This window comes from Mucilaginibacter sp. Bleaf8 (genome assembly GCF_018390515.1).
GTDB lineage: Bacteria > Bacteroidota > Bacteroidia > Sphingobacteriales > Sphingobacteriaceae > Mucilaginibacter.
On sequence record NZ_JAHBBK010000001.1, the window covers coordinates 1,268,775 to 1,730,147 of the forward strand.

Below are 461,373 nucleotides of genomic sequence, written 5' to 3' on the forward strand. Positions count from 1 at the left end.
CGGATTTGCAACTGATGGAAGGGCAGCTCAACCATTGGCGACCCGACAGAACGGCAACCTGGGTGGAAGGTGCTGTTGGCCTGGGGCATTTAATGCTCCATAACACACCACAGTCGGTGTCGGAACAGATGCCCTTTCAAGATCCAAACCTTCAACTTACCATTACAGCCGATGTAAGGCTGGACAACCGCAACGAACTGCTTCGAAAGCTGAATATTCAGGAAACGGAAAAGCCGCTGATACCAGACAGTGCATTGATTTTACAGGCTTACCATAAATATGGAAAGCAGTGCATTAAACACCTCATCGGTGATTTTGCTTTTGTTATTTATGACGCTGCCGAACAGCAGCTTTTTTGCGGCCGCGATCATCTTGGCGTAAAGCCATTCTTCTACTACCAATCGGCCGAATATTTTGCCTTTGCATCTGAAAAAAAAGGAATTTTGGCTTTGCCGGATGTAAACCGTACCATCAACAAGCAATATCTATTCAATCACGTTGTATTTCCGGCAGAGCAGGCAGTAGATGATACCATATATCAGCACATAAAAAAATTAAAACCCGCTCACTTTTTAGTCATCAATTTAAAGAACAAGACTTCCCAACTGGAAAGGTACTGGGAGCCTGATGTAGATACGGAGCTAACCTTTGCCAGGAAAGAAGAATATTATGAAGGCTTACGATACCATTTTGAGCAAGCGGTGCAATGCCGCCTGTCATCTGCCTATAAGGTGGGTGTACAGTTAAGCGGTGGTTTGGATTCATCGGCTATAACGGGGGTAGCACAAACCTTTTTGAAGCTACAAAACCAGAGCATTGTGCCTTTTTCAAACACGCTTGGCAATGAGGTAACTGATAGCCGCCAAACACGGCTGGATGAGCGCCGCTACATTGATTCGGTTATTGAACACTGGCGCATTGATAACCCGGTATACATTACGCAACATGTTTTCCCGACCGAGTTGGAAGAACTTATGTTTGCTGATGAAGTGAATGATGGCCCGGAAAGATGGAGCTCCAATTGGCTGCTGTCTTTGTATGCCGCTGCAAAACAGCAAGACGTAAGAACCATACTTTCTGGCTTTCCAGGTGATGAACTGGTTACTTACCGGGGCAAATACTACTTTTTAGATTATTTGGATAAAAAGCAATATCTTAAATATCTATGGGCGGAAAAGAAGTACCCGGGGTTCAGCAAAATTGAACCTTTATTACCAGCCAGTCTGCGGCATTTGGCCAGCAAAATAAAAAACAGGCTTAACATCCAGCCGGCCAAGGTACACCGGGGTTTTAAAACCTACAACTATCCCGAGCATTACAAACAACACTTGCGGGATTGTATCTGGCAGGACCCTTATCATCAGGAGCAGTTCAAAAGCTACCGCCATTTTCAGCGCTACCGCATTTTAAAGCCGCAGGTAATCCATCGCCTTGAGAGCGAGAGCCGTTATGGTATTTATTTCAGAACCGAAACAAGGTTTCCGATGGCGGATATCCGGCTGATACAATACTACCTGTCTATGCCCAATGAGTTGAAATACGAAGGCGAGCAATCCCGTACTGCATTCAAGAAGGCTGTTGCCCCCTACCTGCCTGATATGATTTTGCAACGGGATGATAAGTTTGGATCAGTGATTCCCTTTTTATCAAGCCGCCTGCGATTAACCCGGCAAGAAATCAAATCCCTGATTGAGCAGTTGCCCGATCTTAAGATATTGAAAAAAGAAGCGTACTTTAAAAATATGAATAGTCCTTTCTCACCGGAAAACAATAGGAAGTATCCTATTCCTTATCCAGATGTGATGATTTGGATGATAAAAAATAAAAACTGGCTACAAGATCTTTAATACCTTATCAACAATATAAAAATGAATTTCCGCATCATTGGGTTCGTTACCGGGCTGGCTTATCTGTTACTAATTCCAGCTTTGCTTTGGGGGCAAAGCCTACCTGTTGGTACCCCCATTTTGGAAGATTACTACCGCAGATTACAATTAACCGGCGGTATTGACAGCAACTTATCCTTTAGTATCCGACCAATAAAACCGGTTTCGGGAAATAGTAATATTCACAGTTTTTATAACCCAGTGCAAGCAGGGCGGCTTGATACGACTAACGTACGGATAACTGCAGTGCCGGGTGCTAAAACGAAGAAAATATATTATGAGATTCTACCCGCTTTGTGGCAGCAACAGTACAACAGCCGCTATCCCTATGGTTGGAACGATGGCCCCATGATTCCGGCCGCTGGCTACCAAACGCTTGTTAGTGGTGGGGTTTATTTTCGCTATGGTATACTAAGCGTTCAACTGCGGCCGGAGCTGGTTTTCGCTTCACAAAAAAATTTTACCGGCTTTGCCAGCACACATACCGATCAGGATCTTCAAAATTATTACGGTTATTATAACAACATTGATGCACCCGAAAGATTTGGGACGGGGCATTATACCAAGGCAAACTGGGGACAAAGCAGCATTCGGTTAAACTGGCGGGCTCTGTCATTAGGCCTTTCTACCGAAAACTTATGGTGGGGCCCGGGCGTGAAAAACGCGCTGATCATGACGAACAATGCACCCGGGTTTAAACACCTCAGCTTAAACACAAACCGGCCGATAAAAACAGGGATAGGAACATTTGAGGGGCAGATTATTGCGGGTAAATTAGATGGTACTGAGTTGCCACCACTGCAAACAACAGCCAATGCTGCCGGTGAAACGCTGTACATTCCCAAACGTGATGACTGGCGCTATGTAAGCGGCATAACCTTCAATTACCAACCAAAGTGGTTGCCTGGCTTATTTCTAGGTGTAAACCATGTTATCCAATCATACCATAGCGATATCAATGGCGTTGCCGGGTACCTACCGCTGGTTTCCATTTACCAGAAAACAAATTTTGAGCGCGATCAGATCTTTTCGGTTTTCAGCCGCTGGTTATTTGCTAAAAGCCATGCCGAAGTTTATTTTGAATACGGTTGGAATGATTACACAACAGCGTTCATCACCTCACCCGATCATGCCAGAGCTTACGTGGCCGGTCTTCGAAAATTGTGGCCGCTTGCTGGTAAACCCAACCAAGGCATCCTCGTTAGCACCGAATTTACGCAACTCTCACAATCTACAGACCGGCTGGATAACCCGGCAGGCGGCTGGTACACCCATTATACCATCCACCAGGGTTGGACCAACCGGGGGCAGGTTCTGGGGGCTGGCATAGGTACTGGTGGCAACCTACAATCAATAGATATCAGTTGGGTAATGGGCCTTAAAAAGCTGGGGGTTGTTTTAGAACGCTACGAGCATAATGTGGACTTTGCTTTAACTGCTTTTCCGGCAGTTAATGAACGAAGCCGGAAATGGGTGGACCTGGGCTTTGGCTTGCAGGGCGAATGGGATTTTAAACACTTGCTTTTACAGGGTTTGGTTCAGCCTGTAGTTTCTTATAACTACCAGTGGATAGCCGAAAACTATAATACTACGCCGGCGGCTTCACCAAGTAGTAACGCTTTTAACCTACATGCATCCCTTGGTATTCTGTATCGGTTTTAACGAATTGGATCTTTACTTCCACCCGGTTGCAGGTTCATCATTATAAGGTGCATAGCTGATGTATTGTACATAGCGGGGCAAGTGCGCTGTATTTGGACTACTGCCATGTGGTAATGCGTGATGCCATACTATAAAATCACCAGCTTGTGCAGCCACAGGAAAACTACCCAAGCTGTGTAAATCCTGCTTACGCGGGTCAACACCCGGCGGCAATGAGTGCAGCCAACTTTCCAGGCGCTTGTGAAAACCGGGAACCAGGGTAAACGCACCTTGGTTGGCCGCAGTATCAGCAAGGTACAGGATACCCTGCAAACCAAAAGGTATAGGCAATTGCAGGCTCACATCCCAGTGCAAATCCGGACCGGGAAAAGTCCAGTTGGCCCTTTCCGGCGGGTTAAATCCTACCCGGTCTGTGCTCACCCACAAATCGGTTCGGTTCCAAAGTTGCTCAAATACCATCCGTATTTTGTCAGAAAAACGGTTTTTTCGCAATACCGGATGCTGAAACAACTGAATCATAATGCCCTTCCTGTCTGCATGCGACTGGTACCAGCTATCTGGCTCTTCAAGTGAAATACCCAGAAAATCATTAATAACCTGCACCGCGGCAAGGCAATCTTCTTTTGGAACGGCATTAGGGATAACCATGTAACCATTGGTCTCCCAAAATTCAATTTCCTGTTCGCTTAAAACCGGCACTACGGGCCGCGATATTGCAGATGCGCCAGCTTGCAGGTATTGGTTAAACCGGGAAACATTTTGTGATGATGGTACGCCTGCTACACCCACAATCCACCTTTCGAATGCCTCAAATGTGGAAGCCGTACCAAATAGATAGGACAAAGTTTGCTCCAGCCCTAAGCCAAGTGCCGACAAAAGCATCTTATCCAAAGGCCATTCCGCCTGGAGTTGTTCCTGGCTAATTTGATTGGTTCTGATAAGTTGTTTTTTCTGCCAGAACCTTTTCAAATGCATAATTTGCAAGGTGCCGGTTTCTTCGGAGGAACAAAGCAAAGGTGTGTTCATGATAATAAATTTAAACAATCATTATCGAATTGCAGAAGTTTCTGTATAAAGAAAACCACTGAATTCACAACAACCACATTTCATGAACACACTGCGCCAGTGCAGCCACAGCAAGCGATAGAGCATCCGCACCATCATGAAGTAACATACTGCATCTTTTGGGCAAGCAAAAGCTGCAGGGCAGTTACACATTCATTAACGTCATGAACTTCGGTATTTAAATGCAGGTCGGGCTTTTCAGGCGGTTCATACGGACTGCTAATACCTGTAAAGTTTTTGATCTTACCCTCAATTGCTTTCTGATATAACCCTTTAACATCCCGATGCTGACAAGCAGCCAGGCTGGCTTCCAAATACACCTCCGTATAATGTTCCTCTCCAATGATGGCCCTGGCCAGAGCACGGTCTTTCCGAAATGGAGCAATAAAAGAGGCTATAACAATAATTCCGGCATCATTAAAAAGCTTACAAAGCTCTGCTACTCTTCTGATATTTTCACTCCGGTCCTCAGCAGAAAAGGACAAGTCTTTATTTATGCCAAGCCGGGTGTTGTCTCCGTCCAAAATATATACCCTGCCTTGTTGCTTGTATATAAATTCTTCTATTTCTACCGCCAGTGTGGTTTTGCCGGCGCCGGATAATCCGGTTAGCCAGATGGTAAAGGCCCGGTGATGATTCAATTGCTCCCGCTTTTGTTGGTTCACCCGGCCAATTTGTTTAAAAAGTGTTGGAGCAATCTCCTCTTGAACTTTCTTTACACGTTGCTGCTTGGAAGGTAGCCCCCAGCTTAGCTTCTGCCATAAGCGTTCATGACCATAGTAAAGTACCATCTTAGTCAGCAGCTCGGTTAAACCGATTTTTGCACCGGTAGAAAAATGGCCCGATATCAGCCAGCCCAGTAAAACGGTATCAATCGAACCTACGATTCGCCAGGATATGGTTTTGCCAATATTTCTTTTGATCAACGGATCTTTATCGAAAATTTTGAGCAGTACGTCTGTTACCATAATGGTAAATTACATTAAATGATATTTAAGCGCAAATTTGATGATGCAATATCACAAGATACGGTTGCATCAAATTGTTTAAGGTTAAAAGGTTATTGGAGAACGGAAAACGTGTGTCACCGCTGGATAAACTGAAACTATACATACCTCAACAAATTGCATTGTTATGTTTACCTTGCGGTATGCATGAACTCATTCTGGCTAACTTTGCGATGCATATTACGCTTACCCCTCAAGAACAGGAGCAAGCGCTTGCTTTGCTGGAGCAAGAAATAATTACCAAACGCACTTTTTTGTTGAAACCCGGCGAAATTAGCCGCCGTTTTTACTTTGTAAAAGAAGGTTGTCTCCGTATGTTTTACCTAGATAAACAAGGCCAAGAGCATAACATATGCTTTTATCCGGAAAACTGGTGGGCATGCGACATTGTAAGTTTCTTTAATGAAAAGCCAGCTATAAATGCAATACAAGCGCTGGAAGATAGCAAGGTGTATTACCTCACATTAATGCGGCTGGAAGAGTTGTTTATAAAAATACCGAAGTTTGAACGCTTTTTTCGGATACTTACACAAAATGGTTTTGATATGTACCAGCGGCGTGTTACGTCCAACTTATCCAAAACAGCTGAACAACGTTACCTGCAGTTTCGGAAACACTACCCAAGATTGGAGCAACGCATCGCCCAGAAGCACATAGCCAGCTATCTCGGCATTACTCCCGCATTTCTCAGCATGATGCGTAAAGACAAAAATCTGTAATCTGTATTTCACTTCCTTTGCATTCTCTATTAGACTATGTTTGATAGCTGATGCATTCCTGTTAGAAGCCTCTAAGATGCCGACATATATAGAGATGAACTAACGTTACCTTGCTCTCTGCAGAAGTATCTGTACATAAATGAAACGCTTGAGCCGTTTAACTTTTGTTGGAAGATAATAACAGGAACTACTACATAAACGCTGCTTTCGGTTCCATGCTTAATTGTAAGATACGGAAACAGCAAAAAACTTCTTAACTAAACTCTTTCAAAAGGGTTCAATAATGTGCATAACGACTTATAAGTCTATCTTGCATTCTCACTTATATAAAGCACTATTTATCAAAACATACTTGTAAATAAAAAGGGAGGCATTAGCCTCCCTTTTTATTTAATCTTTCTTTTTTCTTGGGTTAGGTCCCGCTTTTTTCTCCATGTCTTTCACCGTCTTTTCTTTGAATTCATTCAAAGCATCTGCCAGTTTTTGCATCTCCGGATCAAGCCCTGGTGCAAATTCTTCCGGACGTTCGGGTGCAACCGGTATATCATAAGAATTATCCGGCTCTTTCTTGGTGATAAGCTCGGTTCCATCATTAGCCGGAGCACTGCCACTGAAAATCTTTTCCATTTGCGACGAATCCAGGCGGAAGGTATACTGCTCGCGGTGTAGCCCGGCATCCAGTAATTTTTTCACTTCCGGATATTGGGAAGAATCGAATTTTGGAATTGGCAGTGTTTTAGCCCAATCTATACCTAACGTTTCTAACGCTTTGGCAAATGCCATTTGGTGCGCTTCATCCCGAACGATCAGGAAGGCAATGGTTGCCCTAAGTGTCTTGTTAGAAGACATTTGGTATATTCTTGATTTTTGAACCCGTCCTGTTGCTTCCAAAACCAGGTTATCCATCAAATCGAGCACTAAGTTACCGTGGTTATGCACATAAGAACCACTCCAAGGGTTACCTGCAGCATCAACCGGTAAGGCACCTTGCGCACCGATGATAAAGTGGTGCGGGTTTTTAGCCAGCTTGCCTACGTCGAGCGTTTCCTGGCCGCCTTTGCCTGGCGTGTCAAACTTATCTCCGCTATAGCCCGGTGCATCGTCCAGTAACTGGGCAATAGTTTTACTTATCAGTTCTACGTGGCTTATCTCCTCCAGTCCTATTCCCTGGATCAGGTCAAGGTAAGGAATGCCGTCACCGCGAAAGTTAAAGCTTTGGAAAAGGAACTGCATCATAGTACGCATTTCGCCGAACTGTCCGCCTAAGCCTTCTTGTAAAGCATTTGCTGCGGCCGGATCTGGTTCATCACTTACGATCGGATTGATTAACTTTTGGATGTGGTAAAACATAATATATGGGTTAACTGATTAAAGTATTACGATAACACAAGCACTGAAATACTATTTTGTTTTTCCTTACACTTTAAAGACAGCAACGTATTGCTTACCTTTTGTTTCGGATCGCCCTATAACCTACCATCCCCTATACCAATCTTTTAATCTGTAGCTATTGGTTGATATAACTTTTTCCTGCCAATTGAAAGTACCTATTCTCCTGGAAATAAGCCAGCGCTTATCCACAAAGGCATACTCATCCTGGTAAGTCGCACCAATGGTCGTCTTAATCTTTTCGCCATCCGCTGTACCCATCAAGATAACTATGCTATATAAAACTCCGGTTGCAGAATCACCTTGAGAGTTAATACATGCTGCCCGTTGAAATGGTAAATAGTGTCAAAGGCTTTGTTAAAACTGGCAAAGGCCTCTGCCATTGCTTTGCGGCCTTTCAGTTTCAAAATGGTTGCGCCACCGGCAATGGTTTCTGACACCGCATTTTCTGTAAACAGCTTTACTTGCGCACCAAAATTTTTTTGGTCGGCTAAAATCGAAACTTTGTCTACAAGTTCTTTGAGGTTTATCCTATCCTCTATTTCTTTGATATCCATGTTTAGCAGATTGTATGAAAGCTATCTCTAACCAGAGACAGCCTTCTGTTATCATCATTATCAAAAACCGTCAGTTATCTTCAGCTTGTTAAAGCCTAAACATTTAATCAACAGTTAGCACTATTTTACCTTGGATGTGACCTTGGGCAGCCCGTTCGTGCGCTTTGCGGGCGTCAGCAAGCGGATAGGTGCTGTCTATCACAACCCGGATTCTTCCGTCGTTCAATAGGCCCGCCAGTTCTGCAAGCTGCACTCCGCTTGAGCGAACCTGAGCTGATGAAACCGTGATACCTAACTTTTCGGCCTCCTCCGCATCAGAGAAGCCCAGATATACAGGAAACAAAGCTCCGCCCCGCTTAAGTGTACGCAAAAAACGGCCTGTTGCCGGGCCACCAAGCGTGTCCAGAACAACATCGAGATCGTGTACTACCTCTTCTGGAGCTACTTTAGTGTAATCAATAAATTCGTCGACACCAAGATTGCGCAAAAGCGTTTCGTGCTTACCTGAGGCAACGGCAATTACGTGAGCGCCTTTCAGCTTCGCTATCTGCACGGCAAAATGCCCTACTCCGCCTGCAGCACCGTTTATCAGTACTTTCTTGCCAGCGAGTGGTACCGGCTGGTGTTTATTCGCCTGAAAGGGATTAGGCTCATTATGCCCCACCTCAACCAGGTATTGCCAGGCTGTAAGCAGCGACATAGGAGCTGCGGCAGCCTGTATATGATCAATGCTGGCCGGCTTAAGTGCAACCTGCGATGCCGGCACAGTGACGTACTCCGCATAAGCCTTGCTCTCACCTACGCTGAAAAAGCGCACCATCGAGTAGACTTCGTTCCCGACCGAAAAATCTGTAACATCATCAGCAACAGCTTCGATAACTCCCGAAATATCCGTACCTAAAATTAACGGGAAAGACACTTGCGGCTGCCACTCCGGCGGCAACGACCTGTAGCCGTCGCGCAAGTACCAGTCGGGCGGGTTGACACCTACTGCGTGAACGCAAACAAGCACCTCGCCTGCATTCAACTCAGGCATCGGCGCATCTTCGTAGCACAGTACTTCAGGCCCACCAAACTCGTGCAACCTAACGGCCTTCATCATCTGTCTGCTTTCATTTTTGTCTGCTATATTTTTCATTTTTATATCCTTTTTAAAATTTGCGAGGCTATACTCTTTTAATCCCTGATTCAATATTTAATACATTGCAATGGTAGATCAATTACATACTTTTGGCAAGTATGTACTTTTTTGTATCTTACCTACTAAAAGGTATGTATTGCTGATTTTCAGAGGTTTAATAGGAGACACAAAATGAAAAGTGATTTAAAACAGACAGAACCAACTCAACTTTGCGCGGTAGATTACGCGTTTAAGCGAATTGGCGGAAAGTATAAAGCACGGATATTATGGTACCTGAGCATGAAAGGCGTATTGCGTTACGGCGAACTGAGCAGAACGCTGCCTGATATTACCACCAAAATGCTTACGCAAACTTTAAGGGAATTGGAGGAGGACAACCTGATTATCCGCAAAATGTATCACGAAGTACCACCTAAAGTAGAATACTCACTGAGCGAGACCGGACAGGAGCTGATTCCTTTTATAGCACATTTGCACCATTGGGGCAAGAAGCATATTGAAAAGGAAGCATCAACGAGTCAGGCTATTCTTGATGAACGGACCAAGGTTTGCCAAAGCGTTTGCGGTACAGATTAAGGCTATATAACTATATCTACTGCACATTCTTTACTGCGCCGTAAAACTATAAGTAATGGTGGTAGAATACATACCGGCCGGCTTATTAAGCAGCCTTCCTGTGTTTGCTGCCTCGATAATATAGCGCAAAGCAATATCCTTGTTCATTGCCGGCTCTGCCCCCGTAATGATGGCCTGATAGCTGGACGATAAAGTAACTCGGTGAGGGATGCCAGGCAGTGTTCCGCTTTGAGCAAGCGGTTCAATAGCAATAAGGTTGTTTAATGATATCGATCCGCCGGTACCATCTAATGTAGTCCCGGCCGCCTTGGCGTAAATCTCGTAGGGGCTGTTTTTATCAATGTGTAAGTGTGCCAGCATATCTGTATGAATGCCCCGGCGATAATGCTCGGCATTCAAAAATCTAAGATCGACAGGTCCCGTGATACTTAACTGAGCAATAGGCGATACATCAACAAACAGGTCTGTAGTTACTGTTTCTGTAGTTCCGTCGTACTTAATAACAGTGAAATTGAGTGGGGAACGATAGGTACCTGTACGTAGGTAGGCACCGGTATATTGAGCAGGCATGCGATAAACAATACTTTCCGTATTTTGCAAAGCACTAGTTCCGGACAGTAAGGGCTTAGCGGTTGTGGATAACGCCGGAATAGGGCTGGCGTTCCCGCCCATTGCACCGGCCTGCGTTTGTATATGAGAAACCAGCATTACCGGCTGGCTCGCGTTGTCCTGATCCAAAAGATTGGAGTAGGCTGTTTTAAGTTGAATTTGGTAAGGTACTGTACTGGTAATACCAATTAACTGTTGCACGGGATTTGCTTGCGGGCCGTTACTATAATCAGAAGCCTGACTGAATTTTAGTCGCGGCACATTCTGCAAACCAGTGATGAGCGAAAAGGGTGCCACATCAATGGTTAAGGTTACATTGACAGTACCATTAGGCACGCCCAGTGCGCTATAGCCGGTATAAAGTAAATCGAGCGTATAGGTGCCTGCTGCTTTCAAAAATTGTTTTACCCCGGCTTGCGATACCGTGTATTTGAGTGTTACCGGCCTGTCTGACCCGAACAAGTTTAAGGCTACGTTGGCCAGACCGTCAAATAACTGCTTATCTGTAGTACTTAAGGTAACCGGATGGCTGGCCGACAATATACTGCTTAATAAGGATGTAAGCCCATCACTACCGGTCACACCGGTAATTTCCGCTCTCAAAACGTCGGCGGTTACAACATTGGTTGTTTTAACGTTAGCCGCCGGCGTGTAGGTAAAATTTGCAGATTGGGCTTTCAGCATAACCTTAGGTAGTACACCGGTGCCGATTAGGCCCAGCACTCCCCTCGTGAAAGAAAAACTATCGCCCGATGTATTAGCACCGCTTAGACTCGCCGTTTCCCAGTTTGCCTGATTAAAGCTTAAAGCGCTGGTTTGCATATTGGACTTAATAGCCAGGGATAAAACCTGCCCCTCTCCTTTTTCAGAATAAGAGAATAGCCAAACCAAGCACAACAACAAGCCACAAAGCGATTTACCTGGCATATTCAAAAGCTTTTTCCGCCACTTTCAGATCGGCGGCAGCGCCGCTGTCTAACATGGCTACAGCAACCAGTTTGCGGCCGGCCAGCTTTGATGGTACATCTACATAAACTATTTGGCGGGCACCCGGCAGCATAGCAACCGACTTATCTGGAAACTTAAATTCCTCGCCCGAGGCTGCGTCGGTAACTTCCAAATGTATACGGGCATCGGCACTTACTTCGCCGGCATTTTTAACAACCAGAGCCAGGCGCTTAAACTCCCCTTCGGGCGTCTTTACTTTCCCCCGGTCATCAAAGGCTACAAAGCTTAAGTCCTTTTTAGTTAATGCTGGTGGTGTATAGTATACATGAATACCCACCTCGAACCGGATATTGATCAATACCTGCTTTTGCCCTGAAGCAGCAGTTGCCTTTTGCTCGTTTACCTGCGTAAAAAAGAGCATGCTGTTTTTAACGCCGCTAGAACCGGCATCAGCCGGTACATTCATGTTAACGGCCACTTCTTGCTCCTGCCCCGGTGCCAGTTCAATAACCTCAGGACTAACTTTGAGCCATGCAGCATTGGAGCTTTTTAGTTTCCCGGCCGGGTAATATACCTTGGCGCCCAAACTATCGCGTTCCCAATCCTGAAGAGAGGCTTTAACAATGATAGGCGCCGTACCTGAGTTTGACAGCCGCACCGTTTGCATACCGCGCTTACCTGCATCATTATTAAAAAACAGCCGGGCAGGAGATGCTGCCAGGCTGCCTTGCGCAAAAATTTTAAAGTGGCCGGTAAAACACCATACCAAGATCACTAATCCTGCTACCCGGCCCTTTAAACACATCATAACTATGGAGAGAAATTAATTAGCAGTTAGTGTATATGTAATCTGAGTTCTGTAGGTATCAGCAGCTAAACCTACAAAACGCTCGTCTTTAGGTGCAGTAAAGTATTGTACGTTTAATGCAGTTTGGGTTGTTGGCTGACCACTTGAAATGAAACGCCCGTTAGTTTGCGACAGGTTTAAGCCCGTGGTATTACCTACTATGTCACTGTTACTGGTTGGTAATAACTTTACTTTAACAGCATCGGCATCAATGGCGCTGCTGTTTGTTCCGGTCATGCCAGCCAGCTTCGCATCCTGGGTTTTTACATCTACGGTATAGTTACCTGTTGATGTAATGAGCAAATGTCCGTTTTTAGTAGCGCTCACACCAGTTACATAATCTTCTGGCTTAGCAAAAGTCAGGTCAATATCGCCCGAACTTACGTTACCTGCACCATCACCAAAGTTAATTTGCAACTGCTCGGTGATGTGAACGTTCAGATTAGAAGTTGCCGTTGAAGTTTGGGCAGTCTGTGCTTTGGCCACACCAATCAGTGACAACATAGAAACTGTTAAAGAAGCGGTTAATAAAAGTTTTTTCATTTCGTAATGAGTTTAATCGTTTAAATATTAACTCAAAGGTAAATACGATCTCTTCAATTCACATCACTCCCAACCGGAATGAATAAAATGATTTTCGTGAAACGACAATGAATAAAATGTATCATGACCGAGATATCAATAACAGTTAATTTTATTCACCGATTAACTATTGATTAACACAACTCAAATTACCATGAGCTACACGCTATCATTTTGGCTACCTGAAATATCGATAAATACCGTTTGGCCCAATGCCGTACTTGCCAGGTACACGCTCGTTTTTCAGGCTAATTGAATTCAGATTGCCTGGTTTGATATTTACACAATTAGCGTATTTGCTATTCACGTTCAATAAATAAATGCCTGTTACGGTCGGTTTCGGTTCAATAAAAGCCCGCTTATTCTGGTTCATTTGCCTTGTGCTTGTTTTCGATGGTATAGAAAGTAAGGCACAACAGGCATCTGGTATCCGCTGCTTTTTTGAACAGGATACACTTGTTATAAATCATAACGGCACATTCAGCAACAAACTGCATTTAATAAACACTACACCAACTACTGTTTATCTTACCCGCGCACATTCTACTGATGAGGGGATGCTTATTACTCCGCCCGATACCCTAATGTTGCCGCCGAATGCGGAGCGCACCTTCCCGGTAAAGTATCTTTCGTCCAACCGCACTATTCACCACGCCTTGCAGCTTTTCGCCGTTCATTACCGTACTACCACCCAGCCAGCCCAGCAAATTACAGGTAGCTTTTACACCCAACTTGATGAGCCGGGCCAGTTCCTGTTACAGGCCATTGATCCTGTTATTTATGTCGATCAGCAAACGGCCCGGCTGTCGGCCCGCTTTAAGATGCTCAACAAGCGCTATGATGCGGTAAATGTTAACATACGCATCAAGTCATCTTCAGAAGCTTTACAGGTTCCTATTCCTGTACAGCAACTATTAATGGATGCCGGCGCTGAACGGTTAGTAGTTTTTGAAGCCCACCTGGCTGCAAAGAAAATCAATCAGCCCGATATGCAGCTACAGGTGTTCGCAGAAGATGCGACCGGCAAACTGCTGGCAGAGCGGCAAATAAAAGTGGTTGTACTAAGCAGTAACAAAAGCGTTTTACTCACACCATCTCTGATGATGCCTGATAATAGTTTGGAGCTTACGGCTATATCGGGTAATGATAATAATCAATATCTATTGCGTGGCAATGGCAACTTTCGTCTGGAAAAAGACTCGCGATTAAGTTATAACCTGAATGCAAATTATTACAACGCTATAGCAGCCTATGATTTGCGTGATACCTATATAAGCTTTGACAGCAAGCATGCAGGTGTAAAGACCGGTACTATTGGCGAAAATCTGGAGATGCCTTTATACGGCCGTGGCATTAAAGCATACGGTTCTGTTAGTAAAAGTACCGTGAACCTGTATTATGTAAATAATGCTTATCTACTTTACTCCAGCCAGCATGCCACACTGCTTAACCATGCGCCAAATACCTTAGCAGGTAACTATCGTTACCAAAAATCTGAAAACACTTATTGGGAAGCTACTTATATTCATCAGAGTGATGACGTGCAGCAATTGCGTACCAACCTGGCCCATGTGAACAGTCATATGCAGTTATCAAGCAACCAACTGCTGGAAGTTACCGCAGGTTATAGTACAGAAAGCCGCACCACCAATAATACAAACCAGATTGGCTATGCCGGTGGCATTAACTACACGGGCAGCTTTGGTTCATTTGAACTATCATCAGGCAATTTTATGAGCAGCAGCTATTACAGCGGTTTGCGGCGGGGCACCCTGCAGCTCAATGAACAGTTAAGCTACTCGGCCCCAAATGGCTTAAAACTGGTTGCCCGTTTTACCAGGCTCCGCAACAATCCACAGTATCTAACCGACCAAACTTTCCTGGCTTCCTATAATGATATGAGTTCCTATGAAGTAGCGGCATCATTTCAGCCCATAAAACGGCTGTTTGTGAGTTTGCGACCTTACCTTCAGCAACAAAACGTGAGTGCTTTGCAGTTTGCGCCGGCCGAAAGCGGAAAGTTGTCGGCCATTGCGCATCGTATTGCGGCTGATTTCCGGTACTCATTATCTGGTGCACATTCACTTTCATTCAATGCTGATTACGGTATACTGTGCAACCGCGAGCTGACGGATGATCAGGGACAGAAATCTGTTCGGCTTTCTTTGAATTATTACAGCGGCCAGTTTGGCCTGAATGCTTTTGCGCTGATAGGGCCTTATTACTTGCTTGACCAATATTACCTGCTTTATAAGCAATACAACACCAATTATGCATTAGCGCCGTATGTTAATTTTTCCATGTTCAGGCATAAGCTTAACCTGAATTTATCACATAGCTTTAACTACAGTAAATCGTACGTCAGATCATTTAACGCCGGTTTTTCGGGACTGGCTAAGCTGAACCTGCCCGGTAACTGGGCGTTATCAGGACAAGTTTATTATAATCGCTATGCTGGTTACAGCCGCTACCAAACACAACTTGGCGTAATCAAAAACTTTAACGTTGCCGGTTCTGCCGGCAGGCACAAACTAGAGCTATCCTTTTTTGAAGATGCCAACGGTAACGGTGTTCACGATAATCAGGAAAAACTGGTACCGGGCGTACTGGTAAGTATGGATCAAACCATAGCCCGCAGCAATCAGCATGGCGAAGTTACTTATATTGATGTGCCTGCCGGCATGCACCAAATACAAGTGATTGACGCTAAAGGAAGGAGTACGAATACTATCGGGAACATTTTATTAAAGAAAAATACCCGGCAGCTTATTGCCCTTACCCGCAATGCCTCGCTTACCGGCCGCATACAACCTGTAAAACAAAAGTACCAGCAAACGGCCGTGCTACTGGAAGGTATACGCATTACGGCAACTGATGCGCAAAACCGCACATTTTTCACATTAACGGATGAAAATGGAGAGTTTAACTTGTTCTTGCCAGTTAATCAATACACTATAACCACCAGCGCATCCGGCAACGGCTACACTATCCGTAACCCGAGCCAAAGCATACAGGTAGCACAAACCACTTCCGAGCCGGTAATATTTACGCTGATAGATAACAGCCAAAAAGTACAGGTACAGCGTTTTTAAGGAGAGCATTAATTTAAATTTATTACTGCACAAAAAACCCTGCAGCTTAATTGGCTGCAGGGTAACAACTATCACTCTCACTAAGCAGCAGAAGCAAGTGCCTTCTGCCGATACAGGTTTTGGTAACGGCCTGTATACCCGCTTTATCTTTCCCGTTTAGGTAACCATCCAAGCTAAAGTCACTAAACTGATACCTATGTTCACCACCCCAACAATTAACACATCTTCAAATTCGCCATTTATACCTTTGTTAACACCTATTAAGTAAACGCCCAAAATTCTGAAAGCGCCATAAAGACCGGTACCGATGGCCAGTAACAGGAAACACAGTTTAATAATTTCACCCGATAAAACACCGTTAGCTACGCTATTCATTTTATTTACTGTTTAATTCCGTTTAACACCACAACGTCTGTTTTTAATACTGTAAACTCGGTTCTGCGGTTCAACTGGCGTCCGTCCGCGTTATCCTTACCATCGGGCAAAGAGTTGGGTTCAATAGGCTTGGCCTCGCCATATCCACGGGCAAATATCCGGTCCATCGGAATACCTTTAGAAATAATATAATCAACGCAGGATTGTGCCCGCTTTTGGGAAAGCTGCAGATTGTACTCCTCGCTGCCTACAGAATCCGTATGCGCACCCAGCTCAATTTTAAGCTTTGGGTTATCATTCAAGATGGTTGCAATGCCGTCCAATACAGTTTTTGACTCTTGGCGCAAAGTGGCCATATTATAATCATACAGAATATTTTGAATTACAATAGGCTTACCCACTTCAAACGGTTGCAGACAGGCGTCGGGCTGATATAGGGTGTCAGCCATCATTTTACCGTTGCCGTCTACCGGAACTGATTTGGTAAAATATCCGCTTTTTTCAAATAAGAGTTTATATGGCCGCTTGGTATCAATTCTGAAACTATATGGTGCATCAGAAGCCAGTGTAAGCTGCTTAACGGTTTGTTTGGAAATAGAATCCACCAAACTGACTGTTGCACCGGTTAACACCTTTTGCGTACTGCAATCCATCAAATGGCCGCTAACAAAGTAACGCTTGTCGGTCACCTCAAACAACTCCAGGCAGCAATCCGATTCCCGGTCAGAACTGATAAAGAAACGACCGTCATGACTAACATTGGGACAAAAATATAAGTCATCCTTAGCTGAATTCATGGGATAACCCATGTTGCGGGGTGCAGCCCAGTTGCCCAGGTCACCAAAGCTCTCAAAAAAATCGAATCCACCTAAACCCGTAAACCCTCTGGAGCTGTAAATCAACCGGTGTGTATTTTCCTCGTAATATGGCGCCTGTTCATCCATCGCCGTATTGATTTCAGGCCCGAGATTAAGGGAGTTGGTGGGATTGCCCTGCTCGTCCAGATTACAAATCCACAAATCATTGGCACCCTGCCCGCCGGGTTTATTAGATACAAATAGCATTCGCCTACCATCTGCCGTAATAAACGGCTGTATGGCGCTAAACCCTTCCGGGTTAACATTGGAATTCAGCTTGCGCGGCCGGGACCATGCCTCGCCCTGGCGTTCACTGCAATAAATAGCATGTACAATCTTACTGCCTTCTTTGTACCAGCGGGTAAAATAAAGCCGCTTTCCGGCCGGGTCCATGGATGGTGTTCCGTACTCAATTTCTTTACGGCCTTCCTCATCCTGAAAACGGATAATTTCCGGTTCTGCAGTGTTATTATTAGCCAGATGATAAATCCTGTTCAGGTGGCGTTTATCATTTTTGATTAAGCGGGATGAGGTAAACCAATAGTTTTCGTCCCGTTTAATAGTTGCATAATTAGAGCCGTCTGAATTCCACTTACCCTTGAGCTTCTTCACGTCTATTGATGCCGGGAAGGCATACTGCTCCTTTGCAAACAAACAGTTACGGATTTCTTTTTCGGCCAGCGCCAGGCTTGAGGCATCGCCCTTATACGCATTTTTGAATTGTTCCAGCTGCTTAATTGCCTCATCAAAATGCTGGTTAGCCCGCAGGCATATACCGTACCACAAGCGTGCTAAAGGGTAATTGGTTTGTTGTGCATCATTCAGCACCTGGTAATACCAGGGCTCCGCTTCCAGATAGTTCTCATATAAACGATAGGAATCGGCCAGTTTGTACTTGATATAAAGCTGGTCGCCGGGCTTTTGCCCGTTTTGCGGCTTGCCTGAGCTGCTTTGGTATGGCAAATCAACGGCCTTGGTTATTTTCAAACCATCGGCGGCTTTCAGGTAATAATAAGCAGCTTCATAATAATCTTTGTTAACAAATGCCCTGTCGCCTTCCGCTTTATAATCCTGAACATACTGGGCAAGTGCCGGCCACGAAGCTGCTAAAAAAAGTAAGGTAAAAAATCTCTTCATGTAATTTATAATCTTGGGCAAATAGGTTCAGGCTCCTGAAAGCGTTTACGAAAAACATAACTGATGGAAAGTTCAATCCCCCCCTGCCCGCTGGTGGCCCGGGTAAGTGATGATGTATTAAAGTCGTAACTGGCACCGATAATCAGGCTGTTTACATGGTAACCCACATTGGCAGCGGCGGCATCATTCCAGCGATACAATCCACCCAAAATAAAGCCTTGATCGTAATTCAGCTTAAATTCGGAATAAGCGCCCAGTGCCTTAATTTCTGCTTTTTGCTGCTTGATGTACAAAGCATGGGGTGTAATATCGAAGCTTGGCGAAGCATGGATACGCAGACCGCCATGCACTGCGTAACGCAAAGGAATTCTTGCTTTATCATCTCCTGAAAAGCCATCTTTTGGACGGGATAAATGCCCCACGCTTGCGCCCCCGAAGGCGTTCACTATCTTGTTGGGATCGCCGTTGTAGTAAAATATACCCGCATTGGCATCAAAAACTGTGGTATTGGTATTACTGAAACGCTCATAGCTGGGCAGCGACGGATCAAACCCCGAACCGGGATTATACTGATTTCCGAACTGCAAGCGGCTCATATCAAAACTACGGTTAATTACACCGGCCTGCAGGCCGAAGTGCAACCGGTCATTTCCATCGGTAGAGATAGCTACACCATAACCGAATGAACCATAGGCGCTGAAATAGTTAAAGCTGTTGCCACCGGCTGATTGGTCCAGTATGGTAAGACCTAATCCTACCTTATCGGTAGCCCGGAAATCGCCTGATACGGCAGCCGTTTGGTACGCCTGGTTTACGGAAGCCCACTGGTTTTTATAGTTAGCACTTACCCGGCCATTGCCGTTAATTACCCCGGTAAGGGCTGGGTTTAGCCAAAGCGGATAAGCATAATATTGCGAGAAATGCGGATCCACCTGGGCTTTAAGCTGGGTTACTGCTCCTGTGGTCAGGAGCAGTAATAGTATAGAGATTACTTTCTTCATCGTATCAAATTAATTGTTCCTTTTTTACGGATCACTTGCCCGTTGTTCATTGTAGCTTCCAGTATGTAGACATACACCCCTACCGGCTGCTGTCTGCCTTTGTAGGTACCGTCCCATCCCTGACTTTGGTTCAGGCCACGGAACTGCATTTCGCCCCATTGGTCATAAATCCAAAGCGTCATGTTCTTCACACCCGGGCCGTATACCTGGAAGTAATCGTTATTACCGTCCCCGTTCGGGCTAAAAGCATTCGGGATGTACAGGTCGTTACCCATCGGGTTATCGGCAGTACCGGTTACGGCGTCTGACAATGCATCCAGCAAGCAGGCCGCCTGTCTGGTGGCTTTAACCAGTATAGTCACCTTATCGCCAGGCTGCAGGCCGGTCACGGTATGGGTAAGTCCGGTTGCTCCGGAGCTTGGATTGCTGAATGTTTGTCCGTTGTCCAAACTGATCTGGTAACCTGCCGCTCCGCTTACGCTATTCCAGCGGAAGGTTACACTTGAGGTGGTTACCGCCTCTACAGTCACAACCGGCGCATTCAGCACCGATTCAATCTGTACGGTAACAGGTGTGCGTGTGCTGCTGGTACATCCGCCTGCATTTACAGCGTCGGCATAGTAAGTTGTGGCATTATTAATTACAGGTGTAACAAACTGCGAGCCGGTGAACAATACTGTACCTCCTGTTGCAGATGCATACCATCTGATGGTTAGTCCGGGGCTATTAACCGTTGCTGCCAGCGTAGCTGTGCTGCCTGCACAAACACGGGTTCCCTGTGCGCTGATTTGCGGTGCAACCGGAGCCGGCGCTACTGTTACGCGAACCGGCGTACGGCTGCTCGATGCGCAACCTGAACTATTAACCGCCTCCACATACCAGATTACATCGCTTGTGATTTGAGGCGTGGTAATGGTTGCGCCGGTAAATACCGCAGCCCTGCCCGATGCTGATGTATACCACTGATAGGTTATTCCGGCTTGCGGATTAGCCACGGCAAGTGTAGCCTGACCACCTGCACAAACGGCTACATCATTGCTAACTGCCACAGGTGTTGCCGGGGCCGGTACTACGTTTACCTGCACACTCGCCAACGTACTGCTGCTGCATGAACCGTTTGACGCGCTCACATAGTAGGTTGCATTAGCGTTAATTGGCCCCGTGGTATAAACCGCTCCGGTAAATAACAGATCAGTTTGTGAAGCAGAACTGTACCAGTTATAGGTTACACCTTGTTGTGGCGATGCTATGGTCAGCGTAGCCGGACTACCTGCACAAACATTTACGGTTGTTGCTGCCAGTACCGGGGTAGCTGGCTTAGGTAACACAACCACATTTACCGGTATGCGTGCAGATGGGTTACAGCTTTGTGTGCTAATTGCCTGTAAATAGTAGGCGGTATTTACATTCAACACGCGGGTTGTAAATGCCGTACCCGTATAAACAGGACTGGTTGCGCTTGCTGAAATGTACCAGTTATAGGTAGTAGCAGCATCCGGGTTGGTAATATGCAATATTGCGGCCGATTGCTGGCATACCTGCAGATCATCTGCATTAACGGATGGTGCAGCTGCCTGCATAGTATTTATGCTGATCTGAACCGGTGTACGGATTGCCGATACACAGCCGCCGGTATTGCTCACTGCCTCTGCATAATATGTAGTTGCCGTGGTAAGCGCAGGGGTTACAAAAGTAGCGCCTGTAAATACCGGTGTACCGCCAGTTGCCGAGGTATACCAGTTGAAGGTTACACCAACAGTATTGCTGGTAGCGGTTAAAGTAGCACTGCTACCTACACAAACCGACGGCACAGTAGCGCCCCCTTGTGCTGTTACTACCGGAGATGTTGGTATAGAGCCTACATTAACAGTAACTGCTGTACGTGTTGCTGATGTACAGCTGGTACCATTCACTGCTTCCACATAATAAGTTGTGTTACCAGTAAGCACAGGCGTAGTAAAGCTTGCGCCGGTTGCTATTGGTGAACCACCTGTTGCATTTACATACCAGTTGTAAACAATACCGGTTTGCGGATTAGCCACCGTAACAGCAACTGTACTGCCATTACAAGCCTGCAACACATTACCGTTGGCAATTACCGGTGCTGCAGGCGCTTGCTGCACAATTACCCGGGCTGCAGTCAGGTTAGCGCTTGTGCAGCCGGCTGCATTTATAGCAGCTACATAATAAGTTGTGTTTGTATTAATCGCACCCGTTACAAACGTAGTTCCTTCAAATATGCTGTTTGTGCGGGCCGGTGAATCAAACCATTGGTAGGTTACGCCAGCTTGTGGCGAATTAACCGACAGCGTAGCTGAACTACCAGCGCATACATTCACATCAGTGGCTACCAATACCACATCCTGTGGCAGTTCTGTTACGGTAACCGCAATAGGTGTACGGGTAGCCGAGACGCATCCACCATTATTGCTAACTGCTTCCACGTAATAGGTGGTGTTAGATGTTAAAGACGGTGTAGTAAAGGTTGAACCGGTGAATACAGGAGTTCCGCCACTGGCTTGCGTGTACCAGTTGAAGGTTACACCTGATGTAGTACTGGTAGCTGTTAAGGCGATGCCGTTACCTGTACATACCACAGGACTGGCACTACCGCCCTGTGCGGTTACCACCGGTGCTACCGGCGATGGGTTAACATTAACGGCAACGGCTGATCTTGCGGCTGATATGCAGCCTGCAGCATTCACAGCTTCAACATAATAAGTTGCATTTTCACTTAGCGTGCCTGTTGCAAAGCTGGTACCGGTAAACACCGGCGTACCGCCAGTTGCTGAGGTGTACCAATTATAAGTTAATCCGTTATCAGGGTTAGCAATAGTTAAAGTTACCTGTGTACCTATACATGTTGATACGACACTGCCGTTGGCAATTACCGGAGCTGTAGGAGCTTGCTGAACGGTTACCTGGGCGGTAGCTGCATTTGCACTGGTACAACCTGAAGTATTTACAGCAATTACATAATAAGTAGTATTTGCAGTGATGGCACTGGTTACAAAAGTGGTTCCTTCAAACACCTTATTGCTTCGATCTGCCGAATCAAACCATTGATAAGTTGTACCAGCCTGCGGTGAGCTAACGGTAAAAGTAGCCGTATTGCCTGAACAAACAGCCACACTGTTGGTGGCCAATACCACGTCTTGCGGTATTGCGTTTACGGTGACAGATACTGGCGTACGGGTTGCTGACACGCATCCGCCATTGTTACTTACCGCTTCCACGTAATAAGTGGTATTGGCAGTCAGCACAGGCGTTGTGTACGTTGCGCCGGTAAATACAAATGTACCACCTGTGGCCTGGCTGTACCAGTTATAAGTTACATCGGCAGTGGTGCTGCTGGCCGTAAGTGTAACTTGCCTGTTGGCACAAGTTACCGGGCTGCTGGCTCCGCCCTGTGCAGTAACCACAGGTGCAACAGGCAATGGTGTAACATTTACATTCACTTGCGTACGTGTAGCCGATACGCATCCACCTGCATTTATAGCTTCTGCATAATAGGAGGTGTTGGCGGTAAGGTTGGCCGTGGTAAAGCTGACACCGCTATAAACCGGTGTACCACCATTAGCTGTAGTATACCAGTTGTAGGTATAGCCGGTTGCGGGCGTGCCTATGGTTAAAGTTACGGCACTGCCAGTACAGGTTTGAACAGCCGAACCATTGGCAATTACCGGTGCATTTGGTGCCGCCTGTACAGTTACCCGTGCAATAGCAACGTTTGCGCTAACACAGCCCGATGCATTAACAGCAACTACATAAAATGCGGTATTGCTGGTGATAGGGCCCGTTGTATATGTAGTACCTTCAAACACTTTTGTTGTGCGATCCGGTGAGGTATACCATTGGTAGGTTACACCTTGCTGAGGTGCATTGATGTTAAAGGTTGCGGTGGTACCCAAACAAACTTCGGCATTATCGTTAGCCAGCACCACATCCTGAGGCAGGCCGTTTACAGTTATGCCGATAGCTGCTCTTGTGGCCGAAGCGCAACCTGAGCTATTAGCTACCGCCTCTACATAATAAGTGGTATTGGCTGTTAAAGCTGGCGTAACAAATTGCTGGCCGGTAAACACTGGTGTTCCGCCAGTTGTAGATGTATACCAGTTAAAGGTTACATCCGGCGTAGTGCTGGTTGCGGTTAGGGTAATGCTGCTGCCCGTGCATACAGCCGGATTAGCTACCCCACCCTGCGCTGCAACTACAGGAAGTGCCGGTAAGGCATTCACGGCAACCGCTACACTGGCCCGTGCGGCAGAAGCACAACCTACGGTGTTAACAGCCTCTGCAAAGTACGTTACATTTCCGGTCAGCGCACCGGTGGTGAAGCTGGTTCCGGTGAATACTGGCGTGCCACCGGTTGCTGCGGTATACCAATTGTAAGTGTAGCCGCTTACAGGATTGGCGATATCCAGTGTTACGGCAGAACCGGCACAGGTTTGTGCCGTGCCTCCGTTGGCAATTATAGGTGTGGTTGGTGCAGACTGTACCGTTACCTGTGCGGAAACTGCATTAGTACTGCTGCAGCCTGCCGCATTTACGCCAACTACATAATAGGTCATGTTGGCCGTCATAGGCCCGGTTACAAAGGTTGTACCTTCAAATACCTTGTTGCTGCGATCTGCCGAGTCAAACCACTGGTAAGTTACGCCAGCTTGTGGCGAACTGATTGTTAAAGTAGCAGGAGCACCCGCACAAACTGTTACATTGTTTGCTGCCAGTGCCACATCCTGCGGCAGTTCATTTACCGTAATTTGAACCGGCGTACGAATTGCGGACACGCAACCTGTTGCATTGGCCACTGCCTCTACATAATAAGTGGTAACAGCGGTCAATGCCGGTGTTGTAAATGCTGCACCTGTAAATACCGGCGTACCACCTGTAGCTGCGGTATACCAGTTGAAGGTTACATCAGCAGTGGTACTAGTAGCGGTTAAGGTAGCGCTGCTGCCTGTACAAACCGATGGCGTAGTAGCACCACCTTGTGCTGTTACTGCCGGAGATGCCGGTAAGGCGTTCACGATAATATTTACGGCAGTACGTGATGACGATACGCAACCGTCAGCATTAGAAGCTTCTATATAGTAGATAGTATTTCCGGTTAACGCTGCTGTTGTAAAGCTGGTGCCGGCAAATACCGGTGCACCACCGGTTGCAGCTGTATACCATCGGTAGGTGAAGCCATTTTCGGGATTTGCAATAGTTAAAGTAGCTGCTGCACCCGTACAGGTCTGCACAGTGCTGCCATTGGCTACTAAAGGTGCGCCCGGAGCTTGTTGTACACTTACCTGTGCAGTTGCCAAATTAGCACTGCTGCAGCCGGCTGCACTTATTGCGGCTACATAATAAGTTGTATTGGTGCTAATCGGACCGGTTACAAAGGTGGTTCCTTCAAACACCATATTTGTACGTGCTGGCGAATCAAACCACTGATAAGTTATGCCAGCTTGGGGCGATGCTATGGCAAACGTAGCCGGGCTGCCTGCACAAACCGCAACATTAGCGTTTATCAGTACCGCATCCTGCGGCAATGCATTCACCGTAATGGTTACCGGTGTACGGGTTGATGCATTACAGTTACCAGCTTCGGCTGCTTCTACGTAGTAAGTCGCCGTTGCTGTGAGAACTGGTGTAATAAATTGTGTGCCTGTATACAGCAGCGTGCCGCCTGTAGCGGCGTTAAACCAGCGGTAAACCACATTAGCTTGCGCGTTGGCGATGCTTACCGTAGCGTTGTTACCGGCACATATACTTAAACCACCGGCTGGTGCCTGAACCTGCGGCTGTGCCGGAACCGGCCTTACTATGATGGCCGCAGCGGTACGCGTTGCGCTTATACAATCAGTGCTGCTCATCGCTTCTGCGTAATAAGTAGCATTGGTTGTTAAATTATTAAGCGAAAGGGTTGTGCCGGTAAATACAGGTGTACCACCGGTAGCCTTTGTATACCAATTATATTGCAGGCCAGCTACCGGGTTTACTATACTAACTGATGCGCTACCACCATAACAAACCTCGGTTTGGCTTGCGCTCACTACAGGTGCCGCAACCTGTCCGTTCACCGTTATGTTAGCTGCTACCCGGCCACCGTTATTGGTACAACCTACAGCACTGGTTGCCTGTACATAGTAAGTTGTGTTTTGGGATATAGCCGGCGTTGTAAACGTCGTACCGGTAAATACTGGCGTACCGCCAGACTGGCCTAAAAACCATTGGTAAGTAACCCCATTTTCCGGATTCAGCACTTGTAATACAGCATTGCTGCCTGCACACACTTGCGTGTTGGTTGCCAGTAAACCCGGTGCAGATGGGCGTGGATTTACCGTAACCGTTGTCTGTGTGCGTGCAGGGCTATTGCAGCTTCCATTAACCAGTTCTGCATAATAGCTGGTTGTTGTTATTGGTGATACGCCGAAGGTGGCACCAGTAAACAACAGGTTGCCGCCTGTAGGTGCATCATACCAGTTTACAGTTGCACCCGTTGCGTTGGTTACGGTTAGAGCCACCTGCTCACCAGCACATGCCTGGATGTTATTTTGTGCCAGTACCGGATTAGCAGGCGTTGGCGTTACATTTACGGTTGCAGCAACACGGTTCGGGTTTGGACAGCTATTGGCTGAACGTACACTTTCTACATAATAAGTGGTAGTGGCAGACAATGTTGGCGTGGTAAAAGTTGTGCCCGTAGCAACAGGTGAACCGCCGGTTGGCGTGGTGTACCAGTTATAAGTAACACCATTACGTGCGTTACTCACGCTGAATGTAGCGGTATTGCCCGAGCAGATGTTGGCCGTAGTTGCAGCCAGCACAGGGGCTTCCACCTGTTTACTGCTATAAAACACATCCAGCGTATTGAATAAACCGGCAACCGCGCCGTTGAGTCTGACCTCAACACGGTCAGATGCGGCCTGCGGTGCAAAACGAACCAGCGCGGTTTGTCCGCCTGCCAAAACCTGTACACGCACGGTGTTGGCATTCAGCAGGACGCCGTCATTATTATAGCTATTGCCATTATAAGATGCAATTCTGATTCGATCCAATACGCCTACTGACGCAATATTTACCGGGAAGCGAAGGCGAACGCTTACCGTATCGCCAATGTTACCGCTTTCAGGGAAAATCAATTGTTGTGCAACAAACGAGCCGGCAATACCTGCGGTTATGTTCAGGCGGCTGAAATTAGTTGTATCGCTATCCACCGCATTGTCCGGATTAGCTATCGTACAACCCACACAGGCCAAACCACCGTTTATGTTTATTGACTGCGTATTCGCAAAATCACAATTAGTTGCAAATACCGGGTTAACGGTGATAGTTACAGGTGTACGGCTTGCGCTTATGCAACCGCTTGCCGTAACAAAGCTTTCTACATAGTAAGTAGTGGTATTGGTTAAAGTTGGTGTGGTGAACACCGCGCCGGTATATACAGGTGTACCACCGGTTGGCGTAGTGTACCAGTTAAATGATGTTCCGGCAGTTGTGCTCGAAGCTGTTAAGGTAGCGGTTTGGGCCGAAGTGATCTGACCACCGGCAGGGTTTACCGCTACAACCGGCGCTACAGGGGCTGGGTTAACAACCACATCGGCTCTTGCCCGTTGAGTGCTTACACAATTACCGGCTACTGCTTCAACATAATAAGAAGTATTTGAAGATAAAGCCGGCGTTGTAAACTGTGCGCCGGTAAATACCGGCGTACCACCGGTAGCTGCTGTATACCAGTTAAACGTAACTCCTGCTTGGGTTGATGTAGCAGATAAAACAGCAGATGAACCTGCACAAACCTGTACCGGGCTTTGTGTAATTACCGGCACCGGCACCTCGTTATTTACGTTGGCTGTTACTAATGTGCGTGTAACGCTTGCACATTGCCCGTTAGCGATAGCCTCTGCATAGTAATTAGTAGTGCTGGTAAGCGGACTGGTGGTAAAGGTATTACCCGTAAACACTGGCGTACCGCCTGTCGGTGCAGTATACCAGTTCACCGCTGCCCCGCTTACCGCTTGTGCGGTGAAGGATGCTGGCTGGCCGGAGCAAACGGTTACTGTGGTATTAGCTATTTGAGGAGCAGCAGGTACAGCGGTTACCGTTACGGTTGCCGGTGTGCGTACGCTTTGCACGCAGCCGGTTGCTGTTCTGCTGGCTTCTGCATAATAAGTAGTGGTTGTATTAAGTGCCGGTGTAGTAAAGGTAGTACCGGTAAATACTGGCGTACCACCGGTTGGCGTGGTATACCACCTTACCGTTACGCCATCAGGCACGGATGCAGTTAAAGTAGCTTGAGAGCCTCCGCATGCGGCTACATTAGTGGTAGCTACCACAGGTGCGGCTACAGCCTGTGCAGCGTCATAAATATTTAGCGAAGTTAATGCGCCTGCAGCAGCTGAATTTAAGCGGATCTCAACCCGGTCAAAATCTTGTTGTGCAGCAAAAGCTATCCGGAAACGGCTTTGCCCATTCAGTAAACTTAAACCTAACAGTGATCCATTTACTGCAAAGCGGTCATTATTGTAAGTACTGCCATTATAAGTGGCCAGGCCAATCCGCGAAAGCAGCCCCACATCAGCCAATGATCCAGGTATGCCTAATTCTACAACCACACTATCGCCTGCATGGCCGGTGTTGGCAAAACGCAATGTTTGTTGCGCATAAGCATTCAGCAAGCCAACCGGTACATTCAGTTGAGAGGAAGTATTCCGGTCGTTATCTATCGCTCCAGTAGTATTAGCGATGGAACAACCCAGGCAAACCACACCGTTAACATCGGCGGTCTGATCAATCGCAGCATCGCAGGCAACCGGATTAGGGCCGCTTTGATTTACGGTTACGGTAGCAGTAGCGCGGGTTGCAGATACAGCACCGGTAGCCGGCACTACAGCTTCGGCATAAAAAGTAGTATTGGCAAACTGAGCTGGCGTAACAAAGGTAGCACCGGTATATACAGATGTACCGCCGGTAGCCGTAGTATACCAGTTAAACACTGCCCCTGGTGTGGTTGACGAAGCTGTGAAGGTAGCCGTTTGACCCGGGTTAACGGTTTGAGAAGGCGGGTTCACTGCTATATCAGGAATAACTACTGGGTTAACTGTTATATTAACCGGCGTACGGGTGGTGGATACACAGCTGCCCAATGCCGACCCAGCATAATAGGTAGTATTGGTGGTAAGCGCTGGTGTAGTGAAAGTATTACCCGTAGCCACCGGCGTGCCGCCGGTAGATGTAGTGTACCATTGCACGGTTGCGTTGGTTGGTGGCGTTGCCGTTAAAGTAGCTGCTTGCCCGCTATTAATGGTTACTTGCCCAGCCCCGGCAACCGGCGCAGCCGGCACATCGTTCACTAAAACCTGAAGCGGGTAACGCACCGGGCTAACACAGCCATTGCGTGCATACTCTATATAATAAGAAGTATTGCCATTCAATGCAGGTGTACTAAAGCTGCTGCCGGTAGCAACAGCGGTACCACCAGTTGGCGTGGTATACCAGTTAAAGATACCACCGGCAGGTGCAGTAACATTGAGCTGCGCTGAACTACCCTTACAAATTTCGGGACTTGCCGGATTTACTACAGGCGACATGAACTGCTGTGCAGCATAATAAACTTGCAGCGAGGTAAGCAACCCCGCCAAACCTGAGTTGAGCCTTATACTAAGGCGGTCATAGTTGCCGGTTGCCGGAATATAAACTGCATATTGGTTGCTTCCACCACCTAAGGCTCTTATCTGAATAGTTGAATTATTTAACGCATAACGAGCTACCTGGTTGGTACCATTTAAAACGGCTACCTCAATTTGACTAAGCAAGCTTACATCGGCCAAACCTACCGGCGTTTGCAACACCAGTTTAATAGTATCACCAGCTAACCCGGCTTGCTGGAAACGCAGTTCCTGCTCAGCATAACCGCCGGACAAACCTGCAGTAACGCGGATGGTTGATGCGGTTGCAGTATCTGCATCAACAGCCAGTGCTCTGTTATCAATATCACATGCCACACAAACACCATTAATTGCGCTGGACTGCTGGTTAGCAAAGCTGCACGGTGCATTGGTATTGATATTAACTTGGATGGTTACCGGCGTACGGCTCGCCGATAAACAGCCCGTACTATTTACTACGCCTACATAATAAGTTGTGTTAGCATATAAAGGCGCAGTTTGATAAGTAACTCCTGTAAAAACCGGCGTTGCTGCCGTTTGCGAAGTATACCAGTTGTAAGTGTTACCAGTTTGTGCGTTGCTGACACTGATGGTTGCCGATTGGCCTACACTAACGGCAGTGCTGTTAGCCTGCAATATTGCATCAGCCGGCTTGGGCTGTACGGTAACACTGGCCTGTGCACGCTGTGTACTACTGCATCCCGCGGCATTTACCGCTTCCACATAGTAATCAGCGTTGGCTGTTAAGGCCGGAGTGGTAAACGTGTTGCCAGTATATAAAATAGTGCCGCCTGTTGCCGTGCTGTACCAATTGTATTGCAAACCGGCTTGGGGGTTTGCAACTGATAGCACAGCGGCTTCACCATTACAAACGGTTACGGTAGCCGCAGTTAAACCAGGTTGAGCTGGCGGCGTTGCTACAGTAGCAGTTACCGGCGTACGTACTGCACTTATGCATTGCCCGCCTGCCACTGCCTCGGCATAATAGGTGGTTGTTTGTGTAAGCGAACTGGTAGTAAATGTATTGCCTGTAGCTACAGGTATACCGCCGGTTGGCGTAGTATACCAATTAACAACCACACCGTTAACGGCAGTAGCCGCAAACGTAGCAAATTGACCTGCACATATATTTAAGTCGGCCTGTGCAACAGTTGGCGCTGCCGGTACCGGGCTCACGTTGATAGGAACAGGCGTACGCTCAGACGCATCTGTACAACCAGCTCTAACCGCCTCTACATAATAGGTTGTACTATCGGATAAAGCCGGTGTGGTAAATTGTGCGCCGGTAGATACAGGTGCACCACCGGTTGCTACTGTATACCATTTGAAAGTAGTATTGGGTACAGCATTCACGTCTAAAGTAACGGAACTTCCGGAACAAGCCTGAATGTTTCCGGCAACGGTTCCATTATAGGTAACCACCGGCCGTGTAATCAATCGCTGCCCTTCATAAAAATCAAGCGTTGACAGCACATTGGCTATACCTCCGCCCAGCCGGAGCTGCACACGATCAAAAACCTGGGTAGGTGCATAAGTAATGGTTACCCGGCGCCGGCTTCCGTTTAAATCAAGCAATCTTACATTCAGCAGCGCGGCACTTGTTGATATAGCATCATTATTTGAAGAATCGCCCCTGAAAGTAGAGATAGAGATATTGGATAGCACACCCGCGTCCAACAAATTCTGCGGTATGGATAACGTGAGCCGAATGGAATCTCCGATGGTTGACGGGTTGTTAAAGATAAGTGTTTGCTGTGCATAGGCACCTACCAGGCCTACCCCTGCATTCAATGTAGAGGCTGTTGCAGGGTTGCCGTCAATAGCTTGCTGCGGGTTAACTACCCCGCCCACATTTAACCCAAGGTTCAGCAATCCTGCTGAAATACCGTGCAGCTCATCAAATGCCTGGGTGCAAGCTGCAGCAGCATTGTTAGTATAATAGGCCTCATATAAATCAATACTACCAAGCACCCCGGCCAATCCGCCATTAAGGGTAACCCGTATACGATCGTAATTTCCGCCTGGCGTAAAAGTAGCCAGCACCTGATTACTATTACTTAACAGCGAAACAAGCCTGTTAGCCGCAATAGGATCACCCACCGGTGTACCATTATTGTAAGCCTGTAAAGAGATAGCACCTAATGCCTGCAGGCTTAACAAACTATTGCTACTACCTAATTTAATAGTAGCCGGCGTTCCACCAGGTACTACGGCGCCGGGAAAAATTATTTCCTGCCAGGTTTGCGCCAACAAGCCTACTGCTACATTAATAGTGGAATAGGTTTGCAAATTACCATCTGCTGCGTTCGGGCCGCCAGTAACTATACAGTTTGCACAAAGTAATCCGGAACGGCCGCTTTGCTGGCTCGAACCAAAATTTTGCTGTGCGTATACACCAAATGGCAACAACAGCGTTATACATAGGAACAGCAAACATTTAATAAAACCGGAAGTAGAAATTCTCATAAGCAATCACTTAAATATCAGGGGGCTGGTATAAAACTCCCATAAAATTAAAGCGCGTTTGTAAGAATAGGCCTGAACACTTTGTTCAGTTCCAGAAGCTATAGTTCACTTTGTTCATGCAATGATTTGCCTGAATACTTTGTTCATTATACGGCTCAAAACTGTGCACAATGCCGCTCAGGCACAAAAAAAGCCTGCACAAGGCAGGCTCAAAACACATACATCATCAACTATTTATGATCAGTTAACTGGCAATACTGGTTACTTCTCCTTTATACTCCATTAAAAAACTTTTGAGATTAAATCCACCGGAGCGTACCAACTTCATAAACCGGTGATTGATATTTTTATAGAAGTCTGAAGAGGTATCCATATCAGGCATGGCCAGGTAACCGGCAATGGTATACGCTTCGATATAATGGAACTTCAGCTTTGCAGAAAGCTGCATTACATTTTCAATAACGGCCTCCGCTTCTACTTCTCTGCCTTGCAGGGCCATCACCTTTGCCGATACCAGATCGAGGCAAATTTGCATGTATGGGGTATAAGTGTGCTTGTTCTGCACAAAGTTTTCCATTAACTCATTGTACACAGCGGTTCCGGCCGGCACTTTACCTAAGGTTAACAGCGCATCGGCCTCGCTTACCTGCAAAAAGAACATAAAAGTACTATCTGCTGTATTATTCATTGCCAGGTAACGCTGCTTCAGCACCTTGACAAAACGAAGCAGTTTATGTTTGTTATCACTAACACCCGTTGTGCTTAAAGCCAGTAAATACAAAATATGGTCGGATGAGAAAGTTGCCGAAAACTTTTCCTGCCCGGGCGGATTAAAGCAAAAATGCGTAATCTGCCTTAATGCTTCTCTTCTTACAAAACCGTGTTTAAAGAAAGAATATATGGTTTCAATACAAAATAACGGATTGATAGAGAACTGGTAAAAGGCCTGCTCGGGAAACTGGCGTAGTGCTGCAATGCTTTTTTCTATAGCTGCACCATTTAATTGGACAATACCTAAAATACCCAAACAGGTATGTACCCATATTTTACTGGTATCTTCCAAATCCAAGCTGAGCATTCTCTCCAATATCTCTTCATACTCCGGCGAAAGAAATTCGACACCGAAAAAGTAAAAGAACAGATCCTGATGCCTTTTACAAAAAGTAAATTTAACAGGGTCCGTATTATAGAAAGGGATATACTTATGCTGAATAAGCTGGATTAAAAATTTGAGCAGGTGAATTTTGTCTGCTGCGCGCAGGTTTACCTTGGTAATATGCTTAAATATGCCAAATTGCTGCACTTTAATAGCATTAAAAATACACCACTTCAATACAGGCACGCGGTAAGCAGAATCAACAGTGGCATTCAAACGGTCTATCAAATCACCGTCGTGTTTGCCGTTGTTATAAAAAACCAGTGTTCTGGCCTGTGCATAGGTTAACAACCGCTTATGTGCAAATTCGATATATTTAAAATAACCGCCCTCGATGCTTCTATTCACTTCGCGTAAAAAACCAATACTGATCAGTTCATTATAGGCATCCCAAAGGCCTTTTAACTCTTCGTATACCCGCAATTTATTTACTACGAACTGACCGTCCAGCACGCTGCCACTGTCTAAAAGAATTTTAATAACCAGTACTTTTTCAGTGGCTTGACTGCTATTATAAATCTTATCCAGATAGTAAGATGAAATGACATCATATATACCAAAATAATCAAGCTTATTCAGGCAAAACTTGCCGACGTGTTTCTGGTAATAATATTGCAGAAATAACGGGTAGGAAAAAAAGGAAATAACTTCTGGATTAAGGTTTTTAACCAAATCCTGGGCGGGGTTTATTTTACGGCTTAATGCCTCTAACTCCTCTGCGCTGAAAAGCGGCAGGTTCGTTTCTTCATGCTTATCTTGCATAAAGCCCAAAAACCAGTTGTCCAACTGGTTTTCGATCACCAGGCGATTGCGGACGCTAACCCAGTTGGCCGGCCGCATGCTCAATATTATTTTAAAGTTTGGATGATCAGTATAGGAGGCGATAAGATCCATCAATAGATCAGTCATCAATTCGAATTCGCCCGGTTTAAAACGCTCTTTGTCGAAGCCATCAATAACCAGGTAAAACATCTTGCCGGCATCCTGCTCATCCGGCAACTCCGAAAAATCATTATCCTGAACGCTCATACCCATCATAGCTTTCAGCCAATCGTGCAAGCTGCCCGCATGGGTTTGTGTGGATAATACTTTGCTGCTCAGAAAAAGTACCCTGTCGGTTCCGCCGTTTGTAATGGTGCACAACTGCTCCTGCACCCAATGGCACAGGCTGACCGTTTTACCATAACCCGCCGGTGCTGTGATGACGGTTGCCGTTTGCCCGGAATGTAAAAACAGGTTCAGTTGATCTTGTACAATGGCTCGCTTTACCGTCAGCTTAAATGGTATTACCGAGCGGTTAACCAAAGATTGCAAGGTTCTTTGCGAAACTTTCAGCGTTTGATTCGTAGCAGAACACAACTCTTGCTCAGGCACTGCACCACGATCACTGACTGTTGCAGCCTGCTCATTTTGACAAAACTTCTCCCATCCTTCATAACCACAATACTCCGCCAGAATGTTCAGCGTATACAATGATGGAAGAAACTTACTGAAAGTAAATCCATAAATACGCTTCAATGTTGTATCACTGATCTGCTTGTTCGTTTTGCCGGAAATACGGGCTGATAAAAACCTGCAATCGCCGGGCGAAACTACCTTAATCCCGGCTTCTGTTAATACTTGCTGTTTAAGCTTCTCTAATACAAAAGGTAAAACTATCCTCATACGCAATGGCAAATATGCATACCCAATACTTGCGGTTTATAACCGGCAGTATTGAAAAGTATCTATATCCTATTTTAATGTTTAAAATGCTCTTTCTTTCTCACTTACATCCCCTCCATTCAAGCATTAGTTATAATTGGTTATTGGCAAAACAAGATAGATTAACGATGCAAAAAGCACTTATTCTACTGTCTTGATCCTATTACGAATCTACTTTTAAACAGTTTCGGTCAGAAATCTTCAGAAATAACACTTTTAAGAAAAACCTTTGTTAATCATTAAGAAACAGGGATTTAACACACATTATTCATATTGTTCATTTTGTGCAGTTTGTTCATTGCTGTTTTTTAACCTTTTATGAAATCCAATTCCTGATTTGTTTAGTACATACAGGAATAGCCATAACCTATACCATTACCATTCGTAGCCGATCTATTGAAATATTAGTTCTAACCTTAACTTTTACTTTATCAGCATGCGTATCATATCACAACAAGATCTTGACCTGTTGAAAGATGCCGTTTTAACGGCTGCTAACCTTAAAGCAAACACACCTGCGGTTTTTAAAGAACTCTCGCTGCTGATAGCCGACAAGACTAAAAAGCAGGTAAGCAACTCTACATTAAAGCGAATTTTCGGCTTTGCTGCTTATACCTTTCAACCTTCTCTGTACACTTTAAATGTACTGGCCGAATTTGCAGGGCATGAGAGCTGGACAAGCTTTTTGAATCAGCATAAACAACAGCAGTTGCCTGCTGCGCCAGCAATTCCGCCCAGGGATATGAATACGTTACAACAACGTGCGCTGGAAACATCCAAGCGTACATTGCAAGCACTCAAAAGTAAGTCAGGCATTCAATTTCCGCTTACCATTCCCCGCGACGTATTGCGAGAACACTTGGAAATATTTACACATAGCCCCTGTATAGGAACTGTTTTGGCAGCGCCCGCCGGCTATGGTAAAACCATTGCCCTATGCCACTGGGTAGATGAGCAAATTCAACTTAACCAACAACAAAACAACCCTGATATTATCCTTTTTATAAGCAGCCGGATGCTGAGTGCGGCAAATCAACAAGGTAATTTATATCATTGGCTGCTGTCTTTATCCGGAGCATCAACAGCATCTGAAGTTGAGCACGATGCCATCAAAGCACACCTGGCACGTTACAAGTTTCACCTGGTTATTGATGCACTGGATTTAACATCGCTACCGCCCGACCAGCTTGAAACAGTACAGCATCTTTTATTAGATATTATTGCAGTTTACCAGGAATCTGTCAACTTTAAGATCATTGTTACCATGCGTTCTGCAACCTGGATTAACTTTCGCCGGCAGTTGCAGGCCGAAAATAAGCTGGAACACTGGTATACGGGCTTTATGAGCGAAGAAAATCCAGACCGTAATTTACCGCTTCTTACAGCTTCGGAAATTGTGCAGTTGGGCAATAAGATCAAGCCCGGCCTGAAAATGACCTATGAACTTCACCAGGACATATTTCAGCTATTCAGTTACCCGCCGTTTTTCCAGTATTACTATCAGCAAAACTCAAAAGACTTCGTTTTGGACGAACTAAACGTTTTTGACACTTACGAAGTTATACATAGCTACATTGTTGACAAGATTTATACCGGCCGCTACAGTACAGAAAAGGTTTTATTACTGCAGGTAATTATTGAGCAGGGAAGATTCAGGGATAACAGGTTCTGCACCAATATACTGGCGGTTTATCCGGGAATAAAAGAGCTGAACAACGGCTACCAGGAACTCATCAGCACGGGTATTATACGTGAAATAAACCTGAGCAGCTCAACCGGGTATACAGAATGTATAGAATTTGTACATGAACGCATCCTGACTTATTTTACGGCCACTAAACTGATAGCCGAAAACCGGGACCGCTTCAACGGCGAACTTATTGATAAAATAAGCAATACGTTTAATGACAGGTTGCGGTTGCAGGTACTTAAATGGTGTATATTTATTGCCCTGAAAAATAATGAGCCTATTATTTTCAGTTACTTGCCAAGAATACAGCTTATTGCTTCGGAAAAAGCAACGCTCATTATGTTTTTGGCGAAGCTGGCAGACCAGGGGATACTAAGCGATACCGAAGATGGCGGCGGATTACCCTTTGATATTTCGAACCCGGAACTATTTCAGTACTTTTTCGGAATTGAATTCCTTTCGTCTGATTATGAAATAGCCTTGCAAAGCTTACTGAAACTAAAGCTACAGGATGCCAGTAAAATATGGATCTATACCTGTACAGCAATTATCCATGTAATATCATTGAATGCACCAGGTGTTGAAACCTGCATCAATGAACTAAAAAAGTTCCCGGCCAATGCTTATTTGCATTTCCAAATCAACCCGCTTAACTGCCTTGAGACACTGTATCATTTTTTAAAATTCAAGGTTGTAAAGAAAGAAGCTATTGCTGAAATTACCAGGTTTATATTTCATCCTGTACTGAAACGGCATCAACTGAATAAGCTCAGCTCAAACCACATCTTATATATGCTGGCCTTGGGCACCCTCATGATTTCGGCTAACCCAGCCAAGATGCTCCGCTTCATTTCGGTTTTACACCGCGTTCACCATAACAATCAGCAATTTCTGCCTCAATTCCACCTTGGTTTATTAATCAGTAAAACACACTTTCTGTTAGATTTAGGAAGGCAGCAGGAAGCGCTCAGCATCTTTGAGCTAATTATGCTTGATTACAAAGACGACCGTAATAAATTTACACCTTACATGAAATCGCTTCTGGATTTACTGGCCGCCCGGCTGATACCTTACAGCGCTGATAATAATTACATAGATGCCTCTGTGAAAGCGCTAACGCAGCCAAACACCGATAACACTTATAAATTGCTTCAGGTAAATGCGCTTTCTTATTACCTCACTAACCGGTATAAAGACCGGATGTCTGCCGACTATAAGACGCTGTATTTTAAGTTTATCAAACTTATGCGGTCTTCTGCCTTTAACCCTAAATCGTTTTTAATGAATTATGATCAAATCAAAGAATTGAACATGGACAGTGGCTCGCAAACAGAAACAGCTTCTACTTTCCCCTCTGCTTAATTTAATATGACTTTGCGATATGCATAAAGCAGACAGAATTGACGATGATATGCAACAGGTGTAATCTGACTACCTGAAATACACCTGTTAATTTACTTAAAAGCCTAAATGCCTTATAGGCATTTAGGCTTTTATTAAATTGTTTAGCTTAATAGCTATGCGTTGCAAAATAAGGCCTGTGGCTACTTCACAATTGGTGATTTTCTATATACAGGTTGCTCAACCTGAAAGGATAATCTTTTCCCTTTATTTGTTTTGTCGGTTTTACGCACTTCTTTCAGACTTGAAGGTGCAGAAAAATTATGCTGATATTCACGATACCAAAACAGTGCGATAAATACAAACGACAAGACAATCATAAAGCTCGCAACTTTTACATTACGCATTCTTTTTCTCATATCAACCCCAGCTTCCATAAAATTTTAATAATCTGTAATTTAGGTTTATTGCAGAATTTCCCTGAATTCTACATATCAAATTTCGATATACTTCATATTTTAACCTAATGGCATTTTGTTCATTTTAACTGCAAATGATCATAGTGCATGAATAGAATGAATGGGAAAACGGAATATAGTTTGAAGCACATCCAGCGCCAACGCTTTCTTGATCTGATTATCAGCAACTTGCATTTTTGTAAAGACAATGTCAGGATTCATCAACTTATAAGTAATTAGGCTTTTAACTAAAAGACTAACTATCAACCATAAATCTTTTAAGAACCTGTGCATAGCTTCTCCCGGCCATTTTGAATACCGTACTACTATTTAACTAACTCTTAAACAGGCTAAATATCAGTATTTACGTCAAAAACTACGTAATGCAAATCATCGTAGCTTTGTTCAAATTACACGTTTAAACATATAATGAAAAAGTTATTATTAATCCCCGTTCTTTTATTGATTTCGACATCTCTTTTTGCTCATGACATCCTGAATGCTGTAAAAAACAATGACCTGCCTGCAATTAAGTATTTGCTAAATAAAGGCTATAATATTAATGCTGCGAATAAAAATGGCGAAACGCCTTTGCTGCTGGCAGTGAAACTGCAAAATGAGCGTTTAGCTTATTACCTAATAGAAAAAGACGCCGCAATTAACCAAACAGACAAGCAAGGGTGTACACCGCTAATGCATGCCGTGCGCAACCAGAATAGCAAAATGGTAAAGATGCTGCTACAACATGGCGCTGATAAAGCTCAACAGGATGCATCACACAAAACAGCCTTGCAATATGCCAAACAAGCTAATAATACAGAACTTATTGAGCTGATTGGCGAATAATACAAACCATAACATGTTCATTACAAGAGTAACTTTAAAGGCAAGTCAATTCTTTATTCGACTTGCCTGTTTATTTTAATCTAAAGGTTCTTTAAAATTCCTTACCTAACTTTCTTTTCAGGTTATTGCTTGGCTAATTGAGTACATAGCTTCTTAATTTGGCCTAAGCCTTTCGTCTTTATAAGACGCGAATTTCATTTTTTATAAATAGTGCCCTTTCTGTTTTCTGGCTTAAGAGCTCAGCTATATATTGATTTGAAGTCATGAAACTTTCACACAACTCCGTTACTACACTCCCTCACATCTGGTGCTGCACCTAAAAACCTGTAAATAATTTTTGGCACTTACTATCTTGATATAATCCTAACATTGTGTTAAACCCGAAGTTTTAGGTTTGAGGCGATGTTTCACAGGTTACTTTCGGACGTGGATTTGTTAAGTAGGCTGCAGTCGGATGACCAGCAAGCCCTGCTGCTGCTCATGAAAAAGTACGACCGGCAGCTGTTCAGGCACATCTATCATAAAACCCGGTCGACCGAAAATGCACAGGAGGCCGTGCAAGACATCTTTATATCTTTATGGAATAACCGCTACTCCCTGGTTATTACCGATTCATTGTTACCTTACCTTTTCAAAGCCGCAAAGCATAAGGCACTCGATTTCTACATCAACAACAGCAGGGAAATAATTAGTTACGAAGCCCTATTACCCGAATATGACCACCTGCTGGTAATGCCGCCCGATGAAGCCGTTACCGAAACAGAACTGCAGGTGTGGCTGGCAAACGAAGTAGAAAAGATGCCGGAAAACGTCAAAAAAAGTTTCCAACTAAGCCGGCAGGAGCACTTGCCGGTGCGGGATATCGCTCAAAAGCTCTCCTTATCTGAACAAACAGTCCGGAACAATCTTTCTATCGCCGTTAAACACCTTATGATGCGGTTTAAAAGAATGGAAAGCTCTTTATTCTTAATTGTACTGATTAGGATTTGGCTTTCCGGCCGATAGAAGCACCCTTAACATCATCCTAATAAACTCTTCATGATTATTTAACGGTACAAACAGCCGTAACCGCCGATTATATGTACAGATGAACGCAAAAGAATCGGCACATATTAAGGAACTCCTACAACGCTACCAAACCGGCACAGCTACGCCCGAAGAGCGGGAACGAGTTGAGCGCTGGTACGCACAGATTAATCAAGCCGAGCCACAACTTATACCCTATGCAGATGAGGAACGCCTGATAAAAAACACCAGGCAACAAGTGCTTAAACAAACCAACGTAAAAGTTGCGAGCCTGCATATCATGCGGCATAACTACTTCAAAGTAGCGGCTGTATTATTGCTTATTCCTTTTGCATACGTGCTGTATTCGCAGTTAAAAAAAACCCAAACACCGACCTCACAGCAATTTACTACCGAGCGGGGTGAACGCAAAATCATTACACTGCCTGATAGTACCGAAGTTGTTCTTAATGCATCCTCCTCACTTGTTGTGAACAATGATTTTGGCACGAAGTTACGCCGGGTAAGCCTATCGGGCGAGGGATATTTCAGGGTAAAGCACGATGCCAGCCGGCCATTCATCATCCAAACCGGCAGGTTACAAACCCGCGTTCTGGGTACCGAGTTTGATGTACATGCTTATAAGAATGAATCTAAAATCAAAGTAGCTGTTGTAAATGGCCGGGTAAAAGTGAGCGAAGAAAGGCAGCACAAGCTACAACAGTTAGGAGAAGTACTAACGCATAACCTGCTGCTGGTATACAACACCAAAACCCAGCGTCATGCTATCAGAACCGCCGATGCCGAAAAGCTGAGCGCCTGGCAAAACGGTGAACTTTATTTTGAAGATGCCAGCATTGGCGAAATAACCGCTACGCTATCGCGGCACTACAATACCAGCATTAAACTTAATGGTCAGTCCAAAGCTAACTGCCGCTATACCATTGGCTTTTCGCGTCAATCATTAAACAAAGTACTGGCCGTGTTAAGCCAGCTTACTGGTATGCATTACCAGATACAACCCAATCAAGTAATAATTCAAACAGATCAATGCCATTAGCCATGTAACGCCATAAAACAGAAACAGGCCGGTGCGCTAACACCTGCCTGCTTTAAGGACTGCTGAAGCAGCGGGCCTTGTTATTTCACACGATTCCGAAAATCATATTAACAACAGAGTAAAAATGAGAAATCTTTATCACAAAATCCCGGTCAGAAAAATTTCTGTTTTCCTGGTCATGCTCGTGATGTCAACCATCATCACTACACCTTCTTTTTCTGCCGAAGGGCAGAGCATGAACAGCATGCGCATTAGCCTTGCTGTGAAAAACGAAAGCATTAAAAACGTGCTCCGTATTATTGAACGCAAAACAGCATTCAAAATTGGTTACAACTCCAGCAACTTCAACCCCGATCGTACCGTTAGTTATCAGGCTAACAACGCATTGCTGATCGATGTTTTAAAACATTTGCTTAAAGGATACCAGGGAAGCATAAAACAGGTTGATGAGCAGCATATTTTGTTACAGGTTGAAAAAGAAAAATCGGTAGTAGCCGCACCTGTTAACGCTGCACAAGCTACGGCAGCAAAACCGGTGAGCGGTACCGTGCGCGATGAGCGAGGCGAAACCCTGATTGGCGTAAATGTTACCGTAAAAGGAACATCAACCGGTACCACAACTAACCTGAACGGCCAGTATACCATTAATGCTGACGAGAATGCCATATTGGTTTATACCTACATGGGATTCGACAGCCAGGAAATTGCCGTAAAAGGCCAATCCAATATTGATATAGTGCTAAAAGCCAACAACCAGTCATTAAAAGAAGTGGTGGTTGTAGGTTACGGTACCCAAACACGTGCTACCATAACCGGCGCCATAACCAGTGTAGGTTTGGATAAACTTACATCACGCTCGTTCCGTAACATGCAGGAAGCGTTGCAAGGCAAAGCACCCGGCGTTGTTGTAAATAACAACGGTGGCGATCCGACAGCTACCCCACAAGTAAACATCCGTGGTATAGGTGGTATCAACGGCGAGCAGCCGCTATATGTAGTGGATGGTTCGATATATTCTTCTGGCACCCCAATACTCAATCCTAATGACATTGAGTCGGTTTCAGTGCTAAAAGATGCTTCCGCTTCTATTTACGGTGCGCGTGCATCAGGCGGGGTTATACTGATTACCACCCGCAAGGGTACCAAAGGCAAACTGGCTATTACATTTGACGCCAAATACGGTTTTGAATCGGCATGGCGCACTTTGCAGCCGTTAAACGCAAAGGAATATGCTGATGTATATAACCTGGCTACCGATAATGCAGGTAGAAAAAGAATTCCGGCATTTGATGCTGCTGCTAATCCGGATGGCCAGATAACCCGTACCAACTGGGTGGATGAAATTTTCAGAACGGGCCATACACAGGACTATAATATTGGCTTAAGCAGCGGTAATGAAAATTCCAACTTTTACATGAGCTTCAATTACCGTAAGGGTGAAGGCATTCTGTTAAACACTTTTGCTGAGCGTTATGCGTTCCGTATTAACTCTGATCATAAGGTAAACAAATGGCTTAAGGTAGGCGAAAACCTATCATTCACCAACACCAATGGCAGAGGTACCAATACGTTTAGCGGTTATACAGGCGCCATACAGGCGGCCATTTTTTACCCGCCAAGCATCACGCCACGTACCGAAACGGAGGCCTACTCTGGCCTGCCTATTCAGTTTGCCGCAGGCTATGGTGATGTGGTTAACCCTGTAGCTAATCTGGAACGTATTGATAGCAGCAACCCTATCAATACCATTATTGCCAATCCATATCTGGAGGCTTACATTTTACCGGGTTTAAAATTCCGCTCCAATTACTCAATCACCAAAACGTTTAATTATTTCAAAAAATTCAGCCCCATCGTACCTGAGGTTGGCAAGCCAAACTTAACCAACACCCTCGAAGAATCATCATCAACACAAAACAGTTTCCTGGCAGAGCAGACTTTAAATTACAACAAATTGTTTGGCAAGCATCATATTGATGTACTGGCGGGTTACACCTACCAGAAAGATTCAAACCAGGGATTGTCTGCCACACTTTCGGGCTTTGGTAACGAGAATCCATTATTCCGCTATTTTAGTAACGGCACAGGTACCCTGGTGAGACCATTTGATTACAGATCAAACAGCACAGTGATTTCCTATTTGAGTAGGATAAATTACGATTACGATGGTAAATACCTGTTATCGTTAACTGGCCGCCGTGACGGCACTTCGCTGGTTGCGCCACAAGAACATTTCCAAAACTTCGGTGCCATTTCGGGCGGATGGGTAATCAGCCGCGAGAACTTTATGCAACCCGTTACCTGGTTAAGTAACCTGAAGGTAAGGGCCAGCTACGGGATATTAGGTAATCTCTCTTCAGTAAGTACCAGCGCGGTATTCCCGAACCTGAATCCAGGCATCGCTTATTTAGGGGCCGACCCTACACTGGTTAACGGCTATTACAGTTATGACCGCCCTAACCCGAACCTAACCTGGGCTAACTCTAAGCAAACTGATATCGGTTTGGATTTAGGCATCCTGAATGAACGCGTTACTTTAACAGCCGATTACTTTGTTAAAAATACCGGAAACATGCTAACGAGCATCCCTGCTGGTATGGGTATAGGTTCTATTTGGGTAAATGGAGGCAAGGTGCGCGACAGAGGCATTGAACTGGGCATCAATTACAACAGTGATGTTAAAAAAGATTTTCATTATAGTATTGGTGGTAACCTGAGCACCATTAACAATAAGGTAATCTCTTTACCTAACAACGCCACCAGACTTAACTACATCGGGCCAAGCGTAAGAGGACTTTTATCACCAATCCAGGTAGAAGTTGGACAGCCGCTTTACTCTTACTACTCCATCAAAACCGATGGTCTGTTCCAAAGCCAGGATGAGGTAAATAACCATAAGGCGGCAGATGGCACCTTAATTCAGGCTAATGCCAAGCCAGGCGATATTCGCTTTGTTGATGCTAACGGCAACGGAAAAATAGATGATGGCGACCGTCAGTTTTTGGGCAGTGCTTATCCCAAGTTTTCTTACGGTTTGAGCTTTAATGCCAACTATAAAAACTTTGACCTGAACATATTTGCTCAGGGCGTACAGGGTAACAAGCTATACAACGCTCTACGTTACACCAGTTTAAGCACAGGTGGATTAGGCCAAAACTACAATTTATTGAAAGATGTATTAAATGCCTGGACGCCGCAAAACACAAACACCGACATACCACGCGTTACTGCCAGCGACGATAACGGCAACTATGGTACCAACTCCGATTTTTACATACAGAGTGGTTCATACCTGCGCATCAAAAACGCAACGCTGGGTTATACATTTTCACCCAAACTTTTAACCAAAGCAGGCATAAGCAGTTTGCGTATATACTCAACGGCCAACAACCTGTTCACCTTCACCAAATACAAAGGATTTGACCCGGAAGTTGGCTTTGATAACTACGGTATTGATGTAGGCCGCTACCCGCAATCACGGTCATTCATTTTTGGTATTAACCTCACTTTGTAAACAAGTAACTATCCCGACAAGAGCATGAAAAAGATTATAAACAATGTATTAATTCTATCAGTAAGCTTACTGATGGGCGCTTGTTCCAAAAAGCTGGACATCCTGCCAGAAGGTACGGTATCAGAGAACAATTTCTGGCTAACTCAAGCTGATGCGGAACAGGGCGTAAACGCCATGTACGAACCATTTGACGGTGAAGAGTTTTACGGCCGTGGTTATATGTGGTTCATTAACGCCAGCGATGATATGGTTACCGGCCGTATTAACACTAATGCCGATGCCATTAAGAACTTCAGCAGCACCTATTATTCCAGCAGCTATACGGTTAACCAGTGGGACATGCGTTATTCCGTGATACGACGCGCAAATGACGTAATCAACAAGATTCCGGCCATCAGCATGGACGGTTCATTGAAGAACCGCCTGCTGGGCGAAGCCTATTTTTTGAGCGGCCTGATGTATTTCCAGATGGCTTACAACTATGCGGATGACCGCGCTGGTATGCCTATCATTACCCGCGGAAACAACAATGATCCCAACCCTACCCCGCGGGCGGCTAACATCACCGAAAATTACAATTACATTGAAAGCGAGCTTAAAAAAGCGGCTAACCTGCTGCCGTATCTTGACCAGCTGGGCACAGCCAATTACGGCCGTCCGCATAAAGTAGCGGCCTGGGGGTATCTATCTAAAATGTATTTGTACAAGAAGGATTATGCCAATGCCGAAAAATATGCCGATTCGGTTATGACCTTTGGGAAACGGGCGCTGCTTAATAATTATGCTGACGTATTTAAGGCGGCTAACAATTACAGTTCAGAGTATATTTGGTCGGCGGTAAGCACTACCAAAGGCGCTTCGGGCTGGGGCAGCATATTACCGGGTGTTATGCTCGAAAATAAAGGCTGGGGCAAGTACAATGGCTGGGGCTACTATCAACCTACCAAAGAGTTGTATGATGCGTTTGAAAACGGCGACCAGCGCCGCGAGGCAACCATTCTGAAACCCGGTGATAAGTTCACCTATTTGGGTGTGGAAACCACTTACAGTTCTGTGAATAGCTTATCGGGCTACCAATTCAATAAATACATGGACCCTTTTAAGCCGGCAAATGCTATCGGCAGTACCATAAGTTCAAACGGCGACCATCCGACCACCAACTTAAACGTGCCCTTGCTACGTTATGCAGAGGTGATTTTGATTAAAGCGGAAGCCGAATTAATGCAGGGTAAAAATGCGGATAAGGAAATCAACATGATTCGCCAGCGGGCAGGTTTACAACCGATACAAGGCGCCAACATGGCCGAACTGAAGAGGCAGCGCCGTTGCGAGCTGGCCGGCGAGTGGGCCGACCGTCATCGCGACCTGGTGCGTTGGGGCGATGCGCAGGCTGCTTATGCGCAACCCTTGCATGGCGTAAACGGACAGGTTATTTGGCCGGCGCGCAATTTCAACCCGTCGGTGCACCATGTGTGGGCTGTACCTCAAAAAGAGATTGACAGAAGCAACGGTGTGATTAAACAGAACCAGGGCTGGTAATTTCGTTAAATTTAACAGATCGCGGGTTTATGACCCGCGATCTGTTTTTAATCCTATTTATACTTTGAAAAAGAACCTTTTACTTTCCTTATTGGCGCTTGGCTTAAGCCAGACGGGAGTTTTTGCGCAGTCGCTAAATGCTAACCGTGCGCATAGCCATAACGATTACAAGCAAAACATCCCATTCTTACAAGCTTATTATTCCGGGGCCGGTTCTATTGAGGCCGATGTATTTTTGCTGAATGGTAAGCTTTATGTAGCACATGAGCGTAACGAAATTGCCGAGGGTCGTACGCTTGATGAGCTTTACCTGAAACCACTGGCTGCGTTGTTCCGTAAAAACGGCAACCGCCCGTATGCAGATTCCACCCAAAGCCTGCAGCTGGTGATTGATATTAAGGAGGATCATGCACATGTAATACCGGCTTTAATCAACGAGCTGAAACCTTACCGCGATGTATTTACCAGCACTGCCAACGCACACGGTGTAAAAATTGTACTAAGCGGCGATATGCCGCAGCCTGCACAATACAGCCAGTATCCTGCCTATATTTCTTTTGATGGTCGCCCAAATATCAATTACACGCCTGACCAGCTAAAGCGTATTGCCATGATTAGCGATGAGTTGAGCACTTACACAGTGTGGAATGGAAAAGGTACGCTCACCCCGCCCGATTCTGTAAAAATTACTGCGCTGATTAATGCGGCGCACCAACAGCACAAACCCTTCCGCTTTTGGGCTACGCAGGATAGCCCAAACACCTGGATCCAACTCGAAAAATTAGGTGCAGACTGGATCAATACCGATCACCCGCAGCAGGTACACGACTTTTTCATCAACCGCAATAAGCTGGAATACAACAACCCTACCCCTTACCCAGTTTATCATCCTACCTATAAAACCGATGGCACGGCCAAAAAAGTAAAAAACGTAATTCTTCTTATTGGCGACGGCATGGGGCTGGCGCAGATACAAGCAGGGTTAACCGCCAACCATGGGCAGCTCAATATGCTGCAGTGCCATTACGCCGGCTTTTCGCAAACATGTGCCGCCAATTCCGACAATACCGACTCGGCGGCCGGCGCTACCGCCATGGCCTGCGGACAAAAAACCAACAACCGCTACATTGGCGTCAATACACAAGGTCAACCCCTGGTTAACTTACCCGATACACTGGCACATTACGGCATTAAAAGCGGCATCATCAGCAGCGGCGATATTACTGATGCTACACCGGCAGGTTTTTATGCGCACCAGTCAGAACGTTCATCATCCTTACCCATTGCCGCCGACTTTTTGCAAGGCCATGTGGATGTGCTGATTGGTTCTAACCAGAAAAGCTTCTTTAACAATACAGACAAACAGCTAACAGCAAAGCTGCAAGAGAAAGGCTACCACATCAGCACTTCACTATCTGACTTAGCCACTGCTAAATCTGCTAAACAAGTAGTATTACTACCTGATGCGGAAACCCGGCCGATAAAAGATGGCAGAGGCGATATGCTGGGCCAATCGCTCAAGCAAACGCTGCGCTTATTGGCAGATAACAAAAAAGGGTTCTTTATTATGGCCGAGGGTGCTCAGATAGACTACGGCGGCCATGCTAACAATTTACCATATGTAATTACCGAACTACACGATTTTGATAAAACGGTAGCGGAGGCCTTGAAGTTTGCCGATGCAGACGGCGAAACGTTGGTAGTAATTACTGCCGATCATGAAACCGGTGGCTTAAGCCTATTAGATGCTTCGACAGCTAAAGGCATGGTACTGGGCAACTTTAGCACCAACGACCATACCAGCATCAACGTACCGGTATTTGCTTACGGGCCCGGAGCCAGCGAGTTTATCGGCACTTATCAAAACACCGAAATATTCAATAAAATTCTGAAATTGATGGCCCAAAGCCATAAGTAACATTTGCATCCGCATGGAAAGAAGATCTGCACTTAAAACCTTAGGCGGCCTGGTTGTAGCACCCCAGCTTGCCTTAGCCACATCGCCAACCGAAAAGAAACGGGTGCTTCGGGTTGCACACATTACCGATGTGCATTTAAAGAATGAGTTAGGTGCACCCGAAAAGTTTGTTAAGTGCCTGCACCACCTGCAAAAACAGCAACCCAAGGTTGATATGATTTTGAACGGCGGCGATATTGTTTTTGATATGAACAAGGAAAACCTTAGCACCATCAACAAACAATGGGAGCTTTGGCATGGTATTGTAAAATCAGAGTGTAGTTTGCCCATGCGCTATTGCCTGGGCAATCATGATATCTGGTGGTATGAGAACAACAAAGGGACGGCTGTGTATGGTAAGCAGTATTCGCTCGATCAGCTTAAACTTTCCAAGCCCTACTACAGCTTTACGCAAAACGGCTGGAAGTTTATTGTGCTGGATAGCGTGCACCTGGACATTGACGGCACCTGGTATATCGGCAAGCTTGGCGACGAGCAATTTACCTGGCTACAAAACGAATTACAGCAAACCAATCCACAAATGCCGGTACTGGTATTGTCGCACATCCCCATCCTTACGGCTACGTTAATGGTTGAGGACAATATTGTGAACAAATGGCAAATGCTGGGCGGCGATATGCATACGGATACAGCCAAAATTATTAACCTGTTTTACCAGCACCCCAATGTAAAGCTATGCCTGAGCGGCCACATACACCTGCGCGATAAAGTGGTATACAACAATGTAACCTACATTTGTGATGGTGCCGTAAGCGGCGCCTGGTGGAATGGCAACCGAAGGGAAACCGCACCGGGCTATGGCATTATTGATTTATACAGTGATGGTAGTTTTGAAGAGCAGTATGTTAATTACTTATAAAAGCAAAATAGCAACCACAAGGCACTTGCTGCCGGTGGTTGCCTCGCAAAATTAGTACTTAATCATTATTGAATTTTTATACTAAGGCCTTTAATGGTTTGCCACCCTTCTTTATCGGTAAGGCGTATCAAAAAGTGATAATCGCCGGGATCAATATCAGCTGGTACATTAATTTCGGCATTTACCTGATAAGAGGTTTGGCCGGCAGGGATAGAGAAATCTTTAATCAACAGAAAAGGCTTCACAGGAGTTTTAATGGGATCCATGCCACAATCAGAAACCTCGGTACTGTGCGTATGATGGTCAAAGTTGTGATGGATATCCACGCTTACCGAGCCTAACTGGGCGTTATCTGTCAGGTTAGCTTTGAAGTTGAACTTCTGGCCCCGTTTTACCACGCTGCACTGCTTTGGAAACGCATCTGCCGTGCTGATGTCAATAACCGGGTATTCGGTATCTATTTTCTCGTTACTATCTTTTTTACAAGCGCCTGCACTAACGATAAAAATGAGGCACAAAGCGATCAGCTGTCTTTTCATAATATTGTTTAATTAATAAATAACTTAAGCAGGCCGGAGCAATAAATTGCCCGGCCTCTTGGTCGATAAGTTCTACAGATACTTAGATTTACTTAAAGCACCCGTTACAGATCAGGGTTTATCAAAATGCTCTTCAAATTCGTTTTCTTTACCTGCCTGGTCAACCACTTTCAGGTGCACATGGTAGTGGCCTTTATGGGCAGCGGTAACATCAACATGTTTGTGCAGGTTGTAACTGGTTTGGCCAACCATGGCAGCATCGGTATACACAAATTCCTTTTCAAAGCCATCGCCATGCACTTCAATGGTTATACTGGCAATTTTGTTAGGTGCTTTAATAGCAGCTTCGGCGTGCAGATCGTTGCCGGCTGCATTCAGGCCAACTTCAAAACCGGTAACCGAGGGCAGTGTAGGGTCTGATTCTAATTTCAGTTCTGATTCGGCTTCGGTAACCTTACCATTAGCATCGGTTACTTTGATGTGCACGTGGTAATCGCCCAAAGCAGCATCGGCAGGAACGTCAACATGTTTATGAAATTCAGCATTTTTTAAACCTGCCAGGCCCTCTGTGTAGGTGGTATTTACTTTCCATCCGGTACCACTTTCGGGATGAATGTCTAACACTACACTGGCGATATTTGCCGAAGCCGTAATTTTAGCTTCCAGATGCAGGTCATTACCTGGATGGGCAATTTTATTGTTGCCAATGCCAATCTCCAGCCCTTCAATAGTTGGTGCAGTGGCATCTTCGTTTTTATTGTCATCCTTTTTACATGCCGAAAAGGCTGCGGCGACAAAGAAAAGCACAGCAATGAGTTTGTTGTTTTTCATGATTTTGCTTTTTGTGTTAAATTGATGTTTATTACTTATTTGTTAATTTTTAGATGAAACAAGCTGAAAAGGCACTTTTAGCGACAGTATGATGTTACGACCGGCCTCGGGCAGGTTAATGAGCCGGTAAAAGCTGGTATGATTCAAATAGCGGGTATTGAACAGGTTTTGTGCCTGCAAGCTTACCATCACAGGCTGGTTGTATAACCTGATGCGGGTTCCCGCCTGTACGTTTACAATATTGTATCCTGGTGACACCAATTCGGGCGGTACGATACGGTTTTGTTTAGAGGTTAACCGGTAATCAACCGATAGGTAGGTGTTGTTTAGCCCTCGTATTACCTGCGGCGACCATGTCAGATTGAGCAGCAATGATGCCGGCGGCGAAAAGGGCAAGGTGAATCCCTTTTTATCGCCCGATAGCTGGCGTGCATACACATATTCGCCCAACGCCTCCGCAGTCAGGCTTTTAAGCAGCTGGTATTTAACATCCACTTCGCCGCCATAGCGCGCAACACGGCTTTGTGTATATTGAAATACCTGGTTACCGGCACCGTAGAAGTAATCATGTGCCGAGGTTGGATTCAGGTAGATATAGTTAGAGAAATAGTTGTAAAAAGGGCTTACCTGAACCGACCATCTGTTATGTGCAAAGCCCACGCTCAGATCGGCTTGGTAGGATTGCTCGGGCGACAAATCAGCATTACCTTTTTCATAACTGAAGTAATGATAATTTACGCCATTGGCACCCAACTCCTTGGCAATAGGCATCCTGAAGCTTTTACCTACATTGGCTTTGATGGTAAAGTCTTCCAGATTATAGTTCATACCAACCGACCACACCAGGCTGTTGAAAGTTCTGGTCTTATTATCAGCCCGTACCAGGTACTCGGGCGTTCTGGTATTATCCTCGTCGCGGTATGACGGAAACCAATCCGCATAGCGGAACATGTTTATCCGGCCATAATCATACCGCAATGCGCCATGCAATAGTATACGGTCATTCAACTCAAACTTGTCGTATACAAAAGCGCCAGCCAGCGTTTGGTTAAAGGCCGGTACTAAAAAACTCCAGCCGCTTCTGTCATTGTCTTGATACTCGCCATTGATGCCGGCAGTCACGGTGTGCTTACCAAGCGATATTACATCTCTGAAGTTTAACGAATACACATGTTTATCAAACTCCCGCTCCAGCGTAGATGGGATGCGAACGCGCATGCTATCGGGATAATTGGGCGGCATGTAGCCATGATTTATATAGTTGCTGAACTCTTGCCTGAAATTGCGCTGGTATCCCAGCTCCATTTCCAGCTGATGATTTTCCACATGATAAGTACTGCGGTTGATAACCTTGAAGTGATTTACCTCCTGGCTGGGCAACTGCACATCACGGCTGGAACTATCGTGCAACCGGGTATCAACCTGCCGCGGTTCCAAACCATGTGCATTAGCAAAAAAGCCGCTTTTACTGTAAACGTTACTTACATAAAATACCGAACGAAAACGATCACTAACATATCCGGTACTAAAATGCAGGCCGGTTTCGGTTCCGGCAGTGTTACGCAGGTGATTTTTATATAACGAAACCGGATAGTTGTAAACGGAAACCTTATCAGTTGGTACCCGGTAATCACCATAATTCTGGTAAGTTGCCCTTGCATCAAAAAACCATACCTTACTACGCCCATACAGATTGACCGAGGTGCCGTACAGGTTATTATTCGTTTTACCAATCAGATCAACCGAGCCACCCATGGTATGGGCAGCTGGTATAGGTGCCTGCTTTACATTAATCACACCGCCAATAGCGTCGGACCCATATATAAATGAGGCTGCACCTTTAATAATCTCCACCTCGCCGGCGGCAAACTGGTCTAACTCCAGCCCATGATCGGCACCCCACTGCTGGCCTTCATGCTTCACGCCTTTATCAACCACTACAACACGGTTAAAACCTAAACCGCGTATAAGCGGCTTAGATTGCCCCGAACCAATGCCTATGGTTTTGATACCGGGCAGTCGCGATAGGGTTGCCATCAATGATCCGCCCAGGTTGCGCTGTATAAAGTCGCTGTTTACTACCTCTACGTTTAACGATTCTTCTTTCTTGCGCAGCTGTGCATATTGGTCTGTTATCACCACATCATGCAAATGATGCCGCGATGGGGTTAGTATAAGCACGATGGGTTGTGTAACCGGCAAATAAACCGTAGCTGTAGCCGTATGATAACCATCAGTAGATGCAGAAACATTATAATTACCCCCACTCAGGCCGGTAAACCGGAAATTCCCCGCAGAGTCGGTTAAAAGGGTCCGGGAACCGGGTTGCAGAATTACTTTTACCGCTTGCAAAGGCCGTTGCGCTACGTTGCGAACGTTGCCCGACAGGGTTAACTTTTGAGCCTGAGCACTGCCCAAGCAGAGCAGATACAGGCAAATCATACCAATAAACTTCATTAGCCGCAAAGCTGATGCAAGCCATCACAAGCACAGAACATGCTTAAGCCAAGGCCTACACCGAACAGGTGTTAATTAAAATGAATAAAAATGGAACTATTGCAGCGGTTGGAACCAACGGCTACATCAAAATACAGGAGGTACAGACAGTGTACTCCTTAGCAGGAAATAATAGGAGGACCCTTGTTGGTAAAGCCCTGAAGCGTGAATTTATAAATACCGGCATACACACGATGACCTAAAGTGACTGCTTTAGGCATGGGCACGGTAAGCACCGGCGGATAAGAAACATGCAGCTCGCTACCATGCTTATGCGCATAATAATCACAAAGCTTACATTTATCGGACGCAAAAACATACTCTTCGTCAGTACCATCATCATCCGATTGCTCGGTTTTTACAACCCGTGTATGGCTGTGAAATGCCTGCACTACCGAAATAGACACAAACAGCACCACCATCAGGCATGCTAACGCCCGACTAAAAATGCTGATATGTTTGTTTCTGTGCTCTTTCACAATTGCAACAAAATTGCATCTTTTAATAGTATTTGACAAGTATCTTTCTAAAATTTATTCAATACGCAAGAAGCATTCGTTTTAAAACACTGAAAATCAGAGCTAAATATTGCGCAACATTAGAGTTATCAGCATTGCCTTCACCAAAACAGTTGTAGTATGTTTTTATAAGAAGAGCCCAATGCCATAGCAAGATTGTTGGTTAGATTTAAATACTTAAAGATACCTTTGCAAAAACGTTAATACTGTTGTAATGACCTATAAAGAAAAACTCGAAGCCATTCGCGCGCAAATGAAAGCCCATGGCGTAGATGCTTATATTATTCCGTCAGCCGATCCGCACATCAGCGAGTATGTGCCCGATCATTACAAATGCCTGCATTTTGCTTCCGGCTTTACCGGATCGGCAGGTACACTGGTAATTACGCATGATTTTGCCGGGTTGTGGACCGATGCCAGATATTTTGTACAGGCTGCCGAACAGTTGCAAGACACCGGTTATGAGCTGATGAAATTAAAAGTGCAGCACACGCCCGAATATATTGACTGGCTGCATGAGGTAATGGCCGATAATGCTGTTATTGCTTGTGATGACCGCATGCTTTCTGTAATGTTGGGCGAACTTTTAGAAAAACAACTGGCCGACAAAAACATTCAGCTTAAAAGCTATGATTTTTTAAATGATATATGGGCTAACCGGCCACCATTGCCTGCCGAAAAAGCTTTTTTAATTAATGATAAGTATACAGGCGAAGCTACTACTGCAAAATTGAACCGGTTAAGAGCTGCGCTGAAAAACTACAGGGCAAACTACCATTTGGTGTCATCATTAGATGATATTGCCTGGCTATTTAACATCCGCGGTAAAGATGTAAGCTATAACCCCGTTGTTTTAAGTTTTGCGTTGGTAAGCCAAACAGATGCCACGCTTTTTATCACCCCCGATAAATTATCGGAGCAGGATGAACAACTCTTGCAACAACAAGGCGTTACCCTACTGCCTTATGAGGCTATTGATAAAGCACTGGCCAGCATACCGCAAAACAGCAGCATCTTAATAGACCCTAAACGTAATTGCTTTGGCTTGTATAAACTATTGCCAAAAGGCGTACATATTTTACAGGACATTAATCCATCCACTAACTTCAAAGCAGTTAAAAACCAAATCGAAATTGAAAGCATGCGGGCTACCATGCTGAAAGATGGGGTTGCCATGACCCGCTTTATGAAGTGGATTGAGGACAACATCAGCAAAACACCAATCACCGAACTCTCTGCGGCTGAAGTGCTACAAAATTTCAGAGCCGAACAAGAAGGCTTCTCCGGCATCAGCTTTAATACAATCAGTGCTTATAAAGAACATGGTGCACTGCCACACTATGCCGCTACGCCCGAGAGCAACAGCGAGGTTAAACCTGAAAGTTTATTCCTGGTAGATTCGGGCGGCCAGTACTTTTACGGCACTACCGATATTACTCGTGTTATACCAATGGGTAACGCTACAGCCGAAGAGCGGGCTGATTATAGCTTGGTGTTAAAAGCCATGATTGAAGGATCAATCACCCGTTTCCCGAAAGGCACGCGCGGCTATCAGATTGATGCCATTTGCCGCAAGCCATTATGGGATTATGCTATTAATTATGGCCACGGCACAGGGCATGGTATCGGCTTTTATCTCAATGTGCATGAAGGTCCGCAGGTATTAAACCCTACCAATGCACCGGTTGCGTTGGAACTAGGTATGATTACGTCTATAGAACCTGGTGTATATCGTCCCGGCAAACATGGCATCCGGATAGAGAACCTGGTTTTAACGGTACAAGATCAGGTGAGTGAGTTTGAAGAGTTTTATGCCTTTGAAACGCTTACCCTGGCTTTTATTGACACATCGCTGGTAGAAAAGGATTTGCTGGAACAAAGGCACATCAACTGGCTTAACCAGTACCACCAAACAGTATATGAAAAACTGAGCCCGTACTTAACCGCCGAAGAAAGCGGTTGGCTTAAGGAAAAGACAACAGCTATTTAAAAAGCAAAAAGGGAGCAATTAGCTCCCTTTTTTGTTTAACGCCAAAATCAACAATGTGATCGGTTGTTATACAAGGCTTAAATAATACGTAGAGTTAATGTGTACTAAAATTAAATCTTAGATAAAAAGTTTTATGTGGACATTTTAAACTAATCAGTTGAATGCTTTACCTAAATAAGTTTACAGAAACTTAAATCTGATTATAGCGATAGTTAATTTGCTTTTTTACAAAAAGTAATATTATTTTACCATTGCTTAAGGGGTTAAGCCTCTATAGCCTACCAATTACATCTATGCTTATTGAGACATTTGCTAATGAGAAGGCGTTGTTGCAACAAGTTGCTGCAGGTAATGAGCAGGCTTTTCGCTGCCTGTTTATGCAGTATCACCAGTTGCTGGCAACTCACATATACCGCATTACCGAATCAGCCGAAGTGGCAGAGGAGATCGTACAGGATGTTTTTTTAAAAATATGGCTTAACCGCCATACGCTGCTCACCGTGGCTAATTTTAAAGCGTACTTATTTGTAGCATCCAAAAACCATGCGTTGAATGAGCTACGCAAAATAGTACGTGAGCGCATAAAGCAGAATAGTTATATTACTGAAGCTATCCGGCATAATAACGAATTAACAGAAGTTAACCATACTTATTATGCCTTGCTCGATAAAGCTATTGACCAGTTACCGGCTCAGCAAAAAAAGGTATACCTTTTGAGCAGACATGAACGGCTTAAATATACCGAGATTGGCCAGCGCTTAGGTATTTCAACCGAATCGGTTAAAAAATACCTGCAACTGGCCAAATCGTCCATCAACGGTTTTTTGCTTAAAAACCAAGAGGTTAGTTTATCCTTGTTATTGATCATAAAATTTTTATAATTTTTTCTGAGCAGGCATACCCCCTTTTTAGCACGCGTATGTGTCTTTAAGAATAGAGAGCCCCCCGGCTACTGATTAACCAATTGCCCTAACAGGTTTTATTCTTGCATGAACAATAAAAAATTCAGGTTATTATACCTGTTCGATAAGTATTATAAAAAAACGGCATCATCCGCTGAGATTGGTGAGTTGTTTTATTTATTGAACCTGGACAGGCATGATCGTGAAACAACCTTATTGCTTAAAAAAGCATGGGATGAACTACAGGCCGACACGAAGATCATACCTGCAGAAAAAAGCGAGGCTATACTAAATAACATCTTGCATAAAGCAAATCAACCGTTACTAATCAGTACACCCCAATCCAATCCTAAATCAAACTTGTGGTTAAAGCTCAGCATAGCAGCTTCCGTTTTGCTGGTTGGTGGGTTAACCGTATTCATAAAATTTAAAGCGTCAGATCAAACCCTACCTAAGCATAGGATAGCTAAAGTAGAAACTACCTCACAGCATGAGCGCCACCCCGTTCTGAAACTATCGAACGGAACGATGATTGTTTTGGACGAAGCGCATAAAGGCTTGCTCAGCAAGCAGGGCGGTGTTGAAATAAGCAAGAGTAAGGAAGGCATGCTGGTATTTAACACGATCAGCCATAACACTGCAAAAACAGTTTACAGCACCATAGCCACGCCGGCCGGCATCCAGTATCAGGTTGTATTGCCCGACGGATCAAAGGTGTGGCTTAATGCCGCAAGCTCTTTAACTTTTCCATCCAGCTTTACCGGCAAAACCCGCAATGTACAGGTGGCGGGCGAGGCCTACTTTGAGGTTGCAAAGAATGCAAAGCAGCCATTCGTTGTTCAATCGGGCCTTACGCGCATCCAGGTAGTGGGAACACATTTCAATGTGCGTAATTATGAAAACGAGTCTGCCGCAAAAACCACCTTGTTGGAGGGCGGCATCCGCATTACCGATGGCCGGGACGAAAACATTTTAAAACCAGGCGATCAGGCTTCTATCCGTACTAATAGCAGCATGCAAATTGAACGCGATGTAAACACCGCCGAAATTACCGGCTGGAAAAACGGCGTGTTTGTATTTGATGATGCAACCATAAGTGAAGTGCTGCAGGAGGCTGCAAGGTGGTATGATCTGAATATTATTTACCAGGGCAAAATACCCGCAAAAAAATTCACCGGCACCCTACCCCGCAAAGTGAAGGTAGATGAGCTGCTTGAAATGCTCAGGTATACAGGCGTAAACCTGAAAGCCGATGGCAAAAATATCATCGTTTTAAACCAATAACTATATACCAATTTAAGTAAACCCGTAAGTATGAAAAAGCAATTTTACCACTCCGGCTGAATGTAGTTGCCCATAAACAAAAGAGCCGGCAAGTGCTGCAACACTTAACCGGCAATGTTGGGCCTTCACTATCACCATTTTACAAACTGACAATTTATTAACCCAATCTCTACTAATCTATGAAATCTAATGCAAAGGCCGTGCATCAGGTATGGCCCCCTACATCAAAATTTTTGCTGGCAATGAAATTCACTGCATTCTTTTTAATTGCAGCCCTTACCCAGGTGAGTGCCAAAACTTACAGTCAGCAGGTTACGCTGAACGAGAAGAACACCTCCCTTAAAAAGCTACTTTCAACAATAGAGAAGCAAACCGGGTACCACTTTTTGTATGATAAGATGGATTTGGCTGCAGCAAAAGCAATCAGCATACAAATGCGTAATGCACCTGTATCACAAGCTATGGAAGTAGCCTTTAAAGATCAGCCTTTGACTTACAAGATTTTTACTGAAACGATTGTTATCCGTAAAAAAGACGCTCCATTAAACGCAAGCATCGTAGCCGACCAAACCATTCAGGGTAAAGTGGTTGACGAGCAAGGCTTAGGCGTACCCGGAGCCAGCGTAAAAGTAAAAGGCACTACAACCGGTGCCACTACCGATGTTAACGGTAGCTTTTCACTTAGAGTGGCTGATGCTAATAGCACCTTGGTGGTTACCAGTGTCGGATTCACATCGCAGGAAGTAGCCTTAGGTGGCCGCACAACCCTCACTATTTCCCTTAAAACCGAAACCCGCCTGCTGAACGCCGTAGTAGCCATTGGTTACGGTGCGCAAAGAAAATCGGATTTAACCGGTTCGGTTGCGTCGGTAAAAAGCGAAACCTTACAGGAAAGGCCGGCCACCAACGTGGAGCAGCAATTGCAAGGCCGCGTAGCAGGTGTCAATGTATCTATCAACTCGGGCCGCCCTGGTGGTAGCACCAATGTAATTATTCGTGGTGCTAACTCTATTAATGCCAACAACAGCCCGCTTTATGTAGTGGATGGTGTAATTGGTGCCGGCCCGATAAATTACCTTAACCCAAATGATATCGAATCGATTGACGTGTTAAAAGATGCGTCATCAACCGCTATTTACGGTGCGCGTGGAGCTAACGGTGTAATTATCGTTACCACCAAACGAGGCAGCAACAACGGCGGGCGAGTTAACTATAACAGCTATGTGAGCTTCGGTACCATGGCGCGGAAACTGGATGTGTTGAACTCAAAAGAGTTTATACAGGTTGAAGATAATGCTTACCGCAACGCACAGAAATACGACCCGACTGGTTTTGCACAGGGTAAGTACAAAAACCCGCAGGATTACCGCAGAACATTGCCTAACCTTTTCGACTCTAACGGTAACCCTTTGTATGATACCGACTGGCAAAAAGAGGCTACCCAAACAGCCGTTAGCAATAACCAGAACATTTCATTTACCGGTGGTAATAAGGAAACATCTTACGGCTTATTTTTAAACTACGCCAACGAGAACGGTATCGTCCGCGAATCGAACCTAAGAAGATTTTCAGGTCGTTTTGTGTTCGACAGCCAGATTAAACCCTGGATGAAAGTAGGCGGTAGCTTAACTTTTAACAACGTTGATGACCATCAGGTAGACAACGGCACCGGCGGTTTAACTATTACCCGTATGATGGTTGAAACACTGCCCATCATCCCGGTAATGTATCCAAATGGTAAATATGGCAGCAACGCCGATTATCCGAATATGGAAGGTGGCGAAAACCCGGTGAACCTGCAGCGTAACCGCTACGATTTGTATCGTACCCAAACTACCCTGGGCAATGTTTATGTGAATCTGAACCTGACCAAGGATCTGGAATTCCGCAGTACGTTAGGTGTTAATACCAATAACCAACAGGGTGATTTTTATTCGAGCCGCACACTGCGCCAGTTAAGTGCTGATGTTCAGGGCGAGGCACGTATAGACAACACCCGTCAAAACTACTGGCAAACAGAAAACTATTTTACCTACAACAAAAAAATCAACGATAATAACCGAGTGAATGCCGTATTAGGTTTAAGCTGGCAGGCTAATGACAGCTTTACTAACCGTGCGATAACTCAAGGCTTTACCGACGACTTTTTCCAGTACTTTAACTTAGGTGCCGGTTCAAACCCACAGGCCCCATCTTCATACTTTTATAAGTGGAGCATGAACTCCTATTTCGGCCGTTTAAACTACACCTTGAACGAGAAATATTTGTTTACAGTAACTGGCCGTTATGATGGTTCTTCTAAATTCGGTGAGAACAAAAAGTATGCATTCTTCCCGTCTGCAGCATTTGCATGGCGCGTTTCTGAAGAAGGTTTCCTGAAAAACAATAAAACAATCAGCAACCTGAAATTCCGCACCAGCTACGGCTTAACCGGTAACTCAGAAATAACGCCCTATAACTCTTTAGCATTTTTAACTAACTCTACGGCTATTTTTGGTGGAACAAGAGCATCGGGCACAAGCATCTCTACCCTTGCCAACCCTGATCTGAAATGGGAAAGAACCGCACAGTTCGATGCAGGTATCGAGTTAGGTTTATTCAACAACCGCATTAGCTTTGAGGGAGACGTTTATTATAAGAAAACAACCGATATGTTGCTAAATGCACCTGTACCTATCTCAAGCGGTTTCTCAAGCATTTATAAAAACATTGGAAGCTTATCAAACAAAGGTGTAGAGCTGGCACTGAATACAGTTAACATTAAAACCTCTAACTTTAACTGGAGCACTACCTTCAACATTTCTATTAATAAAAACAAAATATTGGCATTGGGCGAAGCTAATGATGACATTTTCCCAAGCCCGTACTTTCTTTCAAATACCAATATCATCCGGGTTGGCGAATCGGCAGGGGCATTCTATGGCCGTGTACGAGAAGGTATCTGGGGCACCAATGAAGCTGCAGAAGCTGCTAAATATGGCAAGCTTCCTGGCGACGTTAAACACAAAGATATCAATGGCGACGGCCAGATCAATGATGCCGACCGTGTTATTATAGGCAAAGGCCTGCCTACAGGCTTTGGTACATTCTCGAACACCTTCCGTTACAAACAACTGGATTTGACTGTAGACCTGCAATACATGTATGGTAATGATATCCTGAATCTTTCCCGCCACTCTGGTGAAGACCGCACCGGTCAGGCAAACAGCTATGCTACTGTTCTGAACGGCTGGACACCACAGAACCAAAACACCATGATTGCTGAAAACAGACCAGCTTCTGCCGGCTACACCAGTACTGTAGATAGCCACATGATAGAAGATGGTTCATTTATACGCGGGCGTAACCTACTGCTGGGTTATACCTTTACCAACAACATCACCAAAAAGTTAAAATTAAGCAATTTAAGGGTTTATGCCAGTGTGCAAAACTGGTTCCTTACTACCAAATACAGCGGATATGATCCGGAGGTTACGACTTATACGGTCAACGGGTCGAGCAATGCATCAACAGCATCAACCGGCAACAATTTTGCACAAGGTATTACCTTCTTTGATTATCCAAAACCACGCACCTTTTTATTTGGTATTAACGCTTCTTTCTAACCCGGAATCTTTGAAAAACAATAACAATGAAAAACTTAGCTAAAAATATAAGTACAGCAGTACTGGGAATGGCCTTGTTAGCCGTAACACCCGGATGTAAGAAATTCCTGGATGAGGATGTTCGATCTAACTACACACAGGACAATTACTATCAGTCTGCAGAACAAGCACAGGCGGGTATCAACGGCATATACGCGTCCCTGCGTTTCATAACTGATGGCGCGGGTACATATGGCGAAAGCCCTTTTATGATGCTGGAATTCCCTACCGGCTTAGCCAATACAGAAGTTGGCCAAAGCCAATACAATAACACCCTACGCTCCTTAACCGCCGATGCCGACAATAACTATACGTATGTATGGTGGCAAAACTGTTATAGAGCCATAGGTAATGCTAACTTGGCTTTGCAAAAAATTCCGGCTATTAGTGGCATGGACGATGCAGCAAAAAAGAGATTACTTGGCGAGGCTGCTTTTTTCCGCGCTTTTTACTACTTCCACCTGGTAAGAATTTTTGGTAATGTGCCATTAATCACCGTCCCGATCAATGCCAACTCACCGGAGCTTTATCCTGACCGTAGCAGTCAAGAGGCCGTTTATACTCAAATTGTTAATGACCTAACCACTGCTGAAGCTGCCGGTTTACCAGCTACTGATGCAACAGGTAAAATTACAGTTGGTGCTGTTAAATCACTACTGGCGAGTGTTTATTTAACGATGGCAGGTTACCCATTAAATAAAGGTCAGGAGTTTTACCAAAAGGCTGCGGATAAAGCGAATGAAGTTATTAAATCGGGCACCTACCAGTTGTTTGGCCAGTATGCCGATATGCGTAATAAGGCCAATGAAAACCGTACCGAATTCATTTTGCAAACACAGTATCAAACCGGTATAGCCACCATTGGTGTTACCGCATGGCTTTTGCCACGTGCAAGAAAAATATCGAAGTTCTCGGATGAGATCGGCTCTTTATTTGCTACGCCAGAGTTCTATAAATCTTATGAACAAGGTGATAAGCGAACTCAGGAGCAGCAATATTTCTTCACAAAATATGCTTCAATTGATAATGCAAATACAACGGTTGACTTTGGCGGCTATTACATCTTTAAGTATTTTGATGAAGAAGCCGTTAAAACTACTGCACAAGCTGATATAAACTGGACACTGCTACGCTATGCTGAAGTGTTACTGACCTATGCTGAAGCAGCTAATGAAGTAGGTGGTCCAACAACTGAAGCTTATAATGCAGTAAACCAGATACGCAAGCGAGCTCAATTGCCTGACTTAGCTAACCTGAGCAAAGATCAGTTCCGCGAAGCGGTATGGCGCGAGCGCTACCACGAGCTATGCTACGAGAACAAAACCTGGTTTGATATGGTAAGAACCCGTAAAGTATACAATCCTATCAGTAATGGGTTTGATAACTTTGAGGGTCATAAGTTTACTTACGGACCAACGCTAACTTCAAAGTACCTGTTGTTCCCAATTCCGACACGCGAGATTAACAACAACAAAAAACTTGGCCAAAATCCAGGTTGGTAAAATAAAAAAAGCGGCAGTTACTGCCGCTTTTTTTTATGGATATAGTAGATACCGGAACTTCAATTACAAAGTCAATTCGAAAGGTGTACTTAAATGCTATCTCCTTGTATTCATCCCAGCCTAGTTAAGTTACCTGGCATGAGAGAATAGTAGGTCAATCATAACCCGTATAAAAAAAGTAAAGCCTCCTGATGGGCAGGAGGCCTTTACTAACCAATTATAAACCTAAATTATGAGAAGACTTTGTTATTCGTTTTTAATAGTGTAAAAGTAACACTATGTATTGATATACGCAAATAGTTTTTAAACTTTATGAGACTATGCTGACAAAAGGCGCTTGTAAAGCTGATGTAAGCGTAATAAATGCAAAAAGGGAGCTTTGCTCCCTTTTGCTAATTCAATAAATACACGCTATTAATTTGAATCAATCAAAACCACTTTAATAACAGCATTGCTCGGATTATTAATAACGTTGGTTCCGTTATAGGCCTGTGCTTCAACAATAAGCTGTCCTACACTGTGATAAAAGCTGTAAGAAACGCCGTTATAAACTTCTGAAATCGGCTCATAAGTTGCACCATTATCAAAAGAGATGTAGACAAGCGGGGCACCATGATCCTGAAAGTAATCATCAATTTCAGGAATGTCTAAATTGGTACTAAAGATACGGCCACCATCAGACGTAGTCCAACTATTGCTGGTGGTTGTAAACTGGATAGTACGGTTGTTGTTCTCGTTAATGTATTCTTTTTTACAAGAGGTAGCTACCAGCATGATAGCGCAGCATAATACAGATAAAATTTTTTTCATGTGGGGTTAGTTTATTTCTATAAGACGGCTTAAAACCAATTTGGTTTAAAATAACTTTAACATACTGCACATCTTATTTTAACTATAGCCCCTTAGCCGTTTTTATATAGTTTACGTACCTGATTTTCCACTCTATTGAGCAGTTAAGCAATTCCATAAGCGAATTAACAACGCTTTAGCCAAATTTAGATAATGCTCTACAGTGGGACGACTCTGCGGATACTGCTTGCGTTTTACCATGCCATTCATGCTACATCACGCACGCCGGAGGCATTTGCACCAACCTGTTTTAAGATTTGCACGGAAAAAGCCTATAACATCAATCAGAGAGATACGGTTATATCAACTGTCACTAAAGCTGTCAGCAGCTTTTCCTTTACGCATTAATTAACCACAGAACGACAATAGTGAGCAATAAAGGAATACCCATCACCCAAACACCAAGTTTTAAAAAGGTGCCAGCCGAACAGCTTTGCCCCTCACGGCGCAGGGCAACCAGCCATAAAATGGTAGCCAGTGATCCGGTAACGGAAAGATTAGGTCCTAAATCAATACCTACCAACACCGCCCCTTTAACAGCCTCTGAAACATGCCCGGCCTGTACCACATTGCCAGCAATGAGCCCGGCAGGCAGGTTATTCATCAGATTACACCCCAACGCTGTAACCACACCGCTTAGCCAAACCGCTCCGGCAGGTGAGCGGTTAAACTGCTGATGCAGTAATTGAGTTAACCAGGTGGTTAAGCCGGTTTTGTTAAGCGCTTCAACAATAACGAACAGCCCCGCTACCAACGGCAGCACGCCCCATGATATGTTTTTAACTATAGATAACGGTTTGCTGCGCGTGCTTAAAACCACAACTCCATAGGTAAGTATACCGGTTAGGGCAGCAGGTAAGCCCAAAGGAATGTTTAATACCGAACATATCATTAGCCCTAATGCTGTAAACACCACGCCGCCAAGCGCAGCTTTTCCGCCACCGGACAATTTCGGAATAACGATACCCGACTCAATAGGTTGTCGTAACTCTTTACGCTGACAAAAAAACAGCACAATGTAAGTTGCCGCAATTGATACTACAGCCGGTAAGGCATACAACTGCAACCATTGCCACAAAGAAGGTAAATGACTGCCATAAATTACCAAATTTGCGGGATTGGATATAGGCAGCACAAACGAAGCTGCATTAGCTATAAAGGCACAAATAAACAGGTAAGGTAAGGGCTTTTGTACTTTTGCGGCCCTCATGGCAGCTGCTACTGCCGGAGTAAGTACCACCGCCGTAGCATCATTTGATAATAATGCAGTTACCACTATGCCTACTATATAAATCAGCACAAATAATCGTGTTGATGACCCATTGGCCATTTTGGTAGCATATGCTGCCAGCCAGTCAAACAGCTTTTGTTCGCGTGCTACCTCGGCAAGTATCATCATCCCGGTTAAAAACAGGTATACATCCGTTCCTTTAATTATCCCGGCAACAGCATCAGCAGGTAAAATAAGTCTTGCTAAAACAAGAAGCAAAGCCCCCGCAACAGCCAATACAGCTTCCGGCACCTTAAACGGGCGAACAATTACACCGGCGATAGCAAAAAAGGCAATAATCCAAATCAGTAAATGCGTCATATCTTAAACTTGACAGCGTGCTGCCCATACAAAAGTATGGTAACAGCATTACGCTACAAGTGATTGCCCTTTATACAAAAAAAGAAGTGGCCTAGGGTGAAACATGCTGCTTCAGCCTGAATTGACTATCAACAAATTGCTAACAAAATTTTGATCTATCGTTCTTAACTACAGGCCCTCTTCAACTTATTATAAAGTGTTTTTCTGTTGATATTAAGCATTGCGGCAGTCTGCGTTTTGTTAAAGTCAGCTTGGCGGAGCACGCTTAAAATCTCTCTGAACTCGGCCGTCGGCTGATGCTTGGCAAACTGGTGCATTACCTTGTGGGCCTTAATATTCTTTTCGGTTATCTCTTCGCTTATCTCGGGTATTAAACACGCTGTTACAATTTCACGGGGTAAGCTTTGCAATTCAACGCTATCTCCATCTGTAAGCAAAGCCGCACGGCGTATGGCATTTTTTAATTGCCTCACATTACCCGGCCAGGAGTAGGCCAGCAAACAGTCAATCACTCCAGCCGAAAAGTTCCGTATGCCCCGCTGCAATTCCTGACTGGTTATCGCTAAAAAATAATTGGCCAATGATAGGATATCATCTTTGCGTTCGCGCAATGGTGCTAAGTTTATATTAAATTCATTAAAGCGATGATACAGGTCCTCCCTAAAATCACCCTTGTCTACAATGTGGCGCAAATTTCGGTTGGTAGCCACAATGATACGTACATCCACCGCTATTTCTTCAGCAGAACCTATGCGCCGTACCCGCCGCTCCTGTACCGTGCGGAGTAAAGCAGCCTGCACATCATAAGGCAGATTAGTAATTTCGTCTAAAAACAAGGTACCACCGTTAGCCATTTCAAAATAGCCTGTGCGTGCAGTATCCGCTCCGGTGTAAGCGCCTTTTACATGTCCAAAAAACTCACTGGCAGCAAGTTCGGGCAGTATGGCGCCACAATCTACCGCCAAGAAAGGCTTATCGGCACGAAGGCTTTGCTCATGGATATAGCGGGCAGCGCACTCCTTTCCGGTTCCACTTTCACCCTCTAATATCACACTGTAATTCGTTGGCGCAATAAGCTCTATTTGCTGCAGTAGCCTAATTGCAGCTGCGCTTGTACCTTGTACAAAAACATTCGAGGGGTTGTTTTCCGGCTTTTTGAAAGTAGCTACTGACTGATCGTTAACGGCGTTTACAATCGCTTGATCTATACTTGCAAGAAGTTCATCTGTACTGAATGGCTTACTCAGGTAATTATCAGCTCCGCTTTTTATTAGTTCAACGGCCTGTTTAACGTCCGGGTATCCTGTGATAACGATAACCTTAATGGCCGGATAATGCGTTTTAATATGCTTCAACAGATCATATCCATTTATATCACCGAGCCTGAAATCGCACAACACTAAATCAAATGGTTGCTTATTCAATAGATCTTTGGCTGATTCGCCCGAGTGAGCGGTAGTGACGTCGTAAGCATGGCGGGTTAACACTTTGCATAGCAGTAAAGCGAGGTTAACCTCGTCATCAATAACAAGGATTTTTGAAGGCATGTATGTTTAAATTAATAAGGTTCAGGTTATTTAACATCCTCTGCCCGTATACCTTCCCTATTGTATTAAACAACCTGCCGCAAATTATCCAAACGTTCTTAAAATATGATAAGTAAAAACCCTCATTTTGTAGAATGAGGGTTTTTACTTATCAGCCCAAAGCTTGCACTCTGTTTATTAAATACAGATTTACACTTTACACCCAAATGTTGCCCGTTAAGCCGGATACTGCATAATCAGCATTTCGGGATAATCAAGCTGCTGCCTTGCATACCATTTTACAGCCATAAACATATCCAACCCATTCTTTACCGATAGCCCTTCGGTTTGAAAAGCCATAGGCATGCCTCTGTTCTCGCCATATAGCTGAATCTCGTTCGGGTCAGGTGTGAATGACATTTGCTGCAGCGGGAAAACCTTTATTTTTGTGTCTGTAATTTTTGATAATATTATTCCTGCGCATGAGTTGTCGGTAGCCGGCAATAGCACATATCTCTCAATTTCCATTTTTCGCTCCTTCTTTAAAAGTCTGTAATTCTTGTTTCACTCGTTGGTAGTATCAAAAACAATTCACACCAACCTGTAAACGGTTACAGTGAGCTGTTCACTTCCGGTAATAATCGGCTATAGATAATGATGCAACGGATTTATGTAGGTATAGATACACCAACAGTATGATAAAGTTTTAATGCACAAAAGTTACGCCAAAAGTTAACTAATATGAAACTTTATTTTAATTAAATCAACTGTAAAGTACGTTGTTCTTATATTTGCAGACTAATCTCAGCCAACGCCGATCAGTAACATGCACAAAAACAAAGTTCAGTTTGCAAAGCCCGGCATCAAAAAGAGAATCAAACCCAAAGTCCTTGCTTGGCTTAAACGCTTTTTACCGGCCGAATTGGTGGGTTCTGCATTGGCAATACTTGTATCTTATGTTACCTTGCAGGTAACACACAACGCTGTAATGGCTGCTTATGCCGCTGCCATAGCCGATACCACCGGCTTTTATATTACCCTATTTATACAGGGCTTGGTTAAATCTCATCGCGAACTAAAAAGCCAGCACCAGCCATTCAAGCTGATTCATATCTTACAGGTATTTAAAACCCTGTTGGTAGAATTTGGGCCGGCCGAAATATTAGATAGCTTTCTGCTGCGGCCATTTTTTATGTATATATTTCCGGTGCTTTTACATAACCGCACGTTGGGCGTACTGGCGGGTAAGATAGTAAGCGACATCAGCTTTTACATTCCCGTCATTATCATAGCAGAGCTTAAAGGGAAGTTTAGAGAAAGAACCTCCCAGAATAAGTAAACTGTATAGAAGCATCTTGTATCATAAAAAGGTTAAAATATTTACCTTCAACATAAAATATTTTCAAATTATTATCTTTGCACCACTCCTGATTTTATTGATTAAATCATTAACTAAGTGAAGAAGAAAATTCTGGTTATTGAAGCGGACAGAGAAGTTCGTGAAATTGTTGGCCTGATTTTGACAGAAGAAGGCTACGATGTGGTTTATGATGCCCCCTGGCCGGTAGAGAATCTTCATAAACACCAGCCCGATCTCATTATTTTGGATGAATGGATTAATGAGAAAGAAGGCCACCTGCTTTGTACGGAACTGAAAGATTTGCACGAAACCCAACATGTGCCTGTTATCATATTTTCAACCCAGCACAATATTGCCGAAATTGCGCTGAAATGCCGGGCCGAAGGTTATGTAAGCAAACCCTTTGACGTTGAGGCTTTGATTAATGAAGTGCAAAAATGCCTTGATATTAATACAACTGCAGATATTGGCTAATAAATACGTTTTACATTTATATTTCCTGAAAATCAACTTAAGCTACATTAAGTAAGCTTTTACCTTTCTATAGTAAAACAAGTACTTTAGGGTAAACAAGCATTCCGTTTTGGGCGTTATGGTGGTGACTAATATGCAGACACCATGAAAAAAATTCCAAGTGAAAACGTATTATCAGCCTTGTACGGACTATTTCAGGATGGCTTTAACTTTATAGCCAAAAGACGCAAAAAATATCATTCGGATATTTTTCAGATACCGCTACCAGGCTTTAAGGTAATTTGCTTTGGCGGCGAAGATGCGGCCCGCACTTTTTACGATCCCGACAAGTTTATGCGCAAAGGAGCCGTCCCGCCACCGGTGCAAAAAACTCTGACCGGTAAAAATGCCATCCACACTACAGATGGTGAAGTGCATCATAACCGTAAGGAAATGTTCCTGTCGTTGATGACAGAAGAGAACATTGCACGGTTAACGCAGCTTGTTGAAACTGAACTTAGTAACACCTTGCCCAAATGGACCCGCATGGATGCCGTTCTGCTTTTTCAGGAATCGCAACAGGTGCTTTGCAAAGCTATTTGTGCATGGGCCGGTGTACCGCTTAAAGATAATGAAGCAGCAAAGCGCGCACGAGATTTTACTTATATGATTGATGCGTTCGGCAGCATTGGATCGCGCAACTGGCGTGGCCGCCTGGCTCGCCGGCGGGCTGAAAAATGGATTAAACGAATTATCCGCGATGTACGCAATAACAAGCTCAATGCGCCCGACGGCTCGGCATTACACCTTACTGCTTTTCACCGGGATACGGATGGTAATTTGTTTGATTTACACCTGGCAGCTGTAGAACTCTTGAACATTTTACGCCCTACGGTTGCCATTGCCTGGTATATTACTTTCGGGGCCACCGCTTTACATACCTATCCCTCCTGCAGACAGAAGTTTTTGGATAACACTGATAATTTTCGGAGCAGGTTTGCCGACGAGGTACGGCGATTTTATCCGTTTGCGCCGTTTATGGGCGCAATTGCCAAAAATGATTTTCAATGGAACGGCTACCCTTTCCCTAAAGGTGCTTTGGTACTGCTGGATATGTACGGCACCAACCATGACCCGCATATTTGGGACAAACCTCATGAATTTAACCCTGACCGCTTCATTACCCACCCTATCAAACCATTCGACTTTTTAGCACAAGGAGGCGGCGATCCGCATCAAGGGCACCGTTGCCCGGGTGAATGGATTACCGTTGAAACGCTGAAAACCTTTCTTGCATTTATGCTGGAAAAAATGCGCTTTACCGTTATTGGGCAAGATTTATCATACAACCTGTCGCGGATGCCTACCTTACCTAAAAGCGGATTTGTTATGATAAATGTAAAAGTCCAATAAGTCAAACGCTCCAAAGCTGCACTTGCAGCTTTAGAGCGTTTGTATAAACTGTGCTATAGCCTGGTTCAGTAGTTTATGGTTTTCAATTAAACTTTGGTGCCCTCCATCTACTGCTGCCCATCTTGATTGTGGTATGTGCTTATGTATGTACCAACTGCAATCGTAACGGTGCAGGCGATCATGCTGGCTGCCAATAACCAGTACAGGAATATCAATATCCTTTAATTTGGCAGTTACTTCGTGCTGCAACATTTGTAACAAGCCGCCAGTTACTGCCTGCGTTTTACAATGCGTTGCCAGGCTTGCTGTAAACAAAAGCTGTGCAGTGGTTTGCATGCCTGCAAAAAAAGCAAAGCGGGCAACAACCGATGTTAAGCCACTTGAGTAATTAACCCAACGCAGCACATCCAGCACCGGCGATACTTTGTGCATCAATTTAAGCAAAGGCACAATAACGGGCTTTTCCAAAAAAGTAGCAAGTTTGCTATACTCTACATTCTTTAAGGGATTGGTATAAGCACCGCCATGCAGTATGACGCCTTTGGCATTTACACCGTTCTCTTTATTAAGGCAGCACTGCATCAAAATGGCACTACCCCAGCTATGTCCATATATTATGGGGTTATGGATATGCAAAAAGCCCAGCACTCTTTTCAAGTCTGCAGCTAAAATATCTATGGATAAGTTATTGGCTGCTTTACTTTGCCCGTGTCCCGGCAAATCAATAAACACCAACCTAAACTGTTCTTTGAAAAATTTGCGCTGGTAGTACCATTGCTCACGCGTAGCATTCAGTCCATGAATAAAAACCAGCGGCTGGGCATGCAAGGGGCCGTCAAATTCCACATAATACTCATTGCCACTGGCACATTTAACCCAATGGTGGGTACCGGGTTGTGGCCAATGCAGTGCCTTCCCTCTTTTGCGCGACAACAACCAGGATACTGGGTATCGGCCTAATGTTGCCGCAAGCAAAATTGCCGTATACTTAAGCGGTGTTTTCAGTTTCTGCATCATCTTAAAACTGCTTTAAGTACCTATTAACAGCCGCTTTACAACATTAGTTTGATATTGAATGCTTTAGCCTTTTTTATTACTGATTATTCCGTTTTTGTTTGATTTTTTAAAACCGTTTCCGTAAAGACAAGTTAATTCATTAGTTAACATTTTTAATAGTAAGGCAACATTAAGTTTGCTTTGGATTATAAACTAACAGACATCACTATGGGAAAAGATAAAAACGGCGGATACGTTCCACCAAAAGGAAAACCATCAGGCAGCGGCCGCGAAACTCATCAGTTAAAAGATGCCTTTGCCGCAATTGATCCGGAAACAGAAAATGAAATTGCTGCTAAATATACTAAAGATGGCACCGACGAGCTGGCCGACGGTATACATGTACGCCACGTAAACCGCCACCTGCACAAGGGTGAGGATTTAGATGAAAGCAACAACAGTAATAACGGTTAATACAACACACTGATGGAGATTATATCAAAAAATGAATTTGCAGAACTGGTAAACTTCCAGGGCGAGAACTGCATTTCTATTTATATACCAACCCACCGCTCAGGTGTTGAGGTGAACGAAAAGCAGGATGCTATAGTTTTAAAAAACGCCTTACAGGCCGTTAACACCGATTTACAGAAAAAAGGTTTAACCTCTAACGAGATTGAACAACTGCTGAAACCGGGCTTTGATCTGTATAATAACGAAATATTTTGGAACAGCCAGCTTGATGGTTTAGCCGTTTTTATGACCGATGGATTTTTCAAAGCCATTCAGCTGCCGTTTGCTGTTAAAGAAGAAGTATATCTGAACCATACTTTTTTTGTAAGCCCGCTGCTGCCTGCCATTACCAACAAAGAGGAGTTTTACCTGCTGGTATTGAGCAAACATGATGCTCAATTTTACCAGGGTAACGCATTTGGCTTGCAACGCGTATTGGTAGAAGGCCTGCCAAATGGCATGGACGACGTGGTACACTTTGAAGAAAAAGAAGATCAGCAACTTTTCAGACAAGGTAGCAAAGGCGGGCATGGCGGTTCAAACTTTCACGGACATGGCGAAGGCCAACTGGATGATAAAGCGAACTTAGCTATCTACTTCCAGGAGGTTGATAAAACCTTATTTACAGAAGTGCTGCACGACAAGCATGCGCCTTTGGTATTGGCCGGAGTAGAATACCTGATACCAATTTATAAAGGCTTAAGCAAGTATCAGCAGTATATTGTTGATGACCCGATTACAGGCAGCCAGGAGCATGAAAGCCTGAACGGCTTGTTCGAGAAAGTGCGCGAAAAGGTAGCACCTTACTTTAAGGAGCGCACCAAAAAGGCGTTGCTTAACTATTATAACCAAATAGCTACGCCGCTTACATCCTCAATGCCCGAGAAGGTAATTCCGGCCAGCCACTATGCACAGATATCAGATTTGTTTATAGTGAAGGATGAGCACATCTGGGGTAAGTTTAACGAGGCCGACAACGTTCTGGAAATTCACCCGGAAAAACAGGAAGGCGATGAATGCTTGCTTAACAAAGCAGCCGTTAAAACTTTTGCTAACGGCGGTGATGTACACCTGCTAAGCAAAGAAGAAATGCCTAAAGAAAGTACAATAGCCGCATTTATGCGATTTTAAACCATCCATAAAAAGGAGGAAACCATGGAACAGGAAAAAAATCAGCTGGAAGAACAAGGCACCAAACCTTATGATCAGAAAGAAGGCTTGCAAGACAGCAACCAATCTGGCGAGGACATAAGAACAGGTGCCCGCAATGAAGACCAACTGGATAAAATAAAAGAGAACACGCCGGAAGGCGGACGGGATGCTTATCCCGAACGCCAGCAAGGTACGCCGCCAAACACCTATCTGGAAGATGATAGCCAAAAGTGGACTGACGAAGTAAAAGGCAATGAAGGTTCAGGTACCTGATTAGCCTACTTAACAACACCTTTCTATAGTAACAAGGCGCTTCATGCTATCATGAAGCGCCTTGTTGTTTAACAAAAAAGGCGATCACACTCGCTGTAATACGCCTTTCACTTCAATTATAAAAACTAACTATTACAGAGACACCCCGCGTTTCCACGGGATAAAGTCATCCTGGCCATGGCGCACAGCACTTACCTGCACTTCGCCGCTGGCTACTTGTATTACATAATCTAAAATACGGGCACCGGCCTGTTCAATGGTTTCTTCACCCTCAATGATGGTTCCGGTGTTAATATCGATAATATCGCTCATCTTGTTGTACAAATTAGTATTGGACGCAATTTTTACAACCGGCGTAACCGGATTGCCTGTTGGCGTTCCCAAACCAGTAGTAAACAGTACCACATTAGCGCCTGAGGCTACCTCAGCTGTGGTTGATTCCACATCGTTACCGGGGGTACACAACAGGTTTAAGCCCGGGCGGGTTACTTTTTCGGGATAATCCAGCACATCAACCACCGGTGATGTGCCGCCTTTTTTTGCTGCACCTGCCGATTTGATGGCATCGGTTATTAAACCATCTTTTATGTTGCCAGGCGAGGGATTCATGTCAAAGCCCGATCCTACCTCTTCGGCACGTTGGGCATAGGTGCGCACCAAATGCACAAAGCGGTCGGCATCATCCTTTTGTACACAACGGTCAATCAGGTTCTGCTCCACCCCGCATAGCTCCGGGAACTCGGATAAGATCACCGAACCGCCCAGGGCTACCAATAAATCGGATGTATAACCAATGGCCGGGTTAGCTGATATACCCGAAAACCCGTCCGATCCGCCGCACTCTAAGCCAATAGTGAGTTTGCTCAATGGTGCAGGCTGACGGCTATTCTGGTTTGCCTGAATTAAACCAGCCAGTGTTTGCCGGATGGCCATATCCAGCATATCCGACTCCTTACCTATAGTTTGTTGATCCAGAATATAAAGCGGCTTATCAAAACCTAGCGAGCGTTTTTCAATTTCGCGCTGTAAAATGCTTACTTGTGCATTTTGGCAGCCCAGGCTCATCACCGTAGCACCGGCCACATTAGGGTGCGTAATATAGCCTGCCAGCAAACCGCATAATGCTTCTGCATCCTGGCGTATACCACCGCAGCCGCCGGTATGGGTCAGAAACTTAATACCATCTACGTTCGGGAAAACCTTGCTTTCGGTTGTTGCAGTATCATCTCCGCTAACTTCGGTATACAGCACTTCATCAACACTGCCACCTTGTTTAATACGATTAATTAGTTGCTGTGCTTTGGTTTCATAAGTTTTTTTGCGACCATAGCCCAACGGCTTTACTAATGCCTCCTGCAATACTTCTAAGTTTCGATTCTCGCAAAACACCATCGGTATAACCAACCAGTAGTTGCCTGTACCCACGCTACCATCGCTCCGGTAAAAGCCACTAAAAGTACGCCCTTCCCACTTAGTCACGTCGGGCTTTTGCCACTGCGCCAAGCCTTCATTTTCGGTAAGCATACTATTAGCCGCATGTTTTACATTACCTGTGGTAAGCAAGCCACCGGCCGGTATAAAAGCTTGCGCTTTACCCACCAATACGCCATACATAATTATCCGGTCACCCTCGTTAAAATCCTGTAGTGCCAGTTTATGCTTAGCAGCAATAGCATCAACCGTTGTTACCTGGTATCCGTCGTAATTTACCTGCTCACCCGGTGGCAAATCAGTTAATGCTACCAGCACATTATCGTCGGGGTGTATTTTTAAATATCGTTGTTTCATAAAATTGCTTCCTTAAAAAATAACTCATGCGTGCCCTGCTCCATAATTTTAAGCAGCTCGTTCAGCACCGCATTTCTGAAACCAGGCAGCTGATTCAGGTCAAAGCCCCAAAGCTCTTTTTGCGACAGCAAAGAATTCACCACCTCATGCGCATCTGTGTTTTGCCAGGCATTGCAAAACACTTCGGCCTGGCTATCGGTAATAACGTACTCATGTCCGTTGTAATTACCAGTAAACTTGCCATCTGCCTGTTTTTGACATTTCATAAAGCGTAGAAACGCAGCAAAGCCAAGCACAAGGCATTTAGGTGCCTGAAGGTTAGTTTTGTAGTGATTTAAAAGTATAGGTATAACCCGCATTTTCATTTTTGAAGAATACTGGGCAGATATACTGATCCATTGATGCTCAATAAAAGGATTACGAAACCTATCCAGCACTTTATTGGCAAAATCCGTAGCCGTTTCCAAGTCAATATCATAAGGCAACGCAGGGGCTACTTCATCGATCATTAACCGGGTAATGAGTTTTGAAAAGTCGGCATCATCCATTGCCTCTTTTACCGTTCTGAAACCAGAAAGGTAGGCTACGGCACAACTCAAGGTATGCGTGCCGTTAAGTAACCGCAGCTTAAGTTCGCGGTAAACTTCAATATCGGATACGATCACCACACCTTTGTCGGCCGGGGCAAAGGAGAGTACGCTTTTCACGTGCTCATTGCCTTCAATGGCCCACAATGAATAAATCTCAGAAATGATGCGCAGGTTATCTTCATAACCTGATTGAGCGGTTAGTTCCTGCGCTAAAGTGGCGCTTGGTGCACCGGGTACTATACGGTCAACCAGTGAATTACAGAAATAATTATCCTCTTCCAGCCAATCCATAAAAGCAGGTTCCAGCTTATTCAAGTGGGCCAGTTCCAGCACTATGGATTCCAGTTTTTTACCATTGTCCACAATCAGTTCGGTAGGTACAATCACCAAACCGGTCCCTTTTTTACCATTAAAAGCCTTGTACCGCTCATATAAAACAGCCAGCAGCTTACCAGGGTATGAAACGGGCGGATACTGGCGAATGTCGTCCTGCACAAGTTGTATACCTACCTCGGTGGTATTGGATATAACCACCTGCAAATCGGCACTTTTGGCAAAATCCAGAATCTTTTGCCAGTCACTGCCGGCGGTGAGCACCCGGCTAATAGCCGAGCAAACAATTTGTTCGTTTACCTGCCTGCCGTCTTCAATGCCTTTCAGATGCAAGGTATATAAACTATCCTGGCGGTCGAACTCGGTAGTTGAACCGGTATCGGTTGATTTAACAACCACAACACGACCATTAAAAAGCCCTTGCCTGTTTGCCTTGTCTATATAATAATCGGGCAGGCCGCGCAGTAATACACCGGTACCAAATTGCAGCACCTTCTCGGGCAGTTCGAACAACTGCCCGCCGGGCAACGCCAGGCCAGGTACATCAATCTTGTTTAAATTATATCTGGATAAAATCATGATCGTGTTAAGCTATAGGTTTAGCTGTTTGTTGTAATTTATGTATTACTTACCGGCCGGAATTTGCTTTACCAACCAGGCTATGACATCATTTGCCGCTTTGTAATTTTCCATTTCGGGCGGCAGCTTGCGGCCATCCAGGTACTCATTGTAAAACCACGGGTCGCCAACAGCCAGCACGGTTCCTTTACCATATTTGGCGGCAGCTACCACCACTTCTGCCTGGTGGTTTAATACCGGTTTAGCTGGAGCCGTTAATGAGAAGGTGCTGATTTCTTTGATATATACTTTACGAGCCGTTTTAAACACCTCGTTACCCGCAGGTATAGTTACCGCACCTTGCTCAAATTGACTGCCTTGTACATGGTTTACGCTGTTTTCTTTGTATTGCATGCCAAACTTGGCCATTAACTGGTTCAGGTGCTTGAACTCGGCATTGCCGGTATCATTATTAAGCACCAGCAGCACGCCGCCCTGTTTTACCCACTCGCTGATGGCTTTAACATGCGGCTGCTCTATATATTTGGCATCAGGATTTTCTTTCGGGATATCAGGATCCACTATAAAGTAGATATCCGCTTTTTTAAGATTAGCAGTAGTAGGCGCATCATAAAGGGTTTGTGTGCTTAAGCCATAATTATTAAACAGGTAGCCCAGCAGTGAAAATCCGTTATTATCCATGCCATTCCACTTATAATGATAAGGCAATACCTGACCGGTAATATCTTTTTTGCGCTCGTCATTAAAGTAGCTGTCAAGCAATACCGTTTTAACTTTGCCTGCAGATAAATGGGCCAAACGATCCACTTCTACGCTGGCCATGATGAAAGCGCCTACGCCCTTTAAGTCGTTAGTTGCTACTTTTTCGCCGATGTAGTATTGGTAACTGCCATCGCGGTAAGGGTTTCCTCCTAAGCCGGCCACGCTGCATACTTTGTTTAAGTTTACCTGCCCGTTGGCGTCGGTGCTTATAAATTCTTTAATGATGCCTTTATAGCCCGTTTGTGCTACCTGCTGATATTGTGCTGGTAAATAACCTGCGCGTGCGCCTTTAGCCAAGGTGTACACAAACATGCAAGATGCCGATGCCTCCAGGTAATTACCCTTTTCGCCGCCCTTATCAACCACCTGGTACCACACGCCCGATTTAGCATCCTGATACTTTTGTATGGCAGCGGCCAAACGGCCCAGTATGGCTACCAGTTGTGCACGCTTAGGGTGGTTGGCCGGCATATAATCCAGCACATCTACCAAAGCCATCCCATACCAGCCCATGGCACGGCCCCAAATATTTGGCGACAAACCTGTTTGCGGATTTGCCCACCGCTCTTTTTTGCTTTGATCCCAGCCATGGTACAGCAAGCCGGTTTTAGCATTGCGGGCATTATTTTCCATCAGGATAAACTGATTGGCTATATCATCAAAAGCAGCATCCTCATGAAAAGTGCTGGCATATTCTGCATAAAAGGGCTCGCCCATGTACAGGCCATCCAGCCACATTTGATTTGGGTAACGTTTTTTGTGCCAAAAGCCACCTTGCGGTATCCGGGGTTGATTCTTTAGCTGCTCATGCAACAAGTTTGCGGCCTTATAATATTTCTCTGCCCCGAGTACCCGATATAAAGTAAGCAGGCTCCGGCCACTCATTACGTTATCTATGTTATAGTCTTCGGCTTTATAAGTACGTATGCTGCCATCGGCATTAATGTAATGATCGGCACAGTGCTGTACATATTTAAAATATCGTGCGTCGCCGGTTTGCATCCAGAGGCTTTTCATGCCTTCCCATACCACCCCCTGCTCGTAGGTCCAACGCCCGGTTGATACCGTGTCGCTCCACAAAGTCATGGCGGTATTGGCCATTTTTTGTGCCCACGTTAAGCTTTGCGCCCTAAGTACGGGTAGGCCTGCCAATAGAAACAAGCACAGTAAATAAACTTTTCTCATAGAAATTCCTTATCGCTTCAACCTCGGGAAGCCGCTTATGCAAGCCTGCCTTTCCCGGCGTTTAAATTGGTTTATAATCAGCTTTGATTACAATTTTAACTATTATTTGGTGCGTGGCAACCGGTTACTATCTAAATTTTTATGCAATCGTTCCCGGCAACGTTATCTTTTTAAAAGCATTAATGTACTGCCTCCTTACCCATTTGTTCAACAATGGTTAACGGCTCCCACTTGTCCTTTCCGGCAAGTATGTTTTCAATGGTATATTGCTTAGCTTCATATGGGGTCAATTGCCTTGTCCATTTTACACGCCCGGTACGGTTTGCGCCCGCACCTGTATTGGCGTACTCGGCGTAGTAAGCTGTTCTTTCCTTATCTGGAAACGTCACATCACCTTTCCATGGATTCCAACCCAGCGGTACAATGTGTGGCCCCATCTCTGTTTTAATAAATACGGTTTTACCATACGGCCGCCATGGCCGGCCTAAAAATACTTTGCGTGCAGCCGTGTCTGCAATCAACTTACAGTTTAGGAACACAAACCCAAACCGTTGCCCAGGTGTGGTGGCTGCAGCAGTAATGTAGGAGCTAAGCAAGCTTTTAACGGTGCAGCTTTCAAATACTGCGGTAGCCTCTCCAAAAATAAAATCCGTAGTACCTTCGATGTAGCAGTTTTGATAGTACTGGCGACTATTCTCGGTAGCGGCGTACAGTGTATCCTGGTTACCCAACAAACGGCTGTTCAGCATTACAAACCTGTCTGCTTCTACATGCAAAGCCACCGCCTGCCCTACCCGGCCGGCCGTATTTTCAATAGTCAGGTTTTGAATTTGGCAATCATTACCCTGCACCAATACGGTGTAAGAGGTGTACGTGCTCATCTTATCGCGCCCAAAGGCATCCCTGCCACCGGGAACCGGCTTGCCCGAATAGTCATTATTTGTAATTATCGTATTACCGGCACTTTCACCCACCAACGATATTTTGGTTTTCCAGGATGGGATGACCAACTTTTCGTGGTAAACGCCCTTTTTGATATAGATAGTCACTTGTTGCGGCCCCAAATCGCGTACTGCATTTACCGCTTCCTGGATGGTTTTATAATCACCGCTGCCATCTTGCGCAACGGTAAGCTTGGGACGAAACACGGCTGGCTGTGCCAGAAGCATACCCGCCCACAGCAGAAAAAACAATAACCACCCGGTTCTTTTCATGAACAGTATTATCAAAGCTTTTTATTCAGTTAGCACCTTGCTTTCGGCACCATTTTTAAATTCGGCTTTACTTTTTGCTTTAGTTACATCGGTATTGACAACCTTAATTTGGTTAGTTTTTTTACCGCTGATATTGAAAAGCAAATCCGTATTGGTACCATAACGCAGGTTATCAAACGTAACCTGGCTGCTATTACGGATATTGATAAGCGGGCTGGTTTGCTTACTTTCTAAGTAAACGTTTTTAAGGATGATGCCCTGACCTTCGATAATATCAGCGCCGCGGTCGGTTTTCAATACTATATCCTGCAGGTTGATGTTCTTGATACTCATTTCGGGCAGGCCACGTACCAACAGGCCCCGCTCGGCCCCGTTACATACCACGTTGCTCACGTAAAAGTCTTTAAACTGCGGGGTAGCTTCTGTTACCGGCGGCATTTGCGCATCCTGGATATCTTCCAGGCTTGATGGGCTTTTGGATGCATAGTACATATCAAACAGAATAGCCTCATGCAAAATATTGCGCATGGCTATGTTTTTGATATATATTTTCTCGACCACACCACCACGGCCACGGGTTGTTTTGAAACGTAAACCAATATCGGTTCCTATAAAGGAGCAATCGCTCACAAAAACATTTCGCGCCCCGCCCGACATTTCACTGCCTATTACAAAACCGCCATGTGCACGGTAAACTACGCTGTTGCGCACAATCATGTTTTCGGTAGGCTTGCCCCGCTTGCGGCCTTCTTCATCACGGCCGGATTTTACACAAATACCGTCGTCGCCGGCATCAAATGTACTATTGTCGATCAGTACATTTCTGCACGACTCCACATCAATACCATCACCATTTTGTGCATGCCATGGGTTGCGTACACGTACGCCTTGTAGCGTTACATCTTCGCAAAGCAGGGTATGCAGGCACCAGGCCGGTGAATTTTGAAAAGTAGTACCTTGCAGCAATACCTTTTTACAATTGGTAAGCACCAGCATATTGGGCCTGAAAAAGTCTTTATACTGCTCATTGGCCGCCATGCTCGATCCGGGTTCAATATACCCGGCGCGCGGCGTTTTGATGCCTTTTTTATAGCTTTCGGACGGAAACCAGACTTTACCGTCGTCACTCACCACACCGCCTGATTCTACTTTCACTTTCCATTCGTTGGCTGTTAAACGATCCTTACCAATGGCTCGCCACATTTCGCCATTACCGTCAATAATGCCTTCGCCGGTAATGCCGATGTTCTGCAGATTGTTGCCTGATATAGGCGATTCGTTACGATAAGCAGCGTGGCCTTCCCAGTTACCTTCAACCATTTTGTACTGGCTCTTATCATCCGTAAACTGCAAAATTGCACCACGGGATACATGCAGATTTACATTATTTTTCAGCTTAACCGGACCCGTCATCCAAACACCCGAAGGAACCAAAACCACCCCGCCACCTTTGGTACTACAGGCTGTGATTGCATTATTGATGCAGGATGTATTGAGGGTGATACCATCATTCTTAGCGCCGTATTTCACAATGTTGAAAGTATCTTTCCGGAAAACAGGCCGTGCTATTTTAGGCAGATTTTTCCAGGAGTAAGCCGTGCTTTGTGCAGATGCATATCCGCAAGCTGCCAGGAGTAAGGCAGTAATGCAAGCAGTTTTAGTATTATTAAACATAGGCAATTGTTTATGCTATTTTTTGAATGCGATCAACATCACTAAAATCACTTTAAAACAACCTTGCGAACCTGATCCGTACAGTTGCTTGAAAATGATTTACAGTTAATTAATAATTGGTTAAGGCTGTATAATAAGATACGTGTACCTGATACAGCCAGGAACTAAGTTCCAAACAAGATTAATCACTACTGATAAATAAAAAAAGTTTATCCCGGATTAAAACTATGCAATCGTTCCCGAAGTGCATGGTGGTCCGGCTCACTTATAAAAGGTTATGATGCTATGTGAAATAACTATATTTTAGCCATTGCTATGTTTGGATCGTACACCATAAAGGATATTGCAAAAGCGCTAGGTTTATCTACCTCAACCGTATCACGGGCGTTGAATGGTAGCTATGAAATAGGTGCCGAAACCAAGAAACTGGTATTGGAATATGCCGAAAAGGTGAACTACCGGCCCAACCCCATTGCCCTGAGCCTGAAAGAGCAAAAGAGCCATTCTATTGGTGTGGTGGTATGTGAAGTAGCTAACAATTACTTTTCGCAGGCCATAAACGGTATTGAGTCTATCGCTTACAACTCGGGCTACCATGTAATTATCACGCAAACGCATGAGTCGGCAGCACGCGAGGCAACTAACGTGCAGCACTTATTATCCAGGCATGTAGATGGCTTGCTGGTTTCCGTTTCCGCATCTACAACCGACATTACGCCCTACCAGTACCTGCACGATAAGGGCTTCCCTATCGTATTTTTTGACCGTGTTGCACAAGCGGTGAATACCCATAAAATTACGGCTAACAATATAAAGGGAGCATTTGACCTTACCGAGCACCTGATAGCCAACGGCTTTACCCGGATTGCACACATCACCAGCTCGCGCAATTTGCTGATTAGTTCAGAGCGGCTTGAGGGTTATAAAGAAGCGCTGCAAAAATATAACCTGCCTGTACAACCCGAATACATTAAACATTGCGAAAACGGCGGTATGATACAGGATGAGGTTGAAATGGCTTTGCAGGAGTTAATGACCTTGCCGGAACGCCCGCAGGCGTTGATCAGTACCAGCGACCGGATAACCACAACCTGCATTCCCATCATTAAAAGAATGGGATTCAAAATTCCGGATGATGTTGCTTTTGCAGGCTTTACCAATTCGGATGTAAGCGAATCGTTTGACCCGCCGCTTACAGTGTTGCGCCAGCCGGCATTTCAGATGGGACAAATGGCTACGGAGCTGCTTATTAAGACCATCGAAAGCAAAAGGCCTATTTATGAGTACCAGAATGAGCTGGTAGATACCGAACTTATTGTACGGAAATCATCGCTCAAATTAGCTTAATCAGTACCTTCCAAACTGTAGCTGGCAGCCCGCTTATTGCCTTTATAACTAATCCGGCTACCGCAGAGGTCCATCATAATTATCTCGATATTTCACCGGCTATTTCTCTTCATGACCACCGGTGGAATTTCGGCTGAAATTTTCACCGACAAAACACCGCCGTTTACCGAGAACCTCCAACCAGCCGCCACTTTTGTATGTGCTAAATTTACATATTGCTATACTTTTGGATCATCAAGTAATTCAAATAACAACCATGAGCATCGAAACATACCCTAACCGCCCCCGCAATAATGGCAAAGCAACGGCCGGTATTATTTTACTATTAGTAGGCCTGGTATTATTGGTAAACCAGTTCCATTTTTTCTTTTTTCCGGGATGGCTGTTTAGCTGGCCGGTTTTCCTGATCATGATCGGCTTTTACAGTGGCGCTAAAAACAATTACAAGAATTCCACCTGGCTTATCCTGGTTATCATCGGCAGCATTTTTCTGTTCGACAGAATTTTTGACGGCTTTGATTTAAGGCAGTACCTCTTTCCGCTGGGTTTTATTGTACTGGGTTTGTGGTTTATACTACGCCGTAACCAGCATGGCCGCAACCGGGCAGAACGCTGGCAGGCCTACAAAGAAGACCCTTACACCAAAGGATTTGAAGTTGACTATACAGTGAAAGAAGGAGGCGAAAGTACAGACGCTGATGCTACCTCAACCGAAAGCTTCAGTACCCCGCCGCCACAAGCCGACGACTTTATAGACAGTGTTACTGTATTTGGTAATGTAAAAAAGGTAGTGCTATCTAAAAACTTCAGAGGTGGTGATATTGTGAACATTTTTGGTGGGTCAGAACTGGATTTCAGCCAGGCCGATATCAACGGCCGCGTAATACTGGATGTAACCCAGCTGTTTGGCGGCGTGAAGCTGATCGTACCTCCGCATTGGCAGGTAACATCCGACCTGGCAGCCATATTTGGCGGCATTGACGATAAACGCTTTAATAAAGCTATACCGCAAAATGCTGATAAAGTATTAGTACTAAAAGGTACCTCCATTTTTGCAGGTATTGATATACGCAGTTTTTAACCTTTAAAAAGCATAGTCATGAACTGGTATTTAGTTATCATCAGCATTCACACTGTTTTTAAAACAGTTACAAAGCACCTGTAAACTTACAGGTGCAAGCTTTCTACATCTAAACCTTATCACTTATTTAATCACACTAACTGACCCACAATTCACAACAAATGGCTGTATCAGCATCCATATTTACCAAACTGAACATGGCATTTGCCGCCGGCGGACTGGCCTGGGCCGGTTTGCAAGCTTACGTAGTGCACAGCTTCGGTTTTATTTGGTATGTGGCTATTATAGACAGCGTAGCAAGTACACTCCCTTTGGCGGCTGCCTGCTGGCTTATCAATAACAACCTACGTTATTACCAGCCCGGTAAAGGCAGTTACATTAACCTGTTCTTTTGGTGTCTGGCACTGGCTGGCGCCTGCACGCTGCTGGTTCGGTTTACGCTGCCGCTTTTCAGCATCGGTAAAACGTACGATGTGTTCTTAGTCCAATCAACTACCCTGCGTTTTTTTACCTGCTTTATGGCTATTGGCTGGATGGCCATGATTAGCCTGATATGGTATGTGCAGCAAGACCAGAAAGAGAACGAAAAGCGTAAATCGGAAGCCGAAAAACTGGCCCGCGATGCGGAACTGTACAATTTACGCCAGCAACTGCAACCGCACTTTTTGTTTAATAGTTTGAATTCTATCAATGCGCTGATTGGTTTTAAGCCGGACGAAGCCCGTAAGATGATCCATCAACTGTCCGACTTTTTGCGTGGTACGCTTAATAAAGATGAACAAACGCTGGTACCTTTGTGCGATGAGCTGAAACACCTGAACCTTTACCTTGATATTGAAAAAGTACGCTTTGGCCACCGGTTGCAAACCGAAATAAGTTGCGATGATAAATGTAAGGATGCCAAACTGCCGCCATTACTGCTGCAACCCCTTGTTGAAAATGCCATTAAGTTTGGTTTGTATGATACAACCGGCGAAGTAACCGTAAGCATCAGGGCCGAAATTGAGGACAGCTACCTGCTGGTAATGGTACAAAATCCATATGACCCGCAAACGGCCCGCCCACGCCAGGGAACTGGTTTTGGTGTAAGTGGCATACAACGCCGGCTTTATTTGCTATTTGCCCGTAACGATTTGGTGGAAACTTTCACAAATGATGATATATTTACCATCCTGATTAAGATTCCACAAGCATGAAGCGCGCACTGATAATTGATGACGAACCACTGGCCCGCATGGTAGTACAGGAATACCTGATGCCTTATACCGATATACAGGTTTTGCAGGAATGTGGCGATGGCTTTGAAGGCATTAAAGCCATTATGCAACACCAGCCCGATCTTATTTTTTTAGACGTGCAAATGCCCAAAATCAATGGGTTTGAAATGTTGGAACTGGTTGATCAGGCACCGCAGGTAATTTTCACTACCGCATTTGATGAGTATGCCATTAAGGCCTTTGAGGCACATGCTGTAGATTATCTGTTAAAACCATTCAGCCGCGAAAGGTTCAATAAGGCCGTAGATAAATTTCTGGCACAATCGGCCGCTACCAGTGCTCAGCCGCAAAAACAAACGGAAGAGCTGCTGGAAACCGTGGCGCAATCGCCCGGTCAGCATGAGCGTATTGTGGTAAAAACCGGTACCAAAGTAAAAATCATCCCGGTGCAGGATGTGGAGTATCTATCAGCCGATGATGACTATGTAAGCATCCACACAGCCGAAGGCGCGTTTTTGAAAAACAAAACCATGAGCTTTTTTGAACAAACGCTGGATGCCCGGCAGTTTGTGCGCGTGCATCGCTCCTACATCATCAGCATTCCTCAAATCACCCGTATAGATCCTTATGAAAAGGATGCCCATTTGGCCATTCTTAAATCAGGCGCTCGCATACCGGTTAGCAGAAGCGGGTACGCCAAGCTAAAGCAAGTATTGGGCCTGTAGGTTTCTTACTGCTTAGTGAATTGCCATGTTAGTTCCTGCACTTCAGCAGCTAAAAAGGCTTTTTTAAATTCATCGTTGGTTTTGAAATGCAGTTGGGTAAGCAAGCGGCTTTCTATCTGCACTTCAAAGGCATCATCCTCAAAAGGCCAGGGTGTAACCGTAAGCGCACCATTGGCCATTTGCCTTAGCTGATGCTCACTTTTGGCCGGCCCTCTGCTAATGTCAATGCCGCGCTCCTCGGGCTGTACCTTATGCTGGCATAGCAACAGCGACAAAGCATCGCACCACTCTAACAGGGCATATAACTTATCCGCTTCCTGCTGGTTCAAATTGAGGCCCTTCCGCAAATACTTTTGCAGTTTAGTTTGCCCGGCCAGGTAAGCTTTAACCTCTTTACTTTCTTTGGCTTCATCCCGGTATAAAAAATCCATGTGCATGGAATGCAGCAAGGCAATGTACCGGCTTTTGGATAGGGCAAAGTCACCTACTCGCCGGCAATGCTCTGCGTCGAAAGAGCGCATGGCAAAATGCAGCGGTCCGCCTTGGGGTGTCAATAAATCATCGGCTTCCAATTCAATGCGGGCATCGTCATGTTCGGCTACGGCCAATAAGGTTTCCATCCAGCGTTTGGGGCGTTGCTTTGCGGCCCAATGCAGCATAAACTGCCCTGCCAATAAGCCATGCGCCCTTTGCGTAATAATTTCCCATCCCTGTTCTGTGTAATTAACAATCATACTTCAATGCATGTCCATAGTCCATAGTCCATAGTCCATAGTCCATAGTCCATAGTCCATAGTCCGAACATACTTTAAGAAGATTGTGTTTTACTTCATCTGTTAAAACAAAAAAGCCCCCGTTTACCGGAGGCTTTCTTGTTTGTTACTGAAATCGTTTATGCAACAAGGTGTATAATTTTTGAACCGTTGTGGGCTTACCCTCCCAGTTATTTTTGGTTACATAATTTACCTTCAAAAAGCGGTCTGCTTCTTCGAATGTCTTGCAGCGGTTAACCAACTCAATGGCCTCACTGTAGGCCAGACTATAGCCATTAAACAGGTCTTTCACAAACAACAGCTTATCATTTAAACTGATAGCAGATTTCAGATCTGTTATAGGCTGACCGTGCAAAGCGCTTGCCGTATTGTTGCCTTGTAACTGGGCCGACAGGCGCTGGTTAAGGGTCAGCACAGGCTCTTCGGCAGCCGGCTGCGGGTGGGATTGCGTAAACAGGTTGGGCACAACAGGTTGTTCAGCAACCGGCGTTGGCTGTGACGCTACCGGCTCGGGCTTAAACGGCTCGGGTTGCAAAGCTTCTTCCTTGACAGGTGCGGGCTCCGGTGCTTCTACAACAGGCTCCGGTGCTACAAAAGTAGGCTCAGCTTTTGGTTCCTCTGCCGGCATATAAACAGGCGGCACAGGTTCGGCTATGCTGGTCTCTTCGCTGTGGCTGCTGATGCTAAAATCATGACGGGAAGAACTTACTTCCGGCTCCTGACGGGTGAAAGAGTAAAAGTCTTGCTGAACCGGCTCAATGCTTACCTGTGGCTCCGGCGATGGTTCAACTACCGTTTCGGCCACCTGTGTTATAATGGGTTCTTCTTGTATTATTGCTGTAGGCTCGGGTTCTGGTTCTATGTCAACAACAGGCGCCAGCTCTTCTTCTTTTACGCTTACAGGTTCGGCAGGTATTTCTACCGGGTCGTACACTACGTCACTTTCGGCCAGTTGTGGCAATGGCGCAGCAAAAGATTCGGCTATATCTTCATCAACAGGTAAGTTATCATGATGGTGTATTACCCGTTCGGCAGCAGGCTCGTGTTGCATTGGCGGCGCATCAAACAAGGACACCGGTTTGGCAGCCGCTGCAACCGGCTGGCTAAGTTTTCTTAATATCTCGGTATGTTCGGTTAAAAAGTGTGCATTAGCTGCAAACAGCTCCAGTTCCAGGTCATTAAAAGCCGGCTCCTGCGATTGCAGGTAATCGTATTGCTCGTTCAATTCTTTTAGAATAGTCCCTATCTTCTTAAATATTTCCTGTTGTTTCATAATCCTGATGTTGAAAACGTGCCTATCCAAAAGTAAGATATAATTCTGATATTAGCCCGCTGTAAAGTTTTTGGAATGCTGTTTAGTGAAGATGTATTTAAAAGGCGAAGTGAGCACGGCGGGAGTATTGAAGTAATATGCGGCTCTATGTTTTCGGGTAAAACCGAAGAACTGATTCGCCGTTTGCGCCGTGCCCAGATAGCACGTTTGGAGGTTGAAATTTTTAAACCTAAAACCGATACCCGTTATGATGAAACGGCGGTTGTATCGCATAACCAAACCAGCATTCCATCCACCCCTGTCGAAAACGCATCGTCAATATTACTATTAGGCAGCCATGTACAGGTTGTAGGTATTGACGAAGCCCAGTTTTTTGACGATGAACTTCCGCATGTTTGCAACGCTTTAGCCAATAAGGGCGTACGCGTTATTGTTGCCGGCCTGGATATGGATTACAAAGGGCAGCCATTCGGCCCAATGCCTGCCATCATAGCCATGGCCGAGTCGGTAACCAAGGTGCATGCCGTATGCGTAAAGTGCGGTAACCCGGCGTTGTACTCGTACCGCCTCGTGCCCGATAACAGCCGCATACTGCTGGGCGAAAAAGAAAGCTACGAGCCACGTTGCCGCGCCTGCTACCAACTGCCTTAAATTATTTGCTGCCAATACAACAATTACGCTTTAAGTTAGGTTATTAAATATACTAACCAGCTTGAATTATGAGTGTGAAGTTGATTGCAATGATGCATTGTAATACAGATGCAGAAGAGACATTTGAGCAGGAGTTGAAAAAACTGGTTGATACCTCCTTACAGGAAGACGGCTGTTTGAAGTATGAAGTATACCAATACAACAACGAACGCTGCCGCTACCTGATTATTGAGGAATGGCAGGATGAAGAAACGCTGAGCAAGCACCAGGCAAGTGTGCCATACAAACACTTTGTACGCATATCGCCAGTGTTACTGGCCCGGCCGGCCAAGATCAAAACGCTGGAACGGCTGGTTTAACGGAAATGCCTTAAGGACATAATTAATTTTTATCCTCCAAAAACAACCAACTCCTTTTTTGTATTATTAGTACAGGCAGGTTATGAAGTAGTGAGTTATTTCTTCGTAACCTGCCTGTACTAATTTAGCAGATACAAAACCCGGTAATAGCCATGCCTAAAAAGGTTCTACTCATTGAAGATGACAAAGACATCAGAGACTCGATCGTTTTTGCCCTGCAACAGCAAAATTTTGAAGTGATTGCATCTGAAGATGCCAGGATACTTAAGCAGTTGCAAGAAATTAATCCCGACCTGATTTTACTGGACAACTGGCTATCGGACTGGAAAAGCGATGCCAACGGACAGCAATTAAGTAAAGAGATCAAAACTAACCCGGCCACCAGCCATATCCCGGTGGTTATGTTATCGGCAGTAAGCAATATTAAAGAAGTGACGGAGCAAGGCCAGGCAGATGGGTATTTGAAAAAGCCTTTTGAACTGGATGCGCTGCTGGAAATCGTCAAGAAGTTTACCGCATAATTTAAGTTAGGAATTTATATAAACACCAAAGCCTTTGGAGTTACCAAAGGCTTTGGTGTTTTAACAGTTGTTGATTACTGTTTAATGTTAGGGCCATCCTGCTCATCCTTATTTTCGCTGCCTACTTTTCCACCGGCGGTATCACCGCTATCCAGGTTCAGTTCATAGGAAGGAGTAGACGCATCATAAGCCTGCTGCAACGGATCCATCTCGAAGGTTTTTTCAACCTCAGCGCTGCTACGGCCGTTTTCTTCCTGGTTATTTTCGGTACCTGCCTGTTCGTGACCGGCAGTTTTTAATGGTTCTCTATTTTCTTCTGATGCCATAATTCAAATCTTTTGTTATTATTAAAAGGCCATAGCATCAGGTATTGTTTTATTAAAGTTTTATATTGGCGATAACAAGGCTATTAATGAAATGCGGCGGCGCTGCCACCTTCGGCCATTGTAGTTACTTTGATATTGCTACGGCCAATAAAGTAAACCACAAATGAAAGCACTGCCGCAGCTGCCATAATGCCCGCCAGCGGAATAACCGTAGGCGAATCGAACATACCTACCCCTACCGAAGCCAGGGCACCTATACCCAGTTGCACTGCGCCCATCAATGCAGAGGCAGTGCCTGCGTTATGTTCAAACGGCGCAATAGACATAGCCGATGCGTTTGGATTTATAAGTCCGATACAACACAATAGCAAAAAGAGCATTACCAATGTACCAGCTAAGCCCAGCAAGTGGTAATAGGCACCTAATAAAAACAGTACGCCAAACACCGCTTGTGCAATCAAAACTACAGGTACAATTTGCTTACTGCTGTAACGTTTCAGCAACAAGCTGTTCACCTGGCTTGAGCCGATAAAGCCTACCGACAGGCCGGCAAATATCCATCCATAGGCTTTTTCGCTAACGTTATATATTTTCATAAACACCAGTGGTGAGCCTGCTACATAAGCAAACAACCCCGCAAAAGCAATTGCCCCGGTAAACGCATAAGTATAAAACTGCGGATTTTTAAGCACTACCCAAAAGCCGTTAAGTATGGGCCGCGGTTTTAATGATAATTCCCGGTTGGGCACATAGCGGTCGGGCAGAAAAAATATAACGGCTAATAATATCAGAACGGCAATAATTGCCAGTATCAAAAATATAGCATGCCATCCCCAGGCCGAGGTAACATAGCCCCCCACAGTAGGTGCCACCATAGGCGAAGCACCTACCACCAGCATCAGCAGCGCAAACACCTTGGCATTTTCCTCAATCGGAAACAAATCGCGCACCATGGCCACCGCGGCTACAGCTGCTGCACAGCTACCAATGGCTTGTATAAAGCGTAAAGCAATTAATGAATTTACACTTGCAGCCATCATACAGCCAAACGATGCCAGCAGGTAAATCACCAGCCCTACATACAAAGGCTTTTTGCGCCCAAATTTATCCAACAAAGGACCGTAGAGCAACTGGCCGGCTGATATGCCTACAAAATAGCTGGACAATGACCAGGCAACCCGCTCAATGGTGGTATGCAGATCATCCGCTATGGCCGGAAAGCTGGGCAGATACATATCTATAGAGAACGGCCCCAGAGCTGTTAATGATCCTAAAATGAGAATGAGAAAAAAATGCTGACGCTTAGTCATAGGTAGAAATTTTGAGGTGGCAAAAATACAGCAGCCGGTTTATTAATAAGCAAATATTCGGCAATCAAATGTTTATGTGATTTTAGAATGATAATCCTGTAACCTGACCTGATGGAAATCCTAATCAGATTGTGACATTAAAAGGCACACAAACACTACTAAGTTTATATACTATGTATATATTTGTATTAAACTTAATAATACCATTGAATTGACCAGGGTATGCTGCCTTTATTTAAGTGTATTAAGAAAGTAAACGTTAATTAAGCTACTGCCGGGTTGATATGGCAATAGCTTTTTATTCAGTATTTAAAGAACCGACACATGCAAAGTTTCAGAACCGAACTGGAAAACCCGGTGGTAGAAAAGGATATCATTGATCTGGAAAAGAAGATCAGGGCTTTCCGCGAGGGTAAGATACATGATGAGAAATTCAGGAGCCTGCGTTTGGCGCGCGGCGTTTATGGTCAACGCCAGCCGGGCGTACAGATGGTGCGCATTAAACTGCCGTTTGGTAAGGTTACCTTTAAGCAATTACTGCGCATAGCGGATATTGCCGACGAGTACGGTAGCGGTAACCTACACCTGACCACCCGCCAGGATATACAGATACACTACGTAAGCTTAGACCGCACGCCCGAACTGTGGGCCAAGTTGGAACAGGATGATATTACCCTGCGCGAAGCATGTGGCAACACCGTACGCAACGTTACCTCATCACCTACGGCAGGCATCGATCCGCAGGAGCCTTTTGATGTATCGCCTTATGCACAGGCAACGTTCGAGTACTTTTTGCGTAACCCCATTTGTCAGGAAATGGGCCGTAAGTTCAAAATAGCATTTTCATCGAGCGATGCGGATACGGCCTTCAGTTATATTCATGATATTGGTTTGATACCTAAACTGCGTAATGGCAACGAGCGGGGCTTTAAAGTATTATTGGCCGGCGGCTTGGGTGCACAGCCCGCACTGGCACATATTGTACACGAGTTTTTACCCGAAGATGAACTGATTCCCTACATCGAAGCCATTATCCGGGTGTTTGATCGCTACGGCGAACGCAATAACCGGAATAAGGCGCGCTTAAAATTTTTGGTACAAAAGTTAGGATTGGAAGAGGTTTTACGTCTGGCCGAAATTGAAAAAACGGCCAACAAAGTAAAAACTTATAAAATAAACCGGGATACCGTGCCGGCTCCTGCTGCACCGCAAGCAATCAGTTATCCAGAAGCAACCATAACCAACCAGTTGGCTTACGATGTTTGGAAAGCAACCAATGTGTTTGCCCAAAAGCAGGAAGGCTTTTATGGCGTGTTTGTAAAAGTGCCTATCGGTGATATACATACACCCGAAGCGCGCAAACTGGTAGAAGGCCTAAATGGCTTAGTGGCCGACGAAATACGTATCACACAAAACCAAGGTTTATTATTAAAGTATGTACGGACCGAAGCCTTGCCTGCCCTGTACAATGTACTGGCATCAGTTAACCTGGCCGAACCTGGTTTTGACAGCGTGGCCGATGTAACCACCTGCCCCGGTACCGATACCTGTAACCTGGGCATATCCAACAGCATGACCTTAGCTCGCGTGTTGGAAGAGGTAATTTATACGGAGTACGAAGATTTGGTGTACAACCGGGACATTAAAATCAAAATAAGCGGTTGCATGAACTCCTGCGGTCAGCATGGTTTGGCGCATATTGGTTTTCATGGCAGCTCTTTAAAGGCCGATAAGCGGGTATTACCATCTGTGCAGGTGTTGCTTGGCGGCGGCACCGTTGGCGATGGCATAGGCCGCGCGGCCGAAAAGGTGATCAAGGTACCAGCCAAACGTGCTACATACGTATTGCGCTACGTACTGAACGATTATCAGGCCAACGCTACAGAAAGTGAAACTTTCCACGCTTACTATGACCGTCAGGGTAAGGACTACTTTTACCAGTTGCTAAAACCACTGGCCGATTTAACCTCCCTAACAGACGATGAATTTGTAGACTGGGGACATGAAGAAACCTTTGCTACCGCAATTGGTGTAGGCGAATGTGCCGGTGTAATGATTGACCTGGTGGCCACCCTATTGTTTGAGGCCGAAGAAAAACTGGGCTGGGCCAGAGAATCTTACCAGGATGGCCGCTGGGCAGATGCTATTTACCATAGCTACAACACTTTTGTTAGCGCGGCTAAAGCATTACTTTTGGATAAAGGTGTAAACAGCAGTACACAAATTGGTGTAATTAAGGAGTTTGATAACCATTATGTAAGTACGGGGCTGATTAATTTGCCAACCAGTTTTAACGACCGGGTACTGCAAATTAACCAACATGAACCTTCACAGCAATTTGCTGCTGCTTACCTGCAACAGGCCGAAGAGTTTTTGGCCGAAATGAAAACCAAACGGGAAGCGATTAATGCATGATAGATTCGCAACAAGATACTGATACTGCTTTAAACAGCGAAAAAGAACCGGACGGCAACCAGCTGTTTCCGGTTTTTTTGAAACTGAACCAGCTACATACGGTATTGGTAGGTGCTGGTAATGTTGGGCTGGAAAAGCTGACCGCCTTGCTAAACAACAGCCCGTATGCATCAATCACCATTGTTGCCGATAAGGTATCGTCTGAAGTGAAGCAACTGGCAGCTGACTATCCGCAAATTACCATTCATGAAAAGTTTTTTGAAGATGATGATCTGAATGTAGCAGACATTGTTGTGGCCGCTACAGGCGATAATGAGTTGAACGTACGCATCAGGCAAGCTGCACGCAAACGCAAACTTTTAATTAACGTAGCCGACAAGCCCGATCTTTGTGACTTTTACCTCGGATCTATAGTAAAAAAAGGAGATTTAAAGATAGGTATATCTACCAACGGCAAATCACCAACGGTAGCCAAGCGATTAAAAGAGGTGCTAAATACTGCCCTACCCGATGATATCAACACGACGCTACAGCAAATAAGCGCTCTGCGCAATACGCTGAGTGGCGATTTTGCAAGCAAAGTAAAAGCACTCAACAAGGCAACCGAAGTTTTATCCCCCTCCGGTAAGCTAAGTTTCTACCAAAAAAATAAGACCAAGCTCATCGCTGCAGGTCTTATCCTTGTTTTATTACTTATTGCTTTTGTAATCTATCAGCAGGCAGTTGCTTGGTGATAGATTACCTTTATTCTTGGCTCTTTATTTCTTATGGCGTTGTTAAAGCTACCGGTATTACCTTACCGCTAAAAAACTTTTGACCGGTTAAGGCAAAATCTGCAATATACTTTCCCACCTCGAAAGCCATTACCGGCGATTCGAATCCGGGAAAGGCTTTTTCCAGCATTTCGGTTTGTGCCGACCCTAAAGCCAGGCAATTAACGCTTATTTTCTGTTCGGTAAGCTCTTGCGCCAAGCTCTCGGTCAAGGCATGCAAAGCTGCCTTGCTGGCGGCATAAGCCGATAGTCCCGGAAATCTTGAACTGCCTTGAAAGGCTCCCATTGTACCAATATTCACAATGTGCCCGCCTGCCGACATGAATGGCAGTATGCTTTGCGTAATGCGTACGTGGCCCAAAAAGTTACTTTGCAGCATCTCTACAAAATCCTGCTCACCAAGTTCCATAAACGGCTTATTTACCAGCGCACCGGCATTGTTAATCAATACATCTACCTTGCCATCCAAATGTGTACGGACGAATTGCTGCAAGCCGGCGTAATCATCATACACAATATCAAATTTAATTGGGTACAAGGTGCACTCCGGATTTAAACCTTGCGCAATTTCCAGCAAGCGGGTAAGCCGATCCTGCGAGCGGGCCAGTGCAATAACTTTATGCTTGTTGGTAAGTATTAAATCCAGCACGGCCTCAAAGCCAACACCGCTACTTGCTCCGGTGATAATAATATTCATATAGTCGCCTCCCCTATCTAAAGGAAAATTATATTTTGATGGATGAATTTTGTTTTTCTTCTACTGGTTGCTTATCCGCAGGTTCGTCTTCTTCTATAGATGGCAAACCCTCCTGCAGTCGACTCGGACGCAATACATAATAAACGCCGATAAGAGAAACCAATAAAGAAATCAGGTAAAACGAGACGCTCAGAAATACGGCCAAACCCACATTCATGTGAAACGGCCCCGAAAGCTGCGTGAATATAGCCTCGCGTGCGCCAGCCCCACCTAATGAGATAGGCACTACCGCAGCCAATGCCGATAACAGGAACGACAACAGGTAGGGTGCAAATTTGCCGTTAAAATCCTGCCCCAGCATAACCAGTAAAATGGTAAGCACTTGTAGGGATTGTACCAATACGGCTTTACCATGCGCCTGCACAAAGTTGTTCGTATATTCTTTAAAAAACTTATGGGTAACAAAGTAATAAATGGCCGACCCAACCAAAAATATACTACCCGGAATAGCCATATGCAATTCAACCTGTGGCACAAACAAAATCAGCGCAACTACAATTAAGCCAATTGCCCATAAACCACTCAGCCGGTCAAACAAAATGGCCCAAAAGAGCTTTTTTGCAGGTAACTTGTACGATTTGGTAAGCAGGTATATTTTGTAACCATCGCCACCGATACCACCCGGCAGCAAAAAGTTGTAAAACATACCGAGCAGGTACAGCCTGAAATTAAAACGCGTATCCAGTCGTAAATTAATAGACTTAAAAAAACTTAATAGTCGCCATGCTGATACCACACTCGACAAAAAGAAAACCAGTACAGCTGCCAGCATCCACCAGTAATTGGCATGTATCAATCGGCCCTTTACATCTTCAAATGGCACCTTAGTGAATACATAGTACAGCAAAACAGAGGTTACTGCAATTTTAAACAGCAGTTTAGCCGCGTTCCACAAGTTATCTTTCCAGGTCTTGGGCTTCGGGAGAGTTTCCGTATCAGTCATTTGGGTACAAAAATAGTTAAAAAAATAAAATACCCGTTTTGGTAATTAAAACCTTACCTGTTAATGGCTTATGACATTCAACGAGATACCTGCCGGTAATGGCCGTTTTTTTACATTAACTAAATAATACCATGATGCCTGTACACCTCAATTTAATTTACTAATCCGTATTTTTGCGCAAATTTTAAAGCAGAGATGAGCAAAGTACAAGTAGGTTTGGTACAGATGAGCTGTACAGCTGATAAACAGCAAAATTTACAAAAAGCTATTGCAAAGGTACGCGAAGCGGCACAGCAGGGCGCACAGATTGTGTGCTTGCAGGAGCTGTTTACCTCGCTGTATTTTTGTGATGTGGAGGATTATGATAACTTCCAGTTAGCCGAACCCATTCCGGGTCCGTCAACCGACGAACTGTCAAAAGTTGCGGCAGAGCTGGGTGTGGTTATTATCGCTTCGCTGTTTGAAAAACGTACACAGGGTTTATACCACAATACTACCGCGATATTAGATGCCGATGGTACTTACTTAGGCAAATACCGTAAAATGCACATTCCGGACGATCCGGGCTTTTACGAGAAATTTTACTTTACCCCTGGCGATTTAGGCTACAAGGTTTTCAAAACCAAGTTTGCCACCATCGGTGTGTTAATTTGCTGGGATCAGTGGTATCCGGAAGCTGCCCGCATCACCGCTTTAATGGGTGCCGAAATATTGTTCTATCCTACCGCTATTGGCTGGGCTTCAAGCCAGGATGTGGATACCAACACCGAGCAGTACAACGCCTGGCAAACCATACAACGCTCACATGCTGTTGCTAATGGCGTGCACGTAGTAAGCGTAAACCGTGTTGGCGAAGAGGCAGGCCTGAAATTCTGGGGCGGCTCGTTCGTATCCAATCCGTTTGGTAAAGTTATTTTCCAGGGTGATCACCAGGAAGAGCAGGTTACCACTATAGAACTGGATCTGGCTAAAACAGATTACTACCGCACCCACTGGCCTTTCCTGCGCGACAGACGTGTTGAAACTTATCAGCCCATCACTAAACGCCTGCTGGACGATGAGTAATTTCGAGAATTCCCCTGCCAAGCAGGGTTATACTTTCCCGGCCGAGTGGGAAACACATACAGCAACCTGGCTAAGCTGGCCGCATAAGGAGGCTTCATGGCCGGGTAAAATTGAAAGTATTTACGCCAACTACTGCGCCTTTATTAAAGAGGTAGCACAAGGCGAATTGGTGCGTATTAACGTAGCCAATCAGCAAATGCAAGCCTCGGCAACACAGCATTTGCAGCAAGCTGGCGTTGATTTAAACCTTATTGAATTTTACGAGTTCCCTACCAACGATGCCTGGTGCCGCGATCATGGTCCGGCGTTTTTAGTAAACCGCAGCACCAAGAAAAAAGCAGTGGTTGATTGGGGTTACAATGCTTGGGGTGGCAAATATCCGCCGTATGATCTGGATGATGTTATCCCAACCCGGATAGCCGAACACTTTAATCTGCCGGTATTTAATCCGGGAATTGTAATGGAAGGCGGTTCGGTTGATTTTAACGGTGCAGGTACTTTGCTAACCACAACAGCCTGCCTGCTGAACAAAAACCGCAACCCACACCTGAAACAAAGCCAGATTGAAGAATACCTGCATAATTATTACGGTGTTCAGCAAATACTATGGTTGGGTGACGGCATTGTAGGCGATGATACTGACGGGCATATCGATGATATTACCCGCTTTGTGAATGAAGATACGGTAGTAACGGTAGTTGAAGAAAACAAAAGCGACGAAAATTACGCCATTCTGCAACACAACCTGCAGGTACTGAAAGGCATGCGCTTGCCTAATGGCAAACAACTGAATGTAATTGAATTACCGATGCCAACACCGGTTATCCATGAAGATCAGTTATTGCCAGCATCTTATGCTAACTTTTACATCAGCAATGCAGCCGTTGTAGTACCTACTTACCGCAGCGATAGTGATCAAAAAGCGCTAGACATTATTCAGCAATGCTTTCCGCAACGCAAAGTGGTAGGAATCGACTCTACTGATATTATCTGGGGCCTAGGCAGCTTTCACTGCCTGAGCCAGCAGGAACCAGAAATTTAATCTACTTCATTCAATAAAAGAAAGCCCTGATTTATTAAAATCAGGGCTTTCTTTTTATCCGGTTATCCTATTATCAAGGAAGGTTAGTAGCTTACAACAACAATGCATCTATTCGGTGCGCATGCACCTTGTTCAATTGGTTTGACCACGAAAAAATTGTAAAGTGCCCATCCTGCGATGCTACCAGGGCCAGCGAATCGCGCTGATCATACACAAACTGTGCTCCGGCCAGATGCCTGGTTCCGCCGTTTTGCACCGGGTGAATAACGGCACCGGTACTATCCTCTACCGGCTCGGTTACTAAAATTTCCTGTACAGGCATACTGTTTTTGGCCCGCGTTACCTTTGCGCCAAAGGCAAGCATGTGGTAATCATGCGTAATCACTGTAGCGCCATCAACCGCGGTGTAACCGCCTACTGTATCTATTACCCGGGTAAGCGCCTCGCGCCAGGATGGTTTACTACGCTCGGTGATGTCTTCTTTCATCAAATCAGTTATGCCACAATAAGCCGGCACAATAGGATAAGATATCGGATGAACTATGGATTCGTGCCAAGCTGTTGTGTTGTCCGGCACTACCAGCACAATACCGCCGCGGCCATGCTCGCGCATAGCACCAGCAAGTTCAATTAATACGTTTACGGCATCGTCCTGGCTATCGGGCAAAGGCATACCCAGCAACGAGGCCACCAACGCCGGCGAATCACCCATACCCAAACGTCGCTCGTTTACTATCTTGATCTCATCGCCTTTCAAAATGGCAACGTTAATAAACTTACCAAAACCATCGGCCCGGCTATGTTTTACTACCAGCAAACCCGGCTCAATTACCTCCAGTACAAAGCAAATGCCCGGCAAGGCCAGCACGCTACCCCATACGTACATGCCGCTATCATCATGCCATACACCTAAGTGAATACCGGCTTTCTCAACTGCCGGCCCCAGCTTGGTCAGATTATTGGGCGTTAACCTCAACTTGTTTTTGAACATTAACGGCTGTTTTGCTTTATCGGGTGGCAGCAAAGCAAGGGATATTTTGGGTGAATGACCCTCCTCTCGCCGTAGGCTGGCCCAAAAGGCTACATCAATAATTGCTTCAATGCACTGCAACTCGGGCTGCGGGGCCAAATTGCACTTCCCTGCACAATCGGCTGTATCCAAATGATAAGCAAAGTGGTTGCTGATGGTGCCGGATACCATACGTGCAGCCAGGTAAGATGGTTCTGAGATCATGACGGGGTGCCTTCCAGGTTATGCTATAACTAAGTTATAAATATCAACAGCAAAGTAAAGTAACTTTTGTTGAACGTAATTACAGCTAATGTACAAGGTTTGTAATATTTATCATTAGTTTTTAATAGAAGGGCGCTTGTTGAGGTTACTTTTGCACCAACGTTCATAAGACGATAAACTTAAACCCCTGGAAATTTACTGCCCAAAGCCGCATTTTCTAATGCTATTCTAATATGCGCTATGAATTCTTTCCGTTTTTATAATTTCAGTGTCAACTAAGTGTTAATACGACTATTTTTATAGAATTTATTCTTGCATTTAATGTTGAAACACTTACTTTTGCCCTCTGTAAGTCTATGCTTACAATTGTGATAAGGTTTAGGTTGAAGCCTCCAAGCTGCAAGAGCGAGGAGGCTTTTTTATGTCATTATACTTTCAGTCTGTCTATTATTACCCTAACAGAAATACATTCATAGAACGAGGCCCATGTGCACCTAAAACAAGCGACTGCTCAATATCGGCTGTTTTGGATGGCCCGGCTATAAAAGCTCCATAGCCATAACTGCGGTTACTAATTTGTTCATAAGCCTTATGCATAGTAGCCACAACTTGATTTGCCGGAACAATAACAACCAGATGCTGGCAGATAAAAGGTAGTACCCGCTTACCCATTAACTCTTCAGTTACCCATACGGCACCATTTTCGGCCACAGCAAAGTGCGCTTTAATAATGGCCAGCTCCACATTTTCCAGGCTGTGAATATCATCTTCAAACACATGCGACTGATGGTGCGGGTGTAGCTCTGTAACCGTATTAACAATGCGCCCTTCAGGAAATTGAACATTCAGGATGCCTGTAATGTCTTCGTAGCTACCAACCTGGTAAGCGGTGCCACCAATACCGGTTAACACGGTGATGTACTTCTCGAGCAAGTCCGCCGGCTCTGCGAGCTGTGCTGCATCTTTCAATGCATTTAAGTCGGGCAGGGCAACAGCTTCTGGCTGGTTGCGCGCTACAGCCGCTAATATCTTCTCTCTGCTGGACATGTTTTTGTAGTTGATAATAGTAGTTTATAGTTGATCGTTCATGGATGCGGAGCAATATTTTGCTTTACGTCTACTAACCATACCATTCTCACTCCCGATCCTGCCTATCTGTCCTAAGCACCAAATCCTAATTGTTGGCTCTCGGCTCTTGGTTCTAAACGCCTGGTTCCTGGCTCCCGGCTCTGTTTCTGGCGTACCACTCACCAAACGATTCTTTAGGCGGTGCAGGCATATCACGCTGTTTATACCAGGGGTTAAGTTTGTTATTTACAGCAAAAGGTGCAAACTTGATAGTGGCCCTTCCCATCTTACCAGCGGCATGATATAGGGTGGGTGAGGCTAATGTTGCAGCCATCAATTGCATGGCTATCTTTTTTACTGTTGGCGCATAGCCCGCTTTTACCAATACCTGCCGCCATTTATAAAGCTGCTGATGAATATCAATTTTAACCGGACATACATTTGAGCAGGAGCCGCACAATGTGGAAGCAAAAGGCAGATCGGCATACTTTCTCATGTCCAGGTTAGGAGCTAGTATAGAACCAATAGGGCCTGCCACTGCGGTATGATAGCTATGCCCACCACTCCTGCGATAAACCGGGCAGGTGTTCATACAAGCCCCGCAACGGATACATTTGAGCGAGTTGCGAAAATCTTCACGTCCCAACTGTACACTACGGCCATTATCCACCAGCACAATATGAATCTGTTTGCCATCGCGCGGCTTGCTGTAGTGACTGCTGTAGGTAGTAATTGGCTGCCCCGTAGCGCTGCGGGTAAGCAGGCGTAAAAATACACCCAGATGCTCGCGTTTAGGAATTAGCTTTTCAATGCCCATAGAGGCGATATGCACCTCGGCCAGGTTAGTGCCCATATCGGCATTTCCCTCGTTAGTACATACCACAAACTCGCCGGTTTCGGCAATGGCAAAGTTTACGCCGGTGAGCGCGGCACGCCGGGTGAGGAAAATCTCGCGCAGGTGCTGGCGGGCTGTTTCCGTCAAAAATTGCGGATCATCAACATTTGATGGTGTACCCAGATATTTATGAAACAAATCGCCTATCTCCCCTTTCTTTTTGTGGATACAGGGTAACACGATATGGCTTGGGTGCTCGCCTGCCAGTTGTACAATACGCTCGCCCAGGTCAGAGTCGATCACATCAATACCGTGCGATGCCAGGTAGTCGTTCAGTCCGCACTCCTCCGTTAGCATGGATTTGCTTTTTACCATGCGGTTAATCTGGTGTTCTTTTAATAGCCCAAGCACAATATCATTGTGTTCTTTAGCATCGGCAGCCCAATGGATCTTTATCCCATTGCAGGTCGCATTTTTTTCGAACTGTTCGAGATAAGTGCTCAGGTTTGATAGTACGTTGAACTTTATTTGCGATGCTGTTTCGCGCAGCAGTTCCCATTCGGGTAGCTGATGTACATTTTTATCACGTTTTTGCCTTATCCACCACAAAGTCTCATCGTGCCAGCTTACGCGGTCTTCATCCTTATTAAATACTTCTGCAAGTGCTGCATGATCTTTACTTTCCATCTCACTCCGCGTTTAAAATCTCTGCAATATGTAACACCTTCACTTTACTGCCTTGCCGCTTCAAAATTCCCTCCATATGCATCAGGCATGACATATCCACGCCCGTAATGTATTCGGCACCGTGATGCAAGTGATCGGCCACCCGGTCTTTACCCATTTTGGCCGATACGGCCTCCTCTGTTACGCAGAATGTACCGCCAAAACCACAGCACTCGTCCTTACGATCTAGTTCAATCAGGTCTATATCTTTCACCATTTTCAAAAGCGAACCGGGCTTGGAAAAGGCAGGGGCAACCAGCTCCGTCATGGAGCTTAGGTGCAGCCCGCGCTGACCATGACAGCTTTGGTGCATACCTACCCGGTACGGAAAGCGCGAAGGCAAATGCTCCACTTTGAGCACATCGGTTAAAAATGAAGTTAGTTCGTATGTTTTCTGGCTGATGTTGTTTGCCAACTGCGTCTGCTTGTCATCGTGCAAGTGCTCGCGAATGTGCAGCACGCAGCTACCTGATGGCGCTACGATATAGTCGAAGTTTGCAAAGTTGTCGATAAACAAACGGTTACAGCCCCCGGTAAGGTGCTCAAACCCCGAGTTGGCCATGGGCTGGCCGCAACAGGTCTGATTTTTGGGATATACCGCCTCCACGCCCAACTTTTCGAGCAGTTGCAAGGTGGCAATAGCAGCCCCGGGGTAAAACTGATCTACATAACATGGTATAAATAACCCTACTCGCATCTTTCCGTCTTTTGTTAATATTAAGTGGTTATCGTATGACTGGCCGAGTAAAACTTCAGCTCCAGCAAATCGTGCGGCATCGGTGCGGGGTTCCATGCATGATGTATAGCTAATGCAGCACCCACTGCTGTTGCCTGGGCCATTGAGGCAGCATACACCTCCATAGCCGGAAAAGCCGCTGCCAGTAAATGCATGTACACGGAGTTTTTGCTAAATCCTCCATCAACAAAAAGACGTTTAACCATACCGTTTTTCAACACATAGCCTGTTGCTATACGTTGCTGATCAACAATATCCATCATCAGGCGATGATAGGCTTCCGTATCGCTGGCAAACGAACTCAGATCGCGCTGCCCAAAAACCGATGCCTTTAAACTATTGGTGCCGCTTATAGACAGTCCGCCATCTTTAAGCAGTAAATGATTTACCAGATCAGCATCATACCTGATATTACGGTAATGGGCCGTATTCTGGTTAAAGTGCTCGGCAATGCGTTTTAGCTGCTGCTCATACTCGTAGCCGGCAAACAGGCGCGATGCCTTTACCGGCTGGCCTTTGTATTGAATGTAGTTCAGGCAATCATTCTTTAAATCTTCATCACTCAACGGTGAATGATCAAAAGGATTTAAACTGATAGTCCACGTACCGGTTGAAAGTAATACAAACGGCTCAGTAAAACTTACCAAATAAGGTATCAACGCTGCCGAACTATCATGCAAGCCTATACCTACCTGGTAGCTATTACCCGGAAAAGAAACCGGTAAAACCGTTTCGGCACTTAATACGGGAGCCAGCTTATCAATAACATTTTCCCGTAGTACCCATTCATGGTATTGCTGCTTTTCAAAATCCCATAAACCGGTATGGCAGCCAATACTGGTCAGGTCACTACAGGCATGCCCGGTAAGCATATAGCTCAAATACTGCGGCAAGTGCAAAGCATACTTTACCCGGTTATACACCTCGGGCTGTTCATACCTTAAACGGTACAGTTGCATACCTGAATTTAAGCTCCCCAATACCGGCGATGCCGTTTGCCGTGCAACCAGGCTCTCGCCGCCGTAATCGGCATAAAACTGTTTGAATAAGGCATCCGGGTAGGCTTTCAGGTAATTGTACAGTGGCGTTAACGGCATACCTTCATCATCCACATACACCAAGCTGGCTCCGTAAGAGGAGAAGTTCACGGCCCTGACCTCAAACTCCTGCCGCTGGAATATGCTGCGCAAGGAATCAAATACCGAAAGCCGCAGGCTGTCTATATTCTCGCAAGGGTCGCCGTCCTCATCAGCCATTTCGTTAAAACGGGCCGACTTTTCATAAACAATCTGGTAGTCCTCGTTGAACAGGAAGAGCTTTTTGTTGGTTTTGCCTACATCAAATACTGCTATTACGGGAGTTGCAGCCATACTATAGTCCGGTAGCTACGGTTTTTAATCCGCGTTCTTTAATCAGGTTGTTACGTACTTCATACTGGCGATAAGCCGCTATAGGCTTCAAAGCACCGCCGGTACGCAGGCGAGCCTCTGCCACCAGCGGGCGCACATCAGTGCGGTAAGCTTGTTGCAGAATCTCTTGCGCCTGGGCAACATCATTGCTTTGCTGAGCAGCCACCAGTGCCTCACGATCAACCAGCAGTGACTGTGCGTAAGCTATCTTGATAGCTTCTACCGATTGCAGTAAATCCTCAACCGGATCCTTCACGTTGTGTGATGCATCAATCATCCACCCTAAATCGCGTGCATGGTTCATGCCACGGGCATCCATACCTTCAACCAACTCATTAAATATCAAAAACAGTTGATAAGGGTTAATACTGCCTACGGTCAGGTCATCATCACCATACTTAGAGTCGTTAAAATGAAACCCGGCCAGCTTGCCTTCCATCAGCAGCAGGGACACAATCTGCTCAATATTGGTATTGGGCAAATGGTGACCTAAATCGACCAACGTTGATGCTTTAGGGCCCAGTTTGTTGGCCAGCAGCAACGACTGTCCCCAATCGCCAATGGTGGTTGAATAAAAATTAGGTTCATATGGTTTATACTCTACCCACACCTTCCAGTCATCAGGCAGTGCTGCATAGATTTCCTGCAGGCTTTCTAACGTATTTTGGAATGCATTACGGAAGTTTAACTGTCCCGGAAAATTAGACCCGTCAGACAACCATACCGACAAAGCGTTGGAACCCAACTCGGCACCATACTTTATAACCTGAATGTTGTGCTCAACGGCTTGCTTGCGCACAGCTTTATCCACATGATGCAAAGAGCCGAACTTATAGCTATGCTCCTGCCCCGGCTGATCCTGAAAAGTATTAGAGTTAACGGCATCAAAACGCAAGCCCAATTGTGCTGCAAGCGCTTTGATAGCGGATGCGTTTTCGGGAATATCCCATGGAATATGAAGAGAAATCGAATCACTGGATTTGTTGAGGGCATGAATAACACCCACGTCTTCTATCTTCTCCTCCAAACTACGGGGCTCGCCACCGCCCGAAAAGCGGCCGAAGCGGGTGCCACCCGTACCCAAAGCCCAGCTGGGTATGGTAATATTAAAAGCAGCAAGCTTTTGCATTACCTCATCCAGGTTTTGCACATCGGCAGCCACATATTCAAACTGGCGCTGATGTTTATCTATAAATTGATGATTGTTCTCATCAATGTGATGTTGTTCTACTCTCATTATTTATAATCTGGTCCCCTTAAAGCCTCCCAGGCGGGAAGTACTTCAAGGGGAATTGGTTCAATTGTTTAAAGTCTTCCCCTACCGGGGGAGATCAGACGAAGCTTTTAGCGCACGAATCCGGCAGCCACACCGCCATCTACGTTGATTACGTTACCGGTAGATTTATTGAGCAAACCGCCTGTGATAGCAAAACAAGCATTAGCAATATCATCCGGTAAAATAATTTCGTTTAGCAAGGTACGTTTTGCGTAGTAAGCCGGCAACTCTTCAACCGTAACACCATAAGCTTTAGCGCGGCCTTCGGCCCAACCACCGGCCCAGATATTACTATCGCTTATTACCGCATCGGGGTTTACTACATTTACGCGAATTTTATCGCCGCCCAGCTCGGCCGCATTCAGGCGGCTCAGGTGCAGTTGCGCCGCTTTGGCACTGCCGTAGCCCGCGTTATTTGGGCCGCTCACCAGCGCGTTCTTGCTTACAATATTGATCACATCGCCGCCTATATCCTGCTTGCGCATTACCGTAACAGCGGCTTGGGTTACCAGGAACTGGCCTTTCACCAACACATCATACAGCAAATCCCAATCTTTCTCGGTATGGTCCTGAATGGTTTTGGAGATGGATAAACCTGCATTATTCACGATAATATCGACACCGCCAAATGCTAATGCAGCAATATCCATAGCATCCTGAATTTGATCAGCTTTGGTTACATCGAGGATGGCGGTGGTATAGGAGTCTTTACCGAACAGGCCCTTGAATTCCTCGCCTGCACCTTGCAGGCGCTCGGCATTCATGTCATTTAGCACCACTACAGCACCCTCTTGCACCAGCTTTTTGGCGATGGCTTTACCTATACCGCCGGCACTGCCCGTAACTAAGGCAATACGGCCCGACAAAGCTTTGGGCTTAGGCATACGCTGCAGCTTGGCCTCTTCCAGCAACCAGTACTCAATATCAAACGCTTCCTGACGTGGTAGCGAAGTATATTCCGAAATGGCTTCGGCGCCCTTCATTACGTTAATGGCATTGATATAGAACTCGGCTGCAACGCGGGCGGTCTGCTTATCTTTCGAGAAGGTAAACATACCTACGCCCGGATACAAAATCACAACCGGATTAGCATCGCGTACGGCCGGACTGTTATCATGCTTGCAGGTATTGTAATACTCGGTATACATTTGGCGGTACTGCGCAAAGGCAGGAGCCAGTTTCTCTTTTAAAGCCGATACATCGGTTAAATCAGCATCGGGCGCTATATCCAAAACCAGCGGACTAATCTTGGTGCGCAAAAAGTGGTCGGGGCAACTGGTACCCATCGGCGCTAACCTGTCCAGATCATTGGAATTGATGAACTCCAGCACGCGGGTGTCATCCGTAAAATGACCAATCATTTTAACCTGACTTGAGCAAAAGCCACGCAGAACAGGCGCTAAAGCGGCGGCCTGCTTTTTACGTGCGGCATCATCCAAACTTTCAATTTTAGCACCGCTAAATACCGGGCCTTTCTGACCATAACTTTGCTCTAAATATTCTGCACACTTCTCAATTACTTCGAGCGTGTTGATATAACTTTCATAAGCGGTATCGCCCCAGGTAAATAAGCCGTGCGAGCCCAGCATAATACCACGGATGCCCGGATTACTATCTAAACACTCACGCAGTTTTAAACCTAAATCAAATCCGGGGCGTTGCCATTCAACCCAACCGATGGTACCGCCAAACAGCTCCTGGGTAATTTTTTGACCATCCTTAGCTGCTGCAATAGCAATAGCCGCATCAGGATGGAGGTGATCTATGTGTTTGAATGGCAAAAAGCCGTGCAAAGGCGTATCAATAGACGGCGCTTTGGAGTTTAAATCAAAAATGCTGTGATTAAAAAGTTCCACCATCTCGTCCTCATGTTCAACACCTCGGTAAACGTTTTTCAGGCTGCGTAACCGATCAACATATAGAGCAGCCAGACCGCTTTTTTTCAAGGTACCAATATCGCCACCCGATCCTTTGATCCACATTACCTCCACCTGGTTGCCGGTAAGCGGATCTTTGTCCATCACCTTGCAAGAGGTATTACCGCCGCCGTAGTTGGTTAAGCGCAAATCGGCACCTAATAAGTTGGAGCGATAAATGAGTAAAGCGACCTCGTCGCCGGCCAGATCAGCAGCTTTGGCTTCGTCCCATAAATAGCTTACGTGCTTGAATTCAGTTGTGTTAGCAGACATTCTATCTTGATTGTTAATTTTTTAAAATCTTATGGTTTAATGGAGTTGCCGTATCCTACAATCAGCACCGAGAGCACAATGGTGAGGATACCAGCAACCACAGTTGTTAATGCTTTACGGCTTACACCTTTCCATTCTTTTAGCACCAGCCCCCATATATTGGCAATGAGGATAATGAAGGCCATGTGCAAAATCCACGAACTGGGGCCGTTGCCTAAGCGGCTTTCGCCCATACCGTAAAAGAAGAATTGCAGAAACCAGGTGGTGCCGGCCAGGGCCGAAAACAGGTAGTTTTTTAATAGCGGCGTACGCTTATCGGTATAGTTGCCAAAGGTTTTGTTACGGGCGTTTAAAAACATGCACCATATAAAATTGGTGGTTAAGCCGCCCCAAAGGACCACTACGTACGTTACGTTATTTTGAAAAAGGAATTCGCCCCGACTTGGATGCGCCGCTTTCCAGATGGCATTAGCCTCATTGGCCATATCCTTACCTGCATCAATGCCAAAGGCAAAACAGGCGCTGAGTATACCTGACACAATAGCGACCACTATGCCCAGGCCAAATTTATATTCGGTGTTGTTAACCCCTACAGTACCCAATTTGGCCAGTTCCCGCTCTTTTATTACACCGGCACGGCCGCAAATAATAATACCTATTACGCATACAACTATCCCCAACAGCACCATTTGCCCCCAGTGGTTGTGCAGCAACACGGTTAATGAATCTTTACCAGCCTGCGGGTTAAAATCATAATAGATGGACGGTATCAGTGAACCGAATACCGAGCATAAACCTAAAATAATGGAACTCCCTAAAGCCACCCCCAGGTACCTTACACCCAGCCCATAAGTTAACCCGCCAATCCCCCACAATAACCCAAAAAAATAAGTAAGTGCCAGAATGCTACCATTGGTATGACGAATAATTTCGGCAAAGCCCGGAATGGTTAGCCAGGCTGCCAGCGGTGGCACAATAAGCCACGAAAATATGCCACCCACTATCCAGAAGCTTTCCCAGGCCCAACCTTTTACTTTTTTGTAGGGTATGTAGAAACTACCGGACGCAAAGCCGCCAATAAAATGAAATATAACGCCAAGAACTGCTTCCATTAATTTGGGTTAGATAAATGATAACTGGTATAAGACGAAAGTATAAAAGCAGGTTTACAAACCTATCATGCACTGTCATGGTTAAATGCCGGGCGGCAAATTTGATTTCATGTATACGGAGGTTTATTTTTACCTTGCAGCTACACCAGTTATAAGCCTATACATTCTCATGCCTGTACCTTTTTTAGAGTATATTTTTATTGATTACCATTCCTCTACCCCTAAGTACCTGCAACTGGCCAACGCCATTATTGAGGCGGTACGTAACAACAAGCTCAGCAAAAACGATACGCTGCCCTCTATCAATGAGCTGAACTACAATTTCGAGCTTTCGCGGGATACGGCAGAGAAAGCCTACAAGCACTTAAAGGCCACGGGTATTTTGGGCTCTGTACCGGGCAAGGGGTATTACATCAAAAACACAGAGTCGGTACCTAAATACAAGGTATTTCTGCTGTTTAATAAGCTTAGCGCCCACAAAAAAATCATTTATGATGCACTGGTTACTGGATTGAATGACCAGGCGGCTATTGACTTCTATATCTACAACAATGACTTTTCCCTGTTCAAAAAGTTTTTAGAGAATGCCGATGAAGATTATACACATTATGTGATTATCGGGCACTTTATTGAAGGGGGTGAGAAGGCTGCTGAGATCATTAATAAACTTCCGAAAGAAAAATTGATTTTGCTGGATAATCTGATAGGCGGTATTGAAGGCGAATATGCCGCCGTTTATGAAGATTTTGAAAAGGATATTTCTGGCGCGTTGGAAGAAGCCTTGCCGCAGTTGAGCAAATACAACACTATTAAACTGGCTTTCCCAAAAGGCAGTTACTTTCCGCAGGATATTGTACAGGGCTTTTTGACCTTTTGCACCCAATATGCGTTTAATTACAGTATCGTAAACAAACTGCAGACAGAGGCTATAAATAGCGGTGAGGTATTTATTACCTTACGTGAAGACGATGTAGTAACACTGGTGGAACGTATATTATCAGAAACCAACCTGCAGGTTGGCCAGGATGTAGGCGTAATATCTTACAATGAAACGCCGCTGAAAAAGATTATACTGAACGGCCTTACCACCATATCGAGCGACTTTCAAAAAATGGGTGAGGTAACAGCACGCTGCATTTTGAATAACCAGCGTGTGCACGAAGCTATTCCTTTTCATCTTAAATTAAGATCATCATTATAAAATAAAAGCCCGTTCCTGACAGCAAGAACGGGCTTTTATTTAAACCAGTGAACTGGCGCCTAATATAGCGGCATCAGCTTCTTTAAGCTGGCTTAGCATAATTGGCACCTGATCTTTAAAAGATTGCAACAGGTTCTTCTCCATGTGCTCTTTAGCCGGTTTCAGCAACAGATCGCCAGCCTTGGTAACACCGCCAAACAGAATGATAGCCTCCGGCGATGAGAACATGACAAAGTTGGCCAATGCCTCGCCCAAAATCTGCCCGGTATATTGGTAAATCTCGTTGGCCAGTTCATCACCTTTTACAGCACATTCGTTTACCGTTTTAGCTTCTATCTTATCTTCAGCAACATCGCGCAGCAGGCTGGGCCTATCCGGGTTTTGTGCTAAAAACTCTTTAGCCGTAATTACAATCCCAGTAGCAGAACAATAGCTTTCTAAAGTACCATGCAAACCGGTTGACCAGTGCTTACGCCCACCCGGCCGGATGATGGTATGCCCCAACTCTCCTGCTATACCGTTATGTCCGTATAAAATTTCGCCATCTACCACAATACCACTTCCTACACCGGTGCCTAAAGTAATCTGTATAAAATCCTTCATGCCTTTTGCGGCACCATACTTAAGCTCGCCGCCGGCTGCGGCATTGGCATCATTAGTAAGTGAGCAGGGCAGGTTAAATTTCTGCGAAATCATATCCCGAACGGGTACCACGCCTTTCCAGTGCAGGTTGGGCGCATGCTCAATGCAGCCGTTATAAAAGTTACCGTTGGGCGCACCAACACCAATGCCTTTAATGGTATAGTCTGCCTGATACTTATCAATGATCGGCTTCAAATTTGTGTACAGGGCCTCGGTAAAAGCATCAATAGTGGGGTACTCTCCTGTCTTCAGAACGCCTTCTTCCAGTATTTTGGCTTCGTGGTTAACAAGACCAAACTTGGTATTGGTGCCGCCAATGTCAATACCTATAGCCAGCTGTGTATTCGTAACTGTCATGTTATAAAGAAGTAATGTGCAGCCCGGCTCATTAGCGGAGCTGCTTGTATAAATTAATCAGGCCGTTGGTCGAAGCATCGTGACTGGTTACCTCATCCTCGTTTTGCAATTCGGGTAAAATAGTGCTGGCTAATTGCTTACCCAATTCTACGCCCCATTGGTCAAAACTGAATATATTCCAGATTACACCCTGCACAAATATTTTATGTTCATACAAAGCTATTAAAGTACCTAAGGTAGATGGTGTGATCTTTTTAACCAATATAGAGTTGGTTGGCCGGTTGCCGCTAAACACTTTAAACGGTGTAAGCGATGCAATCTCCTCTGTTGATTTGCCTTGTTTAGTCAGTTCGGCTTCTACCGCCCCTCTGCTTTTACCATTCATTAATGCTTCGGTTTGGGCAAAAAAGTTAGCCAGCAGTTTAGGATGATGATCGCGTACAGGGTTATGGCTTTGTGCCGGGGCAATAAAATCACACGGAATAAGCAACGTTCCCTGGTGTATCAACTGGTAAAAGGCATGTTGACCATTGGTGCCCGGTTCGCCCCATATAATAGGACCGGTATGGTAGGTAACCGGGTTGCCCGATCTGTCGACACTTTTACCGTTACTTTCCATATTGCCTTGCTGAAAATAGGCCGAGAAGCGGTGAAGATATTGATCGTATGGTAAAATGGCTTCGGTTTGTGCACCCATAAAGTTTATATACCACAGGCTGATCAAACCCATCAGGAGCGGAATATTCTCATCGAAGCCCGCGGTTTGAAAGTGCTCATCTGCCTCGAAAGCGCCTTTTAGCAGCTCCTCGAAGTTATCATAACCGATAGTTAGTGCAATAGACAAACCAATAGCACTCCACAATGAATAACGGCCGCCAACCCAATCCCAAAATTCGAACATATTGGCTTTATCAATACCAAACTTTACCACTTCCTTCTCGTTGGTTGAAAGGGCCACAAAGTGCTTGGCAATCTGCTGCTCATCCTTTGCTGTGTCAAGGAACCAATCGCGTGCGGTTTGCGCATTGGTCATGGTTTCTTGCGTGGTAAATGTTTTGGAGGCGATCAGGAACAGGGTAGTTTCCGGATCAACCAGCTTCAGGGTTTCAGTAATGTGCGTAGCATCCACATTGGATACAAAGTAAGGGTGTATGCCCTTCCAGTAAGGTTTTAATGCCTCGGTTACCATCAGCGGACCCAAATCGCTGCCGCCAATACCAATATTTACAATGTATTGAATGGGCTTGCCAGTATAGCCTTTCCACTCGCCGCTGTGCACTTTTTCGCAAAACGCCTTCATCTGGTTTTGTACGCTTTGAACATCAGGCATTACGTCCTTACCTTCAGCATAAACCGGTTTGCCCGAAAAATTGCGCAGTGCGGTATGCAATACCGAACGGTTCTCGGTGCGGTTGATGAGCTCGCCGCTAAACATGGCTTTGATAGCATCATTCAAACCGCATTCTGTAGCCAGCTCCTTTAAAACTGATAAAACTTCATCAGTCACTAGGTTTTTAGAGAAGTCTATATGAACGTCGTTTAAGTGAAACGTATACTTACTGAAACGCTCAGGATCATCTTTCAACAACTGGCTGATGGTCGTTTGCCCGGCCTTGGCTGCTAAGTCTTTTAATTTTGCCCAGGCTTGGGTACCCGTTGGATTGATAGCTGGTATCATTACTATAAACTTATGAGTTGGTTTGCGATTGGGTTAGTTTACTTGCCGCATCACTGTCAACCAGCCAAACGATATCGCCGCTTGACGGATTAAGTAGCTGTGACGGATATTTTTCGGGGTTGCGTTCACCTTCCAATACCTCATGCAGGGCATTAGCCTTACCTGTACCAAACAGCATCAGTGCAATTTTTTTGGCACGGTTAATCAAAGGTGCTGTAAGCGTAATACGGTGCATGCTTTGAGGGGCTAAGTAGTAGGCATCTACCCACTTGGTTTGCTCATGTAACACGGCCGTACCCGGAAATAATGATGCCGTATGCCCATCATCACCCATCCCCAGTAGTATCAAATCAAATTCGCCATTCGGAACTTGTTTGCGCACTACATCTTCATAGTAAGCGGCAAATTCCTCCGGTTGCTTTTGATAATCATACATCGGAAAAATGTTCTCGTGGGGGATAGGAACATGATTGAGCAAGGTATCAAAAGCCATCTTGGCATTACTGCGGTCGTCCGTCATGGGCACCCAGCGTTCATCCCCCCAAAAAATATAGGTTTTTTCCCAATCTACCATATCCCGGTATTGGGCCTGCGCTAATAATTTATGCAATTGCACAGGCGATGAACCGCCGGTTAAAGCGACGGTAAACGTGCCTTTTTCGCCAATAGCTTGAGCAGCGGATTGTACAAACAAATCCGCTGCTGCAGTGCTTAGCTCAGCACTGTTGTCAAATATCTGTATCATAATCTATAACGGATTAATGATCGTGTAAATGTGTGTTTAATGCCCAAACATGGCCCTGGCGTGCAATTAGCGCCTCGGCATTTTCAGGGCCCCATGAACCGGCCGGATAATTAGGGAAATCAAGAGAGTTGCGTGATTCCCATGCCTCCAGAATTGAGGTAATCACATCCCATGCTTCCTCTACCTGATCCGAACGCATAAACAGCGTAGCATCACCCTGCATAGCGTCCAGCAACAAGGTTTCGTATGCTTCCGGCGTTTGGGTTGAGCAGGTATCGTAATTAAATACCATCTCGGCAGGGTTCAATTCCATTTCCAGCCCCGTCTTTTTGCTGATAAAGCGCAGGCGGATGTCCATCTGCGGCTGAATGTTGATAGTTAAACGGTTAGGCATCAGGTTATCGGCCTGCGTTCCGGTAAAGGTAGAGTGCGGAACCGGCTTAAACTGTATGGTGATAGACGACATTTTTTCCTGCATGCGTTTGCCGGTACGCAGGTAAAACGGCACGTCCTGCCAGCGCCAGTTATCCAGGTAAAATTTCACCGCTGCAAAGGTTTCGGTGTTGGAGTGCGGATCCACGCCTTCTTCTTCGCGGTAACCGGGTACATGTTTGCCCTGCAGCCAGCCGCTGGCATATTGCCCTCTAACAGCTGATTGATGAACCTCTTCAGGTCTTAAACGGCGTATAGCACGGAGCACATCCACTTTGCGGTTACGAATTTCCTCTGCCTCAAATGATACCGGTGGCTCCATAGCCACCATGCACATAATTTGCAGCAAGTGGTTCTGAATCATATCGCGCAAAGCGCCCGACGTTTCGTAATAGCCGCCACGCTCCTCAACGCCCACCTGCTCGGCAACGGTAATTTGTACCGAGTCGATATAGTTGCGGTTCCAGATAGGTTCAAACAATGCGTTGGCAAAGCGGAAGGCCAGAATATTTTGCACCGTTTCTTTGCCCAAATAGTGATCAATACGGTAAATCTGCTCCTCGTGAAATGTTTCGGTTAGAAACTGGTTCAGCTCAATTGCAGTTTGCTTGTTATGACCAAAAGGCTTTTCGATAATAATGCGATCCTTTTTAGGATGTGATGCCAGCTTGGCTTCGCTAATATTCAGCGTAGCTGTTTTGATAAACTGCGGCGCTACCGATAAGTAAAACAACCGGTTGGCTTTTGCCTTCCATTCAGACTCGTGCTGATCCATCAGCTCGCCCAGTTTTTTGAACGATTCGGGGTTGTTGATGTCCGACTGGAAATAGAAAACAGATGGACTGAACTTGGCCCACTGGTCAGCATCAGGCTTGCCGCTTCTTGAAAACTCGCCTAAAGCCTCGTGCAGGCGCTCGCGGAAGTCATCATCGTGCAGCGGGGTACGCCCTAAGCCAATGATGGCAAAGTTTTCTGGCAGCCAGCCTGCCAGAAATAGGTTAAATAGTGCCGGAATTAATTTCCGTTTAGCCAGATCGCCTGTACCACCAAAAATTACAATGATGGTAGGCTCTGCATTTTTACCGGTTTTCATGATATGAAATAAGGGTTAAAAGGTACAACTTGGTAATTAGTCCCAGCGGGTATGGAATACACCTTCGCGGTCGGTACGCTCATACTGGTGTGCACCAAAATAATCGCGCTGTGCCTGTACCAGGTTAGTTGGCAGGGTAGCACTGCGGTAAGCGTCAAAATAACCTAATGAAGCCATTAAGGCCGGTACCGGGATACCTTTATCTACTGCCAGTTTAATGAACTTGCGGATATTTTCCTGCTTGCTGCTTACTAAGCCGGCAATCTGCTCATCCAGTAAAATGTTTGGCAGTTCGGTATTACGGCTGAAAGCCTGACGGAAATCTTCCAGACAAGCGGCACGGATGATACAGCCACCGCGCCATATTTTGGCTACCTGCTCCAGGTTTAAGCCGTAGTTGTATTCTTTAGATGCCAGTTGTAATTGCGCCAAACCTTGTGCATAGGTAGTAATCATGGCAAAGTATAAAGCATCCTTGGCTACTTCAATCACCGCTTCTTCATCGGCAGTGGTTTGCTCGCCACCGGCTGTACTGTACAACTTGGAAGCCTTTACACGCTCTTGTTTATATTTAGATAAATCGCGCATGGTTACGGCAGCATCAATTACCGGAACAGGTGCCTGCAAATCCATAGCGTTTTGCGAGGTCCATTTACCGGTACCTTTGGCACGGGCCTGGTCAGATATAACATTTACCAGGCGGTCGCCGGTTAGGTCATCAACTTTGTTCAGCACTTCGCCGGTAATTTCAACCAGGAAAGATTGCAATTCGGTTTGGTTCCACTGCGCAAAGGTTTGCTGCAATTTATCATCGCTTAAACCGGCACCGCGTTTCAACAGGTCATAAACTTCAGATATCATTTGCATGATACCATACTCAATACCGTTGTGTACCATCTTCACATAGTTACCGGCCGAACCGCGGCCTAAGTAAGTTACACAAGGCTCGCCGTTCACCTTGGCTGCAATGGCTTCAAAGATGGGGCGCAATCTTTCATAAGCCTGCTCGTCGCCACCCGGCATCATGCTCGGTCCGAAACGGGCACCTTTTTCGCCGCCCGAAATACCCATACCGAAGAAGTGAATCTCCTTAGCCGCCAGTTCGGCAACACGGCGGTCGGTATCCGGAAAGTAAGTATTACCACCGTCAATCACGATATCGCCTTTTTCTAAAAATGGCAACAAGCTATTAATGGCCGAATCAACCGGTTTACCGGCAGGCACAAGCAGCATGATTGCTCTTGGCGTTTTGATGGCTTTTACAAATTCTTCGGCCGATGTAGTTCCTTTTACGGATTGACCTTCTTTTGCTTCTTTTTCCAAAGCACCGGCTTTTTCTGCGTCCAGGTCCATACCGGCAGCAGCAAAACCATGATCGGCTATATTAAGCAGCAAGTTACGGCCCATTACACCAAGGCCAACTATGCCAAAATCATATTGATTCATAAATGTGATATTTGATTATGATTAGTTTGAATCTTCTTATTTAATTTATTGTGCGGCAGCTACCAGCCCTAACTGGGCCAGCCTTTCGCGTGTATTGTCTATGCTTTGATGATGAACGCCGTTAATACCTAAGCGCTCGGCTGCCTCAATAAAAACTTTACGATCATCCAGATAAGCTACTTCCTCCGGTTTTACCTGTGCCAGGTCAAGCGCAATCTGGTAAATATCCTTATCAGGCTTGCGGGTTTTCACAAAGCAAGATGATGCAAAAACATCAATAAAGCTTTTGAGGCCGAATTGACTGATGCGGTATTCATTCAACTCCCGCCCTTCATTATTTACCGCTATGGTTCTGAGCTGATAGCGTTGCTTCAGCTCAGTAACCAACGCTATCATATCCTGATAGGCTTCCGATTGCTCATACATAAAAGCCATGTACTCATCCGGGCTAAAGGGTCGTGGTTCGTAAAAAACCAGCAGGTCAACATATTCCTGCAAACTCATCTTGCCCGATTCGTACGCGTCAAATATAATACGATGCCGCTCATTTAGCTCAGTAAAATCTAAACCAAACCGCTCGGCCGACAACATGCGTGCGTGCCGGTCCCAGCCGTTGGTCAGAAAAACCCCGCCCAGATCCAGAAAAAGCGCTTTTATCTGTCCCGAACTCATGACGCCAGTGCCTCTTCGCGTTTTTGGTTAAGCACATCTATTAAGCTGGTATAGGGCTTAATGAATTTCTGAATACCTTCTTCTTCCAGCTTTTTAGAAATATCCAGCAGTTTAATACCAACAACATCTTCTAACTGGTAAAGTACCCATTGTGCCTCTTCAATACCGGCCTCCAGCCTGTCGGCAGGTTTACCGTGGTCGCGGAATGCATTCAGGGTATCTTTAGGTACTGTGTTTACCGTGTTCGGACCAATCAGCTCCTCAATGTAAATCACATCGCGGTAAGCCGGATTTTTAGTACTGGTACTTGCCCAAAGCAAACGCTGCGGTTTAGCACCTTTAGCTTCTAATGCTTTAAAGCGTTCGCTGCCGAAAACTTCTTTGTAGATGTGGTAGGCTACACGCGCACTGGCTATAGCTACTTTACCAATCAGTTGTTTTGCTTCCAAAGAACGGCCTGTATTTTCGGCAACAATCTTTTCCAGTAAAGGATCAACCATTGCATCAATACGGCTCAGGAAAAAGCTGGCAACAGAGGCTACATTTTCTAACGGCTGTCCTTTTTTATCCAATTCTTCTAAACCGGCTATATAAGCTTCGGCCACTTCGCGGTAACGTTCCAAGCCAAATAGCAGGGTAACGTTTACGTTGATGCCCGAGCCAATTACTTCGGTAATTGCCGGCAAACCTTCTTTGGTTCCCGGAATTTTGATCATCACGTTTTTAGAGTCAAGCGTTTTCCATGATGATTTGGCTTCGGCGATAGTACCTTCGGTATCCAGGGCCAGGCTTGGCGATACTTCCAGGCTCACATAGCCATCTAAGGCATTGGTTCTTTCATAAACGTCATGGAACAGATGGGCAGCATTCTGCACATCCTCAATGGCGATGGCCAAAAAGATCTCCTCTGCTGATTTACCGGCTTTTGCCAAATCATGAATGGCCTGGGTATAATCATCGCTATGCGCAATGGCCTCTTCAAAGATGGCCGGGTTGGAGGTTACACCTCTCAGGTCATCATTATCAATCAGTGCTTGTAATTCACCTGATGCGATGAACTTTCTGCGGATATAATCAAGCCAGATACTTTGTCCGAAATCTGGAATTTGTGCTAATGGATTTTTCATTATTTGAATTGTTTTTCTAATGCAATAACTTTATTTAAACGGCGCTGAAAACGCTCCCCACCGTCATACTTAGCCTTTAAAAAGGCCTGGGTTAATTCCCAGATCAGGGCCTGGCCTATTACCCGTCCGCCCATACACATCAGGTTCATATCATCGTGTTCTACACCCTGATGCGCAGAGTAGCTATCGGTAATTAAGGCTGCCCGTACGCCGGGTATTTTATTAGCCGCTACGGATACCCCTACTCCGCTACCGCATACGGCAATACCACGTTCCACTTCTTTATGCAGCAAGCCCATACCGAGCGGTACAATAATGTCGGGGTAATCGTCTGTGACTTCGTAGGTATGAGCGCCGTAGTCGGTCACATCATATCCGGCTTCTTTTAACTGCTCAATGAGCTGCTTTTTTTGCTCAAAGCCGGCATGGTCGGATGCTATTCCTATTTTCATAATTAGTTAATTATTGAGCTTTAGCTAAAAGCGCTTTGGCACGTTCACAAACATTTTCAACGGTAAAGCCGAATTCTTTCAACACTTCCTCGCCCGGGCCTGATTCACCAAAACGGTCAATACCAATCACATCACCTTCTGCAGTTACATACTTGTACCAGGCCAGTGTTATACCGGCTTCAATAGCCAAACGCTTGTGCTGAGTTGGCGGCAATACCGAATCGCGGTAAGCTTTGTCCTGCTTTTCAAACAATTCCCATGACGGCATACTTACCACACGGGCGGCTACGCCTTCCTGTTGCAGTTGTTCCTGCGCTTTCAGGGCCAGTGATACTTCCGAACCGGTGGCAATTAAAATCAATTGAGGTGTGCCTTGTGCCTCGCTCAGGATGTAGGCTCCTTTTTCTACATTACCTATAGCCGGGGCATATTTGCTTTGATCGAGCACAGGCAGTTTTTGGCGAGATAAGATCAGCGCAACAGGCCCTTTCATACGAGTTACGGCTATACGCCATGCGGCCAGCGTTTCGTTGGCATCAGCCGGACGGATAACAGTCAAGTTTGGAATAGTACGCAAAGCAGTAACCTGCTCAACCGGCTGGTGGGTTGGCCCATCCTCGCCCAGGGCAACGCTATCGTGCGTAAATATGTAGGTCACCGGTGCCTCGGTCAACGCAGCTAAACGGATAGATCCACGCATATAATCGGAGAAGGTAAGGAAAGTACCGCCATAAGTACGGGCACCGCGGTGCGATGCAATGCCGTTCATAATAGCACCCATGCCATGCTCACGCACACCAAACCAGATATTGCTGTTTTGGTACTGGCCCGGCTGGAAGCTCTCGTCCCCACTTTTTGGGGTTTCGTTTGAACTTGCCAAATCGGCCGAGCCACCGATAAGCCACGGAATGCTTTGGCGTAAGGCTTTCAACGCCTCGCCTGATGCCTGGCGGGTAGCCAGTGAATCGCCAACCTTGAAGGTAGGCAGGCTTGCATCCCAGCCTTCAGGCAATTCGCCGCTAAAGCTAAGTTTAAAGTAGTTCGCCTGCTCCGGATTAGCCTGGGTATACTCCTCTAATTTAGCATCCCATTCCTGTTGTAAGGCTGCGCCGCGTTTACCGGCTTCAGCGAGGTGTTCTTTTACGCCATCCGGAATAAAGAAGGCTTCGTCCGGATTCCAGCCAAAAAATTCTTTGGTTTTTTTCAGGTTATCGGCACCCAGCGGGTTACCGTGCACTTTGTTGGTGCCTTGCTGCGGACTGCCAAAACCAATTATTGTTTTAACAGAGATCAGTGTTGGTCTTTCTGTATCGGCCTGTGCGTCTAAAATAGCCTGCTCAATGGCGGCTAAATCGTTACCATCTTCAACAGTAAGTGTTTGCCAGCCGTAAGCTGCAAAACGTGCAGCAACATCTTCCGTAAAGGCAAGGTTGGTTGGCCCGTCTAATGATATTTTGTTATCATCATACAAGTAAATCAGTTTGCCCAGTTTAAGGTGGCCGGCAAGCGAGGCCGACTCGGAGGCTACGCCTTCCATCAAGTCGCCGTCGCTTACAATGCCGTAGGTGTAATGATCAATAACCGCTTGACCCTCGCGGTTATACTGCGCTGCCAGATGAGCTTCGGCCAGGGCCACACCCACGCCGTTGCCAAAACCCTGTCCAAGCGGACCGGTAGTTACCTCGATGCCCGGCGTAAGCATTGATTCCGGGTGACCTGGGGTTTGAGAACCGATCTGACGAAAACGTTTCAATTCATCCATGGGTAAATCATACCCGAACAAATGCAATAAGCTATATAATAAAGCCGAACCATGACCAGCAGAAAGAATAAACCTGTCGCGGTTTGGCCAGTTCGGGTCGGTTGGGTTAAACCTTAAAAAACGGTTCCATAATACGTAGGCCATTGGCGCTGCACCTAATGGTAAACCTGGGTGACCTGAATTGGCTTTTTCAACCATATCGGTTGACAAAAAACGGATAGTGTTTACACTTAACGTGTCAAGTTCGGTGAATTGTTGCTTGCTCATAAGCTGCTTTTTAAAAATTAGGATTTATGCGATGTAGACATGGCGGCCTGTAGCCGTCTGGAATGGTAGTTCTGGAAAAATGGCGGGTTACGACCCGTGAAGAAGAAAGCTATTCATATATTCTGCTTTTTGTGCATGCCGTGCAATGCTTTTAATGTGCATGGCCGGTTTAGTAACAGCAAAAAAATGGGTTGGTTTCATTGTTTGGTTGATGTTAGTGTTAAAATGACATTTTTGAAACATGTTTATCAACGCCCTGAATCTTGCTGTTGATAGATCAAAAATGAAAAAGTGAACAATGAAAAACATTGATATAAAACAAAAAATAGACTTGACATATATCAATGCTCCTGCTAAAAGCAAATTAAAGGGAAAAGGCCGCTTAAAAGAAAGCTTAAGTGCGTAATATTTCGGTCATAAAACACCGTAATTTACCTGACCTTCAAACTTGTATTGCGCAAATCAATCCAAAATTCGGGTACAAGCATTCAACAACTATTTGGAGTTGGGATGCAAAGCTGCTTCTGCCTGCTTTTTAATGAACAAGTAGTTGGTGGTACCCCCTATTACCGCACCCACTATGGGCAATAAACGCTCCGCTGTTTTGGTGCCAATGTTTAACAACAGCTTTTCGGCTACCTGCTCCATTACGTTTTTACTGACGGTCATACCCGCATCTACCTTTAATGATGAGGCCAGTATCTTAAAAAAGTCGTCGAACCGCAACTGGTATTTACCGGTTTGGTGGTAAGCAATGGCCATAGTTACCCTAAATTGTTGAGTGATCAAATTAATCATATCCAACGGAACACCGATCAGCATAGTTGCTCCGCCACCAATGCCGGTTATAGCGCCCGACCCAGCCGCCAGTAAAGCACATTGTGTTATGAATTTATCAATCCCTAATTCATCAACGCCTTTTTTAACACTTAACTGGTCAATCTTATTATATATCTGCTGTAAGCCCCCTTGTGTAAGCTGCTGCAGCGAATCTTTCAGCTTTAGCTTGGCGCTATTGAAACCGAACTGGGGTAATTTAATTTTAGGCATTTCTTTTTGCTTTTTACTTAACAACGCTATTTATTGCAAGCAGTTTTATTAAGCATAATGCCGCCGTATGTCAACAAGGTAACTTCACTGTTACAGCATTATATTGTAATAAAATGTGTAAACAGTTGATGTTTAAACATCAATTGCAAAAAAGGTATACTATTTGCCTTATATATTGAAATCCGCTCAAGCCTGATTTTCGTTTTTTGCCCTTACAGGCAAACTACAGTTGTTGTGGCGGCCCCTAAATTTAAATTAAAGCTTAACCCAAATGAAGAAAATGCTGGCCATTGTATGGCTTGGTGTGCTATTTACTATTATCGGATTCATTTTCTGGTATAACGAATACGTGTATAGCCTGCCAACACCAGTACCATCAAACTACACAAAAGTGGCTACAGGAGAGCAAATTAAGCTCATACCTATACTGAACTCATACAATAACGGCAAACCACTATTACTGCACTTTTTTAATCCGGATTGCCCGTGTTCCAAATTCAATATTAAACATTTCCAAAGCCTGGTGCACCAATTTAACGGCGACGTAAATTTTGCAGTGGTACTAATGAGCGCCAAAGGCTATACACCCGATCAGGTTAAAAAGAAATTTGATCTGAATGTGCCGGTAATCTTTTCCCCGGAAACGGCAAAGGCCTGTGGTGTGTATTCAACACCCCAGGCCGCTATTATTGATGCTTCGGGAAAACTTTTTTACCGGGGCAATTACAATACAAACCGGTACTGCACAAATACACAAACAGAATATGCCCGCATAGCACTCGAGGCATTATTGCAAAACAACAGAACCATCCACTTCAATCAACTGGCATTAACAGCTTATGGCTGCAGCTTGCCCGATTGCAAAAAATAATATTTTATGTTCCGATCCACCACCAATTCTGAGTACCACGCTTACAACCTGTTGCAAATGGCCGATTTGAAAAAACAGTCGGACCGAACAGTAAACTACTTTTTGGCCGGCTACTTTGCCGTTGGCCTTATACTAGCCGGGTTTTACGGCACCTGGATCATTGCACTGTCGGTAAGTGGCCTGCTGCTGCTTGCTTACTATTCTGTAAAAATAGCCCTGCCCGATTCTGACTTATATCAATATGTACTGAGCAGCGCCCTGGGCATTTTTGTAGCCCAGTTTATTTATCAGATGCATGGCATGTTCGAAATGCACTTTTTTGCATTCATAGGTAGCGCCATTCTTATCATTTACCGAAACTGGAAATTACAGTTACCGCTTCTGGTTGTGGTTGGCATACACCATGCATTGTTCAGCTATCTTCAGCATTCGGGCATGCAAAACATCTACTTTACCCAGCTGGCTTATTTTGATTTGCAAACCCTGATCATACATATGATGCTTACCACGTTCATCATTTTTGTATCGGGTTTATGGGCCTACCAGCTTTACCAGGCGAGCGAATGGCAAATTCAGCAAACGCTGGTGATGAAAGAACTACAGCAGGAGGCTGCTATTAGCCAGGAACGGAAAGAGAACCAGGAAAAACTGGAGGTACTGAACATGGAATTAATGGAGTCAAACGCACAATTGGATAAAGCACGTAAGGATGCCGAACAAGCCAATAGAGCAAAAAGTGTGTTTTTGGCAACCATGAGCCATGAAATACGCACACCCATGAACGGCATTATCGGAATGTCATCCCTGTTAGGGGAAACAGCGCTTACCGATCAGCAACGGATGTATACCGATACTATTACCAACTGCGGCGACAGCCTGCTTACGGTAATCAATAACATATTGGATTTCTCAAAAATTGAAGCCGGCGGCATGGAGCTGGAACAGGAAAACTTTGACCTGCGTGGTTGCATTGAGGAGGTACTGGATATATTCGGTACTAAAGTAGCTTACACCGGCATTGAGATTGCCTATTGCCTGGCCGATGATGTACCCGCGCAAATAAAAGGCGATAAAGTGCGACTGCAACAAGTGCTTACCAACCTGGTAGGTAACGCCATTAAGTTTACCAACCATGGCGAGGTAATTGTGAAAGTGCGCCGGGCAGCAATATTAAACAACGGGCAGGTTGAACTAAGATTTGAGGTGCATGATACCGGTATTGGTATACCTGACGATAAACTTGAGCGATTGTTTAAAGCTTTCAGCCAGGTAGATTCCTCTACTACCCGCAAATACGGCGGCACAGGCCTTGGCCTGGTTATTTCCGAAAAACTGGTAAGGCTTATGGGCGGACTCATAACTGTAAGCAGCACGCCCGGTAAAGGATCTGTTTTTTCATTTACCACCGCGGTATCAATAGGTGCCGTAATCGCACAGCCGTATGTTGAGTACGATATGTCATCGCAAGCCGGCAAAAGAATATTGGTTGTGGATGATAACCATACAAACCAGAATATCTTACGCATTCAGTTACAAAACTGGGAGCTTGTACCCGTAACCGTATCATCAGGCCGGGAGGCTTTGGACCTGCTGGAACGGGATAGCCAATTTGATTTGATTATTACAGACGGGCACATGCCTGAGATGGACGGAACCGAACTGGGGCGCCATATCAGAGCCAGCTATCCGAATATTCCTGTTATTCTGTTAAGTTCGGTGGGTGATGAACGCAAAGCGGAGAATCTAAACTTATTTACGTATGTACTTACCAAGCCTATTAAGCAATATGCTTTGAGCAAATACATACTTAACAGCTTACAATCGCAACAAAAATCGGGTAACACACCTAAAATCATCAGTAAAATCCCTGCCAACTTTGCCGAGCAACATCCGTTCAAAATTCTGGTAGCGGAGGATAATAAGATCAACCAGAAAGTAATATTGCACATGCTGGCCAAACTGGGCTACCAAGCTGATCTGGCCGCCGACGGTTTACAAGCCATTGAGCAATTAAAAACCGCCTATTATGATTTGGTGCTGATGGATATACAAATGCCGCATATAGATGGATTAGAGGCTACCCGCATTATACGTACAACACATAAGCAACAGCCCCTTATTATAGCCTTAACCGCCAACGCACTTAGCGGCGACCGCGAAGAATGCATACAGGCCGGCGCAAATGATTACCTGCCCAAACCGGTAAAACCGGATGATTTGCTTGGCAAATTATCACACTGGTTTAACAAGCTGCTTAAAGCCGGAACGATAAAGAGCAATATGAATTGATATTGCTCTTTATAACTTCACTCTATTGGCAAGTGTAGTTTTATTGATAAATGCGTCGATATTGTGAAATGTGGTACGGGCAATCTGTTCAATGGCTTCTTTGGTAAAAAAGCCCTGATGAGAGGTAATGAGCACATTGGGGAATGAGATTAAGCGCATAATGATATCATCCTGGATAATGCCTTCCGAATAATCATGAAAGAACAGGTTGCTCTCCTGCTCATACACATCCAGCCCCAGGTAACCCAACCGGCCCGATTTTAATGCTTCGATAACATCCTGCGTGTCTATTAGTCCGCCACGGCTGGTATTGATGAGCATAGCGCCGGACTTAAACAGCTCCAAAGTTTTGGCATTAATCATGTGCCTGGTGCTGTCCAGCAAAGGGCAATGCAGCGAAACTACATCGGCTTCTGATAAGGTTTCTTCAAGCGAGCCATAGGTTACGCCTGATGCTGCAAGCTCGGCATCAGGATACACATCATAAGCGCTGATACGACAGCCAAAACCTTTCAGAATATTACAGAATGCTTTGCCAATGTTACCTGTGCCTATTACGGCTACTTTGCGGTTGTGCAGGTTAAATCCCATCAGCCTTTCCAACGAAAAGTTACCTTCCCTTACCCGGTTGTAAGCCTTATGCGTTTTGCGGTTAAGCGTTAAGATAAGCGCCATGGCATGCTCGGCAACGGCTTCGGGCGAGTAAGCCGGCACACGCAATACCGGGATACCCAATGCATCGGCCGCTTTAATATCTACATTGTTAAAGCCGGCGCAACGCAGCACAATCAGTTTAACACCGTTTGCATGCAAAATTCGCAGCACAGCTTCGTTAACGGTATCATTCACAAAAATGCACACTGCCTCAAAGCCGGCGGTCAGCTGGGCGGTCTGCTCATTAAGCGGCAGGATGAAATAAGTAAGTTCATGCCCGGTATTAAACCGGTTTAAAAACTCCTCATCGTAATGGTAGGTACTAAAAACAGCAATTTTCATAACACTGGTAAATAGGTTGTTGATCTGTTTAACCAGTTTCAGCGCCGTTTTGTTTAAGGCCTACAGCAACACATTGGCTGTTAAAGTGGTAAGGTAAAATAGAAAGTGGATCCCTTACCTACCTCGCTTGTTACTGATAACTCGCCGCCATGCCGGTGAATGATTTCAGAACTGATGTATAACCCCAAGCCCAACCCCGACACATGGTGCCCTGATGGTTCGGCCCGGTAATAACGATCAAACAAATGTGCCAATTTAGCTTCGGGTATACCCGGCCCATAATCGGTAACAGCTACTTTGGCAAAGCCATTTTCGCGGCTAATTACTACAGTAATCAGCTCCGAATCGGGTGCATATTTAACCGCATTGTTCAGCAGGTTGGTAACTACCTGATCTATGCGGTGCTCATCGGCTTCCACTTGCAGTTCCAGGTCTCCCTGTATTTGAATTTTATACTTACCGGCTATGCTGATCGGGTTACAGCAGGCATTCAATAATTGTGAAACGATGAATTCTGATTTTTGCAGGTGCATTTCTCCTTGTTGCAAGCGCCCAACATTCAGCAGATCCTCAATCAGTATGCCTACCCGTTCCACACTTTTGCGCGCTTGCATAATGAGCTTAGGCAGCATTGCGTTATTAGGATTATCTTTTAGTTTATCTATCAGCTGCAAAGCTGCTTTAAGGCTGGTAACAGGCGTTTTTAACTCGTGGCTGGCTATACTGATAAAATCGTCTTTTTGTTGCTGCTGCAGCTGTTGCCCGGTTACATCCTGCATGGTACCCAGCATACGCTCGGGCTGGTGCTGGCTATCGTAATAGATAGTGCCCTCGGCATGTATCCATCTTATCTCATCACCGTGTATAATGCGGGCCGTATAGTGCAGGTGCCCGGTCTTAAACGCCTTTTGGTAAGCCCTTGCCCGCAAATCCAGATCATCAGGATGTACCACTCCTAAATAGGCTTCATGCTTTTGCGGTGCATTAAAGCCCATTATTTCATCAAACCGCGGGGAGGTAATGACTTCCTGGGTTTTGAAATTAAAGTCATAAGTACCCAGCTTGGCTGCAGCTGTGGCCAAGCGTGCACGCTCTTCGGCCTGCGCCAGCCTGAGCTTACCATCCACCTGGCTGGTCACATCCTGGCACAGTACCATTACACCAGTCACCTCTTCGCCATACTCGCGATAAGGCTGGTAAACCAGGTTGAGGTAACCTTCGATTTTTTCACCATCAGCATAAACAAAGTAAGGATGTTCATACAAATATACAGGCTCACCAGATGTGCGCACACCGTCAATAAGCGGCCTAAATGCCGGCTCAGCCTCCGGAATAATGGAAAATAACGACTGATGAAGTAAATCCTCTACCCTACGGCCTATCAGGCGGGCATAGGCATTGTTCACTATCAAAATATCGGCGTTATCACCGTTTAGTACAATAATACCTGTAGTAGCTTCGCGCACCAGGTTTTGAAACCGCGCCTCACTTTCTTTAACAGCATCAAGCGATCTGCGTAAAGTATCCCTGGTATCGATAAGCTCATCATTGGTGGCCGATAGTTCTTCGTTGGTAGCAGCCATTTCTTCATTGGCTGCGGCAAGCTCTTCAACCATTGCAGCCAGCTCTTCATTCATGTGCTGCTCACGCTTCGTGTTTTCGGCGATGGCAATACGATGCTTCAAACTTTCGGTTACATCTTTGGCGGTATGTAACAAGCAGTAGGTTTGTCCCTGCTCGTCCAGTATTGCTCGGTAGGTGAAATCAAAGTAAGAGGTTTGTAATTTACCATTTACCACCAGATTGGCTGGAGTATCTTTGGCTGTATAAGTTTCACCTGTACGCCATACGTTTTGCAGAAGCGCGGTAAAGGGTTGCCCCTTAATTTCAGGAATCGCCTCTTCAAAGGTTTTACCAATCACGCTGCGATCCTTGCCCCATATGGCAATCATCCCATCATTGGCAAATTGAATGCGTAAATCTTCGCTAGTATATATAGCCGTTGCATCTTCCGATAAAGACAAAACCTGCAACAGCGCCTCAGAACTTAAAGGCTTAACAGAATCAATCATTAAAGAACTTATATCAAACTACAAATTTAAGCTTTAGCAACCTAAAGGACGTAATCATTTGGTGACTGCTTTGTAAAAAATTACGTTTACATTTATTATAACGTTGCCTTAAAGCAAACCGTATCAAAGCAATACTTACAGTGGTAGCTGCTAACAGGAGAGCTATGCCTTGCTAAATAAAGTGAACCATAATCACTTTAAAATGGTTTATCATCTACGCATATTTTTATAAAGCTTGATAAACTACTTGCAATGACTCAACAAACACCCTTAAAACCATACAAGTCCTCGTTATTCAAAGTCCTTCTTTTTACAATCATTATATTTTGTTTGCAGTTTTATACACCGGCAACGGCTCAAACTACGTTGAACTTAAAAAGCGATTCGGGCCAGGCCATACCCGATACGCTGCTGTTTAAACTGCAAAAAGCACAGGCAACCATTACCCAAGTAAACACAGCCAACAAAAAAGGTTACGGTCTCGATCAGATGAGGGTAGAACTGGCGCAAATCAACAAAGATGTTGCTCCTATTAAAGCCGATTTACGTATAACCGGCAAAGTGATTGACTCGAAAACGTTGTTCAGTTACAACCTGATCCTGAAAAACTCGCAAGATAAGCTGAGCGAATGGCAGAAGAACCTGACTAAGTCGAGCAACGATCTTCAAGGCATGTCTAAAGAGGTTGTTGACCTGAGCAAAGACACACTGCTGTCCGTTGAAACGAAAGACAGCACGGCCCGCCAGCTCTATTTTAAGCAGATTAAAGATATCAAGCTACGCTTACAAGACGCGGGCAAAGTAACTTCGGCCAACCTGGATAGTGTAAGCCGTTTGCTGGCATCGGTATCAGCCGTTAATCTGGACATTTCCGATCTGCAGGCATCCATCAATGCTAAGTTAGTATCTTCGGGAAGAAGTGCCTTTAGCCGTGAATCGCCCTACATATGGTCAGTACCTAAAAATCAAGACAAAGAAAACATCGCAACGCAATTGTCGGCATCATACTCCGGTCAAAATAAAATACTGGGCTACTTTATAGACTCTACCTGGGATAACCGGGTGCTGCTCATTCTGTTCGGCAGCGTTTTCTTTTTATGGGTTTACCTCAATTACCGTAAGGCGCAAAAGCCCGAAGTAAAGCAAAATATAGGCGAGCTGGATTTTAAGTACATTAGCTCTATACCCGTTCTGCCAACACTTATTGTACTACTTAACCTGGCCCCGTTATTCGAACCCGATGCGCCGGCTCTGTATATAGAAATCATAGAGTTTTTACTGCTAATGGTGCTGACCGTCTTTTTCTGGAAACAGCTTACCCCCAAAGAGCTGCGCTACTGGTTATTTATTGTGGTGCTGTATATAGTGGTGGTTTTAAGTACCGCAGCCGTACACAATGCCGTTTGGATGCGCTTATGGCTAATGGCCTTAAACATTGGCTCGCTATATGTGGGAATTAAGTTTTATAAAAAGCTGCTCAATATTAATGTAGCCAAAAAGCTGCTTAAACCTGTACTTATTATATACCAGGCTTTTAATGCGCTGGCTGTAATATTTAACATTTTTGGGCGCATTAGCTTGGCCAAAATTTATAGCGTAACTGCCATTATGGGCTTTACACAGGTAATAGCTTTGGCGGTGTTTATACAGTTGTTTACGGATGCGCTCGAACTGCAAATTAAAGTAAGTTCAGCAAACGGTGGGTGGTTTTCCAGGCTCAACCTAAGCAAGGCCCGCATATCGTTCAAAAAGGCATTATCTGTGGTAGCGGTAATTTTGTGGCTGTTGGTATTCTTTATTAACCTGAGCATAGCAGGTGGCATTTTTGCCTTTGTGCAGCATGTACTGGTTAAACAACGTACTCTGGGGAGCGTAAATTTCACTTTGAGCAATGTTTTGTTCTTTGCAGTGATTTTGTATATATCCAACGTGCTTCAAAAACATGTAAGCATTTTATTGGGCGAACAATCGGTTGGCTTTACTAATGAGATTGAGCATAAAAGCTCAAAGCTTACGCTGATCAGGCTGGTTATTGCCCTGGCCGGGGTGTTACTTGCCGTAACGGTTTCGGGCATACCGCTGGATAAGCTGACTGTGGTATTGGGCGCCTTAAGTGTGGGCATTGGTTTGGGAATGCAAAATATTGTCAACAACTTCGTATCGGGCATTATATTGATTTTTGAGAAACCATTCCAGATAGGCGACTTTATTGAGTTGGCCGATAAAAAAGGTAAGATTCAGGATATAGGCATCCGCTCCAGCAAAATGTTTACCCAGCAGGGCACCGAGGTAATTATACCGAATGGCGACCTGCTATCGAACCGGCTGGTGAACTGGACCACTAATGCGGCTTATGTAAAATCGGAACTGCTGTTTAAAGTACACATGAGTACAGATATTGCAGCTGTTACCAAGCTTATACAACAAGAAATAGACAGCTTACCGAATGCGGTAAAAAACATCCAGCCCGAAGTACTGATCAATTCCATAGCTGCCGATGCAATTGAGCTTAAAATACTGGTATGGATAAGCAGCGTGTATGCCGAACCTGCATCCAAAAGCCAGCTGTTAAGTCAGCTGATTACACGCTTTAGCGAAAAAGAAATCAAATTGATGTAAAGCAAGATGAGGCGCCGGGCTTTCCGTATTTGTTAGATGGTAGAGCCCAGCGTTTCATTTTCACCATCCGACGGGTTTTTGTTAGCCGAATTTTCATTCTCCTGTATGGTGCTCTTATTACTTTTAACCTGGATGGTTTGAAAGGTTACCGCATAATCATTAGGCTTTATTTCGCAACCATATTTTACGGCATAATGCTTGGTGAACACGGCGCCAAAGTATAGGATGATGGCCGAATAATAAATCCACAATAATAAAATAATAAGAGAACCGGCGGTTCCGTACGCACTACCGGGGTTACTATTACCTATATAAAAAGCTATTCCAAACCGCCCCAGCATAAAAAGCACAGCCGTAAACAATGAGCCAACCGCTACATCGCGCCAGCGAATAATGGCATCGGGCAGTACTTTGAATATAATGGCAAACAGAATGGTTGTGATAAGCAAGGTAATAACTAAGTTACCGATATAGACCAACTGCACTGTGCCGTATGGAATAAAGGCCTCAAGCTTATCCATAAAACCTTCTACTACACCATTAATAATTAAAGATACCAGCAGCATAAATGCCAGGCCAGCTACAAGTGAAAAGGACACCAGCCGGTTTTTCAGCGTAACCCACCACCCTTTCTCAGAATCAACCTGCAGGTTCCATATCATGTTGATCGAGTCCTGCATTTCGGTAAAAAGTGAAGTGGCACCAATAATCAGCGTTACAAAACCGATAATAGCGGTGAAAGCATTACTGCCAATTACGGCAGCATTTTTAATAATTTCCTGGATTTGCAGGGCCGCCTTACTGCCCACAATCTCTTTAATCTGCTCATAAAGCAACCCTTCTATGGCCTCCTTGCGCCAAAAGATATTGGCCAGGTAAATGATTACCATCAGCAACGGGCCAAGGGAAAATATGGTGTAATACGCCAATGAAGCGCTCAGTTTAGTTATTTTATTATCTACAAAGCCGCTGCCTGCCTGCTTCAATACATGCCACAAACCTTTTAGTGTAATCTTTTTGGATGTATCCATACCCAGTTAAAACATCGTTTTCAGGATATGGTGTTACAGCCTTATACAATTGCTAAATGGCTCGACAATAAAAAGGCCTTTCTTATTAAAGAAAGGCCTTTTTGTATTCTTAAAACAACCTATTTATCATAACGCACTGCCCTGTCATTCAGCCAAGGCCATCCATTCGGTGGGTGCCTTACCAAATTTCTTTTTAAAAGAATGCGAAAAGTGTGATAGGCTCTCAAACCCCAGATCAAGATAGATTGCCGATGGCTTTTTATGCTTGGCTTCTATCAGGTGCCGGGCCTCCATCAACCGCTTTTCCTGCAGCCACTGTCGGGGTGCCATACCAAAGGTTTTTTGAAAATCACGTTTAAAGCTTGCAAGGCTTCTGCCGGTAAGCCGGGCAAAATGCTCAACAGGCACGTTGAAATGGAAATTACTCAGCATAAACTTTTCCAAATCAATTTTATGCGGCTCCGAGAAATCAAACAGGAAAGCCCGAAGCCCGGGCAGGCTGTGCAGCAGTAACAAAACACCTTCCTTTACTTTCAACATACCCACAGCATCGGTTATCTTTTCATCGGAATGACGGATATAAGGAATTACGGATTGAAAAAAAGCCTGTAAAAAGTCATTTTGAGGCATCAGGATATTTGGTGGACCCATATATTTTTGACCTGTTTCTATTTGTTCCTCCAAAGCAATCTGTCTCAACAGATCTTCTTTCAGGCAAATCACAATCGTTTTGTAATCCTCGCCTTCCAGGGGCGTTTTAGTTAGCTCTCCTAATTGATTTTTGCGAATCAGCAGCATCTGGCCTTTTTCCATTACAATTGTTTCGCTCGCAGTTTGCAAGGTAAACCGGCCAGATACCTGCAGCACCAGCATGTTATGCTCCAAAAATGCCATCTTCTCTTTCCTTACATTTGCGTAGTAAGAGTAGAAGAGAACACCGGGAATAATTTCAGTTGGATTGATCACTTAGTAAATATAGAAAAACACGGACTTATACAGCTCACTATCGTTGCAAATAAGTATCACCCAAAATGGTACCCGGTGCAAAACTGGTGTTTAAGGTATTCAGTTCTTCGGCAGTGAATTCAATTTCCATGGCCTTCAGATTTTCAGGCAAACGGGATCTGCGGCTCATGCTCACCAGCGGCATTATATGGCTGCCCTGTGCATTTACCCAGGCAATAGCCAGTTGTGTTGGCGTATACCCCTTATCTGTTGCCATTTGCTTTAACACTTCCACTTTTTCAAGGTTTTTAATTAGGTTCTCTCCCTGAAAGCGCGAGAAATGGTTGTGATAGCTATCAGCCGGCAATGGTGCTTTCATGTCGCCAGTTAGCAGTCCCTCGGCAGTATTGGCAAACGCCACCACGCCTATGCCCAACTCTTTAGCGGTGGGCAGCAGCTCGCTTTCAATCTGCCGGTCGGCAAGCGAGTAGCCAATCTCCAAAGCGGTTACCGGATAAATACTGTTCGCCTTGCGAAGTTGCTCAGCAGTTATTTCAGAAACGCCCAGATGGCGCACCTTGCCTTCTTTAATCAAATCGGCTATCGTTCCAATCACATCTTCAACCGGCACACTGTTATCCAGCCTGCATGGCTGATAAAGGTCAATGGTATCAATACCTAAGCGTACCAAAGAGTAATTGATAAAGTTTTTGATGGCTATAGGGCGCAGATCCAATCCCAGCCACTGACCATTATGGAAGATAGCGCCAAATTTTACGCTGATGAAAGCATCATCTCGTCTTCCTTTGATGGCTTTACCAACAAGCATCTCATTATGGCCGGCACCGTAGAAATCACCTGTGTTCAAAAAATTGATACCGCTATCCAACGCTTGCTGAATAGTGGCTATGCTTTCATTCTCATCATTAGTTGGGCCTCCCCATACAGACGACATGCGCATACAGCCTAATCCAAGTTTAGAAACAAGCGGCCCATTTTGGCCAAGAGGTATTTTTGTTATTGTTGTCATTTTATTATTGTATTGATTAACCATACAAAGATGATGGTAAAACGCAGCAGCTCTTTTCGTCAGCGGCTCAAATTTATTGTCTATATGGCTCAAGCTTAAGGCAACTTCCAAAGGATGTTATTTAACAGACTCTGGAATCATCTACTTAAAATGGTTTTGGAATTGGAAAAACAAAAAGCCCTGTAGACATAATCTACAGGGCTTTAATTTGGTTTGATAACCTTTTTTGGTGGCCACTATACAAATCTCGAACTATTCCTGTCTGATTTGCGCTTAATATCGAATTTGGACTTGATTTAAAAATAGTTCAAATTTTCAATTACCTCATTGCTCTTTTAACCAGCCTGGGCCAATCTTTTCTATAACATCATCTTTGATAACAATAAATTTCGAATCTTCTTCTATGATTTTGATGTCAATATTATTTGCCTCGTGCATGCTTATAAGATCATCCATAACAATTGGGTTTAACATAGAATACTGTTCCCCTAATTCAGATAATACTCTACAGCCCTTTCAAGCAATGCATAAAATGCGGGTTCTTCTAAACAAATTACTTCCATTGTGAAAAGCTAAGGCTACTTAAAAATAAAAACAGGATATTTATTTGTGTTAAGCCACCAACAATAAAATAAATAATTCATGGGTACAAAGAATCTTTTCAACTATTTAAAACTTGCATATACACCAGTTAGCAACTATGACTTTGTCACTATTCAAGATAGCCCGCAACTTTGTACATATATGAATTCTGGAAAGATTTATATGATTGTACAACGCCCGGTATTATCATTTGAAAATCTGACTGTTGACAATTTAAATATACGCAACCCGAATATTACTTTTCAAATTCGACAAAGGGGCAACGAAAATGTAATCAAAGCCAGTATGCCTATGTATCAAGAAAGTTTTGGTGCATCGCATACTACTACGAACATGGAGTTTCGCATCGAATATACGTATCCGAAACCCAAGAATCATTCGGCAAACTTGCCGTTTTATCAGGTTGCAAATTTTATATTTAAGCCAGAGGGTGGCGACTACGTGTGGTTCTCTCCTGAAAAATTCTTGTATCACTACTTAAGAGAAAGCATTGAAGCCAGAGTTGAGGGGAAAATTGAAGATTTTTTAAAATACAAACTTCACTATATTGGCAAAGCCACCGAGCAAGATATTGTTAAACGATTGACAGGCCACTCGCATTTGCAAGAAATCTTATCTTTGGAGCATCCAATCAACTACGGTTCGTTACCCACTGATGAAATTGTGCTGCTGTTTTTCAATTTTGATAACAACATACATATGCGGTCGTTTGAGGAAGATGATGATATTAGGGTGGCAGTAAATATGGTTAAGGGTATTAATCCTATAGACCAAAGGACCATTTATTTAGATGCTGAAAAAGCCTTTATAAATGCTTTAAAGCCGAATTATAACAAACAGCTTTATAATCAATATCCCAAGAGCAAGGATGGCTTATTCTCGCATGATTTGGATGTGTATACCTATAACATAATTGATCCTATAACCTTAATATATGATGGTGGTGAGATAAGGGGGAACTCGGAATCTTACAGAGGTGATTGGATAGTTGTAAAAAAAGGGAAGCCAGCCGAAATCAAATAATTTCAATCCTTGAATGTTTGTCAAATGTTTGAAAAAGAAAAAAGGCTACATGTTTTAAGCATGTAACCTTTTGATTTTGAGTGTGGTATCAGCTGGAATCGAACCAGCGACACAAGGATTTTCAGTCCTTTGCTCTACCAACTGAGCTATGATACCTCCGTTTGGGGAATGCAAATGTAGCTTGTTTTTTGAGGAAATGAAATTTAATTTGAAAATATTTCAGCCAACTTTGTAAACAACTGATTATTAGAAGAATATTTTTACTGATTTCGTAACCCGAATAATTAAACTGCTTATTGTGCTTTTAAGTACAGTAAAGTATTGCGCAAACTATCCAACTGCCCGGCGGTAACATTCCTGACAGGTATGCTCAGCATGGTTGACATGGAATCGACATCCCCTTTTGGATCCTGATAGGTTTGTACTATAATATCGTCGGCCTTAGTATGAATGCGCAGTACGCCATTGGTTTCAGTGCCCAGATAGCTGATATCGCTTAAGCGATGCAAATTAAAGGAGAAATACTCCTGCCGCCCGCCTTGATATATTTTGCGTAACCGCATAAAAGAATCATCGGTCAGGTTCAGCGTCCAGCTTTTAAGTTTTGCATCGCCCGATGTATCAAATGCCTGTGCTAAGCACTTATTGCTCCAGAATATGGCTCGCTGCTTATTTGTATGCCATACAAAACAAAGGCTCAGCAAACTGCAACCGAACACCATTATAGATGACAGGGCAAACTTTCGCGGCGGCAAAGCTGATCTTTTCATGACAACATTTGTACTCATCCTAAATTAATAAAATGATAACTTTGTTTTATGCAATTTCCTAAAAATTCAAGAGTTTGGATTTACCAGTCGGACAGGGAGCTAAACGCTGCTGAAACCGCTGACTTACAGCAACAGCTGGACGCCTTTACCAGCGAGTGGACAGCCCACAACAACCAGCTGAAAGCAGCTGCAGAAATACGCTATAACCGCTTTATCGTTTTATTGGTTGATGAAAGCCAGGCAGGTGCCAGTGGCTGCTCAATCGATAAATCGGTTAATGTATTGAAAAGAATGGAACAGCAATTCAGCATCAATCTGTTTGATCGCTTTAACCTGGCTTACCGCGATGGCGACAAAGTACAATCGGCACCCCGTGCCGAATTTGAAGCATTGATTGCCGAAGGGAAAATTACGCCGGAAACCATCGTATATAACAACGTAGTGCAAACCCTTGCCGACCTGGAAACCAAGTGGGAGGTGCCATTTAAAAACAGCTGGCACGCACAGTTATTCGGTAATCTGATAAAAACCAACGCATAAAAAAAGCCGGCAGTAAAAACTGCCGGCTTTTCTTTTACTGATTAACAGCTTAAGCAATATAGCTTTCTAATATTTTGAAACCATTGGTAGTGGTTAGTTCAACTTGATTAACGCTATTTGGTATAACCAGTGAATCGCCCATTTTAACAGCGGTTGAGCCGCCATCATATTTCAGCTCAAATTCACCTTCCAGGCAAACGTAAATAACGAAAGAGTCAAAAGCGCTATAGTCTTTAGACACATTACCGGTATAGTCAAGTACGTTGGTTGTAAAATATGGACAGCTTACTAACGGCACCGTTTCGTTCTGCTTAGGCTCGTATTGTGTTTTGTACTCAGGATACTTTTTGTAGTCGATAGCTGCCAGGGCTTCTTCGGTGTGCAGTTCGCGTTTCTGACCTTTATCATCAACACGGTCAAAATCGTAAATACGGTAAGTAATATCTGATGTTTGCTGAATTTCGGCGATCAATAAGCCTTTACCAATAGTGTGCACACGGCCGGCCGGTAAAAAGAAAACATCACCCGCCTTTACATCCTCTTTGTTCAGGATATCAGTTAGCTGGCCGCTGTTCAGTTTATCTACATAAACCTGTTCGTTCACATCCTGGTTAAAACCGGCAATCAGCGTAGCACCTGGGTCTGCTTCTATTACGTACCACATTTCGGTTTTACCGAATGAGTTGTGACGCTCTTTAGCCAGCTTATCATCAGGGTGTACCTGGATTGATAAATCTTCGGCAGCATCAATAAACTTAACCAGCAACGGGAAGGTGTTCCCGAAACGGTTATATACCGCTTCGCCTACCAGTTCGCCTTTGTACTGCTCCAGCAAATCGGCTAATGACTGGCCTGCCAGCGCACCGTCAGCTACTACCGACACATCAGACTTTACGCCCGATACTTCCCAGGTTTCGCCGCAGTTAGGCAAATCGCCAAAATCTTTGTGCAGGTAAGTTTTAATTTTCTGGCCACCCCAGATCTTGTCTTTATAAATGGTTTTGAATTTTAAAGGATATAGTTGTGACATAGTAAGTATGATATTGAATTGCTAAATTACAGATAGAAATATAAACCGCTGTAAATAGTTTTCAAAAAACCTTTTAGCAAGCCTTATTTTACAGTTTAGCTACATGCTATAGGCGCACCTTTTAAGCCCTAAGCGTGTGTAGCAAGAGTGGATATAGGCAAAATAACAAAGCCCCGCTTCGGGCGGGGCTTCCAATATAAAAAGGTTATTTTAATTACTTACCTAATTTAGCTTTCAGGTTTTCGTCGATAGCCTCCAAAAACTCTTCAGTGTACAAGTAATCGGTACCGTGTTCAACTTTAGGTTTAATGGTAATGGCTAAGTCTTTGGTCATTTTGCCGCTCTCAACAGTTTCAATACAAACCTGCTCTAAGGTGTGGCAAAAATCAATCAGCTCCTGGTTGTTATCCAGTTTGCCACGGAACTCTAAACCACGGGTCCAGGCAAAGATAGAGGCAATCGGGTTGGTTGATGTTGGACGACCAGCCTGGTGCTCACGGTAGTGACGGGTTACGGTACCGTGTGCTGCTTCGGCTTCCATTACCGTACCATCCGGCGTAACCAGGGTTGAGGTCATTAAACCTAATGAACCAAAACCTTGTGCTACGGTGTCAGACTGTACGTCGCCGTCGTAGTTTTTACAAGCCCAAACAAAGTTACCGTTCCATTTCAGGGCCGAGGCAACCATGTCGTCAATCAGGCGGTGTTCGTAAACAATGCCTGCTTCGTCAAACTTAGCTTTGTAATCGTTTTGGTAGATCTCTTCAAAAATGTCTTTAAAACGGCCATCATATTTTTTAAGGATGGTGTTTTTGGTTGACAGGTATAAAGGCCAGCCTTTCATTAGCGCCTGGTTAAAGCACGCATGTGCAAAACCACGGATCGACTCGTCGGTGTTGTACATAGCCAAAGCAACGCCATCGCTCTTGAAGTTAAACACCTCGAATGATTGCTCTTCGCCGCCATCTTCAGGCGTGAAGGTGATGGTTAATTTACCTTTGCCTTTGGTTACAAAGTCGGTAGCGCGGTACTGATCGCCAAAAGCGTGACGGCCAATGCAGATAGGTGCAGTCCAGTTAGGCACTAAACGCGGCACGTTGTTCATTACAATCGGCTCACGAAATACGGTTCCATCCAATATGTTACGGATTGTACCATTTGGCGATTTCCACATTTGTTTCAGACCAAACTCTTTTACGCGAGCTTCGTCAGGTGTAATGGTGGCACATTTAATACCTACACCATATTGTTTAATTGCGTTAGCCGCATCAATAGTTACCTGGTCGTTAGTTTCATCTCTGTATTCAATACCCAGATCGAAGTACTTTACGTCCAGATCGAGGTAAGGAAAAATCAGTTTATCTTTGATAAACTGCCAGATGATGCGGGTCATCTCATCGCCATCCAGTTCAACTACCGGATTTTCTACTTTAATTTTTGACATATCGGGTTGTTTGTGGTTCAGTTTTAAAACGCCCAAATATATAAATTTTGGCTATAGAGCAATCTAATAAATCATCCTGCCCTGCCCTTGTTTATAGAATAATGAGCAAACTTTGAAAGCTAAAGTTAAAATTCTATCTTTAAAGCTGCGATATGATGAAGAAGGTTTACTTATTTTTACTAATTATTTACACAGTTGGCCTAAGTGCCTGTAAAACCGACGAGGCGGTGATACCCTCCAACCTGCAAAACCCCGCTCTGATTGGCAAATGGTACCTGCAAGATTTAACCACCCGTATACAAACCACTGGTAACGGTAATAATTCTGACATTACCATACCCTACTCCGGCTTTGGCAATTACGACTTTTTTGAGTTTAAAATCAGAAATGAAGCTACTTACTCGTCTGCCTTTACCGGTAAAGCGTATGAGGGCTATTATTCTACCAACACCAATATTATCGCCCCGCGGCCAATATTTTTTAAGAGTGGTAACTTTGAACTTGATTTTAGTATACAATCCCTTACCTCTACCACCATGGTATTGTTTCGTTCCAGTTCGGTAGAGCAAGGTGGCGTTACCACTACAACCACCAATACATACACGTACACTCACTAATTATCAGTAGTTTTAACTATCGTGAAAAAGATATTAATCACATTATTGATCTGTTCGGCATCTGTACTGGCAAAAGCACAGATTGGCTGGAACTATGCACAGTATGATTTTGGTGTATCGGGTGCATTAAATTATGCTTACACTGATGCCGAAACGGTGAACGGTGCAGCCGGATTAAACCTGAACCTTACTTATAATTACACACCCTTTATTAATTATATAGCCGAAGTGCAGTATGGCAGACTAAAGGGTGGCGATCATCAGCGTACGCTATCGGGCCGGGAGTTTAACAACCAGTATACAGCGGTGAGCCTTAGGGCGCAACTGCAGGCCGGCGAACTGCTGGACTATGCACACGATGGCTTTACCAATGCCTTGAAAAACTTTTATATAAGCGCAGGCGTAGGTGCTATCTATAACAACATGAAAGAAATTTACCGCAACTCACTGTATGTTCCGGGCTACACCTCAACCGGCCGCAATACCAGCACCGAACTATTTATTCCGCTAAAGGCTGGCTACGAAATCAAGATATATAATAACTACGATGAGCCATCGGTAAAGCTGGATTTTGGCTACCAGTATAATCCGGTTTTTGGCGATCAACTGGATGGTATTAAGGCCGGTAAGCGTAATGATTCATTCAGCCAGTTTGTGGTGGGTATTAAATTTGCCATAGGCGGTATCACGTCTTACCGCAAGCAAATATCCAGGTATCAGCCATAGTGAGTCGTTTTTAGGTAAGGGTTTAAATTTTTGGCGTGATTTTTTCTATATACATTTTGCACAAAATTTAAACCTATGAAAAACGACGATACCTTTTATCCTGGGTTCAATGATGAGAACCTGGATAGAGATAAAAAAATGAAAGACGATCTGGAAGGCGATACTGCTGCCCACGATTTGAAATACGATCCGGAAACTGACAGCTACGAAATAGCTGTTGAAAATAACGACCCGGATTATGATCCGCCGCAGTTATTTGACACAGCAGCACCTGGCGGCAGCGACTTCGATTCGAGTTATGACGAAGCGAATCCTTATGATACGCAAGGCGAGTACGAGAAAAACCGCTCATTAGAAACTGATGCAGAATCATTAGGTATGCACATTGATAGCGGCGAAATTACAGAGCTTGATCCTATTGATGAAGAACTGGCCCGCACACCGGAAGATGACCGCGATGATTTAGATGAAGAAGGCTACCCAAAAAATGATAGCGACATTAGCGGCGATGAAGACGACAGTGAGTATCTGAAATAATCATTCAGAAACATCCATAAAAAGAAAGCCCTTGCATATGCAAGGGCTTTCTTTTTATCTTTTATTTTTAATCAAACTCCAGATTAAACATCTTTCTAAGTTCCATTAAGTTGGCATTTTTAGCTGCCATGTGCTGAAACTTTTCCGATGCGGTGTAAGGGCGTTTGGTTACCTGCTGCTCATCTACACGTGTATGCACCTCAATACTAAAGTTACGTAGTTTAGTGCGCAGGTAGTTCATCAAATCCGGCTTACCGTCTCTAAAAACAGACTCTTGCGTACGGTTATTTACAATTATCTCAAATTCGGTAGCGCTTAGCTGCTTTGGCGGGTTGGCAATAAAAATGGTAATCAGCGTCATGGGCTTGCCTTCCGCTTTTATCTTGGCAATATAGGCATGCCAGCAGGTCAAGAAGTCCTCAGTGGTAAATGCCTCATTATCCGTACCCTTTAAATAGGGATCTTCCTCCTCCTCTTCAACGGCCGTCATGGCACCAAATCCACCTCCGGTTAGGGACGGGGTTAAGGATGGCGTAAGTAGCGACGATAATTTAGGTATGCCTGCCGTTTTTACCGTGGGTTCTTCCTTAGCCACAACCGGCTGTGGCGATGCCGACGGTAATGTATCGTTGGCATACTTGCTTACAGGTTCCTGCACCTGATGCACAGGCGCCGCTACCGGTTCCGGTATACGTACCGATGCAACCGGCGATGGTATTTTAGGAATATCAGCCACCGGCATTGGTGCTGGCGGTGGCGTATCTACAGCCTTTGGCGCTTCTGCAGCCGGAGCTACAGGCGCTGCTGTATCAGGTTTTTTTTTTACACCATCATTGGCGGCAGCCTGGGGCAATTGCCCGGAGGCCAAGTTTAATGCTGATGGCAGGTGGCATATTTTAAGCAAAGCCAACTCTACCTGCAACCGCTGATTTTTACTCAGCCTGTAGTTCAAATCGCACTGGTTGGCAATACTCATGGCCGATAGCAGGAACGATGTACTGGCCTGTTGCGATTGCTGCAAGTATTTGTTTCGAATACCTTCGCTTACTTCCAGCAGCTTTAGTGTAGCCGGATCTTTACCCACCAGCAAATTGCGCAAGTGTCCCGAAAGCCCGCCAATAAAGTGGCTGCCATCAAAACCTTTTGCTAATATCTCATCAAAAAGCAGCAACGTTTTCGATGTATCCTCGTTCAGCAGGCTATCGGTAATATTAAAGTAGTAATCATAATCAAGTATATTAAGATTATCAATTACCGATTTGTAGGTAACCTGTCCGCCCGAAAAGCTTACAATCTGATCGAACATGGATAACGCGTCGCGCAAACCGCCGTCTGCTTTCTGGGCGATGATGTGCAATCCATCAGGCTCATAAGCGATACTTTCTTTTTGCGCGATAGACGACAGATGATTAGCCATATCCTCAACGCGGATGCGGTTAAAATCAAAAATCTGACAGCGCGAAAGTATGGTTGGTAATATCTTATGTTTCTCGGTTGTGGCCAGGATAAATATAGCATAATGCGGTGGTTCTTCCAGCGTTTTCAAAAACGCGTTGAAAGCCGCTTGCGACAGCATGTGCACCTCATCAATAATATATACCTTATAGCGGCCTGCCTGCGGTGGTATGCGCACCTGATCAATCAAACTCCTGATATCATCAACCGAGTTGTTGGATGCCGCATCCAGCTCATGTACGTTAAACGAATTACCGTTCTGAAAAGCACGACATGAATCACATGTGCCGCAAGCCTCGCCATTGGGCTGCAAGTTGGTACAATTGATAGTTTTGGCGAGTATACGCGCACAAGTTGTTTTACCTACCCCACGTGGCCCGCAGAATAAAAATGCCTGCGCCAGCTGATTATTTTTAATCGCATTTTTAAGCGTGTTGGTCACATGCTGCTGACCTACAACGCTTTCAAAAGTAACCGGACGGTATTTACGGGCCGAAACAATAAAATTATCCACAGCCACTAAGGTAGGCAAAAAAGCTGAAAGGGTAAATACCGAACAGGCAATGTTGCAATGGCATGATGCCATACACAACACGGTTATTACCACAATAAATGCTTACTTTTATAATAAGCAAAGCCTGAATTACCCCATGAAAATATGCCTTTTTGCTATAGTAATATGCTTAACTATAAGCTTCAACCTTATGGCTCAGGATACAGTACAGATAGCCCCGAAATCTAATCCTATTATTTATACCGGTATAAATGTGGGTTCGGGTGTGGCCGGTCTTAAAGGTTTATTATTGGGTGGCGAGATAAATTACCAGGCTAAAGCCGGTTTATTTACCGCAAGGCTAAACGGCATGCTCAACCTCGAGGTTGACCAGATTCCCTTTGTACCCTTCCCTATTGTACATGACCATGGGTATATGCGTGAAATTGCATTGCTATATGGATTAAGGCACATTAAAAATGGCCGTTCGCTAAGCATCTCTGCCGGTGTTTCGCAGGTAATGCAGGTGGCTAAATATAAAGATGAGGACGGACAGCGTTTGCGGGTGAAAAGAAATTATATAGGCCTGCCTTTTGAGTTGAATATACTTTGGTTTAAAAGCGACAAACAACGGTGGCGCCTTTTCCATCTGATACCCATAGGCAAACCAACAGGCTTTGGCAGTAGTTATGGATTTAAATTGTCGGGCAACGTTTCTAAAAATAGCTATCTGGCATTAGGTGCGGTAGTAGGACTTGGTTATCATAAGCATTATTAAGAATTAACCTCACGGCCTTCATTTTTGTATTGAACCTAAAAAAAAACGGCAATAAAAAAAGGAGCCAGAAACACCAACTGCCACCTGACTCCTTAATTTAGCAACAGCCTTTATTAAAGTATATCTATTGCTGTAATCTCTTTTACGTTGTAATAGCCTTTGGCCTGCGGTAAATAAACCTCCATATCCTGCCAGGTAACTTTAAGCTTTTTGCCGACCAATGCTGTGGTGCCCGACGTAAACCTTTCGGAACCGGTAAACTGGCGTAACCATATGAATGATTTCTCTTTACCCTGCGGGTCAGTAATCACGATATAATTTAAGCCTTTATTTTCAATGCGCTTAAATGTTCCAGAGGTTGTTGATTTACTTTCGGCATTATTTTTACTACCAGCCATCTTGGCCGCTAACTTTAAAAAGGAACCACAATTTAGCTTGAGTAAGTCTTTACCAATGTCCGTTCCAAGTCCCTCCATCGCCGCGTCATCTGAAAAATCAATCTTACGCTCTTCTGCTACTTCCATCAGCAATGAGGTGTACCTGGAAAAACAATCCGTAAAAATCGAGTTAGCTTCTTCTTTAGATGTGATTTTATTAACATCAACTTTAGATAGCGCATTACAAAGACTATCCGTCATTCTGCGCTCGGCCGGGCCCATTGTGTTTTGAGCTTGAATATTGCCAGCTCCAGCTAAAATAAACAGTACGGCAATAAATGTTTGTTTCATGATAACGCTCAGATTTTGAGGCAAACATACATAAGTAAAGCAGCAATCGCAATGCGTACTATTTTTGACCCGTTAACATTTCACACTATCAAGCATTTATATACACAACAACTTGCATATTTAAACCATTATTTCTACATTTGCGTCCCCGTTTGCACGGGATAATTAATAAACATAAGTATTAAAATGCAACAGTACGAAACCGTCATCATTCTAACCCCGTTGTTATCTGATGAGGCTGCTAAAGAGGTAATCACCAAATTTAGCAAGATCCTTACCGATAACGGAGCCGAGATTGTTCAAGAGGACAATTGGGGTTTGAGAAAATTAGCGTACCCAATCGAGAAAAAATCTACCGGGTACTACCACCTCACCGAATTCCGCGCTCCGGGTGAATTAATCAATAAACTGGAGATCGAGTACAGACGTGATGAGCGTGTAATGCGTTTCCTGACTATTGCTTTGGATAAAAATGCCATTGCTTACAATGAGAAAAAACGCAGCGGTGCTTTCAACAAAAAACCTAAAACAGAGGAGGCTGCAGCTTAATTATGGCAAACGAACAAATTCAATACGTTACTGCTCCTAAAGTAGAGGACAACCGTAAAAAATACTGCCGTTTCAAAAAGAACGGTATCAAATACATCGATTACAAAGACGCTAACTTTTTATTAAAGTTCATTAACGATCAAGGTAAAGTATTACCACGTCGTTTAACTGGTACTTCATTAAAATTCCAGCGTAAAGTGGCCCAGGCTGTTAAGCGTGCCCGTCACATCGGTTTATTACCTTATGTAACTGACTCGTTAAAATAATAGGAGGTTTAGAAAATGGATTTGATTTTAAAACAAGATGTTAAAAACCTCGGCGAGAAAGACGAAATCGTAAAAGTAAAGTCAGGTTATGGCCGTAACTTTTTGATCCCGAAAGGTTATGCTATTTTAGCTACTGAATCAGCCCGTAAAGTTTTAGCTGAGAACTTGAAACAAGCTCAGTTTAAACAAGACAAAATCCGTAAGGATGCTGAAGAAATTGCTACCCGTTTAGAAGGTGTTAAATTAACTATCGGTGCTAAAGCTGGTGAAAGTGGTAAAATCTTCGGTGCTATCAACACTATCCAAGTGGCTGATGCATTGAAAAAACAAGGTTTCGATGTTGATCGTCGCCGTATCACTTTTGATCAGGAGCCAAAAGTTTTAGGTGAATACACCGCAAACTTAAACCTGCACAAAGAAGTTAAAGTTCAGGTACCTTTCGAAGTAGTAGCTGAGTAATAATCATATCGAATTTCGAAAATCAAATTTCGAATTTTGAGACAGATAATTTAAAAAAGGTGTTTAGCATATGCTAAACACCTTTTTTGTTTCCTAATTTTGGGCATCTATGGGCATAACCAAATTAATCTGGCGATTTGTTAAGATTTTCCTGATCGGCTTTATAGCCTTTACCGTGTTGTGGGTACTGTTTTACCGCTTTGTAAATCCACCCATTACCTGGCTGATGATAGAGCGCGGCTTTGAACGCAAGGCAGCAGGCAAGCCCTGGAAAATTGACAAAGACTGGAAAGACTTCGACGAGATATCCGTTAATATGAAAAAGGCTGCCTTAGCCGGCGAAGACCAATCGTTTTTAGAACACAATGGCTTCGACTTCAAAGCTATTGAATACGCCATTAAGATGAACGCACACAGCCACAAAGTGATTGGCGGTAGTACCATATCACAGCAAACAGCCAAAAACGTGTTTTTATGGCAAGGGCGCTCCTGGATACGCAAAGGTTTTGAGGCGTACTTTACGATGCTGATTGAGGTACTGTGGAGCAAAAAGCGCATCATGGAAGTATACCTGAACGTAATTGAAATGGGCGACGGCATATACGGTGCCGAAGCTGCTGCGCAAAACTACTTTCATAAGCCGGCAGCCAAGCTTACCAAACGTGAAGCTGCGGCTATTGCAGCTATTTTTCCAAGCCCGCTTAAACGCTCGGCAACCAATCCTACCAAGTTTTTGAGGCACCGCCGCTATCTGATCATTAAAAATATGAACCGCTTAGGTCCGCTTGATTTTTAAAACAGGAAAGGCAGCTACTACTTAGCTGCCTTTCTTGTTTTAAAGCCCTTAGAGCATAAATGTATTACGGACACTACATCAGTGCGCCTAAACGGTTTGAATCGAGCTTAATCAGTATAAACAGCAATATGGTAAAGCTCCACAGTGAGGAGCCGCCATAGCTAATGAAAGGCAACGGAATACCGATTACCGGCATAAAGCCGATAGTCATGCTGATATTGATAAAGAAGTGGAAAAAGATAATAGATGCAACACCATAGCCATAGATGCGTGAAAACGATGCCCGTTGCCGCTCGGCCATATAGATGATGCGTAACAGCAAGAATAGGTAAAGGCATATTACTACAGAAGTGCCAATAAATCCCCACTCCTCGCCCACGGTACAGAATATAAAGTCGGTACTTTGCTCGGGTACAAAAGAGTACTTGGTTTGTGTACCCTGCAAATAGCCTTTGCCCCACAACTGCCCTGAACCGATCGCAATTTTTGATTGGTTTACGTTGTAGCCTATACCACGTAAATCCGACGTGATACCCAATAACTCGTCGATACGTGCGCGCTGATGCGGCTTAAGTACGTTAAAGTAAAGCGGCTTTACAGTTAACACATAACTTATACATAACACCAGTCCGATAATCATGGTTGCCATTAACTGCTGTGTACGGCGCATGGTAGCCAGTATAGCCACCGTTGCCAATACCAGCACACCAATGATATACCATGGGTTAAACAACAACGACGATATACCTAAGCCTATAGCCAACCCGGCTGCAATCAGGAACATGGGAGACAAGCCCTCGCGATACAATACAAATATCAAGGAGCAGAATACCAGTGTTGAGCCGGCATCCGGCTGCAACATGATAAGCAGCATAGGGCAGCCAATAATGGCCGCTGCTGTAGCTAACGATTTGAACTCTGTAATACGGATATTGGTACCACTTAAATAACGGGCCAGCAGCAAACAGGTAGTAAATTTTGCAAACTCTGATGGTTGCAACCTGAAACTTCCGATAGGTATCCAAGCCTGGTTACCGCCCACATTACGCCCTACAACCAACACTACCAAAAGCAAAAAGACCGTAACCACATAAAACACCGGCGCCAACGCATTAAAAAAACGGCTATCCAGCAACAAAATCACCGTCCCCAACACAACGGCCGAAATGATAAATATAAATTGCTTGCCGTAATTGGTGCTAAGATCAATAATGCTTGGGTGCTGTTCATCGTACACAGCGGCATGGATGTTAAACCAGCCAATGGTACACAACGCCAGATAAAGAAATACCGTAAGCCAGTCTACGTTAAAGAAAAAGCTGCGCTGTTGGTTATTCATCTTCTTTACGATTAATTAGTGCAACGGTAAAGCGGTTCATACTATCCGGCTCTTTCCTGTTTTTCCGGGATGCCGATTTCAGCTCAAGCTGTTTTTTAGTAGTATCGGATTTAAGGCGTTTCAAGCTGTCTTTGCGCAGGCTATCTCTTTTCAAGCTATCCCGCTTAGACAGTTTTTTAACCGGTGGTTTCCAGCCCGGTGGCGGTGGCAGCAGGTTTTTATTCATAATGTACTCCACCTGTGCTTTAGGCTTGGTAATATAACCCCGTATATACTTTTCAATCATGTAGCTGGCAATAGGTGCCGCCCATGAAGCGCCGTAGCCACCATTTTCCACAATTACAGCAATAGCTATCCTGGGTGTATCGCGAGGTGCAAAGCCTACAAATATCGAGTGGTTTTTACCATGTGAGTTTTGAGCCGTACCGGTTTTACCACACATTATAATGCCGGGTATGCGCGATTCAACCGCCGTACCATGATCAACCACGGCCTGCATGCCATCAATCACCGGTTCAAAGTATTCAGCATTAACACCTACATAATTCTTTTTGGTGAACTCGGTTTTAACCACCTGCTTGTCGCCAATAGCTTTGATCAGGTGCGGAATGTAGTAATAGCCCCGGTTGGCAATGGTACACTCCACGTTGGCCATTTGCAGCGGGGTAGAAAGCATTTCGCCCTGCCCTATGGCGAGTGAAATAATTGTGCTTGATCCCCAGCGGTTTTTAAAACGGTTGTCATAAAACTTTACCGTTGGTATAAAGCCCCGCCGCTCATGCGGCAAATCCAGCCCGAGCTTTACGCCAAAGCCAAATTTATTTACATTCTCTTTCCAGCTGGCAAAGCTACGGTGCACGTTGCGGCTGCCATCTCTGATCATGAGCTGGTTGAACACATTACAAAAATAGGTATTGCAGGATTGTGCTATGCCTTTACGTAAATCGGTAACGCCATCAAAGTGTTCGCAACCTACCCGGTGATTACCGGCCTGATAATAATGCGGACAGAAATAAGTAGTTTGCGGTGTAATGATGCCTTCCTGTAAAGCTATTAAGGCATCTAACGGCTTAAATGATGATCCCGGCGGGTAGTATGCCTGGATGGGCCTTACCAAAAACGGGTTGTATGGATCTTTATACATACGGGCTACATTGTTGCCACGCTCGCGCCCTACCATCAGATTAGGGTCATACGTAGGGCTGCTTACAAAAGCCAGTATCTCGCCGCTTGAGGGTTCAATGGCTACGATACTCCCTACCTTATTCTTCATCAGCTTTTCGCCCAGTTTCTGTATGTCGATATCCAATGAAGATATCAAACGCTCGCCGGCAACGGCGGCGGTATCATAGGCGCCATTGGCAAAGCTCCCTTTAGGCACATTGCGCGAATCAACCATCAGGTTTCGTACCCCACGCTGACCACGTAAAATACTATCATATGATCTTTCAACGCCGGATATACCAATATAATCACCCGGACTATAATAGCCGTTCGACCGCTTGATCACTTCTGGACTGGCTTCACCAATATAACCCAAAAATTGTGCAGCCACAGAATCAGGATAGGTGCGCACGGTACGTGGCTGAACGCTAAAGCCCGGAAAATTGTAAAGCCGCTCCTGAAGGGAAGCATACATGCGTACAGATATTTGCTTTTCGAACGCAGATTCGCGATAGGGCGAATACTTAAGTGCTTTAGAGAAACGCTTATCAAACCCGGCCTTGTCAATACCTAACAAACGGCAAAGTTCTAAAGTATCAAAGGGCTTAACCTGCTTAGGTATAACAGTAACGTCGTATACGGGCTCGTTCTGTACGAGTATTCGGCCTTTACGGTCAAGAATTGGGCCGCGGGCCGGATAGATAATGGTTTTGCGCAGCACGTTTTTGCTGGCAAAAACAGAATAGCGGTCGTCAACAATCTGGATATAAAACAACCGGCCCAGCAGTACCAGGGCCAGGGTTATGAAGATACCGGTAACAACGTAGCGCCGCTCAAAATAATTATTCATTTAACGTTCTTTCCTTCTGAAAAATAAGAAGCTGGATACTAAAATCAAAAATAAGGTAAAAACCGAACTTAATAGGAAACGTAAAAGGGTATATTGTATTTCAGATAAACGAAAAACTTCGAGGTTGAACAAAAAGAAATGGTGAACCACGGTAAGTAAGGCAGCATAAGTAAAAAACCAGGTAAAACCCATGTTGCCCAGCGTTGGTTCGGGTTCATTGTCAAATCCATCTTTTTGTACAGTTACACTGATGAACAGCACCCTTACCAGGGCCATTAAAACACATGATGCTGCATGCAGGCCGGGCGTATCATAAAAAGCATCTATACTTAAACCCAGTAAAAACGACAGCAAAAACAATAGCAGGTTTGGCGTTTCAAAAGGCAGCAGCAGAATAAACAGAATGTACAGGTAAGGCATTGACAGGTTGTACAAGCTAATGTTCTTTAACAAAAACACCTGTAAAAACACCAATGCTACGAAGCGGATAAGATTAGTTATCAATACTCTAATCATCTTTCTTCTTCTGGGCCTCCAGTCCCGCTTGTTCTAATGCAAATTTGTTGTTTACCACATACACATATTCCAGCTTACTAAAATCAACTGTTAAGATAACTTCCATATTCAAAAAGAAGCCACCGCCCTTGGCATGCAGGTTACTGATTTTACCAATGCTGATACCTGCCGGCCACAATGAATAACCTGAGGTAACCACCTCCTCGCCTACTTTGGCTTTAACGTGGTTAGGTACATCGATCAGTAAACATTTACGCGGATCCAGATCATCGTTCCAAAGCAGGGTGCCAATCTCACGCGATCCGGTGAGCATGGCGCTTACGCGCGAATCCTTGTGCAGTAAAGACTGAATTAACGCAAAATGTTCGGATGTGGATACCACCAGGCCTACAATGCCGGTACTGCTAATTACACCCATGTTTTTTGTAATCCCATCCTTGCTGCCCCGGTTTATGGTAATGTAGTTATTGCGGCGATTAACAGAATTGTTAATCACTTTAGCCTCAATGTAGCTGTACTGCTGCTTATACAACGTATCAACCACCACACCACGGGCTGTAGTGTCAATATAATAGGAAGATTTGAGCTGATTATGCAGACGGGCGTTTTCGCGCGCCAAACTATCGTTGATTTGCGTTAACGACAGGTAATTATTGAGCCGGTTTACCTGCGCATACAAATTGCCGGTAACCTCATTTGTGGTATTAATATAAGTAGCGCGCTGAAACGAATTGTATTGAACAAAAATGGCCAGTGCCGATATCTCAAAAATCAGGAACAGGAAAAATGCGTTGTACTTGCTGATAAATATCAAAAGGTTACGCATGGGCTGAGTAGTAGTAAGTTGTGGTTGTGAGCTGTATACCGTTTTGGGTCATACAACTCACAACCTTCAACTATTTTATTGCATTAAGAATTTATAGTTTCCGATATTTTTCAGGGCAGTTCCGGTACCGCGTACTACAGCACGCAACGGATCTTCGGCCACGTGTACGGGCAGTTTGGTTTTTGCCGCAACACGCTTATCCAAGCCGCGTAACAACGCACCACCACCGGTTAAGTAAATACCGGTTTGGTAAATATCTGCCGACAGCTCGGGCGGCGTAATTTCCAGTGCTTTCAAAATCGCTTCTTCAATCTTAGAGATTGATTTATCAAGGCAATGCGCAATTTCGGTATAAGATACCGTGATTTGCTTAGGCACACCGGTCATTAAATCACGGCCTTGCACGGCAAAATCTGCGGGTGGATCAGCTAGTTCAGGTAATGCCGAACCCACTTCAATCTTAATCTTCTCGGCAGTACGGTCACCTATCATGATGTTATGCTGGCGACGGATGTACTGAACGATGTCAGAGTCAAAATTATCACCGGCCGTACGGATAGATTGGTCGCACACGATACCCGACAAGGCAATTACCGCAATTTCTGTAGTACCGCCACCGATATCAATAATCATATTACCCATCGGTTCTTCCACATCTATACCGATACCTACAGCTGCAGCCATAGGTTCATGAATCAGGTATACTTCTTTTGCACCGGCAATCTCGGCAGATTGATGTACCGCACGTTTTTCAACCTCGGTGATGCCAGAAGGGATACAGATAACCATACGTAACGACGGGAAAAACCAGCCTTTACCTTTATTAATCATCTTAATCATACCGCGTATCATGTGCTCGGCAGCATCAAAATCGGCAATAACGCCATCTTTAAGCGGACGCACGGTACGTATATTATCGTGTGTTTTACCTTCCATTTGCATAGCCTGACGGCCAATAGCAATCACCTTATTGGTTTTGCGATCAAATGCAACAATAGAAGGTTCGTCAACAACAACTTTATCGTTATGTATAATGAGGGTATTTGCAGTTCCTAAGTCAATAGCAACTTCTTGTGTAAAAAAATTAAATAAACCCATTTAATCAGTATTTCAAATAATCTGCAAAGTTTAAAAAAATATGTGTAATTATATTAATTACTCTTTGTATTTCAAACATTCCCTCTTTAAATATATATACCGGATAGCCGGATATTTATTTAGTGTTTAAAGTGCCTTACACCAGTAGTTACCATGGCAATACCTTTTTGGTTGGCCATATTGATCGAATCCTGATCTTTAATTGAACCACCCGGTTGCAGCACGGCTGTAATACCGGCATCAGCGGCAATCTCCACACAATCAGGGAACGGAAAGAACGCATCAGATGTCATTACGGCACCTTTCAAATCAAAACCAAAACTTTCGGCCTTGGCAATAGCCTGGCGCAACGCATCAACGCGTGATGTTTGCCCAACACCACTGGCCAGCAGCTGGTTGTTTTTAGCCAGTACTACGGTGTTTGATTTGGTATGTTTTACTACCTTATTAGCAAAAAACAAGTCCTTCAGTTCCTGCTCGGTTGGTTGTTTATCAGTAACGGTGGTCATTTGCTCAGGACCTTCGATCACTAAATCTTTATCCTGCTCAATTACACCGTTCAACAGCGTTTTAAACTGCTTGGTACCTAATTCAACCGCCTGACGGATGAGTATTATACGATTTTTTTTCTCTTTTAGTACACGAAGGGCCTCGTCGGTATAAGCAGGCGCAATCAGCACCTCAAAGAAAATCTTACTGATCTCGATGGCAGTTTCCTCGTTCACTTCATCATTGGCAATAATTACACCGCCAAAAGCCGATACCGGATCACACGCCAAAGCATCGATCCAGGCTTCTTTAATAAATGAACGTGTGGCAATGCCGCAGGCGTTAGTATGTTTTAATATAGCTATAGTAGGGTCGGTAAATTCGTCAATAAGCGCTACGGCTGCATCAACGTCTACCAGGTTATTGTAGGATAGTTCTTTACCGTGCAGTTTGGTAAACATGGCATTCAGGTTGCCATAGAATGTTCCCTGCTGGTGTGGGTTTTCGCCATAACGCAAGGTTTGGCTGGTTTGAATGCTTTGCTTAAATACCGGCAATGATTCTTCCGTGTTAAAGTACTGGAAGATAGCGGTATCATAATGTGAAGAAATATTAAAAGCTTTTTGTGCAAAACGGCGGCGCTGATCAAAAGAGGTTTCGCCATTTTGTGTTTTCAGGATGTTTTCCAACTCACTGTAATCATCTTTTGATGCTACGATCACTACATCTTTGAAATTTTTGGCAGCAGCACGAATCAGCGAAATACCACCAATATCAATCTTTTCAATTACATCGCCTTCGGCAGCGCCAGACTTCACGGTTTCTTCGAACGGATACAGGTCAACAATTACCAGATCAATCTGTGGAATTTCGTATTGAGCTAATTGCTGCTCATCACCTTCCATACCGCGGCGGGCCAAAATGCCACCAAATACTTTTGGATGCAAAGTTTTTACACGGCCACCCAATATGGATGGGTATGAGGTCAAATCTTCAACGGCTACAACTTCAGCACCCAGGCTGCGAATAAAAGTTTCGGTACCTCCGGTTGAGTAGATGGTAACACCCAGACGCTTTAATTCCTGAATAACAGGCTCTAAATGGTCTTTATAATAAACCGAAATTAAAGCATTTTTGATTTGAACAGACTGGCTCATGCAATAACATTTTTTTGAGCCGCAAAGGTAGTGCTTTTAATTGATTTGTAAACCTGCCAAATAACGATTTGTAAACAACAAAAAGCAAAAAAATTAATATTGTTAATACTGTAACCAGCTTTTTATGATATTCACTAAGTATGCCGGCTTTTTTGCCCAACTGAAGTGATTTAAGGGCACGATATCCGTTTCGTTTTCTTTTAAATGCAGATATTTTAAAGACACATCGGGATGCAGCTTGTTTAAAAAGTTAATCACTGCTGATTTACCTGCCAGCTCATCGTCTTTTATTGAAATAGCCAGCACCGGGAGGTTTAATGCGGCAAGTGCCCCATCATAATCGTACCTGCTTCCTGCAAGTTTATATCTGCCGATTAAAGCATGGTGGCACCAGTCTGCCATTACCGTTTTGGCTTCCAAGCCTGCAAAGCCTAACTTGTGGCCTGGAAAATACCCTAACGTTTTACTAATCACATAAAATTTGCAGGCTGCCCCAAAAACCCGCCATGCAGCGCGGCTTTCCCAGCTTTTATAGTGAACAGAACATGTGGTAATTAATATCAGCCCGGAAACAACCTCACTATACCTGGCAGCAAATAGGGAACTGATTTGCCCGCCCAGGCTATGCCCTATCAGGAACTTTCGGGTACCTGGAAAGTGAGTGTCAGCAACCTCGACCAGATCTTTAACATCATCTACTAATTGCTGATATCCCCAATCTACGCCACGGCCGGCACGCAGACTTGTGCTGCCTGCACCACGCCAATCGCACACAATTACATTAAAGCCTTGCGAACACAAGCATTGGGCGAAACGCTTATAAAAAGTCGCCTTTACGCCCATTGCCGGCAGGCAAATCAAGGCAATGGCTGATTCGGGAGCTTCAAAAACCGCTGCCTTGTTTTGTGCACCATCGGGATGAGTGATGTTGATCATGGCAGCGGCTTATATAATTTAGCGGCGAACTTTCTTTAACAGCCCTTCTATTACTTTCGGAAAGTACTGATGTTCAAGTTGCTGCCCTTTGAATTTGATGATGTCTAACGTATCGCCCGGCTCAATTTTGTATTTGGCCTGGTGTATCATTTCACCTTCGTCAAAGTGTTCGTTTACAAAATGAATGGTGATGCCCGATTCGGTTTCGCCGTTGGCCAGTACCGCCTTGTGCACATTATCGCCATACATGCCCTTGCCACCGTACTTAGGCAGCAACGCCGGGTGGATGTTGATAATCTGGTTAGGAAATGCCTGCAATAATGATTGGGGCACCAGCCATAGAAAGCCGGCCAGCACAATCAGATCCACTTGTATGTTTTTAAGTATTTTAACTACCTCATCGGTTTGGTAAAACTCCTGGCGGGTAAAAACGTGGGTAGGAATTTCAAAATTATCGGCCCGCTGCAATACATAAGCCTGCGGGTTATTAGTAAGCACCAGCACTACTTCACCCTCGGGATGGGAATTAAAATGCTCCATTATTTTTTGAGCATTTGAGCCTGAGCCTGAAGCGAAAATGGCAATCCGGGTTTTCAAATCAGCAATAAATTAATAATGCGGTAAATATAATACTTTTGAATTAACCGCATTTATTATACTGATTTACTTACAAAACCGCCTTACGGTATAAAACCATAGCGGGTTACTTTGCGCCGTACGGTAAGCGGCACCAAACGGATGGTATCAATGGTATCATTTACCTCAAGTACTAATGAATTTTGCCCCAGATTGAGAATACTGGCCCTTTTAAAAGGCTGGAAGGTTTTAGACGAGGCATCTTTACAAACAACGTCCGAATACAATATAACGCGGTCATTACTTAACGACCAGTTGCCTTGCGCCTGATCGGCTACACAGTCGTAGTTTCTGTAAGTGCAGGAACCATCACTCTTAAAACCGAAAACCTGAACCTTATCGCAATTCGTATTCAACGTATCGCGCCGTACGCTGTCGCCTACATAATTTGCCACCTGCTGGGAAGCCAAACGCCAGTCGCGAGCTAAAAATATGCCGATAGTAGCATCCGGGTTATTTTTTTTGCACGAGTTGGTTGACCAGCAAACTACCAACAGCAGTGGCATTACAAAAAGCCAAAGTTTATTTTTCAGGATATGCACGTTACAAAAATAAAAAATCCCGGAAGATGACCTTATCCGGGATGTGATTTTAAACGTTAAAGTTCAATTTCTATTGTTCGGGTACCTTAACGGGTTCCAGATCAGACAATGCCGGCCCGTTAACCACCTTACCTTCGCAAGTAAACCTTGAGCCATGGCAAGGACAATCGAACGACTTCTCGTCATTGTTCCACTGTACCACGCAGCCCATGTGCGGACATACTGCGGTGTAGGCATGGTAAGCACCGGCTTCATCCCGGTAAACGGCTACTTTTTTAGGACGGCCAACAATGGCAGCCTCACCGGGTTTAATCTGCTGCAAGGATTCCACATCAGATGGCAACAAAAAATCGACGTACTGCGAGAGTGTACTGTATTGCTCTTCGATAAAGGTTTTCACACTCTGCATTTTCAGTGTAATACGGCCCGGATCGTACAACTTGGCCCATGGATTTTCCTTACCATTAATCAGGTCGGTAATCAGGATACCGGCCAGTGTTCCGTGAGTCATGCCATTGCCCGAGTCGCCGGTCACAATGTAAACCTTATCATCGCCCGGATTTTTACCGATGAAACCCATATCGTCTACCGGTTCCATCACCTGGCCCGACCAGCGGTAAACAATTTCACCCGCTTGCGGAAAATGTTGGCGCAGCCAGGTTTCCAAACGCTGGTAGCGATCTTCTTCCAGCTCTTCTTCTTTGTTGGCCTGGCCTGTTTTATGATCAGCACCGCCGTGTATCAGTAAATCATATTGATCGTTGTAAGGCTGGGTACGCACGTAGTTGTACGGCATGGTTGGCCAAACGGAGTTCTGGTCGCCGGTATCCCACCACAAGGCAGGCTCAATAGCACCTTTAGGCACTTTGGCAACAATGACATAAGTACGGTAAGGCGATTGCTTGGTGTGCATGGTAGCCCAATCATTGATGGGGCTATTGGTAGCTACCACCGTATATTCGGGTTGTACTTTATAGCCGTTCGCTTCTATGTAACCATCTTTCATGGTTTTGGTATTTGCGTGTGTTTGGGTATATATTTTACCACCCAGACGCACAAAGGCATCTGCCAAACCATTCAGATATTTCAATGGATGAAACTGCGCCTGTTGCGGATACTTAAGGGCAGGGCCGCTTACACCGCTAATGCCCGGCATGCTGCCACCCTCTACCATAACGGTATGGATGCCTACTTTGTGGGTGGCCTCCAGTTCATCATCCAGTGTCTGCGGCTCGTCTGACGGGTGCAGGAAAAGGTAGCCATCCAAACGTTTAAAATCACAATCAATATGCTCATCGATTACAATTTTCTCAACCAGATTAATGGCCGCTGTATGGCTTTCGGCAGCATGACGGGCACCTTCCTCGCCAAACAAGCTTTCAATTTCGCTGTAAAAATCGTCGAGTGCGTTGACAATGTGTGCCGTGGTACGGCCGGTTTCGCCGCTACCAATCAGGCCATCTTCCAGCACTACTACCTGCTTGCCCGCTTTGGCCAGGCAGTAAGCCACGGTTAATCCCGAAATACCGGCGCCTATAACGGCAACCTCACATTTTACATCTTCGCTTAATTTTTGAAATGCACGCTGCTGTACGGTTTCCGTCCAACAGGTTTTGTGCGTACCCGATGTTTGTACACCATCGGTGTTCGGCTTATTATTCTCCATAGGTAGTTTTATATAGGTAAAAATAAAACCCACCATTCGGGATATAGTTTTGGACGATGGTTTATTGAATGCGGAGAGTAGGATTGGGATGAATACAGAAAAGAGTATTAAGAATACAAGCAGCCATCATGGCGAACACACTTTGACCTGACGATTGGCAAAGGCGTGAGGTGTTCCACTTTTGAAGTGGTACAAAGCGGAACAAACCGGTACACGCCGGAACAGGTGGTACACTTTGGTACACCTAAAACTGCGTTTCAGCTATTTAAACGCAGTTTGCAAAAAGTGGTACACCCCGGAACACCCGGAACACTTTGGTACAGGTATTTATACTCGTGACACGATCTTGTCAGTATTTCTGGAACATCCGTTAGCTAAGCTTTATTTATACAAAAAGTACTTTCCGTTTATTATTGTCTTATAATACGGCAGTAGTGTAGCGGACGGCGCTGTTGATATACCCCTTACAGGGTCTGAATGGAACTAAATTTTGTGGCTGCGATAACAACGTACTTGTCTAAATAAACCTTATTTGGACTTGCTTTAAATACAGCGAACAGTGAGCCTAAGCGCAATGCTGTCATACGCTCTTATTCAAACAAGTCGAAATTGACGTTTTTGTGTAAAAAAGAAGATTGCCACATCTTATGTCAAAGTAACGGAATTACCTAGTAAGCATAAAATTTGCCCAATAACTTCAGATAATGCCCATACCAAAGCTGTTCAAATTTTAATTGTTTATAGGGTATTATCAAGTCTTGGTAACAACGGACTTTATCTATATTCGCAACAGATATATATAATGCCTTTACCTGCTCCAACCTCAGAAATTTCCGGTAGACATAAGCTTTTAGGACTCGACCATCTCCGGGCTATGGCTATCACTTATGTAGTCCTGTTTCATTATCAGATGTTCGGACATCCTGATTGGATAAACAGAGTTGGTGAGTTCGGTTGGACAGGCGTTGATTTATTTTTTGTTCTAAGTGGCTTTCTCATAGCCGGACAGCTATTTGACAATATTGTTAAAAAGAACACCTTGTCGATGCGGGTGTTCTTCATCAAGCGTTTCTTTCGTATTACCCCTCCCTATCTTGTTATAGTCATGTTGTACTTTGCTTTCCCATCGTTGAGGGAACGGGAACAAATGGCTTCGTTATGGCGATACCTGACCTTTACGCTAAATCTCGATTTAGACCTCAGACACATTGGAACTTTTACACATGCCTGGTCACTCTGCATTGAAGAGCAGTTTTATCTCATTCTGCCTATACTTATTTTGCTGTTGAATAAATTAAACATTGGCAAAAAAGCAACCTATATTTTATTGAGTCTATTTTTAAGCGGCTTTTTGATTAGGTACCTCAACTGGCATTATTTTATGGAACCCAACCTTCAATCAGACAGCTTCGATATTTTATTTTATAAAGTAATTTATTATCCTACTTATAACCGATTAGACGGCTTGCTGATAGGTGTAAGTATCGCAGGCTTGTATACCTTTTACCCATCTATAAAAGAAAGCATCAATAAGTTCAGTAACATCCTGATGCTAACAGGAGTTGTTGTACTGATAGGCTCTTATTTCGTTTGCACACCACAGCAGTCCTTTAGTACCGCAATTGCGGGATACCCGCTGGTCGCAATTAGCTACGGACTTATTACTGCCGCTGTAGTTTGCCCCGATAATATCTTGTATAACGCGAAATCGTGGCTTACATCGCAGATGGCAACACTGTCTTATGGAATTTATCTTATTCACAAGTTGGCATTTCACTTAACTCAAAACCTATTAGTGAGGACAGGCATTGATAAAAATGGTAATCTGATGTTATTAAGTTGCCTGTGCAGCACCATATGCTTTGCTTTAATTCTAAGATATACTATTGAACGGCCATCTATCAGGTTAAGAAATAGATTTCTATGAATGCAAACATGCCGTTTTCTTAATTAACCGGAATTTAATTCTTTATAAGGAAAGAGTAAGTAATATCTGCAAAAGTCTTGGAATACGATAGCAATTATAAAGATAAGGCTAATCTTGCCAGTATCTCAATTCTATAAATTCAGGTCAGACGAAATACAATCCGCATATTTGTGTATCAACTATCTATTACTATGCGTATTTCATTTGAACAAATGCAGGCCGAGTTTAAGCGCGTATTGCTTAAAAATGGCTTTGCCGAAAATAAGGCGAACGAATGTGCCACGATATTTGCCGAAAACAGCCGCGACGGGGTTTACACACACGGCCTTAACCGCTTCCCGGTATTTGTGCAGTACCTTAAAGATGGCCTCATTAACCCCGATGCAGCACCATCGCCCGATGATAGTATGGGCTTGCTGGAACGCTGGGATGGCAACCTGGGCCCCGGCATGCTGAACGCACGTTTTTGTATGGACCGCGCCATTAGCCTGGCACAGCAGCATGGCATGGGTTGCGTAGCCATACGCAACACCAACCACTGGATGCGTGGCGGCACCTACGGCTGGCAGGCTGCCGAAGCCGGCTGCATAGGCATTTGCTTTACCAATACCATAGCCAACCTGCCGCCCTGGGGCGGTATCGATCCGCGACTGGGCAATAACCCGCTCATTATTGCTGTGCCACGTGCAGGCGGGCACGTGGTACTGGACATGGCCGTTTCGCAATACTCATTCGGCAAACTGCAGCAGTACAAAGCCAGCGGCGATGAGCTGCCACTGCCCGGCGGCTACGATGCGGAGGGCAACCTCTCAACCAATGCGGCTCACATTATGGAATCGAAACGACTGCTGCCAGTGGGTTTCTGGAAAGGCTCGGGCCTGTCACTGATGCTCGATTTGCTGGTTACGGTACTAAGCAACGGAAAATCAACTGCGGCAGTTACGCAGGCGGGTGCCGAATCGGGCATATCGCAGGTGTTTATCTGCATCAAACCACAAGATGACGGGCACACGGCCGGTTTAATTGAACAGATTGTGGCGTACACCAAAACCAGCCGGTTGGTGGAGCCAGAGCAAGCCATCCGCTATCCGGGCGAAAGCACCCTCAAAACCCGGGAAAAGAATTTGAAAGAAGGCATACCGGTTGATGAGCAGATATGGCAAAAGGTATTGGCTTTGTAAAGCCGGTATTTTGTTAATTTTGCTTCATCTCATTTAAAATGCATATGTCTAAAGGCGCCACTACCCGGCTTAATATTCTGCAAAAAGCGTTTGAACTTATTTACCGCAAAGGGTACCAGGCCACCAGTATTGACGAAATTATTGCCACTACACAGGTAACCAAAGGCGCTTTTTTTTATCATTTTAAAAATAAAGACGACATGGGCCTGGCCATGATCAACGAGGTGATGTACCCTGGCATGTACCAGGCCATGATACAACCACTTATAAATGCAGGCAACCCGGTAAGCGAACTGTATGAAATGATGAAGGCCTTACTGATCGGTAATCCTTTTTTCGTGGTAAGGTATGGCTGCCCTGCTATTAACTTGATTGAGGAAATGTCGCCTTTGAGCGAAAGCTTTAACCAGGCCCTTGCCAAACTATCCACACAATGGCAAAAAGCAATTGAAACCTGTTTGGATAATGGGAAAAAAGCGGGTAAAATCAAGGCCATTACTAACGCAGAGCAGGTTTCGTATTTCATCATGTCGGGCTATGGGGGCATACGCAACCTGGGCAAAATTTATGGAGCGGCCTGCTACACGGCTTACCTGCAGGAGTTCAGGAACTATTTAAACGGCTTGCAATAACTTGCTCCTTCCTATTGCCCATACATGGAAAACAAACTGAGGGAACATATAGAGAAAACAGTATTGCTAACCGATGATGAATTTGCTTTTATAGCATCGCATTTTACAGCTAAAAGCTACAAAAAGCGGGAGTTTATTTTCAGGGAGGGCGACAGTGTAAAGTATGCTTACTGGGTGGTTTCGGGGCTTTTGATGCTGGCTTACAACCACGAATCGGCAAAGCAGCATATTGTTTCTTTTGCGATGGAAGACTGGTGGGAAAGTGACTTTTTGGCCTATCATACCCAAAGCAAAGCCACCATGGCCTTACAGTGCCTGGAAGATACCCATGTACTTTGCCTTGCGCTGGAAGATTACCATAAGCTGTGCGCCGGCCTGCATAAAATGGAGCACTTCTTTCTTACAAAAGCAAATGCAGGGCACATTGCATCCCAACAACGCATACTGTCTTTCCTCACCTCCAATGCCCGTGAACGTTACGAGCAATTACTTAAACGTTATCCTGCGCTTTTGCAGCGAGTGCCCAAAACCTTACTGGCATCGTACTTAGGTGTATCGCGCGAAACTTTAAGCAGGCTCACTTATTAGTTACCTATGCATGCGCTTTTTAAAATTGTGATGTTTGTCACGCAATCACGTTTCGTATTATCCTCATGTTTGCTTCATCATTTTTTATTAATCATGATGCCGGTATGGCATCAACCAAAAGCAAACAAGATGGAAAAACGAATAATTAATCCCTGGCAATGGCAGGATGAACGCAGCTATGTACAGGCAGTTGAAGTGAAACAGGTAGAAAGCACACTTTATTGCTCGGGCCAGGCGGCTGTACATGCGGACGGCACATCAAGCACCGCTGATATGGAAACACAGTTGTTACTGGCCATACAAAACCTGGAAAAAGTAATCAATGAGGCTGGGTACGAGTGCAAGAATATTGTGCGGTTGAACATCCTTACCACTTCCACAGCCGAACTCTGGCCGCAATTCCCATTGCTTCAGGCCTGGATAGCTAAGCATGGCATTAAACAAGCCACTACATTGTGTGAGGTAAAAAGCCTTTTTGAAACTTTAGCGGTTGAACTTGAAGCTACCGTTGTAAAGTAAAATCTTAAACACATCAAAAAGAAAGGCCTGAATTTGATTGGGCCTTTCTTTTTGATGTGTTAACAGCCAGCTTAAGAAGCACATAGGAGCTATAACTTTTGCAGAAGAAGAATTTTTCCAATTAAAAACATACCATATAGTATGTTTTTGTATTTTTGTTTTATTAAACACAATACCAATGTCAGCAATAGCAGAATTTACATTAACTAACACCGTGGCCGCAATTGGAATTGCCGGGCTGTTTATTACGTTGTCTTCATTAATCAGAGAACCGGAAAGGCAAAAGTTTAATGCCATACTGGTGGGCGGTGCAGGTGCAGCTTATTTAAGCGGCGGTTTAGGCTTATGGGAATTTGCTTTTTGCACCCTGATGACCTACATTGCTTACAAAGGGTTAAAGCATTATTATTACATAGGCATAGCGTGGCTGTTGCATACCTGCTGGGATATTGTGCACCACTTATATGCCCAGCCTATAGTGCCTTTTGTGCCATCGTCATCAGCCGGATGTGCCGTTTGCGATAGCGTACTGGCCCTTTGGTTTTTCATGAAGGCACCTTCGGTATTTAATAATCTCAATCATCCGGTTATCACAGAATAAAATGTATTTTAACCTATTAGTACTCCATACGCTAACCCGGTGGCTGGTGCTTATCAGCCTGGCTTACGCTATTTATCGCGGCTATGCAGGCTGGCTCGACAACAAAACATTTACCCGGTTCGATAACACCGTAAGGCATGTTACTGCCACCATAGCACACGTGCAGCTTATATGGGGTGCATGGCTGTACATCATCAGTCCAATTACGAATTACTTTTTAGGGAATTTTAAAACTGCTGTGCACGAGCGTCAAGTACGCTTTTTTGGAATGGAGCATGTTACGGTGATGCTGATCGCCATCGTTTTGATCACCGTGGGGTCGGCAAAGGCAAAAAGGCAGGCTACCGACAAGCTCAAATTTAAAACCATGGCTGTATGGTATACTATAGCCATGGTTTTAATATTATCGTCTGTGCCGTGGCAATTCTCGCCATTAATCAGTCGGCCGTATTTGAGGTGGTTTAATTAAGCGCTACTGTTCTTCCGTGCCTTTCAGGTGTATTTTGTGGTCTTGCTCCTGAACCAGGTAAGCAAACTTTTCCCAGAAACCATCTTTAGGAAGCGGCGCTTTAATATCAACCGGCTCTTTTTTTACCGGGTGCATAAACTGCAGGCGGCGGGCATGCAGGCAAATGCTTTTTTTAAGACTGCCACGCGGGTAGCCATATTTATTATCGCCCACAATCGGGCAGTTTAAAGTAGACAATTGCACCCTGATTTGGTGCGGACGGCCGGTAATAGGATTTACCTGTATTAAATAGTAACCGTTCAGCTCACCTACCAAACGGTAATGCAATTCAGAACGCAGGCTACCCTGCACTTCGTGCCCGTGTGCTTTGGTTACATTTTTTTGCGGATTTTTAACCAGCCAGTGTACCAGGTTTCCGTAAGGCGGCTCGGGCCGGTTACGCACCACCGCATAATAAGTTTTATGCATTTGGCGGGTTTTAAAAAGCTCGTTCAGCCTTTCAAGCGCCTTACTGGTTTTGGCAAATAGTATTACGCCGCTCACGGGCCTGTCCAGCCGATGTACAACGCCTAAAAAAGCACCGTTGGGTTTATTATATTTTTTGGCCAGGTACTTTTTTACTTTTTCATCCAGCGGCTCATCGCCGGTATCGTCAACCTGCACAATATCGCCAGCCCGCTTATTTACGGCAATCACATGATTGTCTTCATACAGCACATCGTCATCAGTAATTTCCATGTATGGGTTTTGCATGTTTTGGATTCAGGTAAAATGATAAACCATCCGGAAGGCTAAAAGCAACCCTGCCCGGATGTATTTTAAAATACGGATTAGCAGGCAGAATGTTTATAGCACGCCGCCCAACAAAACGTTATATTCCTGATGAATTTAAAAAAGCCCTCTCCGCAAGGACAGGGCTAAGAAAAGTCTATTAATATTGTTCTTTATCGCTTGGAAACTCCTGTGCTTTCACATCACTTACATAGTGCTGTACGGCCTCGTTCATTACATCGTATAAACTGGCATACTGGCGTAAAAACCTCGGCCTAAAGCCTTTGTTGATGCCCAGCATATCGTGTATTACCAGCACCTGCCCATCGCAACCGTTGCCGGCACCTATACCTATAATAGGTATTTGCACAGTGCTGCTTACCTCCCGGGCCAATGCAGCCGGTATTTTTTCGAGCACTACCGAAAAACAACCCAGTTCCTGCAGTTTAAGTACGTCCTCTTTTAGCTTTTGCGCCTCAGCCTCTTCTTTGGCGCGTACAGAGTAGGTACCGAATTTATAGATTGACTGCGGCGTTAACCCCAGGTGCCCCATTACCGGTATACCGGCAGTTAATATACGGCTCACCGATTCGGCAATTTCCACCCCGCCTTCTATTTTAACGGCATGCGCGCCCGATTCTTTCATGATACGAATAGCCGAGTTCAGCGCCTCTTTCGAGTTGCCCTGGTAAGAGCCAAAAGGCAGATCGACCACCACCAGCGCACGCTTTGCGGCACGTACTACCGATGAGGCATGGTATATCATCTGATCCAGCGTAATAGGCAAGGTAGTTTCATGGCCGGCCATTACGTTAGAGGCCGAATCGCCCACCAAAATCACATCAATACCGGCATCATCCACAATAGCTGCCATCGAATAATCATAGGCGGTTAGCATGGCTATCTTCTCGCCCCGAACCTTCATGGCCTGCAGACTGTGTGTAGTAACGCGTTTTATTTCTTTATTTACAGACATTTATTTTAGAATAAAGCGTATAGATTCACGAATCAAGATAATTCAATCAAACAATGGTCACAAAGACAACAGGTGTCTTTATTCTATATTCTTGACTCACAAGTTCGCTGCAAAGGTAGAAACTCATTTGTATAAATTATTGCATTTTTACATTCGCTTAACTTAAAAAAAACGTACCTTTGTGACCGTGAAAAAGAAGCACCTTTACTTCTTGACATCCACTACTTTCACGGAGCGGCCCAACCCAACCGGCTCATTGTTAATCCATTTTAATTTTTTTTGCAAAGAATGACAAATTACACCAAGTTACCGGCTGTACTTTTACTGGCTGACGGCACTGTTTTCCATGGTAAAGCAGCCGGAAAAATAGGTACAACCACCGGCGAGATTTGCTTTAACACCGGCATGACCGGCTATCAGGAAATTTTTACCGATCCATCTTACTTCGGTCAGATCATGGTAACTACCAATGCACACATTGGCAACTATGGTATTAACAAAGAAGAAACCGAGTCTGATAAAATTCAGATTGCCGGGCTGGTTTGTAAAAATTACAACATTGCTTACAGCCGCAAACAGGCTGATGAGTCAATTCAGGATTATTTCCAGGAACAAAATATTACCTGCATTTCGGATATTGACACCCGCCAACTGGTGCGTCATATTCGTGATAAAGGTGCAATGAACGCCATTATTTCTTCAGAAATTCTGGACATTGAAGAGCTGAAAAAGAAACTGGCCGAAGTACCATCCATGGATGGCCTGGAGCTTTCATCCCAGGTATCAACCAACGAAACTTATACCTTTGGTAATGAGAATGCGCCTTACCGCGTTGCAGTGCTTGATTTGGGCGTAAAGAAAAACATCCTGCGCAACTTCTCTGACCGTGATGTTTATGCTAAAGTATACCCGGCCAAAACCTCATTTGAGGAAATGGAGAAAGATTTCCAACCGAACGGTTACTTTATTTCTAACGGCCCTGGCGATCCATCTGCTATGCCTTATGCTATTGATACGGTAAAAGAAATTCTGGAAGCCGATAAACCGATGTTTGGTATTTGCTTAGGCCACCAGTTACTGGCGCTGGCCAACGGCATTCCAACCAAAAAAATGTTTAATGGCCACCGTGGCTTAAATCACCCGGTTAAAAACATTATTAAAGACCATTGCGAGGTAACTTCACAAAACCATGGTTTTGGTGTGGTTCAGGATGCGGTTCGTGCATCAGAAAAAGTTGAGGTAACTCACGTAAACCTGAACGACCAGTCTATAGAAGGTATCCGCGTAAAAGATAAGAAAGCATTTTCGGTACAATATCACCCCGAATCATCACCAGGCCCGCACGATAGCCGCTACCTGTTCGACGATTTTGTGGACTTAATGAAAGAAACAAAATAATTCAAATAAGAAGACCGGCAAGTTGCCGGTCTTTTTTATTTATAGAGAATTATGCTTGTACCTTTTGAACCAATCGTCTTAAAAAAGGCAACAAGTTTAACTGAAAATTAATTTTAATTCTTTAACATAATTTAACATAAGCATATTATTAAGATAAAGCATATTTGTGCTGTAACCTATTGTTAAACTCAAACTTAAAAGTTAGCTTTGGTCAAATCGTAAACCATTAAACTTTTTGTTAATCAAAGGTCTGATAATTTACAGGCAAATTATGGCGAAATATCTATCTGTTTTACTGCTCATACTTACCATCATCTCTTGTAAAAAAGAGGTGCAGGAGGTTGTGCCGGTAAACGATAGTGCAGAACTGGAACAAGCCAACATTGCCAGTGTAAACGGCCCAACCACGGCTACCGTAAATAAAGAGGTTGATTTCAACGTATCATGGCCGCACACCGGCGATCATCATGCTTTTAACAGCTTTTCTACCGATACCGTTAATGGCAACACCTACCATATTAAGTTATTTGTAGATGCCAGCAGCTGTAATACCTGCACACCTGATACTTCTGCACATTCCTCATTATATACTTTGAAGCCGGCCAAACCGGGCGTATATTACCTGAAATTTTTTGGCAAGGATAGTACACATACTATCACCGATACCCTTAAAGTAAAATAAGCTTATTATTTCCTGACATCTTTTCTTCACAACCATACTTTGTAGTGCCTTTTTGTGGCAACGGTTTTGCAGTACCATACAAAACAACTACGCTATGAAAAAGGGAGATACCGTTCATTGGAATTGGGGCAAGTCGGAAGCCGAAGGCAAGATTGAAGCCAAGCACGACAAGCCGGTCAAGAAAACAATTAAGGGCAGCACGGTAAAACGTAACGCCAGTAAAGACGAGCCGGCTTATGAAATTAAACAGGCCAGCGGTGCTAAAGTCATCAAATCTGAAAGCGAACTAAAAAAGGGAAAGAAAGATTAACCTACCAACATTAAATTTATATTAAATTAAGTTTAAGAGAATTATATTTGAGCCTTTGTTAATAATAAATTAACAAAGGCTTTTATGTTTAAAATAAAGTTTACCCTATTAATCCTTTTCATTACTGTTATCACAGCAAAGGCGCAATACAAAGGCCTGGGCGGCTGGAATATCATCACCGTTAATTTACCGGGTAGCTTAAAGCACCATTGGGGCGGCTATGTTGAGCTACAGGATCGTAATTACGGTGTTACTACACAATTTTATTATTATGAAGTTAAAGCCGGTGTAAGCTACAACTTTGACAATAACAGTTCGATGCTGTTGGGCACCGGCAGGTATACCACTTATGGTTACGATGAATTTGACGAAGGGCCTCAGGTTACGGAAACCCGCCTGTGGGAACAGTTTAACTTTACACAGTATTTAAGCCGAATTAAATTTGATCATCGTTACCGGGTTGAGCAACGCTGGTTGAATACCGGCTATCGGAACAGGTTCAGGTACAGGCTTACGGCAACAGTACCTATCAATTACCCAAAAATGCAAAAAGGCGCAGCTTTTGTAAGCGGCTTTGCCGAAGCCTTTTTAACCAACAAGGAACCTCATTTTGAACGCAGCCGTTTTGCCGCATCTCTTGGCTATCAATTTACCAAGGCTTTCAACTTTCAGGCCGGTATAATTAACCAGTATAATTATGCATTGAGCAGCGATAATAATAAAAACTATCTGATACTAACAGCTACCTATAATATCCAGCGTAACTAATTGCAGCTTACCTATCGTATTGCGCAAACAAAAGGACAATACGGCTGTACAAACACTAAGGTTAACAAAATAAGGTTTATATTTTAACATTTTGCGCTTATCTTAGCGCGCAAATAATTGTATAACGTTTATACACTTACCAAACTGATAGCAAAATGAGTTTAATAATTAATGTACATGCCCGCCAGATATTGGATTCGCGCGGCAATCCTACCGTTGAGGTAGAAGTATTAACCGAAAACGGAGCACTGGGCCGTGCAGCCGTACCATCGGGAGCATCAACCGGTGCGCACGAAGCTGTTGAACTGCGCGACAACGATAAAACCAAATACATGGGTAAAGGCGTATTGCAAGCCGTTGCCAATGTAAATGATAAACTGGCCAAAGAATTACAAGGCATGGACGTTTTTGAGCAAAATGCTATTGACGCGCTGATGCTTGAAATTGACGGTTCTGAAAATAAAGGTAACCTGGGCGCTAACGCTATCTTAGGTGTATCACTGGCTGTAGCTAAGGCTGCTGCACAAGAAAGCCGTCAGCCTTTATACCGTTACATTGGTGGTGTAAACGCTAACACCCTGCCTATCCCAATGATGAACATCGTTAACGGTGGTTCGCACTCTGATGCGCCTATCGCATTCCAGGAGTTCATGATTATGCCGGTTGGCGCACCTTCATTCTCTGAGGCTTTGCGTTGGGGTGCTGAAGTTTTCCACACACTGAAAAAAATTCTGCATGACAGAAACCTTTCAACTGCTGTAGGCGACGAAGGTGGTTTTGCTCCTACTTTTGGCGGTACCGAAGATGGTGTTGAAACCATTTTACAAGCTATTGAAAAAGCAGGTTACAAAGCTGGTGAAGAGATTTTCCTGGCGTTTGACTGTGCTGCTTCTGAGTTTTACGTAGACGGCAAATACAACTATGCTAAATTTGAAGGCGAAACAGGTGCTATCCGTACCAGTGCCGAGCAAGTTGAGTATTTAGCACAATTGTGCGAAAAGTACCCAATCATCTCTATCGAAGATGGCATGGCCGAAGACGATTGGGATGGCTGGAAATTATTAACCGAAAAATTGGGCAGCAAAGTACAGTTAGTAGGCGACGATTTGTTTGTAACTAACGTAAAACGTTTACAACAAGGTATCGATACCCACACTGGTAACTCTATCCTGGTTAAAGTAAACCAAATTGGTTCACTTACCGAAACTATCAACGCGGTTACTTTGGCGCAAACCAACGGTTACACTTCCGTAATGAGCCACCGCTCAGGTGAAACTGAGGACGCTACCATTGCCGATTTAGCTGTTGCCCTGAACTGCGGCCAAATCAAAACCGGTTCTATCTCCCGTTCAGACAGGATTGCAAAATACAACCAGTTACTGCGTATAGAAGAAGAATTAGGCGCTAACGCTAAATTCATCGGTAAAGATTTCAAATACGTAAAAAACAGATAATTCACACCATGCAAGTGTTGTAAATAAAAAGCCGGCTCCCTGCAAAGGAAGCCGGCTTTTTTTATGGCTTTATTAGTGGCGGCGACGTAACAGGCACCATTGGCTCTATGGTATCCACTTGCGGCTCGGCCTGCTGGTCTGCTTGCGGGTGCCCAAAGTAAGCCTGATCACTTTTTATGTTCAGCTTACTGGCAAACTTTCGCCGGGGTTGCAACAGGTGGTAGGCTACATTTCCATCATCCTGTGTTCGGTTCAGGGTTTCAGGTATCTGCTTATCGCTCTGCACCCGGGCCATCATCTGCTTATAATTTTGTGGCAAGGGTTCTTTACGCCCTATTAGCTGCTCCTCACCATCATTTTTAATATATAATGCACCGCCCTTCAATTCGGCAAAGCCTTTAAACAACTGCTTGTTGTTACTACTGTAAAACAACAGCACGCGGTTGCAGCCTGGGGCCAAAGTATATTCATAAACCTCATGCTGGTTTTCGCCCACCTGCTGGCTGATGAAAAAAGTTTTCAGCTTGTTAGCGGGCAAGGTTAACGTGCTGGAATGACTAAACGTGGTTTGACCGGGTAAATGCAGATATTTCATACTGTCAGCCTGGAAACTATCCAGCACCCGGAAAGCTACCGGATTGTTTTGCTCAAAGTTTTGAAAAGTAAGCTCACCATCAGCGCCATTGCCGTGGCCCTGGTACACCAAAAACGGGGTGTGTGCCACAGGGGCATCTTCTTCGAGGTAGATGCCTTTGACCTGCTGTTTCCATTTGCCGGTAATCAGTTGATCAACCGCGCCGTAGCTCATGGCAATTACAAAACTATGGTCGGGCATCAGGAGCGTTTGCATAACCATTTCGGGTTTGGATCCGTTGTATGATCCGGTATAATCAACGCCTTGTGCAAAGCCGGTTGTCATGATAATGAATGCGGTTAATAAGGTAATCAGATACTTCATAGATAAGTGGTTGCAAGTTTTTGCTAATACGGTTATAAAACGGACAGCGTATATAAATGTTCATATTATACATCAGGTTCAAAAATAAATATCCCAACAATTAATCGTATCTTTGCCCTAGTGCACTGATTATATACCAGTTGCACTGCTAAACCCCTCATAATACTGTACAAATCAGTACGGGAACATACATAAATTAATAAATGTTATTTCAAGATTTAAATTTAATTGAGCCTATCCTGAAGGCTTTGAAAACTGAAGGATATACTCAGCCAACCCCTATACAGGAGCAATCCATCCCTATTATATTACAGCGTAAAGATTTACTGGGTTGTGCCCAAACCGGTACCGGTAAAACGGCAGCTTTCTCTATCCCGCTGTTGCAGATACTGCACCAGGAACGCACACAGCACAAGGAGCAAAAAACCATCAAAGCGCTGATACTGACGCCTACCCGTGAGCTGGCCATCCAGATTGACGAGAGCCTGGCCGCCTATGGCCGCCACACCGGCTTAAAGCACATGGTAATATTTGGCGGGGTATCGCAAAATCCACAAACAGATGCACTGAAAAGAGGCGTGGATATATTGGTAGCTACCCCAGGCCGCTTACTGGATTTGATGAACCAGCGGTTCATCAGCCTGGATCACCTAAAAGTTTTGATACTGGATGAGGCTGACCGTATGCTGGATATGGGCTTTGTGCACGATGTTAAAAAAATCATTGCCAAAGTACCGGCCAAGCGCCAAACTCTGTTCTTTTCGGCCACAATGCCGCCTGAAATTCAGCAACTGGCCAATACCATCCTGAACAAGCCCGAAAAGGTAGAGGTAACGCCGGTATCATCAACTGCCGATACTATACGTCAGGAAGTTTTCTTTGTGGAAAAAGGTGATAAAAAATCACTGCTTAACCACATTCTGAAAGATAAAAGCATTGAAACCGTGCTGGTATTTACCCGCACCAAACATGGTGCTGATAAGGTAGTGAAAGATTTGAGCCGTGCCGGCATTACTGCCGAAGCTATACATGGTAACAAATCTCAAAATGCCCGTCAGCGTGCTTTAACCAACTTTAAAAACCGCACCACCCGCGTGTTGGTAGCTACGGATATTGCCGCACGTGGTATTGATGTGGACGATCTGACACACGTAATTAACTTTGAGCTGCCTAACGTACCCGAAACTTACGTACACCGTATTGGCCGTACAGGCCGTGCCGGAGCAAGCGGTATAGCCCTTTCATTTTGCGACCACGAAGAGAAAGAGTTTTTAAAGGATATTCACAAACTGATTGCGAAAACTATTCCGGTTAACGAAGAGCATCCTTACCCGATGAAGCAGTTAAACACGGTTGACCGTATACGTGAGGAACTGAAAGGCAAACCGGGACAACAGCAACATAAACGCCCGTCATCTGCTAACCAGCGCAATGGCGGAGGTAACAATCGCCGCTTTGGCAACAACCGCAGGTCATCAGGCAAGAGCTCTGCAAGCACACAAAATTAATTTGCAGGTTAAAACTATTCAGTATAAATTTATGATGAATCTTTTAACTTCTGTGAACATGAAACGCGCGCTTGACTTATTTAGAAATAAATATTTCCTGGTAACGGTGGCCTTTGTGGTATGGATGATATTTTTTGATAAAAATGATCTTTACTCACAATACGAGCACAAGCAGCAGTTGAACAAGTTGGAGCAGGAACGTGATTTTTATCAGAAAGAAACCGCCCAGGTAACCAAAGACCTTGACGAACTGAATTCTAATCCGCAAAAGCTTGAAAAGTTTGCCCGCGAAAAGTATCTGATGAAAAAGCAGAACGAAGATGTGTTTGTAATTGTGAAAGAGAAAAAGAAAGAGGACTAACAAACCTCGCCCGATAACCTAACTTACAACACCGGCAGCTTCAGATTATATTTAACTGCCACAATCCGTATACCGCAGATAGCAGTAATAGCTGCAATGCGGGCTATGTTCATATCCACATAGCTTATCAATAAAAAATATATGCTACCACCTACAATGCAGGCGGTAGCATATATTTCCTTCCGGAATATCAGCGGGATATTGTTCAGTAATATATCGCGCAGCACACCACCAAAACAACCGGTTATAGTACCCAGTGCAATGCAAACGTCGGGGTTTAAACCTACAGCAATTCCTTTTTGCACACCAATAATGGTAAACAGGCCCAGCCCTAAAGCATCAAATAAAAACAGGGTGGTTTTAAACGTTTTCAGGTACTTTTTAAACAGCATGGCTACAATGCCAGTGATTAATATTACCAGCGGACCGTTAAAATCGCGCATCCAGCTTACGGGGGTGTAACCGATCAGCACATCGCGGATGGTGCCGCCGCCAATAGCGGTTACAAAGGCTATTACCAATACGCCGAACATATCCAGCCGCTTTTGCATAGCCGAAAATACGCCCGATATAGTAAAGGCGATAGTGCCCAAAAGCTCGATTACAAACGAAAACTCGAACATTATACCTCCCCTTCCCGCTTACGTAAAAACCATTCGGTGCTTAGCAGCGCCAGTATCAGCACAAATACCCATTTCACATCAATCAGATCGCTGTAGCGTTTATCATCGTACACAACCGTTTTGATGTTTTCATTCTTGCGGATCATATCGGCCAGGCGGTTAAGCTGGGCAGGTTGCAGCATTTGCCCGCCCGATTGCCTGGCCAGCGCATACAGCAGTTGATGGTTGGCCGTGCTTTGGCGGCTTTCCAGATTGAGCTGCTTAATGGTGAACTGGCCCTTGCCTGTAAAGGTTTGGGTGCCCAGCCTGGAGGTAGCCGTATAGCTATAATCGCCGGCAGGCAGCGTACCAGCATCCAACTGGTAGCTTTGCCCCTTACGGCTAAACAGGTAACTATAATTTTTTCCCGTAGCACTTTTGATATTGATGTTTACGTCGGGGGTATTTACCAGTTCTAAAGCATCATTATACAGTTCGGCGTTCAGCAAAACGTTTTCGCCTTCGTCGAACACGTTTTTACCTGTGTAAACCCTGAACCGCTGCCGGTTGGCATTGGCTGTTAAATATTGTACACTTTGGCCAAACAGTTCTTCGAGTGCCCGGTGATTGTCAAAAGTTTGAAATGCGGATAACTGCCAGCGCCACACGCCCTCGCCTGCTAATACGGCTGTACGCCTGCCATCGGCATCGCTAAAGGCCAGCAATGGGTATGCTGTATTTACATTGCCAATTTTTTGCCTGAGCAATACAGCAGCAGCATTACCCGTACCGTAATTTCCATACGGCGCCAGCAACGGCGGCAACTGGTTAAGTTGCTGCAGTGTAGAATCGGACAGGGTAAACAGCGAAAAATTATTTACAGGCAAAACAAAAACCTCCTGCATCTCGGTACGGCCAGCTGATATTTGGATAAGCTGCTGTTCGCTGCTAAATGCCTGCAGATTGGTTTGCGCACCGGCTATGTACCACACCGGTACCTTGGTTTTAGTTATAAAATCTTTTAAAGAGGGTTGCGCCGATGCAGATAACTGGTATAAAATAACCAGGTTGTAATCACTCCACTTAACACCTGCCAGTTTATCTGCAGGTACAGCCTTCAGTTCAAAATTCTGATTATGCTCTACGGACTGCTTAATGGTACGAATATCAGGATGTGCGCTGGCGTACGCCAGCAGTACCTTTTGCCGGGCATCCAGCACCTCTATGTAAATAGTTTCGGTATTATTTTGTGTAGAAAGCTCGTTAGCTACCGGAGCCAGGCTAATGGTATATTTGTGTAAACCTTTTTTATCGGCATGCAGCTTTACGGGTATGGTTTTGCGGTAGGCACTGCTGCCTATGGCCAGGCTTTGCGTATGCACCTGGCGGCCATCTTCGGCTATGCTTAAGCGTAGGGTTGCGCCGCGGCTTTGGTAGGCCTCGGCTAATACTTCTACAATAAAATCGTTTCCTAAAAAGGCTGTTTTGTTATAGCTTACATTGGTAATCAGTAAGTCACGGCGTGGAGTGGTATCGCCCAGGGCAATGGTGTAAATACTGCTTTTGATGTTGCGCGCCTCATACTGCGGATCGCTGCCCTGATTGTACAGACCATCGGTAGCCAGCACCAGCGCACCGATATTCTGGTTTACAAAACGCTCATTCAGCTCCCGAACGGCCGTACTGATATTGGTCTGCCTGCCATTGAACATGCCGGATAAACCGGTATGCAGGGCCTGATCGAAATTAAACTCACGTACGTCATATTCATCGCCCAACGCTTTTTTTAGTTCACCAAGATGCGCCACAAATTGAGAGACATTAAACCCCTTAGGCTTAAACGTATTGATGGATGAAGAATGATCTTGCGCAATGAGCACCAGTGGCTTTTGTGGTTGGTAGGTAACAGTTTTCACCAATGGCGATACCAGCAGAAATGCGATCACAGACACCGCTACAGCCCGCAATGCAAATAGCAGGTAACGGCTACGCTGCACTATGTTAACGGGCTGGCGGTACATTAACCAGGCATACAGCAAGCCCAGCAACAGGCAAACCGGTGCCCACCACCCTGAAACACTTCCCCAGGTTATTGAAAACAAAAACAGCATACTTGTATTCCAAATATGCTGTTTTTATTTTGAAAGGATGAACGTTAGATTGTCACCTATACAATTTTGATACGGATGGGTCCTTTTATATCTTGAACGCTAACCTCTACTCCTTTTTGTGTAATACGTACTTTACCCTGTTGCTGTAAACTTATAGCCGTATCCCTAACCTGACTCATATGATTTCGCCAATCTTGTGCAAACATGGCTCTCGCCACTTCCGATGGGCATATGGTTTTATCAGGGCCACGTTCAGTTGCCATGAGTATAATCACTTCGGCCACATCACTATTGTTCATCGGGTAGCTATGGTTAGTAAGCAACCTATATTAAAATGCAAAAGCCCTATTACAGCATCCCGCCATCAACGGCAATTACCTGACCGGTGATATAAGCGCTCATATCTGATGCCAGGAAAACACAGGCATTGGCAATGTCTTCTGTTTCGCCGGCACGTTTTAATGGGATGTTCTGGGTCCAGCCTTCAACCACTTTCGGGTCCAGCACTTCTGTCATTTCGGTTTTGATAAAGCCTGGTGCAACCACGTTGGTACGAATGTTACGTGAGCCCAACTCTTTAGCTACCGATTTAGAGAAACCAATAATACCGGCTTTGGATGCCGCATAGTTGGCCTGACCGGCATTACCCTGCACACCTACTACCGAACTCATGTTGATGAACACACCCTGACGGGCTTTCATCATAATGCGTGAAGCGGCTTTGGTTACGTTGAAGATCGATTTCAAATTCACGTCCAGTACTTCATCCCACTGCTCTTCGGTCATGCGCATCAGCAGGCCATCTTTCGTGATACCGGCATTGTTTACTACTATATCCAGTTTGCCAAAATCGGCTACAATATCATTAATCAGTTTGTCGGCCTCGTCAAATTTCGAAGCATCAGAACGATAGCCTTTTACCTTGGTACCAAAAGCCTGTAACTCTTGCTCCAGGGCTTGTCCTTTTTCCACAGATGAAAGGTAAGTAAATGCCACATTAGCACCTTGTTCCGCAAACTTTTCGGCAATTTTACGGCCTATACCCTTTGATGCACCGGTAATCAGCGCGGTTTTTCCTTCTAACAGTTTCATATTTTTATCAGAATGATTTTCGAGGGGGTGAAGATAGGCATTTTAGTCGGTAAGTAAATGTGCACACAAGCCGGTGATGGATAGCTTATTTAACGGAACTTATTTCGCCTTTTGCCCAAACGCCGGCTCTAATTATTTGTTACGCATAGGCAAAACTGATAGCAACGGCATATGAATACAGCAAAAATTATCCGCCACAGGCACAAGTATCATCATTATCTGAATGACGATCTGAAATCGGTAAAAGAAGAAACGCACTTTAAAATTGTGTTTTCGGAACCAGTCGAGCTGGATAAATTTAAAGAATGGATAGCGCAGCATGAAGGCGAATACAACTATAATAAAGAGGAAAGCCGCCAGGATGGCAAATTCCCGAAGGTGCCGTTTTTTCATGATGAGATATGCTGGTGTGATATCATGACCTATTACCTAATGCACGTAGCGGGGTACAGCTATCATTCCTCTATTCATCCTTATAAAGGCGAAGTTTACGTTAGGGATTAAAAGGATAAAAAGAGGCAGTTGCCTGATTAGGTATTTCTGAAACCGATATGATAAAGGTATGCCCTGCACTGCTTACTTTTGCAACCTTGCATACGTGCACAGGCTACAACCATGAACTATCAGGAAACGCTCAACTACTTATACAACCAGCTGCCCATGTTTACCCGTGTGGGGGCATCGGCCTTTAAAAAAGACCTGACCAATACGCTCGCCTTATGCGAACGGCTGGGTAACCCCGAGCAAAAGTTTAAAACCATACATGTGGGGGGTACCAATGGTAAAGGCTCAACCTCGCACATGCTGGCCGCTATACTGCAAACAGCAGGTTACAAAACCGGCTTATATACCTCGCCCCACCTGCGCGATTTTCGTGAGCGTGTACGCATTGACGGGCAAATGCTCAGTGAGCTGGAAGTAGTTGATTTTGTAGCGCAGCATCAGGCCGACTTTGAACAGATAGAACCATCATTTTTTGAGATGACGGTTGCACTGGCATTTGATGCCTTTGCCCGCCACCATGTAGATATTGCCATTATTGAAGTAGGCTTGGGTGGACGGCTGGATTCAACCAACGTCATCTCTCCACTACTATCGGTAATCACCAATATTGGCTGGGACCATATGAACCTGCTTGGCGACACGCTGCCGCAAATTGCGGGAGAAAAAGCCGGCATTATCAAGCCCAATACGCCTGTTATCATCGGCGAGTACCAAACCGAGGTTGCTGATGTATTTAAGAACAAGGCTGCGGAGCAGCAGGCACCTATCACATTTGCTTCGGAAGAGTGGCAGGTTGAGGTTATTACAAACGGGCAAACAAACCCCGATCAGCTTTTGGCTATAACCGCGGGCAAGCAAGGAAAAGAGCAACTTAACCTTCAGTTGGATTTAACCGGCACGTACCAGCTTAAGAACGTAAAAACGGTTTTATCGGCGGTTGCACAGCTGCGGGCGCAAGGATTTATTATTACTGATGAGCAGATACAAACCGCACTTAGCCAGGTAAAGACCTTAACCGGCCTGCAAGGCCGCTGGCAGGTACTCAGTCACTCGCCCTTAACCATTTGCGACACGGGCCACAACCCCGATGGTGTAGAGGAAGTATTGAAGAATATTAAAGCCATATCATATGAGCACTTACATTTTGTGATAGGCATGGTAAATGATAAAGACAGCACTAAGGTACTGAGCATGTTGCCAACTGATGCAACCTACTATTTTTGCAAGCCGGATATTCCGCGCGGGCTGGATGCGCAGGCGCTGCAGCAAAACGCGGCCAGGTTTAACTTACAAGGGCAAACCTACCCATCGGTACCAGCAGCCTTACATGCGGCACAACAAGCAGCAGGCAGCAATGATTTGGTTTTTGCCGGTGGCAGCACATTTGTAGTGGCCGAAATTGTGTAAAATTAACAAAGCAGGTATGCAGTAAATCGATACATTTACGGTTAGTAAAACTGAATATCTATTTATGACCTATATTGCTTCTGATAACCGGTATCAAAACATGCCGTACCGCCGCTGCGGCCGTAGCGGTATCCAATTACCTGCCATATCATTAGGCCTGTGGCACAACTTTGGCGGGGTGGATGTGTTTGAAAACTACCGCAAAATACTGCACTTGGCTTTTGACAGTGGCATTACGCATTTTGATTTGGCCAACAACTACGGCCCACCCTACGGCTCGGCCGAAGAGAATTTTGGCATCTTGCTAAAAAAAGATTTTGCCCGCTATCGTGATGAACTGATCATATCAAGCAAGGCGGGCTATGATATGTGGCCAGGCCCATATGGTAACTGGGGTTCCAAAAAATACCTGGTAGCCAGCCTTGACCAAAGCCTGAAACGTATGGGGTTAGATTATGTAGATATCTTTTACCATCACCGGCCCGATCCTGAAACACCGCTGGAAGAAACCATGTCGGCCCTGGATCTGATTGTGCGGCAGGGCAAGGCCTTGTACGTAGGCATTTCCAACTACCAGGCCGATGAGGCGCAGAAAGCTATTGACATATTGAACAAGCTGGGTACCCCATGCCTTATTCATCAGCCCAAATATTCTATGTTTGAGCGCTGGGTAGAAGGTGGCTTGTTGGATGTGTTGGGTAATGAGGGTGTAGGCTGTATTCCGTTTTCGCCATTGGCTCAGGGTATGCTCACCAACAAATACCTGCACGGCATTCCGGATGACTCACGCGCAGCGAAAACAACCGGGCATTTGCAAACAGACCAGATTACCCCCGAAAAGCTTAACCAGATTAAACAACTGAATGACCTGGCCCAGCAACGCGGTCAAACACTGGCGCAAATGGCTATTGCCTGGTTGTTGAAAGATGAGCGCGTAACCTCGGTATTGGTTGGCGCAAGCAAACCGGAGCAACTGGCCGATTCATTAAAATCGCTGGACAAGCTTGGTTTTTCGGCCGACGAGTTAAGTAAGATTGAAACCATATTACAAGCCTGATGGAAACCATTAAATGGGGCATTATTGGTTGTGGCGATGTAACCGAAAAAAAGAGCGGACCCGCCTTTAGCAAAATACCCGGCAGCCAGTTGGTTGCCGTAATGCGCCGAGATGCAGAAAAAGCAGCCGACTACGCCCGTCGCCATAACGTAGGCAAATGGTACAGCGATGCCAGTGAGCTGCTGAACGACCCGGAAATTAATGCCGTTTATATTGCCACGCCGCCATCATCGCACCTGGAGTATGCACTGGCCGCTCTTGAAAAAGGATTGCCTGTATATGTAGAAAAGCCGGTAACCCGCAACGCTGCCGAAGCCGAACAAATGGCCGAAGCGGTAAAAAACAGCGGCGGCAAGCTTGTAGTGGCCCATTACCGCCGCAGGGTACCCCTATTTTTGAAAGTAAAACAGCTGCTGGACGAACAAGCCATTGGGGAAGTACGCACCGTGCAGATGCGACTCTGGCAAAGCCGCAAACCCAAACTGGTTACCGATGGCGCACCCAACTGGCGAACCACACCGGCCATATCAGGCGGTGGCTATTTTCATGACCTGTCGCCACACCAGCTGGACCTGATGTTGTACTTTTTTGGTGAGCCAGCCTTTTACCAAGGCTTTAGCCTCAACCAAGCCGGGGCTACCGAGGCCGACGACCATGTATGCGGACAGATACTATTTAAAAGCGGCGTGGTATTCAACGGATCATGGTGCTTTGATGTGGCCGAAAGCCAGAACATTGACTTATGCGAAATTATAGGCAGCGCGGGTAAAATCAGCTTTGCGGTATTTGGCAATAGCATTGATCTGGAAAACAGTGAAGGCAAGCAAACCATCAATTTTGAACAGCCGCAACACATACAACAGCCCATGATTACCAGCATTGTTGGTTACCTGCACGGCCAGGAACCTAACCCCTGTACTATAGACGAAGCCCTGGTGCTGATGAAAATCATCGATGCCTTTGCCAGTCCGGTTAAACGGTAATTTATATCTATCAACCATAAAAACTCATTATGAAAAAGTTAGCAAATCTCTCACTGATCATTACTCTGATCCTGTCGGCGTTTACCGCTTCGGCACAAACAGAAAAAAGCAAACGCCCAAGCCCGCCGGATACTGTGCGCGCTACCATTAAAAAAGGCATAGCTATCGAGGTAGCTTACAGCCAGCCTTCGGTTAAAGGCCGTACTGTAGGTACTGATATTGCACCTTACGGCAAAGTATGGCGCACCGGTGCCAACGAGGTTACCACCATTCAATTTGATAAAGACGTTAAAATTGACGGCAAAGCTTTGGCAGCGGGTAAGTATGGCCTTTACTCTATCCCTGGCGAAAGCGAATGGGTGGTTATATTCAGCAAAGGGAACAGCGGCTGGGGTACTAATTACAAACAGGAAGATGATGCCCTGCGTGTAACGGTTAAAACGCAAAAAGCCGCATCGTTTACCGAAAAACTTACTTTTAAAATTGACCCGGCAGGTAAAGTAAGCTTTGCCTGGGGCGATAAAATGGCGGCCTTTACGGTTAAGTAATCCGTAAACAACACATCAAAATAGAAATGGCCTGCACACAAGCAGGCCATTTCTATTATAAAGAGTTTCAAAAGCCCTCCCTTCCGGGGAAGGTTGGGAGGGGCCACTATTTCTTAGGCACCTTGGCGCCATCCTTACGCGCTTCTGACAGGCCAATGGCCACGGCTTGCTTCGGGTTGGTTACCTTTTTACCGCTCTTGCCGCTTTTTAGCTTGCCTTCTTTCATCTCGTGCATGGCCTCGCCTACCTTATCTTGTGCTTTTGCTGAATACTTTGCCATAATCTTACAGAGTTAAGGGTGTATTATTATTTACAACCGGCAAAGCTGCTTTGTTTACTTTAAGTTATCTGTAATCTGCTTCAGTGCGGCTATGTCGGCCGAATTGATAAGCTTCAAATGCTCGGTGATCTGCCCGGCAGACCAATCCCACCAGGCAATGGCAAGCAATTGTTCAATATCCGAATCAGAAAAGCGCTTTCGGATAAGCTGTGCCGGGTTGCCGCCCACAATGGCATAATCGGGCACATCTTTAGTTACCACACTTTTGGCAGCAATCACAGCGCCGTTGCCAATTTTTACGCCGGGCATAATGGTCGCATCGTGCCCTATCCATACATCGTTGCCTATAACGGTATCGCCCTTGTTGGGGTACTTGGCATTTACATCAGCGCCCTCGTTAATCTTTTCCCAGCCATTGCCAAATATGGCAAATGGGAAAGTAGATATGGGTTTGATTTCATGATTGGCACCGTTCATGATAAACTTTACGCCCGATGCAATAGCACAAAACTTACCGATAATCAGCTTGTCGCCAATAAAATCAAAATGGTATAACACATTGCGTTCAAAATTTGCAGGATCATCAAAATCATCATAATAGGTATAATCGCCTACCTGAATGTTAGGCCGGGTAATTACATTTTTCAGGAAAACCAGTTTATGGTGATGTGCCAATGGATATAGCATGTCCGGGTCAGGACCGATAATATTCGTCATAACAATAATAAACTAAATGTTAATAAATGAGAGGATAAACAGAAGCCCCTAAGGCTTGTCCTGTAATCTTACCAAACAGAAGATAATAAAGCGAACAAAGGGCCGACAGGTCGGGTTATATTACCATTGGAGTAAGTGCTTTATGATTAAAGCACTGCAAAATTAAAGAAATTACGGCGAGTTCAAAAACTCAAGTTTAATACATTTGCCAGATGAGCTACATATCCGAAACCGACCTGATTTTGAATGCTGATGGCAGTGCCTACCATATCAACCTGTTCCCTGATGAAGTGGCGAACACGGTTATTACCGTAGGCGACCAAGACCGGGTGGCCGAGGTAAGCAAGTATTTTGACCACATTGAGGTAAAGAAAGGCAAACGCGAATTTGTAACGCATACCGGTCGCATTGGCAACAAACGGCTAACCGTTATTTCGACCGGCATTGGTACAGATAATATTGATATTGTATTGAATGAGTTGGATGCGCTGGTAAACATTAACCTGCAAACCCGGCAGATCAAACCCGAACTGAAATCTTTGAACATCATCCGCATTGGCACCTCGGGTGCTGTGCAAACCGATATCGAGGTAGATAGCTTATTGGCCTCCAGTGCGGCATTCGGCCTCGACCCGCTGATGCACTATTACGAGCAATTGCTTACCGCTCATGAAACTGCTTTGCTGGATGCCTTCAAAGCTGCATTGACCAGCAATAACAGCATCAACCCTTATTTTACTCCTGCCGGCGAAAAGCTATTAACCGCATTAGGCGGAGGTTTACCACAGGGCATTACCATCACCGCTCCCGGCTTTTATGCGCCGCAGGGCCGACAGGTAAGGGCTAAAAATACGATTCCGGAGCTGATGCAAATTGTACAGGATTTTAAATTTGCAGGCGAGCGCATTACCAACCTGGAAATGGAAACGGCCGGCATATATGGACTGGCGCAAAGCTTAGGGCATCAGGCACTGTCCTTTAATATCATACTGGCCAATCGCATTACCCATCAATTCAGCAAGCGGCCGCTCCAGGTGATGGACAATTATATTAAGCAGATATTGGAACGCATTGTATCCAGCATTTAAACTTACCACCTGCAGGTTTAAACGAAACATATACCAGCTTAACAATGTTAAGCCCCTGATAGCAAACACTAACACACATACTTTTTTCCGGCAAGCTTATGATGATAAAAACTACCCAGGTTCCGTTTTACGCCAAATTGGCTTTAGTTCTGATAGGCTTAATCACCTTAGGCTACCTTATCATCATAGGCAAAGAGATTCTCGATCCGCTGATGTTTGGGTTTTTATTTGCCATTTTGCTGCTGCCGCTAAGCAACTTTCTGGAAAAACGGTTTAAACTACCTCGTAGTATGGCCGGCTTTGTATCCATACTACTAATGGTTGGCTTTATAGGCGGCATCTTTTATCTGGTGGGTTCACAAATAACCGATCTGTCGCGCGACTGGCCTTTGCTCAAAGAGCAAATCACCAAGTCATCGCACGATACCCAATTGTGGGTACAGCATACCTTTCATGTAAATACCGAAAAGCAACGGGTTTACATTGATGATACCACCAACAAAATTTTGGCATCGGGCGGGGCCGTATTGGGTACTACCTTTGGCGCAGTATCATCCCTGTTTTTGTTTTACACCTTTATACTCATCTTCACCTTTCTGATATTGCTTTACAGGCGGTTACTGTTCCGCTTTGTGCTCAAAGTTTTTGGCGAAGAAGAAGGCGAAACCAGCGTGGTATATGCCATTGTTGAAAACATACAGCGCATATTAAGACAGTACATTGTAGGCTTGCTGCTCGAAATGCTTATTGTATCGGCGGTAGCCTGTGTAGTATTCCTTATTGTCGGGGTTAAGTATGCCGTATTATTGGGCGTAATAACAGGTTTATTTAACATCATTCCTTACATCGGCATTTTTTCGGCCCTGGTACTAAGCAGCCTTATCACCTTTGCAACCGGCGCTATAGCCAAAGCCGTTATCGTAGCTATTTGTGTTATTGTGATTCACATACTGGATGCCAACCTGTTACTGCCAATGGTGGTTGGTTCTAAAGTGCGGCTTAATGCGCTGATTACCTTTATAGGCATTGTACTGGGCGAAATGCTTTGGGGCTTATCGGGTATGTTTTTATCTATCCCCACAATCGCCATCATGAAAATTGTTTTTGATCATATTGACAGCCTGAAACCCTGGGGGTACCTGTTGGGTGGCGATTATGAGTATAAAGACGAGGCCCAGAAGGAAATGAAAACCGAGTAAGTTGATTGCACTGCTGGCTATATAAACCATAGCGCTCACCATATGACACTATACTTTGAAACCGTTTCTGTTAAGGAAGCGATCAAAAAAGGTAATATAAAGATAACTGTACCTACGGTTATCCTGTTTATCATATGCATTGCGGGCGCCATCGTAATCGGCCTATATACCTGGCCAGTGTATATTCCATTTATCTGGTTTGCCGGATTTATCGGCATAGCTCTGTACCGGCAATATGCCATCAATAAATGGAAGCTGTGGGCTTTTGAAAATGTAAGAAATGTACATGAGCTAAGACAGCGCGCTATTTTTGCCGGCTTTTTTAAAGAGAAGGATCTTCAGGATAACAATCTATTGGGCCTGTTCAACATTATATCTAAAGAGGATAAAGAAAAGTGGCTGCATTTGCAGGAAAAGTTTAACCGACCTGACATTTTTATTGATGACCTGTCTGTACCTGCCGAAACTGTAGTATATTATTCAAAGTGGAAAAACCTGGTGCTATTAATCTTTTACCTGCCGTTTTTGGCATTAGCCATAGGATGTTTCATGGCTGGCAGAACAGACTTTTATATGTATGTGGCTGGAGTACTGATGCTCGCTCTTGCTTTTGGGCTTACCTATATTGCAGTTAAAAATGCTACTAACCGCACGCCTCAAATCATTATCAACAATCGTGGCCTAACAACGCTGCAAAAAGGATTTTACCCTTGGCAAGACATAAAAGATGAGAAAACCATATGGGAGAAATCAGGCAAACGCACTAGAATATATTTAACTTACGAACACCCTGGCAGCACAGCCAAATTCCTGCTCGGCACGTTTACCATCAACCGGCTTAAATTGGAACATATGCTACGCATATACCGTGGCCGGTTTGAAGCCGCCCAAAAACATTAAATTTTATTGATATTTATCCAACCAGTGCAGCTACTCTTATAAATATAGCTAACCCGTATATCAGCAGCATAATCGTATTAACAATCAGCAACAGGTTAATATCGCCTACTTTATATTTTTTGATAGAAGCTAAAACCAGCAACACAATAAAGCCGATAATAAGCAGTGCCGGAAATATAAGCCGCCATTGATCCAGCCGGATAGAGCCTAGCACCTTTAGTTTATCCTGGTACTTCACGATGCCAAACATGGCTGCCACCAGGAAAAGAAAGAATATGCGGACCAGTAATTTAGCGATGATGGCACTGTTCAACTTTTTCATGGTGCGAAAATAACTTTTAGGCGACGTATGGCAAACAGCCGCTATACTTTACCTTTGCGGCAGAAGATTTTCTGACATGCATATGTTTCTTTACAAAAGGCTTGCCTTATTATATACTATCCTGTTACTGTCTTTAACGGTTAAAGCACAAAACAAATCATTCCGGGTGGTGCCATTAGGCGTTAAAGGTGGGATCGATGAAAGTAATTTATCGGCCTATATGGTGGCGCCTTATGGCAGCAGCAACTACATTTGTTTGGATGCCGGCACTTTGCACTACGGCATTCAAAAGGCCGTTGCCAATAAAGTTTTCACTTTACCTGCCGAACAGGTATTGAGAAAATACATCAAGGCTTACTTTATTTCCCACTCGCATCTGGATCACCTGAGCGGCCTGATCACCAACTCGCCCGACGATAGCACCAAAAATATTTATGCGAATGCAGATTGTATTGAGGTATTTAAAAACAACTACTTTACCTGGAAAAGCTGGGCCAACTTTGCAAATGAGGGCGAAAAGCCGCAACTGAACAAATACCACTACCAGGTGCTTACGCCGGGGAATGAAGTGCATGTTGAGGGCACAGAGCTAAAAGTACAGTCATTCCCGCTAAGCCACTCCAACCTGCAAAGCACCGCTTTTCTGGTAAACAGCAAGGGCAACTACCTGCTTTATTTAGGCGATACCGGGCCTGATGAGGTTGAGAAAAGCCACAACCTGCAAAATTTATGGCAAGCCATTGCTCCCTTAGTAAAAACAGGTAAACTAAAGGCCTTAATGATAGAGGTATCGTTTGCTAATGAGCAGCCCGACAAAACGCTGTTTGGCCACTTTACCCCCAACTGGTTAATGAAAGAGCTGACTGCACTAAGCCAGCTAACCGGCTTAAAAACACTGCAAAACCTGAACATAGTTATTACTCACGTAAAGCCACCCCAAAACCAGATTGAGCGCATCAAACAGCAATTGCGAGCAGGCAATCAGCTCAGGCTGCACTTCATTTTCCCGGAGCAGGGTAAGGCACTGGCATTTTAATTCTCGTCCAACAGCGTAACGCAGTTTTTACCGAGCTGCTTTAAGCGGGCATTGAGTGAGGATAAGCCTTTGCTGTTATTGGTGTTTTTATAAAGCGTCTTGATCAGCGCCAGCGTTTCAGCGCTCGGGTCACAGGCCTCGGCCTTTTCCAGGTGCGGCAGGGCCTTTTCAACTGCGGCTTTGTAAGCAGCCATACTTTGTTTATCTGCAGGCTTGGCTTGCAGGTTATCATCCACAATATTAGTCCGGCGCAAGTATAAATAACCCAGTGCGCGGTGTACCACATAATAATCGGGCGCGGCGGCGGCTACCTTTTCATAGAGAGGCTGCGCCTTATCCAGCTGATTCGCATCTTCATACAACTTGCCTAAACTATTGTAAAAGCTTACCTGGCTTTTGGCAGGCAGTTTATCGGCCGCAGGCATAATTTCTTCGCCCAGCTTGAAAGCGTCGGGCATGCGTTCTTCCAGTCGGGCCAGGTTATAATCCAGGTATTTATTATAAACGCTATCGGCCGGTTGGGCATGCAACGTGCCCGATGTACCGACAAGCAACAGTAGCAGAAACAGATAATAATAAGCAGTGCGCATAAAACAATGTATGGGTTAAATGTACAGCTTTGAGCCAACAAAGCGGTAATGGTTTAGTTTATAACGCTTAATCTGAAAAAGCCTTATGGCAGTTATCTTATAAAATCCTATCTTTGCCCATGCAAGAAAAAATCCTCATTCTTGACTTTGGCTCACAGTTTACTCAACTCATTGCCCGCCGCGTCAGAGAACTCAATATCTATTGCGAGATTCACCCTTTCAATCATTTCCCTGAAATTGATAATTCGGTAAAAGGTATCATCCTATCCGGCAGCCCTTATTCGGTTCGCCAGGAAGATGCTCCACAGTTTGATTTTGCGCCTTACCATGGCAAAATGCCAATTCTGGGTGTTTGCTACGGTGCACAGTACCTGGCGCAACACAATGGCGGCGATGTGCAGGCATCTAGCACACGCGAGTATGGCCGTGCCAACCTGCAATACATTAACGAAGCCAGTCCGCTGTTTAAAGATGTACCTGCATCATCACAAGTATGGATGTCGCACGGTGATACCATCAAACAAGTGGCTGATGATTTTGAAGTAATTGCCAGCACCGACAGTGTACGTGTGGCTGCTTATCATATTAAAGATACCCAAACTTACGGTATACAATTCCATCCCGAGGTAACGCACAGTACCGACGGCAAGCAACTGCTGCAAAACTTTTTGGTTGATATTTGCGGTTGCAAGCAGGATTGGACATCCGAATCATTCATCGAAACTACCGTAGCCGCCTTACAAGAGAAATTAGGCGACGACAAGGTAGTATTAGGTTTATCGGGCGGTGTGGATTCATCGGTAGCTGCAGTGCTGCTGCACCAGGCTATCGGCAAAAATCTGTATTGTATTTTTGTGGATAACGGCTTGCTGCGCAAAGATGAATTTGAATCGGTACTGGATTCGTACAAACACATGGGCTTAAACGTGCGTGGTATTGATGCCAAGCAGCGTTTTTACGATGCCTTGGCTGGTTTAACCGACCCTGAGAAAAAACGTAAAGCCATTGGCCGCGTGTTTATCGAAGTTTTTGATGATGCCGCACATGAGGTACAGGACGTAAAATGGTTAGGCCAGGGTACCATTTACCCGGATGTAATCGAGTCGGTATCGGTAAAAGGCCCATCGGCTACCATCAAATCACACCATAACGTTGGCGGTTTGCCCGACTTCATGAAGCTGAAAGTGGTAGAACCTTTAAATACATTATTTAAAGACGAAGTTCGCCGCGTAGGTAAATCATTAGGGATTGACGATGCCATTTTAGGCCGCCACCCCTTCCCTGGTCCGGGTTTGGCTATCCGTATTTTAGGCGAAGTAACGCCAGAGAAAGTAGCCATACTGCAACAGGCTGATGCAATTTACATCAACAATTTACGCTCGGCCGGTGTTTACGATAAAGTTTGGCAGGCAGGCGCCATTTATTTACCGGTACAATCGGTAGGTGTAATGGGCGACGAACGTACCTACGAAAACGTAGTGTGCCTGCGCGCAGTAGAATCATTAGATGGTATGACGGCCGATTGGTGCCACCTGCCTTATACGCTGCTGGCCAAAATATCAAACGAAATTATCAACAACGTAAAGGGAATAAACCGGGTTGTATATGACATTAGTTCAAAACCACCGGCTACCATTGAGTGGGAATAAAAGGTTACTTTGGGTGCTGGCGCTTAGCATAATAAGCGCCTGCTCACCAAAGGTACAACCTGTAAGCAAACCCAAGACGCAGCCTGCCAACCCTGCAACATCTGCAAATAAGCCGGTAACACCGCCCGCAGGCAAACCGGCAGGCGTATCAGCCAAAACTTCATCAATAGCATTATTGCTGCCGTTAAATCTGGATGCACTGAACTCTGTAAAGGGTTACAGCAAGGCTAATTTAAAAAAGGCCAATATTGCTGTGGATTACTACCAGGGTTTTAAACTGGCGCTTGATTCATTGACCGGCATGGGTTATAATTACCGCATACAGGTTTTTGACACTAAAGATGAGCCCGGTTATACGCATAGTTTGGCCAACAACCCCACGGTGCGCAACAGCAACCTCATTGTAGGCCCGGTATTTCCGGAAGGGATCAAGTCGTTTTTGGCCAGGCCATCGGCTATCAACAAACCTGTTTTGTCGCCCTTATCGCCGGCATCACCCACTGAGTTTGCCAATCCGAACCTGATTACGATTAACCCGCCGCTTGATTACCATGCAGGTAATGCCGCACGTTACATCAACAAGCAGCTGCGCCCTAAAAAGGTTTTCGTGCTTAAATCAGGCTTTAGTGAAGATAATAAATATACCGTTCCGTTCCAGAAGGCGATAGATAGCCTGAGCCGCAAAAAAGTGAAGGTAGTTACCCTGACGGTGGTTCGTGGCAAGTTAACACCCTTGTTATCGCAACTCTCAAAAACGGAAGAAAACATTTTTGTTGTACCATCGGTAAATCAGTCATTTTTAATGGTGACCCTGCGCTCATTAGATACGCTGCGCAAAAATTATCCGGTGACAGTGTTTGGCCACCCAACGTGGGAGCGTTTCTCTTTTTTAAAAGCTGATCTGTTGCAACGTCTTAAAACCCACATTACTGCTGCCGACAGGGTAAATTATCGCTCACCGGCAACGGTAACATTCATAAGAAGCTACCGCAAGCATTTTAACAGCGAGCCGTCTACGTACTCGTACAAGGGTTTTGACGATGGCCTGTACTTTGGCGAACTGCTGGCCCAGGATGCGCTGGAACTGAACCGGTTGGATAAGCACAACTTCCAGGCACTGCACAATGATTTTGTTTTTGAGAAAAAACCGGGATTGGGTTGGATAAATACACACGTCAACATACTGAAATACGTTAACTTTGAGTTAAAGAAGGTAGAATGAAGGCGCTGAACCAACTCAAAACTTTTCAACGGATACTGAGCGAATACCCGGCAGATACGCCCCTGGGCAAGTTTTTGCCGGGCTTTTTCAGGCAGAACAAGCAAATGGGCTCAACCGACCGGCGCGTAGCCAGCAGGCTGATCTATAACTATTTTCGTTTGGGCAGCGCACTGGCCAATTTGTCAGCCGATGACCGTTTGATGGTTGCCGAGTTTTTGTGCAACAACCAGGTTAACTCTTTTTTGCAGCACTTTAAGCCCGAATGGGCCAACTGTATAGGCTTTACGCTGGAGGATAAGATAGATATTATTAAAAGTGCCTACCCGGCCTTTAATTTGGCCGACATTTACCCCTGGCTGGACAGCCTTTCGGCTGATATTGACAAAGATGCTTTTTTGAAATCCTTCTTCATTCAGCCCGACTTGTTTATACGGGTACGTAAAGGGTTTGAGCAGCAGGTAAAAGCGGAACTTAAAAATGCCGAAATACCTTTTAAGGATGAGGGTAGCAATTGCCTTACCCTACCTAATGGCACCCGGCTCGAAAACATATTTAAAAACCAGCACTGGTTTGAGGTTCAGGATTACTCCTCCCAACAAACCGCCCGCTATTTTAAGCCCCAACGCTGGGAAAGCTGGTGGGATGCCTGTGCCGCATCCGGCGGCAAATCGCTGCTGCTGCATGAGCAAGAGCCTGATCTAAAACTGGTAGTGTCCGACGTGCGTGAAACTATCCTGGCCAACCTGGATGAGCGTTTCCGCCAGGCCGGCATCAACCGCTACCAGAAAAAAATACTTGATCTGACTCAAAACCCGGACTTTATTATGCACGATTATGCCTTTGATGGCATTATTCTGGATGCACCCTGTACAGGATCGGGCACCTGGGGCCGCACACCCGAACTGGTTACCCAGTTTAACCCGCACCGCATAGCCTTTTTTCAGCGACTGCAGCAAAACATTGCCCGCAATGTGGTCAAATATCTAAAGCCAGGCAAACCCCTTATTTACATTACCTGCTCCGCCTTCAAAGCCGAAAATGAAGAGAACATAGATTTTTTGGTAAAAGAATTAGGCCTGCAATTAGAAGACATACAGGTGCTTAAAGGTTACGAACGCAAGGCCGATACCATGTTTGTAGCACGGCTGCTTGCACCGGGTAAAGCGGAAGAGTAAGATTCGATCATTTATATCCAAAATAGTCATGCTGAACTTGTTTCAGCATCCCACTCGCTTGTCTGATTACCAAACCGCTGTACAGCCTGTCCTGTGGGATGCCGAAACAAGTTCGGCATGACTGAGAAGGGTATAGCTTTCTACTTCAACTTATCAAGCACAGTTATTAGGCTTATTAAGCATGCAGCAAATTTTCACGACGGATTCGTATAACTGCTGACACAGACATCACAACGAACAATATTGCCGCAGGCCAATAATCTGGTAATGCTTTTTTAATCAACAAGATAGCCTTTTCAAACCAATTATGGTTTACAGGAGCATCAAGATAAATTGTACCTGCGCATGGCATAATTGGAATACTAGCTTTTATAGGATGAAAGTTCCAAAAGGCATAAAAATGATCTTGATATGGAACATAAATATTTAAGCCAATGGCTTTAACTTTATTTACAGCTTCTATTAAAGTCCAGTACTTAGCTTTTTTGCCAAAATGAATGTCAATAGCCTGCGTATCATCTTTGGCTGCTTTCCAACGCTTTAACATCAGTTGCGCATAACTTAAACTAATGCTATCTTCTGCATCATTTCCTTTAAGTTCTAAAACCAAATATTTTTCTTGACAGGTACTCTGTGTACAGGCGGGAATGTACTATTAGTTGCGGAGTCAAGAAATGCAATATCCATTGCCCGAAGCGGCTCAAAAGTCTTATACTGATACAGCCACCAGATACAAAGCGCCGGCAGCATTAACAGGCTGATAAATCCTGCCGGGTAATAGATTTTTCGGTGCGGTTGGTAGCTTAGCAGCTTCATAGCCAAATATAGCCTTCTACTTCAACTCATCCAATACCTTGAACAGCTTTTGGCGCATTATGGTGGTTGAGCCGTTGTAGTTATTGATCATCACCGAGAAACATAGTCTGCGGCCATCATGCGTTTGATAGCCTGCATAAGCAACGACGCCGCCAATGGTTCCGCTCTTCATTTTCATATTGTTATATAGCGGCAGGCTTTCGTAAAAAGCGGGGTACCAATCCTGCCCAACGGCCGATTGCAGGATGCGGGCCACGGCACTTGTAGTAACCCGGTTACCGGGCGACAGGCCGCTACCATCGTATATACGCAGACTGTTCACGTCGATACCGCGCACTTTCCAAAAGTTTTGCAGGGTTTCAACCCCGCTTTGGGTAGATACCGTGTTGTGCGATTGCAATGCGAGGGTTTTAAGCAACTGCTCGGCATACAGGTTAATGCTTTCACGGTTCAGCCAGTGAACAATCTGGCTCAGCACCGGCGATTGTATAGTAGTGAGGCTTGATGCTTGTACAGGCAAAGGTTCTGACCTGGATGTTAGCGTAATGCTTGATTCCGGTTCCTTTGTAACATTGATACCAATTCGTTTCAGCGTATCGCTCAAACGCCAGGCGGCATCATAAGCAGGGTCGGGCAGAGCCACGCCAATCGTCTTTTTGGTTTTATCAACCGCATAATGCCCGCGGATGTACATCATTTTGTTGCCCACCGGCAAATAGGGATAAGATTGGTCGCCAGAGCCGGCCGGGCCGCTCTTCACTTCGCTTTTGAAAGAGAAATAAGGCATATCAGGTACGGTTCTGATCACACTCACCAGCGAGCCCACCGGCCCGATCTGGTATTTTACATCGAAACTGTTTTCGCGCCAGCACAGGGCCGAGGTACCGGCACCATAATAAGTACCCATATCCTGCCAAATCCAGCCGTCGGGTACTGATTGGGTGTCGAAGAGGGAATCGTCGCCCACTATACGCCCGTTGACCTGCTTGATGCCGGCCTGCTTTAAAGCGGCCACCATGCGCGACAGGATAACGTTCTCTTTGGTTGAAGCCCAGCGCCAGCTTGCCAGCGTAGGGTCGCCCCCACCTTTGATGATGACGTCGCCATTTAAAACCCCATTAGCATCAATGCTGCCGCTGTAACCCAACTGTGTTTGGTACTGGTAATTTTTACCCAGCAGGTTAAATGCCGTAATAGAGGTAACCGTTTTTAGGGTTGATGCCGGTGCCAAACCCATATCCGGGTTGGCGGTAAACACCGTCTCGCCGGTTTGCGCATCCAGCACGGTTAATGATATGGATGCGTATTTGCATTGGCTATCCTGCTGTAACCTGTTAAAAGCAGTTTGTAAATTTTGCTGCAGGCTTTGCGCCTGCGCATATGTAGTAACGAGTAAAAAACTAATTATCTGAAAGTACCTTATCCTCATTCTTAACGTTGCGTTGCGATATATAATAAATCGGGATGCCAATTAATACAATAATAAGGCCATACTTGGTGTAATCGGTTTTATAAGCAATTAAAAGCCCGCAAAAGGCTAAGCCCATCAAAATATAAATAGCGGGTAATATCGGATAACCAAAAGCTTTGTAAGGACGCGGTGCATCAGGCCGTTTGATGCGGAGAATATAAATACCGATGATAGTGAGCATATAAAAAATCACCACCACAAAGGATATCATATCCAGCAGGTCACCATATTTGCCGCTCAGGCAAAGCAGGCAGGCTACCAGGCACTGTATCCACAAGCCAAATTCAGGCACGGCATTTTTGTTGAGCGTACCAGTTTTTTTAAAGAACAAGCCATCCTGCGCCATGGTATAGTATACCCTGGCACCTGCCAAAATCAATCCGTTATTGCAACCAAAGGTTGATACCATGATCATCAACGCAATAATAATAGTACCTACATTGCCGAAGATAACGTGTGATGCCGCTACCGCCACCCGGTCTTTCTCGGCCGAGGCAATATCCTGCAAAGGCAGCACAGCCGTGTACATGATGTTGGCCGATACGTAAATAAGCGTTACGATAAGCGTACCCAGAAACAAACTGAGACCAATATTTCGCTGCGGATTTTTCATCTCGCCGGCTATAAAAGTTACGTTATTCCAGGCGTCACTGCTAAAAATAGAACCAACCATGGAGGCAGCGATGGCACCCATTGCGGCCGCTGTGGTGTAAGTAGTAATACTGCCATCCTTACCCAACCCGTGCAGGCTCCAGGCATTGCTCCAGTTGGCGTGCCATACATCGCCTTTAAAAGCGATAACGCCAAAAAGGATTAGCCCGAACAAGCTCAGCAACTTGGTTAACGTGAATGTGGTTTGTATTATCTTACCCCCTTTTACGCCTTGGGTATTGATGTAGGTAAGCAGTATAATCAGCACGATAGATACCAATTGAGCAGCACTTAAAGTAAAATTATAGCTACCCACCGGCAAATGAAGCAAAATATTCTCTTCGCTTACGGCCGGTATCAAATAGGCTGCGAACTTGGAGAACGCTACGCCTACAGCAGCGATAGTGCCGGTTTGTATCACGGCGAAAAAGCTCCAGCCGTATAAAAATGCAATCAGTTTGTTATAGGCCTCTTTCAAGTACACATACTGCCCGCCGGCTTTCGGGAACATGGCGCTTAATTCGCCATAGCTCACGGCAGCAGTAAGCGTCATGAAACCAGTAATGAGCCATACGGCAATAAGCCAGCCCGACGAGCCCACATTGCGGATAATGTCGGCGCTTACAATAAAAATACCGGAGCCAATCATGGAGCCGGCTACCAGCATGGTGCCATCCAGCAGGCCCAGTTCGTGTTTAAGGTGCGTTTGTTCTGTAGGTTCTTGCATTAATCAGGTGCGGTTAACTGCCCTAATCTATTTAAAATTGTTTGCATTGCGGTGCAGGCAACAAAAAAATTGCAAGTGATAGTACATAGAGGTCGATCTACACCCGTTGGCTCTGCAAAATGAGGCAACGTACCATGGTTTATTAATGATAACATAATCTTTACAGACAATTTATCATCATTATGCGCATACAAACCAGTTTTCTTTAGGTTTTCATAAAATTTAAGTAGGTTTGGGCAACAATATATTTAACTTATTGATATTAACATATACGCTGTATGAGATTTAAAAAACCTCTTGATGTTTTACTGAAAGAAGCTAACGCAAGTGGCGAAGGTTCATTAAAACGTACTTTAACGAGCTTCAATCTGGTAACATTAGGTGTTGGTGCCATTATAGGTGCCGGCTTATTTTCACTGACAGGCCTTGCTGCGGCAAACAATGCAGGTTCTGCTGTAACCATCTCTTTCATCATCGGTGCTATTGGCTGTGCTTTCGCCGGTTTGTGCTACGCCGAGTTTGCCAGTATGATACCTATTGCAGGTAGTGCCTACACCTACTCTTATGCCACTATGGGCGAGTTTATGGCCTGGATCATTGGCTGGGATTTGGTTTTGGAGTACGCCCTGGGTGCAGCCACCGTTTCCATCAGCTGGTCACAGTATCTCATTAAATTTCTGCATTCGTTTGATATCACCATACCGCCACAGTTCACCATGTCGCCATGGGAAACGGTAACGCTGGCCGACGGTACATTGGTTAATGGTATGATAAACCTTCCGGCTGTATTCATCATTGTATGCCTTTCGCTTTTATTAATACGCGGCACTCAGGAGTCAGCATTTATCAATAACGTGCTGGTTATTTTAAAGGTTGCCGTTGTATTGGTATTTATTGCAGTGGGCTGGGGCTATATCAACCCTGCAAACCACACGCCTTACATTCCTGAAAACACCGGTAAATTCGGCGAGTTTGGCTGGTCTGGCGTTTTACGTGGTGCTGGTGTGGTATTCTTTGCCTTTATTGGTTTCGATGCGGTATCTACTGCAGCTCAGGAAGCTAAAAACCCAAAAACAGGTATGCCAATTGGTATTATCGGTTCGTTATTAGTTTGTACCATTCTTTATGTATTGTTTTCACACGTAATGACTGGTGTTGCCAACTATAAAGAATTTAAAGACAGTGCTGCTCCGGTAGCAGTGGCTATTGCCAAAACCCCTTATGCCTGGTTACAAAAAGCTATTATCGTAGCTATTTTAGCTGGTTACACTTCGGTTATTCTGGTGATGCTGATGGGCCAGTCGCGTATATTCTACACTATGTCAAAAGATGGTTTAGTACCGAAAACCTTTGCCAGTCTGCACAAAAAGTTCCAAACTCCTTATAAATCAAATTTATTATTCGCCGTATTTGTAAGCTTATTTGCTGCATTTGTTCCGGTAAGAGTTGTTGGCGAGATGGTATCAATCGGTACTTTATTTGCCTTCGTTTTAGTTTGTATTGGCGTACTGGTTATCAGAAAAGCGGAGCCAAATATTCCAAGACCATTCAAAACTCCATGGGTACCATTTGTGCCAATTATGGGCGTTATTATTTGTGTTATTATGATGCTTGCATTACCTGCTGATACCTGGATCCGTTTAGGTGTTTGGATGCTGTTAGGTTTGGTAATTTACTATACTTATGGCGTTAAACATTCAGTTATCCGTAACAGAAAAGCAGCTGAAGCTATTGACCCTCCTGTTACACCTTTAACCAAAGACTAAGTAACTATTCAAATACATAAAAAGGTTCTGCACAAAATGCAGAACCTTTTTTGTTATCAATCCTTTACTATCCGTACCAATTGGCAAACCACAGCCCTGATGAAGATTGACAAAAGTTTATGGATACTGGTATTAGTGTGCGTCATCAACTCGATGGGCTTTGGTATCATTGTACCGCTGTTATATTCATACGGCAAAAAGTTTGGGCTCAATGAGCAATCAATCGGTATACTTACTGCAACATTTTCGGTAGCACAGTTTTTTGCCACACCATTGCTGGGAGCCTTGTCTGATAAATGGGGGCGCAAGCCTTTGCTGGCTATCAGTTTGGCCGGTACCTGTGTATCCTTCATTCTGTTTGCCACGGCGCAAAACTTAGTGATGCTATTTGCTGCCCGCCTGCTGGATGGCGTTACCGGGGGCAATATATCCGTGGCACAGGCCATGATATCGGACACATCCACGCCGCAGGACCGGGCCCGTAAATTTGGGATACTAAGCTCGGCCTTTGGCTTTGGCTTTGTAATTGGCCCGGCTATAGGCGGTTTACTAAGTAAGCTGGGCATGCAGGCACCCTTTTACTTTGCGGCTGGTATTGCGCTTATTGGCTCGCTATGTGCTATTTTTTTACTGAAGGAAACAAAGGGTAGCGCAGAGCAGAGTACGGAGAATGGAGAGAAGGAAGACAGGAACTCAAAAACAAAAGACACACACCAACCTCAAAATACCGGTACTTCGAAAAACCGCTTCACTTTCGCATCTATTATCACCGCGCTGAAAATGCCGGTTATAGGAACCTCTCTCATTATTGGTTTCTTTTTAACCATGGCGCAATTTGTGATGATCATCGGTTTCCAGACTTTTTCGGTTGATAAGCTGAAGCTCAATCCTACACAGATCGGGCTTATTTATGCAGGGTTTGGCGTTACCGGTATACTAATGCAGCTCACCGTGCCGCTTGTTACTAAATGGATTAGCTCACGGGCGGTTATTTTGTTGTCCTCTACACTTATTTGCCTGGTTGCCATGTTTGTAACCGGGTTTACCAGCGCGGTGGTGGCATTTATAACGAGTATGTATGTTTACGGCCTGTTTAACGGCCTGCGCAACCCTATGCTTAACGCCATCATTGCCGACCATAACGACGATAGCCGACAGGGCGAAATACTTGGCGTAAACCAATCATACGCCTCTGTAGGGCAAACTTTGGGTCCAATATTGGCCGGGTGGGTAACGGCCATTTCGGTGAACATGACATTCTTTTTATCGGCTTTTTTCATTCTGATAGGTTTTTTGCTTACTTTTCGATTAAAAAATAAAGAGCAAAAAACTTCCTGAGCTATGCCTGTATTCGAGCTACGTCAAATTATTTCTGTTACCATGATCCTGTTTGCCATTATTGATATATTGGGAACTATTCCCATTATCATCGAGTTACGGCAACGTGCAGGTCACATTGAATCAGAAAAGGCATCGATAACTGTGCTGGTGCTCATGATTGCTTTCTTGTTTGTAGGCGAAGAGTTACTCAAACTTATCGGACTGGATATTTCATCCTTTGCCATAGCCGGTTCATTGGTGATCTTTATTATTGCTATGGAAATGATTCTGGGTATCAAGTTTTTTAAAGAGGATGATATGCCGCAAACCATATCTATCGTACCCCTCGCCTTTCCGCTTATTGCCGGTGCCGGAACCATGACTACCCTGCTATCGCTTAAATCACAATACGCTACAGCCAACATTATTGTTGGTATTATGCTAAACACGCTTATTGTTTATATTGTGCTTAAAAATACCAAACGTTTGGAACGCCTTTTTGGGCAAACCGGCTTAAACGTATTGCGCAAGGCCTTCGGGGTAATACTGCTGGCCATTGCCATTAAGCTGTTCAGGAGCAACAGCGGTTTATAATACTAACAGAAAAGCCATCCTTAACGGATGGCTTTTCTGTTGAAGCTGTATATTATGATTTCCAGCTACCCAGCAATCTTCTTAACAGAATAATTTCGGCTACGTGATAAGCCGTATGGTCGGCTGCCTGCAGGGCTTCCCGCAATATATTTTGTCCATCGCCGTGCGGTATAGGCTCATATATATTACGCGTTTTTACCAGGTCGATCAGCGCGTTCAAATCCGATTTGATTTGCTGAATTGATTGATTCCATACTTCCTCGCTGGCCGGCGCTGCCTCCTGGGGCCAGTACTCATCCGGCCACTTAGGCGATTTATGGCTGGAATCTTTGCTAAACGCCAGCATGTCCCACTGTGCTATGCGAATATGCTCCACCAGTTGCCAAATGCTATAAGGCAAGTTGTGTGGCTTAACGCCGCGCTGTTCGGGCGGTAAGTTATCAAGGGCATCATCCAAGCCGGCATGGGCGCTGCCTCCCTGCAATAATTTAATTACTTCATCTATAATTGTTTGCTGTGTATCGGCCATAATCTTCGATTTATTGTAACAACAATTTGACTATTGGTTGGTTGATGTGTTTATAAATTTAAATTATGGAACTGGTAGCTATAACGTTTCACGTTTACCAGATACCGCTTCAGTTTGTTAATGTCTTTATCATTCGTCGCGATGACGGACTGATATTGGTTAATACTGGCCCGGCTGGTAGCAAGAAAATGATTTTTGAAGCCATTAAACAAATCGGCTCAAAACCCTCTGACATTAAACATATAATTATAACGCATGCCCGGTCGAGCCACTGCGGCGACCTGGAAAACATGGTTGCCGAAACGCAGGCCCAGGTGTACACACACCCTAATGATGCTTTGCTGATTAAGGAGGGCAAAGCCTATCATTTCAGTAAAAAGATCTTTAACCGGCTCTCTAAGGCTCTGGCCAAAGGCCCGCTTAAAAAACTGCCGGTGTTAAGAAATAAATCGGTACAGCATATTACCGAAGTAAGAGACGGCGATTTTGTTCCTGATGAAAAAGGCCTGCAGGTAATACATGCACCCGGCCACTGGGATGGCGAAATTGCTTTGCTATATCCAAAAAATGGCGGCATTTTATTTGCCGCCGATATTGCCGAAAACCGCACCCATTTAAAACTTAACCCACGTTACGATAACCTGCATCAAAGCTTTGCCACCTTAAAGCGCTTAACGGCTATCGCTTTTAACTCTGCTGTTTTTACCAAGGGCGAACCTATTATGGCCGATGCCTCTGACGTTTTTAAAGATGTATTTGGCTTCCGCTGAGAAATTTCAGCTTAAATGTTTAGGTTTATGCTTTTATAAAACCCATACGTTTATACATCGTGACCAAACTGCTACTTGCTTTAACCGTACTAACCTTGGCTTTATCATCCTGCAAAAAGGATGGCTCGGCACCAATGGAAGGCACTAAAGATGATGCTGCGTTTACCGCTTATACCACCCAGTTTTTAGAGGCCTTATGGAAAGAAGATCCGGACCGTGCTACGCAAACCGGCTATCATAAATACGATAGCCTTTTGATAGTGCCTACCGATGGCAGCCGCCAGCACCTGTTCAAGTTTGCCGGTGCCCAGGCCGATTCGCTGGCCAAGTACACCCCGGCAACCCTATCAGATGCCAACAAGATAGACTACCAGCTGATCCAAAACGAGCTGCAAAAAATTCAATGGCGTACACAAACTTTGAAAGATTATGAGTGGGACCCATCATCGTACAATGTGATAGGCACCTTCGCTTATATCCTGAACGAGCATTATGCTCCACTGGATAAACGCTTGCGCAACTTTTATGAAAGAATGGCCAACATACCGGCCTATTATAAAGAGGCACAAAAACAAATCAAAAACCCAGTTCCTGAATTAACCAGCCTGGCCGCCGATCAGCTGAATGGCGGTGTCAGCGTACTGGAAAAAGATTTTGCCGATTCGCTCAAAAAAACCAAAATACCCGAAGCTACCCAAAAGCTGATGCTTGCCAGGGCCAAAGTATCGGCTGATGCCATAAAAGGATTTGCTACATGGCTTACCAATCTGAAAAGCGTTAAACCGCGCAGCTTTCGCTTAGGCCGCGAATTATATCAGGACAAGTTTAAGTTTGATATACAATCCGCTTTAACGCCCCAGCAGGTTTTCAATGCGGCTGTATCACGCAAAAAATACCTGCACCGCGAAATGGCTAAGTTAAGCCGCGAATTGTGGCCTAAATACTTTGGTAAAGCAGACATGCCGAAAGATACGCTGGCATTAATTGGCCGCGTGATAGACACCCTATCGGCTAAGCATGTTAAGCCTGAAGATTTCCAGTCGGCCATTGAAAAGCAGATACCTAAACTGGTGGCTTTTGTAAAAGAGAAAGACTTGCTGACGCTTGATCCGAGCAAGCCTTTGGTAGTACGCCGGGAGCCTGCTTACATGGCCGGCGTGGCCGGGGCTTCGGTTAGTTCGCCCGGGCCTTATGATAAGGGCGGCAATACCTACTTTAACGTGGGTAGCTTGTCTGGCTGGGCATCGGCACGTGCCGAAAGTTATTTGCGCGAATACAACCAGTATATTTTACAAATACTCTGCATTCATGAAGCTATTCCGGGGCATTACACGCAGTTGGTATATTCAAACAAAGCTCCAAGCCTTGTTAAATCGGTACTGCAAAACGGTGCCATGATTGAGGGCTGGGCCGTGTATACAGAAGAGATGATGCTTAATGCAGGGTATGGCAACAACGAGCCCGAAATGCGCCTGATGTGGTATAAATGGAACCTACGCTCGGTATGCAATACCATACTCGACTACAGCGTACATACTGCCAACATGAGTAAAGAACAAGCCATTAACCTGCTTACCCGTGAGGCCTTCCAGCAACAGGCCGAAGCCGAAGGTAAATGGAAACGTGTAAGCGTTAGCAGTGTGCAGCTTACCAGCTACTATACCGGCTACAAAGAAATAACCGACCTGCGCGATGCCTACCAGAAAAAGCTGGCAGACAAATACAAGCTCAAAGAGTTTAACGAGAAGTTTTTAGGCTACGGCAGTGCGCCGGTTAAGATGATCAGAGAGTTGATGTTAGAGAAAAAGCAGTAGCAGATTGGATGCTTTAACTTTGGGCATTATCGCTTTTAAGACTTGCGCTAAAAGGAAGTTGAGTTAAAAGCTCTAACAACTGCAAGGGCCAAGCTCTCCCAATCCGGCATCAATAATATCAATATCTCCCAAAGCGTAAAACTATTACCTTTGCCGGGTAATCTTAAGCAATTATGAAGAAATGGCTTAAACGTGTGGGCGTAGCAGGCTTCTTGTTCTTCCTGATCAAAGGGCTGGTTTGGCTATGGATAATCTTCTACGTAAAATCCTGCGCTGGTAAATAAAAAAGGCTGTTATCGGGATAACAGCCTTTTTTATGCATTTAACTTCACTTATTTACTTAAATATGCCTGCAAATCATTCAGCGACTTTTCCCAACCATGTTCATGCGGCTTAACCGATTCATCTTCCGCTTTATTTTCCTGACTTACACGTAATTTACTATTATCGCCATCGGCAATAAACTCGATAGTCAGTTCGTGATCGCTGCGTGGTATCGAGTTGCTTTGCACATCCCAGTTCCAGGTGTATACCAGTTTTTCGTTTTCTTTTACCTCTTTATATTCACCGGTTATCACTAAATCGGTTTCATCGTTTTTACCGGCAAATACGTAACGTACCTGCCCGCCTTCGCGCACATCGTTCTCAACCGACACCAAATGATTTTCGGACGGTTTCCACCATTGCTTCAAATCATCTTCTGAAATCCAGGCTTGGTACAATCGCTCAACAGGAACAGCAAAATCTTTTTCTGCACCTAACTTTAATGCATTATTTTCCATAAGGTTAAATATTTTAATAATAGCGAATAGAAGTCAAAATAGTTTCAAAAAGTTCAAATCCCGGAGTTGTACTCATTTTTAAGTATTTTTGAACTTTAAACAATAACCAGTACATGGGATACCCAAGTTTACAAGCCTGCATAGCCGATCTCGAAAAACACGGACACCTCATCCGCATTAAGCAAGAGGTTGACCCCTACCTGCAAATCGCCGCCATACACCTGCGCGTGTTTGAACATGAGGGGCCTGCCATTTTATTCGAGAATGTGAAGGGTAGTAAATTTCCGGCCGTGTCCAACCTATTCGGTACGCTGGATCGCTCACGGTTTATTTTTCGCGACACGCTGGATAAGATCAAAACGCTGGTTGATTTAAAAACTGATCCCATCAAGGCGATTAAACGCCCTTTCAGCTATGCTAATGTGGCACTAACAGCTTTATCGGCCCTGCCTATGAAGGTTGGCAAAAGCGCGCCTGTCAACTTTGGCCGCACGCAGGTTAGTGCACTGCCGCAAATTGTAAACTGGCCTATGGATGGCGGCCCGTTTGTAACCATGCCACAGGTATACACCGAGGATGCCGACAAGCCCGGTATCATGAATGCCAACCTGGGTATGTATCGCATACAATTGGGCGGCAATGAATACGTGCAGGATAAAGAGATTGGCCTGCATTACCAGCTGCACCGCGGTATAGGTGTGCATCAAACCAAAGCCAATGCCAAAGGGCAGCCGCTCAAAGTAAGCATATTTGTAGGCGGACCGCCATCGCACCCGGTAGCGGCCGTGATGCCTTTGCCCGAAGGCCTGTCTGAAATGACTTTTGCAGGGGCGCTGGGCAACCGCCGGTTCCGCTATTTTTATGATGCGGAAGGGTTCTGTATTTCGGCTGACGCTGATTTTGTGATAACAGGCACGTTGATGCCGCATGAAAATAAACCCGAAGGCCCATTTGGCGACCATTTGGGGTACTACAGCTTAACGCACCCTTTCCCGCTCCTAAAAGTGCATAATGTGTATCACCGCAAGGATGCGATCTGGTCTTTTACCGTTGTTGGACGACCTCCGCAGGAAGATACCAGCTTCGGGGCGCTGATCCATGAAATTACAGGTTCGGCTTTACCATCCGAAATCCCAGGCTTGCATGCAGTAAACGCAGTAGACGCGGCAGGCGTGCACCCCTTGCTGTTTGCCATTGGCAGCGAGCGCTATACCCCTTATTTGAAAGACCGCCGGCCGCAGGAAATACTTACCATTGCCAACCATATTCTGGGTAAAAACCAGCTTAGCTTAGCCAAATACTTATTTATAGCGGCTAAGGAAGATAACCCTGCACTCAATGTTAATGACCTGACCGGCTTTTTAAAACATGTACTGGAACGGGTAGATTTAACTCGCGATCTGCATTTCTATACCAAAACCACTATTGACACACTCGATTATAGCGGCAGCGGCCTCAACAGCGGCAGCAAGGTAGCCATTACCGTTGCCGGCGATGTAAAACGGCAATTGTGGACGGAGTTGCCTGCCAGTTTTGAACTGCCGCGCCCATTCAATATATTTAAGCTGGCCATGCCTGGCGTGTTGGTAGTCGAGGTGCCTAAATACCTGCACGAAGACGATTTGCCAAATGCCATCAGCATTATGGAAGATTATTTAAAGGATACAGACCTATCTGGCCTACCATTAATGGTGTTTTGTGATGATGCCGGATTTACGGCACAAAACATCAATAACCTGGTGTGGGTAACCTTTACCCGAAGCAATCCATCGCACGATATTTACGGTATCCGCAGCTTTACGGAACATAAGCACTGGGGCTGCCACGGGCCGCTCATCATCAATGCGCGCATTAAACCGCACCATGCGCCTGTACTGGAAAAAGACCCCGCTATTGAAAAATTAGTGGACAAAATGGGCGAAAATGGCGGCGAACTGCACGGTATAATTTAACACAACAATAGCTCATAAACAAAACAGCCACCTGCTTTCTAAAAAGCGGATGGCTGTTTTGCTTTTAAGCCTCCCCAACCGGGGGAGGTTTGGAGGGGCTACTTTAATCCTTTCACAAAATCAACCACGGCCGTTACCAGTTCGGGCTTAACAGGCAGTTCGGGTTGGTTATAGGTGGCAATGTTTTGCGCCGTAGTGGCAGGGGCTTCTTTCAATACGTAATTCATTCCAGGTATCACCACCAGTTTAAAGTCTGACTTTACTTTTTTAAGGCGCTCCGCATCTGCCACGCTCACCTGCAAATCGGTAGTACCTTGTATAATAAGAACAGGTATTTTAAGTTTCTTCAACTCGCGTATCGGGTCATAACGCATCCATGATACCAGGTAGGGCTGTGCGCTTACCCGTGCAATCGGGTACAAGGTAGGATCAACCTTATCATTGGTTTTACCTTTGCGCAGCGTATCTACAATAGCTTTAAAATTATTGCGGATAAACTCAGGCTGCGATTTCAATTGCTCGGTCAGGATTTTATCGGCAGTCTGGCTTTCGCCCTCAACCGAAATAAAGGCATTGGCCGGTTGCCCGGCTGCAGCCAGCATACCCACCAGCGAACCTTCACTATGACCCAGCACTATTACTTTTGAGAAGCGTGGATCATCATGTAACTGGGTAATCAGCGCTACGGCATCGTCTATATAATCGTCAAAACGCAGTTCAGTTTCTTTGGTTGAGGTTAAGGTTTGGCCTACCAAACGTTTATCATACCTGGCTGACGCTACCCCATTTTTAGCCAGCGCAGCGGCCAGCAGTTTGTAACTGTTTGAGGTTTGATTGAGCTTAATTTTGTTGCCATCACGATCGGTTGGCCCGGTGGATGGCACAATCAGCACAACGGGCACTTTACCATTTGCCTGCTTAGGCATAGCAATGGTACCATTTATAGTGCCCGATAAAGTTTTAACGGCCAGCGGCGTTTCCACTACATCCGGATCATCCACTATGGCAGCTTTACCGGCTGCCTGCCCCTGCCCTTCCTGCGGATAGTTGTCAAACAGCAACCCGCTAATTTGGCGGCTTCCGTTTAAACTGATTTTCATAGCCAGGGTAGACTTTTGGAAATTGGCCTTGTAAGTGGCCACGCTCTGCTCCATACCAACAAAGGTAGCCTGGCGCAAACCACCAATCTGGGTTTGCAGTTGCCCCAGCATCTCCCGGTTTTTATCGGCCGGCATGGTAGTTTTAACCTCCGGGGCGAACAGGTTAAACACACTATCGGCCTGACTGCGGTTGTAGTAGCGTATAAATTTATTTAAAACCATACGGTAGGCCATTGGCTCGGTGCTTTGCGCACGTGTGGTAATCACCATGGCCGATAGAAAACTCAGCAGAAAATATATCTTTTTCATAATCACGAATACAAACTTAACAATTATAAATACCTGCAGCTAATCTTAACTTAACCGCCATGACCGGTTAATGCACTTGCCACAATAACCAATAGCACCAGCAAGCTGATGCCGGTATACAGCCAGTCCTTCTCTAACACAAAACCAATAGCCGAAAATATTACCCGGATAACGGGTGTAGCAATCAGCAAAATGATACCGGCCTGGATAATGGCCCTGCCCCGTCCGGTTAAAATGCCCTGCCATATACCCAAAGGTGAGTGAACAAACTCGGGCACGCCTGTAAACTTCTGATAGCTTACCACCTCCCTGCCATGCCTGTACAGATACAGCACGCCGCCAATACACACAACCAGCATCGATAAGCTTACGCCCACACGCAACACCCAGCCCAGTATGCGCTGCATGTCCGTATCCTTAAATGTTTTTTGCGCTGCCATAAGGTTATGCTTTTTGATGTAAGCCGTTATAAATCATTTGAACTGCTAAAAAGGTAACTACCACGGCAAATACCCAGCGCAACCACTGCGATGAATGCGTATGCACCAGTATTTTTGAACCGGTTAAAGCCCCCAGCAATACGCCGACAACAACCGGCATGGAAAGCCCCGGACTAATATACCCGCGCTGCAAATACACCACTGCACTGGCCGCTGCCGTTACCCCGATCATAAAATTGCTGGTGGTGGTTGATACTTTGAACGGCACGCGCATTATAGTATCCATAGCTACCACTTTCAATGAGCCGGAGCCAATGCCCAGCAAGCCTGATATCACACCGGCAAAAAGCATCATCAAAAAGCCGCCGCCTACTTTGCGCACACCGTACTCTACAGTTTGGCCGTTATCCGGGTAGCTTCCATTCAGTTTTAGTTTTTCGGCCCAAAGGCTTTTTGGTGCGTGTACCTGAGCATCTTTCTTTTTGAGCGACATGAAAGCCGAGAAGATCAGGATCAAACCAAACAGCACGGCAATAAAGCTGGCATGCAGGTACAAGGCCAGCACCGCACCAAAGAAAGCCCCGATGGTAGTGGCAATTTCCAGAAACATGCCGATGCGAATATTGGTAATACCCTCCTTTACATAAGCCGCTGCCGAGCCCGATGATGTAGCGATAACAGATACCAGCGAAGCCCCTATAGCATAATGGATATCAACCTTAAGCAAAATAGTTAACAACGGGATAATGACTACCCCGCCCCCTAAGCCGGTAAGCGAACCCAATAAACCGGCTAAATAGGAGCCGGCCAAAACAATAATGGTAAAAATAAAAACCGACATGCAAAATGCTTTTGGTTAGCTGCTAAGGTAACAATTATTTAGCCCGTAGCCTTTAAAAGGTAGCTTTTGCTGAAAGCCGGTGCTTAATAGCCTGCATTCTGAACTTGTCTTTTCAATTAAAATATTGATAACAATAGCACCTATACACTGTTATAACAGGGAGTTTCTTCACTAAACCCTAAAAAGCTATGGCTTTTCAAAAAATTGTATCGTTGTTGGGCGATAAAGCCGACAACCTTTTGCAACACCAAAGCAAAACCTTTGATAAAGACTTGCTGCATCTGCCTTCGCCCGATTTTGTAGACCGGGTATTTGCACAAAGCAACCGCAATCCGCAAGTATTACGCAACCTGCAGGCTATATATAATCATGGCCGGTTGGCTGGTACCGGCTATGTGTCTATTTTGCCTATTGACCAGGGCATTGAGCATACGGCTGGCGCATCGTTCGCCAAAAACCCGATGTATTTTGATCCGGAAAACATTTTAAAGCTGGCCATGGAAGGCGGGTCAAATGCGGTAGCCACTACCTTTGGTAACCTGGCCATGGTATCGCGCAAGTATGCGCACAAAATACCTTTCATTGTTAAAATCAACCACAACGAATTACTTACTTACCCCACCAAATATGACCAGATCATGTTCGGGTCGGTAGAGGATGCCTGGAATTTAGGAGCGGCGGCTGTGGGTGCCACCATTTATTTCGGTTCGGAAGAATCGAGCCGGCAGATTGTAGAAGTGGCGCAGGCTTTTGAACGGGCACATGAGCTGGGCATGGCAACTATTTTATGGTGCTATACCCGTAATAACGATTTTAAGAAAGATGGCATTAACTATGAAACCGCAGCCGACATAACCGCACAGGCCAATCATATAGGTGTTACCATACAGGCCGATATTATTAAACAAAAAATGCCTACGATGAACGGCGGCTTCACAGCCATCAACTTTTCAAAGAGTGACCCGCTGATGTATAGCGAAATGGCATCAGACCACCCTATTGACCTGTGCCGTTACCAGCTGGCTAACTGTTACATGGGCCGTGCGGGTTTAATCAACTCGGGTGGCGAATCTAAAGGCGCAAATGATTTGGCCAACTCCGTGGCCGATGCTGTAATTAACAAACGGGCCGGTGGTACCGGACTTATTTTAGGCCGAAGGGCTTTCCAACGGCCATTTGCTGAAGGAGTAGCCTTTTTACATGCCATTCAGGATGTATATTTGGCCCCTGAAATTGATATTGCATAAATGAGACATATTGTTACGCTAACACTGAGTCCTACGGTTGACGTAAGTACCTGTGTTGATAAGATTATACCCGATCACAAACTGGGCTGCGATCATCCTAAATTTGAACCCGGCGGCGGCGGCATTAATGTATCGCGCGGATTGAAACGACTGAACGTAAACTCCGTTGCTATATTTCCGTCGGGCGGCTATACCGGTCAGCACCTGCAAGATTTGCTGAAACTGGAACGCATTAACCAACTACCCGTACTAACCGACAATCTGACCCGCGAATGCTTTATTATCATGAACCGTGAGGTACGCGAAGAGTATCGCTTTGGTATGCCTGCTGTAGAACTGCATCAGAAAGAAGAACGGGAGATATTGAGCGTAATACGCAACCTGTCGCCCAAGCCTAAACTGATTGTGGTAAGCGGTGGTATGCCCCCCGGTATAGGCGACGACTTTTTAGCGAAAGTAGCCCGTATTGCCAAGCAAGATGAAGCCCGGCTGATTGTAGATACATCGGGTGAGGCTTTAAGGCACGCTGTAGAAGAAGGTGTATTTTTATTGAAGCCCAACCAGGCCGAATTAAGCAAGCTTACCGGCATTAACGTAACCGACCATGCTTCGGTTGAACGGGCCACGCGACAAATTATTGATGCGGGCAAATGCCAGATTGTAGTGGTATCGATGGGTGCAGAAGGTGCTTATGTGGCTACCCAGAACTTTGCAGAAATGGTAGAGGCCCCGCCGATTGAAAAACGCAGCACCGTAGGTGCGGGCGACAGCATGGTAGCCGGTATGGTTTACGCTTTAGAAAAAGGCATGGACCTGCGCCAGATGGTACGCATGGGCATAGCCTGTGGCAGTGCCGCCACCATGAATGCGGGTCCCGAACTTTTCAAGAAAGAAGATGCCGAAAGATTATACCAGTGGCTGGCAGGCCGCATGCGGTAAATCGCAATACCTAACTTAGCGGGAGGCTAAATTTTCTGAATATCAATCCATGCCATAAGCGCTTGTTTAAGGCCGCTTACGGCATGGATTTAATTAGATAATACCCAGAATTGCGAACCTGACAATTTGCTCGTTCTGTAATTACAGGAAAAGGAAATAGTCTTATAGGCAATCATCCATATACTCTGCCTACCGGAAAACGCATTCTCACCTCTACTCCTTTCTGTCTAATTCGTATCTTCGCTGCATGTCGCCAACAGAAGCTAAAGAACGTATAGAAACCTTAACAGCTGAGCTGAAACAGCATAATTACAACTATTATGTACTGGCCCAGCCCACTATTTCCGACTTTGATTTTGACCAGAAATTACGGGAGCTAACCGATCTTGAAAAACAATATCCGGAATATGCAGACCCAGACTCACCAACCGCAAAAGTTGGTGGCGAAATCACCAAAGAGTTCCAGACCGTGAGGCATCGCTGGCCTATGCTGTCATTAGGTAATACCTACAGCGAACAGGAACTGGTTGATTTTGACCAGCGCATACGTAAAGCTATTGGCGATAACTTTGAGTATGTGTGCGAACTGAAGTTTGACGGCCTTTCCATGAGCATGACTTATGAAGATGGTAAACTAACACGTGCGGTAACCCGCGGTAACGGTGTGGAAGGCGACGATGTAACGGCGAATGTACGTACCATACACAGCGTACCCAAACGCTTAGCTGCCGGCAACTACCCTGTATCTTTTGAAATACGCGGCGAAGTGCTGATGCACCGCAAAGCATTTGAACGCTTAAATAATGAGCGTATAGAAAGCGGCGAAGTGGCTTATGCCAACCCGCGCAACTTTGCATCGGGCACCATGAAACTGCAGGATTCGGCCGAAGTGGCCAAACGTCCGCTCGACTGCTTTTTGTACTTTTTATATACCGATAAACCCTTATTTAAAACCCATTGGGACAGTTTGCAGGCCGTAAAAAGCTGGGGCTTTCATGTAAGTGAGCATACCCGTTTATGCCGCAGCCTGCAAGAGGTACTGGAATTTATTAACGAATGGGAACAAAAGCGTTTTGACCTGAGCTTTGATATTGACGGTATAGTACTCAAAGTAAACAACTATGCCCAGCAGGAAGAATTGGGCTTTACCGCCAAAGTACCACGCTGGGCCATTGCTTATAAGTACAAGGCAGAACAGGTTGAAACGGAATTGTTAAATGTTGAATATAACGTAGGCCGCACGGGTGCCGTTACCCCGGTAGCTAACCTGAAACCGGTACTACTGGCCGGTACTACGGTAAAACGTGCCACCTTACACAACGCAAATGAAATACTGCGCCTTGACCTGCACGAGGGCGACTTCGTATATGTAGAAAAAGGTGGTGAGATTATCCCCAAAATCATCAGCGTTAATTTGGATAAGCGCAAGCCTGATGCCAAACCGGTTACATACCTGGCCTCCTGCCCATCGTGCGGCACCCCGTTGGAGCGCAAGCCAGGCGAGGCTGCTTTTTACTGCCCCAATGATGAGGGCTGCCCGCCGCAGATTGTGAGCCGCATGCAGCACTTTGTAAGTCGCCGTGCTATGAATATTGATGGGCTGGGCGATGAAACCATTGAAACGCTGTATAAAAAAGATTTAATTCATCACATCAGCGATATATATGAATTAAAAGATAAAGCTGGGGAGCTGAAACAGATGGACCGCTTTGGCGAAAAATCGATCAACAACATGCTTAAAGGTATTGAGCAATCTAAGCAGATGCCGTTTGAGAAAGTGTTGTTTGGTTTGGGTATACGTTACGTGGGCGAAACCGTAGCCCGCAAACTGGTAGCACATTTCAAAACATTAGATCGCCTGAAGGCTGCATCGCTTGAGGAATTAACAGCCGTTGAAGAAATTGGCGAACGCATAGCGCAAAGCCTGGTTGAATATTTTAGCGGAACGGTGCATCATGAGGAACTGAAAAAGCTGCGCTCGCAAGGTCTGCAGTTTGAGGCTGAGGAAATAGTAGTTACCCTGCAAAGTGATAAATTAACCGGCAAAACTTTCGTAATATCAGGCGTATTTGAAAACCACTCGCGCGATGAGTTGAAAGAGATCATTGAACAGAACGGTGGCAAAATACTCAGTAGTATATCAGCAAAATTGAATTTCCTGGTAGCCGGCGACAATATGGGCCCATCCAAATTAGAAAAAGCCAACAAGCTGAACATCCCCATCATTACAGATGCAGATCTGCTTGAGATGTTGCAATAGCAAAATCATGAAAGCGCTATCTGATAAAACTAATTGGATAGCGCTTTTATAACTTTGAAATTCCAAATTCATTATAAAGGCATGTTATCTTAAAACAATAAGGGCAAAACTTGCTTTATTACCATTTTATAACCATTTATTAACAACCTTAGTCCTATTCCCTACTTATCTTAAGTGTTGCAAGTGATATTAATCATTAATGGCAAAGCGTTTGATAACTATATTTACCCGCTAGCTTGTTAGTAAGGTTATCTGATATCAAGTTATTTCTGGTTAAATAATTAAATATGCCATCCCCTATTTCCAATTCTGCTGCAGTGTGCGGCACAAGTTGTAATGCAGCTCATCAGCATACTACTGCTGCAGAGCAAGGGCTCGGCATCCAAACGGCTGATTTTTTCAAGAAACTGCTGGATACGTCTGACTGGCCCCCACGCTGGCATTGCGGCAAATGGTCCGACTTTCATGGCTGGCTTTATATCATTTCCGATCTACTGATCTGGGCTTCCTATTATATCATTCCTCTTTTGCTTATTACGCTGGTTACAAGGCGTAAGGATATTCCTTTTCCCAAGGTCATCTGGCTGTTTGTAGCTTTTATTATATCCTGCGGTACAACCCACTTGTTTGATGCCATTATTTTTTGGTGGCCAGCTTACCGTATCAGTGCCGTACTCAAATTCACTACGGCCTTAATATCAATAGCTGCAGTATTTGCCTTATATAAAATTTTGCCTCATCTGCTCAACCTGCGTACGGTAAAGGAATTGGAGCGTGAGATTGCAGAACGCAAAATTGCGGAGCAAAAGTTGGCTGATAATGAAGCTATACTTCATAAATCGCTCGACCTGCTATCGCGGCACAACCAACAGTTGAAAAATTTTACCCATATATTGTCCCATAATATCCGCAATCATGCCAGCAACATTTCCCTGCTTACTGACATGATTGATGAAGATAAGCTGGATGAAGACAATTTAGAAATTACTCAAAAAATAAAAACGGTATCCGAACGCTTAAACGCTACGCTGGATGACCTTTCGACAGTCATAAAAATCAGGGAAACAGTTTTAGAACCCGAAACCCTTCATTTTGATAGCGTTACGCGCAAAGTACTGGAAGTAATGCAATCGGATTTAGATGCCAATCAGGCTGTTATCGACCTCAATTTTGAAGCAGAAACGATATCTTTTCCGGGCATTTACCTGGAAAGCATTATCATGAACCTGATATCGAACAGTATAAAGTACCGGAAACCCGACGTTGCGCCTCATATAGGCATCCATACTTACACGGAAAACAACAGGAAGGTATTAACCTGTACCGACAATGGCATAGGAATTGACCTTCAACTGCATGGCGAAAAGGTATTTGGCTTATACAAAACCTTTCATCACCACAGAAATGCGCATGGTGTAGGCTTATTTCTGATCAAAAATCAGATCGAGTCGCAAGGCGGTACCATTGCCGTAACCAGCAAGCCCAACGAAGGAACTACTTTTAAAATAACTTTTAATGAGCAAAATTGAGATTTTATGTGTGATAGATGATGATGAGATTTATACTTTCACGATTAAAAAAATAATAAAAATGGCTGATGTTACAGAGAACACCCTGTTCTTTGAAAATGGCCAGGATGCACTTGACTTTTTTACGGCTAACAAAGACAAAGCCGGCCTGCTGCCCGAATTGATACTTCTTGACCTGAATATGCCTATTTTGGATGGGTGGCAGTTTTTAGATAAGTTTAAGGAATTGATTCCCCACTTTGGCAAAAAAATCACCGTTTACATTGTCAGCTCTTCAATTGACGAAGCCGATTTTAAACGTGCTGCTGATATTGAGCAAGTTTCTGACTTTATGGTAAAGCCTATCACCGTACAACAGCTAAGAGAACTTGTAAGTAACTTGTAACAAATTAACCAAAACTGTACTTATTACATAAACACATACTACAATGGAATTTCAAATAGGCGATCAAGTGATTACACCTAAAGGCAATGGCTATATTAATGATATCATTGGCGACCAGGTAATTGTTGATCTGGTTGATGGCGAGCATCAGCGCGAGATGTTTAGTAAGGATGTCATCACTTTACTTGAAGCTTAAATACAGATTATCTCATATTAATTTAGGGTTATCAGTTTTTTCATTGCATATTCGTAACTGGAATAAACACTACCTGTTACAGGATACGACTGCTTATGAATACTGAAGCCCTTTTGACGGCTATTGTTAAATCATCCAATGATGCTATTATCAGCAAAACATTGGATAGCATAATTACCAGTTGGAACCCGGCTGCCGAAAGAATATTTGGATATACTGCCGAAGAAGCAGTGGGCCAAAGCATACTCATGCTTATTCCGCCCGATTTACAGGATGAGGAAACCACTATTATCAGCAACATACGGCGCGGTGAAAGTATTCCGCATTACGAAACTGTGCGTACAAGAAAAGATGGTACCCGTATCTGGGTATCTATCACCGTATCGCCTGTTCGTGATGAAAATCAGCAAATTATCGGTGCATCAAAAATAGCAAGGGATATTACCGCACAACGCGAGGCCGAACATATAGGAACGATACATACGGCTATTGTAAATTCATCTGATGATGCAATTATTAGCAAAACACTGGAAGGCATCATAACCAGCTGGAATCCGGGTGCTGAGCGAATTTTTGGCTATAGTCCTGATGAAATTTTAGGAAAATCAATTACTGTTCTGATTCCGGAAGAACGCCTTTCTGAAGAAAACGATATCATCAGCAATATTAAAAGCGGCCGCAGGGTTGAGCATTTTGAAACCGTTCGCAAGAATAAGAATGGCAATGATATTTATGTTTCCCTAACCGTTTCACCGGTTAAGGATAAAAAAGGCCAGGTTATCGGCGCTTCAAAAATTGCCCGTAATATTACCGAACAGGTGGCTTTGCAGCAGCAGCTAAAACAGTATACTACGATGCTGGAAACTTCCAACCAGCACAAGGACCAGTTTATCAGTATGGCCAGCCACGAGCTGAAAACGCCTATTACATCGGCAATGGCCAACTTGCAGTTTCTGCAACGCAAACTGCAGGATACAGATAATCAGCGATTGGCAGGCAAGGCATTGGGCGGCGTGATTAAGCTTAACAAGCTGGTAAGCGACATGCTGGATATATCCAAAATTGAATCCGGAAAGCTTGAAATGAATTTCAGTTCGGTTGATGTTCATGAGCTTTTACATGAAACCATAGAGAATATTCAACTTACCAGCCTGAAGCATCAGATTCAATATCTTAACACCCACGAAAACCCGGTTATTACGGCCGACAGGTTGCGATTGGAGCAGGTAATTACCAATATCATCAACAACGCCATTAAGTATTCGCCTGATGCGGATAAGGTGATAGTGCATTGCTACCCTGAAAACGGTAAAACAGTGATCAGCGTGCAGGATTTCGGCGCAGGCATACCGGCCGAACACCATGCAAAGCTATTTAACCGTTTTTATCGCATTGAGGAACAAAGCCGCAATGTATCAGGCCTGGGCATCGGGTTGTTTATTACCAAACAAATTATAGAAGAGCACCAGGGCCATATTTGGCTGGAAAGCGAAGCTGGAAAAGGCACTACATTTTATGTTTGCCTTTAATTAGTTATTGCACACGTATCCCACCCATACTTAGCCAGGCCACACAGGTACCGAAGCTAATCAGGATAATCAAAAGCCCGCTTAAAAACCAGGTGAGGTTTTTATATACGATGGCCAGGATGGTACAAACAATTACGTGAATGCCCATCACCATAGCTGACATTATGATTCCGTCTCCGTTTAAAAAGCCGGGTATCATGTACAAAGCAAAAATGCCTACGTTAATACCTAATATCTGCAGGTGCGATAAGGGTTTGTTTTTTTCCTCGTTCATGCCGGTTGTATTTCGTTACGTAACATTTCCAGGTACTGCACTTTGTCGTCCCGGTAAAAAAGGTTCATGGTTTCGAAAGGAATAATGTTCATATCCTTGTTTACAATATGAACGCATGACTTCTTGATAGCCCGCACGTCAAAGTTCTGCGCATCAATAAAGTTCATGATAATAACCCTGAACAAATTATCGTAGCTCAGTCCCGGTGCATCAATATCAGGCAGGCAGCACATAATGGAGGTCAAATGTTCCTGGGCCTTATCAACCGAATTGCCCGTACTGAACATATGCAGCAAATGCTCTTTCAACTGCTCATCCTGCTCGTACACTATCGTATTTTTTGAGTTATCGAGCAAATCATCCGGGTTAATCATTCGCGTTAACGGGAATACACAGCCGCCCACTTTTAGCGCATATCCCATTACCAGCGCATCTGGGTTGCAAGGTACCGGCAACAAATCCTGTGCGGTAAAAATATCGGTTTGCTCCAATATAGCCGAGCGTACCTCGGTTAGTGTATAGCGGTCTGTTTCCGGGTTGAAATTTTCTAAGCGACCTGCCTGCTGGGTAGGTTGCAACGTTACACCGCGCACGCAAGGTTGCTGTAAACCATATTCAATAATTTGACCTATCTCATCCGTGTTCAGCCCCTTTTGCAGGGTAACCACTAACGTGGTTGACAGATTGTATTTATTCAGGTTTTCAATCGCCTTTGCCCTTACTTCCCGTAAATCTTCGCCACGTAGCTGCTCCAGTGCCTCTTTCTTGAACGAATCAAACTGCAGGTAAATTTCAAAATCGGGCATATAGGTAGCCAGCCGGGCCACAAACTGCTCATCCTTAGCAATGCGGATACCGTTGGTATTTACCATCAGGTGCTTAATAGGCTTGCGCTTGGCTATATCCAGTATTTCGAAAAACTGCGGGTGCACGGTTGGTTCACCTCCACTAATCTGCACTACATCGGGTTCACCTTCATTAGCTACAATCACATCCAGCATTTGTTCAATCTCGGCCAGCGTGCGGTGCCGCCCATAGTGCGGCGATGACATGGCGTAGCAGGTAGGGCATGCCAGGTTACAGCGGTCGGTCACCTCAATTACGGTAAGGCAGGAGTGCTGTTCATGGTCGCGGCATAAGCCACAATCATACGGGCAGCCGTAATGCGTAGCTGTATTAAATTTAAGCGGCATTTCGCTACGCTTGGCGTAGTTACGGCAGTTTTTATAGTATTCAATATCGGTAGCAATCAGCACCTTTTCAAAACCATGCTTTAAACAGTTTTTGTGCATATACACCTTACCTTCCTCAAACACAATTTTAGCATCCACTCGCCTTAAACAGGTAGAACAGATACTGATGGTAAAATCATAATAGATATAAGGGCGTTCAGGCATAGGTTTGCGTTAATTGGTTGGGGTAAACAAATACTTTATAATAATAGGCAATTCCGCACAAACATGCCAGTTGAATGGTAGATAAACCGAGGCTGAAAAAGTAGCCCGGCTTGATAAACTCAACAGTGAAGCGGAACAGCAGGTAAGCAGCCATCATGATTTTGAAACGTGCACCATTGGCCAGCTGGCGCTGATTTTCGATAGCCAGCAAAGTAAACCAAAGCGCTATCCAAAACAGAATTTCATATAAGTTGGTTGGATGGCGGCGCACACCATCACCAAAATCGATGGCCCAGGGTAAGGTGCTCGGCGTACCATAGGTACCATCCTGCAAACCGGAAAAGAAACAGCCTAACCGGCCGATGATCATACCTAAAATAATAGGGTATACCATCAAATCGCCGGATGACACGGTAACGCCTATCCGCTTCTTTGTGAGCTCCACACCTATCAGGCCGCCAAGCAAACCGCCCACAATGGTGGTGTTGCCCATAAAATACAGGTAGCCCATGCGGTTAAGCTGCATTGGGTTTTCAAGTATACCGATGATGTGCGAGCCTAAAAAAGCGCCCGCCGCTGCACCAATAAATATAATAATGCGATGCTGAGTGCTGATTAGATCGTGTGTGTGCCGCCGCAGGTACGTATAGTAGCGATAGCCAAGCGTATAGGCCAGCATTTCGCATACAAAGTGGATGGGTATGCCCGATTTGCCTACAGGTATATTGACAGGAAAATGCAAAAGCCTTGTTTTAAGTTTTAGTTTAAGGCTAAGATAAACTAATTTTTAAAACAAGGCTCTTTATAAATGTACTGATGCCAATTGTATTAAGGCTGCGGCTCGGCATGCAGGTGCTGCACTTTACGCTTTTCGACTGGCAGCGACATATATTTTTTATAAGAATCGTTAATGTATGCTGCTAACGACGAGCCATTGTTATTCTGCAAAAAGGCATAAGACGGGCGGTATAAGGTCATAAAATCTTCCAGTTCCTGCCCTTTTAAGGGAACAATGCTGGCTACGTAAGCGCTGGTAAAAATCGAGTCGACATGGCGTTCTTCAACCTCGCGAGCAAAGTAGCGTTTTAGCCTGCGGGCATCCTTGGCATCTTTGCTGAACCAGCTGGTAGGCGATAATACGTAAACCTTACTGCGCTCATATACCTGCGGATATTCTGCACGCGGATTAAACGCACGTGACGACCGGATATTTACCTCGTGCAGCGAAATGCTTTTAGGCGTCAGCTTAATGGTTCTGGACAGCATATCAATCAGATACAAGGTATCGGATACATAACCGGGTGATGAAAAAATGAGCAAATGCCCCGTAGCTGCCCGGATCTGGAAATTACCACTGGCATCGGTAAGGGTTACCTCCTTGTTACTTTGGTTGGTAATAAACACTTCTGATAGCCGGGTATTGGTACCGGTTTCTTCAACCCTGCCTTTCAAAACGCCTTGTGCATGTGCTGCGGTATTTAGCAGAGCCATCAACAAAACGCATAAGCTATATCGTAATTTCATCGTATCTGTATTTTAATATTAGTTAAAACGGCTTACCTGCGCTTAGGTTTTGATTTTAACAATTACACCTTGCTGCAACAAAAAACCCGGCTATTTGCCGGGTTGAAGGTAGTTATTTTTTCCAAACGTTATTGCTTTCGTTATAGTCAGGCATTGCCTTATCCGGATCGTAAGTTACCGACTCAATTTGCGTGGTTGACGGGTACTTGAACGTCCAGCTGGTGTTGCGTTCCCATATTTCTACAGGCAGATTAACGCGGTTGGTTTTGCCGTCTTTGGTTTTAATTTCCAGTGTTACCGGCATTGCCATTTTATCCAGGTTATCCAGTACAATGTATGCGCCTTTTGATGGATCGTTATCCACATACTTCACATCGCGTACGCCTACATCCAAACGCCAGTTGTTCTGGAACCAGCCGCGCCAGAACCATTGCAGGCTTTCGCCTGATACGTTTTCCATCGTTCTAAAAAAGTCGTCAGGTGTTGGATGTTTAAATGCCCAGCGCTCAATGTAAGTGCGGAAAGCATAATCAAAACGCTCAGGACCTAAAATTTGCTCACGCAACATAGTTAAGCCGGCGCCTGGCTTAAAGTAGAGCAGCAAGCCGATATTTTTTTCTTTCATGCCGGCAGGCGTTGTCATAACCGGCTCCATTTCTGGGCGGGTTAGGTAAGCACCCATGTGGTGCATATCTATCTGCGAGGCTTTATATTCGCCATTGTTAAAGGCATCGGTTGACAGGGTATTGATAAAGGTATTGAAACCTTCGTCCATCCAGCCGTATAAACGCTCGTTTGAACCAACAATCATCGGGAACCAGGTATGGCCAAATTCGTGATCATTAACGCCCCACAAATCACGACCTTTAGAACGTGATCCGCAGAACACAATACCAGGGTATTCCATGCCGCCTACTACGCTGGCTACCGTGGTAGCAACAGGGTAAGGGAACTCAAACCATTTGGCCGAGTTGTATTCGATCGACTTTTTGGTGTATTCGGTTGAGCGGCCCCAGGCGTTGTTGCCATCGCTTTCAACCGGATAGGCCGATACAGAAATACATTTTTTACCGCTTGGCAGGTTTATTTTGGCAGCATCCAATACAAATGCAGCCGATGATGCCCATGATGCATCACGTGCATTTTTAATTTTAAAGCGCCAGGTAAGCTCTTGTTTACCAGCCGGGCGTGATGCCGCGTTGGTTACTTCGCCAGCGTTACGGATCATTACAGTTTTATCGCTTTGTGCTGCCTGCGCCCAGCGTTTTTGCTGCTCGGCAGTATATACATCCTGCGGATTTTGTAATTCGCCCGATGCCACTACGATATGGTTGGCCGGTGCGGTGATGGAAAGATCAAAATCGCCGTACTCCAGGTAAAACTCGCCCGGGCCGGTATAGGGTAATGCATTCCAGCCCAGCACATCATCATAAACCGCTACGCGTGGGTACCATTGTGCTACGCTAAAAATTTTACCGTTTTTGGTTTGCAGAATACCGGTACGGTCTGATCCGTAATCGGGCTCAACAAATGAATACTCGATACGCAGTTTTACCTGACCACCAGCAGCTGCAACTTCTTTTGGTAAAAAGATTTGCATACGGGTATCATTAATAGCAAATTTTACGTCAGATGCGTTAGGCCCGTTCATTACCTTAACCGATTTGATTTTGTAACCAGCATCAAACTGCTGACCATGACCACCGTTACGGCTACCGGTTAAAGGCACAATGGCGCTACCGCGCGATTCTTGCTTAAACAGGTTCTGATCTAACTGCATCCATAAAAAGCCTAATTTTTGCGGGCTGTTATTGGTGTAGGTTAAAACCTCGGTACCGGTAATTTCGTTAGTTTGATCGTTGAGGCGGGCAAACAACTGATAATCGGCACGGTTTTGCCAGTAATGCGCACCGGGCTCGCCACTGGCGGCGCGGAAATCAGTACCGTTTTTGCTGTAAAACGTCGGACCGAAAGCATCGTGGTAATCATACTTGCTAACAGGAGCGTTCTGATCGGGTTGCTGGGCGTGTGCTACGCCTGCAACAGCCATAAAAGCCAGCGATAAACCGGCTATCAGGTTATTCTTCATCTTAACTTAGTGTGTAATTATATAAGAAACAATAATAACATAAAATAACTAACAGGCAGACAGGTAAACCAAATGTTACCAAAATAAAATCAGCCCGCTACTTACCGAAATGTTGTTTGTAAGCACTTTCGTCAAATCCAAAGAACAGGAAACCGTTATCTTCAATCACCGGTCTTTTTATCATACTGGTTTTTTGCTGCACTAATTGCAAAGCATCCTCTTTGGTTTTGATGCTCTCTTTAACTTCCGGATCAAGCTGTTTCCAGGTAAGCCCCTGTTTGTTCAGGAATTTCTCATAGCCGGCTTTCGCGTCCCACTCCTGCAACTTATCGGCTGATACACCCAGCTTTTTAAAATCATGAAATTCGTAATCTACCTGGTTTTGCTTTAACCAATCCAGCGCTTTTTTAACTGTATTGCAATTGGTAATTCCGTATACTTTTATCATACCGCAAAAATATAAGGATTATCCTTTACCGCCGCTTTTCACGTCATCATTACTAATGCCACGCTGGTTTTTCTTGATACCGCCGTTGAGCTTGCCAAACTTATAAGTTACGCTGAAGTTGAACGTACGGTAATAACTCTCGTTATAGGTGTTTTGCCTAAACTGTGGCGAGAAACTCTTACTGTTAAGCTTTATGAATTTACTATAAGGGTTGTTTGCAGCAAAACTGATAGTTAGTTTCTTATCCCAAAGCTCTTTTGATGCGCTGTAAGATGAGAACACATAAGGGTTTGATTTGGTCTGCAGGCCAATGTAGGGACTATAGTAACCTCCGCTTATACCGGCACGCCAGCCATGCCCAAACTTTTGAGATGCATTTAAATATACGTTACCCTGAAAGCCATCATTTTTATTGAGCTGCCCGTTATAATAACCTTGTAGCCAGATGTGTGATATCTGCCCGTTAATGCTAAAATCGGTTTTAGGCGTTATTGGGTAACTAAAGTTGGTATTTAGCCCTAAATTTTTATTACGACCTATATTTTGCGGTTGCGAAAATGTTACGGTATCGGGCCTGATAATACTGATGTTTTCTACCGTATTATTAGCAAACGCATAGCTTAAGCCTACGTTAATGGAACCTTTGCCGAATCTGCTATAATTCAATTCAAAATTATTTTCGGTAACGGGGCGCAGGTTTTGATTTCCTGTGGTAATGTACTTGGGGTTGGTTCTGTCTATAAACGGATTTAACTCCCATATGCCGGGTCGCTGTATGCGCTGCGTAAATCCAAAATTAACGCTGCTGCTTTTCAGAGTGCGTTGCACAGAAACAGATGGCACTAAATTGAAATAGTTTTGACTCACCGAGCTGGCCGAAGAAGTAAAATCGGCATCTACACGGGTATTTTCTAACCTGAGCCCTGCTTTAGCTGTCCATTTTTCCAGCTTCAGCTGGTAGGTATTGTACACGCTGTACACATCCTGATGGTATTTGAAGTTGTTAGTTAGTGAAGGCACATTGACATAATCGGGCGAGTTCTCCGCTCTCTGCTCATAAGCATACTCACTGAAATTGCTGCGCAATATTGCTTTGGCGCCCCCTTCTATCGTCAGCTTTTTAAGCGGATGAACATAATCAACCTGAACGGTATGCTCATTGTTACCCGCCGTGTTTGGCTGCCTGTAATCTAACTGCGGATAATTTAACCGCTCGCTGAAAGAAGCGTTGCTGATTTGGTTAAAATTGAAATGGCTGTACTTATAGGATGCGGTTAACAACTGATCTTTTTTCCCGGCAAAGTTGTGCTGGTAGTTAAAGCCTAAATCTGTGCCATTGTATTTAAACCGGCCATCGTTAAACAAGCGGTAAAACTGGTTAGTACTATTGGTACTATCGCGTTGATCGCTTGTTTGTGCATTTTGCTGCAAGCTGCTTCCGTTAAAATGCTCATAGTTGGCGGTAAACAGATTCAGCGTATCTAACTCATAACTTACCTCGGCACTGCCGTATACATTGTGCCCATCGCCATAAGTATTGGTACCCTGCTGCAATAAAGTTGATGTTATAGTTTGCGGAAGCATGTTAGGATTTGACAGGGTAACCCGCTCACTATTAAAACCAACCTGCTGCCTGTTACGCCTTGAGTAACCGGTATAGCCCGAAACGCCGAACTTACCTTGCTTTACTGTTGCATTAAGGTTTACACCCGGACCATAAACGGTATTTTCGCGCAGGGTTGTAGTTACATTGTAGCCTTGGTCGGCGTTCTTTTTGGTAATGATGTTGATAATACCGGCCAACCCTTCAGCATCATACTTTGCAGGCGGTGTGGTAATTACCTCAATACGCTCAATATTACTTGCCGGCATTGATTTAAATACGTCCGAAGGGTTGCGCGCCACTAATGACGACTCCTTGTTATTGATCAGTATCTTATAATTACCTGCACCTTTCAATTTGATATTATCACTGCCATCTACCGATAGCAACGGCACTTTGCGCAGCATATCCAGTACATTTTGCACCTTACTGTCAGGATCGGCCTGTATATCATAACTTATACGGTCTACCTCGCGCTTAATTAATGGCTTTAGCGCCGTTACAGCAACTTCTTTCAGGTTGTTGGTAGCTGGCGCTATCAGTATCTTACCCAAATCGATCTCATTTTGGGTAGTGTCAGTAATAGCTATTATCTTGTTTTTGAAGCCTACCGAAGCTACAACCAGTTGCAATGGTTGGCGGGTGATACCTGCCAATTCAAAGCTGCCATTATCTTTTGACAGGGTGCTTTTTACAGGCTGATTGGTTTTGGCATTGCGTAAGGCGACGGTAGCATAGCCTAAAGCTTCATTTTTTGCAGAATCAATAATGATGCCTTTAACTGTGAATTTGGGCGGGTTACTTTGCGAAAAGCCTGTAATATAGCATAAGCACAGCATTACCAGGCATACGAAGTTTTTCATAGCGAGTGATAAGGAATTATAATGGTTATCAGGGTTTAGCGATTAATTAAAATCTGCACCTAAGATAAGTAAATAACATTAGGCCCAACGTTCCTTAACAATTTTTAACTAAACAAATAGTTAATCGTAACTCAATTGTGACAATTAATTTCCGCGACCGTGATTAAGGTCGTCATTCTTAATACCGTGGCTATTTCTTTTGATACCGCTTTTTAGCTTACCAAACTTGTATACAAAGGTTACGTTCAATCTTCTTGCATAATTTTGGAACGAAGTGTACTGATAAAAATCGCGTGTGCGGCTGTAGGCATCCACCTTACGCTCATTTTTGAAAGGATTGGTTATTGATATGGATAGCGTAGCCATCTTATCCCAAAAATCTTTAGCGCCGCTTGCTGCATAAGCAAAGTAATAGTTATCCCGCCCCTGCAGCATCACATAACGGCTATCATAATCAATGCTGGCCCCCAAACGATATCCATGACTTAGCTTGTAACCAGCATTGGCATAAGTATGCCCCTGGTAACCCCGGCTATTATAAATTTCATTGCGATATACCCCTCGCAGCCATATATGCTGTAATTCGGCATCTACGCTAACGTTAAGCTTGGATGAAACCGGATAATTAACATTTACATCCAGCCCCAGGGCTTTATTGTTACCCACGTTTTGATAAGTGGTAGCATTGATGGTTTGCGCTACAGCAGTAGTAACACTTTCAATAGTATTGTTCGCAAACCGGTAGTTAAGGCCTACATTAAACGAACTTTTTTTATAATGACTGTACGTAAGCTCCAGCCCATGGCTCACTACCGCATGCAAACCAGGGTTGCCGATGCTCACGAAATTGATGTTAAGACCATTCAAAAACGGATTTAGCTGCAATATGCCAGGCCGCTGTAACCGGTCTGTATAACCAAAGGTAAGGCTGCTGTTTGTAAACAAGCGCTGAATAGATAAGGATGGTATTAAATTAGAATAAGGGCTGATTTGCAGTTGCGCATTTGTACTCACCCTGGTGTGCTCAAAACGGGCCCCGGCTCTGGCCACCCAGTGCTGCAGCTTAAGCTGGTACGAGTTGTACAGGCTATATATGTTTTGCTGATAATCGAAGTTATTGATCAGGCTACCCGGAGGTATCGAATCTGTTTGAATATTGGTATTAAAATCACTATAGTTTTTCCTGAAAATGGCTTTAGCACCGGCTTCAAAAGAAATCTTTTTAAATGGCTGCACATAGTCAACCTGAGCGGTATGTTCTCCGCTACCCGATTTGTTGTATTGCCTGTAATTGGGCACATCGTAGTTCAGGTGCTCAATGTAATTTACATCGTTTAGTTGTGTGCTCGATGCATAATCATATTTATAAGAGAAGGTGAGCAATTGCTCTTTATTATGTTTAAAGCCTAACTGATAGTTGGCCCCCAGTCCCACACCCTTATTACGGTTATCGCTATTGTTTAATGACCGGTAGCTTTGCCTTGTTGCCGAATTATACCTGAGCAGGTTAAAAAACAAGTCATTATCCAATTGCGAACTGCCGGTAAAATATTCTACCGAGGCGGTGAACAAGTTCAGGCTGTCTGCTTCGTAGCTCAATTCACTGCTGGTATAAAGATTATCAGACGATGTAGTACGCACGCCATTCTGACTCAGATACAGCACATCAAAGGTGTTATTATAGTTATTAAAACTATTAGTAAGTGTAGGTGCATGGTTGTAACCTACATAGCCTCCTATGCCCACTTTACCTTCTTTTAAAGTTAAACTGAGATTAGGACCGATGCCATTTACGTTGTTATACCGGCCGGTAACACTACCGCTGTAACCCTGGCGAAGCTTTTGTTTGGTAATGATATTGATAATACCGGCTAACCCTTCGGCATCGTACTTTGCCGGCGGTGTGGTAATCACTTCAATTTTTTGAATGTTACTGGCTGGCATGGCCCGCAACACATCGGCAGGGCTTTTCGCTACCAGTGCTGATGATTTGCCATTAATCAGAATTTTAAAATGAGTAGCCCCTTTCAGCTTAATATTGTCTGCCGCATCTACCGATACCATGGGTACCCGTCGCAGCATGTCCAAAGCATTAAGCGTTTTACTTTCCGGGTCGGCCTGTACATCATAACTGATGCCGTCTATTTCTTTTTTCATGAGCGGCCTAACGGCTGTTACGGCAACAGCCTGTAACTGACGGTCTGATGGTGTTATTAGCAGTCGACCCAAATCTGTATGATCGCCGGTTATATTAAACGATATTACTTTGTTTGCATAGCCTACACTCACCAAAGCCAATTTGTAAGATTTGGCTTTTAAGTTGACGAACTTAAAATGGCCATCATCCTGAGATATTGTACTCCTGACAGTTTGATTAGTTTGTGCATCAATTAAAGCCAGGGTTACATAGGCAACAGAACGGGTAGAAACAGAATCAACTATTACCCCACTAACCGAAACAGCTTGCTGACTTTGGGCGTAAGTAAATGTATAAAGACATAGCGTAATGACTAAGGTTAGTAAATTTCTCATGCAGTAATACAAAATGCCTCCGGAGATAGCTAAGGAGAGATGTCAGATACAATCCAACTCATTTTTCTTTCTAACTCAGCATTCCGGGCCTATAAGCATTTTTACTACTGCAAAATACTAAGCATTCTTTATAAAAACCACTGCTAAAGGTGAATTTTATTCAAAGTTTCAGAAAAAGCTTATTTGTTGTATTTGGTCATGGTTAATTCTGTACCAATAGTGGCAAAACTTTTAATGATTTCTATTGAACGATCAATCAGGGCCGGCAACTCAGGCTTTTCATCGTTGTCAAAGCCGCCTAAAACGTAATCAATCTGGCGACCTTTGGGGTAGTTATCGCCAATACCGAAGCGCAGGCGAGGATAAGCATTATGCCCAAGTACCGCTTCAATGTTTTTTAAACCATTATGCCCGGCTGCACTGCCTTTTGGCTTTAGGCGCAGGGTGCCTAAAGGCAACGCCAAATCATCAACCAGTACCAAAATGTTTTCTACCGGTATTTTAAGCTGATTCATCCAGTGATTCACTGCCTTACCACTCAGGTTCATGTAGGTAGTAGGTTTAATAAGGTGCAGCATGCGGCCTTTGTGGCTTACTTCGGTATAATAAGCTAAGCGCATGTTGTTAAATGCAGCTTTTTCTTGTTTAGCCAACTCATCCAATATCATAAACCCAATATTATGACGGGTATCAGCATATTCGGGCCCGATGTTGCCAAGGCCTACAATTAAATATTTCATATTTAGTATTGATCAGGCAATTGCCTGGAAAATTGCAAAACTAACATTCCTGTAAAACAAAAACAGCGATAAGTAACACTTATCGCTGTTTTGAATGTGATTGACACCCTAAGGTATAATAACAAATTATTTTTTACCGCTTGCTGCTTGTTGTTCAGCCTGACGTAATGCACGTGAAGTGGTTACAGATACGATGGTATCTTCAACAGCGTTGGTAATAACCAGGTTAGGGATTTGAATTTCGCCTACACGAACTGATTTACCTACTTCTAAACCTTCGATGCTTACTTCAATAGTATCTTGGTGGTTAGCTGGTAAAGCTTTAACACGCAGTTTGCGCAGCTTTTGAACTAATTTACCACCCATTTTAACACCTGGAGAAGTACCGGTTAAAGTGATAGGAATTTCAATAGTAACTGGTTTTTGCTCGTCTAATTGTAAAAAGTCAACGTGCAGAACTTCGTCAGTTAATGGGTGAAATTGCAGGTCTTTAATAATAGCCTGAGTTTGAGTACCAGCAATGTCTAAGTCGATGAATTGAACAACCGGTGTGTAAATAACCGATTTCAAATCAGCTGCGGACACTGAAAAGTGGGTTTGTGTAGCACCACCATAAAGTACTGCAGGCACCTGGCCTTCGTAACGCAGTTCTTTAGCATCACGTTTCCCTACGTTCTCTCTAAGAGAACCGCTAATAGCAATTGATTTCATTTTTATTTGTTTATTTATTTAACCTCATCATAACCACTCTCTTTATAGAAACTGGTTTTGATGAATTTCTTTATCTATCCTCACAAAACGCCTCCCTTACCGGGACGGATTTGGTAAGGCTCTATTTATTCTTCAATTCTAAACAGCTGGCTGATTGAACCATGCTCATTTACATTGGCAATGGCTTTGGCAAACAGCTCGGCTGTTGATAGTACTCTGATTTTGGTGCTTTCCTGTTTTAGCGGTATGGTATCGGTAACAATAAGCTCTGTTAAAGCCGAGTTTTCGATAGTTTCATACGCTTTGCCTGACAATATAGGGTGTGTACAAACTGCACGCACGCTACGTGCACCACGCTCCATAATCAGGCCGGCAGCTTTTGACAGGGTACCAGCGGTATCGCAAATATCGTCAATTAAAACGATATCCTGGTCGGTTACGTCACCAATAATGGTCATCGACTCAATTTCGTTAGCACGCTTACGGCGTTTATCACAAATTACAACCTCGGCATTAAAATACTTGGCAAAGGTACGTGCACGGTATGAGCCGCCCATATCCGGTGATGCGATGGTCAGATTCTCAAGCCCTAAGCTTTTAATATAAGGCACGAAAATCACAGAGGCATCAAGGTGATCAACCGGTATATCAAAAAAACCTTGTATTTGTGCAGCATGCAGATCCATAGTCATAACCCGGTTTGCGCCGGCTGCGGTAAGCAGGTTGGCAGCCAGTTTGGCACCAATAGCTACGCGTGGTTTGTCTTTACGATCCTGACGGGCCAATCCAAAATAAGGGATAACTGCAGTTACATAATGTGCCGATGCCCGACGGGATGAGTCGATCAGCATCAAAAGCTCCATTAAATTATCAGTTGGCGGATTGGTAGACTGGATGAAGAAAACATCGCATCCCCTTACAGATTCATTGATATGAGGTTGAAATTCGCCGTCGCTGAAACGAGAGATGGTTAGGTCACCCAAATCGCGGCCGTAAGCAGCCGCTATTTTGCTAGCCAGGTCTGTTGAGCCTGAACCTGCAAATAATTTTACCGAATTGAACTGTAAAGGCATTTTATGTTGGATTTACAATTTTGGAAATACTGACACTTATCAGGCTATCAGCACTTCTACCCTGCGCTTTAAATGAAAAATTCGAACTCTTTTTACGGAATTCGAATTTTCTTTTTGTTGTCCGACCTGGATTCGAACCAAGACAAACGGTACCAAAAACCGTCGTACTACCTTTATACTATCGGACAATCCTCTTTCGGTTTCTGTATTGTTCGTCCCCGAAATCGAATGCAAATATAGGGCGAAAAATTAAACCTCCAAAAAAAATTTAAAAAAATTTTAAATCCCTTTTTGCAGCCTTATTGATAGGCGTTAAAATATGTTAAACAACAGATATTTAGCTTAACCTTATGATAGTTTTATTAATTTCGTCAGCTCTAAGTGATAAAGAATATCGAAAAACTTTAACATGAATTATTCTAAAATTAATAACCTATTTGGCTGGCTTACCTTTTTAGTTGCCACCGCCACTTACGTACTAACGCTCGAACCATCAACCAGCTTTTGGGATTGCGGCGAGTTTATTGCCTGTATACACCGCCTGCAGGTAGCGCACCAACCCGGTGCCCCGCTATTCACCATGATTGGCAAGGTATTTTCTTTACTGTCTTTCGGCGATAATACCAAAGTAGCTTACTGGACCAACTTTGGCTCGGCACTGGCCAGTGGTGCTACGATACTGTTCCTGTTTTGGAGCATTACGGCGCTGGCTAAAAAGATACTGGTTAAACGTACCGAAGACTTAACCTCAGCCAATACCATCCTTATTATAGGAGCTGGCCTGGTAGGTGCATTAGCTTATACTTTTTCAGATACTTTCTGGTTTTCGGCTGTTGAGTCGGAAGTATACGCACAATCATCATTATGTACTGCCATTGTATTTTGGGGTATCCTGAAATTTGATGCACATGCTGATGAACCCCATGCCGACCGCTGGCTTATTTTCATTGCCTATATCATGGGCCTATCTATCGGTGTGCACTTACTTAACCTGTTAGTAATGCCTGCTATTGCACTGGTGGTATATTTCAGACGTACTAAAACCGTTACTACACCTGGTACCATAGGCGCATTTGCTGCCGGTATAGTTATACTGGGTCTGGTTTTATGGGGTATCATCCAGTTTACAGTTAAAGGGGCAGCTTTTTCTGACCTGTTGTTTGTAAACACCTTTAAAATGGGCTTCGGTTCAGGTGCGGTTGCTTTTTACCTGATGCTGATTATTACCCTGGTATCTGGCATTTATTATACGGTTTCTTTATCAAAACCGGCTTTAATAGTAGCTATAGCAAGCTTTGTATTGGCATTAACCTTTAGCGCCGGCATTATTGGTTTAATAGCAGGTATTATTGTTTTAGCTATTCTGGAGTATGTATTTAAAGTACGTAACAAGCGTTACCTGCTAAATATGGTGCTGCTTTGTACTGTGTTTATCCTGCTCGGTTACAGCTCGTTTGTGATGATTGTTATTCGTGCTAAAGCCGGAACCAACCTGAACAACAGTGATCCGCAGGATGCTTTTGCCCTGAACAGTTACCTGAACCGCGACCAATATGGCGAAACACCTTTAATGTACGGCCAGTACTTTGATGCCAAAGCTATTGACCAAACCGAAGGTGCTACCTTATACCGCCGCGGCGAAAAACAATACGAGGTATCCGGCAAAAAAATCAAAACCACTTATGATCGTAATACCCTGTTTCCGCGCATATTCGACAGCGACCCGAACAAGGCGGCGTTTTATCGCCAGTGGCTGCAAATGGGCCAGGACGAAGCGCCTACCTTTAAGCAAAACTTGGGCTTTTTCTTTAGCTGGCAGGTATACCAGATGTATTTCCGCTACTTTATGTGGAACTTTGCCGGCCGTACCAATGATATGGATGGCCAAAATAACAGTGCCGGTATTGATGGCAACTGGATTGGCATACGCGATTTAGCTAAACATTATCCATCAACGGTTACCCAAAGCAAATCATACAACCGCCTGTATTTCCTGCCGTTCATTATCGGTGTTTTGGGTTTGATTTATCATTTCAGACGCAATCAAAGAGATGCCGGCGTGGTAGCTGTGCTGTTCTTTTTCACTGGTATGGCCATTGTGTTGTACCTGAACCAGAACCCGCTGCAGCCACGTGAGCGTGATTACGCTTATGCCGGTTCCTTTTATGTGTTTGCCATTTGGATTGGCTTAGGCGTTCTTTTCCTGGCCGAGTTGCTAAACAAAAAGCTGAATCCTAAAATTGGGGCTATCATTGCTGCAGCGATTTGCTTCTTTGCTGCGCCGGTACTAATGGCAAGCCAGGAATGGGACGATCATGACCGATCAACTAAACTGACGCCGCGTGACATGGCCTCGAATTACCTGAACTCATGTGCGCCTAATGCCATCCTGTTCACCTTTGGCGATAACGATACTTACCCATTGTGGTATGCACAGGAAGTGGAAGGCATACGCCCTGATATCCGTATCGTAAACCTGAGCCTTTTGGGTACCGACTGGTATATACGCCAGATGAAACAGAAAATGAATGCATCTGATCCGTTGCCGATTACTATGCCTAACGACAAGTTTGCGGCCGGCATACGCGACATTATTTACTATAGCGATCAGCTTAAAGTTAATGGCGCCAGTGAGGTTAAAGATGTATTCGACTTTATCACCTCTGACAGCCCGGATGCTAAAGTTGAGTATGAAAACGGTATGAAGATGAACTATCTGCCTACCAAAAACTTTAAACTGACCATTAACCCTGACGAGGTAATCAATACAGGTACCGTGGCAGCAAAAGACCGTGACAAGATTGTTCCGGCCATGACTTGGACTTTCAATTCCAACTATGTAACAAAAGACAACCTGGCTTTGATGGACATTTTGGCCCACAACAACTGGAAGCGCCCGGTTTACTTTGCCATTACTGTAGGCGGTGATAACATGATGGGGTTAGAAAAGTATATGCACGATGAAGGCTTTGCCTACCATCTGCAGCCATTGGCCCCGGATACTGCCGCGAATGCGCCGATTCAAACCAATACGCTGACCATGTACGAAAACATGATGAACAAGTTTAAATATGGCAATATGAAAAATGCCAAATACCTGGATCATGAATCGACTACCATGTTCTACCCTATCCTGTTGCGCCAGTTTAACACACTGACCAGCAATTTGATTGCTGAAGGCCATCCGGACCTGGCACGTAATGTATTGAAAAAGTATGATGAGGTATTGCCTACCAATATTCCGGTTGATGAGGTTGCTTTACGCAAGTTCTACATACTGGATAATGCTTACAAGCTGGGCCAGTCACAGCTGGGCAACAAATGGGCAGAGCAACTAAACGCTTTTGTTACCGACCTGCTTGACTACAATGCGGCTGTTTTACAAGGTGGTTCTGGCGAAATCAGCCAGCGCGATGTTCAACTGGGCTTGTACATTCTGAATGGACTGGTTGATGCAACTAAAACCTACCATCAAACAACGCTGAACCAGAAGTATACCAGCGAGTTCAAAAACTACGAAAGTAAACTGGGTGCAGCAATGGGCGGTGGCGCTCAATAACCAAACGCCAACACATCAAAACAGCCGCTATCTCGTTAAGAAATAGCGGCTGTTTTATTTTAACCACTGGCTTGTACAGCGGCTGATAGTGAAGCGCAATCAGCTACCCCTTCAATTTTTCCACCTGCGGAAAACCGGTGGCGTAATCTACATTTAGCCAGCCGGTTCTAAATCGCAGCGTTACATTACTACCTTTTTCAATTTCTTTTAATTTTAAATACCAGTAAACCATGCCCGATAGCTCAAGCTGGCGCAAGTTGTTGCTCATAAGGTAAAAGCTTATCGAACGGCCGTTTCTTTCTGCATATAGTTTCACTACACGATAAGTCACTATTTGTTGATCAATTGTTTTTAAGCGATTGATCAACAGTAGCAGGGCGTCGCCTATCCAAAGCTTACCGAACATAATCAGCAAGAAAGAACCGAACAGGTAAATCCAGGCCTGGGTTAGCCAGCTGCCTTTCAGATGCATTTGCGGAAAGTAGAAACTATACCATGCAAATAACAGCAAACTGGGTAGCCACACCCAATAGCGCCAGGCTCCGAAGAATTTTAGATCGTGTCGGATTATCTGCACATCTAAAAGGAGTAAAAAGAACGCTGGTATAAGTAACAGCCACCAACATTGCGGAAAGTGCCATGCTATTAAGTAAGTAGCCAAAGGCAGAACACCGGTCAAACTCATCCATATGGGGTTCAATATCATAAAAATGAACCAAAAAAGTCCGAATAAGGCAATCAACAACCCGGTCATACAACTCCATTTAGGTTATGATAGTAACAGTATAACGGTAAATTGGTTGATTAATGGCCACCACAAGTTATCTATTTACCCATATAGCGATGATAAGTAATAAAGAGACTGGCGCACAAAAAAAGGCCGCTGTTTTTATCAGCGGCCTTTCTACATATCTTAACAAGATTCAGATTACATCACCTGTGCCTCGCCCGGAGTGTCGGTACCGACATTCGAAGCGGGCTCTTCATCTTCAATCACCACGCCCATTGAGCAAAATTTATCTATACGCTCGCTTACCAACTCATCGATATTACGTGCTTTTAAGGTATTTAAATCCTTAATCAACGTTTTCTTAAGCGTTGCCGCCATCGCTATCGGATCCTGGTGGGCACCGCCAAGGGGTTCTTTAATAATGCCGTCGATAAGCTTGTTTTTCATCATTTCGGTTGATGTAAGCTTAAGTGATTCGGCCGCACGCTCTTTATAGTCCCAGGTTTTCCATAATATGGTCGAACAATTTTCTGGCGATATAACAGAGTACCATGAGTTTTCCAGCATCAGCACTCTATCGCCGATACCAATACCCAATGCCCCACCTGATGCGCCTTCACCTATAATAACGCAAATAATAGGCACTTTTAATACCGACATTTCGAGCAGGTTGCGTGCAATAGCTTCGCCCTGACCACGTTCTTCGGCTTCTAAACCCGGAAATGCTCCCGGCGTATCAATAAGCGTAATAACCGGTTTGTTAAATTTTTCGGCCATCTTCATCAGGCGCAAAGCCTTGCGGTAACCTTCTGGATTAGCCATACCAAAATTACGGTACTGACGATCTTTGGTGTTACGGCCTTTTTGATGCCCTATAATCATTGCGGTTTGACCATTGATACTGCCCCAACCACCAACAATAGCCTTATCATCGCCTATTGTACGGTCGCCGTGCAATTCAATAAAATCATCGCACATCAATTCAATATATTGTAATGTATACGGCCGTTCGGGATGGCGGGAAATTTGCACCCTTTGCCAACCGGTAAGGTTGGTATACATCTGTTTCCGGGCTTCTTCAAACTTACCCTGAAGCTCGTTCAGCGTTGCCGACATATCCACTTTGGTCTTCTCCTCTACTTGGCTTATTTTTTCAATCTGCTGCTGCAGTTCGGCCAACGGCTTTTCAAAATCAAAAGTAATTTTCATAATTCCTTTTTATCGGGGCGCTAAGTTAATTAAATCAAACGGCAAAATGCTAATTATGGTTTTTTAACTGCCAAAAGCGTGTGGTTTGCTGTGGTGTAAGCACGTTGTAGGTGTTATAACAAGCGGTAAGTACCGAAGTGCGGTATTCGCCTTCGTATAAACCGTAGCGGTTGCCATAGAAAGTTATATCGCCTTCATTCAGCTTTTTTGTGCTGAACAGTTCATCCAATTTTTTTTCGTTACGGACAACCGACTGCCCGATCTCCTTCTTTTTTAACTGCAGATAATCGCTGATACTTTTAACTTTTTGTACTTGTGAAGCGCTCAAGCCCAGTTCCTTTTTATATCGCAATACATCATCAGGCATAGGGTAATGATTCATGGTAGCAGGTAAGGCCATATCCAACAGATCGGGACCTTTCATAAAATCACTATACTGCTTTAAGGTAAGTGTTTTAATAGGTGAACGGGCCATTGTACTGTCAGTTACTGTTTGCCCGAATGCAGTGTAGATACATGACGTTAGCAAAATTGCACCAAACAAAGGTTTATACATATACATTAATTATACGGTCAAAAATGCTAAATTTTTAATTATAGTTTAAAATCCAATTTATCAGTTCATTACCCAAAAGCTGATAAAAAAAACAGCTTTTTAATTATTGAAGCCTGATTTCCTTAAGCCATCAGAGCTCAAAGGAGTATAATTTAACTATCAATTTAAATTATATTCCAATACTATATTTACGACACTTTTAAATGTTTACTGTACTGTTTTTAGTGTACTCTATAGCAAATACCTGTACTTCTTTGTTTGCAAACAAATGCCCAACAACTTGGTTATTCCATATATAAAACGCTATAATTCTGCGAATTAATTCTGGCGTTTGTACTCAAACTATATCCTTTGGCCTGTAAATGGCACCGCTTTTGAATATTTATGTTAAACAAAATTAATCTACCATGCAATTGACTCTAGGCTCGAACGGAAACTCTCAATCCAACAACAAAAGCAACCAGCTTCCTGAAAACATCATAGTGTTCTCTCACTTGCGATGGGACTTTGTTTTTCAGCGTCCGCAGCATTTGCTTACCAGATTATCTCAAAACTTTAACATCTACTATATCGAAGAACCTATTTTTGATGCAGCAGATCAGGAATATTATACTTTTACCAAACGCGACAAAAACCTTTGGGTTATGGTACCTCACCTGCCAGAAGGTTTAAGTCATGATGAACATATCAATACCCTGCGTACCATGTTTGACCGTTATATGGAAAATAAGCAGGCATTTGACTACGCATTCTGGTACTATACACCAATGGCGCTTGAGTTTACCAGCAAACACAGCCCGGCCTTAACTATCTATGATTGTATGGACGAGCTGTCATTATTTGACTTTGCTCCGCCACAACTGAAAGCGCTGGAAAAAGAACTGTTATCTAAAGCTGACGTAGTATTTACCGGCGGACAGTCTTTATACGAAGCTAAAAAAGATCAGCACCACAATATATATCCATTCCCAAGCAGCATTGACCGTAAGCACTTCCTGAAAGCGCGCGAGTACAAAACCTGCCCGCCCGATCAAATCAACAGCACACAACCAAAATTGGGCTTTTATGGTGTGCTTGATGAGCGTTTTGATGCGGAATTGATCAGAGGCATTGCTGATGCACGTCCGGATTGGCAAATCATTTTGATTGGTCCTGTTGTAAAAATTGATCCGGCTACACTGCCTAAAAATAAAAACATTCATTACTTAGGCCCAAAAAGCTATCAGGAATTGCCAACTTACATGGCTACCTGGGATATTGCCTTGATTCCGTTTATGCTGAATGATTCTACCCGCTTCATCAGCCCTACTAAAACGCCTGAGTATTTAGCAGCCGGCTTGCCAGTAGTTTCTACAGCAATACGCGATGTGGTAAACCCTTACGGTAAAAACAGCCTGGTACACATTGCCGGCACAGCAGAAGAATTTGTAGCTGCCGCCGAGAAAGAACTGAACACTACCGCCAAAGAAGGATGGCAAATGAAGGTTGATACCTTCCTGGCCTCCAACTCATGGGATAAAACCTGTGAGAATATGACGAAGCTGATGGAAAAAGCAGCTGAGAAGAAAATCTACATGCCAATTGCCCAATAATACCTCTTTATATCAAGCGCAGTCCTTCAGACTGCGCTTTTAAATTTTATACTACATGACGAATCACTCAGTGAACCTTATTGAAGTTTGGGGGGGATTAGAATGTACCTGCAACCGTGTTGACGATAACTATTTTGACCAGCTTGAATATGCAGGTCATTACCACCGCCAGCAAGACCTTGACCTGATAGCCAGCCTGGGCGTAACCCAAATACGTTACCCGGTTTTATGGGAAAAACATCAGCCAGCAGAAGATACCCTTATTGACTGGACCATCACCGAACAAAAGCTTAACCAGTTAAAGCAATTAGGCGTTAAACCTATAGCAGGCCTGGTGCACCATGGCAGCGGCCCCCGCTACGTATACATGGCCGATGATACATTTTCGGAAGGTTTGGCCAGATATGCAAACTTGGTAGCCGAAAAGTTTCCGTGGTTGGAGTATTACACACCGGTTAACGAACCGCTAACCACTGCCCGTTTTTGCGGGTTGTATGGCATCTGGTATCCACACAAAGCAGATGACCACCATTTTGCAAAAATCCTTTTGCAAGAATGTAAGGGTACCGTACTGGCCATGCAGGCCATCCGCAAAATTAACCCCAATGCAAAACTGGTACAAACCGATGACTTGGGCAAAATTCACAGCACACCTTTACTGCAATACCAGGCTGATTTTGAAAACAACCGCCGGTGGTTAACTTTCGATTTGCTTTGCGGCAAAATTACGCCGGAGCATCCTATGTGGGCATACTTCATTAAATCTGGTATTGAAGCGCATGAGCTGCAATTCTTTTTAGATAACGTTTGCCCGCCTGATGTGATTGGTGTAAACCATTACCTAACGTCTGAACGTTATATTGACGAACGCCTGGAAGTTTACCCACCGCATACCCATGGCACCAATGGTAAACACCGCTATGCCGATGTGGAAGCAGTACGTGTAGCGCACATTCAGCCAACCGGCCCTTATGGGCTGATTAAAGAAACCTGTGAGCGTTACCCGGGTATTGCTGTTGCCGTAACCGAAGTACACCTGCATTGTACGCGCGAGGAGCAGATGCGTTGGCTGCAGGAATTATGGCAATCGGCCAACCAACTGAAGGAAGAAGGTTATCCGGTTAAAGCGATTACCGCCTGGGCCGTATTGGGTTCATTTGGCTGGAACAAACTGCTTACCAAGCCTAACGGCACGTATGAGCCGGGCATATTTGACGTGCAAAACGGTGCACCACGTTCAACCGTTTTGAGCAGAATGCTGCAAGCCTACAGCCGCAATGAGGCTTATGAACACCCCGTTCTGCATACAGAAGGTTGGTGGAAACGTTCAATAAGGGTAGAATATAGCCCCGAACAATCCGGAATATTTACTGATAAGCCAATCGATCATATCACGCCGATGCTGATTATAGGTAAATCGGGCAAGTTGGGTAATGCATTTGCCCGTTTGTGCGATTTGCGAGGTATCAAATACCAATTAGTTGGTCGGCAGGAAATGGATATAACCAATTTGATACAGGTTGAAAAAATGATTCAGGAACATAAGCCCTGGGCCATTGTGAATACCGCTGGCTTTGATAAAGTAGATGCTGCCGAGGCCGAAAGTAAAGCCTGCTTTTTATTGAACACCTATGGCGCACAAAACCTGGCTGTACTTTGTAAAAAGTACGGCATCAAATTGCTTACATTCTCAACCGATCACGTTTTTGACGGACGCAAGAATAAGCCATATACTGAAAGCGACATCAAGGCACCGCTGAACATTTACGGGCACAGCAAAGCACTGGCCGAAAAAAGCATCCTGAAAGAAAACCCGGATACACTGGTCATAAGAACAAGCGATTTCTTTAGCCCTTGGGATAAAGACAACTTTGTTCATCTGGCGCTGGATTCTTTGCAAAACAACCGCGAGTTTGTGGCTGCGTCTGATGTACTGGTTTCGCCAACCTATCTGCCCGATTTGATACGCCTTAGCCTGGACTTGTTACTGGATGATGAGAACGGCGTTTGGCATTTAACCAATCAGGGTGCAGTTACCTGGGCAACATTGGCCTATGCTGTTGCCGAGCAGGGTGGCTTTGATACCAACCTGATTAAGCCAACATCTGTAAACAGCTTAGGATTGATAGCGCCGAGACCATCTTACAGTGTATTGCGCAGTGAAAAAGGTGCAGTTATGCCATCGCTTGAAGAAGGCTTACAGCAGTACTTTGCGGAAAGGGCTGCCAGTTAGTGGGGTAACGATTATGTTACGGTTAATCCTTTAATAAAAGTGCGCGTCTTATTCATATAAAAACACAGTATTATGAAAAGAACAATCTTAAGCATAGCGCTTTTATTATCAGTTATCACTACCCTGCTCAGCAGCTGCATGGTGCAGGACGATAGAGGACGAGGAAACCGTGGCAGACACCGCGGCCATCATGGTGGTCATCGCGGCCCGTACGACAGCAATGGCTATCATCACTACGACAGACGCTATTAATTACTATACACATAAATAAAAAGAGGGCTTTGATTGCAAAGCCCTCTTTTTATTTATAATTACCTCTCGTTTGTAGCAATAGGCAAATCCCTGCGCGACCATTCGCTCCATGAACCTACATATAGTTTAGCGCCTTTGATACCGGCATGTTCCAGTGCCAGTAAAGTATGGCATGCTGTAACGCCTGAACCGCAATGCACAATTACATTTTCGGGATTCACAGCACCAAGAGCCGCTGTATATGCGCTTTGCAATTCATCAGCAGGCAAGTAGCGATTATCGGGTCCCATGTTGTTTACAAAGGGAATATTGACTGCGCCCGGTATGTGCCCGGCTATTAAATCAATAGGTTCCGTTTGGCCCAGATAACGTGCCGTTTCACGGACATCGATTACCACCCGGCTTTCATCCTGCGCAGCTTTACCGGCCTCTTCCAAATCAACTGTTCCGGTAAAAGCTTCTGGTACTGGATAGGGTTCCAGTTCTTTGGCAAGTGCAGCCTCGGTACTTAGTGCCAAGCCGGCAGCTATAGCCGCTTGTAAACCGCCATTTAAAACCTGTACATTTTTATGGCCTACTGCATGCAGCATCCACCAAAAACGTGCTGCCGGATTAGCAGCAGCTTTATCATCATAAACAATAACATGCGTTTCCTTACCAATACATAAACGCCCAAGCAAAGCCGCAAAGGCCTGAATATCGGGCAAGGGATGGCGACCGCCATAAGCCGCATCCTGAGGCAGTTTAGCAAGATCTTTATCTAAATCAATGAAAACGGCGCCCGGCAAATGCCCTTGCAGGTAACGTTCATAACTATCAGGCCCCGAACGGGCATCCACAATAACTACATTATCGGTTGGTAATGCCGCTATAGCAGCAACTTCTATTAATGGCGACATAACAGTTTTAATTGATGTACTTTCAAATATAGAATATGCGGTTGTATTAAAATAAAATACTTGCCCTTAACTCGTCAGTATATTTTCACCAAACTTTTGCGATACGGTAACCGGGTCGGCCCCATCAATACTAATCACCAGCGACTGGTCGAAGGCAATTTTTTCGTGCAATTTAATTTGGGTGCCTATGGTAATACCCAACTTATGTAAATACTGTAAAAACGCACTACTGGTATCACGCACCGCCCCTACCCGGTAAATAGTTCTAATTTTACCATCAGCCAGCGTAGCCGAAAAGGGCTTGGCCATTTTGCCGTTGGCCTTGGGAATGGGGTCACCATGCGGATCATATTCCGGATAGTTCAAGAAATGCTCCAGGCGGTCAGCCAGGTCGGGGTGTTTGATGTGCTCCAGTTCTTCGGCAATATCGTGTATTTCATCCCAGCGGTAGGCTAACTTTTCAAGCAAAAACACTTCCCACAAACGGTGCTTCCGCACAATCTGTATGGCATCCTTTTGCCCTTGCGGCGTTAGCTTTACGCCCTTTTTTTTGTCGTACTCTATCAACTGCTTATCGCTCAGCTTGCGTATCATATCCACTACCGATGCCGGGTTATTACCCAACGCATCGGCAATGGCACTGGTGGATACCTTTACCCCTGCCAACTGCGATAAACGATAAATCGATTTCAGATAATTCTCTTCCGAAAAAGTATTCATTCTTCAATTACTTTTTAGATCAATCAAACATATGAAAAATAAAATTGTAGTTTATAAAATTAGGTATACCTAATTTTATAATTTTGACTTACAAAATAATATTCAACCCTATGCCAAAATTCATACTTATTATCACATTGATAATCTGCCACAAAGTAGCATCTGCCCAGAGCGGAGGACTGCAAGGTAAAATAATAAACGACGATAGTATTGCTGTCAGCGATGCTTCTGTCAGGTTATATTCCTTACATCTGGGTACTAAAACAGATACCGGCGGGCATTATCAGCTGCTGCACCTAACACCGGGTAAATATATATTACAAATATCGGCAGTTGGCTTTACGGGCCGCAAGGTTCAGGTAACTGTACAAAGCGGTGCGCTAAGCGAGGTAAATATTATGCTGAACCGGGCCGAATCCAAATTGAACGATGTGGTGATTACCGGTGTAAGCCGGGCTACCGAAGTGCGAAAAAATCCTGTTCCGATAGCTGTAATTACTAAAAAGGCGATGGATCAGCAAAATAACAGTAATATTATTGATGCGATAGTAAAAGGCGTACCGGGTGTAAATGCTGTTACTACCGGCCCTAACGTATCCAAACCGTTTATACGCGGCCTGGGCTACAACCGGGTGCTTACTTTATATGATGGTATACGGCAGGAAGGGCAGCAATGGGGCGATGAACACGGCATTGAGATTGACCAATACGGCATTGGCCGTGCTGAGGTAGTAAAAGGCCCGGCCAGCCTGTCGTATGGGTCTGACGCGCTGGCGGGCGTAATTAATATGATACCCGGTTTGCCAGCTATGCAGAACAATAAACTAACCGGCGACTATACCGCCGATTACCATACCAATAATGGCCTGATAGGATCATCTTTGGGATTGGGATTTAAAGATAACGGTTGGCGATATACGCTTCGCGGATCTGGTAAAATGGCACATAACTACCGCAATGCTACTGATGGCTATGTTTATGGAACCGCTTACCGCGAATATAACCTGAGTGCATCGGCCCGTGTTGATAAGCGCTGGGGCTACATGCAATTTGCAGGAACACTATATGATAACCGGCAGGAAATACCCGATGGTAGCCGCGACTCGCTAACACGCCGCTTTACCCGGCAGGTACTGGACGAAGGCGACGATATTAAACGCAGGCCTATAGTGCCTGATGCCGACTTGAATACCTACCGTTTAAACCCGCTTTACCAGCATATACAACATTATCGCCTGTATAGTACCAGTCAGTTCAAAGTAGGGAGCGGCAGCCTGAATGTGCTGCTGGGCGGGCAGCAAAGTATACGCCGCGAGTACAACCACCCTACCCAACCCCAGCAAGCCGGCCTGTATGTGGTGCTCAATACCCTTAATTATGACGTAAAATACAACCTACCAGCCTTTAATGGCATTGAAACTACGGCTGGTGTAAATGGCATGTACCAAACCAACCGCAGCAAAAATGCTACTGACTTCCCCATACCGGATTATGACTTGTTTGATATTGGCGCCTTTGTATTTGCGCGTAAAAGCATCGGCAAGCTGGATATATCAGGTGGCATACGGTACGATAACCGCAGCTTGCAATGGATTGATTTTTATGTGGCCGACAATCCGGCAAATGGCTTTCAGCACCGTGTTACCGGCACCGACACTGCGGGTGCTTACCTGCAGTTCCCTAACTTCAACAAAAACTACCGTGGCGTATCGGGCAGCTTGGGTATCACTTATAATATAACCGACCGCTTACTCATTAAAGCCAACGTAGCCCGCGGCTACCGTGCACCTAATATTACCGAAGTAGGCTCGAACGGGTTAGACCCCGGCGCGCACATTGTATATCTGGGTAACCGCACCTTTAAGCCTGAATTTAACCTGCAGCAGGACATTGGCCTGATTGCCTATTTAGCTGATACCGACATCAGCGCCGAGTTGTTTAACAACAACATACAAAATTACATTTACCAGGCACGCCTTAACGATGGCAACGGCCAGCCGGTAGTCATTGTACCCGGCAACAGCACTTACCAGTACCAGCAATCCAAAGCACGGCTGTATGGAGTAGAGGTTACATTTAACCTGCACCCAACAGCTTTAAAATGGTTATGCTTTAACAACAGCCTTGCTTATGTAAAAGGGCTCAATAAAAATGAAAATCTATTAAGCCGTTTCGGTGATGAAGCCAGATACCTGCCTTTTATACCGCCAATACATTATCGCTCAGAGCTACGGTTTACTGCTCAAAAAAGTTGGGGCCTGCTTAGTCAGCCTTACATTAAATTAGAAGCTGATGCCTATGCTGCACAAAACAGTTTTTACGCACTGGATAACACGGAAACCTACACGCCCGGCTACGTATTATGGAACATCGGGTGCGGCACAACCGTTAAAAACCGTTCGGGAAAAACGGTGCTAAACGTATTTGTACAGGCGGATAACCTGTTTAATAAAGTTTACCAATCGCACCTTAACCGGTTAAAATACTTTGAGTATTACAAAGCATCGCCTAATGGCCGCTCGGGCATTTACAATATGGGGCGAAATGTGAGCTTTAAAGTGATTGTTCCGTTTTAGTAGAAATGGCCATGCGTAGTGCATGGCCATTGGTTTTAGTATCTGAATGCCAACCCTAAAAAGTAATCTTTTTGTGCTGCTTTTTGGAAACCGTAGTTAATGCCGGCGTCTATTTTAAAATCCGGCGTTATTTCATATTCCAATGCCGTATCTACAAAGTTGTGCACATGATGGTTTTTGAAATTGTAAGAGTAATAAGTTTCAGCAAATACTTCCAGCTTTTTAAACAATACATGGCTTATCACCACCGAGTGCTGCAAATCGGCATGGCGTGATGCATCGGCATCATCATCTTTCAGGTAATCGCCTTCAACCTGCATACCTATTTTCCAATCGTGCGGCAGTTGCAGTAACATCGGTATCATCAAACCCTCTTCGTACAGTTTGTTGTCAGAATAGCGATTGGTTGGGAACTTGATATAAGGCATCAGTGCAATACTGAAATTGCCATCATAGTTTCCATATATGTTTTGCTTGATGCGCAAAGTCAGGTCGCCAAAGCCACGGTTAAATTCTTTTTCGCCGTTTTCCAACTCTTTGTTCACCTGGTGGCCAAAGGTTTGTACAATTAACTGTAAAGAAGTGTTGGGCAGTAAGCCAAACTTCAGGTCGGCCTGGTTAATTAACCAGCGGCGCTCGTCAGACTCTGATGTGGTTTGATGCTCGAATCGCCCTAAATCAGCTTCATATTGAAAGTGACCGGCATCCACTGTAAGTGGGGTTTCGGTAAAGTTTGGCCGGTCGGTTTCCATTTCCTTCCGCATTTTCTCTTTAGGTACCGGATGGAATAAGGAGTATTTAACCTTAGGCGTATCCTGTGCTTGTGCATCAAAGCTTGCAAAAGAGAACAGCCCTGCAAAGGTTACAGCGCTTAGCAAAAAGCGTGTAAATGTTTTATCATTCATAAGTTTCTTTAGAAATTCCTTGTTAACAAATTACTTGCCAGTTTCCATATGCGGTGCATCAACCGGCTTGGATTCAGACGATCCTTTTTGCCGCAGGTAAATGGTCAGAAATACGATTGATACGATGGAAATGAATTCGCTTTGCCAGTTCTGAAAAGTTTCAAACCAAAAGGTCGGTTCGCCCAAAAATTGTAATATACTATCTTGTGGCTTATGCATCAGTACCTGCTTATCATTGTGATCAATCCAGCTGCCGTATAAGTGTAAACCCCAACTGATAACAAACAGGATCAGAAAACAGATAGACAAGGAATTATTATACAATTTTAAAATCCAACCGCCTTTTTTGACCGGCCATGGCGCATCAGGGCCGGGTTGTGGCTCGCGGTCAACATCTTCGGGTTCGTCAAGGCTTTTAGATTCTGCCGAACCTATTTGGCGCAGGCCTACGGTAAGTACTACATACATACCCATCTGCAAAAACTCGCTCTGGAAATTCTCAAACGTGGCCGACAGGAAATGGCCGGTTCCCAAATAAGAGGCAAAGGATATAATTTGGCCGCCCTGATCTTGTATTTCCTGGTTATTTTCCTTCCAGCCGGTAAGTGCCTGTGCTACCAGCGTTATCAGAAAAAGAGCTAAAAAGAATAGCGTAAGTCCGTTTCGATATACGAAGCTATGTTTGGTACGGGATGACATAAGTGATTATTTGTATCATGCAACCTGCTGTGCATTAAAATTGTTTCATTCCTGCGGGTTGTAGTTTTCCACCGCTTTCCACAACCTGATTTCATTTTATTAGGAATATTTAACTATAAGGAAACAGAAAGCCTAAATGCTTGTTCTTTGGTTGAGATTATGCGCCGCTCCTGCGATATATATTAAGTTCCTGACATAAGCTCAAAACTGAAATTCATTCATGAAAAAGGAAGAGATACATCTGGAGGATATCCAGCGGATACTGTTTGGACAAGCACCGCCTATGTTTTTGCTGGAGGTGTTTATACGCACTATTATAATTTACATTTTGATGCTGGTGATTGTGCGCTGGCTGGGCAAGCGCATGAGCGGACAGCTCACTATTATGGAAATGGCAGTAATGCTTACGCTCGGTGCCATTGTATCGGTACCTATGCAAATGCCCGACCGTGGCTTGTTACAGGGCTTGTTGCTATTGCTGATTGCCGTGCTGTTTCAGCGCGGACTTAGCCTGATAGGTTACCTGAGCGGCAGAATTGAAGACATTGTGCAGGGCAAATGCAGTTTATTGGTAAAAGATGGCGTACTGCAACTTAAGCAAATGGAGAGTGACCGTATATCGAGGCAACAGGTTTTTGCACAACTACGTGAAAAGGAAATTTATAACCTTGGCAACGTTGACCGCCTTTACCTCGAAGCCTGCGGTATGTTCAGCATTTTCAGATCTGATAAACCAAGGGCAGGCCTGCCTATTTTACCGCCCGACGATAAAGACATGCTGGATTTTCACAAGCAGTCAACCGATGCAAACCTTCAGCACATTACCATGGTAGCCTGCATAAACTGCGGTTTTGTGAAACGGGATAATGAGCAGGTACCTTGTCAGGATTGTGGCCATAATGACTGGGCAAAAGCAATTAACTAAAACCAACCATGCAACAAATTAAAATAACCGACTGGCAACGCATACTTTTAGGTGATGTACCGGCCGGCTTTTACATAGAACTCGTTATTCGTGCACTGATAGTATACCTGATATTAACAGTGGCTATGCGCCTGCTGGGCAAGCGTATGTCATCGCAAATGGGCCGTAATGACATGACCGCCCTGGTATCACTGGCCGCTGCCATTGGCGTACCCCTGCAAGCGCCCGACCGCGGAATACTTGCAGCTGTAATTATTGCCATTGTAGTAGTATACATTGGCCGGTGGGTAGCTGCCAAGACTTTCAAAAGCCAGAGTTTTGAGAAGACATCCGAAGGCAATATTGATATCATTATTAAAGATGCTGTGCTCGATTTAGGCAACATGAAGCGCGTACGTTTAACCCGCGAGCGGTTAGTGGCGCAGCTACGATCAAGCAGCATTAAACATACAGGGCAGGTAAAGCGGCTATATATGGAAGCCAACGGCAACTTTACGCTCATTAAAGAAGAGAATCCGAAACCGGGCTTATCGGTATTACCCCGATGGGATAAAGATTTTAATGCAGAATTTAAAAAGTCGGACGAGTTGCTGGTTTGCCAGACCTGCGGGCTAACACAGAAAAAGCCGTTTGATGAGAATACCCCCTGCCCAAACTGCGGCGATAAGGTTTGGACCGCAGCAGTTGAAATTTAACTTTTAATCTACTTTTATGAATTACAAAATACAGGTTACCAACAACGGTACCACCCGAAACATTCTTATTGAGCCATCCATATATCAAGGCAAAAAGGTATACCAGGTAATTACCGATGACGAGAACATGGTGCTTTACCATGAAGACAATGAATGGAAGCTCGATGAAAACCACCACCTGAATCCGAAATGGGTTATACAAATTGGCCAGGCCATTACAGCTATTGAAAAGCTGGCCGATATACCGGCTATTTAAAGCTGGCTAAGTAAAACAAAAAGGCCTCACCTTGTAAGTGAGGCCTTTTTGTTTTACTTATGCGGCGGGTTTATTTCTGGTATCTCGTACTTTTCGCCCTTTGATAAAATATCTACCTGCAAGCCGCGTATGGTTACCATTTCATCGTTACTGGCCTGGGCAATATTGGTACCCCGGCTATTGTAACCATTAATAATGATGACCACACCACCGCCAATTATTTCGGCATCCTTGCCATTACGTATTATTACGGCCGTATTTTCTTCTATTCCCATACCTATAGAGGTTGGGTTGGTGGCAATTACCTGTGCCATACGTACAAAACGGCCGCGGTTCACAAAGTGCGTATCAATACACACGTCGCGCAAAAACTCCAGCCCTGTAGTGATTTTTACATGGCCTGCAATCATTTCTTCCTTACCTACACCCTGGTATATCATGGGTGTTGACATAGCCATTGCGCCTGCACTGGTACCGGCTATAATCAGCCCATCGTGTATATACCGTTGCTTAAGCAGATATAGCGTTTTAGTGCCGCCATACAGGGAGGTAAGTTTTAACTGATCGCCGCCAGAAAAGAACACGCCATGCGCTTTATTCAGGCGTTCTTCCAACTCACCGAAATTGATTTCACCACGCTCATCATGGTGAATGTGGTTAATGGTTTTGGCTCCCATTTGCTGAAAAGCCTGTTGGTAATCTTTAAATGACTCTTCTCCTTCGCTCGAGGCTGATGTAATTACCTCAATATGCGGATCATCCACCCCCATTACCTCCATAAAGGTCTTAAGCACTTGCATACGCTCGGGATCCAGTTCGGCCGATTCTTTTTCTTTATCTTCCTGTTGTCCTTTGTCTTCTGCGCCGCCTATGATTACCAGTATCCCATTAGGTACCGGGCAGCTGTTCATTTCTCTGTCTTTTTTGATATCCATATTCATTTTATTTCTTACAGCCGGTCACTGTGCGGTAAAGCATTTACAAAAAACGAACTGCTAGATATGGTTACCGGGTTATATGTTGGTTACCTTTTATAAACAAAGCACTGTTAAAAAGTTCTGAAAAACTTTTTAACCATTAGCTAAACAATACACCCTGCCGCCGCCTTATACAGGTGAGCTGTAACTACACATACCACAAATACGACATAACACCTACGCTATATGAAACCAGTAATGGCAATTATTGAGAGCCCCAAAGGAAGCGGCCATAAATATGATTACGAACCTGATCTTAAATGTTTTAAACTGGCCAAGGTGATGCCCGCCGGACTGGTTTTTCCGTTTGATTTTGGCTTTATACCCAATACCAAAGGTGAGGATGGCGATCCGCTGGATGTAATTGTCATTTCGGAGATTGAAACTTTTCCGGGCTGCTGCATGGACTGCCGCATAATTGGCTGCATTAAGGCCGAGCAAACCGAAGAGGATGGCGAAACCGTTCGTAACGACCGCTTTTTGGCCGTTCCGGAAGTATCCCAGTTATTTAAGGAAATAAATGCTTATGATCACCTGCCCGAAGGTATTATCACGCAGATTGAGAACTTTTTCAAGAACTATAACGACCAGGCAGGGAAAAAATTCAAAGTGCTTGATCGCTTAGGCCCACAAGATGCCTACAATGTTATTGTAGGCATGTAGGCTATCAAATAATTGAGCAAGTAAACTTACTTGCTCAATTTAATTTCAACACGGCGGTTTAACGCACGTCCTTCTTCTGTCGTGTTATCAGATACTGGCTTACTTTCACCAAAACCTTTAACGCTCATGTTATCACCGTTGATGCCGGCATTGATAAGATAAGTTTTTACTGAATTTGCACGGTCAACAGATAAAGACATGTTATGCTCGGGCGTACCTTCGGCAGATGAATGGCCATTCAGTAAAAACCGTGCCGACTGATCTTTCTTCATTTCGGCAGCAACCTGGTCAAGCACCTGGTATGAGGCAGTTTTAAGCACAGCCGAATTAAACTCGAACTGGATGTTGCTAAAATTATAATTTGGCTTAGCAGGCGCCGGTGCAGGTGGCGGCGGCGGTGCTTGCGGTGTTTCAGGCTTTGCCGGTGCCGGCGGATCTGCCGGGTAAGTTACCGCTGGCTTAGGTGTTTCAACCACTTTCTTTTTGGCTTTACAGGCAGGTAAAACCGCTGCTGCAACCAATATGGCTACGTAAATGTTATTAAACTTTTTCATGCTCAAACTTTGTTAGGCAGGGGTAAACATATAAAACATTCCGGCATCTTCCTAAAAAGATGTATTTTATTAACAACATTTTGCATATAATAAAAAGAGCCGGCATGCGTTTCATGCCAGCTCTTTTAATTTAAAAATGCGATGGATTAATCGTCATCATCTTTCTTTTTCTTTTCCAGTATTACAAAAGCGCTGCGTTTAGGTGCAGGCATCACAGAATCTTCACCTTTGATGGATTTCCAGACCACCTCGTTCAAGGCCAGATCCGGCGCGGCATCTTCCTTCTTAAAGTTAAACGCCTCCGATCTTATACTGCTTTTATTAACTGCTATATTACGTTTGTTAATATCTACACGTGCTGCTTTAAATTGGTAGGGTGTTGCATCCATCTTATTAGTAAAGCACTCATACATGGGCATGGCAGCGGCATCGTACTGGCTCATGGGTGGCAAGCCTAATATCAGCTCGATAGTACGCAATATGCCCGATGTGGAATACATACTATGTATAACCGCATTACGCTTTACATACGGCCCCACCACAAAAGCCGGCGAACGGTGCGCATCCACATGGTCGGGCCCGTTTTGGGCATCATCTTCCAGGATAAATACAACCGACTCTTTCCAGATCGGGCTTTCGGACAAGTGCTGTATCATGCGGCCAATGGCCAGATCATTATCAGCCACGGCAGCCATAGGCGTATAAGCGCCCTTTTTCTGGCCGCTGGTATGGTCATTAGATATACGGATGGTGCTCAGCTGTGGTACCGCTTTAATAGCCAGCAGCGAATCAAAATCGTGTATCCAGGCATCGGCTCGCACCTGGTCTTTGATATCCATATCAAACCCCGGCGAATGCGGCCCCATGTGGCCCTGCAGTGATTTTAGGTGCGCATTGTTATATTCACCAAACTCGCCATAGCTACGATAGCTTATGCCAGCACGCTTGCAGTAATCCCAAATAAAACCATCGCGCGGATAAGTGGCCGGGCGTCCGCCCTCGTAGTTGGTAGTACCGCCACGACGACCGTAGCTGGTAGGCCATGTTTTTTCAACCACATCGGTGGCATAGGCGGCCATGCTCCAGTTGTGTCCGTCGGCGCTTACTTCGGCATCCACATAAAAATTATCCATCAGCACAAAATCATTAGCCAGTGCGTGGTGGTTAGGTGTTACGTCGGCCCCAAACAGGCATAGTGATTTATCGCCGTTACCTTTCGGCATATCACCCAGCACCTGGTCGTACGTACGGTTTTCCTTGATGATGTAGAACACATATTTCATGGGCGATTTATCGCCCACCTTACGCGGAATCGGATTGCCCTCTTCCCCATCGGCCATCACCGCCTTTTTATCACTGAACGGCGTATTTTTGTAAACCTGCTTGGTGTACGATTTTAGTTGCAACTCATCAGGTGTTTCAATAAAAGACAAAGTACCTTTGAATAATCCGGCAATGTATTGCAAGCGACTATTGGCCGTGCTGCCCATATGTATGCCACTGTCATCAAACTTGGAAATGGGCTGCGGGCCCTCGGGATTGGGCAGGGAGGTTGTACCCTTACCATTAGTTACCAGTATCTTTTTACCCAGCACTTTCACATTGGTTGGATACCAGCCCACCGGGATAAACCCGCGGCTTTCGCTTTTACCGGTTACAGAAACATCAAACACAGCCAGGCAATTATTATCTGCATTGGCGATATACAATGTTTTCTCATTTTCGGAAAGCGCTAAACCGTTGGTGGTTGATCCGGTAAGATTAGTAGGATATAACGTGGTTGACAGCGTTTCGATCACCTTGTTATCGGCAGTTCTGATCACTGAAACTGTATTGTCATTAGCGTTGGCTACAAAGAGTAAAGTACCCTTCTTGTTCAACAGCAACTCATTAGGGTGGCTGCCGGTGGTAATGGTTGTAGCAATTGCGTTAGTTGCCGTACGGAAAGCCACCACCTGATTACCTCCCCACAGGGATACATACAGCGTTTGCTCATCGGGCGATAGCACGCAGCTGTAGGCAATGGTAGGGAGTTGTGTTTTGTTTACTACCGCCCGTGTTTTCAGGTCGATAGTATAAATGCAGCTATCTTCTTTAGTAACCGTGTAAAGGCGGCTGTTATCTTTACTCACTACCATACCGGTAGGGCAAACCTTACCCTGCGGCCAGGGTGCAGCTAATTTTATGGTATCTGCCGTTTTAAGCTTATTGCCCTTCAACTCAAAATCCAGAATGCAGTTATCATTACCACCAGAGGCATACAAGTGTTTTTCATCATTACTGAAAGCCAGGCCGTACCAGGCTTTGCCGGTCTCTTTTTCATCAAGCAGCTTTTCATTCTTCGGATCAACCAACTGAACGGATTGAGTGCTTTGCCCATTGTTGGTTACAGCGAGTAGCTTGCCCGACGGGCTTAGCTGCATATTAAGCGGCAAGTCGCCCAATTGCAGCGACCGGCCAACCGGGCTGAGCTTCCACCCGTTGGGCAGCAATATCTGGCCGGTGGGTTTTAGCTTACCAGGTACCTGCTGGGCTTCACTTTCGGCAACGCAGCACAGGCTTACCAGTAGCGTTATAACCGGGTAAAAGCGTTTGGATATATATTTCATAAGATTACAAATACAAGTTAAGTTATTTATGCAGATTAAAAGTAACCATAGCACGTAAAGTGAAACCGTTTTGCGACGCAATGGTACCAATATCACGTATAGCTTCTGATGGTGCAACCCGGCTGCGGGTGGCATAAAAAACCGGGCCGCCACACACCGAAAAAGCAAACCGGGAATTTGCAGGAACCATGTTTAAAGATGGCCCAACCAATAATTTGGCACCGCCTTCGGCTTCATCTTCTTCCCAAAAGCCTTCCAAATCCTCGCCAACAGCTTCTACACCGGCATATAAATTACCAGCTATGCGGTGATGAAAGCCTACGCTGGTTACCAGGTCAATATCATCACGGGAGCTATCAAAAGCCTTTTCGAAACGCATGTTACCGCCCACCCGCCATGCTGCGGTGTTAAAATAAGCAGTTACCCGGCTAAACATAGCTTTCACATTGCTCATATCACGGCTTACACCTAAGCCAATACCAATACTCGGGCCAAACAATTGCTTGCCGCCAATCACATCCCTGATTACTTCGGCCTGCTGTGAGCTGGTCATGCCGCCGGTACGGGCAAAACCAAAGGCTGCATTGGCAAATAAAGTGAAGCGATTACCCAGATAACCTTTAACCGCAAATTGCTGGTCAACACCGTTATAACCAAAAGGCCCGGCCACGCGTTCGCCATAGCTACCCGAGTAGTTGAGATGCCAGTATGGATTGTCGCCGGTAAGCGTATTTACCGTGAACAAAAAAGGCTGCGACAGATTCCCTGCCATAGCTACCTGGCCTGCGTTGGTAGCATTAGGCTGTACCTGTGCCTGCACAGCCAGCCCCATCAGCAAAGCACATAAAAAAGTAAAGCTTTTTTTCATGAATAAAATTGTGTGTGTGTGTGTGTAATGTACCTGAAGGATGATTTTCACCTTCATACCTTCCAGTTACAAAAAGACTAACTGTATCTGATGTAAAGGTTACCAAAAGGTAACGCCGGTGTTAAGTACACCGGCGTTACACTGATTTTAGTCATTTTATCAACAATGTTACATATTGCTGTTAGTTGGTAAGCTTGGTTACACTGTCTCCGGTTTCAATCTCACTGATATCTGACGATATGCTTAGCGTATAGTAAGTGTTACCCCGTGGCGTAATCCATGTTTTTGATGCAGCATCAAAGCTACCGCCCAGTTTCATAAATATACCGGCATCTGCAGGTGTTGGGTGCGGTATAATATAAAGGTTGGTACCCTGGAACAGGAACGGCTGATCGGTACCGGTTGCAGCGTCTTTCGTGCTGTAATGATCGTTATCGGCTATACGATAACCTTTATTGGTTGTAGCATTGTAGATGGTAGTTTTACCCGAACCGCCAAAGAACACCACATCTATAGGAGCTGTACTGTCATCAATGGTAATACCCGAAAAGACAGCCAAACCACCGGCGTTACCGCTGTTTGGCAACAAGCCGCTACTCTTGCTACCAAAACCATCACCATCATTGGTTACATAGGCAATAGCACGTATCCATTTAGCCGAGCTGATATCCGTTGAGTTGGCACCGTTGATGCGTTTATTGCTGCCACCTACATAAAAATAATCGCCTTTATTCACTTTGCCCTCAGTAAGGTTAAACGCGTAGGTTCTGCCACCGCCGGTTACCCAGCCCGAACCCGGTGCATCACCGGTATTTGGTGAAGCGCTACCTGCGTTGGTACAAGTTACTACCGAAGCCGGTGTTTTTGAGAAATCAATATTGCGGGTAGCCATAAACTGGAAGTACTCATAGTTACCATCGCCACCTTTAACATCAGCGATGATACCGGTAATAATAATATCACCTGCCTGTATTGGGAGGGCGCTCGGATCGGGTGGTGCCGTTACGTCGCTAACGTCTGACAGCATACGCGGCCACACCTGTAGCGTGCGCTGCCCAGCCTGATTTTGGCTCACCATCAAAACACCTGCAAAGCTGGCCAGTGACGGAATTGGCGCCGAGGCAAAATGAGCATTAGCCTCGGTGTGTAATACGACACTGTCGGCACCGTTTACCAGGTACTTATCGCCTGCATAACTATCGCCAAATTTGGGGGCGGGCGTTACGGTAGCTTTATTAACCTGCACCAAAGTACTTTCATAAGCATCGGGGTTTTGCTTGATAGTAAAGCTAGATACGACCCTTGGTTTAACTGCATTATTGGCCGATACTTTGGTAACCGCACCTTCGGTAACACCAACTAACTGCATGGCGCCGTTCACTCTTTTCAACGACAGCCCTTCTACTTCAATCATCAGCGAATCGCCCATATGATAGTTGGCGGCAGCAGTACCCAGGGGTAATATGATACCGTTAACTTGTGAACGACGGTTGTTCTGTAAAACCACCATGCCTGATGGCGCATTACCTGAATCGGGATTGGATATTACGATACCCACAATTTGGTGGGCACCCAGCATACTTTCACGGGTAAGCGTAACATCCGCTCCGCGGTACAACGCACGTAAATCACTTACGGCGATGATGGGGCTCGGTTGCCCCGCTGCAAAATCATGCTTTTTACATGCCGACCATAACAGACCGATGCTTAAAAGCGATAAAAACAAAAATATCTTTTTCATAATCTTTTCTACTTGGATAAGGAAGTGATTAAGGCTTTTGCCACCAAACTTTAGTATTAATATCATCGGGCCCCTGTGCGGCTACAGCAGCGGTATAATTTGTTGGATTGGTAGACTGGATATAGGTTGGATAGTTAAGGCGGGCAGGCATTATACCGTTGTTATCCAAACCCGGCCCTTTAGGCAATACCGGGTGACCGGTACGGCGATATTCAAACCACTGCTCCAGATCTGTAAAGAACAAGGCATAATATTTTTGACGGTGTATAAGTTCCATCTTTTGATCGAGGGTATAACCTTCATCCCATTTTACCATCTGGAAACCAAAATAACCGGCAGGCACATTTAACCCCCACATAGTGATAGCACCAGTAATACCTGCTTCGTAATAGGTTTGTGCCGGTTTAGATGTAATCCAACCTTTGGCGGCCGCTTCGGCTAAAATAAATTGCACCTCAGCATTGTTCAGGATATTACCTAAAAGCGGTTCGGACTGTAATGATGTTAACAAGGTCGACTTCGCCTCAGGTGGCTGGCCTGGCAAATAACCACTTGGCACACCGCCATACTCTCCCTGGTACTGGGTAGCCCAACGCCCAATACGCGGATCGCTCATTTCATTCAGGTTGTCTACAAAAAAGCTGGCCAGCTTAGGTGTATACCAATCGGCCGGACGCCAGGTAGCAAAAGGTGATACATAAGGCGCCGTACCATTCCATTTTAATATGGCCGATTCATCATTACTGCTGATGATGGGATAATCGCCAGGCTTTGTATCTACCATCTCTTTAATTTTAGCAGAAGCATTAGCTTGGTCTTTGCCAGACACACGTAATAACAATCTCAGATAAAGGGAGTTGCCAAACTTACGCCATTTTACAGCATCGCCGCCATAAATCGGATCACTGGCCGAGGCTACATTAACGCCACCTTTTAACAAGGTGTTGGCAGTTTCCAATTGCTTAAAGATATCTGCATATATATCCTGCTGCTTATCAAACGCCGGTGTAAACAAACCTTCTTTACCTTTATTGGCTTCAAAGTACGGTACGTCGCCGTAAGTATCAGTGAGCAATGAAAAAATCCAGGCTCTACAGATCAGCGCAATTCCCTGATAAGAATTATTGTCTATTTCAACACCCCCGTTATACACATCGTTAATATTAGTCAATTGCAGGTACCAGTTCTGGTACAGGTAATCGGCTTCCGATTTACGAACCTCATACCTGAAAATCCGCCCTTCCACATCGCCCATATTCACAGTAACCTGCATCAACTCATTAGTTATGCGTTGACTGCGGTTCATATTGGCCGATACAATGCTGGTTATTGCCGGCGCCAACAAGGCTTGAGGCAATGCATGATCGCTGGCATTAGGATTAACAGCCAACTCTTGAAAATCTTTTTTACAAGAAGTTACAGAGGCCGATAATGCTAATGCGATACAGTAAATAATATATCTTGTTTTCATGTTTATTTGCTGATTAAATACCTATGGTTAAATTAAACCCAAACGTGCGTGTAGTTGGGAACTGCCCCAGTTCAAAGCCACGGGCTATGGTTGAGGAACCTCTTGCATCTTGTGTAATGGTACCGAACTCCGGGTCAAAGGCAGGCCAGTTGCTGATGATAAAAAGATCGCGGCCATATACGCCCAAACTAACCCGTTGCAGACCTAATTTATTGGCTAAGCGCGGACTGAATGTATAATCGAACCGTGTTTCGCGCAGCTTAATAAAGTCGGTAGAATAGGTGGTACCTTCCACATTGTCGCGGCCTAAATGCGATGTATAGTAAGACCATACATTAGGCGCTACTACATCGTTAGGGCGGTAAGTACCATCAGAATTTTTGATTACACCATCACCAATGATACCGTTATACCGGCCGGGCAATGTATTTTTGGTTTTACCCGATTCGGCTAATACAGCCGCTGTAAGCGAGTAGCCTACCGCTCCATATTGCCCGTCTATCAGAAAACTAAAGCTGAAATTCTTGTACTTAAACTGGTTACCGATACTGGCTTTCCATTTAGGCATGGTGTTGCCTATATAGATGGTGCTGTCAGTTAATTTAGGTGAACCACCCTCATAAATTATCTGCCCGTCAGGTGACCGCTGATAACCTAAACCATATAAAGATCCCATGCTTCTGCCTACACGTGCCACCACGGTTCCTCTGTTGGCGGGGCCACCTTGTAATAACAATCCGCTTGTTTCCAAACTACCGGGTAAAGACAGCACTTTGTTTTCATTAGCTGTAAATGTTCCAAAAATGTTCCAGCTAAAGGCTTTAGTCTTTATTGGTGTGCCATTGGCCTGAATTTCAATACCCCGGTTTTGCACCTCGCCCGCATTGATGGTTGCCTCTAAGTATCCGCTGGCAGGGTCTACTTTATTTTGCAATATCTGCGAGCTGGTATTGCTTTTATATAAGGCTATATCAAAACCAAACCTATTGTTAAACATTCTGATATCGGTACCGATCTCGATACTGCTGGTATACAACGACTCCAGATTCGGATTAGCTACACTGGTAGGGTTAGCCAAACCACCCGGAAAGATACTGTTTGGGTTGTAAAAGAAAGACGTACGATACAAATCGTTCTGACTGCTGCCTACACCAGATATTGATCCCCTCAATTTAGCATAAGTAATAAATTTAGGCAGATCAAATATTTCGGATATAATAGCACTTACGTTGGCCGATGGATAGAAAAACGACACATTGGCGGTGCTGGTAGGCGTAGCTAACACGCTGCTCCAGTCGTTACGGGCAGTCACGTCCAGAAATAAATAATCTTTGTAGCTGGCAGTAAACAAGCCGTAAAAACTATTGGTTTTATATTTACCGCGGTAAGGCAACGGGTTTAAGATACCGGCCGCATTAGCCAATGTATATACACCCGGATATTTCAGAGAATCGGCTCGATACTCATCACGCGTATAACTGTTGGTAAGCATACTACCGCCTACTGAAACGGAACCAGAAAAATCTTTACTAACCTTTTTGTTATATCTCAATAAAAAGTCATTGTTTATTTCCTGCGAGAATATATTCTGGGTTCTGAACATACCCTTTCTGAACTTTTCCGTATCAAATGGCCGCTGTTGAGAGCGTTGATCATACGAAAAAGTCATGGCTGTTCTCACCATCAAACTTAGATTTTTGGTAAAGTTATAGGTGGCCTGAACGTTACCCACCAAATCGTTACGGTTTGATTTGTTGAGCATTTCATTAACAATCAGGTAAGGATTGTCTGGGAAGCTGCTGAAAGGATAACTCTGTGCTATGTTTTCACGGCCCGGCAGCCAGTAATCTTTCAGCCAGTCCAGGTTACCATTGGGCACCCAAAACATATTCCAGTACATGAGCGACTGGTTGTTGTAACCTGTTGATGGCAGGTTGTCGCTGGATTTGTTTGTATAATTAACCTTCGCAGCAATCTGTAACTTATCAGATGTTCTTTGAGTAGCCGACAAAGCTATACTGTTACGTGTGTAACCGGTGTTCGGGATAATCCAGGTGTTCTTTAAATTAGTAGCCGAAAAACGTACCGAAGTTTTATCGGTACCGCCATCAAGCGTTACACTGTTGGTAAACGTTTTACCGGTCTCATAAAAGTTTTTCCGGGCATCGGGGTAAGCAACCCAAGGCGTTCTGGTTGTAGCGCCGGTATGGGTTACCGGGTCATACTGAAAGTACGATTGTCCGTTAAATTTAGGGCCCCATGCCGAACTGGTGCTACGGGTACTTGCCCCATCGGCCGTAGCGCCAAATGAATAATAGTTTTCGCCGGCTGCACCTTGTCCGTACTCATACTGATACTCAGGCCAGCGCGAAATTTGTTCAATTGCCGTATTGGAATTGATAGTTACACCAATACCCTTTTTAACACGGCCAGATTTGGTAGTAATCATGATTGCCCCGTTGGCACCACGCTGCCCATAAAGTGCAGCTGCACTTGGACCTTTCAGCACGGTCACATCTTCGATGTCTTCGGGGTTGATGTCATTTAAGCCACTGCCAAAGTCAACCGGCGATTCGCCATCCAGGTAAGCATTGTTACCATCACCTGTGCGGCGGCCGCTACCTCCATTTATCACCACACCGTCTACTACAATAAGCGCATCGTTATCACCTGTAAGATTGCTCTCGCCACGTAATATAATACGATTTGACCCTCCAGGCCCACCGTTTGATCGTATAAGATTTAAACCGGCCACTTTTCCGGATAATGCATCAGTCCAGTTGTTGGAAGGTGCCTGGGTAATTTGTTCGCCTTTTATTTTGGTAACAGCGTAACCCAGCGCTTTTTCTTCACGTTTAATACCTAAAGCTGTTACCACCACCTCGTTCAAAGCGGTATTGGTTGGCTGTAATTTAATACTTAGGCCAGCCTCTGCTTTGATTGCCTGGCGTTTAAAGCTTTCATAACCCACCATCGAAAAACTGATGGTTTCACCTTGCTCAACGCGTACGCTGAAGGTGCCATTTACGGATGTGGAACCATAGTTTCTTCTTTTACCATCCGTAATGGTAACCCCTGCCAATGGCTGGTTATCATCGGCCGAGAGCACTACGCCGCTCATCAATACGGATTGTAATCTTTTAATAACGATGTTACCATTATTATTACGGATGCCTACCGATGCCTGGCGCTCCACCTGCTTAAGCAAGTCACTGAGGCTTAAACTGGCTGACGGCAGGGTGATAGTTTTAGCCGTATTAAGATCGGCATCATAAGATACTTTGTACTTATAGGCGGATTGCAGCCGGTCAATAATATCGGCAATAAGAACTTGCTTGCTGCTAAACGTAATTGGCCCGTTGGTGCTGCCTGTGCTTTGTGCATAGGCTTGCACCATGCACAAGCTAAGCAGCAAACACAGCAATAGCCTGCACTTGTTTAGTAGAGATTTTGAATACATAACTGGATGGGAATTAGTATAAGATGATTCTGTTTTCGTTTTTAATGCGGTAATGTAACCCGGTGGCAAAGGCCAGATCGTCGAGCAGGTTGTGGATGCCGGTATCCTTCATCTGGCCGCTGAAGCGCGGACAACTATTAGCTGAAGTGAGTACCTCAACGTTGACGTTATAATAGCGTTCAATTTTGCCGGCAATGTCCGACACCGAACTGTTATTGAAGTATAATATGCCGTTTTGCAAAGCTGCCGCTTCGCGTACGTCTACTATGGTTTTACCCGCCTTTTTTGCTGCTATCCCATAGGTAAAACCTTCGCCGGCTTTAACAAAATGCGTTTGCCCATTCAAAATCACACCAACCAAACCGGTAGATACTTTAACTTCTTCGGCTTTACCTTTGCTGCTGTAAACATTAAAGGATGTACCCAGCACATTGACCACCATACGGTTGGCTGTAGTTACGGTAAAGGGCTGCCTGGTACGATGCTGAACATCAAAAAAGGCCTCGCCATTCAAATACACAGCTCTGTTGCTGGTACCAAAGCCCGGACTCACTTTTAACTGCGAGTTTGGGCCCAGGTAAGCTATAGAACCATCGGGCAGTTTAAACTCCCGGCGTTGCCTTACAGCGGTTTTTAGTACGGTATAATTTTGCTGTGTATAACTTGAAGATTTAAGCGATATCCAGGTAAGCAAACTGGCTAACAGTAGCGTTGCCGCTATACCCAATCCCCAAAACATTTTAACTGATTTGTTGATAGCTTGAGTTGCAGGTGCTTCTATAATTTTATCAAGCAGTTTAACCCACTCCTGGTGCACCACTTCCTCTTTAAGGGGCTGGTTGAGTTGCTGGTGTTTGCTTTGCAGTTGCTTCAGCAAAAATTTGTTTGCCGGCTTTTCATTCAGCCAGTTCTCCACATCGGCATTTTGCTCGGGTGTGGTTTGTTGTGCAATGTATCTAGTTAAAAGCTCCCAGTTCACTATAATGGATTATTTACCTGGAAGAGCTGCACAACACCGGTTTCCCCTGAAAGAAATAGTTAAGTGTTTATGAATATTATGTTAACACCTAACAAAAAGCAAAGCCGCTTTGAAGCGGCTTTGTCTGTTGTTTTATATATTAAAGATTGATTGATTGCGTAAACTGGTTTCCAAACCTGTCTGTAGCTACCACCTTGATAGATTTGGCACCTGCCGATGGCTTGGCAAAAAACAAGTGATCGGTTAGGGTTGGGTCAACAAACTTATGCTTTTTAGGTAAAGCGGGGCCGTCGTATAGTTCTAATGCCCACGGGTCAAACGCAACCCGCTGTTGCATGTCGCCTTTTGAGTTACCGTCTTCAAACCATTGTATTTTCCATTTAGGGTCCCAATTCCAAACATTGGCCACTACCTCATCGGGCGCAGTTTTCAGATATCCTTTAGGATATACTTTCAGTTGGTAATCTTTCGGCTTACCGGTTGATTTATAAAACCAGCTGATCTCATCACCTTTCACTTCATAAACCGCATAACCTTCGGGCGTACCGTCGGTACAGATAGGGCCCGTCCACCAGGCGCCACAAACCGTACCATGCACGTGCTCGATCATATTGCGATCCTCCCACTTCTCGTTCATGTGGGTATGGCCCGACATGATGTGTACTTTGTAAGGCGCCAGTATTTTATACAACTGCTCACGGTTGGCCACTACGCCACCTAATTCATCTTCTTTCAGTTGGTTCCGGCGTTTTACACCAGTGTCAGTTGGGATGTGCAGTGATACCACTACCGTTGTTCCGGGCTTTACATGAACCAGATCTTGTTCCAGCCACTGTAGCTGGGTTTCGGTAATGTAGCCGATATACTTTTTGGCCGTACCGATAAAAAACACATCATCCAGCATTACATAATGAATGTTACCCCGGTTAAAAGAATAATAAGTTGGTCCGAAATGACTTTTAAAAGTTTCGGCCGAGTAATCGTCGGTACGGGCGCTTAGATCCATATCATGATTACCTATTAAATTAAAGAATGGCACGCCGGTTATTTCAACTGCCTCCTTGTAATCTTCATACAGCTCAAAATGATCCCAAACCAAATCGCCACAGCCAATGGCATGCATCAGCGAGCCGTCCGGCAAATTGGCCGCCAGGTTTTTCAAATCGGGTGCCGACTGCTCAATAAGTATCTGGGTGTCTTTTTTAGAAATCATTTGCGGATCAGCCCAAACCACAAAGTGGTGGTTACGGTCGTCCTTTTTCAGTTTAGTCAACTCAAAGTCGGCCGTAAAAACAGATTTCTCTTTTTGGATAGGCTTATAAAATTTAACCAGTCCTTTTTCGGCCGGAAACTCGTATCCCGAAGGAATACTGATATATACAAACTGAGCTGTTTTATTGCTGAGCATTTGATAATTACCGCTCTTATCAGTATATACTATATGAATACCATCGGTAACCGCCACATTGGCAATACCTGCGCCATGGCTATGCACCCGGCCTTTGAGCGTAATGTTAGTGATATCCGCTTTGGCAGCATCGGCCATTACAGTATTATCTGCATCGGCAGCCAATATAACAGACGGAACGGTTAACACAGCGCCTGTTAACCCCAGGTTTTTAATAAAGCTTCTTCTGTTTGACATGATTTCCTTAAATAAAAAGATCAGTTTCTTTTTACAAAAGAGCCAAAACAGCCGCCGTATCCCCGAAAGAAAATATTAAAAGATTGTTAATATTACATTAAGCATCATTAAGCCACCTGCAATGGTTGCGCGGTCAAAATTGCTTTGATTCATGAAATAAGTGAGTTGTTCTATAGCCTCGCGCATGTGGTATTCTACCTTTTTTTCGGTGATGTCCAGTATGCGGGCGATCTCATGATTCTTGAAGCCATGTAAACGCAGCTGAATAATTTCCTTGCGCATGGCCGGTAGCTTGCGCATCAGTTGCTCCACAATGCGGATGGATTCTTTAGCTACAATTCGCTCAAAAGGATTGAAAGTTTCTTCTGTGATTTCTAGATAGATTTCATCAAGCGACTCTGTAGATTGCGCTGATATTGCCTTTAAAGCGCCATTGCGGGCCGAGCGGAATAGATAAGGCCTGATGTTCTGAATCTCGAGCCGGTCTTTGTTTACCCACAAGTTCATGAATAGGTCAGACAATACGTCCTTAGCCAGATCGGCATCTTTCACTATAGATTTAACGTATTGAAATAAAGATGAGTAATGCTCTTTAAATACAAGCTCAAACTGTTGTAAATCAATTGCAGGGGAACCGGGTGCCACAGAATTCATAACCGGCTGCAAAGTTAATGATGGTTTGGCTGCGGCACACCACTAGGTTAGTTAAGTTTACGTTAATTAATCTTAAACTATTAGGCTTTTACGCTTGATGCCCGTACAAACAATTGCGTTGGCAGCACCTTAGTCTCAAACTCTTCTATGGGGTACTTAGCCTTAATTAAAGCAAGCAGCATTTCAATAGCTGTTTTACCCATTTCAAACCCGGGCTGATGCACAGCTGTGAGTGATGGATTCAGAATGTCGGCCAAAGTAGTATTACTGAATCCAACCAGTGCAATATCCTGCGGTACACGCAGCCCGCGTTTATGGAGTAATGCCAGCACCGTTGTGGTAATCGTATCCCAGGCGGTAAACAATGCCTGCGGCGGTGTATTCAAGGCCAATAATTCATCCAGCGCAGTTTCAACCTTAGCGGTTAAATCTGTACCATTGGGGCAAAACTTTATATAATCATTCTGCACTGCCACATCGGCATCGGCAAGTGCCTGCTTATAGCCCGCCAGCCTTTCGGTAGTAACCGAGGCATTGGCTGTGCTGGTTATATGGGCAATGTCTTTATAACCTGTTTCAAGTAAATGGCTGGTAGCATCATAAGCGCCTTTATAATTATCGGCTATAACTTTATGCGTTTCAATATCGTTGCTTACCCTATCAAAAAACACAATGGGCAAACCCTGCCTGTGTAATTTTTGCAGGTGCTCCACATTCTGGGTTTCGGTACACAGGGAGATCAGCAAGCCGTCAATAGAGCGGTGTACCAGATGCTCCACATTTTGCACCTCCATATCATAGCGTTCGTGGGTTTGGGTGATGATTACATTGTAACCATTACTATAAGCTACCGATTCGATACCATCAATTACCTGCGAAAAGAACTGGTTGTTAATAGCAGGCACTACAACGCCGATGGATTTACTTTGCCCCTGCTTAAGGCTTTGTGCAATGGGATTGGGCCGGTAATTATGCTCCCGCGCATAATCCTGCACCAGTAGCTTGGTTTTGCTGCTGATTTCGTGACTATCACGCAGTGCTTTAGATACGGTAGATACCGACAGCCCCAGTTCGCGCGCTATATCCCTGATTGTTATAACCTCAAAATGCATACACTTATTTAAGCCTGCTATGGTACGCATAGCGTTGAGCCACTAAATATATTAACAAATAACTTATAAGCAACTTTACCACACTAAAACGTTTGCGTGAATTATTAAAGGAAAAGGATGCCTAACCACGCTTTATAGCTCGTAATATTGCCACCTTAGTTTAGTGCATGATAACCTAATACAGGTGCTTACCGGCATCTGCCAAAATATAAAAAGTATGAGTTTAGAACAAACGTGGAGATGGTACGGCCCTAATGATCCGGTTTCTTTGGCTGATGTAAGGCAGGCCGGCGCTACGGGCATAGTGACCGCCCTGCACCATATACCTAACGGCGAAGTTTGGCCGGTTGAGGAAATCAAAAAGCGTAAAACGTTGATTGATGAAGCTGGCTTAAGCTGGTCGGTTGTGGAAAGCGTACCTGTGCACGAAGACATTAAAAAACGTAGCGGAAACTACCAGCATTACATTGAAAATTACAAGCAAACTTTACTTAATCTCGGCAACTGCGGTATTGATATTGTGTGCTATAACTTTATGCCAGTGGTAGACTGGACACGTACCGACCTGGATTACCGCCTGGCCGATGGTTCTACCGCGTTGCGCTTTGATGTAACTGCCTTTGCCGCCTTTGAACTATACCTGTTGCAGCGCCCCGGCGCGCAGGATACCTATCCCGAAGCTATGCAGCAAAAAGCCAGGGCTTACCTGGATAAATTGAGCGACGAGGATAAAAACAAGCTGGTTAAAAACATTATAGCCGGCCTACCGGGATCGGAAGAGGGTTATACCATCAGCGAGTTTTTACAGGTACTGGCCGGATACAGCCATATTGGTGCGGCTGAATTAAAAGAGAACCTGTATTTCTTTTTACAGCAGGTAATACCAGCTGCCGAAGAGGCCGGCGTATTGATGTGCATTCACCCCGATGATCCACCCTACCCCATTTTAGGCTTACCACGTGTGGTAAGCACAGAGCAGGATATTGAAGAACTTTACCGGGCGGTTGAAAGCAAACACAACGGCCTAACCTTTTGCACCGGCTCATTCGGTGTGAGGGCTGATAACGATTTACCCGGCATGGTAAAGCGGCTGGGCGACCGTATTCATTTTATACACCTGCGCAGCACGCTACGCGATGAGGATGGCAATTTTTACGAAGCCGACCATCTGGCCGGCGATGTGGATATGTACGGGGTAATGAAAGCTTTGCTGGAAGAGCAACAGAAACGCTGGCTGGCTGGCAGGCAGGATTGTCGCATGCCTTTCCGCCCCGACCACGGGCACAAAATGCTGGATGATCTGCATAAACGAACCAATCCCGGCTACTCTGCCATTGGCCGCCTGAGAGGGCTGGCCGAACTGCGTGGTTTGGAATTGGGCATCAAAAGAGCATTTAATATTTAAACTGAACCACATAGCACTAACAGAAAGGCCATGCTTAACGCATGGCCTTTCTGTTTAAAAAGATTTCGTAGGTTATCCCAACCAGATACATATTGCGGCAGCGGATTGGTTGCACCCCGGTCTGAATGTCAGCTTAACTGCGTTATAATTTAATGAGATTTAAAGAAGCCAAGGCTTCATTGGGCTGTTGTATTTTACTTGCAGCCAGCGTGCCTAAATCAACCACGGCAAAGCCAATTGTTTCAATGGCATTTTTAACCTCAACTTTAGCACCGGCATTATCTCCTGATATAAAGATTACACGCTTGCCGTTGCCTTCCTGCGGATCAAGCTCAAGTACCTTAAAATAAAGTGTATTGAAAGCTTTTACAACATAAGCGCCTGGTACAAAATCCTGCACTACCTCACTGGATGCGCGTCCGTTCAGATCAGCCAGTTTAAAATCGGGCGCATAGGTTACGAAATGATTAGTAGCATCAATTACAACTTTGCCGCTCCAATCGGTTAAGCCGGTCAGGGTTGATAGCTGTGCCCAGGGTAAAGCCAGTATTACGATATCTGCCTGGGCTGCTTCCTGGGCTGTTACCGCTTTTACGCTTTCACCCAAATCTGCAACTACGCCAGCCAAACTTTCGGGGCCTTTACTATTGCTTATGGCTACTGCATAACCGGCTTTTGCCAAATGGCGGGCTACTGTTTTACCAATGTTACCTGCGCCTATAATTCCAAATGTAGTTTTCATGATTATATGTTTTTGTTGATGTAAAATTAGATGGTTTGCCCTTGTTGCTAAATGATGTTTGCTAAGAAAGCTTATTGATAAATATCAACCCGGTTATTAAGCTACTTAACCCCAGCAAATGTGGTTTTGCTCTTGTTCGCCTACTTCCATACACCGGGTGCTGTGATATTGAATTACAACCAGCATTACTTTAATATACAGTAATATCAAAGCGAGTACAGGTGCAATTTGCAGCGGTTTCAGGTCGGGGATAAGAAGCGATAAAAGGTAAGCCAAGAGTTTCATAGCATGCTTTATTTTGATATTGTAAAGGTCGGCAAGAGAGTTAGGCTGTACATTGATACAAGTCAAAAAGCATTGTTGACTAATGTCAAGGCAATGGCTTTATAATGGAATTATTGATAGCATAATAGACATGAAGACAGATTTGGTAATACGCCAAATAAGATGGAAATTGCTGTAGGTTAGGTACTAAAAAACTACTTAATCGGCAATTACATTTGTTTACCAGTTAATTATCAATAGCATATAGCTTTCTTTAACACAAATCTTCCACAATCGCAAAAAGCTTAATCATGAAAAAAGTAACGGGCCTGGGCGGCGTATTTTTTAAATGCGATAACCCGCAAAGCATGAACGAATGGTATGCCAAAAACCTGGGATTATCCACCAGTGCATACGGAACCACTTTTGAGTGGCGGCAGGCCGATGATCCGTCAAAAAAGGGGTCAACAACTTGGTGCGCCTTTCCGCAGAATGCCGAGCACTTCAACCCATCAACCAAGCCATTTATGATCAATTACCGGGTTGAAAACCTGGCCCTGCTGGTAGATGAATTAAGAAAAGATAACGTAACTATTATTGATGAGATTGCCGAATACGACTATGGTAAATTTATCCATATACTGGATCCAGAGGGTAACATCATTGAGCTTTGGGAACCTCAAGATGATGAGGATAATATTGCAGAATAAACCATTGATTACTTAACAAAAGCAGCGACGGGTGGAACCCGTCGCTGCTTTTGTTAAGCGTCTTAACTTTTTCAAACGGTTTTTCCAAAACCGCCTTAAGGTCATATTAAATCCTCACGTTAAGTGAAATATAAGGATACCAGCCCTCGTTGGAGTGCCCTGCCAGTACCTGTAAAATGGTAAGGCTTGCCGGTGCAAAATAAAAGCCACCTCCCGTACCATGATGCCATTTGCTTGACTGCTCGCCGTTTACCCACACCCTACCGGCATCGTAAAAGCCGGTTAAGCCCAATTGCCCCGGTAAAATGTAGCTAGCTATACTGGCCAGCTTTACACGTGCCTGCAAGTTATTATACACCATGTGCTGACCGGCAAACCTATTTTGGAGGTAGCCCAGCAAATTGCCCTGCCCACCTAAAAACATAGACTGATAAAAAGCAGGTTTGCCTATACTTACGCCACCACCCACACGGTCAGACAGTACGATTGTTCCACTGGTGTTCAGCTTTTGGTAATAGGTAAATTCGGGCCTTATTTGTGCATATGACTTAGCGTAGCTGTTTAGCCCGGTGTAACCCTGCACTGTAACATTCAGATAGTAACCGGTAGTGGGCAGCAGGTTATTATCGCGCTTGTTGCTGTTATAATTCACTACCAAGCCTATATGCGCTTTATCTTTATTCAGGGTAAGGCTATCATATGAACCGATTGCTGAGTTGGTTTGGGTAACAAACCGCCCGGCATTGTCTTTAAAATCCATGTGATAAAACTGTAACGACGGGCCTGCACTCAAGGTACTTCCTGTTCCGGTATGCCACCTCAGGGCAGGGTCAAACTGGTAAGTATCAAACCGGGTACGGTAAAAGCGGCGGTAGCCCGGAAACTTATTCAAAGCAGTTTCATTACCCCGGCCAAAAAAGTTCATGGTGTTATCGGGCGCTTGAATGTAGGCTTGCATCGTAAAATCAGCTTTACCTATGGCCTGTATCCACTCACCATTATATCGTATACGGAAAGCCTCGGTAGCAAAAGCATGGGTTATCATCAACTGCTGCACACTGGTGTAAGGCAGTTTGCGAAAGCCATCTTTACGGGTGTATTTAAAACCCAAGCCCAGTAAAAAGCCATCATCGGCGTTAATGCCGCCAGTTGCCAGCGGCATCCAAACGTTGTAAAGGTTGGTAGGTACAAAATGGGTGTTTGAGGTATCGTTGGCTAAATGCTTGTTCAGCTTACCGCTATTTCCTAAAAAGGTGATACTATCTTTCTTACTATAAAGCTGGATGTTGCGGTTAGCCTGCTGCACATCGTAAACCTTATTGCCATTTGCCCCGATCACTCTTAACCTGATAGGCGAATTGCTATTATTTACCACAACCCGATCATTACCATCAGACACATACAACCTGATTTCTTTGGTAATATCCGGCTGATAAATTACATCCATCAGGGTACCCTGCACATCACCGTCTTTACTTATTTTGTTAATTACAATGCGCATCCCTTTTTCAGGCGCATCTGTAATTGTAACAAGCTCATTTTTATCGCTGGTACGCAGGTCAACAATCCGGTTTATAAAGTTGTAGTAATTTGCCATCGCAGCCGGAATATGGTCACGACGCTGTTTCAGTTTGGTAAGCAGCTCATTGTGGCGCATGGTATACATTTCGGGCGGCAAGCATTTCAAGCCGGCTTCCAGCACTTCATCAGTTTCAGCTTTCACAAAATCATTAACCACCTGCATCCAGTCCTGGTAATTCATCTGCGCATCGGGATACGCCTTGGTAAAGCGGGTTTTGAACAGTGAATATTTTACGCGTGGAATGTCACCATCGAAATTATCAATTACCGGACTAATCCATGGCAATGAGGCTATAGCTGGAAAAACGCCCTGGCTAACGTGAAAAACTTGGTCACGGTCGCGTGGTACTGCAGTATACACTTTCTCTTTACCCTGTTTTTCGTCTATCCAGCGCCACTGATCCTCGTGGCGGTCCCAGTCGCCAATAAGCAGATCCAGCATGCGGGCATTTAAAAACTCACGTTGATTCAGGCGGTTATCATGGCTTTTCACCATATCGCGCAAAGCCTTAATCGTGTTATCTGATTCGCCCGCTGGCTCCCGCTCCTCCAGCAATACAATCAGGCCGGCAAACTTTTCACTATACTCGCCAAAAGCCGGGTCGGGGGCTACCACACCAATAATAGGGTTAGCATGCGGCACGTTTACGGCCGTAGCCAGCGGCGGCACAATAAGTGCCGAAAATGGATGCTGACCGCTTAAGGCATCATCCAGCCAGTCTATCGCAAAAGTTCCTTTGAAATTTTCGGGCAACAGCTTCTCCGGTGCTTTTTCCACACTGCGTATCACCCACTCTTTTCCCTGCTTATCTGCCAGCCGCAGTGAGGTTGACTGCATACCCCCACCCTGTTTAAGCGGTTTCAGTCCGCCATGTATTTGCGAAATCCGGATAACCGGCAATTTAACGGGTGCGGCCCACTCTGCGCGGTAATTTTTACCGAATAGCCAACGGTGTACACCGCTCACACTATCGTATGATGGATGGACGCGCACCACCACACTATCAGCATGATTAAGTTGCGGCAATAAACCGGTTTGACGGGTTTGTGCCTTTGCCGCAATAAAACCGGTTAAACATAAAAGCAGAATACTGTTCTTGAACATAGGGCTTGAGGTTGAATGCTTATAAGCTTTTATTGTTACTTATTAAATTTGATTTTGGATAGTGCCGTATTTGCCTTCAAAAAAATCATTATACGCCTGGGCAACTTCCATACGGGTATTCATCACAAACGGCCCCTCGGCAACTATCGGCTCCGTATAGGATTCGCCACCAAATATAATCAGATTGGCCGGTACAACGCCAGGGTTGTACAACTCCAGTTCATCGCCTTCGTTACCGAACAACAGCAGTTCGCTTTTACCTGCTGACTGCCCGTTTACCGTCACCTCATCAACCGGCACAAAAATGGCATGCTCCATACCAGCTTTAGCTGTAAAAGTGTAAGCCGATTTAGGGTTTAAGCGAATATGATAGATGAATTGCCGGGTGTAGGTTTTAACCGGCGATACCATATCTCCGCACGCCCCAATCACAACTCTAATGATACCGGCTTCCCCCGGAAGAGGAGCCTCTGGGATATCGGTCGGTTTTACAGCCAGGTACTCCGGTACTTCGGCCTTGTTTTTGGCGGGCAGATTTATCCAGAATTGCAATGCGTGTAAAACACCGCCATTACGTAAAAATTCGGGACCTGGCCGCTCATCATGCACAATGCCGCTACCGGCTTTCATCCACTGCGCACCGCCGGCTTCTACAATATCATGATTGCCCTGGCTATCAAAATGCTCTAATGCACCACTAAACAAATAACTGAATGTGGCAATGCCCCGGTGCGGGTGTGCATTTTCTCCCTGATAAGGCATAGCTTCCTGCTTCTCTTTCGTTACCGGGAACAGGTGATCCAGAAACACAAACGGACCTATGCTCCTGGTATCCATATCCGGCAGCAGACGATTTACCAGCATATCGGCAACTCGTGCAGTTTGGCCTCCGGAACTTTTTATAATTGTTTTTTTCATGACTTTTACCGTTGAGTGAACAACACAAAGTTCCATGAAAGAGATGCCCTATACCATGACATATGCTAAAATCTAATCTTGACATTTATCAAGACTACAAAACCTGCACTTATTTTTGATACGCGTTTTTGCGTATGCGGCTCAATGTTTCGGCAGATATGCCCAGGTAGGAGGCAATAACATTTTGCGGAAAACGCTGCAAAAACATCGGGTACGTTTTGGCCAGGTTTTCGTAGCGTTCTTCGGCCGTTAAGCTGATGGCCGCATGCATACGTTGTTGTGTGGCTATTGCTCCTCGCTCGTCCATAGCCTTTACCATGGCGGCCACAGCAGGTATCCGGTCCATCAATTGCTGCATTTGTTCGTTAGTAACCAGCAATAGCTCCGTATCTTCTAAAACCTCGATATTGAAACGGGCAGGGGTTAACAGCTTATAACTTTCGTAATCGCCAATCCACCAGTTTTCGAGCCCCAGGCGTATCACGTGCTCATTGCCCCGCTGGTCAACCGAAAACATGCGGCTCGATCCTTTAATGACAAAGCCCATGTACTTGCACACATCCCCTTCCTGCAAAAAATATTGCCGCTTACGAAGCTTTTTAGGTTTAAAGCTTTCTTCAACAAGCTTCCTCTCATCATCAGAGAGCTTCATTGAAGATTTGTTTTCAATATAGGTGTAAAGTGCATCAAACATAAGTTGCGATTTGGCAGGATTTTTAACCATTAACCGTCGCCTAAAATAAGCATCTTCACACACAAACAAAAGCTAACTAAAAAGGGGATACTGTAAAGCATCCCCTTTCTACATAAACATGTTATATAAATTTTATACCGTTATACTATCAATGGCCTTATCTAATGCTTTATCCTTAAGGCCCTCTACAGCAAACCCCTCACCTCTTACTACGGTAACATATGTAATGCCTAAAAAGCCCAGTACAAATTTCAAATATGGCGTTAAAAAGTCGAATGCGGCATAATCGCCAGAACTATACACGCCGCCGGTAGTAACAGCAAGATAAACTTTCTTATTACTGATTAAGCCTACGGCGCCGTTAGCCGTATATTTAAAAGTGATACCGGCACGGGCAATATGGTCAATCCAGGCTTTTAAGGTTGATGAGATACCAAAGTTGTACATGGGTGCACCAATTACGATAACATCGGCATTGAAGATTTCCTGAATAGCTTCATTGGAGTGGCGGATGGCCGCCTTGTTTTCTTCAGTATGTTGCTCAGCTGGCGTAAAAAACGCATTCAGATGTGCTACTTCCAGGTGAGGGAAAGGGCCTTGGGTAAGGTCTTTTACTACAACAGCCGAAGCCGTATCTTGCTCCCTTAGTTTATCAACAATTGCATTACCCAGTTTAATACTGTTAGATGCCTCGCCCCTTGGGCTTGAAATTACGTGCAGAATATTTGCCATTTTGCTTAAAATTTAGATGTCGTTTTTACTTCTCCGGGCGCATATCTACTGATTTTCATCAGCTTTTATTTACGCCTTCTGATGATGTAAAACTACATGAGCGCGATGGCCCGCTAAATGATATATGCTAAAAAAGAGGCTTGACAAATATCAAGACTCTGCACGCTACTTATCATGTCTAATAGCGGCACGGATAGCTTTCAGGCCGGCAATGCCCTGCAGGTCTTCCACCTCAACAATCTCAATCTCGCTATCTAAAATCTGCTGCGCACGTAATTCTTCGATGTAATCCAGGTATTCCTGTTCGTGCAAAGCGTTTGAATATACAATGGTTATTTTACCGGGTTGGGTAATACGCTCCTGTGCATTTTTCACAAAGGCCTTATCAATACGCTTTTTAACCATCTCGAACCGGGCATTGTAACTACCATCCACATCAAAGCGCTTTTCATCAATACGAAAGCGGATAGATAACGGCGATTGATAAACCAAAACCAAGGTAGTTACATCCAGATCGATAGGTAATGAAGGTCGCGAATGGTAATGCGCACGCTCCATAAGGCACAGCGTTTTTAATTGCCATAGGCGTAAGCTGTGCAGGTGCTTCATTTCAAAACCTTTGTTAGGAGCAATAGAACTACCTATATACAAATTATGCTCAACTCCGTCAGTTTTAAAACGCTCAAAATAATGCGGAAATATCAACTGTGCATCGGCCTGGCTGTCATCCAGCATGTGCACCATCCGGTTATTGATCTCATCAATAGTTGCCGCATAACGCCTGCTGTAAAAATGGAAGATGCCATTCAGTTTATCCGCTTCACCTAAATAATCATTTATGTAGGGCAGTAAACCAGCATCATTCACTTGTTTTAAGTACGGATGAATATGCGTTTCGACATAATTTTCAATAAACTGCTCGGTACTGGCCAGCAAGGGTTGCTGGGCAAGATCACTTAAAAAGTACCCGGCCTGCTGTAAATGCACCTCTAAATAATCATCATTTGTATGGTGTTTAATTTTCAGCAGTAATGCAGACAGATCGGTAAGCTGCCGTTGCAGGTCTTTTTTCAACGCCTCGTTGCGCGCATCAGATGATCCTTTTACATCTATTTGCCCATACAACGGGTATACATCTTCGAACAGCACATCATTGAACTGGTAACTTTGGCCTGCCTGCTTGCTCAGCATATACTTTTGCGCTTCGGCCCTAAAACGCCAGTAAACACTGGCGTGTATAGTAGTATACTTATCGTAAATAATTGCCTGTATCTTGTTACGCAATTCAACAATTAAGCGTTCCAATGTTTCGGTCAGGAATGGAATTACGATATCCAGCTTATTGGCGTTAATGCTGTTCAGCTCTCTTGGGCGTAATGATACTACTTCGATTACGCCTAAAAGCACTCCATTCTTTACAATAGGCGCTAATATAAAACTACGCGCCCCCTGTGCATGGAAACCGGCGATCAGCATATTATCAGGATCGCGGCTTAAAGCTTCGGCAGTATCATAAATGGAAAAATAGGTATGCTTATGAATCAGGTTATTGCAAGAGCCCGGGCAAAGCGCTTCTTTTGTATTTAGCTTATCGCTGTTTTGCAGCATAAAGCTTTTTAGCCGCTGTTTAAATGCAGCTGCAACAAACTGCTGCTCTTCCTCATTGTAAAGGCTTGCGCCTACCTGAATATCGGGTATCCGGTAAATAGACCGGAAGGTGGATTCAATAATGCTCTGAAAGTTATTAACGCTCAGCCCCAGTAAACTTTCTTTAAATATAGATACGGCATTTTCAACAGTAACATCTACCAAGTTAATGATTGCAAACCCTTTGAGCAGCCAGCTACCTTTCGGGAACCTGGCTTTCCAAAGTTCCATATCGTCGTAGTTGTTCATCAGCAGGTCAATATCTTCCTGCGTTATTTTGACAGATTGTTCAGTGGGCAGTATCTCCAGAAAATCCGCATTGTATAATATACGGTAATGCTTTATAATGCCATTGGCATCCGGTATATCATAAAATATGGGTTTACTAAAATCGAGATTGGTGCCATAATACTCGTTTAAAATAAGGCAGCAGCTTAACACATAAAATTGATGCTCGTCAAAGTCGCGGATGGTAATATCGGGGCTTGCACCGGCATCCTGCAATATTTTGTTAAACCTTTCGGTATGGTTAAAAGTGTGGCTAATGTAGGGCAGGCTTACCGCCTTGATTTCGTTATGCGTAAGTTCTTCGGGAAAGTAACCGGCCAGCAATCGCCTTATCAACGGTTCATGAGCTTCAATTTCCGCAAAGCTGGTTACACCGTTAATTAGCTCGGGCACTTTCTCAATCTCGGCCAGCAAAGCTGCCTCTTCTGCCAGGCAGGCATCGCCCTGCTGCACCTTGTTTCTAAGCTGATTAACAACATGATCAAAGCTTAGTTGTACATTGAAAGGCGTATTGTGATGAAAGGGCAGCTGCATAATCTGAACAGATAATTGAACCCCATAAAATTAGCTATAATTTTTTAAGCCAAGCCGCAAAAGCTGCAATTGGATATTGTAAGGCACCATTATTTGTCCGGATGTGCATTAAACATTAATCGCTAACCGGAAACTGCGCTATACGCAAACGGGTGCAACCATAGGGTATCAGCGTAATGTCCTCAACCTTTTTTGCCGGTAAATTCTCATCATACATTACACTAAAAGGAACCGGGCCAGCCATCTCGTTATATAATTGCCAGTAATCAATGCGCTTGCCTTTCGCCTTGATGGTTATGGGCGCGCTATCTGCCGTCCACGGGTAAGCGGTTTGGTTAGTGGCTTTCTCCACTTTGTAATTGGCATCGAGCTGATTATCTTCCATACTAATCAGGCCGTAATTCCAGGGGGTTGTTGGACGTACCTCGTAATAATAATTGCCATAGTTAACCGGGAACTGCTCGTTTTTCACCCGGATTACCTGCTCGCCTATTTTTAACGCATACACCAGCGGGCCCCGCTCAACCGATACAGAGTTTTCATACCAGGTATTCTTAAAAATGTGCATAGGTAAACGCAGTTCAACCACGTCACCATTTTTCCACTCCCGGTTTATTTTAACAGTCTGGTTACTACTGGCTTGTTGCATTTCCTTTCCATTTACGGTAAGCGTAGCCGTTTTACACCACGTGGGTACGCGCAAATGCAACGGGAATGATAACACCGCCTTTTTGCTACTGTAGGTAAACTTAATGGTTTCATCAAAAGGATAGTTGGTTTCCTCTTTAAATGTTACCGGTATGCCATTAGCTACAGATGCCGTTACTTCACTGGGCGAATACACTAAAGCTGCCAGCCCATTATCGGGCGTAGCATACCATAAGTTTTGCGTAAACTTAGGCCAGCCTTGGTGCATATTGGAAGTACAGCAGGCATAGCCGGTAAGTAACCCATAGCAAATATCGGTACCATTGTGGTTGGTATTAAAGTTGCGATCATGCCGGGTAAGCATCACCTGGTTGGCTTGCTGGTAATATTGGCGGTCCATGTAATTGGCAGTGGCTTGGGTTGGTAATGCATTAAACGCTATTCTTTCTAACTGATCGGCATATGCTAAATCACCGGTGATGTTCAGCGTACTTTCCAGAGAGTACATCATTTCAACAGCGGTACAAAGCTCCGAACCCTGGGTTGGGTTATTACCATGCAAGGCTTCATCAGCACCGTAAAGCCCGTGCGCCATGCCATTAAATTTGCGCAAATCAGCATAGCCTTTTTGTAAGGCTTTAACATAACGCTCCTCGGGGTGATGCTGGTAGTAAACGGCCGGCTCCTTAAAGCCTTGCGCTAAATTTACTCCATGCATTTGGCCCATCGCTGAAAGCATGTCGGTATTTAAAAATGCATGGGTATAATCATAGCCCTGTTTGTGCAGCAAATCGCCCAAATCGAGCAAAAACTTATCGCCGGTAATGTTATACAGCCAATACACCATCATCAGGTTATCACCTTCGCGGTAACGGGCCCAAAACGTCCAGTGATCGAGCGGTTTTTGAGGCAGCTCTTTTAGTTGATACTTAAAGTAATTTGTCATCAGATTAATCACCCGCTTATCCTGCGTGGCTGAGTAATATTGCTGCAATACTTTTAGCATCACCATTTTTGGCCACCAATCCCGGCTGTTATCCCGCTGTATACCGGCCTCCGGACTATAATCTTTTGCCGGACCAAAATAGCCATCGGGCTGCTGGCTCTTAATTGCCCATTCCACCCAAGGCTTAGCCTTGGCTATTAACTCTTTATCATTTAAAATATAGGCCAGCGGCAGTAAACCATCAATCCAGTAAGGGCCACGCTCCCACTGGTCGCCATCGCCGCCCAGCCAGCCGTTGCGTTTGCTCATAACCAGCGGATATAGCTTATCTAACTGACCGGTGAGCCCATCTTTTTGCCGAACCAGCATCTCGCGTAACCAGCCTTGTGGCTTAATAGCTCCTAAAGGAAGCTGCACATAAGGATTTTGGCGCAACGGAGCCCGGTTGTTCAAATAGTTTTCGGTGCCGGCTGTTTTTACACCCTGACTGTAGCTACAATAAGCAGCGCTTAGTAAAACAGCGCCAATTACGGCACTTATCAGTTTAGCTTTCATGTAAGATTATGAAAAAAGACAGATGTTGATTCATTCCGCGATTAAACACCATCCATTGATGTAACCGCACAATTTGAAATTACCATAAAATAGATGATAAAACAAAAGCGTCTGCTTTGAGGCAGACGCTTTCTGTAAGGAATGAGTTAGTTAAGCAAGCCTTGCTTGTTCAATGTAGCGGCAGCTTCGATCATCATCACCCCGCTTAATTGGATACTGAGATCGGTTGTTGTGCCTGGCTTACTTTTCCAGTCGGGACTAACCATCAGTTCCGGCCGGCTTATGCCCTGCGTATATAATGTTTGCGCATTATTCCGTAAAAACTTAATCAAGTTTGATTTATTGTATGGGGTAACGGCGGCTTCCTGAGCCAGTAAGGTAAAGTATCTCACCAAAATGCCTTTAAACAAACCGCCATCACCATTACCTTCATTTTTAAGAATTCCTTGCGGAGAAAGATCGGCATCATTCATGACTGCATTGGCTGTGCGTACGGCATCGTTCAGATAATTTATATCGTTTGTTACCTTGTAAAGCTCCAATGCGGCACCAACAAATGTACCCTGGTTGTAAGTATACTTATCTTTGGCGGTTACCGGAACCGGAGGAGTATTATCTGCTCCCTGTACATCTTTCACGCCATCCCAAACAATACCAGAGGTTGGATCAACCAGGTTACCTTTAAGCCATTGGTATAACTCTTTGGCTATCTGCAAATCGGCAGCATCTTTTTTTACACGGTATAATCTTGCCGCAAAAATGATAGCTGGTGCATTAGCAGGTGTATTTTTATTGGTGCGATCTGATTTATTCCAGGCTATACCATCACCTTGATTGTCATTACGGCCGGTTTTGATATCAGTCCATAAAGCGTTGGCGGCATCCAGGTAAGCACTTTCCTGAGTAGCTTCATAGCTGCGCAGGCTGGCTAATGCCAACCACTCCATATCATCATAAAAATCGTTAGGCCACTTGTTGCCGTTGGCTTCTTTAATACCGTTCAGCAACGTCATCATGCGTTGTTTGTACTGTGCGTTACCTGTACGCAGAAAACCATCAAGCAATACATCCAGACCGTGCGCATTACGCCAGTAGTGGAAGGTGGTATTACCCATATTATCTTCGTTAAAGTACTTCCCGTTCGAAAACACGGTATAGGTTTTATCCTGCAACGAATCAGCCAGCGATGCCCAGTTATAATTTATGGTGGCCGGCGGCGCATCATTATACAAAGGGTAGGCTTTATCTTTTAAGCAAGAACTGGTTATGCCTGTAGCGAACAGCAGCCCTGCTATTGTGCAAAGTTGAGCAATATTTTTTTTCATATTCTAAACAATAAATACCTGCATTGGGTGATACCACTCAATGCAGGTTATTGAATATTATTTTACGGTAACGGTATGAGTGTATGCAGAACCTGCTGAGCTGAAATCTAATGTAAGGTCAATAGATTTGTTGTCAACCGCTGATGCGAACTTGTACGCATAATCGAACTGTGAACCATCTACCGGGTTCAGGTAATAGTAATCTGCTTTTGAATTTGCATCAGGACGGCTATTATCTTTATTTGAGCTACCGAACCACTCTGTGCCAGCTACGCCAGCAGCATTACGCACGGCTAAACGGAACTTATAACGTTCATCGCGGCCCCAAGTTTCCACTTTGAATGCAATAGGGAGGTTAGTGATTTTCCAGATACCATTACCTATATATGGAATGTTAGCCAATACCTTACCATCAGGTGAAAACCATAAGCCTACTGATTCTATTTGGGTATTGGTAGCCAGTATTTTTTCAAACTCTACTTTGATACGATATACTTTGGCATCGCCAGTAACCGTCATTTCGCCACCCTCAACCAACTTATTACCATTGAAGGAATAGGTTTTGGCATCACCTGCCGTACCGCTGGCGAAATGATAAGTACCAGCTTTTAATTGGGTATAAGCTTCGAATACGCCGTTAGCTGTCTTTTTAAATCGAACAGCTTTAGTAAGATCAGTACCACCTTCAGTAGCCGTACCGGTAAGGTATAGATCGGTTGGTATCTCTGCAAATCCTTCCGGACGCTCAATTTCCATGATTCGTGACACGCCGGTTTTTTGTTGGTTGATACCTTTAGAAGCCCATACCGTCCATTTAATCTTGCCCTTACCTTGTGTAGCAATGCCGGCCAGTTGCGCTATTTTATTTAAATCGGCATGGCTCATGTTTAAACGATTAGCCATACCTCTTTCGTCTGACACGGTAGTATAAATAGGTTGCGAAAAGTCACCATTCTCTTTATCAAAAGCTACCTCATAATACACCAGGCCGCCATCTTCGGCGCGTGATGTTTCCCATTCAAAAAGTTGGGTACCTGCTTTAGGATCTAGTTTAATGGCGGCGTTATTTTCAGGAGCAAAAAATGTATTTACCGGCGTAACGTTAGTATGGTTAAGTTCCTTGTCTTTGTTGCAGCCTGTGCTGATGAGCGCTGTAATTGCAGTGCCCAGCGTAAATAATTTATATAAAATATTTTTCATGATTATTTTAGTTTAATGGGTTGTTGTTTAGTTACCATCCAGGGTTTTGAGTCAGGTTCGGGTTCAGGTTTCTTTCATCACGCGGTATAGGCCACAGGTAGTGCTTGCCCGGATCAAAACTGCGTTGATTAACTCTGAGGTAGCCGTTATCAACTGAAGCCGGGCCGTATTTAGCACCATGTGCCCACCCATTCAGTACATTTTCGGCTATGCGCCAGCGGCGTATGTCAAAAATGCGCAGACCTTCCATTGCCAGCTCGGTGCGACGCTCGTTTCTGATCGTATTGCGTAAAGCTGTTTGACCACCACCATTATAATTTAACGCAGCAGCATCTGTAAATCCAGCTCTGGTTCGTAAAGCTTTGATGGTTTTATCCCAGTCATCAGATGTAAATTGGTTCAGCTCATTTTTTGCCTCTGCGTACATCAATAAAACATCAGCATAACGAATTAAAATAAGATTTAAACCTGACTGAAAATTAGCTAAAGATGTTGGGTCGTAATACTTACGCAGGTAATATCCTGTTGGGGATGAGACCGAACCTGGAGCATACTCATCAGGATGATCCTTATCAGGATCTGTTCCTGGCTTTGTATAAATTGTTTTTATTTTGTTATCTGGAAGCTTCCACTGGTAGCCGTGATATACAACAGTATTTGTTAAACGCGGATCACGACTTGTATAAGGATCATTTTCGTTATATCCTGAACCAGCTTCATTTATGGCTTTACCATTGAGCATGATATAACTATTTACCAACTCCTGTGTGGGCGAAAATGAATTTAACCGAGCGCCAACTGATAGAGGTGCGTAGTCAAAGAAATTACTGTAGTTACGTGTTGTTCCCAACACGTACTGCACATCAAGCATTACTTCGCTATTATTTTCATTTTGCGGAAGGAAAAGGCCCTCATATGACGGGAACAAACTGTAAGTACCGTTACTACCACTCATCAATTGCTCACATGCGGTAACTACTTCCTGCCATCTGCCCTCATATAAAAGCACACGTGCTTTTAAAGCAATTGCGGTTCCTTTAGCTATACGTCCTTTGTCATTATCACCATAGGTTGTATTTAAAGGCAATAATTTCGTTGCTTCGTCTAATTCTGAAAGCACAAACTTGAGCACCTCAGCTCTTGGTGTGCGGCTTACAACATTTGATTCTTCGCGGGTCAGAACTTTAAGTATCAACGGTACATCGCCGAACCAAGTATAGAGCTGAAAATACTGAAAAGCACGTATAAACCGGATTTCGCCTTTCATACGATCACGAAGGGCAGCGTCCATATTGGTTACTTTATCAATATTTTCCATAAATATATTACAGGTTCTGATAGCCGCATAGTGGTTAGCCCATTCCGCTTTAAAGCGCCCGAGCGACGGATCATATATACCTGCCGCTATAGAGGCCACACCTTCGTTATCTCCGCGGGTGTTAACGGCATTATCAGACAACGCTTCGTTCAAGAAGAAATAATTGCTACTGCGACTACCATTGTTGTCATTATTATTGAACATTTGATTATATGCTGTATTAACTACTGCATTGGCTTTTTCTGCCGTTGTCCAATAATTCTCCTCTGTAAAAGCATCGGTTGGCGCTAAATCCAGCTTTTTACATGAAGCCACAGTTACCAGCAGTACCAGTAACAATGCTTTATAACTTTTTATAATTTTCATAATGTTGTTTTCTAAAATGAAACATCTAAACCAAAGCCAACATACACAGGCGTTGGATAAGACCGGCCGCTGTTTGCACCACCGGCACCTAAGTTGTTGTTAAACTCACTTGCTTCAGGATCCAGGAACTTTAACTTAGAAAGCGTCAATAAATTCTGACCTGATAAATAAGCTCTCAGATTTTGCATACCCAGCTTACCGGCTATCTTTTTAGGTAAAGTGTAACCTAACTGCACATTTTTTAAACGAGCATAAGCCGCATTAAAAATATACAGGTTAGAGCCCTGACGGAAGTTGTTCTGGTTAGATGCGCTGCCATTTGCTGCTAAACGAGGATACTCGGCATCTGGATTAGTAGGTGTCCAGAAATCGAGCTGATGCTGATACATAGTTTGGCCGTAGTTATAGTGAAACGGCTCCACCAGTTCGCCACGCAGGAAAGTACTACGGCGGCCTACACCCTGTATGAAGATATTCAGATCGAAAGCTTTATAGTTTACAGCATAGGTTAAGCCAAAAGTGTAACGTGGAAAAGGGCTACCCAGTACGAACCTGTCGCGGTCGTTAATCACGCCATCCTTATTCACATCCACATAGCGGATATCGCCCGGAGACAGGGCCAGGCCGGCCGGTTTAGGCCCGGTAGCAATTTCTTCCAGATTTTGAAAATACCCATCACGTTTCAAACCCACGTATGATTGGTAAGGCAAGCCCTCCTGCAAAATCACCTGCATTTCATCAAAGGTCTGTATCCGGGTGTTACCATCGTAACGTAATACTTTGTTTTTAGTATCACCTACATTCACGCTAATGGCATGGTTAAAGTCACGACCTTTGATACGGTAAGTGGCATTTACCTCCCAGCCTCGGTTAAGCAGCTCACCTGCGTTATAATCAGGGAAGTTTGCGCCAAACACACCTGGTATAGCGGGCGGAATTAAAATATCACGCGTATGTTTACTAAAGTAATCTAAAGATACAGTAAGCGTATTTTTCAGGAATGTAGCATCAGCACCTAAGTTAAGTGTTGCTGCACGCTCCCATCTGATATCCGGATTGGCAATATTTTGCCTTGCACCATTTACAACATTGTTACCAAATCCGTAAGCTTCGTTTAAATTGCCAAATGTGGTTATATATTGGTAATTACCCACGTTTTGGTTACCTAAGATACCGTATGAGCCCCTAAGTTTGATATCGCCAACGTTGGTGCGATATTTTTCCATAAATCGCTCCTGCGTGATACGATAACCAGCTGAAACTGACGGAAAGAATGCCGAACGATAATTTGAAGCAAACCTTGACGACGCATCAAGCCTGAAGCTAAACTCACCATAATACTTATCTTCATAGGAATAATTAGCCCGTCCAAGAACAGAATTCAGGCTGTATTCACTGGTACGTTGATTAGTATTTACTGAACTGCCTGTATTAACAATTGTTCCTGAAATTGGCGTGCCTAATTCCGGATCGGTAAGTGTTCTGAACAGTGCATTACCTTCACTTTTATACGATTCATTAGATACGCCCAGCAACACTGTGGTGTAATGCTTTTTGTTGAACACCTTGTTAAACTCCGCCAAAAACTGAGTATTAAGCAGCAAATCTTTGAAGTTTTCATCATTGGTATTGCGGTCAGCACCTGAGGTACCGCGAGGAAAGTAATTTACCTGGAAAGTGCGCGCAAACTGGTGATTGGCATTTAATGTACCGCCAAACACACCACGCAATTTCAAAAAGTCAGTTACAGCAACCTCTGCGTTTAAACTTCCAAATAAGTTATCGTTGTCATATTTACGGTAACCACCTTTTTCGAGTACCCCCAATGGGTTAAACTCGCTCAGTACATCGTTTGTAAGGTAACGGCCTTGATCGTCTTTAAGGTCGTAATAAAGTGGCACACGGCTCGCATCTACAATTAAGGTAGAGGTTGACGACGAATGATCTTTAATATTGGTACGGGCGTAAGCCAATATGCTGGTTAATTTAAGTTTACCATACTCGTTAGTTAAATTTAACCGGTAATTGTAACGTTTTAAGCCATAATCAGGTCCAACCAGGTTGTTTTCCTGATTTACGTAACCAGCAGACACGAGGTAGGTCGAATTGCTATTACCACCCGATAAACTCACGTTGTGATTTTGTTGCAGGGCGTTTTGCAGAATGGCATCCAAAAAGAATTGCTTATCACCTTGCTGTTGAAAATTCCGGATCTGCTCAGGGCTAAATATCACCGGTTGGCCAGCATTCACATTAGCCTGATTTCGTAATATCGCATTCTCGTAACCATGTATAGGTTTATAGAACGTTTTAGGAATTTGTACGCCCACCAAGCCATTATAAGCAAGTACAGGTTTGCCGTTTTTATTACCTTTTTTTGTTGTAACTAATATGACACCGTTTGATGAACGGGAACCGTAAATAGCTGCAGCTCCGGCATCTTTTAAAACAGATACGCTTTCAATATCAGATGGGTTCAGCAGGTTGATATCTCCACCAACTAAACCATCGATTACCACCAGCGGCGTATTATTACCCATAGTACCTATACCCCGGATATTGATATTGGCAGGTTGGCCGGGTTCATTGCTACGTTGCTGGATGTTAAGGCTGGGCGATGTACCCTGCAATGCCTGGGTTACATTCACAGCCGGCTTACCCTGAATAGCATTTGACGACACCTGATCTACCGCACCGGTAACCGAAGCACGCCTTTGCGTACCGTAACCCACTACCACTACCTCGCTCAGCGAGCTTTGGTTTGGAGCCAGCTTTATATCAATAGTAGCACTTCCGGTAAATGCTTTTACTTGGGCTACATAGCCAACAAAGCTAAATGTTAACGTACCCGATGGAGCTGAAACGTTTAACTGATACTTTCCATTCAGGTCAGTTGCGGCACCTTGCTGGCTGTCTTTAACCCTTACATTTACGCCGGGTAACGGTTCGCCTTTCTCATCAACTACGGTACCCTGTAAACGGGTGGTTTGCGCAAATCCATTCAGCACACTGCAGGTTAATAAAGCTACCAACATAACAGTTGTTTTTACCCACCTTAACGGTGCCGATCTGGATGAATTAATTTTGTAAGTAAAAATTCTCATAAATTACATCATATAGGTTCAATAAGATTTTAAGGACTGATTTTGGTTAATCATCAATGCGAGACATGTTGATTACTGCCTGATTTATAGAAAAAACAACAGCAAAATGCCAACAAGCCTCCGGCTTCCATGAGCAAATGGGTACAGGTTTCATAAAAATTAGTTAAATGATTATTACTACAGATTAGTAATTGGTTACTGGCACCAAATATAAAAACTAAATTGTTTTAGCAAGCAATGAAACTTGGTTTTTATCAAACTTTCAAAAAGAATGGATTTCTTTTAAAATTAACGAAGAGATAAACGTATTTAACAGTTAACAAGCATATTGATATGCTTGTTAACTGTCAGTGAGTTTCTGCGGATAGTGATTAAGAGGCTTGCGCTTGCCTATACTCTTACTTTGTAAAACTTAACCGCAAAAGCAAATATCACGGCATAGCAAATAATTGGCAAATAATAGGCTGTGGCCACATCATGATTGGCTACGAGGCCCATAAGCAGCGGGAAGAATGCCCCGCCAACAACACCCATTGAAATGAATGAAGACGCCTGCTGTGTTTGTGCACCCAGGTTTTTGATACCTAAACTAAATATAGTTGGAAACATAATGCTGAAAAAGAAATTGATCATCAGCAAGGCAATAAACGATGCCCAGCCCCAGCTTTGCGCAACAATTAAACACATAATTATGCTACCGGCTGTAAATAGTGCCAGCAACTTATTAGGTGCAATAAAACGCATTAGTGCTGTACCGGCAAAACGACCTACCAGCATCAGACCCATAAATACGAAACCCATGTAAGCACTTGCCTCTCTATCGCCCATGTGCATTTTTTCATGACAATAGTTCAGAAAAAAAGCCCACGTACCAGATTGTGCAGCTACATTGAAGAGTTGCGAAATAGCAGCCCAAACGAAGTGTCTGTTTTGAAATAACTTTTTAGAAGGCACAGGCACTTCCTCTACATCAAAACCTTGTGTAATCGGCGCATGCGGATCAACCAAAGCAGGCACTTTTACAAAAGAGAATGAAATGGCAACTACTGTCACTAAAACGCCTATAATGATATAAAGTATTTTAATCGAATCCAACCCGGCTTCTGTGCTTTCGCCGCCGTTTCCAAACACGAAAAAGCCACCGATAAGCGGGCCAAGCATCGTACCTAACGCATTGAACGATTGTGCAAAGTTGATACGCTGATCGCTGGTTTCCTGATGGCCGAGCGATGCCACAAACGGGTGCGCTACAGTTTCAAGCGTAGACAAGCCACATCCTACAATAAACAACGCAAGCCTAAAAAAATTAAATGATTGTGCATTGGCTGCCGGCACAAACAAGAATGCACCGATAGCAAATAAGGATAGCCCCAGCAATACACCACTTTTATAACCAAATCGCTTCATAAATAAACCAGCTGGTATACCCATTACAAAATAAGCCCCAAACACAGAAAACTGCACCAGGCCCGACTGCGCTTTGGAAACATGTAACACTTCCTGAAAGTGTTTATTCAATACATCAGATAAAGAAATGGCAACGCCCCAAAACATAAAAAGGGAAGTTACAAACACAAGCGTAACTAAAAACTTCTTGTCGGTAAAAGTAGGTTTGATAGTAGTCATGAAGTAGGTTATAATTGGTTAGTAAGCCAACATCAATAATATTGGCTTACAGCAGTTTGCTTTTGCAAGATAAAAAAAGACTGTTTATTTTATATTCTTTACCTGTTCTAAAACAGCGTATATTTCAATCATGGCACCTTGATCAATCAGGCGCTTTTCCGGCCTGTTTCCTACAAGATTATTGGCATCACGTTCTTTTTCCCAAATCTGGTCCGCATCCTGTCTGAAAAAATCGATCCATTCGCGGTTTTTATCGATTTTGTAAAGCTCTACATAACCGCGAAGCATTACAGCATTAAACCAATATTCGTTAGGCAAGCGGCCATTCTTAAAGAAATGCGCTTTACCTGCTTTAGCTACACGCTGAGCCTCTGCTAAATATTTTTTATCTTTAGTAATGTTGTACAGCAACGCAGCAGATTGCAGCATAGTGCCGGTATTATACGTGTAAGCAGCTTTGGCCAGCTCCATCGACGGCAGTTTAATATTGTCATAATAAACACCTTCGGGTGCTTGCAAGTGTTTTTGGGTCCAGTTATAAATATCGAGAGCCGTTTGCAGATACTTTTTATTTTTAGTGGCTTTGTACAGTTGCAACGCTACCAGCACACCGGGCCCGTTTGAGCAGGTATTTTTAGTCGTTTTATCCTTTTCGCGCCAGTAAATACCACCTCCTGCAACGGTATCCAAACCGCCCAGCATAAAACGGTAAATCATCTTGGTGGTATCTATATACTTTTTATCGTGCTTGCGCTTATAGGCATCCATAAAGGCAATAGCAATCCACTGATTGTCATCATAATACAGGGTAGTGGTTTTCTCTTTAACCACATAATCCTGATACGCCGGATATGGCACACCTGGCCGGTAATATTGCGCAATAGCTTTTTCGACCGGCAACATGTAACTCTTTTGCGGTTCCAACACTTCCATTTCGTTAGCCGCCTGTATGTAAGCACAAAGGGGCCACAGGTACGAATGCGGATGCTCGTTTTTAGCCGGATCGGTAGTTTCAATATACAGATCGCTCTTCGAATCTTTGAGGTGCGTGTTAATAGCCTTATATAAATCCTTTATATGGCTTTTGTAAGGTGAGGTTTGCGCCTCGGCCCTATGGAAACCAACAGTTGCTGCCAGTATAATTATTGCTTTAAAGTAGCTTCTCATATCAGTTTTTTAAAATACGGGGAATCATTTTTTATGCAGGATAGCCACATAACCACCACCTGTTGTCATATTAATTTTCACTTTGGAATTCTTGTTTACCTCTAAAGTTTCCATTTTGAAATCCTTAGCGTTCTTATCGGCGTTGGCACCATCTTTCCATACCTGCATGGTGTAATTACCATCGCCCAGGAATGAGAGATCAAGATTTAATTCACGGGCGCTCCAGTCTGTCATGGAACCAATATACCAATCATTGTTAGGTGCCTGACGTGCCATGGCTACATACTGCCCTACGGCACCTGCCAACGGAACGGTTTGCTGCCATACAGTAGGCACGGCTTTCAGAAACTCCATACATTCCGGTTCGCGGTAGTAGTGTGTAGGTATGTCGCAAAGCATTTGCAACGGGCTTTCGTAAATTACATACATAGCCATTTGATTGCAGCGTGTACCCAGCGTCATGGGTTCGGACGGTACAGCGGCGAAGTCATTTTTTTGCACATTGATCATGCCGCCCGGCGTGAAATCCATAGGGCCGGCCGCCATGCGAATGAAAGGCAAAGTGGCCGTATGCGGCGGATCGATACCTGCTGCAAATTTGGTATTCTCATTACCCATTACGCCTTCCGACGTCATTACGTTCGGGTAAGTTCTGCTCCAGCCGGTAGGTTTATACGCACCATGAAAATCAACCAGCAGTTTTCGCTTTGCAGCGGCCTGGGCCACTCTTTCATAGTAGTTTACCATATCCTGATCGTCGCGCTGCATAAAATCAACCTTGATACCTTTAATGCCCCAACGTGCAAAGGTATCCAGCGCCATGTCCAATTGCTTATCTAATACCACCCAGCTGGTCCATAGCAGCAGGTTTACCCCCTTGCTTTGTGCATATTTGGAAAGCTCCTCTACATTAATGTCTTTTACCTGCTTCATCAGGTCGCGGGTATCGCACCATCCTTCATCAAGCAGTACATACTCGATGCCGTACTTAGAGGCAAAGTCAATGTAATATTTGTAAGTATTGTTGTTGATACCGGCTTTAAAATCAACGCCGTAAATGTTATTGTAATGCCACCAATCCCACTGTACTTTGCCCGGTTTCACCCAGCTATAATCGCCGGTTGACGGGCGGCCCAGTAAATAGGGTAACTGGTTGGTTAAAATATCCTGATCGGCTTTGGCCACCATCAGAATACGCCATGGAAATTCCTGTGCACCGTTTACCTGCGCAATGAAACTTTCGCGGCTAACTACTTTTTCATCACGGTCGCCTTCAATTTTCTTTTCTTTTGGGTAGTGTGGAAAAACAGCCCGCAAACCGCCTTTGCCATTGCCACGAACCCACATACCGGCATAATTAAACAAACCGGCCTCGGTTAATAGCACCTTAGTGCCGCTTACATCAAACAGCACAGGTAAACTGGCCAGCTTTTGCGGCGTAATCTGGCTTACTGCGTAATTTTTATACTTGCGCTCATTGTGCGAATAAAAACCATCCTCTTCAGGATACCATGCTTTTGCGCCATCTGCAAAATTTAGTGCAGCCTGCTCATCCAATACCTTGTACACCTTTTTGCTGTTGTTAATCCAGTGCCATGCCACGCCATTATTATAAGCGCGCCACTCCAACGATACCCCATTACTGAAATCCAGGTGCAACTGTGAATAATTGTCGGCAACGGTTTTGCTTTTTTGCCATACTACCGGACTCAGATTGCCTTGATGCTTAGTTTGAGCAGTTTTAGTTACCTTCCAGCCCGAAGCACTATCGGCATCGGTTTTAAAACTTATTGCTGATGATGCAGCAAGCGGTTTACCGTTTTGCGAAAGCTGATAATAAATACTGTCTGCAACAGACAACTCTACTTTAATAGACTTGTCGGGCGATGTAAGTACGTACTTCTTTTGTGCAAAACCGGCTGCTGATAAAAGCACTAAGCTACCGATCAATATGGCTCTGGTAAATTGCATAGAGGCTAATTGGTTAGTTTAAGCAGTGATAAGGTTTAGGTTTAAATAGCTTTTAGCTTAATAACTGCGGTTTAGTTTGATACGTTTTCCATAAAAACTCACCAAATATGGTATTGGTCCATGCAAACCAGCTACGGGTAAATTTGGCTGGATTATCTTTATGGAACGACTCGTGCATAAAGCCGGTATCACCATGCGTTTTTTGCAGCGTTTGTATACAGTACCTGATCTCGTTATCATCAGTACTGGTAAGCCCACGGGCAATAATACTCAATGGCCAAATCATATCTTTACCAATGTGTGGACCGCCTATGCCCTCGCCTGCTGTTCCTTTGAAGAAGAACGGGTTATCTTCTGAAAGTAAAAGCTTACGGGTATTCTGGTAAATCTCGTCATTCAAATCAACAGCTCCTAAATAAGGCAATGCCAGCAAGCTCGGAATGTTAGCGTCATCCATAATGTTATAACTGCCAAAGCCGTTTACCTCATAGGCATAGATTTTACCATATTTAGGGTGCGATGCAATAGCATGCTCTTTCAAAGCCTGCTCTACTTCGGTAGCCAATGCGCTTAATTCGGTTGCCGTAGCACTATCCTTAGCGATAGTAGTCATCATCTCGGCAGCCTGCTTTAAACTAACTACAGCAAAAAAGTTAGATGGTATCAGGAACGAGTAGATAGTAGCATCATCACTCGGGCGGAATGCCGAGCAAATTAAACCCACGGGTTTAACTGGGTATCCGTATCCATTCATAGGCACACCATCAGTAGCCCACGCTGTTTTGCGCTGAAACGAATAAGGCCCGTCGCCGTTTTTGCGTTGCTGCTCTTTAAACGTTTTCAGAATGTTTTTAACGGCTTGCTGCCAGGTTGCATCAAACGGGCGGGTATCACCTGTACTTTTCCAGTAATGGTAAGACAAACGTACCGGATAGCACAGGGAGTCGATTTCCCATTTGCGCTCGTGCAGGCCCGGCTTCATCTGCGTTAAATCGTGCGACCACTCGCCTACTTTATTGTCATCATCATAAAAGGCGTTTGCATACGGATCTTTATTGATGCACTTTGCCTGGCGGCTAATTACACCGGCAATCAGGTCTTTTAAATGTGCATCCTTGTTGATAAAGGTTAAGTAAGGCCATACCTGTGCCGTACTATCGCGCAGCCACATAGCATCAATATCACCTGTAATTACATAAGTATCAGGCCGTCCGTCTTTGCTGGTATAGGTAACGGTGGTATCCAGTGTGTTAGGGAAGCAGTTATTAAACAACCAGGCCAGCTCTTTATTTTTTACGTTTTTGCCAAACTCAGCAATAGCTTTCTCAATAGCCTTACTGGTAAACTTACGTTGAGCAGGTGCAACACGCACCACTTTAAAATCGGGTGCCAGTGCTAATGATTCTAAACTACCCAGCGTAAGGGCGCCAGCGCCGGCAATACTTGTGTTTCTTAAAAAAGTACGTCTTTTCAAAGGATGTTCAATTTAGATGATGAATACAGCAGGCCACGCAACGGCATGCTTATTGGTTAGCTTAAATATATAATTAATTGAGTAATTGCCTTAAACGATAGTATACCAATTTTCAACAATCAATAAGAGACGATAGTTTAATCAGCCCTTGCTCACCCTTACTTTTGGCTACACCAACCGCCTGTAATACCTACACCGGCCTGCTCGTCAATACTATATTACTCAGAATAATTACTATAGGTTTATAATCACAGCAAATATGTAAAACGTTTTAGCTATTACAAAGGATTAGATCAATAATTTTCAAATAAGTAATTCTTAAAAATGAATTCTTATTTAGATAATGATGACCGACGCAACATAAATGATGTAGCCAGCTCAATCTTATGCTGTGTTTTATCGGTATCAGTTTGTGCAAGCCGGGTTAACAATAAATTAATGGCATGCTCGGCAATTTGCTCGGTAGGCTGCGAAATACTGGTGATAGATGGCGTATGGAGTTCAAACAGTTCGTAATCATCAAAGCTGATGATACCCATCGTTTGCAACATTTGATGATCCCTGGCCGCCATAGCCTTTAGTCCGCTTACACACAAATAGTTTGTTGCAAAAAGTATCGCATCAAGCTGCGGCTGTTTATCTAAAAATCCAGATAGCTGCTGCATGGCCTGTATACTGCTCTCATAAGCCACCTCCTCAACAACTGCATTCAGCCCGTTTGCCTGAATTGCTTTTTGATAACCTAAAAGGCGGTCGGCCATTTGCGGCTGCTTTGAATCGATAGTAACAAAAGCTACGTTTTTATAACCATTATCAATCAGGTGCTGTGTAGCCGTGTAAGCACTGCGCTCGTTGTCAATCACTACATAATCGGCCTCAACACCGGTTGCATAGCGGTCAATTTGCACTACCGGCCTGCCACTGTCTATCAGGCTTCGAATATCGTCTTCAATACCTTCGGGCGGCACAATAATGTAACCATCCACGTGGCGTTCACGGTACATCATAATCAGCTCACGCGCTTTTTCTGTATCGTTGCCGGTGCTACTATAGATAATTTTATAGCCGTTCTGGTACGCATTGGCTTCAATGGAGCGGGCTATTGCCGAAAAGAACGGGTCGGAAATATCTTCTACCAGCAAGCCTATGGTGTTGGTTTTGCCTGTGCGTAAGCTGCGGGCGAGTGAACTTGGCTTGTAGTTTACCTCCTGCACAAAATCCATCACCTTTTTCACCAGTGCTTCGCTGATCCGCTTTTCCTTTGCCCTGCCATTCAGAATAAAGGATACGGTTGTAATAGAAATACCTAACTGATTAGCGATGTCATTAATAGAAATTTTCTTCTTCACTGGTAAGGAATCTGGGTTTGTGGGCTAATTTAGCAACTTTAACACAGTTAGCAATTTATCTGATTCAAAAGTGTTACATACCTACCAACCAATGACAATCGGCAAGTAAAAGTTAGTGCTAATAAGAAAGCCCCTGCATAATGCAGGGGCTTTTTGCCTACAATAAATTAAGCAATATATTATTTATCGTTTACAGATAATGAGTAAGGTGCATCTGCACTGCTGGTACCCTTAGCCGTATTTGGCGTAGCCTGCATTTTTACATTAATGGTTGCCCCTTGCTGTAATGCACTGTGGCTGATCCAGTTTTTGCTATAAGGCTTGCCGTTATATAAATAGTTGCCCACATAACGGTTAGTAGCGCTGTTACCGGCAGCATTGATAGTTACGGTTTTACCGTTTTCCAGCTGTAACGTAACCTTTTTGAACAATGGCGCACCTAAAACATACTGATCGGTTGCAGGGCATACGGGGTAGAAGCCTAATGATGAGAAGATATACCAGGCAGAGGTTTGTCCGTTATCCTCGTCGCCACAGTAACCATCAGGGGTTGCTTTGTACAAACGATCCATCACTTCACGTGCCCAGTATTGAGTTTTCCAGGGCTGGCCTGCATAGTTATACAGATAAATCATGTGCTGAATAGGCTGGTTACCGTGTGCGTACTGGCCCATGTTCATGATCTGCATTTCGCGGATCTCGTGGATAACGCCACCATAGTAGCTGTCATCAAAAACCGGCGGCATAGTGAATACCGAATCCAGTTTACTAACAAACCGTTGCTTACCACCCATCAGGTCAATTAAGCCCTGCACATCATGAAAAACCGACCATGAGTAGTGTAAACTGTTACCTTCAGTAAAGGCATCGCCCCACTTAACCGGGCTGAATGGCGACTGGAAGCTGCCATCTTTATTTCTGCCACGCATCCAACCGGTTGCCGGATCGAACAGGTTTTTATAGTTGTAGGATCTCTTTTTGTACAGAGCCAGTTCAGATGCAGGACGTTTAAGCATTTTGCCTAATTGATAGATAGTAAAATCATCATAAGCATACTCCAGCGTACGGGCGGCATTTTCGTTGATTTTTACATCATATGGCACATATCCTAAATCGTTGTAATACTTAACACCATAACGGCCAACTGCCGACATAGGGCCTTCATTGTTGGCACCGTGCAGCAAAGCTTCGTACAGTTTATTGATATCATAACCACGCAGGCCTTTCACATATGCATCTGATACTACCGATGCAGAGTTGTTGCCCACCATAATATCGGCATAACCCGGGCTTGACCATTCAGGCAACCAACCACCCTCTTTGTAATCATTCAGCAAGCCTTCTTGCATCTCTTTGTTTACAGAAGGGTAAACCAGGTTTAGGAACGGATACAACGCTCTGAACGTATCCCAAAAACCGGTACCCGCAAACATATAGCCCGGCAAGGTTTTGCCGTTGTAAGGGCTGTAGTGAACAGGTTTGCCTTGCTTATCCAACTCGTACAGCTTATTAGGGAACATCACCATGCGGTACAGGCATGAATAGAAAGTACGCATCTGATCAATGCTGCCACCTTCTACTTTCAAGCGGCCCAGAGTTTGGTTCCACGCTTTTTGTGCCTTGTTAAGCGTTGCATCAAAGCTATCATTACCTAACTCGCGTTGCAGATTAAGCTCGGCCTGCTCGGCACTGATGAATGATGAAGCTACACGCAGATGCACCTTCTCACCGTTGCGGGTTTTAAAGCCTACAATGGCGCCCAATTGCTTGGCTGTAATTTCTAACGAATCACTGGCCAGGGTTTTTCCGTGGAAAGTTCTGGCAAGTGTAAACGGCTTATCACTGTAAATAACAAAGTAGTTTTTGAAGTTAGACGGCAGCGGACCGCGTGCATAACTGGTAGTGTAACCTACAATCTTATTTTGCTGAGGAATTATTTGTATGTGCGAACCTTTACCAAAAGCATCAACCACAATAAAAGCGCTGTCGGCTTTAGGGAAGGTGAGCTGGAACTGGGCAGCACGCTCTGTAGCAGTCAATTCGGCTTTTACGTCCATATCGGCCAGGTACACGCTGTAGTAATGCGGCTTGGATATCTCGGCTTTGTGACTGAACCAGCTGGCGCGATCTTCCTGCGTGAAACGCATATGGCCGGTTACCGGCATAATAGCAAACTGGCCATAATCGTTCATCCACGGTGATGGCTGGTGGGTTTGCTTAAAGCCATTGATCTTGTCGGCATCGTAAGTATACTGCCAGCCGCTACCCATTTTACCGGTTTGCGCTGTCCAGAAGTTCATGCCCCAAGGCACGGCTACTGCTGGGTAAGTGTTACCGTTTGAGAGGTCGGGCTTGGACATGGTACCCATCAATGGGTTCACCAAATCGGCGTAATTGGTTCCTCCACCCGTTGTTTGGGCCGAGGTTAGCTGTTGGCTGGCTAATAATGTAATTATAGTCAGTAACTTCTTCATGTAAAATATGGATTGGTATTAGTTGTTAAAAAATGATTGCACAGGTGGCAAGGCGCTGGTACCGGTAGCCCATTTCTGATTGGGCTTACTGCCCATCACAAATTCGAGCTTACCGCCCTGCATTATTTGCTGCTGTGTAATATAGGTTTTATTGTAAAGTTTACCGTTTAATTTTACCGATTGGATATAGCAATTAACCGTAGATGCATTTTGCGTACTTACCGCAAAGGTTTTACCATTATCCAGTTTGATACCCGCCTGCTTCAACACCGGCGAACCGATCATGTATATACCACTGGCCGGGTTTACCGGGTAAAAGCCCATCGCACTAAATATATACCATGACGACATCTGTCCGCAATCTTCATTACCTGAATAACCCGATGATGAATTGTTATACAGCTCATTCAGTACTTTGGCTACGTATTGCTGGGTTTTCCAGGGCTGGCCTACATAATCGTATAAATAAGCTACGTGGTGGCTTGGCTCGTTACCATGTGCATACTGGCCAATAAAGCCTGATGCATTACCGTTTACCTCGCCGGGCAAATCTTTCAAGGAGAAAAATTTATCCAGTTTTTGGATAAAAGGCTGATTACCGCCTACTAACTTCACTAAACCTGGTACATCCTGCGGCACATACCAAAAGTATTGCCAGGCATTACCCTCGGTGTAAGGATTGCCGCCATTGCCGCCATATTGCAGCGGGTTAAAAGGCGAAAGCCATTTGCCATCCTTATTTTTAGCCCTAAAGAAACCGCTTTGCTTATCGTACAAATTAGCGTAAAAGGCAGAGCGTTGCATAAAATGATTATAATCCTGCGTTTTACCCAGCTTTTTAGCGAGTTGGGCTACGCACCAGTCATCATAAGCCATTTCGAGCGTAATGGAAACGGATTGCGACTGCAGATCTTCGGGAATGTATTTGTATTTTTCCCATACACCAAACGGTGAGCCGGGATGATCCAGCATGGATGAGCCTTTAACTGCCTCATAAGCTTTTTCCAGATCAAAACCTTTGATACCTTTCAGGGCTGCATCTACAATTACCGGGATGGCGTGGTTGCCTATCATACAATAATTTTCGTCGCCCCATAATTGCCAGATGGGTAAATAACCGTAGGTATTGTACTGGCGCATCATGCTGTTCACAAAATCAGCAGTACGGTCGGGCTGTGTTAATGTATACAGCGGGTGTGCCGCACGGTAAGTATCCCACAAAGAGAAAGTGGAATAATGCTTTTTGTCTTTAGCATTTTGTATGGTAAAGTCGCTTGCCTGATAGTCGCCATTAACATCGGCCATGTTGTTGGGCTGTGTAAAGGCATGGTACATACCTGTGTAGAAAATCTCTTTCTGTATAGGCGTACCTTCAATTTCAATTTTGTGCAGTTCTTTTTCCCACTGGGCATTAGTTTCTTTAACCGTACCGTCAAAATCCCAGTCAGATAGTTCGGCTTTCATATTTTCACGGGCATTTTCTACACTTACCGGTGATAGGGCTACTTTAACCAGCAGTTGCTGTTGTGATTGCGTATCAAAATTAAGGGCAGCTTTGATGTTGGTGCCATTAACCAGAGGCAGGCCCTGGTAAGATTTACTGCCCTCGAACATGACGTTGCTTACAATGGGCTGCGAAAACTCGGCTCTGAAATATACCTTACGTAACCGGGCCCATCCTGTTAGTATGCGGTAGCCTTCGATGGTTTTATTATCCACCATTTTAATTTCGGCACCGATAATACGGCATGACCAGTAAGTACGCTTTTTATCTAAGGAGTGATTAAGGTCAAGAATTACATGCGCATCTTTACCTTTAGGGAAAGTATAGCGATGGATACCTACGTGGCTTGTGGCGGCCAGTTCGGCATTGATGCCATAATCCTGTAGCATTACCTGGTAGTAACCTGGGCGGGCCTGCTCCTGGCTGTGCGAAAAGCGGGAACGGTAACCGCTGCCCGGCGTTTCGGCTTTACCTGGCACGGCCTTAATTTCGCCGGTGGTTGGCATCAGCAATATATCGAACAAGTCGGCAACGCCGGTACCGCTTAAGTGGGTATGACTAAAACCTGTGATGGTTTTGTCGTTATAATCATAGCCTGATGCCGGGTCATCCGGTGCATCACGCGTATCGGGACTTAATTGTACAAAACCAAATGGCACTGTAGGGCCAGGAAAGTTACTGCCCGACAAGCTGTTCTTATTTACAGCGCCGGTGCCAATAAACGGGTTAACATAGCGGGTAAGCTTCCCGTCTTTTTGCTGGGCTTGCAGAGATGAGGCTATCAGCAGCAAGCCAGCAAGAAGAGCTTTGTTCATATATCTGTAATTAGTTAAATGTTACGCTGTTGAATAAACGCCGGCAGGTATAAGCAGCACTTCTTCCCTATTCTCTGTAATCAGTTTATACATCCGTTTGCCGGAGTTGGTAAAACGTTTAACCAAATTACGGTTTATTTTTCCAATTATTCTCAAGTAACTTCATAAAATATCCGCCAACCACACTGCGGGCCTGAAAGCCAACCATTTTACCATCCTTGGTTTCATGCCAATCGCTCAATGGTACGCGCGATGGTGTTTCCATAGCAAACTTGTGAATGGGTTCAATAAAAGCTTTAAAATCTTTATTATTATCGGCCAGCGTAGCGGTCCATATAATCCAATCAGACTTGGTATAGGTTTTACGGCTATCCAACGGCAAGCCGTAATCATTCTGCTTTTTTAGGTAATAGTTAATCTCTTTTTTATAAACCTCTTTCGGGAACAAATCCAGGTCCAGCACTTTATCCCATACCAGGTTATATTTCTGGCTCCAGGTATCGGGCTTTTCAAACACCAGCGAGTAGTGGTCATCGGCGGCAGCCAGTTGTTGCCATTTGGCGGCCATTTCCTGGGCGGCTTTACGGTAACTTGCCGCAACATCTTTATAACCTAACTGACCGGCTAACTGTGCATAACCACCTACGGCTACAATGGCTTTAACAGAAAGGTTGGCATTGCGTGCCAGGTGGCCGGCAAAATCGTCGGTACACAACTGGTTAGCCGGATCCAGACCGGCAGCCAGCAGGTATTTAGCCCAGCGGGTAAGTTCTTTCCAGTGTTTACGGGCATATTCGGCATTACCTTCGGCTTTGGCAATGGCAGCAGTCAGGATAATCATATTACCTGATTCTTCTACCGGCATATCTTCACCGTAGGTTTGGCCGTTGGCCAATGGGTAAGTGCCCAAATCGTGCGCAGCAAAATCTTTATTCCATTTGCCGCTTTCGCTGTAATAGAAAATACCGTTCAGCATACCTTTCAACAAATCCGGGTTGTATATCAGGAATAAAGGCGCTGACGGATAGGTTACATCAACGGTGTTGATGGAGCCATTACTAAAGTTTTCTTTTGACAGGAACAGCAAACCAGCATCGGGGCTTTTCACTAAATGGTGCGCAGAGATAGCCTGGCGGTAGGCCAGCACGCACAGATCGGCATATTGCTCGCCACCTGCGTTTTTAGTGGTTTGATAAATGCTTTTATCGAAAGCATCACATTTATTCAGGATGGCTTTGTAGCCGGTTGATGCAGCAGCCAGTTCTTTTTCGATGGTAGTGCCTTTTGTATTTTTCCACCAGGGTTTCAGATTTTGTTTAAAGAACTGAACAGCGTAAATATCATCGTAGCCCAGCATCACATACTTGGTTACGGCCGTTTTGCCAATAGTACCAAACGGAATAACCGTGTTCAGCATCAACTGACGGCCCTGTTTAGCAGTGGTAGTGGTTTTGCCTTCAAAAAATGACGGAACCGCATCACCTGCCGAAGTGATATATTGTGCTACGCCTGCTGCACGTGGAGCAGCCACATACATATATCCCCAGTCAATACGTATATCGTCTCCTTTTTTCTGCAGAACAGGTTGCTGGGTAGTACCTGCTTTTAACATGGCTAACTGGCCCGATGTATACTGCTGTGCCGCCACTTGTTGGGTTGGCTTATCAACAGCGACACTGCTTGATGCGCCAAAAAACACACTTACTTTATGGTTTTTACCATCTCGCGATTTCACCTGGTAGCTTACATAAGATACCGGTCTCGACATCAGGTTCAGGTCATTCATCAGCAGCGGTGAGGTAAAGGTTACCTGCAGGTCAACCGTTTTACCACAGGTAAACGCGTATACGGTTTGGGTAGCTTTTACGGTAACATCTTTTTGTTCGGCAGTTTGGATGCGGTTACCCACACGCTCTTTCACCAAATCGGCCAAACCGGCATCTAGCGATGAGCCACCGGCCGTGTTGGTACAATGGATAGCCATTACGTTACGACCTTTTTTAAGCAGTTTGTTATATTTTTCGTCAAGCGGAATGTAATCGTAATCGCTGTTCCAGCCTTCACGGTCATAAATGCGGCTGCCGTTCAGGTAAATCTCGATATTGTCATCGTGCAGCAGTTTTAGATAAAGCTTATTTACCTCGGTGTTGGTCAGGTTAAATTCTCTACGTATCCAGATATCTTTCACCCATACCGTAGGATAACGATCCTTACTATCACCAAAAGGGCCGGTGCCCTGCTGCCATTGGCTGTCATTATAGTCAGCGTCAGACCAATTGCCCGATGGCTTGGTTTGCGTGTAGCGGCATTGGTAAGGCTTTTCGTCTGATGCAGCGGCCAGTGTACGGTATACGTTAGGCTCTTTGCCTAAAAAGCGGTATACTTCATTATCTACCTTAACAAGGCCGATAAGGGGCTGATCGGCTCCGGTCCAGTGCTTGGTAATGGAACTGTTCAGCGAATCAGACCCCGACCAGATACTGAAATACGTGTGATGTGTTACCAGCGGAAAAGAAGGTGCATGTTTTACCTGGCTGAATGCCACATGCCCCGTTATCATCAAAATGAGGTAACAAAGTAGGCGTAAATTTTTCATAACATAGGTTTTAGAAGGGGTAAAGTTAATTTTCATTTTCGTATTGGTTACATTTACCATGTAATTTTTACGTTCACGCCATTACTGTTATTCTCGAACTGCACGAGGCAGGTGTTACTTGCAGCATCCCATTTATAATCCAATCCTGTAGTCAGCTGCTTACCCTCTACACTGGCCTTGACGCTTAATGGTTTTCGCGGCAATAATATCCGCATTACGTTATGCGTATTTGCCGGGCTTTTGGCCAAAAACGAATAGCTGTTTGTAGTATTACTTTCCCGATACACACGTGCAGCAGCAGCCAGCACGGCAGGCTTTGCAGGGTTGTGCACCTGTTTCAGATTATATAGGAAGGCCTGCTCACCGGGCTGAACTACCTTTTGGGTTAATACGGGGAGTTGCGGATCAAACAGATCAATAACCGGCCCTTTAATTTGCAAAGGCGTTGTGCTCGAGCTTTCATCCAGCACACTGGCTATAGTATACGGGCCACGCTGTAGCATAAAGTAGTTCTTTTGCTGTAGTTTACCGGCATGCGCGTACTGCTCGTAAGCTTTGGCTATCCGGGCGAGGTAATCTGCATCCTGTCCGGCTTTCAGCACCAGTTCTTTAGGGTCCTGTCTAACAATCTCTATCCTGCCCTTTCCGTAGGTATGAGTACTTTGCTTTGAGGATTCAGCAACATGCAGTAGTTTAAACAAATGCTCTGCCGGTGCCTGGTAGTGGTTAGCACCGCTGTTCCACCATTCTTTTACGCTTTGGAACGGATCGTTATCACGGCCGTAATAAATGAGCGTGCCACCTTGTTTTACCCAATCTGCCAGCTTGCTGTGTACCTCTGCAGACAGCGGCTTCATATTGCTATAACTCATTATCAGCACCTTTATGCCGCTCAGGCTGCCGGGGCTACTTAGGTTTTCCATGTGCACGGTTTGTACCGGCACGCCCCTTTTTAACAACGGCAATGCCATACCATAAAAGTTGGATAGCAGCGGATCATCATACCCTTTATGCAATGGAAAACGTTGAAACATCATAGAATTGCCAACCAACACCGCAATGCCTTGCGAGCCGTTAACTTTATTGGCAGATACCGGCATGCTGTTTAATGAATTAATCATCACCTGCATTTGCGTTGCATAGGCCGGCGATATGGGCACCCGCTCAGTGCTGCCTTCCAGCTTAAATTTGCCGTTGTAAATACGCCCAGGCCAGGGCATCACTTCGTAATTGCCTACGGTTGGGTACAGCAACTCTGCCGTGAAAGTAGCTTGATAATTACGTTTGTAATCATTCCAGGTTTGCGGCCGGTCTTCAATAGGGTCGGTAAGCAGGTACATTTTGCGGCCGGTTGGCGCCGTCATGGAAATCATGGAGCCGTATTCCAGAAATGCGTTTTCAAATACACGTTCCTTTTTAACGCCATTATAATAAATCGCAGAGCGCGACGTGCCTGTCCAAATTTGTGCAATGTAGCCGTCCATATCGGGCAGGTTGGCTAAACTGGCCTCCGGGCTTACAATATCCCAGGATGAGTAGTTGATTAAAGAGTGTGTAGGCACATAGCATTTCACCTCCTTACCTATACTGCGGCTATAGCTTTTGGCATACTGAAATACATCTTTCAGTGCATTATAATACAAATGATATTTGAGCTTGGACGACAGGTAAGTGGCTTCGGGCGACTCATGCTGCGGCATCCAGGCCGAGCTGTAATATTTAGCCCATTCTTTTTTGAACGATTCGCTATAACCGGCACGTGCCCAATATTCGGGTTCTTCCAGATAAATGGCTGTTACGCCAGCATCAATCGCTCTTTTTACATGCGATTTAATGTAGGTAAGGTAAGATGGCGATGGCACCACGTAAGGCACCCACTTGCCATGCCAAATAGTATCGCCGTTCATTTGCACCTGGCTATCTTCCCAGTGTGTTTTGCCGTCAAACTTGCCTGTAAAGTAATCCTGATACTGCCCCCAGGCAATGCCCGTCATAAACTGTACGTTATAGCCATGATCGCGCCAGCTTTTAACACGGCCTTCAAAGTTGCCTCCGGCATCGTTAATACCATATACCATAGCAACATCCGAACGGATATCATAACTGGCATCCCAGCCATCGGCCGACTGGAAACTGGTTTTGGATTTATCCGCAGGTGCTTTCTTAGTTATTTGTGCCCTCATTTGCCCTGCACATAATAAGGCAACGGCTGATAGTAAAAGTGCTCGGTTAATCATATCTGTTGCTTATTTTTCGGGAGGACATAACTGCATAAAGGCTACGATACTGCTGGCTTCATAGGATTGAATATCGCCCGATGGACACACAGCTGCATAGTTACGATAAGTTAGCCCCCGCTTTACATCACGATGATTCCAGCCAGCATTTATATTTTTTTGTATCCAGGGCAGGTATTGCGTTTGGCCGGCATCATTTACCAGGCTCATTATATATTGCGCAAATATGGCCTTCAGCACGCCTTGTTCGTTCCAATCGCCTTCGGCAGGTAAGATACCGTTGGTGCTTACACTGTTCATCGTATAATCGGCAGCCAGTTTGGCATCGGCCAGGTAGCTTTTGTCGTTAGTGGTTTTGTACAGCATTACCGCAGCACCTATACAGGTACCATAGTTATAAGTATAGTCCTGAAAGCCCGGCTTATTGTTACCGATTTTATTATCGGCCACGCGTCCTTTTGCTGCATCAAACAAATTGGCCCGCGCCCAGCCATAAACGGCTTTAGCTTTGGTTAGATAAGCTTCGTCTTTCGTAATTTTGTATAAGCGCATAGCGGCAATAACGGTTGGGTAATTGATACAGGAATTTTTACCGGTATGCTTAAAATCCCAGAACATACCACCATCAACCGGGTCATACGAGCCTGCCCAAACATGGCTAAAACCTGAGATTGCTTTTTGCAGATAAGCGTCATTATGAGTGATTTCATAAGCACGGGCCAGCGATATGATCCACCACATCATGTCATCATAAATAAACCAGGTTTGGGTATTGTTCCAGTTATAATTATCGTACTGCTTTGCACCGCCTTCGTAAATGTCTGTAATAAGCTTTAACTGTGCGGCATCTTTAGTGCGGTCATAAACATGCATGGCCATATCCCAGTAAATAGCCTGCGTCCAGATAGCGGCCAGATTATCGCGCTTGGTAGTGCTGTAGTAGAGCTTGGCTGATGGGTTGTAAAAGAAATCGTTAAAGCTTTTATAAGCCGTTGCGGCATCCTGCAGCGTAAACTTCCCGTTAGGCAAACCCGGCTTTGCGGGTGCAGGAGCCGGTGTATCCGTAGCTTTTGAACAGCTGGCAAATGCAATAAAAAGAACGCAGGAAAAGAAATAATAAAGTTTATTCATGGCGGTAGTAATAATACGTTAAAGTGCTGAGAGATATAACAAAAGGCTTTGTAAAATAATTCCAAACAGTTAATATTAAATTATTAACTGTTTGGAATTATACATGGCTTACCAGCCTGGGTTTTGCACCAGCAGGTTATCTACATTCACATCATTTTGCGGGATGGGGAACAGGTAGTGGCGCTTGCTGAATACGCGTGTTTCAAAAGATACCACTTTCAAAAAATCGGGCAGGTTGGCGTTGATATTCAGACCGTAGGTTGGCCCGTTATCAGTCTGCTCGGCAATTTTCCAGCGGCGCACATCAAAATAACGCACATTTTCAAAGGCCAGTTCCACACGGCGTTCTTTTCGGATGGCTTCGCGCATGGCTTCTTTACCGGCTGGTATAGGTAATGAGCCCGACCCATATTGCGGGATGCCGGCTCTTTCACGAATCAGGTTTACATACTTTAACACATCGGCACTTCCGGGTTCGGCTTCATTCAGCGCCTCTGCATAGTCCAGAAAAATATTAGCCAGTCTTAACAAAATACAGCTCCGGTTATTAACATCCCAGTTACCCAGGCCCATGGCTTTACGCACAATATACCCTGTGGGCGAATAATCGTTACCACCAGTAGCTTTGCCGGAGTTGCCGTTGGCGTTCAGCTCGGTAGTAATTACCGTACCGCCATTGGTATTGAGCCAGGTACTGCCGTGGTAAGTTATATTTACGTAAAAGCGCGGTTCGCGGTGTACCCATTGGTTATAAATACCTGCTTTGGTGTACTTGGTAGCATCGGCAGAAAAACCGGATGATACATAATTGGATTGCGGATCGTTAATACTACGGCCGTTTTCCATAAAAAAGGCATCCACCATATTTTGTGTGGCACCCAAGCCACCACTGCCCTTAAACTCACGTGGATACGTGTTATGATAGGGTGTCATCTCATACTGCCGGGATGAAAGCGACGCACCCGGCCGCGCCAGTATAACTTCACTATTCCAATCGGTTAAAAACAGGTCCCTACAAGATAAGTATGGATCAAAGTTTCCATCGGCTCCGTTTTTTCTGAACAAATTGTAAGTACCGGGTACAAACTGATTGATAAATTCGCGGTAAGCATCAGCAGCTACCTTCCATTTATTGGCATCATAAGTTTGGCTTACCAGCTGCTTGCCGTCTTTGTTACGTAAAACGGCTAGATCGGCATTGCCATTGTACAGCGGACTTGCAGCCAACAAATACGCTTGTGCCCTGAAAGCCATAGCAATACCTTTGGTAATACGCCCCAGGTTATCATCGTTTGATACCGTTGCAGGCAAATCGGCAGCGGCGGTTTGCAACTCGCTGGCTACGTAACTTACACACTCATCAAAAGAGCTGCGGGGCAGTTGTACTTCAGAAGCAGGTGCATCAGGCGCTTTTACTTCTTCGCCCAGTAAAATTACCGGCCCGTACAGGCGCATCAGGTAATAATAAAACATGGCACGCAGGGCACGTGCTTCGGCCTTATACTGTACGGCCAGCTGCGGGGTCAAATCATTGGTTACCTTGTCTACATTGGCTATAAAGAAACTGGCCGACCGGATACCCCGGTAGTAATTGCGCCAGTAATCGCCCACAAAGCCCGAATTACTATCGTAGTTACCAATGTTAGTACTATTGGATTGTACGAAGCTCCATACATATTCGGCCTCGTCGCTGCCGCCAGTCCATAAACCGGCATTGCGGTTACCGCCGGGGTTGCGCTGCCCAAATTCGTCGGGAATGTTGGCATACACGTTGGCCAGAAATCTTTCGGCCGTGGCTTTGTTCGAAAAAGTTTCTTCGAGCGTGAGCCTGTCATTGGGTACCTGGTTTAAATAATCTTTACTACAGGATGTTGCAATAAGGCATAGCAACACGATAAATGACGATACTTTTATATATTTTTTCATGAGAGGTGTTGGATTAAAATCTGACATTCAGGCCCAGCGATAAAGTAGCAGTGTTAGGATATTTACTCCCGTTTGCACGGCCGCTGTTGGGTGGGTTGGTATTCAGTTCAGGGTCCCACAGTTTAAACTTGCTGAAGGTGGCCAGGTTAAGCCCGATTAGGTAAACACTGGCATTTTTAACATGCAGTTTTGAGGTGAACGCCTGCGGCAGATTGTAGCTTAATTGCGCTGTTTTTAACCGCACGAAGCTTACATCCTTTACCCACCAGGAGCTTTCCTGTGCATTGTTAAAGTTCTGATCTTCTCCGTAAGCCAGGCGAGGATAAAACACATCCTGGCTTGGGTTGGATGGCGTCCAGCGGTCGCCAATATTTGCATAAGCATTGCTTAAGCCGCCGCCACCATTAAATGGTATAATGGCCGAGCCGCCAAGCAAAATATCGGCATGTGCCACGCCCTGAAACAGAGCACCTAACGAAAAGCCTTTGTAACCTATATTGAAGCCGGCACCATAAATGGTTGAAGGTATATCGCCCCGGCCAATGCGGGTAACATCATACTGGTTAATTAAACCATCACCGTTCAAGTCTTTATATTTAATATCGCCCGGTTTTACCTTCGACCGATCGCCGGGAACAGCGCTGCCGGCTATTTCCTCGTCGCTGTCAAAAAGTTTTTCGGCAACGTAGCCATAGCGCGAAAGTACATTATCGCCAATGCGGCTCATCCAGGGGTAAGGCTGCACAGGGCGGTCATCATTCAGCAGTTTGTCTTTATTGTAGGTAAAGGTGCCTTTAAGCGAAAAATCTACCTTACCCAAGCGCATGTTGTGCTGCAAGGTGGCATCAATACCGCGGTTATCCACTACCCCCAAATTACCAAAAGGCGAATTGGTAAGCCCGATGAAGCCCGCTAACGATTGCCGCTGTAAAAAGATACCGGTACGGCGCTCTCTAAACAAATCCACAATCAGCGACAGCTTGTCGGCCAGGGTTCTGATCTCGAAGCCTAAATCCTGCTTGCGTGATTCTGACCAGCGAATGTCCACCCCATAATCTGTTACATTGATGCCCGAGTAATTGGTAAAGTTCCGGCCGAATGTATACCCCTCGGCATTGTCTGCAAGTAAGGTAAGATAAGCAAACCTGCGGCCATTCACTTTACCGATACCTGTTTTACCATCCGAGTAGCGGATTTTAAGGAACGAGATGACATTACGCAGCGGCGCAAAGAATTTCTCATTTGACGGTACCCAGCCTAAACCGATGGCAGGGAAAAAGCCATATCTGTTTTCGGGTGCAAAGAGTTCCGACCCGTTGTAGCCGCCGTTCAACTCCAGAAAGTACCTGTCGTCATAAGAATAGGTTACCCTGCCTGCCAGGCCCACATACCTTTCGGGAATGGAACCTGTAAAATCGCCGGCGAAAGGGTTGTTGTAATCCTGGGCATAAAACAGCGCCAGTGCCCCTACCCTGTGCTTGCCAAAGCCCCGGTCGTAGTTCACAGCTGCTTCGGTATAAAACTGTCTAGTACCGCCCCGGCTTGGCTCATAGCTTAGGTAATTGTTGCCCGAAAATGTACGTACCAGGTTCAAAGTTCCATCTTCGTTATATGGCTTGTTATTGTCGGGGAAATAAGTACTCTCGCGTTTTGACCGTCTGACCGTTTGCTCATTATAGGCATCGAACGAGAACATAGCCGTAGCGGTAAGCCCCTTGGTAAGCATACTCAAATCCTGCGTTCCGCGAAGGTTGGAATAGATCTGGTTACGAAATTCGGTACGATAACCGCGACGGGTAAGATCGGCATACGGGTTACGGAAGCCGCCGTTAGATGACCTGCCGGGTATAAAATTGCCGGGATACATCAAAGGATACTCCACCGGTGGCACATCCATAGCCGCACCAAAAATATCCTGCGTGTTTTCGCCTGGGTAGTTACCGTTTGATGCATACCCCTGTAAGCCCACATCTATTTTAGTGGTTGGCGTAATTTTAAGGTTCAGGTTAGAGGTAAAGTTATACCGGCTGTAATTAAGCGATGAATTATATTTTTCAAAATCACTGGTTTTTAAAAAGCCGCTTTCGTTATAATATGCCAGCGATACATAATACTGCGCATTTTCAACACCGCCGCTGGCATTCAGGTTGGCCCTGCGGTTGCGGCTGTACTTGTTAAACAGCTCGTCCATCCAGTTCACGTTGGGATACAGAAGCGGATCGGCACCGGATGCCGTTTTGTCGATATATTCCTGTGAATATTTAGGTGCAAGTCCGCGGCCTACGCTGGCCTCATTGGCCGCTTCCATGTAGGTAATACCATCGGCCATTTTAGGGCGGCGGGTAAACGTGCTGATACCCTCGTTATAATCGAAAAATATCTGGGGCTTACCTACCTTACCGGTTTTGGTTCTAACTAAAACCACACCGTTGGCTCCGCGTACACCATACACGGCCGTACCCGATGCATCTTTCAGTACCGTGAACGACTCAATATCCTCCGGGTCCAGGTTGCTGATGGAGCGCTCCACACCATCCACCAATATCAGCGGACTGCTGGTATTACCGCCAAAGGTGGCTATGCCTCTTATCCAGATGTCGGCCCCGTTACGGCCCGGCTCGCCCGAACGCTGCACTGCCACAACACCTGCCAGTCGCCCGGCCAATGATGTGGTGATATTAGCTACCGGCAGCTTCAATTCGGTTGGTTGCACGGTAGATTGCGCACCCACCAAACTGATTTTGCGTTGGGTACCGAAACCAACCACGGCAACCTCGTTCAAACTATTACTTGAGCTGGTTAGCTTTACGTTCACCGTTGCACGGGTGCCCGGCGTAACTTCGGTACTTTGAAAGCCAATGAAACTGAACACCAGCACAGCATCAGATGATGGTACCGAAATAGAATAACGGCCATTAACATCTGTTGAGGTTGTGGTATTGGTTCCTTTTACGCGCACTGTTACACCAGGTAAAGGTTCGCCTTTATCATCAGTTACGGTACCTTTTACTGTTTGCTGCATTATTTTAGCATCAGCTGCGGGTAGTGCCGCTTTCTTTTTTATTACAATAGTGTTGCCATTAATGGTATACAACAAAGGCTGGCCCAACAGGCTTTTATCCAGAACGGTATTGACGGTGGCATTTTTAAAACCGCCGGTAACTGGTTGCGCTTCCTGTAAGGCATCGCCATCGCATAATACGTTATAGCTGGTTTGCCGGCGTATTTCGCGAAGCAGTTGCTCCAGCGATAGCCGGTTTTGGGAAATAGTTATTCTTTGTGCGTACCCCTTTGCACTTACTTCCAGAATAGATGCAATAGTGAGTATAACAATAAGCTTCATGATCAGCAGAATCTTACAGTGAATACGGAGTTGCTTCCCGCTTATTTCAAGAGGAAAAATTGTCATATCTTTGAATGGTTTGGGTTTATAACTGGTATTGTTTGGTCAAAAAAATTGTATAGGTTATCCCAAACTCATTTGCCTGCTGGGCAAAAGCTCAGGAGCGGTCGCAACGCTCCTGTTGCTTTTTTAGCAAGCCCGGTTTTGGAAAGATAACCTGTGCAGATAGTAAAAAACTTATTGCATAACGGTTATCCTCCTTCCCTCAACTTTAAAGTGAACGGTCCCGGTTAATTCAAGCATTTTAAGCACCTGCGATACATCCTCAAAACGAGATACGGTACCCCAAAGCGTTTTTTTCGATAGGTCTTCCTGAAAGCTGACCTCTACGTTGTACCAGCGCGATAGCTTGCGCATTACGCTGTATATGTTTTCATTATTAAACATAAAGTAGCCGTTTTTCCAGGCAATGGCTTCTTCGGTGTCAACTTCAACTACCTTAAAGCTTTGTTCTGTTTTGTTAAAGCGCGCCTGGTGGCCCGGTTTTAATAGTACATCATCCTGCCCACTATGAAGCTTAACGGCACCTTCCAACAGCGTGGCCGAAACAAGCTTTTCATCATCATACGCCATTACGTTGAAATGCGTACCCAGCACCTGCACCGTTACGTTATTGGCGGCCACTTTAAATGGCATGGCTTTATTTTTAGCCACTTCAAAATATGCTTCGCCATTGAGTACCACCTGGCGCTCTTTACCGATAAAGGCGGTAGGGAAAGTTAACGATGAGGCTGCATTAAGCCATACCCTGGTGCCATCGGGCAGTACAACCTGGTATTGGCCGCCTTTGGGTGTAGCAATGGTATTGGTTTGGACAGATGCTACCTTACTACCGGTAAAATGGTATACCACCAACCCGTTTTTATCTTTATGAATGGTAGCGCCTTGCTGCCGGGCCAAATAGCCCTGCGGTTTATCATCCAACAAAATTGTACGGCCATTGGCAAGTGTAAGATAAGCCTTATTGCTGCCGGGCTTTATAGCGTTGATGCGGCTGATTGTATTATGGCTGGAAGCTCTTTGATAAGCAATAAAGTATGCGCCAACTGAAAGCACAACCAATAATACGGCTGCAATAGCCAGCCACTTTCTGAATGGCTGGTATAAAGGAACTACTGCAGGCTGTGCCGAACTAATGCTTTCCTCCAGGCGATTCCACACCCTGTTGCTCACCTGCGAAGGTAAAAGCATATCATTTTGCAGTGCCTGCCGGTACTCATCGCTGAGTGATTGCAGCAATACCCTTCCATCCCGGTTGTTGCGCAGGTAATGGAACAGCTCGGCTGCTTCTTCGGCAGAGCAGGTATTCGATAAATATTTTTGTAGCAGGTTTTGGTACCTGGAATTGGGGTTCATAATTACCCTATATATCCAGATATGCTATTAAAGGGGGGATGCCTTGAAAAATATTTTTTATTTTTCTTTGAAGGATATCTATACACCCTGCTACAAGCGGGCGTGCAAAGAAGTGTGCACCGTTTCAAGCAGATGGCCAATATGCACACCCTCAACTATTATAAGCGTAAATACGATATCAGTGTTATGATGCAGATAGTCTTTAATACTCTTCATCGCCAGCACCATGTGTTCCTTAACGGTATAGCGGGATATACCCAGCAACGCGGCGGTTTCTTCATAAGTTTTGCCTTCCTGCCGGCAAAGCTTAAATACACGCTGGCGTTGCGGCGGTAGCTTATTGATGGCTTGTTGTAACAGCACGCTATACTCCTGCCATTGCAAGCCCGATTCGGCCTCGGTTATACTTTCGCTGATGATATGGATTATTTGATTTTGCAGCTCGGTTTGGGTAGCGATTTGCTTAAGTAGTTTAAACACCTGGTTACGACTAATACGGTACAGATAACCAGTCAGGCTTAGTTCGGGCTTTACCTGCTCACGTATTTCCCATAGTTTTAAAAATACGTCATGAATTACATCTTCGGCCAGTTCGGGCACTTTAATGAACCGCAGTACATAGTAAAACAATTTACCATGATAGTAATCATAAATTTGCCTAAAAGCGTTTACATCGCCGCACTGTAGCCGGGCTACAACAGCGGCCTCATCAACAAGCATTATTAAAAAGTTTATAATTGGTTAATGCAATATTGCATTTTTTTTCCAAATAAACCTTTGTTTAATAATTATGGGGCTTTAATAACCAGTTTGTAGATTATTATTTCCAGGGAAAGATTTAAACAGGCAAGTTAGTAGCGCCTGTATTACCTGCGGCCACACTCATGAAACGGCCACAGGTAATCAGGACTTGTGTTTTTAAGCGTTTACCGTTTCGCGCAGCAAATTGCGCCAGCCTGCGCTTTCGGGAATGCCCGGCTTACGTTTGCCAAAAAACTGCACAATCGTATTGCCCTCGGCATCATAAGCCTCCAGGCTATGCACCAAACCATCGGTTGTTGGCTTTTTAACCAGCCATAATGCCTGTATGCCCGAAAGGCGCAGATGCATGTTAAAGTCGGGGTCGAGCACGTTAAACCACGGGCCGGTTTCTAACAAACGATTAACCGGGCCGGTGTGTATCTGTATACAACCTGCGCTGCCGGTAAACACCATAATTTCCAACTGTGTTGCTGATGCCTGCTCTAAGATTTGCTTAATCAGTACAGGCTCGATCTGCCGGGCAAAACCATCGGGCGCTAAACGCAAGGCTTGTGTGCGTGTAAGGCCATGCTTGCGCAGCAGCGGATGAAAATCATGCGTATCCTGCAGGTTACGCCAGCTTTCCTGAAACTGGAGTATATCAATATCAGCATCCGGTAATTCAGCAGCTGTTGGTTTGACTGCTGCCGCATCTATTCTCTGGTATTGATCTTCGGCTGTATATTTGCTTACTAAAGTCTCGTAAGCCTGCTGGTCGCTTTCTTCAACCAGATAAATTTTGTGTACGGCTTCGCCGGTCTGATCAAAAAACTGCAGGCTGCGGCGACCTTCCTCATTTACGGCAAATCCAAACTGCCATTGGTTCATAAACAAACGCAGGTCAATATCGGGCGTTACTACCAAGCCTACGTGGCCGTTGAAAGACGCTTTTTTGTAAATGCCTTTACGCTCATGCACGCAATGCTCATTACGGGTAAGTGCCATTACACGGCCAAGGGTGTTTACTTCCTTTAATAAATCCATAAACTGGTCGTTCAGTCGGGTAACGTGCTGCCCCAGGCCGGTAGCCAGCAGTTCGGCCTCGCTAACACCCATTTGCTTCGCTGCATCGCGAATGCGCAATTTGGGATTATCCTGCTTCAAAGCATCCCATTGTATCTTTAAACTTTGTGTTGTTGCTTCCATATCTTTCTAATTTGTATTTGCAATTGCGCCGGTAGTAATAATTACCGGGTATTTATAATGCTCATCCTGTAATAGTTTAACCTGCACGCCAAAGGCTTCCCGTATCAGCTCCGGGCTTACAACCTCTGCAGGTGTACCGTAAGCCAGTTGCGTGCCGTTTTTCAATACCAGAATTTTATCGGCGTAGGCTGCCGCTTGGTTAATATCATGCAGTATACAGATCACTCCAAAACCCTTATCGGCCATTTGCCGGGCCTGCTGTAATAGTTGTTGCTGATGCAGCATATCCAGCCCGTTGGTCGGCTCATCCAAAAAAAGCCATGCACCCGGTACATCCAGTATCTGGGCCAGCACACGTGCCAGTTGTACGCGCTGCTGCTCGCCGCCCGAAAGCGTATCATACCCGCGCACCATCAGGTGCGTAATGCCGGTAATTTGCATAGCCTGCTCTACAATGCTCACGTCATGCGCTGATGGCTGATTATCAAAATGCGGATAGCGGCCCATCATCACCAACTCTTTTACCATAAAAGATAAGCTTACGGTATGCTGCTGCGTGAGTACGGAACGCATACCGGCCAGTTCCTTGAGCATGTAATTTACCAGATCGCGCTTGTTGAACATGATGCGGCCCTCAGTTGGATGAATTTCACGACACAAGAGTTTGAGCAAGGTGCTTTTACCGGCCCCGTTGGCACCAATAACAGCCAGTACTTCGCCCTGATTGGCTGTGAAAGAAATATCATTCAGGATAGTTTTACTACCTGCCTGATAACCCACTTGTTTTACCGTAATCATATAGGCTGCTTTTTAAGTTGTGAATTAATCATGTAAATAAATACCGGGGTTCCGGCCAGGGCAGTAACAATACCTATGGGCAGCTCGGCTGGTGACACTACCGTGCGCGATACCAAATCGGCCAGGGTGAGTACGGCTGCGCCTAAAAGTGCTGAAGCTGGCACAATAAGCCGGTTATCGGCACCGAAAGCCAATCGCAGCATGTGTGGAATAACTAACCCTACAAAGCTGATAATACCCGCTACCGCTACCGAAGCACCTACGGCCATCGTAGCCATAATGATGACGGCGTACTTAATGCGGCCCACCTGAAAACCCATGTGCCCGGCCTGCACCTCGCCTAATGATAAAGCATTGAATGCCTTACCCATTAGCGGTAAGCCTACCAACGGAATAATAACAAAGGGCAGCACGCAAGTTACCGAAACCCAGTTAGCTCCACCCAAGCTGCCCAGGCTCCAAAAGGTAAGATTGCGTAGCTGCTCATCTGTTGACAGGTAGGTTAACAATCCCGTAAATGCAAAAGCCAGCGCGTTGATGGCAATGCCTGTTAGCAATAAGGCGGTAACTTTTGCTGTACCCCGGTGCATAGCCAACCGGTAAACCGATAAGGCCGTGAGCAACGCACCGGTAAATGCTGCTGCCGATAACACGTAATAGCCATAATTACTCCCCATCCTATCCAGCAACTTGCCGCCAAAAACAATAGTTAAGGCAGCAAACAAGGTTGCGCCTGATGAGATGCCGATCAGCCCCGGCTCGGCCAGGGGGTTACGAAACAAGCCCTGTATAGCGGAGCCCGAAATGGCCAGCGCAGCACCTATGATAGCGCCTAAAATTACTCTGGGCAAGCGCAGGTTGATAAACACCAGCCATTGCTGCTCAGTAAATAAAGCCTGCTTACTGATACCAATTTGATAAGTAAACATCGACCATAACTGAGGCAAGCTGATATGTACTGCACCCAGGCAAACCGAAGTAGCCATTACCACCACCAGCAGGGCCAGCAGACTCATAAAAATGTATTTATACCTGTTAGCCGGCATTAGTTAATTTTTTGTGCCAGTTCTGTTACAGCCTGCCCCAACCGCGGACCAAAGCTGCTCAGTAGCTCGCCGTCCATAGTTACAAAGCGCTTGTTTTTGCCGGCATTGGTTTGCGCTATGCCCTGCACATTCAGTAATCCGGCTGTGCCGCCCAGGCTTTGCATACCGCTGCTGAACAGCAAAATCACATCGGGGTTGGCTCCTACCAGTGCTTCAGGCGTTAGCGGTTTAAAATCATTGAACCCGGTAACGGCATTGGTACCACCAGCCATCTGAATAATGTGCTGCATCTGGGTGCCTTCGCCGGCCACCATCATGGTACCGGTACCGCGTGCGTAAATGAACAGCACTTTGGGCTTGGTTTTAACTTTTGCTGCTTTAGCGGCACCAGCTAGTTCTGTATTTAATTTTTGAATCAGTGGCTCCGCTCCCTGCGGCTTGCCAAAGGCTTTGGCTACCTCCCGAATCAATTGGCGGGTGCCATCGGCTGAAAAGGTTTGGTTAAAAAGCACCAGCTTAATACCGGCGCTTTTCAATTGTGCAGCCAGTTCGGGTTTAACTTCGGTGGCTATGCCGGTAACTACATCGGGCTGTAAGGCAATTATACCTTCGGCCGATAGGTTACGGTTGTGCCCTACTTTGGGCTTTGCTTTTAGCGATGCCGGGTAATTGCTGGTCACATCGGTACCTACAATGTTTTTTTCCAAACCTATACCGGCCAGTATCTCGCTCACGGTACCGTTAACCGATACAATTTTGGATTGCGCACGTGCAACGATGCCCATCGCACAAAAAGCAATTACTGCAAAAATGAATTTGAATTTTATATACATAATTTTTTAACAAAAGGCTGTGCCGCCCATGCACGGGCAGCAACAGCCGAATGAACCTTTAGAATGGTGCTTAATGAATTATTGTAAACTGGTTGACCCGTTGCTCTGGTAAGCATAACGGAACGTGTAGTACCGTGATGCCGGACGGGTTGTCAGATCGGCAAAGGCTGGCGTGGTAGTATCAGGATTACCTTTGTAATAGCTTTGCATCTCTATTTTGGCATAGTTCCCACTGTTGGTTTTCACCACAATGATTTTACCCGGAACAGGTAAAATGGCATGTTGCGGTGATGTAAAAGCCGTATAAGTATACCAGCCAGATATAGCCGGCGCACCGGCTGCGTCTGATTTATAACCTGTGGCTGGTGCCGTAGTTAAATCGGCAAAAGTACTGGTTACTACCTGGGCCTGTGCTGTGCCTGTACCCGAGGTACCGCTGTTAACCGAAATAGTGGTCGAGGTAAATTTAATATCCCACTTGTTGGTGGCGGTATCAGCGCCCGTAACTTGTGTGCCGGTGCTTAGGCTGTAATAAACATTGCCTTTGCTGCCATCCAGATCGGCAACCGATTTTACGGTTACTTTGGCATCTGCCGTTGGTGCTGCGTCATCGCTGTTTTTGTCACAGGCCGTCATCATTAAAACTGATCCGCTGCATACCAGTAAAGCTAATTTTTGTAGTTTGTTCATCATTGTTGCTGTAAAAAATGTAGTTGAATTATGGTTGATTAATACTGTAAGATAAGCCTGCATACCAAAGCCTGCCAGGCAGGTTGCTGATAGTTAAAGGCGCTTTATAATTGCCCAGGTTTTCGGCCGTTAGCTGTAAGCGCAGGCGGTTATGATAAATAAGTTTAGATACCGATGCATTGAAAAGCACATAACCTTTCACATATTCATCATCGCGGTTAACTATCCCGTTGCCATCTATATCCGAAAAGCCGTAGCGGCCGCGGTAAATAGCTCTTAACGATGCAATGATGCCGCTTTTACTTTCCTGATAGCCTAACCTGATGTTGGCCATATATCTCGAGCGGTTAAGCAGCCCGCCGTACATGGCTTTGGTTACTTTAATTACTTCCCGGTTGGCTGCATTTACACCAAACACCTGCCCTTCGCTAATATGATCAAGCACACTTTGGTCATACGCCTGCAGGAATTGAAAACCACCTGTTACGTTCCAATGCTTCAAAAAGCTATAGTTCACATCTGTTTCTACGCCTTGAGTATATACCTGGTGCAGGTTGAAGTAGGAGTATACTGACTGCCCGTTATTTTTTATAGCAATGGGTTGCGAATCTATCAGGTCTCGAATATTGTTACGGAAAAAGTTAACCGTCCACAACAATGGTTTCCAAGGCCGGTAGCGCCAGCCCAGGTTGTAGGCCGTTGAGCTTTCCGCGTTCAGGGCCTGCAAGCTGGCCGGGTCTATCAGTATGGATTGAATTTGCCCTTCCTGCTGCAGCTTTTGTAACTGCACGTAAGCATCCTGGTAGCCGAAAACGCTGTACCCTACTACGGAGTTAGTGAAGTTGAGATACAACTGCCTGAAGTCGGGCGCTTTGTACCCCTTACCCGTTGAACCCATCAGCACCAGCTTATCCGACAACTTATAACTCACGGCTAGTTTCGGGCTCAGTTGCGAGCGATACACGCTGTGTATATCATAGCGGGCACCTGCAATTACATTTAGCCGTTGCAGGGGCTGCCAGTCGGTTTGTGCATACAGGTAGCCTGATGTGAAAGATTGTTTCTGATCGTACCGGGTTGCTTCTACGCTTTCATACTGTCCACCAACACCCGATATCAGTCTTAAAGCTTTGGTCCACTGAAAATCCTGCTGCCACTCCGCGCGGTTAAATTGCTGGTTAAAATAAGTATCATCATAAACCGTATTGTTAGCCGTGTAATTAAGCAGCGCATTAGTTTTGTATGATGAATGATAGAGTTTCAGCTCGCTGCTAAACCTGTCAGAAAAACGATGGGCAATGGATGGCGACAGGTTAAAATCGCGCTCCTGGCCGTTACCTGTTACCTGTTGCCCTTCTACCAGGTAATTATTGCGCTGGGTGTTAGTATAGTTACGTATCAGAAACCTGATGTCGGTATTCGCACCCAGTTTATACGTAGCCTTGCCATTCAGCGTATAGCCATAAAACGGGAACACGGTTGCACTGCCCGATTGCGGCTGCAAACTGTAGCCGCTGCTGCTATACCGGTTCACAAAACCAGCTATAGCCAGTTTAGTGTTGCTATATCCGGCATTGAGGGATAGATCTGCCGTATTATTGGTGCCATAACGGCTCAAAAAATTAACTGATGACCCGGGCGGTGGCGTTGCGGTAATGATGTTAACCACACCTGCCATAGCCTCACTGCCGTACAGCGATGATACAGGCCCTTTTACCACCTCAATACGGTCAATATTATTGGTAGTGATGCGCGATAGTTCCAGTATACCGGTGGTGCGGCCTATCAAGGGCAGTCCATCCAGCATAATCATGGTATAGTCGGCGCCAAAGCCTTGTATTTGCAGGCCCTGCCCATGCGCATCGGGCAATACGACCAGGCCGGTTTGTTCATTCAGCACTTCGTTTAACCGCACCATACCCCTGTTTTTAATTTCCTGATTACTGATGGTTGTTACCGGCATGGGCAGCTGCATCAATTCTTTGCCCGACCGGGTAGCCGTTACCACTACATCTTTTAAACTGTGTGCTTTACTTGTATCACGCTTTAATGAATCTGCCCGTTGCGCCACAGCGCTAACAGAAGCAAGCATACAAATACAAGTAAATATTTTATACATTTATTTAGACTAATTATAAATAATGATGCAAATTTGCACATGCCTAAGCAATCTGGTTAACGCCAAACGGATTAAAAACAACGCTAAACGGATTTTATGGAAATTACCTTTTCGTCACAATTTAAACAGCCATCAGAAGTTAAGCTGAGTTATCCGAAAGAATTCAGTAGCGATACTTATTTGGATGAGCGCGAAACATCGGCCACGGCTCCCTGGGGAACTATGCATTTTAAGGAGTGCTGGTTTAATGGCGCCTGCCTGTTGTGCAGCGAATTTGAGGTGCAACAGCAATCAACCGTTAAATTGCGTTGCGACAACTTTTGCTGGCTAATGAACTTTGTGTTGAAAGGTGAATTAAAATTAACAAATGCCACTTACTCACTTGACCTGAGAGCAGGCAAATACCATACCTTTTATTGTTCGGAACTGGATATGGATTTAACTGTAAAAAGTAATGCCACGGTATTTACTATATGCCTTACACGGCGCTTTATCCGTAAACTTCTTGGTAAAGATTTACTGCCCGAGCAGTTTGAAAGCGGTAGCGCCGATCCGTTTACCATGGTAGCCACGGATGCTTATAGCAGCGGCAGGTTCACCATGCTGCTACAGGAGCTGATGCAGGCCCGCCAGCCTTCGCACATCAGGCGCATATATCTCGAAGCCAAAATACTGGAACTGCTATCACTTCAACTGGAAAATTTAGAACAGCAGCAAACGGTTCCCGGTAATTTTAGCCAGGAGGATGTAACACGCCTGCAAGAGGCTAAGAAAATTGTGGAACAAAACTTACGCACCCCCTGCTCCTTGATTGAGCTGGCACGCAAAACCGGATTAAACGATTTTAAACTTAAACGCGGCTTTAAAACGCTGTTTGGCAATACCGTTTTCGGCTACCTAGCCGATGTGCGGATGCAAACGGCCTACCGCTACCTTACCGACGGCAAAACGGTGAGCGAGGTGGCCGAAACGGTGGGTTATAAAAACCCGCATCACTTTACTGCGGCCTTTAAAAAGAAGTTCGGCTTTTTGCCCAGCCAGGTGGTAAAGCCGGTAGCTACTTAAACAAAATGCCGGTAACGTCTATTTCTATTAAAAAGAACTATGAAATTAAACAACTGGCAGATAGCTGGCGTGCTGGGCTTCGGTGCGGCGTTAGTTGCAGTAGGCATGGGCTCATGCGTATCTATCCCGAAAGGCGCACAAGCCGTAAAGCCGTTCAATAAAGATCAATACCTGGGTAAATGGTACGAGATTGCCCGTATGGACTTTAAGTTTGAAAAAGGCCTGAGCAATGTTACCGCGCAATACGATACCCAGGGCAACGATGCTATTAAGGTAACCAACCGAGGCTATAGTGCTAAAGAAAACAAATGGAAAGAAAGTACAGGTAAAGCCAAACCCGCCGGAAATGCAGATGAAGGCCGGCTCAAAGTCTCGTTTTTCGGCCCGTTTTATGCCGGGTATAACGTTATTGCCATGGATAAAGATTACCAATATGCATTGGTAGCCGGCAACAACCTCAATTATTTGTGGATATTATCCAGACAGACAACCATACCTGATGCTGTTAAGCAGGCGTATCTGGAAAAAGCACGCAATTTGGGTTATGAAGTTGATAAGCTGATCTGGACAAAACATGATAAAAGCAAATAAGGAGCTGAATACCTAACTTATAAAAAGGGCTCTGCCAAAAAGCAGAGCCCTTTTTATTGCACTTATATTCTACGAAATAACAGACGCCATCTCTATTCCTGTGTTTTCATGGCCTTGTACCCACCTATCTGTATTTACTTTTAAGAAATCGGAATTAAGCGTATCAAAAAATATTTTTCATATTTTTCAATATCTCTTTATGCTATATCGGCTACGGTTCGGGTACTGTAACCGCCTGTTGTTATACCGTATCAAATGCCTGTAAATGGACTAAAAAGGCGGCTTGCACTTGCAAGTAATGGGTTTGTTACTATAAATTTGCTTTAACCAGTTATACCTATAAACTTATTTTTTCCTGTAAATCAAGTAAAGGTCGACAGCCATAGCCTGTTACCATTTACTCATCCGGGTTAACCATCAATTAACCGGACAGGAACCCTATGTGCCTAACGGCCGTGGTAGTAAGTTAGTAGTGCAACTGCCCATGTTGCAAACCAATAAACATTTATAAACCTTTATGAGAAACAACTACAAACGAAAACTATCCTGGCTGGCAGCCGCTGGCCTGGCGGCAACTACGATGTTTTATGCCTGCAAAAAGGACATCCGAACAGCCAATGATGCCAGCGCAACTACCGGAGCAAACAAAACTACCCGGGCCGTAAACGATGTGGTAAACGCCTGGGTAACCACCACCGACCGGTCTAAGCTATTGCAGGCACAACCATCTTTCACTTTTGGCGCCACTTCCGGAGCAGCAGCCAGTACCATTACGGTTGATGAAAATACCACCTATCAGGGTATTGATGGCTTTGGCTACACGCTTACCGGCGGCAGCGCCATGCTCATCAACGGTATGGGGGCAGCTCAGGATGCGTTGCTAAGTGAGCTTTTTGGTACCGGTAACAACCAGATCGGTGTTAGCTACCTACGCCTCAGCATTGGCGCTTCTGATTTAAGTGCATCAAGCTTTACATATGATGATATGCCCGCTGGGCAGACCGATGTTAACCTGAATAACTTCAGCATCAACGCGGAAATGAAGGATCTGATACCGGTTCTTAAAAAGATACTGGCTATCAATCCTAACATCAAGATATTCGGTAGCCCGTGGTCGCCGCCGGTGTGGATGAAAACCAACACTACCGGCAATGGCGGCTTTACCGGGGGCAAGCTTAACCCGGCTTACTACGATGCTTATGCCCGTTACTTTGTAAAGTACATACAGGCCATGAAAGCCCAGGGCATTACCATTGATGCCGTTACCCCGCAAAACGAGCCGCTTAACCCATACAACAACCCCAGCTTGGATATGCAGGCCAGTGAGCAGGCAGCTTTCATCAAAAACAACTTAGGTCCGCAATTGCGCAACGCCGGCCTGTCAACCAAGATTATTGCGTATGATCATAACCCTAACCGCGTCGACTACCCGAAAGCTGTGCTGGCTGATGCTGGCGCTAACCCTTACGTAGATGGTTCGGCGTTTCACCTTTACGAGGGCGATATCAACGCCTTAAGTGATGTACACAATGCCTACCCTAATAAAAACATATACTTTACCGAGCAGTGGGTAGGCGGGCCCGGCAACTTTGGCGGTGATTTAACCTGGCATATTGCTAATGTAATCGTGGGATCAACCCGTAACTGGAGCCGCAACGCACTGGAATGGAACATCGCATCCGACCCTAATTATTACCCGCATACCAATGGCGGCTGTGGTAATTGCTTAGGCGCATTAACCCTTAGCGGCACATCCGTTACCCGCAATGTGGCTTATTATGTAATTGCACATGCGTCAAAATTTGTACGCCCGGGTGCCGTGCGTATTGCATCCAACAATACCGGTTCTATCCAAAACGTAGCTTTCAAAAATACCGATGGCAGCAAAGTGCTGGTTGCAGTGAATACCAATAGCGCCAGCCAAACCTTTAAAGTACAATGGGGCAGCGCCTCTTTTACTTATACCCTGCCGGGCGGCGCAGTAGCAACTTTTAAATGGACAGGCTCACAATCCGGCTCATCGGGCGTTCCGGTTGGCCAAACCGTTACCCTGAAAGGTATTAACAATGCCTTTGTAAGCGGCGAGAACGGCACCCAGGCCATGACCTGTACCCGCACCACGGCAGGCGATTGGGAGCGCTTTACCATTGTTGATGCAGGTAGTGGCAAAGTTGCTTTACAAAGCATGGGCAAATACGTATCCTCTGAAAATGGCACCCAAGCCATTACCTGTAGCCGTACCAGCGTAGGCGACTGGGAAAAGTTCGATTTGGAAACCACAACCGACGGAAAGTGGGCTTTTAAGGGTAATAACGGTAAATATATCTCCAGCGAAAACGGTACCCAAGCCATGACCTGCACCCGCAGCAGCATATCGGGATGGGAAGCCTTTGCACACTAATAAACCAACAAAACCAATCTATAAACACTAAATCAATTGCTATGAAAAAACATTTTAACCAATTTGTTAAGGGGCTTGCTGTACCTGTGCTGGCCGCAACACTGCTGCTAGCCTGTAAAAAGGATGCCTCGGTTCAACAAACTGCTGCTGAAACAAACAGCACCACTACCACAACGCCGCGCGTAAAAACAGCTTACCAACTGGTTTGGCAGGATGAATTTGACGGCACATCGCTCAACACAGCCAAATGGGGGTACGAAAACGGCAATCTGGGTGTTAATAACGAGAAGCAATATTATCAAACCCAAAACGTAACCGTAAGCGGCGGCAACCTGGTTATCACGGCACGCAAACAAACCGTTAGCGGGCAACCGTATACCTCGGGCCGTATCAATACCAACAACAGCTCCAACAAATTCTCTATCAGATACGGCCGTATTGAGGCCCGTATGAAACTACCTATGGTGCAGGGCACCTGGCCGGCGTTCTGGATGTTGGGAACTAATATTACCGACCCTAATGTGGGCTGGCCAAAATGTGGTGAGATTGACATTATGGAGCAGGTAAACACCAACAACAATGTATTAGGCACTATTCACTGGGATAACAACGGTTATGTATACTACAGCAACAGCACCAATACCACACCGGGCGATTACCATGTTTATGCCGTTGAATGGGATGCAAGTGCCATACGCTGGTATGTAGATAACAACCTGTATGCAACAGCCAATATTGCCAACAATATTAACGGCACGGATGAGTTTCATAAAAACTTCTTCATTCTGCTCAATTTAGCTATTGGCGGCAACCTGCCGGGCAACACCATTAACGATGCGGCTTTCCCAACCAGCATGTATGTGGATTATGTGCGGGTGTACAGTCAAACCAACAGTACCGCTCCGGTTGGCCAAACCGTTACCCTGAAAGGTATTAACAATGCCTTTGTAAGCAGCGAGAACGGCACTCAGGCCATGACCTGCACCCGCACCACGGCAGGCGATTGGGAGCGCTTTACTATTGTTGATGCAGGCGACGGCAAAGTGGCTTTGCAAAGCATGGGTAAATACGTATCCTCCGAAAACGGCACGCAACCCATTACCTGTAGCCGCACCAGCATCAGCGATTGGGAAAAATTCACCTTAGAAACTACCGCAGATGGTAAATGGGCATTCAAAGGCAACAACGGCAGGTACATTTCGAGCGAGAATGGCACCCAAGCCATGACCTGCAACCGCACCAGTATTTCGGGCTGGGAAGCATTTACGCACTAACGTAATTGGACTTAAAACAAAAAAGCGGCCTGTTAAACACAGGCCGCTTTTTGTATATGTAAAAGGTTTCTTAACCTGATATAGCTAAAAGATAATCCATATCCTGACTGTTGCCATTAGCAGTAAATCTTTTGAGATAGGGTTTACCTAACAGACGAACCATCTGCGGCAAGGATATCCCCTTTAAATTAACGGTGCGCTGCTCGTGCTTTTCGTTGTTAGCTTCCAGGTGCCGGTAAGCTTCTTCCGAAATCAGCATATCATTGTTTACCTCCTTGGTTTTGGCCTGCAGCCGGGAAGCAATGTTAACCGGCAAGCCCATTACCGAAAGCTGCGCTGGCGACTGCAGCCCGAACTGCCCTACCACTACGTTGCCGGTATGTAAACCAATACCTATTTCGAGCGGGTGGTTATAATACGGTGTTGCATAGGCATCATTAAACCAGGAGATGGTACTGAAAATATTTTTAGCTGCCTCATACCCTTGGTTAATCGCTTCTTTAATATCGGTACTCAGTCCGAATACGGCATACAGGCTGTCGCCGGCCATTTCTACCACAGTGCCTTTAAAGTGGTTGATAATTTGGTTAAAGCCGGAAAATAAACGGCGCACTACTTGTACCACCTCCTTTGCAGGGCGCGACTCCATAAGCCCGGTAAAGTTTCTTATATCCAAAAACATTATAGCCAGCTCCTGTTCTGTATCAGCAGAAACAGAAAAGCTACCCGCATTGGCAGCTAATGTTCCCTTACATAAAGCCATGTTTTGCGATTGTGCACAAAGCTGGTCTAACAGCTCGCCATCCTTCAGCAGTTTGTGGGGATTCAAGGCATCAGCTGCCGATGAATGAAACGGAGTAGAGTTATTTTCCATATAACCATGATTAGTGTTTAAGGGGTACACAAAACTCAGTAAAACAATTCAACATTTTTTACCGTCTGATAAGACCTGATTTTTCTATGACGGCATTGGGATATTGTTATGACAATAGCTGTGGCTTTAAATAGAAACTCATTCTTGCAACTGAGGCTTCTATTGGTATTATACAGCCATTAGGAACGCTACATAACGGTTAAAGAAAACCTTGGTTGGCTTAACTTTGACTACTTCACCCGATGTTTACTACTTATGTACAATTTTCTATAGCATCGGCACTTACGATGATCGGCATCTTTCAAAGGCGCTACAAGTGCTTTGTCTGGTAGCTCCTGGCAACAAAGCTGATCATCGCTAAAAGGAAGACAATGCTGACAAGAACACTGGTGTAAACTAAAGTATGATGCTGTGGCATAACGCCCAGATAATCGGCTGCCGGCAATTTGTTAATCAACATATAAGTGAGCAGGAAAAAGAAAACTTCGAACAGTTTTTTACCGCCACTTAGAATACCTGTGCTTACTGCCAGCAAAACTACCAACAAGGCTCCGGCAACGATGTTTAAGATAGCTAAGCCATTCAAGGCAATCACATAACGCAGTATTAAGGGGAGTGATAACCCTATAGCTAACAAAAAGCCGGCTATGATTTGAGCAGGCAGCATGCGTTGCAAGGGTTTGTAAGCTGCATAAGTAAAATAATGGACCCGGTTAGACTTTTCTTTTGTGACCAGATCTGACCAGCGGGTTACCTGCAAGAACCATAAAGCCGGGAGCAGATATGACGAGGCGACAGTTAAAGGGGCAAACAGCATACTTAAGCTTAAACCTATATTCAGTAGCCACAGCCATTTGTTCCCTTGCCTTACTAACAATAACAATTCTGTTTTAATAAAGGGAAACATGCTGTAATCGAAATTTACAGGTGGCATTGATGCTCGGCTTATCCCAGATGGCATCATAGAGAAGCCTTCCTTCTTTTGAATAAGATCCTTCTGTTTTTTCTTTTTCCTGACTCCATTACTAAAATCGAAGCGATGAAAAAAGAACGACGATAAGTAAACAAGCCCCAAAGCAAAGCTCATCCATAATAACCGGCTGAAAACAAACAGGCTTGTCCAACTGATGCCATTCCAAACAAATGTTTTAAATGGCTGACGCTTATTGAAGATGAACCCAAAGGATACCTGTTCGATATGCTGGTGATATTGCGCATTTACCTGATTTTTGACACTGCTTGTAACTAAGCTTAGACCAAACGGATCAAAAATGCCGCTGGAAAGATGGTTACCTGGCTTATTAATAGCAGCCATGCATGCCCCGCAGAGGAAGAAATATAAAATAAATTGCAAGATGCTGCGCTTTCCTAAAAATACTTCGGCAACAACGGCTAACGAGGCAACCAGGAACATGGCAGGCAATACAAAAAACAGGTAGGGTAACACGAAATGGGCCAGTACAAACGGATAACCAGCACCACGCACCAGGAACATCAATATACTGACCACGAACGTACAGCCGGCAATAGTACAAAGTACTGCGTAATTGCTGAGCTGTTTGCCTAAAAGATATTTGAAATTGGAAACAGGCATGGCGGCAATAATTAAGCCTACTTCCGTATCTATATCCCTTCTAATACTGTTATTAACCAGCAAGAAACCGTAAAAAGAAAGCATCACCGCAGTCATCGTAGCTGAAATATAACCTACCCAAGCGGAATTGTAAACACTTTTAAATCCAACCGTGCTCAACGTAGTATAAGAAGCGCTGGTTGGCGGCACAAAAAGATAGGCTACATAAACGGTAACAGCCAGGGTGATCAAAAAGGCATAGCTGCGGGTGCGCTGCAAATAATCAGCTTTTATAATGCTATAAATGTAAGGCATCAGTTTAAGCTTTATTTTGAGTTAATAACAAGTAAGCATCTTCCAAACTGGCATCAATAGGCTTTGCCTCGGGAATGGCAGAGTTGTCGGGGTTGATGAAACGTACTCTGGTACGGGCGTCGTGGCGTCCGGTATCAATGACCTGGTAACGGGTTTTAAATGCGGCAACGTCGGTATTTTCTAATAGCACTTCAAATATTTGTCCGTTGGCCTGTTCAATGATCTGATTCGGGTAACCTTTGGTAACCAGTTTTCCGCCCTGCATAATAGCTACCTCATCAGCGATGGTTTCAATATCAGATACAATGTGCGAGGACAGAATGATGATACAATCATTTGCCATCTCAGTGATCAGTTGCCTGAACCTCACCCGTTCTTCGGGGTCAAGGCCTACTGTAGGTTCATCAAATATCAGCACTTTGGGATCGTTGAGCAAGGCCTGCGCAATACCAACGCGTTGCTTCATCCCGCCGGAATAGGTACCGATAGGCTTTTTAGCATCGGCAGTAAGGTTAACACCTTCCAAAAGCATATCGATACGCCGGCGCAAACCCTTACCGCCTACGCCTTTCATTGCTGCAATGTATTCTAAAAATTCGTAAGCATTTAAATTGGGGTACACGCCAAAATCCTGCGGCAGGTAGCCTAATACTTTACGAATAAAATTAGGGTTGCTTACAATGTCTACACCGTCCAGGAACAAAGTACCACTTGTGGGTTGACTTATGGTAGCGATGATCTTCATCAAGGTTGATTTGCCGGCCCCATTTGGACCCAGCAGCCCCAGTATACCTTTATCAATCGTGATGGAATAGTTTGATAACCCAATTTTAGCTGCGTTATATTGTTTGGTTAGCCCCTTAATTTCTAATGCCATAGTGTTTAGTAGTAGCTATGATGCAGTTTGCCCCCCTGTGGTTACAGTAGATAAAAAATAAATGTGTTTGCAGCTACTTTAGCGATGACGTAACTGGTAAAGAAAATGACCGTTTTCTTTATGTTTTAGAACGGTAGCGACAAAATTGAGCTTTAGTCTGCATAATTTTATAAAGCAGCCCCCTTCTTGGGCATTACTTATTATACACACCGATCTAAGATTGCTTTTTGGATGTAGATAGAAGTAATGAAGTTGCCTTGATAAATCAAAGTAACGTTGGTAGAGCAAAAGACGAGTTTGTTTACTATAACGTTTTAGTAACCATTCCTCATGCGCCGGCTATACTAAAGAAATGACCAAGATGGGGCTCAAACTCAAAGCTCTTATTTTGCAAAGCATAAAATTTAAGCTTTGGTTGTTTGCTTCAAAAAACACTTTTAACAAAAAAAGCCATCAAGTTTTTGACTTGATGGCTTTTGCTCCTGAGGCTGGGCTCGAACCAGCGACCCTCTGATTAACAGTCAGATGCTCTAACCGGCTGAGCTACTCAGGAGTATTCCGGTTGTATTCCAAGAAGATTAAAAAGCCATCCAGGTGTTGATGTCTGAATGGCCTTGCTGCTCCTGAAGCTGGACTCGAACCAGCGACCCTCTGATTAACAGTCAGATGCTCTAACCGGCTGAGCTATTCAGGAGTATTTTCCGGTTTGGAGTGGTGCAAAAGTATAAACTCTGCGGTAATTTCACAATATTTGCAGTAAATTTTTTTAAAAATATTTTTCATGAGTTTATTAGTAATTGGTACAGTGGCATTTGACGCTATTGAGACTCCCTTTGGCAAAACAGACAAAATTGTTGGCGGGGCGGCTACTTATGCCGGCCTGGCTGCTTCATACTTTTATAACCCGGTAAAAATTGTAGCTGTAGTGGGCGACGATTTTCCAAAAAGCGAGATTGAAGACTTTCAAAACCACCATATTGATACCGAAGGCCTGCAAATAAAACAAGGCGAGAAATCGTTTTTCTGGAGCGGCCGCTACCATAACGACATGAACAGCCGCGACACACTGGTTACCGACCTGAACGTGCTGGCTGATTTTGATCCCATCATCCCGGAATCGTACCAGGATTGCGAATACCTGATGCTGGGCAACCTTACCCCGCAGGTGCAGCAAACGGTGATTAACCGCCTGCATAAGCGCCCTAAGCTGATTGTGATGGATACCATGAACTTCTGGATGGATATTGCCCTGAACGATTTGCTGGATACCATCAAGATGGTGGACGTATTAACGATTAACGATGCCGAAGCACGCCAGCTATCAGGCGAGTATTCGTTAGTTAAAGCTGCACAAAAGATATTAACCATGGGCCCTAAATACCTCATCATTAAAAAAGGCGAGCATGGTGCTTTGCTGTTCAGCGAAGACAAGGTATTCTCGGCCCCTGCCCTGCCGCTGGCCGAAGTATTTGACCCAACCGGCGCCGGCGATACCTTTGCGGGCGGCTTCATCGGCTACCTGGCCAAAGTAGGTACTATCAATTTCAACAACATGAAAAATGCGATCATATACGGCTCGGCCCTGGCATCATTCTGCGTTGAAAAATTCGGCACCGAAAAAATCAAAAACCTTACCCAAGAAGAAGTTGCCGAACGTGTGCAGCAGTTTGTAAGCCTGGCTAAGTTTGAAATTTAAGCCCCACCCAACCCTCCCCGGTAGGGAGGGCTTGAAACAAGAATGGCATTCTATGCTTGCATAGGATGCCATTCTTATTTATGAATCTTTTTATTAAAAGCCCTCCCTACCGGGGAGGGTTGGGTGGGGCTATTTTACCTACCACTTCAAACTTTGCAAAAACGCCCTCGGTATGTGGGGCATCCTTTAGTTCTTCGGTTAAATCCTGGCCTGCCCAGTGTTCGTAATGCTTGCCGTTGCGCCAAAGCCGGCTTTCGGTTACATCATAAATTAAGCCCTGGTAAGCCACCCATATTTGCGGCTTATCCTGCCCGTTGCGTAAAGCTAATTGCGATTTGGTGTATAACGGCAAACTCATGCAGTAGCAGTTTTTTTTCGCTGTTTAAAATACTCAAAGAAACCTACATTCATCACCAACAAGGCCATTGAGTAAAAATGATCTTCTACCGGTATGGTACCAATGCGCTTGCCTATATTTTCGGCATTGTTATACATCACTATGGGTACCGCGGTTAATACGCCATTCACAATATAAAACGGCAACAGCGATACAATGTAAGCCATATAGTACCGGCTAAGCCAGCGTGGTTTAAAAACAAACTGAAGCAACACAAGCAGTACCAGCAGCAAACCAAAGTTCACCAGCGTATACAAACGGTCATGATAAGTAACCACCATCCCGGCACTCAATAAAATCAGGATAACTGAAATAACTTTGGTGACCGATTGCGGTATAGACCAGCTTACATAGTAGTTGAGGCAGGCATAAATAAAGATGCAGGAAAACGGCACCGTTAAAAAGAACAGTATTTCTTCAATAGGCAAGCCCCAAAATGCAATACCGGTAATATAATCGGCATTGAATGACCATACACCTTTAACAGTGAACAGTACATCCCAGAATAAAAACACCATACCTGTGATTGCCATACCCGGCCATATATACTTCCAGCTCTTATAGTACTGTACCCGCTTATCGAACGATAGCAGTACCGGGAAAATAATTGTCAGAAAGTTGATGAGCAGGTAGGCGTATTTCACTTCAGTTCGGCTAAATGTTTATGCAGGCGTTCACTCTCCTGTGCAGTACAACGTTTGGAATCGAGCAGGAATTTGATGATAGTTACCGCTACATCCTTATCGGCAGCGGGATAGTTCTTTTTATCCAATTGCTGAATCATCTCTTTTCGATCCATATCCAGATGCTTGTCATACCCCAAAAAGCCGGGCAAATTGTGTTCTATCGAAAAACGCATAAAGCGAATCTCCATATTATGCGGCTCTTCGTTTACGGCTGTTTGAAGCGTATTTTCGGCATCCTTTATATATTTAATTTTGTAATAAGGATTCCAGGTATACTTGGCTTTCAGTGCCTGTACAGCGCCATAATAGCTTACTATCAAAGGCGGCTTATTTTTATCAGCGCCCAGCACCTTGTAAAGCGAATCATTCACGCTGCGTTTCTCAAGCGCCTGCACCAGTTGCTTGCGCAACAATTTAACATCGTATTTCTGAACACTGGTAAATGCAGTTATGAGCGCTGCCGAAAGTATCAGCACCGCTACAACAAAACCTTTTCTCATGCTTAAATTACTCTTAATTTCTGATGCAAAATAGCTTTGCAGTACAACGCCATTTTATGCGGATCTGATACACGTATGCGCTTTTGCAAAATTACATTGGCTGGTGTGCGGCTTATTTTTTTAAATAGCTGCCGGTAATATACGTAGGCTATGTACACACCTAAGCGCGTACCCTTAGGCAACTGCTTAATACCCTCAAAGGCATCATCAAAATCTTTTTTGATATCCGCCTCTATCTGCAGCTTATCTTCCTCTGTAAAGCGGTTAAAATCAATTGATGGGAAATAGGTACGCCCCCGCTCCTCAAAATCAGCTTTAACATCTCGCAAAAAATTGATTTTCTGAAAAGCCGATCCTAAGCTACGGGCCATAGGCAAAAGCCTTTGATAAAGCTCCTCGTCCTTTTCGCAAAACACGCGCAGGCACATCAGCCCAACTACCTCTGCCGAACCGTAAATGTATTCTTTATATCCGCCTTCATCATAAGCGGTAATATCCAGATCCATTTCCATGGAACGCAAAAAGGCATCGATCAGTTCATCTTCAATGCCATACCGGTTTACCACTTGCTGAAATGAATGCAATACCGGGTTTAAACTAATTTTTTGACGGATAGCAACAAATGTTTCGGCCCTGAATGCAGTAATAAGCTGTTGCTTATCATAGTCATGAAACGTATCCACAATCTCATCCGCGTAGCGCACAAAACCGTAAATGGCATAAATAGGGTAACGAAAGCGTTTACCGAAAGCCTTTATGCCTGTGCTGAATGATGTACTGTATTTATTGGTAATTACTTTACTGCACTCAAAACACGTTTCATCAAATAAATTCATACAGGATCCAAAAGGTATATAGTATCAAAAGTACAGAATAGAATTGTATTTGTTTGCCGCACCACCAAACAATTGCTTACTTTGAAACGATTAAACAAATCATGAATAAACAACAACAGGTCATGGTAATAGGCGCCGGCTTTTCGGGATTGGCGGCGGCTACTATACTGGCCAAAGAAGGATTTGCCGTTACTATACTTGAAAAGAACGATCAGCCGGGTGGCCGTGCCCGCATCTGGCAGCAGGATGGTTTTACGTTTGATATGGGCCCCAGCTGGTACTGGATGCCCGATGTATTTGAAAACTACTTTGCCCTGTTTGGTAAAAATCCTTCGGATTTTTACCAGTTAGAGCGCCTGGATCCCGGTTATCGGGTTTATTATGGCAAAGACGACTTACTGGATGTACCGGCCGACCTGAACGCACTGAAAGCGTTGTTTGACGAATTAGAACCGGGTAGCAGCGTAGGTTTGCAAAAATTTCTGGATCAGGCTAAATATAAATATGATGTGGGCATGGGCGAGTATGTATTTAAACCCTCGCATTCCATAACCGAATATTTTGATTTTAACCTGGTTAAAAAGAGCCTCGGCATACAATTGCTCACCAGCATGAGCAAGCATGTGCGGCAGTATTTTAAAAATCCGAAGCTTATCAAGTTACTGGAGTTCCCGGTACTGTTTTTAGGTGCCACACCGCAAAACACACCGGCCATGTACAGCATGATGAACTATGCCGACCTGGTACTGGGCACCTGGTACCCGCAGGGCGGAATGCACCAGATTGTTAAAGGCATGGTGCAGGTTGCAGAAAGCTACGGTGTACAAATTAAACTAAACACCGAGGTTACCCATATTGATATTACCAACAAAAAAGCCACAGCGCTACACACTACCCAAGGTGTTTATAACGCCGATTTTATAATAGCTGGGGCTGATTACGAACATGTGGACCAGCAGCTGATTGATAAGCCGCACCAAAACTATACGCCTAAGTACTGGGACAGCCGTACCATGTCGCCTTCCAGCTTGCTGTTTTATGTGGGTATTAATAAGAAGCTGAATAATGTACAGCATCACAACCTGTTTTTTGATGAGGATTTTGAGCTGCACGCAGATGAAATTTACACCAACCCTAAATGGCCTACCAAGCCGCTGTTTTACGCCTCGTGCCCGTCAAAAACAGATAACAGCATTGCGCCCGAGGGTTGCGAGAACCTGTTCTTTTTAATGCCGCTGGCTCCTGGTCTGCAAGACAGCGAAGCCATGCGTGAAAAGTATTTTGACGTAATGCTTTCCCGCTTTGAACGCATTACAGGCGAAAGCCTGCGCAATAACATCATTGTTAAACGCAGCTATGCCATGAACGATTTCAAGGCCGACTACCATTCGTTTAAAGGAAATGCCTACGGCTTAGCCAACACTATAACCCAAACAGCGTTTTTAAAACCAGCCATGCGGGCAAAAAACATTACCAACATGCTATATACCGGCCAACTGACTGTGCCGGGGCCTGGTGTACCACCTGCGCTGATATCGGGACAAGTGGTGGCTCAAGAGGCGATGAAGATGATGGCCTCGGCCAAGCCTTTCCGGTAAGGAGAAGGCCCCCTCTAAATCTCCCCCAGTAGGGGAGACTTTGAACAGCTGTGCTTACGGACAACAAATTACAATGTCATTTCGAACGATAGTGAGAAACCTGGCATGTGCGATAAGCTTGGCTTATAAGATCTCTCACTATCGTTCGAGATGACAGGAATTTCAAAAAGGCCTTTCCAATGTGGCAACAAAAAAAGGCCCGCTTATCAAAGCGGACCTTCCTATTTTATATATAATTCTTGAGTTTAAATATCAATTAATCTTCTTCAGCATAAATCGGTTTTTTAACACCGTTGTCATATGCTTTCAGGTTTTTCTTTAAAAGTTTGCGGGCTACGTGGATGCGGGTTTTTACTGTACCGATAGGGATAGCTAAATGATCAGCAATCTCGTGGTATTTATGGCCTTCAAAGTACATGGTGAATGGCACGTAGTAATCTTCAGGTAATCTGTCTAATGCTCTTCTGATATCATCCATCACGAATTTAGATTCGCCCTGATTTTTAGTTGAGCTGAACACCAGGTTAGCCGATGAGATCTCTTCAGATTTGGTTACAAAAGTGCTCATCTTAACAAACCGACGGTAGTTGTTGATGAATGTATTTTTCATGATGGTATACAACCATCCTTTTAAGTTGGTGCCTTCTTTAAACTTGTTGTAGTAAGTAATGGCCTTCAACATTGTATCCTGAACAAGGTCGTTAGCATCGTCTGCGTCGTGAGTAAAATGCAAGGCGTAAGAACGTAGTGAACTTGCCTGACGTAGAACCATGGTGTTAAACTCAATCTTTGTCATTCTGTTATCTGTTAAAGTTTTGTATTACTGTACAGACAAACATGATACCGTTTTATAATTTGAGCCCGAAGGCCGCTCGTGCCAAATAGCTGTTAACCGCTATAATGTTTAAACACAAAAACTTTCAATCAGCAAAACCTCATTTACAAATAACTGACAATTAGACCATTAAAACGGATATTCTTTTTAATACAATAAAAGCAAACAAAAAGGGTTGCACGCAAAAAAAAGCTTAAAAAATGTTAAAAATGCAGATTAAACTTTTTTGATTTTGTTTTAAGCGTACTGTTTTTATTGTATAATATTCACTTCACGCTCCAGCATTACGCCAAATTTAGTGTACACACTGTCTATGATTTGCGACGAAAGACTGTACACTTCCTGTCCGGTAGCGCCGCCATGATTTACCAATACCAGCGCCTGATTTTTCCAGGTACCTGTATGGCCAATGGTTTTCCCCTTCCATCCGCACTGCTCAATGAGCCAGCCTGCGGCTAATTTTACATACCCCTCGCCTGCCGGATAGTTTGCTATTGCAGGATAACTTTTATAAATAGACTCAAATTGCGCTTGCGGAATAACAGGATTTTTGAAGAAGCTTCCGGAATTACCGATAGTTGACGGATCGGGCAGTTTGGAAACCCGTATGGCCGCTACCACCTGCGATACCTCTTTAATAGTAGGATTGCTGATGCCGCGGTTGGCCAGCTCCTGCTCAATAGCACCATAGCTAAGGTTGAGCCTGGGTGTTACTGATAACCTAAACTTTACCGACACAATAATATACTGCCCCCTGAGCGCTGATTTGAACACACTCTCGCGGTATCCAAACTGGCAATCCTCTTTACTAAAAGTTTTAAACTGTTGGGTAGCTATTTCAAAAGCGCGGCAGCTTTCAAACACATCTTTAAGTTCTACGCCATAAGCCCCAATGTTTTGAATAGGCGATGCGCCTACCGAACCGGGTATTAAACTTAGGTTTTCCATACCGGCAAAGCCGTTATCTACACAAAAGTTTACCAGGTCGTTCCATACCTCGCCGGCGCCGGCCTCTACAAATACGGTATCACCCTCTGCATAATCACTAATGCCTTGTATGTTCAGGCGAACTACTAAACCGTTAAAATCGGTTACCAGCAACATATTGCTGCCGCCACCTATAACCAAACGCTCAAACGCATGCCATTGCGCATCACTAAAAAGCGAAACCAGATCCTGCTCCTCGTTAATTTCTACAAAATAGCGGGCTTTGGCTTCGATACCGAAGGTATTGTATGGTTTAAGGGATACGTTTTCCTGAATTTGCAGCATGGTGTTTGGATATTGAACTTTTGGAGGGCGAATTTCGGAATTAATAATTTAAAAGATATCTATATATCAAGATATCTTGGCCGCAACTAACTGGTAAACCTACCGCTTAAAATACTTTTTACTCGCAACCAGCAACCCAAACTCTTCTGACGGATTTTTCTCCGTTGACTTGTGATGAATTTTATGTGCCCGGCGGATGCTTAACAGGTATTTATTCCGGGTTTTAAATGCTTTAAATCGGTTATGGATAAACCAATCATGAAAAATAAAATAGATGGTACCGTAAGCGCTGATGCCGATGCCGATCCACAGGCGGTAGTCCTGTGTAAAATGCCCCTGCCACATTAGCCACATAGACAAAGCCGCAAAGCCTATGCTGAAAACATCGTTCAGCTCGAACCAGCTGTGCCGCTCCTGATGGTGGGTTTTATGAATAAACCATAACGGCCCATGAAACAAATATTTGTGAATGAACCATGAAAAGGCTTCCATAGCGGCTATGGTTGATATAACGATGGTGATATTGATGAGTATGTTCATTTTTAATTCAACCTGTTTTACTCGTTAATGTGAGACAGTAAAGGCATATGTGATAGTCGTAAGTATATAAACAGTAATTTCCTTATGCTACTGATACTAGTCTGTGTTTCTATTATTGGCCTCTGCTATTAGTTTAATTAAATATAGTAGTTATTTACTTCCTTCGTCTGCTCATTGCCGCAGAGGCTATTTCTTTTGTCATAGCCACAAAAGAAACAAAAAGGCCTAGCTGTTGCGATCACCTGTCTACCCACAAAGCCCGACGCTGGCCCGGACGCAACAGCAGCCCTACACACTGTTAGACTACTTATGCCATCCAATCAACATCCGGCAACAAAAAAGGTTGCAAGATAAACTCCTGCAACCTTCATATATTCTTTAATCGAGTGAGGTACTCAATAACCAGCTATTAGATATGTATAGCGCGGTTATCGGTAGCGGCCAAACAAGCTTCACGGATTGCTTCGGTGAAGGTTGGGTGTGCGTGGCTCATGCGGGTTACGTCTTCGGCACTGGCACGGAACTCCATAGCTACAACGGCTTCGGCAATCATGTCGGCCGCACGCGGACCAATCATGTGCACACCTAAAATCTCGTCGGTAGCGGCATCGGCCAATACTTTTACAAAGCCGTCAATATCCATGCTGGCACGGGCACGGCCGCTCGCCTTGAATGGGAACGAACCGGTTTTGAATTTTACGCCTTTTTCTTTCAGTTGCTCTTCGGTATGGCCTACGCTGGCAACTTCAGGCCAGGTGTACACTACGCCCGGAATCAGGTTGTAGTTGATATGCGGTTTTTGGCCAGCAATAATTTCGGCTACAAAAGTACCTTCGTCTTCGGCTTTGTGGGCCAGCATAGCGCCGCGCACTACGTCGCCAATAGCATATATACCTTTTACGCTGGTTTCCAGGTGGTCGTCAACGGTAATCTTTTTACCACGTTCTTCAACCGTGATGCCGATATTTTCCAGACCTAAACCATCGGTGTAAGCTACACGGCCTACGGCTACCAGGCAGTAGTCGCCTTTCAGCTCCATCTTTTCGCCTTTAGGGCTGTCAAAGGTTACGGTAACTTCGTTACCGTCAGAAGTAGCGCCGGTTACCTTATGGCCCAGGTAAAACTCCATGCCTTGTTTTTGCAATACCTTTTGAAGCTCTTTGCTCAATGAGCGGTCCATGGTTGGGATGATGGCATCCATGAACTCAATCACCGATACTTTAGCACCTAAACGGGCATATACAGAACCCAGCTCCAAACCGATCACGCCGCCGCCAATCAGCACCAGGTGCTTAGGTACTTCCGGCAGTTTAAGAGCCTCGGTTGAGGTGATGATGCGTTGTTTATCTGTTTTCAGGAACGGCAGGTTTGATGGTTTTGAACCTGTAGCTATGATCACATTTTTAGTGGTCAGGGTTTCTTCGCTGCCGTCGGCCTTGGTTACTTTGATGGTGTTTTTATCCACAAATGAACCTACGCCCTGGTAGGAGGTGATTTTATTTTTCTTGAACAGGAAAGAGATACCGCCGGTGGTTTGTGCCACCACTTCATCTTTACGTTTTACCATCTGGCCAAAATCAACCTGCAGATTTTCCAGGTTAATGCCGTGGGTTTTGAAAGTATGCGCTGCATTATGATAATGCTCAGACGAATCCAGCAGCGCCTTGGACGGGATACAGCCCACATTTAAACATGTGCCGCCAAACGTGCTGTATTTTTCAATACAAGCTGTTTTTAACCCCAGCTGGGCACAACGGATAGCAGCCACATAGCCGCCCGGGCCCGAACCTATAACGATAACATCGTATTGCATAACAGTAGAGTATTTTGTTGTGGTCAAAGGTAATATTACCTGCTATAATACAGATAATTTTTTGGTAAAGTTTCTACAGCTTAGATGAGCGAACTTTATATACTTAAAGATTTAAGTATCTCTTTTCTGAACATCTATTAACTGCTTACTTCAACAAGATAGTTTAGCATCTTTTCCGCATCGTGCTTAATTCTTTTATAGCGTCTGTAAAAAGAGAAAAAAATAATAATTAGAAAGAATGCAGCCTTGTAGTCAACTGTAATTATCCCAAGAACCATTATGCAAGCCAACCATATCTCGCCAAGATAAGAGATGCCAAAGGTTAGTCTAAGCACATTTTCATTTTCAACTTCAATCAATTCAAACCAACTTTTAGACATATAATAAGGCCCTTCTTCTCTACTTACCGGCATTGGACCATAAGGTTCAAATGTAACTACTCCCGGAGCATGCTTACAAACGTGGTAATTACATTCCTTTACTACGTAAATAATATGCTCAGTTAGTTCTTCGGGTGTTACCGGATTATGTCCCAGCACCTGTTCAATATGAAATTTTAAATCGAACAACTTATTTAGGTGATATAAATTTACAACTGTATCATTTCATTTTTACCGACCCACTGCATACATCGCCTTCCTCAATACCGTCCAGCCATACGCGTAAAAACTTGGTGCGTTCCCGGGTGAGGCTTTCCAGGTAAGTGGCTTTGCACATAGGCTCAGCGCTGCCATACGCACCCGGCGAAGGGTATTTGGCAGCCAGCTCGGCATCGCGCAGTTGTACCCACAGCCGCTGGGCGGTTTTCAGCTTTTTGATGAACACCGGCTGTTTGGCGTACTGCTTTAATATTTTCTGGTACACAGTATTCAGTTCCTTATCTGCCTGCTGGTAGCCGGTGGCAGCAGTGGCATTCATGGAGGTTTGGGTTTGTGCATGGGCACAAATATGCATAGATAGTAATAACACCACTACAGTTAATGTACCTAAAATATTTTTCATCCTGACTTGTTTGATTAACAACCACACGAGCCGACAAACAATTGTTGAAGCACGTGTCTTGATTCAATAACTGTGATTGTTCCTTTCAATTCGGAACCTTCATAAACACTCTTTTTTAACCGGACCACTTTCACCTTTAACAGGTAAGGCCCGTTTTTATACACAAACAAGTTCTTATTCTCATTGTGCGACTGTAAAAAAAAATTCTGATTTGGCCATTAAGCTTCACATACGCCTTATTTGCGTAATTATTAGCCAACAGATAGTTTCTGGCCTTCTGATCTTTTGCAGATGCAAAAAAGCAACACGAACAGCCATCAATATCACTCGGTAGACTTTTAAAGGATTCCAACAACAAAGGCTGGCTTTTTTGTACTACTTGCTGACTCATAGCAGACAAAGCAAAAACAGGTAGAATAACACTATACTTGTTATTACTTTCATTTTAGTTGATACGTTAAGTGACAAAGTTAATGCGAAACGAATTATGGCTATTGCCTAAGCCGTCATAATCACCTTTACAGGGTTAAATCTTTTCTTCATGGGTTTTCAGGATAAGTTAAATTAAAGGTTATCTCACCTACATGAAGTGCATTACAACGATTATTAAATTCATCTGCATCCATTGGACCATACAACCCTTTTTCATGCTGACCTGGTTTCAGCTTAAGATCAATTAGATAATAATTAGTTTGCCCTTCATCTATTTTTTCATGCGGAAATTCGCCTTGCAAAGGATGCTGCTTGGCTACAATGAAGCGCTCGTTATGACCAACGGCATAGATGTAAGCGGGTATAACTTCAAACTCAAGATCACCACTATCACGCTTTCCGATGTATCTGCTTGAATGAACATCAATCCATCCTGTATAGTAAGGTCCGGCAATATGATCGCCACCACTATCAAACAATCCAAAGCACCCAGAAAGAATTGCAGTGCATATGAGTAGCAAATATCTAAACCGTTTGATAACTGTAGGCATAAGGAATGAGTTGGTGCTAATCTAAGCAAACTTGTTTAAAAGGTAAACCTCCAAAAAAAGGCCATCTTGAATACCTTTTGTTTGTAACAGAATTGCATATAATCATCAAAGTTATTACAATACTACTTAAATTGGGCTACTGAACATAACCCCAACACTTCATGAACAAATTTTACACCCTGTTGCTGGTTCTGGCCACCGTTTACTCGGCAGCACTTGCGCAACCCCAAAGCAATTACGCCAAGGAGCATTACACCAAAAAGGAAGTTTACATTACCATGCGCGATGGTGTAAAGCTGTTTACAGCCATTTACACACCTAAAGATGCATCGGCAAAAAAGAAATATCCCATCATTATGCAGCGCACGTGCTACAGTGTGGCCCCTTACGGCGAGGGTAACTATCCGGCACGCCTGGGACCGTCAGATTTGATGATGCAGGAAGGCTACATTGTGGTGTACCAGGATGTGCGCGGCCGTTGGAAAAGCGAAGGCACCTGGACCAACATGACACCCGTTATTGATACCAAGAAAAGCAAAAGGGATGTAGACGAAGGTTCGGACACGTACGACACGATTGACTGGCTGGTTAAAAACACGCTGTTCAACAATGGCCGTGCGGGCCAGTGGGGCATCTCTTATCCGGGCTTTTACACGGCGGCAGGTATCCTTGCTAATCACCCGGCGCTGAAGGCTTCATCGCCGCAGGCACCTATTTCTGATTTCTGGTTTGATGATTTTCACCACAATGGTGCCTTGCTCGAATCATACTTCTTTACTTACCCTGTTTTCGGCGTGCAAAAAACGGATACCACCAGCAAAGCATGGTACAACAACCAGCTGGTGAATACCAACGGCGCACGCGACGGCTACCAGTTTTTGCTGGATATGGGCGCACTGCCTAATGCCGATAAATATTACAAAAACAACTTTTTTTGGCAGGAAACGGTTAACCACCCTAACTATGATGAATTTTGGCAAAAGCGCGATCTGCTGCGCCATTACAACAAAGTAAAACCTGCCGTAATGCTGGTAGGCGGCTGGTATGATGCCGAAGACTTACGTGGTCCGCTTTCTATCTACAAAACCATCAACCAAAAAGACCCGTCGGCTTACAACACCATCGTGATGGGGCCATTCGGGCATGGCCGCTGGTCGCGCGAAACGGGGCATACCCTGCACAGTAATGTGTACTTTGGCGATAGTATTGCCACTTTTTATCAGCGCAATATCGAGGCAAAATTCTTTAACCACTTTTTGAAAGGCAAGGGCGATAAAAATTCGGGACTGCCTAAAGCCTATATGTACAACACCGGTAAAAAAGAGTGGGCACAGTTTACGCAATGGCCGGTTGCCAATGCGCAACACTTAAAATTATACTTAAGCGCCGATGGAAAACTACCGATGACACAGCCAGCCTCTCAGGGTTCGGTATCGTTCATCAGCGATCCGTTAAAGCCGGTACCCTATACCGAGGACAATACCACCACCATGGGCTTTACCCCGCACAATTACATGAGCGAAGATCAGCGCTTTGCCGGTCGCCGCACGGATGTGCTGGTATTCCAGACGGATGTATTACAGGATGACGTTACTTTGGGTGGCGAAATCATGTCGCACCTTAAAGTGGCCACCACCGGCACCGATGCCGACTGGATTGTAAAACTGATTGACGTTTACCCGGCCAATGAGCCTAACCACCCGTACCTGCCCAACAAAAACATATTGATGGCCAATTACCAGCAAATGGTTCGTTCGGAAATTATGCCGGGGCGTTTCCGCAATAGCTTTGAAAAGCCGGAAGCTTTTGTACCCAACCAGAAAACCAACGTGGATGTGAAGCTACAAGATGTGCTTCATACCTTCAAAAAAGGGCACCGCATTATGATACAGGTACAAAGCACCGCTTTCCCGCTATGGGCCCGCAATCCGCAAAAGTTTGTAGAGAACCCGTACAAGGCTACCGATGCTGATTATGTAAAGGCTACGCACACCGTATATAACGATAGCTATATTGATGTGGAAGTGTTGAAGTAAGGGAGCGAGGGATTTGGAGCGGAGAGCGAATTCTGAACGAAAAGTTAATAGAATAGAGACTTCCCCAAAGCAGTAACATAATAAGCACTTTACAAAAAGAGACACAAGAGATTGTGTCTCTTTTTTGTTTATTTTGCGCTGATTGTTCCCCCTTACGCCATGAATCTTAAAAGCAGAATACTTAGCGCAGTAACTATAGCTTCGCTCCTGTCCCTTACCGCATCGGCCCAGCTGATGCAGAAAAAAGAAACCTATACCCGTGCCGATACGTTGCGCGGCATGCTTACCCCCTTGCGTACCTGCTATGATATCAACTACTACCACCTCGATGTGAAGTTTGATATCGACAACAAGTTTATCAGCGGCAGCAACCTGTTTAAATTTACCGCCACACAAAACTTCACCAAATTACAGTTTGACCTGTATGCCAACCTGAAGATTGAAAAAGTAGTTTACCAGGGCCAAAACCTGCCGTTTACCCGCGAATTTAATGCGGTGTTTGTTACCTTCCCTAAAACCATACGTAAAGGCAGTAAAGAAGAATTTACCGTGTTTTACTCCGGCAACCCAACTGTGGCTAAAAATGCCCCCTGGGATGGCGGCGTGGTATTTACCCGCGATTCATTGGGCAAGCCTTGGGTAGCTACTGCCTGCCAGGGCGCCGGTGCCAGCATTTGGTGGCCTACTAAAGACCATCAGAGCGATGAGGTGGACAGTATGCTGATCAGCATCAGTGTGCCTGCCGGTTTAAAAGATATTTCCAACGGCCGCCTACGCAAAACCACTACCCTGCCGGATGGCTATACCCGGTATGATTGGTTTGTAGCCAACCCTATCAATAACTACGATGTTGCTGCCAATATTGGCGACTATACACATTTGGACGACAGTTACGACGGTGAAAAAGGCAAGCTTACGTTAGATTATTGGGTGCTGCCTTATAATGTGGATAAGGCTAAAAAGCAATTTGGCGCCAACGTAAAACCGATGCTGAAAGCGCTGGAGAATTGGTTTGGCCCCTACCCCTGGTATGAGGATGGCTACAAACTGGTAGAAACCCCGCACCTGGGTATGGAGCACCAAAGTGCCGTGGCTTACGGTAATAAATATCGCAACGGTTACCTAGGCCGCGATTTATCGGGTACAGGCCGGGGGCTGAACTGGGACTTTATCATCGTACACGAGAGCGGGCATGAGTGGTTTGGCAACAACATCACCTCAAAAGATATTGCCGACATGTGGATACACGAGAGCTTTACCAATTACTCTGAATCGCTTTTTATTGAAACGCATTATGGAAAAGCAGCAGCGCTGGAATACATTCAGGGTCTGCGTAGAATAATCCGTAATGATGAACCCATCATCGGCCCCTATAATGTAAACAAGGAAGGCTCGGGCGATATGTATCCTAAAGGTGCAAACATGCTCAACACCATACGCGCCATCATCAACAATGATGATAAATGGCGGCAGATACTACGCGGGCTTAATAAAACTTTTTATCACCAAACGGTAACTACAGCCCAAATTGTGAACTACGTAAACCAGCAATCGGGCCTGAACCTGACGTCGGTATTTGACCAGTACCTGCGCTATACCACCATCCCTACACTGGAATTTAAGTTTGAAAACGGCAAGGCCTATGCCCGCTGGGTAGCCGACGTGAAAAACTTCGACATGCCAGTAAAGGTGCGTGTTAAAGGCGGCGAATATCAATTCATTAAACCCATCACCACCTTTACGCCTGTTAGTTTAACCGGCATTACCAAAGACAATTTAGAGGTAGATACCCTGGAGTTCTACATAAAAGTTAAATAGCCCCTCCCAGCCCTCCCCGAATGGGGAGGGCTTTAATTGCATATACCTTACCATCTTAGCTCCGGGCAATAATCAAATTTTTATAACCCCAATCAAAATATTTTTCTGTTTTGGTGCAACCTATGTTAAATTCATGTCGTCTTATTATTAAACCAAAACGATACGTCATGAAATCACTAACCAAAATCTTACTTGCAACTGCACTGCTGGCAGGCACCGGCGAAACCTTTGCCAAACCGCTACCGGTAAAAAACACCTGCACTATTGATATACAAGATCGTCGTTTATCAGGCTTTAATGCCGTAAGCGTAGCTGGTTCTTTTGATGTTTATATTAAACAGGGCAGCACCGAATCAGTTAAAGTGGAGGCAGATGATGATGTGATTGACCGTATTGTAACCGAGGTAAAGGATGGCGAATTAAGGATTTCTACCAAGAAAAGCTCATCGGACTGGGGCTTCAACTGGGGAAGCAAAAAAAGGGTAGTTTATGTAACCGTTAAGGATGTGAACAGCATCAGTTTATCCGGTTCGGGCGATGTATATTTTAAAGACGGTATCCGTGCTAGCAAATTACAGGTAAGACTATCCGGTTCGGGCGATATAAGCGGTAAGATAGATGTGGGTACACTGGAGAGCAGCATTGCAGGTTCGGGCGATATTACCCTTTCGGGCAGAGCGCAAAGCTCCAGCATCAGCGTAGCTGGTTCAGGCGATTTTACCGGCCGCGACCTGGTAACCAACAGCACTACCGTAAAAGTAGTAGGCTCGGGCGATGCACGTGTTAACGCCAATCAGCAGCTCAACGCTTCGATAGCGGGTTCGGGCGATGTATATTATACAGGTTCGGTTAAGCAGGTATCTACCTCTAAATCAGGCAGCGGCGGTATTTCACGTTATTAACCTGACCTCACACATACATAAAACAATAAAGGCGTAGTTTGTAAACTGCGCCTTTATTGTTTTATAAAAACGCCCTTATATAGGCGCGTTAATAAGTTATTGTTTTTACACGTTCTCTTTCTGCAGCAAAGCAGGGATTGTTTTCAAGATCAGTTTTATATCGTTGGCTAGGCTATGGTTCTGGGCATAAACGTTATCTAGCATCAGGCGCTCTTCTTCGCTCATATCGCCTTTGCCTCGCTTTTCAACCTGCCATAAACCGGTAATGCCGGCCGGGGCATGAAAACGCAGGGCGTATTTATCGGTAGTCAGCTTTTCTGCCTCATACAGCGGCAGCGGGCGGTTGCCCACAATGCTCATATCGCCAATAAATACATTCCACAATTGCGGCAACTCGTCAATACTGGTATTACGGATAAAATTGCCTACGCGGGTAATACGAGGATCGTTCTTGATTTTAAAGAAGGCCGAGCCTGCGCTTGACTTCTTGTTGTCCATATACTCCTTTTCGCACCACTGCACTTTATCGGCATAGATCGGGAACTGGCATTTACCTGATGATTGACACTCAGCACATAACAAGACCGTATTTTGAACCGCTTGCTTAGCCGGCTCTTTGTCTTTAGCGGCATCTGTATCATACTGGTTCAGGTGCTTCAAATCTTTCAGGCGCTGATCGGCATTCACATACATCGATCTGAACTTATAGAATTTAAATGCCTGGTAACCGGTACCTACGCGTAACGAGTAGTAAAAGGCCGGCCCTTTTGATTCCAGCTTAATGGCTAAATAAATAAGTAAGAATAACGGCGACAAGAACAGGAGCGCCAAGCCCGAAAACAGGATATCGAAAATGCGTTTATCGGTTGGTATTTTGTAAGATACCGCTGTTTTTTGCGCAACGTTGTTTTTTAGGCTGTGCCAGTGCTCAATCAAAAAGTTTACCCTTGTTTCCAGGTTCGGTTCTTTAACCGGCAAACGAAACACATCGGCCACGCCAGCGTTGAGGGCCAAGCTGCGCAGGTTGCTGTTAAAATGGTTAACAATTAAAAAGAAAGGCACGTTAGCCAAACCATTCTTTTTCAAAGTTTCGAACAATGTGATACCAGATGAGGCCAGCACTTCATCCTGCGATATGATGGCAACGATATTCAGTTTATTGCTTTCCCAGGCCGAAAACAACTGCATACCATTTTTAAAATGCATTAATTGCCGGTCCTGGAAATTACATTGATTTATGGACAACGTTAAATGGTCGTCCAGGTTAATCAATGCAATTATCTGCCGCCCTGGGGTAGTAACATTCTCAGCACTCATCGGTTATTTATCAATTACTCTTTCCTATTCTTCTCAAAATCGCTCTTACACGGGCTTCCAGCTCGGCCGGGTTAAAAGGCTTTACAATAAAATCGTCAGCACCGGTATTAAGGCACCTAACCCGTACTTCTGAGCTATCCTCGCCCGATACAATGATTACAGGTATCGATTTAAAGAAATCACTGCTTTGTACCTGGGCTATAAAATCCAGACCGCTCAGGTTTGGTGTGTTTAAGTCGGAAATAACCAGATCAGGGATATTGCCGTTTTGTAAAAATGCCAGCGCATCTAAAGCGGTTGGGCAAATTTCTATTTCGTATGACTTACTTAAGAATCTTTTAAGTATCAGCTGCATGTAGTTATCGTCTTCGATAACCAATATTTTGGTTTTCCCCGTTTCTGAAAATCCCATAGCGTTTTCTGCTTTTCTTGTAGTTGTGTTAAAAAGGTTGTTGATACCAGTAGCCATATCTAAACGTGTTTACTACTATTACGAATTTTATACGGATAAGGTTCTGCAAATAACAAAATGTTAAGAAATAAATACTCTTTTGAAGCGTTTTATAGTTGCTTTCCACAAACCACCGTCAATTTGTATACGGCGGTCGGTTGTCCACACAATGGCTTTGGGGTTGGTAACTTTGTAAATTTTACCAAAGCCTTTCCGGCTCAACTTAAGCGCCAGATAACCATCCTCGTTAGTACCGGGCGGGTGGTTGAACCCATCAACAGACATACCCTGCTCACGCCTAAAGCCCGAGTTAAAGCCATAAACGTTTACCGCTTCAGTTTTAAACAGGGTATTATAAAAGCGGGTAAACTCGGCAATGTACTCGTAAAAAAAGTAGGTAACACGGCCGGTACTGCCTATAGGTATAAACGAGAAGGTACCATAGGTAATGGCCGCATTTTTTTTCGGATCGGCAAGGGGTTTAATCATTTCCTCAATCCAGTCTTTAGGATATATAGTATCCGCATCGGCGTTTAAAATATATTTACCCTTAGCTTCGGCCAACCCCCTGTTGCGGGCCGGCGTAATGCCCTGCGTGGTTTCGAGTATACAGTTTACGCCGCAGGCTTTTACTAACGCTTCGGTATTATCTTTAGAGTTATTATTTACCACAATAATTTCAACCGAGCGGCTGGTTATATTATTACATAGCGATGCCAGCGTGGGCACGATGTTCTCTTCTTCATTGTAAGCCGGCATCACAATCGATACTTCCGGATTGCCTTTATACAGTTGCTGGTAGGCTTGTTTAATAGCATCCGTACTGGGAGTGCTTTGCGCATTCAGGTAGTTACTGATGTAAGCGGGTATCGTTAACGGCCTCATAAAGTGAGCGAATTATGGATTTTAGTTTACTGAATTTATTGTTTAACAGCACACCGGCAACATCTTACCTATGCCCTGCACCTACCTTTGGCATAGCTTAATTTGCACCAAGGGTTTACGTTATACGTAAAGCAAGAAAAAACTTTGCATCTTTTTTAACTTTTTTATGCACACCTCGCAAAAGGGTATTGAACTGCAACAAACAATTAGGCGTACCGTTTTCAACCGGGTTGCCTGTAGTAAAATAATGGCTATTTTTGACGCACTATGAAAAAAGCAAAACCCACCATATTAGTTGTAAATGATGACGGCATTACCGCTCCCGGTATCAAGGCCCTGCTCGAAACCATGCAGCAGCTGGGCAATGTAGTGGTAGTAGCGCCAGACAGTCCGCAATCGGGCATGGGGCATGCCATTACCATAGGCAAACCTTTACGGCTTGATAAGGTGGAGCTTTACGAAGGCGTTGAAATGTACCGCTGCTCGGGCACACCAGTTGATTGTGTGAAGCTGGCCGTTAATCTCATATTTAAAGGCAAAAAGCCCGACTTGTGCGTATCAGGCATTAACCACGGGCTCAACAATTCGATCAATGTGCTGTACTCGGGCACCATGTCGGCCGCAGTGGAAGGCGCTATCGAGGGCATCCCGTCCATTGGCTACTCGCTTGACGATTATACCTTGCAAGCTGATTTTGCGCCCGCCCTGCCCTATGTTAAGCAAATTGCACAGCAGGTACTGGATCATGGCCTGCCGGCCGATACCTTATTGAATGTTAACTTCCCGAACACGCCTAACCCTAAGGGCATCAAAGTATGCCGCCAGGCGCGTGGCAAATGGGCCGAGGAGTTTGACGAACGCATGGATCCGCATAAACGCCCTTATTATTGGCTCACCGGCGAGTTTGAAATGAACGATAAAGGTGAGGATACCGACGTTTGGGCACTGGAAAATGGCTATGTATCGGTAGTACCGGTACAGTTTGACATGACGGCGCACCATGCCATACCGCTGCTTAACGGATGGAAATTTGAATAGATAAAATGCAATAGGACAGCGGCTACTTAATCAACACCTTCGTAGCCGTTGCTCATTTGCCGGCCGTCTTTGATCATAAACTGATTAAACTCGTCGGCCAGGTCATGGCAGCTTTGTTTCAGCATGGTTACCATTTCCATTACCGATTCATCTACATCGCTCTGCTCCAGCAATTCTACCAGGCCTATAATATTAGCCAGGGGCCTTCTGATGAGGTGCGACTGCCGGTAAGCCACATCACGCAGGGTGGAGGTCAAAAAACGAATATGGTCCTGCCGCGATGCAAAGTCGGTAATATCGTACCCAATTCCAACAACGCCTTCAATACCATCTTCCGTTACATTGGCTTTAAAATCCCAGTGGGTAATCACATAACCACCTTTACCATCCAGCTTGCGCAAGGTAGCCTCAAAACACTCGCCGGGATATTGTATGCACCGCTGGCTCACCTCAAAGCTCAGTACATGATCGTCCGGGTGCAGGGCGGCGCCGGCAAAACGGGTACGGTTCTCGCCATAAAAAGCTTTGTATTTTGTGGCAAAATACTCGTTCATGTAAGCGTAGTTACCATAATTATCTACCCGTACCAAATAAAAGTTATTGGAATTATGCAGCAGGTTAACAATATGCGGAAAGGAATTTTTAAGTATCTCAGTCATGATAATAATGCTGTAGCTTATTGTGCAGTAATGGCCAAGCAAATGGGGCAAACGTTATAACTAGGATAAATGACCGGCTTGTATAATAACAGATAAGTAGTGCTTGTAATTGGCTAACGTTTACTATTTCTGTACTAAAGTACAATTTTATACCAGCATTGTTTGTTACTATCAGCAGGCACTCCTGCTATTGCAATAATTTTAGGTTGCTGATACCCGCTAAATACCTATACAGTTGTAACTTTGAAAAATTATGCCTTACAAAAATAATTGGCTTACCGGAATACTTGCCGGGCTGATATTACCAGCCCTGAGCTGCCTCCTGTTTCAAGTATTATATCCCGAAGCCGTATGGCTCAATAAACCGGCCCTGCCCTATCTGATAACCATCGGGCTTAACCTGGTACTCATCAGAATAAGCGTTGCCAAACAGGCCGACCAAACAGCCAGAGGCATTATGCTTGCTACGTTTGCCTTTTTACTGTTTATGATCTTCGTGCTGAAAATTAAATTATAACCCATGAAATATTATCTGGTAGCCGGCGAGGCGTCTGGCGATTTACATGGTGCCAACCTTATGAAAGCATTGAAGGTTAAAGACCCGCAGGCCGAATTTCGTTTTTTTGGCGGTGATTTAATGCAGGCAGAAGGTGGCACACTGGTAAAGCATTACAGCACAATGGCCTACATGGGCTTTGTTGAGGTAGCCGCCAACCTGCGCACCATTTTAGCTAATATGAAATTTTGCAAGCAGGATATCAGCGCATGGCAGCCGGATGTATTGGTACTGATCGACTTCCCGGGCTTTAACCTGAAAATTGCAGAATCTGCCAAAGCGCAGGGCTTGCTGGTATGCTTTTACATATCGCCCAAAGTTTGGGCCTGGAACCAGAAGCGCGTACACAAAATTAAGCGCGTGGTTGACCACCTTTTCTGCATTTTGCCTTTTGAAGTTGATTTTTATAAAAAGTGGGACATGAAGGTGGATTATGTAGGCAACCCTTTGCTTGATGCGGTATCTGCCTTTAAGCCCGATGAGAGTTTTTTACAAAAGAATAAGCTAAACGATAAAAAGATCATTGCCCTGCTACCCGGTAGCCGCAAGCAGGAAATAAGCCGCCTGCTGCCCGAAATGGAAAAACTGGCTACCCGCTTTGAGCAATATCAGTTTGTAATAGCCGGCGCGCCATCTTTTGATGCCGCTTATTACCAGCAATATCTTACCAATAAAAACATCCCGGTAATTTTTAACGCTACTTATGATATACTGCACCAAGCGCAGGCAGCTGTAGTAGCATCGGGTACGGCCGTGTTGGAAACTGCCTTATTTAATGTGCCACAGGTAGCTGTTTATAAAGCCAACTGGTTAATGGTAGCAGCGGGCCGCCTGCTGCTCAAAATAAAATATATAACGCTCGTAAACCTGATTATGAATGAACCGGTAGTGAAGGAACTGATACAGGAAGAGTGCAATACCGAACAAATAAGCGCCGAATTGGAAAAGCTGCTGCATGATGCCACTTATCGGGAGCATAAGCTTAACCAGTACCATCAACTGCACAAACTTATGGGGCAACCAGGCGCATCGGCGCATACTGCCGATTTGATTGTAAAATATGTAAAACAGTAAAGCTCCGTTACCGGAGCTTTACTGTTTTACATAGGTGATGTTTGAAAAAATTTATATAGGTAGATGATAGATGCTTGTTGGTGCTAAGCGGCGGCCTGCAATGCAGCTGGCTGCGCTTGTTTGTTCACAAACTGCGTTTTGGTTTTGTAAGCTTTCAGGTCTTGTGCCAATAAGCTCATTAATTCTTTATCGAATTGAGAAACCAGTTTACTTGTTGATGATTTGTTATAGTTTTTCATAGGTAGATGGCGTTTGTATAGGTAGATGATGCAGAGATGTCGTGTTATTTACAATTAAGCGGCAGACAAACCATTGGTGGTACTGATGCTTTGTTTAATGGTATTTAGTAACTGATTTTTAGCAGTTCTCACTGTTTTCAAATCTTCCAGCAGTAAGTTTTTCAATTCGTTATCAAAACGGTTCACTAATTTACTTATAGATGGTTTGCGGTAAGTTTTCATAGCTAATGTAGGTTAAAAGTCTTTTTACTCTGTTTTCTTCACTTTATCAATATGATCCGTTTCAGTAAGATTCTCTTTGCGTAGTTCAGCTTCTTTCTTCTGGCGAGCCAGTTGTTCTTCGTCGCGCGGATCAGAAGCGGCCTCAGGATTCTGTGGGTTCTCCCACTCCTTTTCGCTATCGTCTGTTACTGTTTTTTTAACAACTACCATATCAGTTATTTTGATAAGAGTTATTCCAAACCAGTGCCAAAAACTTCAAGACTACCTTAAAAACCGGAATACCATTTCAAACTTTTGTTTAAAATGTTGGATTCCATGCCATTTAATAATTTTAGCAAGAACATTAAATTATTGTGAAGGATGGTTGCGTACCGAACGGCAACTGTACACAGTACGCAACACTGTACAGAATAACGTTACCGGGTGTTCGTTTTTCGGGAATTTAACAGATGAAGTAACAATACAGCTATGGATAATACAATACCTACCACACATACGCCTACCCAGTGATAGCTACCCCAAACCTTAGCCGCTACAAAAGTACCGAGCGAGCCGCCCACAAAATAAGTAACCATGTAAACGGTGTTGATACGATTGCGGGCGGCCGGGTTTAAAGAAAAGATAATAGCTTGGTTGGAGATGTGTGTAGCCTGCACACCCATATCCAACAATATAACACCAATGATGAGCCCGATCATACTACTGCCCGAGAACAGGAACACGATGAATGATACAAGCGTTAATAGTAAGGTATAAGTAATTAGCCTGCTGGCATCCACCTTATCACTTAGCCGGCCAACCAGTGAAGCGGCCAGCGCGCCAAAAGCGCCTACCAAGCCAAAAGAACCGGCCACGGCACTACCTTCATTAAACGGCGGCCCCTGGAGCAGGAAAACTAAAGTAGTCCAAAAAGCGCTGAAGCCGGCAAAACACAAGCCGCCACGCAAAGCGGCTATGCGCAACTGCGGCTCTTGCCGGGCAATATCCACTAATGATTTCATGAGCTTGCCATAGCTGCCTTTATAATCAGGCTCTACCTCGGGTACCAGCAGAGCAATCAATGCCCCCATAATTACCATTAGCCCGGCAGCAATGTAAAACATGTTGCGCCAGCCCAGGTGTTCGCCTATAAAGCCGCTGAGGGTTCTTGAAAGCAAGATGCCGATTAATAGTCCGCTCATTACAAAACCTATCTTTTTACCACGCTCCTCGGGCAGCGACAGGTGCGCCACCATAGCCACCAGAACTTGCGGAACAACGGAAGCTATGCCAACCAAAAAGCTGGCTATACCTAACACGGTAATATTAGGCGCCTTGGCGGCCAGCAGCAAGGCCGCAATCACAAAAGCAAAATCAACCAGCATCAGCCGTTTGCGCTTAAACATATCGGCCAGTGGTATTATAAAGAGCAAACCGGTGGCATAGCCAATTTGTGTGTACATAGCTATCTGCCCCGCCTCGCCATTACTGATATGAAAAGTGTGCGCAATATCACCCAGCAAAGGCTGGTTATAATATATGTTGGCCACTACCAGGCCGGTAGCCAAAGTCATGATCCATAAAACGGCCGGTGTAAGCTGAGCAGCCGATGTTTTTGCAGAAGTATTCATCTCAGGATTTACAAGTCGCAAAGTTGCGAAAGGTTTTTATCAATAAATTATATCCTTTTCCGCTCACAGTAAAATTGACTTCTAAATTGATTTAGCATAATTACATTTAAATAGGTACTGATTTAACAATTTTTAACATATACGCACTTTCATTTAACAATTACTAAACAATATAACTACCAACTATCCTTTTCATAATTTTTTTTGAAAAAAATTATGAAGTTATTTTAGATAGTGTTACCTTTACACCGTAATCGAAAGATACATATAAAAAGTCTTCTCATAATTTAGGTTTATAATTGGTTAGTAAAGGCCTCCTGCCCATCAGGAGGCTTTACTTTTTTATAAGAATTTATAATCGCCATTCACCTCTGCCTAAGATTCAATAAATTATTTTACATAAAATTTGGCATCAATTAACTTTTTGCTACTTTTGCCCACCACAACGGGGGATTAGCTCAGCTGGCTAGAGCGCTTGCATGGCATGCAAGAGGTCATCGGTTCGACTCCGATATTCTCCACACTAAAAAGTCCATATCTAATCATTATGGACTTTTTTTATAGCTATTCTCACTGCTTCATTACGCCTGTTCGGCTTATAATTAGCCACAGTCTGATTTGCTTTTATGAATAACAAGCTCTCCGAAGAAAGATTAGAAATATTACGCAAGATCTGATTCAAATAGCAAGAGTATCCTCATGGAATAAAATTTCGGATAACTGCATGTACATAATAACGGAAGATGCAGAACCTGCGGGTAACTTTACAGAACAGAAAGCATACATCAAAAAAATCAGTTTATTGCCTCCTAAATCTTTACAAGAGATATCAGTTTTTTTAAACCAGTCATATAACGATATCTATTTGTTGGATTTCTTTATTTACAAATCCCTAAAAAGCATAACGCTCGTTGAAATAAAGATACTATATAAAAGTTCGTTGGATGACGATTATCGCGAAACAATAATAAATAATCCTCCAATGATTCACTGTAAGGTCTTAATCCCTCCATACACACACCCATTCGATAAAAACACTACTCAAAAGAAGTTTGATATTAACTGGCATCACGGCACCCTGCGTCATAAATGGCATATGTTTAAATTGCGGCTAAACTATCAATTGGGAACTTTCGTAAAAAGCCTAATACAGCACATCTGAATACATACATTGCTATATAATGAATGCTATCATGAAAACCCGCACCAAACAATTAATAATTGCTTTCGCGTTAGTTAGCCTCACCAGTAGCTGCTTTTTATCACGTGATCCGCATGGTCGTCGTACCGACAGGGGCCGCCGTTATCCGCACGACAAACCGCAACAACAGCAAGGGCAGCAGTAAATAAAACATGACGGCTGTCATTTTTTAGCGGAAATGCTATCGGCAATTTTGCAGTTTAACTTGCATGCCATAGATATGCCGCACACACTTACTGCTCCTGTATCAATTCAATCATTTTCCGATAAAAGCAAACGCCCGGTCATCCTTTGGCTTGTTACCGGTGTAGTGATGGTAATGATACAGATTTTGCTGGGTGGCATTACCCGCTTAACCGGCTCGGGCCTATCCATTACCGAATGGAAACCGCTGTTGGGCGCACTACCTCCTCTTAACGAACATGCCTGGCAGCATAGTTTTGAACAGTACCAGCAAATTGCCCAGTTCAAAAAAATCAATTACAATTTTACGCTGGCCGATTATAAAGCCATATTTTTTTGGGAATGGCTGCACCGCGAATGGGCTCGGCTAATGGGTGTGGTATTTCTGATACCATTCCTGATTTTTATTGCACAAAAACGGCTGGATAAGCAGATGATCAAACCCATGCTTATCCTGTTTATTTTAGGCGGACTGCAGGGCGCCATCGGCTGGTTGATGGTAAAAAGCGGCCTCAATGATACGGATATTGCGGTGAGCCACGTCCGATTGGCTATTCACTTTATGTGTGCCTTAATTTTGCTTGGCTATTTAGTTTGGTTCACCTTAAAATTAGCTATCCCTGCACAGCGCATTGCTTTAGCACCCACTGCTCAAAAGCTAAACCTGCTATTGCTTGCACTGCTTTTTTTCCAGTTAATATACGGCGCTTTCATGGCCGGCACACATGCCGCATTGCACGCCCCTACCTGGCCCGACATCAATGGTTCATTCATACCCGATGGCATGAATGTTCGCGCACAGAGCTTACTCCATACCTTATGCTATAATGTTTTCACTATTCAGTTTATACACCGTATGCTGGCCTATGCAATAGGTATAGTTACCGTTGCCTGGTTTATACAAAGTGGCAAAGCAGTTAGAAGCACCTTGCTATATAAATTCAGGAGTGTACCGCTGTTACTTGTTGCTGTACAAATTACTTTAGGGGTAATGGCGTTGTTGAACAGCTTATTCAAAACAGGCGTTTATTATGCGGTTATACATCAGTTTACCGGCATGCTGCTGCTTACAGCACTACTCATTACTTTTTACCTGAGCAACCGCCGATCCACCTTTATATAAAGCATCGTTAACCAAACATTTTTACGGGTTAATCTTAATTTTACATAAAACGTTTACATTGCCGTCTTTACAAACAGCAAAACAGAATACCTGTAGATAACATTAATATAACTAATGTATTGGTACGAAGACGAGGTTAAACGCCTGGAACAAGATTATAAAAGAATACCCTATATACCCGAAACGCTGTTTTTTGGCAGCTCCACCATACGGCTATGGCAAACCTTATATCAAGATTTTGCGCATCTTAAACCTATTAATTTAGGCTTTGGCGGGTCTACCCTGGCCGGTTGCGTTTGGTTTTTTGAGCGGATAATGGAGCCTTACAACCCCAAACGCATCATTGTGTATGCCGGCGATAACGATTTGGGCGACGGCCGACACCCCGAGGAAGTGTTTATATTTTTTCAGCAGCTGATGACGAAGACCGAAAAGCGCTTTGGTAACCTGCCCTGCTATTACATATCGCTCAAGCCCAGCATAAGCCGCTGGCATATGGCCGATAAATTTATGTACACCAATAATCTGATTGAAAATGAAATTGTAAAGCAAAGCAGCAACTGGCGCTTTATTAACATTTTTAAAAGAATGCTGGATGCATCGGGCCAGCCCGAAAGACGCTACTTTGGCGAAGACGGACTGCATTTAAGTAACGACGGATACGATGTTTGGAGAGAAGTAGTAAAAAACAGCATTACATTGTAATTCGTTTATCTTGTTTTGATGTTGAGGTAATATAACTTAAAGATATTCTGCCCGCAAAGGCAGGCCAACAATGCACAGAGAATATCATAAATGGTACAGCCACAACCTGCAGCGCAACATGGAACTGCTGGTTTTTGGGCACGGCGGCAAAACAGTATTGTTTTTTCCGACCCGTATGGCACGCTTTTATGATTACGAAAACTGGGGCATTGTTAATGCCCTTAGTCACCGGCTTAATAATGGCGAGCTGCAGCTGATTTGTGTTGACAGTGTGGATACCGAGAGTTTTTACAATCAACACATACACCCCGCCGCACGTATACAACGCCATTTGCAATATGAGGCGTATATTCTGAACGAGGTATTGCCGCTTATGCGCCATAAAAGCCATGGCCATGGCTTACAGGTTGCAGGCTGTAGCATGGGTGCCTACCATGCAATCAATATAGCTTTCCGGCATCCTACACTTTTTAACAAGGTTACCGCCATGAGCGGCCGGTATGATTTAACACAGTCATTACCCAATTTTAAAGATTTGTTTGATGGTTATCATAACGAAACCATTTACTTTAACATGCCGGCCCAGTATACCACCAACCTGCATGAGCCGGGCACACTGGCAGCCTTACGCCACATGGATATTACGCTGGCTGTAGGGCAAACCGATCCTTTTGTTGGCAGCAACCAATACCTTAGCCAACTGCTCTGGAGCAAGCACATTCCGCATCAGTTTTATATCTGGGATAACTACGCCCATCGTCCGCGTTACTGGCGGCAAATGGTACAGCTTTACCTTTAAAAGCTTTGTCACTGTTTGTAAATACTAAGCCTACAACCATTTGGAGTATTTAATAGATGAGAAAAACTTATTTATAGGTTAACAGTTTATACTTTATAATAAAAAAACATCTATTATGGAAACCTTAGAAAAATCAGCAGAAATAGTTAGTAATCTGATCCAATTGAATAATGACCGTGTTGACGGCTTCGAAAAAGCACTTGAAGACTTGGGCGAAGGCGATGCCGATCTGAAATCATTATTTGAATTTTATAGCCAGCAAAGCCGCCGATTTTCACAAGAATTATCAGCCGTTGGTGCACAAAGCGGCGCTGATACCGATACCGGCAATAGCGTTAGCGGTACCTTACACCGTGCATGGATTGATGTTAAAGCCGTGTTTACCGGTCATGATCGTGAAGCGATTCTGAATGAGTGCGAACGTGGCGAAGACGTGATCAAGAAAGCTTACAAAGAAGCATTAACTGAAAATAACTTAACCCCTGCAGCTTTACAAGTAGTAAGCGCTCAGGCACAAGAAATCAATCAGGCTCACGACAGAATTAAAGCTCTGCGCGACAGCCAATAATAGTTAACTAAAGTAACTTGCAAACTGACCGCCTTCCATAAAAAGGCGGTCAGTTTGCTTTTATCAGAAGTGAAGCACATACTGTTATGTATGTGCTGAATTACATCATTTTAGAAACAAAAGATTATGGCAGCTACAAAAGGTCAAAAAGATGCCTGCTGGAAAGGCTACGAAAAGAAAGGCACTAAAGAAAAGAACGGCAAAACTGTTCCTAACTGTGTTAAGTCATCTAAAAAGAAAGATTAAGTCCACACTAAACAGAAAAGGGCCTGCTTTGAAAGCAGGCCCTTTTCTGTTTAGTACTATCTTTTTATTCTGCTGTTAGCGTTTCTGGTTAATACGTTGGTAGCTGCAGGATAAGCCTTAACCTTTTCCAGAGCCAGGCTGAACGCCTGTATTTTTTCGGGGCTGTCTTTAAATAGCAGGCGCAGATCTACGTTCTCATAATACTGCACAATGTGTTGTTGCAGTTCGGGAGTCATGCACTGCATGCCTTGCTTTTGCAGCATGTTCACTAATTTGCAATAGGCTTTGTCGGCCAGGTGATACGCTCCGTAGACGGCAGGCTTACCGGTATCAAAATTTATATCTTCAAATTGCAGATTGCCGTCTTTTACCTGATTTAATACCCCGGCATATCGTACCACAATGGTATCAAACGTAGCTACAAAGCGGCGCTCTCCTTCCGCAGTAGGATATTTAAACTTAAGGCTTTTTAAGGGGCCCACTTTTGGCAGTATATGAACCAAGAAAGCCAGGGCCCGCGCCTTAAAATCAGGTTTACTGCTTTTGCCGCCAAACTCCTGCTTATACATATACTTGCGCATTTTGTAACGGAAAGTATGACTGGTAGCTGCAGGATTACCTTTCGTGATCTCGTCTTTTTTAGATTTCCAAGCCTGTTTGGTAAGGGCCGGGAACAGGTTTTTAACCCCCCAGCGCAAAATGCTTATGCTCGATGAAAAATTGCTGAAATAATCGTGCAGATGTTGCCCGTAGGTTTTCAGAAAAGCTCTTTCTAAAGGTGCAGTGGCAATATTGAAGCCAATAAAATCGTGATAGGCTACCGAGGCATAATTGCTGCGGCCTATCTGCACCACATCATAAGCAAACTCCATGCGGCTGTGCGAGACATGATCGTCCTCGTAAGTAACCTCGTTACCAAACTTCTGGCGAAGTTCGGGGTATAGCAGAGGTACGGTAACATTGGTTGCTTGCGAGTGCCCGTATTTATCGGCAATATAATGCGACAATGCACCCAGGGCAAAAGCATATTCGTTAATATCGCCGGCTTCTTTAATGAGGCAGGTAATGAAATCGCCGCTACGCACATAGTGCAGCAGGTCGGTAAAGTGCGCGTTGCCGCCTGGCATATAACCAATATCAGCCACCAAGCTACCCCCATAGGCATAGGCATGTGCCGTAATCAGTTCCTGATCGGTAGCAGCGGGATACTTTTGTTTTAAAATGGGTACCAGGGTACGCCCCCACTCCGCATCAATAATAGCTTCATGCGCCAAAATAGAAAACGCGCCCGACGACAACGGCAAACATAATAGAAGCCCTAAAAATATTTTAAGAAATTTGGTATACATAGAAAGTAGCAGCAGCTATTAAACACATGTTCAAACACCAAAGTATAGAATGTGTTTGTAACAATGATATGCCCGTAAGGAGTAACATAATGTTTAATAGTTTAATAACAGGCGGTTAACATAGCTTCTGATAGTGGAGCCTAACCCATACTGCATAAAAAAGGCCGGTAAACATACCGGCCTTTTTTATTATAAACTGTTAATCCATTTTACCAGCTCATCACGACCTTTGCCGGTTTTTTGCTGCAATTTGCCTAACAATTCATCGTCTTGTCCTTCCTGATAAGTTAAATCATCATCGGTCAGATCACCATAGGCTTGTTTAATTTTGCCTTTCAGTTCGTTCCAACCACCTTTTATTTCCAGCTTGTCCATAATCGTATCATTTAAGTTATATAAGTACAACAAGGTGTACTTTATTTGGTTTGCCAGGTGTACCATTTTTGAAGTGGTACAAAGCGGAACAAACCGGTACACGCCGGAACAGGTGGTACACTTTGGTACACCTAAAACGCAGTTTACAGCTCAGAAACGCAGTTTGTAAAAAGTGGTACAGGGTGGAACACCCAGAACAGTTTGGTACAGGTATTTATACTCGTGACACGATTGTGTCAGTGCCTGAGTATATCAAACATGCAGAATTACAACTTTTGCCTTGCCTCACTATACCTTTTTTGAGTCTCAGCCAAAAACTTCAGCTGGTTTGATCTATCAAGTAATTGTATATTGCATAAATAACCTTAGCAAACAATCAATCCTCACAACATGATGAAACCGGCCATCACTACAGCAATTATTATCGGCTTATGCGCCATCATTGCATTTGCTATTATTGGCAACGCCTTTAAGTACCGCTCCAAAACCATGGAAACCATTGTGGTTACGGGCCTGGCCGAAAAGGATTTCAACAGTGACCTGATTGTATGGAGCGGCTCGTACTCGCGCAAAGCGCTTGATTTAAAAACCGCTTATGCAACACTTAAAGCAGATGAAAACACGATACGTACTTATTTGATGAATAAAGGTATAAGTGCAGGGCAAATGGTTTTTTCGTCGGTGGTGATTAACAAGGAATTTGACCAGCGACAGGACGAGAGCGGCCGACTGTTGGGTCAGGAATTTAGTGGCTATAATCTGACGCAAACCGTTACCATACAATCTAACGAGGTTAACAAAATAGATAAGATTTCGCGCGAAGCTACGGAGCTGATTCAAACCGGTGTAGAATTTAATTCATCGGCACCATTGTTTTACAACACAAAGCTTAACCAAGTAAAAATGGAGCTGCTGGGTAAAGCCAGCGCCGATGCCAAAGCCCGTGCAGAAACCATAGCCGAAAATGCCGGAAGCTCGTTAGGGAAACTAAAAAAGGCCACCATGGGCGTTTTCCAGATCACCGGCAAAAACAGCAACGAAGATTACAGCTATGGCGGCGCATTTAATACATCTAATCGCTATAAAACCGGCTCTATCACCATTAAAATGGAATTTGCAGCCAACTAATCTGCTGGTTTTGGGTTAGTTAATTACACCAATTATCCCCTTAAACATTACGATGAAAAACCACTTTACAGCCACTTTATTTTCAGCCCGTTTAAAAAAGACGGCTGTAATGGCCTGCTTATTCCTATGCTTTAGCTTGGTTAGCTTTGCACAAAAGCTGAGGGTTGTGGTAGCAGGTTTAAACCACGACCATGTGCACAACATTCTCCACGCCTTTAACAACAATCAGGTTACTATTATTAGCATTGCGGAGCCTAACAAGCAGCTGTGGGCCAAATTCGGCAAGCAGTATCATTTACCGCAGTCGCTTTTTTATACCGATTTAAAAACAGCATTGCAAGCCCAAAAGCCCGATGCGGTACTGGGATATAATGAAGTAGCCCGCCACCTGGATGTGGTACAGTTATGCGCCCCGCTGCATATACCAGTGATGGTTGAAAAGCCGCTGGCGGCCACGCTCGACCAGGCTAAACAAATTGAGCAATTGGCCAATAAATACCAGGTTAAAGTACTTACTAATTACGAAACTACCTGGTATGCCTCTTTCCATGATATATGTCGCACCTTGAACACAGACAGCATTGGCGCAGTTAAAAAACTGGTAGTGCATGACGGGCACGAGGGCCCTAAAGAACTGGGCTGCAGCCCCGAATTTTTGCAATGGCTTACCGACCCTGTTTTAAATGGCGCGGGCGCCCTGAACGATTTTGGCTGCTATGGTGCCAACCTGATGACCTGGATTATGAAAGGCCAAAAACCTATTGCCGTAACGGCTATTACCCGCCGCTACAAGCCGGCGGTATACCCTAAGGTTGATGATGATGCTACCGTTATTTTGGAATACCCCGGCGCTACCGGACTGATCGAAGCTTCCTGGAACTGGCCTTACTCCATTAAAGACCTGGAAGCATTTGGCGAGAACGGTTACCTGCACGCGCTGGATGGCAAAACCATCATCAGCCGCAAACGTGGCGGTCAGCAAAATAACAAGCAAGCCGCCCCGCTACCCGCACCATATCATGACCCAATTGCTTATTTAGCCGCCGTACTGCGCAACCAGATACCGGCTACCGACGACTTATCATCACTCAAATACAACATGATTGTGATGCAGATACTGGATGCCGCGAAGCGTTCGGCTGCGAGTGGGAAGCGGGTGGTATTGTAGACTATCTTTTATATAAAATATATGATTCTACGGTGCCTGAAGTCTTAAGGCCACACACAGCGTTGAATCCAATTACGAAGAACAGAAACTATATTGCAAGACAATGAATAAATTAACCAAAAATACTTTCTATTACGTTTATGCACTCATTTGCAGTGTTATAGTTATCCAGTTATCCCAACCATTGATGAATGGATACAAAAGATCTATATTCATTATCTTTTCAGTAATAAGTCTTATTACTTCAACAACGATAAAACACTGGATAAGCATTAAATATAAAGCTGCGATGGATTATTTATCAGGGTTTATTCTTATTGCAGGTACACTTATATTAAGGCAAATATATTTGTAACAAGTTCTTCTTCTCCGCAATCTAATATCAGATATAATTTTTCATTTATCATGCCGACCCTATTTCGGCATCTCTGAGGATAAGTTAAAAAGTGTATATCCCGTACTTTGCAAGTGAGATGCTGAAACAAGGTTCAAACTTTATGTAAAGATCAAAGCCATTAAAAGAAACGTGCGGCTATATTATTTCCACGATTCAAGGCCAATGCCAATGTATCCTGCCAGTCACTACATTGGGCCTCTATTTTAAAATTGTGAATCCGGTCCAAATTGTGGATATAAAACGGTAATTCGTACGAAGGATTTTGTATGTCGTTTAACATTAATTTAAGCGTTATCGAATCAGGGAATGCATTTGCCCTTATGTCGTAATGATTATGATGTTTACGGGCATGATAACTATTGCTGTTACCCCGAACAAAATGATAACCCAATATTTCGTGATAAGGCAGTACTTTGAAATCCATTTTTGGTGTAGAAGTTTGACCGGGCTTCCTAAGTTTTTGCCTATCGGCTCTGGTTAATTGCCGGCCAAACATCAAAAGCTTGTTAGTATCATCTATAGCTATAAAACACCTCCCATTAGGCTGAATAAAAGCTTTATCTACTTTAAATCCAGGCGTACGGGAAACAAGGTATTCGAACTCCCGTTTTATACGTCGATTTTTAAAAACTTTTCGGATCGATACCCAAATAAGAAGAAGCAAAAGGATGCAAATGCAGCAAATAAAAATATTATCAAAAACCATATATACCTCGAAGTTAGCAGAAAACCTTGGTTGTGAAAATACGCCTGAGCGGAACTAAACAAACAAAGCCCGAAAAAAACGTAAATCATCTATAAACAACCAAAAGTTGCAGATTTGGACACGAAGTAAGCATATAATCGGGTTCGCCTGAAAAAAACGTTTAAAACTAAAGGGCTTATACCAATACCCATACAAACCAATAATCCTATCAATGCATCAGTCTTCGAATATCTGTTGGTAATGTAGGTGTTATTTTTTGATAGGTAATACTCCCACCACTCCCCTCTCCAAACAGCTATTACGTAATTATTGGTCCAACTCCAATTTTTAACCCGGCTCCTGATTTCATCGGGAACGCTTTTGTCATCCCGAATGTAATCGGTATCTGCCAAATCATTGACCGACGTTCCGTTAATATAATTGAATTCTTTAACAGTAGGAAGCCTGTTATACTTTACACGAAAACTATTAACTAATGCAATATGGGGATTGATTTTATTTTCAATAAACTTTTTATCACGAGCTATCTGCCCGGAGCTATCATTCCATATGCAGAAACCAATAAAAAACCAAACAGCTAACCATATTGCCAGCAAACAATAAAATATGATACGTTTAGGTTTTAAAGCCATATTAAAATTAGCCATGAGATGAGGCTAAAATAATTAAAGTCCTCTATTAAAGAGGACTTTAATTATTGTTAATTACTAATACGGCTTACAACGCCCCTTCCTTAATCTCCTCCACCACGCCCGGATCCAGCAACGTGCTGATATCGCCCAGGTTGCTGGTGTCGCCTTCAGCAATTTTGCGCAATATGCGGCGCATAATTTTGCCCGAACGGGTTTTAGGCAGACCGGTTACAAATTGTATTTTGTCCGGTTTGGCAATAGGGCCTATGATGCGCGATACGGTCATGAGGATATCCTTGCGGGTAAGTTCATCATTCTCATGCTTGTCCGGACAGATGACAAAGGCATACACGCCCTGCCCCTTAATTTCGTGCGGATAACCCACCACGGCCGACTCTACCACGCTGCTGTGCATGTTGATGGCGTTTTCTACTTCGGCGGTGCCGATGCGGTGGCCAGATACGTTCAACACATCGTCAACCCGGCCGGTAATGCGGTAGTAGCCATCCTCATCGCGCAGGCAGCCGTCGCCGGTAAAGTACTGGTTTGCATACGTCGAAAAGTAGGTCTGGCGGCAGCGCTCATGGTCGCCATAGGTGGTACGCAGCATACCCGGCCACGGGAACCTGATGCACAGGTTGCCACTTACGCCGTTGCCTTCAATCTCGTTACCGTTCTCGTCAACCAGTATGGGCTGCACACCTGGCAATGGCAAACCGGCGTAGCCTGGCTTAAGCGGCGTTACATTGGCTATAGGTGATATCATAAAGCCACCGGTTTCAGTTTGCCACCAGGTATCCACAATAGGGCATTCGCCGTGGCCTATGTTCTCGTCAAACCAGTGCCACGCTTCCTCGTTCAACGGCTCGCCTACCGAACCTAACTTGGTTAATGAGCTAAGGTCTTTATTCTTTAAAAAATCCGGTCCGTAGCTCATCAGCGAACGGATTGCCGTAGGTGCGGTATATAAAATATTTACTTTATGCTTTTCAACAATATCCCACAAACGGCCGGCATCGGGCCAGGTAGGCACCCCCTCAAACATCAGCGCCGTAGCGCCCTGGCTAAGCGGCCCGTACACAATGTACGAGTGACCGGTGATCCAGCCGATATCTGCCGTACAAAAATAAACCTCGTCGGGCTGGTACTGAAAAGCGGTATCAAACGTAAAGCCGGTATACACCATATAGCCGCCGCAGGTATGTACTACGCCCTTAGGCTTACCGGTTGAGCCGGATGTGTACAGGATAAACAGCATATCCTCGGCATCCATTTCTTCGGCCGGGCAATCGGGGTTACCCTGCGTTTCTACCTTCTTAATCTCATCTTCCCACCACACATCGCGGCCTTTAATCATGCTTACCGGGGTATGGCTGCGGGTTAATACAATCACTCTTTTAACCGACGGGCACTGTACCAGCGCATCATCAATCACCGATTTAAGCGGCAGATCTTTATTGCCACGATAGCCACCATCGGCTGTAATCACGATATTACATTGCGCGTCCTGAATACGGTCGGCAATCGATTGTGCCGAAAAGCCGCCGAATATGACCGAGTGTATGGCACCAATACGGGCGCAGGCCAGCACGGCAATGGTCAGCTCGGGTATCATGGGCATGTATATACAAACACGGTCGCCTTTTTGCGCACCGTTGTTTTTCAGCACGTTGGCAAACTGGCACACCTTATCGTGCAGTTGTTTATAGGTAAGTACGCGGTGCGCCTCTGTCGGGTCATTCGGTTCCCAGATGAGGGCAGGTTTATTGCCGATGGTTTCCAGGTGGCGGTCCAGGCAGTTTTCGGTAATATTCAATTTGGCACCCTGAAACCATTTGATACTGGGTTCGGTAAAATTCCATTCCAGTGTTCGGTCCCATTTTTTGCGCCAGTAAAAAGTATCGGCTACGCTGTCCCAGAATTGTTCGGGCTGCTCCACGCTTTGCTGATACACTTTTTGATATTCATCGAAAGAAGTGATTTTCATAATATGATATAGTTTATAAACAGGCGGCGGTAAGTTAGAGTTTTTAACCGCACTTTGTCAAGTTTATTCGGCTACAAACTGCTCGCGCTTGTGGAAAACGGGCTTGGTTACCTTAAAGTTGTAACGTACTGACCAACATCAGGCGGCAGCAATTGAGCCGATGTTAAAAACTTTTTAAAAATATTTGAACGCACTATTGAATTATTGACTTAATTTTCTGATATTTGCACACTCTTTTTGGAAAAAGAGATACCACTTAAAAAAGTTTTGTCATGTCAAGAATTTGTGATTTAACAGGAAAAAGCCCGATGAACGGCCACAACGTTTCTAATTCAAACGTAAAGACCAAACGTAAGTTTTATCCTAACTTAAAGATCAAGAAGTTTTATATCCCTGAAGAAGATAAATGGATTACGCTGAAAGTTTCTACTTCAGCCGTTAAAACCATCAGCAAAAATGGTATAACTGCTTGTATCAATAAATTTGTAAAAAAAGGATATATATAGTAGACCGTTAAGTAAGTTGATTAAGTTATTGAATTGATAAGCTATTGCTTTTTCATCTCAAATAACAGATTCATTGACTGACTAACATAATAACTCAAGAAAATGGCAAAAAAAGGCAACAGAGTTCAGGTAATATTAGAGTGCACCGAGCATAAAGAGAGCGGTATGCCAGGTATGTCTCGTTACATTACCACCAAGAACAAAAAGAATACTACCGAGCGTTTAGAATTGAAAAAATTCAACCCGGTATTACGTAAAGTAACCGTTCACAAAGAAATTAAGTAATTAAACTGAGTTGCGAGTTGCAGGTTGTGAGTTGTATGGTGTTTCCATAAAATAACTTACAACATACAACGAATAACTTACAACATTTAACACAATGGCAAAGAAAGTAGTTGCAACCCTGAAAACCGGTAAAGGTAAAGAGTACTCTAAAGTGATTACTATGGTTAAGTCACCTAAAACTGGTGCTTACTCATTCAAAGAATTAATCGTACACAACGATCACGTTAAAGACGCGATTAACGAAGCAAAAGCTCAGTAATCTGTACTTGTAAAAATATTGAAGCCGCCTTGATGCCAAGGGGGCTTTTTTTGTTCTGCCCCTCGCAACCCTCCCCAGTAGGGAGGGGCTTAAAAACAATGTCATCTCGAACGATAGTGAGAGATCTTATACGTTGGGATTAATCGCTGGTATAAGATTTCTTGTTGTCACTCGAAATGACACAGGGAGCAAACATTTATCATAACATATTCATTATTCGAGGCGTATAGGGCCGGAGTTGAGGGTGATGAGCGGCTTTTGCGTATATTTGTAACATCTGTATATCAACATCTATGGGATTATTTGATTTTTTTAAGAAAAAAGAAGCGACACCACAACAACAGGATGCGCTGGATACCGGTTTGGAAAAGACCAAAGACAGCTTTTTTTCAAAAATTACCAAGGTAATAGCCGGCAAATCAACTGTAGATGATGATGTACTGGATGAGCTGGAAGAAGTGCTGGTCACATCAGACGTTGGTGTAACCACTACCCTTAAAATCATTGAACGTATTGAAGCCCGTGTAGCCCGCGATAAGTATGTAAGCACTTCGGAGCTGAATAACCTGCTGCGCGACGAGATACAGCATTTACTGGCCGAAAACAACAGCAACGATTTCAACAGCTTCGAATATGGCAACCACAAACCTTATGTTATTATGGTGGTGGGTGTAAACGGCGTAGGTAAAACAACCACCATTGGCAAACTGGCCCACCAGCTTAAGCAAGCGGGCAACCAGGTAGTGCTGGGCGCTGCCGATACCTTCCGTGCTGCAGCGGTTGACCAGATTAAACTTTGGGGCGAGCGTGTAGATGTGCGTGTGGTGGCCCAGGATATGGGATCGGACCCGGCATCGGTAGCTTATGATACTCTGCGCTCGGCTGTGGCAAATAACGACGATGTGGCTATTATTGATACCGCCGGTCGTTTGCACAACAAGGTGGGCCTGATGAACGAGCTTACCAAAATCAAGAACGTGATGCAAAAGGTAATACCCGGCGCTCCGCACGAGATTTTGCTGGTGCTGGATGCATCAACCGGGCAAAATGCCATTGAGCAATGCAAACAGTTCACCGAAGCTACAGCCGTAAACGCGCTGGCTTTAACCAAACTGGATGGCACCGCCAAAGGTGGTGTCGTGATCGGTATATCCGACCAGTTTAAAATTCCGGTAAAATACATTGGCGTAGGCGAAGGCATGAACGATTTGCAGCTGTTTGACCGCAAAGCGTTTGTGGATTCATTGTTTAAGAAATAATAAATGACCACTCCCCGGTAGGCAGGGTTTGGGTACAATATAAAACAACAATGCCATCTCGAACGATAGCGAGAGATCTTATACGGGCAACTAATACAGTGTATAAGATTTCTCGTTAGCACTCGAAATGACAGCTATATTAAATCTTCAAGTTGAAGAAATTGAGCGTGAGTAAGGGAACGAGAGATAATCAATAAATGAGAACAAAATTAGTTAAGCAGCCCGTACAAGTTGAAAAGCCGCGTGTAAACGTTGTTACCCTGGGCTGTTCCAAAAACGTGTACGATTCGGAAGTATTGATGGGCCAGCTAAAGGGCCAGCTTTTTGACGTAGTGCACGAGGCCGAAAATGTAAGCAGTAATGATATTATCGTAATTAACACCTGTGGCTTTATTGATAATGCCAAGCAGGAATCGATTGATACCATACTGCAATACAGCGAGCTTAAAGAACAGGGCAAGGTAGGCAAGGTAATTGTAACCGGATGCTTATCTGAACGCTACAAGCCCGAGCTGGAAGCTGAAATACCTAACGTAGATGCCTACTTTGGTACCAATAACCTGCAAGATGTATTGCAAACTATCGGCGCAAACTATAAATACGAGCTGTTGGGCGAGCGGATGCTCACTACCCCATCGCACTTTGCTTACTTTAAAATTGCCGAGGGCTGTAACCGCCCATGCTCTTTTTGTGCTATTCCGCTGATGCGCGGCAAGCATGCCAGCACACCGATGGAGCAACTGGTAAACCAGGCCAAAAGCCTGGCCAAACAAGGCACCCGCGAGCTGATACTCATTGCACAGGATCTGACCTATTACGGTTTAGACTTGTACGGCAAACGTAACCTGGATGAGCTGCTGCGTCGCCTGTCTGACGTAGAGGGCATTGATTGGATACGCTTACAGTACGCCTACCCTTCGGGCTTCCCGATGGAGATACTGGATGCCATGAACGAGCGTGATAATATTTGCAAATACCTGGATATGCCGTTACAGCATATTACTGATAACATGCTAAAGTCAATGCGCCGTGGTATTACCAAGCAAAAAACTACCGATTTGGTGAATGCTATCCGCGATAAAGTACCTAACATTGCCCTGCGTACTACCTTAATTACCGGCTACCCCGGCGAAACCGTACAGGATTTTGAAGAAATGTACAACTGGGTAGAAGCCACCCGGTTTGACCGCCTGGGCTGTTTCACTTACTCGCACGAGGAAAAAACCCATGCCCATACCCTGATTGACGATGTGCCGGAAGAAATTAAACAGGAACGTGCCGACGCTATTATGGAAGTACAGCAAGGCATATCTTACGAAAAAAATCAGGAAAAAATAGGTAATACTTACAAAGTACTGATTGATAAGATTGACAACGGTTACCTGGTTGGCCGCACCGAGTTCGACTCGCCGGAGGTAGATAACGAGGTACTGATTGACGCTACACAGCAATACGCCAATGTAGGCAGCTTTGTAAACGTAAAAGTAAATAGTGCTGAGGATTTTGACCTTTATGGACAAATTGTAAAATAAAACAAAGTATCGGGCGCATGTAAAACATGCGCCTTACTTTTGACCGCATATATGGACGCTAACTGTATCGATTATAAAGAAACCGGCTACTTTTCTAAAACGGTTATTGATTATCTGGACGATGTTCCCGAACTGAGATCCTTTTACAGTTACCGTCCTGACCTGAAAGGCTTCGCACAATTGCTCGAAAACAAGAAAGTAACGGCCAACCGCCAGTTGCTGGCACAGGTACTTACTGAGCAGTATTTTAATGCCGATACACCTCTACTTCCCTACGCCGATACGGTAAAAGCTAATATTGATTTACTGGCTGCGGACAACAGCTACACTGTTACCACCGGTCACCAGTTGAATATCTTTACCGGTCCGCTGTATTTTATATATAAAATTGTAACCGCCATTAAGCTGGCCCGCCAGTTAAAAACGGCTTTTCCAGATAAGGAGTTTGTGCCGGTTTACTGGATGGCCAGTGAGGATCATGATTTTGCCGAGATTAACTACACATACATTGGTGGCAAAAAAATACAATGGCAGCAGGAAGTAAGCGGCGCTACCGGCCGCTTAAGCACTAAGGCTCTGCGCGATGCTTTGAACCAGTATAAAGGCATTTTAGGTTTAGATAACCATGCCACAGAACTGGCACAGATAGTAGAAACGGCCTATGGCTCTTTCAGCAAACTGGCCGATGCTACCCGGTACTTGGTAAACGCTTTGTTTGGCCAGTATGGGTTGGTCATCATAGATGCTGACGACACCCGCCTGAAACAGCAATTTGCTCCCATCATACAACAGGATATTTTAGAGCAAAACAGCTTTAAACATATATCGGCCAGCAACGGCCAGTTGCAAAAGCTCGGTGTACATACGCAGGTTAACCCGCGCGAGATTAACTTCTTTTACCTGACTGATGACGTACGTGAACGCCTTGTTTTTAAAGACGGGCATTACGAGGTATTAGGTCATGATATCCGCTTTACGCAGGATGAGTTGACAGCCGAGATTAACGGACACCCGGAACGTTTTAGCCCTAATGTAGTGATGCGCCCCCTGTACCAGGAGTGCATACTGCCCAACGTAGCCTACATTGGCGGCGGGGCCGAAATTGTATACTGGCTACAATTAAAGGCCAACTTTGATCATTATGGCATTAGCGTACCGGTGTTAATACTGCGTAACTCCGGCCTGGTAGTACCCAAGCAGGCGGCCGATAAGATACAGCGTATGGAGCTTACCGCAGCTCAATTATTTAAGGATGCAGACACCATCAAAAAAGAATGGACGCTCAGGAATACACAGCACGACCTATCTCTGAATGAGGAGTGGCGCGAGCTGCAATGCATCTTCGAAAAAGTGAAACTTCGTGCTTACAAGATAGATCCTACCCTGGCACCATCGGCCAGTGCCGTACAGGCCCGTTTAAAACACGCGATAGATAACCTGGAAAATAAATTAATTAAAGCTGAGAAGCGCAATTTTGCCACCCGCCTTACCCAGATTGATGCTATTAAGCAAGATTTGTTTCCTAAAAACAGCTTGCAGGAGCGTACTGAGAATTTTGGTTTGTTTTACGTAAAGTATGGGCAAGTGTTTATTGATGAGTTGATCCATCATTTTCAGCCGTTAGACTTTAAGTTTACGGTGCTGAATGCATAGTTCGGTTGAATTAGATTTCTTTTATAGAAGTATTCGGTTGTACTCCTCACTTTGTCCCTGAGTCTTTAACTTCCTTTTGTAGTTACTTTACTTACTTCGTCCGCTCTTGGCCGCGGAGGCCAGTTACTTTGTCATAGCCACAAAGTAACCAAAAGGCCTAGCTTTCGCAATCCCTGCCAACGCTACAGGCCAACTCCTGGCCGGGTGCGAAAGCAGCCCTACGCTCGTTTGAGGTGTGGGGTTGGGTGTGAAGAGTGGGGAGAAGTTCTTGTCTCCAGGCTCTTGCTTCTTGGCTTTACCAAACTCCCGTCATCTCCCGGCTTCGGGTGAAAGGCGGGCAGCACAGGTTGGCCGCGTGCGGCTGACCAGGGCCTTTTAGCTTTTGCAGAAGCGGTGGGCTATGTGTAAAGTTGGTGCAAAAGCTAAACAGCCGTGGTGCTGACTGCCTTTGCAGCGCAATGGCCTTGTGCGGCAAAGAAGCATGTGGAGATGACTAGGCCCTTTTGTTTCTTTTGTGGCTATGACAAAAGAAATAGCCCCTGCGGCAATGAGCAGGCTACAATAAGTTATAAAGCACTAAAGGAAGCTATAATCACAAAACCCAAACTGAAAATAACCATAAATTGCATCCCTCTTTACAAACCAGTAGCTTTGCAACCTATGCAAAACGTTTTTCCTGAAGCTACGCTACGCGCGTTTACACAGCAGGTATTTAAAGCCATGGGTTGCCCGGATGAGCATGCTGTACTCGCTACCGATGTCTTGTTAAAATCAGATCTGCGGGGTATCGACTCGCATGGTGTGGCGCGTTTAAGCGGCTATGTACGGCTTTGGGAAAAGCAGCGCATCAATGCTACGCCCAATATTCAAATAGTTCACGAAACGCCTACTACGGCCACTGTTGACGGTGATGCCGGGCTGGGACTGGTAGTAGCACCTTTTGCCATGCAGGTGGCTATTGAAAAAGCAAAGCAATATGGCTCGGGCTGGGTTTCGGTACGCAACTCCAACCACTTTGGTATTGCCGGTTACCATGCTCTGATGGCGGTTGAACAGGATATGATCGGCTTCGCCATGACGAATGCCAGTCCGCTGGTGGCCCCTACTTTTGCTAACGAACGCCTGCTGGGTACCAACCCTATGTGCTATGCGTTTCCGGCAGGGCAATACCCGCCGCTTATTGTAGATATGGCAACCTCGGCCGCAGCCAACGGAAAGCTGGAGATAGCGCAGCGCTCGGGCAAATCGGTACCCGAGGGGTGGATACAGGATGCCGAGGGTAATTATACTACCGACCCTCATGCTCTCAAATCAGGCGGCTCGCTCCTGCCCCTGGGCAGCGACCGCGAGCATGGCAGCCACAAAGGGTTTGGCTTAAGCGCTACAGTTGATATTTTATCGGGCGTACTGTCCGGTGCTAATTACGGCCCGTGGGTACCGCCGTTCGTAGCCTTTATGGAGCCATTGGCTAATGCGCCCGGCCAGGGCATAGGCCACTTTGTAGGCGCTATGCGGGTGGATGGTTTCAGGCCGGTAGCAGATTTCAAATCAAATATAGATAACTGGATCACGCGTTTTAAATCAGCCCGCACGGTTAACCCCGAGCAAAAGATTATCATCCCCGGCGAACCAGAACTGGAAGCCGAAGCCGACCGTAAACTAAACGGCATTCCGCTGGTAGAGGCTGTGGCGACTGATCTTAACCAACTGGCCGAGCGTTTGGGCATTCAGCCATTAGTTTAAAAGCTAATTGTTTGTCATAGCAAGCGATAGTGTGGCAATCTCATCATCAGAGTAATCATGAAAATGCTTTATGGTTACCACGCCTCACAACGATAAACTGTAAATCCTACATAAAACAAACGAGCCACTGTTATTAATAACAGTGGCTCGTTTGCGAATTTTAGAATTCGAGATATTTATGCACGTCCACGTGCACATGGCTGTAGTTATCAAACCTGCCCGGATCGCGGTTGATTACATGCAGTTCAATAGCCTCATGCGCCAGTAACAGTTCCTCGTAAGCACCTTTAAAGCGAATTTCCTTTACAGCCCAATCAAGCTGTTTACCGCTGCTATCCGCCTGGGCCCATTCCGGATAAATTACTACTTTTTCTTTTTTAGACTTTATGCCTAACGCACGGGCGTCTTCTGCTTCCAGCACGTTACAATTGGTAAGCAAGCGCGCGGTATACAGGCTCTGTGGCTCCTGGTACAACAGCTTCGGACTACCGGCTTCCAAAAGCTCACCATCTTTCAAAACTACCAGTTCATCAGCCATCGAAAGTACCTCGGCCGGATCGTGCGATACGATAATAACCGTTAAGCCGGTTTCTTTCACTATGCGGCGAATATCCTGCTGCAGGCCATCCCTAAAAGTGGTATCTACCTGGTTAAAAGGTTCATCAAGCAATAGTACCTCGGGTTGTACCACCAGAGCACGGGCTATAGCAACACGTTGTTTTTCACCGCCGCTCAGGTTAAACACTTTCTGATCGGCCAGGTGAAACATGTTCAGCTGCTTTAATACCTGCTCGGTTTTTTCGTGCTTGGCTTTTACATCGGTATTGGGCAACAGGGTTGCTACGTTATCCCAAACCTTGGCAAACAAGTTCAGGTCATCGGTATGCTGGGTTACCATTTTCATGGCATCATGCCCCGGTATCAGTTTCTCTTCCGGCCCCCACACGCGTATGCCTTTAAACAAAACCTCGCCGCTATCGGGCGTAAGTAAGCCATACAGCAAACGCAGTAAGGTACTTTTACCACTACCGCTTTGCCCTATTATAGCTGTTATAACGCCGGGTTGAATATTTAAATAGGCCTTTTTGATTCCTCCCTGCTGCGCGCCGGGAAACACTTTGCTCACTGCCTTGGCCTGTAAAAAAGAATTGCTGCTTGCCATTGCTGCAAAGATACATAAAAGCACAAAAGGCCACCCTTTCGGGCAGCCTTTGTTATACACATCGTGCTTAACCAATTGATTTAGAAACCAAATGTTAAACCGAATGAGAGGTTCTTTAATCCTTTTTGTGCCGGACTGTTATCAAACATATCGTTGAAGTAATATTTGGCAAACAGGCCGGTGAAGCCGTAACCTACACGAGCAAACACTCCATAACGCACCTTGGCAAAGTGAAAATCATCATTAAATTTCTCTTTACCGTTCTCGTCGCTTTTTTGCTTAACCCGGCCATTCAGCAATATACCAATATCCGGACCACCGGCTAAGTGGAAACGTTTGCCGTTATTATTTTCCGCGCTGCGCCAGTCGAACGTAAGCGGTATACGCAGGTAGCTGGATGTAAAGCGGTTTTTGCTGTAGATGATATCATCCTGGCGGTAAGTAAGCACGGGCTGATCTTCCAATATGGTAATGTTTTCGCGCAGGCGGATGTGTGTCCAATCAAACCCGGCTGATGCGTAGATACGGAAATAACTATTGAAGCGGTAACCGGCCTGGATCACATCAAAACCCACGTTGCTGCTTTTCCATGAACGGTAACGTAAAAAGTTATTTTGTGGCGACAGGCTAAAGCTGCCATTATCAATCAATGTAGTTAACCCCAGATCGAAGCGGGAGAACGTAATACCCCATGAAAAGCCGGGCGCTTTGGAAACTGTTTCTACGGTATCTCTGCGGTTAACAGACACCGAGGTAGCATCTCCACCCTGGCCAAAGGTAAATTTAAAACCTTTGCGTTTGGTTTTTACGGTATCCGTTCTTACCTGTAAGGTATCTCCTTTATCATTGGTAACTACAGTGGTGCTGGTAGTTGTTTTAGTTACAGTTTGTGCAAACATACCTGTAGCAGCCGCGCTTAGTAAGGCGGTAAATAATAGGCGTTTCATGTTATTAGTATTTAGATTGAGTAGTATAGATTATTATTTCTCTTTTTTTACTTTAATAATGCCCAGGTTTATTCCGGTTATGGTGGCCTCATCGCCATCGGTATCGGTAAATTCAACCAGCTTGTCTTCGCGCTTGTCAACCTTAGCTACCACCACATTAATCAGGTCGCCAAAGGAATTGATACCGCGTTTTTTTACACGCTTTTTAGTGGCTTGCTGCTCTTCGCTAACTGCAGCAACCGTATTGATTGCCTTAGGCTGCACAGTTTCTGCATCCGCTGTTATGGTAAGCGGCACTTCAGGCAGCACAGGTTTCAACTTATTGGTTTCAATTGCTGCCAGTTGCTGCGGCTGGGTTGTTTGCGGCTGTGGCTCCGCAACTGTTGGTATTATACTTTTTTCTGGTTCTGATTTTTTAACAGATTGCTTCACTTTAGCCATCTGGTTAATCTTTTCGGTTGAGGTAGTTTGCGCTATTACAGTTTGCTGCTCAACAGCTGGTGTTGCATCTACATGAACGTTCTCTGCCTTAGTAACCTCAGTCGGCTTAACATTTTTGGTGCGTACCACCTGATTTTCAGCTTTACCACCCGCCTTTGGTGTGGTTGGCCTAACAGCAAACCAGGTGCCTATGCCCAGCACAATCAATACACTGGCTGCAATACGCAGCACAGGTACCACGCTTTTCTTTTTGTTCGATCCCAACTCGGCCGATATGTTGTTCCAAACATGGCCATCAGGATCCACCTCAAAGCCATTTAGCTTGGCGCGGAACAGCTCGTCCAGTTCGTTATCCTGCATATTCATATTGCTTTCCCTCCAGTTGTTCAATTTTTTGTTTTAGTAAGGCACGAGCCCTTGATAATTGCGATTTAGATGCGCCTTCGCTAATATTGGCCATTTCAGCTATTTCTTTATGCGAATAACCCTCAATAGCATACAGGTTAAATACCATCCGGTAACCATCGGGCAAACCCTGTATCAACATCATCAGATCTTTAGCCTGCAGGTTGGCAGCTGCCGCCGGGTTAACCGACTGCTCATAACCGCTTTCCTCCACATCCACTATCTGCATTTTGTGGTGCTTGCGGTAATATTCGATAGCGCTGTGTACCATTATGCGGCGTACCCAGCCTTCAAAACTACCTTCGCCCCTATAATCATTTATTTTTTGAAACACTCTTACAAAACCGTTTTGAAGCATATCCTCTGCTTCCATTTTATCCACCGCATAACGCATACAAACGGCCAGCATCTTGGGCGCAAACTGCTTGTACAGCAATTCCTGCGCTTTACGATCGGCTGTTTTGCATTTTGCGATCAGGTCTTCGGTTGTGTATTTGTGTTTTAAAAACATCATTTGTAGGTAAGATGAAACCTGTGGGCAAATGGTTGCATGGGATTGTAAATATTTTTTTATTGCTGATAAAGATAATTGATTAACCCTGAAGCCAGCCAATTTTTATCTTTAACCCTGTATGAAAAAATCGGCTTCCCTTTTCCTTCTGCTCGTGCTTTTTGCGGCTATCAGTCAGGCACAAAAATCGGCTGTTAACAGTTACATCTTGCTTAAGCCCGACCGGGTATTCGATGGCCGGCAATTGCATACCGGCTGGTGGGTGCTGGTAAAAGGAAACCATATCGAGGCTGCCGGACCATCAGGTATTATACAATTACCTGCGGACGTCAGAATTATTGAACTACGAGGCAAAACCCTGATGCCCGGCATGATTGAGGGCCACTCGCACCTGTTTTTGCATCCGTACAACGAAACCAGCTGGAACGACCAGGTATTGACCGAAAGCCGTGCCGAACGCACTGCCCGCGCCGTTAACCATGCACGCGAAACCCTGCTGGCCGGCTTTACCTCCGTACGCGATTTGGGTACCGAAGGTGCCGCTTATGACGATGCAGGCTTAAAAACAGCGATCAACAAAGGCGTAATAGCAGGGCCGCGTATGCAGGTAGCTACCCGGGCCATTGTGGGCACCGGCAGCTACGGCCCACACAGCAGCGTAGCCGAAATGACTTTACCGCAGGGTGCCGAAGAAGCCGATGGAACCGACGGCCTCACGCGCGCCATACGCTCACAGATTGGGCACGGTGCGGACGTAATAAAACTGTATGCTGATTACCGCTGGGGTGCCAACAATACCGCCGCGCCTACCTTTACGTTGGATGAGTTGAAACTGGCCGTACAGGTAGCGGCAAGCAGCGGCCGCTACGTGGTGGTACACGCCGGTACGGAAGAAGGCATGCGCCGTGCAACGCTGGCAGGAGTACGCACCATTGAACACGGGGATGCAGGTACACCGGAGGTTTTCAAGCTGATGAAAGAGCATGGTGTAGCCCTGTGCCCAACGCTGGCCGCTGGTGAAGCTACCAGTATGTATGCGGGCTGGAAAAAAGGTATAGATCCGGATCCCGAACGCATTAAACAAAAACACGTTAGCTTTACCAATGCCCTAAAAGCAGGCGTTACTATTTGCTTTGGCGGCGATGTGGGTGTTTTTACGCACGGCGATAACGCCCGCGAACTATTGTTGATGGTTGATTATGGCATGAAACCCATAGCTGCCCTGCAATCAGCCACGGCCATCAATGCGGAGGTATTTGACCTGAAGAACTTAGGCAATATCAAGCCCGGTTACCTGGCCGATATTATTGCAGTGGAAGGTAACCCTATTGAAGATATTAAGGCGGTTAAAGCCATAAAACTGGTTATGAAAGATGGTATAATAGTAAAAGAGTAACTTTATCTAAATACTATAAACACCAAAGCTTTCTTGAATTCAAGAAAGCTTTGGTGTTTATAGTACTATTATTTCTTTCAATTACATAATAATTAATACTATCATTTACTTAAACGGGTGTACAGCGCTACCTGTATGATGTTGTTGTTGATATTGGCAGGGCCGGCACCATTAACATACTGGTTTAGGTAACCGGCTTCAATATCAACGCTTTTATTAAAGCGATAACCTAAAGCGGCATAGGCGCGGTTCTGATCAAAAAAGCTGCCGTTTACCTTATCCTTGTTTTGCACATTGGTAAACACTTCGTTTTGCAATCCTAGGAACATACCCTTACTAAAAGTTGAATCTCTTTTGAATGGAATAACGCCCCGTATAAAGTACCGTAAGCGCTGTGCAAAAAAGGCATCTTGCGTGTTTAAACTTCCCACAAAACGTTGCTCCAGCCTGAAACGGTGCTGTACTGCAATATTTTTATGAACGGTATGCGCCTGGATAAACTGCTGCCAGATGCGATGCTCGGGCCGGAATGTTTTACCTGCATCAGTTTGATTACGTGTGTAGGTATACAGGTAACCCAAGGTTGTAAACTGCCTGTTATTGAAATAATAACTCACACCCGGGCGCAGCAAGGTATGGCGCAGGTACTCCACATCATCGGCCGACCGCATCTGGATATCGAACATAGCGCCCCAATGTTTGGAAAAACGCTGGGTATGAAACCACGCTCCCCAAAGCGAATGCTCGTGCTTGGTTTGTGCCAGCACCGCTTTACCTATCAAAAGCTGACTGCTAATGAATACGAACAGGATAATTCTTCTCATAATTAAACAGAACGAAATGCCATTCTTTGCCGGCAGCAGCGCCGTTGCATTGGTTTATTAATTGAATTTAACAAGCTTTTTGCGACCTATATCGAACACCACACGGAACGACTCCTGGTTATCGGTAAGCTGGCCGGGCGACTGGTGCAAACTCAGCACAAACTGCCCTTTGATCCGATTAAATAAAAATGGTGTGTAGATGATATCTAACCGGTTGTACATCTTTTTCTGATAAAATGCATCACCATAGTTTACGTAATGGCCCTGACCCGCGTAAAACTCGTCAAAAAAAGCAATACGGCGCAAACCGGCATAGGCACTGGCCACAAAGCCCAACGGTTTACTAAAGCCGCCGCCCTCGTTACGGCGCACGCGTTCCAACGAGAACATGCCGCCCGCTTCTACCGACAAGGAATCAAACACGGTTTTGTGGCTAAAATCAAGCCCTAAACGTACCTGACCCGCACCGTCATCGCGGATGTGATCGCCCGGTATAGCCACTGCCGGCCCTGCATCATGCAGCATCACAAAGTAATGGGAAATATAGAATTTGCCCAGCGGGTTGGGTTTGTACTTACCCGATATACCAAACAGGAATTGCTCACGATCATTAGCAGTTTGGCGGCTCACCCAATCCAGCCAAAGGGTTTCGTAACCAAAATCGCCTTGGTAGCGGGTTAGTAAACCTTCTACATTGGGGCGGTAGTACATCAAAGTATCATTCAGTAAAGCCCTTGGGTAGTTACTTAGCTTGCCTGCACGCGGAAACATACCGGCATCAAACAACCATTTCTTACTTTCAAATTCGTAGTACGCTATAGGGTCTACTTTCAAAAAGTAGGGCTTGGCACCAAACTCGTGGATACCGTTAACACCCACCACAAAGTGGTTTACGCTGTCCAGATTCAGGCCAATATCAAGGGCGGTACGGGCACCCGAATAGGTGCGTGAGCGCTCGGTAAAGGCGCGGTATTCGCGGTTATCCAAAAAGCCAAAGCCATTGAAATGGATATCTACGCTGTTTTGTTGTGCGCGGGCAGCATTTCCTCCCAGCAACAAGGCAAAAAGAGCAATCAGGTATATTTTTTTCATCATACGCTAAAATTATTGAACGGTAAAATTAATCATCCGGCTGTTACGTCCGCCCGGAAAAGGTGTAGTTCTTATAGAAAAAATCAGGTCGTACCTTCCTTTATTGTCAGGAGCCCGCAAGGTAAATGTATACATTCGGCTTTGCCCTGCCGGTATGGTTAGCCGGTTAAAATCAGCCCCGGCTTGTTGCGCATAAGGCATCTCATCACCCTGAAAAAAACGTGCAGTAAGATCTGCCGCATGTATTTGCCCTTCATTATTGAAATTAACGGGAATACGATAAGGATTGGTAATCTTCAGCTTAAAAGTAACCAACTGGTGGGGCTTAACCACCAGTTTACGTTCTAGTATCTGAACATCTACTTTTTGATAGGTGCGTACATCGTTCACCCATCCCCCGTAGTAAATGCCCTTTACCGTATGCAGGGTATCGGTACTTACCCCTTGCACTATACCTTGCGAAACGTAATATACCCGCTTATGCTGCAGGCTATCCTCAAGCGGCCAGATATCGTATTGCGTGCGGCGGTAGTTGCTGGCATCATAAGCGAAAGCTTTAAGGCTATGGCTGTAAAAATTATATTTGGAAGGTTCCTGAAAGCCGTAATCAAACACAACAGGGGCATTACCTGCTTTTTGTTGTATTTCTCTGGTCCACTCGGGATAGCCAAAGTAACTTCTGAACGGGTGGCGCTTAAGCAAGGGAGCCCACTGGGCAAGTAACACCAGCCTAAACACCACCACCAATAGAGCATTAATTAACACCAGCCGGTAAAGCCAGGCTGGTTGTTTGCCCGATTGATGCAGATGAATTAAGGTAAGCAGCACCAGCGAAATAAAGCTGATCAGCGTCCAGTGCGGTTGCACATTGCCTTTAATGGTATTGAGCAGGAAGAACACCAAAATACCAATGCCGTTAAAAAGCAAAGCCCGGCTAAACACATCCTGCACCTTGCGGCCATAGGCGTAGTAAAACAAAAACCAGCCAACCAGCGGACCTGCCATCATGAGCTGGCCGGGTATGTACAAATAAGTATGCTCAAACTGATATGTTTCGGATGAACGCTCGAATAAGTGGTAATTAATTGAGGGGTAGTTATGACTTACCTGCCACCAAATGTGCGGCAAATAAAGCGCAACCGCCATTAACATAATTCCCCAAAAGGTTGCTCTTTTAAATAACTTGAGATTAGATAATATGGTAAAAAGTATAAGTAGAACAGCATGGTACTTGCTATATAACAAGCATGCCACCACAAGCGCCAGCAACAATGCTATTGTCCAGCTATCACGTTCCAAATACTGCTGATACAGGTAGTAAAACAGCACGGCGAAAAACAGCAGGGGCGCATCGGGCGTGGTGGTAAAGCCGTAAATATTAAAGGCCAGCGTACCGGTTACCAGTAGCACAAACCAGCGTGCATCTGCCTTATACTTTTGGGCAATGAGCCACAATACATACATGGAAATGGTACTGGTAAGGATGGTCATCAGCCGCAAACCCAGTTCCGAATGCAGCACACTATCGCCTATGCGGATAAACAGCGCCACCATGGGCGGATGGTCGTAATAACCCCAATCCAAAAAGCGGGAGTATATCCAGTAATATGCCTCGTCGGAGTGTACACCTAAGGTGGCTGCCTGCAGGATGTTGAACACCGTCCACCCGAATAAAAACAGGTATATAAGTTTACCGGAACTTTTGGCTGGGCGATGAGAAGTAACAGACTCGAACATAGGCAATGCGCCAAAGGTAACTATTTTGGCATTAAGTAGGTAGAACCACAACCTGCGCTATACCATTGCTGTTGCTTGTTATATTTTGGTGATTGTATCGCTTACCAATTTAACAGTTGCATTGTTCAAATCAACTATATACTTGTAGTAGCTCACATACGCCTCCTTGCCATTTATTTTAGCCCAGCCTACGGCTTTGGCCTCATAGAGCTGTTCTTTGCCCGCCGGTGAGATATAATATTGCAATTCGTTACCTTCTTTTTCCAGCTCGGTACGCTTGTGTATATTTTGCTTTTGCTTATCCAGCAGTGCTATCACTCGTTTATGGGCAGCCAGCTCGGTTGCCGCCTCCTTGTTAAAACGCGCCCTCCAGTCTTTGCCATACTTTTTAATTAAGCCTTCCTCCACCTGCTCATTATGTTTCTGCACACTGTCAACTAACTTTTCACTCACTGTACAGCCAGCTACAGACTTATATCCAAAGCCCCATTTAGCAGCTACTACCGAGGTGGCGTTTTCACTTTCGGCAGGGCCCGGCAAACCATAGGTGTAAAACAATGTGCTTTCGGTACTATCTGCTTTTGATACTGCTTTGCCGTGCGCTGCTTTTTGGTTTTTCGGCTTACAGCCCAGATTCAGGCATAAAGCGAGTATGACCAAAACAGATAAGGAAGATACGCTGCACTTCATAAAATTGGTTTATAGAATTATTTACTGCCGCGTTAAGATACGATTTAAATAACAAAAGCCCGTCTGCGTCAGCCGGGCTTTGTCCAATAACCAGTATGGTTTAGTTTCTTTCTTTTATATTACTGGTATTGTATATAAATAGGTTGCGGTTTGTACTTCAACACTTCTTGCGGCGTAAGCATGTGATGCGGCGCCTTTTTCAAATCGTTTTTATAGAACAGTTTAAACCCGGTGAACTGTACCGGCTCGGGGAAGATAAAGTTACGGTAGGTTCCTAATTTTAAATCAGGTTCGCCCCAGCCGTCCATATCCATTACCACCTGTACTTCTTTACGCAGTTTAATGTTTTTGGTATTGGTTACCATTTTACGGGTAAAACGGTGTATAATTAAAATTTTAGGTGGCAGGCCGTTTTTACGAACTATGCCAGCCAGGTAATCAGAAACATAGTTGATATCATCCGCATCATAAGTACCGATTTTTTTGCCCGGTAAGCTGCCATCTTTCATCGAAAACTCAGGATCCATACCAAAATGCACCTGTGGCATGCTCAGGTATTTTTCGAATAGTGGCAGCTCGGCGCGAATGTTGCTCAGTGCTACCTGCACATCTAAAAACACAATGGCATTTGCTTTTTTAGCCAGCACCAGCACACTATCAATTTGTTTGAATGGCATGCGGTAACGGTATTTACCATCTTTACCACCTGCGCCCTGGGCCACTACAGCAATGTAATGCAAAGCAGGTTGTACCGGTGTTTTTGGATCGGCTTTTTCCCAGTTCTTTACTTCGCCTTTTAACTTAGCCAGCATTTCGTTTGGTGGCAATTCACCTAAAATACCCATTTTTTTAGAGTATAGGTTACCGTAAAAAGCTACCACACGCTTAAATGGCAAAATAGCGCCAGCCACAGGATAAGGCTGATTTTTTACCGGCCAGCGGCCTGTGGTATCACCGTTAGCCAAACGCTTTAATAGGGTATCGTATTTAGCGGTATCCAATGGCGGGTAATTACCGGCAACGGTTGGAACAGTATCTGCAGCAACGGTATCAGCTTTTTTGCCGGCGGTAGTTACTTTGCCAGCTTTGCTGTTTTCACTGCAGTTGGATAATAAAACTAATGATGATAACAGGATCGACGAAGAAAACAGCAGGGTTTTAAGTTTCATAGTGTAGATAAAGCATTTCACTGAATGCTACTAAATAGATAAAAAATTATTTAAAAGTTATAAAATTTTTTGCCTGTTTAAGCGTTGTAAATATAGTTAACGCTTTTATAAGTTTTCACTTAAATTTTATAAAACTTACCAAACACGCCTAAAGGCAGCTTTGAGCCTGCCGTGGCTTGCAGATAAAGTTCGCCTATTTCCAAGTTTTGCACCTGCGGAAAAGCATCACGAATCAAGTTCTCTACAATAACTGACGAAAAGCCCAGCGAGTAGGTATTCAATATTAAAAAGTGCTCTTCCGGGTCGAGCAGTTGAATTACATCGTGCATCATTTCCTGAATATGATCCTCCAGCTTCCACTTTTCGCCGTTGGGGCCGTGGCCGTAGGCCGGTGGATCCAGTATGATACCATTGTATTTTTTGCCGCGCTTAATTTCACGCTTCACAAACTTCAGTGCATCCTCTACCACCCAACGAATATCTTTTAAGCCCGAAAGCTCCTGGTTTTCATTGGCCCAGGTAACTACTTGTTTAATGGAATCCACGTGTGTGGTATCGGCACCTGCGGCGCGGGCAATAAGCGATGCACCACCGGTATAAGCAAAAAGATTCAGCACTTTGGGGTTGGGCGTTTTAAACCGTTTTACATTTTGGGCAATGTAATCCCAGTTAACGGCCTGCTCCGGAAAGATGCCCACATGCTTAAATGAAGTTAGGCCTAAACGGAATTTGATTGCTGCCTGCTCATTTTTGTATTCGATGTGCCAGCGGTCGGGTGTTTTCGGATTTTTCTTGAGCCACTCTCCGGCCGTTGCTGAGCGGCCCTTGAAGCGGATATGGTGCTGACGCTGCCATTCGGCATCAGAAAGTTGCTTACGCCATACGGCCTGCGGCTCGGGCCTGATTAAAATTAACTGGCCAAAGCGTTCCAGCTTTTCAAAGTCGCCGCAATCAATCAGTTCATAATCTTTCCAGTACGTAGGCGTAAGAAGTTGGATCATATTTTATGTCGTCTGTTATGAGTTATGTGTTGTCAGCGATCTTTTATCCGTTGTCTGCCCCAAGGTTGAAACAAACACCAGTAGGCCGCTTACATTTTTGCAAAGATACACACAACTCACAACATACCACTCACAACCGGAAAGACTTACAGTTTTTCTCGTGCCGCCTGGGTAAACTTGCTGGCAAACACAAAATCGTTCAGCTCCTGGTTATCCGTATGGGCAATTTCATGGTTGGATCCCTCCCACCATTTTTGTCCCTGGTGTAAAAAGATGATGTGATTACCAATACCCATTACCGAGTTCATATCGTGGGTTACAATCACGGTAGTGATATTATACTCTTTGGTCAACTCGTCAATCAGCTCATCAATTACAATAGATGTTTTAGGATCCAGACCGGAGTTGGGCTCATCCACAAACAAATATTTAGGCTCCATGGCAATGGCGCGGGCAATGCCTACCCGCTTTTTCATACCGCCGGATAGCTCTGCCGGGAAAAGCTTGTTCTTATCTTTCAGGTTTACCCGCTCCAAACAAAAATTAGCACGGTCCTGCTTTTCGGAACGGCTCATGGTGGTAAACAAATCCAGCGGAAACATGATATTTTGCTCTACCGTCATGGAATCGAACAAAGCCGAGTTTTGGAACAGCATACCGATCTGCTTACGGATAGGCACACGCTGCTCAAAATCCATCGCGGTAAAATCCTGCCCGTCAAAGGTAACCTGTCCTTGCGATGGTTCATGCAAACCCACAATACATTTAAGCAAGGTGGTTTTACCCGATCCTGAACCGCCGATGATCAGGTTATTCTGACCGGCTTTCAGTTCGGCGCTTATGCCGCGCAAAACATGGTTCTCTCCAAAGGTTTTATGGATGTCTTTAAGTTGAATCATAACATTAAACGGGTTACTACCAGATCGGCAAATAAAATCATTACACAGCTGTAAACCACGCCACGTGTGGCCGACTGGCCCACCTCAAGCGCGCCGCCTTCGGTATAAAAACCCTGGTATGAGCAGATAGAAGATATAATGAAACCAAACACAAACGCTTTTACCAGAGCCACCTGTATAGTAATCGGGTTAAAACCATCGTGTACACCTAACATGTACTCGGCTGGGGTAATTTCACCATTGCCTAAACAGGCCAGGTAACCGCCGCCTATACCCAGGGCTATCGAGATAATCACCAACAAGGGTATCATGGTTATGCTGGCTATAATTTTAGGTGCAATTAAAAAGCCGGGCGCGTTTACGCCCATAATTTCCAAGGCATCAATCTGTTCGGTTACGCGCATGGTACCAATTTGCGATGCCATACTGGAGCCTACCCTGCCCGCCAGCACCAGTGCCGATATGGTTGGACTAAACTCCAGAATAGTGGTATCACGACCGATACTACCGGCAATAGTGCGCGGAATAAGCGGACTGGCCAATTGGAACGCAATCTGAATAGTAGTAGCTGCACCGATAAATACGGATATGATACTGATAATGCCTAAAGAACCGACACCGATGGATACCATCTCGCGCATCACTTCGGCCCAGTAAACTCTAAATTTTTCAGGACGCTTAAAACTTAAACGGATGAGTAAAATATACTTGCCTAAACTATGAAACATCGGTTCTGTAAAAAATTTTGTTAAAAATACATTTAAAATTATAAAGCTTTACGGATTATAATTACCCGATAATTTTAAACGTATGGAAAACGCACTGATAACCGGAGCTACCAAAGGCATTGGACGCGCCATTGCCTTCGCATTTGCTAAACAAGGATTAAACCTGGCAATTTGTTCGCGCAATGTTGAAGATTTAACGCAAATGACAAATGAATTGCTACAGGTAAACCCCAATATACAAGTAATTACCCGTGTAACCGACTGCAGTATTAAGCAGCAGGTGATTGATTTTGCTACCCATGCCCAACAGCAACTGGGCTTTATTAAAGTACTGGTGAATAACGTAGGGATATTCGAATACGCAAGCATACTGGATGATGATGATGAGGCCTTTAACCGCCAGATGAACACCAACGTAATGCCTGCTTATGAGCTTTACCGCTATTTTGGTAAAACCATGATGGCGGCACGGAAAGGGCACATTTTTAACATCTGTTCGGTAGCCTCGGTAGCGCCTGTTGCAACTGCCGGAACTTATGGTGTAACAAAAGCTGCGCTGTATAGTCTTAGTAATATAATGAGGCTCGAAATGCAGGAGCACGGCGTAAAGGTAACGGCCATTTTACCAGGCTCTACCCTAACCGAATCATGGGCAGGTACCGATCTAAATCCGGATAGATTTGTAGCTGCAGATGATGTAGCCGCGGCCATTATCAGCTGCTATAACATGAGTAGCGGCGCTAATGTAGACGAGGTGATGATTAAACCTGTATTAGGCCAGTTATGATAAAATCACTTAAAACTAAAAGTTATGCAAAAGAAACTATATCGCGACGAACAGCACAAAGTAATTGGTGGTGTTTGTGCAGGCCTGGCTGATTATTTCAACACCGAGGCATCCATCATCAGGTTTATCTTTTTACTGGCCCTGATTTTTAAAGGCGGCGGCTTTTTGATTTACATTGTATTATGGATTGTACTGCCCCGCAAAAGTTATGAGTTTACTACCCCAGGGGTTGACTATACGACACCGCCTCACAACGAGTTTGGGCAGGTTTTCAACAAACAGGCACGCCGGCCATCAAACGCCGGGCTGATTGGTGGCTTGGTGCTGGTACTGCTGGGCGTATTTTTACTGCTGGACGAGTTTAACTTTATACCTAATGTTGATATGGAGCACCTTTGGCCCATCATCCCCATCACTATAGGTGTGGTATTTATCATCACATCGGGCAAAAAAACTATATCTGCACCTAAACCTCCAATTGAATAAAGCCATGAGAAACGACAGATTATATCCGGGAATGATCCTGGTACTGATAGGCACCTTGTTTTTACTGAACAACTTTGGCCTCATCCATTTTCATTGGGCAAATCTAATTTACCTGTGGCCGGTATTTTTGGTAATAGCCGGGGTAAACCTTCTACTGGCCAGCCGCAGAACATTATGGGCAACCATAGTAAGGGTATTGGTAATTGTAGGTGGCTTTGCGCTGATTTTGTTCAGCAATGTAGGTAACCGCCACAACAACCCGTTGTATAACTTTCATTACAACATAGACGATGACGGCGACGATGATGATGGCGACAATGATGATGACACCGATTCGGTAACTGATGCCAAACTGAACACTTACCAGCAGGCTTATATGCCCGAAGTTAAGTTTGCCCGCTTAAATATATCGGGCGGCGCTACCACTTATAAACTGAATGATACAACCGGTGCGCTGTTTAAGGCCGAAGCCCGCGAATACAGCATTCCTTATACCCTTACCACCGAGAAAGAAGATTCGGTTACGGTGCTGAATTTTGACATGAAGAGCCACGGGCACGGCAGTAACAACTTTAACTGGAGTAACGGTCATAGTAACTCGGCCGATATCAGGCTCAATAATATGCCCGTATGGGATATTAACATGCGTGGCGGCGCTGCTGAATTAAACTTTGACTTATCGCGTTTTAAAATACGCAACTTAGGTTTACATGGCGGGGCGGCATCTTACAAAGTAAAACTGGCGGCCAACCAACCGGTTACCACGGTAAATGTAACGGCCGGCGTTTCGGAAATTGAAATCAGTATCCCTAAAAACGCTGCCTGCGATATTGTAACCGCCAGCGGCCTTACCTCAACCGATTTTGAGGGGTTTGACAAAGTTGACAACAAGCATTACACCACTGCAGGCTTTGCCAGCGCCCCCAACAAAATATACATCAACTTTAAAGGCGGCGTATCAGAATTTAATGTAACCCGGTATTAATTTACCTAACCTATCACCCAAATTAAAACGGCTTACCTAACCAGCTTCCGGGCGGGTTGAGTAAGCCGTTTTTGGTTAAAAACTAAAGCTGGCGTTGGCATCGGGATTATCCAGCTTGGTACTTTGCCGGTTGCCATTCACTGTTACGTGCAGCATATTGATCTGTTCGGGGTGTTCGCCAAACAGCACATCATCGTGTACTTCTACTTTTTTTGGCCGGGGTATACCTTTTACTTCCAGGTAGGCCCAGGCGCCGTCTTCCTGTATTTCGTAGCCTACATAAGCGGGCGATAGCACTTTGCCGTCTGCTTTAATGATAAGATGCTTACGTACATAATCGCTCAGCAGCTTGTTTACTTCCTCTTTGTTGACCGGCTTTACAATGTCAATATGAGCACGGTATTGTTTATTGAGTGCATGCTCCAGATCATCATAAAACATACGGCAGCTAATCTCGACCGATTGCGTGCGGGCGTTATGATTAATTTCTGTTACGCTTACGTAAAATGGGTGCAACAGTGTAGCCCACAGCAGGGACAGGGATGGTAAAACGCTTATCATTCAACTTCTAAATTATGCAAATTTAAACTATTATTACGGTTTCATTATTTTAAGCCGATGCATGATTTTTCGTTATATTTTCAATTAGGCTGGCAACACATCTGCGACTGGCAGGGTTATGACCATATTTTATTTGTTACCGCCTTATGCGGCGTTTACCTGCTGGCCGACTGGCGCAAGGTACTTGTGCTGGTTACGGCCTTTACCGTTGGGCACTCGCTTACACTGGCGCTTAGTGCATTAAATATTTTGCACATCAATACCTCACTTATCGAGTTTTTGATTCCGGTTACCATCGTATTTACCAGTTTTATTAACATTGTACGCAAAAAACGCTCGCCGGCCACCATGAAGGTTACCTATATACTGGCCTTGTTTTTTGGATTGATACATGGGCTTGGATTTTCCAACTATCTGAAAAGCTTGCTGGGAAAAAGCCAGAATATTATACCGCAGCTATTCGCTTTCAACCTTGGGCTGGAGTTTGGGCAGCTGCTTATTGTAACAGTTGTGTTGCTTTTAGCTTTTGTGATGCTTAATTTGTTACGCATACAGCGCCGGGAGTGGACATTGTTCCTTTCATCTGCTATATTTGGCATAGCGCTCATTATGTGTATTGAACGTTATCAGTTAATCCGTTTTTAATGAAGAAATTTTACTCACTTTTAGCCGGCTCATTATTGCTTAGCTGCCTTACCCAGGCGCAGCAATTGCAATACAATCCAGGCTCTAACCATGGCAATAAGTTTGAACAGCTGGGACAAATGCTGGCCGACCCGAATATGTACCGCTCGGCATCGGGCGCACCGGGGCCAAAATACTGGCAGCAGAAAGCCGATTACGAGATTGATGCCCGTTTGGACGACGAAAAGCAACGCCTGGATGGTACCGAAACCATTACCTACTCCAACAACTCGCCCGACCCGCTGACTTACCTGTGGCTACAGCTTGACGAAAACGAGCATAAAAAGAATGCCGAGAGCGCCAAGTTTGATGAGAGCCGCATGCAGGATAAAATGAGCCTGCGCCAATTGCAAAGCATCATGGGCCATAATCTGGAACTGGGTAATCACATTGTTTCGGTTAAGGATGCCGCCGGCAACAACCTGAAATATACTATTAACGAAACCATGATGCGTATTGACCTGCCGCAAACCCTGCCGGCTGGCGCTAAATTTAAGTTCAAGATTGTATGGTGGTATAATATATCTGACCGCTTAACCATTGGTGGCCGTGGCGGCTATGAGTACTTCCCCGAAGATAATAACTATCTGTACACCATGGCGCAGTGGTATCCGCGCATGGCCGTGTACAGTGATTTTCAGGGCTGGCAGCACAAGCAGTTTACCGGCCGTGGCGAGTTTGCCCTTACCTTCGGCGATTTTAAAGTGAACCTCAACGTACCTGCCGATCACGTGGTGGATGGCACCGGGCAGTGCTCCAACTATGCACAAACGCTTACTGCCGCACAATACCGCCGCTGGCAGCAGGCCCAAACCGCCAAAGAGCCGGTTGAGGTGGTTACCCTGGCTGAGGCTAAGCAGGCTATGAAAGGCCACAGCAAAGCCCGCAAAACCTGGACCTGGCATGCCGAGAATGTGCGCGACTTTGCCTGGGTATCATCACGCCGTGTGGTGTGGGATGCTATGGGTGTACAGATTGATGGCGGCAAAAAGGTAATGGCCATGTCGGTTTACGGGCCGGAGGCTTATCCGCTGTACCGCCGTTACTCTACTAAAGTAGTAGCGCATACTTTACGCACTTACTCAAAACACACGTTCCCCTATCCTTACCCTTGTGCTACTTCGGTTGAGGCCAGCAACGGTATGGAATACCCGATGATTTGCTTTAACTATGGCCGGGCCGAAAAGGACGGTACTTATAGTGAGGCTACCAAAAATGGAATGATCGGGGTAATTATCCACGAGGTGGGTCACAACTTTTTCCCGATGATTGTGAATTCCGACGAGCGCCAGTGGAGCTGGATGGACGAGGGCCTGAACACCTTTTGCCAGTACATGGCCGAGCAGGAATGGGATCCGAACTTCCCGTCGAACCGTGGTCCGGCGTACAAGATTGTGGATTACATGAAACTGCCGAAGAATGAGCTGGAACCCATCATGACCAATTCCGAAAACATTGTACGTTTTGGCCCTAATGCTTACGCTAAGCCGGCTACCGCACTGAACATTCTGCGTGAAACGGTGATGGGCAGGGAGTTGTTCGATTATGCCTTTAAAACCTACTCGCACCGCTGGGCCTTTAAGCACCCTACACCTACCGACTTTTTCCGCACGATGGAAGATGCTTCGGCGGTGGACCTGGACTGGTTCTGGCGCGGATGGTTTTACAGCACCGACCCGGTTGATATTTCTGTAGACAGCGTAAAATACTACCGCCTTAACACCAAAAACCCGAAAACCGAAGCGTCGTTTGACCGCGAACAGTTTGACCGCAACCTGCAAAACATCAGCACCACCCGCAATAAAGCTGCCGGTACTCGCTTTGCTGTAGAAGCCGACACGGCCCTGCAGGATTTTTACAGCAAGTACGACCGCTTTGCCGCCACACCGGTAAGCGAGGCCAGCTATAAAGCTATGTATGATGCCTTATCGCCGGAAGAGAAAAAGCTGTACGATACGCAGAATTATTTTTACGAGATCAGTTTCAGCAACCAGGGCGGTACACCAATGCCTTTGATTATTGAGTGGACGTATGCCGATGGCAGCAAGGAAGTGGAGAAAATATCGGCCTACATCTGGCGCAAAAATGAGCAGAAGGTAACCAAGGTATTTGCAAAAACCAAAGAGGTGCGCGGCATTAAGCTTGACCCTTACCGCGAAACGGCCGACATTAACGATACCAATAACAGCTGGCCACGTGAATACACGCCAACCCGCTTTGAACTGTTTAAACAGCAAAACACCATACGCGGTGCCAGCACCGGCGGTAACCCGATGCAGGAAGCGAAAAAAACGCAACCGTAATATGAAAGCCGGATCCAAGAGGTCCGGCTTTCATATTATACACAGTTAACAGTAATGCTTGTTGCATACAAGCATTACACATCGCTGTTTAACAGTTTCTGCTTCTTACTATCATATTCAGATTGAGTAATTGCGCCATTATCCAACAATTGTTTATATTCTAACAACAGTTCTGGATTTGACTTAGAATACGATGGTGCTGTAATAGGTGAACCGAACTGTGCAGGGGGAACGTTATCTTTTGTAAGCGCCCAAATGAGTGCCCCCACCCAACCAATCAATGTCCAGCCAAGAAGAAAATTCAAAAGCGCAATAGAGATCGCATTCCGTTTGTTTCTGCCAACGATTGCAGGCAGGAAGTACAAAGGAAAGACCACTATCATTAATATTATTTCTGGAGCTCCCAGAACCGCCGAAAGTAAACCACTGAAATGCATAAATAAGGAATTGATTTAGGTGCTAATTTAAAATATTATTTAATAACTATTCCCGCTATTCCTAATTTCTACATTACAAACTACTATATCGGCAGGCTTCGGTCTGCCGCCCAATCTATACACACTAAAACAACAAAAGCGCTGATTACAATCAGCGCTTTTGTTGTTTCAATCACTTTACCTGAATTTATGAAGCTTTCAGGGTAGAGATATGGTTTACAATCTCATTTAGGTTGTTGCTGCCGTAAGGGCCGCCCAGCGTTTCATCGAAAATAGTTTCGGTACCTATAACAGGAATATCAACCGTAATTTGTATGTGCATGGAAATGTAGCTACCCGAGTCGGAATAGTTGGAAATGGTAACCGTTACTTTCGGATTGTCGTTCACTACAAAGCTGCCATTGCCACTAACGGCATAGGGGCCACCAGAAACTGTTCCGCTTTTGATACCAGAATACTGCGCCTGGTAATTCAGCCCGAATGTATCCGGTCCTGTTAGTATCAACGAAAGTGTTGTAGTAACAGTTTCTTTAACAGGCCATACGCCAAACGTATGCTTGTCGGTTTTTGTGTCGATTACAGAATTTGCCATAAATGTTAGTTTGTAATTGTGTTTTATGCTTACTCTATTCAGGCTTTTCAGCTTACACCTTTAGTAATCAGGCCTTGATTATTTACTCAAAGTTAAAATCCATTCAACTAAAAGATTATCAAAATAATACGCAGTAAAGAACATACGTATTTATACTCAACTTATATACCCTCAAGGGCCATAGCATCTTCGCCACTTTAAACTTTTAACCCAGCCATCGGTTTATGCTACTATGAAATATATTATTCCGATCTGTATGGCAGCGTTGGCTATAGCATCCTGCTCATCACCGCAAAATAACACGAATACTGCCGATACCGTTTCAAGCAGCACCACCACCGATACCATTATTACCGAACGTGATGTACCCAGCGCGCCCGTTCATGACACGCTGCGCTTTGTGCGTACCGAGGGCAAAACCAATCTGGATAGTACCACCGTTTACCTCAACCTGCAGGGCGCAACGGTAACCGGGCAAATGAACTGGACACCTTATGAAAAAGACAGCCGTAAAGGCACGCTAAAAGGCACCCGCAGCGGCGACATGATTGATGCCACCTGGACGTTTATGCAGGAAGGCATGACCGATACGCTGGCTTTGAAATTTGAACTTAAAAATAATCAGCTACTACAGAAACCTTTAAAGCTCAACACCAAAACCGGCCGCGAGCAAACCGACGAATCCGCCGATTATACGGTAGCTTACCAAGCCAAAAAATAAAAATATGCTCCATGCGCCGGTATGCGTTAGGGATTGCAGCGTATACCGGCCCTGCGCCTAAGGCCTGCAGGCGTATGAGCGGAAAGCCCGGCCCACAGGGAAACGCCCACAATTATTCACTTACCGACAACAAACTTTTCGTTTAATGTAAACACCTATTTGGACAGCTAAAGCCAAATGCTTTATTTTGGTTACATCAATAAGCTATAAAACCACCCCGGTTTAGCTATTGATGTAACTAACCAACATTAAACTATGAAAAAGTTTGTACTGCTTATTACTTCGGTATGGCTTGGCCTATGCGCCTATGCGCAGCAACCGGCAAAATTTAATGGCCTGGATATGAACATGGGTAATTTATCGCGCCTGTCGGATGCACAAACCCGGTCTATCAGTCCCGAAAACTTTAGCGGCAAAAAAGGACAAGGCGGCATGGCCGACCCTGTAGCCGACAAAGGCAAACGTAATGTGGCCAACGCTGCCGACCCGGCCGGTATACTGGGTAAGGGCTGGAAAGTGAACCCTTTTATCATCATCAACCCCAACGAAACTTTTACTATTGCCGAGATGGACGGCCCCGGCGCCATTCAGCACATTTGGATGACGCCTACCGGCAACTGGCAGTTCTCGATTATTCGCTTTTACTGGGACGATGAAAAAGAACCTTCGATAGAGGCACCCATAGGTGCATTTTTTGGCATGGCCTGGAACCAGTATGCGCCGCTCAATTCACTTGCCATAACCGTAAACCCGGGCAGCGCCTTTAATTGCTACTGGAAAATGCCTTTTCGTAAAAAGTGCCGCATTACGGTTCAAAACATCAACAACCTGGAACCTATGCGCCTGTACTACCAGGTAGATTATACTTTAACCCCCGTTGGCGAATATGAAGGTTATTTCCATGCCCAATACCGCCGCTCAGCGCCAGGTAACGGTTCGCTGCATACCATTGTGGATAACATTAAGGGCAAGGGCCAGTACGTGGGTACATTTATGGCTGTGGGCGTTCGCAACAACGGTTGGTGGGGCGAAGGCGAAATCAAATTCTTCATGGACGATGATAAAGATTACGCCACCATTGTAGGCACCGGTACGGAAGATTATTTTTGCGGATCGTATAATTTCGAAAACCAGAAAACACACCAGTACGAGGAGTACTCCACCGCCTATGCCGGCCTGCACCAGGTAATAAGGCCCGATGGCGTGTATAACTCACAGGAGCGGTTTGGCATGTACCGCTGGCATATCATGGATCCGGTACGGTTTGAAAAAGGCCTGAAAGTAACTATTCAGGATTTAGGCTGGCGACATGGTGGCAGGTACCTGCCGCAAAACTCGGATATTATTACCGTTGCTTACTGGTACCAACGCGAGCCGCATACCCATTTCCCCAAAATACCGGGCCGCGATGTACTGGAAATTAACTAAACGACCTGCTATATTGGCAGCGTTCTAATTATTTCAAACTGTATTCAATGGGCCCACGTAATTACCTAAAGGCCCATTAGCCTTTACAGGCCGCAGGTTATTTAGTTTAACATTTGCATGATGTATTAAAATCGCATTGGCATACTTTTCGTAAATATTGGGTATGAACATACAGAAAGCCACATTTGGCAGCGGTTGCTTTTGGTGTACCGAGGCCATTTTCCAGACAGTGAAAGGCGTTGAGAAAGTTGTTTCGGGTTATACCGGCGGCCATGTCGAAAACCCTACCTATATGCAGGTGTGCAACGGTGATACCGGGCATGCTGAAGTGATTGTAGTAGAATATGATGCAGATACCATAAGCTTTGATGAGCTGTTACTGATATTTTTTAAAACGCACGATCCTACTACCCTAAACCGCCAAGGTAATGACGTGGGTACGCAGTACAGATCAGCTATATTTTACCATAATGATGAGCAAAAGCAACATGCCGAAGCCATGATAAAAAGACTGACCGAAGAACAGGTATTTGACAGCCCTATTGTTACGCAGGTGGTGCCTGAAAGCACTTTCTATTCGGCCGAAGATTACCACCAGAATTACTTTGTTGATAATACGCTGAAGCCATACTGCGCTTTTGTAATACAACCCAAGCTAAACAAGTTTGCCAAAGAGTTTACCGAGAAGATTAAACCGGAATTGTTATAAAAGCTGTACTGATTAAACAACAGCAACACCAAACGCCATGGCCTTTACAATGCAGTGGCGTTTTTTATTTTGCCTTATTGTTTATTAGCTTTGGATGACTTGTACAATGCACCGCATCATGAAAAAAATTTCAGCTTTACTTATATCAGCGCTGGCTTTAGTTACGGCCTGCAAAATTCCTCAAAAAACAACATCCGTATCATTGGCCAATGGCGGTAAAGTATGGTCATCATTATGGCAGCAACGTTCGGCCGAGTACAAGGCGTTGTGCTTTCAGGCTTATAATATAGCCAGGCTACGTTTGGATGAAGCGGTAAAGCAACCGGGCAGCAAGCCGCTGGCTCTAGTTACTGATATTGATGAAACCGCTCTGGACAACAGCCCTTACGATGCTATGCGTGCTGCTAATAACCAGGAATATGATGCAGCCACCTGGAAGGCATGGACGGCCAAAGCAGAGTGTGATACTGTGCCTGGCGCGCCGGCATTTTTTAAGTATGCCGCCAGCAAAGGCGTATCGGTGTTTTACATCACCAACCGTGATGAAGACGAGCGCACCGGCACGCTTAAAAATTTGCAACGCTACGGATTTCCTAATGCCGACAACGAGCACTTAATCCTTAAAACCAGCTCATCAAGCAAAGAGAGCCGCCGCCAGCAGGTATTAAGCAAATACAACATTGTTTTGTTATGCGGCGATAACCTGCTCGATTTTGATGTGCTGTATGACAACCACCCGGCCGAGCAAAACCGCGAACAGGTAACACAAAGGCTGATGCAGCAATTTGGTAGCCGCTACATCATTATACCCAACCCATCTTACGGCGATTGGGAAGGCGCCTTGTTTAACTTTAATTATAAGCTTACGCCTGCCCAAAAAGATTCGGTAATAAAAGCCCATTTAAAAACCGACCGCCAATAGCGTTGGATTATCAAACCTATACGGTACCCACTTGTTGTTAGCTTGTTCTTACTCCCAACATATATATGACTATCATTGAAAACGACTACCTGAAAGTAGCCATTAGCAATAAAGGTGCGCAACTGGCATCACTATTCAACAAAGCAACGCAGACAGAGCATATGTGGCAGGCCGACCCGCAAGTGTGGCCCTGGCATGCACCAAACCTTTTTCCGGTTGTGGGTGGCTTAATTAATAACGAGCTATTGGTAAACGGTGATAAGTATCCGCTATCGCGCCACGGCTTTGCCCGTCAATCAGAGTTTGTATTGAAAGATGCCGGACAGCAAAGCGCCGTATTTTCCTTGCAATACTCTACCGATACGCTAAAGGCTTATCCTTACAAGTTCGATTTTCATGTAATGTATGATTTGATAGATAATGCCTTACGGGTTACCTATAAAGTGCTCAATTTGGATAATAAGCCTATTTATTTTTCTGTTGGCGGGCACCCGGCATTTAATGTGCCTTTTAACGGCGATGGTGCTTATGAAGATTATTACCTGGAGTTCGAGAACAGTACCGGCCAGCTTGAAACACATCTGCTATCAGCCGAAGGGTATTTCAATGGGCAAACCCAGCCGGTGGAGCTGCAAGGCAACCGTTTACCACTGACTAAAAATCTGTTCAATAACGATGCGCTTGTGTTTAAAAATATACAAAGCCGGGCAGTAAGCATTAAATCAGCTAAACATGCGCAAACACTTACGATTGAATTTCCGCATTTTGACTACTTAGGCATCTGGGCTAAACCGGGGGCCGATTTTGTATGCATTGAGCCTTGGCTGGGCTGTGCAGATACTGAAAATAAGGCTGTTGACATACAATTTAAAGAAGCCATTCAAAAACTGGATGCCGGGCACGTATTTGAAGCACCTTACTTTATCAGTATTTAAAGCAGTTTTTTTGAACTTTTGTAATACGAATGGCTGCAAAATTGATATTCTGAAAACATTCTGTTAAAAACAGAGGTTTGTTTAGAAAGTAAATTTAATCTACACCCGTATGAAAAAGAAAATCTATCTATTTGTTACGATGCTGATGCTGAGCTTCGCTGGTTTTACATCACAAGCTGCAACTTTGAATGATGGCCACAATGGCTACACCAAAGAGGCGATTGCTAAAATGACCGTTGAAGAGAAAAACGCCCGTATTGAGGAAATCAAAACCCGCGTTGACGAGATCAAGGCTATGGATAAATCAAGCCTGAACAAAGCAGAACGCAAAGAATTAAAATCAGAACTGAAAGAACTGAAAAAAGAAGCTAATGCCTTAGGTGGCGGTGGTGTTTACCTGTCAGTAGGTGCTATCATCATCATCATCCTGGTATTGATCCTGATTCTGTAATCAGTATTTCATACCATATAAAAAAGGAGCGTTTCATAACCGAAACGCTCCTTTTTTATTTTATTCAGAACAAGCCCAACTGCCCTTTGCCCAGCTCCACATCATCGGGGTTGGTAATTTCCAGGTCGATGATTTTGGTTGCTGTTTCGGGGTCGGTATCAGGCCCTGCCTTTTCCGGCTGATCTTCAGGTGCAGGTTGCGTATCGGTTACCGAATCTGGCGCCGGATCAGGTACATCCTCTGCATCGTCATGCTCGGCCAGCAGCTGCACGGTTTGCACTACATGGGCCGACAGGCGATTGCCCATTGCTTTCATACCCTTTACATCAATCAGGTCGGTCAGGTTCAGTTCAACCATTTCCAGTATCTGCGCTTTGCCCTTTAGCTGCTCCACCTTAACTACCGGCTGTGCTGCGCCCGAAATCAGGATTAGTTTTGAACCCGGCTCCTCGCTGATAAAGCTGACCGGCTTGCCAACAATGATATTCTCAAACACAAAGCGTTTAACCAGGTAGTTTTTAGACTTACCATCGTAATGCACTACCGAGTAAACCTTTTCCGGCTCGTATTTCTCAATCACCATCATCTTATCATCAAAGTGATTGTTAAGGTCAAAGCTGGTCAGTTCATACACACCGTTGCTCATGATGGTCAGTATTTTATCCTCACCATCAAACTCGCCCAGGTATTTACCGCGGCCGTCAACGTTCAGGCGTTTCAACACATCGTCATACCATATTTTGCGGCCAGCCAGGGTAGATACACCTTTTGATTTCAGCGTAATTTTTTTAACCGGATATTTGGTTACCTGGTTACCAATTGATGCGCGCCCTTTAATGGCAATATTGGCAAAGTCCTCGTCAAACTGCAGCTTTTTAAGCTTGGAGTGCGGCTTAAGCTGAATGTTCACTACCTCGGCCTCGCCATTCGGGTTGGCGCTGAAGTAAAGCACACGTGTACCTTTGGTGCCCTTGGTCAGGTCGTATTCTTTATCGCGGGTTACCCCAAGTACCGAAAATCGCTTAATGTAGGCTGTACCGCTTTCACCATCTTTATAGATCATGTTATAAACGGTACGCTCATCGTTTTTCTTAAATACAGCTACGTGAATGATGCCTTTGCCTACAAACACCTTATCCTGTACTTTGGTAATCATGCATCGGCCATCTTCGCGGAAAACGATAATCTCGTCAATGTCGGAGCAGTCGCACACAAATTCGTCTTTTTTCAAGCCGGACCCCACAAAGCCATCTTCGCGGTTTACATACAGTTTTAGGTTAGCTAAAGCTACCTGTGCTGCTTCCACCCTATCAAAGGTGCGCAGCTCCGTTTTACGTCCGCGGTCTTTTCCGTATTTCTCTTTCAGTTTCTGGAACCAGGCAATGGCATAATCGGTCAGGTGTTTCAGGTTATGCAACACCTCTTTGATTTCGGCCTCCAGCGCTTTCATCTGCTCATCCGCTTTTTTAACATCAAAACGGGTGATGCTGCTCATAGGCTTATCAATCAGCCTTTTATAATCCTCCGGCTGTATGGTACGATAAAACTGCGGGAAGAAAGGCTCGAACAAGCGATTCAATACAGCAATTACAGTATCGAAATTGCCAGAGCTTTCATAATCGGGATGCTTGTACATACCCTCCTGGATAAATATTTTAAGCAACGAGCTGAAGAAAATCTTTTCCTTCAGTTCCTGCAAACGTATTTCCAGTTCCTTTTGCAATAAGCCTTTGGTGTGCAGTGTACTTTGAATCAGCACATCGTTCACACTCATAAAGTGCGGCTTATCATCCAGGATAATACAGGTATTGGGCGATATGGAAACTTCGCAGTCGGTAAAGGCATACAGCGCATCGATAGTCACATCGGGCGATATGCCCGGTGCCAGGTGCACCACTATCTCTACATTTTGCGCGGTGTTATCTTCAATCTTTTTGATCTTGATCTTACCCTTGTCATTAGCCGCAATTACGCTGTCAATAAGGCCGCCGGTAGTAGTAGTAAAAGGTATTTCGTTAATTACTAACGTTTTTTTGTCCTTTTCCACAATCTTGGCCCGCACGCGCACTTTGCCGCCGCGCTGCCCCTCGTTATAGTTGGAGCAATCGGCCATGCCACCGGTTGGGAAATCGGGTAGCAAATCAGGCCGGTTACCGCGCAGTACTTCAACTGAAGCATCCAGCAGTTCCACAAAGTTGTGGGGCATTATCTTGGTAGCCAAACCTACCGCAATACCATCCGCACCCTGTGCCAGCAGCAGCGGAAACTTAACGGGCAACGTAATCGGTTCGCGGTTACGGCCATCATAGCTGGCCTGCCACTGGGTAGTATCCGGGTTAAATACAACATCCAGCGCAAACTTGGATAAGCGCGCCTCGATATAACGGGGTGCCGCAGCCGAGTCGCCGGTTACCGGGTCGCCCCAGTTGCCCTGGCAATCAATAAGCAGGTTTTTTTGCCCTATTTGTACCATGGCATCACCAATGGAGGCATCACCGTGTGGGTGATACTTCATGGTATTACCAATTACGTTGGCCGCTTTATTAAAGCGCCCGTCGTCCATCTCTTTTAAGGAGTGCAGGATACGGCGTTGTACCGGCTTTAAACCATCATATATATGCGGAACAGCACGATCAAGGATTACATAAGATGCATAGTCCAGAAACCAGTTTTCATACAAACCGTCCAGCGCGGTAACATTATGCAGCTTATCGTTTGAATCTAAAGTATCTGACATTTTAATCAATAGAAAAGTTGAGAACAATCAGCAATAACACAAATACGTTTTGCTAATTTTCTTAGACAAATATACATAAAAGGTAGCTAAAAGCTGCGCTTTTACCTCAAAAAGTGGTCGTCAGGCTGCTTTTTGGAAGCCCTGATCATTTGCGGATAATCCCACTTGTTGGCCATTGCATTACAGGTTAGAGCTATACGCTTAGCGCGGGTAGGTTCCGTTTTGGCGCTGTTAATCCAGTTAACAAAATACCGCCGGTGAGACTCGAGCAGCGTATTGAAGTAAGCCCATGCATCGGGGTCGTCCGTCAGGCATTCCTGCAGGTCATGGGGCACCGTCAGTTTAAAATCATGATCAACCTCCATCTCTACCTGCAACACCGCACCTTCGCCTTTGCGCACGCCCTTGCGCATTTCGGCATTTAAGGACAAAATAAAATTACCCTCTCCCATAGGTACCAGGGCAACACCGGCAAAGGGGTAATTATCCAGCCTACCACGCACCCGGAATGATTTGCGGTTACCCGGCTTTAATTGCTGAGCAATATCAGCCGGAACATCAATACATGTCCAGCCGGTTTTTTCGCCCATTGTACCCATTTTATAGATAAGTGTACTGAATGTTACCATGTTTGCTAAATAAATACCAAAAGGATCGGCAATTTGTGGCGAATGGGCCTAAATGTTAAAAATATGTTAAATCGTAAATATTTCTATACTTTGCTGTAACGAATTGATTTGTGATGCTGTCTTATGAGTATAAAATTAATTAATAAACATTAAAATACTCTATATCATGAAAACCTTAAAATCACTTTTATTCGCAGCTTTATTAATGGTATCAACCCTGGTTGTAAAAGCCGATGAGCCTAATGCTGTTAAACTTACTAAAACTTATGCTATCAACACTTACATCAGTGCGGTAAGCCAAGGCAAAATGCAAGGATTAAATGACATTGTTGACGCTAACGCTAAATTCAGCATGTTGCGTGGCAAACAGTTATTAACCTTTGATAAAGCTGATGTATTGAACTTTATGGTTAAAAATGCCAATGTGAAACAAGAATGCACCACTACTGCCTCTGTAGTTGAAAGCAACACCGACATTACCGTAGTAAAGGTAGACATGCAATACAACAATTTTGTACGCTCTAACTACGTAACCCTTGCCAACACCGGCAATGGCTGGAAAATAACCAACGTTTATTCTGTATTTAAATAAGCGTTAGTTTTTTGTTTGATTAAGTAAGAAAAGCCGCTCAGTAGTGCGGCTTTCTTTGTTTATTTTACATAAGGTTTTAAAACTTTTTGCCACTGATCATAACCCGTGGGTTTTAGATGCAGATAATCGCCTTTGAAATAGGCTGAATCGGGCTGATGTGTTTTGCTGTTCCAAAGTGGCGTATTCACATCCAGAAAATACGTTTTTGGTTTACCGGCAATAATTTTTTTAATCAGCTGGTTGGCCTTAGTTACTTCCTGATAATATTTCGCCCGGCTGGGGCTTTGCTTTATAGACAGGAAATAGATTTGTGTATTGGGCAGGTTGTCATGAATTTTTTGCCACATGGCGGCAAAGTCCTGCGCTACTTCGGTAGCAGGTATGCCATCTGCAATATCATTTTCGCCAGCGTAAAAGAATATCTTTTTAGGCTGGTACGGATACAAAATGTAAGGCATAAAATATTGCAACCACTCGCGTAACTTACTGCCGCCTACGCCTCTTTTGGTTACCGGGTATTGCGCAAAGCGCTGCTCCAAATCATCCCATAACCGGATAGACGAACTACCGGCAAACACAATTCCACCTTTTTTAGGAAAATTCAAACTATCCTGATGCTTAAATGCCTGTATCTCGTTCCCGAACGGAAACTTATACTGTTGTGCTGATACTGATAAGCCAAGTGCAATTAACACCAGCAGTAAACCTAATTTTCTTTTCATACAGTTAATGCTAAACGATCTTCAAAAAACACGAAAGGCAAAAAGCTTTCGATTCCGTGAGTTACCCATATAGGGCCGTCCTGGCAATATAGTATGATTTTTATTTTATCGCCCTGCTTTTTTTCATACTCGGCCAGTACCTGCAGGCAGGAGCCGCAGGGCGTTATGGGCTTAGTGATGGTAAACTCATGGGTATGTGCAGTAACAGCCATAGTTATCACCGGATCGTCGCTGTGGTTAGCGCCCCAATGAAACAAGGCCACACGCTCAGCACAAAGGCCTGACGGATAGGCTACATTTTCCTGATTACTCCCGTAAATAATTTTGCCGCTTTGCAGCTGCATGGCCGCCCCTACCCTAAATTTGGAGTAAGGCGAGTGTGATTGATGCAACGCTTTTACCGCTTCCAAACACAAATCTTTATCTTGTTTATCCAGCTCCTCTAAAGAATGATATTCTTTAAAGGCAATTTTAATTTCATGATCGATCATTCAAGTACACTGGCTTCTTATAAAATTCAAAGAAGCTCTTTTTCTAAAAAATTAACATCCAATTAAAAAGGGCCTATAAGTTACAACTTTTTATTGAAAAAGCAATAGTAACTTACAGGCCCTCGCCTTTTAATGTTAAAAATATCAGGCTATAGCCATCTCCTCCTGAGCAATAAGCGGATTTACGGCTTCATCGTCCTTTTCAACGCGTAGGTTTTGCACAATATGCTGCTGACGCGTAGGTGTGTTTTTACCCATAAAGTATTCTAGCAAACCTTTAATATTGGCATCTTTCAGAATAACCGGATCCAGGCGCATGTCTTTGCCGATGAACAGGCCAAACTCATCTGGCGATATCTCGCCCAAGCCTTTAAACCGGGTTATTTCGGGTTTGTTGCCCAGCTTGGCTATAGCGTTGCGGCGCTCTTCGTCGCTATAACAATAAATGGTCTCTTTTTTATTACGCACCCTAAACAACGGCGTTTGCAATATGGATACGTGACCAGCCTTTACCAGATCGGGGAAGAACTGCAAAAAGAAGGTCATCATGAGCAGGCGAATGTGCATACCATCCACATCGGCATCGGTAGCAATCACAATATTATTATAACGCAGGGCATCCAAACCGTCCTCAATATTCAGGGCATGTTGCAGCAGATTAAACTCTTCGTTCTCATAAACCACTTTTTTGGTTAAACCGAAGCAGTTAAGCGGCTTACCTTTTAAGCTGAATACCGCCTGCGTTTGCACATCGCGCGATTTGGTAATGGAGCCACTGGCCGAGTCGCCCTCGGTGATGAACAGGGTAGTATCCTGCTTACGCTCGTGGTTATCATCAAAATGAATTTTGCAATCGCGCAGCTTACGGTTATGCAGCGATGCTTTTTTGGCCCGCTCATTAGCCAGTTTTTTGATACCGGCAATATCTTTACGCTCGCGTTCCGATTGCAGAATGCGTTTCAATAAAGCATCGGCCGTTGCCGGGTTTTTGTGCAGGTAATTATCCAGCTCGGTTTTCACAAAATCACTGATAAAGCCACGCACTGTTGGCCCATCGGGACCAACGTTTTGCGAACCCAGTTTGGTTTTGGTTTGCGATTCAAAAACCGGCTCCTGCACCTTGATGGCAATAGCGCCTACAATGGATGCACGAATATCGGCCGCATCATAATCTTTTTTATAAAACTCGCGCAGCGTACGCACCACCGCCTCGCGGAAAGCGGCCTGGTGGGTACCGCCCTGGGTAGTATGCTGGCCGTTAACAAAGGAGTAATACTCTTCGCCATATTGCTGCCCGTGGGTCATGGCTATTTCGATATCTTCCCCTTTCAGGTGAATGATAGGATAACGAAGGTTCTCGGTATCAGTATTACGCTCTAACAAATCGCGCAAACCATTTTGCGAAAAGAACTTTTGTCCATTAAAATTGATGGTCAGCCCTGCGTTCAGGAACACGTAGTTCCAGATCATATTCTGCACAAACTCCGGTATAAAGCGGTAGTTGCGGAAAATACTGTCGTCGGGCATGAAGTTAATGGCAGTACCGTTGCGCTGGGTGGTCTCTTTTTCGGCCTCATCGCGCACAATATCACCTTTTGAAAACTCGGCCAGCTTAGTACGGCCATCACGATAAGATTGCACGGTGAAGAAGGCAGACAAAGCGTTTACTGCTTTGGTACCTACACCATTCAAACCTACCGATTTTTGGAAAGCCTTACTATCATACTTACCGCCGGTGTTGATCTTGGAAACACAATCGATCACCTTACCCAACGGTATACCACGGCCATAATCGCGCACGGACACTTTATGATCGCTCATGTTAATATCAATGGTGCGACCAGCTCCCATCACAAACTCATCAATTGAGTTATCCACAATCTCTTTCAGCAACACGTATATACCGTCGTCATAGGCCGAGCCATCGCCAAGCTTACCGATATACATACCGGGCCGCAGGCGGATATGCTCTTTCCAGTCGAGCGAGCGGATACTGTCTTCACTATAATTTACTTGATCTGCCATGTTAAAATTCCGGAAATTCATGACAATGCAATACCTGATAAACTGATTATCAGCACTTGATTAACATTGCCTGTTACAACTCAAATATACTAAAAAAGTTGGCAACCGCCAAGATTGGGTTTTACTTAAAACGAAGGCAGTTACGTGCCAAACTTACATTCTTAAAAAACCCGGGGCCTTTATCGTTAGTTAAACACAAGGCTATGATGGTACCCACATGATCTTTTTGCACGGCTATGAGCAAGGCATACTGGTAGTGGCGGGTATCGGGCGAATCGGCCAGATTGATGAGGTAGGTCTTACCGGCATCGGCATTGTACTGCTGTAGTGCCTCCTCTGTAAGATTACGGGTAAAGTATCTACTGTCGCCGCTTAGCTGCATGGCATAAGCATTTAACACATCTTTATACAAAGAATCTGGATTGGCCTGCTCGCTGCCGCTTATACCTTTGGTACGCTCGTAACTTTGCCAGTTGCGGGCCAGGGGTTTCATCTCGAGCCAAATTTCAAAATCATGACCAGGGAGAGTCATCCCATAATCAAACGAAAAGTCTTCATTATTGGGCACCTTGATTTCCTTAAATCCTTTAGGAAATTTAAAGTCAGCACCAGCCTCTTCGGCCAGTTGCCTGAATGCCGCATACCCGCTACTCTGGTTTGGCTCTGCCTTATGATGCCTCGGTTTAGCCTGCGCCCAAACAGCAATGTTCACAAACAGCATAATTGCTGTTGTAACAAGTGCTATATTTAGTCGCTTTTTAAAATATTCCATTTCTTAGTTGGCACCGGGCGTATGCTGGCCTTTTAAATTAAGAAAAGTCCGGTTTAGTTAAAACAAAAGTATAACATTAAATCAAAATTTCATATTAAGCTTACGCTAAGCCATGCATATTAAGCCCAAACTTACCCGTTTTGATCTCACCATGATCGTGATCAGCCTTATCATCGGCACCGGCATTTTCAAATCGCCGGGCGAAGTGGCTGTGCGGGCAGGCAGCCCAGCGCTGTTTTTTTCGGCATGGGTGCTGGGCGGCGTAGTTACGCTTTGCGGCGCGCTTACCTTTGCCGAAATAGGCGCCCGTTATCCAACAACCGGCGGCTTTTACAAGCTGTTTTCTTACTGCTACCATCCGGCTTTTGCTTTCATGATCAATTGGATTGCCATTTTAAGCACCACCGCTTCGGTTGCAGCCGTATCATTAATCGGGGCCGAGTATATTATCCCTTTACTGCCAACCAGCCTGCAAACAGGTACAGGCACCAAGCTCACCACCATTGGCCTGGTATTATTGGTGTACCTTATTAATTTGCTGGGTATTAAAATGAGCGCCCGTGCGCAAAACCTCCTTACTATATTTAAGGTTGGGATGATCATTACCCTTTGCCTCGCCATTTTCCAAAGCAACGGACCTGTAGCTGCTGTAAGTCCTGTAATGCCGGCCGGCAACCCGTTGGCTTCATTTGGATTGAGCCTGGTAGCCGTATTTTTCACCTACACCGGTTACCAGCAAACCATCAATTTTGGCGGTGATATTATTGATGCAAAAAGGAATATTCCGAAGGCGATTATTACCGGCATCATTGTGGTAATAGGCGTATACCTGGCCATCAATTTTGCTTACTATTACGTGCTGGGCATAGGCGGTTTGCAGCAAAACCAGGCACTCGCGGCAAAAATGGCTGCTGTAGTATTTGGCCGGGTTGGCGAAAGAATTACCTACGTACTGATGTTTGTATCGGTACTGGCTTATGTAAATGTGAACATGATGTCGGTACCACGCGTGTATTACGCCATGGCCGAAGACGGCATGCTGCCTCCAATATTTAAACGCGTAAACCCGCGCACCCAAACCCAGGAGGCCGGCATGAGTATTTTTGCAGGCAGCGTTATTATTATTCTGTTACTGATAAGCTCGTTTGGCGAGGTGCTTAATTATGCCATGTTTTTTGAATGTATTGGTTTGGCTACCGCAGCTATGGCCATATTTATATTACGTAAACGCACCGCCCATCTCAACAACAGCGGCATTTACACCATTAAGTGGTACCCGGTGGTTCCGCTGTTTTTTATTGCCGTGTACTGCTTTGTAACCTTCAGCATTTTTATGGCCAACCCTAAGGCAACATTAGTTTGTCTGGCCGCCTTTGTAATTGGTTTGGGTATTTACTACCTCAGGCGCAATAGCGCAAACACGATAAAACAGGAATAAATTCCACTTATAATCAATCCATTAACTTTTACCAAGCCTCTTTCTAAATCCCTTTGCCCCTATTATTCGTAGCTAAAAGTTAGCTGATACCGTATCCGGCTGGTACTTGCAATTAATGTCTGATGATTCTTGGCATGATATTGTTACGAGTACACTAAGGTTGCTTCTAAAAACAGGAAGAAAACAGACCGGATCAAGTTAACTATTACATGAAGATTGCGCACCTGATACTTACTTATACTAATCCGAAACTTACTGAAAGACTCATCAAGCGTTTAGCACACCAACAGTTCGATTTCTATATACACGTTGATAAAAAGTTCAGCATTGAGCCCTATCGTTATTTAAAAGCCTATCCGAACGTTTACCTGATTGAGGATCGTGAGGATGTACGCTGGGCGGGTTACAACACCATAAAAGCGACATTCAAATGCATTAAAGAAATTGTGGCAAGCGGTATACAATACGATTACATCAACTTTATTAGCGGGCAGGATTATCCCATTAAGTCGGCCCAATACATGCTCGATTTCTTTGAGCGCAACAAAGGCAAGCAGTTCATCGAATTTCAGAGTATAGAAAACCAATGGATAGAGGCCCAGGAGCGCATTAACCGTTATCACTTTGTGAATTTCACATTCAGGGGCCGTTATCTGGTAGAAAGACTATTGAACCTGTTTGCACCCAAGCGTACTATGCCCGATGATTTGAAGCCTTTTGGCAAGGCGATGTTTTGGATGCTTAACCCCGAACGCGCCATGTATGTTGTAAATTATGTAGAAAGCCGCCCTCACCTGCAACGTTTCTTTTTATTTACCTGGGGTAGCGATGAATTTGTTTTTCAAACCATTTTAATGAATTCGCCCTACAAAGATGAACTGGTAAATAACGATTACCGGTACATCGACTGGTCGGACGGTGGTGCCCACCCCAAGGTGTTAAAGATAGAAGACTTTGAAAAGCTAAAAAGGTCTGACGATTTATTTGCCCGCAAGTTTGCGACCAACGAAAAAAGCAAGCTGCTCGATATGCTCGACCAGCTTTAAATCAACTCCGTTTTATGGCACAGATTATTCATATTCCAACCTTCAGCGATAGCCGCGGTAACCTGAGTGTGCTCGATGAGGCCGTTCCTTTTCCTATAAAGCGCCTGTTTTATATTTACGGAGTAGATAATTCGGCACGTGGCGGGCACCGGCACCATATCACCGTACAGGTTGCTATTTGCATAAAGGGCAGTTGCACCATTGTTAATGACGATGGCAACGCCACCCAGCACTTTGAAATGGATTCACCTAATAAAGGCCTGCTTTTAGAACCGCACGACTGGCACGTGATGACCAACTTTAGCCCTGATGCCATACTATTGGTGCTGGCCTCAACACCGTTTGATGCCAACGATTATATTTTTGCCCCTTACCAGCATACCGCATGATACCATACGAAAATCTGCTTGAAGTAAATAAATCCTTCACTGATGCTTTTAGACAGCAGTTCGACGATTTTTTAAGCTCTGGCTGGTATATATTGGGCAAGCAGGTGAACCAGTTTGAAGAGCAGTTTGCCAAGTGGAACGAGTCGGCCCATTGCGTAGGCGTTGCCAATGGGTTGGACGCGCTTTCCCTTTCGTTACAGGCCTGCGCCTTTGCCCCCGGCGATGAGGTAATTGTACCCTCCAACACGTACATTGCCACCATACTATCCATCCTCAATAACAACTTGACACCGGTATTGGTTGAGCCTGATATACGCACCTATAATATAAACCCTGAGCTTATTGAGCAAGCCATCACACCAAAAACGCGGGCCATTATGGTGGTACACCTGTATGGCAAGTGTTGTGATATGGATGCCATACTGGCCATCAAAAATAAATATAATTTGGTACTGATTGAAGACTGTGCACAGGCGCATGGCGCAGCATACAAGAACCAAAAAGCAGGTACCTTTGGTGAATTTGGGGCTTTTAGCTTTTATCCTACCAAAAACCTCGGGGCATTGGGCGATGCCGGTGCGGTAACAACCAGCAATAGCCAAACAGCCAACATTATCAGGCAGTTACGCAACTACGGCTCATCGGTTAAGTATTACAACGAGCGCATTGGCGCCAACTCCCGGCTGGATGAATTGCAGGCGGCTTTTTTAAATATTAAATTGCAAGCGCTTGATGATATCAACAACCATAAACGCAGGCTGGCCGCCATGTACCTGCAAAAATTAAAAAGCGATTACATTTTACCGGTTACAGGCGATGACTATCACGATGTTTATCACATCTTTAACATCCGGCATGAAAAGAGAGATAAGCTTAAAGCCTATTTGCTTGAAAACAGCATTGGCACCGAAATACACTATCCTTTGCCACCCCATCAGCAAAAAGCATTGCTACCCCTGTTTGAGGGCAGGCATTTCCCGGTAGCTGAGGAAATTCATCAAACCACACTAAGCCTGCCTTGCTCTTACTGCCACACCGAGGCCGACATTAGTTACATAATCGGCAAATTGAATTCGTTTTAATTTATCACCAGTTGCGTTAATTGCCGTGCATCTTACTTAATTTTATTGCCGTTGTTGATAAGATATATACAACTACAATATATTTTTGCCGTATAAAGGCTATTGAGTACTTTAACCGTATTTAGCCGCGTAATTTAGTGCGTTACTGAGACTAAAACATTAATGAATAAGATATTTATAACTTCTACCCTTTTCATGTTATTGCTCAGTGTAGCAGGCACTTTTGCCCAAAGCTCCATTGTACCCGATATATCTGAGGCTTACGTTGAAAAACTGATTAACGTGGCCAAGACCAATTACCCGCGCGTAAAATACTACGGTGACCGGGTAGCCACGGCGCAAAACAACATCACCAGAGCCAGGGTATCTTACCTGGATCCGTTTACTGTATCCTACGTTTATCAGCCCAACACTACTATAAACCTGTACCAGTCTGTTGATAGTAATACCGGCAGCGTAAACAACCGGCAAAGCCTGTTCAAAGGAGCGCAGATCGGATTATTTTTCAGCTTAGGGTCTTTTTTGCAAAAGCCGTATAACGTAAAGCAATCCAAACTGGAACTAAACCAGGCTACCGATGAGCAGCAGGAGTACCTGATTAACCTGGGTACCAACGTTAAAAAACGTTATTACGCTTACCTGCAAAGGCTGGCCTCGCTCAAAATACAATCGCAAAATGCTATTGATGCCGATAATGCTTTGAAAGACGTTAGGCACCGGTTTGAAAAAGGTGAAGAAACCTTTGATAATTACAACAAAGCACGTGTGGCGCTGGCACAGGCTAACGAAACTAAAATTACCGCCGAGGCAAACCTTTTTTCGGCAAAAGCCGATTTGGAGGAGCTTTTAGGCGATAAACTTGAAAATATTAAATAATGGAGTTAAGCAGTTTTATAAAAGTACTACGCCGGCACAGATACACGCTGATCCTTATTCCGTTAGTTACCGTTATTATTACTTACTTTCTGGTTCGCAACCAGCCCGATAGCTATGTATCTGATGCACAGATAGCAACCGGTATTGTGGATGAAACGCAGCAGGCTATGAGCGGCAATAGCAATGCGGTTAGCGATACCAAAATTGCCCAGCAGTTCAGTAACCTGCTGGCCATGATCAAGTCAAAAAGAGTACTTGATCAGGTATCGTACCAGCTCATGATTCATGACCTGACCGATAGCAAGCCTTTCAAAAAGCCCAGCAAGTTGCTGAATATGCTTAACGCATCGGCCAAAACGCATGCGTTACAGGTTTACAAAAACCTGTACAGCCAACGCGAACCCCTGTCGCTTTTCAACCCCGACCAAAAGGGCATGTATTCCTTGATGGGTTCCATGAAATATGATGACGAATCGTTGCTGCAAAAACTGAGCGTTTACCGGTCTGATAACAGCGACTATATTTATGTTTCGTTCGATTCGCCTGATCCAATCCTGTCTGCCTTTGTGGTAAATACGCTTATCCGCGAGTTTATTACCTATTATACCTCATTGGTAAAAGAGAATCAGCGTAAAGCCGTAACCTTTTACGGCCGCCTGTTGCAAACCAAGCAAGATACGCTTGATAAGCGCATGGAGGCTCTCAAAAATTATAAGATTAAAAACCGTATTCTGAATTTGGATGAGTTGGCCCGGTCTATCTACGGTCAGATATCCGATTACGAAACCAAGCGGCAGGAGGCCGAAAAAGATGCAGTATCTAATGCCGCCGCCATTTCTGATATTGACCGCCAGTTTGATCCCGCCGACCGCCGTTATCTGGAAAGCTCCATGCTGCGCATCAACCAGCAAATTGTAGGTACGCGCAATCAGTTGCAGGCGCTGAATAATGAATATATACAGAATGGGTTTGATCCATCTTATAAATCCAGTATCGATTCCTTACAACGTATTTTGAATGTGCAGATTGCCCGCGCATCAGACAAATACATTGTTAACCCGCTTAGCAATAAGCAGGACCTGATCAGGCAAAAGCTAACGCTGGAAGTAACACATGATTTGGCCAAGAACAGCATAGGCTCAATCCAGAAAGAGCTTAGCCGACTTAACAACCGGCTCAACACGCTTACTCCGCACGAAGCCGTGATACAGGCCGATGAAAGCTCTATTCAAATAGCACGCGATGAATACATGGATGTATTGAACCGATACAACCAAACCAGCCTGGAATCGAACTTTTCGAGCCAGCTGCGGCAGATACAAACTGCCATGCCAGGGGCAGCACAGCCATCTAAAAAAATGCTGCTGGTTATCATCAGTGGTGTTGTAAGCTTTGTGTTTTGCGTGGTGGTACTGTTTGTGCTGTTTTATATGGATAACAGCATTAAAAATCCACGCGAAATGGCTAATGCCACTAAAATCTCCGTACTGGGTTACCTGCACCGCCTGAGCGGCGCTACACTTGATCTGGGCCGTATTTGGCATACACCAATTCCAGATGCAGAAATTAAACAGTTTAAGAACCTGCTGCAGTCTATCCGTTTTGAGGTAGATAATGAACTGAACGGTACTAAAACACTACTGATTAACAGCATGAGTGCAGGCGAAGGCAGAACATTCCTGTCGCTTAACCTGGCCTATGCTTACTCATTAGTAAATAAAAAGGTATTGTTGATTGATGGCGACTTTGCCAAGCCGGATATTACCGAAGCCGTTAAACCGAAAACCTACCTGGAAGATTACCTTATCGGTGGCATAACCGCTACCGAACTGGCCGAAAGCGCCAAGATTGCCATTTTAGGCAACAAAGGCGGCGATATTTCCGTATTGGAAGTTAGCACAGCTGACGTGATACGAGCCAGAATGGATGAGCTTAAGGAAGTATTCGATATCATTTTAATTAAGTCTTCGCCACTGGATACGCTTAATAAGGCTAAAGAATGGACCGTTTTTACAGATAAGGTATTAACTGTATTCAAGGCAGGCCAAACACTTAAAGGCCCTAAAAAGCTGCATGCCGAATATCTGAAAAGCTTAGACGGGCAGTTTATTGGCTGGGTACTGAATGAGGTGGCCAAAGATCAGGTTGCTGCATCATAAAAGAAGTGGATATAGAAATTAAACTCAACAACAAATGCAGGTTTTAGAGGTGATATGGATTATTTTTCAGGTGCTGATTGGATACAACCTGGTTTTGCCAATGCTGTTGTTTATCCTTTACCAGTTTCGCAAGCGCAGCTATCCGCTGGTAAGCGCACCTGCCGAGGCCGACTATGCCATCATTGTAACGGCTTACGAGCAGGTTACGGCTATACCTGATGTGGTATCATCACTGCTACTGCTCAACTACAGCAATTACCTAATTTATATTGTGGCTGATAAATGCGATGTAAGCAGCCTGCACTTTACAGATGAGCGCGTAGTTATTTTACGGCCCGAAGAAACCCTGGCCAGCAACACCCGCTCGCACTTTTATGCCATTAACCGCTTTAAGCGCCCTCATGACCGCCTGACAATTATTGACAGTGATAACCTGGTTGATCCTGAATACCTGAACGAGTTGAACAAGCTTTTTAACCAGGGCTTTGAGGCCGTACAAGGCATCCGTGAGGCCAAAAACCTGAATACCACTTATGCCTGCTTAGATGCGGCACGCGATATCTATTACCATTTTTATGATGGCAAGGTACTGTTTAGCATCGGCTCGTCGGCTACGCTTGCGGGGTCGGGCATGGCGTTTACCACCCAACTTTACCGCGATAGTCTGGAGCATAATGAGGTTAAAGGCGCTGGCTTTGACAAGGTTTTACAATCGGCCATATTAATCCGAAACAAACGCATTGCCTTTACAGACAAAGCTATTGTGTACGATGAGAAAACCACCCAATCAGACCAATTGGTAAAACAGCGTGCCCGCTGGATCAATACCTGGTTCAAGTACTTTAAGTATGGCTTTACGCTGGTGGGCAAATCTGTAGCCAACTTTAGCGGTAACCAGTTCTGGTTCGGTTTGATATTGTTACGCCCGCCCCTGTTCATCTTTTTGCTGCTGGCGGTGTTATGCACCTTTATCAACATCTTTACCAGTATGTTAGGGTTGGCTTTATGGCTGGGCGGCTTTTTGTTATTTGTACTGGGCTTTTATATTGCGCTTGCCAAATCAGATACAGATAAGCGCATCTGGCAATCGCTCATTAACATCCCTAAGTTTATCTATTTCCAGGTACTATCATTGATGAAAGTACGCCGTGCCAACCAGCATTCGGTGGCTACCCAGCATACGTATAACAGTTCGGCCAATAATAACGTAAAGCTAAAAGACAATGAGAGTTGATCCATCAGCCAAAGTAATGCGCGGCAATGCTGTTGATCCGGTTGCTGCAGCTAAAGCACAACGTATCAAATTTATTGTGGCATTGATATTTTTGGGTGCCTGTACATACGGACTTTTTATCAAAATATTATTCCTTTAAGCATTGACGGACTATTCAATAACAGTTAAAGGCAGTGCAGCACAGCAAAAGAAGGGCAGTTTATTAGCCTGGCTTAATCAAACCTTCCTGATCGAAAAGCTGTACAACAAAACAGGGTTATTTATCCTGCTGACCTTTGCTGTAATTATTGGAGCCGGTACCGTTTTTATGGGCGTTGTTTTTGGCGGTATACTTATCGGAGCTGTGGTGGCCCTGCCATTTTTATACAGCATTGTAGCTTACCCGCGCTTTGGTATCATCATACTGCTTATTATGGCTTTTATGCTGTGGCAGGTAGCTGCGCTGGTACCATTTTTACCCATTGGCACGCTGATGGACGGCCTGCAGGCCCTATTACTGCTCAATGTGCTTATCCAGCTTAAGCGCAATAAAGATTGGGAAATCTTTAAAAGCCCTATCACCAAGGTACTGCTTATCTGGCTTATTTATAACTTACTGGAATTTGGCAACCCTGCGGCCGAATCGCGCCTGGCTTGGGTGTACACGGTGCGCAGTGTGGCGGTGGTAACGCTGAGCTACTTTATTTACCTGTACAATATCCGTTCGCTTAAATACATCAAGCTTATTTTCAGGGTATGGCTGGCATTATGCCTGGTTGGTGCATTGTACGCTTATAAGCAGGAATACATTGGCTTTACCGCTGCTGAAGAGGCTTACTTGAACAATCCTGAAATTATATCGCTCTTATTTATCTCAGGGCACTGGCGTAAATTTTCTATCTTTTCAGATCCTGTGGCGTTTGCTTACAATATGGTAATGCCTGCCATTTTTTGCCTTTGTGTAATTGCCGGCAAGTTCAGGTTGCGCACCAAGATCATCATGGGTATTGTGATGGTGCTTTGTATGCATTCTATGCTGTTTTCGGGTACGCGTGGCGCTAACGTATTATTGCCGGGTGCACTGGTATTATACGCCATCCTGAACTATAACCGAAAGGTATTGATCTTTAGCTGTATTGCAGCCGTTTTTTTGGTTGTGCTGATTAACGTGCCCACCAGCAATCCCAATATTGCCCGTTTCCAAACTGCTTTCCGCCCTAATAATGACGATTCTTACAAAGTGCGTAAAGCAAATCAAAAGCGTATACAACCTTATATTCTGACACACCCTATGGGTGGCGGCTTAGGTGCTACGGGTACCTGGGGTAAGCGTTTTGCACCGGGATCGTACCTTGCGGGCTTCCCGCCCGATAGTGGTTATATGCGCGTAGCCGTTGAAGATGGCTGGATTGGCCTGCTCATTTTTTGTACGCTGATATTCGTGATCGTTAAAACAGGCATAGAAAATTACTATGCCATGAAAGATCCCGAGCTTAAAACCTATTGTTTGGCCATGACGATGGTAGTATTTGCTTACAACCTGGCCAATTTCCCGCAGGAAGCGCTGGTACAGTACCCTTCCAACGTATTCTTTTATATGGAGGTTGCGTTGATCATCATTTTACGCCGCTTGGACGATCAGCTAACTTTAGAGAAGCAAAATCCGTTAAAAGCCAAAAAGCCTCTTATACCGGCTGTATAAATATAAAGTACATGATTACAGGCAGAGATATTGTTATTGTAGGGCAACAGCCCTGGGATGTAGAAATTGGCAGCAACTGCAAAAATATTGCAGTTGAATTTAGCCGCCATAACCGTGTGCTGTATGTAAACTCACCGCTTGATCGTATTACGCTGCTTAAGCATAAGGATACGCCCAATGTACAGAAGCGCCTGGCGGTGATAAAGGGAAAAGAAAAAGGCCTGGTACAGATACAGGATAACTTGTGGAACTACTATCCTGATGAAATGATTGAGTCCATCAACTGGATTAAGAATGACTTTGCCTATACCCTGCTTAACAAACTCAACAATAAACGTTTTGCCAGCTCCATACAAAAGGCTGTAAAGCAATTGGGTTTTGATAATTACATCCTGTTTAACGACAATGACATGTTCAGGAGCTTTTACCTGAAAGAGTTATTGAAACCGGCTGTAAGTATTTACTACTCGCGCGATTTTATGCTGGCTGTTGATTACTGGAAACTGCATGGCTCCAAAATGGAACCAGAGCTAATCAGCAAAAGTGATTTGTGTGTGGCCAACTCCACTTACCTGGCCAACTACTGCCGCCAGTATAACCCACACTCCTACTATGTAGGTCAGGGCTGCGACCTGGATTTGTTTACCGGTTATAAGCATAACCAACCCCATCCTGCCGACATTGCTTCTATTAAACAGCCTACAATTGGTTATGTGGGCGCATTACAAAGCATACGGCTGGACATAAACCTGATTAAACACATAGCGCGGCAACGCCCCGATTGGAGCATTGTGCTGGTAGGCCCCGAAGACGAGCAATTTAAAACGAGCGACCTGCACCATATAACCAACGTCTACTTTTTGGGGCCTAAAAACCCTGACATGCTGCCGGCTTATATCAATGCATTTGATGTATGTATTAATCCGCAAATTGTGAATGAAGTTACCATAGGCAACTATCCGCGCAAAATAGACGAGTACCTGGCTATGGGCAAACCGGTAGTAGCTACCCGTACTGAGGCAATGAGCGCTTTTGAAGAGCACGTTTACTTAGGCCTTACTGCGGATGATTACCTGCAACTGATACAAAGAGCATTAACTGAAAATAACGATGACTTACAGCAGCAGCGCATTGCCTTTGCTGCAACCCATACCTGGGAAAACAATGTTATAAGTATTTACGATGCCATTGAGCAAACGGCTAAAGGTTAAGCTGTAATTATAAAACAGGCTACAAGCAAAAAGCCCTTAGTTAATCACTAAGGGCTTTTTTGTATTAATCGATACCTTTAAATATGCGGCTCCATCTGATTTTGTGCAGGAAGGATTCATTGTCATCCCAGCTCATCCAGATGAACAGGGCCTTACCCACAATATGATCTTCGGGTACAAAGCCCCAAAAACGCGAGTCTAATGAATCATGGCGGTTGTCGCCCATCATCCAGTAGTAATTCATCTTAAAAGTATAGCTATCCGTCTTTTTACCATTGATGTAAATATCGTTGCCTTTTTTCTCCAGCTTATTGCCTTCATATACGGTAATAGCGCGCTGATAAAACGGCAGTGTTAAACTATCCAACTTAACCGCCCACCCTTTTTTAGGAACGATGATGGGTCCGTAATTATCCTGATTCCAGTTACGGTAATGCGGATCATTAGGGAACACCGGCTGGCTATACATATCTACCGAATCTTTAGGCGATACGTTAGGTTTAATAGAAGTAACGTTCGAAAAACCTTTCAATTTTCTGGCGGCATCTGCCGTCATGGTTGGGTTGTCGTTACCTTCGTAAAATGATACGTTCAGGTCTTTCCAAACCAGCGGATTGATCTCGCTGCCATTGGTGGTCAGCTTGTAATCAATCTGCGATCCGGGCGGCGTAGGCATAGCCTTGCCATTTACATACACCTGTGCATCTACAATCTTCAGGGTGTCGCCAGGTGCGCCCTGGCAGCGTTTAATGTAGTTTTCGCGTTTATCAACCGGGCGGTAGTAAGGCGAATCGGCTTCCATTGGCCAGTTAAACACCACCACATCACCTTTTTTAACTTCGCTTAAACCCGGCAGGCGGTAGTAAGGCAGCTTTACGCCATCCCAGTAAGCTTTGGTACCTAATATAGGCATGGTATGGTGTGCAAATGGGAAAGCAATAGGTGTCATGGGCGTGCGGGCGCCATAATTCACCTTGCTTACAAATAGAAAGTCGCCCACCAGCAGCGAGCGCTCCATTGATGGTGTAGGTATGGTATAAGCTTCAATAAAAAGTGTACGGATCAGGGTGGCCGCAATCACTGCAAACAAAATGGCATCTACCCATTCGCGTGTAGTGCTCTTTTTCTTTTTAGACTCGTCCTTTTTCCGGTTCCAGAATTTCCAGTTCATGTTAATATTGGTCGAATAGTATCTATTTATCAGGCACTAAAGTTAAACATATCTGTTACCGGATGGCAGCCTTTTTTATCTTTTATCCATTCGGCAGCTAAAACTGCACCTAAGGCAAAGCCATTACGGTTGTGCGCAGTATGCTTAAACTCAATCGTATCCACTTCCGAATCATAAACCACGGTATGAGTACCCGGTACATTTTCTATGCGTAATGATTCGATCAGCAGCTGGTTGTCGTGAATTTCAGCTTCATTTTCAGCATCTGGGCTATCACTCAACAGTACGTTGGTCCACTCTTTTTTAGCCTCCAGGCTTTCCAGAATGCCTTCGGCAATAGTAATAGCCGTTCCGCTTGGCGAATCCAGCTTTTGGGTATGATGAATTTCTTCAACCTGCACATTGTAGTACGGATAGTTGTTCATCACTTTAGCCAGCATACGGTTAATATGGAAAAATACATTTACACCAACGCTATAGTTGGTACCATATACGATAGCATTATTGGTCTGCTCACAAAGTTGCTTTACTTCTTCCAGTTGGCCATACCAGCCAGTGGTGCCAACTACTACAGGTACACCGGCATCAAAGCAAGCTTTTATATTGCTCAAGGCCGAATCGGGCGTACTAAATTCAATTGCCACATCCGCTTTTTGCAGGTTTTCAGCAGTTAGTTCGTGCTGACTGTCTTTATCTATTTTCAGAACAATTTCGTGCTGTCGGTTAAGGGCTATCTGTTCGATGATTTTGCCCATTTTGCCGTAGCCTAATAATGCTATTTTCATGAATTACGTTTATGATTAGCGCACCTGGATAAACCTGAGTGCGAAAATGATTTAAAATGTAAGAGTAACTTTCAAAGCCGGAGTGAAGTTATTGAAATTATTGGAAGCGTACATAGGGTCGCCTATTAGGGTTGGCGCTATCTTAAAGCCTAGGTTATCGTCCATCGTATACGAATGGATAAACTTAGAGTCGATATAAGCGTCAACCATTTGCACGCCCCATACCACTGCAATACTTAAAATACAAATCTGGAAGTTACGGTTGGCGTTGTCTTTTGCATCAATTATGCCCTGATCCTGCACCCTGGAATAACTGTTATATTCTTTATAATAAGCCTCGTTTTCAGCAGGTGCCGTTCCTCGTTGCCTATATTTAGCAATAGCAAGAAACATTTTGTAATCCTGACGATTAACTACCAAATTATATCCTAACGCACCTAACCCGCCATATATGAACGGCACTTTCCACCACCGGTGGTTATAAACCTGCCCCCATCCTGGTATCATGGCCGACCTTTTAACCGCCAGGCTTGGGCTATGGGTACTATCAGGCCGGTAAACCTTAACCTTTGATGGCGCTTTGGGCACAAACGGTTTAGAGGTAACCGAATCTTTTCTGTGATTGATCTGCTCCTGAGGATTTTTAACCTTAACGGTATCGGCCTTTTGGGCAACAGCACCCAATGTTAAGCCTGCCAATAAAATGGTTGTAAAGATTGATCTTAGCATGTTTACCAATCCAGCATTTCCAGTATACGTCCTAAATCATCCTGAGACAGGAACGGAATTTCAATACTGCCGGCTCCCTTATTACCCACTTTAAGCTTTACTTTGGCACTAAATTTAGATGCCAGATCGTCCTGTATCTTTTGTACCTGGAAAGAGATCGGCTCCGCTTTCTTCGTTTCTTTTTTAGCTTGCGGCTTTTGCAGCTCGCGCACCATTTCCTCTACTTTACGTACAGATAAGCCGTGCTGCAGTATCAGCTGGTGGATATATAACTGCTTATCCGGATCAGCCACATTAATAAGCGCACGGGCATGCCCCATGCTAATGTCACCATCGCGGATGGAGGCTTGTATACTTGGCGGCAGTTTTAACAAGCGCAGGTAATTGGTAACGGTAGAGCGGTTTTTGCTTACACGCTCGCCCAGCTCCTCCTGCTTCAGGTTACACTCTTCTACCATACGCTGAAAGCTGATGGCAACCTCCATCGCGTTCAGATCTTCGCGCTGGATGTTCTCAATCAGTGCCATTTCCAGCAATTGCTGATCGTTAGCCGTACGTATGTAAGCCGGTATGGTAGTTAACCCTGCTCTTTTGGACGCACGCAGGCGCCGCTCGCCAGATATGAGCTGGTATGCATGGGCATTTACCCGCCTTACGGTAATAGGTTGTATCAATCCCTGCAATTTGATGGATTCGGCCAGTTCATAAATGCTCTGCTCATCAAAATCGGTACGGGGCTGAAACGGGTTCACCTCAATTTCAGAAATCTTTATTTCACTAACAGCACCCAGGCCATTGGTTACAGTTTCGGTAGCTACAGGCTTCTGTCTGTGCGGTAATACCTCGGCTGTATCGTTCAGCAGGGCGCTTAAGCCCTTACCCAGTGCTTTCTTTTTATCTACGCTCATTTATTTTAAACAGCTGCAGTAGTTGGTTGTCCGGATGGTTTCAGTAAACCATTCTTTTTAATGATTTCGCGAGCCAGGTTCAGGTAGTTAACCGCACCCTTACAGGTAGCATCGTGCATAATAACCGATACACCAAAGCTTGGCGCCTCGCTTAAACGGGTGTTGCGCTGAATGATGGTATCAAAAACCAAATCTTCAAAGTGCGTGCGCACTTCTTCAACCACCTGGTTTGACAGGCGCAGCCTCACATCGTACATGGTTAATAAAATACCTTCAATATCCAGTTGCGGGTTCAGGCGGTTCTGTACAATTTTGATAGTATTTAACAACTTGCCCAAACCTTCCAATGCAAAATACTCGCACTGTACCGGTATAATTACCGAATGGGCTGCAGTTAAGGCGTTAATGGTAATTAAGCCTAATGATGGCGAGCAATCAATAATGATAAAATCATAGTTAGGGCTCACCTTCTCCAGCACATCACGCATTTTGTACTCGCGGTCGGTCAGGTTAATCATCTCAATTTCGGCACCTACCAAATCGATGTGTGCCGGCAACAGGTCCAGATTGGGTGTTTCGGTTTTTTGTATGGCCTCATTCGGATCAATCTGGTTGATGATACACTCGTAGATACTGTTTTTAATCGTACGCGGATCAAACCCTATACCCGAGGTTGAGTTAGCCTGCGGATCGGCATCCACCAATAGTGTCCGGTATTCCAACACGGCCAAACTTGCCGCCAGATTGATAGAAGATGTGGTTTTACCCACTCCGCCTTTCTGATTAGCTAACGCAATTATCTTACTCATTTTTATATACTCCAAATATTACAACACATCCCTAAACCTGTAACCGAAAGTAACGCTAAAATTTAATTACTTTCGCAAGCTTAATCCGGGGGTTAAAGATACGAAATTAAACAATTGCAGGCCCTGCCTGTAGTGCTAACTTATAAACAATATTGTGATGATAACCATCGTAGCATCCACCAATCGTCCTGATAGTTCAACTCTAAAGTTATCAAAATATTATCAAAAATTATTAAGCGATAAAGGTTTAACAGCTAACTTATTATCCTTGATGGATTTACCTTCTGCATTTATTCAAACCGATATGTTCGGCAAGCGGAGCGCTGAATTTGAACCGATCCAGAAGCTGATAACTGACACCCAAAAGTTCTTGTTTGTGATACCCGAATACAATGGCAGTTTCCCTGGCGTGCTCAAGGCTTTTATAGATGCCTGTGAGTTCCCTTCCAGCTTTTACGATAAGAAAGCTGCACTGGTAGGGCTGTCATCAGGCAAATATGGCAATATACGTGGCGTAGAGCATTTTACCGGTGTTTGTAATTACATGCACATGCACATACTACCGCTTAAGCTGCACATCCCAGCCATACACAAGGAACTGGATGCCGAAGGGAATTTATTTCAGCCGGATACGGTTAAGTTTGTGAACGAACAGGTAACCAAGTTTATTAACTACTAAACCAGGGAAAGCTTTTTTGGCGACATAACCTGTTTGTCAAGAAATACTTACAAAACAAAACAGCAATTAGCCAGTTCATTTTTTGAACGAAACTAATGCTGTACCTATGAAAACAACGTGTTTATATACCATAGCCGCATCCTTGCTTATTATTGCCGGCTGTTCGCAAAAAAAGAAACCCGACCCCAAGCAGGCCGACTCCTTAGCCGTTGCCAGCGGCGAAGAGCTGAAGCTGCCGCCACCCTTCCAAACCAAATCGGTACAGGTTTTTGCCGAAGTTACCGGCTGGCCTAAAGACACTATGCCTACTGCCCCCAAAGGTTTTAAAGTAAACATGTTTGCTAATAACCTGAACAACCCGCGCAACCTGTATGTAGGCCCCAACGGGGATGTATTTGCAGCGCAAGCCACTACCGAAGCCAGCGGAACAGCAGCTGTTAAAAATAAGATAAGCGGCAAAAGCCAATCGCAAAATATGGGCAAAAGCCCCAACAATATCATTATACTGCGGGATGTGAATGGCGACGGTACTCCCGATCAAAAGGGTGTATTTTTGAGTAACTTGAAACAACCCTACGGTATGGCCATTGTTGGCAAATACTTTTATGTAGCCAATACCGATGGACTATGGCGCTACCCTTACACCGTAGGCGACAGCCGTATTACCAAGCCTGGCGAACGCATTGTTAAACTGCCTGCCGGTGGTTACAACAACCACTGGACTCGTAACCTGGCAGTAAGCCCCGATAGCACTAAATTATTTATCGCAGTAGGCTCCGGCAGCAACGTAGGCGAGCATGGTATGGCCAATGAGGCCCGCCGTGCGGCGGTGCTGGTTGTTGCACTGGATGGATCGAATGAGAAGATTTACGCCGACGGTTTACGCAACCCTGCAGGTATTGATTTTCAGCCCGGCACCAATGTACTGTGGGCTGCGGTGAATGAGCGTGATGAACTGGGCGACGAGCTGGTGCCCGACTACCTGACCAGTGTTAAAGAAGGCGGCTTTTACGGCTGGCCTTACGCCTACTTTGGGCAGCATGAAGATCCGCGCCGCAAAGGCGAACGCCCCGACCTGGTTAAGAAAAGCATTGTGCCTGATGTACCGCTGGGATCGCACACGGCATCATTAGGCCTGGCTTTTTACGATGGCACTGCATTTCCCGAAAAATATAAAAACGGTGCGTTTATCGGTCAGCATGGTTCATGGAACAGCTCCAAACTTGTTGGTTACAAAGTAATGTTTGTTCCGTTTACCAACAACAAACCCGGCAAGCCCGAAGACTTTTTAACCGGCTTTATTGCCGACCCAGCCACTAACCAGGTACATGGCCGCCCGGTTGGCGTAGCCGTAGCTAAAGACGGTTCGCTGCTGGTTGCCGATGATGCTGGTAATACTATATGGCGCGTAAGCGCCGCAAAGTAATTCGGCATCGTGAAGATTAAGGATAGGGAGAATACTGCTATCTTACTAAAAGATCAACTACTTAAAACTTTAAACAAAAATAGCTCTTTGTGCAAAAGAGCTATTTTGTTTAGCACTGCTTATGATTAAACTTTACACTACATTACTACTCGCCCTTTGCTCGGCAAGCCTGCAAGCGCAAACCCATACAGATACCATACCTAAAAACGCTAACCGCTTACAGGAAGTTACAGTAAGAGCCTATCTGTCTGACAGGCCCGTTTTGCGCATACCCGCTTCGGTAGGGGTATTAGGCAGCGGGCAGCTGTCATTACAGCCCACCAACTCGCTGCTAAGTGCCATGAATACTTTGCCGGGCGTACGCATGGAAGAACGCACGCCGGGCAGTTACCGCCTGTCCATACGCGGCAGCCTGCTACGCTCGCCTTACGGGGTACGCAATGTGAAGATCTATTTTGATGAGATACCTTTAACCGATGCAGGTGGCAACACTTACCTGAATACGTTGGATATGACCAGCCTGCACAGCATCGAGGTACTCAAAGGCCCCGATGGCAGTTTGTTTGGCGCCAACTCGGGCGGTGTGGTATTACTCAATCCTGTAAACCGGTTTACCGACAGCAGCACGGTAACCTTAGGCGCTAATGCGGGCTCGTATGGCCTGTTTCATCAAAACGCAGCCATTCATCACCGATGGAGCAAAAATGAGCTGAACATTAACCAGGCTTACCAAACTTACGATGGCTACCGCGACCACAGCTATATGCAGCGGCATTATATACAACTGGCCGACCGCTATTACTACGGCCAGCACAGCCAGCTGAAAGCACTGGGCTTTTACTCTGATCTGCAATACCAAACACCGGGCGGACTTACCCTGCCTCAGTTTGAAGCCAACCCAAGCGCAGCCCGCCCTTCAACACCTGCTGTGCCTGGCGCTATTGCACAAAACATCGGCATTACTACCAAAATGCTTTTTGGCGGCCTGGTAAACGATGCCCACCTGACAGACCGCATCCGCAACGTGGCTACTATTTTTGGCAGCCGGGTTGATTTTTCCAATCCTTTTATCACCAACTACGAGCAACGTAAAGAAAACACTTACGGTGCCCGAACCTACTTTGAGCTAAGCAACCCGGCAGCATCCGGCGTGGAATGGAAACTGAACTTAGGCGCGGAATGGCAGCAAACCAATGCCGACATTAACAACTACGACAACAACCGGGGTGTTAAAGCCAACCCGCAGGCATTGGACGAAGTAAACACCAATCAGCACTTCATTTTTGGGCGCTATGCGGCTACCTTTTTTGGCAGGCTTGATGTGGAAGCAGCTTTAAGTTTAAATTATTACCAGTACAAATTCCGTAATTTATACCCGCTAAACCAGTCGGGCTTCAATACCCGCAATTTTACGCCGCAGCTAATGCCCCGCCTGGCACTATCTTACCAGATCCATCCTGATTTTATATGGCGTGCTTCGGTAAGCCGCGGCTATTCGCCGCCCACCATTGCCGAGGTAAGGCCAAGCAATAATATCGTGAATACAGACCTGCAACCCGAGAGCGGCTGGAACTACGAAACCGGTTTCCGGCTGCGCAATCATGACGAACGCTTTTTACTGGACGCCTCCGTATTTTATTACCGCTTAGACCAGGCCATTGTAAACCGCCGCAATGCCAACGAAACCGATTATTTTTTAAACGCAGGCGGCACCAACCAGCCGGGCTTCGAGCTGAATTTAATGGCCTGGATTATGCGCCAAAGAACAACCGGCTTTATACGCGGTATACAGCTCAATGAGGCGTATACCTTAAACCGGTTTGCCTTTCGTAATTACAATGTAGTAGGTAACAACTACTCGGGCAACCGCCTTACTGGTGTGCCGCGGCAGGTAGCCGTAAGCAGCTTACAGTTCAGGCTGCCCGAAAACGTATACCTGTTTGTGCAACACAACTACACGGCCCGCATACCGGTTAATGATGCCAATAGCGTTTATGCCGGGCACTACAACCTGCTGCAAGCCAAAGCCGGATGGGAAATTCCTGTAAAGAAAATAAGATTATCTGTTTATGCAGGTGCCGATAACTTGCTAAATGAGCACTATAGCCTGGGCAACGATTTAAATGCAATAGGCAACCGGTATTACAACCCTGCCCCATTGCGCAACTATTATGCGGGATTTAGTTTGATGTTTTAAACGAATTGGTTTCCTGAATGCATATTAACTTTCGGGCACCCATGCTATAAAACTATTGGCTATGATTACAGCATCAAAATACCTAGTTTATACTATTAATTTAATTAACAAGATGATGCAATAGTAAACAAATTAGCTAATGCTAAGGTTTATCAGATAACTTAATACCGTTATCCTTGCATACCCAGCAAATCGTAAATGAAAAAATAACAGTTGATGAGGCCATACGTAAAGGTCGCAAAATGCTTCTTTTACCGCGGATACTCCTACTTGCAGGTATAGCCTTTTTTACCCAATTGGGCCTGATATATTATATGATTTGTAAAAACGCTCAATCATCTGCAGGTCGTGTACTACAAGTCCAATTTGGCGTAGGTGTAGCATTAGGCTTCTTTTTGCTCGTTTATCTACCGTTTTTGTTTTGGAGCAAAAAAACTACGCAGTGGAAACTTTGGGCATTTGAAAATGTAAGGAACGTTCATGAATTGATGCATGTAGCTAAGCGGGCCGCGCTTTGCTACTCTCCCGGCACTTTTTTAGACAGGTTACAAATTCAATCCAAATCCGAACGTGAAAGATGGGCAGCCTTACAAGGCAAATTCGACGTTGAAGATATTTTTATAGATGCCCCTGAAGTTCCGCCTCAAACTGTAATTTATCTCTCCAGCTCTTACCAAATATTTAATATCATCTTTAATCTTCTGTGCGTTGGTGTCGGTTCATTTTTGATTTATCTCGGCTTTCAATCTTTAAAAACGTCTTGGCTAGCTTTGGTTGGTGCTGCAATAGCAATAGCAACACTCAAAAGCGCAATTACTTTGACAAAAAGTTTGATTGCCCGCCAACCCCAAATCACTTTGAATGTAAAAGGCATTCAAATACAACAAGCTGAGTTACATAGCTGGGCAGATATAAAAGAAGAGCAGGTTCAGAGTGAATCACGCCATAAAGCCACAGTTTGGGTATTAAAATACAATTACCTCAACGAACACCAAAAACTAGACATTAATGATTTGGCCATCAGCGTTACCGGCATGGAAAAACTTTTGCGAGTTTACAGAGGAAGACACAGCGCCATGTCGAACAAATCTTAACGTTTCCCTACACATCAAATTTAATCCAGCCATTACCCTCATTACCAAAAATAAATTGCTTAGGATAAATAATCTCGGCCAGTATTTCAATTGAATCAACCACGCGCGGACCGGGGCGGTTAAAATAGTGGTTACCATCGGCAATATAAAGGCGCTTATTTTTCACGGCCTGTAAATCCGCAAAGCCGTGCTGTTGCAACAGCACGGCAATTTCTTTAAGCGTACGCTCTATTGAGAAGCCACACGGCATCACTACGATCACTTCCGGGTCTTGCAAACGCAGGTCTTCCCATTCTACATAAGGGGAGTGTTTACCTGCTTCGGCCATTACGGGTGTACCACCGGCTATGCTTACCAGCTCGGGCACCCAATTGCCTGATATCATCAGCGGATCTAGCCATTCAATACAGGCTACGGTAGGCTTGTTCTCTATAAATTTCAGTTTATGGCGAATGATATCCACGCGTTCCTGTAAATCTTCCAGCAACACCTCGGCTACCGGTAAAGCGTTCAAAGCGGTTGCCACTTCGCGGATATTATCAAAAATTTCATCCAGACTATTAGGCTGCAGGGAAATAATTTGCGCTGGTTTATCCAAATCTTCGGACAGGGCTTGCTCAACTTCGGGCAATGATACGGCACAAACTTCGCACTGGGCTTGAGTAATTACCACATCAGGGGCCAGTTGTTTGATCAGCTCACGGTTCAGTTCATACACCGACAAAGCATCAGTAAGGCGCTGTTTTACCTGGCGATCAATTTCGGCACTGCTTAATCCGGCGCCTATTTTATCATAAGAGCATACCGGCAGTTGCTTTACCGTTTCAGGATAATCGCATTCATGTGACCGGCCAACCAGTTGGGCTTCTAATCCTAATGCACAAACAATTTCGGTAGCGGCTGGTTGCAGAGATATGATTTTGGGGGCTGACATGTAATCCATTTTTATAAGAACATGCAAATAACGGTAATTTAATACTCAACTAAAATAAGTTGCAAAAATCGCTTTACTTTTGCGCCAATGATTTTCCTGACATTCTTTTTGGGGTTGATAGCCAACTTTATAGGTTACATACCCCCAGGTAACATAAACCTAACCCTTGTACAAATTACCATCAACCGCGGTATGCGGCAGGCATTGCGCTTTATTATAGCCTTTTCGAGCGTTGAGCTTTTCTTTACCTTTTTTATTATGCAGGCAGCCAAATGGCTGTCATCTCAGCCGCATGTTGAAACCATTATTGATTGGGTGATGATTGTGCTGTTCAGCACTTTGGGTACTATTACCTGGCTAAACCGTAACAAACCGCCCAAAGCCAAATACTCCGACCGCGAGAGTATCCGTTACGGCATTTTGCTGGGCTTTATCAATCCTATGCAAATTCCGTTCTGGATGATTGCAGGTACTTATTTGCTGGCACACCAATGGATACTGCCCGGCATTGGGGCCTTAGTGGTTTTTAGTGCAGGATCGGCCTGCGGGTCTTTTTTGTGTTTATATGCTTATGCCCGCTCCGCACAATATGTGCAAAGCAAATTTGCACTGAGCACCAAGGTAATTAACACCAGCATAGCCCTGCTATTTTTTGCGTTTGCTGCGTATCATATCATCAAACAGATTTACCTGATTGCTAAACATTAGCAGAGGTATCACCAGGAGCTTGCGCCGGCTTATCTTCCGAGTGCAGGTTCCATATCTTTTCGGCCCTGCGACCAATAAACCAGAATGAGGCAGCCAGGATGGCAAAGAATAGCGTGTATGGGATATTGTTCCACAAGTACTCGAAATACTTGCTATAAATAAAGATCAGCAAAAAGGTAATGCCAAATTCGCGTGCTATAGCATCTTTATTTTTTAGTCCGTATAACAAAAAGCTGGCGGCTACACTACCTGATATAATGCCCCAGTAAAACAGACTGATTTGCTTTACCTGCCACCAGGCATCCAAATGCCCATAGTTGCCAAATATGCTGAGCAGCCACAACGACAGGAAAAGATACAACAACCCCACCACATAAGTAAGCTCCCAAAAGAAAGCCATCCATTTTTTGCCACGCAGCAAATAGCAACCAGCAACCAGCAGTACGCCAAAAGCTACGAAACGTAGCGGATAATTCATCCCCAAGAAATAATATTGCCAGCGGGTTTGATAACCTGTTTCGGTACCGAACCAACTGCCTAAGGACACCAGCGCAAACAGCCAGATCATGCGCGAATTTAGTTTCCAGGCCAAGGCACCATAAACAAAAACTGATATCAGGAAAAGTAAGGAATAATGGCCCGAGCCGTTATCAAATGTTTTGCCGAGGTAAGCAATGCAACAAGCGGTAAACAGCACACCGGTAAAGATGGTAGCTTCGTTACTGAAAACCCGTTCGGGGAATAGTTTTTTACGCCGGCGACCTACGTAAAAGGCACCAGCCGCTATGGCTCCTGCACCTAAGGCAATTACAATATCAGGAGTATAATAAAGGCTGCGTATCCAGTTAAGTACCTTATCGCTGATGATGAGCGAGCCTACTGCAATAATGCCGCAAGCCAGTGCAATCCAGAATGAATATTGCGCCAGCCGCATCCAGTCGAAACCCTTTACCTCGGTTGATGCACGCAGTTTTTGGGCCTGCTCGGCAGTAAGCAGTTGCTCATTTTCCCAGTGGGCAATAGCACGGTTTAAAAATTCACTCTCCTGCTTATCAAGGTTTAGCTTCATGCGTTGTTCATTTACAGTTTATGGCAACAACAGCTCTCGTTGTTAGTTCTGCGCATCCATAAACTTATCGGGAAGCCTAATCTATAAATTATTGGTTAAATAATGAATAAATCACTTATCCATTCAGCAAGGCCAGTACTGATTGCCTATCCAAAGCTAATTGCTCTTTTAAGCCTTCGAGCGAAGAGAACTTCACATCGTGGCGCACAAAGTGTATAAAGTTCATACGTACTATCTGGTTGTAGATATCCTGATCAAAATCAAAGATATTCACCTCGATATTACGCGTCATGCCGTTGATGGTTGGACGGTGGCCTATGTAAGCCATGCCCTGATATTTTTGCCCCTGCACGTCTACCGTAACTGCAAAAATACCATCGGCAGGTATCAGCTTATAACTCTCTTCTACAAGCAAATTAGCAGTTGGATAACCTAATTGCCGGCCAATCTGGTTACCACGAATCACCTTACCGGTTAAAAAGAAAGGATAACCTAAAAATGTATTGGCTTGCTCAATGTTGGCTTGCAGCAAAGCTTCGCGTATGCGAGTGGAGCTTACGGCCACATGGTCAATATCCTGTTCAGGTATCTCGATAACTTCGTACCCATATTGCGGGGCAAGCTGTTGCAACTCGGTAAGCCCACCCTGCCGGTCTTTGCCAAAGCGATGATCGTAACCCACAATAATAGTGCGCGTCCCTATTTTATTAACCAGCACATCGCGGATGTAAGCTTCGGCTGATTGATTTGAAAAGTCGCGCGAAAACGGTGTGATAATCATGTGATCGATACCCAATTGCTCCAGCAACTCGGCACGTTCATGAATAGTGGTGATCAGTTTCAAGTCCTGATCCTCCGGGTGCAATATCATCCGCGGATGCGGAAAAAAGGTTAGCAACACCGTTTCACCGCCAGTTTTATCAGCAATTTCACGTATGCGCGTAATTATTTGCCGATGGCCCTGATGTACCCCATCAAACGTACCTATAGTAACCACTGCATTTTGCAACGGGGTAAAGTCATCAATATGATGATAGATTTTCATATTGAAGCCCCTCCCAAACCCTCCCCGGTAGGGAGGGCTTTTTCCCTGTCGGGCATACTTTCTATTTTTTGCTTTATTGTTTCAAACACGTTTTGTGGCGACTGTAAAACTTCATCGTTACTAAACCGAACAACCTCAAACCCCCAATGATTCAGCATTTCGGTACGGGTATTATCAGCTTCGATTGTATTTTGGTGATAACCACCATCTACTTCTATCACTAAGCCTTTTTGCAAACATACAAAATCGGTAATGTAGTTGTCAATTACATGCTGGCGACGAATTTTATAACCGGTGCTGTTATGCCGTAACTGTTCCCAAAGTAAATTTTCTGCAGGCGTGGGCGAATGTCGATTGGCCTTGCTATTGCCTTTCAACACCTCGTAACTTAAAGGGTTAGCATTTTCGCGATAGCCGCCGGCCTGATGCGGCTCCTGAAGCCCTCCCTCCCGGGGAGGGTTTGGGAGGGGCTTTTCCCTTATCAAGCTCACCAGCTCCATCACCTCCCAAGCGTCCTCAATACGGAAGCTACCGCTTCGGGTACGGCGTAGACGTGATAGATAAGCCCCGCTGTTTACAGCCTTACCAAAATCGTTTGCCAGCGAACGGATGTAGGTACCTTTGCTGCAAACCACTCTAAAATCAACCTCTGGCAGTTCAATGCGGGTAAGTTCAAATTCCTTAATGGTTACATTGCGGGCCTTCAGTTCCACCTCTTCGCCACGACGGGCCTTTTCATACAAACGTTCACCATTAACCTTAATGGCAGAATGCGCCGGCGGATACTGCTGTATATCGCCCATGAACTGACTGCAGGCATCGCGCAGGTATTGCTCGGAAAGGTGCGCATTGTCGAAAGTTTGATCCACCTCGGTTTCCATATCATATGATGGCGTGGTGGCGCCCAGCGTAAAGGTACCGGTGTATTCTTTTTCTTCGGCCTGGAAGGTATCGATTTGCTTGGTCATTTTACCGGTGCACACAATAAGCAACCCGGTTGCCAGCGGATCGAGCGTACCGGCATGGCCCACTTTCAACTTTAATGGTTTGAAGGCGTTGCGTATTTTGCCAACGATGTCAAAACTGGTCCAGCGGTAAGGTTTATTTACCAGCAACAATTCGCCTTCGGCAAAATTAAACTCTTTATGTTTGGGATGTAATTCGCTCAACTTGTATCAGATAAACTGCAAAGGTAAGCAAATAGCATCAACAGTATAGCGTTTAGCTGCTTTACTTTACTGCGGCAGAACTTTAACTTATATTACTTGCACTTTAAATTAAAAGAGAGCGGTTATAACTGAACTACTAAATATATTCCCTATAACAAACAAGCCCCGTAACTGATTAGTCACGGGGCTTGTTGTATATTGAGATTTTATGATCTTAAATCATCTCTAAATTATGACCGCTCCAGTATAAGCCTATGATAATAGCCCCCACAATGATGCGGTACCAGCCGAACAACTTAAAGCCCTTGCGCTCCAAAAAAGTAATAAAAGTGCGAATAGCTAAAAGTGCTACTACAAAAGCAACTACATTACCAATGGCTAAAAGCTTTATCTCCTCGCTACTGATGGCATGGCCTTCCTTGTAAAAGTCGAGCAGCTTTTTGGCTGTGGCGGCAAACATTGTAGGCACCGCTAAAAAGAAAGAGAATTCAGCAGCGGCCTTACGGCTTAATTTCTGCGACATACCGCCTACAATAGTAGCTGCGGAGCGCGAGGTACCCGGTATCATGGCAATGCATTGGAACAAACCGATTTTAAGCGCTGTGAGGTAATTGATATCTTTCTCTTCATCAATCACAGGTTTATTAAACCATTGATCTACAAAAAGCAGAACAATACCACCAACAAATAAGGTTATACCTACAGTTAAGGCACTCTCCAGCAGGTTATCAATTGCCTTACTGAAAAGTAAACCAAAAACAGCAGCTGGTATAAATGCTACGATCAGCTTCAAATAAAAGTTAACAGACCGGAAGAAGCGCTTGAAGTAAAGTACAACCACCGATAAGATAGCGCCCAATTGGATAGCCACAGTAAAAAGCTTCACAAAATCGTTAGAAGCAATGCCCATAGCCGAGGAAGCGATGATCATGTGCCCGGTTGATGATACCGGTAAAAATTCAGTAAGGCCCTCAATGATGGCCAGAATGATAGCGTGAAATAACTCCATGCTTAGTTGGCTGATGACTTTTTAAAGATTGCATAAAATGCCAGACCAAAACCGGCCAGCACTACAATCGGAGCTATAACTATTTTGGTAGTACTGTAAATATCAGTAGTACCCGACATAAGCACAAAGCCAACAACAACTATCAGAATGCTGATTGCCAGCAATTGGTAATTAGCTTTGCCAAAAGCAAATTCAACCGGCGTGTTTTCGGTAGTACCGAATGATTTTGTTCCCGGCATAACGGGTTTGGTATATTTTTGAGCCATGATATATTATCTGTATAACTGATAAATTTTTAAACGTAAGAAGCGATTTACCGCCATCAGGGTACTAAAGCCGGCAATGAATATGCCCAAGGCAATGATACCGATGAAAATGATACCAAACTCGGTATAGTTACGCAGCACCACCAGATCAGGAATTTGCCGGTAAACCACATATAAAGTACCTATCAATAAAATGATAGCAATTAATGCAGCCAGTAACCCGTGCCAGATGCCATAAAGCAAAAACGGCTTGCGGATAAACCCTTTGGTAGCACCTACCAATTGCATGGATTTAATTAGAAAACGTTGCGAATAAATAGCCAAACGAATGGTATTGTTGATTAAGGCTACAGACACCACAACAAATATGGCTGCAAAACCCAAAATAACCAAGCTGATGGTGGTTAGGTTCTGGTTCATCTGGTCAACCAGCGAGGGTTGGTATTTCACTTCTTTAACCAGTGGATTTTTCAGCAGATCGGCTTTTAGTTTGTCGATATCGGCATTGTTAGCGTGCTCGGCCTTCAAGTAAACGTCGATAGACTGGGACAAGGGGTTTACCCCCAGGAATTTTACAAAGTCCTGCCCCAAATCTTTTTGTAAATTACGGGCAGCCAGCTCTTTACTTACGTACTGACTCTGTTTAACATAGGGGTTAGCATCCAGTTGTTGCTGCAATTGCAGCACATCCGTTTCGCGGGCGCCTTCGTCTACAAACACATTCACCACCATATTTTCTTTAATATAGCGCGATAATCTGTTGGCGTGTACCAGTATCAATCCCAGCATGCCTACCATCAGCAAAACCATCGCTATACCAAATACGGTTGATATATAAATAGTCTTGGTTTTTTTGGCGGACGTACTTGCTTCAAATTCTTCCATAATATACTGTTGGGACGCGAAATTAAAAAACGCTTGGTTAAAGGTAAAACTTTATTGACTATTAATGCGATTAGGTGGGTATTTAAGTATGATTTTAACAAAAATTAACGTGCATATAGCCTTATAGTTTAGTTAACCTTTATGGATATTTAACTTAAGCCTTTGCTTCGAACTTACTTTGTCCGTTCATAAAACAGAGACCAAAATTCAGGGAGAAACAAGTTATTTACATACAAATTTCTGCTCCTATCAAAACTATCTCTCAATACCAGCTGAGTTAAACTGCAGATCATACAGCTTGCGGTAGTAACCATTTTCAATACGTAGCAGCTCCTGATGGGTACCTATTTCTTTGATTTCGCCATGATCGAGCACAATAATTTTGTCGGCGCTTTGAATGGTTGACAAGCGGTGGGCAATTACGATGGCGGTGCGGCCCTGCATCAGTTTATCGATAGCGCTCTGGATTAGCAGTTCGGTCTCTGTATCTACGGATGACGTGGCTTCATCCAACACCAGAATAGCCGGATTATATACCAGTGCACGCACAAACGAGATAAGCTGTGCCTGGCCGGCTGAAAGGGTGGCACCACGCTCCATCACATTATAATCGTACCCGCCGGGCAAACGTTCGATAAATTCGTGCGCGCCTACGTTTTTGGCAGCGGCTACAATCTGCGCACGGGTAATGCTCGGGTTGTTGAGACTAATGTTGTTGGCAATAGTATCCGAAAATAGAAACACGTCTTGTATCACCGTTGCAATCTGCGAACGCAAAAAGCCCAGTTCGTAATCCTGTATCTTTACACCATCAACCGTTACCTGTCCCTGCCCTATTTCATAAAAACGGTTCAGGATATTGATGGTTGATGATTTGCCTGCGCCAGTAGCGCCAACCAGGGCCAGCGTTTCGCCAGGCTGCACATGGAAACTTATATCCTTCAGCACCCAGTTATCATCATTATAAGCAAACCATACTTTATCAAAAATGATTTCGCCGCGCAAGGTATTGCCTTTTACAGTACCGTTGTTTACTACCGCCTCATCAGTATCCAGTACTTTAAAAATACGGTCGGCACCCACCATCCCCATTTGCAGGGTGTTAAATTTATCGGCCAGCTGGCGTATAGGGCGAAACAGCAGATTGAGCAAAGCAATGAATGCCACAATCAAACCCGGCGTAATACCTTTATGAGATGCCGATATATCGGCCATTTGCTGATCGGTAAGTATACGTTTACACCCGTACCAAACCAGCAAGCCAATAGATATGGCCATAAAAATTTCCACTACCGGAAAAAAGATGGAATAGTACCAGTTGGATCGAATATTGGCATCGCGGTACTTTACGTTTACATCCTTAAACTTGCGCATTTCCTGCTCCTCGCGGGCAAAATACTGGATGATGCTAATGCCCGATATATGCTCCTGCAAAAACGTGTTCAGCTGTGCCACTTGGGTACGAACTTCCTGAAAAGATGATTTAATGGCTTCCTTAAAAATATAAGTGGCGGCAATCAGAAACGGCATCGGAATGAGGGTAATCAGCGTCAGTTTCCAATCCTGCATCAGCATATAAATGATAATGGATACCACTAACAGTAAATCACCTGCAATGGATATTAAACCTTCTGAAAATATATCGGCGATGGTTTCCAGATCAGACACGGTGCGGGTTATAAGCATACCTATAGGTGTGCGGTCAAAATATTTGAGCCGCAGGTTAATGATGTGGTTAAACACATTCACACGCAAATCGCGGATTACCGATTGCCCCAGGGCGTTGGTTAAATAGGTTTGATAGTACTGGGCTATGGTTTGCACTACCAACTGCGCAATCATCAACCCAACAATCATCACCAACCCATTATAGTTATTGGCTACAATATAATTATCGAGCGCCTTTTCCATCAGCACCGGTTGTGCCAGCGCTATTACGGCTACAAATATGGTAAGGAAAGCTGCGATTATAAAGGTAGATTTATACGGCTTTACGTACTGCATCACCCGCGTCAGGAGCTTCCAATCTATTGCTTTTCCGGTTACTTGAGACATATTTTGATTTCGGCTATCGGAACTCTGATTTCGGATTCAATTCCAAACATCATCTTTCCTTCAACCATTACAAATTGACAATTTGTTTTTAAACGACACTATGTTATATAAAGAACATCCGCTGCTAATTATATGTACGGATACTTTACTTCTGTAAGATACAACCCACAGGCAGGTACAGATGTTCCGGCATTGCTGCGATTTTTACTTTCGATGATCTGGCGGATGCCATCAGGTTCAATTTCTTTGCGGCCAACCATAAGGCAGGTACCAACAATGGCTCGTACCATATTGCGTAAAAAGCGGTCGGCCGAGATGTGAAACACTAAGCCATCTTCTTTCATCACCCACTCCGCCCTGCTCACTTTACAATTATTGGTTTTTACCTGCGTGTTCGATTTGCTGAAACAGCTAAAATCGGTGTACTCCATCAAAATCTGCCCCGCACGGTTCATAGCTTCTACAGCTAAACCACCTTTAAGCAGCCACGAGTAGTTATTCTTGAACGGATCTTTTTGAAAATGGATATGATACTCGTACGACCGTAATGTAGCATCAAACCGGGCATGCGCATCGGCAGGTACAGGTATAATACGTTTTACAGCAATATCTGACGGCAATAAAGCGTTAATGCCGGCCAGTTCCAGCCCCCTCCGCCCCCTGATGGGAGAACTTGCACCTGCCTCCTCCGAAACGCCCGCTTCAGGGGGCAGGGGGAAATCAACATGTACAAAGAGCTGCTTGGCATGTACGCCTGTATCGGTACGACCGGCGCCGGTGGTTTCAACCGGTTGGCGCATTAATATAGCTAGAGCCTCATTGAGCTTTTGCTGTACGGATATTGCATTCGGCTGCACCTGCCAGCCATGATAGCGGGTACCATCATAAGCCAGTTCTAAAAAATAACGTTGTTGTTGAGCCACGGCACAAAGTTAACAAACACCTAAGTAATGGTAAGTTATATTTACAGCAAACAATTTTATATTTGCCGTGCTAATATTTCAATTATGATACAACGAGTACAAAGCATATATCTTTTTTTTGCCAGCTTAGCCTTATTTGCGCTTTACCTGGTTACCATTGCCAACAATGTTTATGTAAACGGCAAACCTACCAGTATTAAAGTAACCGGTTTATTTCAGGATGTGAACGGCGCGCAGCAGCATACCGTTTCGTTTGTGGCACTTACGGCCGTTACGGCTATAGTGGCGCTACTTCCGCTGGCCATCATTTTTTTGTACCGTAACCGCAAGCAGCAGGTTACTATATGCTACAGCGCAGTTCTGGTTATTATCGGTTTCAGCTTCTGGCTGGCGCAAACCATTAAAAATGCAACCCAGGGCGTTGTACTGAACTCCAATAACTTTGGCGTTGGCTTATTCTTGCCTCCTATTGCTATACTGCTCATTTTTCTGGCAGTAAAAGCTATTAAGAAAGATGATGCGCTGGTACGTTCGGCCGATAGGTTGCGCTAATAGCCTACATTAATTAAACCGGTCCGTACCCTCTATTTTACGGTAAGGTTTGCTGAAAAAGTTGCTTACCGTTTTGTTGAATTCATCACGATAGTTAATCAACGTAGAGTGACCTGAGTTAGGCAAAATCCATAGATAAGATTGCGGTATGGCCAAGGCTATCTGCATGGTATGTTGTGGTGGTATGGCATCATGGTCGCCACCGATGACCAATGTAGGGGATTTGATATGATGAAGCTGCTCCAGCGTTATATGCGGCTGGTAAATCATCAACTCCAGCAGTTTTTTTGAATTCTTAAATTCGGCAGATGGGTTTTTCATCCGCCTTAAAGAATCATCCATCTGCTTTTTCTGGTCGGCCATAAACTGAAATACTGCTGGCGCCAGTGCCGTGCTGTCGGGCCATAGGTTAGCTCCGGTAATAGCCAGCTTTTTCACCTTATCGGGATGGCGCATGGCCATCAGCAAGCCGTTGATGCCGCCATCGCTCCAGCCAATAATATAGCACTGTTTCAGGTGCAAACTATCCAGCAGGGCGTTCAAATCATCAGCCATCATTTCATAGCTTAATGAGTCGCGGTTATCAATCGTTTTTCCCTGTGCCCGGCTATCAGCCACAATTACCCGGTAGTTTTTGGCAAAGTAGGGTATCTGGTTTTTGAAATTATCAATCGATCCGCCGTTGCCATGTATCATAAGCAGCGGTTGCCCCTGTCCGTAAGTTTCATAATATAATTTGATGCCACGGGTTTTTAGATAATGTCCGGCGCGGACATTATTTCCAAAAAACATTTTATTATTTTGTGCCTTAACGGTAGCCTGCTTAATCAGAACGAAAATAATAAAGAAAAGGAAGTACTTTACTTTCATTGAAACATGGATTTAACGGCGCTAAATATCAACATTTTAGCATTTGCTTTATCAGGTCAATCTCATTTTAAGTCAACTGTTTGATAAGCCATTAAAATTTCGTACTTTTGCACCCGATTTAGCAATGTAGCTAAATACGTTATTTTAATTCATGAACAACCCATTTAGTCAACTGGGAATCCGTCATGATATTGTTAATGCCATCTCTGAGTTAGGATTTGAAAATCCTACACCAATCCAGGAACAGTCAATTCCGGTATTGTTAACAGGCAGCAACGATTTTGTCGGATTAGCCCAAACCGGGACCGGAAAAACTGCTGCTTTTGGCTTACCATTATTGGAACTGCTGGATTTTGAAGAAAATTATCCGCAAGCACTGGTATTGTGCCCTACACGCGAACTTTGTTTACAAATCACCAATGATCTGAAAAACTACTCTAAAAACATGAGCAACGTACACGTTGTTGCTGTTTACGGAGGTGCAAGTATTTCAGACCAATTACGCCAGATTAAACGTGGCGTACAGATTGTTGTTGCTACACCGGGCCGTATGCTCGATATTATCAACCGCAAGGCTATTGATTTTTCGCAGGTGCAGTATGTAGTATTGGATGAAGCTGATGAAATGCTCAACATGGGCTTTCAGGAAGACATTGATAATATCTTATCCACCACGCCCGAGGATAAAAAAACCTGGCTGTTTTCGGCCACCATGCCAAGCGAAGTTCGCCGCATTTCTAAAAAGTATATGACCGACCCATTCGAATTAACGATGGGCGAGAAAAATACCGGTAATGCCAACATTGAACACGAGTACTACATTGTACGTGCCCGTGATAAATATGCAGCATTTAAACGTATTGTTGATTTTAACCCTGAGATTTTTGGTATCGTATTTTGCCGTACTAAAATAGAAACTCAGGAAATTGCCGAAGCACTGATTAAAGACGGTTATAATGCCGACTCACTGCACGGCGACCTGTCACAGCAACAGCGCGACAAAGTAATGAAACGTTACCGCGAACGCAGCCTGCAATTATTAATTGCGACTGACGTAGCTGCACGTGGTATTGACGTTAATGACGTAACACACGTTATTAACTACTCATTGCCAGACGAGATTGAGAACTATACCCACCGTAGCGGACGTACCGCCCGTGCCGGTAAAACTGGTGTATCTATCTCCATCATCAATTCTAAAGAGATTGGTAAAATCCGTCAGATTGAACGTGTTATTGGCAAAAAATTCATTAAAGCCGAAATACCAACCGGTTTTGATGTTTGCGAAAAACAATTGTTTGGCCTGATACACAAAGTACACAACGTTGAAGTGAACGAGCAGCAGATTGAGCAGTACTTGCCACGTATTATGGACGAGTTTGCTGATCTGAGCAAAGAGGATATCATCAAACGTTTTGCTTCTATCGAGTTTAACAGCTTCTTAGAGTATTATAAAAATGCTCCAGATCTGAACGTAGCTGAAGATCCACGCGGTGCACGTGAGGGCGAACGTTTCCCACGCACTGGTACACGTGCCGATTTTACCCGTCTGTTTATCAACTTAGGTTCGGTTGACGGATTTGGCCGCGGTGATTTACTGGGCTACTTCTGTAACCAAACTGGTTTAGTAGGCCGTACCATTGGTAAAATTGATGTAAAGGGTGTTTACTCTTTTGTTGAGGTACCTAACGCAGATGTTGATCAGGCATTTAACGCTTTCAAATCAGCTGAGTTTAAGGGTCGCCAGGTTCGGATAGAAATTTCTGCTGATGGCGGTAACGAAAGCCGTGGCGGATGGTCTAATAAAAAACGCGAAGGCGGCAACGGCGGTGGTAATCGTCGTGAAGGCGGCAATAGAAGCAATGAACGTAATGGTTCAGGATTCCGTGATTTTTCAGGCAAACGCCGTGAGGATCGTGGTGAGCGCCGGAAAAGATATTAATATCATTTCCAGCTTCGTTGCTCCGAAGCAAAGTTTAGTTTTAGTTTAGTTTAACAAAGCCTTCCTGCAATAGGGAGGCTTTTGTTTTATTTAACAAAATCAATGCTTACCGAGTCTGGATATAAAAGTTTCAAATTATGATCATCCAGCTTTTGTATAACAAAACGGGTGTAAGGCTGGCTGCCCTCGAATGAAGTAAAAATGGTATCTCCCTTTACAAAATAATCTTCCGGAACTTCCGATTCTTCGAGCATAGTAAATTGTTTATCGGTAATTCTTAAGCGGTTGCTGCCGTCTTTAGAACGCCAATCGCCTTTCAAATTACTTTTGCCGCTATCGGAGCAGGCAGCGGAAAACAAAATAAACGCACAAATAACATGTACTAATACTAAGGCAAGATTTTTCATAGGTAAAAGGAGAAAAGAAGCGCCTGGCTGGCAGGCGCAAAATGGAATTACGGTTTGGTTACCAGTTCAGCTTCTTTAACGTAAACACGGTGACCTTTTTTATTCACATAGTAGTATGCCGAATTTTTGTCGATATAGATAGTTTGACCACCCGGAGCTACTTTTCCGTCATATTTTTTATCAACTACTGCTGAGGCTCCTTTTGAAGCTACTTCAGATGTTTTACGAGCGCCTGCTTTTACGCCTTTTTTAGTAGCTTTATAACCGGTTTTAACACCTTTACCTACGGCTTTAGCGCCGTTACCTACAGCTTCGCCTGTTTTTTTAACAACTTGTGCGTTAGTATGTGCAGCTACAAATAAACCAGCTGCCAGTAATCCTACTTTAAATACGTTTTTCATGGCTTCAATTGATGTTAATTTTAATAACTAACTCAATTGTTCTGCCAAACGTCTCATTTCCAGTATCGGAGAGCGTTTTTTATATAAAATACCGTATACTGCCTCACAAATAGGCATATTAACCATGTATTGTTTATTTATCTGGTGTAGACAATTTACTGCATAATATCCTTCAGCAACCATATTCATCTCCAGTTGAGCAGACTTTACCGTATAGCCTTTGCCTACCATGTTACCGAAAGTACGGTTACGGCTAAACTGCGAGTAGGCCGTTACCAGCAAATCGCCCAGGTAGGCTGATTCTTTGATATCCCGGTCAATAGGATGCACAGCATCTACAAAGTCTTTGATTTCTTTGATTGCATTGGAAATCAATACCGCCTGAAAATTATCGCCATACCCTACCCCATGGCAAATACCGCTGGCTACTGCATAAATATTTTTTAATACAGCCGCATATTCAGTTCCATAAATATCATCAGATGCAATGGCTTTGATGTAGCGGGTACTTAACATGCCGGCAAAATGGGCGGCCAGCTCTGTATCCTGCGAGGCTATGGTTAAATAAGATAACTTTTCGAGCGCAACTTCCTCCGCATGGCAGGGGCCGCTTATAACCAAAAAGTCGCTAAAAGGAATATGGTAATACTTATGCAAAAACTCGCCAATAATCAGGTTTTCGTCCGGCACGATACCTTTAATGGCTGATATTATCTTTTTACCGGCCAAATCATTAGGCGTAATACCGGTTAAGGCATCTTTCAGGAACGCGGCAGGCACGTTGAGCAGTACCATATCGGCCTGTTGCAGTAAACTGCGCAAATCGGTGGAGATATGATGAGCGGGCAATTTAATTTCAACGGAGCTCAGGTAGTTGGGATTGTGCCTGAATTTATGAATATCTTCAACAGCCTCTGCATTACGCATCCACCAAAAAATCTCTTTTTGGGTGGTATTATCTGTAAGCATTTTTATATTGGCGGTGGCCCAGCTGCCCCCACCTACTACCAGTATTCTGTTATTGTGCCCTTGCATGCAGTATTCGTCCCGCCGGTACAGTTAAATAAATTTCCGGCACAGCAAAGTAAAAGAATTATTGTCATAAGTACAGGGCCATTTGCCGTAAAGTTATCTACAATAGGGGTTGATAGCGCTTTTTTGACTTTATTTGCATATGTACCTGGTTAAAACTCCCTGGCTGCTTAAAAAATTATATGCGCAACTCACCTGGAACATGAGCCGGAATGAGCGGGTAATTTACCTTACTTTTGATGATGGCCCGATTCCGGTGGTTACCCCCTTTGTGTTAGAAACGCTGACTAAATTCAATGCCAAGGCCACGTTTTTCTGCATAGGCGATAATGTGCAGAAGCATCCCGATATATTCAAGGAGGTACAAGCGGGCGGCCATGCCATAGGCAACCATACCTTTAATCATTTAAAAGGCTGGAAAACAGAAGACATAACCTATCGGGATAATTACCTGAAAGCCGATAAACTGTTAAACACCCATCTTTTCCGCCCACCATACGGCCGCATTAAGCGAGAACAAATCCGGCTTTTGAAACAGGCCCGTCCGGATATAAAAATTATTATGTGGGATATACTGAGCGGTGATTTTGATATGTCGTTAAAACCCGAAGATTGCCTGAAGGGCGTACTGAAACATACCGGCAACGGCGCTATCATCGTATTTCATGACAGCCTGAAAGCATTTAACCGGCTGGAGTATGTATTGCCACGAGCGTTGGAAGTTTGGAGCAAAGCCGGCTATCAATTCCACACGCTCACCTAAATTTCTCATATCAGCCAGTAGGCTGATTATCTTGTAAACTTTGCTCTGTCCAGAATGCTTCAGCCAATTGCTGCCAGTTAGTGACGGGTTGCTTCATCCCGGCTTTTATAGCAATTTGCTGGTAAACCTGCTCTGGCTTAAATCCCTGCTCGCGCAGGTATTTAACTGATGTGGCTCCTGCAGATTTGGACAACTTTTGAGTGTCATCTCCCACCAGTAAGCCATGATGATAAAACCGCACCTGTGCAAAACTATCAGCCTGCAATGCCTGCGCCAAATGAAGCTGTGCTAAGGTAGAAGGCCACAAATCGGCTCCGCGTACAATGTGCGTAATGCCAAAGTGTATATCATCCACCAAAGAGCTTAACTGATAAGCCGGGTAGCCATCCTTTTTCCGAACTACGAAATGTTGCATGGAAGCAGGCAACTTAGCTGCTGCTATGCCATCAGGCCAAAGGTTCACATTCAGTAAATCCTCATTAGCCGTAAATAAGCGCCAGCTTACCTGATCTGTATTGAGTGCCGTTATTTTATAGCAGCAGGTACCCGGATAGGCATCATCCGCATCAAGGCTCCGCAATTGCGAACGTGAACAGTTACAGGCAAAAACCTGCCCGCTATCCTGCAAACGATTTAAAACATCCTGGTATAAAGGCATGCGGTGCAGTTGCGACCATTCGCTTTCAAACTCCTGTACATTGCGCGGCCCTTCATGCCAGGGCAGTTCCAAAAAGTTGAGCGTATCAAAAATATCCTGTAGGTAAGCCGGGTTAGCACGCTGGCGGTCCATGTCATCAATACGCAGCAATATACGCGCACCCACTTGCCCGGCCAACGCTGCCGTTAATGCAAACGACAAAATGTTGCCTATATGCAGGTAACCGCTGGGTGTAGGGGCTATACGTATTTTATGGTGCATGATATATTACTGCTTCAGCTATTTCCAGATGCAATAAGCAAAAATTTAATCATTTCAATTAATATGTTAATTGGTTTAATTGATAACGGCAAGAAAAGTGATTTCCTCTTATCAGTTTAAATTAGACCTTTTTACGCATAACCGTCTACTATTCAGAACAAATCTAAATAACGTTTACTAAAACCAGCGCTACCGTTTAGGCGTTAAATTTTGTACATTCGCGGCGTTCGCTCCTTACAGGGGTAAACGCCCAACTGTTCATTTATTCCACCTAAAAATCAATACGATGGCTTTTGATTTAGATATGATCAAAAAGGTGTACGAGCGCTACGGCAGCCGCATCGAGGCAGCCCGCAAAGCGACTGGTAAATCTTTAACTTTAACTGAGAAAATTTTATACGCCCACCTTTCTGAAGGCGAAGCTCAACAAGCTTTTGCCCGCGGTGTTGACTACGTTGATTTTGCACCTGACCGCGTTGCGATGCAGGATGCAACTGCGCAAATGGCATTGCTGCAATTTATGCAAGCCGGCCGTCCGCAGGTTGCCGTACCTTCAACCGTACACTGTGATCACCTGATTCAGGCTAAAGTTGGCGCTGCAGAAGATTTATCAACTGCAAAAGATATCAACAGCGAGGTTTATGATTTCCTTGCTTCTGTTTCTGACAAATATGGTATCGGTTTCTGGAAACCGGGGGCGGGTATCATTCACCAGGTAGTGCTGGAAAACTATGCATTCCCGGGTGGTATGATGATTGGTACCGACTCACATACGCCTAACGCAGGTGGTTTAGGTATGATTGCTATTGGTGTGGGTGGTGCTGACGCATGCGACGTTATGGCCGGCTTACCCTGGGAGCTTAAATTCCCTAAACTGATTGGTGTTCACTTAACCGGCAAGCTGTCTGGCTGGGCATCAGCTAAAGACGTTATTTTGAAAGTGGCTGGTATTTTAACCGTAAAAGGTGGTACTGGTGCTATTGTGGAATACTTTGGCGAAGGCGCACGCAGCATGTCTGCAACCGGTAAAGCTACTATCTGTAACATGGGTGCCGAAATTGGTGCTACTACCTCAATCTTTGGTTACGATGAAAGAGCAGAAGCTTACCTGCGTGGTACACAACGCGAAGATATTGCTGACCTGGCTAACACGATCAAAGAACACTTAACCGGTGATGCTGATGTTTACGCTACGCCTGAGCAATACTTTGATCAGGTAATTGAAATTAACCTGAGCGAACTGGAGCCACACGTAAACGGTCCATTTACACCAGATTTAGCCTGGCCTATCTCTAAATTCGCTACTGCGGTTAAAGAAAACGGCTGGCCTACTGAGCTGGAAGTTGGTTTGATCGGTTCTTGTACCAACTCATCTTACGAAGATATTACCCGTGCAGCATCTATTGCTAAACAGGCTATTGATAAAAATCTGAAAACCCGTGCCGAATACACCGTAACCCCAGGTTCAGAACTGGTACGTTACACGGTTGAGCGCGATGGTTACCTGAACACTTTCGCTCAGATTGGCGGCGTGGTTTTGGCTAATGCTTGTGGTCCTTGTATCGGTCAGTGGGCTCGTCATACTGACGATCCTACCCGCAAAAACGCGATCATCACTTCATTCAACCGTAACTTTGCAAAACGTCAGGATGGTAACCCCAATACACACGCATTCGTGGCATCTCCTGAAATTGTAACTGCATTTGCTATTGCCGGCGATTTAACCTTCAACCCGTTAACTGACACGCTGACTAACGAAAGCGGCGAGCAGGTGAAACTGGACGAGCCACTGGGTATTGAATTACCGGTAAAAGGCTTTGCTGTTGAAGATGCAGGTTACCAGGCACCAGCCGAAGACGGCAGCCAGGTAGAAGTTAAGGTTGATCCTAAATCTTCTCGTTTGCAACTGCTGGAACCATTCCCGGCTTGGGAAGGTACCGATATTAACGGCTTAAAACTGTTAATTAAAGCCAAAGGTAAATGTACTACCGACCACATTTCAATGGCTGGCCCATGGTTAAAATTCCGTGGCCATTTGGACAACATCAGCAACAACATGCTGATCGGTGCTATTAACTACTTTAACAACAGCGCCGATAGCGTTAAAAACCAACTGACCGGCGAGTATGGTCCGGTTCCGGCTACGCAGCGCGATTATAAAGCTAATGGCATTGGTTCAATCGTTGTAGGTGACGAGAACTACGGTGAAGGTTCATCACGCGAGCACGCAGCGATGGAGCCACGTCACTTAGGTGTTCGTGCTATCCTGGTAAAATCATTTGCCCGTATCCACGAAACCAACCTGAAAAAACAAGGTATGCTGGGTATCACCTTTGCTGATGGTGCCGACTACGAGAAAGTTCAGGAAGACGATATCATCGACATCAAAGGCTTAACTGAATTTGCTCCGGGCAAACAGTTAACCGTAGTATTGCATCACAAAGATGGTTCAGAAGATTCATTCGCTGTAAACCATACTTACAATGCACAACAAATTGAGTGGTTTAAAGCCGGTGGTGCATTAAACATCATCCGCAGACAACAAGCACAAGCTTAATTCAATTTAAGCAGCTTATATAAAACGTCATTGCCAAAAGCAATGGCGTTTTTTTTGTTGACTGCTTATAAAAAAAGCCCCGCCAATAGCGGGACTTTTCTGATGATAAGCTTAGGTTTACAAGTACTTATATAGTTTCAGGCTCCGTTATCTTTTCGCGTGCCTGCTTGGCAGCATCCACCATGTTTTGCAGGGCGGCAATGGTTTCGGGCCACTTGCGGGTTTTTAGTCCACAGTCAGGGTTTACCCAAATATTCTGAGCTGGCAGCAACGTAGCTGCTTTTTCGAGCAGATTCACCATTTCTTCAACCGACGGCACGCGCGGCGAATGAATATCATACACACCGGGACCGATCTCATTCGGATACTCAAAATCAGCAAATGCCTCTAAAAGCTCCATTTGCGAGCGTGATGTTTCGATAGTGATCACATCTGCATCCATAGCAGCAATGTTTTGGATGATGTCATTAAACTCGCTATAACACATGTGGGTATGTATCTGCGTATCATCCTGCACGCCGCTGGCCGATATACGGAAAGCTTTTACAGCCCAATCCAGGTAAGAAGGCCAGTTGGCTTTGCGCAGTGGCAATCCTTCGCGTATGGCAGGCTCATCGATCTGGATAATGCCAATACCGGCCTGCTCCAGCGCAATCACTTCATCGCGTATGGCAAGTGCAATCTGGTTGGCGGTAACCCACCGTGGCTGATCGTCGCGCACGAACGACCATTGCAGTATAGTGATCGGGCCGGTTAACATACCTTTCATCGGCTTATCGGTTTGCTGCTGGGCAAAGCTGCTCCAGCGCACGGTCATATCTTCGGGACGGCTTACATCACCAAACACAACCGGCGGCTTTACGCAACGGCTGCCATAACTCTGTACCCAGCCGTTTTTAGTAAATAAGTAGCCCTCCAGCTGTTCGCCAAAATATTCTACCATGTCGTTACGCTCAAACTCGCCATGTACTAATACATCAATGCCAATTTCCTCCTGCACACGTATCGAATTAACGGTTGCCATTTCAATAGCTTCGTCATATTGCGCTTGCGTCAGTTCGCCCTTTTTCAGCTTAGCGCGCAGCTGGCGTATATCATCTGTCTGCGGGAAAGAACCGATAGTGGTAGTTGGGAACAATGGCAATTTAAAGCGTTGTTGCTGCAATTGCTGGCGTACCGGGAAAGCACTTTGACGATTAGCATCGGCATCAGTAATGCTTTCTATGCGCAGTTTAACCGCCGGGTTATTGGTTAAAGCTGAAGATTTGCGTGCCGCAACAGCTTGTTGATTGATTTGATAAAGCTCGGTGTTACCATTTACAATCTGGTAAAGCGCGCTTACCTCCTGCAGCTTTTGCTTGGCAAATGCCATCCAGTTCTTAATTTCAGAATTAATCTCCGTTTCCTGATCCAAATCAAACGGCGTATGCAGTAAGGAACATGATGGCGCAATCATAATGCGCTCGGTACCCACAGCAGCTATTGCTTTGGTAATTAGCGGCAGTGATTTGCTGTAATCGTTTTTCCAGACGTTACGCCCATCAATCACACCTAACGAGAGTTGAAGCTTTTCGGGTACAAGCGCCAGTACTTCGTCCAACTGCTCAGGCGCACGCACCAGATCAATATGCAGGGCGGCAACCGGCAGGTTAACGGCCAGCTGGGTATTATCCAGCAAGGCATCAAAATAGGTAGCTACCAGAATTTTCACACTCGGGCAGCGCTGGCAAATTTCATTATACGCATATACAAATGCCTGTTTTTCTTTTTTGCTCAGGTCAAGTGCAAGGTAAGGCTCGTCCAGCTGTATCCACTCGGCACCGTAAGCTTTTAAGCGTTTGATGACCTCGATGTAAACCGGTACGAGGCTTTTGATCAGATCAATGCGCTCAAAGCCTGCTTCTTTCTCTTTACCTAGTAATAGGTACGATACCGGCCCTAACAAAACGGGCTTGGCTGCATTGCCGCATAGCTGCCGGGCATGGTTGTACTCAGCAAACACCTTTTCAGAAAAAATACGGAATTGCTGATTGGCCGTAAACTCGGGAACAATGTAGTGGTAATTGGTATCAAACCACTTGGTCATTTCCATGGCGGTAATGTCCAACCCGTCTTTTTGGTAGCCTCGGGCCATAGCAAAGTACAGGTCAATTTCCTTGTTGGTTTGTACGGTAGATAGCACAGGCGTGTAACGTGCCGGGATAGCGCCAAGCATCAGGGTCATATCCAGTACCTGATCGTAAAAGCTGAAATCGTTGCAGGGCACCAGATCAATGCCGGCGTTTACCTGCAATTGCCAGTTCTCCTCCTTGATTTTTCGGGCGGCCTGGGTAAGCTCTTCCCTGGTAATTTTGCCTGACCAATATTGCTCGCAGGCTTTTTTGAGTTGTCGGTGGCTGCCCATGCGCGGGTAACCGAGATTGTTTTTTAGCATACGCATAAACTGTGGGTTAAACATTAATAAAAATTAATGCTCCTTACGTTTTTGGTATGCTTTCGGAAATGGGGTAGAAATAAACAATAGAATATCATTCACACGCGGGCGCAACTCTTCCCTGTATGTTCTGGCCATTCTTGTTTGTCCATTGACTACTGCTTCAATCGCGAAAGCATTGGTCTTTTACACAGCATAGGCAAGTATCCTGGCTTGTCTTTTTAGTTGAGGCCTTCCCATTTGCCTGGCAAACAGTGACCGTATTAGTTCAACTTAACCCCTCCGGCTTCCTTTAACAGAAAGCGGCAAGGCAGACTTACAGTTGCGCGACAGCCCGTGATTTACACACGGTTCCTTCTTAGTTCCGGCGCTAACCGGAAACCTCTGCTGCTGGAAGATTTTTCTTTGTAAAGAACGTTAAAAGCAAATATGGGCTAAATATTTGTGATTTAGCAAGGTTTGTCTCCCGATTTTATCATTACCCGATTTTGGTGGATGCCTTATAGTTTAATGCCAACCAATAGTGACGCAATACAAATTACAACTAAGGCTAACAATATGGGCCATACAAACCGCCACCATGCTTTAAAGCTTATGCCTACCAAAGCTAACGATGGCAGTAACAAACCGGTGGGTGATAAAAAGCCCATAATACCCATACCATATAAATAGCTGTTCACAATTTCGCGTCCCGGCACATGCGCCGCTAAGGCCAGCGCACCAATAATAGGCATAGTAACCACCGCCATGCCCGAGGTACTGGAGATAAACAGCGTAAACAGGCAAAACAGCAGTAGCAAAATGACAATGAACCCTCCGGACGGTAAATCGGCTATCTGCTGCGAAGCATAATACACAATGCTATCACTGATATGGCCGCTATCTAAAACAGCCGTAACGCCACGTGCGGCGCCTATAATGAACGTTACGCTCAACAACCCCTCAGCGCCTTTAATAAACGTTTCTATAAACAACCGCTGATTCATGCGCTGTATAACAGCAATTAAAATAGCTGCTACAATAAATACGGCCGACATTTCGGTTAGCCACCAGCCCCATTTCACCACGCCGGTAATCATTACGCCAAAGGCTAAAAAAAACAGCCCGAGTAATAGCATGTTCTTTTTTCCGGGTACAGGCTGTGCAGCTTCGCCACCGAATGCCGGAAAAGGGCTTTCCACCTTACCATCGGTACGGTACACCAGCGAATGCGCCGGGTTGCGTTTTACCTTTTGGGCATAGCGCACCAGGAATACGATATATACTACAGATGTTACAACAAACATCAGCAACCGGCCATTAAAACCATCCGTCCAGTTTATACCGCAGGCATTGGACGCAATAATAGTAGAGAACGGGTTGGAGAAGGAAGAAAGCGTACCCAACTGTGTACCACCAAATATAACTGCTACAGGCAGTAGCAAATCATACCCCGCAGCCAAAAACAAGGGAACCAGCACCGGGTAAAAAGCAAAGCCTTCTTCGGCCATACCGTAGGAGGCCCCGCCAAATGCCATCAGGAATGTAGTGATGATAATGAGCCAGCCCTCGCGCCCATGCATTTTTACAGCCAGTTGCTTTAGCCCTTGTTCCATAGCACCGGTTGTATTAAAAACCTGTATAAAGCCGCCTATAAGTAATACAAATAGAATGATATCAATGGTGTCATAAATGCCTTTAATAGGCGCCTCAACTATGCTTACTATGCCTTGGGCGTTTTTAGGCAAACGATGATAAGAGCCGGGAACGGATACCGGCTTGCGAATGCTGCCGTTTTCAAAAGCCGAAAGTGAGGCTTGTATGTGCAGGCTATCCAATGTTTTCTGACTAAAGGGAACGGCTATATCTTTGCCATTTCTATTTAGCGTAAAAGCTTTATCGGTATAGCTAAGCGTATCGAACTTACCGGCCGGCACCAACCATGTTGCCAGTGCAGCCAGTACAACTACGGCCATTAGTATGCTTAACGGATGCGGAACTTTAACAGAGCTTGCCATGCAAATTAATTATGTTTGTATCAGTTTTACAGATAACGGCTTTTCGCTACAGATAGTCACTTCCGTTATTGGCAGCAAAAGTACAGCTAACAGTGGCTAAAACCTTTGCAGTGCCGTACATTAGTTTACATTTTTAATATACCTATGAATAAAGGAAGACTGGAGGCATTTAGTGATGGCGTAATTGCCATTATTATCACCATTATGGTTCTGGAATTAAAAACGCCGCATAGCGCCGATCTTTCAGCCTTAAAGCCACTCATCCCTACCATTCTGAGTTATGTGCTCAGCTTTATTTATGTAGGCATTTACTGGAACAACCATCATCATATGCTGCACGCCGTGAAGCAGGTAAGAGGTGCCGCACTTTGGGCCAACCTGCACCTGCTGTTCTGGCTGTCCATGATTCCGTTTGTAACCAGCTGGATGGGCGAAAACCACTTTGCACAATGGCCTGTGGCATTGTATGGATTTGTATTATTTATGAATGCGGTATCGTTTAGTATATTGGCTACTGTACTGGTAAAACAAGCTGGTGCCGACTCGCCTTTAGCCAAAGCTTTTGGCAAAGATTTAAAAGGCAAAGGATCGATGCTGATTTATGCCTTAGCAGTGGGGCTAACTTTTATTGATGCTACCATTAGCCTTGCCTTATATACACTGGTGGCTGTTTTATGGTTTATACCCGACCCGCGTATTGAACGTGTGCTGCTGGGGCAAGATAATAAGTAAAGTGTTTCTATTTAATTTCACCTTCAACCGCCGGATTCTGCGCAAACAGCCGGCTTAACTGTGCATAAAGTTCGGGATGTTTTTGCTGCAATTGCTCGGGCTTTTCAAAGAAATATTCGGCTACTACAGCCAAAAACTCGGCTTCGTTAGTTGCTGCATAGGGGTCAATATCCGAATGGCCTCTCTCAATTCGGCTGATCTCTTGGTGCATCATTTGCAGCCAGGGTTTGGCATATTCGTGGGCTAACAGGTATTCGGGCACGCCATCCGTAGCGCCGTCAGATTTATCGAGCAAGTGCACAAATTCGTGTATCCCGGTATTTTGCTTACCCGACTGTGAAGAAAAGCCTTTGTGCAGTGCCGCACGCGACAACAGCATTTGCCCGTTCATGTAGCCAGAGCCTACCATGCCCATAATATTCCGGCTATCACCCTCAAACTGAAAATCATTGTTAAAAGTATCGGGGTATAAAATAACGTTAGTCAAGTTGGTATACCGCCATTCCTGGTAACCAAAAATAGGGATCACAGCGCTGGCAGCCACCAATACGCGGTCCAGATCACTCACCTCAAGCCCCACTCCTTCTATACGCACGTTGGTTATAAAATCGGCAACTAAACTTTCAAAGCGTTGCTGATTGGGTGCTGTAAGCTTCTGGTAGTAACCAACATGCTGCTGCAGCAGTGTTTTATAACCAGGATTAAGCGCTTGCGTTGGTACAGGCCTTGCTGCTTTACGCTTTTTGAATATCAGGTAAGCCGCAACGCCCAGGGCCAGCAGCACGAAAGTGGTGATCAGAATAAATGACGACATCATATTTACGATGATTAATAACACACATCCAGCCAAATTGATTATAGAAGATAAAGTAATTAACTACGCTGAGTAATTTGTCGATAAGTATACCGCCTAAAATCAGTTGCAGGGTAGAACTCCAGATGCAATAATTTCCACATAAGTAAATTTAATTCCCCTGAAAATTAATTTCAACAATGAGATATATCTGCTTAAAGCGCCATTTAATGCAAAGAAGCTGCTTTTTACCTAAGTAGGACTTTTGGTGTAGATGTTGCAACAGATAACATAACCATATTGGATTATGTAGGGGATGTTACTTGTCGGCTAGTGTGTAATTAGCCTGTAACTTTACGCTGTTGAATTAATCCAATAAAGAGCTTAATTAATTTATCCACCAAATTCGTTAACAAAGTTTATGCACTCAATACTATACTTTAGCGGGCTGATAGCGCTAATTGTACTCCTGACTTTTATACTTAAAGGCTTTTGTCAGGAAAAATTTAACGATTAACTATAAAAAGGAAAAGCAGCTAACCTGTATATAAACGTCTTTGCGTTTAATATACCAGTTAGCTGCTTATCGTCTATTTATTATATAAATCGGTTAATTAACCATTCAATCTTTCTTTCAGGAACTGGCCGGTATAGGAGGTTGGATGCTGCATTAAACCCTCGGGCGTACCTTCAAATACCAGCTCGCCACCATTGTTGCCGCCACCAAGACCAATATCTATTACCCAATCGGCACTTTTAATCACATCCATATTGTGTTCGATAACGATTATGGTATTACCCTGCTCCAGCAGTGCATCGAATGATTTGAGCAGCTTTTTAATATCGGCAAAATGCAACCCGGTGGTTGGCTCGTCAAATATAAAAAGCGTTTTGCTGGCGTTGTTGCCCTTAACCAGAAATGATGCCAGCTTAATACGCTGTGCCTCACCGCCCGACAGTGTGTTTGATGACTGCCCCAACTGTACATAACCCAAACCCACATCCTGCAAAGGTTTTATTTTATTGATGATCTTCGGCTCGTTCACAAAGAATTCCAATGCCTCATCAATCGTCATTTTCAGAATGTCGGATACATTTTTTTCCTGGTAATTTACATCCAATACGTTCTGCTTAAAGCGGTTACCGTTACAGGCTTCGCAAGGCAAAAATATGTCGGCCATAAACTGCATCTCAATTTTCACCTCGCCCTCGCCCTGGCAAACATCGCACCGGCCACCTTCAACGTTAAAGGAGAAAGCAGATGGTTTTAGTCCGGCTGCTTTGGCGGCAGGCTGTGCGGCAAACAAGTTACGTATCTCATCCCAAGCCTTTACATAAGTAACCGGATTAGAGCGCGATGAACGGCCAATCGGGTTTTGATCTACCAGTTCAACCGATTCAATCTTACTGTAATCGCCCTCAATACTATCATAAGCACCCGTTTGCTCGCCTGAGTAATTACCTAACACTTTTTGCAGGGCCGGGTGTAAAATACGTTTTACCAAACTGGTTTTACCTGAACCCGAAACGCCGGTAACTACGGTAAGCACGCCTAACGGAAAGTTCACGTCGATATTTTTCAGGTTATTCTCCCGGGCACCTTTAATCTGGATATGATCGTTCCATTTACGGCGATGCTCGGGTATGGCAATTTCTTCGCGGCGGCTCAGGTAACGGCCGGTTAAGCTGCTATCATCGGTCAATATCTGATCATAAGTACCCGAAAAGATAAGCTGTCCGCCGTGCGTGCCAGCTTCGGGGCCAATATCAATAATATGATCTGCAGCCTGCATAATTTCCTCCTCGTGCTCTACCACCAAAACGGTATTACCTACATCGCGTAATGATCTTAACACGGTAATTAGCCGCTGCGTATCGCGAGGGTGCAAGCCAATGCTGGGTTCGTCCAATACATAAACCGAACCTACCAGGCTACTTCCCAGTGAGGTGGCCAGGTTAATACGTTGCGATTCGCCACCTGATAGCGTGTTTGACAACCGGTTCAGCGTCAGGTACCCCAAGCCTACATCATTCAGGAAACTGATGCGGTTGGTAATTTCCATCAGCAAGCGGCGGCCTACCTTTTCGTCGTGCGCATCCAGCTCCAGGTTACGGAAAAACTCTTGTGCTTTATCCAACGGCATCAGCACAATATCGGTAATGGAATGATCACTTATCTTAACGTAAGTTGCATCCGGCCGTAAGCGGCTGCCCCGGCATTCCGGGCAGGTTGTTTTGCCGCGGTAACGCGACAGGATAACACGGTATTGTATTTTGTAGGTTTGCTCCTCTATTTCTTTAAAGAAAGCATCCAGTCCTCTGAAGTATTTATTACCCGTCCACAGCAAACGCTTTTCTTTATCGGTAAGCTGGCTGAACGCACGATGAATAGGGAAACCAAATTTATCAGCATTCATGATCAGGCGCTGGTTCCACTCGCCCATCTTTTCGCCGCGCCATGGCGCAATGGCATTATCATATACCGATTTGCTTTTATCCGGAATAACCAGATCTTCATCAATACCGATAATTTTGCCATACCCCTCGCAACGGCGACATGCACCGTACGGATTATTGAAGCTGAAAAAGTTGGGCGTAGGCTCTTCGAACTTAATATCGTCCAGCTCAAAGCGATCACAAAAGAAAGCTTCGGCCTCGTCGCCATCCCCGGTACGTTGGTAACGCACAAAGCAATCGCCCTTACCTTCAAAAAATGCAGTTTGTGCCGAGTCGGCAATACGACTCAGGGTTTCTTCTTCCATGTTTTTGGTAACACGGTCAATCACAATACGTACCGGATCGTCGTGCTTCAAAGTTTCATTGGCAATGCTTTCATCCTCCAGTAAACCTTCAATGCGCGAAACGCTTCTTTTATACTCTACCCTTACAAAGCCTTTTTGCAGCAACACAGCCAGCTCTTCTTTTAAGCTACGGTTGTTGTGCGGATGCAGCGGGCATAGTATAGTGATCGGCATGTCATCCGGCAGCCCCTGTGCAAAGTTCACCACATCGGTAACGGTATCTTTTTTTACCTGACGGCCCGATACCGGCGATATCGTTTTACCAATGCGCGAAAACAGCAGCTTCAGGTAATCATATATCTCGGTTGATGTACCCACGGTTGAGCGCGGGTTACTGGTAATTACTTTTTGCTCAATGGCAATAGCCGGTGCTATACCTTTAATGTAATCAACATCGGGCTTATTCATGCGGCCCAAAAACTGGCGGGCATATGATGAAAGGCTTTCCACATACCGGCGCTGCCCTTCGGCATACAAGGTATCAAACGCCAGCGATGATTTACCCGAGCCCGACATACCTGTAACTACCACCAACTGGTTTTTAGGAATGGCGATGTCCATATTTTTCAGGTTATGCACCCGGGCACCTTTTATAATGATATGTTTTTGTGGATCTTTCTCAGTCTCTATACTCATGTGTATCGTTGTACGTTCATGGTTTTTGGTTATTCATTCAATAGGAAGCAGAGCACGGAAAATATTCAGCTATGACCCATGAACTATTATTAATGAACGCTAACCATGAACTTTAATAATAAAGTGCAAAAATCCTAAAATGTTTAGCACTTTCCAAATCCTGGCATCCTGAAACGGAATATAAATTATTTACTTAATACATTAAACCCCAGCGTAATCCTTCAGTCTGAATAAATAAGAAGCAGTGGATGCTCCAATCGGCTACTTACTACGTATATAACCGATAAAACCAATTATTATTATAAGTAAAAGTTTCTTTAAGCTTTGTTCAGCAAAGGTCTGCAGGGTGTATTATTTAGCGTGTTATAACTGATAGTTTTAAATTTAATTTGGATGTTAACACAATATTTAGTTTATTTGATAATACAAAAACGAGGAACCCCTATAGATTAGAACTTTACTTAAAGCATTAGTTTTTTTAAAATTTATTGATTTTTAAAAGTAGAGGTTCTATGGATTTTCATTTGAAAAGTGACCAGGATTTAATCCATCTATATATCGGCGGTCAGGAAGGAGCACTGGTAGAGCTTATCCGCCGCTATCAATCCAAAATATATACATCCATTTATTTACTGGTAAAAGACGAGTATCTGGCCGAAGATATTTTTCAGGATACCTTTATCAAGGTCATCAATACCCTTAAAGCCGGTAAATACAATGAAGAAGGTAAGTTTTTACCTTGGGTGAGCCGTATTGCCCATAACCTGGTGATTGACCATTTCAGACGCGAAAAGCGTACGCCGTTAGTGAGCGGTGGCGACGACTTTGATATATTCGAAGTACTGGGCCACTATGACGAAAGCACGGAAGACCGCATGGTGCGCGAGCAAACACATAAAGATTTGAAAGCATTGATACACCTGTTGCCATCCGAGCAAAAAGAAGTATTGATTATGCGCCATTTTGGCGACATGAGCTTTAAGGAAATTGCCGATGTTACCGAGGTAAGTATCAACACCGCTTTGGGCCGTATGCGCTACGCCTTAAACAACCTGCGTAAAATGATGCAAGCAAAAGAGTTAAGTCTTAAAAATTAATCAATAACTATATAATTTTTTTTAATAGTTATAAAATATAGCCTTGCCGCTCGCGTTATTGTGTTATATAAACACATAAAGCTTATGGGCGAAAACTTTACTTTTTTTTCAAACGAAATTACGGACAAGGCCATGGTGAACGAGCAGGATATTATCGAGCATGTTGATGCGGATTCTTTAATCTTTTATCACGCATTAAGAACAGAGATGGATTTATTACAGGCAAAACCTAAAAAACAAACCATCGACAAGATTTTAGACTATTCAAAAAGCCTGCGCTAATGTTGCAAACAAAAGCCCTGTCAAAAGCAGGGCTTTTGTTATCTTTGCACTTCCATGTTAAAGAAAGAGCGTTACCAGTTATTTGTTGATTATTTCTCTAAGCATCAGCCCAATCCGGTTACCGAGTTGCATTACTCCAACCCGTTTGAGCTGCTGGTGGCGGTGATACTTTCGGCACAATGTACCGATAAGCGTATCAACCAGGTTACACCTGCCCTGTTTAACCGTTTCCCTAATGTGGAAAGCCTGGCTGCGGCAAGTGTTGAAGAGATATTTTCATACATACGCAGCGTTAGCTATCCTAATAACAAGGCCAAGCACTTGGCCGGCATGTCAAAAATGTTGCTGGAACAGTTTAGCGGGGTGGTACCGTCTGATTTGAACGACCTGCAGAAACTACCCGGTGTAGGCCGCAAAACAGCCAATGTAATTGTTTCGGTAATTTATGATGCACCGGCAATTGCAGTAGATACGCATGTTTTCAGGGTAGCCAACCGCATTGGTTTAACAACCAACGCCCGCACCCCGCTGGCCGTTGAAAAACAACTGACTGAGTACTTGCCTAAACAAACGCTTGGCTTTGCCCATCACTGGCTTATTTTGCATGGCCGCTATATTTGTATAGCCCGCCGCCCTAAATGCGAGGTATGTCCGCTTACCCATTTTTGCAAGTATTACCAAAGCGGTAAAGCATCTTTGGTATTCAGCAAAACCGCTAAGGTGGCTAAAAGCAAAACCACCAAAGCAACCAAAGCCAAAACGGTGAAAACAGCGCTACCTGCAGCAGATACAAGCACAGGTAACGACTCAGAAATTTCACCAGTTTCTTAAAGCCCTATATACATTATTTGGAATTGTTTGCCGGTACCGTTTTATTGGCATGTATTTAGCTGCCTTATAAATCCAATTATTCCTGATTTATGGGAGCATCATCACGCAGTTTGAAAGGCCTGGATTGGTCTAATCTTTTTATGGCCGATGTAAAAGATGGCGTGGGTGTTTACCTATCGGTCTATTTACTCACGGTACGCCACTGGCAGCCCGATCAGATAGGATATGTAATAGCTGTACCAGGCTTAGTAGGAATTTTAATACAACCCCTGGCTGGGGCACTCATCGATAAAACTACTTATAAGCGTTTTTTGCTCATGCTGGCTTCGGGCGTAATTGCGCTGTGCTGCCTGGTTATCATATTGATGGAAGGCTTTTATCCTACATTTATTTCCCAGGCTGTAGTAGGGTTAGTACAAAGTGTATACACACCAGGAGTGGCCGCCATAACCTTAGGCATGGTTGGGCAGGCTGCATTATCTAAACGCATAGGCCGCAACGAAACTTTTAACCATGTGGGCAATATGGCGGCGGCAATCATTGCAGGGTTAATGGGCCGGTTTATCTCCTATGAGGCTATCTTTTACTTTTCTATCTTTCAGTGCTTCGCGCTGATTGTAGCTGTGCTTTTTATCAAAGAGCAGGATATTGATCACAATCTGGCCCGGGCGGCCAGCGCTACCGAATCAACAGACAATAAAGCTACCGGACTTAAACAGCTATTCAGTAGCCGTAAAATTATCGTATTCATTATTGCAATGGGGTTGTTCCATTTGGCCAATGCGGCCCTGCTCCCTTTGGTAGGTCAAAAAATGGGACTGGTTGATCAGAAGAACTCCTCTTTGTATCTTTCTGCAGCGATCATCATTGCACAGGGGGTAATGGCATTTGTGGCATCATACAGCGGTAAAGCGGCCGATAAAGGACGAAAGGCCGTTATGATCATCGCATTTATTTTGCTTCCGGTAAGAGCATTGCTTTTTGCCTTTATAGATAATCCATATTTGCTTACGGCTGCACAAATTCTGGACGGCGTTGGAGCCGGTATTTTTGGTGTTATCAGCATCATCATGATTGCCGATTTGAGTGAGGGCAGCGGCCGCTTTAACTTATTGCAGGGCGTTGTTTACTCGGCTATCGGACTGGCTTGTTCTATAAGCAGTATTTTAAGCGGCATCATTGTTAAAAACTTTGGCTATGCCGTAGGCTTTGTTGCTTTAGCTGCTGTTGCTGTATTAGGAGCACTTTTCTTTCAGTTTGTGGTACCCGAAACCAAAGGAATTAATGCCGGCGAGGCACCTGACCAAGCAGTTAAAAATGCTTAAAAAGCCCAAACCCACTACCCTCAGAAACATATTAATCCCAGTGTCATACTATAAGAATTAACAGTAATTTCAAGGCTTTATTAAAGTGATATGCGGATAATTATTTGTAAATTTATACTATTGAAAAGGGCTTGAACGGGCATTAATAGCTCCAATTATTAAAGTAGCGATGATAAGTAATTAAGTGTCATAAGCTTAATTAAATTGCCTAATAACCTAAAAAATATTTACTAAAATATTTAGTATTTCAATTAGAATAAGTATATTTGTTATAGAAAAAAACAACGAATGAGTAACGCAGATAAATTAAAAGCACTGCAGCTTACGCTGGATAAGCTGGAAAAATCGTACGGTAAAGGAACCATCATGAAACTGGGTGATTCTGTAATTGAGCCTATCGAGGTTATCCCTACCGGTTCACTTACACTGGACTTAGCTTTAGGCGTAGGCGGTTTACCTAAAGGCCGTGTGATCGAGATATATGGTCCGGAGTCTTCTGGTAAAACTACACTGGCTATACATGCTATTGCCGAAAGTCAGAAAAAAGGCGGCATTGCAGCCTTTATTGATGCCGAGCACGCTTTTGACCGTTTTTATGCCCAAAAGCTGGGTGTGGATGTTGAGAATCTGTTGATCTCGCAACCAGATAACGGTGAGCAAGCTCTTGAAATTGCTGATAACCTGATCCGCTCAGGCGCTATTGATATTATTGTAATTGACTCGGTTGCCGCACTGGTACCTAAAGGCGAGATTGAAGGCGAGATGGGTGACTCTAAAATGGGCTTACAGGCTCGTTTAATGTCGCAAGCCTTGCGTAAACTTACCGGTACTATTAACAAAACCGGTTGCTGCTGTATCTTCATCAACCAGTTACGTGAAAAAATTGGTGTGATGTTCGGTAACCCCGAAACTACTACCGGTGGTAACGCCCTGAAATTTTACGCTTCTGTGCGTTTGGATGTACGCCGTATATCACAAATTAAAGATAGCGACGAGGTATCGGGTAACCGTGTGAAGGTGAAAATTGTGAAGAACAAAGTAGCGCCTCCGTTCCGCCTGGCCGAGTTTGATATTATGTTTGGCGAAGGTATTTCCAAAGCCGGCGAGATTATCGATTTGGGCGTGGAGCATAACGTGATCAAAAAATCAGGATCATGGTTTAGCTATGGCGACAGCCGTTTAGGCCAAGGCCGTGATGCCGTTAAGCAGTTAATTATTGATAATCCGGAACTGATGGAAGAACTGGAAAACAAGATCAAAGAAATTGTATCAGGCGATAACCTGCCAGAAGAAGTTTAACCAATTATAAACTTCAGTTTAAAAAGCCGCTTAGCTATCTAAGCGGCTTTTTTTGTTAATATTTTTTCTAATTAATTAAAACACAAATACACTTTTATGTGTAGTTAATCTGCTTTTAATCAACAACCTTTATGAAAAAACACTTATCCAATTTTGCATTACTGCTGCTCAGCTGCATGTGCATAGCACTTATTGAAAGTTGTAAAGACAACTCCATTGACCCGGATTTCAATATTTCTTCTATTAATCCCGATTCGGCAAAGATTGGGGATGTGATACGTATCAACGGCAATGGCTTTAGCCAAACTCCTGGTGAAGACACTGTGAAATTCAATGGTATCAACGCCGTAGTACAAACGGCTGCAACAAATACCTTACTGGTGCAAGTACCAAGCGGTGCCACCAGTGGCACCATAACTGTAAAGGTTGGCAATAAATCAGCCTCAAGCTCCGAACCATTTAAAGTACTTAATCAAGGTCCCAACTCCGGTGTAAGTTACATAACTGTACTGGGCGGACAGGCGTCGTTTACCAAGCTAGCTACTCTGCCACAAACACCTACGGTTATGTACATTGATAAAGCGCACAATTTGATCTACTATTCAGATTTTTCGCAAATGAATAACGGCAGCAGCGTTTATAAGGTATCATTAACAGGCGGTAGCGAACAAAAATTAACAACTGATGCCCGCATAACCAATGTAAAAAACATTACGTCAGATGGTAACGGAAATGTTTATGTATTGGCTGTAGAAAGCAGTGATCAGATAGAGGGCAGTATATACAAAATCACAGCCGACGGTTCACAGGTAACACAGATTGCCGCTAAAGTAAAAACGCCTAACAACCCTATTCTCGCAGCAAACGCAACCGGCGACGTTTATTATGGCGAGAACCTGTACAACGCAAATGGGCAAACATTTTACAACGCCGAGTTACAGAGTAGCATGTATGCCAGCTTATATAAGAATGCAGCGTTCTATTACATACTAAATGCAGCAAATCAACCAATTTATCGTTATGATATGACTGCTAACACCAAAACCGATATAAACATCAATTTACAAGGACTATTTACGCCCGACGATCCTAACTATAAGGGATTCACTGATAATGACATCAACAGAAAGAATTTCGGTTTCAGTGTAGATGACAATGCTAACTTGTATGCGCTATACATGCACAAAGCTAGTGATAGCGAAACTAGGAATACCTTTTACCTTCGTCAGGTAAAAGACGGCAACAGCACGCTTCTTGCTAAATTTACTACCATATTCTCAGTTGGTAATTTCGCCAACGATCCGCAGGCTTCCACCGGAGGTATACTATTTGCCTCCGATGCTTCAGGAAATTTATATCTGAGATACAATGACAGAGATATTATTAAAATAACACATAATTAATTCACCGAAAGCCGCTTTAGTAAAGCGGCTTTTTTGTTAAGAAAACAATCCTGATAGAAGTTTGACAAACATATCACACTGGTATTGTTGTTTTGAAACATACATCTAATTAAAATAGAAACACACATGAGTAAAGTATGGTTTATTACCGGTTGCTCCACCGGGTTCGGTCGCGAACTGGCAAAGGAAGTTTTGGCAGCCGGTTACCAGGCAGCAGTTACATCCCGCAAGACGGAAGACATTCAGGATATAGTTGATGCCTACCCCGAAACGGCAATTGCCATAAAGCTTGATGTAACAAAAAGCAATGAAATTGAAGCTGCTGTAAAGCAAATAGAAGATAAGTTTGGCCGCATTGATGTATTGGTTAACAATGCAGGCATTGGCTACTTTGGCGCTATTGAAGAGAGTGAGGAAGATGAGGTACGCCGTATGTTCGAAATCAACTTTTTTGGCTTAGCTAATGTAACTAAAGCGGTATTGCCTGTTATGCGGGCACAACGCAGCGGTCATATCCTTAATGTTGCCTCTATTGGCGGCTTGGTTGGCTTCCCGGCTGTTGGCTTTTATAACGCTACCAAGTTTGCGGTTGATGGTCTTTCCGAATCCCTATCGAAGGAAGTTGCGCCATTGGGCATTAAAGTAACGGTAATTGCGCCAAGTGGCTTCCGTACCGATTGGGCAGGCCGATCAGCCAATAACAGCAAAATCGAGATCGAGGATTACAAAGATACAGCCGGCCAGAATAAGGGCAACATCCGCGGTTACAGCGGCAAACAGCCCGGCGACCCGGTACGTGCAGCCAAAGCTATGATCAAAGTAACGGAAACCGAAAATCCACCTTTACGCTTGCTGTTAGGTGAAGCAGCCCTGAAAGGCGCACGCAACAAGGTAGAATTACTGAAAACGGATTTCGATACCTGGGCCGAAACCAGCATTGGTGCCGATTTCCCGAAAGAGGAGCAATAGCTCCTCTTTTCCCTTATGTAGGTAGGACTTTATAAAAATTTATCTAGTTGTCATCTCGAACGATAGTGAGAGATCTTTTATGAGCGAAAGACATAGCGTACAAGGTTTCTCACTATCGTTCGAAATGACAACTTCTCATTTAAAGCATTCTGTATTTTACATTATAAATTTAAAACATGGAACACAGACAGTTAGGCGCATCTGGTTTATTTGTACCGGTGCTCAGTTTCGGAACCGCAACCTTTGGCGGTGGTAATGAGTTTTTTAAAGCCTGGGGTAATACCCAGTTGGATGAAGCTAAACGCTTAGTTAACCTTTGCCTGGATGAAGGCGTTAACTTTTTCGACACGGCGAATGTATACTCGCAAGGTACCTCCGAAGAGATTTTAGGCAAAGCACTGGAAGGCATGCGCAACCAGGTAATCATATCTACCAAAGCCACTTTCCCGATGGGTGATGGTGCAAACGACTTTGGTTCATCGCGCTCGCACCTGATACAAGCCTGCGAGGATAGTTTGCGCCGCCTGCAAACCGATCATATTGATATTTACCACATGCACGGTTTTGACGGTAACACACCTGTTGAAGAGACCTTGCGCGCATTGGATGATCTAATTACTGCCGGTAAAATCCGCTACATCGCCTGCTCCAACTTTTCGGGCTGGCATTTAATGAAATCGCTTTCCGCATCCGAAAGATACGGATGGGCCAAGTATGTGGCGCACCAAGCGTATTACTCACTGCTCGACCGGGAGTTTGAATGGGAGCTGATGCCGCTGGGTATCGATCAAAAAGTAAGTACTATTGTTTGGAGCCCGCTGTCGTCAGGCCGCTTAAGTGGTAAATTCCGCCGCGACCAGCCTATGCCGCAGGACAACCGTATGGCGCAGGGCGGCTCACATGGCCCGGCTACCAACTTTGAAAGATTGTATACCATTATGGATGCCCTGGACGAAGTTGCCGAAGAAACCGGCAAAAGCGTAGCACAGGTAGCCCTTAACTGGTTACTGCAACGCCCAACCGTAGTAAACCTGGTAATAGGCGCCCGCAATGAAGAACAACTAAAGCAAAACCTGGCAGCCGTGGGCTGGAACTTAACCACCGAACAGGTTAAAAAGCTGGATGCAGCCAGCGATGCCGATCCAATTTATCCTTATTGGCACCAGCGTCAAAACCCGAAATTAAATCCGCTGCCTAAGTTTTATTAATAGCTAACTTACATAAAAAAAGAGCCGCATATTTACATATGCGGCTCTTTTTTTATGTAATGCTTACTTACCCTTGGTACCCCAATACATGTAAATTATACCGAGAACTACAATCAGCACCAATACAATCAGGCCGGTAATGCCTTTACGTTTATCTTGCCGCATTACCCAAACCAGTGCTGCCACAAGCGGTAAAACAAAAATCAGCCAAAAAATCAGGGATGGTAAACTCATATCAATGTATAAAGGGGGTTAAAAAGGCATGCGTGCTAACGGCGCAACATGCTGGTTGGTAAAATCGCCTTTCAAAAACTTGTAATAGCCGGCAATGGCAATCATGGCTGCATTATCAGTACAGTATTCCATTTTAGGGATAAAGCAGTTCCAGCCGTGCTTCTCGCCCAGTTGTTGCAAGCCTTGGCGTAAGCCAGTATTGGCCGATACACCACCGGCCAAAGCAATATCTTTAATACCGTACTCCTTTGCAGCTTTAGTTAACTTATTCAGCAATATGGTTACAATCCTTTTTTCTACAGATGCGCAGATGTCGGCCATATTTTCCTGAATAAAATCAGGGTTCTTGGCAACATTATTTTGAATAAAGTATAGTATTGATGTTTTTAAGCCGCTAAAGCTAAAGTTGTATCCCGGTATTTGCGGCTCCGGAAACTGGTAAGCATCGGGGTTACCCTGGCGGGCGTATTTATCAATAAGCGGACCGCCCGGATAAGGTAAGCCCAGTATCTTACTGGTTTTATCCATGGCTTCGCCTGCAGCATCATCTTGCGTATGGCCAATTACTTCCATATCAAAGTAATCCTTCACCAACACAATTTGTGTATGCCCGCCCGAAACGGTAAGGCATAAAAATGGGAAAGACGGTTTGTGATCACCAATAAAATGCGCCAATACATGTGCCTGCATATGGTTAATATCAATAAGCGGCAAACAATTAGCCAGTGCAAAAGCTTTAGCAAACGACACGCCGACCAGCAGGGAACCTAAAAGACCCGGTCCGCGCGTAAAAGCTACAGCATCAATATCATTTTTGTTTATTTTTGCGTTAGATATTGCTTGCTGCACCGCAGGAATGATATTTTGTTGATGTACCCTGGAAGCCAGTTCGGGCACTACGCCGCCGTAGGCTTCATGTATGGTTTGGTTGGCAATAACGTTGCTCAACATTACCCCATCGGCGCATATAGCTGCCGAGGTTTCATCACAAGAAGATTCAATTCCTAATATTACAGGCACTTTGATTAACTTTTAAAAGGCAAAATTATTAAAAAAATACTCAAAATAGCGCTTATCCTCGTACTCATCATTTTTCTGATGATGAGTATTGTGCTATTACTTTTCCAGTTTAAGCCGGTGCAAACCTGGGCGGCTAAAAAAGCCACCGGTTATTTATCTAACGAACTGCATACTAAAGTTGATATAAAAAGCCTGTACATAAAACCTTTTTCGTCAGTAGTGCTGGAAGATCTATATGTGCTGGACAAACAAAAAGATACTTTACTGCATACACCTCGTTTAACTGTTGAATTGAACAGGTTCTCACCTTTTAACAGCATTAAAAAACGTGAACTTAATTTCAACCTCATTCAGTTGGACAACGGTTCTTTTTACCTGAAAAAGTTAAAAGACAGTACCACCAACCTGCAATTTATTATCGATTACTTTAGCGGCAAGCCGGATACGGCAAAGAAAGTCAGTAAGCCATGGACGATCAACTTCGGTAAAGTTGCGCTAAATAACTTTCATTTCAGGTATAAAAACAACCTCAGCCGCTTGGCTACGCCCCGTCAGGTAAACTTTGACGATATTGATGTAACCCGCTTAAGCCTGGGATTAACTCAGGTAGATTTAAAGAACCACCTGTTTAAAGGCCA

Annotated in this window: 391 protein-coding genes, 4 tRNA genes, 2 pseudogenes and 1 riboswitch (2 of these 398 running past the window's edge); of the genes and pseudogenes, 168 read left to right on the plus strand and 229 right to left on the minus strand. The window is 44.7% G+C overall.

Annotated elements, in window-relative coordinates; all coding sequences use genetic code 11:
* Together KHS38_RS05530 and KHS38_RS05535 are read left to right on the plus strand one after the other, a co-directional pair.
* Positions 1-1,847 carry the 3' portion of an asparagine synthase-related protein gene (locus tag KHS38_RS05530; protein WP_213487503.1) on the plus strand. 52 nt of this gene lie to the left of the window's left edge, so only the last 1,847 of its 1,899 coding nucleotides appear in the window; the start codon falls outside the window, past its left edge; it ends in the stop codon at positions 1,845-1,847.
* Between the two features lie 21 nt (positions 1,848-1,868).
* The gene (locus tag KHS38_RS05535) at positions 1,869-3,548 is read left to right on the plus strand and encodes a capsule assembly Wzi family protein (RefSeq protein WP_213487504.1); all 1,680 of its coding nucleotides are present in this window, start codon (positions 1,869-1,871) and stop codon (positions 3,546-3,548) included.
* Positions 3,549-3,560: 12 nt separating this feature from the next.
* Here KHS38_RS05535 and KHS38_RS05540 read toward each other — a convergent pair whose 3' ends face one another.
* Together KHS38_RS05540 and cysC are read right to left on the minus strand one after the other, a co-directional pair.
* Positions 3,561-4,574, minus strand: a complete 1,014-nt coding sequence (locus KHS38_RS05540) for a phytanoyl-CoA dioxygenase family protein (RefSeq protein ID WP_213487505.1) — start codon at positions 4,572-4,574, stop codon at positions 3,561-3,563.
* Positions 4,575-4,708: 134 nt separating this feature from the next.
* Complete coding sequence (gene cysC / locus KHS38_RS05545) at positions 4,709-5,581, minus strand: adenylyl-sulfate kinase (RefSeq protein WP_213487506.1); 873 nt, start codon at positions 5,579-5,581, stop codon at positions 4,709-4,711.
* Positions 5,582-5,763: 182 nt separating this feature from the next.
* Here cysC and KHS38_RS05550 point away from each other — a divergent pair, with 182 nt between their 5' ends.
* Positions 5,764-6,339, plus strand: a complete 576-nt coding sequence (locus KHS38_RS05550; RefSeq protein ID WP_213487507.1) for a Crp/Fnr family transcriptional regulator — start codon at positions 5,764-5,766, stop codon at positions 6,337-6,339.
* A gap of 390 nt (positions 6,340-6,729) precedes the next feature.
* Here the strand turns inward: KHS38_RS05550 and KHS38_RS05555 are convergent, their stop codons facing one another.
* The 3 genes and pseudogenes from KHS38_RS05555 to KHS38_RS05570 all read right to left on the minus strand — a co-directional run bounded on the left by KHS38_RS05555 (position 6,730) and on the right by KHS38_RS05570 (position 9,423).
* Positions 6,730-7,689, minus strand: coding sequence for a manganese catalase family protein (locus KHS38_RS05555; RefSeq protein WP_213487508.1), 960 nt, complete (start codon positions 7,687-7,689; stop codon positions 6,730-6,732).
* A 123-nt stretch (positions 7,690-7,812) separates the two neighbouring features.
* Positions 7,813-8,285, minus strand: a pseudogene (locus tag KHS38_RS22510) (nuclear transport factor 2 family protein).
* Between the two features lie 103 nt (positions 8,286-8,388).
* Positions 8,389-9,423: an NADP-dependent oxidoreductase gene (locus KHS38_RS05570; protein ID WP_213487510.1), complete on the minus strand. Its 1,035-nt coding sequence runs from the start codon at positions 9,421-9,423 to the stop codon at positions 8,389-8,391.
* 174 nt (positions 9,424-9,597) lie between these two features.
* Between KHS38_RS05570 and KHS38_RS05575 the strand changes: the two genes are divergently transcribed.
* Positions 9,598-10,002 (plus strand): winged helix-turn-helix transcriptional regulator, encoded by a 405-nt coding sequence (locus KHS38_RS05575; RefSeq protein WP_213487511.1) that lies wholly within the window; start codon positions 9,598-9,600, stop codon positions 10,000-10,002.
* Positions 10,003-10,032: 30 nt separating this feature from the next.
* Here KHS38_RS05575 and KHS38_RS05580 read toward each other — a convergent pair whose 3' ends face one another.
* From KHS38_RS05580 to KHS38_RS05590, 3 genes are read right to left on the minus strand one after another with little or no spacing between them, the layout of a single operon-like run.
* Positions 10,033-11,538 carry a hypothetical protein gene (locus KHS38_RS05580; RefSeq protein WP_213487512.1) on the minus strand — a complete coding sequence of 502 codons (1,506 nt, stop codon included), beginning with the start codon at positions 11,536-11,538 and terminating at the stop codon, positions 10,033-10,035.
* Entirely contained in the window at positions 11,528-12,367 is an 840-nt protein-coding gene (locus KHS38_RS05585; RefSeq protein WP_213487513.1) for a fimbrial biogenesis chaperone, read from the minus strand. The genes KHS38_RS05580 and KHS38_RS05585 overlap by 11 nt, the downstream gene beginning before the upstream one ends.
* A gap of 15 nt (positions 12,368-12,382) precedes the next feature.
* A complete protein-coding gene (locus KHS38_RS05590; RefSeq protein WP_213487514.1) occupies positions 12,383-12,949 on the minus strand; it encodes a hypothetical protein in 567 nt (188 codons plus the stop codon).
* Between the two features lie 359 nt (positions 12,950-13,308).
* Here KHS38_RS05590 and KHS38_RS05595 point away from each other — a divergent pair, with 359 nt between their 5' ends.
* On the plus strand, positions 13,309-16,080 hold the full coding sequence (locus tag KHS38_RS05595; protein WP_213487515.1) for an MSCRAMM family protein: 2,772 nt from the start codon (positions 13,309-13,311) through the stop codon (positions 16,078-16,080).
* A 156-nt stretch (positions 16,081-16,236) separates the two neighbouring features.
* On the opposite strand, the gene KHS38_RS05600 is transcribed toward KHS38_RS05595, so the two are convergent.
* The 5 genes from KHS38_RS05600 to KHS38_RS05620 form a co-directional block, all read right to left on the minus strand.
* Positions 16,237-16,455, minus strand: coding sequence for a hypothetical protein (locus KHS38_RS05600; RefSeq protein ID WP_213487516.1), 219 nt, complete (start codon positions 16,453-16,455; stop codon positions 16,237-16,239).
* A 5-nt stretch (positions 16,456-16,460) separates the two neighbouring features.
* Entirely contained in the window at positions 16,461-18,449 is a 1,989-nt protein-coding gene (locus KHS38_RS05605) for an OmpA family protein (protein WP_213487517.1), read from the minus strand.
* A 5-nt stretch (positions 18,450-18,454) separates the two neighbouring features.
* Complete coding sequence (locus KHS38_RS05610) at positions 18,455-19,450, minus strand: PorP/SprF family type IX secretion system membrane protein (RefSeq protein WP_213487518.1); 996 nt, start codon at positions 19,448-19,450, stop codon at positions 18,455-18,457.
* Positions 19,447-31,575, minus strand: a complete 12,129-nt coding sequence (locus tag KHS38_RS05615) for a T9SS type B sorting domain-containing protein (protein WP_213487519.1) — start codon at positions 31,573-31,575, stop codon at positions 19,447-19,449. Before KHS38_RS05615 ends, KHS38_RS05610 begins: the two co-directional genes overlap by 4 nt.
* Before the next feature lie 244 nt (positions 31,576-31,819).
* Positions 31,820-34,396 (minus strand): NACHT domain-containing protein, encoded by a 2,577-nt coding sequence (locus KHS38_RS05620; protein ID WP_213487520.1) that lies wholly within the window; start codon positions 34,394-34,396, stop codon positions 31,820-31,822.
* Between the two features lie 475 nt (positions 34,397-34,871).
* Between KHS38_RS05620 and KHS38_RS05625 the strand changes: the two genes are divergently transcribed.
* The gene (locus KHS38_RS05625) at positions 34,872-37,487 is read left to right on the plus strand and encodes an NACHT domain-containing protein (RefSeq protein ID WP_213487521.1); all 2,616 of its coding nucleotides are present in this window, start codon (positions 34,872-34,874) and stop codon (positions 37,485-37,487) included.
* Between the two features lie 182 nt (positions 37,488-37,669).
* On the opposite strand, the gene KHS38_RS05630 is transcribed toward KHS38_RS05625, so the two are convergent.
* Positions 37,670-37,903 carry a hypothetical protein gene (locus KHS38_RS05630; RefSeq protein ID WP_213487522.1) on the minus strand — a complete coding sequence of 78 codons (234 nt, stop codon included), beginning with the start codon at positions 37,901-37,903 and terminating at the stop codon, positions 37,670-37,672.
* A 450-nt stretch (positions 37,904-38,353) separates the two neighbouring features.
* On the opposite strand from KHS38_RS05630, the gene KHS38_RS05635 reads away from it, so the two are divergent.
* From KHS38_RS05635 to KHS38_RS05665, 7 genes are all read left to right on the plus strand, one after another.
* Positions 38,354-38,770: an ankyrin repeat domain-containing protein gene (locus KHS38_RS05635; protein WP_213487523.1), complete on the plus strand. Its 417-nt coding sequence runs from the start codon at positions 38,354-38,356 to the stop codon at positions 38,768-38,770.
* Between the two features lie 402 nt (positions 38,771-39,172).
* On the plus strand, positions 39,173-39,775 hold the full coding sequence (locus KHS38_RS05640; RefSeq protein ID WP_213487524.1) for an RNA polymerase sigma factor: 603 nt from the start codon (positions 39,173-39,175) through the stop codon (positions 39,773-39,775).
* 82 nt (positions 39,776-39,857) lie between these two features.
* On the plus strand, positions 39,858-40,835 hold the full coding sequence (locus KHS38_RS05645) for a FecR family protein (RefSeq protein ID WP_213487525.1): 978 nt from the start codon (positions 39,858-39,860) through the stop codon (positions 40,833-40,835).
* A 124-nt stretch (positions 40,836-40,959) separates the two neighbouring features.
* Entirely contained in the window at positions 40,960-44,349 is a 3,390-nt protein-coding gene (locus KHS38_RS05650) for a SusC/RagA family TonB-linked outer membrane protein (RefSeq protein ID WP_213487526.1), read from the plus strand.
* Positions 44,350-44,373: 24 nt separating this feature from the next.
* Positions 44,374-45,888 carry a RagB/SusD family nutrient uptake outer membrane protein gene (locus KHS38_RS05655; RefSeq protein ID WP_213487527.1) on the plus strand — a complete coding sequence of 505 codons (1,515 nt, stop codon included), beginning with the start codon at positions 44,374-44,376 and terminating at the stop codon, positions 45,886-45,888.
* Positions 45,889-45,952: 64 nt separating this feature from the next.
* Positions 45,953-47,806 (plus strand): alkaline phosphatase, encoded by a 1,854-nt coding sequence (locus KHS38_RS05660; RefSeq protein WP_249665291.1) that lies wholly within the window; start codon positions 45,953-45,955, stop codon positions 47,804-47,806.
* A 13-nt stretch (positions 47,807-47,819) separates the two neighbouring features.
* The gene (locus tag KHS38_RS05665) at positions 47,820-48,725 is read left to right on the plus strand and encodes a metallophosphoesterase family protein (RefSeq protein ID WP_213487528.1); all 906 of its coding nucleotides are present in this window, start codon (positions 47,820-47,822) and stop codon (positions 48,723-48,725) included.
* 65 nt (positions 48,726-48,790) lie between these two features.
* On the opposite strand, the gene KHS38_RS05670 is transcribed toward KHS38_RS05665, so the two are convergent.
* The 4 genes from KHS38_RS05670 to KHS38_RS05685 form a co-directional block, all read right to left on the minus strand.
* Complete coding sequence (locus tag KHS38_RS05670; protein WP_213487529.1) at positions 48,791-49,264, minus strand: DUF4625 domain-containing protein; 474 nt, start codon at positions 49,262-49,264, stop codon at positions 48,791-48,793.
* Between the two features lie 111 nt (positions 49,265-49,375).
* On the minus strand, positions 49,376-50,095 hold the full coding sequence (locus KHS38_RS05675; RefSeq protein WP_213487530.1) for a DUF4625 domain-containing protein: 720 nt from the start codon (positions 50,093-50,095) through the stop codon (positions 49,376-49,378).
* A gap of 42 nt (positions 50,096-50,137) precedes the next feature.
* A complete protein-coding gene (locus tag KHS38_RS05680) occupies positions 50,138-52,552 on the minus strand; it encodes a TonB-dependent receptor (RefSeq protein WP_213487531.1) in 2,415 nt (804 codons plus the stop codon).
* A 158-nt stretch (positions 52,553-52,710) separates the two neighbouring features.
* A complete protein-coding gene (locus KHS38_RS05685) occupies positions 52,711-53,070 on the minus strand; it encodes a hypothetical protein (protein WP_213487532.1) in 360 nt (119 codons plus the stop codon).
* Between the two features lie 253 nt (positions 53,071-53,323).
* Between KHS38_RS05685 and KHS38_RS05690 the strand changes: the two genes are divergently transcribed.
* From KHS38_RS05690 to KHS38_RS05710, 5 genes are all read left to right on the plus strand, one after another.
* The gene (locus tag KHS38_RS05690) at positions 53,324-55,099 is read left to right on the plus strand and encodes an aminopeptidase P family protein (RefSeq protein WP_213487533.1); all 1,776 of its coding nucleotides are present in this window, start codon (positions 53,324-53,326) and stop codon (positions 55,097-55,099) included.
* A gap of 293 nt (positions 55,100-55,392) precedes the next feature.
* Complete coding sequence (locus KHS38_RS05695; protein WP_213487534.1) at positions 55,393-55,980, plus strand: RNA polymerase sigma factor; 588 nt, start codon at positions 55,393-55,395, stop codon at positions 55,978-55,980.
* 108 nt (positions 55,981-56,088) lie between these two features.
* Complete coding sequence (locus KHS38_RS05700) at positions 56,089-57,285, plus strand: FecR family protein (RefSeq protein ID WP_213487535.1); 1,197 nt, start codon at positions 56,089-56,091, stop codon at positions 57,283-57,285.
* A gap of 179 nt (positions 57,286-57,464) precedes the next feature.
* Positions 57,465-60,890 carry a TonB-dependent receptor gene (locus KHS38_RS05705; protein WP_213487536.1) on the plus strand — a complete coding sequence of 1,142 codons (3,426 nt, stop codon included), beginning with the start codon at positions 57,465-57,467 and terminating at the stop codon, positions 60,888-60,890.
* Between the two features lie 26 nt (positions 60,891-60,916).
* Entirely contained in the window at positions 60,917-62,431 is a 1,515-nt protein-coding gene (locus KHS38_RS05710) for a RagB/SusD family nutrient uptake outer membrane protein (protein ID WP_213487537.1), read from the plus strand.
* A 414-nt stretch (positions 62,432-62,845) separates the two neighbouring features.
* Here the strand turns inward: KHS38_RS05710 and KHS38_RS05715 are convergent, their stop codons facing one another.
* The 4 genes from KHS38_RS05715 to KHS38_RS05730 form a co-directional block, all read right to left on the minus strand.
* Positions 62,846-63,241 (minus strand): hypothetical protein, encoded by a 396-nt coding sequence (locus KHS38_RS05715; protein WP_213487538.1) that lies wholly within the window; start codon positions 63,239-63,241, stop codon positions 62,846-62,848.
* Between the two features lie 376 nt (positions 63,242-63,617).
* Complete coding sequence (locus KHS38_RS05720; RefSeq protein WP_213487539.1) at positions 63,618-64,871, minus strand: arsenic transporter; 1,254 nt, start codon at positions 64,869-64,871, stop codon at positions 63,618-63,620.
* 164 nt (positions 64,872-65,035) lie between these two features.
* On the minus strand, positions 65,036-66,418 hold the full coding sequence (locus tag KHS38_RS05725) for a sigma-54-dependent transcriptional regulator (protein ID WP_213487540.1): 1,383 nt from the start codon (positions 66,416-66,418) through the stop codon (positions 65,036-65,038).
* Between the two features lie 216 nt (positions 66,419-66,634).
* Entirely contained in the window at positions 66,635-66,925 is a 291-nt protein-coding gene (locus KHS38_RS05730) for a hypothetical protein (protein ID WP_213487541.1), read from the minus strand.
* 298 nt (positions 66,926-67,223) lie between these two features.
* Here KHS38_RS05730 and KHS38_RS05735 point away from each other — a divergent pair, with 298 nt between their 5' ends.
* From KHS38_RS05735 to KHS38_RS05745, 3 genes are all read left to right on the plus strand, one after another.
* On the plus strand, positions 67,224-67,736 hold the full coding sequence (locus tag KHS38_RS05735; RefSeq protein ID WP_213487542.1) for a hypothetical protein: 513 nt from the start codon (positions 67,224-67,226) through the stop codon (positions 67,734-67,736).
* 117 nt (positions 67,737-67,853) lie between these two features.
* Positions 67,854-68,231 carry a response regulator gene (locus KHS38_RS05740; RefSeq protein WP_213487543.1) on the plus strand — a complete coding sequence of 126 codons (378 nt, stop codon included), beginning with the start codon at positions 67,854-67,856 and terminating at the stop codon, positions 68,229-68,231.
* Between the two features lie 144 nt (positions 68,232-68,375).
* Positions 68,376-69,623 (plus strand): cytochrome P450, encoded by a 1,248-nt coding sequence (locus KHS38_RS05745; protein ID WP_213487544.1) that lies wholly within the window; start codon positions 68,376-68,378, stop codon positions 69,621-69,623.
* Between the two features lie 30 nt (positions 69,624-69,653).
* On the opposite strand, the gene KHS38_RS05750 is transcribed toward KHS38_RS05745, so the two are convergent.
* Complete coding sequence (locus KHS38_RS05750; protein WP_213487545.1) at positions 69,654-70,640, minus strand: alpha/beta fold hydrolase; 987 nt, start codon at positions 70,638-70,640, stop codon at positions 69,654-69,656.
* 207 nt (positions 70,641-70,847) lie between these two features.
* Between KHS38_RS05750 and KHS38_RS05755 the strand changes: the two genes are divergently transcribed.
* From KHS38_RS05755 to KHS38_RS05765, 3 genes are read left to right on the plus strand one after another with little or no spacing between them, the layout of a single operon-like run.
* Positions 70,848-71,093: a hypothetical protein gene (locus KHS38_RS05755; protein WP_213487546.1), complete on the plus strand. Its 246-nt coding sequence runs from the start codon at positions 70,848-70,850 to the stop codon at positions 71,091-71,093.
* Positions 71,094-71,105: 12 nt separating this feature from the next.
* The gene (locus KHS38_RS05760; RefSeq protein WP_213487547.1) at positions 71,106-72,263 is read left to right on the plus strand and encodes a baeRF7 domain-containing protein; all 1,158 of its coding nucleotides are present in this window, start codon (positions 71,106-71,108) and stop codon (positions 72,261-72,263) included.
* Positions 72,264-72,287: 24 nt separating this feature from the next.
* Complete coding sequence (locus KHS38_RS05765; RefSeq protein ID WP_213487548.1) at positions 72,288-72,557, plus strand: hypothetical protein; 270 nt, start codon at positions 72,288-72,290, stop codon at positions 72,555-72,557.
* 132 nt (positions 72,558-72,689) lie between these two features.
* Here KHS38_RS05765 and KHS38_RS05770 read toward each other — a convergent pair whose 3' ends face one another.
* From KHS38_RS05770 to KHS38_RS05790, 5 genes are all read right to left on the minus strand, one after another.
* Entirely contained in the window at positions 72,690-74,345 is a 1,656-nt protein-coding gene (locus KHS38_RS05770) for a UxaA family hydrolase (RefSeq protein ID WP_213487549.1), read from the minus strand.
* Positions 74,342-75,847, minus strand: coding sequence for a tagaturonate reductase (locus KHS38_RS05775; RefSeq protein WP_213487550.1), 1,506 nt, complete (start codon positions 75,845-75,847; stop codon positions 74,342-74,344). The genes KHS38_RS05770 and KHS38_RS05775 overlap by 4 nt, the downstream gene beginning before the upstream one ends.
* Before the next feature lie 45 nt (positions 75,848-75,892).
* Positions 75,893-77,794 (minus strand): glycoside hydrolase family 88 protein, encoded by a 1,902-nt coding sequence (locus KHS38_RS05780; protein WP_213487551.1) that lies wholly within the window; start codon positions 77,792-77,794, stop codon positions 75,893-75,895.
* 179 nt (positions 77,795-77,973) lie between these two features.
* The gene (locus tag KHS38_RS05785; RefSeq protein WP_213487552.1) at positions 77,974-79,008 is read right to left on the minus strand and encodes a pectinesterase family protein; all 1,035 of its coding nucleotides are present in this window, start codon (positions 79,006-79,008) and stop codon (positions 77,974-77,976) included.
* Between the two features lie 21 nt (positions 79,009-79,029).
* Complete coding sequence (locus tag KHS38_RS05790) at positions 79,030-80,682, minus strand: glycoside hydrolase family 28 protein (RefSeq protein ID WP_213487553.1); 1,653 nt, start codon at positions 80,680-80,682, stop codon at positions 79,030-79,032.
* 315 nt (positions 80,683-80,997) lie between these two features.
* Between KHS38_RS05790 and KHS38_RS05795 the strand changes: the two genes are divergently transcribed.
* From KHS38_RS05795 to KHS38_RS05810, 4 genes are all read left to right on the plus strand, one after another.
* Positions 80,998-82,029, plus strand: a complete 1,032-nt coding sequence (locus KHS38_RS05795) for a LacI family DNA-binding transcriptional regulator (RefSeq protein ID WP_213487554.1) — start codon at positions 80,998-81,000, stop codon at positions 82,027-82,029.
* Positions 82,030-82,285: 256 nt separating this feature from the next.
* Positions 82,286-83,110 (plus strand): LiaF transmembrane domain-containing protein, encoded by an 825-nt coding sequence (locus KHS38_RS05800; RefSeq protein WP_213487555.1) that lies wholly within the window; start codon positions 82,286-82,288, stop codon positions 83,108-83,110.
* Between the two features lie 161 nt (positions 83,111-83,271).
* Positions 83,272-84,306 (plus strand): sensor histidine kinase, encoded by a 1,035-nt coding sequence (locus KHS38_RS05805; RefSeq protein ID WP_249665292.1) that lies wholly within the window; start codon positions 83,272-83,274, stop codon positions 84,304-84,306.
* Positions 84,303-85,052, plus strand: coding sequence for a LytR/AlgR family response regulator transcription factor (locus KHS38_RS05810; RefSeq protein ID WP_213487556.1), 750 nt, complete (start codon positions 84,303-84,305; stop codon positions 85,050-85,052). The genes KHS38_RS05805 and KHS38_RS05810 overlap by 4 nt, the downstream gene beginning before the upstream one ends.
* A 5-nt stretch (positions 85,053-85,057) precedes the next feature.
* Here the strand turns inward: KHS38_RS05810 and KHS38_RS05815 are convergent, their stop codons facing one another.
* Both KHS38_RS05815 and KHS38_RS22340 read right to left on the minus strand, forming a co-directional pair.
* On the minus strand, positions 85,058-85,786 hold the full coding sequence (locus KHS38_RS05815) for a DUF3891 family protein (RefSeq protein ID WP_213487557.1): 729 nt from the start codon (positions 85,784-85,786) through the stop codon (positions 85,058-85,060).
* Between the two features lie 145 nt (positions 85,787-85,931).
* Complete coding sequence (locus tag KHS38_RS22340; protein ID WP_213487558.1) at positions 85,932-87,098, minus strand: DUF8457 domain-containing protein; 1,167 nt, start codon at positions 87,096-87,098, stop codon at positions 85,932-85,934.
* Between the two features lie 75 nt (positions 87,099-87,173).
* On the opposite strand from KHS38_RS22340, the gene KHS38_RS05825 reads away from it, so the two are divergent.
* From KHS38_RS05825 to KHS38_RS05835, 3 genes are all read left to right on the plus strand, one after another.
* On the plus strand, positions 87,174-87,749 hold the full coding sequence (locus KHS38_RS05825; protein ID WP_213487559.1) for a thymidine kinase: 576 nt from the start codon (positions 87,174-87,176) through the stop codon (positions 87,747-87,749).
* Positions 87,750-87,817: 68 nt separating this feature from the next.
* Entirely contained in the window at positions 87,818-88,108 is a 291-nt protein-coding gene (locus KHS38_RS05830) for a putative quinol monooxygenase (RefSeq protein WP_213487560.1), read from the plus strand.
* A gap of 152 nt (positions 88,109-88,260) precedes the next feature.
* Complete coding sequence (locus KHS38_RS05835) at positions 88,261-88,629, plus strand: response regulator (RefSeq protein ID WP_213487561.1); 369 nt, start codon at positions 88,261-88,263, stop codon at positions 88,627-88,629.
* Between the two features lie 74 nt (positions 88,630-88,703).
* Here the strand turns inward: KHS38_RS05835 and KHS38_RS05840 are convergent, their stop codons facing one another.
* Together KHS38_RS05840 and KHS38_RS05845 are read right to left on the minus strand one after the other, a co-directional pair.
* A complete protein-coding gene (locus tag KHS38_RS05840) occupies positions 88,704-88,955 on the minus strand; it encodes a hypothetical protein (RefSeq protein ID WP_213487562.1) in 252 nt (83 codons plus the stop codon).
* Between the two features lie 83 nt (positions 88,956-89,038).
* On the minus strand, positions 89,039-90,265 hold the full coding sequence (locus tag KHS38_RS05845) for a multidrug effflux MFS transporter (RefSeq protein WP_213487563.1): 1,227 nt from the start codon (positions 90,263-90,265) through the stop codon (positions 89,039-89,041).
* A gap of 324 nt (positions 90,266-90,589) precedes the next feature.
* On the opposite strand from KHS38_RS05845, the gene KHS38_RS05850 reads away from it, so the two are divergent.
* A complete protein-coding gene (locus tag KHS38_RS05850; protein WP_213487564.1) occupies positions 90,590-92,680 on the plus strand; it encodes a ferredoxin-like domain-containing protein in 2,091 nt (696 codons plus the stop codon).
* Positions 92,677-93,414 carry a precorrin-2 dehydrogenase/sirohydrochlorin ferrochelatase family protein gene (locus KHS38_RS05855; RefSeq protein ID WP_213487565.1) on the plus strand — a complete coding sequence of 246 codons (738 nt, stop codon included), beginning with the start codon at positions 92,677-92,679 and terminating at the stop codon, positions 93,412-93,414. The genes KHS38_RS05850 and KHS38_RS05855 overlap by 4 nt, the downstream gene beginning before the upstream one ends.
* A 31-nt stretch (positions 93,415-93,445) precedes the next feature.
* On the opposite strand, the gene KHS38_RS05860 is transcribed toward KHS38_RS05855, so the two are convergent.
* Positions 93,446-94,150, minus strand: a complete 705-nt coding sequence (locus KHS38_RS05860) for an SDR family NAD(P)-dependent oxidoreductase (protein ID WP_213487566.1) — start codon at positions 94,148-94,150, stop codon at positions 93,446-93,448.
* A 28-nt stretch (positions 94,151-94,178) separates the two neighbouring features.
* Complete coding sequence (locus KHS38_RS05865) at positions 94,179-95,153, minus strand: lysylphosphatidylglycerol synthase transmembrane domain-containing protein (RefSeq protein ID WP_213487567.1); 975 nt, start codon at positions 95,151-95,153, stop codon at positions 94,179-94,181.
* Between the two features lie 195 nt (positions 95,154-95,348).
* On the opposite strand from KHS38_RS05865, the gene KHS38_RS05870 reads away from it, so the two are divergent.
* Both KHS38_RS05870 and KHS38_RS05875 read left to right on the plus strand, forming a co-directional pair.
* Complete coding sequence (locus KHS38_RS05870) at positions 95,349-96,218, plus strand: carbon-nitrogen hydrolase (protein ID WP_213487568.1); 870 nt, start codon at positions 95,349-95,351, stop codon at positions 96,216-96,218.
* Complete coding sequence (locus KHS38_RS05875) at positions 96,211-97,260, plus strand: agmatine deiminase family protein (protein ID WP_213487569.1); 1,050 nt, start codon at positions 96,211-96,213, stop codon at positions 97,258-97,260. Before KHS38_RS05870 ends, KHS38_RS05875 begins: the two co-directional genes overlap by 8 nt.
* Positions 97,261-97,351: 91 nt before the next feature.
* Here KHS38_RS05875 and KHS38_RS05880 read toward each other — a convergent pair whose 3' ends face one another.
* The 8 genes from KHS38_RS05880 to rhaT form a co-directional block, all read right to left on the minus strand.
* On the minus strand, positions 97,352-98,494 hold the full coding sequence (locus tag KHS38_RS05880; RefSeq protein WP_213487570.1) for a putative sensor domain DACNV-containing protein: 1,143 nt from the start codon (positions 98,492-98,494) through the stop codon (positions 97,352-97,354).
* A 450-nt stretch (positions 98,495-98,944) separates the two neighbouring features.
* A complete protein-coding gene (locus tag KHS38_RS05885) occupies positions 98,945-99,541 on the minus strand; it encodes a LutC/YkgG family protein (RefSeq protein WP_213487571.1) in 597 nt (198 codons plus the stop codon).
* A gap of 154 nt (positions 99,542-99,695) precedes the next feature.
* Positions 99,696-101,084, minus strand: coding sequence for a lactate utilization protein B (locus KHS38_RS05890; protein ID WP_213487572.1), 1,389 nt, complete (start codon positions 101,082-101,084; stop codon positions 99,696-99,698).
* A 1-nt stretch (position 101,085) separates the two neighbouring features.
* Positions 101,086-101,820: a (Fe-S)-binding protein gene (locus KHS38_RS05895; protein WP_213488197.1), complete on the minus strand. Its 735-nt coding sequence runs from the start codon at positions 101,818-101,820 to the stop codon at positions 101,086-101,088.
* Between the two features lie 20 nt (positions 101,821-101,840).
* Entirely contained in the window at positions 101,841-103,229 is a 1,389-nt protein-coding gene (locus KHS38_RS05900; protein ID WP_213487573.1) for an FGGY-family carbohydrate kinase, read from the minus strand.
* A 1-nt stretch (position 103,230) separates the two neighbouring features.
* Complete coding sequence (locus tag KHS38_RS05905; protein ID WP_213487574.1) at positions 103,231-104,505, minus strand: sugar isomerase; 1,275 nt, start codon at positions 104,503-104,505, stop codon at positions 103,231-103,233.
* Positions 104,506-104,612: 107 nt separating this feature from the next.
* Complete coding sequence (locus KHS38_RS05910) at positions 104,613-106,733, minus strand: bifunctional aldolase/short-chain dehydrogenase (protein WP_213487575.1); 2,121 nt, start codon at positions 106,731-106,733, stop codon at positions 104,613-104,615.
* A gap of 29 nt (positions 106,734-106,762) precedes the next feature.
* Complete coding sequence (gene rhaT / locus KHS38_RS05915) at positions 106,763-107,845, minus strand: L-rhamnose/proton symporter RhaT (protein WP_213487576.1); 1,083 nt, start codon at positions 107,843-107,845, stop codon at positions 106,763-106,765.
* 169 nt (positions 107,846-108,014) lie between these two features.
* Between rhaT and KHS38_RS05920 the strand changes: the two genes are divergently transcribed.
* Positions 108,015-109,046: a GntR family transcriptional regulator gene (locus tag KHS38_RS05920; protein WP_213487577.1), complete on the plus strand. Its 1,032-nt coding sequence runs from the start codon at positions 108,015-108,017 to the stop codon at positions 109,044-109,046.
* A 39-nt stretch (positions 109,047-109,085) separates the two neighbouring features.
* On the opposite strand, the gene KHS38_RS05925 is transcribed toward KHS38_RS05920, so the two are convergent.
* The 10 genes from KHS38_RS05925 to KHS38_RS05970 all read right to left on the minus strand — a co-directional run bounded on the left by KHS38_RS05925 (position 109,086) and on the right by KHS38_RS05970 (position 120,769).
* Entirely contained in the window at positions 109,086-110,045 is a 960-nt protein-coding gene (locus tag KHS38_RS05925; protein WP_213487578.1) for an ROK family protein, read from the minus strand.
* 31 nt (positions 110,046-110,076) lie between these two features.
* A complete protein-coding gene (gene pgi, locus KHS38_RS05930; protein ID WP_213487579.1) occupies positions 110,077-111,723 on the minus strand; it encodes a glucose-6-phosphate isomerase in 1,647 nt (548 codons plus the stop codon).
* Between the two features lie 10 nt (positions 111,724-111,733).
* Positions 111,734-112,468 carry a 6-phosphogluconolactonase gene (gene pgl, locus KHS38_RS05935; protein WP_213487580.1) on the minus strand — a complete coding sequence of 245 codons (735 nt, stop codon included), beginning with the start codon at positions 112,466-112,468 and terminating at the stop codon, positions 111,734-111,736.
* Positions 112,469-112,481: 13 nt separating this feature from the next.
* Positions 112,482-113,993, minus strand: a complete 1,512-nt coding sequence (gene zwf, locus KHS38_RS05940) for a glucose-6-phosphate dehydrogenase (protein WP_213487581.1) — start codon at positions 113,991-113,993, stop codon at positions 112,482-112,484.
* Between the two features lie 36 nt (positions 113,994-114,029).
* Positions 114,030-115,439: an NADP-dependent phosphogluconate dehydrogenase gene (gene gnd / locus KHS38_RS05945; protein ID WP_213487582.1), complete on the minus strand. Its 1,410-nt coding sequence runs from the start codon at positions 115,437-115,439 to the stop codon at positions 114,030-114,032.
* A 45-nt stretch (positions 115,440-115,484) separates the two neighbouring features.
* Complete coding sequence (locus KHS38_RS05950) at positions 115,485-116,111, minus strand: HAD family hydrolase (RefSeq protein WP_213487583.1); 627 nt, start codon at positions 116,109-116,111, stop codon at positions 115,485-115,487.
* On the minus strand, positions 116,108-117,238 hold the full coding sequence (tal, locus tag KHS38_RS05955) for a transaldolase (RefSeq protein WP_213487584.1): 1,131 nt from the start codon (positions 117,236-117,238) through the stop codon (positions 116,108-116,110). Before tal ends, KHS38_RS05950 begins: the two co-directional genes overlap by 4 nt.
* Positions 117,238-117,690, minus strand: a complete 453-nt coding sequence (locus tag KHS38_RS05960; protein ID WP_213487585.1) for an RpiB/LacA/LacB family sugar-phosphate isomerase — start codon at positions 117,688-117,690, stop codon at positions 117,238-117,240. The genes tal and KHS38_RS05960 overlap by 1 nt, the downstream gene beginning before the upstream one ends.
* A 10-nt stretch (positions 117,691-117,700) precedes the next feature.
* Positions 117,701-119,719, minus strand: a complete 2,019-nt coding sequence (tkt, locus tag KHS38_RS05965; RefSeq protein WP_213487586.1) for a transketolase — start codon at positions 119,717-119,719, stop codon at positions 117,701-117,703.
* 495 nt (positions 119,720-120,214) lie between these two features.
* Positions 120,215-120,769 carry a hypothetical protein gene (locus tag KHS38_RS05970; protein ID WP_213487587.1) on the minus strand — a complete coding sequence of 185 codons (555 nt, stop codon included), beginning with the start codon at positions 120,767-120,769 and terminating at the stop codon, positions 120,215-120,217.
* Between the two features lie 271 nt (positions 120,770-121,040).
* Between KHS38_RS05970 and KHS38_RS05975 the strand changes: the two genes are divergently transcribed.
* Together KHS38_RS05975 and KHS38_RS05980 are read left to right on the plus strand one after the other, a co-directional pair.
* Entirely contained in the window at positions 121,041-121,640 is a 600-nt protein-coding gene (locus KHS38_RS05975; protein ID WP_213487588.1) for a DUF6436 domain-containing protein, read from the plus strand.
* A gap of 6 nt (positions 121,641-121,646) precedes the next feature.
* Positions 121,647-123,929: a response regulator gene (locus KHS38_RS05980; RefSeq protein WP_213487589.1), complete on the plus strand. Its 2,283-nt coding sequence runs from the start codon at positions 121,647-121,649 to the stop codon at positions 123,927-123,929.
* 9 nt (positions 123,930-123,938) lie between these two features.
* Here KHS38_RS05980 and KHS38_RS05985 read toward each other — a convergent pair whose 3' ends face one another.
* Both KHS38_RS05985 and KHS38_RS05990 read right to left on the minus strand, forming a co-directional pair.
* Positions 123,939-124,925: a 2-hydroxyacid dehydrogenase gene (locus tag KHS38_RS05985; RefSeq protein WP_213487590.1), complete on the minus strand. Its 987-nt coding sequence runs from the start codon at positions 124,923-124,925 to the stop codon at positions 123,939-123,941.
* An 80-nt stretch (positions 124,926-125,005) separates the two neighbouring features.
* On the minus strand, positions 125,006-126,997 hold the full coding sequence (locus KHS38_RS05990; protein ID WP_213487591.1) for an ATP-binding protein: 1,992 nt from the start codon (positions 126,995-126,997) through the stop codon (positions 125,006-125,008).
* Between the two features lie 330 nt (positions 126,998-127,327).
* Here KHS38_RS05990 and KHS38_RS05995 point away from each other — a divergent pair, with 330 nt between their 5' ends.
* Entirely contained in the window at positions 127,328-129,616 is a 2,289-nt protein-coding gene (locus KHS38_RS05995; protein WP_249665293.1) for a mechanosensitive ion channel family protein, read from the plus strand.
* A gap of 32 nt (positions 129,617-129,648) precedes the next feature.
* Here KHS38_RS05995 and KHS38_RS06000 read toward each other — a convergent pair whose 3' ends face one another.
* From KHS38_RS06000 to KHS38_RS22345, 4 genes are all read right to left on the minus strand, one after another.
* Positions 129,649-130,647, minus strand: coding sequence for a YihY/virulence factor BrkB family protein (locus KHS38_RS06000; protein WP_213487593.1), 999 nt, complete (start codon positions 130,645-130,647; stop codon positions 129,649-129,651).
* A gap of 144 nt (positions 130,648-130,791) precedes the next feature.
* Positions 130,792-131,613: a helix-turn-helix domain-containing protein gene (locus KHS38_RS22445; RefSeq protein WP_213487594.1), complete on the minus strand. Its 822-nt coding sequence runs from the start codon at positions 131,611-131,613 to the stop codon at positions 130,792-130,794.
* 37 nt (positions 131,614-131,650) lie between these two features.
* The gene (locus tag KHS38_RS06010; protein WP_213487595.1) at positions 131,651-132,622 is read right to left on the minus strand and encodes an aldo/keto reductase; all 972 of its coding nucleotides are present in this window, start codon (positions 132,620-132,622) and stop codon (positions 131,651-131,653) included.
* A 324-nt stretch (positions 132,623-132,946) separates the two neighbouring features.
* Complete coding sequence (locus tag KHS38_RS22345; protein ID WP_283769982.1) at positions 132,947-133,078, minus strand: hypothetical protein; 132 nt, start codon at positions 133,076-133,078, stop codon at positions 132,947-132,949.
* A gap of 186 nt (positions 133,079-133,264) precedes the next feature.
* Here KHS38_RS22345 and KHS38_RS06015 point away from each other — a divergent pair, with 186 nt between their 5' ends.
* On the plus strand, positions 133,265-134,248 hold the full coding sequence (locus KHS38_RS06015) for a hypothetical protein (protein WP_213487596.1): 984 nt from the start codon (positions 133,265-133,267) through the stop codon (positions 134,246-134,248).
* A gap of 83 nt (positions 134,249-134,331) precedes the next feature.
* On the opposite strand, the gene KHS38_RS06020 is transcribed toward KHS38_RS06015, so the two are convergent.
* Positions 134,332-134,404: transfer RNA gene (locus tag KHS38_RS06020), tRNA-Phe, on the minus strand.
* A gap of 137 nt (positions 134,405-134,541) precedes the next feature.
* Positions 134,542-135,018, minus strand: coding sequence for a hypothetical protein (locus tag KHS38_RS06025; RefSeq protein WP_213487597.1), 477 nt, complete (start codon positions 135,016-135,018; stop codon positions 134,542-134,544).
* A gap of 48 nt (positions 135,019-135,066) precedes the next feature.
* On the opposite strand from KHS38_RS06025, the gene KHS38_RS06030 reads away from it, so the two are divergent.
* Complete coding sequence (locus tag KHS38_RS06030) at positions 135,067-135,558, plus strand: ABC transporter ATPase (RefSeq protein ID WP_213487598.1); 492 nt, start codon at positions 135,067-135,069, stop codon at positions 135,556-135,558.
* A gap of 49 nt (positions 135,559-135,607) precedes the next feature.
* On the opposite strand, the gene KHS38_RS06035 is transcribed toward KHS38_RS06030, so the two are convergent.
* Positions 135,608-136,588 carry a type I phosphomannose isomerase catalytic subunit gene (locus KHS38_RS06035; protein ID WP_213487599.1) on the minus strand — a complete coding sequence of 327 codons (981 nt, stop codon included), beginning with the start codon at positions 136,586-136,588 and terminating at the stop codon, positions 135,608-135,610.
* 214 nt (positions 136,589-136,802) lie between these two features.
* Positions 136,803-138,032 (minus strand): NADP-dependent isocitrate dehydrogenase, encoded by a 1,230-nt coding sequence (locus tag KHS38_RS06040; protein ID WP_213487600.1) that lies wholly within the window; start codon positions 138,030-138,032, stop codon positions 136,803-136,805.
* Positions 138,033-138,184: 152 nt separating this feature from the next.
* Here KHS38_RS06040 and KHS38_RS06045 point away from each other — a divergent pair, with 152 nt between their 5' ends.
* From KHS38_RS06045 to KHS38_RS06055, 3 genes are all read left to right on the plus strand, one after another.
* Positions 138,185-138,649, plus strand: coding sequence for a hypothetical protein (locus KHS38_RS06045; protein WP_213487601.1), 465 nt, complete (start codon positions 138,185-138,187; stop codon positions 138,647-138,649).
* 21 nt (positions 138,650-138,670) lie between these two features.
* Entirely contained in the window at positions 138,671-139,375 is a 705-nt protein-coding gene (locus KHS38_RS06050; RefSeq protein WP_213487602.1) for a hypothetical protein, read from the plus strand.
* Between the two features lie 75 nt (positions 139,376-139,450).
* Positions 139,451-139,912, plus strand: coding sequence for a hypothetical protein (locus tag KHS38_RS06055; protein WP_213487603.1), 462 nt, complete (start codon positions 139,451-139,453; stop codon positions 139,910-139,912).
* A gap of 67 nt (positions 139,913-139,979) precedes the next feature.
* Here the strand turns inward: KHS38_RS06055 and KHS38_RS06060 are convergent, their stop codons facing one another.
* The gene (locus KHS38_RS06060; protein ID WP_249665294.1) at positions 139,980-141,953 is read right to left on the minus strand and encodes a DNA polymerase III subunit gamma/tau; all 1,974 of its coding nucleotides are present in this window, start codon (positions 141,951-141,953) and stop codon (positions 139,980-139,982) included.
* 118 nt (positions 141,954-142,071) lie between these two features.
* On the opposite strand from KHS38_RS06060, the gene KHS38_RS06065 reads away from it, so the two are divergent.
* Positions 142,072-142,638 carry a hypothetical protein gene (locus KHS38_RS06065; protein ID WP_213487604.1) on the plus strand — a complete coding sequence of 189 codons (567 nt, stop codon included), beginning with the start codon at positions 142,072-142,074 and terminating at the stop codon, positions 142,636-142,638.
* A gap of 113 nt (positions 142,639-142,751) precedes the next feature.
* On the opposite strand, the gene KHS38_RS06070 is transcribed toward KHS38_RS06065, so the two are convergent.
* Positions 142,752-143,366 carry a hypothetical protein gene (locus tag KHS38_RS06070; protein WP_213487605.1) on the minus strand — a complete coding sequence of 205 codons (615 nt, stop codon included), beginning with the start codon at positions 143,364-143,366 and terminating at the stop codon, positions 142,752-142,754.
* Positions 143,367-143,552: 186 nt separating this feature from the next.
* On the opposite strand from KHS38_RS06070, the gene rpsF reads away from it, so the two are divergent.
* The 4 genes from rpsF to mtgA all read left to right on the plus strand — a co-directional run bounded on the left by rpsF (position 143,553) and on the right by mtgA (position 145,436).
* Positions 143,553-143,915: a 30S ribosomal protein S6 gene (rpsF, locus tag KHS38_RS06075; protein WP_213487606.1), complete on the plus strand. Its 363-nt coding sequence runs from the start codon at positions 143,553-143,555 to the stop codon at positions 143,913-143,915.
* A gap of 2 nt (positions 143,916-143,917) precedes the next feature.
* Positions 143,918-144,181 carry a 30S ribosomal protein S18 gene (rpsR, locus tag KHS38_RS06080; RefSeq protein ID WP_213487607.1) on the plus strand — a complete coding sequence of 88 codons (264 nt, stop codon included), beginning with the start codon at positions 143,918-143,920 and terminating at the stop codon, positions 144,179-144,181.
* A gap of 15 nt (positions 144,182-144,196) precedes the next feature.
* On the plus strand, positions 144,197-144,640 hold the full coding sequence (rplI, locus tag KHS38_RS06085; RefSeq protein WP_213487608.1) for a 50S ribosomal protein L9: 444 nt from the start codon (positions 144,197-144,199) through the stop codon (positions 144,638-144,640).
* 109 nt (positions 144,641-144,749) lie between these two features.
* Complete coding sequence (gene mtgA / locus KHS38_RS06090; protein ID WP_213487609.1) at positions 144,750-145,436, plus strand: monofunctional biosynthetic peptidoglycan transglycosylase; 687 nt, start codon at positions 144,750-144,752, stop codon at positions 145,434-145,436.
* Positions 145,437-145,509: 73 nt separating this feature from the next.
* Here the strand turns inward: mtgA and rodA are convergent, their stop codons facing one another.
* From rodA to KHS38_RS06140, 10 genes are all read right to left on the minus strand, one after another.
* Positions 145,510-146,775, minus strand: a complete 1,266-nt coding sequence (gene rodA / locus KHS38_RS06095; protein WP_213487610.1) for a rod shape-determining protein RodA — start codon at positions 146,773-146,775, stop codon at positions 145,510-145,512.
* A complete protein-coding gene (mrdA, locus tag KHS38_RS06100) occupies positions 146,768-148,789 on the minus strand; it encodes a penicillin-binding protein 2 (RefSeq protein ID WP_213487611.1) in 2,022 nt (673 codons plus the stop codon). Before mrdA ends, rodA begins: the two co-directional genes overlap by 8 nt.
* Positions 148,790-149,305 (minus strand): rod shape-determining protein MreD, encoded by a 516-nt coding sequence (locus KHS38_RS06105; protein WP_213487612.1) that lies wholly within the window; start codon positions 149,303-149,305, stop codon positions 148,790-148,792.
* Positions 149,298-150,131: a rod shape-determining protein MreC gene (gene mreC, locus KHS38_RS06110; protein ID WP_213487613.1), complete on the minus strand. Its 834-nt coding sequence runs from the start codon at positions 150,129-150,131 to the stop codon at positions 149,298-149,300. Before mreC ends, KHS38_RS06105 begins: the two co-directional genes overlap by 8 nt.
* A 75-nt stretch (positions 150,132-150,206) precedes the next feature.
* On the minus strand, positions 150,207-151,229 hold the full coding sequence (locus KHS38_RS06115) for a rod shape-determining protein (RefSeq protein WP_213487614.1): 1,023 nt from the start codon (positions 151,227-151,229) through the stop codon (positions 150,207-150,209).
* Positions 151,230-151,348: 119 nt separating this feature from the next.
* Positions 151,349-152,875, minus strand: coding sequence for a bifunctional phosphoribosylaminoimidazolecarboxamide formyltransferase/IMP cyclohydrolase (gene purH / locus KHS38_RS06120; RefSeq protein WP_213487615.1), 1,527 nt, complete (start codon positions 152,873-152,875; stop codon positions 151,349-151,351).
* A gap of 102 nt (positions 152,876-152,977) precedes the next feature.
* Complete coding sequence (locus KHS38_RS06125; protein ID WP_213487616.1) at positions 152,978-153,811, minus strand: alpha/beta hydrolase family protein; 834 nt, start codon at positions 153,809-153,811, stop codon at positions 152,978-152,980.
* 18 nt (positions 153,812-153,829) lie between these two features.
* Positions 153,830-154,408 (minus strand): phosphoribosylglycinamide formyltransferase, encoded by a 579-nt coding sequence (gene purN, locus KHS38_RS06130; RefSeq protein WP_213487617.1) that lies wholly within the window; start codon positions 154,406-154,408, stop codon positions 153,830-153,832.
* Positions 154,409-154,491: 83 nt separating this feature from the next.
* Positions 154,492-154,953 (minus strand): hypothetical protein, encoded by a 462-nt coding sequence (locus KHS38_RS06135; RefSeq protein WP_213487618.1) that lies wholly within the window; start codon positions 154,951-154,953, stop codon positions 154,492-154,494.
* 106 nt (positions 154,954-155,059) lie between these two features.
* A complete protein-coding gene (locus KHS38_RS06140; protein WP_213487619.1) occupies positions 155,060-156,655 on the minus strand; it encodes an FAD-dependent oxidoreductase in 1,596 nt (531 codons plus the stop codon).
* Between the two features lie 802 nt (positions 156,656-157,457).
* On the opposite strand from KHS38_RS06140, the gene KHS38_RS06145 reads away from it, so the two are divergent.
* From KHS38_RS06145 to KHS38_RS06175, 7 genes are all read left to right on the plus strand, one after another.
* Complete coding sequence (locus KHS38_RS06145) at positions 157,458-158,582, plus strand: acyltransferase family protein (RefSeq protein WP_213487620.1); 1,125 nt, start codon at positions 157,458-157,460, stop codon at positions 158,580-158,582.
* 191 nt (positions 158,583-158,773) lie between these two features.
* Positions 158,774-159,763: a 3-dehydro-L-gulonate 2-dehydrogenase gene (gene yiaK / locus KHS38_RS06150; protein ID WP_213487621.1), complete on the plus strand. Its 990-nt coding sequence runs from the start codon at positions 158,774-158,776 to the stop codon at positions 159,761-159,763.
* A gap of 38 nt (positions 159,764-159,801) precedes the next feature.
* Positions 159,802-160,395, plus strand: coding sequence for a TetR/AcrR family transcriptional regulator (locus KHS38_RS06155; protein WP_249665295.1), 594 nt, complete (start codon positions 159,802-159,804; stop codon positions 160,393-160,395).
* A gap of 24 nt (positions 160,396-160,419) precedes the next feature.
* Positions 160,420-160,983 carry a Crp/Fnr family transcriptional regulator gene (locus KHS38_RS06160; protein WP_213487622.1) on the plus strand — a complete coding sequence of 188 codons (564 nt, stop codon included), beginning with the start codon at positions 160,420-160,422 and terminating at the stop codon, positions 160,981-160,983.
* A 129-nt stretch (positions 160,984-161,112) separates the two neighbouring features.
* Positions 161,113-161,502: a RidA family protein gene (locus KHS38_RS06165; RefSeq protein ID WP_213487623.1), complete on the plus strand. Its 390-nt coding sequence runs from the start codon at positions 161,113-161,115 to the stop codon at positions 161,500-161,502.
* A 178-nt stretch (positions 161,503-161,680) separates the two neighbouring features.
* Complete coding sequence (locus tag KHS38_RS06170; protein ID WP_213487624.1) at positions 161,681-162,103, plus strand: DUF6010 family protein; 423 nt, start codon at positions 161,681-161,683, stop codon at positions 162,101-162,103.
* A 1-nt stretch (position 162,104) separates the two neighbouring features.
* Positions 162,105-162,572, plus strand: a complete 468-nt coding sequence (locus KHS38_RS06175; RefSeq protein ID WP_213487625.1) for a hypothetical protein — start codon at positions 162,105-162,107, stop codon at positions 162,570-162,572.
* 3 nt (positions 162,573-162,575) lie between these two features.
* On the opposite strand, the gene KHS38_RS06180 is transcribed toward KHS38_RS06175, so the two are convergent.
* Together KHS38_RS06180 and panB are read right to left on the minus strand one after the other, a co-directional pair.
* Positions 162,576-163,325 (minus strand): RluA family pseudouridine synthase, encoded by a 750-nt coding sequence (locus tag KHS38_RS06180; protein WP_502887920.1) that lies wholly within the window; start codon positions 163,323-163,325, stop codon positions 162,576-162,578.
* A gap of 178 nt (positions 163,326-163,503) precedes the next feature.
* The gene (gene panB, locus KHS38_RS06185; protein WP_213487626.1) at positions 163,504-164,319 is read right to left on the minus strand and encodes a 3-methyl-2-oxobutanoate hydroxymethyltransferase; all 816 of its coding nucleotides are present in this window, start codon (positions 164,317-164,319) and stop codon (positions 163,504-163,506) included.
* A gap of 288 nt (positions 164,320-164,607) precedes the next feature.
* On the opposite strand from panB, the gene carA reads away from it, so the two are divergent.
* The 5 genes from carA (at position 164,608) to eno (ending at position 168,931) form a co-directional block, all read left to right on the plus strand.
* Positions 164,608-165,717: a glutamine-hydrolyzing carbamoyl-phosphate synthase small subunit gene (gene carA / locus KHS38_RS06190; RefSeq protein ID WP_213487627.1), complete on the plus strand. Its 1,110-nt coding sequence runs from the start codon at positions 164,608-164,610 to the stop codon at positions 165,715-165,717.
* Positions 165,718-165,988: 271 nt separating this feature from the next.
* On the plus strand, positions 165,989-166,399 hold the full coding sequence (locus KHS38_RS06195; RefSeq protein ID WP_213487628.1) for a hypothetical protein: 411 nt from the start codon (positions 165,989-165,991) through the stop codon (positions 166,397-166,399).
* A 94-nt stretch (positions 166,400-166,493) separates the two neighbouring features.
* On the plus strand, positions 166,494-166,709 hold the full coding sequence (locus KHS38_RS06200; protein ID WP_213487629.1) for a hypervirulence associated TUDOR domain-containing protein: 216 nt from the start codon (positions 166,494-166,496) through the stop codon (positions 166,707-166,709).
* Positions 166,710-166,793: 84 nt separating this feature from the next.
* Positions 166,794-167,477, plus strand: coding sequence for a DUF2490 domain-containing protein (locus tag KHS38_RS06205; RefSeq protein ID WP_213487630.1), 684 nt, complete (start codon positions 166,794-166,796; stop codon positions 167,475-167,477).
* A 155-nt stretch (positions 167,478-167,632) separates the two neighbouring features.
* Positions 167,633-168,931, plus strand: a complete 1,299-nt coding sequence (eno, locus tag KHS38_RS06210) for a phosphopyruvate hydratase (protein ID WP_213487631.1) — start codon at positions 167,633-167,635, stop codon at positions 168,929-168,931.
* A 61-nt stretch (positions 168,932-168,992) separates the two neighbouring features.
* On the opposite strand, the gene KHS38_RS06215 is transcribed toward eno, so the two are convergent.
* Positions 168,993-169,889: a hypothetical protein gene (locus tag KHS38_RS06215; protein WP_213487632.1), complete on the minus strand. Its 897-nt coding sequence runs from the start codon at positions 169,887-169,889 to the stop codon at positions 168,993-168,995.
* A gap of 203 nt (positions 169,890-170,092) precedes the next feature.
* Here KHS38_RS06215 and KHS38_RS06220 point away from each other — a divergent pair, with 203 nt between their 5' ends.
* Both KHS38_RS06220 and KHS38_RS06225 read left to right on the plus strand, forming a co-directional pair.
* Positions 170,093-171,397 carry a DEAD/DEAH box helicase gene (locus KHS38_RS06220; RefSeq protein ID WP_213487633.1) on the plus strand — a complete coding sequence of 435 codons (1,305 nt, stop codon included), beginning with the start codon at positions 170,093-170,095 and terminating at the stop codon, positions 171,395-171,397.
* Between the two features lie 58 nt (positions 171,398-171,455).
* Positions 171,456-171,758, plus strand: coding sequence for an FtsB family cell division protein (locus KHS38_RS06225; protein ID WP_213487634.1), 303 nt, complete (start codon positions 171,456-171,458; stop codon positions 171,756-171,758).
* A gap of 23 nt (positions 171,759-171,781) precedes the next feature.
* On the opposite strand, the gene KHS38_RS06230 is transcribed toward KHS38_RS06225, so the two are convergent.
* The 4 genes from KHS38_RS06230 to fabG are packed head-to-tail and all read right to left on the minus strand — an operon-like array spanning position 171,782 to position 175,563.
* On the minus strand, positions 171,782-172,381 hold the full coding sequence (locus KHS38_RS06230) for a trimeric intracellular cation channel family protein (RefSeq protein ID WP_213487635.1): 600 nt from the start codon (positions 172,379-172,381) through the stop codon (positions 171,782-171,784).
* Entirely contained in the window at positions 172,381-174,471 is a 2,091-nt protein-coding gene (locus tag KHS38_RS06235) for a vWA domain-containing protein (protein ID WP_213487636.1), read from the minus strand. Before KHS38_RS06235 ends, KHS38_RS06230 begins: the two co-directional genes overlap by 1 nt.
* A gap of 56 nt (positions 174,472-174,527) precedes the next feature.
* Complete coding sequence (locus KHS38_RS06240) at positions 174,528-174,770, minus strand: DUF3253 domain-containing protein (RefSeq protein ID WP_213487637.1); 243 nt, start codon at positions 174,768-174,770, stop codon at positions 174,528-174,530.
* A 49-nt stretch (positions 174,771-174,819) separates the two neighbouring features.
* Positions 174,820-175,563, minus strand: a complete 744-nt coding sequence (gene fabG, locus KHS38_RS06245; RefSeq protein ID WP_213487638.1) for a 3-oxoacyl-[acyl-carrier-protein] reductase — start codon at positions 175,561-175,563, stop codon at positions 174,820-174,822.
* A 171-nt stretch (positions 175,564-175,734) separates the two neighbouring features.
* On the opposite strand from fabG, the gene KHS38_RS06250 reads away from it, so the two are divergent.
* From KHS38_RS06250 to KHS38_RS06270, 5 genes are all read left to right on the plus strand, one after another.
* Positions 175,735-176,067 (plus strand): hypothetical protein, encoded by a 333-nt coding sequence (locus KHS38_RS06250; protein WP_213487639.1) that lies wholly within the window; start codon positions 175,735-175,737, stop codon positions 176,065-176,067.
* Between the two features lie 111 nt (positions 176,068-176,178).
* Positions 176,179-177,474, plus strand: coding sequence for a bifunctional folylpolyglutamate synthase/dihydrofolate synthase (locus tag KHS38_RS06255; protein WP_213487640.1), 1,296 nt, complete (start codon positions 176,179-176,181; stop codon positions 177,472-177,474).
* A gap of 64 nt (positions 177,475-177,538) precedes the next feature.
* Positions 177,539-178,531, plus strand: a complete 993-nt coding sequence (gene mgrA / locus KHS38_RS06260; RefSeq protein WP_213487641.1) for an L-glyceraldehyde 3-phosphate reductase — start codon at positions 177,539-177,541, stop codon at positions 178,529-178,531.
* On the plus strand, positions 178,531-179,514 hold the full coding sequence (locus KHS38_RS06265; protein ID WP_213487642.1) for a Gfo/Idh/MocA family protein: 984 nt from the start codon (positions 178,531-178,533) through the stop codon (positions 179,512-179,514). Before mgrA ends, KHS38_RS06265 begins: the two co-directional genes overlap by 1 nt.
* A gap of 29 nt (positions 179,515-179,543) precedes the next feature.
* Complete coding sequence (locus KHS38_RS06270) at positions 179,544-180,062, plus strand: DUF2911 domain-containing protein (protein WP_213487643.1); 519 nt, start codon at positions 179,544-179,546, stop codon at positions 180,060-180,062.
* Between the two features lie 106 nt (positions 180,063-180,168).
* Here the strand turns inward: KHS38_RS06270 and KHS38_RS06275 are convergent, their stop codons facing one another.
* Together KHS38_RS06275 and KHS38_RS06280 are read right to left on the minus strand one after the other, a co-directional pair.
* Positions 180,169-180,342 carry a DUF6496 domain-containing protein gene (locus tag KHS38_RS06275; protein ID WP_213487644.1) on the minus strand — a complete coding sequence of 58 codons (174 nt, stop codon included), beginning with the start codon at positions 180,340-180,342 and terminating at the stop codon, positions 180,169-180,171.
* A 54-nt stretch (positions 180,343-180,396) separates the two neighbouring features.
* On the minus strand, positions 180,397-181,059 hold the full coding sequence (locus KHS38_RS06280) for a Vat family streptogramin A O-acetyltransferase (RefSeq protein ID WP_213487645.1): 663 nt from the start codon (positions 181,057-181,059) through the stop codon (positions 180,397-180,399).
* A 212-nt stretch (positions 181,060-181,271) separates the two neighbouring features.
* Here KHS38_RS06280 and KHS38_RS06285 point away from each other — a divergent pair, with 212 nt between their 5' ends.
* From KHS38_RS06285 to KHS38_RS06295, 3 genes are all read left to right on the plus strand, one after another.
* Positions 181,272-182,147 (plus strand): nucleoside phosphorylase, encoded by an 876-nt coding sequence (locus KHS38_RS06285; RefSeq protein WP_213487646.1) that lies wholly within the window; start codon positions 181,272-181,274, stop codon positions 182,145-182,147.
* Between the two features lie 98 nt (positions 182,148-182,245).
* Positions 182,246-183,346, plus strand: a complete 1,101-nt coding sequence (locus KHS38_RS06290) for an AI-2E family transporter (RefSeq protein ID WP_213487647.1) — start codon at positions 182,246-182,248, stop codon at positions 183,344-183,346.
* Between the two features lie 42 nt (positions 183,347-183,388).
* A complete protein-coding gene (locus KHS38_RS06295; RefSeq protein ID WP_213487648.1) occupies positions 183,389-184,246 on the plus strand; it encodes an STM3941 family protein in 858 nt (285 codons plus the stop codon).
* Between the two features lie 13 nt (positions 184,247-184,259).
* Here the strand turns inward: KHS38_RS06295 and KHS38_RS06300 are convergent, their stop codons facing one another.
* A complete protein-coding gene (locus tag KHS38_RS06300) occupies positions 184,260-184,568 on the minus strand; it encodes a hypothetical protein (RefSeq protein WP_213487649.1) in 309 nt (102 codons plus the stop codon).
* A gap of 82 nt (positions 184,569-184,650) precedes the next feature.
* On the opposite strand from KHS38_RS06300, the gene KHS38_RS06305 reads away from it, so the two are divergent.
* The gene (locus KHS38_RS06305; RefSeq protein ID WP_213487650.1) at positions 184,651-185,604 is read left to right on the plus strand and encodes an MBL fold metallo-hydrolase; all 954 of its coding nucleotides are present in this window, start codon (positions 184,651-184,653) and stop codon (positions 185,602-185,604) included.
* Here KHS38_RS06305 and KHS38_RS06310 read toward each other — a convergent pair.
* Positions 185,601-186,194 carry a hypothetical protein gene (locus KHS38_RS06310; RefSeq protein ID WP_213487651.1) on the minus strand — a complete coding sequence of 198 codons (594 nt, stop codon included), beginning with the start codon at positions 186,192-186,194 and terminating at the stop codon, positions 185,601-185,603. The genes KHS38_RS06305 and KHS38_RS06310 overlap by 4 nt on opposite strands.
* Positions 186,195-186,313: 119 nt before the next feature.
* Here KHS38_RS06310 and guaA point away from each other — a divergent pair, with 119 nt between their 5' ends.
* Genes guaA through KHS38_RS06325 form a run of 3 tightly spaced genes read left to right on the plus strand, consistent with a single transcriptional unit; the run spans position 186,314 to position 190,240 of the window.
* The gene (gene guaA / locus KHS38_RS06315) at positions 186,314-187,843 is read left to right on the plus strand and encodes a glutamine-hydrolyzing GMP synthase (RefSeq protein WP_213487652.1); all 1,530 of its coding nucleotides are present in this window, start codon (positions 186,314-186,316) and stop codon (positions 187,841-187,843) included.
* The gene (locus tag KHS38_RS06320) at positions 187,800-189,065 is read left to right on the plus strand and encodes a type 1 periplasmic-binding domain-containing protein (protein WP_213487653.1); all 1,266 of its coding nucleotides are present in this window, start codon (positions 187,800-187,802) and stop codon (positions 189,063-189,065) included. The genes guaA and KHS38_RS06320 overlap by 44 nt, the downstream gene beginning before the upstream one ends.
* The gene (locus tag KHS38_RS06325) at positions 189,062-190,240 is read left to right on the plus strand and encodes an RsmB/NOP family class I SAM-dependent RNA methyltransferase (protein ID WP_213487654.1); all 1,179 of its coding nucleotides are present in this window, start codon (positions 189,062-189,064) and stop codon (positions 190,238-190,240) included. The genes KHS38_RS06320 and KHS38_RS06325 overlap by 4 nt, the downstream gene beginning before the upstream one ends.
* A gap of 175 nt (positions 190,241-190,415) precedes the next feature.
* On the opposite strand, the gene KHS38_RS06330 is transcribed toward KHS38_RS06325, so the two are convergent.
* The 3 genes from KHS38_RS06330 to KHS38_RS06340 form a co-directional block, all read right to left on the minus strand.
* Positions 190,416-190,850 carry a hypothetical protein gene (locus KHS38_RS06330; protein ID WP_213487655.1) on the minus strand — a complete coding sequence of 145 codons (435 nt, stop codon included), beginning with the start codon at positions 190,848-190,850 and terminating at the stop codon, positions 190,416-190,418.
* A gap of 222 nt (positions 190,851-191,072) precedes the next feature.
* Entirely contained in the window at positions 191,073-192,485 is a 1,413-nt protein-coding gene (dacB, locus tag KHS38_RS06335; protein WP_213487656.1) for a D-alanyl-D-alanine carboxypeptidase/D-alanyl-D-alanine endopeptidase, read from the minus strand.
* Positions 192,457-193,905 (minus strand): APC family permease, encoded by a 1,449-nt coding sequence (locus KHS38_RS06340; protein WP_213487657.1) that lies wholly within the window; start codon positions 193,903-193,905, stop codon positions 192,457-192,459. The genes dacB and KHS38_RS06340 overlap by 29 nt, the downstream gene beginning before the upstream one ends.
* 278 nt (positions 193,906-194,183) lie before the next feature.
* Here KHS38_RS06340 and KHS38_RS06345 point away from each other — a divergent pair, with 278 nt between their 5' ends.
* From KHS38_RS06345 to KHS38_RS06355, 3 genes are read left to right on the plus strand one after another with little or no spacing between them, the layout of a single operon-like run.
* Positions 194,184-195,671 (plus strand): amino acid permease, encoded by a 1,488-nt coding sequence (locus KHS38_RS06345; protein WP_213487658.1) that lies wholly within the window; start codon positions 194,184-194,186, stop codon positions 195,669-195,671.
* A 36-nt stretch (positions 195,672-195,707) separates the two neighbouring features.
* Positions 195,708-197,009, plus strand: coding sequence for an MFS transporter (locus tag KHS38_RS06350; RefSeq protein ID WP_213487659.1), 1,302 nt, complete (start codon positions 195,708-195,710; stop codon positions 197,007-197,009).
* Between the two features lie 3 nt (positions 197,010-197,012).
* On the plus strand, positions 197,013-197,585 hold the full coding sequence (locus KHS38_RS06355) for a MarC family protein (RefSeq protein ID WP_213487660.1): 573 nt from the start codon (positions 197,013-197,015) through the stop codon (positions 197,583-197,585).
* 52 nt (positions 197,586-197,637) lie between these two features.
* On the opposite strand, the gene KHS38_RS06360 is transcribed toward KHS38_RS06355, so the two are convergent.
* Entirely contained in the window at positions 197,638-198,114 is a 477-nt protein-coding gene (locus KHS38_RS06360; RefSeq protein ID WP_213487661.1) for a DinB family protein, read from the minus strand.
* A gap of 65 nt (positions 198,115-198,179) precedes the next feature.
* On the opposite strand from KHS38_RS06360, the gene KHS38_RS06365 reads away from it, so the two are divergent.
* Together KHS38_RS06365 and KHS38_RS06370 are read left to right on the plus strand one after the other, a co-directional pair.
* Positions 198,180-198,884, plus strand: a complete 705-nt coding sequence (locus KHS38_RS06365) for an MBL fold metallo-hydrolase (protein WP_213487662.1) — start codon at positions 198,180-198,182, stop codon at positions 198,882-198,884.
* A gap of 59 nt (positions 198,885-198,943) precedes the next feature.
* Positions 198,944-200,698 carry a DUF885 domain-containing protein gene (locus KHS38_RS06370; protein ID WP_349627912.1) on the plus strand — a complete coding sequence of 585 codons (1,755 nt, stop codon included), beginning with the start codon at positions 198,944-198,946 and terminating at the stop codon, positions 200,696-200,698.
* Between the two features lie 332 nt (positions 200,699-201,030).
* Here KHS38_RS06370 and KHS38_RS06375 read toward each other — a convergent pair whose 3' ends face one another.
* Entirely contained in the window at positions 201,031-201,480 is a 450-nt protein-coding gene (locus KHS38_RS06375) for an SRPBCC family protein (RefSeq protein ID WP_213487663.1), read from the minus strand.
* A gap of 113 nt (positions 201,481-201,593) precedes the next feature.
* Between KHS38_RS06375 and KHS38_RS06380 the strand changes: the two genes are divergently transcribed.
* Positions 201,594-203,432: a UbiD family decarboxylase gene (locus tag KHS38_RS06380; protein ID WP_213487664.1), complete on the plus strand. Its 1,839-nt coding sequence runs from the start codon at positions 201,594-201,596 to the stop codon at positions 203,430-203,432.
* A 98-nt stretch (positions 203,433-203,530) separates the two neighbouring features.
* On the opposite strand, the gene KHS38_RS06385 is transcribed toward KHS38_RS06380, so the two are convergent.
* The 3 genes from KHS38_RS06385 to KHS38_RS06395 are packed head-to-tail and all read right to left on the minus strand — an operon-like array spanning position 203,531 to position 206,122.
* Positions 203,531-204,841: an alpha/beta fold hydrolase gene (locus KHS38_RS06385; RefSeq protein ID WP_213487665.1), complete on the minus strand. Its 1,311-nt coding sequence runs from the start codon at positions 204,839-204,841 to the stop codon at positions 203,531-203,533.
* Between the two features lie 50 nt (positions 204,842-204,891).
* On the minus strand, positions 204,892-205,281 hold the full coding sequence (locus tag KHS38_RS06390) for a DUF1634 domain-containing protein (protein WP_213487666.1): 390 nt from the start codon (positions 205,279-205,281) through the stop codon (positions 204,892-204,894).
* A gap of 4 nt (positions 205,282-205,285) precedes the next feature.
* Positions 205,286-206,122 (minus strand): sulfite exporter TauE/SafE family protein, encoded by an 837-nt coding sequence (locus KHS38_RS06395; RefSeq protein WP_213487667.1) that lies wholly within the window; start codon positions 206,120-206,122, stop codon positions 205,286-205,288.
* A 188-nt stretch (positions 206,123-206,310) separates the two neighbouring features.
* Here KHS38_RS06395 and KHS38_RS06400 point away from each other — a divergent pair, with 188 nt between their 5' ends.
* The 7 genes from KHS38_RS06400 (at position 206,311) to KHS38_RS06430 (ending at position 214,207) form a co-directional block, all read left to right on the plus strand.
* On the plus strand, positions 206,311-207,369 hold the full coding sequence (locus KHS38_RS06400; protein ID WP_213487668.1) for a class I fructose-bisphosphate aldolase: 1,059 nt from the start codon (positions 206,311-206,313) through the stop codon (positions 207,367-207,369).
* Positions 207,370-208,308 carry a 1-phosphofructokinase family hexose kinase gene (locus tag KHS38_RS06405; RefSeq protein WP_213487669.1) on the plus strand — a complete coding sequence of 313 codons (939 nt, stop codon included), beginning with the start codon at positions 207,370-207,372 and terminating at the stop codon, positions 208,306-208,308.
* A gap of 247 nt (positions 208,309-208,555) precedes the next feature.
* Entirely contained in the window at positions 208,556-210,568 is a 2,013-nt protein-coding gene (ligA, locus tag KHS38_RS06410) for an NAD-dependent DNA ligase LigA (RefSeq protein WP_213487670.1), read from the plus strand.
* 287 nt (positions 210,569-210,855) lie between these two features.
* Complete coding sequence (locus KHS38_RS06415; protein WP_213487671.1) at positions 210,856-212,097, plus strand: sensor histidine kinase; 1,242 nt, start codon at positions 210,856-210,858, stop codon at positions 212,095-212,097.
* The gene (locus KHS38_RS06420) at positions 212,084-212,482 is read left to right on the plus strand and encodes a response regulator (protein ID WP_213487672.1); all 399 of its coding nucleotides are present in this window, start codon (positions 212,084-212,086) and stop codon (positions 212,480-212,482) included. Before KHS38_RS06415 ends, KHS38_RS06420 begins: the two co-directional genes overlap by 14 nt.
* A 43-nt stretch (positions 212,483-212,525) precedes the next feature.
* Positions 212,526-212,678, plus strand: a complete 153-nt coding sequence (locus tag KHS38_RS06425) for a hypothetical protein (RefSeq protein ID WP_213487673.1) — start codon at positions 212,526-212,528, stop codon at positions 212,676-212,678.
* Positions 212,679-212,773: 95 nt separating this feature from the next.
* On the plus strand, positions 212,774-214,207 hold the full coding sequence (locus KHS38_RS06430; protein ID WP_213487674.1) for a sensor histidine kinase: 1,434 nt from the start codon (positions 212,774-212,776) through the stop codon (positions 214,205-214,207).
* A 4-nt stretch (positions 214,208-214,211) separates the two neighbouring features.
* Here KHS38_RS06430 and KHS38_RS06435 read toward each other — a convergent pair whose 3' ends face one another.
* From KHS38_RS06435 to KHS38_RS06485, 11 genes are all read right to left on the minus strand, one after another.
* Entirely contained in the window at positions 214,212-214,481 is a 270-nt protein-coding gene (locus tag KHS38_RS06435; protein ID WP_213487675.1) for a hypothetical protein, read from the minus strand.
* Positions 214,478-215,878 (minus strand): radical SAM protein, encoded by a 1,401-nt coding sequence (locus KHS38_RS06440; RefSeq protein ID WP_213487676.1) that lies wholly within the window; start codon positions 215,876-215,878, stop codon positions 214,478-214,480. Before KHS38_RS06440 ends, KHS38_RS06435 begins: the two co-directional genes overlap by 4 nt.
* Entirely contained in the window at positions 215,871-216,620 is a 750-nt protein-coding gene (locus KHS38_RS06445; protein WP_213487677.1) for a prolipoprotein diacylglyceryl transferase, read from the minus strand. The genes KHS38_RS06440 and KHS38_RS06445 overlap by 8 nt, the downstream gene beginning before the upstream one ends.
* A gap of 86 nt (positions 216,621-216,706) precedes the next feature.
* Positions 216,707-217,402 carry a peptidase associated/transthyretin-like domain-containing protein gene (locus KHS38_RS06450; protein WP_213487678.1) on the minus strand — a complete coding sequence of 232 codons (696 nt, stop codon included), beginning with the start codon at positions 217,400-217,402 and terminating at the stop codon, positions 216,707-216,709.
* Positions 217,403-217,514: 112 nt separating this feature from the next.
* Entirely contained in the window at positions 217,515-219,491 is a 1,977-nt protein-coding gene (locus KHS38_RS06455) for a M1 family metallopeptidase (protein ID WP_213487679.1), read from the minus strand.
* A 97-nt stretch (positions 219,492-219,588) separates the two neighbouring features.
* On the minus strand, positions 219,589-219,939 hold the full coding sequence (locus KHS38_RS06460) for a Spx/MgsR family RNA polymerase-binding regulatory protein (RefSeq protein ID WP_249665296.1): 351 nt from the start codon (positions 219,937-219,939) through the stop codon (positions 219,589-219,591).
* A gap of 18 nt (positions 219,940-219,957) precedes the next feature.
* A complete protein-coding gene (locus KHS38_RS06465; protein WP_213487680.1) occupies positions 219,958-222,405 on the minus strand; it encodes a TonB-dependent receptor in 2,448 nt (815 codons plus the stop codon).
* Positions 222,406-222,549: 144 nt separating this feature from the next.
* Positions 222,550-224,937, minus strand: a complete 2,388-nt coding sequence (locus KHS38_RS06470; protein ID WP_213487681.1) for a TonB-dependent receptor — start codon at positions 224,935-224,937, stop codon at positions 222,550-222,552.
* 179 nt (positions 224,938-225,116) lie between these two features.
* A complete protein-coding gene (gene pth, locus KHS38_RS06475) occupies positions 225,117-225,677 on the minus strand; it encodes an aminoacyl-tRNA hydrolase (protein WP_213487682.1) in 561 nt (186 codons plus the stop codon).
* Positions 225,678-225,803: 126 nt separating this feature from the next.
* Complete coding sequence (locus tag KHS38_RS06480; protein ID WP_213487683.1) at positions 225,804-226,388, minus strand: 50S ribosomal protein L25/general stress protein Ctc; 585 nt, start codon at positions 226,386-226,388, stop codon at positions 225,804-225,806.
* Positions 226,389-226,513: 125 nt separating this feature from the next.
* Entirely contained in the window at positions 226,514-227,461 is a 948-nt protein-coding gene (locus KHS38_RS06485; RefSeq protein ID WP_213487684.1) for a ribose-phosphate pyrophosphokinase, read from the minus strand.
* Positions 227,462-227,870: 409 nt separating this feature from the next.
* Between KHS38_RS06485 and KHS38_RS06490 the strand changes: the two genes are divergently transcribed.
* Entirely contained in the window at positions 227,871-231,020 is a 3,150-nt protein-coding gene (locus KHS38_RS06490) for a glycosyltransferase family 117 protein (RefSeq protein ID WP_213487685.1), read from the plus strand.
* A gap of 103 nt (positions 231,021-231,123) precedes the next feature.
* Here the strand turns inward: KHS38_RS06490 and KHS38_RS06495 are convergent, their stop codons facing one another.
* The 3 genes from KHS38_RS06495 to KHS38_RS06505 form a co-directional block, all read right to left on the minus strand.
* The gene (locus KHS38_RS06495; protein ID WP_213487686.1) at positions 231,124-231,597 is read right to left on the minus strand and encodes a hypothetical protein; all 474 of its coding nucleotides are present in this window, start codon (positions 231,595-231,597) and stop codon (positions 231,124-231,126) included.
* Positions 231,598-231,948: 351 nt separating this feature from the next.
* Positions 231,949-232,959 (minus strand): acetyl-CoA carboxylase carboxyltransferase subunit alpha, encoded by a 1,011-nt coding sequence (locus KHS38_RS06500; RefSeq protein ID WP_213487687.1) that lies wholly within the window; start codon positions 232,957-232,959, stop codon positions 231,949-231,951.
* Positions 232,960-233,008: 49 nt separating this feature from the next.
* Positions 233,009-233,515 carry a hypothetical protein gene (locus KHS38_RS06505; protein WP_213487688.1) on the minus strand — a complete coding sequence of 169 codons (507 nt, stop codon included), beginning with the start codon at positions 233,513-233,515 and terminating at the stop codon, positions 233,009-233,011.
* A gap of 407 nt (positions 233,516-233,922) precedes the next feature.
* Here KHS38_RS06505 and KHS38_RS06510 point away from each other — a divergent pair, with 407 nt between their 5' ends.
* The 3 genes from KHS38_RS06510 (at position 233,923) to KHS38_RS06520 (ending at position 237,592) form a co-directional block, all read left to right on the plus strand.
* Positions 233,923-235,107: a glycosyltransferase family 1 protein gene (locus KHS38_RS06510; protein WP_213487689.1), complete on the plus strand. Its 1,185-nt coding sequence runs from the start codon at positions 233,923-233,925 to the stop codon at positions 235,105-235,107.
* 55 nt (positions 235,108-235,162) lie between these two features.
* The gene (locus KHS38_RS06515) at positions 235,163-237,340 is read left to right on the plus strand and encodes an SDR family oxidoreductase (RefSeq protein WP_213487690.1); all 2,178 of its coding nucleotides are present in this window, start codon (positions 235,163-235,165) and stop codon (positions 237,338-237,340) included.
* Between the two features lie 72 nt (positions 237,341-237,412).
* Positions 237,413-237,592, plus strand: coding sequence for a hypothetical protein (locus KHS38_RS06520; RefSeq protein ID WP_213487691.1), 180 nt, complete (start codon positions 237,413-237,415; stop codon positions 237,590-237,592).
* A 59-nt stretch (positions 237,593-237,651) separates the two neighbouring features.
* Here KHS38_RS06520 and KHS38_RS06525 read toward each other — a convergent pair whose 3' ends face one another.
* On the minus strand, positions 237,652-238,491 hold the full coding sequence (locus KHS38_RS06525; protein WP_213487692.1) for a sulfurtransferase: 840 nt from the start codon (positions 238,489-238,491) through the stop codon (positions 237,652-237,654).
* 66 nt (positions 238,492-238,557) lie between these two features.
* Entirely contained in the window at positions 238,558-239,211 is a 654-nt protein-coding gene (locus KHS38_RS06530; RefSeq protein WP_213487693.1) for a metal-dependent transcriptional regulator, read from the minus strand.
* A 110-nt stretch (positions 239,212-239,321) separates the two neighbouring features.
* Here KHS38_RS06530 and KHS38_RS06535 point away from each other — a divergent pair, with 110 nt between their 5' ends.
* A complete protein-coding gene (locus tag KHS38_RS06535; RefSeq protein WP_213487694.1) occupies positions 239,322-241,787 on the plus strand; it encodes a TonB-dependent receptor in 2,466 nt (821 codons plus the stop codon).
* 35 nt (positions 241,788-241,822) lie between these two features.
* Here the strand turns inward: KHS38_RS06535 and KHS38_RS06540 are convergent, their stop codons facing one another.
* Together KHS38_RS06540 and KHS38_RS06545 are read right to left on the minus strand one after the other, a co-directional pair.
* The gene (locus KHS38_RS06540) at positions 241,823-242,692 is read right to left on the minus strand and encodes a transporter (protein ID WP_213487695.1); all 870 of its coding nucleotides are present in this window, start codon (positions 242,690-242,692) and stop codon (positions 241,823-241,825) included.
* 30 nt (positions 242,693-242,722) lie between these two features.
* On the minus strand, positions 242,723-243,391 hold the full coding sequence (locus KHS38_RS06545) for a DUF6766 family protein (RefSeq protein WP_213487696.1): 669 nt from the start codon (positions 243,389-243,391) through the stop codon (positions 242,723-242,725).
* Between the two features lie 220 nt (positions 243,392-243,611).
* On the opposite strand from KHS38_RS06545, the gene KHS38_RS06550 reads away from it, so the two are divergent.
* From KHS38_RS06550 to KHS38_RS06560, 3 genes are read left to right on the plus strand one after another with little or no spacing between them, the layout of a single operon-like run.
* On the plus strand, positions 243,612-244,316 hold the full coding sequence (locus KHS38_RS06550) for a DUF421 domain-containing protein (protein WP_213487697.1): 705 nt from the start codon (positions 243,612-243,614) through the stop codon (positions 244,314-244,316).
* Positions 244,317-244,324: 8 nt separating this feature from the next.
* On the plus strand, positions 244,325-245,011 hold the full coding sequence (locus KHS38_RS06555) for a DUF421 domain-containing protein (protein WP_213487698.1): 687 nt from the start codon (positions 244,325-244,327) through the stop codon (positions 245,009-245,011).
* A gap of 16 nt (positions 245,012-245,027) precedes the next feature.
* A complete protein-coding gene (locus KHS38_RS06560; RefSeq protein ID WP_213487699.1) occupies positions 245,028-245,267 on the plus strand; it encodes a hypothetical protein in 240 nt (79 codons plus the stop codon).
* 53 nt (positions 245,268-245,320) lie between these two features.
* Here KHS38_RS06560 and KHS38_RS06565 read toward each other — a convergent pair whose 3' ends face one another.
* Positions 245,321-246,202, minus strand: a complete 882-nt coding sequence (locus KHS38_RS06565; RefSeq protein WP_213487700.1) for a cyanophycinase — start codon at positions 246,200-246,202, stop codon at positions 245,321-245,323.
* Positions 246,203-246,430: 228 nt separating this feature from the next.
* Here KHS38_RS06565 and KHS38_RS06570 point away from each other — a divergent pair, with 228 nt between their 5' ends.
* The gene (locus KHS38_RS06570) at positions 246,431-246,907 is read left to right on the plus strand and encodes an inorganic diphosphatase (protein WP_213487701.1); all 477 of its coding nucleotides are present in this window, start codon (positions 246,431-246,433) and stop codon (positions 246,905-246,907) included.
* A 26-nt stretch (positions 246,908-246,933) separates the two neighbouring features.
* Here KHS38_RS06570 and KHS38_RS06575 read toward each other — a convergent pair whose 3' ends face one another.
* The 10 genes from KHS38_RS06575 to KHS38_RS06620 all read right to left on the minus strand — a co-directional run bounded on the left by KHS38_RS06575 (position 246,934) and on the right by KHS38_RS06620 (position 262,030).
* Positions 246,934-247,461, minus strand: a complete 528-nt coding sequence (locus tag KHS38_RS06575; RefSeq protein WP_213487702.1) for an OmpA family protein — start codon at positions 247,459-247,461, stop codon at positions 246,934-246,936.
* 146 nt (positions 247,462-247,607) lie between these two features.
* The gene (locus tag KHS38_RS06580) at positions 247,608-250,070 is read right to left on the minus strand and encodes a bifunctional YncE family protein/alkaline phosphatase family protein (protein WP_213487703.1); all 2,463 of its coding nucleotides are present in this window, start codon (positions 250,068-250,070) and stop codon (positions 247,608-247,610) included.
* A gap of 22 nt (positions 250,071-250,092) precedes the next feature.
* Entirely contained in the window at positions 250,093-250,938 is an 846-nt protein-coding gene (locus KHS38_RS06585) for a hypothetical protein (RefSeq protein WP_213487704.1), read from the minus strand.
* Positions 250,939-251,119: 181 nt separating this feature from the next.
* Positions 251,120-252,679 (minus strand): DUF5689 domain-containing protein, encoded by a 1,560-nt coding sequence (locus KHS38_RS06590; RefSeq protein ID WP_213487705.1) that lies wholly within the window; start codon positions 252,677-252,679, stop codon positions 251,120-251,122.
* A 28-nt stretch (positions 252,680-252,707) separates the two neighbouring features.
* A complete protein-coding gene (locus KHS38_RS06595) occupies positions 252,708-254,150 on the minus strand; it encodes a SusD/RagB family nutrient-binding outer membrane lipoprotein (protein ID WP_213487706.1) in 1,443 nt (480 codons plus the stop codon).
* A gap of 13 nt (positions 254,151-254,163) precedes the next feature.
* Positions 254,164-257,547, minus strand: coding sequence for a SusC/RagA family TonB-linked outer membrane protein (locus tag KHS38_RS06600; protein ID WP_249665297.1), 3,384 nt, complete (start codon positions 257,545-257,547; stop codon positions 254,164-254,166).
* Positions 257,548-257,623: 76 nt separating this feature from the next.
* Positions 257,624-258,589: a FecR family protein gene (locus tag KHS38_RS06605; protein WP_213487707.1), complete on the minus strand. Its 966-nt coding sequence runs from the start codon at positions 258,587-258,589 to the stop codon at positions 257,624-257,626.
* Positions 258,590-258,728: 139 nt separating this feature from the next.
* Positions 258,729-260,234 carry a calcineurin-like phosphoesterase C-terminal domain-containing protein gene (locus KHS38_RS06610; RefSeq protein WP_213487708.1) on the minus strand — a complete coding sequence of 502 codons (1,506 nt, stop codon included), beginning with the start codon at positions 260,232-260,234 and terminating at the stop codon, positions 258,729-258,731.
* 75 nt (positions 260,235-260,309) lie between these two features.
* Positions 260,310-260,888, minus strand: a complete 579-nt coding sequence (locus KHS38_RS06615) for a sigma-70 family RNA polymerase sigma factor (RefSeq protein ID WP_213487709.1) — start codon at positions 260,886-260,888, stop codon at positions 260,310-260,312.
* Between the two features lie 80 nt (positions 260,889-260,968).
* Positions 260,969-262,030, minus strand: a complete 1,062-nt coding sequence (locus KHS38_RS06620; protein ID WP_249665298.1) for a LacI family DNA-binding transcriptional regulator — start codon at positions 262,028-262,030, stop codon at positions 260,969-260,971.
* Positions 262,031-262,217: 187 nt separating this feature from the next.
* On the opposite strand from KHS38_RS06620, the gene uxuA reads away from it, so the two are divergent.
* A complete protein-coding gene (gene uxuA, locus KHS38_RS06625; protein ID WP_213487710.1) occupies positions 262,218-263,405 on the plus strand; it encodes a mannonate dehydratase in 1,188 nt (395 codons plus the stop codon).
* 142 nt (positions 263,406-263,547) lie between these two features.
* Here uxuA and KHS38_RS06630 read toward each other — a convergent pair whose 3' ends face one another.
* Positions 263,548-264,222 carry an NADPH-dependent F420 reductase gene (locus tag KHS38_RS06630; protein ID WP_349627919.1) on the minus strand — a complete coding sequence of 225 codons (675 nt, stop codon included), beginning with the start codon at positions 264,220-264,222 and terminating at the stop codon, positions 263,548-263,550.
* Between the two features lie 30 nt (positions 264,223-264,252).
* Positions 264,253-264,432 carry a hypothetical protein gene (locus KHS38_RS06635; protein ID WP_213487712.1) on the minus strand — a complete coding sequence of 60 codons (180 nt, stop codon included), beginning with the start codon at positions 264,430-264,432 and terminating at the stop codon, positions 264,253-264,255.
* Between the two features lie 290 nt (positions 264,433-264,722).
* On the opposite strand from KHS38_RS06635, the gene KHS38_RS06640 reads away from it, so the two are divergent.
* Positions 264,723-265,121 (plus strand): VOC family protein, encoded by a 399-nt coding sequence (locus tag KHS38_RS06640; protein WP_213487713.1) that lies wholly within the window; start codon positions 264,723-264,725, stop codon positions 265,119-265,121.
* 106 nt (positions 265,122-265,227) lie between these two features.
* On the opposite strand, the gene KHS38_RS06645 is transcribed toward KHS38_RS06640, so the two are convergent.
* The 30 genes from KHS38_RS06645 to KHS38_RS06790 form a co-directional block, all read right to left on the minus strand.
* Positions 265,228-267,807: a BamA/TamA family outer membrane protein gene (locus tag KHS38_RS06645; protein ID WP_213487714.1), complete on the minus strand. Its 2,580-nt coding sequence runs from the start codon at positions 267,805-267,807 to the stop codon at positions 265,228-265,230.
* 42 nt (positions 267,808-267,849) lie between these two features.
* Positions 267,850-268,725, minus strand: a complete 876-nt coding sequence (locus KHS38_RS06650; protein ID WP_213487715.1) for a pirin family protein — start codon at positions 268,723-268,725, stop codon at positions 267,850-267,852.
* Positions 268,726-268,834: 109 nt separating this feature from the next.
* The gene (locus tag KHS38_RS06655; RefSeq protein WP_249665299.1) at positions 268,835-269,449 is read right to left on the minus strand and encodes a Crp/Fnr family transcriptional regulator; all 615 of its coding nucleotides are present in this window, start codon (positions 269,447-269,449) and stop codon (positions 268,835-268,837) included.
* 102 nt (positions 269,450-269,551) lie between these two features.
* A complete protein-coding gene (locus KHS38_RS06660) occupies positions 269,552-270,151 on the minus strand; it encodes an FMN-dependent NADH-azoreductase (protein WP_213487716.1) in 600 nt (199 codons plus the stop codon).
* 165 nt (positions 270,152-270,316) lie between these two features.
* Positions 270,317-272,620, minus strand: coding sequence for a GAF domain-containing protein (locus KHS38_RS06665; RefSeq protein ID WP_213487717.1), 2,304 nt, complete (start codon positions 272,618-272,620; stop codon positions 270,317-270,319).
* A gap of 115 nt (positions 272,621-272,735) precedes the next feature.
* Complete coding sequence (locus KHS38_RS06670; protein ID WP_213487718.1) at positions 272,736-274,769, minus strand: beta-L-arabinofuranosidase domain-containing protein; 2,034 nt, start codon at positions 274,767-274,769, stop codon at positions 272,736-272,738.
* 146 nt (positions 274,770-274,915) lie between these two features.
* Positions 274,916-276,094 carry a glycoside hydrolase family 76 protein gene (locus KHS38_RS06675; protein ID WP_213487719.1) on the minus strand — a complete coding sequence of 393 codons (1,179 nt, stop codon included), beginning with the start codon at positions 276,092-276,094 and terminating at the stop codon, positions 274,916-274,918.
* 57 nt (positions 276,095-276,151) lie between these two features.
* A complete protein-coding gene (locus KHS38_RS06680) occupies positions 276,152-277,294 on the minus strand; it encodes a SusE domain-containing protein (protein WP_213487720.1) in 1,143 nt (380 codons plus the stop codon).
* A gap of 31 nt (positions 277,295-277,325) precedes the next feature.
* The gene (locus KHS38_RS06685) at positions 277,326-278,978 is read right to left on the minus strand and encodes a RagB/SusD family nutrient uptake outer membrane protein (RefSeq protein ID WP_213487721.1); all 1,653 of its coding nucleotides are present in this window, start codon (positions 278,976-278,978) and stop codon (positions 277,326-277,328) included.
* A gap of 11 nt (positions 278,979-278,989) precedes the next feature.
* Entirely contained in the window at positions 278,990-282,013 is a 3,024-nt protein-coding gene (locus tag KHS38_RS06690; RefSeq protein WP_213487722.1) for a SusC/RagA family TonB-linked outer membrane protein, read from the minus strand.
* A gap of 459 nt (positions 282,014-282,472) precedes the next feature.
* Complete coding sequence (gene fucP, locus KHS38_RS06695) at positions 282,473-283,708, minus strand: L-fucose:H+ symporter permease (RefSeq protein ID WP_213487723.1); 1,236 nt, start codon at positions 283,706-283,708, stop codon at positions 282,473-282,475.
* A gap of 84 nt (positions 283,709-283,792) precedes the next feature.
* Entirely contained in the window at positions 283,793-284,875 is a 1,083-nt protein-coding gene (locus KHS38_RS06700) for a glycoside hydrolase family 76 protein (protein ID WP_213487724.1), read from the minus strand.
* 24 nt (positions 284,876-284,899) lie between these two features.
* On the minus strand, positions 284,900-286,846 hold the full coding sequence (locus KHS38_RS06705) for a glycoside hydrolase family 97 protein (protein WP_213487725.1): 1,947 nt from the start codon (positions 286,844-286,846) through the stop codon (positions 284,900-284,902).
* 52 nt (positions 286,847-286,898) lie between these two features.
* A complete protein-coding gene (locus tag KHS38_RS06710) occupies positions 286,899-288,320 on the minus strand; it encodes a glycoside hydrolase family 125 protein (RefSeq protein WP_213487726.1) in 1,422 nt (473 codons plus the stop codon).
* A 332-nt stretch (positions 288,321-288,652) separates the two neighbouring features.
* On the minus strand, positions 288,653-289,669 hold the full coding sequence (locus KHS38_RS06715; protein ID WP_213487727.1) for a LacI family DNA-binding transcriptional regulator: 1,017 nt from the start codon (positions 289,667-289,669) through the stop codon (positions 288,653-288,655).
* Between the two features lie 179 nt (positions 289,670-289,848).
* Positions 289,849-292,143 carry a GH92 family glycosyl hydrolase gene (locus KHS38_RS06720; RefSeq protein ID WP_213487728.1) on the minus strand — a complete coding sequence of 765 codons (2,295 nt, stop codon included), beginning with the start codon at positions 292,141-292,143 and terminating at the stop codon, positions 289,849-289,851.
* Positions 292,144-292,161: 18 nt separating this feature from the next.
* Entirely contained in the window at positions 292,162-294,462 is a 2,301-nt protein-coding gene (locus KHS38_RS06725) for a GH92 family glycosyl hydrolase (protein ID WP_213487729.1), read from the minus strand.
* A gap of 127 nt (positions 294,463-294,589) precedes the next feature.
* Positions 294,590-297,058 carry a glutaminase family protein gene (locus KHS38_RS06730; protein WP_213487730.1) on the minus strand — a complete coding sequence of 823 codons (2,469 nt, stop codon included), beginning with the start codon at positions 297,056-297,058 and terminating at the stop codon, positions 294,590-294,592.
* Between the two features lie 53 nt (positions 297,059-297,111).
* The gene (locus KHS38_RS06735) at positions 297,112-299,295 is read right to left on the minus strand and encodes a type 1 glutamine amidotransferase family protein (protein WP_213487731.1); all 2,184 of its coding nucleotides are present in this window, start codon (positions 299,293-299,295) and stop codon (positions 297,112-297,114) included.
* Positions 299,296-299,304: 9 nt separating this feature from the next.
* Positions 299,305-300,426, minus strand: coding sequence for a glycoside hydrolase family 76 protein (locus KHS38_RS06740; protein ID WP_213487732.1), 1,122 nt, complete (start codon positions 300,424-300,426; stop codon positions 299,305-299,307).
* 108 nt (positions 300,427-300,534) lie between these two features.
* On the minus strand, positions 300,535-302,352 hold the full coding sequence (locus KHS38_RS06745; RefSeq protein WP_213487733.1) for a RagB/SusD family nutrient uptake outer membrane protein: 1,818 nt from the start codon (positions 302,350-302,352) through the stop codon (positions 300,535-300,537).
* Between the two features lie 13 nt (positions 302,353-302,365).
* Positions 302,366-305,695 carry a TonB-dependent receptor gene (locus KHS38_RS06750; RefSeq protein WP_213487734.1) on the minus strand — a complete coding sequence of 1,110 codons (3,330 nt, stop codon included), beginning with the start codon at positions 305,693-305,695 and terminating at the stop codon, positions 302,366-302,368.
* A 237-nt stretch (positions 305,696-305,932) separates the two neighbouring features.
* Entirely contained in the window at positions 305,933-307,111 is a 1,179-nt protein-coding gene (locus tag KHS38_RS06755; protein WP_213487735.1) for a FecR family protein, read from the minus strand.
* Between the two features lie 90 nt (positions 307,112-307,201).
* Positions 307,202-307,831 (minus strand): RNA polymerase sigma factor, encoded by a 630-nt coding sequence (locus KHS38_RS06760; RefSeq protein ID WP_213487736.1) that lies wholly within the window; start codon positions 307,829-307,831, stop codon positions 307,202-307,204.
* Between the two features lie 198 nt (positions 307,832-308,029).
* Positions 308,030-309,058 carry a hemin-degrading factor gene (locus KHS38_RS06765; RefSeq protein ID WP_213487737.1) on the minus strand — a complete coding sequence of 343 codons (1,029 nt, stop codon included), beginning with the start codon at positions 309,056-309,058 and terminating at the stop codon, positions 308,030-308,032.
* 6 nt (positions 309,059-309,064) lie between these two features.
* The gene (locus KHS38_RS06770; RefSeq protein WP_213487738.1) at positions 309,065-309,856 is read right to left on the minus strand and encodes a heme ABC transporter ATP-binding protein; all 792 of its coding nucleotides are present in this window, start codon (positions 309,854-309,856) and stop codon (positions 309,065-309,067) included.
* Positions 309,853-310,872 (minus strand): FecCD family ABC transporter permease, encoded by a 1,020-nt coding sequence (locus tag KHS38_RS06775; RefSeq protein WP_213487739.1) that lies wholly within the window; start codon positions 310,870-310,872, stop codon positions 309,853-309,855. Before KHS38_RS06775 ends, KHS38_RS06770 begins: the two co-directional genes overlap by 4 nt.
* A gap of 29 nt (positions 310,873-310,901) precedes the next feature.
* On the minus strand, positions 310,902-311,735 hold the full coding sequence (locus KHS38_RS06780; protein ID WP_213487740.1) for a heme/hemin ABC transporter substrate-binding protein: 834 nt from the start codon (positions 311,733-311,735) through the stop codon (positions 310,902-310,904).
* Positions 311,736-311,813: 78 nt separating this feature from the next.
* Positions 311,814-312,428 carry an HmuY family protein gene (locus KHS38_RS06785; RefSeq protein WP_213487741.1) on the minus strand — a complete coding sequence of 205 codons (615 nt, stop codon included), beginning with the start codon at positions 312,426-312,428 and terminating at the stop codon, positions 311,814-311,816.
* Between the two features lie 25 nt (positions 312,429-312,453).
* Positions 312,454-314,517, minus strand: coding sequence for a TonB-dependent receptor plug domain-containing protein (locus KHS38_RS06790; RefSeq protein WP_213487742.1), 2,064 nt, complete (start codon positions 314,515-314,517; stop codon positions 312,454-312,456).
* 123 nt (positions 314,518-314,640) lie between these two features.
* On the opposite strand from KHS38_RS06790, the gene KHS38_RS06795 reads away from it, so the two are divergent.
* The 4 genes from KHS38_RS06795 (at position 314,641) to KHS38_RS06810 (ending at position 319,875) form a co-directional block, all read left to right on the plus strand.
* Positions 314,641-315,609, plus strand: a complete 969-nt coding sequence (locus KHS38_RS06795) for a helix-turn-helix transcriptional regulator (RefSeq protein ID WP_213487743.1) — start codon at positions 314,641-314,643, stop codon at positions 315,607-315,609.
* A 39-nt stretch (positions 315,610-315,648) separates the two neighbouring features.
* Positions 315,649-316,200 carry a lipocalin family protein gene (locus tag KHS38_RS06800; RefSeq protein WP_213487744.1) on the plus strand — a complete coding sequence of 184 codons (552 nt, stop codon included), beginning with the start codon at positions 315,649-315,651 and terminating at the stop codon, positions 316,198-316,200.
* A gap of 517 nt (positions 316,201-316,717) precedes the next feature.
* Positions 316,718-318,601 (plus strand): glycoside hydrolase family 30 beta sandwich domain-containing protein, encoded by a 1,884-nt coding sequence (locus KHS38_RS06805; RefSeq protein WP_249665300.1) that lies wholly within the window; start codon positions 316,718-316,720, stop codon positions 318,599-318,601.
* A gap of 41 nt (positions 318,602-318,642) precedes the next feature.
* On the plus strand, positions 318,643-319,875 hold the full coding sequence (locus tag KHS38_RS06810; RefSeq protein WP_213487745.1) for a family 16 glycosylhydrolase: 1,233 nt from the start codon (positions 318,643-318,645) through the stop codon (positions 319,873-319,875).
* A 70-nt stretch (positions 319,876-319,945) separates the two neighbouring features.
* Here the strand turns inward: KHS38_RS06810 and KHS38_RS06815 are convergent, their stop codons facing one another.
* The 5 genes from KHS38_RS06815 to KHS38_RS06835 form a co-directional block, all read right to left on the minus strand.
* Complete coding sequence (locus tag KHS38_RS06815) at positions 319,946-320,749, minus strand: adenylate/guanylate cyclase domain-containing protein (protein ID WP_213487746.1); 804 nt, start codon at positions 320,747-320,749, stop codon at positions 319,946-319,948.
* 310 nt (positions 320,750-321,059) lie between these two features.
* Positions 321,060-322,637, minus strand: coding sequence for an ABC transporter permease (locus KHS38_RS06820; protein ID WP_213487747.1), 1,578 nt, complete (start codon positions 322,635-322,637; stop codon positions 321,060-321,062).
* Positions 322,638-322,641: 4 nt separating this feature from the next.
* Positions 322,642-323,514 (minus strand): ABC transporter ATP-binding protein, encoded by an 873-nt coding sequence (locus KHS38_RS06825; protein WP_213487748.1) that lies wholly within the window; start codon positions 323,512-323,514, stop codon positions 322,642-322,644.
* A 479-nt stretch (positions 323,515-323,993) separates the two neighbouring features.
* A tRNA-Asn gene (locus KHS38_RS06830) sits at positions 323,994-324,067 on the minus strand.
* Between the two features lie 67 nt (positions 324,068-324,134).
* Positions 324,135-324,208 (minus strand) — tRNA-Asn (locus tag KHS38_RS06835).
* Between the two features lie 87 nt (positions 324,209-324,295).
* Here KHS38_RS06835 and KHS38_RS06840 point away from each other — a divergent pair.
* Positions 324,296-325,210, plus strand: a complete 915-nt coding sequence (locus tag KHS38_RS06840; protein ID WP_213487749.1) for a PfkB family carbohydrate kinase — start codon at positions 324,296-324,298, stop codon at positions 325,208-325,210.
* Between the two features lie 106 nt (positions 325,211-325,316).
* Here the strand turns inward: KHS38_RS06840 and KHS38_RS06845 are convergent, their stop codons facing one another.
* The 4 genes from KHS38_RS06845 to KHS38_RS06860 are packed head-to-tail and all read right to left on the minus strand — an operon-like array spanning position 325,317 to position 327,629.
* On the minus strand, positions 325,317-325,568 hold the full coding sequence (locus KHS38_RS06845; RefSeq protein WP_213487750.1) for a cytochrome b5 domain-containing protein: 252 nt from the start codon (positions 325,566-325,568) through the stop codon (positions 325,317-325,319).
* On the minus strand, positions 325,565-326,251 hold the full coding sequence (locus KHS38_RS06850) for a lycopene cyclase domain-containing protein (protein WP_213487751.1): 687 nt from the start codon (positions 326,249-326,251) through the stop codon (positions 325,565-325,567). The genes KHS38_RS06845 and KHS38_RS06850 overlap by 4 nt, the downstream gene beginning before the upstream one ends.
* Positions 326,248-326,793: a hypothetical protein gene (locus tag KHS38_RS06855; RefSeq protein ID WP_213487752.1), complete on the minus strand. Its 546-nt coding sequence runs from the start codon at positions 326,791-326,793 to the stop codon at positions 326,248-326,250. The genes KHS38_RS06850 and KHS38_RS06855 overlap by 4 nt, the downstream gene beginning before the upstream one ends.
* Positions 326,794-326,795: 2 nt before the next feature.
* Positions 326,796-327,629 (minus strand): phytoene/squalene synthase family protein, encoded by an 834-nt coding sequence (locus KHS38_RS06860; protein WP_213487753.1) that lies wholly within the window; start codon positions 327,627-327,629, stop codon positions 326,796-326,798.
* A gap of 53 nt (positions 327,630-327,682) precedes the next feature.
* On the opposite strand from KHS38_RS06860, the gene crtID reads away from it, so the two are divergent.
* Positions 327,683-329,227: a bifunctional phytoene desaturase/3,4-desaturase gene (gene crtID / locus KHS38_RS06865; RefSeq protein ID WP_283769983.1), complete on the plus strand. Its 1,545-nt coding sequence runs from the start codon at positions 327,683-327,685 to the stop codon at positions 329,225-329,227.
* 256 nt (positions 329,228-329,483) lie between these two features.
* Here crtID and KHS38_RS06870 read toward each other — a convergent pair whose 3' ends face one another.
* From KHS38_RS06870 to KHS38_RS06900, 7 genes are all read right to left on the minus strand, one after another.
* A complete protein-coding gene (locus tag KHS38_RS06870) occupies positions 329,484-330,023 on the minus strand; it encodes an RNA polymerase sigma factor (RefSeq protein WP_213487755.1) in 540 nt (179 codons plus the stop codon).
* A 291-nt stretch (positions 330,024-330,314) separates the two neighbouring features.
* Positions 330,315-331,334 (minus strand): UDP-N-acetylmuramate dehydrogenase, encoded by a 1,020-nt coding sequence (murB, locus tag KHS38_RS06875; RefSeq protein ID WP_213487756.1) that lies wholly within the window; start codon positions 331,332-331,334, stop codon positions 330,315-330,317.
* A 99-nt stretch (positions 331,335-331,433) separates the two neighbouring features.
* Positions 331,434-331,874, minus strand: a complete 441-nt coding sequence (locus KHS38_RS06880) for a sterol desaturase family protein (RefSeq protein ID WP_213487757.1) — start codon at positions 331,872-331,874, stop codon at positions 331,434-331,436.
* Positions 331,875-332,283: 409 nt separating this feature from the next.
* Positions 332,284-333,687 carry a dihydrolipoyl dehydrogenase gene (gene lpdA / locus KHS38_RS06885; RefSeq protein WP_213487758.1) on the minus strand — a complete coding sequence of 468 codons (1,404 nt, stop codon included), beginning with the start codon at positions 333,685-333,687 and terminating at the stop codon, positions 332,284-332,286.
* A gap of 137 nt (positions 333,688-333,824) precedes the next feature.
* Positions 333,825-334,256, minus strand: a complete 432-nt coding sequence (locus tag KHS38_RS06890) for a hypothetical protein (RefSeq protein WP_213487759.1) — start codon at positions 334,254-334,256, stop codon at positions 333,825-333,827.
* A 31-nt stretch (positions 334,257-334,287) separates the two neighbouring features.
* The gene (locus KHS38_RS06895) at positions 334,288-334,689 is read right to left on the minus strand and encodes a lysozyme inhibitor LprI family protein (protein WP_213487760.1); all 402 of its coding nucleotides are present in this window, start codon (positions 334,687-334,689) and stop codon (positions 334,288-334,290) included.
* Between the two features lie 539 nt (positions 334,690-335,228).
* Positions 335,229-335,672, minus strand: coding sequence for a DUF3997 domain-containing protein (locus KHS38_RS06900; RefSeq protein WP_213487761.1), 444 nt, complete (start codon positions 335,670-335,672; stop codon positions 335,229-335,231).
* Positions 335,673-335,833: 161 nt separating this feature from the next.
* On the opposite strand from KHS38_RS06900, the gene KHS38_RS06905 reads away from it, so the two are divergent.
* From KHS38_RS06905 to KHS38_RS06915, 3 genes are all read left to right on the plus strand, one after another.
* Entirely contained in the window at positions 335,834-337,708 is a 1,875-nt protein-coding gene (locus KHS38_RS06905) for a CocE/NonD family hydrolase (protein ID WP_213487762.1), read from the plus strand.
* 159 nt (positions 337,709-337,867) lie between these two features.
* A complete protein-coding gene (locus KHS38_RS06910) occupies positions 337,868-339,526 on the plus strand; it encodes a M1 family metallopeptidase (protein WP_213487763.1) in 1,659 nt (552 codons plus the stop codon).
* A gap of 167 nt (positions 339,527-339,693) precedes the next feature.
* Positions 339,694-340,428, plus strand: coding sequence for a head GIN domain-containing protein (locus KHS38_RS06915; protein WP_213487764.1), 735 nt, complete (start codon positions 339,694-339,696; stop codon positions 340,426-340,428).
* Positions 340,429-340,533: 105 nt separating this feature from the next.
* On the opposite strand, the gene KHS38_RS06920 is transcribed toward KHS38_RS06915, so the two are convergent.
* The 3 genes from KHS38_RS06920 to KHS38_RS06930 form a co-directional block, all read right to left on the minus strand.
* Positions 340,534-341,745, minus strand: a complete 1,212-nt coding sequence (locus KHS38_RS06920) for a sugar transferase (protein WP_213487765.1) — start codon at positions 341,743-341,745, stop codon at positions 340,534-340,536.
* 10 nt (positions 341,746-341,755) lie between these two features.
* Complete coding sequence (locus KHS38_RS06925) at positions 341,756-342,214, minus strand: response regulator transcription factor (RefSeq protein ID WP_213487766.1); 459 nt, start codon at positions 342,212-342,214, stop codon at positions 341,756-341,758.
* A gap of 63 nt (positions 342,215-342,277) precedes the next feature.
* Positions 342,278-343,081 (minus strand): glycosyltransferase family 2 protein, encoded by an 804-nt coding sequence (locus KHS38_RS06930; protein WP_213487767.1) that lies wholly within the window; start codon positions 343,079-343,081, stop codon positions 342,278-342,280.
* Positions 343,082-343,348: 267 nt separating this feature from the next.
* On the opposite strand from KHS38_RS06930, the gene surE reads away from it, so the two are divergent.
* Positions 343,349-344,119, plus strand: coding sequence for a 5'/3'-nucleotidase SurE (surE, locus tag KHS38_RS06935; RefSeq protein ID WP_213487768.1), 771 nt, complete (start codon positions 343,349-343,351; stop codon positions 344,117-344,119).
* Between the two features lie 26 nt (positions 344,120-344,145).
* On the opposite strand, the gene KHS38_RS06940 is transcribed toward surE, so the two are convergent.
* Positions 344,146-344,778 carry a hypothetical protein gene (locus KHS38_RS06940; RefSeq protein WP_213487769.1) on the minus strand — a complete coding sequence of 211 codons (633 nt, stop codon included), beginning with the start codon at positions 344,776-344,778 and terminating at the stop codon, positions 344,146-344,148.
* A 253-nt stretch (positions 344,779-345,031) separates the two neighbouring features.
* On the opposite strand from KHS38_RS06940, the gene KHS38_RS06945 reads away from it, so the two are divergent.
* Positions 345,032-345,295, plus strand: coding sequence for a hypothetical protein (locus KHS38_RS06945; protein ID WP_213487770.1), 264 nt, complete (start codon positions 345,032-345,034; stop codon positions 345,293-345,295).
* 3 nt (positions 345,296-345,298) lie between these two features.
* Positions 345,299-346,408, plus strand: a complete 1,110-nt coding sequence (gene lpxB, locus KHS38_RS06950; protein WP_213487771.1) for a lipid-A-disaccharide synthase — start codon at positions 345,299-345,301, stop codon at positions 346,406-346,408.
* A gap of 83 nt (positions 346,409-346,491) precedes the next feature.
* Here the strand turns inward: lpxB and KHS38_RS06955 are convergent, their stop codons facing one another.
* The 4 genes from KHS38_RS06955 to KHS38_RS06970 form a co-directional block, all read right to left on the minus strand.
* On the minus strand, positions 346,492-346,647 hold the full coding sequence (locus tag KHS38_RS06955; RefSeq protein ID WP_213487772.1) for a hypothetical protein: 156 nt from the start codon (positions 346,645-346,647) through the stop codon (positions 346,492-346,494).
* Positions 346,648-346,701: 54 nt separating this feature from the next.
* Positions 346,702-346,869 carry a hypothetical protein gene (locus KHS38_RS06960; protein ID WP_213487773.1) on the minus strand — a complete coding sequence of 56 codons (168 nt, stop codon included), beginning with the start codon at positions 346,867-346,869 and terminating at the stop codon, positions 346,702-346,704.
* A gap of 24 nt (positions 346,870-346,893) precedes the next feature.
* Entirely contained in the window at positions 346,894-347,079 is a 186-nt protein-coding gene (locus tag KHS38_RS06965) for a hypothetical protein (RefSeq protein WP_213487774.1), read from the minus strand.
* Between the two features lie 206 nt (positions 347,080-347,285).
* Positions 347,286-348,479, minus strand: a complete 1,194-nt coding sequence (locus KHS38_RS06970) for an MFS transporter (protein WP_213487775.1) — start codon at positions 348,477-348,479, stop codon at positions 347,286-347,288.
* Between the two features lie 447 nt (positions 348,480-348,926).
* Here KHS38_RS06970 and KHS38_RS06975 point away from each other — a divergent pair.
* The 6 genes from KHS38_RS06975 (at position 348,927) to KHS38_RS07000 (ending at position 353,058) form a co-directional block, all read left to right on the plus strand.
* Positions 348,927-349,000: transfer RNA gene (locus KHS38_RS06975), tRNA-Ala, on the plus strand.
* Positions 349,001-349,672: 672 nt separating this feature from the next.
* On the plus strand, positions 349,673-349,825 hold the full coding sequence (locus KHS38_RS06980) for a hypothetical protein (protein ID WP_213487776.1): 153 nt from the start codon (positions 349,673-349,675) through the stop codon (positions 349,823-349,825).
* Between the two features lie 75 nt (positions 349,826-349,900).
* Positions 349,901-350,986, plus strand: coding sequence for a COX15/CtaA family protein (locus tag KHS38_RS06985; RefSeq protein ID WP_213487777.1), 1,086 nt, complete (start codon positions 349,901-349,903; stop codon positions 350,984-350,986).
* Between the two features lie 114 nt (positions 350,987-351,100).
* Entirely contained in the window at positions 351,101-351,691 is a 591-nt protein-coding gene (locus KHS38_RS06990; RefSeq protein ID WP_213487778.1) for a GDSL-type esterase/lipase family protein, read from the plus strand.
* Between the two features lie 70 nt (positions 351,692-351,761).
* Positions 351,762-352,490: an esterase family protein gene (locus tag KHS38_RS06995; protein ID WP_249665301.1), complete on the plus strand. Its 729-nt coding sequence runs from the start codon at positions 351,762-351,764 to the stop codon at positions 352,488-352,490.
* Between the two features lie 115 nt (positions 352,491-352,605).
* Positions 352,606-353,058 carry a PA2169 family four-helix-bundle protein gene (locus tag KHS38_RS07000; protein ID WP_213487779.1) on the plus strand — a complete coding sequence of 151 codons (453 nt, stop codon included), beginning with the start codon at positions 352,606-352,608 and terminating at the stop codon, positions 353,056-353,058.
* 302 nt (positions 353,059-353,360) lie between these two features.
* Here the strand turns inward: KHS38_RS07000 and KHS38_RS07005 are convergent, their stop codons facing one another.
* Together KHS38_RS07005 and KHS38_RS07010 are read right to left on the minus strand one after the other, a co-directional pair.
* A complete protein-coding gene (locus tag KHS38_RS07005; protein ID WP_213487780.1) occupies positions 353,361-354,653 on the minus strand; it encodes a zinc dependent phospholipase C family protein in 1,293 nt (430 codons plus the stop codon).
* A gap of 189 nt (positions 354,654-354,842) precedes the next feature.
* On the minus strand, positions 354,843-355,028 hold the full coding sequence (locus KHS38_RS07010; protein ID WP_213487781.1) for a CsbD family protein: 186 nt from the start codon (positions 355,026-355,028) through the stop codon (positions 354,843-354,845).
* A 390-nt stretch (positions 355,029-355,418) separates the two neighbouring features.
* On the opposite strand from KHS38_RS07010, the gene KHS38_RS07015 reads away from it, so the two are divergent.
* Both KHS38_RS07015 and KHS38_RS07020 read left to right on the plus strand, forming a co-directional pair.
* Positions 355,419-356,156, plus strand: a complete 738-nt coding sequence (locus KHS38_RS07015) for an SIMPL domain-containing protein (protein WP_213487782.1) — start codon at positions 355,419-355,421, stop codon at positions 356,154-356,156.
* Positions 356,157-356,208: 52 nt separating this feature from the next.
* The gene (locus tag KHS38_RS07020; RefSeq protein ID WP_213487783.1) at positions 356,209-357,324 is read left to right on the plus strand and encodes a Gfo/Idh/MocA family protein; all 1,116 of its coding nucleotides are present in this window, start codon (positions 356,209-356,211) and stop codon (positions 357,322-357,324) included.
* 1,192 nt (positions 357,325-358,516) lie between these two features.
* Here KHS38_RS07020 and KHS38_RS07025 read toward each other — a convergent pair.
* The gene (locus KHS38_RS07025) at positions 358,517-359,074 is read right to left on the minus strand and encodes a hypothetical protein (RefSeq protein WP_213487784.1); all 558 of its coding nucleotides are present in this window, start codon (positions 359,072-359,074) and stop codon (positions 358,517-358,519) included.
* A gap of 70 nt (positions 359,075-359,144) precedes the next feature.
* Complete coding sequence (gene acs, locus KHS38_RS07030; protein ID WP_213487785.1) at positions 359,145-361,046, minus strand: acetate--CoA ligase; 1,902 nt, start codon at positions 361,044-361,046, stop codon at positions 359,145-359,147.
* Between the two features lie 272 nt (positions 361,047-361,318).
* On the opposite strand from acs, the gene rpmB reads away from it, so the two are divergent.
* The 7 genes from rpmB (at position 361,319) to KHS38_RS07065 (ending at position 368,283) form a co-directional block, all read left to right on the plus strand.
* Positions 361,319-361,552: a 50S ribosomal protein L28 gene (rpmB, locus tag KHS38_RS07035; RefSeq protein WP_158827218.1), complete on the plus strand. Its 234-nt coding sequence runs from the start codon at positions 361,319-361,321 to the stop codon at positions 361,550-361,552.
* 102 nt (positions 361,553-361,654) lie between these two features.
* Positions 361,655-361,837 (plus strand): 50S ribosomal protein L33, encoded by a 183-nt coding sequence (rpmG, locus tag KHS38_RS07040; protein WP_074490316.1) that lies wholly within the window; start codon positions 361,655-361,657, stop codon positions 361,835-361,837.
* Between the two features lie 94 nt (positions 361,838-361,931).
* Positions 361,932-362,096, plus strand: coding sequence for a DUF4295 domain-containing protein (locus KHS38_RS07045; protein ID WP_213487786.1), 165 nt, complete (start codon positions 361,932-361,934; stop codon positions 362,094-362,096).
* 293 nt (positions 362,097-362,389) lie between these two features.
* Positions 362,390-363,355 carry a signal recognition particle-docking protein FtsY gene (gene ftsY, locus KHS38_RS07050; RefSeq protein ID WP_213487787.1) on the plus strand — a complete coding sequence of 322 codons (966 nt, stop codon included), beginning with the start codon at positions 362,390-362,392 and terminating at the stop codon, positions 363,353-363,355.
* Between the two features lie 197 nt (positions 363,356-363,552).
* On the plus strand, positions 363,553-364,887 hold the full coding sequence (gene rimO / locus KHS38_RS07055) for a 30S ribosomal protein S12 methylthiotransferase RimO (RefSeq protein ID WP_213487788.1): 1,335 nt from the start codon (positions 363,553-363,555) through the stop codon (positions 364,885-364,887).
* A gap of 51 nt (positions 364,888-364,938) precedes the next feature.
* On the plus strand, positions 364,939-366,540 hold the full coding sequence (bshC, locus tag KHS38_RS07060) for a bacillithiol biosynthesis cysteine-adding enzyme BshC (RefSeq protein WP_213487789.1): 1,602 nt from the start codon (positions 364,939-364,941) through the stop codon (positions 366,538-366,540).
* Positions 366,541-367,200: 660 nt separating this feature from the next.
* A complete protein-coding gene (locus KHS38_RS07065) occupies positions 367,201-368,283 on the plus strand; it encodes an Ldh family oxidoreductase (RefSeq protein WP_213487790.1) in 1,083 nt (360 codons plus the stop codon).
* Positions 368,284-368,443: 160 nt separating this feature from the next.
* Here KHS38_RS07065 and KHS38_RS07070 read toward each other — a convergent pair whose 3' ends face one another.
* The 4 genes from KHS38_RS07070 to KHS38_RS07085 all read right to left on the minus strand — a co-directional run bounded on the left by KHS38_RS07070 (position 368,444) and on the right by KHS38_RS07085 (position 371,749).
* Positions 368,444-369,445: an ABC transporter ATP-binding protein gene (locus KHS38_RS07070; protein WP_213487791.1), complete on the minus strand. Its 1,002-nt coding sequence runs from the start codon at positions 369,443-369,445 to the stop codon at positions 368,444-368,446.
* A gap of 80 nt (positions 369,446-369,525) precedes the next feature.
* The gene (locus KHS38_RS07075) at positions 369,526-370,392 is read right to left on the minus strand and encodes an outer membrane beta-barrel protein (protein ID WP_213487792.1); all 867 of its coding nucleotides are present in this window, start codon (positions 370,390-370,392) and stop codon (positions 369,526-369,528) included.
* A 33-nt stretch (positions 370,393-370,425) separates the two neighbouring features.
* A complete protein-coding gene (locus KHS38_RS07080; RefSeq protein WP_213487793.1) occupies positions 370,426-371,199 on the minus strand; it encodes a hypothetical protein in 774 nt (257 codons plus the stop codon).
* Positions 371,183-371,749: an RNA polymerase sigma factor gene (locus tag KHS38_RS07085; protein WP_213488208.1), complete on the minus strand. Its 567-nt coding sequence runs from the start codon at positions 371,747-371,749 to the stop codon at positions 371,183-371,185. Before KHS38_RS07085 ends, KHS38_RS07080 begins: the two co-directional genes overlap by 17 nt.
* A 121-nt stretch (positions 371,750-371,870) precedes the next feature.
* Between KHS38_RS07085 and KHS38_RS07090 the strand changes: the two genes are divergently transcribed.
* Positions 371,871-373,145 (plus strand): metal-dependent hydrolase family protein, encoded by a 1,275-nt coding sequence (locus tag KHS38_RS07090; protein WP_213487794.1) that lies wholly within the window; start codon positions 371,871-371,873, stop codon positions 373,143-373,145.
* A 101-nt stretch (positions 373,146-373,246) separates the two neighbouring features.
* Here the strand turns inward: KHS38_RS07090 and KHS38_RS07095 are convergent, their stop codons facing one another.
* The 8 genes from KHS38_RS07095 to KHS38_RS07130 all read right to left on the minus strand — a co-directional run bounded on the left by KHS38_RS07095 (position 373,247) and on the right by KHS38_RS07130 (position 381,285).
* The gene (locus KHS38_RS07095) at positions 373,247-373,969 is read right to left on the minus strand and encodes a DUF2490 domain-containing protein (RefSeq protein WP_213487795.1); all 723 of its coding nucleotides are present in this window, start codon (positions 373,967-373,969) and stop codon (positions 373,247-373,249) included.
* Between the two features lie 57 nt (positions 373,970-374,026).
* Positions 374,027-375,064 carry a lipid A deacylase gene (locus KHS38_RS07100; RefSeq protein ID WP_213487796.1) on the minus strand — a complete coding sequence of 346 codons (1,038 nt, stop codon included), beginning with the start codon at positions 375,062-375,064 and terminating at the stop codon, positions 374,027-374,029.
* A gap of 9 nt (positions 375,065-375,073) precedes the next feature.
* The gene (locus tag KHS38_RS07105; protein WP_213487797.1) at positions 375,074-376,798 is read right to left on the minus strand and encodes an ArnT family glycosyltransferase; all 1,725 of its coding nucleotides are present in this window, start codon (positions 376,796-376,798) and stop codon (positions 375,074-375,076) included.
* Between the two features lie 78 nt (positions 376,799-376,876).
* Positions 376,877-377,488: an FEKKY domain-containing protein gene (locus KHS38_RS07110; RefSeq protein WP_213487798.1), complete on the minus strand. Its 612-nt coding sequence runs from the start codon at positions 377,486-377,488 to the stop codon at positions 376,877-376,879.
* Positions 377,489-377,607: 119 nt separating this feature from the next.
* A complete protein-coding gene (locus KHS38_RS07115) occupies positions 377,608-378,657 on the minus strand; it encodes a hypothetical protein (RefSeq protein WP_213487799.1) in 1,050 nt (349 codons plus the stop codon).
* A gap of 119 nt (positions 378,658-378,776) precedes the next feature.
* The gene (locus KHS38_RS07120) at positions 378,777-379,658 is read right to left on the minus strand and encodes a class I SAM-dependent methyltransferase (RefSeq protein WP_213487800.1); all 882 of its coding nucleotides are present in this window, start codon (positions 379,656-379,658) and stop codon (positions 378,777-378,779) included.
* Positions 379,659-379,804: 146 nt separating this feature from the next.
* A complete protein-coding gene (locus KHS38_RS07125) occupies positions 379,805-380,557 on the minus strand; it encodes an ABC transporter ATP-binding protein (protein ID WP_213487801.1) in 753 nt (250 codons plus the stop codon).
* Positions 380,554-381,285 (minus strand): MlaE family ABC transporter permease, encoded by a 732-nt coding sequence (locus KHS38_RS07130; protein WP_213487802.1) that lies wholly within the window; start codon positions 381,283-381,285, stop codon positions 380,554-380,556. Before KHS38_RS07130 ends, KHS38_RS07125 begins: the two co-directional genes overlap by 4 nt.
* Before the next feature lie 82 nt (positions 381,286-381,367).
* Here KHS38_RS07130 and KHS38_RS07135 point away from each other — a divergent pair, with 82 nt between their 5' ends.
* Genes KHS38_RS07135 through KHS38_RS07145 form a run of 3 tightly spaced genes read left to right on the plus strand, consistent with a single transcriptional unit; the run spans position 381,368 to position 383,543 of the window.
* Positions 381,368-382,072: an SDR family NAD(P)-dependent oxidoreductase gene (locus tag KHS38_RS07135; protein WP_213487803.1), complete on the plus strand. Its 705-nt coding sequence runs from the start codon at positions 381,368-381,370 to the stop codon at positions 382,070-382,072.
* 24 nt (positions 382,073-382,096) lie between these two features.
* Positions 382,097-382,558, plus strand: a complete 462-nt coding sequence (locus tag KHS38_RS07140) for a PspC domain-containing protein (RefSeq protein ID WP_213487804.1) — start codon at positions 382,097-382,099, stop codon at positions 382,556-382,558.
* A 4-nt stretch (positions 382,559-382,562) separates the two neighbouring features.
* Positions 382,563-383,543 carry a toast rack family protein gene (locus KHS38_RS07145; protein ID WP_213487805.1) on the plus strand — a complete coding sequence of 327 codons (981 nt, stop codon included), beginning with the start codon at positions 382,563-382,565 and terminating at the stop codon, positions 383,541-383,543.
* Positions 383,544-383,618: 75 nt separating this feature from the next.
* Here the strand turns inward: KHS38_RS07145 and KHS38_RS07150 are convergent, their stop codons facing one another.
* Complete coding sequence (locus KHS38_RS07150; RefSeq protein ID WP_249665302.1) at positions 383,619-384,104, minus strand: DUF6702 family protein; 486 nt, start codon at positions 384,102-384,104, stop codon at positions 383,619-383,621.
* 57 nt (positions 384,105-384,161) lie between these two features.
* On the opposite strand from KHS38_RS07150, the gene KHS38_RS07155 reads away from it, so the two are divergent.
* Both KHS38_RS07155 and KHS38_RS07160 read left to right on the plus strand, forming a co-directional pair.
* Positions 384,162-384,749: a HupE/UreJ family protein gene (locus KHS38_RS07155; RefSeq protein ID WP_213487806.1), complete on the plus strand. Its 588-nt coding sequence runs from the start codon at positions 384,162-384,164 to the stop codon at positions 384,747-384,749.
* Entirely contained in the window at positions 384,749-387,091 is a 2,343-nt protein-coding gene (locus KHS38_RS07160) for a M1 family metallopeptidase (RefSeq protein ID WP_213487807.1), read from the plus strand. Before KHS38_RS07155 ends, KHS38_RS07160 begins: the two co-directional genes overlap by 1 nt.
* A 74-nt stretch (positions 387,092-387,165) precedes the next feature.
* Here the strand turns inward: KHS38_RS07160 and KHS38_RS07165 are convergent, their stop codons facing one another.
* Positions 387,166-387,528: a superinfection immunity protein gene (locus KHS38_RS07165; RefSeq protein WP_213487808.1), complete on the minus strand. Its 363-nt coding sequence runs from the start codon at positions 387,526-387,528 to the stop codon at positions 387,166-387,168.
* Positions 387,529-387,715: 187 nt separating this feature from the next.
* Positions 387,716-388,120, minus strand: coding sequence for a hypothetical protein (locus tag KHS38_RS07170; RefSeq protein WP_213487809.1), 405 nt, complete (start codon positions 388,118-388,120; stop codon positions 387,716-387,718).
* A gap of 232 nt (positions 388,121-388,352) precedes the next feature.
* Here KHS38_RS07170 and KHS38_RS07175 point away from each other — a divergent pair, with 232 nt between their 5' ends.
* The 6 genes from KHS38_RS07175 to KHS38_RS07200 all read left to right on the plus strand — a co-directional run bounded on the left by KHS38_RS07175 (position 388,353) and on the right by KHS38_RS07200 (position 393,286).
* A complete protein-coding gene (locus tag KHS38_RS07175; protein ID WP_213487810.1) occupies positions 388,353-388,841 on the plus strand; it encodes a hypothetical protein in 489 nt (162 codons plus the stop codon).
* A gap of 255 nt (positions 388,842-389,096) precedes the next feature.
* Positions 389,097-390,269 (plus strand): glycoside hydrolase family 172 protein, encoded by a 1,173-nt coding sequence (locus KHS38_RS07180; RefSeq protein WP_213487811.1) that lies wholly within the window; start codon positions 389,097-389,099, stop codon positions 390,267-390,269.
* Positions 390,270-390,432: 163 nt separating this feature from the next.
* Positions 390,433-390,978, plus strand: a complete 546-nt coding sequence (gene msrA / locus KHS38_RS07185) for a peptide-methionine (S)-S-oxide reductase MsrA (protein ID WP_213487812.1) — start codon at positions 390,433-390,435, stop codon at positions 390,976-390,978.
* Between the two features lie 118 nt (positions 390,979-391,096).
* Entirely contained in the window at positions 391,097-391,900 is an 804-nt protein-coding gene (locus tag KHS38_RS07190; protein WP_213487813.1) for a 5'-nucleotidase, lipoprotein e(P4) family, read from the plus strand.
* A 65-nt stretch (positions 391,901-391,965) separates the two neighbouring features.
* Positions 391,966-392,835, plus strand: coding sequence for an aldose 1-epimerase family protein (locus KHS38_RS07195; protein WP_213487814.1), 870 nt, complete (start codon positions 391,966-391,968; stop codon positions 392,833-392,835).
* Between the two features lie 109 nt (positions 392,836-392,944).
* On the plus strand, positions 392,945-393,286 hold the full coding sequence (locus KHS38_RS07200; protein ID WP_213487815.1) for a hypothetical protein: 342 nt from the start codon (positions 392,945-392,947) through the stop codon (positions 393,284-393,286).
* 64 nt (positions 393,287-393,350) lie between these two features.
* Here the strand turns inward: KHS38_RS07200 and KHS38_RS07205 are convergent, their stop codons facing one another.
* Together KHS38_RS07205 and KHS38_RS07210 are read right to left on the minus strand one after the other, a co-directional pair.
* Positions 393,351-396,023, minus strand: coding sequence for a DNA gyrase/topoisomerase IV subunit A (locus KHS38_RS07205; RefSeq protein ID WP_213487816.1), 2,673 nt, complete (start codon positions 396,021-396,023; stop codon positions 393,351-393,353).
* A 101-nt stretch (positions 396,024-396,124) separates the two neighbouring features.
* Positions 396,125-396,652 carry a YdeI/OmpD-associated family protein gene (locus KHS38_RS07210; protein ID WP_213487817.1) on the minus strand — a complete coding sequence of 176 codons (528 nt, stop codon included), beginning with the start codon at positions 396,650-396,652 and terminating at the stop codon, positions 396,125-396,127.
* A gap of 166 nt (positions 396,653-396,818) precedes the next feature.
* On the opposite strand from KHS38_RS07210, the gene KHS38_RS07215 reads away from it, so the two are divergent.
* The gene (locus KHS38_RS07215) at positions 396,819-397,244 is read left to right on the plus strand and encodes a nuclear transport factor 2 family protein (RefSeq protein WP_213487818.1); all 426 of its coding nucleotides are present in this window, start codon (positions 396,819-396,821) and stop codon (positions 397,242-397,244) included.
* Positions 397,245-397,303: 59 nt separating this feature from the next.
* On the opposite strand, the gene KHS38_RS07220 is transcribed toward KHS38_RS07215, so the two are convergent.
* The 4 genes from KHS38_RS07220 to KHS38_RS07235 all read right to left on the minus strand — a co-directional run bounded on the left by KHS38_RS07220 (position 397,304) and on the right by KHS38_RS07235 (position 401,254).
* Positions 397,304-397,966 carry a GDSL-type esterase/lipase family protein gene (locus KHS38_RS07220; RefSeq protein ID WP_213487819.1) on the minus strand — a complete coding sequence of 221 codons (663 nt, stop codon included), beginning with the start codon at positions 397,964-397,966 and terminating at the stop codon, positions 397,304-397,306.
* Positions 397,963-398,457 carry a cytidine deaminase gene (locus KHS38_RS07225; protein WP_213487820.1) on the minus strand — a complete coding sequence of 165 codons (495 nt, stop codon included), beginning with the start codon at positions 398,455-398,457 and terminating at the stop codon, positions 397,963-397,965. Before KHS38_RS07225 ends, KHS38_RS07220 begins: the two co-directional genes overlap by 4 nt.
* Positions 398,458-398,601: 144 nt before the next feature.
* A complete protein-coding gene (locus KHS38_RS07230) occupies positions 398,602-400,482 on the minus strand; it encodes a DNA topoisomerase IV subunit B (RefSeq protein ID WP_213487821.1) in 1,881 nt (626 codons plus the stop codon).
* 121 nt (positions 400,483-400,603) lie between these two features.
* Entirely contained in the window at positions 400,604-401,254 is a 651-nt protein-coding gene (locus KHS38_RS07235; RefSeq protein WP_213487822.1) for a hypothetical protein, read from the minus strand.
* Between the two features lie 112 nt (positions 401,255-401,366).
* On the opposite strand from KHS38_RS07235, the gene KHS38_RS07240 reads away from it, so the two are divergent.
* The 10 genes from KHS38_RS07240 to KHS38_RS07285 all read left to right on the plus strand — a co-directional run bounded on the left by KHS38_RS07240 (position 401,367) and on the right by KHS38_RS07285 (position 412,370).
* Positions 401,367-402,692 (plus strand): APC family permease, encoded by a 1,326-nt coding sequence (locus KHS38_RS07240; RefSeq protein ID WP_213487823.1) that lies wholly within the window; start codon positions 401,367-401,369, stop codon positions 402,690-402,692.
* Between the two features lie 209 nt (positions 402,693-402,901).
* Positions 402,902-403,738 carry a beta-1,6-N-acetylglucosaminyltransferase gene (locus KHS38_RS07245; RefSeq protein WP_213487824.1) on the plus strand — a complete coding sequence of 279 codons (837 nt, stop codon included), beginning with the start codon at positions 402,902-402,904 and terminating at the stop codon, positions 403,736-403,738.
* Between the two features lie 14 nt (positions 403,739-403,752).
* Positions 403,753-404,127, plus strand: a complete 375-nt coding sequence (locus tag KHS38_RS07250) for a sugar 3,4-ketoisomerase (RefSeq protein WP_213487825.1) — start codon at positions 403,753-403,755, stop codon at positions 404,125-404,127.
* Positions 404,124-405,209, plus strand: coding sequence for a DegT/DnrJ/EryC1/StrS family aminotransferase (locus KHS38_RS07255; RefSeq protein ID WP_213487826.1), 1,086 nt, complete (start codon positions 404,124-404,126; stop codon positions 405,207-405,209). Before KHS38_RS07250 ends, KHS38_RS07255 begins: the two co-directional genes overlap by 4 nt.
* Positions 405,210-405,404: 195 nt before the next feature.
* Complete coding sequence (locus KHS38_RS07260) at positions 405,405-406,085, plus strand: TolC family protein (protein ID WP_213487827.1); 681 nt, start codon at positions 405,405-405,407, stop codon at positions 406,083-406,085.
* Positions 406,085-408,244, plus strand: a complete 2,160-nt coding sequence (locus KHS38_RS07265; RefSeq protein WP_213487828.1) for a GumC family protein — start codon at positions 406,085-406,087, stop codon at positions 408,242-408,244. The genes KHS38_RS07260 and KHS38_RS07265 overlap by 1 nt, the downstream gene beginning before the upstream one ends.
* Positions 408,245-408,278: 34 nt before the next feature.
* Entirely contained in the window at positions 408,279-409,478 is a 1,200-nt protein-coding gene (locus KHS38_RS07270) for a glycosyltransferase (protein WP_213487829.1), read from the plus strand.
* A complete protein-coding gene (locus KHS38_RS07275) occupies positions 409,468-409,617 on the plus strand; it encodes a hypothetical protein (protein ID WP_213487830.1) in 150 nt (49 codons plus the stop codon). The genes KHS38_RS07270 and KHS38_RS07275 overlap by 11 nt, the downstream gene beginning before the upstream one ends.
* A gap of 3 nt (positions 409,618-409,620) precedes the next feature.
* Positions 409,621-411,159 carry an O-antigen ligase family protein gene (locus tag KHS38_RS07280; protein ID WP_213487831.1) on the plus strand — a complete coding sequence of 513 codons (1,539 nt, stop codon included), beginning with the start codon at positions 409,621-409,623 and terminating at the stop codon, positions 411,157-411,159.
* A gap of 11 nt (positions 411,160-411,170) precedes the next feature.
* Complete coding sequence (locus tag KHS38_RS07285) at positions 411,171-412,370, plus strand: glycosyltransferase (RefSeq protein ID WP_213487832.1); 1,200 nt, start codon at positions 411,171-411,173, stop codon at positions 412,368-412,370.
* A gap of 64 nt (positions 412,371-412,434) precedes the next feature.
* On the opposite strand, the gene lepB is transcribed toward KHS38_RS07285, so the two are convergent.
* From lepB to KHS38_RS07310, 5 genes are read right to left on the minus strand one after another with little or no spacing between them, the layout of a single operon-like run.
* Positions 412,435-413,541, minus strand: a complete 1,107-nt coding sequence (gene lepB, locus KHS38_RS07290) for a signal peptidase I (RefSeq protein ID WP_213487833.1) — start codon at positions 413,539-413,541, stop codon at positions 412,435-412,437.
* Between the two features lie 29 nt (positions 413,542-413,570).
* On the minus strand, positions 413,571-414,326 hold the full coding sequence (gene dapB, locus KHS38_RS07295) for a 4-hydroxy-tetrahydrodipicolinate reductase (RefSeq protein WP_213487834.1): 756 nt from the start codon (positions 414,324-414,326) through the stop codon (positions 413,571-413,573).
* Between the two features lie 51 nt (positions 414,327-414,377).
* Positions 414,378-415,055, minus strand: a complete 678-nt coding sequence (locus KHS38_RS07300; protein ID WP_213487835.1) for a DUF5683 domain-containing protein — start codon at positions 415,053-415,055, stop codon at positions 414,378-414,380.
* A 2-nt stretch (positions 415,056-415,057) separates the two neighbouring features.
* Positions 415,058-415,963 (minus strand): ParB/RepB/Spo0J family partition protein, encoded by a 906-nt coding sequence (locus tag KHS38_RS07305; protein ID WP_213487836.1) that lies wholly within the window; start codon positions 415,961-415,963, stop codon positions 415,058-415,060.
* A 5-nt stretch (positions 415,964-415,968) separates the two neighbouring features.
* Positions 415,969-416,772 (minus strand): ParA family protein, encoded by an 804-nt coding sequence (locus KHS38_RS07310; RefSeq protein ID WP_213487837.1) that lies wholly within the window; start codon positions 416,770-416,772, stop codon positions 415,969-415,971.
* Positions 416,773-416,929: 157 nt separating this feature from the next.
* Here KHS38_RS07310 and KHS38_RS07315 point away from each other — a divergent pair, with 157 nt between their 5' ends.
* From KHS38_RS07315 to KHS38_RS07330, 4 genes are all read left to right on the plus strand, one after another.
* Positions 416,930-417,451, plus strand: a complete 522-nt coding sequence (locus KHS38_RS07315) for an NADPH-dependent FMN reductase (protein ID WP_213487838.1) — start codon at positions 416,930-416,932, stop codon at positions 417,449-417,451.
* A gap of 106 nt (positions 417,452-417,557) precedes the next feature.
* Positions 417,558-418,877, plus strand: coding sequence for a PQQ-dependent sugar dehydrogenase (locus KHS38_RS07320; RefSeq protein WP_213487839.1), 1,320 nt, complete (start codon positions 417,558-417,560; stop codon positions 418,875-418,877).
* A gap of 121 nt (positions 418,878-418,998) precedes the next feature.
* Positions 418,999-421,074 carry a TonB-dependent receptor gene (locus tag KHS38_RS07325; RefSeq protein ID WP_213487840.1) on the plus strand — a complete coding sequence of 692 codons (2,076 nt, stop codon included), beginning with the start codon at positions 418,999-419,001 and terminating at the stop codon, positions 421,072-421,074.
* Between the two features lie 176 nt (positions 421,075-421,250).
* The gene (locus KHS38_RS07330) at positions 421,251-422,168 is read left to right on the plus strand and encodes a hypothetical protein (RefSeq protein WP_213487841.1); all 918 of its coding nucleotides are present in this window, start codon (positions 421,251-421,253) and stop codon (positions 422,166-422,168) included.
* 7 nt (positions 422,169-422,175) lie between these two features.
* On the opposite strand, the gene KHS38_RS07335 is transcribed toward KHS38_RS07330, so the two are convergent.
* Positions 422,176-423,102 (minus strand): cobalamin-binding protein, encoded by a 927-nt coding sequence (locus tag KHS38_RS07335; RefSeq protein WP_213487842.1) that lies wholly within the window; start codon positions 423,100-423,102, stop codon positions 422,176-422,178.
* Positions 423,103-423,189: 87 nt separating this feature from the next.
* Between KHS38_RS07335 and KHS38_RS07340 the strand changes: the two genes are divergently transcribed.
* Complete coding sequence (locus tag KHS38_RS07340; RefSeq protein WP_213487843.1) at positions 423,190-423,810, plus strand: LysE family translocator; 621 nt, start codon at positions 423,190-423,192, stop codon at positions 423,808-423,810.
* Here the strand turns inward: KHS38_RS07340 and KHS38_RS07345 are convergent.
* The 9 genes and pseudogenes from KHS38_RS07345 to truA all read right to left on the minus strand — a co-directional run bounded on the left by KHS38_RS07345 (position 423,800) and on the right by truA (position 432,231).
* Positions 423,800-424,879: a DUF2157 domain-containing protein gene (locus KHS38_RS07345; RefSeq protein WP_213487844.1), complete on the minus strand. Its 1,080-nt coding sequence runs from the start codon at positions 424,877-424,879 to the stop codon at positions 423,800-423,802. The genes KHS38_RS07340 and KHS38_RS07345 overlap by 11 nt on opposite strands.
* Before the next feature lie 115 nt (positions 424,880-424,994).
* The gene (locus KHS38_RS07350) at positions 424,995-425,924 is read right to left on the minus strand and encodes a bifunctional riboflavin kinase/FAD synthetase (protein WP_213487845.1); all 930 of its coding nucleotides are present in this window, start codon (positions 425,922-425,924) and stop codon (positions 424,995-424,997) included.
* On the minus strand, positions 425,921-426,424 hold the full coding sequence (locus KHS38_RS07355; RefSeq protein ID WP_213488210.1) for an endonuclease domain-containing protein: 504 nt from the start codon (positions 426,422-426,424) through the stop codon (positions 425,921-425,923). Before KHS38_RS07355 ends, KHS38_RS07350 begins: the two co-directional genes overlap by 4 nt.
* Positions 426,398-427,093: pseudogene (truB, locus tag KHS38_RS07360) on the minus strand (tRNA pseudouridine(55) synthase TruB); the annotation flags it as partial. The pseudogene truB and the gene KHS38_RS07355, both read right to left, overlap by 27 nt.
* A gap of 214 nt (positions 427,094-427,307) precedes the next feature.
* Positions 427,308-428,102, minus strand: coding sequence for an undecaprenyl-diphosphate phosphatase (locus KHS38_RS07365; RefSeq protein WP_213487846.1), 795 nt, complete (start codon positions 428,100-428,102; stop codon positions 427,308-427,310).
* Positions 428,103-428,104: 2 nt separating this feature from the next.
* The gene (locus tag KHS38_RS07370) at positions 428,105-428,368 is read right to left on the minus strand and encodes a DUF3098 domain-containing protein (RefSeq protein ID WP_502887924.1); all 264 of its coding nucleotides are present in this window, start codon (positions 428,366-428,368) and stop codon (positions 428,105-428,107) included.
* A gap of 6 nt (positions 428,369-428,374) precedes the next feature.
* The gene (locus KHS38_RS07375; protein ID WP_213487847.1) at positions 428,375-429,253 is read right to left on the minus strand and encodes a cell division protein FtsX; all 879 of its coding nucleotides are present in this window, start codon (positions 429,251-429,253) and stop codon (positions 428,375-428,377) included.
* A gap of 255 nt (positions 429,254-429,508) precedes the next feature.
* A complete protein-coding gene (locus tag KHS38_RS07380; RefSeq protein WP_213487848.1) occupies positions 429,509-431,308 on the minus strand; it encodes an ABC transporter ATP-binding protein in 1,800 nt (599 codons plus the stop codon).
* A gap of 128 nt (positions 431,309-431,436) precedes the next feature.
* Positions 431,437-432,231 carry a tRNA pseudouridine(38-40) synthase TruA gene (gene truA / locus KHS38_RS07385; RefSeq protein ID WP_213487849.1) on the minus strand — a complete coding sequence of 265 codons (795 nt, stop codon included), beginning with the start codon at positions 432,229-432,231 and terminating at the stop codon, positions 431,437-431,439.
* An 84-nt stretch (positions 432,232-432,315) separates the two neighbouring features.
* Between truA and KHS38_RS07390 the strand changes: the two genes are divergently transcribed.
* Positions 432,316-432,783, plus strand: a complete 468-nt coding sequence (locus tag KHS38_RS07390) for a DUF4293 domain-containing protein (RefSeq protein ID WP_213487850.1) — start codon at positions 432,316-432,318, stop codon at positions 432,781-432,783.
* 9 nt (positions 432,784-432,792) lie between these two features.
* On the opposite strand, the gene KHS38_RS07395 is transcribed toward KHS38_RS07390, so the two are convergent.
* Positions 432,793-433,653 (minus strand): alpha/beta fold hydrolase, encoded by an 861-nt coding sequence (locus KHS38_RS07395; protein ID WP_213487851.1) that lies wholly within the window; start codon positions 433,651-433,653, stop codon positions 432,793-432,795.
* Positions 433,654-433,804: 151 nt separating this feature from the next.
* Between KHS38_RS07395 and KHS38_RS07400 the strand changes: the two genes are divergently transcribed.
* Complete coding sequence (locus KHS38_RS07400; RefSeq protein ID WP_213487852.1) at positions 433,805-435,595, plus strand: DEAD/DEAH box helicase; 1,791 nt, start codon at positions 433,805-433,807, stop codon at positions 435,593-435,595.
* Between the two features lie 86 nt (positions 435,596-435,681).
* Here KHS38_RS07400 and KHS38_RS07405 read toward each other — a convergent pair whose 3' ends face one another.
* The 3 genes from KHS38_RS07405 to KHS38_RS07415 are packed head-to-tail and all read right to left on the minus strand — an operon-like array spanning position 435,682 to position 437,438.
* On the minus strand, positions 435,682-436,002 hold the full coding sequence (locus KHS38_RS07405) for a hypothetical protein (protein ID WP_213487853.1): 321 nt from the start codon (positions 436,000-436,002) through the stop codon (positions 435,682-435,684).
* 47 nt (positions 436,003-436,049) lie between these two features.
* Positions 436,050-436,403: a hypothetical protein gene (locus tag KHS38_RS07410; protein WP_213487854.1), complete on the minus strand. Its 354-nt coding sequence runs from the start codon at positions 436,401-436,403 to the stop codon at positions 436,050-436,052.
* Between the two features lie 27 nt (positions 436,404-436,430).
* Positions 436,431-437,438, minus strand: a complete 1,008-nt coding sequence (locus KHS38_RS07415) for an NAD(P)H-dependent glycerol-3-phosphate dehydrogenase (protein ID WP_213487855.1) — start codon at positions 437,436-437,438, stop codon at positions 436,431-436,433.
* Positions 437,439-437,577: 139 nt separating this feature from the next.
* On the opposite strand from KHS38_RS07415, the gene KHS38_RS07420 reads away from it, so the two are divergent.
* Positions 437,578-438,198 carry a polysaccharide deacetylase family protein gene (locus KHS38_RS07420; RefSeq protein WP_213487856.1) on the plus strand — a complete coding sequence of 207 codons (621 nt, stop codon included), beginning with the start codon at positions 437,578-437,580 and terminating at the stop codon, positions 438,196-438,198.
* Between the two features lie 10 nt (positions 438,199-438,208).
* Here KHS38_RS07420 and KHS38_RS07425 read toward each other — a convergent pair whose 3' ends face one another.
* Positions 438,209-439,117 (minus strand): glutamate--tRNA ligase family protein, encoded by a 909-nt coding sequence (locus tag KHS38_RS07425; RefSeq protein WP_213487857.1) that lies wholly within the window; start codon positions 439,115-439,117, stop codon positions 438,209-438,211.
* Positions 439,118-439,403: 286 nt separating this feature from the next.
* On the opposite strand from KHS38_RS07425, the gene KHS38_RS07430 reads away from it, so the two are divergent.
* Positions 439,404-441,674: an aconitate hydratase gene (locus tag KHS38_RS07430; protein WP_213487858.1), complete on the plus strand. Its 2,271-nt coding sequence runs from the start codon at positions 439,404-439,406 to the stop codon at positions 441,672-441,674.
* A 127-nt stretch (positions 441,675-441,801) separates the two neighbouring features.
* Here the strand turns inward: KHS38_RS07430 and metE are convergent, their stop codons facing one another.
* A complete protein-coding gene (metE, locus tag KHS38_RS07435) occupies positions 441,802-444,108 on the minus strand; it encodes a 5-methyltetrahydropteroyltriglutamate--homocysteine S-methyltransferase (protein WP_349627913.1) in 2,307 nt (768 codons plus the stop codon).
* Between the two features lie 181 nt (positions 444,109-444,289).
* Positions 444,290-444,509, minus strand: a riboswitch (cobalamin riboswitch).
* Between the two features lie 99 nt (positions 444,510-444,608).
* On the minus strand, positions 444,609-446,105 hold the full coding sequence (locus tag KHS38_RS07440) for a YfcC family protein (RefSeq protein ID WP_213487860.1): 1,497 nt from the start codon (positions 446,103-446,105) through the stop codon (positions 444,609-444,611).
* Between the two features lie 144 nt (positions 446,106-446,249).
* Here KHS38_RS07440 and KHS38_RS07445 point away from each other — a divergent pair, with 144 nt between their 5' ends.
* On the plus strand, positions 446,250-446,837 hold the full coding sequence (locus KHS38_RS07445; RefSeq protein ID WP_213487861.1) for a TMEM175 family protein: 588 nt from the start codon (positions 446,250-446,252) through the stop codon (positions 446,835-446,837).
* Between the two features lie 7 nt (positions 446,838-446,844).
* Here the strand turns inward: KHS38_RS07445 and KHS38_RS07450 are convergent, their stop codons facing one another.
* Both KHS38_RS07450 and uvrA read right to left on the minus strand, forming a co-directional pair.
* Positions 446,845-447,654 (minus strand): M90 family metallopeptidase, encoded by an 810-nt coding sequence (locus KHS38_RS07450; protein ID WP_249665303.1) that lies wholly within the window; start codon positions 447,652-447,654, stop codon positions 446,845-446,847.
* 590 nt (positions 447,655-448,244) lie between these two features.
* On the minus strand, positions 448,245-451,067 hold the full coding sequence (uvrA, locus tag KHS38_RS07455; RefSeq protein ID WP_213487862.1) for an excinuclease ABC subunit UvrA: 2,823 nt from the start codon (positions 451,065-451,067) through the stop codon (positions 448,245-448,247).
* Between the two features lie 512 nt (positions 451,068-451,579).
* Between uvrA and KHS38_RS07460 the strand changes: the two genes are divergently transcribed.
* From KHS38_RS07460 to KHS38_RS07495, 8 genes are all read left to right on the plus strand, one after another.
* Positions 451,580-452,164, plus strand: a complete 585-nt coding sequence (locus KHS38_RS07460; RefSeq protein ID WP_213487863.1) for an RNA polymerase sigma factor — start codon at positions 451,580-451,582, stop codon at positions 452,162-452,164.
* Between the two features lie 84 nt (positions 452,165-452,248).
* On the plus strand, positions 452,249-452,446 hold the full coding sequence (locus KHS38_RS07465; RefSeq protein WP_213487864.1) for a hypothetical protein: 198 nt from the start codon (positions 452,249-452,251) through the stop codon (positions 452,444-452,446).
* A 54-nt stretch (positions 452,447-452,500) separates the two neighbouring features.
* Complete coding sequence (gene nth, locus KHS38_RS07470) at positions 452,501-453,277, plus strand: endonuclease III (RefSeq protein ID WP_213487865.1); 777 nt, start codon at positions 452,501-452,503, stop codon at positions 453,275-453,277.
* Positions 453,278-453,366: 89 nt separating this feature from the next.
* Complete coding sequence (locus tag KHS38_RS07475; protein WP_213487866.1) at positions 453,367-454,602, plus strand: MFS transporter; 1,236 nt, start codon at positions 453,367-453,369, stop codon at positions 454,600-454,602.
* A 288-nt stretch (positions 454,603-454,890) separates the two neighbouring features.
* On the plus strand, positions 454,891-455,901 hold the full coding sequence (gene recA, locus KHS38_RS07480; protein WP_213487867.1) for a recombinase RecA: 1,011 nt from the start codon (positions 454,891-454,893) through the stop codon (positions 455,899-455,901).
* Between the two features lie 131 nt (positions 455,902-456,032).
* On the plus strand, positions 456,033-457,304 hold the full coding sequence (locus tag KHS38_RS07485) for an IPT/TIG domain-containing protein (protein WP_213487868.1): 1,272 nt from the start codon (positions 456,033-456,035) through the stop codon (positions 457,302-457,304).
* Between the two features lie 126 nt (positions 457,305-457,430).
* Positions 457,431-458,273, plus strand: a complete 843-nt coding sequence (locus tag KHS38_RS07490; protein WP_213487869.1) for an oxidoreductase — start codon at positions 457,431-457,433, stop codon at positions 458,271-458,273.
* Positions 458,274-458,449: 176 nt separating this feature from the next.
* A complete protein-coding gene (locus KHS38_RS07495) occupies positions 458,450-459,481 on the plus strand; it encodes an aldo/keto reductase (protein WP_213487870.1) in 1,032 nt (343 codons plus the stop codon).
* 63 nt (positions 459,482-459,544) lie between these two features.
* Here the strand turns inward: KHS38_RS07495 and KHS38_RS07500 are convergent, their stop codons facing one another.
* Positions 459,545-459,715, minus strand: a complete 171-nt coding sequence (locus KHS38_RS07500) for a hypothetical protein (protein ID WP_213487871.1) — start codon at positions 459,713-459,715, stop codon at positions 459,545-459,547.
* 18 nt (positions 459,716-459,733) lie between these two features.
* On the minus strand, positions 459,734-460,735 hold the full coding sequence (gene tsaD / locus KHS38_RS07505; RefSeq protein ID WP_213487872.1) for a tRNA (adenosine(37)-N6)-threonylcarbamoyltransferase complex transferase subunit TsaD: 1,002 nt from the start codon (positions 460,733-460,735) through the stop codon (positions 459,734-459,736).
* A 78-nt stretch (positions 460,736-460,813) separates the two neighbouring features.
* Between tsaD and KHS38_RS07510 the strand changes: the two genes are divergently transcribed.
* A protein-coding gene (locus KHS38_RS07510; protein WP_213487873.1) for a translocation/assembly module TamB domain-containing protein crosses the window boundary here: on the plus strand, positions 460,814-461,373 show its start. Its footprint extends 3,871 nt past the window's final position; 560 of the gene's 4,431 nt are visible here — the first part of the coding sequence; its start codon is at positions 460,814-460,816; the stop codon falls past the right edge of the window.

Excerpts from the sequence above, each read along its gene's own strand:
- KHS38_RS07275 (WP_213487830.1), top strand. The coding sequence starts at position 409,468 with ATGAGAGTTGATCCATCAGCCAAAGTAATGCGCGGCAATGCTGTTGAT.
- KHS38_RS05720 (WP_213487539.1), bottom strand. The coding sequence starts at position 64,871 with ATGACGCATTTACTGATTTGGATTATTGCCTTTTTTGCTATCGCCGGT.
- murB (WP_213487756.1), bottom strand. The coding sequence starts at position 331,334 with ATGCTGCAAATTCAGGAAAACGTATCCCTTAAACCATACAATACCTTC.
- KHS38_RS05825 (WP_213487559.1), top strand. The coding sequence starts at position 87,174 with ATGCTGTTTAGTGAAGATGTATTTAAAAGGCGAAGTGAGCACGGCGGG.
- KHS38_RS07220 (WP_213487819.1), bottom strand. The coding sequence starts at position 397,966 with ATGAAAAGAAAATTAGGTTTACTGCTGGTGTTAATTGCACTTGGCTTA.
- KHS38_RS06220 (WP_213487633.1), top strand. The coding sequence starts at position 170,093 with ATGTTATTTCAAGATTTAAATTTAATTGAGCCTATCCTGAAGGCTTTG.
- KHS38_RS06460 (WP_249665296.1), bottom strand. The coding sequence starts at position 219,939 with ATGATAAAAGTATACGGAATTACCAATTGCAATACAGTTAAAAAAGCG.
- KHS38_RS06510 (WP_213487689.1), top strand. The coding sequence starts at position 233,923 with ATGCAATTGACTCTAGGCTCGAACGGAAACTCTCAATCCAACAACAAA.
- KHS38_RS05890 (WP_213487572.1), bottom strand. The coding sequence starts at position 101,084 with ATGGAAAGTAAAGATCATGCAGCACTTGCAGAAGTATTTAATAAGGAT.
- lepB (WP_213487833.1), bottom strand. The coding sequence starts at position 413,541 with ATGAACTGGAAATTCTGGAACCGGAAAAAGGACGAGTCTAAAAAGAAA.
- KHS38_RS07000 (WP_213487779.1), top strand. The coding sequence starts at position 352,606 with ATGGAAACCTTAGAAAAATCAGCAGAAATAGTTAGTAATCTGATCCAA.
- uxuA (WP_213487710.1), top strand. The coding sequence starts at position 262,218 with ATGAGTTTAGAACAAACGTGGAGATGGTACGGCCCTAATGATCCGGTT.
- KHS38_RS05600 (WP_213487516.1), bottom strand. The coding sequence starts at position 16,455 with ATGAATAGCGTAGCTAACGGTGTTTTATCGGGTGAAATTATTAAACTG.
- KHS38_RS06590 (WP_213487705.1), bottom strand. The coding sequence starts at position 252,679 with ATGAAAAAGATATTTTTGTTTTTATCGCTTTTAAGCATCGGTCTGTTA.
- KHS38_RS07115 (WP_213487799.1), bottom strand. The coding sequence starts at position 378,657 with ATGAAACTTAAAACCCTGCTGTTTTCTTCGTCGATCCTGTTATCATCA.
- KHS38_RS06000 (WP_213487593.1), bottom strand. The coding sequence starts at position 130,647 with ATGGATACATCCAAAAAGATTACACTAAAAGGTTTGTGGCATGTATTG.
- KHS38_RS06395 (WP_213487667.1), bottom strand. The coding sequence starts at position 206,122 with ATGTCGGTTTTTATTTTTACCATTATTGTTTTGGCCGGCTCCTATTTA.
- KHS38_RS06795 (WP_213487743.1), top strand. The coding sequence starts at position 314,641 with ATGGAAATTACCTTTTCGTCACAATTTAAACAGCCATCAGAAGTTAAG.
- KHS38_RS06545 (WP_213487696.1), bottom strand. The coding sequence starts at position 243,391 with ATGTCATCCCGTACCAAACATAGCTTCGTATATCGAAACGGACTTACG.
- KHS38_RS07350 (WP_213487845.1), bottom strand. The coding sequence starts at position 425,924 with ATGAAAATCTATCATCATATTGATGACTTTACCCCGTTGCAAAATGCA.
- KHS38_RS06615 (WP_213487709.1), bottom strand. The coding sequence starts at position 260,888 with ATGAATTCTGTGGCACCCGGTTCCCCTGCAATTGATTTACAACAGTTT.
- KHS38_RS05750 (WP_213487545.1), bottom strand. The coding sequence starts at position 70,640 with ATGATGCAGAAACTGAAAACACCGCTTAAGTATACGGCAATTTTGCTT.
- KHS38_RS06825 (WP_213487748.1), bottom strand. The coding sequence starts at position 323,514 with ATGGCATTAGAAATTAAGGGGCTAACCAAACAATATAACGCAGCTAAA.
- KHS38_RS06900 (WP_213487761.1), bottom strand. The coding sequence starts at position 335,672 with ATGCCTACAGTTATCAAACGGTTTAGATATTTGCTACTCATATGCACT.
- KHS38_RS05635 (WP_213487523.1), top strand. The coding sequence starts at position 38,354 with ATGAAAAAGTTATTATTAATCCCCGTTCTTTTATTGATTTCGACATCT.
- KHS38_RS05975 (WP_213487588.1), top strand. The coding sequence starts at position 121,041 with ATGAAGAAAATGCTGGCCATTGTATGGCTTGGTGTGCTATTTACTATT.
- KHS38_RS06040 (WP_213487600.1), bottom strand. The coding sequence starts at position 138,032 with ATGTCAAAAATTAAAGTAGAAAATCCGGTAGTTGAACTGGATGGCGAT.
- KHS38_RS07105 (WP_213487797.1), bottom strand. The coding sequence starts at position 376,798 with ATGTTCGAGTCTGTTACTTCTCATCGCCCAGCCAAAAGTTCCGGTAAA.
- KHS38_RS06915 (WP_213487764.1), top strand. The coding sequence starts at position 339,694 with ATGAAATCACTAACCAAAATCTTACTTGCAACTGCACTGCTGGCAGGC.
- KHS38_RS06640 (WP_213487713.1), top strand. The coding sequence starts at position 264,723 with ATGAAAAAAGTAACGGGCCTGGGCGGCGTATTTTTTAAATGCGATAAC.
- KHS38_RS06060 (WP_249665294.1), bottom strand. The coding sequence starts at position 141,953 with ATGGCATCATGCCATTGCAACATTGCCTGTTCGGTATTTACCCTTTCA.
- KHS38_RS06165 (WP_213487623.1), top strand. The coding sequence starts at position 161,113 with ATGGAAAAACGAATAATTAATCCCTGGCAATGGCAGGATGAACGCAGC.
- gnd (WP_213487582.1), bottom strand. The coding sequence starts at position 115,439 with ATGAATCAATATGATTTTGGCATAGTTGGCCTTGGTGTAATGGGCCGT.
- KHS38_RS06105 (WP_213487612.1), bottom strand. The coding sequence starts at position 149,305 with ATGATTAGAGTATTGATAACTAATCTTATCCGCTTCGTAGCATTGGTG.
- KHS38_RS06305 (WP_213487650.1), top strand. The coding sequence starts at position 184,651 with ATGTTTCTTTACAAAAGGCTTGCCTTATTATATACTATCCTGTTACTG.
- KHS38_RS07200 (WP_213487815.1), top strand. The coding sequence starts at position 392,945 with ATGAAAAAGAAAATCTATCTATTTGTTACGATGCTGATGCTGAGCTTC.
- KHS38_RS06215 (WP_213487632.1), bottom strand. The coding sequence starts at position 169,889 with ATGAAGTATCTGATTACCTTATTAACCGCATTCATTATCATGACAACC.
- KHS38_RS06025 (WP_213487597.1), bottom strand. The coding sequence starts at position 135,018 with ATGAAAAGATCAGCTTTGCCGCCGCGAAAGTTTGCCCTGTCATCTATA.
- KHS38_RS06945 (WP_213487770.1), top strand. The coding sequence starts at position 345,032 with ATGCCTTACAAAAATAATTGGCTTACCGGAATACTTGCCGGGCTGATA.
- KHS38_RS07170 (WP_213487809.1), bottom strand. The coding sequence starts at position 388,120 with ATGGCAAATTCTGTAATCGACACAAAAACCGACAAGCATACGTTTGGC.
- KHS38_RS06785 (WP_213487741.1), bottom strand. The coding sequence starts at position 312,428 with ATGATGAACAAACTACAAAAATTAGCTTTACTGGTATGCAGCGGATCA.
- KHS38_RS05695 (WP_213487534.1), top strand. The coding sequence starts at position 55,393 with ATGCTTATTGAGACATTTGCTAATGAGAAGGCGTTGTTGCAACAAGTT.
- KHS38_RS05885 (WP_213487571.1), bottom strand. The coding sequence starts at position 99,541 with ATGTCCAGCAGAGAGAAGATATTAGCGGCTGTAGCGCGCAACCAGCCA.
- KHS38_RS06660 (WP_213487716.1), bottom strand. The coding sequence starts at position 270,151 with ATGGCAAATATTCTGCACGTAATTTCAAGCCCAAGGGGCGAGGCATCT.
- KHS38_RS06045 (WP_213487601.1), top strand. The coding sequence starts at position 138,185 with ATGATGAAGAAGGTTTACTTATTTTTACTAATTATTTACACAGTTGGC.
- KHS38_RS05775 (WP_213487550.1), bottom strand. The coding sequence starts at position 75,847 with ATGATTTTATCCAGATATAATTTAAACAAGATTGATGTACCTGGCCTG.
- KHS38_RS07355 (WP_213488210.1), bottom strand. The coding sequence starts at position 426,424 with ATGGAGCTGGTGAGCTTGATAAGGGAAAAGCCCCTCCCAAACCCTCCC.
- KHS38_RS05735 (WP_213487542.1), top strand. The coding sequence starts at position 67,224 with ATGCACAAAAACAAAGTTCAGTTTGCAAAGCCCGGCATCAAAAAGAGA.
- KHS38_RS05845 (WP_213487563.1), bottom strand. The coding sequence starts at position 90,265 with ATGACTAAGCGTCAGCATTTTTTTCTCATTCTCATTTTAGGATCATTA.
- KHS38_RS06580 (WP_213487703.1), bottom strand. The coding sequence starts at position 250,070 with ATGAAATATATATCCAAACGCTTTTACCCGGTTATAACGCTACTGGTA.
- KHS38_RS06240 (WP_213487637.1), bottom strand. The coding sequence starts at position 174,770 with ATGAACAATAGTGATGTGGCCGAAGTGATTATACTCATGGCAACTGAA.
- KHS38_RS07135 (WP_213487803.1), top strand. The coding sequence starts at position 381,368 with ATGGAAAACGCACTGATAACCGGAGCTACCAAAGGCATTGGACGCGCC.
- KHS38_RS06705 (WP_213487725.1), bottom strand. The coding sequence starts at position 286,846 with ATGCAATTTACCAGAGCCATATTGATCGGTAGCTTAGTGCTTTTATCA.
- dapB (WP_213487834.1), bottom strand. The coding sequence starts at position 414,326 with ATGAAAATAGCATTATTAGGCTACGGCAAAATGGGCAAAATCATCGAA.
- KHS38_RS06140 (WP_213487619.1), bottom strand. The coding sequence starts at position 156,655 with ATGGAGAATAATAAGCCGAACACCGATGGTGTACAAACATCGGGTACG.
- recA (WP_213487867.1), top strand. The coding sequence starts at position 454,891 with ATGAGTAACGCAGATAAATTAAAAGCACTGCAGCTTACGCTGGATAAG.
- KHS38_RS05830 (WP_213487560.1), top strand. The coding sequence starts at position 87,818 with ATGAGTGTGAAGTTGATTGCAATGATGCATTGTAATACAGATGCAGAA.
- KHS38_RS05865 (WP_213487567.1), bottom strand. The coding sequence starts at position 95,153 with ATGACTGATACGGAAACTCTCCCGAAGCCCAAGACCTGGAAAGATAAC.
- KHS38_RS07150 (WP_249665302.1), bottom strand. The coding sequence starts at position 384,104 with ATGATAAGCGTTTTACCATCCCTGTCCCTGCTGTGGGCTACACTGTTG.
- KHS38_RS05900 (WP_213487573.1), bottom strand. The coding sequence starts at position 103,229 with ATGGCTGCAACTCCCGTAATAGCAGTATTTGATGTAGGCAAAACCAAC.
- KHS38_RS07425 (WP_213487857.1), bottom strand. The coding sequence starts at position 439,117 with ATGCACCATAAAATACGTATAGCCCCTACACCCAGCGGTTACCTGCAT.
- KHS38_RS05650 (WP_213487526.1), top strand. The coding sequence starts at position 40,960 with ATGAGAAATCTTTATCACAAAATCCCGGTCAGAAAAATTTCTGTTTTC.
- KHS38_RS06070 (WP_213487605.1), bottom strand. The coding sequence starts at position 143,366 with ATGAAACAAACATTTATTGCCGTACTGTTTATTTTAGCTGGAGCTGGC.
- KHS38_RS05875 (WP_213487569.1), top strand. The coding sequence starts at position 96,211 with ATGAGTAATTTCGAGAATTCCCCTGCCAAGCAGGGTTATACTTTCCCG.
- KHS38_RS06235 (WP_213487636.1), bottom strand. The coding sequence starts at position 174,471 with ATGCTGTTTTTGTTTTCAATAACCTGGGGAAGTGTTTCAGGGTGGTGG.
- KHS38_RS07160 (WP_213487807.1), top strand. The coding sequence starts at position 384,749 with ATGAAGAAATTTTACTCACTTTTAGCCGGCTCATTATTGCTTAGCTGC.
- KHS38_RS05630 (WP_213487522.1), bottom strand. The coding sequence starts at position 37,903 with ATGGAAGCTGGGGTTGATATGAGAAAAAGAATGCGTAATGTAAAAGTT.
- surE (WP_213487768.1), top strand. The coding sequence starts at position 343,349 with ATGAAAAAAGCAAAACCCACCATATTAGTTGTAAATGATGACGGCATT.
- KHS38_RS06655 (WP_249665299.1), bottom strand. The coding sequence starts at position 269,449 with ATGGTTAAAAATCCTGCCAAATCGCAACTTATGTTTGATGCACTTTAC.
- rpmG (WP_074490316.1), top strand. The coding sequence starts at position 361,655 with ATGGCAAAAAAAGGCAACAGAGTTCAGGTAATATTAGAGTGCACCGAG.
- KHS38_RS06030 (WP_213487598.1), top strand. The coding sequence starts at position 135,067 with ATGCAATTTCCTAAAAATTCAAGAGTTTGGATTTACCAGTCGGACAGG.
- zwf (WP_213487581.1), bottom strand. The coding sequence starts at position 113,993 with ATGAAAACCGGTAAAAATGCAGAGCCTACCATCATTGTAATTTTTGGT.
- KHS38_RS05800 (WP_213487555.1), top strand. The coding sequence starts at position 82,286 with ATGAGCATCGAAACATACCCTAACCGCCCCCGCAATAATGGCAAAGCA.
- KHS38_RS06970 (WP_213487775.1), bottom strand. The coding sequence starts at position 348,479 with ATGAATACTTCTGCAAAAACATCGGCTGCTCAGCTTACACCGGCCGTT.
- KHS38_RS06905 (WP_213487762.1), top strand. The coding sequence starts at position 335,834 with ATGAACAAATTTTACACCCTGTTGCTGGTTCTGGCCACCGTTTACTCG.
- mtgA (WP_213487609.1), top strand. The coding sequence starts at position 144,750 with ATGGGCATAACCAAATTAATCTGGCGATTTGTTAAGATTTTCCTGATC.
- KHS38_RS06600 (WP_249665297.1), bottom strand. The coding sequence starts at position 257,547 with ATGGTGCAAGCCTATGCACAAAGCACAGGCAGCACCAACGGGCCAATT.
- KHS38_RS07370 (WP_502887924.1), bottom strand. The coding sequence starts at position 428,368 with ATGGCTCAAAAATATACCAAACCCGTTATGCCGGGAACAAAATCATTC.
- KHS38_RS06540 (WP_213487695.1), bottom strand. The coding sequence starts at position 242,692 with ATGAATGATAAAACATTTACACGCTTTTTGCTAAGCGCTGTAACCTTT.
- KHS38_RS06280 (WP_213487645.1), bottom strand. The coding sequence starts at position 181,059 with ATGACGAATATTATCGGTCCTGACCCGGACATGCTATATCCATTGGCA.
- KHS38_RS05895 (WP_213488197.1), bottom strand. The coding sequence starts at position 101,820 with ATGCGAGTAGGGTTATTTATACCATGTTATGTAGATCAGTTTTACCCC.
- KHS38_RS07460 (WP_213487863.1), top strand. The coding sequence starts at position 451,580 with ATGGATTTTCATTTGAAAAGTGACCAGGATTTAATCCATCTATATATC.
- KHS38_RS07215 (WP_213487818.1), top strand. The coding sequence starts at position 396,819 with ATGAAAACCTTAAAATCACTTTTATTCGCAGCTTTATTAATGGTATCA.
- KHS38_RS06455 (WP_213487679.1), bottom strand. The coding sequence starts at position 219,491 with ATGAAGAATAACCTGATAGCCGGTTTATCGCTGGCTTTTATGGCTGTT.
- KHS38_RS07070 (WP_213487791.1), bottom strand. The coding sequence starts at position 369,445 with ATGGCAAGCAGCAATTCTTTTTTACAGGCCAAGGCAGTGAGCAAAGTG.
- KHS38_RS06225 (WP_213487634.1), top strand. The coding sequence starts at position 171,456 with ATGAAACGCGCGCTTGACTTATTTAGAAATAAATATTTCCTGGTAACG.
- KHS38_RS05570 (WP_213487510.1), bottom strand. The coding sequence starts at position 9,423 with ATGAAAAATATAGCAGACAAAAATGAAAGCAGACAGATGATGAAGGCC.
- KHS38_RS05615 (WP_213487519.1), bottom strand. The coding sequence starts at position 31,575 with ATGAGAATTTCTACTTCCGGTTTTATTAAATGTTTGCTGTTCCTATGT.
- KHS38_RS06790 (WP_213487742.1), bottom strand. The coding sequence starts at position 314,517 with ATGCTTGCTTCTGTTAGCGCTGTGGCGCAACGGGCAGATTCATTAAAG.
- KHS38_RS06765 (WP_213487737.1), bottom strand. The coding sequence starts at position 309,058 with ATGGAAGCAACAACACAAAGTTTAAAGATACAATGGGATGCTTTGAAG.
- panB (WP_213487626.1), bottom strand. The coding sequence starts at position 164,319 with ATGTCTGTAAATAAAGAAATAAAACGCGTTACTACACACAGTCTGCAG.
- KHS38_RS07310 (WP_213487837.1), bottom strand. The coding sequence starts at position 416,772 with ATGAGTAAGATAATTGCGTTAGCTAATCAGAAAGGCGGAGTGGGTAAA.
- KHS38_RS06535 (WP_213487694.1), top strand. The coding sequence starts at position 239,322 with ATGCCAAAATTCATACTTATTATCACATTGATAATCTGCCACAAAGTA.
- KHS38_RS05725 (WP_213487540.1), bottom strand. The coding sequence starts at position 66,418 with ATGCCTTCAAAAATCCTTGTTATTGATGACGAGGTTAACCTCGCTTTA.
- KHS38_RS07315 (WP_213487838.1), top strand. The coding sequence starts at position 416,930 with ATGATAACCATCGTAGCATCCACCAATCGTCCTGATAGTTCAACTCTA.
- rhaT (WP_213487576.1), bottom strand. The coding sequence starts at position 107,845 with ATGGAAGCAGTTCTTGGCGTTATATTTCATTTTATTGGCGGCTTTGCG.
- KHS38_RS06675 (WP_213487719.1), bottom strand. The coding sequence starts at position 276,094 with ATGAAAAAAAATATTGCTCAACTTTGCACAATAGCAGGGCTGCTGTTC.
- KHS38_RS06350 (WP_213487659.1), top strand. The coding sequence starts at position 195,708 with ATGCAGAACCTTTTTTGTTATCAATCCTTTACTATCCGTACCAATTGG.
- KHS38_RS07010 (WP_213487781.1), bottom strand. The coding sequence starts at position 355,028 with ATGGACAAGCTGGAAATAAAAGGTGGTTGGAACGAACTGAAAGGCAAA.
- purH (WP_213487615.1), bottom strand. The coding sequence starts at position 152,875 with ATGAGCCAGTCTGTTCAAATCAAAAATGCTTTAATTTCGGTTTATTAT.
- KHS38_RS06805 (WP_249665300.1), top strand. The coding sequence starts at position 316,718 with ATGAGAAACAACTACAAACGAAAACTATCCTGGCTGGCAGCCGCTGGC.
- KHS38_RS06230 (WP_213487635.1), bottom strand. The coding sequence starts at position 172,381 with ATGTTCGAGTTTTCGTTTGTAATCGAGCTTTTGGGCACTATCGCCTTT.
- KHS38_RS05755 (WP_213487546.1), top strand. The coding sequence starts at position 70,848 with ATGGGAAAAGATAAAAACGGCGGATACGTTCCACCAAAAGGAAAACCA.
- KHS38_RS07045 (WP_213487786.1), top strand. The coding sequence starts at position 361,932 with ATGGCAAAGAAAGTAGTTGCAACCCTGAAAACCGGTAAAGGTAAAGAG.
- KHS38_RS07325 (WP_213487840.1), top strand. The coding sequence starts at position 418,999 with ATGATTAAACTTTACACTACATTACTACTCGCCCTTTGCTCGGCAAGC.
- KHS38_RS06485 (WP_213487684.1), bottom strand. The coding sequence starts at position 227,461 with ATGCCTTTACAGTTCAATTCGGTAAAATTATTTGCAGGTTCAGGCTCA.
- KHS38_RS06745 (WP_213487733.1), bottom strand. The coding sequence starts at position 302,352 with ATGAAAAAATATATAAAAGTATCGTCATTTATCGTGTTGCTATGCCTT.
- KHS38_RS06575 (WP_213487702.1), bottom strand. The coding sequence starts at position 247,461 with ATGAAAAAGTTTAATAACATTTACGTAGCCATATTGGTTGCAGCAGCG.
- KHS38_RS07005 (WP_213487780.1), bottom strand. The coding sequence starts at position 354,653 with ATGTATACCAAATTTCTTAAAATATTTTTAGGGCTTCTATTATGTTTG.
- KHS38_RS07195 (WP_213487814.1), top strand. The coding sequence starts at position 391,966 with ATGACTATCATTGAAAACGACTACCTGAAAGTAGCCATTAGCAATAAA.
- KHS38_RS06820 (WP_213487747.1), bottom strand. The coding sequence starts at position 322,637 with ATGCCTTACATTTATAGCATTATAAAAGCTGATTATTTGCAGCGCACC.
- KHS38_RS05760 (WP_213487547.1), top strand. The coding sequence starts at position 71,106 with ATGGAGATTATATCAAAAAATGAATTTGCAGAACTGGTAAACTTCCAG.
- KHS38_RS06760 (WP_213487736.1), bottom strand. The coding sequence starts at position 307,831 with ATGCTTGTTGATGAGGCCGCTGTTGTAGCCCGGCTACAGTGCGGCGAT.
- KHS38_RS05810 (WP_213487556.1), top strand. The coding sequence starts at position 84,303 with ATGAAGCGCGCACTGATAATTGATGACGAACCACTGGCCCGCATGGTA.
- KHS38_RS05925 (WP_213487578.1), bottom strand. The coding sequence starts at position 110,045 with ATGACAGTTACGAATACACAGCTGGCTATAGGTATTGACATTGGCGGC.
- KHS38_RS07415 (WP_213487855.1), bottom strand. The coding sequence starts at position 437,438 with ATGCAAGGGCACAATAACAGAATACTGGTAGTAGGTGGGGGCAGCTGG.
- KHS38_RS06500 (WP_213487687.1), bottom strand. The coding sequence starts at position 232,959 with ATGAAAATTACTTTTGATTTTGAAAAGCCGTTGGCCGAACTGCAGCAG.
- KHS38_RS06480 (WP_213487683.1), bottom strand. The coding sequence starts at position 226,388 with ATGAAATCAATTGCTATTAGCGGTTCTCTTAGAGAGAACGTAGGGAAA.
- KHS38_RS06465 (WP_213487680.1), bottom strand. The coding sequence starts at position 222,405 with ATGAAAAACTTCGTATGCCTGGTAATGCTGTGCTTATGCTATATTACA.
- KHS38_RS07465 (WP_213487864.1), top strand. The coding sequence starts at position 452,249 with ATGGGCGAAAACTTTACTTTTTTTTCAAACGAAATTACGGACAAGGCC.
- KHS38_RS07240 (WP_213487823.1), top strand. The coding sequence starts at position 401,367 with ATGCATATTAAGCCCAAACTTACCCGTTTTGATCTCACCATGATCGTG.
- KHS38_RS06170 (WP_213487624.1), top strand. The coding sequence starts at position 161,681 with ATGTCAGCAATAGCAGAATTTACATTAACTAACACCGTGGCCGCAATT.
- KHS38_RS05805 (WP_249665292.1), top strand. The coding sequence starts at position 83,272 with ATGGCTGTATCAGCATCCATATTTACCAAACTGAACATGGCATTTGCC.
- KHS38_RS06290 (WP_213487647.1), top strand. The coding sequence starts at position 182,246 with ATGATGATAAAAACTACCCAGGTTCCGTTTTACGCCAAATTGGCTTTA.
- KHS38_RS06530 (WP_213487693.1), bottom strand. The coding sequence starts at position 239,211 with ATGAATACTTTTTCGGAAGAGAATTATCTGAAATCGATTTATCGTTTA.
- KHS38_RS06855 (WP_213487752.1), bottom strand. The coding sequence starts at position 326,793 with ATGAGAAAAGGTTTTGTTGTAGCGGTGCTGATACTTTCGGCAGCGCTC.
- KHS38_RS06870 (WP_213487755.1), bottom strand. The coding sequence starts at position 330,023 with ATGACAAAGATTGAGTTTAACACCATGGTTCTACGTCAGGCAAGTTCA.
- KHS38_RS06595 (WP_213487706.1), bottom strand. The coding sequence starts at position 254,150 with ATGAAAACAAGATATATTATTTACTGTATCGCATTAGCATTATCGGCC.
- KHS38_RS07285 (WP_213487832.1), top strand. The coding sequence starts at position 411,171 with ATGATTACAGGCAGAGATATTGTTATTGTAGGGCAACAGCCCTGGGAT.
- KHS38_RS05680 (WP_213487531.1), bottom strand. The coding sequence starts at position 52,552 with ATGAAGTTTATTGGTATGATTTGCCTGTATCTGCTCTGCTTGGGCAGT.
- KHS38_RS07490 (WP_213487869.1), top strand. The coding sequence starts at position 457,431 with ATGAGTAAAGTATGGTTTATTACCGGTTGCTCCACCGGGTTCGGTCGC.
- KHS38_RS05550 (WP_213487507.1), top strand. The coding sequence starts at position 5,764 with ATGCATGAACTCATTCTGGCTAACTTTGCGATGCATATTACGCTTACC.
- KHS38_RS05715 (WP_213487538.1), bottom strand. The coding sequence starts at position 63,241 with ATGAAAAAAATTTTATCTGTATTATGCTGCGCTATCATGCTGGTAGCT.
- KHS38_RS05855 (WP_213487565.1), top strand. The coding sequence starts at position 92,677 with ATGATAGATTCGCAACAAGATACTGATACTGCTTTAAACAGCGAAAAA.
- KHS38_RS06250 (WP_213487639.1), top strand. The coding sequence starts at position 175,735 with ATGAATACAGCAAAAATTATCCGCCACAGGCACAAGTATCATCATTAT.
- KHS38_RS06155 (WP_249665295.1), top strand. The coding sequence starts at position 159,802 with ATGCATATGTCTAAAGGCGCCACTACCCGGCTTAATATTCTGCAAAAA.
- KHS38_RS05780 (WP_213487551.1), bottom strand. The coding sequence starts at position 77,794 with ATGAGAAAAGTTTATTTACTGTGCTTGTTTCTATTGGCAGGCCTACCC.
- KHS38_RS06055 (WP_213487603.1), top strand. The coding sequence starts at position 139,451 with ATGAAAAACGACGATACCTTTTATCCTGGGTTCAATGATGAGAACCTG.
- KHS38_RS05580 (WP_213487512.1), bottom strand. The coding sequence starts at position 11,538 with ATGCCAGGTAAATCGCTTTGTGGCTTGTTGTTGTGCTTGGTTTGGCTA.
- KHS38_RS07110 (WP_213487798.1), bottom strand. The coding sequence starts at position 377,488 with ATGAAGTGCAGCGTATCTTCCTTATCTGTTTTGGTCATACTCGCTTTA.
- metE (WP_349627913.1), bottom strand. The coding sequence starts at position 444,108 with ATGCTAAAAAACAATCTCGGTTACCCGCGCATGGGCAGCCACCGACAA.
- KHS38_RS05840 (WP_213487562.1), bottom strand. The coding sequence starts at position 88,955 with ATGGCATCAGAAGAAAATAGAGAACCATTAAAAACTGCCGGTCACGAA.
- KHS38_RS05910 (WP_213487575.1), bottom strand. The coding sequence starts at position 106,733 with ATGTCTGCTAACACAACTGAATTCAAGCACGTAAGCTATTTATGGGAC.
- KHS38_RS07175 (WP_213487810.1), top strand. The coding sequence starts at position 388,353 with ATGAAATATATTATTCCGATCTGTATGGCAGCGTTGGCTATAGCATCC.
- KHS38_RS06910 (WP_213487763.1), top strand. The coding sequence starts at position 337,868 with ATGAATCTTAAAAGCAGAATACTTAGCGCAGTAACTATAGCTTCGCTC.
- KHS38_RS07180 (WP_213487811.1), top strand. The coding sequence starts at position 389,097 with ATGAAAAAGTTTGTACTGCTTATTACTTCGGTATGGCTTGGCCTATGC.
- KHS38_RS07085 (WP_213488208.1), bottom strand. The coding sequence starts at position 371,749 with ATGTTTTTAAAACACAAATACACAACCGAAGACCTGATCGCAAAATGC.
- KHS38_RS06035 (WP_213487599.1), bottom strand. The coding sequence starts at position 136,588 with ATGTCACAACTATATCCTTTAAAATTCAAAACCATTTATAAAGACAAG.
- KHS38_RS05815 (WP_213487557.1), bottom strand. The coding sequence starts at position 85,786 with ATGATTGTTAATTACACAGAACAGGGATGGGAAATTATTACGCAAAGG.
- KHS38_RS06065 (WP_213487604.1), top strand. The coding sequence starts at position 142,072 with ATGGCTCAGGATACAGTACAGATAGCCCCGAAATCTAATCCTATTATT.
- KHS38_RS05985 (WP_213487590.1), bottom strand. The coding sequence starts at position 124,925 with ATGAAAATTGCTGTTTTTAGTACCTACCATTACGATGAGGAGTTTTTA.
- lpxB (WP_213487771.1), top strand. The coding sequence starts at position 345,299 with ATGAAATATTATCTGGTAGCCGGCGAGGCGTCTGGCGATTTACATGGT.
- KHS38_RS06205 (WP_213487630.1), top strand. The coding sequence starts at position 166,794 with ATGTTTAAAATAAAGTTTACCCTATTAATCCTTTTCATTACTGTTATC.
- KHS38_RS07015 (WP_213487782.1), top strand. The coding sequence starts at position 355,419 with ATGATGAAACCGGCCATCACTACAGCAATTATTATCGGCTTATGCGCC.
- KHS38_RS06450 (WP_213487678.1), bottom strand. The coding sequence starts at position 217,402 with ATGAAATTACGATATAGCTTATGCGTTTTGTTGATGGCTCTGCTAAAT.
- rpsR (WP_213487607.1), top strand. The coding sequence starts at position 143,918 with ATGGCAAACGAACAAATTCAATACGTTACTGCTCCTAAAGTAGAGGAC.
- KHS38_RS07120 (WP_213487800.1), bottom strand. The coding sequence starts at position 379,658 with ATGATCCAACTTCTTACGCCTACGTACTGGAAAGATTATGAACTGATT.
- KHS38_RS06860 (WP_213487753.1), bottom strand. The coding sequence starts at position 327,629 with ATGAATTTATTTGATGAAACGTGTTTTGAGTGCAGTAAAGTAATTACC.
- KHS38_RS06310 (WP_213487651.1), bottom strand. The coding sequence starts at position 186,194 with ATGCGCACTGCTTATTATTATCTGTTTCTGCTACTGTTGCTTGTCGGT.
- KHS38_RS06565 (WP_213487700.1), bottom strand. The coding sequence starts at position 246,202 with ATGGATATCAAAAAAGACAGAGAAATGAACAGCTGCCCGGTACCTAAT.
- KHS38_RS06365 (WP_213487662.1), top strand. The coding sequence starts at position 198,180 with ATGGAACTGGTAGCTATAACGTTTCACGTTTACCAGATACCGCTTCAG.
- KHS38_RS06135 (WP_213487618.1), bottom strand. The coding sequence starts at position 154,953 with ATGCCACTGCTGTTGGTAGTTTGCTGGTCAACCAACTCGTGCAAAAAA.
- KHS38_RS06380 (WP_213487664.1), top strand. The coding sequence starts at position 201,594 with ATGGGATACCCAAGTTTACAAGCCTGCATAGCCGATCTCGAAAAACAC.
- cysC (WP_213487506.1), bottom strand. The coding sequence starts at position 5,581 with ATGGTAACAGACGTACTGCTCAAAATTTTCGATAAAGATCCGTTGATC.
- KHS38_RS06470 (WP_213487681.1), bottom strand. The coding sequence starts at position 224,937 with ATGAGAAATTTACTAACCTTAGTCATTACGCTATGTCTTTATACATTT.
- KHS38_RS06670 (WP_213487718.1), bottom strand. The coding sequence starts at position 274,769 with ATGAAAGCTAAACTGATAAGTGCCGTAATTGGCGCTGTTTTACTAAGC.
- KHS38_RS06015 (WP_213487596.1), top strand. The coding sequence starts at position 133,265 with ATGGGTACAAAGAATCTTTTCAACTATTTAAAACTTGCATATACACCA.
- KHS38_RS05575 (WP_213487511.1), top strand. The coding sequence starts at position 9,598 with ATGAAAAGTGATTTAAAACAGACAGAACCAACTCAACTTTGCGCGGTA.
- KHS38_RS07340 (WP_213487843.1), top strand. The coding sequence starts at position 423,190 with ATGATTTTCCTGACATTCTTTTTGGGGTTGATAGCCAACTTTATAGGT.
- KHS38_RS06270 (WP_213487643.1), top strand. The coding sequence starts at position 179,544 with ATGAAAAAGTTAGCAAATCTCTCACTGATCATTACTCTGATCCTGTCG.
- rodA (WP_213487610.1), bottom strand. The coding sequence starts at position 146,775 with ATGAATAACCAACAGCGCAGCTTTTTCTTTAACGTAGACTGGCTTACG.
- msrA (WP_213487812.1), top strand. The coding sequence starts at position 390,433 with ATGAACATACAGAAAGCCACATTTGGCAGCGGTTGCTTTTGGTGTACC.
- KHS38_RS07305 (WP_213487836.1), bottom strand. The coding sequence starts at position 415,963 with ATGAGCGTAGATAAAAAGAAAGCACTGGGTAAGGGCTTAAGCGCCCTG.
- KHS38_RS05625 (WP_213487521.1), top strand. The coding sequence starts at position 34,872 with ATGCGTATCATATCACAACAAGATCTTGACCTGTTGAAAGATGCCGTT.
- KHS38_RS05705 (WP_213487536.1), top strand. The coding sequence starts at position 57,465 with ATGAAATCTAATGCAAAGGCCGTGCATCAGGTATGGCCCCCTACATCA.
- KHS38_RS06650 (WP_213487715.1), bottom strand. The coding sequence starts at position 268,725 with ATGAAAAAAACAATTATAAAAAGTTCCGGAGGCCAAACTGCACGAGTT.
- eno (WP_213487631.1), top strand. The coding sequence starts at position 167,633 with ATGAGTTTAATAATTAATGTACATGCCCGCCAGATATTGGATTCGCGC.
- yiaK (WP_213487621.1), top strand. The coding sequence starts at position 158,774 with ATGCGTATTTCATTTGAACAAATGCAGGCCGAGTTTAAGCGCGTATTG.
- KHS38_RS06145 (WP_213487620.1), top strand. The coding sequence starts at position 157,458 with ATGCCTTTACCTGCTCCAACCTCAGAAATTTCCGGTAGACATAAGCTT.
- KHS38_RS05745 (WP_213487544.1), top strand. The coding sequence starts at position 68,376 with ATGAAAAAAATTCCAAGTGAAAACGTATTATCAGCCTTGTACGGACTA.
- KHS38_RS06385 (WP_213487665.1), bottom strand. The coding sequence starts at position 204,841 with ATGAAAAAGATATATTTTCTGCTGAGTTTTCTATCGGCCATGGTGATT.
- KHS38_RS06265 (WP_213487642.1), top strand. The coding sequence starts at position 178,531 with ATGGAAACCATTAAATGGGGCATTATTGGTTGTGGCGATGTAACCGAA.
- KHS38_RS06635 (WP_213487712.1), bottom strand. The coding sequence starts at position 264,432 with ATGAAACTCTTGGCTTACCTTTTATCGCTTCTTATCCCCGACCTGAAA.
- KHS38_RS05710 (WP_213487537.1), top strand. The coding sequence starts at position 60,917 with ATGAAAAACTTAGCTAAAAATATAAGTACAGCAGTACTGGGAATGGCC.
- KHS38_RS22345 (WP_283769982.1), bottom strand. The coding sequence starts at position 133,078 with ATGGATGATCTTATAAGCATGCACGAGGCAAATAATATTGACATCAAA.
- KHS38_RS05730 (WP_213487541.1), bottom strand. The coding sequence starts at position 66,925 with ATGGAAATTGAGAGATATGTGCTATTGCCGGCTACCGACAACTCATGC.
- KHS38_RS06735 (WP_213487731.1), bottom strand. The coding sequence starts at position 299,295 with ATGATTAACCGAGCACTTTTACTATCAGCCGTTGCCTTATTATGTGCA.
- KHS38_RS05970 (WP_213487587.1), bottom strand. The coding sequence starts at position 120,769 with ATGCCTAAAATTAAATTACCCCAGTTCGGTTTCAATAGCGCCAAGCTA.
- KHS38_RS05655 (WP_213487527.1), top strand. The coding sequence starts at position 44,374 with ATGAAAAAGATTATAAACAATGTATTAATTCTATCAGTAAGCTTACTG.
- KHS38_RS06255 (WP_213487640.1), top strand. The coding sequence starts at position 176,179 with ATGAACTATCAGGAAACGCTCAACTACTTATACAACCAGCTGCCCATG.
- KHS38_RS06680 (WP_213487720.1), bottom strand. The coding sequence starts at position 277,294 with ATGAAAAATATTTTATATAAATTATTTACGCTGGGCACTGCAATTACA.
- KHS38_RS07335 (WP_213487842.1), bottom strand. The coding sequence starts at position 423,102 with ATGTCAGCCCCCAAAATCATATCTCTGCAACCAGCCGCTACCGAAATT.
- KHS38_RS07260 (WP_213487827.1), top strand. The coding sequence starts at position 405,405 with ATGTTATTGCTCAGTGTAGCAGGCACTTTTGCCCAAAGCTCCATTGTA.
- KHS38_RS05950 (WP_213487583.1), bottom strand. The coding sequence starts at position 116,111 with ATGAGTTCGGGACAGATAAAAGCGCTTTTTCTGGATCTGGGCGGGGTT.
- KHS38_RS07440 (WP_213487860.1), bottom strand. The coding sequence starts at position 446,105 with ATGGCAAGCTCTGTTAAAGTTCCGCATCCGTTAAGCATACTAATGGCC.
- KHS38_RS06320 (WP_213487653.1), top strand. The coding sequence starts at position 187,800 with ATGACATTAGTTCAAAACCACCGGCTACCATTGAGTGGGAATAAAAGG.
- KHS38_RS06355 (WP_213487660.1), top strand. The coding sequence starts at position 197,013 with ATGCCTGTATTCGAGCTACGTCAAATTATTTCTGTTACCATGATCCTG.
- KHS38_RS07210 (WP_213487817.1), bottom strand. The coding sequence starts at position 396,652 with ATGGTAACATTCAGTACACTTATCTATAAAATGGGTACAATGGGCGAA.
- KHS38_RS06505 (WP_213487688.1), bottom strand. The coding sequence starts at position 233,515 with ATGTATAAACCTTTGTTTGGTGCAATTTTGCTAACGTCATGTATCTAC.
- KHS38_RS07300 (WP_213487835.1), bottom strand. The coding sequence starts at position 415,055 with ATGCTAAGATCAATCTTTACAACCATTTTATTGGCAGGCTTAACATTG.
- KHS38_RS06200 (WP_213487629.1), top strand. The coding sequence starts at position 166,494 with ATGAAAAAGGGAGATACCGTTCATTGGAATTGGGGCAAGTCGGAAGCC.
- mreC (WP_213487613.1), bottom strand. The coding sequence starts at position 150,131 with ATGCGTAACCTTTTGATATTTATCAGCAAGTACAACGCATTTTTCCTG.
- KHS38_RS07130 (WP_213487802.1), bottom strand. The coding sequence starts at position 381,285 with ATGTTTCATAGTTTAGGCAAGTATATTTTACTCATCCGTTTAAGTTTT.
- KHS38_RS06985 (WP_213487777.1), top strand. The coding sequence starts at position 349,901 with ATGCCGCACACACTTACTGCTCCTGTATCAATTCAATCATTTTCCGAT.
- KHS38_RS06750 (WP_213487734.1), bottom strand. The coding sequence starts at position 305,695 with ATGAAGCTTATTGTTATACTCACTATTGCATCTATTCTGGAAGTAAGT.
- KHS38_RS07165 (WP_213487808.1), bottom strand. The coding sequence starts at position 387,528 with ATGCATTTCAGTGGTTTACTTTCGGCGGTTCTGGGAGCTCCAGAAATA.
- KHS38_RS06620 (WP_249665298.1), bottom strand. The coding sequence starts at position 262,030 with ATGCGTACCATAGCAGGCTTAAATAAGTGTATGCATTTTGAGGTTATA.
- guaA (WP_213487652.1), top strand. The coding sequence starts at position 186,314 with ATGCAAGAAAAAATCCTCATTCTTGACTTTGGCTCACAGTTTACTCAA.
- KHS38_RS06560 (WP_213487699.1), top strand. The coding sequence starts at position 245,028 with ATGAATTACAAAATACAGGTTACCAACAACGGTACCACCCGAAACATT.
- KHS38_RS05960 (WP_213487585.1), bottom strand. The coding sequence starts at position 117,690 with ATGAAAATAGGAATAGCATCCGACCATGCCGGCTTTGAGCAAAAAAAG.
- KHS38_RS06980 (WP_213487776.1), top strand. The coding sequence starts at position 349,673 with ATGAAAACCCGCACCAAACAATTAATAATTGCTTTCGCGTTAGTTAGC.
- KHS38_RS07345 (WP_213487844.1), bottom strand. The coding sequence starts at position 424,879 with ATGAAGCTAAACCTTGATAAGCAGGAGAGTGAATTTTTAAACCGTGCT.
- KHS38_RS06775 (WP_213487739.1), bottom strand. The coding sequence starts at position 310,872 with ATGAGTCTGCTGGCCCTGCTGGTGGTGGTAATGGCTACTTCGGTTTGC.
- KHS38_RS07395 (WP_213487851.1), bottom strand. The coding sequence starts at position 433,653 with ATGAAAGTAAAGTACTTCCTTTTCTTTATTATTTTCGTTCTGATTAAG.
- KHS38_RS05665 (WP_213487528.1), top strand. The coding sequence starts at position 47,820 with ATGGAAAGAAGATCTGCACTTAAAACCTTAGGCGGCCTGGTTGTAGCA.
- KHS38_RS05540 (WP_213487505.1), bottom strand. The coding sequence starts at position 4,574 with ATGAACACACCTTTGCTTTGTTCCTCCGAAGAAACCGGCACCTTGCAA.
- KHS38_RS07475 (WP_213487866.1), top strand. The coding sequence starts at position 453,367 with ATGGGAGCATCATCACGCAGTTTGAAAGGCCTGGATTGGTCTAATCTT.
- KHS38_RS06400 (WP_213487668.1), top strand. The coding sequence starts at position 206,311 with ATGGCTTTTCAAAAAATTGTATCGTTGTTGGGCGATAAAGCCGACAAC.
- KHS38_RS05990 (WP_213487591.1), bottom strand. The coding sequence starts at position 126,997 with ATGATTGATTCTGTTAAGCCTTTAAGTTCTGAGGCGCTGTTGCAGGTT.
- KHS38_RS06345 (WP_213487658.1), top strand. The coding sequence starts at position 194,184 with ATGAGATTTAAAAAACCTCTTGATGTTTTACTGAAAGAAGCTAACGCA.
- KHS38_RS06665 (WP_213487717.1), bottom strand. The coding sequence starts at position 272,620 with ATGCAGCTGCCCTTTCATCACAATACGCCTTTCAATGTACAACTAAGC.
- KHS38_RS06180 (WP_502887920.1), bottom strand. The coding sequence starts at position 163,325 with ATGCAAAACCCATACATGGAAATTACTGATGACGATGTGCTGTATGAA.
- pgl (WP_213487580.1), bottom strand. The coding sequence starts at position 112,468 with ATGATACAGATATTTGACAACAGTGCTGAGCTAAGCACTGCAGCAGCG.
- KHS38_RS06845 (WP_213487750.1), bottom strand. The coding sequence starts at position 325,568 with ATGAGTTTGCCGTTATACACCAAATCGCAATTAGCTTTACGCAACGGG.
- KHS38_RS05920 (WP_213487577.1), top strand. The coding sequence starts at position 108,015 with ATGCCTGTACCTTTTTTAGAGTATATTTTTATTGATTACCATTCCTCT.
- KHS38_RS07075 (WP_213487792.1), bottom strand. The coding sequence starts at position 370,392 with ATGAAACGCCTATTATTTACCGCCTTACTAAGCGCGGCTGCTACAGGT.
- KHS38_RS07235 (WP_213487822.1), bottom strand. The coding sequence starts at position 401,254 with ATGGAATATTTTAAAAAGCGACTAAATATAGCACTTGTTACAACAGCA.
- KHS38_RS06435 (WP_213487675.1), bottom strand. The coding sequence starts at position 214,481 with ATGAACGAGGAAAAAAACAAACCCTTATCGCACCTGCAGATATTAGGT.
- KHS38_RS05700 (WP_213487535.1), top strand. The coding sequence starts at position 56,089 with ATGAACAATAAAAAATTCAGGTTATTATACCTGTTCGATAAGTATTAT.
- KHS38_RS05795 (WP_213487554.1), top strand. The coding sequence starts at position 80,998 with ATGTTTGGATCGTACACCATAAAGGATATTGCAAAAGCGCTAGGTTTA.
- KHS38_RS07390 (WP_213487850.1), top strand. The coding sequence starts at position 432,316 with ATGATACAACGAGTACAAAGCATATATCTTTTTTTTGCCAGCTTAGCC.
- rpsF (WP_213487606.1), top strand. The coding sequence starts at position 143,553 with ATGCAACAGTACGAAACCGTCATCATTCTAACCCCGTTGTTATCTGAT.
- KHS38_RS07265 (WP_213487828.1), top strand. The coding sequence starts at position 406,085 with ATGGAGTTAAGCAGTTTTATAAAAGTACTACGCCGGCACAGATACACG.
- KHS38_RS07190 (WP_213487813.1), top strand. The coding sequence starts at position 391,097 with ATGAAAAAAATTTCAGCTTTACTTATATCAGCGCTGGCTTTAGTTACG.
- KHS38_RS06840 (WP_213487749.1), top strand. The coding sequence starts at position 324,296 with ATGAGTTTATTAGTAATTGGTACAGTGGCATTTGACGCTATTGAGACT.
- KHS38_RS06360 (WP_213487661.1), bottom strand. The coding sequence starts at position 198,114 with ATGGCCGATACACAGCAAACAATTATAGATGAAGTAATTAAATTATTG.
- KHS38_RS06375 (WP_213487663.1), bottom strand. The coding sequence starts at position 201,480 with ATGGAAAATAATGCATTAAAGTTAGGTGCAGAAAAAGATTTTGCTGTT.
- KHS38_RS05860 (WP_213487566.1), bottom strand. The coding sequence starts at position 94,150 with ATGAATATTATTATCACCGGAGCAAGTAGCGGTGTTGGCTTTGAGGCC.
- KHS38_RS06525 (WP_213487692.1), bottom strand. The coding sequence starts at position 238,491 with ATGTCGCCATTAATAGAAGTTGCTGCTATAGCGGCATTACCAACCGAT.
- carA (WP_213487627.1), top strand. The coding sequence starts at position 164,608 with ATGACAAATTACACCAAGTTACCGGCTGTACTTTTACTGGCTGACGGC.
- KHS38_RS06755 (WP_213487735.1), bottom strand. The coding sequence starts at position 307,111 with ATGAACCCCAATTCCAGGTACCAAAACCTGCTACAAAAATATTTATCG.
- KHS38_RS06800 (WP_213487744.1), top strand. The coding sequence starts at position 315,649 with ATGAAATTAAACAACTGGCAGATAGCTGGCGTGCTGGGCTTCGGTGCG.
- KHS38_RS07255 (WP_213487826.1), top strand. The coding sequence starts at position 404,124 with ATGATACCATACGAAAATCTGCTTGAAGTAAATAAATCCTTCACTGAT.
- KHS38_RS06940 (WP_213487769.1), bottom strand. The coding sequence starts at position 344,778 with ATGACTGAGATACTTAAAAATTCCTTTCCGCATATTGTTAACCTGCTG.
- KHS38_RS07095 (WP_213487795.1), bottom strand. The coding sequence starts at position 373,969 with ATGAGAAGAATTATCCTGTTCGTATTCATTAGCAGTCAGCTTTTGATA.
- KHS38_RS06430 (WP_213487674.1), top strand. The coding sequence starts at position 212,774 with ATGAATACTGAAGCCCTTTTGACGGCTATTGTTAAATCATCCAATGAT.
- KHS38_RS06550 (WP_213487697.1), top strand. The coding sequence starts at position 243,612 with ATGAAAAAGGAAGAGATACATCTGGAGGATATCCAGCGGATACTGTTT.
- KHS38_RS07270 (WP_213487829.1), top strand. The coding sequence starts at position 408,279 with ATGCAGGTTTTAGAGGTGATATGGATTATTTTTCAGGTGCTGATTGGA.
- KHS38_RS07245 (WP_213487824.1), top strand. The coding sequence starts at position 402,902 with ATGAAGATTGCGCACCTGATACTTACTTATACTAATCCGAAACTTACT.
- KHS38_RS05790 (WP_213487553.1), bottom strand. The coding sequence starts at position 80,682 with ATGTTTAATAATACTAAAACTGCTTGCATTACTGCCTTACTCCTGGCA.
- KHS38_RS06740 (WP_213487732.1), bottom strand. The coding sequence starts at position 300,426 with ATGAATAAACTTTATTATTTCTTTTCCTGCGTTCTTTTTATTGCATTT.
- KHS38_RS05835 (WP_213487561.1), top strand. The coding sequence starts at position 88,261 with ATGCCTAAAAAGGTTCTACTCATTGAAGATGACAAAGACATCAGAGAC.
- KHS38_RS07320 (WP_213487839.1), top strand. The coding sequence starts at position 417,558 with ATGAAAACAACGTGTTTATATACCATAGCCGCATCCTTGCTTATTATT.
- KHS38_RS06645 (WP_213487714.1), bottom strand. The coding sequence starts at position 267,807 with ATGTTCAAGAACAGTATTCTGCTTTTATGTTTAACCGGTTTTATTGCG.
- KHS38_RS07365 (WP_213487846.1), bottom strand. The coding sequence starts at position 428,102 with ATGGAGTTATTTCACGCTATCATTCTGGCCATCATTGAGGGCCTTACT.
- rplI (WP_213487608.1), top strand. The coding sequence starts at position 144,197 with ATGGATTTGATTTTAAAACAAGATGTTAAAAACCTCGGCGAGAAAGAC.
- KHS38_RS06925 (WP_213487766.1), bottom strand. The coding sequence starts at position 342,214 with ATGGCTACTGGTATCAACAACCTTTTTAACACAACTACAAGAAAAGCA.
- KHS38_RS06930 (WP_213487767.1), bottom strand. The coding sequence starts at position 343,081 with ATGAGGCCGTTAACGATACCCGCTTACATCAGTAACTACCTGAATGCG.
- KHS38_RS07155 (WP_213487806.1), top strand. The coding sequence starts at position 384,162 with ATGCATGATTTTTCGTTATATTTTCAATTAGGCTGGCAACACATCTGC.
- KHS38_RS07100 (WP_213487796.1), bottom strand. The coding sequence starts at position 375,064 with ATGATGAAAAAAATATACCTGATTGCTCTTTTTGCCTTGTTGCTGGGA.
- KHS38_RS06325 (WP_213487654.1), top strand. The coding sequence starts at position 189,062 with ATGAAGGCGCTGAACCAACTCAAAACTTTTCAACGGATACTGAGCGAA.
- KHS38_RS06965 (WP_213487774.1), bottom strand. The coding sequence starts at position 347,079 with ATGGTAGTTGTTAAAAAAACAGTAACAGACGATAGCGAAAAGGAGTGG.
- KHS38_RS07230 (WP_213487821.1), bottom strand. The coding sequence starts at position 400,482 with ATGGCAGATCAAGTAAATTATAGTGAAGACAGTATCCGCTCGCTCGAC.
- KHS38_RS05555 (WP_213487508.1), bottom strand. The coding sequence starts at position 7,689 with ATGTTTTACCACATCCAAAAGTTAATCAATCCGATCGTAAGTGATGAA.
- KHS38_RS05785 (WP_213487552.1), bottom strand. The coding sequence starts at position 79,008 with ATGAAAAGAACCGGGTGGTTATTGTTTTTTCTGCTGTGGGCGGGTATG.
- KHS38_RS07140 (WP_213487804.1), top strand. The coding sequence starts at position 382,097 with ATGCAAAAGAAACTATATCGCGACGAACAGCACAAAGTAATTGGTGGT.
- KHS38_RS07495 (WP_213487870.1), top strand. The coding sequence starts at position 458,450 with ATGGAACACAGACAGTTAGGCGCATCTGGTTTATTTGTACCGGTGCTC.
- KHS38_RS06700 (WP_213487724.1), bottom strand. The coding sequence starts at position 284,875 with ATGAGAAGCTACTTTAAAGCAATAATTATACTGGCAGCAACTGTTGGT.
- KHS38_RS07225 (WP_213487820.1), bottom strand. The coding sequence starts at position 398,457 with ATGATCGATCATGAAATTAAAATTGCCTTTAAAGAATATCATTCTTTA.
- KHS38_RS05675 (WP_213487530.1), bottom strand. The coding sequence starts at position 50,095 with ATGAAAAACAACAAACTCATTGCTGTGCTTTTCTTTGTCGCCGCAGCC.
- KHS38_RS06295 (WP_213487648.1), top strand. The coding sequence starts at position 183,389 with ATGACACTATACTTTGAAACCGTTTCTGTTAAGGAAGCGATCAAAAAA.
- KHS38_RS07065 (WP_213487790.1), top strand. The coding sequence starts at position 367,201 with ATGCAAAACGTTTTTCCTGAAGCTACGCTACGCGCGTTTACACAGCAG.
- bshC (WP_213487789.1), top strand. The coding sequence starts at position 364,939 with ATGGACGCTAACTGTATCGATTATAAAGAAACCGGCTACTTTTCTAAA.
- KHS38_RS05870 (WP_213487568.1), top strand. The coding sequence starts at position 95,349 with ATGAGCAAAGTACAAGTAGGTTTGGTACAGATGAGCTGTACAGCTGAT.
- KHS38_RS06440 (WP_213487676.1), bottom strand. The coding sequence starts at position 215,878 with ATGCCTGAACGCCCTTATATCTATTATGATTTTACCATCAGTATCTGT.
- KHS38_RS06275 (WP_213487644.1), bottom strand. The coding sequence starts at position 180,342 with ATGGCAAAGTATTCAGCAAAAGCACAAGATAAGGTAGGCGAGGCCATG.
- KHS38_RS05880 (WP_213487570.1), bottom strand. The coding sequence starts at position 98,494 with ATGATCTCAGAACCATCTTACCTGGCTGCACGTATGGTATCCGGCACC.
- KHS38_RS06555 (WP_213487698.1), top strand. The coding sequence starts at position 244,325 with ATGCAACAAATTAAAATAACCGACTGGCAACGCATACTTTTAGGTGAT.
- ftsY (WP_213487787.1), top strand. The coding sequence starts at position 362,390 with ATGGGATTATTTGATTTTTTTAAGAAAAAAGAAGCGACACCACAACAA.
- KHS38_RS06425 (WP_213487673.1), top strand. The coding sequence starts at position 212,526 with ATGGAATTTCAAATAGGCGATCAAGTGATTACACCTAAAGGCAATGGC.
- rimO (WP_213487788.1), top strand. The coding sequence starts at position 363,553 with ATGAGAACAAAATTAGTTAAGCAGCCCGTACAAGTTGAAAAGCCGCGT.
- KHS38_RS07400 (WP_213487852.1), top strand. The coding sequence starts at position 433,805 with ATGAACAACCCATTTAGTCAACTGGGAATCCGTCATGATATTGTTAAT.
- KHS38_RS07500 (WP_213487871.1), bottom strand. The coding sequence starts at position 459,715 with ATGAGTTTACCATCCCTGATTTTTTGGCTGATTTTTGTTTTACCGCTT.
- KHS38_RS06175 (WP_213487625.1), top strand. The coding sequence starts at position 162,105 with ATGTATTTTAACCTATTAGTACTCCATACGCTAACCCGGTGGCTGGTG.
- KHS38_RS05850 (WP_213487564.1), top strand. The coding sequence starts at position 90,590 with ATGCAAAGTTTCAGAACCGAACTGGAAAACCCGGTGGTAGAAAAGGAT.
- KHS38_RS22340 (WP_213487558.1), bottom strand. The coding sequence starts at position 87,098 with ATGAAACAACAGGAAATATTTAAGAAGATAGGGACTATTCTAAAAGAA.
- KHS38_RS07125 (WP_213487801.1), bottom strand. The coding sequence starts at position 380,557 with ATGATTCAACTTAAAGACATCCATAAAACCTTTGGAGAGAACCATGTT.
- KHS38_RS06955 (WP_213487772.1), bottom strand. The coding sequence starts at position 346,647 with ATGAAAAACTATAACAAATCATCAACAAGTAAACTGGTTTCTCAATTC.
- KHS38_RS06610 (WP_213487708.1), bottom strand. The coding sequence starts at position 260,234 with ATGTCAAACAGAAGAAGCTTTATTAAAAACCTGGGGTTAACAGGCGCT.
- KHS38_RS05905 (WP_213487574.1), bottom strand. The coding sequence starts at position 104,505 with ATGAGAGTAGAACAACATCACATTGATGAGAACAATCATCAATTTATA.
- KHS38_RS06340 (WP_213487657.1), bottom strand. The coding sequence starts at position 193,905 with ATGCAAGAACCTACAGAACAAACGCACCTTAAACACGAACTGGGCCTG.
- KHS38_RS06585 (WP_213487704.1), bottom strand. The coding sequence starts at position 250,938 with ATGAAAAAAAGCTTTACTTTTTTATGTGCTTTGCTGATGGGGCTGGCT.
- KHS38_RS05535 (WP_213487504.1), top strand. The coding sequence starts at position 1,869 with ATGAATTTCCGCATCATTGGGTTCGTTACCGGGCTGGCTTATCTGTTA.
- KHS38_RS06960 (WP_213487773.1), bottom strand. The coding sequence starts at position 346,869 with ATGAAAACTTACCGCAAACCATCTATAAGTAAATTAGTGAACCGTTTT.
- KHS38_RS05690 (WP_213487533.1), top strand. The coding sequence starts at position 53,324 with ATGACCTATAAAGAAAAACTCGAAGCCATTCGCGCGCAAATGAAAGCC.
- KHS38_RS06810 (WP_213487745.1), top strand. The coding sequence starts at position 318,643 with ATGAAAAAACATTTTAACCAATTTGTTAAGGGGCTTGCTGTACCTGTG.
- lpdA (WP_213487758.1), bottom strand. The coding sequence starts at position 333,687 with ATGCAATACGATGTTATCGTTATAGGTTCGGGCCCGGGCGGCTATGTG.
- KHS38_RS06895 (WP_213487760.1), bottom strand. The coding sequence starts at position 334,689 with ATGAAAAATATTTTAGGTACATTAACTGTAGTGGTGTTATTACTATCT.
- KHS38_RS06160 (WP_213487622.1), top strand. The coding sequence starts at position 160,420 with ATGGAAAACAAACTGAGGGAACATATAGAGAAAACAGTATTGCTAACC.
- KHS38_RS07485 (WP_213487868.1), top strand. The coding sequence starts at position 456,033 with ATGAAAAAACACTTATCCAATTTTGCATTACTGCTGCTCAGCTGCATG.
- KHS38_RS05620 (WP_213487520.1), bottom strand. The coding sequence starts at position 34,396 with ATGAGGATAGTTTTACCTTTTGTATTAGAGAAGCTTAAACAGCAAGTA.
- KHS38_RS05590 (WP_213487514.1), bottom strand. The coding sequence starts at position 12,949 with ATGAAAAAACTTTTATTAACCGCTTCTTTAACAGTTTCTATGTTGTCA.
- pgi (WP_213487579.1), bottom strand. The coding sequence starts at position 111,723 with ATGATACCAGCTATCAATCCAACGGGTACCCAAGCCTGGGCAAAATTA.
- KHS38_RS06285 (WP_213487646.1), top strand. The coding sequence starts at position 181,272 with ATGAGCTACATATCCGAAACCGACCTGATTTTGAATGCTGATGGCAGT.
- KHS38_RS06115 (WP_213487614.1), bottom strand. The coding sequence starts at position 151,229 with ATGGGTTTATTTAATTTTTTTACACAAGAAGTTGCTATTGACTTAGGA.
- KHS38_RS06300 (WP_213487649.1), bottom strand. The coding sequence starts at position 184,568 with ATGAAAAAGTTGAACAGTGCCATCATCGCTAAATTACTGGTCCGCATA.
- KHS38_RS06520 (WP_213487691.1), top strand. The coding sequence starts at position 237,413 with ATGAAAAGAACAATCTTAAGCATAGCGCTTTTATTATCAGTTATCACT.
- ligA (WP_213487670.1), top strand. The coding sequence starts at position 208,556 with ATGTCGCCAACAGAAGCTAAAGAACGTATAGAAACCTTAACAGCTGAG.
- KHS38_RS07445 (WP_213487861.1), top strand. The coding sequence starts at position 446,250 with ATGAATAAAGGAAGACTGGAGGCATTTAGTGATGGCGTAATTGCCATT.
- tal (WP_213487584.1), bottom strand. The coding sequence starts at position 117,238 with ATGAAAAATCCATTAGCACAAATTCCAGATTTCGGACAAAGTATCTGG.
- KHS38_RS05770 (WP_213487549.1), bottom strand. The coding sequence starts at position 74,345 with ATGAAACAACGATATTTAAAAATACACCCCGACGATAATGTGCTGGTA.
- KHS38_RS06515 (WP_213487690.1), top strand. The coding sequence starts at position 235,163 with ATGACGAATCACTCAGTGAACCTTATTGAAGTTTGGGGGGGATTAGAA.
- KHS38_RS06880 (WP_213487757.1), bottom strand. The coding sequence starts at position 331,874 with ATGAACATACTCATCAATATCACCATCGTTATATCAACCATAGCCGCT.
- KHS38_RS06570 (WP_213487701.1), top strand. The coding sequence starts at position 246,431 with ATGAAACCAGTAATGGCAATTATTGAGAGCCCCAAAGGAAGCGGCCAT.
- KHS38_RS05595 (WP_213487515.1), top strand. The coding sequence starts at position 13,309 with ATGCCTGTTACGGTCGGTTTCGGTTCAATAAAAGCCCGCTTATTCTGG.
- uvrA (WP_213487862.1), bottom strand. The coding sequence starts at position 451,067 with ATGAGTATAGAGACTGAGAAAGATCCACAAAAACATATCATTATAAAA.
- KHS38_RS06990 (WP_213487778.1), top strand. The coding sequence starts at position 351,101 with ATGTATTGGTACGAAGACGAGGTTAAACGCCTGGAACAAGATTATAAA.
- fucP (WP_213487723.1), bottom strand. The coding sequence starts at position 283,708 with ATGACTACTATCAAACCTACTTTTACCGACAAGAAGTTTTTAGTTACG.
- KHS38_RS05640 (WP_213487524.1), top strand. The coding sequence starts at position 39,173 with ATGTTTCACAGGTTACTTTCGGACGTGGATTTGTTAAGTAGGCTGCAG.
- KHS38_RS05980 (WP_213487589.1), top strand. The coding sequence starts at position 121,647 with ATGTTCCGATCCACCACCAATTCTGAGTACCACGCTTACAACCTGTTG.
- KHS38_RS07020 (WP_213487783.1), top strand. The coding sequence starts at position 356,209 with ATGAAAAACCACTTTACAGCCACTTTATTTTCAGCCCGTTTAAAAAAG.
- tkt (WP_213487586.1), bottom strand. The coding sequence starts at position 119,719 with ATGAGCAAGCAACAATTCACCGAACTTGACACGTTAAGTGTAAACACT.
- KHS38_RS05585 (WP_213487513.1), bottom strand. The coding sequence starts at position 12,367 with ATGATGTGTTTAAAGGGCCGGGTAGCAGGATTAGTGATCTTGGTATGG.
- mrdA (WP_213487611.1), bottom strand. The coding sequence starts at position 148,789 with ATGAATAATTATTTTGAGCGGCGCTACGTTGTTACCGGTATCTTCATA.
- KHS38_RS07205 (WP_213487816.1), bottom strand. The coding sequence starts at position 396,023 with ATGTCAGATACTTTAGATTCAAACGATAAGCTGCATAATGTTACCGCG.
- KHS38_RS07375 (WP_213487847.1), bottom strand. The coding sequence starts at position 429,253 with ATGGAAGAATTTGAAGCAAGTACGTCCGCCAAAAAAACCAAGACTATT.
- acs (WP_213487785.1), bottom strand. The coding sequence starts at position 361,046 with ATGAAAATCACTTCTTTCGATGAATATCAAAAAGTGTATCAGCAAAGC.
- KHS38_RS06195 (WP_213487628.1), top strand. The coding sequence starts at position 165,989 with ATGGCGAAATATCTATCTGTTTTACTGCTCATACTTACCATCATCTCT.
- KHS38_RS07025 (WP_213487784.1), bottom strand. The coding sequence starts at position 359,074 with ATGGCTAATTTTAATATGGCTTTAAAACCTAAACGTATCATATTTTAT.
- KHS38_RS07450 (WP_249665303.1), bottom strand. The coding sequence starts at position 447,654 with ATGATGTCGTCATTTATTCTGATCACCACTTTCGTGCTGCTGGCCCTG.
- KHS38_RS06010 (WP_213487595.1), bottom strand. The coding sequence starts at position 132,622 with ATGACAACAATAACAAAAATACCTCTTGGCCAAAATGGGCCGCTTGTT.
- KHS38_RS07090 (WP_213487794.1), top strand. The coding sequence starts at position 371,871 with ATGAAAAAATCGGCTTCCCTTTTCCTTCTGCTCGTGCTTTTTGCGGCT.
- KHS38_RS06420 (WP_213487672.1), top strand. The coding sequence starts at position 212,084 with ATGAGCAAAATTGAGATTTTATGTGTGATAGATGATGATGAGATTTAT.
- KHS38_RS07145 (WP_213487805.1), top strand. The coding sequence starts at position 382,563 with ATGAGAAACGACAGATTATATCCGGGAATGATCCTGGTACTGATAGGC.
- KHS38_RS06390 (WP_213487666.1), bottom strand. The coding sequence starts at position 205,281 with ATGGCAGCGCAAAAAACATTTAAGGATACGGACATGCAGCGCATACTG.
- KHS38_RS06815 (WP_213487746.1), bottom strand. The coding sequence starts at position 320,749 with ATGGAAAATAACTCTACTCCGTTTCATTCATCGGCAGCTGATGCCTTG.
- KHS38_RS05765 (WP_213487548.1), top strand. The coding sequence starts at position 72,288 with ATGGAACAGGAAAAAAATCAGCTGGAAGAACAAGGCACCAAACCTTAT.
- KHS38_RS07405 (WP_213487853.1), bottom strand. The coding sequence starts at position 436,002 with ATGAAAAATCTTGCCTTAGTATTAGTACATGTTATTTGTGCGTTTATT.
- KHS38_RS06720 (WP_213487728.1), bottom strand. The coding sequence starts at position 292,143 with ATGAAGAAGTTACTGACTATAATTACATTATTAGCCAGCCAACAGCTA.
- rpmB (WP_158827218.1), top strand. The coding sequence starts at position 361,319 with ATGTCAAGAATTTGTGATTTAACAGGAAAAAGCCCGATGAACGGCCAC.
- KHS38_RS06690 (WP_213487722.1), bottom strand. The coding sequence starts at position 282,013 with ATGTTGGTAGCTTTATTAACCTGCAGTGTGCTGAATGGATTTGCGCAA.
- KHS38_RS05670 (WP_213487529.1), bottom strand. The coding sequence starts at position 49,264 with ATGAAAAGACAGCTGATCGCTTTGTGCCTCATTTTTATCGTTAGTGCA.
- pth (WP_213487682.1), bottom strand. The coding sequence starts at position 225,677 with ATGAAATATTTAATTGTAGGCCTTGGCAACATCGGGCCCGAATATGCT.
- KHS38_RS05610 (WP_213487518.1), bottom strand. The coding sequence starts at position 19,450 with ATGAAGAAAGTAATCTCTATACTATTACTGCTCCTGACCACAGGAGCA.
- KHS38_RS06995 (WP_249665301.1), top strand. The coding sequence starts at position 351,762 with ATGCACAGAGAATATCATAAATGGTACAGCCACAACCTGCAGCGCAAC.
- dacB (WP_213487656.1), bottom strand. The coding sequence starts at position 192,485 with ATGAGGATAAGGTACTTTCAGATAATTAGTTTTTTACTCGTTACTACA.
- KHS38_RS06125 (WP_213487616.1), bottom strand. The coding sequence starts at position 153,811 with ATGATCAACATCACTCATCCCGATGGTGCACAAAACAAGGCAGCGGTT.
- KHS38_RS06780 (WP_213487740.1), bottom strand. The coding sequence starts at position 311,735 with ATGTATATAAAATTCAAATTCATTTTTGCAGTAATTGCTTTTTGTGCG.
- mgrA (WP_213487641.1), top strand. The coding sequence starts at position 177,539 with ATGACCTATATTGCTTCTGATAACCGGTATCAAAACATGCCGTACCGC.
- nth (WP_213487865.1), top strand. The coding sequence starts at position 452,501 with ATGTTAAAGAAAGAGCGTTACCAGTTATTTGTTGATTATTTCTCTAAG.
- KHS38_RS06770 (WP_213487738.1), bottom strand. The coding sequence starts at position 309,856 with ATGATTACGGTAAAACAAGTGGGTTATCAGGCAGGTAGTAAAACTATC.
- KHS38_RS06920 (WP_213487765.1), bottom strand. The coding sequence starts at position 341,745 with ATGAGTGCTGAGAATGTTACTACCCCAGGGCGGCAGATAATTGCATTG.
- fabG (WP_213487638.1), bottom strand. The coding sequence starts at position 175,563 with ATGAAACTGTTAGAAGGAAAAACCGCGCTGATTACCGGTGCATCAAAG.
- KHS38_RS06415 (WP_213487671.1), top strand. The coding sequence starts at position 210,856 with ATGCCATCCCCTATTTCCAATTCTGCTGCAGTGTGCGGCACAAGTTGT.
- KHS38_RS06685 (WP_213487721.1), bottom strand. The coding sequence starts at position 278,978 with ATGAAAATTATAAAAAGTTATAAAGCATTGTTACTGGTACTGCTGGTA.
- KHS38_RS06730 (WP_213487730.1), bottom strand. The coding sequence starts at position 297,058 with ATGAAAAATTTACGCCTACTTTGTTACCTCATTTTGATGATAACGGGG.
- KHS38_RS07420 (WP_213487856.1), top strand. The coding sequence starts at position 437,578 with ATGTACCTGGTTAAAACTCCCTGGCTGCTTAAAAAATTATATGCGCAA.
- KHS38_RS06490 (WP_213487685.1), top strand. The coding sequence starts at position 227,871 with ATGAATTATTCTAAAATTAATAACCTATTTGGCTGGCTTACCTTTTTA.
- KHS38_RS06725 (WP_213487729.1), bottom strand. The coding sequence starts at position 294,462 with ATGAACAAAGCTCTTCTTGCTGGCTTGCTGCTGATAGCCTCATCTCTG.
- KHS38_RS07410 (WP_213487854.1), bottom strand. The coding sequence starts at position 436,403 with ATGAAAAACGTATTTAAAGTAGGATTACTGGCAGCTGGTTTATTTGTA.
- KHS38_RS07430 (WP_213487858.1), top strand. The coding sequence starts at position 439,404 with ATGGCTTTTGATTTAGATATGATCAAAAAGGTGTACGAGCGCTACGGC.
- KHS38_RS07080 (WP_213487793.1), bottom strand. The coding sequence starts at position 371,199 with ATGAATATGCAGGATAACGAACTGGACGAGCTGTTCCGCGCCAAGCTA.
- KHS38_RS07250 (WP_213487825.1), top strand. The coding sequence starts at position 403,753 with ATGGCACAGATTATTCATATTCCAACCTTCAGCGATAGCCGCGGTAAC.
- KHS38_RS05605 (WP_213487517.1), bottom strand. The coding sequence starts at position 18,449 with ATGAAGAGATTTTTTACCTTACTTTTTTTAGCAGCTTCGTGGCCGGCA.
- KHS38_RS07380 (WP_213487848.1), bottom strand. The coding sequence starts at position 431,308 with ATGTCTCAAGTAACCGGAAAAGCAATAGATTGGAAGCTCCTGACGCGG.
- KHS38_RS06405 (WP_213487669.1), top strand. The coding sequence starts at position 207,370 with ATGAGACATATTGTTACGCTAACACTGAGTCCTACGGTTGACGTAAGT.
- KHS38_RS05645 (WP_213487525.1), top strand. The coding sequence starts at position 39,858 with ATGAACGCAAAAGAATCGGCACATATTAAGGAACTCCTACAACGCTAC.